Raw genomic sequence first — 453,207 nt, forward strand, 5'->3', positions numbered from 1 at the left:
TGGTGGCGATGATCCTGACCCCTGCCCTGTGCGCCACGCTGCTCAAGCCGATCGCCAAGGACCATCACCACGGCAAGCGCGGTTTCTTCGGCTGGTTCAACCGCATGTTTAACCGCAATACCGACCGCTATGAGCGCGGCGTTGCGCGAGTATTGCACGCCAGCACCCGCTATATGGTGATTTACCTGCTGCTGCTCGGCGGCATGGCGCTGCTGTTCATCAAACTGCCGACCTCGTTCCTGCCGCAGGAGGATCGCGGCATCTTTACCGTACAGGTGCAGTTGCCGGCCGGCTCAACCCTGCAGCAAACCTCCAAAGTGGTGGAGAAAGTGGAGCATTACTTCCTGACCAAGGAAAAAGAGGACGTACTCTCGGCCTTCGCCATCATCGGCTCCGGCCCGGGCGGCAACGGCCAGAACGTGGCGCGCCTGTTTATCCGCCTGAAAGATTGGGACCTGCGCACCTCGGGCGCCAACACCTCGTTCGACATTATCGATCGCGCTACCAAGGCATTCGAAAACATTAACGAAGCGCGCGTGATCGCCAGCAGCCCGCCGGCGATCACCGGGCTGGGCAACTCCGCCGGCTTCGATATGGAGCTGGAGGATCACGCCGGCCTCGGCCACGATAAGCTGATGGCGGCCCGTGACCAGCTGCTGAAGCTGGCCGGAGAAAACCCGCTGCTGGCGCGGGTGCGTCATAACGGGCTGGACGACAGCCCGCAGCTGCAGATCGACGTCGACCAACGCAAGGCGCAGACCCTGGGCGTCTCGATCGACGACATCAACAACACGCTGTCGACCGCCTGGGGATCGACCTACGTTAACGACTTCGTGGATCGCGGCCGGGTGAAAAAGGTCTACGTGCAGGCGGCCGCGCCGTACCGCATGCTGCCAGGCGACATCGACAAATGGTATGTCCGCAACAGCGCCGGCGGCATGGTGCCGTTCTCGGCCTTCGCCACCTCGCACTGGGAATACGGTTCGCCGCGGCTGGAGCGCTATAACGGCAGCTCGGCGCTGGAGATCGTCGGCGAAGCGGCCGAAGGCGTCAGCACCGGCACCGCGATGACCGAGATGGAGAAAATCGTCAGCCAACTGCCGACCGGCTTCGGCCTGGAATGGACCGCGATGTCCTACCAGGAACGCCTGTCCGGTTCGCAGGCGCCGGCGCTGTACGCCATTTCGCTGCTGGTGGTGTTCCTGTGCCTGGCGGCGCTGTATGAGAGCTGGTCGATCCCGTTCTCGGTCATGCTGGTGGTGCCGCTGGGGGTCATTGGCGCCGTGGCGGCCACCTGGATGCGCGGCCTGGAGAATGACGTCTATTTCCAGGTGGGTCTGTTGACCATCATCGGGCTGTCGGCGAAAAACGCCATCCTGATCGTCGAGTTCGCCAACGAGCTGAACAGCAAAGGGCAGGAGCTGATGTCGGCGACGCTCGAAGCCTCGCGTATGCGCCTGCGGCCGATTTTGATGACCTCGCTGGCGTTTATCTTCGGCGTGCTGCCGATGGCCATCAGCAGCGGCGCCGGCTCCGGCAGCCAACACGCAGTCGGCACCGGCGTGATGGGCGGCATGATCTCCGCCACTCTGTTGGCTATCTTCTTCGTGCCGCTGTTCTTTGTGCTGGTGCGCCGCCGCTTCCCGGGCAAAACGGCGCCGGCGGCAAAAGCGGAAAGCGCCGCGGAATAACGGCCAATAAAAAAGCAGCGTCGGGCAACCGATGCTGCTTTATTTCGAACGAAAGTCCCGTTCCCAAGGTGCTTCAAATGATAACCAATAAGCCCACCTTGCCTCGCGCTTCAACGCAGTGTCAGTTACCCAACATCTCATCAATGAAGTCTTTCCAGTTCCCTAGTTCACGATCAACCATAATGCTTTACAACCTCAATTATTAGACGAAGCGGATTCTACGCCTGTTTTTTGAGCAAGTGAAGCGGTTCGGGAACGATGCCGCCCGCGGAAACCGGGGTTGGCGCACATTTTCGTATTTATCTTATCAATGGCTGGCTCTTCTATACCCTTGTACTCTCAATTCTTCCGTAGTAGCGTGCCAAAGGTATAAAAATTCCCCACCTGAGGCTATGCCATGTCCGCTACGCTGACCATCGAACAACTGAAAAGGCTGGGCCGTTATCCTGAAGCGACCGAACTGGCGCGGCAGCAGCTGTTGTTGCAGCCGGAAGACGCCGGGCTGCACTACCAACTGGCCTGCCTGTACGACGTACAGGGGCTGGAACAGCAGGCCATCCCCTGTTATCTCGCCGCGCTGGCGCGCGACCTGCCGGCCGCCCAGCGCCAAGAGGCCTGGCTGGGCCTCGGCAGCACCTACCGGGCGCTCGGGCAATATCAGCAATCGCTGAGCGCCTTCGATAGCGGGTTGACGGAGTTTCCGCAGGCCAAAGAGCTGACGTTGTTTCGCGCCATGACGCTGTACAACCTGGGCGAAACCAAACAGGCGGTGGCCGACTTGCTGTTATTGCTGGCGGAAACCTCGTCGCATGGCGACATCAGCAGTTACCAACGCGCCATCCGCGAATACGCCGCCGATCTCGACCGCATTGGCTAGGGGGAAACATGGATATTCTGACTGACCTCAACCGCTGCACTCCCGACTGGCAGCGGCTGTGCCGGCTGCTGGAAGACGCGGGATTGGGTGAGCGCGACCCGCAGGTGATGCAGCGGGTGTATCAACACAGCCAGTTTTGCTATTGGGGATTTATTGACGGTGAACTGATGGCCACCGCCCACGCCATCAGCGACATGACCTCCGTCGCCTACCTGGCCGACGTGGCTGTCGATCCGCGTTTTCAGGGCCAGGGGCTGGGCCGGCGGCTGATGGACCGGGTGATGCGGGATCTTGCGCCGCTCGGCAAGGTGTTTATCTATTCGGTGCCGGACAAGCTTGAATTCTATAAGAAATACGGCTTCCACAGCCTGACCACCGGCATGGTGTACGCCGACGGCGCCGCCCTGCAACGCCTGCAAGACAGCGGCTACGTACGCTGAGATCCAGATACGGATAAAACCAAACGGGGAGGCCTAAATTATGTCAGAAAAATCATGGCTCATTGAAACTGAACTAAAAAGCCAAACCATCAGCCTTATTCCCTTACGTAAAGAACACGCACCGGAGCTGGCGCAGGCGGCTATGGATGGAAGATTGTGGGAACTGTGGTTTACTTCCGTACCGACGGAACACACCGTTGATCACTATGTGAGCCAAGCGTTGAGTGAACAATCAGCCGGCCGGGCATTACCCTTCGTCATCGTGCATAACGCAACGCAGAAAATTATCGGTACCACCCGTATTTGTAATGCCGATGGGCAAAACCGTCGGGTGGAAGTCGGCTATACTTGGTATGCAAAAAGTCATCAGAAAACCGCCGCTAATACAGAGTGCAAACTCCTGTTGCTCAGTTATGCCTTTGAAGAGCTGGCGGTAATTGCCGTTGAATTTCGTACTCACTGGCACAATCACATTTCAAGAGCGGCGATCGCCCGACTCGGCGCCAAGCAAGATGGCGTATTGAGAAATCACCAAAAAAATGCAGATGGCAGCTATCGCGACACGGTGATTTTCTCGATCATTGACCATGAGTGGCCGATGGTGAAAAAAAGCTTAGGTTATAAATTACGCCAACCCAGAGAGTAAGAGCGATAAAGCAAGCTAAAGCGCCTTGCTCATAAAAATCCGCCGGGTGCCCGATGGCAGACAGGGCACCTCGCCAAAGCGCACCCAACCTTGCTTCTCATAGAATTTCGGCGCCTGGAAGCTGATGGTGTACAGCACCGCAGATACGCAGCCGCGCCGCCGCCCTTCTTCTTCAAACCTGCGCAGCAACGCACTGCCGACCCCGGAGCCGCGCAGCGCCGTGGGCAGATGAAACAGGTCGAGAAACAGCAGGCCCAGCGATGAGCGGCCGATAATGCCGCCCAACACCTCGCCGCTATGCGGATCTCTTACCACTACCGCCAGCGGCAGCCGATCGTTGTTGCCGGTGATCTCGTCGTTATAGCTATCCAGCCCTTCGCTGATGAGCGCTTCAATTTCTGTACTGACGTTGTCGCGAACCTCTATCGGGTAATTATTCATCCTGTTCTCATATGGCTGATATCGGGTATCACCACAGAGTAGCAAAAATTCGCCATAGCGGATCCGCACCGCACTTTTTCACGCTTTCCCCGGCTTTCAGACCATTGGACGGTGGAACTCAGGGCGGTTTTTCGGCATGCTGGATGCCGGTTTTCATTTTCCGCTCCGGCGGTTTACCACTGGCGTTGAGCCGGTGTTTGGTTGCAGAGAAGGTTTTGACTCCATGACGTTGACCATGTACGGCATCAAAAATTGTGACACCATCAAAAAAGCGCGCCGCTGGCTGGAAGAACAGGGCGTGGCCTATCAATTTCACGACTACCGCGCTGACGGGCTGGACGAACGGCTGCTGCGCGGTTTTGTCGAGCGCCTGGGCTGGGAGCCGCTGCTGAACACCCGCGGCACCACCTGGCGCAAGCTGGATGAGGCGCAACGCAACGCCTGCGACAACGCCGACGCGGCCATCGCGCTGATGCTGGCCCAGCCGGCCATCATCAAACGCCCGCTGTTGGACGACGGCAAGGGCCATGCCCTGCTCGGCTTCAGCGCCGACGGTTATCAGCAATTTGTCTCCGAGGTCACAGCATGATTTGCCCGGTTATCGAACTGGCCCAGCAGTTGATCAAACGCCCTTCCCTCAGCCCGCATGACGAGGGTTGCCAGCAGCTGATGATCGACCGCCTGAAGGCTATCGGCTTTACCGTCGAAGCGATGGACTTCGAAGACACCCAGAACTTCTGGGCCTGGCGCGGCGAAGGCCAAACGCTGGCGTTTGCCGGCCATACCGACGTGGTGCCGACCGGCGACGAAAAGCGTTGGGACAACCCGCCGTTTGAACCGGCAATCCGCGACGGCATGCTGTACGGCCGCGGCGCGGCGGACATGAAAGGTTCGCTGGCGGCGATGGTGGTGGCGGCGGAGCGTTTTGTCGCCGCCAACCCCGATCACCGCGGCCGGCTGGCGTTCCTCATCACCTCCGACGAAGAGGCCAGCGCCACCCACGGCACCGTCAAGGTGGTGGAAGCGCTGATGGCGCGCAACGAACGGCTGGATTACTGCCTGGTCGGCGAGCCTTCCAGCACCGATCGCGTCGGCGACGTAGTGAAAAACGGCCGCCGCGGCTCAGTCACCGCCAACCTGCATATCCACGGCGTTCAGGGCCACGTCGCCTATCCGCACCTGGCGGATAACCCGGTGCACCGCGCCATGCCGGCGCTGAATGAGCTGGTGGCGATCGAGTGGGATCGCGGCAACGAATTCTTCCCGCCGACCAGCATGCAGATAGCCAACGTGCAGGCCGGCACCGGCAGCAACAACGTGATCCCGGGCGAGCTGTTCGTGCAGTTCAACTTCCGCTTCAGCACCGAGCTGACCGATGCGCTGATCAAACAGCGGGTGGAAGAGCTGCTGGAACGCCACCAGCTGAACTACAGCATCGAATGGCGCCTGTCCGGCCAGCCTTTCCTCACCGCGCGCGGCGCGCTGGTGGATGCAGTCGTCAACGCCGTCGAACATTACTCCGAAATTACGCCGCAGCTGCTGACCACCGGCGGCACCTCGGATGGCCGCTTTATTGCCCTGATGGGCGCGCAGGTGGTGGAGCTGGGGCCGGTCAACGCCACTATCCATAAGGTTAACGAGTGCGTGAACGCCTCGGATCTGCAGCTGCTGAGCCGCATGTATCAACGCATCATGGAGCAACTGGTCGCATGATCACCGACGAAATGCTGACCGGGCGCGCCACCGAGCATCTGGCGCCGCTGAGCGGCAGCCACCGGCTGCAGCCCGCCGCGGTAAGCGCTTTCCTCGCCATGCAGCAGGCGGCGCAGGCGGCGGGATTCGATCTGCAGCCCGCCAGCACCTTCCGGGATTTCGATCGGCAATTGGCGATCTGGAATGGAAAATTCTGCGGTGAGCGCCCAGTATTAGATAAGGACAGCAAGCCTATCGACATAGCGCCGCTGTCCGCCGCCGAGCGTTGCGAAACCATCCTGCGCTGGTCGGCGTTGCCGGGCGCCAGCCGCCACCACTGGGGCAGCGATCTGGACGTGTACGATCCATCGCTGCTGCCGGCAGGGCAAAAGCTGCAGCTGGAGCCCTGGGAATATGAGCAAGGGGGGTATTTCCATGCGCTCAATCTGTGGCTGACGGCGCATATGGCAGAGTTCGGCTTTTATCGCCCGTTCACCGAAGAAGGGGACGGCGTGGCGGTGGAGCCTTGGCATCTGAGCTACCGCCCGCTGGCGCAAGAGCTCGAACAGCGGCTGACGCCGGCGCTGCTGCTGGCGGCCTGGCGAGACAGGGAGGTTGCCGGTGCCGAATGGCTGCAAGGCCATTTGCCATCGATTTTTTCGCGTTTTATACGCAGTGAAGGAAAGGAGTGAATATGCAATGGTTAGCTGATTACTGGTGGATTATCCTGCTGGTGCTGGTCGGTATGATCGTCAGCGGCATCAAAGAGCTGCGCCGCGTTGACGTCAAAGGCTATCTGGCCGACAAACCCGAGTTGCCGCCGCACCGCGATAACAACGCCCAGTGGGACGACGAAGACGACTGGCCGAAAAAGAAATGACATCAGGGCGCTCCGGCGCCCTGAGTTTTATTTGAACGCGATGAGATCGCCGCGTTTGCCGAACATCGCTTCGTCCCAGTAACGCTGCGGCACGTAGTAATGCAGGCGCTCCAAGGCGTTGTTCATCATACCCTGATTAATCGCATGGCCCACGTCTTGCTCCACGTCCAGCGTGACATCAACGCCGTTGGCCCGTAACCTTTCCGCTGCGGCCTGAGCGTGCTGTACCGCGATCGTCGCATCCTGTTCGCCGTGGATAAGATGCACCACGGTTTCGCCCAACGCCTGTTCCGGCAAGTTGGCAAAGCGCCCGCTGAACGCCACTACCCGCCCGGCCAGCTCGGGTTGCGCCTTCAACGCCTCCAGCGCCATGATCGATCCCTGCGAGAAACCGACCAGCGCGGTGCCGGCGTAGCCTACGCCGCTCTGCCGCTGCCAGTAACGCACAATCTCGATGAACGTCGGCATCACCTCGGCGATGCGTTCCGCCCGATTCTCTTCGGTCACGCCCTGCACCGAGAACCACTGGCGGCCGTTGCCGGTGCCGAAGGCAGAGGGGCCACCGACGCTCACCACCAGCGCCTGCGGGAAATCCTTGGCGAAATAGCGGCCGATCTCCCCCATCGCCACCGGGTTGTCGCCCACACCGTGAAACAGCAGGATCAGCTGCGCAGCCGGCGTGGCCGGGCTTTGTACAACGAAATGCTCATGTTTCATCGATGACTCCTCGGATTATCAGAAATTCCGCCCGGCACACTGCGCCCCGGGCCACTGCCGCCCACTATACGCCGCTGAGAAATCAGGAAAATCGGGTTTTATTGAGCAACTTCTTCAATTTATTGCAACGATTGCGCCCAGTTGCGCCAATAGCGGCAATGTTGCTCATCAAACTGTTCCAACGCCTGCGCCGCTTCGTGCCGCCAGTGGCGCAACAGGGCCTTTTGGCCGCTGAGGCTGAACTGCGCCGCACACGCGGCCGCCGGCAGTTGCCGCTGCAGATGCATCCGCAGCGCCGGCAACGGCAGAACGCTGGCCAGCAGCAGCCGCTGCAGCGCCCCCAGGCTGGCCTCCAGCGGGCGATGGGCGAAGGCGAAACCGGCCAGTTCGCGCCAGTCCTCCTCCGCCAACTGCGGATCGCCGTCGTCGCCGGGGATCTCCAGCGGCAGATCGATGCGCTGCCGCAGCCAGCGCCAGTCGCGCGCCAGATGCTTGTGCGCCGCATGCCGCAGCGCCTCCCCCTGCTCGCTCAGCGGCAGAATGGCCATGGCGGTATAGCAGCCGCTGCTGGCCTCCGGCTTGCTGCCAATGCGCGCCAGCTCAAAACCGCAAGACTGCCAGAAGCGCCACAGCGATTCGGTATAGCCAAAACTGACCGAAAGAAAATCCAGCCCCTGCGTCTGTTGACGCTGTTCGTCGATCAGGCGGCGGGCAATGCCCTGCCTCCGCAGCGCCGGCAATACCGCAATGCGCGTTATGCGCCGCGAACGCAGCGTCGGCGCCCACCACTGGCCGCCGTGCGCCGCCAGCGACTGCGCCACCAGGTTGCCGCGCGGCCGCCGCCGCCCGGCCCAAACTTCATGCGCCAGTTCGGCGCTCAGGCCGCCCTCGTCCGCCAGCCACAGCGCGCCGACCACCTCGTGATCCGCCTGCGCCAGGGCAAAGTGCATGCCGGGCGCATCCATCAACCGCCGCAGGTCCAGCGGTGAGGTGCGGTAATGCGCGCTGCTCAACAAGGCATAAAAACGCGCCAGCCGCTGCGGCTCCGCGCACAGCTCCCGCTGTTCCGCCCGGCTGAAGCCAATCTGCTGCGCGGCCGCCCGCCATTCCGGCAGCTCATTGAACAGCAGCGCATGGTCTAACACACGTTCCAACGGATCGCCCTGCGCCCAGCGCATCGGCTGCTGCAGGCTCAGCGGCTGGAACGACGGCAGCCCGGCGCAGAACTTCAGCAAGAAACCGCGCCCGGTGCCTTCGTAACCCTGCACCGTGGTGGTCAGCAGCACCCGCGGGAAATAACTGACCAGCTGCTGCAACAGCGGGCCGGGAATGGCGGCCGCTTCATCCACCAGCAGCCACCCCACCTGGCTGACGCTCTGTTCGCGGCAGTGCGCCAACAGCGCATCGGGCGCCCAAAATTGCGCGCGCCCCTGCGCCCATTCAGTGGCGACGTCGGTGGCCGCCCGGCTCGGACCGGTTACCCAGCAGGTGAGCGGCGAATTCGCCACCAGCATGCCCGCCAGCGTTGACTTACCGCGGCCGCGCGCGGCGGTCAGCACCCAGATGCCAGAGGCCGCATTCAACAATTGGCTCAACAGCGCCTGCTGCTCGGCGGAAGGCCGCCCATCGGGCTGGCGCCAGGGCGCACGCGCCGGCAGCGGTGCGAGCGACAGCGCCTCGCCTTGCCGCCACAGCGTGACCTCGTCGTCGGCGGCCAAATGGCGCTGCAAATGCCGGATAAAGTGCGGTGTGGTGACAGGTTGCGGGCAATCGCTCCAGCGCAGGCTGTCGCCGTCCGGCAATTGGTGCCACTGCCGCCAGGGCGGGGCCAGCAGCAGCAGCCAACTGCCGGCGCGCAGGGTGCCCGCCAGCGCCGCCAGCGCCTCTACGTCAAGCCCCTGCGTGGCGTCGAACACCGCATGCAGCCGCTCCTGCCCCAACAGCTGGCGCACCGCGCCGCTCGCCATCGCCGCCACCCCGGCGGGCGGGTTGTCGCCGACCCACGGCCAATCGCCCGGCAGCGTTGCGGCCAGTCGTTGCGCCTGCTGTCGGCACCATTCAGGTTCACCGCTGAGCACCAGCAGCCGCCTGATGCCCTGCTGCTGCATAGGGTGTTGCATTGTCTGTAACATCAGAATCCAGACCTGAAAAAAATGCCGGAGTCAGGCTCCGGCATGGGGTGTATTAACGGGATGCGAAGGTGTTGCAGGTATTGGGGTCGCCGCTGTCAAAGCCCTGTTTGAACCAGGTATAGCGCTGTTGCGAGGTGCCGTGAGTAAAGCTGTCCGGCACCACGCGCCCTTGCCCCTGCTGTTGCAAACGGTCGTCGCCGATCGCCTGTGCGGCATTCAGCGCCGCCTGCAAATCCCCTTCTTCCAGCATCTGCTGTTTCTCGGCGTATTTGCCCCACACGCCGGCGAAGCAGTCCGCCTGCAGTTCCATCTTCACCGACAGGCGGTTAACTTCCGCCTGGCTGGCGCCCTGCTGCATCTGACGCACTTTCGGCTCGATGCCCAACAGGTTCTGCACATGGTGGCCCACTTCGTGCGCGACGACGTAAGCCTGGGCAAAATCGCCGCCGGCGCCGAGTTTGGTTTTCATGTCTTCGTAGAAGGACAAATCGATATACACCGTTTTGTCTCCCGGGCAGTAGAACGGCCCCATCGCCGCCTGGCCGGTGCCGCAGTTGGTGCGCGTTACGCCGCGGTACATCACCAGCTTGGGCGGTTGATAGGTTTTGCCCATGCGCTGGAACACTTCTTTCCAGTTATCTTCGGTTGACGCCAGCACCACCGAAGTAAACTTGGCCAGCTCATCGTCCTTCGGACTGATATTGGCGCTCTGCTGCTGGCTCTGGCCGGTGACGTCACCGCCGCTCAACAACGGCGACAGATCGATGCCGTAATAGCCGGCCACCAGCACCACCACCACAAGGACGATGCCGCCCTTGCCGCCAATCGGCGGACGGAAACCGCCGCCGCCACCCAGACCTGAAGACTGCCCGCGACGATCCTCAACATTGTCACTTTCCCGACGCCCTTGCCAACGCATAAGTAAACTCCAGATTAGGTTTTTAGTAATCGTAGGAAACTCGCCCACTGATTGCCATTATAAATGGTCAGCGGCACGGGGAATGTAGAATTTTTCTGGAAATGCGAGGGGGATGATGACGGAGCGGCCCGAACGGACAGCTCCGTATGGCGGCGGGAGGCTTAGTCCAGCTGCACGCCGATGCGGCGCGCCACTTCTTCATAGGCTTCGATCAGGCCGCCCAGGCTTTGGCGGAAACGGTCTTTGTCCATCTTGTCCAGGGTGTTTTTGTCCCACAGGCGGCTGCCGTCCGGCGAAAACTCATCGCCCAGCACCACTTCACCGTTGAACAGGCCGAACTCCAGCTTGAAGTCCACCAGGATCAGGCCCGCATCATCGAACAGCTTGGTCAACACGTCGTTAGCCTGGTAGCTCAGCTCACGCATGCGCGCCAGATGCGCTTTGCTCACCCAACCGAAGGTTTCGCAGTAGGATTCGTTGACCATAGGATCGTGCATCGCGTCGTTTTTCAGGAACAGGTCAAACAGCGGCGGGTTCAGCACCAGGCCTTCTTCAATGCCCAGACGCTTCACCAACGAACCGGCGGCGCGGTTGCGGATCACGCATTCGACCGGCACCATGTCCAGCTTCTTCACCAGCACTTCGTTGTCGGACAGCAGGCGCTCCATCTGGGTCGGGATGCCGGCTTCTTCCAGTTTGCTCATGATGAAATGGTTGAACTTGTTGTTCACCATGCCTTTGCGATCGAACTGCTCAATGCGCTGACCATCCAGTGCTGACGTATCGTTGCGGAACTCCAACACCAGCAGATCGGGGTTTTCGGTGGTGTAGACGGTTTTTGCCTTTCCGCGATACAACTCAGCTAACTTTTGCATCTTACATACTCCAATAAAGAATTGTTTTAAAAACGCTTCAACACACAGGTGTGATATACCCAAAATAATTGGAGTTACAGCAAGGCGGCAAGGGCAGGAATCCCCGGGAGCTTACTCAAGTAAGTGACTGGGGTGAGTGCACGCAGCCAACACAGCTGTAGCTTCAAGAATGATGGGTATATTGTGCCAAACCTGCGACGCAAACGATACCGTACTGGCAAAACAAAAAGGGGCCGCGGCCCCTTTTTCGTTATTTAACGCTGGTTTTACTGAACGCGGACTGGAATGCCGCCACCAGCGCGTCGTTTTTCGACTGGGCCAGCGGCTTGCCCTTAGGATCGATAAATTGCAGGCTGGTGCGGTTGTTCAAGTCACCGACCTGCAGCTTGTAATCCCCTTCGGTCAGCTCAGGATCTTTAACGCCCAGGGCGTCCCAATCGCTGCTGCTCGGCGCTTTATAGGTAACGGCGACGGTGCCCTGCGGACGGCTGCGGTCCCCCACTTTCATCCCCAGTTTCTCCAACGCCGCCGGCAGGCGATCCCACACCACGGTGTAAGGGCCGCGCACCACCAGCATCGGCAGGCCGGTATCATCGGCGCCGCTCTGCACGTCCAGCGCGCCGAAGCGGCTCGCCGTCTGGCTGCTCGCCAGGTTGTCCTGCTTATCCAGGCCTTCGATGATGGTGTTCATCATCATGCCGTTGTAGCGTTGAATCTCAGACGGGTCGGTGATCGCATCGGTTTTGCCCTGCTGCTGCAGGCCGAGCGTTTTCACTACCAGCGCCTGCTGGTAACCCTGCTGCTGCACGCTGACCTGGTAACGGCCTTCGTACTGGTTGTCTTCGTCCAGGCGGTTCCACTTCACCCAGTCGGTGGTCAGGGTCTGACCGGCGTCCTGGCGTGAGGCGATGGCGATGTTCTTCGCCTGCAGCATGCTGACCACGCGCGACCACAGGTTCTGGTTCTGCGGGCTGTTTTCCAGCAGCAGCGTGCCGCTGTCGCCGGCGTATTGCCCGCGCGAGCCGCTCAACAACGCCAGAGGCTGCACCGGCGGACGAATGTCGAGCTGCTTGCCGACGCTGCCTTTCTGCGCGGTGGCAGGCACGTCATAGTTACCGCTCTGTACCGGCAGGATCATGCCGGCCGGCGCGTTCAGCCCCTTGAGCGGTGAGGCGTCGAGGTACGCTTCGTCGCCGCTGACCTGGCGCTTGTAGCGCTGATCGCTGCTACAGGCCGCCAGCATCATAACCAACGAGATGCCAACGACTTTTGCTACTCTCGACTTTTGCAATGAATAAGCCATCAAATTTCCCTTAGAGTTACAGCAAACCGGCGCTTTTCAGCGCGCGTTCCACGACCGGACGCGCAGCGTCGGTCAACGGCGTCATCGGCAGACGCAGCGTATCGGTTGCCATCAATCCCAATGCCTTACAGGCCCACTTCACCGGAATCGGGTTTGCTTCTACAAATAAATCCTGATGCAACGGCATCAAGCGCTGATTTAAGCGGCGTGCCTCGGCGAAGTTGCCCTGCGACGCCAGCGCGCAAAGCTGCGCCATTTCGCGCGCGGCCACGTTGGCCGTTACGGAAATAACCCCTTTGCCGCCCAGTTGCATGAAGTCCAGGCCGCTGGCGTCGTCGCCGCTCAGCAGGATGAAATCTTCATCGTCAACCAGCACTTGGATCTGACTTACACGACTTAAGTTCCCTGTCGCTTCTTTAACGGCGACAATATTCTTGATTTTCGCCAGCCGCGCGATGGTCGGCGGCAGCATGTCGCAGCCGGTGCGCGAAGGCACGTTGTACAGAATCTGCGGCAGTTCGGTGCTTTCGGCGATCGCCTTGAAGTGCTGATACAGCCCTTCCTGGGTCGGCTTATTGTAGTATGGCGTTACCGTCAGGCAACCCACTACGCCGGTATCGGCAAAGCGACTGGTGAGCGAAATGGCTTCAGCGGTGGCGTTGGCGCCGGTACCGGCGATCACCGGAATGCGGCCGTCGGCCAGCTCCAGCGTCTGCAATACCACGTCAACGTGCTCGTCATGGGCAAGCGTTGCGGACTCGCCGGTAGTCCCTACGGAAACGATAGCCGCAGTGCCACTGGCGACATGATAATCAATCAGTTTTTTTAGGCTCGCGCGATCGACAGCACCTTTGTCGTCCATCGGCGTAACCAGTGCAACAATACTTCCCGTAAACATTGGCCGTCCCCTCCACAAACAAGTCACTCATGGTACTTTTGCTGCCTATCCAAAAGCAAGCGAACAACGGTGTTGTAAGCGCTTGGCAGGCGGTTTTTTTTATGTTTACCATGGTAACCCCATTGAGCACGACAGGAAGCTCCATTTTGCCTAAGCCAGATGAACACTATCTCGTGATTACCGCGCTCGGCGCCGATCGCCCCGGTATAGTCAATACCATCACCCGCCACGTCAGCAGTTGCGGATGCAATATCGAAGATAGCCGTCTGGCCATGCTGGGAGAAGAGTTCACCTTCATCATGCTGCTTTCCGGCAGCTGGAACGCCATCACCCTGATCGAGTCCACCCTGCCGCAGAAAGGCGCGGAGCTGGAGCTGCTGATTGTGATGAAACGCACGAACTCGCATGAGCGGCCGCCCATGCCCGCCACCGTGTGGGTGCAGGTCGAGGTGAAAGACTCGCCGCACATCATCGAACGCTTCACCGACCTGTTCGACTCCAGCCAGATGAACATCGCCGAGCTGGTGTCGCGCACTCAGCCGGCGAGCGGCGCCCTGCCGCCGCAGCTGTATATCCAGATCACCGCGCACAGCTCCGGCGATCGGGACGCATCAAATATTGAGCAAGCCTTTCATCGCCTATGTACAGAATTGAACGCGCAAGGCAGTATTAGCGTTGTGAACTATCCACAGCATGATGATAAAGATGGAGAGTAGTGATGAGCCCATTGAAAGCCGGTGACACAGCGCCGAAATTTAGTTTGCCTGACCAAGACGGTGAGGAAATTAATTTGGCCGACTTCCAGGGACAGCGAGTGTTGGTTTATTTTTACCCGAAGGCGATGACGCCGGGCTGCACCGTGCAAGCCTGCGGCCTGCGGGATAACATGGACGAATTGAAAAAGGCCGGCGTTGAAGTGCTGGGCATCAGCACCGATAAACCGGAGAAACTGTCGCGTTTTGCCGAGAAAGAGTTGCTCAACTTCACGCTGCTGTCTGACGAAGATCATCAGGTGGCGCAGCAGTTTGGCGTGTGGGGTGAAAAAACCTTTATGGGCAAAACCTACGACGGCATTCACCGCATCAGCTTCCTGATCGACGGCAAAGGCAAAGTTGAGAAAGTGTTCGATGATTTCAAGACCACCAATCATCACGACATCGTTCTGAGCTACCTGCAGCAGTGATCCTCACGAAGCGCAGCGGACGCTGCGCTTCGTTTTCTTCCGCCGTCAGCTATCTTCCGCTGCTACCCAGGGTTCGTTCGGCCAGGCGTGGATCACCGCCTTCACCAGCGTCGCCAGCGGTATGGCGAAAAACACCCCCCAAAAGCCCCACAGCCCACCGAAAATAATCACCGATAAAATAATCACCAGCGGATGCAGGTTGACCGCTTCCGAGAACAGGATCGGCACCAGCAGGTTGCCGTCCAGCCCCTGCACCACCAGATAGGCGACGATCAGCGTCCAGAAATCGGCGCCGACGCCCCACTGGAACATCGCGACCACCACCACCGGAATGGTGACCAGCACCGCGCCGATATAGGGGATCAGGACCGAGAAACCGACCAGCACCGCCAACAGCAGCGAATAACGCATATCCAGCACCGCGAACACCAGATAGGTCGCCACCCCGACGATCACCATTTCCAGCACCTTGCCGCGAATGTAGTTGGTGATCTGCTGGTTCATTTCCTGCCACACCTGCCCCGCCAGCCCGCGATTGCGCGGCAGCACGCGGCGCACCGCGTTGAGCATCTGCTCTTTGTCCTTCAGCAGGAAGAACATCATCATCGGCACCAGGATCAGGTAGATAGCCAGCGTCAGCAGCCCCACCAGCGAAGCCAGCGAGAACTTCACCACCGACTCGCCCATGCCGGACAGCTTGCCGCGCAGGTTCTCGGCCATCATGTCGATGATGCCGGCGTCCACCAGCGCCGGGTAGCGCTTCGGCAGCGTTGCGGCGTAGTTGTAGAACTGATTGAGCATCCCCGGCAGATCGGTCATCAGGTTGATGCCCTGTTGCCAGGCGGTCGGCGCCACCACGAACACCAGCAGCATGGCGATGCCGGCGAACATGATCATCACCATGCTCGCCGCCCAATTGCGCGAACAGCCGATGCGCTGCAGGCGCGCGGTCGGCCACTCCAGCAGGTAGGCCAGCACGATGGCCACCAGCAGCGGGGTCAGAATGCCGTGCAGGAAATAAAGAATGAGGAATCCGGCCAGCAGGATAACCAGCAGTGCGATAGCCTGCGGATCGGTGAAGCGGCGGCGGTACCACTGTAATAACAACTCCAGCATCAGAGCGTGCTCCTAGAGGTTTGACTGGCGGGCATGGCGGTTCCTGTGAGGGGGAATGTTTAATGGCTAACGACACCCTTTAACAATAGGTGTTCAAACCCATTCTTGTACCATGCCGGCCATTTGCCATCCAGCATTGTCAGCGCGGGTGCCGGGGAGAGAAAGCCGTCGATTTGCGTGTGCGGCCGAGGGAAATACCGGGTGGGATGGAAAAGCCGACGCCGCTGAATATCAGCGCCGGCGTTTGGGTTATTTCCCCTCGGCGAGGTCGAAACCAATCAGTTTTTTGTCGATGGCGGCGCCGGGCATCATCAGCCGCAGGCCGTCAATCAACTCGTCGCCCGCCGCATGCAACGCGTCCAGCGGCATGGCCGGCAGGCTCTCCAGAATAAACCACATCCGGCTCGCTTCGGCGCTCAGCCGGGTTCGGACGCCCTGCCGCCAGTTCCAGCGGCGGCAGGTCACCCCCAGATCATCGCGCCAGATCACCTCGCCCGGCTCCGGCGATTCGTGGGCTGTCTCCCCCTCTTTCACCGTGTCGAACAACTCTGTCCCTTCGGCGATCAGCAATCTGGGTTCACCCACGTAAGCCGCGATATTTTCGCCGCCGACCGGCACCGCATAGCGAATGCTGACCGCGTTGTACAGATCGACCACCGGATCGATGCTGGGCATATCGCCGTCGCGCAGTACGCGTTTGCGCAGGGCTTCGGCGGAACAGGGCGTGCGCTTGGGCTTGGCGCCAAAGCTTTTGAACGCCTCGGCCCAGGCCGCCAGATGCGCCTCGGCCCAGGGCGCATCCTCGCCGCTGACGGCGCGGCAGGCGCGCGCCAGCGCTGCGGCGGCAACGCCGGGATCCACGATCGGTGCGGCCTCGACCGTGATGCTCAACGCCCGGAATCCGGGGGCCAGTGCGGCGATAGCGGGATCGATTGACGGAACAACTGAAAGCATCGGATTATCCTGTAACGATGAGTTTATCTCACACTAATAACCGATGAAGAAGAAAGTCAACAGATTGGCTGCAGTGCAGAACCTAACGCAGGAATAGCCGCCCTTATCACCCACCCTCACCGACAAGGCAAAAATGATGACATCTCTCCCCATGCACTGGCGCCAGGCCGATTACCTGATCAGCACCGATGTTGCACGTCTCGATATTGACGCCATACATGCCTACCTCACCCGCTCCTCCTGGGCCGAAGGCATCGATAAAGACACCGTGCGGCTCTCCATCGCCAACAGCCTGTGTTTTGGCCTGTTCGACGGCGAACGGCAGATTGGCTTTGCCCGCCTGGTGACGGACTACGCCACCTTCGGCTACCTGTGCGATGTCTACGTGCTGGAGGAACATCAAGGGAACGGGCTGGGGCTGTGGCTGGCGGAGTGCTGCCAGGCGCATCCGCTGATGGCGCGGCTGCGCAGAATCATGCTGGTCACCTCTACCGCCCCCTGGCTGTATGAAAAGGTGGGATACACCGCGTTGAATCGCGAGGACTTTGTCTGGCAGATAGCCCGGCCGGACATTTACCGCCGCAGCCAAACCGAATGAGCTCACCCTATCGCCGCTTATTTAAGCGCCTGCCCGGCGAGCAGGCCAATCGCGATGATCACCATCGCCGCGCCGGAAAGGCGGCTGACCCGGCGAGCGGCCTGCGGCCGCGTCTGCAACACCGATTGCGAGCCGTAGCCCACCAGCAAATAAACCAGCCCGCAGCTGACCAGATGCAACAACCCCAGCGCCAGGATCTGCAGCGGGATCGGCCATGCGGCGTGGGGATCGGTAAACTGCGGCAATAAGGCCAAAAACAGCAGAAACACCTTGGGGTTCATGCCGCTGACGCAAACGCCCTTGCCGGCCCAGCGCATCCAGGAGCCGGAGCTCTGCCGCTCGCCGGCGTCCGGCACCGGCGGATGCCGCAGCATGTTGGCGCCGATCCACAGCAGATAAGCCGCGCCGACGACGGTGAGCACGGTGAGGGTCAGCGGGCTGCCGGCAACCAGCGCGCCTACGCCTGCGGCCACGATCGCGATCGCCAGCAGGTGCCCGAACAGCAGCCCCGCCACGGCGGGTACCACCACCCGGCCGCGAATGCCCGCAGAGATCACGTAGGCCCAGTCCACGCCGGGCGTAATGATAAACAAGATCGATACCGCCCAAAACGCGGCGAAAATAGCCGGCGTCATGGCTGCTCGCTCCCCTGCCAACGCCGCGGCGTCATTGGTTTTTTCATTCGACTTTCCTCATTGGGGCCGCGTCAAAAGCGCGCCGCTTAATTATTGGAAAGAATATCTGTGCGACGTTAAAATGTGTTGCCAATTACTTGCCGTAACGTCGCCAATTTGGGGAAATTATTCTAAATGGACAGGATAGATCGCAAAATTCTTGCTGAACTGCAGGCCGATGGGCGCCTGTCGGTGACGGAGCTGGCCGAACGGATAGGGCTCAGCGTTTCACCCTGCCATCGCCGGGTGCGCGCACTGGAGGGGTCGGGCGTGATCAGGGGCTACCGCGCTCAGCTGGATCCCGGCAGCCTGGGCTTTAATTTTTCCGCGCTGGTTTTCGTCACCATGCGGGAAGGCGATCGCCACGCCGTGGCCGCCTTTGAAGACGCCATGGTGGATATTCCCCAGGTGGTGCAGGCGCAAAGGCTGTTCGGCGATCCCGATTATCTGCTGCACGTCATCGCGCGCGATCTGCCCGCTTTCCAGCAGCTGTATGACGAGAAGCTTTCCGCCCTGCCCGGCGTTCAGCGCCTCAGCTCCACGCTGGTAATGAAAACCGTGGTGCCGGAGCGCTCCTTTTTGCCGCTGGGGAAATGACAACGGGAGCTTCTGCGCTCCCGTTTTATCGCTTAAGGCACAATCACGAAATCCGGATTGGCGATGGCGAACAAGGCATCGCGATCCGCCGCCGGCGGATAGATCCACTGGGTGTTGATTTCCTGTTTGATCTTTTTGCCTTCCTGCCGCGTGAAGCGCACCTGACGTTGCCACCCTTCGGTATAGAGCGCGCCCCAGGGGCCGAGATCCAGACAGGTCACATACTTCGGCTGGCTGTAAGGGTGCACCGGCAGGCCCACCAGCTCCGCCGCGGCATTGTGGCCGGCAACGCGCCCCAGGCTCATCGCGTGCTGGCAGGACATGACGTTATGGTTGCCCGCGTCGTCGGTCGCCGCCTTCACCGTATCCCCGGTGACGAACACCCCAGTCACCGCCGGGGCGCGCAGGAACGCGTCGCCGATGATGCGCCCGGAACCGTCGCGTTCGCCGGGGATCTGCGCCGTCAGCGGGTTTGCCCGCATGCCTGCCGCCAGGATCACCGTGTTGGCGGCGATGCGTTCGCCGTTCGACAGCGTAACGCCGTCGGCGTCGATGGCGGCAACGCGCAGCCCGGCCCGCGACTCAACGCCGCATTCTTCCAGCGCCTGGCGGATCACCACCGCGGGTTCAGCCCCCATCCCGGCGCCCACTTCCGCCGCCGTATCGACAATCACCACCCGCACATCGGCCTCTGCACCCAGCGCGGCGCGCAGGCGGTCGGGCATTTCAGTGGCGCTTTCCAGCCCGGTCAGGCCGCCGCCAACCACCACGGCGGTGTTGCGCGCCGCGCTGTGCGGCTTATCGGCCAGCGCCTTCAGATGGGCGTCCAGCCGCTGCGCGCTTTCCAGCGTATCGACGTTGAAACCGTATTCGGCAAAGCCGGGCACCGCAGGCACGAACAGCTGGCTGCCGGTCGCCAGCACAAAGCGATCGTAAGCCAAAGTCACGCTTTTGCCGCCCGCCTGCGCCACCGTCAGGGTGCTCTTTTCGGTGTCTATCCGCTCAACCAAACCGGCCAGGTGCTGCACGCCGACGGCGGCGAGCTGGGATGAAATGTCCGGATTCATGTTGTCCAGCACCGCCTCATACAAACGCGGGCGAATGGTGACGTTCGGCGTCGGCGACACCATGATCACTTCGATCTCCCCGGTTTTGCCGGCGAGAGAGATAGCGCGCATGGCGGATACTGCGGCCCAAAAACCGGCGAAACCAGAACCGGCGATCACGATTTTCTGCGTCATTGGATAACTCCTTAATACCAGATTAATCGGGCCATCGGGCGGCCCGTGACAGTTTCCGGACGAACGATCCCGCTCCGCCGCCCGTTGACCAGGCGCAGAGGAACCCCCGCCCATTCCGGAGAGGCGGGAAAATACGAAATAAGAGGAATTACCGCGGCGCGATTAGCTCTTGGCGCGCGCCGGCTTGCCGCTGCGGGTGGTGCGTTCCGCCAGCCGTTCATCCATCCAGATATTGACCTCGCCGAAGAAGCCCTGCGGCGCTTTGCGGCCGAAGCGCGCAGCGACGGCCCCCAGGGTTTGCGCCGCCAGGGCGTCGCGCATCGCCTTCTCCGCCTGCAGCATCACCGCATGGATCGCACACTTGCCCGATATCGCCCAGTCGGGCGGCGAATCGTCGAACACCGCGCAGCGGCCGCGCACTTCCTGGCAGTCGAACAGCGGTTTGTGCCCTTCAATGGCGTCGATGACCTCAAGGAAACTGATCTCATCCGCCGGGCGCGCCAGCCGGTAACCGCCGCGCACCCCTTCGCTGGCGGTGACTATCCCGGCCTTTTCCAGCTTGGGAAAGATCTTGGCCAGGAAGCTCGGCGAGATGCCCTGCAGCTCTGCCAGTTCGCGGCTGCTGAGGGCGCGCGGGTTGTCGCCGACCAGCCAAAGCAAACAGTGGATGCCATATTCAACGCTGGTTGTGATAAACGCCATAGTCAGTTTTGGGTGTCATGTTGTCTTCAATAACACAGACTATATTAGTCTCCGTTTACGTTGTCAATAAAACGAAGACAAACTTTGTCCGTGTTATTTTAACACAACAAACAGGAGGGATTCAGAAATGAAAAATAAAACATTTTTGCCCGATTCTCCCCTGGAGGAAGTTTCATTGCGGCCTGCGGCTGACTATGATGTGATCTGTTGCCAGCGCGCCGCGGTGCGGGCAATTGTGTGAGCCAACGCACTTTCGCGCGGTTTGCACCACTGAGCCCGGCGCAAAAGAAGAACTCTTGTCTGATGCTGACGTCTTAAGAGATGACTATTTAAGGGAAACGCCTGACTATGACCATCCGGTTGACCAAAACAGCGATAGCGCTACTGTTGCTCGGCACGCTTAACGCCACCGCACTGGCCCCGGCGCTGGCGGAAAGCCAGGATCAGCTGCCGGATATCGGCACTTCGGCCGGCGGCACGCTGAGCATCGGTCAGGAGCTGGCGATGGGCGACTTCTATGTGCGCCAGCTGCGCGCCAGCGCCCCTTTAATCAACGATCCGCTGCTGACCCAATACATCAACCAACTGGGCAACCGGCTGGTGGCGAGCGCCTACTCGGTACGCACGCCGTTCCACTTCTACCTGGTGCGCAACGACGAGATCAACGCCTTCGCCTTCTTCGGCGGCAACGTAGTGCTGCACTCTGCGCTGTTCCGCGTCAGCGATAACGAAAGCCAGCTGGCTTCGGTGCTGGCGCACGAAATTTCGCACGTTACCCAGCGCCATCTGGCGCGCGCGATGGAAGACCAGCAGCGCAACGCGCCCCTCACCTGGGTGGGCGCACTCGGCTCCATTCTGCTGGCGATGGCTAACCCGACCATGGGGATGGCGGCGCTGAGCGGTACCCTGGCCGGCACCCAGCAGGGCATGATCAGCTTTACCCAATCGAATGAACAGGAAGCGGACCGCATCGGTATTCAGGTGCTGCAGCGCGCGGGTTTCGATCCTGAGGCGATGCCCGATTTCCTGCAGAAGCTCTCGGATCAGTCGCGCTACGCCTCCAAACCGCCGGAAATGCTGCTGACCCACCCCTTGCCGGACAGCCGCCTTTCCGATGCGCGCAACCGCGCCAACCAAATGCCGAAGCATATCGTGCAGTCATCGCAGGATTACCTGATGGCCAAGGTGCGCTCGCTGGGCATGTACAGCTCAGAAGGTTACGGGCTGACGGAAGAGCTGCTCAATACCTACGGCAAAGGTAACGTACGTGAACAGGCGGCCGCCAAATATGGCCGCGCCATTCTGTTTTATGAAGCGAAAAAGTACGACGACGCGCGCAATATCATCCAACCGCTGCTGGCGCAGGATCCGAAAAACGTCTGGCTGCTGGACCTGATGACCGATATCGATCTCGGCCAGAAGCGCGCGCCGCAGGCCATTGCCCGCCTGCAGGCCGCCAACGCCGCCCAAAGCAATAACAGCGTGCTGCAGCTCAACCTGGCCAACGCCTACGTTGAAGGCAACCAGCCGGCCCAGGCGTCGAAAATTCTCAACCGCTATACCTTCGCCCACCCGGACGACCCGAACGGCTGGGATCTGCTGGCGCAGGCCAGCGCCGCCCAAGGGCTGCGCGACGAAGAACTCTCCGCCCGCGCCGAGAGCCTGGCGCTGACCGGCAATCTCGATCAGGCCATCGGCCTGCTCAGCAACGCCAGTTCGCTGCAGAAACTCGGCAGCCTGAAACAGGCGCGCTACGATGCGCGCATCGACCAGCTGCGCCAGCTGCAACAGCGCTTCCGCCAGTACCAGCGCAGCTGATTTAACAAGGAATGAACGCCATGAAAAACGTCACTATTTACCATAACCCGCGCTGCTCCAAGAGCCGTGAAACGCTGGCGCTGCTGGAACAGCACGGCGTCGCCCCCAAGGTGGTGCTGTACCTGGACACGCCGCCCTCGGCCAGCCAATTGAAAACGCTGCTGAAAGAGCTGGGCTTTGGTTCCGCGCGCGATCTGATGCGCAAGAAAGAAGATTTGTACAAGGAATTGAAGCTGGCGGATGAGAGCCTGAGCGAAGAACAGTTGCTCGCCGCCCTGGTGGAGCACCCGAAGCTGATCGAACGCCCAATCGTGGTGAAAGGCGGCAAGGCGCGCATCGGCCGGCCGCCGGAGCAGGTGCTGGAAATTCTGTAATGCCGACCCTGGGCGCGGTGGTTATCGTGCCCGATATTTCAAGATAAAAGGCTACAGCCCCAGGATCTCTTTGACAAACGGGATGGTCAGCTTGCGTTGGGCGGTGATCGACGCGCGATCGAGCTGATCCAGCGTCATGAACAGCGTGCGCATCTCGCGATCCAGCCGTTTCAGCAGGAAGCGGCCCACGTCCTCCGGCAGTTCAAACCCGCGCAGCTTGCCGCGCAGCTGCAGCGCCAGCAGTTTCTCTTCATCCGACAGCGGCTGCAGCTTGTAGATCTGCCCCCAATCCAGGCGCGAAGCCAGGTCCGGCAGGCGCAAATTCAGCTGGCGCGGCGGACGATCGCCGGTAATGAACAGCCGCGTGCGGCCGGTTTCCAGAATGCGGTTGTAGAGGTTGAAGATCGCCATTTCCCACTCTTCGTCGCCGGCGATGCACTCGATATTGTCGATGCACACCAGCGCCAGCTGCTCCATGCCGTCCAACACTTCAGGCACGAAGTAGGCGCGCTTGTCCAGCGGCACGTAACCCACCGCTTCACCCCGTTGCGAAAGCTCGGCGCAGGCCGCGTGCAGCAGATGGCTGCGCCCGCCGCCCTCACGTGACCAAAAATAGATATAGCTGCCATGTTCCTGACGAACGGCAGACTGGATCGCGGCTAACAGGGATGGGTTCTCGCCCGGATAAAAACTGGCGAAAGTTTCATCATCGGGAAGATAAAGTGGCAGTGAAAGCTGTGCCGGCGTATTCAGAAAAGCACCTCAACCAAAACTGGCAGGAAAACGCGGCCAGTCTAACACAGAAAATGGGCGCTGTTGAACCGGCTGGATTTTATGCCGCAATAGTGAGCGATCTCCGCTGGCCCGCTGCTGAAAATAACGGCGAAGGCGCACAACTAACCCTCTGCCCTGGCAGGTGAAATTTGTAATTTAACTCAAACCTGTCCTAGTATAGGGTGGCGAAATATAATCACCATCACCAATGGTTTCTTCAAGGATATAGACGATGAAAGTATGGAATAAAGTGCTTTTAGCCTCAGTTATTGGGTTGTTGGTTGCCGGCTGTGATGACTCTTCCAAGGTTGACGCCAACCTGGATAAGGCCAAAGACAGCGCGGAGCAGATGAAGGACGCAGCGCAGAAAAAAGCGGACGATCTGACGGATAAAGCGAAAGCGACCGCCGAAGAAATCAAAAAAGAGGCCGCCACTCAGGCGGACCAGCTGAAAGACAAGGCGTCAGCCATTAAGGATGACGCGGCCAAGCAGGCGGACGCCATCACCAATGACGCCAAGGCCAAGGCCGCCGCGATCAAAGACGACGCCGGCAAGCAGAGCCAGCAGTTGGTCGATCAGGCCAAGGCCATCAAGAATGACGCGATCAACGGCGCTAACGATCTGACCGAACAGGCCAAGGCGAAAACCGAAGCCATCAAGAACAGCGCAGAAAACAAAGCGGAAGAATTGAAGAATGACGCCGACAGCGCGAACACCAACAACGCGCAGCCGGCCGCTCAGCAATAACCAATACTCAGTAGCCTAGAAAGGAGCAGTAAATGGGGATTATTTCCTGGATTATCTTCGGCCTGATCGCCGGTATTTTGGCCAAGTGGATTATGCCTGGCAAAGACGGCGGCGGCTTTATCCTGACCATCGTATTGGGGATCGTCGGCGCAGTAGTGGGTGGCTATATCAGCACCTTCTTCGGCTACGGCAAAGTTGACGGCTTCAACTTCGGCAGCTTCGTGGTGGCGGTTATCGGCGCTATCGTGGTGCTGTTCGTATACCGCAAAATCCGCAGCTGATACCTGCGCATCCCGCATTAAACAGGGCAGCCATCGGCTGTAATGCCGGTCAGTTAAGCCTGACTGGCATTTTTTTATCCAATCTCTGTTCGCTCCGTGCAGGAAGAATTGCCGTAAGGACCCTGTATTTCTCTGCTGCCGCAATGAACGGCAATTGGAGGGGCCGAAGGCGCGGCCCCTCCACCCGCGCCCTCGCTTAACACCGTCTGTCCGCTGCGCGAATACCCTCGCTGCACCCGCGTTGTCGGGCGGGTCGGCTACGACAAACGTCCCTGTTAGTCTCGCCTCAACCGGCCTTCCCTGGCCGGTTGCCCCTGACAACGCCGTCTTGCTCGGCAGCCGGCGATGCGCGCCAAGGTCAACACCCGAATCTGCCGCCACCGGGCAACCTGTCCCCTCAGTTTGATATTGCGTTATGGAAGACAGTGAAAATAGTGAGATGAGCAGGGTGTTGGGCGCCCTTGAAGACGCCGAACGCAGGAGCGGCGCATAGGCGAAACCGCCATGGACGGCGGTTTCAGGCGAGACAGGCAGGGACGCCTGTCGTAGCCGGCCGTGATGCGACGGGACGGAGGGACAAATCTGTCAGGAACAGATTTGAACGCTGCTTGCAGCGGCCCCGAAGGGGCGAGGCCCAGGGATGGGCCGAGTAACGTTGGCGAAGCCAACCGTCTGATTGGGCAAGGGCGCGGGTTGCAAGGGGCCGCGCCTACGGCCCCTTGCTCGGTCGAGGTGGGTTAGTCTCATGGTACATCTCATATTCATCGACCGAAAACTTCACGAACACCCGCAGAAAAACGCTAACTGACAAGCATTACAGCCATCGGCTGCCCTGTTATTTACTTCGGCTCCACCGCCTCATCCGCCGCGTCGATCACCTCCTCTTCCTTGCGGTAGAGGCTGATGACCTTGAACAACAGGCTGAGGCCGATGCCGACGATGGTCGCCAGCGCCATGCCCTTCAGCTCTGCCGCACCGATATGCACCTTGGCGCCGCTCACGCCGATGATCAGGATCACCGAGGTCAGGATCAGGTTCTGCGCCTTGTTGTAATCCACCTTGGACTCGATCAGCACGCGGATGCCCGAAGCGCCAATCACCCCGTACAACAACAGCGACACGCCGCCCATCACCGGCACCGGCACCGCCTGGATCGCCGCCGCCAGCTTGCCGACGCAGGACAGCAGGATAGCCAGGATCGCCGCGCCGCCAATCACCCAGGTGCTGTAGACCTTGGTGATCGCCATTACGCCGATGTTTTCGCCGTAGGTGGTGTTGGGGGTCGAGCCAAAGAAGCCGGAAATCACCGTCGAGATGCCGTTGGCGAACATCGAGCGATGCAGGCCCGGATCGCGGATCAGGTCTTTTTTGACGATGTTGGCGGTCACCACCAGGTGGCCGACGTGTTCGGCAATCACCACCAGCGCCGCCGGCAGGATGGTGAAGATGGCGAACCACTCGAAGCGCGGCGTGTAGAAGGTCGGCAGCGCGAACCAGTGCGCTTCACGGATTGGCGTCAAATCCACCACGCCCATGAAAAACGACAGCGCGTAGCCCACCAGCACGCCGATCAGAATAGGGATAATCGCCAGGAAACCGCGGAACAGCACCGAACCCAATACCGTCACCCCCAGCGTCACCAGTGAGATGGTAATGGTGGTGGAGTCTGCGCTGGCGCCGTCCGCCGGCAGCAGGCCCGCCATATTGGCCGCTACGCCCGCCAGCTCCAGGCCGATAACGGCGACGATCGCCCCCATCGCCGCCGGCGGGAACATCACGTCCAGCCAGCCGGTGCCGGCCTTCTTGACGATCAGCGCCACCAGGCAGAACAGCACGCCGCACATGATGAAACCGCCCAGCGCCACTTCATACCCCAGCGGCAACAGCAGCAGCACCGGCGAAATGAACGCGAAGCTGGAACCGAGATAGGCCGGGATCTTGCCCTTGCAGATAAACAGGTACAGCAGCGTGCCGACGCCGTTGAACAACAGCACCGTCGCCGGGTTGATCTTGAACAGGATAGGCACCAGCACCGTGGCGCCGAACATGGCGAACAGATGCTGGAAGCTGAGCGGAATGGTCTGGAGCAGCGGCGGCCGCTCGCTGACGCCGATGGCGCGACGGGTCATGTGTGCTTTCCTTTTAATCGTTTTGGTTATGCAAGCTTAGTTATCTATGCTCAATGGATTTCAAGTTACGGCCAGGCGGCTTGAAAGACGAAGCGCATAAAAAAGCCGACTGATTAAAGTCGGCTAATTTGTTACTTGGTACCAAATATCTTGTCGCCCGCATCACCCAGGCCCGGCACGATGTAACCTTTCTCATTGAGGCACCGATCGATAGAGGCGGTGTACAGCTCCACGTCCGGGTGCGCTTTCTCCAGCGCGGCGATGCCTTCCGGCGCCGCCACCAGCACCAGCACCTTGATGCTGTTGCAGCCGGCTTTCTTCAGCAGATCGATAGTGGCGATCATCGAGCCGCCGGTAGCCAGCATCGGATCAACGACCAATGCCAGGCGCTCTTCGATGTTGGAAACCAGCTTTTGGAAGTACGGTACCGGCTCGAGGGTTTCTTCGTCGCGGTAAACGCCGACTACGCTGATGCGTGCGCTCGGCACGTGCTCCAGCACCCCTTCCATCATGCCCAGACCGGCGCGCAGGATAGGCACTACGGTAATTTTTTTCCCTTTGATCTGGTCGATTTCAACCGGCCCGCACCAGCCTTCGATGGTGACTTTTTCCGTCTCCAGATCGGCGGTCGCTTCATAGGTCAGCAAACTACCCACTTCTGAGGCCAGCTCACGGAAGCGTTTGGTGCTGATGTCATTTTCGCGCATCAGGCCAAGCTTGTGTTTTACCAGCGGGTGTTTCACCTCAACGATCTTCATCATTTTTCTCCTATTAAGGCGGTTGACGGCCAAAAAAATCGCGGGATTATACCTCCTTTTTTTGGCCGCGCCACCCACAATAGCCCGATCGGGATCAACAAAAGTTTGAATATCAGTATAGATGACGAAAAAGCGGAGCTGCCTCACAAGCCGCTCGCAAACGTTTGCCTGCGCTGTTAGAATTGCCGCGCCTTTTTCCGGAATCAATATCGGAAGCACAGTTTTCAAACCGCAAACCGTCGTGGGGATCGCGCAGTGACCGACAAAACCTCTCTCAGCTATAAAGACGCAGGTGTCGATATCGATGCAGGCAACGCATTGGTAGATCGCATCAAAGGTGTAGTTAAACAGACCCGCCGCCCGGAAGTGATGGGTGGTCTGGGCGGTTTTGGCGCCCTGTGTGCGTTGCCGCAGAAATACCGCGAGCCGGTGCTGGTTTCCGGTACCGACGGCGTAGGCACCAAGCTGCGTCTGGCGATGGACCTGAAACGTCACGACACCATCGGCATCGATCTGGTCGCGATGTGCGTGAACGATCTGGTGGTGCAAGGCGCTGAGCCGCTGTTCTTCCTCGATTACTACGCCACCGGCAAGCTGGACGTGGATACCGCCGCCAGTGTGATCACCGGCATCGCCGAAGGTTGCAAGCAGTCCGGTTGCGCGCTGGTGGGCGGTGAAACCGCCGAAATGCCGGGTATGTACCACGGCGAAGACTACGACGTGGCCGGCTTCTGCGTCGGCGTGGTCGAGAAATCCGCAATCATCGACGGCAGCAAGGTGCAGCCCGGCGACGCGCTGATCGCCCTGGGCGCTTCCGGCCCGCACTCCAACGGCTACTCGCTGGTGCGCAAAATCCTGGAAGTCAGCAACACCGACCCAACCACCACCGATCTCGACGGCAAACCGCTGGCGGACCACCTGCTGGCGCCAACCAAGATTTACGTAAAATCGGTGCTGGAACTGATCGACAACGTTGACGTGCACGCCATCGCCCACCTGACCGGCGGCGGCTTCTGGGAGAACATCCCGCGCGTGCTGCCGGAAGGCATGCAGGCGGTGATCGACGAAGCCAGCTGGCAGTGGCCGGCGGTGTTCAACTGGCTGCAGCAGGCCGGCAACGTCAGCCGTCATGAAATGTACCGCACCTTCAACTGCGGCGTGGGCATGGTTATCGCCCTGCCGGAAGCCGAAGTGGACGCCGCCCTTGCACTGCTGACCGCGGCAGGTGAAAAAGCCTGGAAAATCGGTAAACTGGCCGCTTCTTCTGACGAACAGCAAGTGGTCATCAACTGATGAAAAAGATCGTGGTGTTGGTCTCCGGCCAGGGGAGCAATCTCCAGGCGCTGATTGACGCCTGCCAGCAGGGCCGCATCGCCGCAGAGATCGTGGCGGTGTTCAGCAACAAGGCGCAGGCTTACGGCCTGCAGCGCGCCGAGGCGGCCGGCATTGCCGCCCACGCGCTGGACGCCAAAGCCTATGAAGATCGCGCGGCGTTCGACGCCGCATTGGCGGACGCCATCGACCGGTACCAGCCCGATCTGGTGGTGCTGGCCGGCTATATGCGCATCCTCAGCCCGCAGTTCGTGCAGCATTACGCCGGGCGCATGCTGAACATTCACCCTTCCCTGCTGCCGAAATACCCGGGCCTGCATACCCATCGGCAGGCCATAGACAACGGCGACGGCGAGCATGGCACCTCGGTGCACTTCGTCACCGAACAGCTCGACGGCGGCCCGGTGATCCTGCAAGCCAAGGTGCCGATTTTCCCCGGCGACGAGGAAGACGAGGTGATCGAACGGGTGCAGGCCCAGGAGCACACTCTCTACCCGCTGGTGGTGAACTGGTTCGTCGAAGGCCGCCTGGCGATGCGTGAAGGCGCCGCCTGGCTGGACGGCGAACGCCTGCCGGAGCAGGGGCACGCCGCCGACTGACGGCGCGCAGCCTGAACCTTGCCTAAACGGTGCCCACGCGGCGCCGTTTTTTCTTCGCCGCAATGCCTGCGCCGAAGTTATACTTTGCGCAATTTCACGACATAGAGGAGCACACATGTCCAGCACCGCCAACGTCAGATTACGCCCACTGGAACGGGACGATCTGGCGTTTGTCCACCAGATGGACAACAACGCCAGCGTTATGCGCTATTGGTTTGAAGAACCCTACGAAGCCTTTGTGGAGCTTTCCGATCTCTACGACAAGCACATCCACGATCAGAGCGAACGGCGCTTTATCATCGAGCACGAAGGCGCCAAGGTCGGGCTGGTGGAGCTGGTGGAGATTGACCACATCCACCGCCGCGCGGAATTCCAGATAATCATCGATCCGGCCCACCAGGGCAAAGGCTACGCCAGCACCGCCGCACGCCTGGCGATGGACTACGGCTTTTCGGTGCTGAACCTGTACAAGCTGTACCTGATCGTCGACAAGGAAAACCCCAAGGCGATCCACATCTACAGCAAGCTGGGCTTTAACGTGGAAGGCGAGCTGATCGACGAGTTCTTCGTCAACGGCGAATACCGCACCGTGCTGCGCATGTGCATCTTCCAACCGCAGTATCTGGCGAAGTTCAAAACGCAAACCGGTGATAAACCGCTGGTGAAATAGAAGTAAAAGTGAAAAACCCGCGAAAGCGGGTTTTTATCGGGGAAAGAGCCAGTTAGTATCTAGGGAAGGTTTTTTCACATCATAAAACCCTGAAATGAAAGTAAGCAATCATAACTATTCATCTGATATAAATAATTAAGTTAAAACTCACAACGACAATCTGGATCTGTCTCTGATATTCACAATAAGGAGAAACGCGATGACCAAAGTTTCAAATCTGCTTATTTTTATCGGCCTAATCATCTTTGCAATAACTTTTTCCCTGAATATATATAGTGGCTCAGTGGCCAACAATCTCAATAACGCACCGCTATTTTCCACTCATTGGTGGGCGCGTTGGTTCCCACTGTACGCCTCAGCGGTTGCTCTGCTCTTTATTGGTTTGGTATTGCGTTTGGCTGGCAGAGCCCGTTAAGGCCTCATAAACTCGTCCCGCCGCCCTCTCGGTTATTAACGGCCAGGCAGCAGAAACCATCCTCATGCTGATCACTGGCAATGCATCTAGCGTGTGAATAAGGGCCATATTGCTGATATGGCCCTTATGGGTCATTTATCTTTATTGCCCAACATGCGCATCAGCCATCCACGCGGCGGCTTTTTGGCCGGCGGCAAGTCGATGACGGACTCCAACGCAACATCGGGTGTGTTTTCCTCGGCGATAGCGTCGCGTTGGTGCTGACAACGCGCCTGATAGTCCGCTTCGTTTTGGCACAGGTGGGGCAGCCATTTCTGCCAAAAAGCCTTGGCGAGACGCAGAGACTCCCATTCATTCACCGACCAGGCCACGATGAAAAACGCCATGATCAAATAGGCAAAAAAGAAGAATACAAACTCAAACTTCTTGCTGGCGGTCGCTTCGCTTTCATCCAAGGGAAGCGCCGTGATGCAGAAGCCGTAGGCGATAGCCAGCGTGCTAACGCCCAGAAATATCATCAGCGAAAAACGCTGGCGCCGCAGCCGATTGCCATCCAGGGCGAATACTTCGTTTTTGCTTGAAGTGAGAGAGGTGTGGCGTAAGAAACAGTTCAGCGCAAGATCGCTCAATGCCAGCGGCGCGCGGCCCAGATAATCCACCAGCTGATGCGCCACCCATACCGGCAGGCGGATACCAATGCTTTCATACAGCGCCTTGGTGTGCAGCAGCGTCATGTCGCTCTGCGGCCGGTCTCGCAACGCCTGGATGCGCGCTAGCGCCGACAGGCGTTTCGCATCGCTGACGCGGTCGAATTGGCAATTTCGCCGGGAATCATACCCCTTTAACCAACGTAAAAACCACCATGCCACCGCAGAGCTCAGCATAGGCAATAACAGCGGAGATAACTCTTTAATATAACTTGCATCAATGTTCATTCTTATATACTCCTTATATAAATAGGCATCCATTCATCGACAAAAAGAATAAATTACATAATAGAAATAAATGATTGAGACATCTAACGAAACAAAAATCAATATAAATATCACACAAAAAAGTGAGCTATTGGTGAACGTTACCTATATAGCATTAATAGTGCAGAGGCCGTAAGAAATATAAAAAAGATCTTTCTACTCAGAAGAGCGCTATGCCGGCGGGTTTTCATCGCCAATGCGCGGCGAAAACCCACCGGTCTTCGCCGCGATGCTGTTAACCATAGCGCCCGGTAATATAATCCTCGGTGCGGCGCTGGCGCGGCGAAGTGAAGATGGCGTCGGTATCGTTGTACTCCACCAGCCTGCCCTGATGAATAAAGGCGGTGTAATCGGAGACGCGCGCCGCCTGCTGCATGTTGTGCGTCACCAGCACCACGCTGTAACGCTGCTTCAGCGCGGAGATCAACTCTTCGATGGTCAGGGTGGAGATCGGATCCAGCGCCGAAGTCGGCTCGTCGAGCAGCAGCACCTCCGGTTCGATGGCGATAGCGCGGGCGATCACCAGCCGCTGCTGCTGGCCGCTGGAAAGCCGGAAGGCGTTCTCGCGCAGCCGGTCCTTCACCTCGTGCCACAGCGCCGCGGCGCGCAGCGAACGTTCCACCGCTTCATCCAGCAGGCGCCGGTCGCGCACGCCCTGCAGGCGCAGGCCGTACACCACGTTTTCATAAATCGATTTCGGAAACGGATTCGGCCGCTGGAACACCATGCCCACCTGCCGGCGCAGCGCGGCCACGTCAATCTGGCTGCCGGAGATGCCCACGCCGTTGAGCTGCAAATCGCCCTCGATGCGGCAGTTATCCACCAGATCGTTCATACGGTTGAAGCAGCGCAGCAGCGTCGATTTGCCGCAGCCCGAGGGGCCAATCAGCGCCGTCACCCGGTGTTTCGGAATGCGCAGCGAGATATTGTGCAGCACCTGTTTCTCGCCGTAGAACAGGTTCAGGCCATTGACCGCCAGCGCGGTCTGTTCATCATCAAGATGCTGGACATCCAGCCGGGGCAAACTGCCTGGCGTCATCAAACCCATTACGCACTCCCCAAGAATAACGTCATTGTTACTGCGACCATGCTCTATACCGCTCCCTCAGCGAATGGCGGATGCCCATCGCCGCCAGATTCAGGCCCACCACGATCGTCACCAGCAGGAAGGCGGTGGCGAAGACCAACGGCCGCGCCGCCTCCACGCTTGGGCTCTGGAACGCCATATCGTAAATCTGGAAGCTCAGGTGCATAAACTTCCGCTCCAGATGCAGATACGGGAAAATGTCATCCACCGGCAGCACCGGCACCGATTTCACCACGCCCACCAACATCAGCGGCGCGGTTTCGCCGGCGGCGCGCGCCACCGCCAAAATCAAACCTGTCATCATCGCCGGCGCGGCCATCGGCAGCACGATGCGCCATAAGGTTTCCGCGCGGCTGGCGCCCAGCGCCATCGAGCCCTGGCGCAGCGCGACGGGAATGCGCGACAGCCCCTCCTCGGTGGCGACGATCACTACCGGCAGCGTCAGCAGCGCCAGCGTCAGCGCCGCCCACAGCACGCCGGGGGTGCCGAAGGTCGGGTTGGGCAAGGATTCAGGATAGAACAGTTGGTCGAGCGTGCCGCCAATCATGTAAACAAAAAAGCCCAGGCCAAACACGCCGTAGACAATCGACGGCACGCCGGCTAGGTTGACCACCGCAATGCGGATAAGCCGCGTCAGCAGATTATTGCCAGCATACTCATGCAGATACACCGCGGCAATCACGCCAAAAGGCATCACCACGATCGACATCAAAACCACCATCAGCACGGTGCCGAATATCGCCGGGAACACTCCGCCTTCGGTATTGGCCTCGCGCGGGCTGTCGCTGAGGAATTTCTTCACCTGGCTGCCCCAGTGCGCCAGCTTCTGCCCGGTGTTCATGGCGTTCGGGTACCAGGCGTCGCGCACCTGGTTCAGCGGAATGGTCAGCGTCTGGCCGTGCATGTCGCGCAGCAGCAGCGCGTCACGCAGGCGATCGCGGTTCAACCCGTCCAGCCGATCGGCCAGCGTGCGGAACTGGCGCTGCAGCTCCACCCTTTCAGCCTTGATGGCGTCCTGGGCGCGGGCATCCAGTTGGGCATTCTGCTGCAGGCGCTTTTCACGCAGCCGCAGCGCATCAAACTGCTGGTTGATGCGCGCCATGTCGTGAAACTGAATCTTATTCGCCTGGCGCGTCAACGCGGCGATCTGCGGCAAACGCTGCCGCAAGGCCTGGCTGAGGTTGCGGCCGGTCAGCGGCTGGCCGTCTTCCAGCATGCCCGCCAGATAACCATAGGCGGTGCCGTTGCTGTTGCGCTCCAGCACCAGCAGATCGCGCGGCGTGCTTTGGCGGCGAATATCGCTGGCCAGCAGGGTGCGGAAATCCTGCTCTTCGCTTTCGCGGTTACCGACCTTGATCAGGTAGCGCTCAATATTCTGCGCGTCGCCCGGCGGCGTCACGCCGGCCTCGGCCAACTGGCGGCGTGAAATGCTCTGCTGCTGATAGAGTTCGCCGATCAGCGTCACCGGCCCGGCCGCGCTCTGGTTAAGCTCAAACTGATACACCGGGCTGGGCCAGAAATAGCGCATGCCCTGCCCGGCCAGCAGCAGCATGATGCCGATCAGCGCCAGCAGGCTGACGGCCACCGAACCGGCGGTCAGCCACACCCACGGCGAGCCGCTTCTCATCCAGTTTCTCACGGCGCCTCCTGGTTGAGGGTATAACGCTCACGCAGCCGCAGGCGCACCGCCTCCGCCAGCGTATTGAATACAAAGGTAAAGACGAACAGCACCAGCGCGGTGAGGAACAGCACGCGGTAATGGCTGCTGCCGGATACCGCCTCCGGCATTTCTATCGCGATATTGGCCGCCAGCGCGCGCAGCCCCTGGAACAGGCTGCCGTCGATAATCGGCGTATTGCCGGTGGCCATCAGCACTATCATGGTTTCCCCGACCGCGCGGCCAAAGCCGATCATCAGCGCGGAGAAAATGCCGGCGCTGGCCGAAGGCAGCACCACCCGCACCACGGTTTGCCACTGGGTCGCCCCCAACGCCAGCGATCCCTGGCTCAGGGTGGCGGGCACGCTGAACAGCGCGTCCTCCGCCAGCGAGAAGATGATAGGCACCAGCGCAAAACCCATCGCCACGCCCACCACCAGCGCGTTGCGCTGATCGTAATCGTCACCCAGCCAGAAATGCAGCGGTGCGCCGAAGATAGCCACCTCCAGCCACGGCCCTGCGCTAAACGCCAGCCATACGGTCAACGCCAGCAGCGGCAGCAGGATCAGCAGATCGACGCCGGCCGGGCGGCGCGGCGCAAAATGGTTGACCGCCCCGCCGCACAGCAGCACTACGGCCGCCAACAGCAGCGGCAGCGACAGCACCGCCAGCAAATAGTGTTCAATCACCGGCGCCAGCCAAATGCCCGCCACCAGGCCAATCACCACCGTCGGCAGCGCCCCCATCACCTCAATGGCGGGTTTAATCACCCGGCGCAGCCCCCGCGTCATAAAGTAGGCGGTGTAAATCGCGCCGGCCAGCGCCAGCGGAATGGCGAACAGCATGGCGTAAGCCGCCGCCTTGAAGGTGCCGAAAATCACCGGCACCAGGCTGAACTTGGGTTGGTAGCTGTCTTCGCCGGAGGTGGACTGCCAAACATAAGCCGGCTGCGGGTAGTTCTCATACCACACCTTGCCCCACAGCGAACGCCAGGTGACGTCGGGATAAGGGTTATCGATGGCATAACGCTGCCAGCCCTCTGCGGTTTCCAGCAGCAGGCCGTCGCCGCGCGGCGCAAACGCCATGCGCGTCACTGCGCCGCTCAGCCGGCCATTCAGCAGCGGCTGGGGCTGAATGCTGGAGAACAGCGAGAAGCCGCCATCGGGCCGCAGGGTGGCGAACACCCGGCGATAAGGCTCGGCCGCCAGCATGTCCTGCGGCTGGGATAAGTGATCGAAATGCTGCACCGGCGTCAGCTGCCAGCGCGAGTTCTTTTCCACGTCGAACCATTCGCGCGTGTTGCCGTCGGCGCCGGTAATCAGCAGTGCGCTGCCGCCGGGCAGCGCCGTCAGGCGATAAGGCGGGCGCTCGCCGAGGGTGCGCGTTTCGCTCAGCTGCAGCTGGGCGCCGTCAATCTGGTAACGCGCCAGCCGGTTGCCCGCCAGCAGGTAAAGCTGACGGCCGTCCGGCGTCAGCACCAGCTGCTGCGCCCCGCCTTCCAGCGCGAGCGCGCTCAGCTGCGGCGCCCGATCGGGGCTAAAGCGGCCGAAGACCAGGCGGTTGTCTTGCGTCACGCCGGCCAGCAAATACTGGTTGCGGTGCGCCTCCGCCAGGGTCAACAGCTGCAGCGAACGCCCCTGTTTATCCAGCGCCAGCGGGCGTTGCCCCAGCGGGAATGCCCACTGCGGCAGTGCGGTTTCCGCCGAAGTGAAATCGGCCTGGGCGATCACGAAGCGGCCGTCGGCCTGCGCCAGCGCGAACAGATCGCGCTCGCCCGCCGCCTGGCTGAGCAGCGCCGGTTTGGCCAGCAGCGTCTGCTGGGCCAGAGGCTCGGCGGTTTTGCCCCCCTGCGGCGGCGCAAGGCGGTAGAACTGGCCTGCGCCCTGCGCATCGATGCGGTAACCGATGCGCTGCTGCACGTCCATGCCCAGCGCCAGCGCCGGCCCGGAGGCGTCGATCGGCAGCGGCTGGGCCTGGCCCAGCGACGCCGGTTTGAACAGCGGCAGCACCGCAAACAGCAGGTAAACGAAGATCAGCATCAGCGTCATCAGCACCAGCAGCCCACTGACGGTCACCGCCGCCTGTACGCCACGGTCGATGCGCCCGCGCAAGCGATCCCGGGGATGTTGAGTTGCCGTAGTCTGTGCCATGTCTCTCGCTGTCGCTGATGAAATCGGGCTTGCACCGTAAGATAACCGGGCATCTTATGTCAGTTTTGTGACGTTTGCATGACAAACTTGGCCGCCGTTCCTTTAGCGTTTTCTACTGCCATAGGCCAATATGGCGTGGTTATATTGCTGAAAAATGATGGCGAAGCCGATCTCTTTACCCGCCTAAAAGCCTTATATTCATCATTTATTCCAGCAGAGCGGGAAGGCTGCCCTCACCGCCGCAGAAAAAAATTTTCCGCCATCAAATGCCGCCCCCCAACGCAATGGATATGTTGGACTTTCCTGTCAATCTCTCGCAATAATGAGGAAGGACAATAGAGCGGCATCCGGGCGCTGCGTCCCGGATCCTATTCTAAAATTGAACTGGAGTGGCAATGGGTCAGGAAAAGCTCTACATCGAAAAAGAACTAAGCTGGTTATCCTTTAATGAACGCGTGTTGCAGGAAGCCGCAGATAAGAGCAATCCCCTGATTGAGCGCATGCGTTTTCTGGGCATTTACTCCAACAACCTCGACGAGTTCTATAAGGTCCGCTTCGCCGATCTCAAACGACGCATCCTGATCAGTGAAGAACAAGGCTCCGCCGGCGCCTCGCGCCACCTGTTGAAAAAGATCCAGGCCAAGGTGCTGAAAACCGATCAGGAGTTCGACAGCCTGTATAACGACCTGCTGTTGGAGATGGCGCGCAACCAGATCTTCCTGATCAACGAACGCCAGGTCTCCGAAAACCAGCAAATCTGGCTGCGGCAATACTTCAAGCAGCACCTGCGCCAGCACATCACGCCGATCCTGATCAACCACGACACCAATCTGGTGCAGTTCCTGAAAGACGATTACACCTATCTGGCGGTAGAGATCATCCGCGGCGCGCGCATCGACTACGCGTTGCTGGAAATCCCCTCCGACAAGGTGCCGCGCTTCGTCAACCTGCCGCCGGAAGCGCCGCGCCGCCGCAAACCGATGATCTTGCTGGACAACATTCTGCGCTACTGCCTGGACGACATCTTCAAGGGGTTCTTCGACTACGACGCGCTCAATGCCTATTCGATGAAAATGACCCGCGACGCAGAATACGATCTGGTCACCGAGATGGAATCCAGCCTGCTGGAACTGATGTCTTCCAGCCTGAAACAGCGCCTCACCGCCGAGCCGGTGCGCTTCGTTTATCAGCGCGATATGCCGAACGAGATGGTGGAGCTGCTGCGCGGCAAGCTCGGCATCTCCAACTACGACTCGGTGATCGCCGGCGGGCGTTACCATAACTTCAAAGACTTCATCAGCTTCCCGAACGTCGGCAAAGCCAACCTGGTCAACAGGCCGCTGCCGCGCCTGCGCCATATCTGGTTCGACCGTTTCCGCAACGGCTTCGACGCCATTCGCGAACAAGACGTGCTGCTGTATTACCCGTACCACACCTTCGAGCACGTGTTGGAGCTGTTGCGCCAGGCATCGTTCGATCCGAGCGTGCTGGCGATAAAAATCAACATTTACCGCGTAGCGAAAGACTCGCGCATCATCGAGTCGATGATCCACGCGGCGCACAACGGCAAAAAGGTCACGGTGGTGGTCGAGCTGCAGGCGCGCTTCGACGAAGAGGCCAACATCCACTGGGCCAAACGCCTGACCGAAGCCGGCGTGCACGTGATTTTCTCGGCGCCGGGGCTGAAAATCCACGCCAAGCTGTTCCTGATCTCACGCCGGGAAGGCGACCAAATTGTGCGCTATGCTCATATCGGCACCGGCAACTTCAACGAAAAGACCGCGCGTATTTATACCGACTATTCGTTGCTGACCGCCGACGCGCGCATTACCAACGAAGTGCGCCGGGTGTTCAACTTTATCGAGAACCCGTATCGCCCGGTCACCTTCGATAACCTGATGGTATCGCCGCAGAACTCGCGGTTGAAACTGTACGAACTGATCGACAACGAAATCGCCAACGCCCAGGCCGGAGAACAGGCCGGCATTATGCTAAAAATCAATAATCTGGTGGATAAAGGGCTGGTAGATCGGTTATATACCGCATCCGGCGCCGGCGTAAAAATACGCCTGCTGGTGCGTGGCATGTGTTCTTTGATTCCCAACCTGCCGGGGATCAGTGACAATATCCAGGTGATCAGCATCGTCGACCGCTATCTGGAACACGATCGGGTGTACGTTTTCGACAACAAAGGTGACAAACGGGTGTATCTGTCCTCCGCCGACTGGATGACCCGCAACATAGATTACCGCATCGAAGTGGCGGTATCGCTGCTGGATCCGGCGCTGAAACAGCGCGTTCTGGATATTCTGGAGATCCTGTTCAGCGATACGGTCAAAGCCCGCTATCTAGACAAAGAACTGAGCAACCAGTACGTGCCGCGCGGCAACCGCCGCAAGGTGCGCTCACAGGTGGCTATTTACGAGTATTTAAAAGCTCTGGAACAACCAGGACAGTAGGCCAGCAACTATGCCGCTAAAAAGCACTGCAACGAACAAACCGCAGGAATTCGCTGCCATCGACCTCGGGTCGAACAGCTTCCACATGGTGATAGCCCGCGTCGTCAACGGCGCCTTACAGGTGTTAGGCCGTTTAAAACAGCGGGTACACCTCGCCGATGGATTGGACAGCAATAATGTGCTCAGTGAAGAGGCAATGGAACGCGGCCTGGCCTGCCTGGCGCTGTTCGCCGAACGGCTGCAGGGCTTCCCTGCCGATAACGTCACCATCGTCGGCACCCATACCCTGCGCCAGGCGGTGAATGCCGAGGTGTTCCTCAAGCGCGCCGCCAAGGTCATCCCCTACCCGATCGAAATCATCGCCGGCCAGGAAGAGGCGCGTCTGATCTTCATGGGCGTGGAACACACCCAGCCCGAGAAAGGCCGCAAGCTGGTGATCGACATCGGCGGCGGCTCAACCGAGCTGGTTATCGGCGAAGATTTCGAACCGCTGCTGGCGGAAAGCCGCCGCATGGGCTGCGTCAGCTTCGCCCAGATGTTCTTCCCGGGCGGGGAGATCGGCAAAAACAACTTCCGCCGCGCGCGCCTTGCCGCAGCGCAGAAGCTGGAAACCCTGGCCTGGCAATACCGCATTCAGGGTTGGCAATACGCCCTGGGCGCCTCGGGCACCATCAAGGCCGCGCACGAAGTGCTGGTGGCGATGGGCGAAAAAGACGGCCTGATCACTCTGGATCGGCTGGAAATGCTGGCCGAGCAGGTGCTGCAGTTCAAGAATTTCAACGCGTTAAGCCTGCCGGGGCTGTCGGAAGACCGCCAGTCGGTGTTCGTGCCGGGGCTGGCTATCCTGTGCGGCGTGTTCGATGCGCTGGCGATACGCGACCTGCGCCTGTCCGACGGCGCGCTGCGCGAAGGCGTGCTGTATGAAATGGAAGGCCGCTTCCGCCATCAGGACATCCGCAGCCGCACCGCCAAAAGCCTGGCCGATCACTACAACATCGACCGCGAACAGGCCAAACGGGTGCTGGAAACCACCGAGCTGCTGTATTCACAGTGGATGGCGCAAAATACCAAGCTGGTGCATCCGCAGCTGGAAGCGCTGCTGAAGTGGGCCGCCATGCTGCACGAGGTGGGCCTGAGCATCAACCACAGCGGCATGCATCGCCATTCGGCCTACATTCTGCAAAACTCCAACCTGCCGGGCTTCAACCAGGAGCAACAGCTGCTGCTGGCGGCGCTGGTGCGCTTCCACCGCAAGGCCATCAAGCTGGAAGAGCTGCCGCGCCTGAACCTGTTCAAGAAAAAGCATTACCTGCCGCTGATCCAGCTGCTGCGGCTGAGCACCCTGCTCAACAACCAGCGCCAGTCGACCACCACGCCGGAGACGCTGCGCCTGAGCACCGACGACAACCACTGGACGCTGCGTTTCCCCAGCGGCTATCTGGCGCAGAACAACCTGGTGCAGCTGGACTTCGAACGCGAGCAGGCCTACTGGAACGACGTTGTCGGCTGGAAGCTGGTTATCGAGGAAGAAGGCTCGCAGGGCGAACAGCGCACCGCCTGATCCTCAGCGCCCCTCTGCCGCCGGAGGGGCGTCTGCCGCCAGCTGCGCCAGCGGCTGCGGCCTGCCGATATAGTAGCCCTGCATGTAACTCACCCCCAGCGTTTTCAGCGCCTCGAACTGTGCTTCGCTCTCGACGTATTCCGCCACGATGCGCAACCGCTTTAACTGCGCCACCTCGCATATCGAGGCGATAATTTGCCGATCCAACGGGTTAGTCAACATGCCGCGCACGAAGCTGCCGTCAATTTTCAGCGTATCCACCTGCAGCATCTTCAGCCGCTCGTAGCTGGAATAGCCGGTGCCGAAATCGTCGATCGCCAGGCGGCAGCCCAATGCCCGCAGCGCCTGCAGGCTGGCGCTGGCGCAGTCGGTTTCCTGCAGCAGGTGCGACTCCGTGACCTCCAGCATCAGCCGCGCCGGTTCAATCCGGTAGTGTCTCAGCAGCGTACGCAGATCCTGGCTCAGCATCGGGCGGCACAGCGATGACGGCGATAGGTTCACCGCAAAATGCGCCTGCGGCAGGCGGTCTCGCTGGCGCGCCATAAACTGCAGCGTATGGCGCAGCACCCACATATCCAACGCGTAGGTCAGGCCAAATTCGTGCGCTACCGGTAAAAAGGCGTCGGGCGGCAACAGGCCGCCCTGCGCGTCCGGCAGGCGCAGCAGGATTTCATGGTAGCAGCCGCCCCGCACGCCAAGGATAGGCTGCGCCATCAGCACAAAGCCGTCATGATCCAGCGCCTGCTGCACGCCGTGCAGCACCGCCACCTTGCGCCTGATTTCCTCTTGCAGCCGGCGCCGGTCATGCTGCGCGTTCTCTGGCCGCCCGCTGCTCAGCGACACCTCGGCCAGCGAACTCAGCTCGCCCAACAGCGGGTACAGGTGTTCCTGGCCCGGCCCCGCCGCACCATAGCCGATCCCCAACGAGGGATGGACCGGCAAGCCGTTCCACACCAGGCGAAATTTTTCCAGCGCCAGATAAATGCGCGCCACCTGCGGCTGAGCGTCGCCCCCCTCCAGCCGCAGCAGCAGATCGTAACCCGGCAGGTGATAAACCCCATCATCCGGCTTCAGCACCTGGCGCAACAGCGCCGCCAGCTGTTGTTTGAAGCGGATACGCAGCTGCATGCCATAGTTGTGGCTGAGCAGATCCAATTCAGCCACTCGCAGAAAGCACAACGTCGAATGCGGCGCGGCGGCCAAATCGCGCCTGAGCGCCCGCAGGTTGGGCAAGCCGATCATCGGGTCCCGCAGCGCGGCGTTTTGCGCCCGGGCCTGGGTCGCCCGCTGCCGGGTGTTGATCGCCGACACCAGGAAAACGCACAGCGTAAATACCAGCAGCATGGAAGAAATAAAGGCGATGTTGTGCAACGGGTTATCCCACTGCATATAGCCGCGATAATAGGTGAACAGCACCAGCAAGGTGACGGGCCAGACCACGCTGTTGAACTGATAGCCAAAGCGCATCGCGCTGTACAGCATCACCGGCAACAGCAGCGTCAAACCGTAGTCGTTCAGCAACGGGTAAACGTCGCCCTCCATGCGATAACACAGGGCGGAGAGCATACAGCCCATCACCAGCAGCCATAGCCGCAGCTCGCCTTTGCCGCTTTCGCACGCCTTTTCGCGGCGAAAACGCCGCCACAGCGCCAGCGCGCAGCGCGGCTTGACCAGGCAGCGCAATGCCGCGTAAAACAGCGGCATGGCGGTCAGGCAACCCAGCAGCAACGCCTGAAAGTTGACCAGGCTGCGCAGGTAGCCGGCATAGCCGGACGCCAGCCCCAGCTCATCGGGCAAGGCGCCCAGGCCAATCAACAGCTGCAGGCCCAAAATGAACAACAGCGACGGCAAGGCGACCAACCATAACAGCCGCGCCCGCGCAAGGCTCAGGCTGCCGGGCGCGGCGCACCAGCGGCGCCGGGTGCGCCAGCGGTACCCCAACCAACTGAGGCTCAAACAGCCCAGGAACAGCATCATCATGATGATGCCAATCTCCAGGCCGAGCCGGCTGGCATAACGCAGCAGAACGGCGGCGGCGATGCCCGGCAGCGCTCGCCAGTCAAAGCACCGCAGCAGCGCGATGCAGGCCGCCAGCGGTAAATAGATCAGGTAAACCTTGCCCTCGGGCGACAGGAAATGCGGCGACAGCCAACCGGCAATCGGGATCAACAGCAGGCTGCAGATTAAGGGATAACCCCACCCGCGGTGGCGTAACCGTCGGATCAATAAATCCATAAACATCAGGCAGGCTCCTTTCCATACCGCTATCCATTCAGGACAGCGGCGAGAAAGCGGCGGCGTGAATGGCTGTAAATTTTATGCGCTGGGGTCGGTCAGGATTTGACCGCGATCAATCAATAGATAAAAATCCGGTAAAAAATGAGCAAACCAACTTTTTGTATTACCCTGGCGTCAGGTTACTTTCCATAAACCAAACCTAAACTAAACGGCGGTAGAATGCGCTGCTTCAGCGGCAGGAAATAAATGGACAACTTTTGTCATCAGCGCCTAAAATTCCGGTTACAACTTCCGCCATCAGATAACACGGGAACCGGCAGGCCGGGTGATATATGCGTAGAAAAACCACCGGACAAATGACGAAGATAGTGTTGTTTATCAGCTTTATCATTTTGATTGGCCGGCTGCTGTACGCCGCCGTGGTGGCGGTGCCCCATCATCAGGAAAAGCGGCTGGCGCCCCCTCAAAGCGCCACCGAAAGCAGCGCAGAAAATCGGGGCAATGCCCCCTAGACGCCTTGCCCGCCCGTTTCATAAAAATGACGCCTGCACTCGCTATGCTCTATCTTTGAGAGAGCCCCCGCAAGGAACCCGAGCGCCCGTTAAGGAATACCATGTCTGCCGCTACCCATAACGTCAAAAAAGTCGCTGAACATCGCCAGCGCATCCTTTCGCTGCTGTTAAACAACAAAGAGCTGGTCGACGGTATTCTCGGCCGGCCGGGGGATGAAAACGTCCTCAGCAAGAGCGAATTGCTGAATCAGACGGCGGAGATCACCAGCCTGCTGGACGATATGCACGCCGCCGACCTGGCGGATTTGCTGGAGGCCTTGCCGCAGGACGAACGCCTGGCGCTGTGGCGGCTGGTGGGCAATGCCAAACGCGGCCAAACGCTGGTGGAAGTGGCTGAGCCGGTGTGGGACAGCCTGATCGAAGAAATGAGCGATAAAGACCTGCTCAAAGCGATCAAAACGCTGGACGTCGACGAGCAGGCCTACCTGGCGCAATACCTGCCGCGCAACCTGATGGGCCGCCTGCTGACCTCGCTGGAGCCGGAGCAGCGCGCTCAGGTGCGCGAGATGATCCACTACGGCAAGGACACCGTCGGCTGGATGATGGACTTCGAGCTGGTGGCGGTGCGCCCGGACGTCACGCTCGGCGCGGTGCACCGCTTCCTGCGCATGCGCAAAACCATCCCGGACGCCACCGACAAACTGTTCGTCACCGATCGCAAAAACACCCTGCTGGGCGAACTGCCGCTCACCGCGGTGCTGCTGAACGACCCGGAGACCCTGGTGCGCGACGTGATGGACAACGATCCCGCCAGCTTCCAGCCCGAAGATAAAGCCGACGAAGCGGCCGGCGCCTTCGAACGTTATGACCTGATCAGCGCCCCGGTGATCGACGCCAAGGGCAAGCTGATGGGCCGCCTGACCATTGAAGAGATTGTCGACGCCGTCAACGAAGAAAGCGACACCAACCTGCGCCGTCTGGGCGGTTTGAGCCCGGAAGAAGACGTGTTCGCGCCGGTCAGCAAGGCGGTGAAAACCCGCTGGGCCTGGCTGGCCATCAACCTGTGCACCGCGTTTATCGCCTCGCGGGTCATCGGCCTGTTCGAACACACCATTTCACAGCTGGTGGCGCTGGCGGCGTTGATGCCGATCGTCGCCGGCATCGGCGGCAACACCGGCAACCAGACCATCACCATGATCGTCCGTGCGCTGGCGCTGCACCAGATCGAGGTCGGCAACATTTCGCGCCTGCTGCTCAGGGAGCTGGGGGTGGCTGTCATCAACGGCGTGGTGTGGGGCGGCATCATGGGCGTGGTCACCTGGCTGCTGTATGGCGATCTGGCTATGGGCGGCGTGATGACGCTGGCGATGATCCTCAACCTGCTGGTGGCGGCGCTGATGGGCGTGGTGATCCCGATGACCATGATCAAGCTGGGCCGCGATCCGGCGGTGGGCTCCAGCGTGCTGATCACCGCGCTGACCGACACCGGCGGCTTCTTTATCTTCCTCGGCCTCGCGACGATATTTCTGCTTTAACGGCTTATTCCTCCGACGGCGCCCAGCCGTCGTTGTGCCACAGATGCAGCGTGGCGTAGGAACGCCACGGGCGCCAGCGTTCGGCATAGCGCTCAATCTGGCGCGGCGTCATGCCGGGGAAGCGCTGTTTGATCAGGTAATCGCCCGCCAGGAACACGTCCGGCCATGACCAGGCGCGCATCGCAATATAGCTGGCGGTCCAGCTGCCGATGCCCGGCAGCGCGGTGAGCGCCTTAATGCCCTGTTCGATGTCCAGCACGTTATCAAGCTGCAGTCGCCCTGCGCTGAACGCCCGCGCGATGCCGATCAGCGCCGCCGCGCGCTTCAGCTGCACGCCAAGCGGGCGCAGCTCTTCCGGTTGCAGCTGCGCCACCTGCTCGGCGCTTGGGAACACGTGGGTGATGCCGCCCTGCGGCTGTTCCAATGGCGTCCCCCAGCGTTCCGCCATGCGGCCGGCGAAGGTCGCCGCCATCTTCACGCTCACCAACTGGCCAAGCACCGCCCGCACCGCCTGTTCAAAGCTGTTGACGCAGCCCGGCAAACGCAGGCCCGGCGCATCGGCGGCCAGCGTACCCAGCGCCTGGGCGATGAGATCCGGCGCGGCGTCCAGGTCAAACAGCTGGCGGATGCGGCGCAGCACCTCGGTGGTCACCCGGCTCAATGAAGGCGCAATTTCCACCCGCACCCGGTTGTTGGCCTCCTCCGGCTCTACGCTCACCCAGCCGCGGTACGCCACCCCGCCCTGGCTGACGGCGATCGAGCGCATATATTGCCGGCCCTGCACCTGCTCCACGCCCTGCACCGCACGCGCCTGCAAAAAGCCCAGCATGCGCGGCCAGTCATACGGCGGGCGATAGCCGAGATGAAACACCAGCCCGCTGGCGGCGGCGTTTTCGTTGCGGCCGCCGCGCAGCGCCGAGGGGATCAGACGATAGCGCGTTTTGAACAGTTCGTTGAAGCGCCGCAGGCTGCCGAAGCCGGCGGCGAACGCCACCTCGCTCAGCGGCAGATCCGTGTCCGCCAACAGCCGCTTGGCCTGCAACAGCCGGTGCGACTGGGCGTAATCGATCGGCGAGGCGCCAAACTGTTCGGCGAAGATGCGCCGCAGATGGCGGTCAGAGATGCCCAACCGCGCCGCCAGTTGCTCACAGCTGTGCTCCGACAGGTAGCCCTGCTCAATCAGCTGCACCGCCACCTGGGCGTAGCGGTTGCCCAGATCGATCAGCGCCAGGCCGGGCGCCAGCTCCGGCCGGCATTTCAGGCAGGGGCGAAAGCCCGCCAGTTCGGCCGCCGCCGCGCTCGGATAAAAGGTGCAATTTTCAATCTTGGGCGTGCGGGCGCTGCACACCGGGCGGCAGTAAATGCCGGTGGAGGACACGCCGACGAAAAAACGGCCGTCGAATTTGCGGTCGCGGGCGCGCAATGCATCGTAGAACGCCTGTTGTGAATGATTCATGGCAACGCTCAGGGTCACTTTTTTGTGCATTATGGCGCTCCGCCGGTGCGCTGACGTGCGGAATTCGGACATTAAGATTTAAGCACGTCGCGGCGGCGGCCGCTAAATTTTTCGACACTCGGGCAAAGGCACGTTGCCCGATGGAACAGTCTCGGGTAAAGTCGCCCCCCTTCATTGGCATGGGGACTGAGAAAAATATGTTTATTGGATTCGATTACGGAACGGCCAACTGTTCCGTCGCAGTGATGCGAGACAACGGCCCTGAGCTGCTGACGCTGGAAAATAACGAGCCGTATCTGCCGTCGATGCTGTGCGCGCCAACCCGCGAAGCGGTGAGCGAGTGCCTGCACCGCCACTGGCAGGTGCCGACCGGCAGCGAAGAGAACCAACAGCTGCTGCGCCGGGCGATAAGCTACAACCGCGAAGAAGACATCCCGGTCAACGCCGACAGCCTGCAGTTTGGCCTGCAGGCGCTGGCGCATTACGTGGAAGATCCGGAAGAGGTGTACTTCGTGCGCTCGCCGAAATCCTTCCTCGGCGCCAACGGCCTGAAGCCGCAGCAGATTGCGCTGTTTGAAGACCTGGTGTGCGCCATGATGTTCCACATCAAGCGTCAGGCGGAAGGCGTGCTGCAAACCGGCATCGATCAGGCGGTGATCGGCCGGCCGATCAACTTCCAGGGCATCGGCGGCGAAGACGCCAACCGGCAGGCGCAGGGCATCCTGCAGCGCGCCGCCGAACGCGCAGGCTTCAAGGACATCGAATTCCAGTTCGAGCCGGTGGCGGCGGGGCTGGACTTCGAAGCGACGCTGAACGAAGAAAAAATCGTGCTGGTGGTGGATATCGGCGGCGGCACTACCGACTGTTCGGTACTGCTGATGGGCCCGCAATGGCGCGATCGCGCCGAGCGCCAACAGAGCCTGCTGGGGCACAGCGGCTGCCGCGTCGGCGGTAACGATCTGGACATTATGCTGGCTTTCAAACAGCTGATGCCGCTGTTCGGCATGGGCGGCGAAACCGAAAAGGGCATCGCCCTGCCGGCGCTGCCTTACTGGAACGCGGTGGCGACCAACGACGTACCGGCCCAGATCGACTTCTACAGCAGCGCCAACGGCCGCATGCTGCGTGACCTGATCCGCGACGCTGCGGAGCCGGAGAAGGTCAAGCGCCTGTTGAAGGTGCACCAGCAGCGCCTGAGCTATAGGTTGGTGCGCGCGGCGGAGGAGAGTAAAATCGCCCTCTCCGGCCAGCAGAGCATCAGCGCGCCTTTGGCCTTCGTGCAGCCTGAGCTGGCGGAAACCATCAGCCAGGATCAGCTCGCCGAGGCCATTTCGCAACCGCTGATGCGCATTCAGGAGCAGGTCAGCGCCGCGCTGGCCAGCAGCCAGAAGGCGCCGCAGGTGATCTACCTGACCGGCGGCAGCGCGCGTTCGCCACTGTTGCGCGCCGCGCTGCAACAGCAGCTGCCGGGCATTCCTATCGTCGGTGGCAACGACTTCGGCTCGGTGACCGCCGGGCTGGCGCGCTGGGCGCAAACGCTGTTCCGCTAACAGCCCAAGGGTGCGGTTCATACATTCGCCGCCCCCTGGCTCATTGGAGGCCATGCATCATGTCAACCATCCATACCCTCGACAGCGCCAGGCTGCGGCTGCGCCCCTGGCGCGACGACGATCTGCCGGCCTTCGCCGCGCTTAACGCCGATCCGCAGGTCATGCGCTATTTCCCCGCGACGATGACGGCCGAGGAAAGCCGCGCGCAGGCCGAACGTATCCGCGCCTTCATGCAACAACATGGCTGGGGGCTATGGGCGGTGGAAGTGAAAGGCGGTGCGCCTTTTATCGGTTTTGTCGGGCTGGCGCGGCCGGGCGACGACCTGCCTTGCTCCCCCGGCATAGAGATCGGTTGGCGGCTGGCGGCGGCTCACTGGGGCAACGGTTATGCCACTGAAGCGGCACGCACCGCGCTGGAGTGCGCTTTCGGCACGCTACACTTGCCGGAAGTGATGTCCTTTACTGCCGAAAACAACCAGCCATCGCGCCGTGTGATGACACGCATCGGCATGCGCTTCGACAGCGAAACCTTCCTGCACCCGCGCCTGCCCGCAGGCCACCCGTTGCAAAAACATGTATTGTATCGGTTGAGCAAGCAACAATGGCGGGAGCAAACATGCTGATCGTGCTTTCCGGGCTGCCGGGCAGCGGCAAAACCACCCTGGCGCGGGCGTTGGCAACCAGTCTGCCGGCGCTGCATCTGCGCATCGATACCCTTGAACAGGCGATACGCAACAGCGGCGTGCTGGCCGATGACATCGGGCCGGCCGGCTATTTCGCCGCCTATGGCGTCGCCGGCGACAATCTGCGCCTCGGGCACAGCGTGATCGCCGACTCGGTCAATCCGCTGCCGATCACACGCGAAGCCTGGCGGCAGGTGGCGCAACGGGCGGGAAGCCGCTGGCTGGACATTGAGGTCCATTGTTCTGACCGCGCCGAACACCGCCATCGGGTAGAGACCCGCCGCGGCGACATCGACGGGTTGCAGCCACCCGGCTGGCAAAGCGTCAGCACCCACGATTACGCCCCCTGGACCACGCCGGTGACGCGCATCGACACCGCCGGCCGCACGGTGGAAGCCTGCCTGGCTCAGCTGTTGCCCGCCATCAGCGCCGCCCGCAGCTAATACAGCGTATCCTTCAGCCGCTGCGGCAGCGCGCTGTCGTATTCTTCGCCATCGAACCGCGTTTTACTCACCTCAGCCAGAATGCTGCCGGTGCTGGGCAAGGCAGATCGCTCAAGGCGGCTGGCTTCATCCCACAATCCGGAACGCAGTATCGCCCGGCTGCATTGGAAAAACACCGCCTCCACCCGAATACGCAGCACCGAACGCGGCAGCATGTTGCGGTGGGCGAAGCGCTGCAGCACCTCTTGCGCCACAACAATCTCCGCGCGGCCGTTAATCCGCAGCGTTTCGCCGATGCCGGGGATCAGCAGCAGCAGCGCCACCCGGTCGTCATGCAGAATGTTGCGCAGGCTGTCGATGCGATTGTTGCCGCGCCGGTCCGGCAACAGCAGGGTTTTCTCGTCTTCGATATGGATAAAGCCGGCCGGATCGCCGCGCGGGGAAACGTCCATTCCGTCTGGCCCGACGGTAGACAACGCGGCGAACGGCGCCGCTTCGATAAAGGGACGATAGACTGGGTGAATATAGCTGACTTCTTTGAACACCGACGGCGCGGCCGGCTTGCCGTACAGCTGCTCCAGCGCCGCAAGATCGTTGATAATATCGTTCTGCATTGCAGTTTCCTGAATGGGTCACTGTGACCCATTCAGAATAGAGCAAAATTGCCATCGGGCAATCGGCTTTACCAGGCGCTGGCCTGATTCAATACCTGGATATCATCGGCATCCAGCCGCAGGCGAGTGGCGCTGACCAATTCATCCAGCTGCGGCAACGACGTGGCGCTGACAATCGGCGCGGTAATCTCCGGCCGAGCAATCAGCCAGGCCAGCGAGACCTGCGCCGGCGAGGTGCCGTGCTTTTCCGCCACCCGATCCAGCGCCGCCAGGATGGCAAACCCGCGCGGATTCAGGTACTGAGCGACGATCCGGTCGCCGCGCTGGCTTTTGCCCTCGTCCTGCGCGCTGCGGTATTTGCCGGTCAGGAAGCCGCTGGCCAACGAGAAGAAGTTGATCACCCCCAGGCCGTGGCGTTGCGTTACCGCCGCCAGCGCTTTCTCGAACCCTTCACGCGCATAGAGGTTGTATTCCGGCTGCAGGGTTTCGTAGCGCGCCAGCCCGTGCTGCTCGCTGATCTGCAGCGCCTCTTCCAGCCGATCCGCCTGATAGTTGGAGGCGCCGATCGCCCGCACCTTGCCCGCCTTGATCAGTTCATCGAACGCCGCCAGCGTGTCCGCCAACGGCGTGTCGCGATCGTCATCGTGCGACTGGTACAGATCGATGTAATCGGTCTGCAGGCGGCGCAGGGAATCCTCCACCGCCTGGCGAATATAGCGCGGCGACAGCCCCTGCTTGCCTTCGCCCATCGGCTTGCCCACCTTGGTGGCGATGATCACCTGGTCGCGCTTGCCGCTTTGCTTCAGCCATTCGCCAATCACGGTCTCCGATTCGCCGCCCTGGTTGCCCGGCACCCAGCTCGAATAGACGTCGGCGGTGTCGATAAAATTAAGCCCGTTCTCCACCAGCGCATCCAGCAGGCTGAAAGACGTCTGACGATCCGCCGTCCAGCCAAACACGTTGCCGCCGAAGGTCAATGCCGGCACCCTAATGCCCGAACGGCCCAACTCTCTGTTGCTCATTGCCTGCTCCTGTAGAAAAAGATTCGCGGATTAATTATTAGCGTTAAATGAAGTGAAACGCTAAAACGCATTGGCTATAAGCCGAAACAAATCCCTTATAAACATAGCCTGTTCAATTCAACCATTATTAGGACAATGCTGACGATTCCTCCATATTTCCTTCATTTTTATGCCGTCTTTGCTGGCTAAACTAGTATCCTGTAAGGAGTGTAACTTTTGTGGCAATGAGTGCCCGCGCCCCTGCCTTTTGGAGAGAATTTTCGCCACCATGAATGCAAAACCCCAACGCCGTTCTCTGATGCTGCGCCTGCTGCTTGTGGTGATCGTGATCATCGCCGCCGTACTGGCCTGGCGCCATTTCAGCATGTCCCAGCCGGCCGCCGAAACGGCGCCAGGGGCGCACGGCGCCGCCGGGAAAGCGGGAGCCGGCCGGGCTGCGGGCGGCAGACGCGGCGCGCCAATGTCGCCGGTGCAGGCGGCAACCGCCACCTTGCAAACGGTCCCCCGCTACCTTTCCGGGCTGGGCACCGCCACCGCGGCCAATACCGTTACCGTCACCAGCCGGGTCGACGGCCAACTGATGGCGCTACACTTTACCGAAGGCCAACAGGTCAAGGCCGGCGATCTGCTGGCCGAGATCGACCCGCGCCCGTTTGAAGTGCAGTTGACTCAGGCACAGGGGCAGCTGGCCAAGGACCAGGCGACGTTGGCCAACGCCAGGCAAGATCTGGCGCGCTATCAGCAGTTGGCGAAAACCAACCTGGTTTCTCGCCAGGATCTGGATACCCAGCTTTCTCTGGTTCGCCAAACCGAGGGCGCCATCAAGGCCGATCAGGGCACCGTCGACAGCGCCAAACTGCAGATCACCTACAGCCGCATCACGGCGCCAATCGACGGCCGGGTCGGCCTGAAGCTGGTCGACGTCGGCAATTACATCAGCAGCGGCAGCACCACCGGCATCGTGGTGATCACCCAGACTCACCCGATTGACGTGGTGTTTACGCTGCCGGAAGGCAATATCGGCGATTTGATCAAGGCGCAAAAAGCCGGCCCGGTCAGCGTCGAAGCCTGGGATCGCACCAATCAGAACCTGCTGGCGACCGGTTCGCTGCTGAGCCTGGATAACCAGATTGACACCACCACCGGCACCATCAAGCTGAAAGCGCGCTTTATCAACGAGGACGACGCGCTGTTCCCGAACCAGTTCGTCAATGCGCGCCTGAAGGTGGACACCCTGCATGACGCGGTGGTGATCCCGACCGCCGCGCTGCAGATGGGCAACGAAGGCAACTTCGTCTGGACCCTGAGCGAAGACAACAAGGTCAGCAAGCACCGGGTGACCACCGGCATTCAGGATAGCCAACAGGTGGTGATCGGCGCCGGCCTGAACGCCGGCGATCGGGTGGTGACCGACGGCATCGATCGCCTGACCGAAGGCATGCAGGTGGAGGTGCTGGCGCCGAAAGAAGCGCCGACGGCGGCCAAAGCCACACGCAAACCTGACGTTCAGGGGAAATCCTGATGCAGGTGATGCCCCCCAATCCCGGCGGCGGGCCGTCCCGCCTGTTTATCCTGCGCCCGGTCGCCACCACCCTGTTGATGGTGGCTATTCTGCTGGCGGGGATTATCGGCTACCGCGCCCTGCCGGTATCCGCCCTGCCGGAAGTGGACTACCCGACCATTCAGGTAGTGACGCTGTACCCCGGCGCCAGCCCGGATGTGGTGACCTCCGCCATCACCGCCCCACTGGAGCGCCAGTTCGGCCAGATGTCCGGCCTGAAACAGATGGCGTCGCAAAGCTCCGGCGGCGCCTCGGTGGTGACGCTGCAGTTCCAGCTGGAGCTGCCGCTCGACGTCGCCGAGCAGGAAGTGCAGGCGGCAATCAACTCCGCCACCAACCTGCTGCCGAGCGACCTGCCCTATCCGCCGATTTACAGCAAGGTTAACCCGGCCGATCCGCCGATCCTGACGCTGGCCGTCACCTCCTCCGCCATGCCGATGACGCAGGTGGAAGACATGGTGGAAACCCGCGTGGCGCAAAAAATTTCCCAGGTGACCGGCGTCGGCCTGGTGACCCTCTCCGGCGGCCAACGCCCGGCGGTGCGCGTGAAGCTGAACGCCGCCGCGGTCGCCGCCTATGGGCTGGACAGCGAAACCATTCGCACCGCCATCAGCAACGCCAACGTCAACTCAGCCAAAGGCAGCCTGGACGGCCCCACCCGCTCGGTGACGCTCTCCGCCAACGACCAGATGAAGTCCGCCGACGATTACCGCCAGCTGATTGTCGCCTACCAGAACGGCGCGGCCATCCGGCTGCAGGACGTCGCCACCATCGAACAGGGCGCCGAGAATACCCGCCTGGCGGCCTGGGCCAACAAGCAGCAGGCCATCGTGCTGAACATCCAGCGCCAGCCCGGCGTTAACGTGATCACTACCGCCGACAGCATCCGCGAGATGCTGCCTCAGCTGATCAAAAGCCTGCCCAAATCGGTCGACGTCAAGGTGCTGACTGACCGCACCACCACCATTCGCGCCTCGGTCAGCGACGTGCAGTTTGAGCTGCTGCTGGCGATCGCGCTGGTGGTGATGGTGATTTACGTGTTCCTGCGCAACGTGCCGGCCACCATTATCCCCAGCGTGGCGGTGCCGCTGTCGCTGGTGGGCACCTTCGCCGCCATGTATTTCCTCGGTTTTTCCATCAACAACCTGACGCTGATGGCGCTGACCATCGCCACCGGCTTTGTGGTGGACGACGCCATCGTGGTGATCGAGAACATCTCGCGCTATATCGAGAAAGGCGAAAAACCGCTCGATGCCGCTCTGAAAGGGGCCGGTGAAATCGGCTTCACCATTATCTCGCTGACCTTCTCGCTGGTGGCGGTGCTGATCCCGCTGCTGTTTATGGGCGATATCGTCGGCCGGCTGTTCCGCGAGTTCGCCGTCACGCTGGCGGTGGCGATACTGATCTCCGCCGTGGTCTCGCTGACGCTGACGCCGATGATGTGCGCGCGCATGCTGAGCCACGAATCGCTGCGCAAGCAAAATCGCTTTTCCGCCGCCTCCGAACGCTTCTTTGATCGGGTGATCGCGCAATATGGCAAATGGCTGAAAACGGTGCTCAACCACCCGTGGCTGACGCTGGGCGTGGCGCTGAGCACCCTGGCGCTGACGGTGCTGCTGTACCTGCTGATCCCGAAAGGCTTCTTCCCGGTGCAGGACAACGGCATCATTCAGGGCACGCTGGAGGCGCCGCAAACCGTGTCGTTCAGCAATATGGCCGAACGCCAACAGCAGGTGGCGGCGGAGATCCTCAAAGATCCGGCGGTGGAAAGCCTGACCTCGTTTGTCGGCGTCGACGGCAGCAACGCCACGCTTAACAGCGGCCGCCTGCAGATCAACCTGAAGCCGTTGAGCGAACGCAGCGATCGCATTCCGGCGATCATCACCCGCCTGCAGCAGCAGACGGCGCAGTTCCCCGGCGTGAAGCTGTATCTGCAGCCGGTGCAGGATCTGACCATAGATACCCAGGTCAGCCGCACCCAGTATCAGTTCACCCTGCAGGCGATGTCGCTGGACGACCTCAGCCTGTGGGTGCCGCAGCTGATGGCGGAGCTGAAGCAAACCCCGCAGCTGGAAGACGTGACCAGCGACTGGCAGGCTCAGGGCCTGGTGGCCTATGTGAACGTCGATCGCGACTCGGCTTCGCGCCTCGGCATCACCATGAGCGACGTGGACAACGCGCTGTACAACGCCTTCGGCCAGCGGCTGATCTCCACCATTTACACCCAGGCCAACCAGTACCGGGTGGTGCTGGAACATGACGTCAGCACCACCCCGGGGCTGGCGGCGCTGAGCGAAATCCGCCTGACCAGCAGCAGCGGCGCCACTGTGCCGCTGAGCGCCATCGCCAAAATCGAGGAGCGCTTCGGGCCGCTGTCGGTCAACCACCTCGACCAGTTCCCGTCGACCACCGTTTCCTTTAACGTCGCCGCCGGTTATTCGCTCGGCGAGGCGGTGGACGCGGTTAGCCAGGCGGAAAAAAACCTCAATATGCCGAAGGACATCACCACCCAGTTCCAGGGCGCGACCCTGGCGTTCCAGGCGGCGCTGGGCAGCACTCTGTGGCTGATCCTGGCGGCGGTGGTGGCGATGTACATCGTGCTGGGCGTGCTGTACGAAAGCTTTATTCATCCGGTCACCATACTCTCCACCCTGCCGACCGCCGGGGTTGGCGCCTTGCTGGCGCTGATGCTGGCCGGCAGCGAACTGGACGTGATCGCCATTATCGGCATCATCCTGCTGATCGGCATCGTGAAGAAAAACGCCATCATGATGATCGACTTCGCGCTGGCCGCCGAACGCGAACAGGGGCTGACGCCGTATGAGGCCATCTATCAGGCCTGTCTGCTGCGCTTTCGGCCCATTCTGATGACCACGCTGGCGGCGCTGCTCGGCGCGCTGCCGCTGATGCTCAGCACCGGCGTCGGCGCGGAGCTGCGCCACCCGCTCGGGGTGTGCATGGTCGGCGGGCTGGTGATGAGCCAGATCCTGACGCTGTTCACCACGCCGGTGATTTACCTGCTGTTCGACAAACTGGCGCGCAATACCCGCCGCCAGCCGGAAACGCAGGAGCTGCCGTGAGATTCTTCGCCCTGTTCATCCACCGGCCGGTGGCCACCACGCTGCTGACGCTGGCCATCGCCATCTGCGGCATCATCGGCTTCCGCCTGCTGCCGGTGTCGCCGCTGCCGCAGGTCGATTACCCGGTTATCTCGATCAGCGCCTCGCTGCCGGGCGCCGATCCGGAAACCATGGCGTCATCGGTGGCGACGCCGCTGGAACGCGCGCTGGGGCGCATCGCCGGGGTCAACGAGATGACCTCGATGAGCTCGCTCGGCAGCACTCGCGTCATTTTGCAGTTCGATCTCGATCGCGACATCAACGGCGCCGCACGCGACGTGCAGGCGGCGATCAACGCCGCGCAGAGTCTGCTGCCTACCGGCATGCCGAGCCGGCCCAGCTACCGCAAGGTCAACCCGTCCGACGCGCCGATCATGATCCTGACGCTGACGTCCGATACCTACAGCCAGGGCCAGCTTTACGACTTCGCCTCCACCCGGCTGGCGCAAAAAATCGCGCAAACCGAGGGCGTCGGCGACGTCTCGGTCGGCGGCAGCTCCCTGCCTGCGGTGCGGGTGGAGCTGAACCCCAGCGCGTTGTTCAATCAGGGCGTCTCGCTGGACGCGGTGCGCCAGGCCATCAGCAACGCCAACGTGCGCCGGCCGCAGGGTTCCCTGGAGAACCCGCAGCAACGCTGGCAGATCCAGGCCAACGACGAGCTGAAAACCGCGGAGGTTTACCGGCCGCTGATTATCCACTACAACAACGGCTCGGCGGTGCGGTTAAGCGACGTGGCCGACGTCAAAGACTCGGTGCAGGACGTGCGCAACGCCGGGATGACCGACGCCAAGCCGGCGATCATCCTGGCCATCAGCCGCGCGCCGGACGCCAACATCATTGAAACCGTCGACCGCATCCGCGCCGAGCTGCCGGACCTGCAAGAAAATATCCCGGCCGCGATCCAGCTGAACATCGCCCAGGACCGTTCGCCGACCATCCGCGCCTCGCTGGCCGAGGTGGAGCAGTCGCTGGCGATCGCCATCGGGCTGGTGATCCTGGTGGTATTCATCTTCCTGCGTTCCGGGCGCGCCACCCTGATCCCGGCGGTGGCGGTGCCGGTCTCACTGATCGGCTCCTTCGCCGCCATGTACCTGTGCGGCTTCAGCCTGAATAACCTGTCGCTGATGGCGCTGACCATCGCCACCGGTTTCGTGGTCGATGACGCCATCGTGGTGCTGGAAAATATTTCCCGCCACGTCGAGGCGGGCATGAAGCCGATCAACGCCGCGCTGGTGGGGGTGCGAGAAGTCGGCTTCACCGTGCTCTCGATGAGCGTGTCGCTGGTGGCGGTGTTCATTCCGCTGCTGCTGATGGAGGGGCTGCCCGGCCGCCTGTTCCGCGAGTTCGCCGTCACCCTGTCGGTGTCGATCGGGCTGTCGCTGATTATTTCCCTGACGCTGACGCCGATGATGTGCGCCTACCTGCTGCGCCACCAGCCGCCGCGTTCGCAGCGGCGCGCGCGCGGCTTCGGCAAAATGCTGATGGCGCTGCAGCAAGGCTACGGCCGCTCGCTGAACTGGGTGCTCGGCCACTCGCGCTGGGTGCTGGCGGTGTTCCTCGCCACCATTGCGCTCAACGTCTGGCTGTATGTCAGCATCCCTAAAACCTTCTTCCCCGAGCAGGACACCGGCCGGCTGATGGGCTTTATCCAGGCCGACCAAAGCATTTCCTTCCAGGCGATGCGCGTTAAGCTGGAAGACTTCATGAAGATCGTGCGCGAAGATCCGGACGTGGAAAACGTCACCGGCTTTACCGGCGGCTCGCGCACCAACAGCGGTTCGATGTTCATCTCGCTCAAGCCGCTGTCGGTGCGCAGCGACGATGCGCAAAAGGTGATCGCCCGGCTGCGCGCCCGGCTGGCGAAAGAGCCGGGAGCCAGCCTGTTTCTGATGGCGGTGCAGGATATTCGCGTCGGCGGGCGCCAGGCCAACGCCAGCTATCAGTACACCCTGCTGGCGGACGATCTCTCCGCCTTGCGCGAGTGGGAGCCGAAGATCCGCGCCGCGCTGGCCGCGCTGCCGGAGCTGGCGGACGTCAACTCCGATCAGCAGGACAAAGGTTCGGAAATGGACCTGATCTATGACCGCGAAACCATGACGCGCATGGGCATTTCGGTCGCCGACGCCAATAACCTGCTGAACAACGCCTTCGGCCAGCGCCAAATTTCGACCATCTACCAACCGCTCAATCAGTACAAGGTGGTGATGGAGGTGGCGCCGCCTTACACGCAGGACGTCAGCTCACTGGACAAGATGTTCGTGATCAACAAAGACGGCAAGGCGATCCCGCTATCCTATTTCGCCCGCTGGCAGCCGGCCAATGCGCCGCTGTCGGTCAATCATCAGGGGCTGTCGGCGGCATCGACCGTTTCCTTTAACCTGCCGGACGGCGGCAGCCTGTCGGACGCCACCGCCGCGGTTGAACGCACCATGACCCAGCTCGGCGTGCCGTCCACCGTACGCGGCGCCTTCGCCGGTACCGCGCAGGTGTTCCAGGAAACGCTGAGATCCCAGCTGCTGCTGATCGCCGCCGCAATCGCCACGGTGTATATCGTGCTTGGCGTGCTGTATGAAAGCTACATCCACCCGCTGACCATACTGTCTACCCTGCCCTCGGCCGGGGTGGGCGCGCTGCTGGCGCTGGAGCTGTTCGGCGCGCCATTCAGCCTGATCGCGCTGATCGGCATCATGCTATTGATCGGCATCGTGAAGAAAAACGCCATCATGATGGTCGATTTCGCCCTCGACGCGCAGCGCAACGGCGGCATCAGCGCCCGCGAGGCGATTTTCCAGGCCTGCCTGCTGCGCTTTCGGCCGATCATGATGACCACGCTGGCGGCGCTGTTTGGCGCGCTGCCGCTGGTGCTGACCAGCGGCGACGGCGCCGAGCTGCGCCAGCCGCTCGGCATCACCATCGCCGGCGGGCTGCTGATGAGCCAGCTGCTGACGCTGTATACGACGCCGGTGGTTTACCTGTACTTTGACCGGCTGCAGATGAAATTCCGCCGCGGCAAGAAACTGGATCCGTTGCCCCAATAATGGCCGATCGATGCTGATGAAACACACCGCCACGGTGCAGTGGCAACTCTGGATAGTGGCGTTCGGCTTCTTTATGCAGACGCTGGACACTACCATCGTCAACACCGCCCTGCCCTCGATGGCCGTCAGCCTGGGGGAAAATCCGCTACGTATGCAGTCGGTGATCGTCTCCTACGTACTGACGGTGGCGGTGATGCTGCCCGCCAGCGGCTGGCTGGCGGACCGGGTCGGCGTGCAGCGGGTGTTTTTCAGCGCCATCGTCCTGTTCACCCTCGGCTCTGTCCTGTGCGCCCGCGCGGAAACCCTCAACGAGCTGATCGCCTCGCGGGTTATTCAGGGCATCGGCGGTGCGATGATGGTGCCGGTCGGCCGCCTGACGGTGATGAAAATCGTGCCGCGCGAGCAGTATATGGCGGCGATGACCTTCGTCACCCTGCCGGGCCAGATTGGCCCGCTGATGGGGCCGGCGCTGGGCGGTTTTTTGGTGCAGTACGCCAGCTGGCACTGGATTTTCCTGATCAACATCCCGGTAGGCATCGCCGGCGCCATCGCCACCCTGCTGCTGATGCCGAACTACAAGATGCAGACGCGGCGCTTCGACGTCAGCGGCTTCATCATGCTGGCCATCGGCATGGCGACGCTGACGCTGGCGCTCGACGGCCATAAAGGCATGGGGCTTTCCGGCCTGATCATCGCCGGGCTGGTGGCGCTGGGCCTCGCGGCGCTGGCGGGCTACTGGTGGCATGCGCAGAGCAACAGCCGGGCGCTGTTCTCGCTGCGTTTATTCCGCACCCCAACCTATAAAATCGGCCTGATCGCCAGCCTGCTGGGCCGCATCGGCAGCGGCATGCTGCCGTTTATGACGCCGCTGTTCCTGCAGGTGGGCATGGGCTTCTCCCCGTTCCACGCCGGGCTGATGATGATCCCGATGATCATCGGCAGCATGGGCATGAAACGCATCGTGGTGCAGGTGGTCAACCGCTTCGGCTACCGCAAGGTGCTGGTGGCCGCCACGCTGATGTTGGCGCTGGTCAGCCTGAGCTTCCCGCTGGTGGCGATGCTGGGTTGGGTCTGGCTGCTGCCGGCGGTGCTGTTCTTCCAGGGGATGGTCAATTCGTTGCGCTTCTCGGCGATGAACACCCTGACGCTGAAGGACCTGCCCGACCGGCTGGCCAGCAGCGGCAATAGCCTGCTGTCGATGGTGATGCAGCTGTCGATGAGCCTCGGCGTCAGCGTCGCCGGCATTCTGATCGGCAGCTTCGCCCATCATCAGGTGGTGGCCGACAGCCCGGCCATTCACAGCGCATTCATTTACAGCTACTGTTGCATGGCGCTCATCATCGCCCTGCCCGCGCTGGCCTTCGCCCGCGTGCCGGCCGATACCGCGCCAAACCGCACGCTGATCAAGGAGCCGGGCACCGGCTCAACGAGGCTTCAATGAAGATAGGCATTACCGGGAAGCTGTTCCTGGCCATTTTAGCCACCTGCCTGCTGGTGTTGATCACCATGCACTGGGGGGTGCGCGTCAGCTTTGAACGCGGCTTTATCGATTACATCAAACACAGCAACGAGCAACGCATCACCATGCTGGGCGAAGCGCTGGAAGACCAATACAGCCGCCACGGCAACTGGGTGTTCCTGCGCAACAACGATCAGGTGGTTTATCAGATCATGCGCTCGTTCGAACAAAACAGCGACAGCAGCCACAATCTGCCGCCCAAAGGCTGGCGCACTCAGTTCTGGGTGGTGGACAGCCAGTTCAACCGGCTGGTGGGCCATTCCGGCCCGGTGCCGAAGGAAGGGCCGCGCCTGCCGATCCGCTATAACAACGAGATAGTCGGCTGGGTGATCACCACCCCGGTAGAGCGGCTGACGCGCAATACCGACATTAGCTTCGATCGCCAGCAGCGGCGCACCAGCTGGATTATCGTCGCGCTCTCTACCCTGCTGGCGGCGGCGGTGACCTGGATGTTGTCGCGCGGCATGCTGGCCCCGGTCAAACGCCTGGTGGCCGGTACTCATCGGCTGGCGGCGGGGGACTTTACCGCTCGCGTGGCGGTCAGCAGCCAGGACGAACTTGGCCGCCTGGCGCAGGACTTTAACCAGCTCGCCATGTCTCTGGAGAAAAACGAACAGATGCGCCGCGCCTTTATGGCCGACGTCTCTCACGAACTGCGCACCCCGCTGGCGGTGCTGCGCGGCGAACTGGAAGCATTGCAGGACGGCGTGCGCCAACCGACCCCGGCCTCGCTTAATTCGCTGCAGGCGGAGGTGTCGACCCTGACCAAACTGGTGGACGACCTGCACCAGCTTTCGCTTTCCGATCTTGGCGCGTTGGCCTACCGCAAATCGGCGGTCGACTGCGTGCACCTGCTGTTGATCGCCGTCGCCGCCTTCCGCGAACGCTTCCGCGCCAAAGGGCTGGAGATCGTCACCCACTTGCCGGCTCAGGCGCCGCTGTTCGGCGATCCGGACCGGCTTAACCAGTTGTTCAATAACCTGCTGGAAAACAGCCTGCGCTACACCGACGCCGGCGGCCGCCTGGAGATCGGCGCGGAGCTGTTGCCTGGCCGGTTGCTGATCTACTGGCAAGACAGCGCTCCCGGCATCAATGACCAGCAGCTGGCGCGCATTTTCGAACGCTTCTATCGCGCCGAAGGCTCGCGCAACCGCGCCAGCGGCGGTTCCGGCCTGGGGCTGGCTATCTGCCACAACATCGTTGAAGCCCACGACGGCCAGATCCATGCTGCGCACTCGCCTTTAGGCGGCGTACGCATTACAGTAGAATTCGCCACCCCGATTAAGAATAAGGCGCCGTGATGGAACCCCAAAATCAACCTTTGCAAATCATGATCGTTGAAGATGAGCCCAAGCTGGGCCAGCTGTTGGTGGATTATTTGCAGGCGGCGGGCTACGCCACCCGCTGGCTGACCAACGGCAGCGAAGTGGTGCCGGCGGTGCACCAACAGCCGCCGGCGCTGATCCTGTTGGACCTGATGCTGCCGGGCAGCGACGGGCTGACGGTATGCCGCGAACTGCGGCGCTTTACCGACGTGCCCGTCGTGATGGTGACGGCGAAGATTGAAGAGATCGATCGCCTGCTGGGCCTGGAGATCGGCGCCGACGATTACATCTGCAAGCCCTACAGCCCGCGCGAAGTGGTGGCGCGGGTGAAGACCATTCTGCGCCGTAGCTACCGGCCGCAGGACAATGTGCGGGAAGACTCGCTGCTGCACATCGACGAACCGCGCTTTCAGGCCAGCTATCAGGGGCACATGCTGGATCTGACGCCGGCGGAGTTTCGCCTGCTGAAAACCCTGGCCAGCCAGCCGGGCAACGTTTTCTCGCGCGAGCAGCTGCTCAACAATCTGTATGACGACTACCGGGTGGTCACCGACCGCACCATCGACAGCCACATCAAAAACCTGCGGCGCAAGCTGGAGCTGATCGACGGCGAAAAGTCGTTTATCCGCTCGGTTTACGGCGTGGGTTACCGCTGGGAGGCCGAGCCCTGCCGGCTGGTGAACGGGCTGTAAGCCAGGTTACCGAGCCCAGTCTTCACCCGGCATCCCATGCGACTCTGCGCTAGCGCTCTCCTGCGTTAGCTTCCCGTGCTGCAACGGCATCCGCGGCGTGAAACTCAACGCTGGCGCAAAAAAACTGCGCGTTTTTTGGTCTATGCTTGCGCAGGTGAGGTTTATTAGCCGCCGATTTTCAAGCTATTGGCTACACTTACAACACCTATCGGAACCAACAGGAGAGGAACCATGGCAATCGGTCATTATGAGCTGAAAAAAGCAAAGAACGGACAGTACCACTTCAACCTGAAAGCCAGTAACGGCGAGATCATTCTGGCCAGCGAGATGTACGCCAGCAAAGCGTCGGCGGAAAACGGCATCGCCTCGGTGCAAACCAATTCGCCGCACGAAGCGCAGTATGAACTGAAGCACAGCAGCAGCAACCAGCCGTACTTTGTGCTGAAAGCCAAGAACCATCAGGTGATCGGCGTCAGCGAAATGTACAGCTCCGAAAGCGCGGCCAAAAACGGCATCCAGTCGGTCATTAAAAACGGCCCGGCTACCGACGTGCGTGATTTAAGCGCCTGATTTCGCCTTACCTCGCGCGCGGTGGCCGCCATCGCGCGTTTTTCTTATGACCAGGATCAATCTCCCCTGAATAAATCCGGTTAACTGCTGATTTATTGCCGCGCTGCCGCTACAATTCCCCGCTTTTACTGCGCCATTGGGTGGTGTAGTACTGACCTGAAATCAGACCGAGACAGACTATGTTTACACCGGAACTTCTCTCCCCTGCCGGAACGCTGAAAAACATGCGTTACGCCTTCGCCTATGGCGCCGATGCGGTTTACGCCGGCCAGCCGCGCTACAGCCTGCGGGTGCGCAACAACGAGTTCAACCACGAAAACCTGGCGCAGGGCATCAACGAAGCCCATGCGCTCGGCAAAAAATTTTACGTGGTGGTGAATATCGCCCCGCACAACGCCAAGCTGAAAACCTTCCTGCGCGACCTGAAGCCGGTGATCGACATGGGCCCGGATGCGCTGATCATGTCCGATCCCGGCCTGATCATGATGGTGCGCGAAGCCTTCCCGCAGATGGATATCCATCTGTCGGTGCAGGCCAATGCGGTCAACTGGGCGACGGTGAAGTTCTGGCAGCAAATGGGGCTGACCCGCGTGATCCTGTCGCGCGAGCTGTCGCTGGAAGAGATCGCCGAAATCCGCGCCCAGGTGCCGGACATGGAGCTGGAGATCTTCGTGCACGGCGCGCTGTGCATGGCTTACTCCGGCCGCTGCCTGCTGTCCGGCTATATCAACAAGCGCGATCCCAATCAGGGCACCTGCACCAACGCCTGCCGCTGGCAGTATAAGGCGGAGGAAGGCAAGGAAGACGACACCGGCAACATCGTGCATATGCACGAGCCGATCCCGGTGCAGACCGTCGAGCCGACGCTGGGCATCGGCGCACCGACCGATAAGGTGTTTATGCTGTCCGAGGCGCAAAAGCCGGGCGAATACATGAGCGCCTTTGAAGACGAACACGGCACCTACATCATGAACTCCAAGGATCTGCGCGCCATTCAGCACGTGGAGCGCCTGACCCAGCTTGGCGTGCATTCCCTGAAGATAGAAGGCCGCACCAAGTCCTTCTATTACTGCGCGCGCACCGCCCAGGTTTATCGCCGGGCGATAGACGACGCCGCGGCCGGCAAACCCTTCGATCCCAGCCTGCTCACCACGCTGGAAGGGCTGGCGCACCGCGGCTACACCGAAGGTTTTCTGCGCCGCCATGTGCACGAAGCGCAACAGAATTACGACTACGGCTCTTCGCTGTCCGAACGCCAGCAGTTTGTCGGTGAATTCACCGGCGTGCGGCGCGACGGCTGGGCCGAAGTGGACGTGAAAAACAAATTTATGCTTGACGACAGCGTGGAAATGATGACGCCCGGCGGCAATGTTCAGTTCCGTCTGGAAAGCATGCAAAATAAAAAAGGCGAGCCGATAGCAGTGGCGCCAGGCAACGGCCACATCGTTTATTTGCCAATCCCGCAGGATATCGACCTCAATTACGCGTTGCTGATCCGCAATTTGGCGGATGAGAATAGCGCAGGGGTGTAAAAATCCCAATCGCCATCTTCGGGTGGCGATTTTTGGCAAATATTAGAATTGGATCACATCAATGCGCGCGCAGTTTGGTTAATATCAGGCTGCTTAAAACAAACAACGAAAATACTTGCATAGCAATACTAGGAACCACCTCCTTAGCCAGCCCAATCTCCCTTGGGCTGGCTTTTTCTTTGGCGCAGGGGCCGAGCCGCCGGCCGTCTTGCCTATTTTTATATTTTTATCGCGGTTTAAATTAATCGTTTTAATAACGTCAATCGCCTATTTAAAACGCGAAAGCCATTAATAAATCCTATCCGATACATTATTATTTAACATTACCGTCATATATCAGATTAAGCCAATTGTGCAGAAATAATCACTGCAATACGGGCAATCGGCAGAATTAATTGAATATTCTTATGGCCTGGCGTCGGCGGCTGGTTTATCGTTAATCATCATCTTTTTTAGCCGGGAGATTTCGGGAATGCATCAACCAGCACCAGCGCTGCTCATCATCAATGGAAAAGGCGCCGGCAACGAAGAACTGCGCCTTGCCGTACAACGGCTGCGCGAAGAGCAGCTCAGGCTGCACGTGCGCGTGACCTGGGAGCATGGCGACGCCGCGCGCTACGTCGAGGAAGCCGTCCGGCTGGGCGTCGGCACCGTGGTGGCGGGTGGCGGCGACGGCACCATCAATGAAGTGGCCGCCGCGCTGGCCCAGCAGCCGGCACAGCATCGCCCGGCGTTGGGCATTCTGCCGCTCGGCACCGCCAATGACTTCGCCGTGGCCTGCAATGTCCCGCTGGCGCCGGAGCAGGCGCTGCAGCTGGCGATCAAAGGCCGCGCGGTGCCGATCGATCTGGCGAAGGTCAACGATACGCGCTATTTCATCAATATGGCTACCGGCGGCTTCGGCACCCGCATCACCACCGAAACGCCGGAAAAACTCAAGGCGGCGCTGGGCGGCGTCTCCTACTTCGTTCATGGGCTGCTGCGCATGGACACCCTGCAGGCCGACCGCTGCGAAATCCGCGGCCCGGATTTCCATTGGTCCGGCCAGGCGTTGGTGATCGGCATCGGCAACGGCAAACAGGCCGGCGGCGGCCAGCAGCTGTGCCCGGATGCGCTGATCAACGACGGCCTGCTGCAGCTGCGGCTGCTGATGGCCGACGAGCTGCTGCCGGCGCTGGTGGCCGCCCTGTTCAACGACGAAGAGAACAAGAACATCATCAGCGCCGCACTGCCGTGGCTGGAGATCGACGCGCCGCATGATATGACCTTCAACCTGGATGGCGAGCCCCTGAAGGGCCGGCATTTCCGCATCGAAGTGCTGCCGCAGGCCATCGAGTGCCGCCTGCCGCCCAACTGCGCCCTGCTGGGCTAGCCCTACCGGCGCAGCCCCGGCTGCGCCCCTTTCCGTCTCTCCCGCTTCCCGTAGCCCTCAGCGATTAAATGTGATCCTCTCCGGCAAATCCATTAAGTCATACTTGTATGGTAGTTGGGTCATGGCGTATTTTTTCGCCATGATATCTCCCCGCAGCAACAGGATATGAAGGTTATGAAAATTGTAAACGCCGAGGTGTTTGTCACCTGTCCGGGCCGGAATTTCGTCACGTTGAAGATCACTACCGACGATGGCATCACCGGCATCGGCGACGCCACGCTGAACGGCCGCGAGCTGCCGGTGGCTTCCTACCTGAAGGATCACGTCTGCCCGCAGTTGATCGGCCGCGACGCGCATCAGATCGAGGACATCTGGCAGTTCTTCTACAAGGGCGCCTACTGGCGGCGTGGCCCGGTAACCATGTCGGCCATCTCCGCCGTCGACATGGCGCTGTGGGACATTAAGGGCAAGGCGGCCAATATGCCGCTGTACCAGTTGCTGGGCGGCGCATCGCGCACCGGGGTGATGGTGTACTGCCACACCACCGGCCACTCTATCGACGAAGTGCTCGACGACTACGCCAGGCATAAAGAGCTGGGCTTCAAAGCCATTCGCGCCCAGTGCGGCGTGCCGGGCATGAAAACCACCTACGGCATGGCCAAGGGCAAAGGGCAGGCCTACGAGCCGGCCACCAAAGGCAACTGGCCGGAAGAACAGCTGTGGTCGACGGAGAAATACCTCGACTTCACCCCCAAACTGTTCGAGGCGGTACGCAACAAATTCGGCTTCGACGAACACCTGTTGCACGACATGCATCATCGCCTGACGCCAATCGAAGCGGCGCGCTTCGGCAAAAGCATCGAGCAGTACCGGCTGTTCTGGATGGAAGATCCGACCCCGGCGGAAAACCAGGAATGTTTCCGCCTGATCCGCCAGCACACCGTCACGCCGATCGCCGTCGGCGAGGTGTTCAACAGCATCTGGGACTGCAAGCAGCTGATCGAAGAACAACTGATCGACTATATCCGCACCACGCTCACCCACGCGGGCGGCATTACCGGCATGCGCCGCATCGCCGACTTTGCCTCGCTGTATCAGGTGCGCACCGGTTCGCACGGCCCTTCCGACCTGTCGCCCATCTGCATGGCGGCGGCGCTGCACTTCGATCTCTGGGTACCGAACTTCGGCGTACAGGAATACATGGGCTATTCCGAGCAGATGCTTGAGGTGTTCCCGCACAGCTGGACGTTCAACGACGGCTATATGCACCCGGGCGACAAGCCGGGGCTGGGCATCGAGTTCGATGAAAAGCGTGCGGCCCGCTACCCCTATGAACCCGCCTACCTGCCGGTGGCGCGCCTGGAGGATGGCACCTTATGGAACTGGTAACCGAACGCCGCGGCATGCGCAGCGTAGTGATTGAACAGCCCGGCCGGTTGGCCATCCAGCAACGCGAGCTGCCGCAGCCGGCGGCCGGCGAAGTGCGGGTGAAGGTGAAATTTGCCGGCATCTGCGGCTCCGACGTGCACATCTATCACGGCCATAATCCGTTCGCCAAATACCCGCGGGTGATCGGCCACGAATTCTTCGGCCTGATCGATGCGGTGGGCGCCGGCGTCGATCCCCAACGCATCGGCGAACGCGTCTCGGTCGATCCGGTAGTGAGCTGCGGGCATTGTTACCCCTGCTCGGTCGGCCGCCCCAACGTCTGCAGCGCGCTGCAGGTGATCGGCGTGCACCGCGACGGCGGCTTCAGCGACTACGCCTGCGCCCCGGCGCGCAACGCCTACCCCATTCCGGCCGGCATCAGCGATCGCCACGCGGCGATGGTCGAACCCTTCACCATCGCCGCCAACATTACCGCCCACCTGCAGCCCAGGGCCGACGATATTGCGCTGATCTACGGCGCGGGCCCGATGGGGCTGACGGTGATCCAAACGCTGAAGGGCGTCTACGGTGTCAAACAGGTGATCGTCACCGATCGCATCGCCGAGCGGCTGACGATGGCGCAGCAAAACGGCGCCGACTGGGCATTCAACAACGCCGAAGCCTCGCTGCCGCAGGCGCTGCTGGAACGCGGCATCCGCCCGACGTTGATCGTCGATGCGGCCTGCCACCCGGCCATCCTGCAGGAGGCGATCAACCTGGCCTCACCGGCGGCGCGCATCGGCATCATGGGCTTCTCCGGCGACGCCTGCACGATCACCCAGCAGAGCGTCACCAGCAAGGAGCTGTCGATTTTTTCTTCGCGCCTCAACAGCGCGCGTTTCCCGCAGGTGATTGACTGGATGGCCGCCGGGAAAATCGATCCGGCGCGGCTGATCACCCACTGTGTGCCGGCCGATGAGGTCGAACGGGCGATGCTGATGTTCGAACGGGACCAACGCACCTGCTGCAAGGTTTTACTGCAGTTCGGTTAGCGCCGGGCGGCGCCCTGGCGGAGAACGAAGCATCACAACTAAAACAACGTTAAGTGGAGTGCTTTTATGTTTAAAAACCTGCGTTGGACCATCGTATTCCTGCTGTTCATGGTTTACATGATCAACTACCTCGACCGCGTGGCGCTGTCGATTACCGTGCCGATGATCGAGAAAGATCTGCTGCTGAACGCCGAGCAGTTCGGCTTTATCTTCGGCAGCTTCTTCTTCGGCTACGCCATTTTCAACTTTATCGGCGGGCTGGCGGTGGACAAGTTCGGCCCCACCCTGGTGCTGGGGGTGGCGGTGGGCCTGTGGTCAATCTTCTGCGGCATGACCGCGGTGGCCACCGGCTTCTACTCGATGCTGATCCTGCGCGTCCTGTTCGGTATGGCCGAAGGGCCGATCTGCGCCTCCGCCAACAAGATGATCAACGGCTGGTTCCCGAAGAAACAGGCGGCGACCGCCATGGGCCTGCTCAGCGCCGGCTCGCCGCTGGGCGGCGCGGTGGCGGGGCCGATCGTCGGCTATCTGGCGCTGGCCTTCGGCTGGCGCCCGGCCTTCATGATCATCTGTTCGATAGGCATCGTCTGGATGCTGATATGGTTCTTTGTGGTGGCGGATAACCCGGCGAAAAGCAAACGCATCGGCAGCGGCGAGCTGGCGCTGATCGGCCGGCTGCAGCAGGAAAACCACAGTGAAGAACAGGCGCTGAGCAACGCCGCGCACGGCCTGGGCTATTACCTGAAACAGCCGATCATCCTGGTCACCGCCTTCGCCTTCTTCTGCTACAACTACATTCTGTTCTTCTTCCTGAGCTGGTTCCCGTCGTACCTGGTGCAGGCGCATAACCTGAACATCAAGGAGATGAGCCTGACCACGGTGATCCCCTGGATCGTCGGCTTCGTCGGCCTGGCGCTCGGCGGCTACATCTCGGACAAGATCTTCAACATGACCGGCAAGCTGCTGCTGTCGCGCAAGATAGTGCTGGTGACCAGCCTGCTGGCGGCGGCGGCGTGCGTGGCGCTGGCGGGCACCGTCAGCAGCGTGGTGCCGGCGGTGGTGCTGATGTCGATCTCCATTTTCTTCCTGTATATCACCGGCGCCATTTACTGGGCGATCATTCAGGACGTGGTGCATAAATCACGGGTGGGCGGCGCCAGCGGCTTTATTCACCTGGTCGGCAGCGTTTCCGGCATCGTCGGCCCGATCGTTACCGGCTACATCGTGCAGAACACCGGCAAATTCGACAGCGCCTTCATGCTGGCGGGTGGGGTCGCCGCACTGGGCGCAGTGCTGGTGCTGCTGGTCATCAAGGCGCCGCGCGCCGCCGCGCAAGCGCAAACATTAAAACCATAAAACCACCAGGGGCGGTTGGCTCGCCCCCTTTCCAGGGATAATCAGCATGAAACTTTCCAGCAGCAGCGCGCTGCCGGCGGCCATTGCCCGCCCCGGCTACCCGCGCGAGCGATTAAAACCGCGCATCGTGCATATCGGCTTCGGCGCCTTTCACCGCGCGCATCAGGCGGTGTATGCGGACAGGCTGGCCGCTGAGCACGCCAGCGACTGGGGCTACTGCGAGATCAGCATGCAGCACGGCCGGCAAAAGATCGCCGACCTGCAGCGGCAGGAGCTGCTGTACTCGGTAGCGGAAATGGATGACGGCGGCTGGCGTGGCCGGGTAATCGGCGTGGTGCGCCGGGCGCTGCATCTGCAGGCCGACGGCCTGACGGCGGTGCTGGAGGCCATGGCCGATCCGCAGGTAGCCATCGTTTCACTGACGATCAGCGAAAAAGGCTACTGCCACCAGCCCGCCAGCGGCCAGCTGATGGCGAACCACCCGGCGATTGAGCACGACATCGCCCACCCGCTGCAGCCGCAGTCGGCGCCCGGGTTGATCCTGGCGGCGCTGCGCCTGCGCCGCCGGCGCGGGTTGCCGCCGTTCGCGGTGATGTCCTGCGACAATATGCCGGCCAACGGCCAGGTGACGCGCAACGTGATAACCCAGCTGGCGCAGTGCCGGGACGCAGAGCTGGCCGACTGGCTGCGGCGCGAGGTGGCCTTCCCGTCCACCATGGTGGACCGCATCGTGCCGGCGGTGACGCAGGAAACCCGGCAACGGCTGCAGAGCCTGCTGGGCGGCGTTGAAGATGACGCCGGGGTGGCCTGCGAGCCGTTCAGCCAGTGGGTGATCGAAGATAACTTCCCGCAGGGGCGCCCGGCGTGGGAAAAGGCCGGCGCCGAGCTGGTGCGCGACGTGCTGCCGTACGAGGAAATGAAGCTGCGCATGCTGAACGGCAGCCATTCGTTTCTCGCCTACCTCGGCTATCTGGCCGGTTATCAGCATATCGGCGACTGCATGCAGGATGCGGATTTTGCGCGCGCCGCACGCCATCTGATGCTGGCGGAACAGGCGCCCACGCTGCAAACGCGCGAAGCGGATCTGACGCAATACGCCGATTCGCTGCTGCAGCGCTTTAGCAACCGCGCGCTGAAACACCGCACCGGGCAGATCGCCACCGACGGCTCGCAAAAGCTGCCGCAGCGGCTGCTGGATTCGATTCGTTGGCATCTGGCGCACGGCAGCCGTTTCGACTGCCTGGCGCTGGGCGTAGCCGGCTGGCTGCGCTACGTCGGCGGGCAAGACGAACAGGGCCAACCAATAGAACTCGAGGATCCGCTGCGCGAGCCTATCGCCGCGCTGGTGGCGGGCAGCGAACAAGGCCAGCCGCGCGTGCTGGCGCTGCTGCAGCTGGAGGCGGTATTCGGCCGCGATCTGCCGGGCAACCCGACCTTCGTCAGCGCGATCGGCCACGCCTACCGGCAACTGCTCGCCCAGGGCGCCAAAGCCGCCGTCGCCGCTTTGCCATCGTTCGATACAGAAGGAGGATACTGATGTCTGCAACCTCTCACGACGCCATTACCGGCGGCAGCCAACCGCTGCTGCGGCGCGTCGCCAGCGCGTCGGCGATCGGCACCGCCGCCGAATACTACGACTTTTTCGCTTACGGCACCGCCGCCGTGCTGTTCTTCGGCCAGCTGTTTTTCCCCAGCGCCGATCCGCTGATCGGCACCCTGGCGGCCTTCGCCACCTACGCGGTCGGTTTCCTGGCCCGCCCGCTGGGCGGCATCGTGTTCGGCCACATCGGCGATAAGGTCGGCCGCAAGAAAGCGCTGGTAATCACCATCCTGATCGTCGGCCTCGGCACCTTCTGCATCGGCCTGCTGCCGACCTACGAAAAAATCGGCGTCTGGGCGCCGATAGCGTTAATCCTGATCCGCGTGCTGCAGGGCTTTGGCGTCGGCGGCGAGCAGGCCGGCGCGGTGTTGATGACCGCCGAATATTCACCGCCGCAGCGGCGCGGCTTCTACGCCAGCTGGGTACAGATCGGCGCGCCGGCCGGCTTCCTGCTGCCCTCCGGGCTGTTCGCCCTGCTGACCGCCCTGCTGTCGCCGGCGCAGATGCTGGACTGGGGCTGGCGCATTCCGTTCCTGCTCAGCCTGCTGTTGGTGATCGTCGGGCTGTTCATCCGCCTGAAGATCGACGAGTCGCCGGTCTTTGCCCAGATCCGCGCCACCAAGGCGGTGGAAAGCCGGCCGGTGGTGGAAGTGGCCCGCCGCTACCCGGGCCTGATCGGCAAAGGAGTATGCGCCAAGCTGATCGAAGCCTGCGCCTTCGCCATGTTCACGGTGATCGTGCTGGCCTACGGCAAGGCTAACCATCTCAGCGAAAACATTCTGCTGCAGACGATGATCGTGGCGGTGCTGCTGGAGATTTTCGCCATTCCGCTGATGGGCCACCTTTCCGACCGGCTGGGGCGCAAACCGGTTTACATCGCCGGCGCACTGCTGCAGGTGGTGTGCATAGTGCCGTTCTTTATGGCCATCAACCTCGACAGTTACTGGGTGACCCAGATAGCCATGATCCTGGTGCTGACCCTCGGCCACAGCATGTGCTACGCCCCACAGGCGTCCTACTTCCCGGAGCTGTTCCCGACCCGCGTGCGCTGCAGCGGCATCGCGCTGATCTGGCAGACAGGATCGCTTATCGGCAGCGGCGTGCTCGGGCTGGTGGCGGTGAAAATCCTGCAGGTGACCGGCGGCCACTACTACGGCCTGGCGGGCTACATGATGGCGTTGGGCGTGGTTTCGGCCATCGGCCTGAGCCTGATGCCGGAAACCGCGCCGCAGCGGTGCAAGCAGGAATATCAGGACTGGCGTCATTAAGATGGCCTATTCGGCGGGTGGATTTATCCACCCGCCGTCAGACAATAATCTGCTAGTATGGTGGCATTCGAATCCCAGCCAGATTACTGATTGCGCCATGTCTGAATCGTACAGTCTCACCAACACCGTTCCGGTCAACCAGCAGATCTACCGGTTCCTGCGCAAGGATATTGTCGACTGCAGCATTCCCCCCGGCACCCTGCTGTCCGAGAAAGAGATCTCCACCCGCTTTAGCGTCTCGCGCCAGCCGGTACGCGAGGCCTTTATCAAGCTGGCGGAGGCCGGGCTGGTGCAGATCCTGCCGCAGCGCGGCACCTTCGTGATGAAGATCTCCGCCAAGCGGGTGGCCGACGGGCGCTTTATCCGCCAGGCGGTGGAGTGCGCCATCGTGCGCCGCGTGGCGCAGCGCATCACGCCCGCGCAGTTGATGACGCTGGAGCATAATCTGCATCGCCAGGAGCTGGCGGCGCAGAACCGGCAGACGCGCGAATTCCTGGCGCTGGACGACGAGTTCCACCAGCTGCTCACCCAGTTCGCCGACTGCCCGCTGGCCTGGGAAACCATCGAAACCATCAAGGCCACCATGGATCGGGTGCGCTTCCTCAGCCTGAGCGAAGTTTCGCCTCCGGAGAGCCTGATCCGGCAACATTACCGTATCTATGAGGCGCTGAAGGCGCAGGACGCGGATGCCGCCGAACGCGCCATACACGAGCACCTGCAGGAGATGATCTACTCGATCACCCCGATCGCCCTGCAAAACACCGAGTGGTTCGAGGCAGAATAATCAGTCAGTTACCCCGCCGGGAGCGATCGCTCCCGCGTATTTGGCCGCGCAAATGGCATTTCCTCTCAATCGCATCTATTGTTTCTCCTTGTCACAGCAAGTTCAGTAGTATCGCTTTAACGGCTTCAATCACCGCTTTTACTGCGCCGGTGGTCAGGGACCCTGGGCTGCCGGTGTACGAAAAGCTCAATCAGGAGTAAGTCATGACTGATATAGCACAGTTGTTGGGAAAGGAAGCGGAAGACCTGTTGCAACACCGCTGTACCACTATCCCCGCCGAAAACCTGTACCTGCCGGGCGCCGACTTTGTCGACCGGATCATGATTGATAACAACCGCCCCAATACCGTACTGCGCTCGATGCAAACCCTGCTCAACCACGGCCGCCTGGGCGGCACCGGCTACCTGTCGATCCTGCCGGTCGATCAGGGCATCGAGCACTCCGCCGGCGCGTCGTTCGCCGCCAACCCGCTGTACTTCGACCCGAAAAACATCGTTGAGCTGGCGATCGAGGCCGGCTGCAACTGCGTGGCCTCTACCTACGGCGTGCTGGCGTCCGTCTCGCGCCGCTACGCCCATAAAATTCCGTTCCTGGTCAAACTGAACCACAACGAAACCCTGAGCTACCCGACCCAGTACGACCAAACCCTGTACGCCAGCGTCGAGCAGGCGTTCAACCTGGGCGCGGTGGCGGTCGGCGCCACCATTTACTTCGGTTCGGAACAGTCGCGCCGCCAGATTGAGGAAATCTCTGCCGCCTTCGAACGCGCGCACGAGCTGGGCATGGTCACCGTGCTGTGGGCCTACCTGCGCAACCCGGCGTTCAACAAGGACGGCGTTGACTACCACTCCAGCGCCGATCTGACCGGCCAGGCCAACCATATCGCCGCCACCATCGGCGCCGACATCGTCAAACAGAAAATGGCGGAAAACAACGGCGGCTACCGCGCGGTGAAGTTCGGCTATACCGATGACCGCGTCTACAGCAAGCTGACCACCGATCACCCGATCGATCTGGTGCGTTACCAGCTGGCCAACTGCTACATGGGCCGCGCCGGGTTGATCAACTCCGGCGGCGCCGCCGGTGAAAACGACCTGCAGGAATCGGTGCGCACCGCGGTGATCAACAAACGCGCCGGCGGCATGGGATTGATCCTCGGCCGCAAGGCGTTCAAGAAATCGATGAAAGAAGGCGTGGCGCTGATCAACGCAGTGCAGGACGCCTATCTGGACAAGAAAGTCACCATCGCCTGATCCTGGCGGCGCGCTTGTTCCCAGCCCGGTTCGCCGGGCTTTTTATTTTCCGCCCGGATGCGATCTGCCTCGAGAATTTACCGCGCCAAAGGGCGCCGCGCTTAGTGCTTTCCCCTGGAGCATGATACTTTTGCCCTATAAGACATTACCTTTCAGATGAGTAAGCGACCGGAGACCCCGATGAACAACGCCAACGCCCTGCTGAATTTCGCCCGCGAAACGCTGGAGATCGAGCTGACCGAAGCGCAGCGCCTGCTGGCGCGGCTGGATGACAACTTCGTCTGCGCCTGCGAACTGCTGTTGAACTGCCGCGGCAAGGCGGTGATTTCCGGCATCGGCAAATCCGGCCACATCGGCAAGAAGATCGCCGCTTCGCTGGCCAGCACCGGCACGCCGTCGTTCTTCGTTCACCCGGCGGAGGCGCTGCACGGCGATCTCGGCATGATCGGCGCCGACGACGTGGTGGTGTTTATCTCTTACTCCGGCCGCGCCAAAGAGCTGGATCTGATCCTGCCGTTGTTGGCGGAGAACGGCATTGCGGTGATCGCCATCACCGGCGGCAAAGAGTCGCCGCTGGCGCAGGCCGCCGCCTGCGTGCTGGATATCAGCGTAGAGCGCGAAGCCTGCCCGATGGGGCTGGCGCCCACCTCCAGCGCGGTTAATACCCTGATGATGGGCGACGCGCTGGCGATGGCATTGATGCGCCAACGCGGTTTCAATGCGGAAGATTTTGCCCGCTCACACCCGGGCGGCAGCCTGGGCGCACGCCTGCTGAACCGGGTGCACCACCTGATGCGCACCGGCGATCGCCTGCCGAAGGTCAGCGAAAGCGCCAACGTGATGGAGGCGATGCTGGAACTGAGCCGCACCGGGTTGGGGCTGGTGGCGGTGTGCGATGCGCAGCGGAAAGTGGTGGGGGTATTTACCGACGGCGACCTGCGCCGCTGGCTGGTGAAGGGCAACAGCCTGCAGGATGCGCTGAGCCCGGCGATCACCCGCCCCGGCTACCGGCTGCCGGAACAGTGGCGCGCCGGCGAAGCGCTGGAGGCGCTGCACGAACAGCATATCAGCGCTGCGCCGGTGGTCAGCCTGGATGGCGTGCTGGTGGGCGCCATCAACCTGCACGATCTTCACCAGGCCGGCATCGGCTGATTCCCGGGCATGGGGCGCGGCAAACTGCGCCCCTGCGGCTTTATTGCCAGTCGGGGTTATCTTCGAACTGTTTCTTCAGCAGCGCCTTGATGTCGTCGTTCGGCTTGCCGAGCCACTGGTAGCTGGCGTACTTCTTCGGATGATCGATGGCCTCTGGCCGGTTTTCTACCTCAACGCGCACTGCCCAGGCCTGCGACTTGTCCTCTTTGAACGCCACGATCAAAAAGTTGTTGGCGCAGTCATGCGGCTTGCACAGGTTGCCGATCAGGTAGTCCTGCCCCTGCCAGCTCAGGTTCTCCACCGGCGTCGAGGTGCCGGCCCCCTTGCGCGCCCAGCCCGGCAGCCGCGCCTGGCCCTTCACCATATTTTGCCAGCTGGCTTGATAACCCGGCTGCTGGATCACGTCCGAGGTGGTGACAATCTGCTGGGCAAAGCCGCCCGCGCTGAAGCTGAGCAACGCGCCAAAAACGGCGCTGCGGAGTGCGCATTGTCCTGCCATGGCCTTTCTCCCTGGGTTAATTCTATTTACCCCGGCTGGCGCCGGGCCTCGATCTAGTCAGACCGCAATGACGGCAAAAAGTTGGCTCACCACCAGGCATGGAAATGATGCACCGGCCCGATGCCGTGCCCCACTTCCAGCGTATCCGCCTGCTGCAGCGCCTTTTGCAGATAGTCCTTGGCGGCGGCGACGGTTGCCGCCCAGTCATCATGACGCGGGCGCAGCGCCGCCAGCGCCGCCGACAGCGTGCAGCCGGTGCCGTGCGTATGGCGGGTGGCGACGCGCGGCGCGCTAAAGCGCTGCTCCTGCCCGGCGGTAAACAGCCAGTCCGGGCTCTCGCTTTCGCTCAGGTGGCCGCCCTTCATCAGCACCGCCTGGCAGCCCATCGCCAGCAACGCCCGCCCCTGTTCACGCATTTGCAGTTCATTTTCCGCCGGCGCGCACGCCAGCAAGGCGGCCGCTTCCGGCAGGTTTGGCGTGATGATCGACACCAGCGGCAGCAGTTCACGGCGGATCGACTCCACCGCCTCCGGCGCCAGCAGCGGATCGCCGCTTTTCGCCAGCATCACCGTATCCAGCACCACAAATTCCGGCCGATAATGGCGCAGCCGCTCGGCTACAGCCTGCACGATCGCCGCGTTGGCCAACATGCCTATTTTGGTGCTGTCGATGCGCAGATCGCTGAACACCGAATCCAACTGGGCGGCGACGAACGCCGGTTCAATCTGATAAACCGACTGCACGCCGCGGGTATTTTGCGCCACCAGCGCAGTGATCACCGAAGCGCCGTATGCCCCCAGCGCCGAGAAGGCTTTCAGATCGGCCTGAATGCCGGCGCCACCGCTGGGATCGGTGCCGGCGATAGTCAAAGCGTTGATGCGTTTCATTGCAGATCCTCCGCGCGCAGCCGGTACAGGGCGTCGAGGAACGCCGGGGTAAAGCTGCCCGGCCCGGCGGCAGCCGCGGCTGCCAGACCGCCGCAGTGCGACATCACCCGGCAGGCGGTGGCGACGTTATCCAACCGCTCGCCCGGCAGGCTGCAAAATGCCGCCACTACCGCCGACAGGGCGCAGCCGGTGCCGACCACCCGCGTCATCAATGCATCACCGCCGGCTACCGCCCAATCCCGTTGGCCGTCGGTAACGTAATCCACCGCGCCGGTCACCGCCACTATCGCACCGCTGCGGCGCGCCAGCTCGCGGGCGGCGGGCAAGGCGGCCAGCGAATCGTCGGCGCTGTCTACCCCGCGGCCGTTGGCCTGCAGGCCGCTGAGCGCCATGATCTCGGACGCGTTGCCCCTGATCGCCGCCGGTTGTTCGTCCAACAGCTTTTTGGCAAAGGCGGTGCGGTAGGCCAACCCGCCAACCGCCACCGGATCCAACGCCCAGGGCGTGCCCGCCTGGTTGGCGGCCGCCACCGCCGCCAGCATCGATTCGGCGCGCGGAGCATTAAGGGTGCCGATATTGATCAACAGCGCGTCCGCCAGCCGGCTGAACTGCGCCGCCTCGCCCGGCTCCACCACCATCGCCGGCGAAGCGCCGAGCGCCAGCAAAACGTTGGCCGTCAACGACTGCACCACTTCATTGGTCAGGCAGTGAACCAGCGGGGGCCGGCGTTTGAATTGGGTCAGACAGGCCGCGGCGCGTGCGCCGGGTAAAGCTTCAGGTCGAGCGAACATATTCCTCCCAACCGGCGTTCAAGAAGGCGGGTACCGGTTGGGCACCGAGACTTCCCTACGCTGGCATAATCCAGATCAGGTAATACGGGTAAAATCTCAGCCCTGACGGGCACCCCGAGTCAAGACCGCCATTATTGGGCTTGCCGCCGGTGAGGTCAATCGCGCTATAGTGGGGAAAAAATAAAAAGGAGACGCCATGCACACAAGACCATACCAAGAGGCCGATCGCCCGTTCCTGCGCACCCTGTACCTGGCTTCGCGCAAGGCGGCGTTCACCTGGTGCAATACCGACGGTTATCGGCTGGAGGATTTCGATCGCTCGACGCTGGGCGAGGATATCTGGGTGGCGGAGGAGGACGGCAAACTGCTGGGGTTCGTGTCGATTTATCGCGCCGACAACTTCATCCATAACCTGTATGTCGACCCACATCTGCCGCCGCGCGGCGTCGGCAGCGCCCTGCTGCAGGCGGCGGAGCGCACCTTCACCGCCACTGGCGCATTGAAATGCCTGGTGAAAAACGAGAAGGCGCTGGCGTTCTATCGCAAACACGGCTGGCGCACCATTTCGACCGGCAACGACGGCGAAGAGGACTATTACCTGCTGCACTCGCCGGCGAAATAATAAGAGCGCGGCGCCACGTCATGGCCGCTCGGGCATGGCGCGCAGCGTCAGCCGCCAGAACAGCAGCGCGCCGAGGCTGACGCTCGCCCCCAGCCAGCACACGCCGCTCCAACCGGCCCAGGCGTAAACGTGGGTGCTGGCGAAGGCGCCCAATCCGCTGCCGGCGGCGTAAAACAGCATATAACACCCCACCAGCCGGCTGTGACTCTGCGGATGGGCGTTGAAGATCATGCTCTGGTTCAGCACGTGGATCGCCTGCCCGGCCAGATCCAACAGCACGATGCCCGCCACCAGCCAAATTAGGCCATAGCCCAGCATGCCGAGCGGCAGCCAGGCCAGCGTCAGCAACAGCAGGCAAACGCCGCTGGCCAACTGCCCCAGCCCGCGATCGGCAAGATGCCCGGCGCGCATCGCCGCCAGAGCGCCTACCGCCCCCACCAGCCCGAATGCTCCCACCACCGAATGGGAAAAGTTAAACGGCGGCCGGCTGAGCGGCAGCACCAGCGCGCTCCAGAAGATGCTGAACGCCGCAAACATCAGCAGCGCCAGCATGCCGCGAATTTGCAGCGTGCGATCGCGCCGCAATAGCGTCAGCATCGAGCGCAATAAGGCCGGATAGCTGAGCGTTTGGGGTGGCGTCTGCAGTGCAGGCAACAGGCGCGCCAAAATGGGCAACAAAACCAACGTGACCCCAGCGGAGAAAAAATACACCGTGCGCCAGCCGCCGATGTCCGCCAGCGCGCCGGAAAGCGTGCGCGCCAACAACAGCCCCAGCACCACCCCCCCCTGCGCCGCCCCCACCACCCGCCCGCGTTCGTGCGGCGCGGCCAGGGTAGCGGCAAAGGCGATCAGCCCTTGCGTCATGGCGGTGCCCAGCAGCCCCACCAGCAGCATGCCCGCCAGCAGCAACAGGCTGCTGTTCGACCACCCCACCGCCAGCAAGGCGGCAATCAACAGCAGCTGCTGGGCGGCCAACAGCTGGCGCCGATTAACCCGATCGCCCAGCGGCACCACCAACAACAAAGCCAGCGCGCAGCCGAGCTGGGTAACGGTGATCACCATGCCCACCGCCGCCAGGCTGATGCCGAAATCTGCGGCGATGGCATCCAGCAGCGGCTGCGCATAGTAGACATTGGCCACGCTGAAGGCGCTGGCCCCGGCCAGCAACAGCACCAGCGAAGCAGGCAGCCGATCCGCTGCGGCGTACGGGGCATCTAGCAATTTGTCGCTCATCGTCAGCTCCAATGTGGTTTCATTATTAAACCCAATGAACTTTACGCACAGAGGTTTTATAATGCAACCAGATCTTGCTGCTGGAGTGGAACACCGTGAAACGTAAAAGCCTGGAAGACGCGCAGTGCCCGGTGGCGCGCACGCTGGATGTGATTGGCGAATGGTGGTCGCTATTGATCGTGCGCGACGCCTTCGACGGCGTACGCCGCTTCAGCGAATTTCAAAAAGGGCTGGGGATGGCGAAAAACATCCTCTCTACCCGCCTGCGCACCCTGGTGGCGCACGGGGTGCTGGAGGTCGTCCCGGCCTCGGACGGCAGCGCCTATCAGGAATATGCGCTGACCGCCAAAGGCCGCGCGCTGTTTCCGGTGATCGTCGGCCTACGCCAGTGGGGGGAGGATTATCTGTTCAGCGAAGGAGAGACGCATTCAACGCTGGTGGAAGCCGACAGCGGCCGGCCGATCCCGCGCATGACGCCGACCGGCGGCGCCGGGCAGCCCCTCACCCCGCTTAACACCCGGGTGGTGAAGGTGGGTGAGGCTTAACGGATAGCATATTGATGCTGTTCGTTTTATAATCAGGCAAATTTGAACGCATTGGTACAGGGGTTTATATGCGCACCAATACAGCAGACAAATCGATAACCAAGTCGGTCAATGTGACCCTGCCGCAGGAGCTGTTAGAGCAGGCGCGTCGGCAGAACTTAGATATTTCTGCAGTACTGGCAGAAGCGCTAACCGACAAACTCCGCAAAACCAGCCGCGAAGAGTGGTTGGAGCAGAACAAAACAAATATCGAGGCGCTGAACGCCTTCACTGACGAGCAAGGCTCATTCACGGATTATCAAAAGGGATTCTGATGGAACAGTTCCACGCTTATGAGAATAAGGGTGCAGGCCATAAGATTTATCCATACCTCATTAATCTGCAACACCCGGTGGCCAACGTTTTAAAACACGTACTGGTTGCTCCGCTGGTAAAACTCGACGACCTCGGCCATAAACCGCCGGCTAAGATTTGCCCTATCGTCGAAATCGCCGGCGAATCCTATATTGCCATGACGCATATGATGGCCGGCATCGCCAACAAAGAGCTGGGTGAACAGGTTGCGGATCTCACCCCGCAACGCTATCTACTGAGCGGAGCCGTCGATTTTTTGATGAATGGCTATTAAATATACTCGATGAATTTGAATGCGAAGAAGGTAAAGGAATTAACTTAATTACAGAAATGATAAATTTAATAACGCCCCTGATATAATATTGATTATCAATGCAAGAAAAGAACATCCCCAGTTCGCTTCGCCATCCCCTGCGGGTCAGGTATAAAACCATGCCGACTCACTCATCCATTCGCCTCAACAAATACATCAGCGACAGCGGTATCTGTTCCCGCCCCCATGCCGAGCGTCATATCAAACAGCGCTGCATGACGCCGACCGGCGGCGCCTCACCCCGCTTAACACCCGGGTGGTGAAGGTGGGTGAGGTTTAACGGAGAGTATGAACCGCCGGCTTCCCCAGCGGATTAAGAACCATTCCAGGCATCCGATCAACAGATAACATCCGCCAAAAACGACCGTTGCAAACCATTCCACATCACCAACGTGGAAAAATTCACTGGCGTCTATCAGCCATGAAGTTTGGCCAGCAGTTAACCATGGAATAGGAAAAAGCTTTATCGTCAAGACGGCCAATACGACTATGGCCATCACATTAGCGAGAAACAGCGCAGATTTTTTCATAACCTTTAACCTCAATAGTGCCGTAAGCCCGTAGTCTGGTACCGGGAACTTTTACCGTTTTGGTTTTCAACAGCGCGGCTCGCAATCGACTGAATTCGTTCTGGGAATAGAAGGTTATACATCCTTCTGATAACCCCAGAGGACCGATAGGATGCAATCTGAATTGCCCGCGCATAACACCGTTAATCCATGTTCTATCGTTAATTGTTCCATCGTCACGGTATAAAGCAAACCAGATATTATGATCCACGTTAGTTACAAGGTCCTTAAATAAGGTCATCGCCTGCGACTTTAAGCCACCGGAGGGCCTATCTACAATCCAATAGGTACCGGCAGGGATAGCTCCGTTATTGGGAACATCTGTGCAACCAGGCTGGTTTGTATAGTGCTTGTTACCAGAAAAAACGGAAAACATACCGACCCCCTGGCACAACAATGTGTTTATCTTGTTCCCGTTATGAACTAAAAAGCAGTTAAGCATTTCATCTCCATCCCTTGGTTGAATTTTGATAATATCCGGCCAAAAGAACTTTATCCATCTTATTGATTTAATGAATATTAGTTATAAACTGCAATAATAAAGACAATAATAGCGACCAAATCTATATCGATGGAGAAAGCTATGCTTTAACGCCAGTATTTGCTTTCAAACAGCCTTCGCAATCCCCTGCGGACCATGTATAGTCCGCGCTTTACGGGGAAACCATGCCGACTCACTCATCCATTCGCCTTAACAAATACATCAGCGACAGCGGTATCTGTTCCCGCCGCCATGCCGATCGCCACATCAAGCAGGGCAAGGTGTTGATCAACGACCGGCCGGCCGGCGTGGGCGCGCAGGTGTTTGCCGGGGATATTGTGCAAGTGAACGGCCGGCCGATTGCGCCGCGCACGGCGGAGGACCTGGTGCTTATCGCGCTGAATAAGCCGGTTGGCATTCTCACCAGCATGGGCAAGCACGAGCGGGATAACATCGGCGATTTGGTTAACCACAGCCAACGCACCTTCCCCGTTGGCCGGCTGGATAAGGCCTCGCAGGGTCTGATTTTCATGACCAATAACGGCGAGCTGGTCAATAAGATCCTGCGCGCCGGCAATAATCATGAAAAAGAGTATCTGGTGACCGTCAACAAACCGCTGACCGATGAATTTATTCAAGGCATGAGCGCGGGCGTGCCGATACTGGGCAAGGTGACCCAACAATGCCGGGTGGAGCGTGAGTCCGCGCAGGTGTTTCGCATTATCCTGGTGCAGGGGCTTAACCGCCAAATCCGCCGCATGTGCAAATACTTTGGCTATGAAGTCACCCGGCTTGAGCGGCTGCGCATTATGAATATCGAGCTGGCGGGGCTGCCGTTGGGCGAATGGCGGGATTTGACCGGTGATGAGCGAAGCACGTTATTTAAGCTGCTGGAGCACTCCTCGTCGGAAGCAGAAATATCGCCAGGCGACAACGGCCCGTTGCCCGGCGATATCCCGTTATGAAAAAACCTCCTCAGAAAATCAGAACGACCATCGGAGGTTGGCGTTGATCGAATTCACCCGGGTGTCGGAACCGTATTGCCCCTGATAACCGAGATCCAACGAACTGGCGCGAGAGAGCTTCAGGCTCACCCCTACGTCCGCCACCATCAGGTTGTCATCAACCGCAATGCCTTGCGTGGTAAAGGCGTCGCTGCCGGCAAACGCCATGCGCGATGACGCGGTTTTATCGCCGTAGGCATGCTGCCACCCCAATGAACCGTAAAGGCTGAGGTTTTTCGGCAGCTCTTTCGTGCCGCGCACGCCCAGGGTGGAATAGAAGGTATTCATCGTTTCATTACGCACGCTCAGCGCGGCGGCGCCGCCCTTCTCCTGGAAGCTGTCGGTATGCAGGCGGATGTAGCTCAGATTAACGAACGGCTCCAGATTGGCGTCCGGCTGACCAAAACGGTAGCCCGCCTCGGTGAAGGCCAGCAGCGAGTTCGCGTCGTAGTCCGACTTCAACCGATCCGAGAAGCCGTTGAAATCGACATTGCGCTTACCTTCAATCTTATGCCAGGTGTAGCCCAAAGCGCCGCGCAGAGAGAACGCATTCTGCTGCCCCGCCGCATACAGGCCGAGGTGGTAGTTATCGCTGTCGATCTTGGAGCGGCGGCTGTCGACATCGTAATCGCCGCGGCTGTATCCGAAATAGCCCCCGATACGGACGCTGTGGTCGGCTAATTTACGGTCGGCACCCAGCAGGAAGCCGCTGGTGTTGCCATCCAGTTTGCCCACGTTGCCGTCACCGCTGTTTCTTACCCAGGAGCCGAAGGTCTGGCCCCAAACGCCGTTGTTTTCCGCTCTGGCCGGCTGCACCAGCGACATCGCCAGTGGCGGAACCGGCAACGCATCATTATCAAATACGCGCAGCATGCGCTGGTTCAGCACGTTGAACAGCTGGGTGCTGCCGGCGATCAGGTTAGACTGCATGGACGGATAAACTTCGCCCGACAGCTGATTGAACGCCTCGCGCGCTTCCGGCGTGCTCAACAGCAATACGGAGTTATACAGAGCCAATGAGGGGCCGCTCTGCGCCAACGTTGAGAGCGCGCCGGCGGTATTCCATTGGTTGCCGGTTTGCGCCACCGTTTGGAAAATGCCGGGTTTACCCTCGCCCGGGTTCTCGCCACCCGGGTTCTCTCCGCCCGGATTCTCGCCACCCGGGTTCTCGCCACCCGGATTCTCGCCGCCCGGATTCTCACCGCCCGGATTCTCACCACCCGGGTTCTCACCGCCCGGGTTCTCACCGCCCGGATTCTCACCGCCCGGATTCTCGCCGCCGCCTTTTTGCGCGATCGTCAGATCCACGGCGTTGGCGCTGTGGTTGAGCGCCACGTCCAGGAAGGCAGATTTTGAGACAGCTTCGGCAAACTGGCCGTCAATCCCGCCTTGCGAAGTCAAAATACGGTAGCTTTGGCCGGTTTGATAACTGGTTTGCGGATCCAGCGCGGTAACCAGCACTTTGGCCTGATTGCTGATGGTGGTTTTACCGGCTACGGCCAATTTGTCGCTGCTGCCGTCGCCGGCGATATCGACGTCATAGAAAGACTCACCGATGAAGTTCAGATAGCGTTGCAGCGTCAGGGTGCCGATATTGCCATCGCCGGGCGAAATATGGCCGCCAGACTGAATTTCGGTTTGGCCCAGCGTGCCGTTGCCGCCCAGCGTACCGCCGGCCTTGATCGACGCAGCGCTGCTGTAGCCCTGGCCGTTGTTCACGTCCGAACCGGCCGTGGCGTTGAGGATCAGCGTGCCGCCACTCTCGGCGCTCAGCGTCTGAATATCGAAAGGGCTGTCTTCTTTTTGCGTATTGATATCGCTGGCGATGATGATTTTGCCGCCCCGGGCGGTCACGTTCGCCTTAAGCTGGGAGAGATCGCCGTTCAGCGTCGTCTGGCCAGAGGTGTTGATGACATCGCCTTCGCCGCTCATTTTGTTGCTGAACACGTAGTTGCCGGCGGTGTGGTTAAAGTACACATAGCTGCCGAACAACCCGCCGCGCAGATTGATCGCCGTTTGGGCGTCGATGGTGCCCGCCCCGCCCGCCGCGCCGAGCGTCGGCTCGGTCAAACCGGTGCCGGTATCCATATTGCCGCGGCTGCCGACGATCAGCGCGCCGCGGTTCGAGCCGGAACCGGTATCGCCCAGCCGCAGTTCGTTAGCGCCGGCGGAAAATACGCCGCCGTCCGCCACCGACAACACGCCGTTGCCGTAATCGCCGACGTTAACGCTGCTGCCGCTGGTAAAACGCGAGCCGTTGCCGGCGATGTAAAGTTCTGCGGTTTTACGCGCGCCTGAGACGCCCGCCACCTCGATGCCGCCGACGTTGACCGCACCGCCGTTCAGCACATCAAGATCGCCGTAGAGCGTGAGCGCGCGGCCGACGTTCCACTGCGCGTTCGCCCCGGTGACCCTGGCCTTCGGGCTCAGTTTATCGGTCTCTCCGGGCCCGGAACCGTTGCCGATGCGCGCGTCGAACGCGGTGTTCAGCACCGCGCCGTCTTCAATCGACAGCGTGGACCGGGCGCCCAGATCGGTGCCGACGCTGAGAAAGTTGCTGACGACTCTGGAGCCGGCGCCCGTGGCGATAAGGTGGCTGTCGTAGCCGCGGGTGGTGCCGACCACGATCTCTTTCGCGCTGGCCAGCGCGCCCTCTTCGACCCGCAGCGTCCCCCGCCCCAGATTCAAGCCGCCGCGCAAGACGAATTGGTCGTTAACGGCGTTCAGTTCGGCGTTCGGCCCTCTGACCGTGACCAGGCTTTCATAAATTTGGCCGTTGAACATCCGGCCGATATTAACGTTATAGGCGGTGATTTTGCCATTATCGATCAGCAGGTTCCCGCTTTGGTTGCGGCCGACATAAACATCCCCGGTGTAGGCCAAAGATTCCGTAATGCGCGTGTCGCCGTCAAAAATGGCATCGTCTGCGCGAGCGATATCGGCGGGCGCCAGCAACAGCAATGGCGCAGAGAACAGAGCGAGGTAAAGTTTGGAAAGCGGCGTATTGACCGCTAAAGGATGCAATATATTGTCATTCACGTGCTATCTCCGTTCTAATTAGCCTGATATCGCGAAAGCCATTGCTATATAAAAAATGTACTAGAGAAGGTTTGACGCGTTATTTCGCGAAAGCAGGCTTATTGATCGTCGGAACGAGAGCTTATTGCCCCCCAGCGCTCAGGTTCCGATGTTTGATACCCGGGGCGGCGGTGCCATCCCCGAGGATAATTATTTATGCGTGACGACCGGCGTACAGGTTGGCGCGCTTAACGACGGCGCCGAGCCTAAAATTCCCGGCATCATCAGCGAAGAACAGTCGAAGATTCGCCCTTTTTCGGTAGTGGCGCGGTAAGAAAGTTTTTGCCCGCCCAGCGCGTCGGGTTGAGCGCCGTTAACATTGGTCACGGTAATTTCATCCGATGACCCCAGGCCCAGCATTTTCGCCGTTTCCGCCTGCAGCAGCGGAATGGCTTGATCGGTTTTCAATGTGGAACAACCGGCTACCATCATCGTAACGGTTAAAGCGATAAGTGTTTTTCTCATAAATTATCCTTTATAACCAAACAGTTCCAAATACTGATTGGCTTTATGTTTTCTCTTATCCAAATCCTCGAATAATATATTTCCCTTTCCTAAACAAAAAAACCCTCCTAAAGTAGGGAGGGTTGATAATAACAAGTCGCCAGAATCAATCTGGCAGGTTTAAGCGGAAGGAGATACCCTTGGGAAAGGATTATGCGTTGGTCGTTGATGACCATCCTTTGGTGGCAAGCGGCATCGCCAATTTCCTGAATACGCATTGTCGATTTAAACATGTCCATGTGGCGATCAACGAAGAACATTGCCATCGCCATATTCTGGAGAATTGCGCCCCCCGCTTAATGGTCATCGATTTTTGGTTATCCGACGGCACTGCATTAAAATTGCTCAAAGAGATCAAAAAGATCTATCCGCAGGTGCGCTTTCTGGTGGTCAGCGGCGATGAGAATAACGAAATATGGCAAAAGGTGCGCGCCGCCGGCGGCCACGGGTTTGTGCTTAAAAACGAACCGCCCGAATTATTCGCCAAAGCGGTTCAGGCGCTAATGGAAAACCAGCAATGGTTCCCTCTGGATACGGCTATCGAGACCGTCAGTGATAATAACCACCTGCAAAAATTCAATTTAACGCCGCGGCAAATTGACGTATTAAATATGATGATGCGCGGCCTGCCTAATAAAAGGATCGCCGCACAGCTTTCTATTTCCGAGCCGACCGTGAAAGAGCATATCGGCAATATTCTAAAAAAACTCGGGGTTAATAGCCGCGTAGAGGCCATTACGCTGCTGCACGGTAAACGAGGGCCGTCGCAATGAGGTTTTTCCAGGATTTACAAAATGATGGTATTTCCTCCCGCGCGCAGATCCGCCTGCTGAATAATACCTTTATGCGGCTGGTCTTCAGCTTTACCGCCGTGCCCTTCGTTGGCATCCCTTTCGCCATCTGGATTTATTTGCTGGGGGATCCGCTGGGACCAACCATTACCTGGATAATCATTTACCTGCTATGCGCCGTGGCGATCCGAATATGGCATCGCCGTTATCAGCGCGAGGCCAAACAAAATGACGAAGACGCCGTACTGCGCCGCTGGCTGCCGCGCATTAATAAAGTGGCTTTGGTGCATGGGCTGGGCATCTCGTCGCTCTATTTAATCACCCCGCAAACCCACAATTTTGACTTTTTTCTGCTGCTCAATATCAGCATCGCCGCGATCGTCGCCGCCAATGCGACCCACCTGACGCCGGTCATCAGCACCTTTACGCGGTTTTTCTTCGCCTCCTGGGGGCTATTGAACCTCGGCATCATCTGGCGGCTGGAAGATATGATGTTTATCGTGCTGATGCTTAATCTGCTGTACGGTTTCGCCATCTATCGCCACGCGTTAACCTCGCATGCGTTCTTTATCCAGCAAGCGTTGCTCGAAGAGAAAAGCTCCCGTCTGGCGGAGCAGTTCCGCCAGGCCAAAGAGGAGGCGGAGCAGGCGCTGCTGGATAAAAACCAATTTTTAACCACCGCCAGCCACGACCTGCGCCAGCCGGTGCACGCCATGGGTTTTCTGATTGAAGCCATTATTCATAAAAACCAGGACGCCACCCTCACGCCGCAGCTGTTAGATCTGCAGCAAAGCGTACGATCGGTGCATCTTATGTTCAATTCGCTGCTCGATCTCAGCAAGATTGAATCCGGCAACGTCAGCACCGCCGCCACCCACGTGGACATCGGCGCCCTGCTGGATTCGGCGATCACCCTGTTCCGCGAAGAGGCGAACAGCCGCGCGTTGGCGCTGCGCACCTGGCGGCCCAAGCGGCGCATCTGCGTGATGGGCGACCCGCTGCTGGTGCGGCAATCGCTGATCAACCTGATACAAAATGCGCTGCGCTACACGCAGCAGGGCGGCGTGCTGATCGCCATCCGCCCACGCGGCGCGGATTGTTTGGTCGAGGTGTGGGACACCGGCGTAGGCATTGCCGACGAAGAAAAGAGCAAAATTTTCTCCCCCTACTACCGCCCCGAGCTGGCGTGGAAAATCGACAGCGCCGGTCACGGTCTGGGGCTGGCGGTGGTGGCGCGCTGCGCCAAGCTGATGAAGGTGAAATACGGCATGCACTCGGTTGAAGGCAAAGGATCGCGCTTCTGGATGCGCTTCAGCCAATACGCCGGCGAAGCCAAACTGCCGGAAAACGCGGCCGGCTACGACAACACCGCAACCCCTACCCGCTATGCGCCGCTGCGCGGCTCCTGCCTGGTGGTGGACGATGATCCGCTGGTGACCTCCGCCTGGGAGAGTTTGATGAGCACCTGGGGCATCCGCGTGCGCTGTGCGGCCTCCGCCGCAGAGGCGTTCGCCATCGTCGATGAAGGCTTCACGCCGTTCGCCGTGCTGTGCGATCAGCGGCTGCGCTCCGGCGAGAGCGGCTTCGATATCCTGCAGGCGCTGTTTGAACGCCTGCCAAACGTCAGCGGCGCCATGGTCAGCGGCGAGTTCAACTCGCCTATCCTGCAGGAGGCCGAGCAGGAGGGGTATCTGGTATTGAGAAAGCCGCTGGAGCCGGCCAAGCTGCATGCGCTGTTGAGCCAGTGGTCGTCCTGCTAGCGAGCACAGACTGGCCGGGACGCCTTAAACGCCAAGCTTGCGCAGCAACCCCTCGAGGTTGCGCTCACCCTCTTTAGTTTGAGCGCCGGCCTTAAGCCCAGCGCGCGTCATGCGGCTCGTTAGGTATTGTTGAGACCGGCCGTGGGCCCCGCCAAGCGCCAGCGGCGAGTTGAACTCGCCGAGGGGTATCAGTTATTGGAAAGCCGCCGACAACGGCGCTGCCCGGCGCTTAGCCATAGCAAGGGAAGCTGAGCCACCAGCACCAGAGCCACGCTCACCCAGGGCGTTAACGCCAGGCTGTCTCGAACGACCAGCGCGCTCCCTAAGGTTTCCCCCAGCGTTATCCCTAAGTTAAACGCGGAAATATTCAATGCTGAAGCAAAATCTACCGCTTGCGGAGCCCAGCGCTCCGCCGTGTTCAGCATCCCGGTCTGGCAACCGGGTGATATGCCGAACGCCAGCAGGCCCCAGAAAAACAGCACAATGACCATCGGATATTGATAGGGCAACGCAACCAGCAGAAAAATCAGCGTTACCAACAGCAGAACCAGCATGCGATGCAGCGCCACCGCCCATCCCATCGCCACCGTTAGCCTGCCGCCCAGGTGATTGCCAATCAGCGTCGCCATGCCAAAAACGATGAGCAGCAAGCTGGCGCCATGCGACGAAAACCCGCTAATGTTAGTCAGGATCGGCGTGATAAACGTGAATACGGCGAAGCTGGCGCCGAACCCCAAAATCGTTACCGACATCATTGCCAGGATCGCCGGCTGAAACAGGGCGGAGAGCTGCGTCGATGCCTTTCCCGGCTCAAGCGCAGGCAGTGCCGGCAGCCATTTTAGCGTCGCCGCCCAGGCGATAACCGACAGCAGGGCGACGGCGAAGAACGGCAGCCGCCACCCCATGCCGTTACCCAGCAGGCTGCCTGCGGGCACCCCGATGATCATCGCCAGCGTTAAACCGGAAAACATCAGCGCAATGGCCGAGCCTGCCCGTTCTTTGGGCACCAGCCGGGATGCGACCGTCGCCCCAATCGCAAAAAAACTGCCGTGCGCTATTGCGGTCACCATGCGCCCGACCAATAGCATGGCGTAGCTTGCCGACAGCGCCGACAACAGGTTTCCGGCAAAAAACAGGGCGACCAACCCCAGCAAGACCGCCTTACGGGGAAAACGCGCCAGGCCCAGCACCGCCAGAGGCGTTCCTATCGCCAGCGCCAGCGCATAAAGCCCGACTAATTTGCCCGCCGCCGCCAAGGACACGTGCAAATCGTCAGCGATGGCGGGCAACACCCCAACCACGATAAACTCTGCGACGCCAATGGCAAACGAGGTGGCGGCCAAAGCCCAAATCCCACGGGGCATCGGCGTTTGCGAACTCATACGCCCCCCGCAGCCGCCAAAGCGATGGACTGGTCCTGCTCCACCGTCGCGCCGGCAACGCCCACAGCCCCCAAAACTTCGCCATCAGCGCCGCGCAACACGATCCCGCCGCCGAAGCTGATTAAGCCGCCATTGGTGTTTTCCAGGGTATAGATGGCGCCGCCAGGCTGGGCGCTCTCCCCCAGATCGATGCTGTCGACGCCAAACAAGGCGGCGGTGCGCGCTTTCTTGACGGAAACGTCAATAGTGCCGGCAACGGCATGGTCCATGCGAATAAACTGACGTAACAATCCGGCATCATCCACCACGCATACGGAAACGGCAAACCCCCTCTCGCTCGCCAACGCACAGGCGCGCTGCATAACGGCGCGGGAAATTCGTTCAAAACTCATCATCAAAACTCCTCAAATTAATTGGCGTTTTGATGATTCCAGAATTGCCGCGACGAATAAATGAGCCAGGGAAGTCTTCAATTATTGTTTGATAATGCCAAACTTTTTCCGCATGACCTCCCCCGCCAACTGCTGCATTCGCTCCTGGCTCAGCCGTTGAGCGGGGCCGGAAATCCCCAGAGCGGCGACAATCTTGCCCTGCCGGCGCAGGGGTAATGCCAGGCAATGCAGCCCGGGTTCCGCCTCTTGCAAATCCAGCGCGTAACCCCGTTGGATGATGGCCAGCAGCTCTTTATCCACCCCCGCCGGCAAGGTACCCGCCCGCCGCAGGCTGCGAATAATATCCGGCTTATCCGCCAACAGCACCCTGCCTATCGCCGAGGTCAGCATCCCTTCTCTGCGGCCACGGCCGCTGAATACCGGCTGCGGGCCATTGGCATCCGCGGCATCCAGGTAGAGATACTCGCGGGTGCCGCATGGCACCGCCAGATAGCACGCCTCGCCGCTCAGCTCGGCGGCAAACTGAAGCATCGGGGCAAAAAACGCCTTCAGATCCTGATCCGAGTCGACCAGGGTTTGGGCTATCGCCCGTAAACGCAGCCCCAGCGAATAGCGGGTGCCGCTGCGGGTGATATATCCCATTGAGGCCAGAGTATTAAGCAAGCCATATATCGTGCTTTTATGCAGCCCCGAGCGCTCGGCAAGATCCACCAGGCGGGCATCGCCCCCTAACGCCGCAATGGTTTCGAGCAGGCCCATCGCGCGCTCCACTGACTGGATCTTACGGCTTTCATCAATCATGCATATCCCTCAGTCGATCGTCTGCTTGCCGATAGAGTAATGCGCATCAGGCAGGATAAAAAGAGCTCTGCCCCTCAGCGCATTACGCGCACGCAGCCATTAACCGTCAGAAAGAGAAAACCCCCGCACGGCGCAGCCGCAACGGGGGGTTTGAATAACCACCGATAGCCAATGATTAGCGGTTCATTAATGAAAGTCCATATTTAGACCACGAACAATGACCTGCCTTGGCCATGGCCGCTCATAAAGAAAAACCCTCTGTATAAACAGAGGGTTTAGCTTATTTCTACCTATTTATGAATAGGCAATGGGGAGTTCAGATCATTCCCACTCAATGGTCGCCGGCGGCTTGCCGCTGATGTCGTACACCACGCGGGAAATGCCGTTCACTTCGTTGATGATGCGGTTGGAGACGCGGCCGAGGAAATCGTACGGCAGGTGCGCCCAGTGCGCGGTCATAAAGTCGATGGTTTCCACTGCGCGCAGTGAAACGACCCAGTCGTATTTACGGCCGTCGCCCATCACGCCGACCGAACGCACCGGCAGGAACACGGTGAACGCCTGGCTGACCTTGTTGTACAGATCGGCCTTGTGCAGCTCTTCGATGAAGATGGCGTCGGCGCGGCGCAGCAGGTCGCAGTACTCTTTCTTCACTTCGCCCAGCACGCGCACGCCCAGACCCGGGCCAGGGAACGGGTGGCGGTACAGCATGTCGTACGGCAGTCCCAGCTCCAGGCCAATCTTGCGCACTTCGTCTTTGAACAGCTCTTTCAGCGGCTCGACCAGGCCCAGCTTCATCTCTTTCGGCAGGCCGCCCACGTTGTGGTGCGACTTGATCACGTGCGCTTTGCCGGTGGCGGAAGCGGCGGATTCGATCACGTCCGGGTAGATGGTGCCTTGCGCCAGCCATTTCACTTCGTCTTGCTTGCAGGCTTCTTCGTCGAACACTTCAACGAACACCCGGCCGATGATCTTGCGTTTGGCTTCCGGCTCGTCAACGCCGGCCAGCTCGCTCAGGAAGCGGTTTTCCGCCGCCACGTGCACGATGTTCAGGCCGAAGTGGTCGCCGAACATTTCCAGCACCTGGTCGGCTTCGTTCAGGCGCAGCAGGCCGTTGTCGACGAACACGCAGGTCAGGCGCTTGCCGATGGCGCGGTGCAGCAGCATCGCGGTCACGGAGGAGTCCACGCCGCCGGACAGGCCGAGGATCACGTGGTCCTCACCCACCTGCTGGCGAATGCGTTCAACCGCGTCTTCGATGATGGTGGCCGGGGTCCACAGGGCTTCACACTGGCAGATGTCCAGTACGAAACGCTCCAGCATGCGCTGGCCCTGGCGGGTGTGGGTCACTTCCGGGTGGAACTGCACGCCGTAGAAGCGTTTTTCTTCGTTGGCCATAATGGCGAACGGACAGGTGTCGGTGCTGGCGACGGTTACGAAGTCGGACGGGATGGCGGTCACTTTGTCGCCGTGGCTCATCCACACGTCCAGCAGCGGCTTGCCCGCCGGGCTGATGGCGTCTTCGATGCCGCGCAGCAGCGCGCTCTCTTTGACGATTTCCACCTGCGCGTAGCCGAACTCGCGCTCGTTGGAACCCTGCACATGGCCACCCAGCTGCATCGCCATGGTCTGCATGCCGTAGCACACGCCCAGCACCGGCACGCCGGCGGTGAACACGTACTCAGGGGCGCGCGGGCTGCCGGCTTCGGTGGTGCTTTCCGGGCCGCCGGAGAGGATGATGCCGCTTGGGTTGAATTCGCGGATCTGCTCTTCGCTAACGTCCCAGGCCCAGAGTTCGCAGTAAACGCCGATTTCACGCACGCGGCGCGCGACCAGTTGGGTGTATTGCGAACCGAAATCCAGAATAAGGATGCGATGCTTATGGATATTTTTTGTCATGTGAGGCGAATTCCAGCAACAGAGAAAAAGGAAAAATCTAAATCGTCAGGACGATTTCAGTCGGCGAGGCCAGGCAGTGGGCTGCGGACGGCGAACAACTGCGCCGGCCGCAGCCCCTGCAATCAACCCATGCGGTAGTTAGGTGACTCTTTGGTGATGGTCACGTCGTGCACGTGGCTTTCCTGAATGCCGGCGCCGCTGATGCGCACGAACTCCGCCTTGGTGCGCAGCTCGTCGATGGTGGCGCAGCCGGTCAGGCCCATGCAGGAGCGCAGGCCGCCCATCTGCTGGTGCACGATGGCTTTCAGCATGCCTTTGTAAGCCACGCGGCCTTCGATGCCTTCCGGCACCAGCTTGTCGGCGGCGTTATCAGTCTGGAAGTAACGGTCGGAAGAGCCTTTGGACATCGCGCCCAGCGAGCCCATGCCGCGGTAGGATTTGAACGAACGGCCCTGATACAGCTCGATTTCGCCCGGGGATTCTTCGGTGCCCGCCAGCATGGAACCAACCATCACGCAGGATGCGCCGGCCGCGATAGCCTTGGCGATGTCGCCGGAGAAGCGAATGCCGCCGTCGGCGATAACCGGGATGCCGGTGCCTTCCAGCGCTTCAACCGCGTCGGCGATGGCGGTGATCTGCGGTACGCCCACGCCGGTCACGATGCGGGTGGTGCAGATGGAGCCGGGGCCGATGCCCACTTTCACCGCGCTCACGCCGGCTTCAGCCAGCGCTTTGGCGCCCGCTGCGGTAGCGACGTTGCCGCCGACGATTTCCAGGTCCGGGTATTTGGCGCGGGTTTCGCGAATGCGCTGCAACACGCCTTCGGAGTGGCCGTGGGAGGAGTCGATCAGCAGCACGTCCACGCCGGCGGCGACCAGCGCGTCAACGCGCTCTTCGTTGCCGGCGCCCGCGCCCACCGCCGCGCCTACGCGCAGGCGGCCGTGTTCGTCTTTACAGGCGTTCGGTTTGCGTTCCGCTTTCTGGAAGTCTTTAACGGTGATCATGCCCAGCAGGTGGAAGCTGTCGTCCACCACCAGCGCTTTCTCAACGCGTTTTTCGTGCATGCGCTGCAGCACCACTTCACGCGCTTCACCCTCTTTCACCGTGACCAGACGCCCTTTCGGCGTCATCACTGCGGTAACCGGCTGGTTCAGATCGGTCACGAAGCGCACGTCGCGGCCGGTGATGATGCCGACCAGTTCGTTTTCTTCGGTCACGACCGGGTAGCCGGCGAAACCGTTGCGGGCGGTCAGCTCTTTCACTTCTTTCAGGGTGGTGGCGGGGGTAACGGTCTGCGGGTCGGTGACTACGCCGCTTTCATGTTTCTTCACCCGGCTGACTTCTTCAGCCTGGCGCTCGATGGACATGTTTTTGTGAATGAAGCCCAGGCCGCCTTCCTGCGCCAGCGCGATGGCCAGGCCGGATTCGGTCACGGTATCCATGGCTGCGGACAGCATAGGGATATTCAGGCGGATATTTTTGGTCAGTTGAGTGCCGAGCTCTGCAGTGTTAGGCAGAACCGTGGAGTGGGCTGGAACCAGGAGAACGTCGTCAAACGTCAGAGCTTCTTTTGCGATACGTAGCATGGGCAATATCTCACCAGGGTGGGCTGTGAAAAAGATAAAATATTGCCGCGGCATTATACAGAGCGTAATCGGTTGCCTCCAGCACTTTCTTGCAAAAACTCTTGATTACCTTTTTCAGGCATGTAGTATCGACCAATTAAGTGGTTGTTTTGAAATTTGATCTGGGTCACATGTCGCTACCTACCTCACCGCCCATTTTTACCGTAAGCCGCCTGAATCAGACGGTTCGACAGCTGCTGGAAATGGAAATGGGGCAGATTTGGCTCTCCGCCGAGATCTCCAACTTCTCCCAGCCGGCCTCCGGCCACTGGTATTTCACCCTGAAAGACGATCGCGCGCAGGTGCGCTGTGCGATGTTCCGCAACAGCAATCGCCGCACCACCTTCCGGCCGCAGAACGGCCAGCAGGTGCTGGTGCGCGCCAGCATCACGCTGTACGAACCGCGCGGCGATTACCAGCTGATCGCCGAAAGCATGCAGCCCGCCGGCGACGGCCTGCTGCAGCAGCAGTTCGAGCAGTTGAAGCAGCGCCTGAGCGCCGAAGGGCTGTTCGACCAGCAGTTCAAGCAGCCGCTGCCCGCCCCGGCCAGGCGCGTCGGGGTGATCACCTCCGCCAGCGGCGCTGCGCTGCACGATATCCTGCAGGTGCTGCAACGGCGCGATCCTTCACTGCCGATCGTTATCTACCCCACTTCGGTGCAGGGTGCGGAAGCGCCGCTGCAGATCGTGCGCGCCATCGAAACCGCCAACCGCCGCGACGAGTGCGACGTGCTGATCGTCGGCCGCGGCGGCGGTTCGCTGGAAGACCTGTGGAGCTTCAACGACGAGCGGGTGGCGCGGGCAATCTTCGCCAGCCGCATTCCGATCGTCAGCGCCGTCGGCCATGAGACCGACGTGACCATCGCCGATTTTGTCGCCGATCTGCGCGCCCCTACCCCCTCCGCCGCCGCCGAGCTGGTCAGCCGCAATCAGCTGGAGCTGTTGCGCCAGCTGCAGTCGCAGCAGCAGCGGCTGGAAATGGCGATGGACTACTACCTGGCCCAGCGGCAGCAACAGTTCACCCGCATCAACCACCGCCTGCAACAGCAGCATCCGCACCTGCGCCTGGCGCGCCAGCAAACGCTGCTGTTCAAGCTGCAGCGCCGCCTGGAAGACGGCATGCAAAACCAGCTGCGCCTGGCGTCGCGCCGCAGCGAGCGCGCCCAGCAGCGGCTGGCGCAGATGCAGCCGCAGGGCCGCATCCACCGCTATCAGCAGCGCATGCAGCAGCAGGAATACCGCCTGCAGCAGGCGCTGGAGCGCCAGCTCAATGCCTACCGCCAGCGCTTCGGCGTGGCCTGCAGCCAGCTCGAGGCGGTCAGCCCGCTGGCGACGCTGGCGCGCGGCTACAGCGTGACGCAAACCCCGCGCGGCGAACTGCTGAAAACCACCCAACAGGCGCAGGTTGGCGAACTGCTGAAAACCCGCCTGCAGGATGGCTGGGTGGAAAGCGAGGTGAAAACCATCATCGTCGCCAAGAAGCCGCGCAAGAAGCGCGCGGCCGAATAACCGCCCTATTCCAACGTAAAACTCTCGCCCGGTTCGCCGTTAACCCACAGCGCACGCGTTTCTCCGGCCGGCAGGCTCAGCTGCAGCGTGCGCCACGCCGGGCGGAACTGCCCCTCGGGGGTGAAGGTCAGCATGATGCGCTGATTGTCGCTGTGCATCTCCCAGCGCAGCCACAGCGCGTTGCCCTGCTGCCAGCCATAACTTTCCCCGTCATCTTCGAACAACAGGCCCGAGGCGCTGCCACAGCCTTTAATCGGGTACAGCCGCAGCTCGCGCCGATCGTCGGCGGCGGCGTCCACATGCGCCAGCCGCTGCGACAGCGGCAACCCGGCCCCGGCGCGCACCAGCAACGGTAAACGCTCCAGCGGCGCGTCCAGCACCACCGTCTGGCCGCCGCTGAACCATTGGCCGCTGTAGAAACAGTACCAGCCGTCGCCGTTGTCCGGCAGGTATACCGGGCGCTGGCGTTGCCCCTGTTCCACCACGCTGGCCACCAGCAGATCGCGGCCAATCAGGAAATCGTCGGTTTCCCGCAGCGTGCGCTCGTCGTGCTCATGATCGAGGAAGGTCGGGCGCAGCATCGGCTCGTCGTCGGCGCTGGCCTGCCACAGCAGGGTGTAGAAATAGGGCATCAGCCGGTAGCGCAGGTTGATCGCCTCGCGCACCGCCGGGGTGGCGGCCGGGTACATCCAGGGTTCGTTGACCGTGGCGTCGTCGTTCCACGAGTGGATGGTGAAGCGCGGGTGCATCACGCCGTTTTGTACCCAGCGCACCAGCAGCTCGGCGTCCGGCCTGTCGCCGGAGAAGCCGCCGACGTCGTGCCCCAGGTTGTACAGCCCGGACAGGCTCATGCCGAGCCCCATGCGGATGTTGTAGCGCAGGGTCTGCCAGCTGGTGCGGTTGTCGCCGCTCCAGGTCTGCACGTAGCGCTGCATGCCGGCGCAGCCGGAGCGCGAAATCAGATACGGCCGCAGCTGCGGCGCAAAGCGCTGCTGGGCCTCCATCGAGGCGCGCATCATCAGCAGCGGCATCACCGGGCGGATATGCTTGATGGCGATCGGCCGGCCAAAGCCGTGGCAGCGCGCTTCGCCGTCCCACACTTCGTATTCGTTGTTGTCGTTCCAGGTGGAATCGATGCCCATTTCCAGCAGCTGTTGCGTAACGCCCTGCTGCCACCAGCGCACCGCCGCCGGGTTGGTGAAATCGAGGTGCGAGCCCTCGTCGTCCCAGAAGCTGGAGCGCTCCGGCGCCTCGCTCTGCGAATCGCGGATAAACAGCCCCTGCTGCGCCACCTGCCGATACTGCGGATGATCCTGCAACAGACAAGGCTTGATGTTGGCCGCCAGCTTCAGGCCGGCGTCGTGAAACGCCTGGCTCAGCTGCTTCGGCTGCGGCACCTTGTCGTAGTTCCAGTTGAACACGTAGCGCTTGTTGCCGATCGAGGTGTAGCCCGACGACAGCTGGAAGGAGTCGCAGGGAATATCGTGCCGTTGGCATAGGGTGATGAACTGCTGCAGCTGCAGCTGGGCGTCCGGCGCGTCGGTGTAATGCATGGTCGAACCGCTGTAGCCCAGGCTCCATTTGGGGCCGAAATGGGTTTTGCCGGTCAGCCGCACGAACGCCTTGGTGACGTCCAGCACCTTCGGCCCGAGGAACAGATAATAATCCAGATCCCCCGCCTCGGCCTGATAGCGGCGATAGGCCAGATGGTAGTTGTCGATCTCGTTGCCCAGATCCAGCCAGCAGCTGCTGAGGTTGTCGTAGAACAGCCCGAAGCTCGCCTCTGCGCCGCGGGTGATGGTGAATGGGACGTGCTTGTACAGCGGATCGGTGCTGGCGGCGTTATAGCCCATGGCGTCCAGGTTGCGCATCTCGAAGCGGCGGCCGCCGCGTTCCAAATCGCCGGCCTTCTCGCCCAGGCCGTAATAGCGTTCACCGGCGAAGCGCCGCTGATAATGCGCCACCCCGTCGCCGTGCGGGTTCAGCAGGTAGGCGCTGGTCGGCCGGTCGGCCGCCAGCGGCCGCCATTCGCCGGCGCTGTTGCAGTGCTCCCACTCCAGCCACAGCGGCTGATGAACGGTGACCCGCAGCGCAGGGGTGCTCACCACCAGCCGATCGTCCTGCTGCTGCAGCCGGTAGCCCGGCAGGCTGAAGCCGGCGACGCTCAGCCGGTCGCGCCCCTCCCAGGGCACATCCGCCTGCGGCGCGATGCTCCAGGTGCGATCCAGCGCCAGTTCCCCGCGCTGTTTGATCAACACGCGGAACAGATGGTCTTCCAGCACGTACAGACAGAACAGGTGGCTTTCATCGACCCGCAGCTCAATGCGGTCGGCATGCTGCCCCACCAGCGTCCAGTTTTTCAAGGTTTTCATAGGTATCCCACTTAGCTGTTAAGCGTTTTTTTGCCGCCGCGTTCGGCGATCAGGGCAATCAGGAACACAGCGCCGATCAGATCGAAGAACCCCATGGCGATAAACAACGGGTTGAAGCCGACGGTGTCGGAGACGGCGCCGATCAATAGCGTGAACAGGAAGCTGGCGATCCAGGCGCTGGATCCGCGCATGCCGTTGACCGTCGCCATCTGGTTTTTATCGAAGGATTCCACCACCAGCGCGCTGAGCATGCAGGAGATCACCTGGTGGCCGAAGCCGCCAATCGAGATCAGTGCGATCGCCACGTAGGGATCTTTGGTGATTGCCACGAACGCCAGCGACACCATCATAAAGGCGCCGGTCACCGAACTGGCGACCACCGAGTTGACGCGGCTGCAGCCGAACCATTTGCGGTACAGCGTGGTGAGGTAGCCGCTGGCGACGCTGCCGATATCCGCCGCCAGGAACGGCAGCCAGGCGAACATGGCGATGTGTTTCAGATCCATGCCGCGTTCGGTGGCCAGGTACAGCGGCACCCAGAAGCTGAACACCGCCCAGGCCGGTTCGGCGAGAAAGGCCGGAATGGCGATGCCGTAGAACTTTTTGTTTTTGCACAGGATCGCCAGCGATTTGAAGAACGGCAGCTTCGGCAGCACCGGCTCATTATCTTCGCGGATCAGATCCAGCTCCTGCTGGCTGAGGTTGGGGTGTTGCTGCGGCGAGTGGTAGAACAGCCACCACAGCACCACCCAGATCAGCGCCAGCGCGCCGGAAAACAGGAAGGCGCCCTGCCAGCCGAAGGAAACGTGGGCGATAACGATGATCGGCGGCGCCAGCATGGCGCCAATCGAGAAACCGACGCCCGCCCAGCCGGCGGCGATCGGCCTTTCCCGCTTCGGGAACCAGTCGGAGATCGCCTTGGCGTTGGCCGGCGTGGCTGCGGCTTCCGCCCCGCCCATAAAGAAGCGCAGAATGGCCAACTGCAGCCAGCTGCCCGCGCCGGCATGCAGCATGCACACCACCGCCCAGATGCTGGCGCAGATCAGGAAGCCCATTTTCAGGCCGATGACGTCGATCAGCCAGCCGCAGATCGGCTGGAAAACGGTGTAGGCCAGCTGGAACGACGCCACTACCCAGGAATATTGCTCGGTGGTCATGTTCAGGCTGGTTTTCAACTCCGGAGCCAGAATGCCCAACGAGTTGCGGGTGATGTAGTTAACCGTGACGCCCAGCAGAAACAACGCCAGCATCCACCAGCGCAGCGATTTGAACTTGCGCCGCCCGCTCTGCGCGACCGTCTGATCGATTTCAACACTCATCTGTCTTCTCCATGCGGCTGCCCGGTGAAACAGCTCGCCTTTTGGTAGGGCACGTTGTGGTATCGAAGGTATGGGCGGTGAAAAATTGAGATATCGCTCGCAAAAATCGCTATCAAAAAATCACAACCACATGAATTATTTTCGTTTTATTTATAATTCAGCCAAAAAATTGGACTGATAAATCTATAAAATTGGTGTACCAATGCAGACTAACCAGCCCGAAAGCGCAGCGAAACGCCATTTTTTGCAAAAATTTTCACGAATAGCTCAAAAGCTGGTCATAATGGTCACGAAAAGCCGCCAGCATGCTGAATAATCATGATGAAAATATTCTCATGGCTGAATTTGAAGGAGATCACAGAATGAACGGAAAGCTGAAAATACAGGAAATCGCTCGCCAAACCGGGCTGTCGATCAGCACCGTCTCCCGCGTGCTGGCGGGCAAAGCCAACACCAGCGCCGAAGCGCGCCACAGGGTGTTGGCCTGCGCCCAGCAAAACGGCATTCTGCAGGGGATCTCCAGCGGCCGGCTGATGCTGAACAACGTGATGGTGTTCGCGCCGCAGCGCGCCTTCGACGTGCGCACCGATATCTTCTACTACAAGGTGATCCAGGGCATTACCGCCGCGCTGGCGCAGCATGAGGTGCGCATCCGCTACTGCGGGCTGGAGGAGGAGCACAGCGACGGCGCACTGTTTCTGGAGAAAATGAGCGATCCGCAAACCGAAGCGGCGCTGATTATCGGCATCGATGACGAACACATCCACACCCTGGCGGCCGATCTGCACAAGCCCTGCGTGCTGATAAACTGCAGCGACCGGCAGATGCGGCTGGACAGCGTGTCGCCCGATCATCAGCTGATTGGCGAATACTCGGCCAATTATTTATTCCAGCAGGGCCACAGCCATATCCTCAACCTGCAATGCCTGCGGCGGCACACCATGGAGCTGCGGCTGGCCGGCATCAGGCAGGCCTATGCCCGGCACCATATTCCCTTCGACGACGGCCGCCACCTGGTAGCCACCTCCGGTTTCGGCAGCGAAGAGGCCGAACAGGCGCTGACCACCTACATCAACGCCATTGGCGCGCATGCGCCGCTGCCGACGGCGGTGCTGGCGGGCGGCGATTACATGGCGGTGGGGGCGGTCAAGGCGCTCAATAAACTGCAGCTGAACGTGCCGGGCGACATCTCGGTCATGAGCACCGACGGTTTTAACCTGGCGGAAATTCACGACGTGCCGCTAACCTCGGTGCAGGTGCCGCGCGACGAACTGGGTTACGAGGCGATCCAGCTGCTGCAGCGGCGCATGCTGCGCGCCGATGCGCCGCCGTGCAATCTGCTGCTGCACGGCCGGCTGGCGGTGCGCGCCTCGGTCAGGCGCATCAGCGCCAACCGGCCATCGCCGGCGGTCAGTACCCACGATCATCGGCTGTACGACGAGTAGGCTACACTTAGGCACAGTGCATTCATTCGATGAGGGTAAATTTTTTGCCTAAGGAGAGCCACTATGCCAACCCTGAGCGCGCGTTCCGTCATTCCCCCCTACATGCTGCGACGGATCATTGAACACGGCAGCGTACCGCAGCGCGACTGTGCGCTGCACACCCTGAATCATGTCCAGAGCCTGCTCGGCAACAAGCCGCTGCGCGCGCCCGGCGCCAAAACCGCCCGCGCCGGCGAAGCCCTGCGCGATATTTACGATGCGCAAAACGGCACCCAATTGCCCGGCAAGCAGGTGCGCAACGAAGGCCAGCCCAGCAACCGCGACGTGGCGGTGGACGAAGCCTACGACTATCTCGGCGTTACCTACGATTTCTTCTGGCAGGCGTATCAGCGCAACTCGCTGGACAACCGGGGCCTGCCGCTGACCGGCAGCGTGCACTACGGCAAGGAATACCAGAACGCCTTTTGGAATGGCCAGCAGATGGTGTTCGGCGACGGCGACGGTGAAATCTTCAACCGCTTTACCATCGCCATCGACGTGGTCGGCCACGAGCTGGCGCACGGCGTGACCGAAAGCGAAGCCGGGCTGATTTACTACCAGCAGGCCGGCGCGCTGAATGAATCGCTGTCCGACGTGTTCGGCTCGCTGGTCAAGCAATTCCATCTGCGGCAAACCGCCGACCAGGCCGACTGGCTGATCGGCGCCGGCCTGCTGGCCAAGGGCATCAACGGCAAGGGGCTGCGTTCGATGTCGGCGCCCGGCACCGCCTACGACGACCCGCTGCTGGGCAAAGACCCGCAGCCGGCCGACATGAAGGGCTATGTGCAGACCAAGGAGGACAACGGCGGCGTACACCTCAACTCCGGCATTCCCAACCGCGCCTTTTATCTGGCGGCGACCGCGCTGGGCGGCTTCGCCTGGGAAAAAGCCGGCTACGTTTGGTACGACACGCTGTGCGACAAGGCGCTGCCGCAGAACGCCGACTTCGCCACCTTCGCCCGCACCACGGTGAAACACGCGCTACGGCGTTTTGATCGGGAAGCGGCGGACAAGGTGCAGCAGGCCTGGCGCCAGGTGGGGGTGGAGTAATGAAGCCCTTGCCGACGCTCGATCAGAACACGGTCATTGAGTTGGCGCGCGAGGGCGGCTTCGCCTTTATTCCCAAGCTGGCGGGCCAGCGGCGCATCGCGCTGGCAGATATTACGCCGGCGCAGCGGCAGCGCCTGAATCAGTTGATTAACCTGACGCTGCCGTATGCCCGGGAAGAGGGCCAGCCGGACTCTCCCGGCTGCGGCGATCAGCGCTATTTTCGCGTGCAAATCAATTACGCCAGCCCGACGCTGTGCAGCGAAATCGTGCTGCTGATCCCGGAAACCAGCGCGCCGCAGGCGCTGGTGGATCTGTGGAAGACCGGCCAGGTGGATGAGTGAATGCTTACAGCGGCTGATAGCTAAAGTTGACCCGCTTTTTGGATATCATCCCGTGGCCGTTCTGGCACAGGTAATCCACCGCGCCGCAGGCCTTCAGCTCCTGCAGCGGCTGCCCGCAGTCCGGGCAGTGGGCCAGCTGCTGATAATCTGCGTTGCACGCGGTGCAATGATAGTGACCATTCACCCACTCCATCGTTTGTTCGCATTGCGGACAGTGCGCTTCCATACTGACTCCTGAATTAAATAAGGCCCCAGGCGCGCAAAAAGTAGATCCCCAGCGCGGTGGTGAAGAAGGAACCGACGGTGGTGATGGCGATAATATTGGCCGCCAGCGTGGCGTTGCCGCCCATGGCGCGCGTCATCACGTAGCTGCCCGAGGCGGTCGGCGTGGCGGAGAACAGGAAGATAATCCCCAGCGCCGCGCCGTGAAAACCGCACAGCCAGCCGCCGAGCGTCATCAATATCGGCACCACGAACAGCTTGGCCGAAGAAGACAGCGCCGCCACGTTGGAGGAGCGGAACATGGCGCGCAGATCCAGGCTGGCGCCGGTGCACAGCAGCGCCAGCGGCAGCGACAGCGCGGAGATGTAGCTGCCGGTCTGCCGGATCACCTGAGGGATGCCCAACCCGGTCTGCGCATAGGCCAGCCCGCACACCAGGCCGAGGATCAGCGGGTTGGTGACGATGCTGCGCAGCAGCGACAGCCGGCTGATTTTCTTGCCCTGCCCGCCCTGCAGGCTGCGCGTCAGGGTGATAACCGACAGCACGTTGTACAGGATCACCGTCACCGTCAGGTACAGCGAGCCGAGCGCCACCCCTTCGCTGCCGTAGGCGGTCATCGCATAGGCCAGGCCGACGATGGCGGTATTGGCGCGGAACCCGCCCTGCACGAAAACGCCCCGCTCGCGCGGCTCCTTAACCAGCCACAAAGCGGCTGCTTCCAACAGCAGGAAGGTGGCGAGAGTGCCGACCGCGCCGAAGATCACCAGCGACAGGTTGCCCAGCAGCTGCGGATGGTTGGTGGCGATGCTGAAGAACAGCAGACAAGGCAGCGCCAGGTTGAACACCAGCTTGGTAGCGCCGTCGATAAAGCGGTCGTCCATCAGGCGCCAGTGGCGCAGCAGTATGCCCAGCAACATCATTAACAGATTGGGGACGGTGACGTTGAATGCAAAACTCCAGGTTTCCCAGGACATGAGGTTCCTTCAGGCTGGCGGCGGTAATCTTCAGATAATAAACAATAAAAAAGGGTGCGGCATCACTGCCACACCCTTTTTAACGATTATTTGCTTTTCTTCAGGTGGCTCATCAAGCGCTTGCGCTTGCGCATCTGGTTCGGCGTCAACAGGTTGCGCTTGCCGGCGAACGGGTTCTCGCCCTCTTTGAACTGGATGCGGATCGGCGTCCCCATGACCTTCAGCGAGCGGCGGAAGTAGTTCATCAGATAACGCTTGTACGAGTCGGCCAGGTCGCTGACCTGGTTGCCGTGGATCACCACGATCGGCGGGTTGTACCCGCCGGCGTGCGCGTACTTCAGCTTCACGCGGCGGCCGCGCACCAGCGGTGGCTGGTGATCGTCGGCGGCCATCTGCATGATTTTGGTCAGCATCGAGGTGTTAACGCGACGGGTCGCGCACTCGTAGGCTTCCTGTACCGATTCGAACAGGTTGCCGACGCCGCTGCCGTGCAGCGCAGAGATGAAGTGCACGCGAGCGAAGTCGACAAAGCCCAGGCGCAGATCCAGCATCTCTTTCACATGCTCGCGATCTTCTTCGCTCATGCCGTCCCACTTGTTGACCGCAATCACCAGTGAGCGCCCGCTATTGAGGATAAAGCCGAGCAGCGAAAGGTCCTGATCGGAAATGCCTTCGCGCGCGTCGATCACCAACAGCACCACGTTGGCGTCTTCAATCGCCTGCAGGGTTTTGATTACCGAGAATTTCTCTACGGTTTCCGTTACCTTGCCGCGTTTACGCACCCCGGCGGTGTCGATCAGCACGTATTCACGCTCGTCGCGCACCATCGGAATATAGATGCTGTCGCGGGTGGTGCCCGGCATGTCGTACACCACCACGCGTTCCTCGCCGAGGATACGGTTAGTAAGCGTAGACTTACCTACGTTCGGGCGGCCCACGATCGCCAGCTTGATCGGCAAGTCCTGCGGGTTGAAATCGTCTTCCGGCTCTTCAAACTCTTCGAGGTTTTCACCTTCTTGCTCGGCCCAATAAGCGGCATTGGCCTCTTCTTCGGTCAGCTCGGCTTCTTCCTCTTTGGCCGGAACGAACGGCACCAGCACGTGCTCGATCAGCTGAGTCACGCCGCGGCCGTGTGAAGCCGCAATGGCGTAGACGTCGCCCAGGCCCAGCGAGTAGAAATCGGCGGTGGCCATGTCCGGATCCATACCGTCGGTCTTGTTGGCCACCAGGAAGGTCGCCTTCTGACGGTTGCGCAGATGCTGGGCAATGCCCTGATCCGCCGGCATCAGGCCGGCGCGCGCGTCGACCATGAACAGCACGATGTCCGCTTCTTCAATCGCCAACAGCGACTGACCGGCCATGCGCGTTTCGACGCCGTCTTCGGTGCCGTCAATACCGCCGGTATCGACGATAATAAATTCATTGCCCTCAACTTCAGCACGACCATACTTGCGGTCTCGCGTTAGCCCGGGGAAATCCGCCACCAGCGCATCACGCGTCTGTGTCAAACGGTTAAACAAGGTGGATTTACCCACATTCGGGCGCCCGACCAGCGCGACGACAGGTATCATTGTTGAAGCCTCATTACTTAATAATCAATGCGTTACTGCACTCCGGATAGACACCGGCAGTGCAGCTTATAAAATACGAAACGGCCCCTGAACCCTCAGGAGCCGTTTTCCCCTCATCTTTCGCGCCGCTGCGGCGCGAAGCCTGTTGGGTACTGAAAAGGTTGCGACTGCCGGCGTTAGCGGGTGAAAGCGTAAACTTTCCCGCCGCGCGCCTGAATGACCAGCTTATCGCCAGCCACCATCGGCGCAGACAGGAAGCCGGAGCTGTCCACCTCCTGCTGGGCGACAAAACGGCCGTCCGTAGTATTCACCCAGTGCAGGTAACCTTCGGCGTCGCCGGTCACCAGATAACCATTATACATCACCGGCGGCGTCAGGTTGCGGTGCAGCAGATCGCTCTGCGTCCACACGGTCACGCCGCCTTCGGTGCTCAACGCCACCAGGCGATCGTTCTGATCGATCAGGTAAATGCGCCCGGCATCGACGATAAAGTCGTTCACCGAGCCCAACTCACGTTTCCACATGATCTGGCCGGAACGCAGATCCAGCGCCGTCAGGTTGCCATTGTACCCCAATGCGTAGACGATGCCTTCAACGATTACCGGCGTGGTGTCCACATCGTTCAGGCGATCGATTTCGGTCGCGCCGCTCGGTTGGGAAATACGCTGCTGCCAAATCAGCTGGCCCTGCTGCATCAGCACGGCGCTGACGCGGCCGTTGTCGCCACCGACGATGGCGGCGCCAAAGGCGACGGCCGGCGCGGATTCACCGCGCAGCGACAGCGATGGCATGTCCAGGTTAACCGTCCACTTAACCGCGCCGTCAGACTCGTTCAGCGCCTGCAGCAGGCCGTTGGAGGTGTGGATCAACACCATGCCGTCGCTGACAACCGGGCGGGAAATCGCTTCGCCGGCCACCTTGGTCTGCCAGGCTACGGCGCCGTCCGCGGTATTGAGTGCGTAAACCACCGCTTTCTCGCTGCCGACATACACTTTATCGCCCGCTACCGCCAGGCCGCCGGACAACAACGCCGGCAGGTTGCTGGAGAAGAAGCCGGTCTTCTCGGAGAGATCGACCTTCCACTTCTCGTTGCCGCTGTCGGCATCCAGCGCCTTCACGATGCCGTGGCGGTCCGCAGCGTAAATGGTGCTGTCCTGGAAGGCCGGACGCAGGTGAGAATAGAACTCACCGATGCCGTCGCCGACCGAGGTGCTCCACGCCTTGTTCGGCGTAAACTGATTTTCAACTTTCGGCAGCGGCGACATGGTAACCACGTCTTCTTCACTGTTAAACAGCGAGCAACCACTCAGCAAGGCAACGGAAACCAGTCCGACCAAGAGTGTTTTACGCAATTGCATGGGAATTCCCCTTAGCTGGACAAGTTATTCAATTTCATGCGCAGCAGTACCTGCAGCGCCTGAGAAGCGTTGGACTCAATGCCTTTGCTGTATGCTTCGCGCGCGCCCTTGGCGTCGCCCTTGGCCAGCAACACGTCGCCGCGCACGTCCTGCGTCATCGCCGTCCAGCCTTCGCCTTTCACGCCATCCAGCGTTTTCAGCGCGTCATCCAGCTTTTTCTCCTGCAGCTGGACGCGAGCCAGACGCAGGTTGATCATCGACAACAGGTTATCGTCTTTGGTCTGGCCCTGCGCCAGCGCCAACTGCTGTTCCGCCTTGGCGAAATCGTTTTGTTCGACAAAATGCCTGGCCAGCTGCAACGCGGCCAATACGCCGTAGCTGTTGCTGTTGGCCTGAATGAATTTCTCGGCGGCGGCCACGTCGTCCGGCTTACCGGCCGCCAGGCGATCGCTGGCTTCCTGATAGGATTGGGACGCTGCCATCATGTTGGAGTTTTGGTTGCTCTGCCAAAAGCGCCAGCCGACCAGGGCACCAATTCCGAGCACCACGCCCACCGCCAGCGCTTTACCGTTTTCGGCAAAGAACCGACGCACGGCGTCGACTTGTTCGTTTTCAGTGGTATAGACTTCCACGGTGTCCTTCTCCTTAACCTAACATCATAGCCAGACGCCCAGCGACTTCGCTTTGCGCCAGCGTTTCTTGTTCACCACTGCGCAGGTCTTTCACCACCACCTGCTGTGCCGCAACTTCGTTTTCGCCCAGAATCAATGCGACGCGCGCGCCCCATTTGTCTGCCCGGGTGATCTGCTTCTTGAAGTTGCCGCCACCGTAGTTGGTCATCAATTTCAGCTGCGGCGCGGCGTCACGCACCTGCTCCGCCAACTGCATCGCCGCGCTCTGCGCGCCGGCGCCCGAAGAAATTACGTACACATCAATAGTGGCCGGCGCCTTGAACGCCGGATTGACCGCCTGAACCAGCAGCACCAGGCGCTCCAGACCCATCGCAAAGCCTACGGCAGGCGTTGCGCGCCCGCCCAGCTGCTCGACCAGGCCGTCGTAACGGCCGCCCGCGCATACCGTGCCCTGTGCGCCAAGGCTGCTGGTTACCCACTCGAATACCGTGCGGTTGTAGTAGTCCAGACCGCGCACCAGGCGTTCGTTGATGGTATATGGGATACCCGCCTGCGCCAAAAGTTCACACAGGCCGGTAAAGTGAGTACGGGATTCTTCATCCAGATACTCGGACAGGCGCGGTGCGTCGTTCAACAGCGCCTGCACCTCTGGGTTTTTCGAGTCCAGCACGCGCAGCGGGTTGCTGTACATGCGGCGCTTGCAGTCTTCGTCCAACACCTCGACGTGCTGCTCGAGGAAGGCCACCAGCGCGTCGCGGTAGTTGGCGCGCGCCTCCAGCGAACCGATGGAGTTCAGCTCCAGCTTGACGTGCTCGGCAATGCCCAGCGCGCGCCACCAGCGGGCGGTCAGCAGGATCAGTTCGGCGTCGATGTCCGGGCCTTGCAGGCCGAACACTTCCGCACCCAGCTGGTTGAACTGGCGATAGCGGCCTTTTTGCGGGCGCTCATAGCGGAACATCGGGCCGATGTACCACAGACGCTGTTCCTGATTGTACAGCAGACCATGTTCGATGCCGGCGCGAACGCAGCCAGCCGTGCCTTCCGGACGCAGCGTCAGGCTCTCGCCGTTGCGGTCCTCGAAGGTATACATCTCTTTTTCCACGACGTCGGTCACTTCGCCGATCGCGCGTTTGAATAACGGGGTCTGCTCTACAATCGGCAACCGGATTTCGCTGTAACCGTAGCCGCCAAGCACCTGCTTGAGGGTGCCTTCAATACGCTGCCATAATGCCGTGTCTTCCGGCAGGTAGTCGTTCATGCCGCGAATGGCTTGAATGTTCTTTGCCACGTGAGTTCTCTGTCCGTTGTCTATAAAAATGAACCCGATTATAGGGACTTTGCCGCCCGGTATTCAACGCGGATGCGGCTTTCCGACCTTCAGGTTCATAAACAAGCGGGCCAACAGGCCCGCCGTGTAGCGATAACGCTTATTTTTCCAGCAGGTTGACCGAGATGCGGTTGGCTTCGTCCATCATCGAGGCCTTGGCGCGAATCTTCGCTTCCAGCTGGTCAATCATCTGCTCGTTGTCGAAACGCTCTTTCTGGCGCACGCCGTCTTCGTAGAAACCGCTCTTGTTGTGGCCGCCGGTGACGCCCATGGTCGACACCAGCGCTTCGCCCGGCCCGTTGACCACGCAGCCGATGATCGAAACGTCCATCGGCGTGATGATGTCTTCCAGACGTTGCTCCAGCGCGTTCACCGTGCCGATCACGTCAAACTCCTGGCGCGAACAGGTCGGGCAGGCGATGAAGTTGATGCCGCGTGCACGGATGCGCAGCGACTTCAGAATATCGAAACCGACCTTCACCTCTTCGACCGGATCGGCAGCCAGCGAGATGCGCAGGGTATCGCCGATGCCTTCCGACAGCAGCAGCCCCAGGCCGATGGCCGATTTCACCGATCCGCTGCGCGCGCCGCCGGCTTCGGTAATGCCGAGGTGCAGCGGCTGATCGATGCGCGACGCCAGCAGGCGGTAAGATTGCACCGCCAGGAACACGTCGGAAGCCTTGACGCTGACCTTGAACTGGTCAAAGTTGAGGCGATCCAGGATATCCACGTGGCGCATGGCGGACTCGAGCAGCGCTTCCGGCGTAGGTTCGCCGTACTTTTCCTGCAGGTCTTTTTCCAGCGAACCGCCGTTGACGCCGATGCGGATCGGAATGTTCTTGTCGCGCGCGCAGTCCACCACCGAGCGGATACGCGATTCGTTGCCGATGTTGCCCGGGTTGATGCGCAGGCAATCTACGCCGTATTCGGCGACCTGCAGCGCGATGCGGTAATCGAAGTGGATATCGGCGACCAGCGGCACATTAACCTGCTGCTTGATCAGCTTGAACGCCTCGGCGGCGTCCATGGTGGGAACCGAAACGCGGACGATATCAACGCCGACGCGCTCCAGCGCTTTGATCTGATTAACCGTTGCTTCAACATCGGTGGTACGGGTGTTGGTCATCGACTGCACGGCAATCGGCGCGCCATCACCAATAGGCACCTTGCCGACGTAAATTCGCGTTGATTTTCGACGGTTGATGGGCGCTTGGTTATGCATTACTTAACTCTCCATTGCTGCTCTGACATCACGGCCACTGCCGCGCAATTACTGCGCGGCAACGGTCAGACGAGCAACACGGTTTGACTTAACGAACCGGCTTAAATCAACCGGCTTACCTTGATATTGAATCTGCACTGCGGCCGGTGCGCCGATGGTCAGTTTATACGGCGCGGTGCCGGCCAGGTTCAGCTTGCCACCGCTCTTCTGGGTGCCGCTGAACAAGGTCTTGCCGCTGGCGTCGGTCACCTGCAGCCAGCAATCGGCCGAGAAGTCCATCACCAGCGCGTTAGGATCGGCAGCCGCCGCGGCCACGCCCGCATCTGCGGTCGGCAACGGCGCCTGAGCGGCCGGCGCCGTCGGGGCGGTATCCGGCAGCGTGGTCTGGCTTGGCGACACCACGGCAGGCTGCTGCTGTGCAGCCGCCGCCGGCGCCTGAGCGGTAGCCGCCGGTGCCTGTGGCGCAGCGCCGGTATCAACCGGCGTCGTGGCGTTGTCGGTCAAAGGCACGCTGGTGCCGGTGTCGGCGTTGCCGTCGGTCAACGGAACCTGTTGACCTTCGTTGTTTTGTGAAAGCTGGGCGGAAGACTGATCGGCCATGGTGGCGATCTCATCCTGCTGCGCCTTGTGGTTTTGCCACCACCAGGCGCCGGTCAGGCCGATCACCACGAACACGATAAGCCAGGTGAAGCTCATCAGCCAGCCGTCGCGTTTCTTGCGGCGCTTGCCCAGCGAGAAGCTCTGCATCGGCGCAACCTTCGCCATTTTCAGCGGAGCCTGCTTGGCCAGGATCGGCAGCAGTTCATCTTCCGGCAAATGCACCAGCTTGGCGTAAGAACGGATATAACCGCGCACGAACGTCGAAGCGAGATCGGCGGAAAGGCTGTCTTCTTCGATGTCGCGCACGGTAGACATTTTGAGGCACAGGCGCTCTGCTACAGCCTGTTGGCTCAACCCGAGTTGTTCACGGGCTTGACGCAGGCGTTGGCCCGTCGTCATGGATACGGTTTTATCTTGGGAGGCTTCAGTATTCATTAGCTAAGAACTGCTGGTACTGTTTGGATTGTGGAAAACTTCGCGCTAGCTGCTTGCCATAGCGTTGAACGCTATCCTGACGCCCGGCTAACGCCGCGAAACGAATCTGTAACCATAAGCTGCTGGCGCTGGCCGGCAGAACATGTTGATAACTATCCAATAAAAGTTGCGACTGTGTGCGCTTCCCTTCTCCAAATTGCTTTTCTGCCTCCACCAACAGTGGAGTGCCCTTGTCCGGATCGACCTTCAGCGCGCGGGTCAACAAGGTGCGCGCTTCGTCGTTCTGTCCGGCCTTGAGAAAACAGTAACCTGCGTTTTCCAGGCTATCGGCGACCTGGCCATAATCGGGTGCCAGCGCCGCTGCGCTAAACTGCTGTTGTGCCGGTACATACTGCCCTAAACTGCAAAGAAACGCACCGTAATTATTCAGGACGGTGCCATTGCCCGGCGCAAGTTTGAGCGCTTGCTGATAACGCTGCTCGGCTGCGGCGTTTTCGCCAATCCGCTGCTCGTAGAGCGCCATGCCCAATTGGGTACGGTAATCCTGTGGGGCCGCGTCCAGCGCTTTTTCCAGATTCTGCCGCGCGGCGTTCATATCGCCCTGCTGCAGATATTCCAGACCCAGCTGCAGCCGCGTTTGGCCCGCCTCAGAAGACTGCGCGTCCTTTTCCGGCGACGAACCGGAACAGCCGGCCAGTAAACCGGCCGCCAGCAACACACCCCACAGTTTCAGCTTCATGCCCGCATTCATTTCCTTATCGGTGCCATCCGCCCGCCCGCCGCGATGATTTTTCGCATAACCGGCTGTTAGATAACAAAAACAATGCTATAGGATTCAGACCGCCCGCACGTTGATAGGTTCCCCGGCCATTTTCTTTTTCAGGGTACGCTTGGTACGGTCGATCACCTCACCCGCCAATTGCCCGCAGGCGGCGTCGATGTCGTCACCACGGGTTTTACGAACAATAGTCGTAAAGCCGTATTCCATCAACACTTTGGAGAAACGATCCACCCGGCTGTTGGAGCTGCGGCCATATGGCGCGCCCGGGAAGGGGTTCCATGGGATCAGGTTGATCTTGCACGGCGTATCCTTCAGCACTTCGGCCAGCTGATGCGCGTCGTCGGTGCTGTCGTTGATGTGATCCAGCATCACGTACTCGACGGTAACGCGGCCCTGGTTGGCGTTGGATTTCTCCAGGTAGCGGCGCACCGCGGCCAGGAAGGTTTCGATATTGTACTTGCGGTTGATCGGCACGATCTCATCGCGGATCTGATCGTTAGGCGCGTGCAGCGAGATAGCCAGCGCGACGTCGATCATGTCGCCCAGCTTGTCCAGCGCCGGCACCACGCCGGAGGTAGACAGGGTGACGCGGCGTTTGGACAGGCCAAAACCGAAGTCGTCCAGCATGATTTCCATCGCCGGCACCACGTTGTTCAGGTTGAGCAGCGGCTCGCCCATGCCCATCATCACCACGTTGGTGATCGGGCGTTCGCCGGTGACTTTCAGCGCGCCGATGATTTTCGCCGCGCGCCACACCTGGCCGATGATTTCCGACACGCGCAGGTTGCGGTTAAAGCCCTGCTGCGCGGTCGAACAGAATTTACACTCCAGCGCACAGCCTACCTGGGAAGAAACGCACAGGGTGGCGCGGTCGCCGTCGGGGATATACACGGTTTCGACCTGCTGGTCGCCCACTTTGATCGCCCATTTGATGGTGCCATCGGCTGAACGCTGTTCTTCGGCCACTTCCGGCGCGCGGATCTCGGCGACGCGCTGCAGCTTCTGACGCAGGACTTTGTTGATGTCGGTCATCTGCTCGAAATCGTCGCAGCAGTAGTGATACATCCACTTCATCACCTGGTCGGCGCGGAAGGGTTTCTCGCCCATTTTGGCGAAGAACTCACGCATTTGCTGACGGTTCAGATCCAGCAGGTTAATTTTGGCCACAGCCGGTTGTTCCGCGTTAACGGCTTGGGTAGTCAGCGAATTATTTTCAGACACGATGTGCTCGGACGTGATGGGTTCTAACATAATGATCTCTGGCCTCGTTGTTACACGTTATGGCGCTAAAGAATGGAAAGTAAGTTGTGCTGTGCGAACCGGGTGCCCCGGGCGACGGCACTAAAAACGCGCCCCTGACAAGTCGTCTTATCAGGGGCGCGGCATTGTACAAATTTTAGTAGCGGGTTTCCATGACTGAAAGGCATTCAGGGCATTTTTATTGTTTCAGCCGGTGAATGCGCGCTTCCTGTCAGGAAACGCCGGGCATCAACGTGGGCAGATTTCGCTTTCGTTGAAGAAGTAAGCGATTTCGCGCTGTGCGGACTCTACCGCGTCGGAACCGTGAACGGCGTTGGCGGTGAAGCTGTCCGCGTAGTCGGCGCGCAGGGTGCCGGCCAGTGCGTTGTCCGGGTTGGTTGCGCCCATGATGTCACGGTTGCGCTGTACGGCGTTTTCCGCTTCCAGAACCTGCACCACGATCGGGCCGGAGGTCATGAACTCAACCAGACCGTCGAAGAATGGGCGGCCTTTGTGCTCAGCGTAGAAGCCTTCGGCCTGTTCGCGAGTCAGACGCAGCATTTTGGATGCGATGATTTTGAAGCCGGCACGTTCGAAACGGGCATAGATTGCGCCGATGTCGTTGTTGGCTACGGCGTTTGGTTTAATGATGGAAAAGGTACGTTCTACGGTCATGATGGCCTCTGTATTACTTCCAAAACAGGCCGGTCTGCAATAAAGCCGGCCTTCTCAAGTGGCGCAGATTATATGTGCGCCGTTAACGCTTGCCTACGGGAAAATCAACATTTCATTAAAAAAATACGATCTTCATCGGTTATCTTTCGGCACGGCGGCGCGTTACTGCGTTTTGTCGGTCGACGGGATGATGTTGCGCAGCCAGCTGCCCCAGCGGCGCTGATAGAACGGCTGAGTGTGGGTGATCAGATAGTGGCTGACGCCGCGCTCTTTTTCCGCTACCAGGCAGAAATCCACCGGATCATCGTTAGGCGCCGTTTCGCTGGCTACGCTGCCGGCTTCGTTGATCAAAGCGTCGATCTCCGCCCCCTCGCCGTCCACTTCCAGCCCCACCAGCAGGTTGGGCTTTTCGTCCGCGGCCTGGTCATGCATCAGCGCCAGGAAGGCGCGGCGCACCGGCTTGCGCTGGCTGAACAGCGTGGTCAGCGCGTCCACCATCGCCGCAGGGTATTCTTCCGGTTGGCCCAGCAGGATCTGCGTCTCTTTGTCGACATAGTGCTCCACCGGCTTGGCGACGCCGCCGGTGGCCAACAACATCGCTACCTCTTCCGGATAAAACTCTTTGCCGTATTCCGCCTTTGGGTTGAGGAACAAATCGGCGCCTTGGGTGATTTCAAACAGCACCCGCGCCGGCAGCGCGATAAACGGCTGTTCGTCTTCCACCGCTTTTTGCAACGCTTCCAGCGAGGAGAAGAACGGAATGATGCTGCCGCCGTCCTGCTTTTCCCAGTGCTGGATATTGATTGGGGTATCGGCGTTCAGGATGACGTCGCCGTCCTGCGGCACCTGGTCGCTGTCGCCGAGGATCAACACCGTGGCGTCGAGCAGCTCGCGGAAGAACGCCGGGCGATGGGCCGGCTCCGTTACCGCCAGCTTCAGCAGGCGTTCAAGTTCGTTCTCGCCGGGGGCGGCATCCTGATGATGGGAACTCATGGCAAACTCCAGGGATCAAATAACGGAGCCCAGCAAGCTGGGCCCCGACGATAACGCCTATTCTAACGCCCGCGATAACGGGCGTTCAATTATTTGGCTTTGCTTAGCAGCAGGTTGGCCAAGGTGCGCACACCCAAACCGGTCGCGCCGGCAGACCACTGATCCACCGCACCTTTGCGATAGGTGGCGGAACAGTCGATGTGCAGCCAGCCCGTTTGGTAGTTTTTCACAAAGTGCGACAGGAAAGCGGCAGCGGTGCTGGCGCCGGCGGTGTAGGCCGGGCCGGCGACGTTGTTCAGCTCGGCGAAATTGGACGGCAGCTGGCTGCGGTGGAACTCGGCCAGCGGCAGGCGCCAGAACGGCTCCTGCTCGGCCGCCGCACTGCTCAGCAGCTCTTGCGCCAGCGCGTCGTCGAAGCTGAACAGCGCGTGATAGTCGTTGCCTACCGCGGTCTTCGCCGCGCCGGTCAGGGTGGCGCAGTCGATAATCAGCTGCGGGTTCTGCTCGGATGCGTCGATCAGGCCGTCGGCCAATACCAGGCGCCCTTCCGCATCGGTGTTCATCACCTCAACGGTTTTGCCGTTGCGATAGCGAATGATATCACCCAGCTTGAAGGCGTTGCCGCTGACCATGTTGTCTGCGCAGCACAGGTACAGCTTCACGCGCTGCTGCAGGCCGCGCGCCGCCGCCAGCGCCAGGGCGCCGGTGATGGTGGCCGCGCCGCCCATGTCGGCCTTCATCGAGTCCATAAAGGCGCTTTGCTTTAGGCTGTAGCCACCGGTGTCGAAGGTGATGCCCTTGCCCACCAGGCAGGCGAATACCGGCGCATCCGGGTTGCCGGTCGGGTTGAAATCCAGCGCCAGCAGCACCGGTGCGCGATCGGAACCGCGGCCGACGGTGTGAATGCCGGCGTAGTTCTGCTCACGCAGATCTTCGCCCTTGGTGATGCGATAGCTGACGGCGTCGCAGCCGACGTCGCACATCAGGTCGACGGCGCGGGTAGCCAGCTGTTCCGGGCCCAGATCTTCGGCCGGCATGTTGATGGTGTCGCGCACCCAGTCAACGATCTTCAGGCGTTGCTCCAGCTCTTTGCGTTCGGCTTCCGGCAGTTCGGCCCATTCAACGCTGCGCTGGCCCTTAGGCCCGCGATAACCCTGCCAGAATGCCCAGCTGTTTTCCAGATCCCAACCTTCGCCGGCCAGCTTCACTTTTTTGATGCCCTGGCCGTCGATTTTGCGGCCGGCGCGCTGAACTGCCCCCAGCCTGTCGTTGCCGGTCAGATGAATGGTCATCCCTTCCGCGTTGGTGCTCAGCAGCGCTTTCTCGCCCCAGCGGGCGTCTGCAGGCTGTTGCGACAGCGTGACCTGCATGAATTCTGTTGTCATAGCCTTCTTACTCCGGATGTTCCCTTTATTTTTTCATTAGGGCTTTATTGCATACCCTATGCATTTCAAATTGCAGCCAGGCGCCCAGCGATCTCATCCCCAGGAGCTTACTCAGGTAAGTGACTGGGGTGTGATCGTGCAGGTAACAACGCTGCGGTTTGAAAGACGACGGGTATGTCGGATACAAAATAAACGGGCCGCCGATGGCAGCCCGTTACGCTATTTACTCCGCTTCATCTAACCAGACCAGCAGGATCGCTTCCAGTATTTTTTCGTTGGAAGCTTGAGGATCGTCGTCGAACTCTTCGAGATCGCAAATCCACTGGTGCATGTCGGTAAAACGCACGGTTTTCGGATCGGTGTCCGGGTATTGGTCGTACAGGGCTTCGCCGATTTCACGGCTGTCGGTCCACTTCAGTCCCATTATTTCCTTCCTCTCACTCAGGATACCCGCTGGATTTCAAGTTGCAGCTAGGCGGCAAGCGCGTGAATCCCCAGAAGCTTACTCAAGTAAGTGACTGGGGTGAACGCACGCAGCCAACAACGCTGCGGCTTGAAAGACAAAGGGTATCAATGCTCACGCGCGTGGTTGACGGTATAACGCGGCATTTCAACCACCAAATCTTCGTCGGCGACCAGCGCCTGACAGCTCAGGCGGCTTTCCGGCTCCAGGCCCCAGGCCTTGTCCAGCATGTCGTCTTCCAGCTCGCTGCTCTCTTCCAGAGAATCGAAGCCTTCACGCACGATGCAGTGACAGGTGGTGCAGGCGCAGGATTTCTCGCAGGCGTGCTCGATTTCAATGCCGTTGCGCAGCGCAACGTTGAGGATAGATTCCCCTTGTTCGGCTTCCAGTACCGCCCCCTCCGGGCATAAATCTTGATGGGGCAGAAAAACAATTTTAGGCATGGTTAAACCTCATCCACAGAATGGCCAGCCAGCGCGCGGCGGATGGAAGCATCCATGCGGCGCGCGGCAAAATCTTGCGTTTGTGCATCTAATGTTTTGATTGCGTCTTCGATGGCGGCGGGATCGTCACCCTGCACCGCCTGCTGCAGCGCCTGCGACGCGGCGGCGATCGCCTGGCTTTCCGCTTCGCTCAGCAGCGCGGCGTCGCTGGCCAGCGCGCCCTGCAGGCTTTCCAACACCCGCGAGGCTTCCACCCGTTGTTCCGCCAGCTTGCGCGCGCCAACGTCGCTCTGGGCGTTGGCCATCGAATCTTTGATCATGCCGGCAATCTCGTTGTCGGACAGGCCGTACGACGGCTTGACCTGAATCGAGGCCTCGACGCCGGTGGATTTTTCCATCGCGGTGACGCTCAGCAAACCGTCGGCGTCCACCTGGAAGGTGACGCGAATGTGCGCCCCACCGGCCGGCAGCGGCGGCAGCCCACGCAGCGTGAAGCGCGCCAACGAGCGGCAGTCTTGCACCAGTTCGCGTTCGCCCTGCAGCACGTGGATCATCATCGCGCTCTGGCCGTCTTTGAAGGTGGTGAACTCCTGCGCGCGCGCCACCGGGATGGTGGTGTTGCGCGGGATCACCTTCTCGACCAGGCCGCCCATGGTTTCCAGCCCCAGCGACAGCGGGATCACGTCCAGCAGCAGCATGTCGCTGTCCGGTTTATTGCCCACCAGAATGTCGGCCTGGATAGCTGCGCCGATGGCGACGACTTTATCCGGGTCTATAGAGGTCAGCGGAGTACGGCCAAAGAAGGCCCCCACCTGCTCGCGCACCAGCGGCACGCGGGTGGAGCCGCCGACCATCACCACTTCCAGCACTTCTTCGGCGCCGACGCCGGCGTCTTTCAGCGCGCGGCGGCAGGCCATCAGGGTGCGTTTCACCAGCGGGGCGATCAGCGCGTCGAACTGGGCGCGGGTCACTTCCCCCTGCCAGCCGGCAATCTCGACGCCGACGCTGTCGGCATCGCTCAGCGCGATTTTGGCGGCGATGGCCGCGTCCAGCAGCTGGCGCTGCACGCCGTGATCGCTGCGATCGGCCACGCCGGCCTGCTCGCGCAGCCAGTCGGCCAGCAGGTGATCGAAGTCGTCGCCGCCCAGCGCGGAATCGCCGCCGGTGGCCAAGACTTCAAACACCCCGCGGCTGAGGCGCAGAATGGAAATATCGAAGGTGCCGCCGCCCAGATCGTACACCGCGATCACCCCTTCCTGACCGGAGTCCAGGCCATAGGCGATCGCCGCGGCGGTCGGTTCGTTCAGCAGGCGCAGCACGTGCAGGCCGGCCAGACGCGCGGCGTCTTTGGTGCCCTGACGCTGCGCGTCGTCGAAATAGGCGGGAACGGTGATCACCACGCCATCCAGCTGCCCTTCCAGCGCCGCCTGAGCGCGCGCGGACAAGGTCCGGAGAATATCGGCGGACACGCCCACCGGGTTAACCAGACCGGCGGCGGTGACGATCATCGGCAAACCGTTATCGCTGGCCTGGAACCGGTACGGCAGGTTCGGGTAACGCTGCTGCACGTCCGCCAGGGAACGGCCCATCATGCGTTTGACCGAGCTGACGGTGTTGGCCGGATCCTGCGCCGCCTGTTGGCGCGCCTCCCAGCCTACCGTCTGTGCGTCAGCCTGGTAGCGCACCACCGAAGGCAGCAGAGAGCGGCCCTGGGCGTCGGCCAGCGTTTCCGCCTGCCCGCTGCGCACCGTGGCGACCAGCGAGTTGGTGGTGCCTAAATCGATGCCCGCAGCCAAACGGCGCTGGTGCGGCGCGGCGCTGAGGCCAGGCTCACTAATTTGTAATAAGGCCATATTGAAGCTTCCACAATCAGAATCTGTTACTCAAAACCCAGCAGTTTTTCTTCGAGTTGTTCAACCTGTTGCTGGAGTTTGTCCAAAAAGCGCAGCTTGCGCACGGTGTCGGCGGCTTCCGGCCAGTGTTCGCCGTCCAGCTGCTGCACCATCTGGGCGCTGCGCTGTTTGATTGAGCCGCTCAGCCGCCCGCCGAAATCGGCCAGCAGGCTTTCTGCATCCGTTTTGCGTGCAATGGCGTCAAGCTCTTCGCGCAGCTCCAGCTGTTCCATCAGGAAAGCGGTGTCGCGCATCGTATGCTGCTCGTTGCCCAAATCGAAGCCGTGCAAAGATAGCATATACTCCGCGCGTTTTAACGGGTGCTTCAGCGTCTGGTAGGCTTCGTTGATGGTCGCCGCCTGCTGCAACGCCATCAGGCGTTCGCGTTCAGGCTGGTTGGCGAAGCGATCGGGGTGGAATTGGCGCTGCAGATCCTGAAAACGGGATGCGAGCAGGCTGCCGTCCACGGGATAGCGAACCGGCAGCCCAAATAAAGTAAAGTAATCCATAGCGTGCTCTGGCGTTAGCGGATGAAGTTCCCCCGCAGCACGCGGGGGAGCACGATGGACTGTCAGACGTTGAAACTTTCGCCGCAGCCGCACTCGCTTGAGACGTTCGGGTTGTTGAACTTGAAGCCTTCGTTCAGGCCTTCCTTAACGAAATCAAGCTCGGTGCCGTCAAGGTAGACCAGGCTCTTGCCGTCGATGATCACCTTGACGCCTTTGTTTTCGAAAACGATGTCGTCATCGTTCATTTCGTCAACAAATTCCAGCACGTACGCCATCCCGGAACAGCCGGAGGTTCTCACCCCCAGACGCAGGCCAAGACCTTTGCCGCGGTTATTCATAAAGGCCTGAACACGCTGCGCAGCGCTGTCGCTCATGGTAATTGACATCACAACCTCACACTTCAAATCAAAGCCCAGCCGGGCCGGCCGGGCTCACTGACTCAGAAAAACTACTTGGCGCTATGCTTGCTCTTGTAGTCGGCGATCGCTGCTTTAATGGCGTCTTCGGCCAGGATAGAGCAGTGAATTTTAACCGGCGGCAATTCCAGTTCTTCGGCGATCTGGGTGTTTTTGATCGCTTCGGCCTGATCAAGAGACTTGCCTTTCATCCATTCGGTCACCAGCGAGCTGGAGGCGATGGCGGAGCCGCAGCCGTAAGTCTTGAAGCGGGCGTCTTCAATGATGCCTTCATTGTTGACCTTGATCTGCAACTTCATCACGTCGCCACAGGCCGGTGCACCCACCATGCCGCTGCCGACGGTTGGATCTTCGTTGTCGAAAGAACCCACGTTGCGCGGGTTTTCATAATGATCGATTACTTTTTCGCTGTAAGCCATGACCTTGCTCCTGAATCCTGAGAATTAATGATGTGCCCATTCGATGCTGTTGATATCCACGCCCTGCTTGAACATTTCCCACAGCGGGGAAAGATCGCGCAGACGGCCGATGGACTTACGCACCAGTTGAATGGTGTAGTCGATCTCTTCTTCCGTGGTGAAACGCCCCAGGGAGAAACGGATCGAGCTGTGCGCCAATTCATCACTCATGCCCAGCGCGCGCAGCACGTAGGACGGCTCGAGGCTGGCGGAGGTACAGGCGGAACCGGATGATACGGCCAGGTCTTTCAGCGCCATGATCAGCGATTCACCTTCAACATAGTTGAAGCTGACGTTAAGGATGTTCGGAGCGCCATGCTCCAGGGAGCCGTTCAGATACACTTCTTCCATATCTTTCACGCCGTTCCACAGACGATCGCGCAGGGTGCGCAGACGCGCCATTTCCGACGCCATCTCTTCTTTGGCGATGCGGTAGGCTTCGCCCATGCCGACAATCTGGTGCACCGGCAGAGTGCCGGAACGCATGCCGCGCTCGTGGCCGCCGCCGTGGATCTGGGCTTCGATGCGGATGCGCGGCTTACGGCGCACGTACAGCGCGCCGATGCCTTTCGGGCCGTAAATCTTGTGGCCGGAGAACGACATCAGGTCGACTTTCAGCTTGCTCAGATCGATAGGCAGTTTGCCCACGCTCTGGGTGGCGTCAACGTGGTAAATGATACCGCGCGCGCGGCACATTTCGCCGATCGCTTCGATATCCTGCACCACGCCGATTTCGTTGTTCACGTGCATGATCGAAACCAGAATGGTGTCGTCGCGCATCGCGGCTTCGAGGGCCTGCAGGTCAATGATGCCGTTGCTCTGCGGCGCCAGATAGGTCACTTCAAAACCTTCGCGCTCAAGCTGACGGCAGGTGTCCAGCACGGCTTTGTGTTCGGTTTTGCTGGTGATGACGTGCTTGCCTTTTTTCTGATAGAAATTGGCAGCGCCTTTGATCGCCAGGTTGTCGGATTCGGTCGCGCCTGAGGTGAACACGATTTCGCGCGGATCCGCGCCCACCAGTTCGGCGATTTGGTTACGGGCGATGTCGACCGCTTCTTCCGCCTGCCAACCGAAACGGTGGGAACGGGAAGCCGGGTTGCCGAAAATGCCGTCCAGGGTCAAACACTGCATCATCTTCTCGGCAACGCGCGGATCAACCGGCGTCGTTGCTGAGTAATCCAGATAAATCGGTAATTTCATTGCTCTTGTGCTCCGTACATCACTTCCAAAAACTAAAAAAATATCGCCAGCTGCTTATGCGCGCAGATTAACGTTGATAGTTTCTTGCGGACGGCCGTTGGCCGTGCGGCGGGTATCGTTGTTTTGACGATCCGCCACCACCAGCACTTCCTGGTTATTGACCAGTTCTGCCAGCGTAATGTTGTTCAGGAACCCGCTGATGCGTTCGCTCAGATCGCGCCACAGGGTGTGGGTCAGACAGCGATCGCCGCCCTGACAGCCTTCCTTACCCTGGCAACGGGTTGCATCTACCGATTCATCGACAGCAGTGATGACGGCGCCAACGGCGATCTCACCCGCGTCTTTACCCAGCAGATAACCACCGCCCGGACCGCGCACGCTGGCCACCAGGCCATTTTTGCGCAGACGAGAGAATAATTGTTCCAGATAAGAGAGAGAAATACCTTGGCGCTCGGAAATATCCGCCAGAGGTACAGGCCCTTCCTGGGAATGCAGTGCTACGTCAAGCATAGCGGTTACGGCATAACGGCCTTTGGATGTCAGTCTCATAGCTCAATGGTTACCTGTTGGTCAAACATGGCCGAAAGTCTGACATTCCTGAGTAAATCAGTCAACTATTTAACCTAGTGATTTACTCAAGTATTAGCACATTTCGTACTTAGCCATAGCAAATGCATATAAAATGCATGTTATAACCTTTAGATAACTAATACTATTATTGTTGGCCGTTACGCCACACCAATTAATTACCTTGATGTTTGTCCTGTTTTTCGATCGACGTCAGCATGCCGCGCAGGATATTCAGCTCCTGCCCTTCCGGCCGCGCGCGGGTGAATAAACGGCGCAGCCGGCTCATCACCTGCCCTGGGTGCGCCGGGCGAATAAAGCCGGTGCGCTGCAGCGTTTGTTCCAGGTGCTGATAGAAACGCTCGAGGTCGTCCACCAGCGGATAAGGGGTTTCTTCCAGCTGCGGTGCGCCCGCCTGCTGGCGGTCGAGATAAGCCACGCGCACTTCGTACGCCAGGATCTGCACCGCCATCGCCAGGTTCAGCGAGCTGTAGTCCGGGTTGGCCGGAATGGCGACGTGATAATGACACTTCTGCAGTTCGTCGTTGGTCAGGCCGACGCGTTCGCGGCCGAACACCAGCGCTACCGGCGCGTGCTCGCCTTCGTGCACCGCACGCACGCCGCATTCGCGCGGCTCGAGCATCGGCCAGGGCAGCGTGCGCGAACGCGCGCTGGTGCCCACCACCAGGCTGCAGCCGGCAATGGCGTCATCCAGGGTGTCGACGATGGTGGCGTTACCTATTACGTCGCTGGCGCCGGCGGCCAGGGCAATCGCCTGGGAGTCGGGTTTGATCAGCGGATTAACCAGATAAAGGTTGGTTAAACCCATGGTTTTCATGGCTCTGGCGGTCGAGCCCATGTTGCCGGTATGGGAAGTCTCTACCAGAACAATGCGGATATTGTGCAGCATACAAACTCTGAGCGTGGCGGAAAATCACAGCATCTTAACACAGCCGTAGGCAATTTGCCGAACACCTGCTATACTCCGCGCCGTTTCCTGTTCTTTAACATCCTAGTTGGAAGATACCCATGCATCCGATGCTGACTATCGCCGTGCGCGCTGCGCGCAAGGCCGGTAACCTGATTGCCAAAAACTACGAAACCCCGGACGCTGTCGAAGCGAGCCAGAAAGGGACCAATGACTTTGTCACTAACGTCGATCGCGATGCAGAGCATCTGATCATCGACGTGATCCGCAAGTCTTATCCGCAACACACTATCGTTACCGAAGAACGCGGTGAGCTGGTCGGCGAAGATCAGGATGTACAATGGGTGATCGATCCACTGGATGGCACCTCAAACTTTATCAAACGTTTCCCACACTTCTCCGTTTCCATCGCGGTACGCATCAAAGGCCGTACTGAAGTGGCCGTGGTTTACGATCCAATGCGCAACGAACTGTTCACCGCCACTCGCGGCCAGGGCGCACAGCTGAACGGCTACCGCCTGCGCGGCACCAACGCCAAAGATCTGGATGGCACCATCCTGGCGACCGGTTTCCCGTTCAAGCTCAAGCAGCACGCTACCCCTTACATCAACGTCGTCGGCAAACTGTTCACCCAGTGTGCGGACTTCCGCCGCACCGGTTCCGCCGCGCTGGATCTGGCCTACGTCGCCGCCGGCCGCGTGGACGGTTTCTTCGAGATTGGCCTGAAGCCATGGGACTTCGCCGCGGGCGAACTGCTGGTGCGCGAATCCGGCGGCCTGGTGACCGACTTCGTCGGCGGCCACAACCACTTCAGCTCCGGCAACGTGGTTGCAGGCAACCCGCGCGTGGTGAAAGCCATGTTGTCCACCATGCGTGAAGAACTGAGCGAAGCGCTGAAGCGTTAATTCAGGCTCTTTTGCATATTGAAGCGCTGCGTTTGCAGCGCTTTTTTTATGCCGGTTAGCGAGAGAAAGGCCGGATGCCGCCGCCGAATTCCGGCTGCGCGCTCACATATAACAACAGCCCGGCGCACAGCAGGATCAGGCCGCCGGCCAGCGCCAGCGAACCCCAGGCCACCGCGCTCCAGGCTGCGGGTGCGCGCGAACGGCTGAGACGCACCGCCAGCCGGCGGCCGTAATGCACCAGCAGCGCCAACAGGGAAATGGTCAGCGAGGTGCCGAGCGCCATCGCCAGCGCGGAAATCACGCCCCAGGCGAATACGCCGATCACTTTAGAGAACAACAGCACCAGAATCGCCCCGGAACAGGGCCGCATGCCCATCGCCAGCACGATGGCGGTCTGGGTGCGCCAATCGCCGCCGGCCTGCAGCTCGCTGGCGCTGGGCAGATGGCGATGCCCGCAGCCGCAGCGCTCGCTGTGAACGTGGTCCGCCGCCATCGGCTTAAGGCTGTTAATACGCAATGCCGGCGACGGGCGCATCGCCTTCACCGCCGCATACAGGCGTTTCAATGCGCGCCAGCTCAGCAACACCCCAAGCGCTATCACCAGGATAAAACTGCCCTTCTCCAGCCAGAAGCTGCTCTGGTGCAGCTGCCGGGAAGAAAGCTGCAGCACCACCAGCATCAGCGTAACCAGCACGATCGCCACCAGCCCCTGCACCAGCGATGCGGCGAATGTCAGCTTCAGGCTGCTTTTCAGCCGTGCCGGATGCGTGGCCAGGTAGGTGGCGATCACCACCTTGCCGTGACCGGGGCCGAGCGCATGCAGCACGCCATAGCTCAGGCTGAACAACATTAACGCCAGGCCGGCCTGCTGCGGCGCGGCCTTCACCTGCTGCAACAGCCCCGCCATCTGCTGGTGCAGCCCCTTTTGCCACACCACGCTCTGCATCAGCAGCTGCGGCCAAAAATGCCACGCCAGCTGAGCGGCCAACGCCAGCAGCAGTGCAAACAGCAGCAGCGGCCACAGGCTAAAGGCCCAATGGCGTTTGCGGCCAGCCGGTTGGCTGAGATTTATTGACATTGCAAGGTCACCCGTTGAGCGAACTGTTGCCCCAGCGCCATATCTTCGCCGGGCGAGTCGTTCTTATCGAGCGACAGTGCATAAGCCTGCAGCGAAGCGTCCGGTTTCGGCGTCTTCAGGCTGAACTTGCACTGCTGCGCCAGCTCCGGCGGCAGATGTAGCGCAGCCTGGTCTTTATAGGTCATGTCGACGAAATAGGTGGGATCGTAGGTGGAGATCTCAAAGGGTTTGCCCGCCAGCGGCTGCGGTTCGGCCAGCGGTAACACGAACTCCAGCACCGCCTGGTTGCCCTGGCGCGACAGGTGATATTCGGTCGGCAGATTAAGGTATTTCACCGGTTTGCCGCCGCGATAGACATCGGTGAAGTAGTGCTGGCCGAGCACGTTGGCCATCACTTCCGCCGCCAGTTTTTTCCACACCACCGAATCGCTTTTGGCATTCCTGGCGTCGTACAGCAGGTCCGCCGAGGTGATTTCATCCATTACCCAAACCATTTTCAAGCCGACCAGCCGTTGATCCTTAGCCACAAAGGTGGTGTTCATATCAATAAAGCTGTGCGGGTGAGCGACAGCGCCGGTGCTGAACAAGGCACAGGCGCCGGCCAGAATAAGACGTAGCTTCATCATCCGAGGATACTCAATTTTGTTATAACGTAACATAAACCACGATTCAACCGGCGCGCATCGCGGCCAGATTTGTGACGAAAGTTGTAAGCCGAAGTAAAAGCCGCGCGGTAACCGCATCGTCATAATGCCTTTTGCTATGCTTAGGCATATATCGAAACGCTACCTGCCAGAAGGTGATATGAGCCTGGACACCGCTCCCGTGCCTGAGCTCTCCGGTCAACAACGGCGCTGTCATCTGTTGCTGATGCTGTATGCGCCGGCGCCCGAAGTACAGCTGGAGACTATCAGTAAAATCAATGGCGTCGCCCCCCTGATTACCCGGCAAGATATAGCCGAGGTGGCCAGTGAAATCCAGCGTTTCCATCAGTTGGAGATCGTCGGCAACCCCGACGACGGCTATCGGCTCAGGGGGAGCGCGCTCAATCAACGCCTTTGCCTGATCCACTGGCTGCGGCGGGCGCTGCGCTGCAGCCCGCAGTTTGTCGAAGACCATTTCGTTCCCCGGCTGCGGCAGGCCTTGGCGATGGACGCCGGCTTTTCCGCCCAATTGGAACCGTGCATCGGCATGTGCGAATCCCTGCTCAACCGCAGCTTCGACGCGCGCGACCGGCAGTTTCTGCAGCATTACCTGTGTTACTGCGCCTGGCAAAGCCAACGGCAGCGGCACCCGCAGTTCAGCGCCAGCCAGCGTGGCTGGCTGCATCAGAAACCGGAACAGCGCGCGGCCGACGCGCTGCATCAAACGCTCAATCAGCTGTTTAACCACATGCCTGATGACGACGAACGCGACTTTCTGGTGCTGATGTTCACCATGTTGAAAAACCACAGCTACCATAGCAACGATTCAGAGGAAGATCGGCGGCTGATGGCGGCTATCGATCGGATGGTGGAGCGCTTCCAGCAGATCTCCGGCATGAGCTTCAGCAGCCAGGCGGATTTGGTCAGCCAGCTGTTCGCCCATCTGGCCCCCGCCGTTGAGCGCTGCCGTTTCGACATTGGCATCGACAACATGCTGCTGGAGGAGGTGGTGCGCAAATATCCGCGCCTGATGCGCACCACGCAGGAAGCGTTAGCGCCCTTCGAGCAGGAATACGATTTGCATTTTTCTCACGAAGAGGCGGGATTGGTGGCCATCAGCTTCGGCGCCTGGCTGATGCAGGACAATGCGTTGCAGGAAAAGCAGGTGCTGCTGCTGACGCTGGATAACCCGCAGTTGGAAGAGGAAGTGGAATATCAGATTCGGGAATTGACGCTGCTGCCGCTCAACATCAAATACCTGCCGCTGCGCGACTACCTGCACGCCGGCGCGCCGCAGGGCGTCACGCTGGTGATCAGCCCCTACGCCGCGGTGCATAGCGCACCGCAGCCGCCGCTGGTGTATACCGAACTGCCGCTGGAACGCCAGCAGCGCAAAGCCATTCGCGCGCTGCTGGAAGCCCCGTGATCAGCGGGCTGCGCTCACCGCCGGCGGTCGGATGAACAGCGCCGGCACCGCCACCGCCGCCATTACCCAGAACACCCCACCCTGCAGATGCTCGAACAGGAAACCGGCGATCACCGTCATGATCGCGATACCGCCCCCCATCGCCAACGCCGAATACACCGCCTGCAGGCGGATCACCTCCGGCCCCTGGCGCGCCGCAATAAAGCGCATCGCCGCCAGGTGACAGACGGTAAAGGTGCCGCAATGCAAGATCTGGATCAGCAGCAGCCAACCCAGTTCGGTGCTGTAGGCCATCAGGCTCCAGCGCAGCACCCCGCAGCAGGCCGAGAGCAGCAGCAGGCTGCGCGCATTCCAGCGGCGGAACAGCACATTGCTGCTGGCGAAGATAATCACTTCCGCCACCACCCCCAGCGACCACAGGTAGCCGATGGTCGAAGCCGAATAGCCGGCCTCCTGCCAGTAGATAGAGCCGAAGCTGTAATAACCGGCGTGCGCCCCCTGCAGCAGGGTGACGCACAGCAGAAAGCGCCACACCGGCCCTTCCTTCAACAGCTCAAACAGCGAACGTTCGGGTTCGCTGTGGGTACGGGCCTCGCCCTGCGGCATCACGCTGGGCTTCAGCATCATGCCCAACAACATCGCCAGCACGCTGGCAATCAGGCTGTAGAGGATGGCGTTGTGGCCCCACACCGCCACCAGTTGCCCGGTCAGCGCCGAGCCGATAACGAACGCCAGCGATCCCCACAGCCGCACCCGGCCGTAATCCATGGTGATTTGTTTTTGCCAGGTGGCGGCCAGCGCATCGGTCAACGGCACCAGCGGCGAGAAGAACAGGTTGAAGCCGGCGATCACCAGCATCAGCCAGCCCCAGCCGTTGCCGAAGCAGAAACCGACGGCGAAGGCCAGCGTCAGCAGCGCCAGCAGACGCAAGGCATTCACCAGTTGAGAGGGGTCTTTCACGCGGGGAGCAATCAGCAAACTACCGAGAAAACGGGCAATCAGGCCGGCGCCGAGCAACATACCGATGGTTTCGGGCGCGATGCCCTCGCCTTTTAACCAAACGCCCCAAAAGGGTAAGAAAATGCCATACGAAAAGAAGTAGGTGAAATAGCTGAGAGCGAGCCAACGCGTTGATTGCAGAACCATGATCCCTCCGGTGTGAGGCGATACTTTGACAGAGCTCACACCGGCTAGCAATCTTCATTCATGTTCAAAGGGTTAGACTGCAAAGCAGTTCACAGTTTGCCCATAACAGCGATAAAAAAACCCGCCGTAGCGGGTTTTGCAAAGCGAAGCAGAATTATGCGTAAACCGGCAGGCGGGCGCAGATATCCAGCACTTTCTGCTTGGTGCGTTCGATGGTGGCTTCATCGTTGATGTTGTCCAGCACGTCGCAGATCCAGCCGGCCAGTTCGCGCACTTCGGCTTCCTTGAAGCCGCGGCGGGTTACCGCCGGGGTGCCGATACGCACGCCGGAGGTGACGAACGGGCTCTTAGGATCGTTAGGCACGCTGTTTTTGTTCACGGTGATGTTGGCGCGGCCGAGAGCAGCGTCAGCTTCTTTACCGGTCAGGTTCTTGTCCACCAGATCCAGCAGGAACAGATGGTTGTGGGTGCCGCCGGAAACCACTTTATAGCCGCGCTGCAGGAACACATCCACCATCGCTTTGGCGTTGTCGGCCACTTGCTGCTGGTAAACCTTGAACTCCGGCTCCATCGCTTCTTTCAGCGCCACCGCCTTGCCGGCGATCACGTGCATCAGCGGGCCGCCCTGGCCGCCTGGGAACACTGCGGAGTTCAGCTTTTTGTACAGCTCTTCGTCGCCGCCCTTCGCCAGGATCAGGCCGCCACGCGGACCCGCCAGGGTTTTGTGGGTGGTGGTGGTGACGATGTGCGCGTGCGGCACCGGGTTCGGGTAAACGCCGGCGGCGATCAGACCGGCGACGTGCGCCATGTCAACGAACAGGTAAGCGCCGATGCTGTCGGCGATTTCACGCATTTTTGCCCAATCGACGACGCCGGAGAAGGCGGAGAAGCCGCCGATGATCATTTTCGGCTTGTGGGTCTGCGCCTGCTTGGCCAGATCCTCATAGTCGATTTTGCCTTCTTCGTCGATGCCGTAAGGCACCACGTTGTAGAGTTTGCCGGACAGGTTAACCGGGGAGCCGTGGGTCAGGTGGCCGCCGTGCGCCAGGTTCATGCCCAAAATGGTGTCGCCCGGCTGCAGCAGCGCGGTGTAAACGGCGAAGTTAGCCTGAGAACCGGAGTGCGGCTGCACGTTGGCATAGTCTGCGCCGAACAGCGCTTTCGCGCGGTCGATAGCCAGTTGCTCAACGATATCCACGTATTCGCAGCCGCCGTAGTAACGCTTGCCCGGGTAGCCTTCCGCGTATTTGTTGGTCAGCTGGGAACCCTGAGCCTGCATGACGCGCGGGCTGGTGTAGTTCTCAGACGCAATCAGCTCGATGTGCTCTTCCTGACGCACCACTTCTTGCTCCATTGCACGCCACAGTTCGGCATCGTAATCGGCAATGTTCATTTCACGCTTTAACATCCGGCATCTCCTGACTTAAATCGGCTAACTAAAAAATCACCAAATAACTACCCGTTTGGGTTCTGGGCCACAGTGTAAACTGTTTTCCCCCACCGAGGATAGGTCTTGACAGAGGTTTTTACGCAAACGATTGGCATAAGATTCCACAAGGCTTTGATCCGATAATTCATCCCGTTCGGCAACGGACTTTTCCTCATGCGAACGATGCGGTTTTTTCATGTTCTGTGAGCGCGATCGTCCGCTCAACAACACCGCAGCAAAAACAAGGGTATTTACAAGCGCAACGGAATCCAATAAGATGCATTTAAAATGCATCATTAAAAATCGTCTCAGGGACAACCCACTAAGGAGCGCTTCCATGCTGGACAGCCAAACCATCGCCACCGTCAAATCCACCATTCCGCTGCTGGCCGCCACCGGGCCGAAGTTGACCGCCCATTTCTACGATCGGATGTTCGCGCACAACCCTGAATTGAAAGATATTTTCAATATGAGCAACCAGCGCAACGGCGACCAGCGCCAGGCGCTGTTCGACGCCATCTGCGCCTATGCCGCCAACATCGAGAACCTGGCGGCGCTGTTGCCGGCGGTGGAGCGCATTGCGCAAAAACACGCCAGCTTCAACATTCAGCCCGATCAGTATCAGATTGTCGGCGGCCACCTGCTGGCGACGCTGGACGAAATGTTCAGCCCGGGCCAGGAAGTGCTGGACGCCTGGGGCAAAGCCTATGGCGTGCTGGCCAAGGTGTTTATCCAGCGTGAAGAGCAGATTTATCAACAAAGCGAAACCGACAACGGCGGCTGGCGCGACCTGCGCGCCTTCCGCATCCTCAAAAAGCAGCCGCAGAGCGAGGTGATCTGCAGCTTCGTGCTGGCGCCGGTCGACGGCGGCCGGGTAGCGGACTTCAAACCGGGGCAGTATCTGGCGGTCTACATCAGGCACGACAGCCTGGAGCATCAGGAAATTCGCCAATATTCACTGACTGCCGCGCCGAACGGCGAGTTCTACCGCATCGCGGTCAAGCGCGAAGATCAGGGCAAAGTGTCCAGCTATCTGCATCAGCAGGCACAGGAAGGCGACGTGATTTACCTCGCCCCGCCGCACGGCGATTTCTTCCTCGAGGCAGAGCCGAACACCCCGGTGGCGCTGATCTCCGCCGGCGTTGGCCAAACGCCGATGCTCGGCATGTTGAACAGCCTGCACGACAATCAGCATCAGGCGGAAATTCACTGGCTGCACGCGGCGGAAAACGGCGCCGTTCACGCCTTTGCCGCCGAAGTGGCGGACATCGCCGGGCGCATGCCGAACCTGAACCGCCACGTCTGGTACCGTGAACCGGGTGCGGAGGATGTGGAAGGCCGCGACTATCAAAGCCGCGGGCTGATGGATCTTGGCGCGCTGAGCGCTGCGTTGAGCAACCCGCAGATGCACTATTACTTCTGCGGCCCGGTGCCGTTCATGCAGCACGTGGGCAAACAGCTGCTGGCGATGGGAGTGGAGGCCGAGCGCATCCACTACGAATGCTTCGGCCCGCATAAGGTGCTGTAATCAATCGGGGCGCGGTCCTTTCCTTCATGGAAAAGCCGCGCCCCGCCGTTATTTAGCCTGCAGCTTGCGCGCCTCCTGCACCTGCTGTTCGGTGACCGGCGCCGCCCGGTTGCCCCAACTTCCCCGCAAATAGCTCATCAGATCGGCTGCCTGCCGGTCGTTCAGCGTCCAGGCGTAGCCCGGCATGGCGATCGCCGCGGCGTGTTGCGTGGTCGGCGTTTGCGCCCCTTCCAGCACCACCCGCAGCGCGGTCAATGGGTTGTCCGCCGTCACCGTCGCGTTGCCCGCCAGCGCCGGAATGGTATTGTCGCTCCCCTCCCCCTTATTGCCGTGGCAGGTCGAGCAGTACATCGCATAGCTGGCCCGCCCGCTCTGATTGTCGGCCTGCGCCGGAGCGGCCACCGCCGGAACCGGGTCCGCCGCCAGGCTGTGCAGATAATTGCCGATAGCCTTCAGATCCGCATCGCTCAGGTATTGGGTGCTGTGGGTCACCACCTCGCCCATCGGCCCGGCGACCGCCGCGTGTTGGCTGCGGCCGGTTTTCAGCAGCGCCATGACCTCGTTCGGCTGCATACCGCGCAGATCCGAGGCATACCAGTCGTCCAGCTCAGCGCCGCTCAGGAAGGCCGGTTCTTTACCGTCCAACCCTTGCTCCTGCATGGCCCAGCCGCGCGGCGTATGGCAGCTGCCGCAGTGCCCCGCGCCCTGCACCAGATAGGCGCCGCGGTTCCACTCGGCGCTCTGCTGCGGATCCGGCCGATAAACCTGGTCGTCGTGGAACAGCCGGTTCCACACCGCCAGCGGCCAGCGCATCGACAGCGGCCAGCTGATGTCGCTGGCGCGGTTGGCGGTGCTCTGCGCCGGCACTTCGTTCATCAGGTAATGGTACAGCGCGCGCATGTCCTCCGCGCTCATTTTGGCGTACGAGGTGTAAGGCATCGCCGGGTACAGCCGGTGGCCGTCTTTGGCGACGCCCTGGCGCATGGCGCGATCAAACTCGTCGAACGAATAGCCGCCGATGCCATGTTCTTTATCCGGCGTGATGTTGGTGGCGTAGATATCCCCCAGCGGCGTCGGGAACTTCATGCCCCCCGCCAGTTCGGCGCCGCCCGGCGCGGTGTGGCAGGCGGTGCAGTCACCGGCTTTGGCCACGTATTCCCCGGCGGACATCGCCTGTGCCGAGCCGCCGGCCACCAGCAGGCTCAATAGGTACAGCGAACGCATGCTCATGCTCCCTCCCTGGCGGCAACCTTGCCGTAGGCCAGCTCGTTAACCGCGCGCCACGCCTGATCGATCGCCGAGTTGGCGTAAGGGCTCCAGTCGGAATCGGAGTTGGCGATGGCGATCTTGCCTATTGGCTGACGCGCCGTTTCGATAATTTTCTGCGCTTCATCCTCATCGTCGAACAGTCCGTTGAGGAAGTAGGAATAGCCGTGCGACCAGCGGTTGACGGTGATCGCCTCAATGTCGCGCTGATGGTCGAAACCGGCCGACCCCAGCATGCCCTGCAGCTGTTCGCGGATCATCTGCTCATGCACCTCGAACGGCGTGCCCAGCAGCAATGCGCGGCCCTTGCGCGACTGCTCGCGCGGGCTCAGCCCGCTGCCCGCCAGCGTCGGCACGTATACCATGTGCAGGCCGATCGGCTGATTCGGGTCGCGCGGGTGCTGGTAACCCCCCATGCTGACCGGGTAGTCCAGCTTCACCCGGCAGTAAGGCGCGGTCGGTGAATACACCTCGTGCACCCCCAGCTTGATGAACGGCTGCCAGTTGCGGATCACCACCTTGCTGTACACCAGCGGCGACTTGACGTTCTGCTTCAGCGCTTCCTGCTGCTCATGCGGCATTTCCGGCACCAGATACGGGATCATCATGTTGTAACCGGCCATCACCACCTGCCCGGCGCGCACCTTGGTCATCTTCTCGCCGGTCATATAGGTGACTTCCACCTTGTCGCCAACGTTGGCCGCGTGCAGGCCGGTGCTGTTCAGGCGCAGCTTCACCGGCGCTTCCGGGCGATCGAGCTGGGCGTAGTCGAACTTCGCCAGCACGATGTCGTTCATATCCTTGCCGCCCGGCGCCACCGCCGGGATCAGATGGCGCACCATCAGGCGCGCCAGCGTGGCGTTGCCGTCCGGGAAGTGGAACACGTAAGGATCGTCGAGATCGGCCTGCGACTCTGCGTCCAGCGGCGGCAGGTTCATGCCGTTCAGGCCGGGCAGATCGCAGATGCGCGCGTCGCTGCAGGAGGTAGCGTCGATGCCCACCGCCTGGAAATCGCTGGTGGTCTGCTGGAAGTAGCGGATCGCCATCTCGCTCAGGCCGACCTTCTCCTGCAGGAATTGGGTATAGCTGTGGGTGTCGAGCCACTCGACCTTCTGTTCCCGGCTCATCTCCGGCAGGTAGTCCTTATCCACCGTATGCAGCGCGATCAGCGCCTGGCGATCGCTTTCCGGCAACGGGAAGTCGCCGATAAACGCCTCATAAGAACGGCCGTTCAGGCGATCATGCGGGATATCGTCCGCCACCATGCGGCCCGGATCGCCGCTCACCACCTTGTCGACGCCGAAGTTTTTGCGATCGAAATACACGCCGCGGCTGAGGTTTAGATCCGGGTAGAAGGTTTTATCGAAGGCCTGCTCCAGCTTGTCGATGCTCACGCCCAGCTTCTGCAGCAGCCCCATCGCCACCGGGCTGAAGTTGGAGCGCGGCGACTGCAGCGACTCGCTGCCGCCGTAGCCGAGGAGAGTGCCGCTTTCGCTGCTGAATTCGTTGCGCTTGGCGTGGCCGCCGAAGTCGTCGTGGTTGTCGATCAACAGGATGCGCTGCTGCGTTCCCTTCATCTGCTGCCAGAAGCAGGCGGCGGCCAGCCCGCTGATGCCGGCCCCCACCACCACCAGATCGAACTCTTCAGCGGCGGGCACGGCGCCGAAATCAAAGACTTTACCGTCGCGCCCCAGTTGGTGAGCATGCTCGAACGATCCCGGATGGTTACCCCGCAGCCCGGTCAGCGCCGGCGGATAGTACAGGGTTTGATTGGCGGTTTGCGGCGACGCGCGCAGGATCTGCATCGGCGTCAGCCCGGCGGCGATGGTAATCGCCACCCCATTAAGAAAATCGCGTCTGGTGATGCCCATAATTGTTTTCCTTTCAATTCTTATTATCAGTCAGACCGGCGAGAAACCGGTCTGAAGGCGCGCTATTTTGCGGATAAATACAGTAAAATCAATGTTTGAACATCACATGCCGGATCGCGGTGTAATCCTCCAGCCCGTACATCGACATATCCTTGCCGTAGCCCGACAGCTTCTGGCCGCCGTGCGGCATTTCGCTCACCAGCATAAAGTGGGTATTCACCCAGGTACAGCCGTATTGCAGGCGGGCGCTCAGGCGGTGCGCCCGGCCCACGTCGCGGGTCCACAGCGACGAAGCCAGCCCATAGTTGGATTCATTGGCCCAGGCCAGCACCTGCTCTTCGTCGTCGAAGGCGGTCACCGTCACCACCGGGCCGAACACTTCGCGCTGGACGATTTCATCCTCCTGGCGCGCACCGGCCAGCAGCGTCGGCTGGAAGTAATAGCCGGGGCCGTTCACCTTCTCGCCGCCGGTCACCACCTGCACGTGCGGCAGCGCCTTGGCCCGCTCGACAAAGCCGCTCACCCGTTCCAGGTGCTGGGCGGTGATAAGCGGCCCCAGTTCGGTGCTTTCATCTTCCGGCGGACCGATTTTCAGGCTGGCCACCGCCTCGCCCAGCTTCTTCACCAGCTCAGGGTAAATATTTTTCTGCGCATAGATGCGGCAGGCGGCGGTGCAGTCCTGCCCGGCATTGTAGAAACCGAAGCCGCGGATGCCGTCCACCACCTGCTGCAGATCGGCGTCGTCGAACACCAGCACCGGCGCCTTGCCGCCCAGCTCCATATGGGTGCGCTTAATGCCGGCGGCGGTGTGGGCGATGATGTGCTCGCCGGTGGCGATCGAGCCGGTAAGCGACACCATCCGCACCTTCTCGTGGCCGGTCAGCCGGTCGCCGACGCTGGCGCCGCGGCCGAACAGCACGTTGATCACGCCCGGCGGGAACAGCCCGGCGGCCAGCTCGGCCAGCTTGAAGGCAGTCAGCGGCGTCTGTTCAGAAGGCTTGATCACCACGCAGTTGCCCGCCGCCAGCGCCGGGGCCAGCTTCCAGGCCGCCATCATCAGCGGGTAGTTCCAGGGGGCGATCGAGGCGACCACGCCAAGCGGATCGCGACGGATCATCGAGGTATGGCCGGCCAGATATTCTCCGGCCGCCAGGCCGCTCAGGCAGCGGCTGGCGCCGGCGAAGAAGCGGAACACGTCGGCCACCGCCGGCAGTTCGTCGTTCAGCACGCAGTGGTAGGGTTTGCCGCAGTTGAGCGACTCCAGGCGGGCGAAGGTTTCGGCATGGCTGTCGATCAAATCCGCCAGCTTCAGCAGGTGTTCTGCGCGCTCTTTCGGCGTGGTTTGCCCCCAGGCGGCGAACGCGGCGTCCGCCGCCAGCACCGCCTGTTCGACCTGTTCCGCGCTGGCCTCGGCCACCTGAACGATCACTTCACCGGTCGCCGGGTTATATACCGGCTGGGTTTCGCCCTGGCCGGTCACCAGTTGGCCGTTAATCAACAGTTGGCTTTGCATAGGGTTTATCCTTTTATCAGAGGTCGGGTAAGGAAATTATTTGCCGCTGCCGGCGACGCTTTCGCCGCCCTTGGTCAGGTAATAAGCGCCCAGGATCGGCAGCATGGTCAGCAACATCACCGACAGCGCCACCACGTTAGTGATCGGCACGTCGCGCGGGCGGCCAAGCTGGTTCAGCAGCCACAGCGGCAGCGTGCGCTCATGGCCGGCGGTAAAGGTGGTGACGATGATTTCGTCGAACGACAGCGCGAACGCCAGCATGCCGCCCGCCAGCAGCGCCGAGCCGAGATTCGGCAGGATCACGTAGCGGAAGGTTTGCCAGCCGTCGGCGCCGAGATCCATCGAGGCCTCGATCAGGCTGTAGGAAGTGCGGCGGAAACGGGCGATCACGTTGTTGAACACGATCACCACGCAGAAGGTGGCGTGGCCGATGACGATGGTCAGGATCCCCGGCTCGATGTTCAATGCCTTAAATGCCGCCAGCAGCGCCAGGCCGGTGACGATGCCCGGCAGCGCGATCGGCAACAGCAGCAGCAGCGAAATGCTGTCCTTGCCGAAGAAATCCCGCCGGTACAGCGCCGCCGCCGCCAAGGTGCCGAGCACCAGCGCCACGGCGGTCGCCAGGCAGGCGATCTGCGCCGACAGCAGCACCGCGTCGATGATGTCCTGCCGCCCGGCGGCCACGCTGAACCAGTGCAGCGTAAAGCCCTTCGGCGGGAAGCTGAAGGCCGCATCCTCGGTGTTGAAGGCGTAGATGGCGATAATCGCCAGCGGGAAGTGCAGGAAGATCAGTCCGCCCCAGGCGGCCAGCTTCAGCCCAAAGGGCGCGCGTTCAGAGTGCATCGAAGGCCCCCAGACGTTTCACGATGGCAAGATAGAGGGCGATCAGGACGATCGGCACCAGGGTAAAGGCGGCCGCCATCGGCATGTTGCCGATCGCCCCCTGCTGGGCGTACACCATGCTGCCGATAAAGTAGCCCGGCGGCCCCACCAGCTGCGGCACGATAAAGTCGCCCAGCGTCAGCGAGAAGGTAAAGATCGAACCGGCGGCGATGCCCGGCACCGCCAGCGGCAGGATCACGTGGCGGAAGGTCTGCGCCGGGCGGGCGCCCAGATCCGCCGAGGCATGCAGCAGCGAAGGCGGCAGGCGTTCCAGCGCCGCCTGGATTGGCAGGATCATGAACGGTAGCCAGATGTAGACGAACACCAGAAAACGCCCCAGCCCCGAGGTCGACAAGGTATTGCCGCCGACGCCGGGCGCGGTGAGGATCGCCGCCAGCAACGGCTCCAGGCCCAGGTGCTGCAAGAACCACTGCGCCACGCCGTCCTTCGCCAACAGCAGCGTCCAGGCATAGGCTTTGACGATATAGCTGGCCCACATCGGCATCATCACCGCGATGTAAAAAAACGCCTTGGTGCGGCCGCTGGTGTAGCGCGCCATGTAGTAAGCGATCGGGAACGCCAGCACCGCGCTGGCCAGCGACACCAGCACCGCCATGGTGAGGGTGCGCAGAATGATGTCGTAGTTGGCCGGGTTGAACAGCGCGCTGAGGTTCGCCAGGGTCAGATCCGGCGTCACCGTCATGGTGAAATCGTCGAAGGTGTAGAACCCCTGCCACAGCAGCGTCAGCAGCGAACCGAGGTACACCGCGCCGAACCACAGCAGCGGCGGCACCAGCAACAGCAGCAGATACAACGTCGGGCGGCGATAAAGCCAGGTCGAGAGTGCGCGCACTTTACCGCGGCGCGCCGCAGGATATTCGATGCTCATCTCCATCTCACCTTTCCTCCCGCAGCGGCACCATCGCCTCGCGCGGCCAGCAGGCGGTGACCGGCTGGCCAATCAGGCGCTGTTGGCCGGCGGCGTGCCACTGTGGGTTGGCCTGGCTGACCAGCAGCTTCTCGCCGCTGTTCAGCGTGATTTCGTAGCGCGTGGCCGCGCCCTGGTAATGTATTTCCTGCAGCGTGCCCTGCACCTGAATGTCATCCCGCGCCGCACCGTCCTGCTCCAGCAGGCGGATATGCTCCGGCCGGATCGAGAAGGTGGCGCTCTCGCCGAGCAGGCGTTGCGCCAGCTCATTACGCACCACGTTGGAGGTGCCGACGAACTCGGCGACAAACGGCGTTTTCGGCCGCATATACAGCTCGCGCGGCGTGTCGACCTGCTCGATGCGCCCGTTGTTGAACACCGCCACCCGGTCAGACATCGACAGCGCTTCGCTCTGATCGTGGGTAACGAAAATAAAGGTGATGCCCAGCTGGCGCTGCAGCTTTTTCAGCTCGCCCTGCATCTGCTCGCGCAGCTTGAGATCCAGCGCGCCCAGCGGTTCATCCAGCAGCAGCACCCGCGGCCGGTTGACCAGCGCGCGCGCCAGGGCCACGCGCTGCCGCTGCCCGCCGGACAGGTGCGCCGGTTTGCGTTCGGCGACGAAGCCGAGCGCCACGCTTTCCAGCGCCTCCTGCGCCCGCGCCAGCCGCTCACGTTTGGCGACGCCTTTCACCATCAGCCCGTAGGCGACGTTTTCCAGCACCGACATGTGCGGGAACAGGGCATAGTCCTGAAACACGGTGTTCACGTCGCGCTGGTACGGCGGCAGGTTGGCCGCTTCCTGACCGTGGATGCGGATCGAACCGGCGCTGAGCTGCTCAAAGCCGGCGATCAGCCGCAGGCAGGTGGTTTTTCCCGAGCCGGACGGCCCGAGCATGGAGAAGAATTCCCCATCCTGGATGTCGATGGATACCCGATCCACGGCGCGAACATCGCCGAAGGTCCGCGAAACATCGATAAATTGCACGGCAATGGTCATGATCTGCACTCCAAACAATCAAATGACTTCGGCGGGTTGGGCGACAACCCGTAACCTAACCAGACCTATCCGCAAAATAATTCGAGCTGCATCGAGGCGGCAACCAAACGCATCCCCGGAAGCGTACAAATCGTACGTGACCGGGGTAAGTGCGGGCAGCCAACAAAGAGGCGGCTTGAAATATGAAGGGGATATTAGCGGCCGCCCATGATGGCGATATAGTCCTGCGTCCAGCGGCTATAGGGCACGAACTTGCCGCCCTGCGCCTGCGGCGTTTTCCAGAAGGCGATTTTGTCGAACTGGTTGAACCCATTGGTTTCGCAGCCCTTCTCGCCCAGCAGCGCGCTGGCCTTGCAGCCCGCCGGTGAAGCCGGCACCGAGCCGAACCAGGCGGCCACGTCGCCCTGCACCTTCGGCTCCAGCGACCAGTTCATCCACTGATAGGCGCAGTTCGGGTGTTTGGCTTCGGCGTGCAGCATGGTGGTATCCGCCCAGCCGGTGACGCCCTCTTTCGGGAACACCGTGGCGATCGGCTGGCCTTCGCCTTTCAGCGCGTTGGCCTGATACGGCCAGGCGCTGGAGGCAACGACGCCCTCATTCTTGAAGTCGCTCATCTGCACCGAGGTGTCATGCCAGTAGCGGTGGATCAGCGCATGCTGGGTGCGCAGCAGCTTCAGCGCCGCCTGATACTGTTCTTCGTTCAACTGATAGGGATCGCTGATGCCGAGCTGCGGCTGGGTAGTCTTCAGGAACAGCGCCGCATCGGCGATGTAGATCGGGCCGTCGTAGGCCTGCACCCGGCCCTGGTTGCTCTTGCCGTCCGCCAGGTTCTGCTGCTGGAACACCACCGCCCAGCTGTCCGGCGGCGTCGGGAAGGTTTTGGCGTTGTACATCAGCAGGTTTGGCCCCCACTGGTACGGCGTGCCGTAGGTTTTGCCGTCGACGGTGTACCAGGCGCCATTCAGCAGCCGCGGGTCGATGTTTTTCCAGTTGGGGATCAGCGCGGTGTTGATCGGTTGCACCCGTTTGCCGAAAATCAGCCGCAGCGAGGCGTCGCCAGAGGCGGTGACCAGATCGTAACCGCCCTTGGCCATCAGGCTGACCATTTCATCGGAGGTGGCGGCGGTTTTCACGTTTACCGCGCAGCCGGTCTGTTTTTCAAACTGAGTGACCCAGTCGTAATTTTTGTCGGACTGGCCGCGTTCGATGTAGCCGGGCCAGGCGATGATATCCAGCCGCCCTTCGCCCTTGCCCAATGCCTGCGGCAGATCGGCCGCCTGGGCCAGGCCGCAAAGCACGGCGATACAGAGCGCGGAGACTGTGGTGACTGCGGTAGTTTTTCCCATCGTAATTACCCCTGTGTTGCGTGTCTGTGTGCGGCAGGGAACGGCTGCCGCGCTGATTTTTGCTTTATGGAACCGCTAAAAACTGGCTTTGAACTTCGCCATGACGTGCCTGACTACGCTGTAGTCCTGCAAAGAATCGCTGGACAGATCCTTGCCGTAGCCGGAGCGCTTGAGGCCCCCGTGCGGCATTTCGCTCGCCAACGTGAAATGGGTGTTGATCCAGGTGCTGCCATATTGCAAGTGAGCGGCGATGTGCAGCGCCCGGTCGATATTCTGCGTCCACACCGACGAGGCCAGGCCGTATTCGGAATCGTTGGCCCAGGCGACCGCCTGCTCCAACTGCTCGAAGCGGGTGACGCTGACCACCGGGCCAAACACCTCGCGCTGGACTATTTCGTCGCTTTGCAGACAGCCGGCCAGCAGGGTCGGTTGGTAATAGAACCCCGGCCCGGAGTGCGCGGCGGCGCCGGTGATCAATTCGATATGCGGCTGGCTGAGCGCGCGTTCGACGAAGCTGGCGACGCGATCGCGCTGCCTGGCGCTGATTAATGGGCCGATCTCGTTGTCCTGATCGCGCTTGCGGGCGAAGCGCAGGCTGGCCACCGCCTCGCCCAGCGCCTCGACCAGCCTGGGGTAAATACCGGCCTGCGCGTAGATGCGACAGGCGGCGGTACAGTCCTGGCCGGCGTTGTAATAGCCGTAGGTGCGAACGCTGTTGACCACCTCGTCCAGATCGGCGTCGTCACAGACGATCACCGGCGCCTTGCCGCCGAGTTCCAGATGGGTGCGCTTGACGCTTTTGGCCGCCGCCTGCAGGATTTTCTGGCCGGTGACGATATCGCCGGTCACCGACACCAGCCGCACCAGCGGGTGGCCGACCAGTTGGCTGCCGACGCCCTCTCCGCCGCCGTAGACGATGTTCAGCACCCCCGGCGGCAGAATGTCCTGCAGCGCCGGCACCAGCGCCAGAATGGTCAGCGGCGTATGTTCGGATGGCTTGAACACCACGGTGTTGCCCGCCGCCAGCGCCGGGGCTATCTTCCAGGCCGCCATCATCAGCGGGTAGTTCCAGGGGGCGATCGAGGCCACCACCCCGACCGGATCGCGGCGGATCATCGAGGTATGCCCTTCGACATATTCCCCGGCCAGCTGCCCCTGCTGGGTACGCACCGCGCCGGCGAAAAAGCGAAACACGTCGATCGCGGCCGGCAGATCGTCATTGAGCGCCTGATGCAGCGGCTTGCCGCAGTTCAGCGCTTCCAACTGGGCCAGCTGCACCGCCTGGCGTTCGATGGCGTCGGCGATGCGCAGCAAAATGGCGGCGCGGTAGGCCGGGGTGGTGCGCGACCAGTGGCCAAACGCCTGTTGCGCGGCTTTTACCGCATTGCCGACCTGCACCGAGGAGGCTTCGCTAATGGAAACCAGCGTTTCGCCGTTGGCAGGATTAACGATGCACTCTTGCTGGCCCTCGCCTTCGACCGATTGACCGTTGATGAATTGCTGACAGGACAAGCCTGAGAGGAACTGCACATCTGCCATCGCGTATCGCCTCTGAGTGACAAGAACGTTAACCAAATGTGAATAGGTTATTATCAATCAGACTAAGCGAGCCTCTGGCAGGCAACAAATTCTAAATACCGAAGGCCGCGTTCGATTAAATCGAATGCTTGAGGCCGGCGGCGTGCATGGTGCCGTTTTCCCGCGCGATGGTGAGGAACGGCGTCACCAACTCCGGCCGCGCGCTGCCGCGGCGCCACGCCAGCCCGATATCCAACGGCTCCAGCAGATCCACCAGCTTGCGCGCTTCGATCATATTGCCCTCCAGCGACCAGGCGCGGTACGCCATGTCCGGCTGGATGGAAACCCCCATGCCCGCCGCCACCAGGCTGCGCACCGCCTCGGTCGAAGCGGTTTTCATGGCGATCTCCGGCTTCAGCCCGGCGCGCGCCCAGATACGCCGGGCGTGAACGTCCATTTCGTCGGCGTTGAGCTGAATAAGAGGCTGTTTGGCAACGTCCGCCAGGCTGATGCTTTCGTTTTCCAGCAGCGGGTGCAGCGGCGGCAGCCACAGGCGATACGGCGAGTGCATCAGCACCTCGGTCTGTAGTGCGTCGCGGTCCTCGATGTTCGACAGGATCAGCACGCCGATGTCTATCTCGCCGCTGACCAGCAGGTGCTCGATGTAAGGGCGTTCGTCTTCCACCACCTGGATGGTGACGTTGGGATAGGCCGACTTAAAGCGCGTCAGCAGTTCCACCAGAAAGTAGCCGGCCACCAGGCTGGTGACGCCGATGGTCAGCCTGCCGGTCAGGCTCTCGGTGCCGATCTGCAGGCTGCGCTTGGCGTTGTCCACCGTCGCCAGGATCAGATAGGACTGGCGCAGAAACTGATGCCCCTGGTGGGTCAGGTTCATTCCCTTGGCGTGGCGATCGAACAGCCGCACGCCGATTTCGGTTTCCAGCTGCTGGATAGCCAACGTCAACGAAGACTGGGAGACGAACACCGCCTGGGCGCCGGCGGAAATCGAGCCGGTTTCCGCCACGGCGATAAAGTGGCGGATCTGGCGCAGCGTCATCATCCCCACCGCCTTTCAAACCGCTGGGTTGTTGTCTGCGTGCGCTTACAGCCGCTTACCTGAGTAAGCGCCTGGGGATGCACGCCCTGGCCACCTGGCCGCAACTGGAAATTCATTGGGGATCGCCTTAATCAAGATCGTTGAGTTGAGTGTAGATCCCGTGAGAAAAGCGATCGAAAAAACTATCAAAAACGCGATAGCCTTCGCTTTTTTAGAATGCCGATGGCGGAAATGACTGAGAGATAACGCGTTGGGAGGTTTTTAGCGGGGGGCAAGAAGCCGAGCACCGCCCAAGCGCAAGCCGGCGGTGCTCGGTAGACGATCGCATACTCGGGAGTCAAGGGCGTAGCGAGCGCCAGCCAGATTGAGTGCGGGCAGCCGCGCAGTGCCCCGGAGCGTACACGCAGTACGCGAGGAGGCCGAGCACTGCCCAAGCGCAAGCCGGCGGTGCTCGGTAGACGATCGCATTAAATCGCTTCTTCGTCCTGCTCGCCGGTCCTGATACGCACCACGCGCGCCACGTCGAAGACGAAGATTTTGCCGTCGCCGATCTTGCCGGTCTGGGCCGTCTGCATGATGGTTTCCACGCAGGTGTCGACGATATCGTCGGCCACCACGATCTCGATTTTTACCTTAGGCAAAAAATCGACCATGTATTCGGCGCCGCGATACAGCTCGGTATGGCCTTTCTGGCGGCCGAAGCCTTTCACTTCGGTCACCGTCATACCGGTGATGCCGACTTCAGCCAAGGCTTCGCGGACGTCATCCAGTTTGAACGGTTTGATAATAGCGTCGATCTTTTTCATCTTCTTTCCTTTACCAATTTTTGCGGCCAAAACCGGATGTGATTGGGTAGCGGCGGTCTTTGCCGAAGTTGCGGGCGGTGATGCGCGGCCCGACGGCGGCCTGACGCCGCTTGTATTCATTGATATCCACCAGGCGGATCACCTTGCGGACGATGGCTTCGTCGAAGCCTTCGGCCACCAGATCGGCGATCGATTTGTCGCGCTCGACGTAGCCTTCGAGGATCGCGTCCAGAATATCGTACGGCGGCAGGCTGTCCTGATCGAGCTGATCCGGCGCCAGCTCGGCGGACGGCGGACGATCGATCACCCGCTGCGGGATCACGTAAGAGACGGTATTGCGGTATTCGGACAGCTTGAACACCAGCGTTTTCGGCACGTCTTTCAGCACGTCGAAGCCGCCGGCCATATCACCATACAGCGTGGCGTAGCCCACGGCCATCTCGCTTTTGTTGCCGGTGGTCAGCACGATGCTGCGGCGTTTGTTCGACAGCGCCATCAACACCACCCCACGGCAGCGCGCCTGCAGGTTTTCTTCCGTCGTGTCGCGTTCGGTGCCGGCGAACATTGGCGTCAGCTGGCCCATAAAGGCGTCGAACATCGGCTCGATGGATACGATGTCGAATTCCACGCCGAGAATTTCGGCTTCTTCTTTGGCGTCGGCGATGCTGATGTCCGCGGTGTAACGGAACGGCATCATCAGCGCCTGCACCTTGTCTTTACCCAGGGCGTCAACGGCGATCGCCAGCGTCAGCGCCGAGTCGATGCCGCCGGACAGGCCCAGCACCGCGCCCTTGAAGCCGTTTTTAGTCACATAGTCGCGCACCGCCAGCACCAGGGCTTCATAGATCTGCGCCAACTGCGGCAGCTCGGCGGCCGGCGTGGCCATCGGCACCACCTCCAGCTCGTTGAACTCGAGCAGGGTCACCTGCTCGGCAAAGGCGGCCAGGCGATGCGTCATGTTGCCCGCCGCGTCGAACACCTTGGAGCAACCGTCGAAAATCAGCTCGTCCTGCCCGCCGATCTGGTTGAGATACACCAGCGGCAGGTGGGTGCGCTGGCAGTGGCCGGCCATCAGCGTTTTGCGGATATACGGCTTCTCGCGGTTATACGGCGAGGCGTTGATCGACAGGATCAGTTCGGCGCCGGCGGCTTTCGCGGCGTCGATAGGTTCCGGGAACCACAGGTCTTCGCAGATCAACAGGCCCAGGCGGTAGCCTTTCAGATCCACCACGCAGGTTTCGCCGCCGGCGTGGAAATAGCGTTTTTCATCGAACACGCCGTAGTTCGGCAGCTGTTGCTTGAAGTAACGGGTCAGCAAGCGGCCTTCGGCGAACAGCGACAGCGCGTTATACAGCTTGTCGCCTTCGCGCCACGGATGGCCGACCAGGATCGCCACCTCGGCGGAGGCCTGCTGCAGACGCTGCAGCTGCACGTCGCAGCGCTGGTAGAAGTCGTTGCGATACAACAGGTCTTCCGGCGGATAGCCGGACAGCGCCAGCTCGGTGAACATGACCAGATCGGCTCCCGCCTTCTGCTGCTCTTGCACGGTTTGCAACATGCGTTCGGTGTTGCCTTCAATGTCGCCGACCAGCAGGTTCAACTGGGCCAGGGCGATGGAAAGTGATCTGCTCATTGTTTAGGATCCCGCTTAATACGTTCCATAGTTATCTACGGTTGGTCATGCCGCAACAAAGTGCACGGAGTGTAAATCATTCCGCCCGTTTTGTTGAGACGCCTGCCTGCGCAGACGTCGGCAAGAAAACATCATTCTTTAAAATCGTTGGCATCCAGTTCATGGCGCGACAGCAATTTGTAGAATTCCGTACGGTTGCGGCCCGCCATGCGCGCGGCCTGGGTCACGTTACCCTTGGTGATCTGCAGCAGCTTGCGCAGATAGTGCAATTCAAACTGGTTGCGCGCCTCGACGAAGGTCGGCAGCGCGGTGTTTTCCCCTTCCAGTGCCTGCTCCACCAGCGCTTCGCCTATCACCGGCGCGGAGGTCAATGCCACGCACTGTTCGATCACGTTCACCAGTTGGCGCACGTTGCCCGGCCAGCTGGCGGTCATCAGGCGCTTCATGGCGTCGGAGGAGAAGCTGCGCACAAACGGCTTGTGGCGCAGGGCGGACTCGCGCAGCAGGTGATTGGCCAGCAACGGAATATCTTCGGCGCGTTCGTTCAGCGCCGGGATCTTCAGGTTGACCACGTTCAGCCGGTAGTAAAGGTCTTCGCGGAATTCGTTCTTCGCCATCGCCTTCGGCAGATCGCGGTGGGTGGCGGAGATAATGCGCACGTCGATGTCCAGATCGCGATTACTGCCCAGCGGGCGCACCTTGCGCTCCTGCAGCACCCGCAATAGCTTCACCTGCAGCGACAGCGGCATGTCGCCGATCTCGTCGAGAAACAGCGTGCCGCCCGCCGCCGCCTGAAACAGGCCTTCGCGGCTGCTGACCGCGCCGGTAAAGGCGCCCTTGGCATGGCCAAACAGCTCAGACTCCAACAGCTGCTCCGGCAAGGCGCCGCAGTTGATGGCGATAAACGCTTTCTTGGCGCGCGGGCTGGCACCGTGGATGGCCTGCGCCAACACCTCTTTGCCGGTGCCGCTCTGGCCGTTGATCAGCACGCTGACGTCGGACTGCGCCACCATTTTCGCCTGCTCCAGCAGGCGCAGCATCAGCGGGCTGCGGGTGACGATATCTTCCCGCCAGCCGTCGTCGCCAGCCGGCGCCGACAGCGACAGCGCTTCGTCGATGGCTTTATACAGCGCATCGCGATCCACCGGCTTGGTCAGGAAGCTGAATACCCCTTGCTGGGTAGCGGCCACCGCGTCCGGAATGGAACCGTGGGCGGTGAGAATGATCACCGGCATGCCCGGCTGATGCTTCTGGATCTCGGCAAACAGCGCCATGCCGTCCATCTCGTCCATTCGCAGATCGCTAATCACCAAATCAATCTGTTCGCGCGCCAGCAGGCGCAGCGCTTCCTGGCCGCTTTCGGCGGTGGTCACGTGAAAACCTTCGCTGGTCAGGCGCATGCCCAGCAGCTTGAGCAGGCTGGGATCGTCGTCAACCAATAGCAAATTGGCCGGTTTGCGTACTGTCATCGCGCGTGAGACTCCTTGTTGGAAGCGGGCGGCACGTAGGTGTCCTCCGGATCCACCGGCAGGGCCGTGCCCTTCTCCGTTTCGGCTTCCGGCTCTGCGGCTCTGGCGGGCGCAGCATTCTTACCTGCGGCGTCGCCCTTTGGCTGCGCCGAGCTCCCCTCAGGGATTTCCCCCTGCAGCTGCTTACGCGACGAAAGTTGGCGCTCGATATCGGTCAGATTCTCCAGCTTGCGCGAGGTGTCCTGCAGCTGGGCCTGCAGCCGGACCTGCCCCTGGCGCAGGGTATCGATCTGGCCGTCGGCGCTTTCCTGCAGGCGCTGGTAACGCGCCTTTTCGTCGAACAGCGTAATCTGCAGCACCTGCTGCTGGCGCCACAGCTGCAGCAGCGGCCGCAGCGAACTCGGGAACGCCATGCGGTAGCTGTTCAGGCGATCGACAATCTGGCGGCGTTCGCCCGAGGTCGGCTCGGCGCTGCCCAGCAGAATGCTTTGTTTGAAAATGCCGGACCAGCTGTCGCCCGGCAGGGTTTTCGCCAGCGCGCGCGCCTGGGTTGAACCGATGCGATCGGCGCAGTCCATGGCGCGCAGCCAGTACAGTGAATTATCCAGCGCGTCTTTTTCATCCAGCTGCCACAGGGTATCGCAGGCCGCAATGCGGTAGTCCACCACCTTGGTGTCCGGGATCGCTTCCTGTTGCTGCTGGTTCAGGCCGCCGCTGACGGCGCGATCGACGCAGCCCGCCAGCAGAAACGGCATAAAGAAAACGGTGCCCAAAAAGGCGATTGGGCGCTTGCCGAGTGGCGCTCTCTGCGTGGCACGCGGTGAACGTTCGGTCTGTGTTAGACGAAGGCGTTTAGACCATGTGTACATTATTTATTCATTCTCGGCGGTTAATGGCAATTCAATGCGGAAGCAGACGTCTGCACCGGCGACCGTGACCAGCTGCAGTTCACCGCGCATGCGGCGGATACAGTCCTGGGCAATGCTCAGCCCTAGCCCACTTCCTTTTACCGCCCCTTTTCGCTGGTGACTACCTTGGAAAAAAGGCTCAAAAATCATGGTTCTTTCGGCTTCGGGGATCGGCGTGCCGCTGTTGGCGACATCGATCTGCACCCGCTGCCCAACCTGACGGCTGCGGATCCAAATGTTACCGGATTCCTTGCCGTAGTGCACCGCATTGGAGTAGAGATTATCCAGCACGCGCATTAATAGCGTAGGCTCTGCCCAGCAGATTTCCGCATCCAGCGCGATTTCGGTGCCGATCATTTTTGCCCGCGCCGGTAAACTGTGTGCGGCGACCACCATTTCAACCATTTCCCGCAGCTCAACGTTCTCATGTTCCGCAGGGCCATCGGCCAGCTTGCGGTTATAATCCAACAGTTGTTCGATCAGCTGCTGCAGGTGGCGGCTGCTGTGATCGAGAATGGTCACCACCTCTTTTTGATCGGAGGTGAGCGGCCCCGCCACCTCGTCGGCCAGCAATTCGGTGCCTTCACGCATGCTGGCCAGCGGCGTCTTCAGCTCGTGCGAAATATGGCGCAAAAACTCATGGCGCTGCGATTCCAGCCATGCCAGCCGTTCGCTCAGCCAGATAATGCGCTGCGCCAGCGAACGCAGCTCGCGCGGCCCCTTGAACGAGGCAGTATCGCCCAGCGCTCGCCCCTCCCCCAGCCGGTTGATCATTCGCTCCACCGCCTTTACCGGGCCGATAATCATGCGGGTGAACAGCACCACCAGCAGTACGCTGAGCAGGAACAGCAGCAGCGCCTGCCAGCCAAAGAACTGACCGCGTTCGGCGATGGCCTGCTGCAACTGCTGCCCGCGGGAGAACACCACGGCGCGCGTGGCCTGCACCATTTCGGCGTTGGAACGGGAGAAGGACTCGAGGAGCGCCGAGGCATCTTTATCCGGCCCGCTGCTTTGGCATTTGATCGCCGCCAGTTGGGTCAGCAGATCGCGCAGCGTCTGATAATAGCGTTCATCCGGTAATATCGGCGCGTGGGCATCGAGCATCTGCGAATATTGCTTGCGCTGATTCTGGTACAGCCGCTCCAGGGTCGGGTCAACCAGCACGCAATATTGACGATAGCTGCGCTCCATCTCCAGCGCCACGCTGGTCATCGCCTCGCTGCGCCGCGCATCCACCAGCGTAGTGCGGTTGATGTCCGCCGCCTGGGAGCTTAGGTGATCCAGGCTTTGATAGGCCTGATACGCCAGCACCAGCAACGGCAGCAATACCAGCAGAAACGCCATCAGCACCAGCTGCCGCAGCGAGCGAGGGAATAAACGCCATTTTTTCAACGAAATCATCTCATCTTCTCTTGTCTGTCACGATGCTAACTGACTCGCCGGTAAGAAAAAAGCCCGCAGGTGGATTATCCGGGCGGCGGCCGCTGGCCGGTGGAAAAAAGACAAAAAAAAGCACCGGCCGAAGCTCGGTGCTGTCGTAAAAGGGGCTGCATGGCGATGCATGCAAAACCTGAGGCTGCGCGCTGAGGCGACGTTTTTAAATGATATTGGCGTTCGCTTGCATCGATAACGAAACATGGATAAACACAAGATAAGCGCAGCTTTGAGAATTGACGCTGGGGCACAACCGCCCCACCGCAAGAAAGTGTGGATGCCCTTGAATCTCGTCCCCAGGGTGATGTAGCGCAAGGCTGGCATCGAACAGGACGAATAGCATCCGTAAGTATCCGGGATTGATGAACCCTTCATCACAGTTGGATACAGGCGGTGCCTCACTCCACGTGTCGCCCGATGCTTGATAAAGTCGCTTGCGCGAACTGTTATCGGTTTGGTTGGACGATAGGCACCATTTCTTTGGCATCATTCGGAGGCTTATGAGGCGACTGATCCGTCTAAATACGGGGCCATCATAAAAAGTTGAATGAGCAACTGCGGATAATAATGCACTTAGCGTGCCAACTTTGCAATTAAAATAATAACTATATGATTTTAATTATAAATTAAAACAAAAAAGCAAAATAAGTCAAAAAACGAACGGGCTAATGCGTTGAAAAAAACCGCACCCTGTCGCCAAATCCCGACAACAAAAACAAACCAATAAAATACACAATAAAATCAATTAATTAAATGTCTCCTTTTGGAGACAGGCAAAATGACCGCTGTCGCAAAATGCAGACAGCCGACTGACACGCAATAAAAAGGGCGCAATTTTGAACTGCACCCCAAATGTTGGACAGGTCATCTGACATTTGGAGGTGCAGTTTTTATGAAATATTCACTCCCGTTCAAACTCGACGTAGTCCGGTACTATCTTACCGGACACGGCAGCCAAAGGCAGACCGCGAGAAAATTCTCTGTCGCCCATGTCCAGCTACGTCGCTGGATTGCGGCCTATCAACATCATGGTGAGCCAGGGCTGCAACCCGGACGGCAACGACATTACACACCCGAATTTAAGCTCTCTGTCGTCGAGTTTGCCCTCTCCAATCCTTTTTCTTTAGCGGACGTTGCCGCACAATTTGATATCCCCTCATACACGACGCTGGAACACTGGGTTAAGCTCTATCAGGAGAATGGGGCCGAAGCCCTCAACCGGAACCAGCGTGGTCGCCGAATGTATCAGCATCCCAAAACACCCCATGCGGATAAGTCGCCAGATGAGTTGACCCCCGAAGAGATGCGGGAGGAAATCGAGTTTTTACGCGCTCAGAATGACTACATAAAAAAGCTGAGAGCCTTGATGCAGGAAAACGATGCCCGGGCACGGCGGAAAGGGCAAAAATAGTCACGGCATTAAGGCAAGAGCACCGTTTAGACAGGCTGTTGCATGCCGGTGGGCTGGCGCGCAGCACGTACTATTATTGCTGTAAAGTCGGTCGAGTGCCGGATAAATACCGTGAGGCTAAACAACGAATAGCCGAAGTCTTTAACGTCCATAAAGGCCGTTACGGCTATCGTCGCATAACCTGCGTAATGCGAAAGGAAGGGTACGGTTTAAATCATAAAACCGTGCAAAAACTGATGACAGCGCTGCAGCTGAAGTCACCGGTTCGCCGTAAAAAGTACCGCTCATACAAGGGGAATACAGGCAAGTTGGCACCCAATCTCCTGCAGCGTAATTTTACCGCTCAATGCCCCAATCAAAAGTGGGTAACGGATGTAACGGAGTTCCGGGTTGGTGAGGATAAGCTGTATTTATCACCGGTGCTCGACTTGTACAACGGTGAAATCATCGCTTATGAAGTGGCTCGCCGGGCAGAGTTTAGGCTGGTTAAAAGGATGTTGGACAAGGCGGTAAGCAGGATGAAGCCGGGTGAGCAGTTGCTGTTGCACAGTGACCAGGGTTGGCACTATCAGATGGCGGCTTATCAGCATGCGTTGCGGGTTAACGGGATAAAGCAGAGCATGTCTCGCAAGGGAAATTGCCTGGACAATGCCGTGATGGAGAACTTCTTCGGACATCTGAAAGCGGAGCTGTATTACTTGCAGCGTTTTGAGAGTGTGGAACACCTGGCGCAAGAGATAGACATTTACATTGATTACTACAACTCTCATCGTATCAGGCAGAAACTGAAAGGCCTGAGTCCGGTGGAGTACCGAACTCAGGCCTCGAAGGCTGCGTGAATTTACACCGTCCAACTTCTGGGGTGCAGTTCATTTCTTGCGCCCTCAGAAGTCACAGCCCTGCCTGGCCGCTTAGCCCAGTTGCTTGCGGGCGTTGCGGAACATGCGCATCCATGGGCTGTCTTCGCCCCACTCCTCCGGGTGCCAGGAGTTGCTGACGGTGCGGAACACGCGCTCCGGGTGCGGCATCATGACCGTCGCGCGGCCACTGGCGCTGGTGACGGCGGTGATGCCGTTCGGCGAACCGTTCGGGTTGGCCGGATAGCTTTCCGTAACCTGGCCGGCATGGTTGACGAAACGCAGCGCCACCAGGCCGTTGCTTTCCAACGCCGCCAAATGCGCCGCGTCGCGCACTTCGACGTGGCCTTCCCCGTGGGAAACGGCGATCGGCATGCGTGAACCGGCCATACCCTGCATGAACAGCGACGGGCTGGCCGCGACTTCCACCAGGCTGAAGCGCGCTTCAAAACGGTCCGACAGGTTGCGCACGAAGCGCGGCCAGTGTTCGGCACCCGGGATCAGCTCGCGCAGGTTGGACATCATCTGGCAACCGTTGCACACGCCCAACGCCAGGGTTTGCGGGCGATGGAAGAAGGACGCGAACTCGTCGCGCACCCGATCGTTGAACAGGATCGATTTCGCCCAGCCTTCACCGGCGCCCAACACGTCGCCGTAGGAGAAGCCGCCGCAGGCCACCAGCGTCTGGAAGCCCTGCAGGTCGCGTCGCCCTTCCAGCAGATCGCTCATGTGCACGTCTACCGCGTCAAAACCGGCGCGGTGGAACGCCGCCGCCATCTCGACGTGGGAGTTCACCCCCTGTTCGCGCAGCACCGCCACTTTCGGACGGACGCCCGTGGCGATATAAGGCGCGGCGATGTCTTCCTGCGGCGCGAAGCTCAGCTTCACGTTCAGGCCCGGATCTTGCTCATCCTGCTTGGCCTTATGCTCCTGATCGGCGCACTCTGGGTTGTCGCGCAGGCGTTGCATCTGCCAGGTGGTTTCCGCCCACCAGGTGCGCAGCGTATTGCGGCTCTCGCCGTACAGCGCCTTGCCGTTCTGGCTAATCACGAAGCGATCGCCGGCCTGCGCGCTGCCGATGTGATGCACGTTGTCGCTCAGACCATGCTGGGCGAACACTTGCCGCACCCTCTCGAGCTGGTCGGCGGTAACCTGAATCACCGCGCCCAGCTCTTCATTGAACAGCGCCGCCAGCGCATCGTCGCCCAGGCCGCGGATATCAACGTTGACGCCGCAGTGGCCGGCAAACGCCATCTCCGCCAGCGTGACCAACAGGCCGCCGTCGGAGCGGTCGTGGTAGGCCAGCAGCGCGCGATCCGCCACCAGCTGCTGCATGGCGTTGAAGAAGCCCGCCAGCTGTTCGACGTTGCGCACGTCGGCCGGCTTGTCGCCCAGCTGACGGTAAACCTGCGCCAGCGCGGTGGCGCCCAATGCGTTGTGGCTGTTGCCCAGATCGATCAACAGCAGCGCGGTATCGCCCTTGTCGGTGCGCAGCTGCGGCGTCACGGTGTGGCGCACGTCCTCCACACGGGCGAAGGCGGTGATCACCAGCGACAGCGGCGAGGTCATTTCGCGCTGTTCGTTGCCTTCCTGCCAACGGGTTTTCATCGACATCGAGTCTTTACCCACCGGGATGGTGATGCCCAGCGCCGGGCAGAGTTCTTCGCCCACCGCTTTCACCGCCGCGTACAGGCCGGCGTCTTCGCCCGGGTGGCCGGCAGCGGCCATCCAGTTGGCGGAAAGCTTCACGCGCTTCAGCTCGCCGATTTCGGTGGCGGCCAGGTTGGTCAGGGCTTCCCCTACCGCCAGGCGGCCGGAAGCGGCGAAGTCCAGCAGCGCCACCGGCGCGCGCTCGCCGATCGACATCGCTTCACCGTAGTAGCTGTCCAGGCTGGCGGTGGTCACCGCGCAATCGGCCACCGGGATTTGCCATGGGCCGACCATCTGATCGCGCGCCACCATGCCGGTTACGCTACGGTCGCCGATGGTGATCAGGAAGGTTTTTTCCGCAACCGCCGGCAGATGCAGCACGCGTTTCACCGCGTCGGCCAGGGTGATGCCCGCACGCTGCACCGGCTGGCCCTGGGCCTGCAGGCTGGTGACGTCGCGCGTCATTTTCGGCGTTTTGCCCAGCAGCACGTCCAGCGGCATGTCGATCGGCTGATTGTCGAAGTGGCGGTCGTTCAGCGTCAAATGCCGTTCTTCGGTGGCTTCACCGATCACCGCATAAGGTGCGCGCTCGCGGCGGCAGATCTCGTCAAACTGCGCCATCTGCGCCGGGGCAATCGCCATCACGTAGCGTTCCTGCGATTCGTTGCACCACACTTCCAGCGGGCTCATGCCCGGCTCGTCGTTGAGGATGTCGCGCAGTTCGAAACGCCCGCCGCGGCCGCCGTCGCTCACCAGCTCAGGCATGGCGTTGGACAAACCGCCGGCGCCGACGTCGTGAATGAACAGGATCGGGTTTTGCTCGCCCAGCTGCCAGCAGCGGTCGATCACTTCCTGGCAGCGACGCTCCATTTCCGGGTTGTCGCGCTGTACCGAAGCGAAGTCCAGATCGGCGTCGGACTGGCCGGAAGCCATCGAAGACGCCGCGCCGCCGCCCAGGCCGATATTCATTGCCGGGCCGCCCAGCACCACCAGCTTGGCGCCGACGGTGATTTCCCCTTTCTGCACGTGGTCGGCGCGGATGTTGCCGATGCCGCCAGCCAGCATGATGGGCTTATGATAGCCGCGCAGTTCAACGCCGTTGTGGCTGTTGACCTGCTCTTCATAGGTACGGAAATAGCCGACCAGCGCCGGGCGACCGAATTCGTTGTTGAACGCCGCGCCGCCCAATGGGCCCTCGGTCATGATGTCCAGCGCGGTGACGATGCGATCCGGCTTGCCGAAATCCTGCTCCCACGGCTGTTCAAAGCCGGGAATGCGCAGGTTGGACACCGAGAAGCCCACCAGACCGGCCTTCGGCTTGGCGCCGCGGCCGGTGGCGCCTTCGTCGCGGATCTCGCCGCCGGAGCCGGTCGCGGCGCCCGGCCATGGGGAGATCGCCGTCGGGTGGTTATGGGTTTCCACCTTCATCAGGATATGCGCGTCTTCCTGATGGTAATCATATTTGCCGTTGCCCGGCGCGGCGAAGAAGCGGCCGACCTGCGAGCCTTCCATCACCGCGGCGTTGTCCTTATAAGCCGACAGCACGTAGTCCGGCGTCTGCTCGAAGGTATTCTTGATCATTTTGAACAGCGACTTCGGCTGCTGTTCGCCGTCGATGATCCAATCGGCGTTGAAAATCTTGTGGCGGCAGTGCTCGGAGTTGGCCTGCGCGAACATATAAAGTTCGATATCCGTCGGGTTGCGCCCCAGCCCGGTAAAGGCGTTCAGCAGATAGTCGATTTCGTCCTGCGCCAACGCCAGGCCGAGCCTGACGTTAGCCTGTTCCAACGCGCTGCGCCCTTCACCCAGCACGTCCACCGCCTGATACGGCGCCGGTTGGTGATGCGCGAACAGCTGCTCAGCCTGCTGCAGCTCGCTGAAGACGGTTTCCATCATGCGATCATGCAGCAAGGCGGCCAACTGTTGCCACTGGGATTCGGTCAGCGCCGGCGCCTTGACGTAAAACGCCAGGCCGCGCTCCAGCCGCACCACCTGCTTCAGGCCGCAGTTGTGAGCGATGTCGCTGGCTTTGGAAGACCAGGGGGAAATGGTGCCCGGACGCGGCGTCACCAACAGCAGGCGGCCTGCGGGGGCGTGTTCGGCGAGAGAGGGGCCATACCTGAGCAGGCGCTGAAGCTTGGCATGTTCTTCGGCACTTAGCGGTGCGCTAACATCGGCAAAGTGGACGTACTCGGCGTAGATATCACTGACCGGAAGTTGAGCGTCCTGGCAGCGGGACAGCAGTTTGGTAATGCGAAAAGCCGACAAAGCGGGCGAACCACGCAGTATTTCCATAATCAAAGTTCTCTCGTCTTCGAAGCAACTGACTTCAGCGCTTCATTGGGCGCAACAGGGGAAAACGCGCGCCATTATAGAGAATCCGCGCCGCCGACGAAACCGTTTGCGTAGCTATTATTGATAAAAGCTGTTCGCGCCATCGAATTGTCATAACGTGTCAATAAAGTTGCACGCTGGCGTTTTGTTGCGCAAAATGCCCCGGCACTGGTGATTTAACCATAAGAAAAGACGAGGTTGTCATCGCCGGCGTACCTGTGCCACCACTGGATAACTATTTGAAACGCCTTAAAATAAATTACATTCTAATCGGTGTTGTCACCCTGCTTCTGGCGCTCGCCCTGTGGCCCAACATTGCCTGGCGCAGCGGCCAGGGTGGGCAGCTCGAAGAGATAAAATCCCGCGGCGAACTGCGGATCAGCACCCTGAATTCGCCGCTCACCTATTTCACCACCAAACAGGGGCCCGGTGGGCTCGACTATGAGCTGGCGAAACGCTTCGCCAACTACCTGGGGGTGAAACTGGTGGTGATCCCTCATAAGAACATTAACGATCTGTTTGACGATCTGGACGATGACGCCGCCGATCTGCTGGCGGCGGGCCTGATCTACAATCAGGATCGCCTCAGCCGCGCGCGCACCGGCCCGGCCTATTACTCGGTTTCCCAGCAGCTGGTGTATCGCCTGGGCACCCCGCGGCCAAAAAGCTTTGCCGATATTAAAGGCAAGCTGGCGGTGGCCTCCGGCTCTGCGCACGTCAGCACGCTGAAACAGCTCAAGCAGGATAAGTTCCCGGATCTCGGTTGGGAAGCCTCCAGCGATCTCACCTCGAAGGAGCTGCTGGAACAGGTTGCCGACGGCAAGCTGGACTACACCCTGGGCGACTCGGTGACCATCGCCCTGCTGCAGCGCATCCACCCGCAGCTGGCGGTGGCGTTCGACGTGACCGATGAAGAACCGGTGACCTGGTACCTGAGACGCGGCAACGACGACAGCCTGTATGCGGCGATGCTGGACTTCTATAGCCAGATGGTGGACGACGGCACCCTGGCCCGGCTGGAAGAGAAATACCTCGGCCACGTCGGCAGCTTCGACTACGTGGATACCAAAACCTTCCTGTCGGCCATCGATGCGGTGCTGCCCAACTTCCGCCCGCTGTTTGAAAAATACGCCAGCGAGATCGACTGGAAGCTGCTGGCGGCCATCGCTTATCAGGAGTCGCACTGGAATCCGCAGGCCACCTCCCCCACCGGGGTGCGCGGCCTGATGATGCTGACCCGCGCCACCGCCGACGGCCTGGGCGTCAACGATCGTCTCGATCCGGAAGAGAGCATTCAGGGCGGCGCACTCTACCTGCAGCGCTTAATGGCCAAGGTGCCGGACAGCGTGCCGGAAGACGAACGCATCTGGTTCTCGCTGGCGGCTTACAACATGGGCTGGGGGCATATGCTGGACGCCCGCAGGCTGACCAAAATGCAAAAAGGCAATCCGGACAGCTGGGTGGACGTCAAACAGCGCCTGCCGATGCTCAGCCAGAAACGCTACTACCCGCAGCTGACCTACGGCTACGCGCGCGGACGCGAAGCCTATAACTATGTGGAAAACATCCGCCGCTATCAGGTCAGTCTGGTCGGCTATCTGCAGGAAAAACAAAGGAAAGCGGCGCAGGAAGAGGCCGAGCGTGAGGCGTTGGGGAAAGGCTATCCGGCGGTGATGCCGGAACTGGCGCTTAATTACTGATTATTCTGGTTTATTCTCTGCGCGCTGCGCCAGCCTAAGCGCCTTTTTTTGCTCGCGGCGCAGGCGGAAAAAGTTGCTCAGCGTTGCGGCGCACTCTTCCGCCAGCACGCCCGACGCGATCTCCACCTGATGATTCATGCCCGGATGGCGCAGGATGTCCACCAGCGATCCGGCCGCGCCGGTTTTCTCGTCGGCCGCGCCGTACACCAGGCGGCGGATGCGGCTGTGCACCATCGCGCCGGCGCACATGACGCAGGGCTCCAGCGTGACGTACAGCGTGGCGTTCAACAGCCGGTAATTTTGCAGCACCGCCCCGCCCTGGCGCAACGCCATGATTTCCGCATGGGCGGTCGGATCGTGGCGGCCGATCGGCCGATTCCAGCCTTCGCCTATCACCTGATTATCCAACACCAGCAGCGCACCCACCGGCACTTCCCCTTCTTCCTGCGCGCGCAGGGCCAGCCGCAATGCCTGACGCATCCAGTATTCATCATTATATTCAGTCATCGCATAGTTCCTCGTGCGCTTTTGCGGCGGGCATTATACACACTAGTCCTCTTTTGTCGCAGCCACTCGACTATACTGGCGCAAACCGGTGTGATTCAGGGAAAGGGAACATGAAGCTGAGTAAAAAGAACGCTGCGGTGGTGCGCAAAGCGCTGAACGGTTGGGTCGGGGAAGGCGCGCTGACGCCGCAACAGCAACAGCAGCTGTTGCAGCACGTGGAAATCCAGCCTTTCGACTGGCGGCGGCTGGCGCGCTATGCGTTTCTGGCCGCGCTGGCTTCGCTGGTCATCGCCATCACCAGCCTGTTCGCCGACAGCGGCCTGTTAGCCTGGTTAAGCGAGCTGTTCCGCTTCGATGCGCCGGCGCGCATGGTGATTGCCGGCGTGCTGGCGGCGCTGGCCTACGCCTGGGCGCTGCGCCGCCGCCGCCGGCACCCTGAGAAACGCTACGGCAATGAGGCGGCGCTGTTTATCGCGGTGCTGCTCACCGCCTGCGCCCTGTGGCAAATGGGCGTATGGCTGGATAACGGCAGCGGCCGGGTTTCCGTACTGTTGGTCTTCGCTGCGCTGCTGTACGGCCTGATCGGCTGGTTCGGCAAGTCCGGGCTGGTATGGTGGTTTGCATTGCTGTCGCTCGGCAACGCCTTCGGCGCGGAAACCGGCTATCTGTCCGGCTGGGGCGCCTACTGGCTCGGCATGAGCTACCCGATCCGCTTTATCGCCTTCGGCGTGGTCCTGATCGCCGCCGCGCTGCTGCTGCAACCGGTATTGGCCCGGCGCGGGCTGGACAGGGTTTCGCTGGCGATGGGGCTGCTGTATCTGTTTATCGCCCTGTGGCTGTTGTCGATCTTCGGCAACTACGGCGATCTCGACGGCTGGTACCAGGTGCGGCAAATCGAGCTGTTCCACTGGAGCCTGCTGTTCGGCATCGTCGCCGCAGCCGCCATCTGGCTGGGGTTGAAGCGCGACGACGCCATGCTGCGCGGATTCGGCCTGACCTTCCTCGCCATCAACCTTTATACCCGGCTGTTCGAATTCTTCTGGGACAGCATGCCGAAGGCGATTTTCTTCGTGCTGCTCGGCCTGAGCCTGTGGGCGTTGGGGCATTACGCCGAAAAGATATGGCAGCTGGGGCGCGGGCCGCACGACGTTACCGATGACCGGAGCGAAGGCCGCTAAAGACAACGAAGGGCGGATAGTCCGCCGCTGTTTTTATTCCAACTGCTGCAGCTCACCCTGCTTGCTGACCCGCCAGCGATGCTCGCAGAAGAACAGCAGCGGGTTATCCTGCTTGCTGTCGCTGTAGCCGCTGTACAGTTGCAGCGGCGTGCCCAGACGCTGCTCCAGCTGCGTCACCTTTTGTTCGCCCAGGCAACGCATCGTCAGCACCCAACCGCCGTAGCGGCGCGCAATGCGGCTGCCGACCAGCCGCACCCGCGGCAAAAACGCCGAATCCTGATAGACCTGCTCAACCAGCCGCTCCGGCGAACCGGTGATCAGCCACACCTGCGCATCATGCGTATCGAGGTACTGCCGCAGGCGCATTTGCACCACCGGGAACGCCGTCACCTTTTGGCGAAAATAGTCGACGAACCGCGCTTCAAGCGCCCTGAGCCGCGCCTCCGACCGGCCGAAGGTCATCGCCCACAGCAATAGGCTCATCGGCCAGCGCGCCGCGCGCCCCATCAACAGCAATCCCAGACCCACCACCGGCAGCACCGGCGCCACCAGCAGCAGGTTCAACGGCAGATGGCGCAGCAAGAAACGCAAGAAGCTGCCAAACATGTCCTCCTGATGCAGCGTGCCGTCCAGATCAAAGAACACCACGCGGCGGCTCGGCTTGTCGCTCAAAACTACTCCTCAGGATCGTTGAATCCCATTATCCAGGTGAATATAAATCCGGCGATGATGGTAATCAGCATCCCCGCCAGATACAACATCACCTTACCTGAGACAATGGTTAACGCCAAAGGCAAACCCGAGATGCCGAAGGTAATGACCGTCGCCACCTTCCAGTAGCTGATCAACGCACCGCCCACCGCACCGCCGAGGCAGGCGCCGATAAAGGGCTTGCCCAGCGGCAGCGTCACCCCGAAGATCAACGGCTCGCCGATGCCGAGAATGCCGACCGGCAGCGCGCCCTTGATCACCTTTTTCAGCCGCGCGTTGCGGGTTTTCATCAGCACCGCCAGCGCGGCGCCCACCTGGCCGACACCGGCCATCGCCAGGATCGGCAACAGCGGGTTGGAACCGTGCGCCTGCACCAACTCCACGTGGATCGGCACCAGCCCCTGATGCAACCCCGACAGCACCAGCGGCAGGAACAGCCCGGACAGCACCGCCCCCACCAGCAAGCCGCCCTTGTCGATCGCCAAATTGGCGCCGTGGGCGATGGCGTCGGAGATATAGCCACCCAGCGGCTGCAGGATCAGGATCGCCAGCGAGGCGGTCACCAGCGTGGTCAGCAACGGGTTGAGTATCAGTTCAATCGATTCCGGCAGCAGCTTGCGCAGGCGTTTCTCCACCCAGCACATCAGCGCCACCACCAGCAGCACCGCAATCACCCCGCCGCGCCCCGGTTGCAGCGCCTCGCCAAACAGGCTGATCTGCGCCAGCGCCGGGCTGGAGAGAATGCCGGCCATCACCCCGCCCATCGCCTGGGAGCCGCCGAACACCCGCGCGGCGTTGACCCCGACCAGAATATTCATGATGGCGAACACCGCGCTGCCGAAAATCGCCAGCAGCCCCAGCAGGTTGGGGTAGTTCAGCGCCAGATCGCCGGCGATGTCCGGCCGTTTCAGCAGGTTGATGATACCGGTGATCAGCCCCGAGGCTATAAACGCCGGGATCAGCGGAATAAAAATGTCGGCCAGTTTTTTCAGCGCGCCGCTCATCGGCGCGGCGTATTTCTGCTTGGCCTGCGCCTTGGTGCCGGCGATGTCACCCACGGCAACGGCCGGTGCGGCGCCGTTGAACAACTCCCGCATGGCGTCCACCACTTTGGCGGCGGCGCCCGGGCCGACGATAAACTGATGCTGTTCGCCCTGTTTGATATAACCCTTCACGCCGGGCAGCTGTTTGAGCGCCGCCAGGTCGAGACGCTGCTCGTCGCTGACCTCGACGCGCACCCGCGTCATGCAGTTTTCCAGTTTGAGGATGTTCCCCTCGCCGCCCACGCCCGCTAAAATTTGTGTCGCCAGTGCCGTTGTCTTATCCATCGCCCGCTCCAAAAGTGGATTAACGCGTTAACGCCGCACGCAAATAGCCGTTATGCCGCTGCAGCCGCTGCGCGGCTTCTTCGGCGCTGACGCCGGCCAGGATCATCAGGATCGCCGGTTTGACCTCAAAATCGGTCTGGGCCAGCGCCGCCTCGGCCTGGCTGCGCTGCGCGCCGGTGGCCTCCACCACGATGCGGCAGGCGCGGTCCACCAGCTTCACGTTGGTGGCCTTCACGTCCACCATCAGGTTCTGGTAAACCTTGCCGAGCTTAACCATCGCCCCGGTCGACAGCATGTTCAACACCAGCTTCTGCGCGGTGCCGGACTTCAGGCGCGTCGAGCCGGTCAGGGCCTCAGGGCCAACCACCGGAGAGATCGCCACCTGCGCCTCATGGGCGATCGGCGAATCGGGGTTGCAGGAGATTGCCGCCGTTGGGCACCCCAATTGGCGGGCGTAACGCAGCGCGCCGATCACGTAAGGCGTGCGGCCCGAAGCCGCCAGCCCCACCACCATATCGGTGGCGGTCAGGTTCAGCGCCTGCAGATCGGCGGCGCCCAGCGCGGCGTCATCCTCGGCGCCTTCGACCGCTTTCAGCAGCGCACCCGGGCCACCGGCGATCAGCCCCACCACTACGCCATGCGGCACGCCGAAGGTCGGCGGGCATTCAGACGCATCCAGCACGCCGAGGCGCCCGCTGGTGCCGGCACCCAGATAGATCAAACGCCCGCCGGCCTTCAATGCCGCGGCGGCAAGGTCGATAGCCTGGGCGATTTCCGGCAGCACCTTTTCTATCGCTTCCGGCACCTTGCGGTCTTCCTGGTTAAAGCAGCGGACCATCTCCAGCGTCGACATTTGGTCTAATTCCATCGTGGCCGGATTGCGGGTTTCAGATACCAGTGCGCCTAAGTTCATTTTCTCACCTTTGAATTTTTAATTCACAACATGAAATCATTATCTGAATATTTTATTCAACAAAGCGAGCACTATTTGCTACTTTAAAGGCGAGCTCACAAAAATTTTCACTGCGCGTTTTCTCCACCGGCGTGGCAGAATGACCGCTGGTTTCCAGGGAAAGATCAATGAGTACCCTTCTGCGTATTCGCCAGATGTACCCGACACTGGCTCAAAATGACCGCAAACTGGCGGATTTCCTGTTGCATAACGCCGAGCAGGCGCGCCATCTCAGCTCGCAAAAACTGGCGCAGCTGGCCGGTATCAGCCAGTCGAGCGTAGTGAAGTTTGCCCAGAAAATGGGCTACAAAGGCTTCCCGGCCTTGAAGCTGGCGCTGAGCGAAACGCTGGCGCAGCCGCAGGCCGAGCCCGCCGTCACCGTACATAACCACATCCTCAGCAGCGATGCGTTGAAAACCGTCGGTGAGAAACTGCTGGTGGAAAAGCAGGCGGCTTTGCGCGCCACGCTGGACATCAACAGCGAAGATCGGCTGCACCAGGCGCTGGATATGCTGCGCCAGGCGCGCCGGGTGGTGCTGGTTGGCATCGGCGCCTCCGGCCTGGTGGCCAAGGACTTCTCCTATAAGCTGCTGAAAATCGGCGTGATGGCGGTGGCGGAGCCGGATATGCATGTTCAGCTGGCGGCGGTGCAGGCGCTGGATAAGCGCGATCTGCTGTTGGCCATCTCGTTCAGCGGCGAAAGACGTGAAATCAATCTGGCGGCGGAAGAAGCCCGCCTGGCCGGCGCCAAGGTGCTGGCTCTGACCAGCTTCTCGCCCAACGGCCTGCAGCAGCGCGCCGACCACTGCCTGTATACCATCGCCGAAGAGCCGAATACCCGCAGCGCGGCCATTTCTTCCAGCACCGCCCAGTTCGCCCTCACCGACCTGCTGTTTATGGCGCTGATCCAGCACGATCTCGATCACGCGCGCGACCGCATCAAACACAGCGAACAGTTGATGAAAAAACTGGTTTAAAGGGTATAATCGGCGCCTGCGAAAATACCCCTGTTAATAATGAGAGATACGCCATGGCCCTGCTAATCACACGCAAATGCATCAACTGCGACATGTGCGAGCCGGAATGCCCGAACCAGGCGATTTCGATGGGTGACGAGATTTACCAGATTGATACCGATCGCTGCACCGAATGCGTCGGCCACTATGATACGCCGACCTGCCAGCAGGTTTGCCCGATAGACAACACCATTATCATCGATCCGCTTCATAGCGAAACCAGCGAACAGCTGTGGGATAAGTTTGTGGTATTGCACCACGCCGATCGGCTGTAACGGCTGCGGCAGGATCAATAAGGGCGCCCTGAGGCGCCCTTGGCTTTTTCAGCTTTCGATAATCACCGTCGCACAGGCGTAGCGGCGCTCATCGGCCAATGAAACGTGGATCGCCGTCACCCCCATCTCCTGCGCCAGCTCGGCGGCGCGATCGTGCAGGCGGATATTCGGCTTGCCCAAGCCGTCGTTGAACACCTCGAACTGGTTGAACGCCAGACCGTTGCGAATGCCGGTGCCAAACGCCTTGGCGGCCGCTTCCTTGACCGCGAAACGCTTGGCGAGAAAACGTATCGGCTGCTGATGCTGCCGATACAGTTCCCATTCAGCGGCGCTCAGCACCCGGCGCGCCAGACGATCGCCACTGCGCTCCACCACCGCTTCGATACGCGCCATCTCGACGATGTCGGTACCCAGGCCAAGCACCGCCATTAACGGCGCGCTTCCCGCATCAACAGCTTCATGTCGCTGACCGCCGCCGGCAGACCGCTCATCACCGCCTGGCCGATAATTGCGTGGCCGATATTCAGCTCGTGCATTTCCGGCAGTGCGGCGATCGGCTGCACGTTGTGGTAAGTCAAACCGTGGCCGGCGTTGACCTTCAGGCCTTTTTGCGCCGCATAAGCAGCGGCCGCCGCGATGCGATGCAGTTCGGCTTTCACCGCCAGCTCGCCTTCGGCCTCGGCGTAGGCGCCGGTATGGATTTCGATATAGGGCGCGCCAACCGCCACCGCCGCGTCAATCTGCCGATGATCCGGATCGATAAACAGCGACACCAAAATGCCCGCCTGCGCCAGGCGCTCAACCGCCACGCTCATTTTGTCCAGTTGGCCGGCGACGTCCAGACCGCCCTCGGTGGTCACTTCTTCACGCTTTTCCGGCACCAGGCAGCAAAAATGTGGTTTCAGCTCGATGGCGATATCCAGCATTTCGTCGGTTACCGCCATCTCCAGATTCATTCGCGTCTGGATGGTCTGGCGCAGGATGCGCACGTCGCGATCGGTGATATGACGGCGATCCTCGCGCAAGTGCACGGTAATGCCATCGGCCCCCGCCTGCTCGGCAATGAATGCCGCCTGAACCGGATCCGGATATTGGGTTCCGCGCGCGTTACGTAACGTGGCGATATGATCGATATTGACGCCCAGCAGCAAATCAGCCATCACAACCTCTAAAAACGATTTTCAGTGTCAGCAGTTTACACGCGGGCGCAAAGCGGCAAAAGGGGAAAAGGTCAGGCGTCGTCGACCGGCGTATTGGGCTGTTTGCGCACAAACTGACGAAACAGCTCGCGGCTCTTCAGCGGTTTGCCGCCGAGATAGGGTTTCAACGCCATGCGGGTGAAGCGTTTGGCGGCGCGCAGCGTATCGGTATCAGGGAACTGGCGTTCCGCCAGCGCGCGCAATTCGCGGCCGGTAAAGCTGTAGTGATCCACCACCAAGCTGGCGATAAAGCCCTTTTCCTCACGGTAGCGGTAGGTCATGCCGTCATCTACCGGCTGGCCGCTGCCCGCACAGTGCAGAAAATCCAGGCCGTAGCCAAGGTGGTTGAGCAGGGCCAACTCAAACTGACGCAGCGCATGCTCCGGCGAACTGTCTTCCGCCGCCAGCGCCTGCAGGCATTGCAGATAGTCGAAGAACAGCACCGAATAGTTGGTTTCTTGTTCCAGCACCCGCGCCAACAGCTCGTTCACATACAGGCCGCTGTAGAGCATCATGCCGCTGAGGGGTAAACCGAGGGAGACCGCTTCGGCGTTACGCAGCGTTTTCACTTCGCCACGGCCGCCCCAGCGCACCAGCAGAGGGGTAAAGGGCTGCAGGCAGCCCTTTAGATTGGAACGGCGGCTGCGCGCGCCTTTAGCCAGCAAACGCACCCGCCCATGGCCTTCGGTAAACAGATCCAGCATCAGGCTGGTTTCACTGTACGGTCGCCCGTGCAGGACGAAGGCGCGCTCCCAGCCATCCATCGGAGCGTTTACTTCAGATCGTCGACATAACCCAGGCTACGCAGCGCACGTTCGTCGTCCGCCCAGCCGGATTTCACTTTCACCCACAGTTCCAGATGCACTTTCGCGTCAAACATCTGTTCCATATCCTGGCGGGCTTCAATGCCGATGGTTTTAATCTTCGATCCCTTGTTGCCGATGACCATTTTCTTCTGGCCTTCACGCTCGACCAGGATCAGGCCATGCACGTCGTAACCGCCGCGATCGTTCGGCACGAACTGCTCGATCTCCACCGTTACCGAGTACGGCAGTTCTTCGCCCAGGAAACGCATCAGCTTCTCGCGGATGATTTCCGACGCCATAAAGCGTTGTGAGCGATCGGTGATGTAGTCTTCCGGGAAGTGGTGCTCCGCTTCCGGCAGCAGCTTGTGCACGATGCCCGCGATAGTGTCGACGTTCATCCCTTTCTCGGCGGAGATCGGCACCACGTCGAGGAAGTTCATCTGTTGGCTGAGGAACGCGATATGCGGCAACAGCTTGGATTTGTCGGTAACGTTGTCGACCTTGTTGATCGCCAGCAATACCGGGCACTTCAGGCTGCGCAACTTGTTGACCACCATTTCGTCGTCGGCGGTCCAGTTGGTGCCTTCAACCACGAAGATCACCAGCTCGACGTCACCGATCGAGCTGCTGGCCGCGCGGTTCATCAACCGGTTGATGGCGCGTTTTTCTTCGATATGCAGGCCCGGGGTATCGACGTAGATGGCCTGATAGGCCCCCTGGGTGTCGATGCCCATGATGCGGTGGCGGGTAGTCTGCGGTTTACGCGAGGTGATGGAGACTTTCTGCCCCAGCAGCTGATTCAGCAACGTGGATTTGCCCACGTTGGGACGGCCGACTATCGCAATAAAACCACAGTGTTGTTTTTCTTCGCTCATTCAAGCTCCAGCTTTTTCAGCGCTTGTTCCGCTGCCGCCTGCTCGGCTTTACGGCGGCTTGAGCCGGTGCCCACCACGGGCTCGCTCAAACCACTCACCTGACAGTGGATGGTAAACTCCTGATCGTGCGCTTCACCGCGAACCTGCACCACCAGATAAGAAGGCAACGGCAGATGACGACCTTGTAAAAACTCCTGCAAGCGGGTTTTCGGGTCTTTCTGCTTATCACCGGGGCTGATTTCGTCCAACCGGCTGCGATACCAGTCCAAAATCAGGCGTTCGACGGTTTGAATATCGCTATCCAGGAACACGCCGCCAATCAATGCCTCCACCGTATCCGCCAGGATTGACTCGCGGCGGAATCCACCACTTTTCAACTCGCCCGGCCCAAGACGCAGGCATTCACCCAGGTCAAACTCGCGCGCCATCTCCGCCAGCGTGTTGCCGCGCACCAATGTGGCGCGCATGCGGCTCATATCGCCCTCGTCTACGCGAGGAAAACGATGATAGAGCGCATTGGCGATGACAAAACTAAGAATAGAGTCACCCAGAAACTCAAGACGTTCATTGTGTTTACTGCTGGCGCTGCGGTGAGTCAATGCCTGCAGTAAGAGCTCCTGCTGTTGAAAAGTGTAGCCCAGCTTCCGCTGCAGCCTGTTTATTACGATGGGGTTCATGAGTTACCAATAGATCAAGAATGCGTCAAAAACTTGCAGCATACGGAACAGGCCTGCTTCGCCGAAAGCCAATCCAAAGCTGTTTCGTTTGCAGTGGCTCCCAACAGGGAGCCAACTTTTTATCGCTCGAGAAGGTATTCTACAACGAGTGGAAACATAATGCTGCGTTTATATACCCTTCATCTTTCAGGTTGCGGCGGCGTTGGCTTCCCTTTTTCACCCCGGTCGCCTGGTTATCCAGGCTCCCGAAGATTCACTCGGTTGCCGCCTTGCCGCAGCATGAAAACTATTGGGTATGAAGACGCTATTAATGAATTCCACCGATCCGGCTGAATCTTACGCCGGTAGGCCATTCGCCTTCCTGCTTTTCAAAACTCATCCAGATGGCCGTGGCTTTACCCACCAGGTTTTTCTCCGGAACAAAGCCCCAATAACGGCTGTCGGCGCTGTTGTCGCGGTTGTCGCCCATCATGAAGTAATGGCCGGCCGGCACCACCCACTCCGCCAGCTGTTTGCCCGGCTGTTGGTAGTAAGCGCCCACCTGATCCTGCGTGCCCGGCACGGTCAGGATATGGTGCGTCACGTTGCCCAGCGTTTCCTGGCGTTCGCGCAGGCGAATGCCGCCCTGCGGCACGTTGTCGCTCAGCGGGATCGAGTAGAAACCATTGCTGGCCTCGCCCATGCCGCTGCGGCTGAACAGCTGTACGAAATCGCTCGGCTGCGCGTCGTTATACGTCACCGCCAGCGCTTTATCGCAAGGCTGGCCGCTATCGCAAGACGGCTGAACGGTCACGCGCTTATTCACCGGATCGTAGCTCACGCGGTCGCCCGGCAGGCCGATTACGCGCTTGATATAATCCAGCTTCGGATCCAATGGGTATTTAAATACCGCAATATCGCCGCGTTTCGGATGCCCGGTTTCAATTAGCGTGGTCTGGGTAATAGGATCCTTAATGCCATAGGCATATTTCTCCACCAGAATAAAATCGCCAATCAGCAGCGTGGGCATCATTGAGCCGGACGGGATCTGGAAGGGTTCGTAAATAAACGAACGCACCACAAAGACCAACAGCAATACCGGGAAAACCGACGCGCCGGTTTCCACCCAGCCCGGCTGCTTCGCCACCTTGGCCAGCGTTTTATCGTCTACAGCGCCCGCAGTCTGTGCATTGACCGCCGCAATTTTCTCGCGGCGGGCCGGCGCCCACTTGAAGCGCTCGAAGCACCAGATGATCCCGGTTATCAGCGTTGCCAGTGCCAGGATCAGGGCAAACATATTCGCCATGCAAACTCCCTCGTTACGCGAGCTTATCGCTCTTACTTGCCGTCTTTACCGACGTGCAGAATGGCCAGGAACGCCTCTTGCGGCAGTTCGACGTTGCCGACCTGCTTCATGCGTTTCTTACCGTCTTTCTGTTTCTGCAGCAGCTTTTTCTTACGGCTGACGTCGCCGCCGTAGCATTTAGCCAATACGTTCTTACGCAGCTGCTTCACGGTGGAGCGCGCAATGATGTGCGTGCCGATCGCCGCCTGGATCGCGATATCGAACTGCTGACGCGGGATCAGCTCTTTCATCTTCTCCACCAGCTCACGGCCACGGTACTGCGAGTTGTCGCGGTGAGTGATCAGTGCCAGCGCATCCACGCGCTCGTTGTTGATCAGCACGTCGACGCGCACCATGTCAGAAGTCTGGAAGCGTTTGAAGTTGTAATCCAGCGACGCGTAACCGCGTGAGGTGGACTTCAGACGGTCGAAGAAGTCGAGCACCACTTCCGCCATCGGAATTTCGTAGGTCAGCGCCACCTGGTTGCCGTGGTAAACCATGTTGGTCTGCACGCCGCGTTTTTCGATACACAGGGTGATGACGTTGCCCAGGAATTCCTGCGGCATCAGCATATGGCACTCGGCGATCGGCTCGCGCAGTTCCTGAATGTTGTTCAACGGCGGCAGCTTGGACGGGCTGTCGACGTAGATGGTCTCTTTACTGGTGGTTTCCACTTCATACACCACCGTCGGTGCAGTAGTGATCAGCTCCAGATCGTATTCACGCTCCAGACGCTCCTGAATGATTTCCATGTGCAGCAGGCCGAGGAAGCCGCAGCGGAAGCCGAAGCCCAGAGCGGTCGAACTCTCCGGCTCATAGAACAGGGAGGCGTCGTTGAGGCTCAGCTTGCCGAGCGCATCGCGGAAGGCTTCGTAATCGTCGGAGCTGATTGGGAACAGGCCCGCATACACCTGCGGCTTCACTTTTTTGAAGCCCGGCAGCGCTTTATCCGCCGGCTGGCGCGCCAGCGTCAGGGTATCGCCCACCGGGGCGCCGAGAATGTCCTTAATCGCACAAACCAGCCAGCCTACCTCGCCGCAGTTCAGCACGTCGCGGTCGACGCGCTTAGGCGTGAAGATGCCCAGACGATCGGCGTTATAGGTTTGGCCGGTGCTCATCACCTTGATCTTGTCGCCCTTGCGCAGCGTACCGTTCTTGACGCGCACCAGGGAGACCACGCCCAGGTAGTTATCGAACCAGGAGTCGATGATCAACGCCTGCAGCGGCGCTTCCGGATCGCCTTCCGGCGGCGGGATGTCGCGCACCAGGCGCTCGAGCACCTCAGGCACGCCTACGCCGGTTTTGGCCGAGCAGCGCACCGCATCGGTGGCGTCGATGCCGACGATGTCTTCAATTTCCTGCGCAGCGCGATCGGGATCGGCGGCCGGCAGGTCAATCTTGTTCAACACCGGCACCACTTCCAGATCCATGTCCAGCGCGGTGTAACAGTTGGCCAGCGTCTGGGCTTCTACGCCCTGCCCGGCATCCACCACCAGCAGCGCGCCCTCGCAGGCCGCCAGCGAGCGGGAAACTTCGTAGGAGAAGTCCACGTGGCCCGGGGTATCGATAAAGTTGAGCTGGTAGGTTTGGCCGTCCGGCGCCTTGTAATCCAGCGTCACGCTTTGCGCCTTGATGGTGATGCCGCGCTCGCGCTCCAGATCCATAGAATCGAGCACCTGCGCGGCCATTTCACGTTCGGTCAAGCCGCCGCAGATTTGGATAATACGGTCGGACAGCGTCGACTTACCGTGGTCAATGTGGGCAATAATGGAGAAATTTCGTATATGCTTCATTATAAAAGTTTTTCTGCCTTGGTATTTCTGAATTACTCGCCTATAGAAACCCGCATGGACCTAAAGCGACAGTGAATGGGTTCGGCCGTCTTGCACCTGAATCGCTGCATTCTACATGCCGTAACACTGAAAACCTAGCGATCGGTGCAGCGAAGGCACTCTATTATGCGCACTTTACCGTTACAGGGCGCCCGAGGTTATGAAAGAAGATGTTAACAAAGCCGGACGAAGCCGAAAGCGTTAACGACGGCGGCGAATACGGCGAAAAGCAAACCGCTAATACATAATGCCCGACAACGCAATAAACCCCTTCCTAAAACATTTAAAAATAATATCCATATCAATATGTTATGGTTTTATTTTTCGCGCCGGGCTTTAGGAAAAAACCCATATACGCCGCCACCGCCCCTCGGCTAAAACGGGGGAGAACTCCGCGAAAAAACATGATATAGGGCACTACTATCGGCAGCCCGCCGGAGTTCACCAGCATATCTCTCGACGTTGATTGGAAGGTGCATAATGATCGATAAAGGGCAAATGCTGAGCCGGCACGATTTTTCCAAGGTCAACTGGGGTATTTTGGCAGCGGCAGCGCTGCTGCTAACCGCCGGCGCGGCATTGCTGATGCTGCCGCTGCTGAGCAACATGGACGAGAATGCGGTACTGACCTTGCTGCAAACCGGCGCGGCCACCATTTTACTCGGCTGTACCCTGCTGGCGCTGCGCCATTATTTGCGGCCGGCGCAGACCTACCGTTTATATGAGCACGGGGTGCGCGTGTTCAATGACCGCAGCCATAAAGAGCGGTTTATCCCCTTCGAAAAGATTGACGATATCTACCGCTTCCGCAGCGGCCGCTGGTTCGGCGGGCTGCTTGACGTAACGGCCTTCCGCACCGGCGCGGATCAGCCCTGGTGCACCGTATTCAGCAACGTGGCGCACTCCTGGCGGCTGGCCGATACCCTCATCGACCAGCAAGTCCGGCAACGCGGGCCGCTGGCGCTCAATGCGCTGTATCGGGGGGAGGTAGTGTCGTTCAACTGCCTTGGCTGCGGCGCACGCTGGCTGTGGCGTCTGCTGCTGGGCCAACGGCAAGGCGCAATGACGGAGACGCTGCGCCTGAGCGCCACCCTGCTGAGCACGCCATGGGGCGCCATTCCCATTGAGCAAATCCGGACGCTGGAGAAGCCTCCGCAGCACGGCGCCATCCGGCTGCTGGACGGCCAGGGCAACGCACTGTTTACCATCGACTATTATTCGCTGCTGAACGCCGACCTGTTTGTGGCGCTGCTGGAGCATATGATCTACAACCGCATCCCCGCCTATCACAACCCGGCGATGACGCGGCAGCAGCTTTAAATCAGAGGGGAGTTTTCCGCCTGCACGCGCATCGCGCCCGGCGGTAAACCAATCTGCAACACGATAGGTTGGTAGTCGGCCTGTTCACCCAAACGGTGCGCCAGGCTGCGCGCCAGCATAAAGGCCGCGCCGCCGCCAAGCAGAGCGCCGAGCGCCGCCGAGGCGTCGGTGCCCAGCCAGTATTGCAGCAAGCTGCCACCGAGTATCATTCCCAGCAGCGGCGTCAGGTAAACCAGCATGGCGGAACGCAGCAGGCTGCCTTCGGCGATGCCGACCTCAACACGTTGCCCAGGCTCAAGCGGCTGTTCAATGCGTACCTGCAGCTGATGCTCGGTTTCCGGCACCAGCTCGTTCAAGGCGCGCGCGCCACAGCCGGAGCGCGCAGTACAACTGCCGCAGCCGGCCTTAGGTTCACAGCGCAGCAAAGCTACGCCCTGTTGCCACGAAACGACCGTGGCCCACTCTTTCATCATTGGGGTGACACCTTGAAGGAAATGCTGTCGGCGATGCGCTTGGCCGTTCCCGGCGGCAGTTCGCCAACGATGGTGATCTCATTGCCGTTGCGCACCTCGGTTTGAATGGTGCGCCGCCCCTGGCGATAGTACTGCTGCCCGGCGCCGCTGCCCGCGGGGCTGACGTTGACCGAGAAGCTGAACAAGCCGTCGCTGTAAAGCCGCGTTTCGACCGGCACGGAGACGTTAGGCAGTTTGCGGCGATTGCGCGCCACTTCGTCCACCCCGGCGGGTAACCAGCCGGTGCTCCAGCCCAGTTTGACATTTTCTATCGCCGGAAGCGACAGCAATGGCGGCAGATTCGCTTTGATCAACCCCTGCATCACGTTCTGCACATCCGCCCCGACCACAAACGAAATCACCCGATACTGCTCCAGGGTTTCGCCGTCGCGATCGAGCAAATCCACCCGCAGCGGCAGCTTGGTGTCTTCGTCCATCCAGACGATATAGCTGTAACGCGAGCCGTCGCGCGCCACGACCCGGATCACCTCACAGGGGCGATCGGAGATGCGGGTACTGCCGACGGAAATGAAGTCGTAATATTTGGCCAGGCGATCAAAATCGGCGTAAACGATCGCCGGCAGCGCATCGACGATATGATCGCCGGTCAGCGTGAACGGCTCGAGACCGGGTTCGAAATAACTGATCCCGTCGCCGCGCTGCAGCACTTCGCGGCGCGGGCCATCCATATGCAACAGCTGGCCAAGTGGCTGTTTGTCTATCACCGCATGGCGATAGCGCAACGACTCGATACCCTGCTTGCTGATGCTGATATAGGCGAGTTCATAGTTGAGGGAACGGCTGGCGCTGCTCATTTGTTGCAATAACGCCCCGGACGCAGTTTGCTGCGCCGGGGCGATATTTGAGTAGAGCAGGCTGCCCGTCAATAGACAGACGGAGAACCAAATTTGCTTCATTACTGCTGTTGCATTCCTAAAGACTGAGTTCCGGGAACCTGAATCGCAGCCTGTTGCGGATTGCCGTGTTCAAGCTGCAGCTGATCTGAATGCAAACGACGTTGCAGCTCATAGTCTTGCAGCATCGCGTTTATGCGTTTGCGCTGTTCCTGCACCTGCTGCTGTTGGCCGCTGCCGGTGGAGAAGCTGTCGGCCGGCACACCCAGGCTAACCGGCGACACCGGGCCCATGATCGGCAGCGTATTGAACGCCGGCGATTCAGCTGCACCCTGCTGCACGGCCGGCTGGTTGTAGTGCTGCACGCCGACGATCACCGCCAACGAAACACAGGCCGCCATGCCAATCTGCGTAATCTGGCTCGCCCAAGGACGCACTTTGTCCCAGAACGGCATTTTCTGCCAGGTGTGAGGTTGCGGCTGAGACTCCTGAACTGCGGAAGGAACCAGGCGTGCAGGTTCTTTCTCAAGTGCAGCGGCAACACGATCTGCGATATCGAAATGCATGACTTGTCCGATATCACCCCGTAGCGTGTCACGTATCAGGTGATAGCTCTGCCAGCTTTGTTGAAGCGTTCGATCTTGTGACAGCGAACTCATCAGCTCGCTATCGAACGATTCCCCATCCATCAGAGCGGAAAGCTTTTCTTTCTGCATGACTAAGTACCCTTCCTGTGCCCGCCATTGCTAACGCTGGATCAGCGGTTGAACTTTATTATCGATAGCCTCCCGGGCGCGGAAAATACGCGAACGTACGGTTCCGACCGGGCAATCCATGATGGCAGCTATCTCTTCGTAGCTTAGACCATCCAACTCCCGCAGGGTAATCGCCATGCGAAGATCCTCGGGGAGAGACTCAATGGTACGGAAAACTATCTGTCTCAGCTCTTCTGACAACATTAAGTTCTCAGGGTTCGAAATTTCTTTCAATGCGCCCGCACTTTCGTAATTTTCCGCATCATTGGCATCCACATCACTGGATGGCGGACGGCGCCCCTGAGCAACCAGATAATTCTTTGCCGTATTCACGGCGATTCGATACAACCAGGTATAGAAAGCGCTATCCCCACGGAATGATTCCAGTGCGCGATAGGCTTTGATAAACGACTCCTGCACCACATCAGGCACGTCGCCCTGCGGCACATAGCGGGAAACGAGGCTCGCAACCTTATGCTGGTAACGCACTACCAGTAAGTTAAACGATTTCTGATCGCCCTTTTGGACCCGCTCTACCAGAACTTGATCCGTTAACTGCTCGCTCATCCGAGGTAAATTCTCCCCAAATCCGTCTCCACGCGTAAAATTGTACTGCCAGCCATACATTGTTTTCCTGAGCAAGCACTCGCTTGGAGTTCATATAGAACATGAAGTTCCATATCGCCATTGTTTTTTCTATCGATGTGTCCCATCCGTGGCTTTTGCCCGGACAAGTAGGCTAACATGATTTTCACTCTTCTTCTGCACACATCATACGTTATGCAACCATCATCTGAACATGTTAGCGATGTACTGATTGTCGGCAGCGGTGCCGCCGGCCTGTCACTGGCCCTACGTTTGGCGCAGCACTGCAAGGTTACCGTACTCAGCAAGGGGCCGCTCAACGAAGGCGCTACATTTTATGCCCAAGGCGGGATCGCCGCGGTGTTTGACGAGACGGACAGCATTGCCTCACACGTTGATGACACTTTGATTGCCGGAGCCGGCCTGTGTGACAAAGACGCCGTCGAGTTTATCGCCGGCAATGCGCGCCATTGCGTGCAGTGGCTTATCGATCAGGGGGTGTTGTTCGATACCGAGATCAATGCCCAGGGTGAAGAACATTATCACCTGACGCGTGAAGGCGGCCATAGCCATCGCCGCATTCTGCACGCCGCCGACGCTACCGGTAAGGAAGTAGAGACTACGCTGGTGGGGAAAGCAAGCGCTCACCCCAATATTTGCGTCATGGAGCGCCGCAACGCGGTCGATTTGATCACCTCGAACAAGGTCGGCCTGCCGGGCACCCGCAGAGTAGTGGGCGCCTACGTTTGGAACCGCGAGCTGGAGCGGGTGGAAACCTACCGCGCCAAAACGGTGGTGCTGGCCACCGGCGGCGCGGCCAAGGTGTATCAATACACCACCAACCCGGACATCTCTTCCGGCGATGGCATCGCCATGGCCTGGCGCGCCGGTTGCCGGGTGGCCAACCTCGAGTTCAACCAGTTCCACCCGACCTGCCTGTTCCACCCGCAGGCGCGCAACTTTCTGCTGACCGAAGCGCTGCGCGGCGAAGGCGCCTGGCTGAAACGCCCGGACGGCAGCCGTTTTATGCCGGACTTCGACCCGCGCGGCGAGCTGGCCCCGCGCGATATCGTCGCCCGCGCCATCGACCATGAAATGAAACGCCTCGGCGCCGACTGTATGTACCTGGACATCAGCCATAAACCGGCCGAATTCATCACTCAGCACTTCCCGATGATCCACGAAAAGCTGCTGACGCTGGGCTTCGATCTGACCAGGCAGCCGATCCCCATCGTTCCGGCTGCGCACTACACCTGCGGCGGCGTGATGGTCGATCAGCACGGCCGCACCGATCTCGACGGGCTGTACGCCATCGGCGAAGTCAGCTACACCGGCCTGCACGGCGCCAACCGCATGGCGTCGAACTCGCTGCTGGAGTGCCTGGTCTACGGCTGGTCGGCGGCGGAAGATATTATGAAGCGCCTGCCGTTTATCCAGTTGGCCAAACGGTTGCCGCAGTGGGATGAAAGCCGGGTAGACGATGCGGATGAACGGGTGGTGATCCAGCACAACTGGCACGAGCTGCGGCTGTTCATGTGGGACTACGTCGGCATTGTGCGCACCACCAAGCGGCTCGAGCGCGCGCTGCGGCGCATCAATACCCTGCAGGCGGAGATAGACGAGTATTACGCCAATTTCCGCATCTCCAACAACCTGCTGGAGCTGCGCAACCTGGTGCAGGTGGCCGAACTGATCGTGCGCAGCGCCATGGCGCGCAAGGAGAGCCGCGGGTTGCATTATACGCTGGACTACCCGGATCTGCTGCCGGAGGCGCTGCCCACTATCCTGCAACCCTGATAAATGCATCGCGGGCGCCGGCAAGGCGCCCTTTTTATCTCAGTGAAACAGATAGAACTCGGTAATCAGCCGGCGGAAACCTTCGGTATAGCTGCCATCGGCCTGTTTGATCGCCAATCGCTGCTCCTGCAGCTGCGCCGGTTGGCGCGTCAACGCCAGCAATACCCGGTGCAGCGGGGTGTCGGCGCGATCGCTGACGTTCAGCCTGGCGGCGGTGCGCCAGCCTTGCTGGTGCGCCTGGCTTTCGAAGGCGCCGCCGATGCCGTGGGGCAATATCACGCAAAAACAACCCTGTTCGCTAATCAGCTGCGCGGCGCACGCCAGCAGGGCGTCGTGGGTCAGGGTTTCGGTATAGCGCGCGTTATGGCGCGCCTGGTCGCGGCAGGCCACCGCCGGTTCGAAATACGGCGGATTGCTGACTATCAGATCATACTGAGCGGCGTGCCGTTCAGCGTAGTGATGGATATCCTGCGCATGTACCCTGATGCGGTGCGGCCACGGAGATCCCGCCACATTTTCGCGCGCTTGGGCGGCGGCGGCTTCGTCCAGCTCCACTGCGTCGATGGTCACCTCATCGGCCGAACGCTGCGCCAGCATCAGTGCGATCAGCCCGCTGCCGCTGCCGATATCCAGCACCCGCCGCGCCTGCGCCAGCGGCGCCCAGGCGCCAAGCAGCACGCCGTCGGTGCCCACTTTCATCGCACAGCGATCGTGAGCAACAAAAAATTGCTTAAAGGTAAAACCGCCGCGGCGCGGGGTGAAATTTGCTTTCGATTGATTGCTCACTGTGACCACCTGGCTATAAAACTGGCGTAGCATAAGGCAATCTGATTTATGGGAAAAGAGATGCTTTCCGCTTAAATAGGTGAAGATCGCGGCCAACCCGTCTATAATCGGCGCCCCAAGTAGAGGTAGACCATGACAGCAACCAATTTTTCCGAACTCGAACTCGATGAACGCCTGATCCTCGCGCTGCGCGATAAAGGCTACGATCGCCCTACCGCCATTCAGGCCGAAGCTATCCCGCCGGCGATGGACGGGCGCGACGTATTAGGTTCGGCTCCGACCGGCACCGGCAAAACCGCCGCATTCTTGCTGCCCGTTTTGCAGCATCTGCTGGATTTCCCACGTAAGAAGTCCGGCCCACCGCGCGTTCTGATCCTTACCCCGACGCGTGAGCTGGCGATGCAGGTGGCCGATCAGGCGCGTGAATTGGCTGCTCATACCTCACTGGATATCGCCACCATCACCGGCGGCGTGGCCTATATGAACCACGCGGAAGTGTTCAGCGAAAACCAGGACGTGGTGGTCGCCACCACCGGCCGCCTGCTGCAGTACATTAAAGAAGAGAACTTCGACTGCCGCGCGGTGGAAACCCTGATCCTCGACGAAGCCGACCGCATGCTCGACATGGGCTTTGCGCAGGACATCGAAACCATCTCCGCCGAGACCCGCTGGCGCAACCAGACGCTGCTGTTCTCCGCCACGCTGGAAGGCGAGGCGATCCGCGAATTCGCCGAACGCATCCTGAAAGAGCCGGTGGAAGTGGAAGCCGATCCGTCGCGCCGCGAACGCAAGAAAATCCTGCAGTGGTACTACCGCGCCGACGACGTGCAGCATAAAACCGCCCTGCTGGTACACCTGCTGAAGCAACCGGACGTGCAGAAATCGGTGATCTTCGTGCGCAAACGCGAGCGCGTGCACGAGCTGGCCACCTGGCTGCGCGAAGCGGGCATCAACACCTGCTACCTCGAAGGCGAAATGGTGCAGGCCAAGCGCAACGAAGCGGTAAAACGCATGATGGACGGCCGGGTTAACGTACTGGTGGCTACCGACGTTGCCGCCCGTGGCCTGGATATCCTCGATATCACCCACGTGTTCAACTTCGACATGCCGCGCACCGCAGACACCTATCTGCACCGCATTGGCCGCACCGGCCGCGCCGGCCGCAAAGGCACCGCCATCTCGCTGGTGGAAGCGCACGACCACCTGCTGCTGGGCAAGGTGGGCCGTTACCTGAACGAACCGCTGAAACCGCGGGTGATCGACGAACTGCGGCCGAAAACCAAGGTGCCGAGCGAGAAGAGCAACGGTAAACCTTCGAAGAAGGTGCTGGCCAAGCGCGCGGAAGACAAGGTGAAAAACAAAGAAAAGGCCAAGGTGAAAGTACGCCACCGCGACGCCAAAAACGTCGGCAAGCGTCGGCAGGCCAAGGCCAAGCCGGAAGGCAACGGCGCGGAATAACGCCGGACTGCACTGAAGAAACCGCCTTTGCAGGCGGTTTTTTTATGCCGGCTTATTGCTGCGCGTAGTGCGTCGCCAGGCGCTGGCCCTTCAGCCAGCCGTCCAGTTCGCGGTAGCCCGCCCTCAGCTCTTCGTTCTGCAGGTGCGCCGGTGTCTGCGAGAAGTAAAACTGAAAATTCATCCCCTGCCGATTGCGCGCGCGGGCGTCCGCCCCGGCCTGCAACAGCATCAACGCCAGGCGCGGCGCATTGATTTTCGCCGCCAGATGCAGCGGCGTATCCCCCAGACGATCGCTTAGCGTGGCGTCCGCCCCCGCCGCCAACAACAGCCGCAGCTGTTCCTCGCGCCCGGCCAGCACCGCCGCCGCCAATGGCGTGGCGCCGGTGACGGTATTGCGCGCGTTGAGCGCGGCGCCCCGTTTCAGCAGGCTACGCAGGTATTGCGCATCCTGCAGCGTGGCGGCGGTATGCAACGCACTGTTACCGTCCAACCCGGGGGCTGCGGCATCGCTCCCCAGCTCAAGCAGCGCCTGCACGCTCTGCGGTTGTTGCGACAGCATCGCCCACTGCAGTAGCGTGAACTGCCGGTCGCCCTGCTCATGCAAACGCGCCTGGGTAGCCTGCGCGGCAATTTCCGCCGCGTCGCCACGCGCCACCGCCTGAGCCAGCGCCCAGTTGCTGCGGCCGTCGAACGGCGATGTTTCCTGCTTCATCTGTTGCTCCTTAGCCATCATCAGCAAACCGGCGACCGCGATCGGCGCCAGCAGAGCGGCCGCCAGCCCCTGCCGCAGGCGCCGCCTTTCAGGCATTAGCCTTCGCCTCCCACGGCTTTTGCTCCGCCATCGAACCGATCACTTTATCGATGCCGTGCGCCGTCAGGCTGCGATCCAGATGCTTGCTCGGCCGCCAGTCGTCTATGCCGCTCAGGGTATCACCGTTGGCCAGCGTGATGTTGTGCCCGATGGCGTCCGGGATCAGCGAGGTCGATTCCTGCGTGCTGGTCAGCATGTCATATTGCTCGCTGTAGCGGCGAATGCCGCCGGCTTCCGCATCCCGCTTGGCGGCAGCGGGATCGATGCCCAGACGGTTCAGCGTGTAGTCAGACACGCCGGCCGCATTAAAGGTCACCGCCACGGTACCGGTCGCCAGCGCTGCCGTGGCCGCAAGGCCGCCGCCAAGCGAGTGGCCGGCGATTGCCAGCGCTCCGCCGAACGCCGCCTTGGCGGTTTTGGCTACCGCCACCGCCTGATTGTATTGCACATCGTCATAGCCGGTAGCCTGGCGCACGTTGCTCAGCCAATCACGCCAGTCGTTAGTGCCGGCGAACGCCAGCACATACTGATTGTCGTCGCTGTAGATACCTGCCTGGAAGCCCGAGGCCGCATCGTGCAAGCTGGCCGGATCGATACCGGCGCCAAGCAGCGCACTGTCGCTCAGGCGGGTAAATCCGGCTACGCCCTGGCCATTCAGGCTGTAAACGTCCTTGGCCAACAGCGCCAGCGCATAATCCCCCTGTTGCGATTGCTGCCCGCGGCTCACGCCCGGGCTGGCCGCCGGGGCAGCCGCCGCCGAGATATCGCTGACCAGCGAATCGAGCAGGTTGCGGGCGTTCATGCCGTTTTGTGAAAATGCGGCCGCCGGTGCCTGCGCCCCTGGCGTTTCAATCGGCGGCGCGGGCCTTGCCGCTTCGGGCTGCGCGCGCGCTGCTGCAGGCGGCATCGCCACCGGGGATACCGCAGAGGTAAAGCTTAAAGACATACTCATGCCGACTCCTTGTCGATAGACTCGATCTACTCAGCAACCAAATGGATGCTGCTGTAGCTATCGGCAGGTCGGAGGAGTTCTGTAATGCGGGGAATTATCTTTGCGCGGAATGTGATCCGGATTCAATTTCCAGATCGCCGCCAATAAGAAAGGGAGCCGAAGCTCCCCCGTTGGCTGCGTCGCCGCTTACAGGCTTTCTGTAAAGGTACGGGCGATAACGTCGCGCTGCTGTTCTGGCGTCAGCGAGTTGAAGCGCACCGCATAGCCGGAAACGCGAATAGTCAGCTGCGGGTATTTTTCCGGATGCTTCACCGCATCTTCCAGCGTTTCACGACGCAGCACGTTGACGTTCAGGTGCTGGCCGCCTTCCACGCGCACGGTCGGTTGCATTTCCAACGGCACTTCGCGGTATTCGATCTGGCCCAGATCGCTCACCGGCACCACCTGATCTTCCGCGTAGTTCGCCTTGGCGCACACGCAGCGGGCTTCCGCTTTTTCGTCATCCAGCAGCCAGAAAGAATTCACCAGCGCCTGGTCCTTCGCTTTGGTAATTTGAATACCGGTAATCATTTTGTTGCCTCCGTACAAGGGCGAAAAATTCTACTTCGTAAAAAACCCAATTCTGGTTTCGGCCATTTGGTAAAACCATTGTTGTCTTGTTGTTCTGTATACCAGCCTGGCCGGGTCAATTCTTTGATTAAAGTCAATTTTTTCTGGGTGACCATGGTGATGGCCAAGGCAAATTTCTGTTTTATATCAATTTTCCCCCGCGGGCCTGAAGCAATTATTTTTGTAAAATTTCAAAAATAATTGCATGGTCGCGAACGGTGACAACATGAAAAGCGGGTTTCGCTACGGAGAGCGAAACGGTAAGCTATGCCCGATGAATTGCTAACGAAAACAAAGGAGAGCGTTTATGTCTACCTCCCTCACCTGGCATGACGTTATCGGCAAAGAAAAAGAGCAGCCCTATTTTGTTGAAACGCTCGCCTTTGTTGCCGCTGAACGCCAGGCCGGTAAGACCATTTATCCACCGCAGAAAGATGTGTTCAACACCTTCCGTTTCACCGAACTGGCGGACGTAAAAGTGGTGATCCTCGGCCAGGATCCTTATCACGGCCCCAATCAGGCCCACGGTCTGTCTTTCTCGGTGCGCCCCGGCGTGCCGGCGCCGCCTTCGCTGGTGAACATGTACAAAGAGCTGACGACCGATATTCCCGGCTTTGAGCGCCCGAACCACGGCTACCTGCAAAGCTGGGCCGAACAGGGCGTGCTGTTGCTCAATACGGTGCTGACCGTTGAAGGTGGCCGCGCGCATTCGCACGCCAACCTGGGCTGGGAAACCTTCACCGACAAAGTGATCGCCGCGCTGAATGAAAATCGCGAAGGGGTGGTGTTCCTGCTGTGGGGTTCGCATGCGCAGAAGAAAGGCAACTTTATCGATCGCCAGCGCCATCACGTGCTGAAAGCGCCGCACCCTTCGCCGCTGTCCGCGCACCGCGGCTTCCTCGGCTGCCGCCATTTCTCCCAGGCCAATCAGCTGCTGGAACAGCAGGGGCTGAAGCCGATCGATTGGCTGCCACGGCTGCCGCAGGAATAATCCGGACGCAAAAAAGGCACCCTCAGGTGCCTTTCTTTATGATGCTGACGGGGCTATCAGGCCTTGGCTTTGGAAACCGCGACCATCGCCGGGCGCAACAGACGGCCGTTCAGCGTATAGCCTTTTTGCATCACCATCATCACGTGGTTCGGCTGGTGATCGGCGGACTCCATCAGGCTCATCGCCTGGTGCACTTCCGGATTGAACGGCACGTTGACGTCGCCGACGATCTCGATGCCGTACTTGCGCACCACGTCCTGCAACGACTTCAGCGTCAGCTCGATGCCTTCGATCATCGCCGCCAGCTCAGGGTTGTTCTTATCCGCCAGCTCCAGCGCGCGCTCCAGGTTATCGAGCACCGGCAGCAGATCGCCGGAGAATTTTTCCAGCGCGAACTTGTGCGCTTTCTCGATATCCAGTTCGGTGCGGCGACGGACGTTCTCCATCTCCGCCTTGGCGCGCAGCAGGCTATCGCGTTCATGTTGCTGAGCTTCAGCCAGTTGAGCTTCCAGCTCGGCAATGCGCTCATCACGCAGATCGACGCCCTCCGCCGCTTCCGGCAGCACTTCCCCGTGCAGGGCCTGCTGTTCCATTTCTTCCGAGACTTGCTCGTTTGGCGTCTTCTGTTCTTTACTACTCATGAATATCTCCGCGTTTTAGCATTAATCTCGCAACTTGGCTTATTATGGGGATCAAAACCGGGGTTTCAAGTCAACCGGTCACAATGTGGGGCATAAACTGGCTCCGGTGAGGAAAATCACAACAATGAATAAAAAATTCGCCTGTATTGGCATTGTTGGCCACCCGCGTCACCCTTCGGCGCTGGCAACGCACGAGATGCTGTTCCACTGGCTGGTCGCCCGCGGCTATTCGGTGATGGTCGAACGGCAAATCGCCCAGGATTTGGCGCTGAAAGACGCCGTGACCGGCAGCCTGGCGGACATCGGCCAGCGCGCCGATCTGGCGGTGGTGGTCGGCGGCGACGGCAACATGCTCGGCGCCGCACGCGTGCTGGCGCGCTACGACATCAAGGTGATCGGGGTGAACCGCGGCAACCTGGGGTTCCTCACCGATCTCGATCCCGACAACGCGCTGCAGCAATTGGCGGACGTGCTGGAGGGCGAATACATCGATGAACAGCGCTTCCTGCTGGAAACCATCGTGCACAAAGAGCACCAGCAGTGCCGCATCAGCACCGCCATCAACGAAGTGGTGTTGCACCCCGGCAAGGTGGCGCACATGATCGAATTCGAAGTGTATATCGACGATCGTTTCGCGTTCTCCCAGCGTTCCGACGGCCTGATCATCGCCACCCCGACCGGCTCCACCGCCTATTCGCTCTCCGCCGGCGGGCCGATCCTCACCCCGTCGCTGGAGGCCATCGCGCTGGTGCCGATGTTCCCGCACACCCTCTCCGCCCGGCCGCTGGTGATCAACGGCGACAGCACCATCCGGCTGAAGTTTTCGCAGATCGGCAGCGACCTGGAAATCAGCTGCGACAGCCAGATCGCACTGCCTATTCAGGAAGGCGAAGAGGTATTGATACGCCGCAGTGATTTCCACCTGAATCTTATTCACCCCAAGGACTACAGCTATTTCAACACGTTAAGCACAAAATTGGGCTGGTCAAAAAAATTGTTCTAAAAACCTCGCCAGCCACTTTACTGTATATAAAACCAGTTTATACTGTATGAAACTACAGTTATGTGTTTATACACAGGAAGGTTCCCATGCTGGCGCAATTGACCATCAGCAATTTTGCTATCGTTCGTGAGTTGGAAATTGATTTTCAACCGGGCATGACGGCGATTACCGGTGAAACCGGCGCCGGCAAATCCATCGCCATCGACGCGCTGGGCCTGTGCCTCGGCAACCGCGCCGACGGCAACGTGGTGCGCCTGGGAGCCCCCCGCGCCGACATCTGCGCCCGTTTCTCGCTGGCGGACACCCCCTCCGCCCGCGAATGGCTGGAGCAGAACCAGCTGGACGACAGCAACGAATGCCTGCTGCGCCGCGTGATCAACGCCGACGGCCGCTCACGCGGCTTTATCAACGGCACCGCGGTGCCGCTGTCGCAGCTGCGCGAGCTGGGCCAACGCCTGATCCAAATTCACGGCCAGCACGCCCACCAGCTGCTGCTCAAACCGGAACACCAAAAAGAGCTGCTCGACGCCTACGCCGACGAACCCGCCCTGCTGGCGGCGATGCGCCTGGCCTACCAGCGCTGGCACCAGAGCTGCCGCGAGCTGGCGCACCATCAGCAGCAGTCCATCGAACGCGAGGCCCGCAGGCAGCTGCTGCAGTATCAACTCAAAGAGCTGAACGAATTCGCACCGCAGGCCGGGGAGTTCGAGCAAACCGACGCGGAATACAAGCGCCTGGCCAACAGCGGCCAGTTGCTGACCCTCAGCCAGCAAACCCTGCAGCTGCTGGCCGACGACGAAGAACACAACATGCTCAGCCAGCTCTACAGCGCCAGGCACCTGGTGATTGAGCTGGCCGGCATGGACGAAAAGCTGAACGGCCTTCTGGAGATGCTGGAAGAGGCTTCGATTCAGATCAGCGAGGCCAGCGACGAACTGCGCCACTACGCCGATCGCATGGATCTGGATCCAAATCGCCTGCACGAGCTGGAGCAACGCCTGTCGCGCCAGATCAATCTGGCGCGCAAGCACCATGTCGCGCCCGAGGAACTGCCGCAGCTGCATCAGCAATTGCTGGATGAACAACAGCTGCTGTCTCAGCAGGAAAGCGACCACGAGCACCTGAACGAGGCGGTCACCCTGCACCATCAGCAGGCGCTGGCGCTGGCGGAACAATTGCATGCGAAGCGCCAGCACTATGCGGCCGAGTTGACCGCGCTTATCACCGACAGCATGCAGGCACTCTCGATGCCGCACGGCAAATTCAACATTGAGGTGCGCTTCGAGCCGCAATACCTGAGTGCCGAAGGCGCCAGCCGCAGCGAATTTTGCGTCTCCACCAACCCGGGCCAGCCGCTGCAGCCGTTGGCGAAGGTGGCTTCCGGCGGCGAACTGTCGCGCATCGCGCTGGCCATCCAGGTGATCACCGCCCGCAAGATGGAAACCCCGGCGCTGATTTTCGACGAAGTGGACGTGGGCATCAGCGGGCCGACCGCCGCCATTGTCGGCCGGCTGCTGCGCCAGCTTGGCGAATCCACCCAGGTGATGTGCGTGACGCACCTGCCGCAGGTGGCGGGCTGCGGGCATCAGCATCTGTTTGTCAGCAAACAAACCGACGGTACCGAAACCGAAACGCAGATGGCGCCGTTGGATAAACGTGCCCGTTTGCAGGAGCTGGCGCGCCTGCTCGGCGGTAGCGAAGTGACCCGAAATACCCTAGCCAACGCGAAAGAGCTGCTTGCTGCATAAAAAAGCTCAACTTTTTCACTTTCCCGAGGTCTGACTTTGGCGCTGTTTGCCCAATAGATTTCAAGATGCGCCAAAGCGGCAGCCGAACGCATCCTCGTGAACCCGGTCAACCAAGTGACGGGCGTCAGCGAGTGCGGCCAACGCCGCTACAACTTGAAAGGTGAAGGGTTACCCAATAGATTTCGAGCTGTAGCAAGGCGGCAATCGAGTGAATCCCCGGGAGCTTAGCCAACTAAGTGACTGGGGTGAACGAGTGCGGCCAACGCCGCTACAACTTGAAAGGTGAAGGGTTACCCAATAGATTTCGAGCTGTAGCAAGGCGGCAATCGAGTGAATCCCCGGGAGCTTAGCCAACTAAGTGACTGGGGTGAACGAGTGCGGCCAACGCCGCTACAACTTGAAAGATGAAGGGTATAAAGGTTTCCAACGGCTGCAAGGTCTATTATCATCGGCATCCTATGCCCTAAAGGAATGTGATTACTATGCGCTGTAAAACGCTGACTGCTGCCGCTGTGGTTCTTGTGATGCTGACTGCAGGCTGTTCTACTTTTGAAAAGGTGGTTTATCGGCCTGACATCAACCAGGGGAACTACCTGACGTCGACCGACGTGGCGAAAATCCAAAAAGGTATGACCCAGCAACAGGTTGCTTACACATTGGGCACGCCAATGCTGCAAGACCCGTTCGGTACTCAGACGTGGTTCTATGTGTTCCGCCAGCAACCTGGCCATGAAGATATTACCCAGCAAACCCTGACGCTGACCTTCGACAGCGCAGGCGTGCTGACCGATATTCAGAACAAACCGGCGCTGACCAAGCAATAGGCGCAGGAACTATCGTCCGGCCCCTGAGGGACGAATCAGGTTCTTCATGACAGTCACAGGCTGCAACTCGGAAGATAAAATTCTGATAAAAAATAAGGCGCTGAATGCGCCTTATTTTTTTGCCTGCTCCGCCCGTTGGCGGCGCAGTTCTTTGGGATCGGCAATCAGCGGCCGGTAAATCTCCACCCGGTCGCCGTCGCTCAGCACATCGCCCAGCTTGGCCGGGCGGCTGTAGATGCCCAGCTTGTTGCTCTGCAGATCGATATCCCGGCGCAATTCCAGCAACCCGGAGGCCTGAATCGCCTGCTCAACGTTGCTGCCTTCGGCCAGCTTCACCTTGCGCAGGTACTGACGCTCCGGCAAGGCGTACACCACCTCGACCTGGATCTCAGACACTGTAAACCTCTTTCGCCCGCTGGGTGAAAGCCTGCACCATACTGCCCGCCAGCTCTTTGAATACCTTGCCGAACGCCAGCTCAATCAGCTTGTTGGTGAATTCAAAATCCAGGTGCAGCTCAACCTTGCAGGCCTCTTCGCTCAGCGGCGTGAACTGCCAGCCGCCTATCAGCTTGCGGAACGGGCCGTCGACCAGCTGCATGTTGATGCTCTGGTTATCCAGCAGCGTGTTGCGCGTGGTGAAAGTCTTGCTGATACCGGCCTTGGCGACGTCTACCGCGGCGGTCATTTCGTTATTGGACGCGTTAATCACCCGGCTGCCGGTGCAGCCAGGCAGAAAATCGGGGTAAGAATCAACATCGTTAACCAACTGGTACATCTGCTCGGCGCTGAACGGCACTAACGCAGATCGACTGATCTGGGGCATATCATTTCCTGTAAGACACAAAACGTACAGATGATACCATTTATCTATCGGCAAACAAAAAACCTGCTATACAACGGATAGGTCAAAAATGCGAAAAATTGCGCAGGTGCTGAACGGGAAAGGATTTCTTTCGCTGACGCATCCAGTATAATGAACGCACTATGACAAAGAAAAAAGCACACAAACCCGGTTCCGCCACCATTGCTCAAAACAAGCGTGCGCGTTTCGAATACTCCATTGAGGAAGAGTTCGAGGCGGGTTTGTCGCTGCAAGGGTGGGAAGTTAAATCGCTGCGTGCCGGCAAAGCTAACCTCAGCGACAGCTACGTTACCTTCCGTGACGGTGAAGCCTATCTGTTTGGCGCCACCATCAGCCCGCTTAACGTCGCCTCAACGCACGTGGTATGCGATCCGACGCGCACCCGCAAACTGCTGCTGAACAGGCGCGAGCTGGACACCCTGCTTGGCCGCGTAAACCGCGAAGGTTACACCGTGGTGGCCCTGTCCATGTATTGGAAAAATGCCTGGAGCAAGGTCAAAATCGGCGTAGCCAAGGGCAAGAAAGAACACGATAAGCGCGATGACATCAAAGATCGTGAATGGCAGACGGCGAAAGCCCGTATCATGAAGCATGCCAACCGATAAGCCTCTGGCTTAACGAGGTAAACTTCTGGTATACTGCACAAAGTTACTTGGGGCTGATTCTGGATTCGACGGGATTTGCGAAGCCCTAGGAGCATGCCGAGGGGCGGTTGGCCTCGTAAAAAGCCGCAAAAAAATAGTCGCAAACGACGAAAACTACGCCCTAGCAGCTTAATACCCTGCTAAGAGCCCTCTCTCCCTAGCCTCCGCTCTTAGGACGGGGATCAAGAGAGGTCAAACCCAAAAGAGATCGCGTGGACGTCCTGCCTGGGGCTGAAGCGTTAAATCCAATCAGGCTAGTTTGTTAGTGGCGTGTCCATCCGCAGCTGACCGGCGAATGTAAAGATTGGACTAAGCATGTAGTGCCGACGGTGTAGTAATTTCGGACGGGGGTTCAAATCCCCCCAGCTCCACCAAATAAAACAAGGGGTTACGTGAAAGCGTAGCCCCTTTTTCTTACAAGTGGCGGCAAAATGGCGACACAAAAATACGTCGCCAATTTGTTATCGCTCCCCACGCAGCCATGCAATCGCCAGGGTGATTAAGTAGCCCACAACGAAGAAGCCAACAAAGCCCGCGACTTTCATCACGGCCCCATCAAGTAAGAAAAGCGACATGAAAGCGGCAATCGCGCAAACCCCGGTTACTATCGCTTCCAAAACGTGCGAAGCACCTAACCCCACATACTTAGTTAGTTTTCTGGTCAGAGAGGATTTTGCAGAGTTCATTCTGAATACCTTTACATAGCATTGGGTGGCTGTTAATAAATTGGAGATACGGCTCTAATTGTTCCTCAACCAAGAAATATGCCATGTCTAAATTTAACGCCGACACCTTCCGGTACGTTTGAGGGAATTTAATCTGCATTCGTCTGGAAGCCAGCGATGCTTCCTCTATAAGCCCCTGTAGCATTACAAGGTTAAGGGTGAACGAAGCGCCAAAACGAACAAACTGTTTATATGCTAATGCAGAAGTCGCTTTCCTGAGCATCATGTGAGCCGCAAATTGCGCCAATGCAAATTGGCCAGCAGTTCGCCCACCAAGACGGCCGGCACCATAGGCTAATTTGTTATTGATTGACTCTTTGCCTGTGGCATCCAATTTCTGATAGAAATCTGTGATCACAATAGTGATGAGGCGGCGCAAGGGTTCTTCACTATTACCCATCGACTTGACCATACGGGCGAAACGTTCGGTTTCATTTTGGTTTCTGCTTTTGAGGCTACTACCAGCCAATCCAGACCCTTGCCAAGTTCGAACAACGCCATGATACATACCGCTGGGGATGGTCGAAATACCATCCAAAATCCCATATGCAATTTGCTTCGCGTCCATTAACTTTCCTTAAGCAAAACTTGTCCAGGTCAGAGAATAACCAAACAACAAGCCGATTACCAATTCACGCATTTTTCAGTTCACTCGACACGGCCTAATTTCCTCCCAGCCCTTGCCGGGCTTGGTATCGCGAACTTTTCTCCAAAACTCTAACGATCCTTCCCAGCAAGCATAAAACCCACGTAAACCAAACTTTTCCCTTAATTTTCAATCAACTGACTTTTTACCGAGATCCTGCCGAGATCGTCAAAACTGTAATAACCTGAAATCCGTTTCAAAGTTTTCAGTTTGGCTCTGTTCGCAAAACCCCAGCAGCGGCGCGGGCTGGCGGGGTGATTTGTAGAAAAATAAAACTGAAAAATTTTTATGATCCAAAACGCGCAGGCGGGTGCGGTGTAGTGCCGTTTTCGTGGGCAAGATGTTTATTTCGTGGGGTTTCTGCCGCGCTGGCGGCACGCTGCTGCGGTGATCGGATTTATTCGCGTGGGATTGTTGCCGGGCTGGAAAGCGGCTCAGAATGGCGCACAGGCTGCCAGATTGCGGGCATGAAAAAGCCCGTACGAGGCGGGCCGGTCTTCCCTGGTACTGGCTTTCTTGTTTGTTCAATTTCTACACGGTTAGTGGTTTGCCGTTAACTTTAATCGAGCGCAACGCATATTTTTGCGCCGCCTGGGCATCGGTTAGCGCACCAACGTCCGCCGCCGTGGGCTTGTAGTCCGTGGTATAAACCTGCGTCCATTTTTCAGTACGCCCTGGGCTGTCTTTCCGGATTGAACGCAGAAATAAATCGGGTGTTCCTGAGGCGACAGCAAACTGAGCGTTTCTGTTCTCGCCGATGGTGAAAGAAATCAGCGTACCCAGTTCAGAAGGATATCCTCTTGAACTTCCGCTAAAGCTTTCAATCATAAAGCCGTTTTTTCGATTAATGTCTACCGCACCATCAACAACGGACGCCCCCGGAAACACCAACCGTTGCGTGCCAATATCGTCAGGTCAATCTCATTAAGCACCGGGTGGTCGATATTTTGCGTAGCCATGGTAGCGCGAATACGTCCCTGTAGTACTCCCAGTACCTGTTGCTCAATCATTCTCATCGGATTGTCCGCATAGACACCACAAGCCCGTGAAGCCAGTGCAAGCCTTGATGACGTCAGGGCTGATAAGCGCCGTGCTCAGCGCATCTCCGGTGTCAGTCAATGTGAAGCTATTCTGCTGAGCGCCGTACAACATCGCCATTCATCCCGGTTGGACTGTCCCCAGGACATCCTATCGGCCGCTGAACGGGCCAATATCATAACGACAAGCGCTCCCCAAACCGGCGCAGGCCGATTTTTTGTGCCTGCGGTTCAGAGTGTCCACCCTGTAGGTAAGCAGGGGTGCACATCGACAAGGTAGCTAAACACCAACCAACACATTGAAATTAAAGGTAAAAATAAATACATATATAAGGTGAACAGTTTTTCTATAAATCTTTTTTTACGAACAATGTGAGTTCGCGAGCTTACCGATTGAAACCTGCCAGCTGCTTAGTTATCGTACAGCCATGTTAATGAAAAGGAATTCTTATGGATACGGTAGAGGAATTGGGTGGGACTTACTTCTATAACGGCCTAATTAACCTTACGGCTCATGAATTATTGCTCGCAGTTTTTGTTCAAAAAACACTCGAGCAACTAGGCCAACATGACACCTTCGCTGCAACAGCCATCGTCCTAGGCCGTCGAGACCAGTTAACCCGCGCCAAACCAAGCGGAGCGATCTCGGGAACATCCAGTGTCAATCATTACGATCAATGCCATGTCAGCCTACAATAAAATTGCCCGCATAGAGGACAGATTATGACCATGAATGAAGTGCGGCAGGCTGTATTTGCTCTGGTCAAAAAACATGATGGTTGGTCGTTCATACCATTCTTTAAGAAAGCATGGACCCTCAAAACAGATATAGACAGCGATTTACATTTCGAACGTGAAGAAGCAGAGGCTCTAATGGAGGACTTCTTTCATCAATTCAATGTAGAACGGGGGAGCTTCAATATCGATACCTATTACCCAGATAGACATGAGCTATCTCAGGTTCCCGATTTTACTCTAGAGATGCTGATTAACTCCGCCAAGGCGGGGCGGTGGATGTACTAACATATTGATTTTATTTGTATTTTTAATTAACAACCCCACGATAAGATAAGAGTCGATTATTACCATTGATATACCATTAGGTATACCAAACAAATCTGAATTAGCATTTTCACTTAATTTACAGCAACTTAATAAAAAATTCAGATTCCCCTCCCGGTGATACCAGATAGATCCGGCGATAATAACGAAAAAGCCCGCAACTTCGGTTGCGGGCTTTTTTGTGCCTGTAAAAAATATCCAGCTAAATCCTGAAGTACGTGCGGCAATTATCAGCTGCGGTCGTTGCAACCTCAAATTTGGGCGGTTATGTTGTTGCCTGACCAAATGGAGAGGGATTGGTATGGATGCTAAAGCTATCGCGGTTGGTCTCCTGAAGGGAATCGAGTCCATTCCCGAAGGAATCACCCTTAGCGCTCGGAGAACATGGGAAGGTTCGGGTTTAGCTGGCTCCCAGCTAAAGCTGCGTAATCAAAGCGAAACCGAGCGTTTTTTCCGTGTTATCAAACTGGGGTATGGCATAGAAAACCCGTTGCGAGAACTGATCGGCATCATCATTAACGACTGCTATAAACGCATGGATCAGCAGACGCAAAATAAGATTAGTCAAAAACTTAACCATGCTGAGGGCTTCACTTCCGGGCGCATCTTGACCCAGGGTATGGTAACCATGCTTATCACCCAAAGTATTCTCAAGAAGGTGGCCGGGAGCTTCCTGTTCAGGCGAATCGTCCAGGTAGGCACATTCTTCAGCTTAAACACCATAATGCTGCAGGGCCTCATTGAGCAGGCGGCGGTCGCTTCACGAAATTTGCGTGAAAAATACCCCGCAACCTACCATAAGCTAACCCCGCGAAATTTGGATATGCTCTACTTCTTGGCTGAAGAATATTTAGCCCCATTCGTTGCATACGCAAATAGTAATTCAGACATGTTCTGCAAAGGTATTAATCATGAGCTCTCTAAAATCCTGGGGCAGTAAATTAGGAAAAGTCATGGGGAATGGGGCGCTATTCATCGTCGAAGCCCTTGCGGGGACGGCTCTCTCAATTGCCGCATTTGCCGCCCTTTTCTTGTTTGATGAGTGGTGGAAAGGCCTGTTAACTGCCGGTGTGTTGCTCTTGATCATGGGCCTCGTATTTTCGGTATGCAGCTATGCAAAAGGAGAGCGCCAGTAACAGCTCTGCTCGGCGCATCAGATTTCAGGTAGGGCCCAATTTCAATAGCGAAAAAGCCCGCAACTTCGGTTACGGGCTTTTTTGTGCCTGCCGTTTCTGGCCGGCAGCCTCAGTGATCCAGATACAGATAATGCAACCAGCTGGTCATGCGCAGCAGCACCTTGCGCATAATGGAAAGGTGCGCGAAGTGGTCGGTATACACCGCCGCCTGCGCGCTTACCCCATCAGGTAACCCCTCGAGCGCCGGGCTGGCCGCCAGATCGATCATCGCGTAAACCCCGTCCTGCAAGCCGTCGGGGGTCAACCCCTGCAATACGCCGCTGGCCTGATAGCTGCCGCCCGGCACCACCGGCAGCACCCGCGTCACCGTGCCGCCATAAACCTGGCCAGGCAAGCCATTGAATACCACTTCCGCCCGGTCGCCCTTGGCTAAGCGCAGTATTGAGTTTTGACGGAACACCGCCACCACCTGCCGCTTCTGCTGCGGGATAAACGTCATCACCGGTTTGAAAGGCAGGCGCACCGCGGTAGTTCCCGGCCGGGCCAGCACTTGCGTAACATAGCCGTCGCTCGGCGCCCGCACCACGGTTTGCTCCAGGTTATAGGCGGCTTCCGCAATTTGCGATTTCAGGCCGGCGATGCGCGCGTCTTCGCCGTTGTAGTGGCCCGAAAGCTGCTCCTGCGCCTGCCGGTGCTGCGCTCTGGCGGCCTGCAAGGCGGCCGATTGCGCCAGATACTGTTGCTGCGCGTGGCTGATGTCCTGTTCGGAAAATGGGTTCACCGCCATCGCCGCGCCTTTGGCATAACGCTGATAATCTTTGCGCGCGCGCTGATACTCCGCATTCACCCGCTGAACATTAGCGGCGGACTCACTCAATGCCGCCTGGCGAGCACGCACATCCGCCTCCGCCCCGGCCAGATCCGCCTGCAGCTTGTTCAAGCGCGATCGGTAACGGGTATCGTCAAGACGAAACAGCAGCTCTCCTTTGCGCAGCAACACGTTGGTTTTGTCCGTCACCTCGATCACCATGCCGGAAACCTGCGGCACAATCGGCACCGAGATCGCGATTTTCTGCGCCCTGTAGGTATAAGGATGGTTGTAATTCATGGCCAGAATCAGCGCGCCGACAATAAAAATGCCGCCAAGCACGGCGGTCGGCACCGTCCATTTATTGACTGGAATGCGGAACAGTTTGAATGCGCCGTAGGCCAGCGCCACGTAGCTGAGAATAATTAACAGATCCATGGCGTTTTCTCATGCTATCTCGGCAGGAACGGCCGTAGCGTCCGCCTTGCCCTGCAGGCGCCGCAGCTCGGCCTCCAGCTGCTGAAGACGTTCCTGCAGCGCCGCAGGTTCCGCTGCCGGCGCCGCCATGCCCCATCCCCGCTCTGGCCGGTATAGCGTCGCCCAAATCCACAGCAGCGGCCAAATGGCGTGCAAGGTAAACAGGCTCACCCAGCCTGCCACATGAATTGCGTCCTGATGCGGGTGTTGTCGCTGCTTGGCCAGCAAATAAGGAATGTCATGGATAATGATGACACCGTAAAACAGAATTAAAAACACGGCGATAAGCACGCCTAAAGCGAAGTAATTTAGCAACATGAAATGCCCTGGGTGGTAATGCGTAACAATTAACGAGTTTTACAAGGTGTTATATTCTTTAATGTCGGTGGCGATAATATCAATCGCGTTTTTTACGTCGGCCACTTTCAGCTGGGACTTTTCATTATTGAGATTCTCGCCCGATGCCTTGCGCACCACTTTAATCACCGGCTGCTGGGTTGAGGCGTCGATAAACTCCCCTTCCATATAGACGGCGCTTTCCATGGTGCGGTGCCCGGTAACGCTTTGGGTCGCGGCCACCAGCAGGGTGATCGGCAACACTTCATACAGCTGAAGCCCCTTCTTCTGCGTATCGATCGCCGTGATGGCGCCGCGGAAGATCAGCGTGTTTTCGCGCGGGATATCCTGCAATACAAAGTGCGAGCCCATCGCCTGTTTGAACTGCCGGTTGGTGTAGTTCAGGATATTATCAAGTGCGCGCTGGCTCACCATCTCGCTGGGTTTTGGCTTAGGGAAATAGGTCATCGGCTGATAGACCAGATACTTATATTTTGAAAAATCAACATCGGGATCTTTCCAATATAAAACATCCTTACCGGATGCCGACTTGCCCTTGGTGATGTCATTATAATTGGCGAGAAACGCCGAGTACTTTTCCTTTTCGGTTACCGCAGAAGAACAGGCCGCCAGTAATAATGCCAAAGGCAGCAGCGTTGCGCAGGTTATTTTCATAAAAATCTTCTCTGTCAATTTTAATGCCTAGCAAATAATTGACCAAAATAATACCCGCCACTCAGTGATAAGTCATATGACAATAACGGCAAAACCCTATATCATTTTTGATATACCAACCTTCGCCGGGCGGCACTGTGAAATTAAAAGACTTTAAAATTGAGGAGCTCAGGATCCTGCGCACCATTGCGGAAACGGCCAGCGTCAGCCAGGCGGCGCAGCTGTTGGGCATGCCGCAGTCCAACGTGTCGCGCAGCCTGACGGCGCTGGAGCGGCGGCTCGGTTTGGAAATCTTTTTGCGCGGGCCGCGAACCTTGTCGTTGACCGAGTTTGGCGAACAATTCTTGCGCCGCGCCGCCCTGCTGCTGGATGAACATAACGACCTGCTCGATATGTCCGGCACCTACAAGCGCAGCCTGAACGGCAGGGTAACGCTCGGCGCGCCTATCGGCATCCATTCGTTCCTGACGCGTTATCTGCTGCCCCCGCTGCTGCAGGCGTCGCCCGAGCTGATTGTCGATCTGGTTACCCGCAATCCGGGCGAACGCGAAAAAAAGTATGGCGCAGTTTTCGACAGCGACTGCGACCTGCTGATCAGCTTTTTCCAACCGCAGAATGAAAACCTGGTCGCCCGGCCATTAACCCGGTTTCGCGTCGGGCTGTTCGCCTCGCCGGATTACGTCGCCAGTTCGCCGCTCGGCGAGCCGGATGAGCTGGCGCAGCATCGCTGCATCACCTTGCGCACCCTCGGTGGCAGCAGCAACAGCTGGAGTTGCTACGATCCGCTGGGTCAGCTGATGCAGGTGACGGTAACCGGCAGCTGCATTTGCGACAATATTCTGCCGGCGATTGAGCTGGCCAAACAGGGGCTGGGGATTGTCTACGCCCCCTACTATTCGGTGGCGTCCGCCCTGGAATCCGGCGCGCTGCTGCCCTGCATCGCGCGTGAGCGCTGTATCGATATGCAGGCTTATCTCATCTACCCGCAGCGCGGGATCTTGCCCCACCGGGTGCAGGTGATGATGGACAGCATCATCGAGAACGTCAAACTGCACGCGCATCGGCTGATTTGACATCGCCAAAGAAAAAACCCCGCCGCAGCGGGGTAAGCCTGGCGCGCGGTCACCGCCTTACTTCACCGCCAGCGTCACCGCATCCTGCTTGAAGCCGTAGCGGCTCAGCGGGGTGATCGTCACCGACGTTGGCCGCCCTTCCACCCTCAGCGTCTGCGTTTCACCCGCCATCAGATAGTAATTGTCCAGCGTCGCCACCTTGCCCGAAGGCTGCAGCGTCAGCTGCGGCGCCAGCCGCACCACGTGCTGCCCGGCGTTGACTATCGTCAGCCGCTCCCCCGCCAGGCTCAGCTGCAGGTCATCCCACGGCGTCTTGCTCACCGCCACCGAGGTCGGCTGCAAAATCAGCCCGATGCTCTGCCGCACCGGCATCCGCGCACTGTTGTCCACCGCCTGGCCAATGCCCTCGAACGACGCCTTCAGCATCACCTCATGCGGCAACGCCGTTCCCGGTTTCAGCACGAAGTTTACCTGCTGGCTTTGCCCCGCTTCGATGCGCGCAATCGGCGGCGACAGCAAAACGGCCTTGCTGAACCCCTTGCCGTCCAGGTCTTCCACCTTCGTCGCCAACAATATCGGCTCCGACGAACTGTTCCTGATGCTGAAACTCACCCGCCCCGGGTTCTCTTCCAACACAATGCCCATGCTCTCCAGCTGAAATGACGCCCCGGCGGAATGCACCAGCCCCAGCGTCAGCCACAGTGCGCCCAACAGCTGCGCCAGGCTTCGTTTTATCGTCATGATTGAACCTCTCCTTTTATCATTATTGGCTCGGCCCGCCCACCGGACGGCAGACGGCATCGCCCTCTTCGTACAACACCGCCGGATCGAACGCCGCCGGCACCGCGTAACTCACTACGCATTCGTTCATGTTCAGGCGCCGCACCCGCAGCGCCTTGCCGATATCGTCGTTTACCAGCATCAGGTTACCTTCGCCGATCAGCGTGCCGAGCAGTTGCCCCTGCTCGTCATGCACCGAGGCCCCGGTCGGCAAGGGGGCGCCCTTTTCATCGAGCAGGGTCAGCAGCAGCTGGCGCACTTCGGTCACCCGAAACCGCCTCTCCGCCACCGAGCCCCGCGCCAGCTCGAACGCCGCCTCGGTGCTGTCCAGCCGCAGATTCAGCGGTAGCGACAGCGTGTCGATCTGCGCGCGCAGCGGCACATAAGGCATCAGCATCGGCAACAGCGCGTCGCCGGCAAAATCGGTGATGCCGCTGCCGCCGCCCGATACCCGCACGCCCGACTGCGCCGGCACCGACACCACCGCCAGGGTATCGCCGATGCGCTGCGGCGAGGTCACCCAGGTGCCGTTGGCTACCCCCAACCCGCCCGACGACGAGAGCGACAGCGACGTACTGCCCTGCCCGCCGCGCGCGGCGCCCAGCCCAAGCCGGGTGTAGGGGGTTTCACCGCTCAGGTTGCCGGCCGCCTGATAGTCGCGGTCCGCGTCCCGCGTCACGTCCAGGTAGCCGTTAAGCCGCTCGCTCACCGGCCCCTGCCAGCTACTGCCCAGCGTCATGCGGTTGTTGCGCCGCATCTGCAGGCGGCTGCTGACGCTGCCGCTGCCCCAGGGCAGGCTCAGCCCGGCGTAAACCGCCGCACGGTCATAGGCGGAGGATTGCAGATTGACGCTCAGCGTGGCCTGCCCGAGGCTTTTGCCGTACGCCAGCGAATGCGTCCAGCTGCGCCGGCTGTCGCGGTAATAACCTTCGTGCGACAGCGAATAGGTCAGCGCGCCGGCGTTCATGCTGCGCCAGGAAAGCGCCAGCCCGCCGCTGTAACGCAGCCGCGCCATCGCCTCCTGATCCGGCCCGGAAGGGGCCAGCCCTTCATCCGCATCGCGAAAGCCCAGCGTGCGGTACTGTGAAGACAGCGACAGCGACAGGCTGCTGCCCAGCGCCGTCTGCCCCTGGGCATCCAGCTGCACGCCCTGTTGTCGGCCGCGGGTGAGGGTCGCCCCTCCCGACAGCCAGTTGCCCCAGTCATCACCCTGGCTGCCCTGCCAGGCCAGCCGCTGATAGGTTTTCGCCAGCAGCCCGCCCGCCGTTACCTGCCGGTTTTGGCCGAGGCGCAACCGCTTCTCGCCCAGCAGCAGCGCCGGCGGCGATGCGCCCTCCGGGGTGGCGCCATAGGGCCGATAACGCCCCGCCGCCAGCTGATAGCCGCCCGCCTGCACCGCCGGATCACCGGCGGTGGGCGTGACCGTAAATCGTTGCTGCCGCCCGTCGGCCTCGGTCAGCGTCACCTCGGTGTCCACACCGGCCATTACCGGCCCCAGGTCGCTTAGCGAAAAAGGCCCGGCCGGCAGCAGGGTGCGATACATCACCTGCCCGCGCTGTTTGACCTCCAGCGTCGATGGGCTCGCGACGCTGCCCTCCAGCGGCACCGTCAGTAGCGCGCGCTGCGCGCCGGTGTCGAGAGAGGCAAGCTGGCCGCCGGTTATCGGCACGTTGCCGCTCAGCGCCCCGCCGGCGCCGAATTCGCCGAGCTGAACGAAAGCGCCCCAGCGCGGGAAATCTTTGCTTGCCGAGGTTTCATATACGTCGAGCCGGCTGCCGCTCTCGTCGTTGTTATAACTGGCGCGGTTGCGGATCACCCAGTTACCGACGTTGACGCCCGGCTCCAGCATCGCCTGCAGCGTCTGCTGGTTGCCGTAGCGCCCCTGACGGCGGTTGCCGTACAGGTCGTAGTTCAGCAGCAGCGCATGGCCGCCCTGCTGCTCGGTGCGCAACTTGTCCGGGTCGAACGCCTCTTCCGGCAGGGTTATCTCCACGCGAAAGGCGCCGGGGAATACCTGCACCACCGCCTGCGGCCAACGCGCTTCGATGCGTTCGCAGGCGCCCAGCGGAGAAGTGACCCGCAGGCGCAGCGTCTGCGCCAGCCGTTCATCCAGGCACAGTTCGCCTTGCGAACCGAAACGCACCTCTTCCTGGTAGCGCTGCGCCGCGTTGACTTCCAGCGAGACGCGGTGCACACCCGGTAAAAAACGTGCGGTATTGAAAAATGCGGCAATATCCGCGTTGTACCCCAGCTGCGCCAGGGTTTTGACATCGAAGCCGGAGGCAGCAGTTTTCATCATCGGCCAGGCTAATAGAAACAGCAGCGCCGATGCCCTTTGCCTTATAGACACGTCATCTTCTCTGGATAAGTTCAGAACGGGAGCAGATCTAAAAAGGGGGGAAACTTCCCCCCAGGATCGGCGTCAGGCGTTACAACCCGAAACCGAACTCCAGCGTGGTGGAGCCGTCCAGGTTGACGTCTTCACCGATGCCGCCGTGCATGTCGCCGCTTTTGGCCAGGAAGGCTTCAACCAGCAGCTGAGCCGTGAAGTTTTTGCCGATGGCCAGCGAATTGCCGGCAGCCGAAGCCCAGCCGACCCGCTTGCCGTGTTCGAGTTGAACGGAACCCGCAGGCGAAGTAATAGTGCTGTCCTGTGTAACAAACAGCCTGCCGAGGGTCCCATCAATCTCCGGGTAATAGGCCTGGATTGAATAAAAACCCAGTTTGCCGGTAGCATTGACGTTACCGAGGCCGAAGGTTTTTCCCTGCTCGCTGGCGGTGCCCAGACGGTTGTCGATAACGTTAAAGGTCATCGGCGTTTCGGCATCGCATTTCACTTCCATGGTGAGACCGCCCTTCACGCCCAGACTGACGGGTTTGTCCCGGCTGATTTGCGTATGGCTAATGCTGCCGTAATCAAAGACCCCATTGTTGGGCAGCTTGACCTCACAGGTCGGCGCTATCAGTTCGCCCACCACTTTTATTTCCGCGCTTGGGCCGGCGGCCAGGCTGGCCCCGGTGGCAAACAGCGTGGAAGCCACCATCATTCGCAACGCAATTTTATTCATCAGTCGACATCCTTATATCGCCGCAATCCATATAATTTATTGTTTTTAGGCAATTAAATGCCGTACGCAAAACTTAAGGTGGAAGAACCATCCAGTTTCACGTTGTCGGTGATTGGGCCGTTCATGTCTTTGGCGGACGCCAGGTAAGGTTCAACCTGCAGTCTGGCGGCGAACAGTTTGCCGCTGTTTTGCACGTTGCCCGCTTTAGCCCAACCCGTGACGTTGTTTTTATCGATATAAGCCGAGTTGACGGTGGAGAACGAGGTGGTGCCTTTTTTGACGCTGTACAGCGCCGAAGACACGCCGTCGACCGCGGCACTGAAGATGTTGACTTTATAATAACCGAGCTTGCCGGAGCCATTGACGCTGCCCAGGCCAAAGTTGGCGCTGTCCGCCACGCTGGCGGTGCCTTCGCGGTTATCGACTACGGTGAAATTCAAAAAGGTTTCGGCCTCGCAGTTAACGACCAGCTGATTTGGCGATTTTGCCAGCGCGCTGGCCGCAGTGGCGTTAATCAGCGAATTCGACAGCTTGCCCAGATCGAAAACGCCGCTGTTAGTGAGAGATACCTGGCAAGACGGCACCGCCATCTGCCCTTTCACCTTCAGCTCCGGCGACATGGATGCCGCAGAGACATGATTCGCCATCATCGCGATCGCCATGACGCTTGCAGAGATTACTGTTTTTTTCATAATGAATATCCATACTCATAGTTAATATTTATCCCGGCCATACCGGATGGCGGGATATTAAATGAGGATAAAGCTCCTCTGGCTCACTCAAATTCATTGTCGTTACCCGCCCCGGCGTAAAAACAATGCATGAATTGGCATAGCGCATTTATTTGTTTTTATTCAAAGCCCAAAAACAAAATTCAGCGTCACCGAACCGTCCAGCTCTACTTTATCCGTGACCGGAATATTGGCCGCCAGAACGGGGGTGACCGAGATCTCCATGGTATAGGTGCGCCCGGCGGCGCGAGTGGCATCCGCAAGCAGCCAGTCGCTGCGTTCACCGGAGATCAACGCAACGTCGCTGCCCGGCTGCGCCGATGCGGCAGCGCGCGAACGCAGCGCCGCCGGAGCGCCATTCACCGTGGCATGGGTCAAGCCCAACAGGAAATAGCCAACCGGCCGCCCGTCCGCCGTATTGCTCAGACCGAAGCGGCGCGGATCCTGCGCGCTGCGGCTGGCTGCGCGGTTATCCGTCGGAATAATCGCCAGATAAGCCTCGCTCTCGCAGCGCACCTGCCAGGCCTGTTTCAGTGTCGGCAACCTCTGCTCATCGGCGGCGTTACCCGGCACGGAGCCATAGTCGTAAACGCCATTATTGCTGGCGATAACGGCGCACCCTGAATGCTTAATTTTCCCGGACACCTTCAGCTCAGCCGAAGGCGCAGCAATAAGTTGGCCGGAAAAAAATACCCACAGGCCAAGCACGCCCGTTTGCAACAGTCTCTTTTTCATCCCAATGTGGTTTCCATTCCATTAATCTGCCCGCTTGCCATTACGCAAGCACTGGATGAGATAAATAGTTTTTTCACCTCCTGACTCTCGAGCCGAGGCGATAAGCATTTCTCGTTGGATAACGTCAATATTTACTTCAAGGCACAGCATCATCCGCATCATCGTCAACACGGATAACGGACAGCGCCAATCTAGCGCCCCAGCCCAAGAATTAAAATACAAATCCAAATATCATGACAAATTCAGTACATGTATAAAGATAATGAACGAAACATAGAGGTTAATAATGAAAAGCGGTAAAAACACGCCAGCACGCAGGCAAACGTTCTTGATAATTATGCTTAATTATCAATTAAGTTCGTAAAAAACCAATAAAGCATCATCAACATGCATTGGTAATAACTAAAGTATACAAAAACAAATATAACACCCACGCAAAACAAATAACCGCAGTGAATTATTCACTCAATCTTAAAGGTAGGATAAATACTAAAGGTGACTTGATTGAAAGCGTCTCGCAAGTATGGCAGGTGAAATAAAGCCGAAGAAATGGGCGCATAATATTTCTCCGGCTAATAATCTGGCAGAATTGGCAGGCGAAAAGCGATTCATAGCCCCCGCGTATACACCCGCGAGGCTTCGCCCCAGGGATGATAGCCCAGTCCGTTAAACTCGAACCCGCGTCGCTCGTAATAGCCTTCCAGATCGGTGCACAGGTGCAGCTGCGGGAAGCCCAGGCGCCGGGTTTCCGCCGCCACGTGTTCGATCAGCCCTGCGCCATAGCCGCGCCCCCGGTGCGCTTCTTCCACATACAGCGCGCACAGCCAGGGGTAGAGTTCGCCGCGGCTGATAAAATCGTTGGTGATCAGCCCCGCGCAGCCGAGGATGCCATCGTTGCCCATCAACAGATACCACTGCGGCAGCGGGTTGGCGGCACCGAGACTGCGATTGATGGCGTCTTCATACACCTTCATGCTATCAGGCGAAGCCCACTGCCGCTGGAAATAATCGACAGCGCGCGGCGCAAGCGCGGGCGATTGCCGCACTGAAATAATGTTCATATTCACTCCGGTCATAAATGTTGCCAACGCAGAATTATGCAGCAATACGCGCATTGCAACAGCGACATCTCGTTATAATATTGCGAGATTAACAGCCAGAGGAGTCACCATGACGCAAAATATCTACGACAATCAAACCTTCTTCGACGGCTACGCTCAGCTCAGCCGCTCGGTGGACGGGCTGGACGGCGCACCGGAGTGGCCCGCCATTCGCCGCATCCTGCCGGATTTGCAGGGCAAAAAGGTGGTCGATCTCGGCTGCGGCTACGGCTGGTTTTGCCGCAGCGCGCGCGAACAGGGCGCCGCAAGCGTGCTGGGGCTGGATGTGTCGGAAAAGATGCTCGCCAGAGCGCGGGACATGACCCAGGATGGCGGCATCGAGTATCGCCGCCAGGATTTGGCGCAGCTTCGGCTGCCGCCGGCAGGTTACCAGCTGGCCTACAGTTCTCTGACCCTGCACTACATCGAAGATCTGGCCAGGCTGTTCGCCGAAATCTATCGGGGGTTGGCGGCCGGCGGGCAGTTTATTTTTACCGCCGAGCACCCAATCTATACCGCGCCAAAACAGCAGGGCTGGCTGGTCGACGAAAACGGGCAAAAGTCCTGGCCAATCAACGGCTATCAGCGGGAAGGGCAGCGGGTTTCCAACTGGTTGACGGACGGGGTAATCAAGCAGCATCGCACGCTCGGCAGCTATATCAACCTGCTGGTGCAACAGGGTTTCGTTATTTCTCATCTCAACGAATGGGGCCCAACCGCCCAGCAAATCGCGGCAACCCCGGCGCTGGACGAAGAACAAGAACGTCCGATGATCTTTATTCTCGCCGCCCATAAGCCAGCCTAGCCGTTACCTACACCCCATCCCTATTGGGGAGGCCGCCTCCCCCAGAGTCCTGATGCCCTATTCGCCGATCGGCGCAATGAATCTCGGCCAACGATCATCTCCGTATGTTATCTATACTTAACCTTTACACATTCTGAGGTGGAGAAAAAAATGACGTTTAACATCGGTGATTTTGTCCAGCGCACCACCGGCGGCCCCAAGATGACCATCGTGGCGATCGACGGTGAAACGCTGATTTGCAGCTGGAATGAGCTGGGTAAAGAACAGCGCGCCGAAGTACAGGCCGGCGACGTGGCGTTATACCACGAAGACGGCGACTTCGGCGTGTGCTGAACCATCGGGGCGCCCCGCCGCGCCCCACGAGGCGTTTAGGCGCGGATGTCCTGGTAGGCCGGGGTGGTGTCGAACTCATGTTTGGCGAACGGACACAGCGGGATAATCTTGCGATGCTCGGCACGCATTTTTTCCACCACCAGCGCCACCAGCTTTTTGCCTACGCCCTGCCCCTTTAAAACCTCGTCGACCCAGGTATGGTCGATAATCGTCAGCTTATCGCCGCTCGGCACAAAGGAAATTTCGGCAATCATCTTGCCCTGCGGATCGTTTATATAGAAACGTTTCTCATCTGCCAGAATTTTTAGGTCCATATCACTTATCCCGATATTTAAGCCCGTTGACGGTTCTTGAGTATAGATAGCGCGGCGGAGATAGCCATTCGCAGCGCCGAACGCCCCCGCAAAAGGTGCGCAACCGCCTGCCGCCGCTAGAAAAAAGCGCAAATTGTTCTAATATTTAATCAGCAACACAAGATAATTCCGACAGTGGCTAAGGAGTTCAAGATGGGTGATAGCTCAAAAGACAGCGTTATTCTGCTGTCCCGAATATTACTGATGATTCTGTTCATTATTTTTGGCTGGATGAAACTGGTTAACTTTGGCGCAACGGTAACGGCAATGGAGGGCTACGGTACTCCCATGCCGTATTTGGCGGCAATCATCGCTGTGGTGGTTGAGTTCTTTTTTGGTATTGCGCTTATTGTCGGCCTATTTACCCGGCCTATCGCAATTATTTTTGCCCTCTATGTTTTGGGCACCGCCTTTATTGGCCACCAATTCTGGAAAATGACCGGCATGGAAATGATGGGTAACGAAATAAACTTCTTCAAAAATATCAGCATTATCGGCGGCCTGCTGCTGTTGGCGGTGACGGGTGCCGGGCGTTACTCGCTGGATCACAAATTCTTTAATAAATAATCCCCTTCAGCCGGCGGCAACCCCGCCGGCTTTTCTTCAGGCATAGTGTTTAACGGCTGCGTTTGGCATGGCGCTCGAAGTTGTCGGCTTTCGCCTGCGCCGACTTGCGCAGCGTTACGTAGCAAGCGCCCTCACCGCCGTCGCGCGGTAAAGCGCGGCAAAACGCCTGCACCTGCTCAAACTGCGCCAGCCATTTGGCGACGTAGCTGCGCACGATATTCGGGTGGCTTTCAGATTGCCGCCCGCGGCCGTGCACAATCAGCACCGAACGCAAGTTTTGCGCCTCCGCCTGCAGGATAAAGCGGAACAGTGCCTGGCGGCTGGCCTCAACCGACAGCTTCAGCAGGTTCAGCGTGGCCTGTGGCGGGTAACGGCCGTTGCGCAGCTTATCCAGCACGCCTTGCTGAATGCCCTCCCCCCTGAATTCCAGCGGCTGCTCGCAGGGGATCACCTCGAGGAAACCGGTGCTGAGAAAATTATCCAACTGCAGCCGCTGCGCTTCACGGCGCGCGCTTTTGTCGAGCGCCTGCTCGGGTTTGAGATACAGGGTCTGCCGGCCACTCGCCAGCGGGATGACGCCCGCCATCGCCTGCTCGAAATCGTCTTTTTCCTGATTGCTCATTTCTCTGCCGCTCTCGCTCCGCAAGCCCGTTATCGCCGGGATAGGCATGATTGTAAGACGCGCCTCCCCGGTTGCAAGTCTGGAATTGTCAGTGGGCTTTGTCTGCAATTATCGTCAACGGGTGAGCTTCTGGGCAGTTTTCGTTATACTGCTAGCCATTATTGAGTGCCGCAAAGGATCAACCCCATGAAAATGCGCGAGCTGGAAATCCAGTTTCAAAATGCAATGAATGAGTTGCAGGCCAGCTTCGAACAGCAGCACCGCGAATGGCAGCACAGCTATCAAGCCCTGCAGCAACTGCTGGAAGAAGCCAAACAGCGTGAAGCCGCTCTTCTGGAAGAAGCCAAACGGCGTGAGGCCGCACTGCGGGCGCAAAATGAACAGCTGGCGCGTAAGCTGAGCACCGCCAGCTCCGTGCCGGAGCAACACGCGCTGGTGAAGCAAATCAAAATGCTCGGCGCCCATCTGGACGCTTTGGCCAAAGACGCGGCGACCTTCAACCATCATCTGCGCCACCAGCAGCGGGCAGCCGATAATTTCAGCGGCGAGCAGCGTTGATCGCGGGCGCTGCCGCGCAGCGCCTCCCGCCAAACACTGGCGATCTGAGAGTGTAATAAAGCCTAAATGACCTGGATCATCATTGCCGCCCTGATCGTTGTATTTATTATTGGGTATCGCATTCTGACCTCAGACACCCGCAAAGCCATAGATTCACTGGCCCACCTGCTGAAAGTGAAACCCATGCTGATCGAATCGATGATTCAGGAAATGGGCGGCCGCCATAGCCAGACCTTCATCCGGATGCTGAACAACGGCTACACCGAAGAGATGCATCAGGCCGCCTACCTGTTGTTTATCTATCTGACCTTTATCAAACAGGCCGACGACGAGCAGATTAGCCAGTGGCGCGACATGCTGCTGCGCGCCGGGCTGTCGCCGGAGCTGCACGCCGAGCACACCGAAGCGGCGCTGTTTTATTTTGCCGAGCTGGATATCGACGCATTCGAGCTGGCGCAGTTTCGCCGCGCTTACAATGAGCGTTTTAACCGCGAAGCGATCGCCAGTTGGTGAGAACGTCCCCCGCAACGGGGGACCTGTTACAGGAACATGCTGTAGAGGTAACGCGACAGCGCATCGCGCGAGCTAAAGCCGTGCGGGATGCCGTAGCGGGCGCTGGGGGCGTCGCCGCTTAAATCCAGGGGAAATTCAAGGTACTGCTCGCTGGTGCGTATCGGCGAGGTCGGCGTAGCGAAGTGCATGCTTTTCTCTTTCAACGCCGGGTGGATCACCAACGCGGTTCTGCCCATCCGCGCCTCGCGATTCACATATACATAGTGTTCACCCTTGCGGTAACCATAGGCCTGGTCGGTGACATAATCACGTTCAAAGCCGGTATTCTCCAACACTCTAGCCACTTCATCCGGCCGTAAATACATCGATTCCTCCTCTCATTCTGGACCGCTGAGCGACCTTACCGTAATCACTCAGTGAAACAATAATTTTCTCAATGCACGCACGGGTTTCAGAATAATCCTGAATCAGGGCCGGCTGCGCTGCAGCAGCCGCAGGGCCAGCAATGCGCCTAGCGCCACCAACAACGCCGCCGCCAGATAGATCGACGGCACGCCCATGTGGCTCATCAACAGGCCGGCCAACGGCCCGGTGATCCCCAACGCCAGATCGAGAAACGCCGAATAGGTGCCGAGGGCGGTGCCCTGATTCTGCTGCGGCACCTGTTTCACTGCCTCCACGCCGAGCGCCGGGAACACCAGCGAGAAGCCGGCCCCCGCCAGCAACGCCCCAACCTGCACCATCAGCGGATCGCCGGCCTGCCAAATCAGCAACAGCCCGAGGATCTCCACCAGAAATGATGCCAGCGTCACCTTCAACCCGCCGTGGCGGTTGATGGTGTTGCTGAAAATCAAACGTATGCCGACGAACGCACAGCTGAACAGCGTCAGTGAAAACGCCGCCCCGCTCCAGCCTTTATCGGCGTAGTAAAGCGTGATGAACGTGGCGATCACGCCGAAGCCGACGGTGCCCAACGCCAGCCCCAGGCCATAGGCCCAGATGCGGCCGAACACCGCGCTGAAGGCGATGCGCTGGCCGGCGGAGATAGACACGTTCGGCTTGCCGCCGGCCAGCAGCAGCGACAGCGCCACCGCCAGCACGATCAGCGCCGCTACCCCGGCCAGGCCCCAATGCTGGTTCAGATACACCCCAAGCGGCGCCCCCGCCGCCATCGCGCCGTAGGTGGCCACGCCGTTCCACGAGATCACCCGCGCGGTGTGCATCGGCCCCACCAGCCCGATGCCCCACAGCGTGGAGCCGGTGCTGGCGAAGCTTTCGCCGACGCCGAGAAACACCCGGCCGATGCACAGCAGGATCAGGCTCAGCAAGGGCGCCGCATCCAGCCAAAACGCCAGCGCATAGAACAGGCCGCTGGCGCCACAGCAGGCCAGGCCGAACAGCACCACCTTCTTCGGCCCGAGCTGATCGGCATAGCGCCCGGCATGCGGGCGGCTGAACAGCGTGGCGAAATACTGCGCGCTGATGATCAGCCCGGCCAGCACCGAGTTATAGCCCAGATGGTTATGCACAAACCCCGGCAACACCGCCAGCGGCAGGCCGATAGTCAGGTAGCAAACGAAGGTGAACATCACGACGGATAAGATGCGTTTATTTAGCTGGAGATTGTTTTCTTTGGAACTGATTGCGGTCATCGAAGGTGGCTCGCATCGAACGGGGTAGGCAACAGCGTTCAGCATACCCCGATGAGATCCGATGATAAATGTGAGAGTTATAACGAATTATTATTTAATTAAGCGTCTGCCGCCTGCCGAATGCGCAGCTGATTCACATATTGCGAAACATTCATGCCCGCAGGCTGATAAACGGTGGCGCTCATGTTGGCGCTTATTCGCCCCTGGCAGCCCGCTCGCGCAGAAAATCAATAAACGCCCGCACCTTTTCCGCTACGTGGCGGGTATTTGGATACAGCGCGTAAATGCTTTGCGCGGGAAACTGGTGATCCGGCAGCAGCCGACACAGCTTGCCTGCGGCGATCTCCGCCCGCACCAGCCATTCCGGCAGCAGCGCCACGCCGGCGCCGTGCAGGGCAAACGCCAGCAGCGCCGCCGCGCTGTCGCCCGTCAGCATGGCGGCCTCCTCCGCCTTGAACAGTACCGCCTGCCGCTGCGGGGTAATCACCTGCCAGGTGAGCGGCGAACTGAGGCGGCTGTGGGCGATCCATTGCGCCAGCGCCAGCTGCGGCAAAGAATCGATCGGCCGTCGGGCCAGATACGCCGGCGAAGCCACCGGAAAAATATCGAAACTGTCGAGCAGCGCCGCCCGATGGCTGGAATCCGCCAACTGCCCCAAACGAATGGCGACGTCGAAACGCTCCGCGATCAAATCGGCATGATAAGAGGAAGAAACGTGCTGAATGCGCAGGCGCGGGTGCAGCTGAGAAAATGCCGCCAGCGCCGGCACCACCACCCGGGCGCCATATTCGGGCGTGCTGGTGATGCGCAGCACGCCGCTCAAGCCCTGGTGATCGCGTCGCACGTCGTCCAAGACATTTTCCGCCTCCTGCAGCAGCTGCAGGCAGCGCTGGTAAAAACGCGCGCCGGCGTCGGTCAGCGACAACCGCCGGGTGCTGCGCGCCAGCAATGACACCCCTAACTCGTTCTCCAGCTGTTTGACGTTGAAGCTCACCACCGCCTTGGTTTGCCCCAGCGTCACCGCCGCCGCAGTGAAGCTCCCGGCGTCCACCACCGCCACAAAGATCGCCAGACGCTGCAGATTCAGCATATCACTCGCCCTGATTGTCAAAATTATTTTGACAGTGTAATCGCCGGCGGCCGATTTATCCGCACTTTTTCCGCCGCTACACTGCACGCCTTCAACCGGAGGCTTCATGTCTTATCGCAGCAAAGTGGCAATCGTCTATCTGCTCGGATTTTTTGTCGATCTGATCAACATGTTTATCGCCAACGTGGCCTATCCGGCCATTGGCCACGCCATGCAGGCGTCGGTGAGCCAGCTGGCCTGGCTCAGCAACGGCTATATCCTCGGCCTGACGCTGGTTATCCCGCTCAGCGCCTGGCTGGCGCAGCGCATCGGCGGGCGGCGGGTGTTCCTGCTGTCGCTGACGCTGTTTATACTGGCCACCGCGGCGGCGGGCAACGCCGGCTCCATCGGTGAGCTGATTGGCTGGCGGGTGTTGCAGGGGATGGGCGGCGGCTTGCTGATCCCTATCGGCCAGACGCTGACCTATCAGCTGTTCCGCAGCCATGAGCGCGCCGGGCTCTCGGCCGCCATTATGCTGGTCGGCCTGCTGGCGCCGGCGCTGTCGCCGGCGCTCGGCGGCTGGATTGTCGATCGGCTGGACTGGCGCTGGGTGTTCTTCGCCAACCTGCCGCTGGCGGCGCTGGCGCTGTTGCTGGCGGCGCTGTGGCTGCGCGTTGAGGCGCCGGGCGCAGAACGCCAACCGCTCGACGGCAAGGGGCTGTTCAGCGCCTGCCTGGCCCTGACGCTGCTGCTGCTCGGCCTGACCCGGCTGAGCGAATCCGGCCATCAGGGATCCGGTGCCTTGTTGCTGGCTATCGGCGCGCTGACGTTCGGCTATTATCTGCGGCACAGCCTGCGCACCCCGCAGCCGCTGCTGAACCTGCGCCTGGTGGGCGATCCGCTGCTGCGCAGCGCCATGATGATTTATCAGTGCATTCCCGGGTTGTTTATCGGCGTCAGCCTGGTGGCGATGCTGTACCTGCAAAACCAGCTCGGCATGCATGCCGCCCAGGTTGGCGCCCTGATGTTGCCCTGGTCGCTGGCGTCGTTTCTCGCCATCACCCTGACCGGCAAAACCTTTAACCGCCTCGGCCCGCGCCCGCTGCTGCTGGCGGGTTGCCTGTTGCAAGGGCTGGGTATGCTGGCGCTGGCGCAAATCACCGCGGCCGATCAACAGGCACTGCAGGTGGCCGCCTTCGCGCTGATGGGGCTGGGCGGCAGCCTGTGCAGCAGCACGGCGCAAAGCAGCGCCTTTTTGCGCGTCCCCGACGCGCAGCTGGCGGACGCCAGCGCCCTGTGGAACATCAACCGTCAGTTAAGTTTCTGTCTGGGCGTGGCACTGCTCAGCCTACTGTTGAATCTGTTGCTGCACTGGCTGCCGCCGGCCATTGCCTACCAATATTGTTTTTACTTCGCCGCCGCCAGCACGCTGCTGCCGATGCTGCTGTGCCTGCGTATCGCCAATCGCGCCATCGTGCGCCATCTTAAAGCTCAACAGGAATCGTTATGAACCGCTACTTTACCGAGGTTGTCGACGCTCATGTCGCCATTGAAAACTGGCTGGAAAAAGGCCAGGGAGATGAACAGGCGCTGCTGGCCCGCTTCGACCCGGCCTTCACCATGATCGCGTTGAACGGCGGCAAGCTGGATTTCAGCGCGCTGAGCGCGTTTTTCCGTGCGCATCGCGCGGCCAAACCGGGGCTGACTATTGCGATAGAAGAGATGCTGCTGGTGGCCGAATGGCCGACGGGTGCCGTGGTCAGTTATCAAGAGAGGCAAACCCTGCCGGGGCAGGCGGCGACGCTGCGCCATTCCACCGCAGTGTTCGAGCAGACGCAGAGCGGCCTGGGCTGGCGGCATCTGCATGAAACCGCCGTCGCACAATAATCACAGGAAGCTGCCGGCCAAAAACAGCGCCCAGCCGACGATCAGCCCGCACAGGGTAACGGCGCTGAAAATCACTTCGAACAGATAGCGATTGATCATCATGACGTAGCCTCAAAAGAAGACACCCGGCGGACCGGGTGTCTGAATACTGGCTAGATCATGCGGAGCAGGCAGGCTCCGCACGCTTAACTCAATTAAGCTTTTTTAGCGGCTTTTTTGTGGTGTTTTTTAGCGGCCTGAGCTTTCTGCACTGGCGCTTTTTTGTGGTGCTTTTTAGCGGCCTGAGCTTTCTGCACTGGCGCTTTTTTGTGGTGCTTTTTAGCAGCCTGGGCTTTCTGAGCTGGGGCTTTTTTGGTTGCTTTTTTGTGCGCTTTCTTATGGTGAGTGGCTTTAGCAGGAGCCTTCTCAGCAGCAGCTGGCGCAGCAGTGGTGGTGGTCGCAGCCGGTGCAGTGGTGGTTGCCGGTGCAGAAGCTGCGGTATCGGCAGCGAAAGCAACGGAAGACAGACCCATAGTGGCGGCAACGATCAGCGCTAATACTTTTTTCATCTTTAATTCCTCAGAGTGTTGTTTCGATTAGCCCCGTTGGAGCCGTTGAACAGAGAATAGAGGAATCGATGGCCGCCTTCCGTGAGTGATTGGTTTCGCCGAGTAACCAAATGTACAAAGCACGTTGCGCCGGGAAATGTCACCCAACGTGCTGGTTTTTCCGTGATCGGTAGCACAGTTTGCAGAATGGTCTATGCTTAATAGACATGTGTCGAAACGGAGAGCCGAATGTTTAAGAAAACAGAAAAAGCAGAACGCGATATCGATCAGGACGTCACTTTGTTGGCCGATACGCTGGATGAAGTGCTGCGCGAGTCCGGCGACAAGACCAAAGAGGAGCTGAAAGAGCTGCACAACAAAGCGAAAGGCGTACTGCGTGACGCCAGAGCGCGCTTTAACGGTTCGAACAGTCTGACACAGCACGCACGCGACGCCGTCGAACATGCCGACAGCTATGTGCGCGACAAACCTTGGCAGGGCGTAGGGATCGGTGCCGCCGTCGGCATCGTGCTCGGCGTGCTGCTGGCCCGGCGTTAACACCCCTTGCAGTCATAAAGATAAAACAGATGCGCGTCTGGCCCGTGGGAAACCGCGGGCCGTTTAATTTACGGCGGCGAACAGCGCGGCCAAGCGCGTTACCGCCCGTTCCGCATCTTCGCGCCGGTTAAAATTGGCGAACCCCAACAGCAGCCCCTTTCCCGCCGCATGGGCTATCCGCCATTCCGACAACGCCTGCACCGCCAGCCCCCGCTGCCAGGCCTGCGCCGCCAGCTGCGCATCCTGCTCTTCGTCCTGCAGACGAACCAACAGTTGAATGCCGCCGGGCTGTGGCGTCACCGCCAGCCGATCGCCCAATTGCCGCTCAAGCGCCTGCGCCAGCCACTCTCGCCGTTCACGATACAGCGGCCGCATGCGCTTGAGATGGCGGTAAAAATGCCCCTGATTGATAAAATCCGCCACGCCGGCTTGCAGCAGCGGCGAACAGCCGCAGCCGCGCAGCCGGCTGCTGTGGGCAAACGCCGCCGTCAGCCCGGCGGGTACCACCAGATAAGCCATGCGCAACGCCGGGAACAAGGTTTTGCTGAAGGTGCCGGCGTACAGCGCTCGCCCCTGGCGATCGAGGCTTTTCAGCGGCGGCAGCGGCCGCCCGTGGTAACGGAACTCGCTGTCGTAATCGTCTTCGAGGATCCACGCCGAGCGCTGCTGCGCCCAATCCAGCAACGCCATGCGCCGCGCCAGGCTCAGCGATACCCCCAATGGGCTTTGGTGGGTCGGCGTCACCACCGCCAGCCGCGCCTGCGGCGCCGTGGCGATGCCGGCGGCGACGTTCATCCCCTGTTCGTCGACCGGCACCGGTACCGGCCGCATTCCGGCGGCGCGCAGCAGCGGCAGCGTCACCGGGTAGCCGGGATCTTCCAGCCACACCTCATCGCCCGCCTGTAACAGGGTGTCGGCAATTAAATCCAGCAGCGCCGGATAACCGGCGCAGATAAAAATCTGCTCCGGCCGGCAATCAATGCCGCGCGACAAATGCAGATAGTTGGCGATCGCTTCGCGCAGTTCGGGCTGGCCGTTAGCCGGCGGCAGCGCCAGCGAAGCCATAGTGGCGCCACGCAGCTGGCGGGCGACGATGCGCTGCCACAGCGCGCGCGGGAAAGCGTCCAGCGCCGGCAGGCCAAGCTGAAACGGCTGCACCATGCCCTGCGGGTGCAGCGGATCGGCGGCCACCGTCGGCAGCGGTTCCACCGCCGGCGCTTTGCCCCGCGGCAAGTTGCGCAGCTGCGGCGACACATAGGTGCCCGCCTGCCCGCGGCTTTGTAAAAAACCTTCGGCGATCAGCTGCGCATAGGCGCTTTCCACCGTAGCGCGCGCCACGCCCAGATCGCTGGCCAACCCGCGCACCGACGGCAGCCGGCTGCCCGCCGTCAACGTCCCTTGCGCGATGGCGTCTTTAATCCGCTGATAAATTTGCCGATACAGCGGCTCGGCGAGCCGGCTGTCCAGCCGCAAAGAGGTGAGAAACCGACGCATCATGGCCTGGTTAAATAATCATTTTATGGCCCTATAGCATAGACCATATCGCCGCTAAAGTAGCCTCCATGATTTCGTTATTCATTGATTGAGGTTGACCATGATTAAGCAACGTTTGCAATACGCCGAGCTCGCTCCCGCACCGTACAAAGGCATGGTGAGCGCGTTAATGGGACTGGAAAAAGGGGCGCTGGACAAGGCGACCATCGAGCTGATGTTTATGCGCGTTTCGCAGATCAACGGGTGCGCCTACTGCCTGGACATGCACGGCAAAGCCCTGCGCGAAAGCGGCTTCAGCAACGCCAAGCTGGATACGCTGGCGGGCTGGCGCGTCAGCCATGAGTTCAGCGAGCGCGAGCGCGCCGCGTTGGAATGGGCGGAGTCGGTCACGCTGATCGCCGCCACCGGCGCGCCAGACAGCGCATTCGACGCATTGAAGGCCCATTTCAGCGACGTGGAAATCGCCGATCTGACCTTCGCCATCAGCATCATGAACGCCTTTAACCGGCTGGCGATCGCCATGCGCCAATAAGGCGCCGCGCCTCCCCCTCTCTGCCTGGGAGGGGGGCTATTCTAACGAAACCCACCCGCAAAAAAATTTTCTCTCCGCTTTCCCAGCCCTGCCGCGGCCTGCGCGCAAATATCGCCAAAACACCATATATAGCGTGGTTGATAAATAAAATATCCACATATAGTATTAAATCCATCAGCCGCAGGGATTGTCGTTCGGCTGATAACGCCGTCAGAAACGCCGAAAGATGCTCCGTTATCTGACCTGTCCGCCTTTCCTTCAGCCTAAAAGGTAAATGCGAATCATGAGCATTATTATTTACAGCAAACCGGACTGTGTCCAGTGCAACGCCACCTACCGCGCATTTGATAAACAAGGGATCGACTATCAGGTGATCGACCTCACCCAGGATCAGCAGGCGCTGAATCACGTTAAATCATTAGGTTATCAGCAGGTTCCGGTGATCGTCGCCGGTGACGACCATTGGTCCGGCTTCCGGCCGGACAAGATCGGCGCTCTGGCCCTCGCCTCCTGAGGCCGGCCATGAATCCGCTGGTTTACTTCTCCAGCAGTTCGGAGAACACCCACAGGTTCGTTGAAAAACTGGGATTGCCGGCGATCCGCATTCCGATCGCCGGCGCCCGCAGCAAGCTGCTGATGGAACGCCCCTACATATTGATCGTGCCCAGTTACGGCGGCGGCAGCGCCGTGGGAGCCGTGCCGATCCAGGTGATCCGCTTTCTCAACGACCCACAGAATCGTTCATACCTGCGCGGCGTGATTGCCGCCGGGAACACCAACTTCGGCGCAGCTTACGGCATTGCCGGCGACATTATCGCCAAAAAATGCCAGGTGCCTTTCCTTTACCGCTTTGAGCTGCTCGGCACCGTGCAAGACGTTGAAAACGTTCGACAGGGAGTAACCGCATTTTGGCAACGACAGAACTGACCAGGCCCGCCGCCGGCGCGCTGGATTACCATTCGCTCAACGCGATGCTCAATCTTTACGATGCCGAAGGCCGGATCCAGTTCGACAAGGATCGGCTGGCGGCGCGGCATTACTTCCTGCAGCACGTCAACCAGAACACCGTGTTCTTCCACAACCTGGAGGAAAAGCTGCGTTATCTGGTGGAGGAAGGCTATTACGAGCCGCAGGTGCTGGCGCAGTACGATTTCCCCTTTATCAAGCGGCTGTTCCAGCAGGCCTATGCGAAAAAATTCCGCTTCGAGACTTTCCTCGGCGCCTTTAAGTATTACACCAGCTATACGCTGAAAACCTTCGACGGCAAACGCTATCTCGAGCGTTACGAAGATCGGGTATGCATGGTGGCGCTGACCTTGGCGGCGGGCGATACCCGGCTTGCGCAGGATCTGGTGGAAGAGATGATTTCCGGCCGTTTCCAGCCGGCGACGCCGACCTTCCTCAACAGCGGCAAGCAGCAGCGCGGCGAGCTGGTGTCCTGCTTCCTGCTGCGCATCGAAGACAATATGGAATCGATCGGCCGGGCGGTGAACTCCGCGCTGCAGCTGTCGAAACGCGGCGGCGGCGTGGCCTTCCTGTTGACCAACATCCGCGAAGTGGGCGCACCTATCAAGCGCATCGAGAATCAGTCCTCCGGGGTCATTCCGATCATGAAAATGCTTGAGGACGCTTTCTCCTACGCCAACCAGTTGGGTGCGCGCCAGGGCGCCGGCGCGGTGTATCTCAACGCCCATCACCCGGACATTCTGCGCTTCCTCGACACCAAGCGCGAAAACGCCGACGAGAAAATCCGCATCAAGACGCTGTCGCTGGGGGTGGTGATCCCGGACATCACCTTTGAGCTGGCGAAAAACAACGAAGAGATGTATCTGTTCTCGCCTTACGACGTGGAACAGGTTTACGGCGTGCCCTTCTCGGAGGTAAGCATCAGCGAAAAATACCGCGAGATGGTGGACGACAAACGCATCCGCAAATCGCGCATCAACGCCCGCGAGTTCTTCCAGGTGCTGGCGGAGATCCAGTTCGAGTCCGGCTACCCGTACATGATGTTCGAAGATACGGTCAACCGCGAAAACCCGATCGCCGGGCGCATCAACATGAGCAATCTGTGTTCGGAGATCCTGCAGGTCAACCGCGCCAGCACCTACCATGAAGATCTCAGTTACGATCGCATCGGCAAGGATATCTCCTGCAACCTCGGTTCGCTGAACATCGCCAAAACCATGGATGCGCCAGACTTCGGCAAGGCGGTGGAGACCGCAATCCGCGCACTGACCGCGGTGGCCGACATGAGCGACATCCGCTCGGTGCCCTCGATCGCCGAAGGCAACCGCAGCTCGCACGCCATCGGCCTGGGGCAAATGAACCTGCACGGCTACCTGGCGCGCGAACGTATCTTCTACGGCTCGGAAGAAGGCATCGACTTTACCAATATCTATTTCTATACCCTGGCCTACCACGCACTGCGCGCGTCCAATCAGCTGGCGATCGAGCGAGGCGCCAGCTTTGGCGGCTTCGAAGATTCCCGCTACGCCAGCGGCGAATACTTCAGCAAGTACACCGAGCGGGAGTGGCAGCCGCAGACCGCACGGGTGCGCGAGCTGTTCGCCGCCGCCAATATCGCCATTCCGGGCCGCGAATCGTGGCTGGCGCTGCGCCAGTCGGTGATGATGCACGGCCTGTACAATCAGAACCTGCAGGCGGTGCCGCCGACCGGTTCGATTTCCTACATCAACAACTCCACCTCCAGCATTCATCCGATCGTTTCGCGCATCGAGATCCGCAAGGAGGGCAAGATTGGCCGGGTGTATTACCCCGCGCCCTACATGACCAACGACAACCTGGAGTATTACCAGGATGCCTACGACATCGGGCCGGAAAAGATCATCGACACCTATGCCGCCGCCAGCCAACACGTCGATCAGGGGCTGTCGCTGACGCTGTTTTTCCGCGACACCGCCACCACCCGCGATATCAACCGCGCGCAGATCTACGCCTGGCGCAAGGGCATCAAGACCATTTACTACATCCGCCTGCGCCAGATGGCGCTGGAAGGCACCGAGGTGCAGGGCTGCGTGTCCTGCGCGCTGTGAGGCAACTTATGACCATGATTAAATCGGCGCCGCTGGTGCGCGCCATCAACTGGAATATTATCGAAGACGACAAGGATCTGGAGGTATGGAACCGCCTGACCTCCAACTTCTGGCTGCCGGAGAAGGTGCCGCTGTCGAACGATATCCCCTCCTGGGCCACGCTGACGCCGAAGGAACAACAGCTGACCATCCGCGTATTCACCGGGCTGACGCTGCTGGACACCATCCAGAACACCCTGGGCGCGCCGGCGCTGATCGCCGATGCGCTGACGCCGCACGAAGAAGCGGTGTACTCCAACATCGGCTTTATGGAAGCGGTGCACGCCCGTTCCTACAGCTCTATCTTCTCCACGCTGTGCCAAACGCCGGACGTGGACGACGCCTACCGCTGGAGCGAGGAAAACCGTGCGCTGCAGAAAAAGGCCAGCATCATCCTGGCCCACTACCGCGGTGACGATCCGCTGCTGAAGAAGGTGGCCAGCGTATTCCTGGAGTCTTTCCTGTTCTACTCGGGCTTTTATCTGCCGATGTACTGGTCGAGCCGCGCCAAGCTGACCAACACCGCCGATCTGATCCGCCTGATCATTCGCGACGAGGCGGTGCACGGCTATTACATCGGCTATAAGTTCCAGAAAGGGCTGGAGAAGGTGGACGCCGCGCGTCGCCAACAGGTGAAAAACTTCGCCTTCGACCTGCTGCAGGATCTGTACGACAACGAGGTGCGCTACACCGAAGAGCTGTACGACGGCGTGGGCTGGACCGAAGACGTGAAAACCTTCCTGCACTACAACGCCAACAAGGCGCTGATGAACCTGGGCTATGAGGCGCTGTTCCCGCCGGCGATGGCGCAGGTCAACCCGGCGATCCTGTCGGCGCTGTCGCCGAACGCCGACGAGAACCACGACTTCTTCTCCGGCTCCGGCTCGTCTTACGTGATTGGCAAAGCGGTCAATACCGAGGATGAAGACTGGGACTTCTGAGGGAGGCATCGAGGCTGATTGGTTCACCTCCGTGATTTAGCCAATCATCAGGAGCGCGGCTCGCCGCGCTCTACAATATTCTGTTATCACCCTGCTCCGCCCGCTGCCGAATGCGTCGCCAAATCGCGCGCTTTTCTTCGTCGCTTGCGCCTGGCCAGGCGGCGATCTCATCCAGCGTGCGCAGGCAGCCCCGGCACCACGGATTTTCGCCATCGATCCGGCAGAGGTTGACGCAGGGTGAGGCCACACCGTCCCCTTCTGGTTTACCGTCACCCGCCATAAAACGCTCCCGCATTGCATTATTCGCCACAGAATACCCGATCCTGCGGCGAATGCGGATCAGACGATGCCGCCGTTGGCGCGCAGGGTTTGCCCGTTGATCCAGCCGCCGTCCGCACCGGCCAGGAACGACACCGCCGCGGCGATATCTGCGGGCTCACCCAGCCGTTCCAGCGGCGCCATCTTCGCCAGGCGTTCGATAAGCTCCGGGGTTTTGCCGTCGAGGAACAGGCTGGTGGCGGTCGGCCCCGGTGCGATGGCGTTTACCGTGATATTGCGCCCGCGCAGCTCTTTCGCCAACACGCTGGTCAGCGCCTCCACCGCCGCCTTGCTGGCGGCGTACATGCCGTAGCCCGGCTGCAGCAACCCCACCACGCTGGAAGAGAAGTTAATGATGCGGCCATGGTCGCGCAGGCGCTTCGCCGCCTCACGCAGGGTGTTGAAACTGCCCTTCAGGTTAATGTCGATCAGGCGATCGGCATCGGCGTCGCTCATCTCCGCCACCGGCGCCAGGGCGATCACGCCGGCGTTGTTGACCAACACGTCGACGCCGCCGAACGCCTGCTCGGCGCGCTCAAACAGCTGAGCGACGGCGGCGGCATCGCTGATGTCCGCCCTGGCGCTCAGCGCACGGCCGCCGCGTTGTTCAATCTTGCGCACCAGCTCATCGGCCAGCGCCTGATTGCCGGCATAGTTGATAATCACGGTGAAACCGTCGGCGGCCAGGCGCTCGGCGATGGCGGCGCCGATGCCGCGCGATGCGCCGGTGACGATAGCGACGCGTTGAGTGGCGTGGTTCATGTTGGTGTCCTCTCGGTTAAGTGTGTTGCCATCATGCACCTTTCGCCATGGCGAATAATCCCCTATTCTTCGTTATCACTATCCGAAATTAACGAACAATAGCCATGGACAGAATCGATGCCATGCGTCTGTTCACCCGCGTGGTGGAACAGCGCAGTTTCACCCAGGCGGCGCAGGATCTGAGCCTGCCACGCTCGACCGTCACCGACGCCATCAAGCAGCTCGAGGCGCGGCTGGGCGTCCGGTTGCTGCAGCGCACCACCCGCCACGTCAGCCCGACGCTGGACGGCGAGGCCTACTACCAGCGCTGCCTGGCCATTCTGGCGGATATCGAAGACGCTGAAATGGCGTTTGCCGGCGCCAGGCCGCGCGGCCTGCTGCGCGTCGAGGTGCACGGCACGCTGGCTCGCCATTTTTTGCTGCCGGCGCTGCCCGATTTTCTGGCGCAGTATCCGGATATCGAGCTGTACATGAGCGAGGGCGATAGGCTGGTGGATGCGCTGCGGGAAGGCATCGACTGCGTGGTGCGCGTCGGCAAGCTGCGCGACAGCGATATGGTGGCGCGGCGGTTGGGCGAACTGGAAGAGATCACCTGCGCGGCCCCCGCTTACCTGCAGCGCTTCGGCACGCCGCACAGTCTGGAAGATCTGCAGGGCCACCGCATGGTGGGCTTTCGCTCCTCCGCCACCGGCGCGCTGGTGCCGCTGGAGTTCAACGTCAACGGCCAGCCGTTAACGTTGGCGCTGCCCGCCACGGTTTCGGTCAGCGCCGCCGAGAGCCTGGTCGCCGCCGCGCGCATGGGGTTGGGGATCATTCAGGTGCCGCATTACCACCTGCATGACGATCTGGCCGCCGGCAAGCTGGTGCCGCTGCTGCCGCAGTTCCCCTCGACGCCAATGCCGGTGTCGCTGCTGTATCCCCACAGCCGCCAGCTGTCAGCGCGGGTGCGGATCTTTATCGACTGGTTCAGCAAAATCTTCGCCGCCCGCAATCAGTAAAAAGCCGCCCATTGGGCGGCCTGCTGCCTTATAGCTCACCGTAGTTCAGCGGCACCCACTCATAGCCCTCACCTTGCCGGTTCAGGTAACCCAGCCCCGGGAACGACAGGTGCGCTGCCCCCACCAGCTCGCCCTGCCGGGCGCTGTCGCCGAACACCCGCAGCCGTTGCGCCACGGCGGCCCTGGCGTCGCTGTCGAAGCGTATCGCCACCTGCGGATGGGCGAGCTGCACCGCCGCCACGTGAATCAGGTCCCCCAGCAACAGCAGTTTCTTACCCTGGCTTTCCACGCGATAAATGCTGTGACCCGGCGTATGGCCGTGGGCCGCAAAGGCGGTAATGCCCGGCGACAGCTCACCGTCATTGGCGAAAGGCTTGAAATGGCCGGCGGCCTGATAGGGTTTGATCGCCGCAATGGCGCGTTCAAAATTAGCCTTATCCTCCGTTTTCGCCTGTTTCATTTTGCTCTCGCTCAGCCAGTAGTCGGCATCCTGCTGCGAAGCGCGCACCAGCGCGTTAGGGAATAGCGCCCGGCCATTTTGCGTCAGGCCGCCCAGGTGATCCGGATGCATGTGGGTCAGGTAAATTTCATCCACCTGTTCCGGCCGGTAGCCGGCGGCTTTGATGTTGGCCGCCAGTTTGCCCAGGCTATCGCCCAGCAGCGCTCCGGCGCCGGCGTCGATCATGATCAGCTTGCCGCCGGTGTTGATCAGATAGGCATTGACCGAGGTGACTACCGGCAGACTTTGATGATGCTCAGCCAGCCCGGCGTCAATCTGCTGCGGCGTGCTGTTCAACAACAGCTTGTCCGCCGGCAGGCGGAGCACGCCGTCGGACAACGCGGTGACTTCATAATTGCCCAGCATGATGCGGTAAAAACCCGGGGTTGGGGTTTTCACCTGCGGCGCGGTGGCGGTCGCCTGCAGCGCCATAATGGCCAATGCGGCCCCCAGCAGATAGCGTTTCCAGAACATGACGACTCCTTCAATTAATTAGACAGCGCTAAGTATTAGCGCAAATTCGACAATGCGCCTGCTTAATGAATACATTTAAATTATATAAATATAAAAAATATATTTATGTTGAATAGTTTTGTCTGCGGAATCACACAACCCCAATCAATATTGAACAGGTTTTTAATCCGTTACTTTTCTTACTCCACTAAACAACGAGTAAGGAAACACCATGAACTATCCATTCGAAAATCTGGTATTTGAAGGCGGCGGCGTAAAAGGCATTGCCTATGGCGGCGTTCTGGAGCTGCTGGAAGCCAAAGGCATTATGCCGCAGATCAAACAGGCCTCCGGCGCATCCGCAGGCGCCATCGCCGCGCTGCTGGTGGGGCTGGGCTGCAGCTCCGCCGAGGTGACCAAAATCCTCTCGGAAATGGATTTTAAAAAGTTCCTCGATTATAACGGCGGCTTTTTGGGTTCCCTGCACGATGCCTATCGCCTGTTTAATCACTACGGCATCGCCCCCGGCGATTATTTTTATTCCTGGTCGCGCGACATCATCAAAAAATATACCGGCAATCCGGATATCACCTTTGAAAAGTTTGAGGCAATGAAGACGAAAAAAGGCTTCAAATCCCTCTATTTTATCGGCGCTAACCTCAACAGCGGGCTGCGCGAGGTATATTCCCACCAAACCACGCCGCGCATGAAGGTGGCGGACGGTCTGCGCATCTCGATGTCGTTCCCCTTCGCCTTTGTGGCGAAGAATAACGATCTGGGCGAGCTGTGCATCGACGGCGGCATGATCGATAACTACCCGGTGCGGCTGTTTGACTATGACTTCTCCGCCACCCCGCCTTACATCGACACCGCCAGCCAGCGGATCAACACCCGCACCCTGGGCATCCGGCTGGACTCCGCCAGCGAAATCGCCCAGGCGGCCGGCCAGCCTGCCGCTAAAACCCCGATCAACAGCCTGTTCGACTTCTCCATGGCGCTGGTCAACGTCATGTTGGATATTCAGACTAAAGTGCATCTGGACAGCGATGACTGGAAGCGCACCGTCTATGTCGACACGCTGGACGTCAGCACGCTGGAGTTCGGCATTAGCGCAGCCAAAAAGCGCGCGCTGATCGAATCCGGCCGCCGGGGCGTGGAGCGTTACTTCGCCTGGTACGATGCTGCGGCCAAACAGGCAGCCTGACCAGCATAACCCGCCCGCGCCGCCTGACCGCAGCGCGGGCAAAAAAATCCCCGCGGGGGCGGGGAAAGGCAAAGTAACGCTAAGGATTTATAGGAGTTATGCGGGTAACGCGGGTTAGACGAAGAACTTGGCCAGCACCAGCAGCGAAAGCGAGACGTTGATCGCGCCGCCGATGCGGGTGGCGATTTGAGCGAACGGCATCAGCGACATGCGGTTGCCGGCGGTCAGAATAGCCACGTCGCCGGTACCGCCCTGCCCGCTCTGGCAGCAAGAGACGATAGCCACATCGATCGGGTGCATGCCGATTTTCTTGCCGACGAAGAAGCCGGTCGCCACCAGCGCGCTGACGGTGGTAACGATCACGATCAGGTTCTGGATGGTGAAGGCATCCACCAGCTCCTGCCACGGGGTAATGGCCACGCCGACGGCGAACAGAATCGGGTAAGTCACCGCGGTGCGGAAGAACTTGTACACCACCTGAGAGCCTTCCTGGATGCGCGGAGAAACCCCGTGCGCCAGCTTCACCGCCACGGCGGCGAACAGCATGCCCACCGGCGCAGGCAGACCAATCATGCGGTGCAGCAGCATGCCCACCATATACAGCAGAATGGCCAGCAGCGCGCCGCAGGCGATGGTGCTGACGTCCACCTTGCCGCTGATTTTATCCACCGCGGCCATATCGCTGTCGCCTTGTTTGCTCGGCATCAGGCTGCCTTCACCGGTCAGGTGCGGGTAGCGTTTACCCAGTTGGTTAAGCAGGCCGGCGATCACGATGGCGGTCAGGCTGCCAAGCATCACGATCGGCAGGATGCGCCCCAGCGCTACGCCTTGCTCCATGTGCAAAATCGCCGCATAGCCCATCGACAGCGGTATCGCCCCTTCCCCTACGCCGCCGGCCATGATCGGCAGGATCAGGAAGAAGAAGATCTGGAAGGGTTCCAGCCCCAGCGCCATGCCAACCGCCATGCCCGCAATCATGCCGACGATCTCGCCGCACAGCATGGGCACGAAGATGCGCAGGAAGCCCTGGATCAGCACCTGGCGGTTCATGCTCATGATGCTGCCGACGATAATGCAGCAGATGTACAGATAAAGAATGTTGGTCGATTTATAGAACTTGGTGGTGGATTCCACCACCACGTCCGGCAGCAGGCCGTAATGCACCAACGCGGAAGGGATAAAGGTAGCGCAGATCGCCGCCGCCCCCATTTTGCCGATCAGCGGCAGGCGTTTGCCGAACTCGCCGCAGGCAAAACCAAAGAACGCCAGCGTGGCGACCATCACCACGATGTCGCTGGGTAATTTCCCCTCGATGCAATCGAGTAAAATAAGTATGCCGGCCAGAATAAAGAACGGTAACGGAATAATCCCTACTTTATAATTGTCCAATATATGCCACCATTTTTCCCGCAGGGGAATATCGGCGGTTTTGTCTTTGGCGACGAGGTAAGAATCATCTGTTGTGCTCATAATCTGGCCTCTTATTAGTTTGTTCAGCCATCATAGATAAATGCACGGATAAACTGCTGTGATTTTGTTCAAAGTTAAACAGGGTTTTTAATGGTTGTTATGGTTTCTATGGTGTTAATGGTAATTATGTGAAATACATCGTGGTGTTAATGGTGTTAATAGCATTTTTATTTTAAAGCTTATCAATTTTTTCGCAGCCGCTGAATAAACGCGCCCAATAAATATAAAGCCGTGGCTGCGATCACAACTTGATCCGGCGCAATATTACACCAACCCCTTCTCATGGTAGGGTAACCCCTCAGGATTTCTTCAGGTGAAGCTCAGGCGATGCGCATAAAACTCTCATTCCAAATCAAGCTGTTTCTGTGCCTGGTCGCCTTCTCCTGCGTGTTGCTGGCCCTTATCGGCGCTTACGCCTACTACCAACTGGATGCCCAGCTGCACCGCGATCTCGGCGCCCGGGCTCAGGTACAGGCGCGGGAGATAGCCCTGATCCCGTCGCTGGCCGCCGCCGTGGAAAAAAACGACGCCGGCCAGATCGCCGCACTGATGAAAAAGATCCGCGCCAGCAGCGACGCCAGCTATATTGTCATTGGCGATAATCAGGCCAGGCACCTTTACCATTCCGAATACGACGTGCGTCTCGGCTCGCCGATGGTTGGCGGCGATAATAAAGAGGTGCTCGAAGGGAAAAGCATTATTTCCATTCGCAAAGGCGGCATCGGCGTGTCATTACGCAGCAAAGCGCCGATTATGGATGAACATAATCAGGTCATCGGCATTGTTTCGGTGGGTTATCTGAAATCGCATATCGACAATTTAAATGCCAGAACCCTGACGCAAATTGTCGGCTCAATTATTCTGCTGTTGGCGGCGCTGTTTATTTTCTCCTGGCTGCTGTCGAAAAACCTCAAGCGCCAGATGTTTTGGCTGGAACCCAAAGAAATCGCGCTGCTGGTGCGCCAGCAAAAAGCGTTGCTCGAAGCCATCTATGAAGGGGTGATCGCCGTCGATCCGCAGTTGCGCATCATCACCATCAACCATGCGGCGCGTGAGCTGCTCGATTTGCGCCAGCCCGCCAACGCGCTGATGGGGCGCGAGATCGGCGAGGTGATCCAGGCGCAGCCGGACTTTTTTGGCGCCGCTCAGCTGGGGCAAGATACCCACGATGAAGTGTGCCGCTTTAACCACGTGCGGGTGATCGCCAGCCGGGTGCGCATCATGCAGGAGGAAGAGCTGCAGGGCTGGGTCATCAGCTTTCGCGACAAAAACGACATCAACACCCTGAGCAGCCAGCTCAGCCAGGTGAAGCGCTACGCCGATAACCTGCGCATCATGCGCCACGAGCAGTTGAACTGGACCGCTACCCTGGCGGGCCTGCTGCACATGCAACGCTACGACGAAGCCATTCGCTATGTGGAGGCGCAGTCTGAAGGCGCACAGGAGATCCTCGATTTTATCTCGCAGCGCTTCAGTTCGGCGGCGCTGTGCGGCCTGCTGCTGGGCAAATATTCCAGCGCCAAGGAAAAAGGCGTGGAGCTGCGTTTTGATCCGGCGTGCCAGCTGCGGCAGATCCCGGCGGCGCTGAACGAAACCGAACTGATGTCGATCGTCGGCAACCTGCTGGACAATGCGGTCGAAGCGACGCTGCGCTGCCCGGCGCCGCACCGGGCGGTGGAGCTTTATATCAGCGACGGCAGCAACGAACTGGTGATCGAAGTCGCCGACCACGGCACCGGTATTGCGGAGGAAATTCGTGATACGCTGTTTGAACAGGGCATGACCACCAAAGACGATAAAAACGATCACGGCATCGGCCTGCATCTGGTGGCCAGCCACGTGGCGCAGGCGCACGGCAGCATAGAAGTGTCGGACAACGAGCCGCACGGCGCGATATTTTCTCTCTTTATCCCTAAAACCTTATAGTTTTGAGCACCCGAATGATGTCACACCAAGCACTGGATGTTCTGATCGTGGAAGATGAGCCACAGTTGGCGACGCTGCACGCGGAATTTATCGAGAAAAATTTCAATCTGCGCGTGGTGGCCTACGCCGCTACGCTGGCAGAGGCGCGGGCGAAGGCCAATGCGCACCAGCCGCGGCTGATCCTGCTGGACAACTTTCTGCCGGACGGCCAGGGCATTGAGCTGATGGAAGAACCGGCGGTGAAGAACCCGGCCTGCTCGGTTATCTTCATCACCGCCGCCAGCGACATGAACACCTGCAGCCAGGCGATCCGCAACGGCGCCTTCGACTACATCATCAAACCGGTGTCCTACAAGCGGCTGCGCAACTCGCTGGAGCGGTTCATGCAGTTTGTACAGACCCAGCAAACGTTCAAGGTGATCGATCAGAATAGCGTCGACGCGCTGTATAACCTGCAGTCCAAGCAGTTTTCCAGCGAACCGAGCGCCAAGGGCATTGAGACCAATACCCTCGAGCTGGTGCAGGCGCTGTTTATCAACAGCCCGGAAACGGCGCACGCGGTGGAAGACGTGGTGGAGCGGATCGGCATCAGCAAAACCACCGCCCGTCGTTATCTGGAATACTGCGTCGCCACCCAGTTCGTTAAGGTGGAGATGCTGTACGGCAATATCGGCCATCCGCGGCGGCTGTATCGGAAAGCCTGAGGCTGCCATCTGGCTGTCACACAAGGGCGATAGCATGCCATTGGCGATGTCCCCTCGATGTCGGCACCTGTCGTTAAAACTGATGAAATACTGATGACTTTTACCCGGCCAATGGTCGGGTTTTTTATTACCCGCCCGGGTAAATAATATCGTCTATACGGGGGCGTTATTTCCACCTAAAACCAGACAATTACGAAAAATAATGACCAATGAAAATTGAACATTGGCCAAACTACCATAACCAATCAAAAACTTGATGTAAACCACTAATATCCCATTCAGAGAACATTGAGGGTTGTCTCAGATATTCACTGTGTTAGGGTATAGAGCACTATTATTTTCGATTGGGAAGTTTTATATCGCTTTAATTACACCAGAGGAAACAACAAATTGCATGGCAATTAAACTCGAAGTAAAGAACCTATATAAGATATTTGGCGAACATCCGGAACACGCATTTAAACTGATAGACAAGGGGCTAACAAAAGACCAATTGCTTGAAAAAACCGGATTATCGCTGGGCGTAAAAGACGCCTCTCTGGCCATTGAAGAAGGCGAGATATTTGTCATCATGGGGCTCTCCGGTTCCGGAAAATCCACCCTGGTACGCCTTCTCAATCGTCTGATAGAACCCACTCGCGGCCAGGTGCTGATCGACGGCGAGGATATTTCGACAATATCCGACGCCGCACTGCGCACCGTGCGGCGCAATAAGATCGGTATGGTATTTCAGTCATTCGCCCTGATGCCGCATATGAATGTGCTGAATAATACCGCTTTCGGCATGGAATTAGCCGGTATTCCGCTGCAGGAACGGCAGGAAAAAGCGTTGGAGGCATTGCGTCAGGTGGGGCTGGAGAATTATGCCCATGCTTACCCGGATGAATTATCCGGCGGTATGCGCCAGCGCGTGGGATTAGCCCGGGCAATGGCCAATAACCCGGACATATTATTGATGGACGAAGCCTTCTCGGCGCTCGACCCATTAATTCGCACCGAAATGCAGGATGAGCTGGTTAAATTACAGGCCCAGCACCAACGTACCATCGTCTTTATTTCCCACGATTTGGACGAGGCGATGCGCATTGGCGATCGCATTGCGATCATGCAGGGTGGCGAGGTGATCCAGGTCGGCACGCCGGATGAAATATTGAATAATCCGGCCAATGATTATGTGCGCACCTTCTTCCGCGGTGTGGATATCAGCCACGTATTCAGCGCCAAGGATATCGCCCAACGCCGCCCGGTCACGCTGATCCGCAAAACCCCCGGCTTTGGCCCCCGCTCCGCGCTGCAGCTGCTGCGCGATGAAGACCGTGACTATGGTTATGTTATTGAACGCGGAAAGAAATTTATCGGCGTGGTGTCGATAGATTCTCTGAAGCAGGCGTTGGCCGCCAACCAGACGCTGGACGACGCCCTGCTCGAGGCCCCGGCCCCGGTGCCGGCCGACATGCCGCTGAGCGAACTGATTTCCCTGGTCGCCCAGGCGCCCTGCGCGGTGCCGGTAGTCTGCGAAGAACATAACTATCTCGGAATCATCTCCAAAGCCATGCTGCTTCAGGCTTTGGACAAGGAGGCACCAGCCCATGAGTGACGCGACGCAAACACAAGATCCCTGGGCCACTGCGCCCGCCGATAGCGCGGCCCCGGCGCCTGACGCCGCCGCCAATAGCGGCGACGCCTGGTCCAGCGCCCCACCGCCGGCCGCCCATGACGCCGCCGCACCGGGCTCCGACTGGCTCAACAGCGCGCCGGCGCAGCCGGAGCACTTCAGCCTGCTCGATCCCTTTCACAAGGCCTGGGTGCCGTTCGACTCCTGGGTCACCCAGGGCATCGACTGGCTGGTGCTGCACTTCCGCCCGCTGTTCCAGGGCATCCGCGTGCCGGTCGACGTTATCCTCAGCGGCTTTCAGCAGCTGCTGCTGGGGATGCCCGCGCCGATCGCCATTTTGCTGTTCTCGCTGATCGCCTGGCAGATAGCCAGCCTCGGCATGGGCGCCGCAACCCTGGTTTCCCTGATCGCCATCGGCGCCATCGGCGCCTGGTCACAGGCGATGGTCACGCTGGCGCTGGTTCTGACCGCCCTGTTCTTCTGCATCGTCATCGGCCTGCCGCTCGGCATCTGGCTGGCGCGCAGCAGGCACGCCGCCAGGGTGATCAGACCGTTGCTCGACGCCATGCAAACCACGCCGGCCTTCGTCTACCTGGTGCCGATCGTCATGCTGTTCGGCATCGGCAACGTGCCTGGCGTGGTGGTGACCATCATCTTTGCGCTGCCGCCGATCGTGCGTCTGACCATCCTCGGCATCAAACAGGTGCCGGAAGACCTGATTGAAGCCGCCGAATCCTTCGGCTCCAGCCCGCGCCAGCTGCTGTTCAAAGTGCAGCTGCCGCTGGCGATGCCGACCATCATGGCCGGCGTTAACCAAACGCTGATGCTGGCGCTGTCGATGGTCGTGATCGCCTCGATGATCGCCGTCGGCGGTCTGGGGCAGATGGTGCTGCGCGGCATCGGCCGGCTGGATATGGGCCTGGCCGCCGTCGGCGGCGTGGGCATCGTGATCCTGGCGATCATCCTTGACCGCCTCACCCAGTCGCTGGGGCGCGATCGCCGCAGCAAGGGCATCGGCCGCTGGTATGCCCACGGCCCCATCGGGCTGTTCACACGCCCGTTCATTAAAAAAACCTGAACGAATATATAAGCCTGATTCAATAGGCGTAAAAGAGGAAAAACTATGCGTACCACAGGCATCTGGGCAATCGCCCTTACGACACTGATTGGCTCACAGGTTGCTTTCGCTGATGATTTGCCAGGAAAAGGGATCTCGGTGCAACCGGTACAAAGCACCATTTCTGAAGAAACCTTCCAGACGCTGCTGGTCGGCAAGGCGTTGGAAAAGCTGGGTTACGACGTGAAAGACCCGCGAGAGGTGGATTACAACGTCGCCTACACCTCCATCGCCTCCGGCGACGCCACCTTTATCGCGGTCAACTGGGATCCTTTGCACGCCGACCAATATAAAGCCGCCGGCGGCGACGCCAAGTTTTACCGCGAGGGTGTGTACGTCAACGGCGCCGCGCAGGGTTATCTGATCGACAAGAAAACCGCCGACAAATATCACATCACCAACGTCGAGCAGCTCAAGGATCCCAAGATCGCCAAGCTGTTCGACACCAACGGCGACGGCAAGGCCGATCTGACCGGCTGCACCCCGGGCTGGGGCTGCGAGGCGGTGATCAACCACCATATCGACGCCTACGGCCTGAGCAAAACCGTTGAACACAACCAGGGCAACTACGCGGCGATGATCGCCGACACCATCACCCGCTATAAAGAAGGCAAACCGGTGCTGTATTACACCTGGACGCCGTACTGGGTAAGCGACGTGTTAGTGCCGGGGCGCGATGTGGTCTGGCTGCAGGTGCCGTTTTCTTCCCTGCCGGGCGAGCAGAAAGACGTCGACACCAAGCTGCCTAACGGCGCCAACTATGGCTTCCCGGTCAACACCATGCGCATCGCCGCCAACAAGCAGTGGGCCGCAGCCAACCCGGCGGCGGCCAAGCTGTTCGCCATCATGAAGCTGCCGATCGCCGACGTGAACGCGCAGAATCTGCGCATGCATGAAGGCCAGGCTTCAGAAGCGGATATTCAGAACCACGTCAACGGTTGGATCAAGGCGCATCAGGCGACCTTCGACGGCTGGGTGAAAACCGCCGCGCAGGCCGCCAACAGGTAAGCGAGCCGGAGCGCAATGCCTCTATTGCGCCCCCTCGATACCGCTGAACTGTAAAAAACGTTCGGCGGTTTTTGTCAGGGGCTGCGGCCAGACGCAAAACACCTGGCGCCGCGGCCCATCTTCTATCGGAATCGACACCAGCGCGCTCAGGCGCTGAGCGGTCGATATCGGCACTATTCCCGTCGCCAGGCCGCGCCGCACCAGATTCTCCAGCCATTCGATATGGTCTATCTCGAAACTGACGTGCCTTTTGATGCCCGCAGCCTGAAAGGCGCGGTCGGTTTGGCGCCGCGCGCCGGTACCGCTGTAAAAATCCACCAGCGGCACGGCCGACAACGCCTGCAGATTGACCCGCTCACGGTTGGCCAGCGGGTGCTGCGGCGCCACCAGCGCCACCAGCGGCTCGTCGGTCAACTGACGGTGCGAAACCGGCAGCAGATCGATATCGCCCGGCCAGATGCCGACAAACGCCAGATCGCATTTCTGCTGGCGCACGTCCTCCAGCAAGGCTTCGCTCATCCCCACGTACAGCCGGATGTTCACCGCCGGATAGTGGCGGTGAAACTTGTCGAGCCTTTCGGTCAGATCTATCGCGTTTATGGTGGAAATAGTGCCAATGGTCAGGGTGCCCGACACCGTGCCGCCGGCCGCAGTGACCTCCTCCACCAGCGCCTGCTGCGCCGTCAGCAACCGCTGCGCCGGGGCGATAAACGCCCGCCCGGCGGTGGTTAGCCGAACGCGGCGCGAGGTGCGTTCAAACAGTGCGCAGCCCAGTTCCTCTTCCAGTTTGGCAATCTGATGGCTAAGCGCCGACTGCACCGTGTGGCAGCGCTGCGCCGCCCGGGTAAAACTCTGCTCTTCGGCCACCGCCAGCGCATAACGGATCTGTTTCAGGTTCATGGCATCAATCGCAAAATGAGATGGATTAAATGAAAATTATACATTGGTTTAACCGACCGCGTTGCCGGATACTGCGCCTCACTTTTTCCTGTGATGACACACCATGAGCCAACAAAATACCCATCCGGGCCTCAGCCCGGCGCTGACAGTCCTGATCGCCATCGCCACCGGCCTGGCGGTCGCCAGCAACTACTATGCGCAACCGCTGCTGGAAACCATCGCCCAGAGTTTTGAGCTGTCGGTCAACCAGGCCGGCTTTATCGTTACCGCCGCACAGCTGGGGTATGCCGTGGGCCTGCTGCTGCTGGTGCCGCTCGGCGATATGTTCGAACGGCGCGGGCTGATCGTCTTTATGACGCTGCTGGCCGCCGGCGGCATGCTGATCACCGCCAGTTCATCCACTCTGCCGATGATGATCCTCGGCACCGCCCTCACCGGGCTGTTTTCGGTGGTGGCGCAAATCCTGGTGCCGCTGGCCGCCACGCTGGCGCACCCGGAAAAACGCGGCAAAACCGTCGGCATCATCATGAGCGGCCTGCTGCTCGGCATCCTGCTGGCGCGCACCGTCGCCGGGGCGCTGGCGGCGATCGGCGGCTGGCGCACCATCTACTGGGTCGCCAGCGTGCTGATGCTCCTGATGGCGCTGATCCTGTGGCGCGCGCTGCCGCGTTATAAACAGCACTCCGGGCTGAATTATCCGCAGCTGCTGAAATCGATCTTCACCCTGTTCAGCCGCACGCCGCTGCTGCGCACCCGCGCCATGCTCGGCGCGCTGTCGTTCGCCAACTTCAGCATCCTCTGGACCTCGATGGCCTTCCTGTTGGCGGCCCCGCCGTTCAACTATTCCGAAGGGGTGATCGGGCTGTTCGGCCTGGTGGGCGCCGCCGGGGCGTTGGCCGCTTCGCGCGCCGGCCATCTTGCGGACCAGGGCAAAGCCGGCCTGACCACCAGCCTCGGCCTGATGCTGTTGCTGCTGTCGTGGATACCCATAGCGCTGGCGAAAGAGTCTTTGTGGGCTTTGATCGTCGGCATTTTGGTGCTCGATCTGGCGGTGCAGGCGGTGCACGTCACCAACCAGAGCGTGATTTACCGCATCATGCCGGAAGCGCGCAACCGCCTGACCGCCGGCTACATGACCTGCTATTTTATCGGCGGCGCGCTCGGTTCGCTGCTGTCCGCCTCTGCCTATCAGCATGCGGGATGGTACGGCGTGGCCGCGGCGGGGGGCGTTTTGTGCCTGTTTAACCTGCTGACCTGGTGGCTCGGCAAACGCCACGATCCGCAAGGGGCGACGACAATCTGATTACCGTGCAAATAGTAACCTTGGAAATTTATTAGCGGCGCAGGGTATAATCATTACTCACTCTCTGGTAATGTTCTGGGCATGAACTATTGATGTCCTATCTACCCTGCGACCCAAAAAAAATGCAAAGCCAAGCTGCAGATAGCCTCAGCCCCCCTGCCGTCAGCGCCACTTTCACCCACGGCATCGTCGACAGTTTACCGATCGTCATCGGCTACGTGCCGGTGGCGTTCGCCTTTGGCCTCAGCGCAGTCAAGCTGGGGTTCAGCCCGTTCGAAAGCATCTTCTTTTCCTGCATCATCTACGCGGGCGCCAGCCAGTTCGTGATTACCGCCCTGCTGAGCGCCGGCATGTCGCTGTGGGTTTCCGCGTTGACGGTCATGGCGATGGATGTGCGCCACCTGCTGTATGGCCCGGCGCTGCGCCACCGCATCGTATCGCGCATGTCGCCCGGCAAAACCGCCATCTGGGCGTTTGGCCTGACCGATGAGGTGTTTGCCGCCGCTACCGCCAGGCTGATGCGCAATAACCGCAGCTGGAGCGAGAACTGGATGATCGGCATTGCGCTGTGTTCCTGGCTTTCCTGGGTGGCCGGCACCGCCCTCGGCGCGCTGTTCGGCAACGGGCCGCTGGAGCAGTTCCCGGTGATTGAGGCTTCGCTGTCCTTTATGCTGCCGGCGCTGTTCCTCAGTTTCCTGCTGGCCGCGTTCAAACGCCCGCAGAGTTTGACCATCATTGCAGCTCTGAGCGGCGCGCTGCTCGGCGTAGTGCTGTTCTCCATCCCGGTCGCCATTCTGGCCGGCATCGGCGCCGGCTGCATCGCCTCGCTGTTCCAGCCCGCTGCCGCGGAGGCCGGCCATGAACACTGACGTGCTGATTATCGGCCTGGTGGTTGGCTGCGCTAATTACCTGTTCCGTTATCTGCCGCTGCGCCTGGCGCCGGCGCGCGCGCAGCCCGGCATCAAGCGCGGCAAAACCGCGCTGCTGCTCGACAGCATCGGCATCGCTTCAATCTGCGCGCTGTTGGTGGTTTCCAGCACCCCGGTAGTGATGCGCGAACCCGATAAACTGCTGCCGACGTTATGCGGCTTTGCGGCGTTGGGGCTGTGTTTCTACCGCAGTAAAAGCATCATTTTGTCCACGCTGATCGGCGCGGCGGCCTTTGGCATTACATTAAAGTTGTTAATATCTTTCAGCTGAGGCTGACGGCGCCCCCGAGGGTTCAGCCCTGCGTCTCGCTTTTCTGAGCCGGTACCCGGCTCTTTACAATCGACTGACAAATGACACGAATTGCTAAATTATTCGCACGGCTGAACATTTACATTATTAGTTACTATCGTTACTATCTCGAACGAAATTAATGAGGCCCTAAATTATGGAAAGCTCGTTTACTCCCATAGAACAAATGCTGAATTTCCGCGCCAAACGGCAGAAAGACTTCCCTTATCAGGAAATCCTGCTGACCCGACTGTGCATGCACATGCAGGGTAAATTGCTGGAAAATCGCAATAAAATGCTGAAGGCACAGGGAATTAACGAAACACTGTTTATGGCGCTGATTACTCTGGATGCGCAGGAAAGCCACAGCATCCAACCTTCTGAGCTAAGCTCTGCCTTAGGCTCTTCGCGTACCAATGCCACCCGCATTGCCGACGAGCTGGAAAAACGCGGCTGGATTGAGCGCCGGGAAAGCGACAACGATCGCCGCTGCCTGCATCTGCATCTGACGCCGCTGGGGGAAGAGTTTCTCAGTCAATTGCTGCCGCCGCAGCACAAATGTCTGCATTTCCTGTGGTCCACACTGAACGACGACGAGCAAAAACAGCTGGAGCAGCTGACGCGCAAGTTGTTGGCACGTCTGGATCAAATGGAAATCACAGAACAGTTATCCTAATTCACAATTTCTGTTCAGGTACTCACTTATGCGATCCCCATTTAATTGGAGATTCACCCCGCTGTTCGCCGTCTTGCTGCTGGCCGGGTGCGCCTCTACCGATAATATTGCCCCGCAATCGACGCTGATGGATCCGCAGAGCCTGCAGTTGGCTCAGCCGAAGGTCAGCTCACTGGCGGTTAGCCCACAATGGTGGCGCGCGCTCAAGGATCCGCAGCTGGATGCCCTGATGACGCAGACCCTGCAAAGTTCGCCGACGCTGCGCCAGGCCGCCGCCCGCGTGCGCGAGGCGCAGAGCCTGGTGGGTGAGGCCAACGCGGCCAACGGGCCGAACCTGGATCTGAACGCCAGCACCAACCGCCAGCGCGTGCCGCAAAACGTCAACATGGGGCTGGGTTATCCGCATAAGCCTATCTACGAAAGCTCCAATTCGCTGGGGCTAAACCTGGCCTACGAATTCGACTGGTGGGGTAAATACCGCAACCAGGTCAACGCCGCCAAAGCGCAGGTCAACGCCGCCCGCGCCGAGCAGGAGCAAGCGGCGCTGACGCTGACCAGTTCGGTGGCCTCCGCCTATTACCTGCTGCAAAGCAACTTTGCGCTGGAGAAACTGCTGCAGCAGGAAGTGGACAACAACGAGCGTCTGACCGCGCTGCGCCAACAGCGTTACCAGGCCGGGATCACCGGCGTTGATGTGCCGCAACAAACCCAGGCGCAGTCCGACGCCGCCAAACAGCAAATTCTGCAGCTGCAGTCGCAAATTGAGCAACTGAGGCACCAGCTCGCCGCGCTGGCGGGCCAGGGCCCGAACGCCATGCAGCACCTGCGGCCGGTGGCGCTGCCCGCCGATAACCTGATGGCGCCGAAAGGCGAGCTGACGGCCGATCTGCTGGGCAAGCGCCCGGACATCGCCGCACAGCGTCAGCTGGTGGAGTCCTACAGCCAACGGGTCGAGGCCGCGCGCAAAGAGTTTTATCCGAGCCTGACCATTTCGGCCTTTGCCGGGCTGATGACCACCAACACCGGCGGCACCAACCCGAACTTATTTGAAGCGGCCAGCCAGGCCTGGAACGTGGTGCCGGCGATTTCGTTGCCGATCTTCCACGCCGGCGCGCTGCGCAGCAAGCTGGGCGAGGAATCCGCGCTGTATGACGAAGCGGTGGAATCCTACAACCAAACCATCCTGAATGCCGTGCAGGAAACTGCAGATGCCATCACCGTTCAGCAGAGCACTGCGCAACAGCAGCTGCAGGCGGCATCCGCGTCCCAATCGATGCAGCAGGTGTACCGCGTCGCCAACGCCCGATACCAGGCAGGGATTATCGGGCGCGACGAACTCTTGACCAGCCAGACGCAGCTGTTACAGCAGCAACAGGCGGAGTTGAATGCCAGCAGCAACTTGCTGCAGGCGAAGATAGGACTGATCCGTTCGCTGGGCGGTGGCTATCAGGCCCCGGCCGCAGCGGATTCAAAAGCATAATAAAATAGAGAGCTTGGAGAACACCATGAGCGCAAGCGCGGAGACTCAAAACCCGCAGCAGCCGAACGGCAAAAAGAAGCAGCGCAAATTTTGGCTGCTGTTGCTGACGGTTATTTTCATTGTTATTGGGGTGGCTTATTTAGCGTATTGGTTCCTGGTGCTGCGTCATCATCAGGAAACCGACGATGCCTATGTGTCCGGCAACCAGGTGCAGATCATGGCCCAGGTGTCCGGCAGCGTGAACAGTGTCAATTTCGACAACACTGACTACGTGAAGCAGGGAGATGTGTTACTGACGCTCGACCCGACCGACGCCGAGCAGGCGTTCGAACGCGCCAAAACCGGCCTGGCCAACAGCGTGCGCCAGACCCACCAGCTGATCATCAACAGCAAGCAGTACCAGGCCAACATCGCCCTGCGCAAGACCGATCTGAGCAAGGCGGAGAACGACCTGAAACGCCGCGTGGTGTTGGGCAGCGTTGACGCCATCGGCCGCGAAGAGCTGCAACATGCGCGCGACGCGGTCGACAGTGCCAAAGCCGCGCTGGAAGTGGCGGTACAGCAATACAACGCCAATCAGGCGATGGTGCTGAATACCCCGCTGGAACAGCAGCCGGCGATCCAGCAGTCCGCCGCGCAGATGCGTGACGCCTGGCTGGCGCTGCAGCGCACCAAGGTCATCAGCCCGATCACCGGTTACGTTTCGCGCCGCAGCGTACAGGTCGGCGCGCAAATCGCCGCCGGCTCCCCGCTGATGGCGGTAGTGCCTGCCGATCACATCTGGGTAGACGCCAACTTCAAGGAAACGCAGATAGCCAATATGCGCATCGGCCAGCCGGCTACCGTCGTCAGCGATGTCTACGGCGACGACGTGGTCTACACCGGCAAGGTGGTCGGTATCGATATGGGTACCGGCAGCGCCTTCTCGTTGCTGCCTGCGCAAAACGCCACCGGCAACTGGATCAAAGTGGTGCAGCGCCTGCCGGTGCGTATCGAGCTGGATGCCAAGCAGGTCGCCGATCATCCGCTGCGCATCGGTTTGTCGACGCTGGTGAAAGTTGACACCGCTAACCTGGATGGCCGCGTGCTGTCCGACGTGGTGCGCGACAAGCCGCTGTACCAGAGCAACGCGCTGGCGTTGAATCTGGCGCCGGTTAACCAGATGATCGCCGACGTGATCCATGCGAATGCCGGCTAAGCGCGCGGGAGGCCATCTTGCCACAGAAACCGCTTGAAGGCGCCCAGCTCGCCTGGATGACGGTCGCGCTCGCCATGGCGACCTTCATGCAGGTGCTGGACTCGACCATTGCCAACGTGGCGATCCCCACTATCGCCGGTAACCTCGGGTCTTCCAACTCGCAGGGCACCTGGGTGATCACCTCGTTCGGCGTGGCGAACGCCATTTCCATCCCGATCACCGGCTGGCTGGCGAAACGCGTTGGCGAAGTGCGGCTGTTCCTTTGGTCCACCGCGCTGTTCGTGCTCGCGTCCTGGCTGTGCGGCATTTCCAACAGCCTGGGCATGCTGATCTTCTTCCGCGTGATCCAGGGCGTGGTGGCGGGGCCGCTGATCCCGCTGTCGCAAAGCCTGCTGCTGAACAACTATCCGCCCGCCAAGCGAGCGATGGCCCTGGCGCTATGGTCGATGACGGTGATCGTCGCGCCGATTTTCGGGCCAATCCTCGGCGGTTATATCAGTGATAACTATCACTGGGGCTGGATCTTCTTCATCAACATCCCGATCGGCGGCTTCGTGATCATGGCGGCGATGGCGACGTTGAAAGGACGGGAAACCAAGACCGAGATCAAGCCTATCGATACCGTCGGCCTGGTGTTGCTGATCGTCGGTATAGGCTCGCTGCAGGTGATGCTCGATCAGGGCAAGGAGCTGGACTGGTTCAACTCCACCGAGATCATTACCCTCACCGTGGTTGCGGTGGTGGCGCTGTTGTTCCTGGTGGTCTGGGAGTTGACGGACGAACACCCGGTGGTGGATTTGTCGCTGTTCAAGTCGCGCAACTTTACCATTGGCTGCCTGTGTATCAGCCTGGCCTATCTGCTGTATTTCGGCGCTATCGTGCTGTTGCCGCAGCTGTTGCAGGAGGTGTATGGCTACACCGCCACCTGGGCGGGGCTGGCTTCGGCGCCGATCGGGCTGATACCGGTGCTGCTGTCGCCGATTATCGGTAAGTTCGGCAACCGGCTGGACATGCGGCGACTGGTGACCTTCAGCTTCATTATGTATGCCGTGTGCTTCTACTGGCGCGCCTATACGTTTGAGCCGGGAATGGACTTTGGCGCCTCGGCCTGGCCGCAGTTTGTCCAGGGCTTCGCCATCGCCTGCTTCTTTATGCCACTGACCACCATTACGCTGTCCGGCCTGCCGCCGGAACGCATGGCGGCGGCGTCGAGCCTGTCGAACTTTACCCGTACATTGGCGGGCTCGATCGGCACCTCGATCACCACCACCCTGTGGACCCAGCGCGAATCGCAGCACCATTCGCAGCTGGCGGAGTTTGTGAACCCTTACAACCCGCAGTCGCAGGAGATGTACCGGCAGTTGGAACAGCTCGGCATGAGCAAGCAGCAGGCTTCGGCCTATATCGCCAACGAGATCACCGCGCAGGGGCTGATTATCTCCGCCAACGAGATCTTCTGGTTGTCGGCAGGGGTGTTCCTGATCCTGCTGGCGCTGGTGTGGGTGGCGAAACCGCCATTCAGCTCCGGCGGCGGGGGCGGCGGCGCTCACTGAGCCTCACCAAACAAAACGGGCGCCCTGAGGCGCCCGTTTTTTTATGCGGCATATCATGCCTGATTTTGGCGCCACCAATCGGCCAACAGGATGCCGGTCGCCACCGACACGTTCAGGCTTTCCACCTTGCCGGTGCCGCCGATCGACACGCTCATGTCGCCCTGCTGCCAGGCGCTGTCGCTCAGGCCGTCGCGCTCTTGCCCCAACACCAGCACCATTTTGGCCGGCAACTTGGCCTGCGCCAGCGCGGTGCCCTTGTGGCTCGAGGTGGTGACGATGGTGTAACCCGCCTTGCGGAAGGTATCCAGCACCGACAGGAAATCATCGGCGTTGATCGCCTTGATATGCTCCGCGCCGCCCTCTGCGGTACGCACCGCCGCACCGGACTCCAGCACCGCCGGATCCTGCAGCAGCACGCCGTTGACGCCAAAGTGGGCGCACGAACGGACGATAGCGCCCAGGTTATGCGGGTTGCCCACCTCTTCCAGCGCCAGCACGCAGTCGGTCGCCGGCGCGTTTTTCAGGTAGGTTTGTGCATCCAGGCCCTGACGTTTTTTGATCAGGAAACAGACGCCGCCGTGGTGTTCGGTACCGGAAGCCTTGGCCAGCTCTTCCTCATCCACCACGTGGTAGGCTTTGCGGTTAGCCGCCATCCAGCGCAGCGCTTCGCGAAAACGCGGCGTGACCGACTGCACGAACCAGGCGCGGACGATAGCGTCCGGGCGGCTGGCGAACAGTGCCTGACAGGCGTTCTCACCGTAAACGCGGGTTTCTTCCGCACGCTGGCGGCGCAGCTGTTCCGGATCGATAAAGCTTTTGCCGCTGATGCCGCCGTGGTCGAACGCCGGCTCTTCGTCCGGGCCGCGTGACACGGTTTTCCACGGCGAATCGTAACCGCCGCGGTCTTCAGAGCGCGCCGGACGGCGAGGACGATCGCTTTCACTGCGGCGGCTGTCGGCGCCGCGACGGTCGTTGCCACCGCGCGCCTTGTCTTGACCCGCACGGCCAGAGCGCGCGTTGTCTGCCGGACGGCCTTTGCCGGCCGGACGTTTGTTCTTGTTGCGGTCGTCGCCGTTGTTGTCGTCGTCGCTGCGGACGTACATCACTTTAACTTTACCGTTCTTGCCACTAAATGAATCGTTCATTGTCTTCTCCACCAACGCGCAGGGCGCGAAGATTACCTGATGTTGGTGCACGAAGCCACCAACTTGCGCTAAAAGCTCCCAACTATCACATCCATTGAACAAACCTCGTTGTCCGAACGCGTGCTTTTGCCGATAATCAACGGCATTAAAGAAACATCTCCGCAACCCAATGCGGCGAGCCATGCTTTCTCAGTATCCGAGGTCAACATGAATACAGTTTGTGCAGCTTGCAATGCCACCAATCGCGTGCCGGAAGACCGCCTGGCGGACGGCGCGAAATGCGGCCGCTGCGGCCATGAGCTTTTCGACGGTGAAGTGATCAACGCCACCGCCGCCACGCTGGATCATCTGCTGCAGGACGATCTGCCGGTGGTGGTCGATTTCTGGGCGCCGTGGTGCGGCCCCTGCGTCAACTTTGCGCCGATCTTTGAAGACGTGGCCGAAGAACGCGCCGGCAAAGTGCGCTTCGTGAAAGTGAACACCGAAGCCGAACCGGAGCTGAGCGCCCGTTTCCGCATCCGCAGCATTCCGACCATCATGGTGTTCCGCGAGGGCAAAATGGTCGACATGCTCAACGGCGCGATGCCGAAGGCGCCGTTCGACAACTGGCTCAACGAAGTAGTTTAACGCAAACACCAAGCCCGCGCGCTCCCGCCGGGCTTTTTTCTGCGCTACAATAGCGGTTTTTCCCCAGGACCGTTATGACCGACAACGCCGTACTTCGCCTGCGCCAATTTCGCTTAGACCGCTCTACCCGCCCTTTTTTGGCGCGTGGCTGCCGGGTGGCGCGTTGTCAGGGCTGCCTGTTGCCGCATAAAAACTGCCTGTGCGACACGATTCGCCCGCAGCCGGCCGCCAGCCGTTTCTGCCTGATCATGTTCGGCGCCGAGCCGTTGAAGCCCAGCAACACCGGCCGCCTGATCGCCGATATCTTGCCGAATACCCAGGCGTTCCTCTGGTCACGCACCGAGATCGATCCCGAACTGCTGCAGGCCATCGCCGATCCCGAACGCCAGCCTTACGTGGTGTTCCCTGCGTCCTACGCCGATGCCGACCGCCCGGTGTTCAGCGAACTGCCCGCCGGCGGCAAACCGCCGCTGTTTATCATGCTCGACGGCACCTGGGCGGAAGCGCGCAAGATGTTCCGCAAAAGCCCCTATCTAAATCAGTTCCCGGTGTTTTCGCTCAACGTAGCCGCCGCCTCGGATTACCAGCTGCGCGAAGCCAGCCGCGCCGAGCAGCACTGCACGGCTGAAGTGGCCGCCGCCCTGCTGCAACAGGCCGGCGATCTTCAGGCCGCCGAAGGGCTGAATCAACACTTCAGCTATTTCCGCCAACAATACCTGGCGGGGAAACCTACCCGGCCGGAGGCAGCGATCACAGCAAAAGCGCAGTAAAGCGCCTAGAATCAGGCCTAACGTTGCCATAAGGAGATCGTGCATGAGCCAGCGAGGGTTAGAAGCGCTACTACGCCCCAAGTCCATTGCCGTGGTCGGCGCTTCGCAGCAGCCCGGCCGCGCCGGCAATCTGATGATGAGCAACCTGCTGGCGGGCGGCTTCGGCGGCCCGATACTGCCGGTGACGCCGCGTTACAAGGCGGTGTGCGGCGTGATGGCCTATCCGGACGTCGCCAGCCTGCCGCTGACGCCCGATCTGGCCATCCTGTGCACCCACGCCAAACGCAATCTGGCGCTGCTGGAGGCGCTGGGCGAGCGCGGCTGCAAAACCGCCATCGTGCTCTCTTCGCCGCCGGAGCAGTTCGCCGAGCTGAAAGCCTGCGCCCAACGTTACGCCATGCGCCTGCTGGGGCCCAATAGCCTGGGCCTGTTGGCGCCGTGGCAGGGCATCAACGCCAGCTTCTCGCCGGTGCCGATCCAAAAGGGCAAGCTGGCGTTTATTTCCCAGTCGGCCGCCGTGGCCAATACCATTCTCGACTGGGCGCAGCAGCGTGAAGTCGGCTTTTCCTATTTCATCGCGCTGGGCGACAGCCTGGATATCGACGTTGACGATCTGCTCGACTTTTTAGCGCGCGACGCGAAAACCAGCGCCATTCTGCTGTATCTGGAAAACATCAGCGACGCGCGGCGCTTCCTCTCGGCCTCGCGCAGCGCCTCACGCAACAAGCCGATACTGGTGATCAAAAGCGGCCGCAGCCAGCAGGCGCAGCTGCTGCTCAACAGCCAACTGGGGCTGGACGCCGCCTATGACGCCGCCATCCAGCGCGCCGGCCTGCTGCGCGTGCAGGACACTCACGAGCTGTTCTCGGCGGTAGAAACCCTCAGCCACATGCACCCGCTGCGCGGCGAACGGCTGATGATCGTCAGCAACGGCGCGGCGCCGGCGGCGATGGCGCTGGACGAGCTGCTGGGGCGCAACGGCAAGCTGGCGACGCTGGGGGAGGAAAGCCTGGCCCGGCTGGGCAGCGCGCTGCCGGAGTTTATCCATGTCGGCAATCCTATCGATCTGCGCGACGACGCCACGCCACAGCGCTATCTGGCGGCGGTGAAGGCGCTGCTCGACAGCCATGATTACGATGCACTGCTGCTGATCCACGCGCCAAGCGCCGCAGCGCCGGGCACCGCCACCGCCGAGCACCTGATAGAGGCGCTACGCCAGCATCCGCGCGGCAAGCGCATTACGCTGCTCACCAACTGGTGCGGCGAATATTCATCCCGGGACGCGCGGCGGCTGTTCACCGAAGCCGGTATTCCTACCTACCGCACGCCGGAAGGCGCGGTGACCGCCTTTATGCATATGGTGGAATACCGCCGTAACCAAAAACAGCTGAAAGAAACGCCGGCGCTGCCGATCGGCCTGACCGCCAATACCGCCGACGCCCACCGGCTGCTCCACCAGGCGCTGGCCGAAGGCGCGACCCAGCTCGACACCCACGAGGTGCAATCCATTCTGCAGGCCTATGACCTGAGCACCCTGCCGACCTGGATTGCCGAAGACAGCGCCGAAGCGGTGCACATCGCCGAGCAGATCGGCTACCCGGTGGCGCTGAAGCTGCGTTCGCCGGATATCCCGCACAAATCCGAGGTACAGGGCGTGATGCTGTACCTGCGCACCGCCACCGAAGTGCAACGCGCGGCGGAGGCGATCCTCGATCGCGTCAAACGCACTTTCCCGCAGGCGCGCATACACGGCCTGCTGGTGCAGAGCATGGCCAACCGCGCCGGCGCGCAGGAATTGCGCATCGCCGTGGAACAGGACGCCATTTTCGGCCCGTTGATCATGTTGGGTGAAGGCGGCGTGGAGTGGCGCCAGGAGAATCAGGTGGCGGTCGCTTTGCCGCCGCTGAACATGGCGCTGGCGCGCTATCTGGTGCTGCAGGCGGTGAAAGGCGGTAAAATTCGCGGCCGCAGCGCGCTGCGCCCGTTGGATATCCCCGGGCTGAGCCGGCTGCTGGTGCAGGTCTCAAACCTGATCCTCGACTGCCCGGAAATCACCCGGCTGGATATTCACCCGGTGTTGGCCTCCGGCAGCGAATTCACCCTGCTGGACGTTTCCATGCAGATAGCCCCCTTCAGCGGCGACCCACAGGCGCGGTTGGCCATCCGCCCCTATCCGCACGAACTGGAAGAGGCTATCGCGCTGAAAGACGGCAGCCAATGCCTGTTCCGGCCCATCCTGCCGGAAGATGAACCGGCGCTGAAACACTTTATCGATCGGGTGACCAAAGAAGACCTCTACTACCGCTACTTCAGCGAGATCAACGAGTTTACCCATGACGATTTGGCCAACATGACGCAGATTGACTACGATCGGGAAATGGCGTTTGTGGCAGTGCGCGGTGAAGAAATCATTGGCGTGACGCGCGCCATGTCCGACCCGGACAACACCGACGCAGAGTTCGCCGTGCTGGTGCGCTCCGATCTGAAGGGCCTGGGGTTGGGCCGCCAACTGTTGGAAAAAATGATCGCCTATGCCCAGGCCCACGGGCTGAGCCGCCTGACCGGCATTACCATGCCAAATAATCGCGGCATGATCGCCCTGGCGCAGCGCCTGGGCTTCGGCATCGAGGTGCAGCTTGAGGACGGCATCGTCAATCTGACCCTGCCGCTGCAGGCCCGCGGCACGCAGTGACCTGTGTCGCAATGCGCTACGAATCCATCACTTAACGCCAAAACATACGCACAATCGGGGCAACTAATGGTATTATCGACCGATTATTCGATTTATTGTTTTTATGCATGTGGCGTTCCGGCCATCCAATCATGAGAGAAGAAGCGCACTGTGATGTTGTCAAAATTTAAACGTAGCAAACATCAACAACACCTTGCACAACTGCCCAAACTCCCCCAGACGGTTGCTGATGTTCGTACCCTGTACGCACCTTCAGACTTCCGCGCCACGCTGTTGGAATCCATCGCCAACGCCACCCAACGCATCTATCTGGTCGCCCTCTATCTGGAACATGACGATGCCGGGCGCGAGATCCTCAACGCGCTTTATCAGGCCAAACAGCGGCGCCCGGAGTTGGAGATTTGCATTCTGGTCGACTGGCACCGCGCGCAGCGCGGGCGCATCGGCGCCGCCGCCGCCAACACCAATGCCGACTGGTATTGTGCAATGGCGAGCCAGCACCCGGGGCTGTCGGTGCCGGTATACGGCGTGCCGGTCAACACTCGCGAAGCGCTGGGCGTGTTGCACCTGAAAGGCTTTGTGGTCGACGATACCGTGATTTACAGCGGCGCCAGCATTAACGACGTCTATCTGCATCAGCATGAAAAATACCGCTACGACCGCTATCAGCTGATCGCCAACGCCGTGCTGGCCGATACCCTGATCGATTACATCAAACAGCATTTGCTGACCGCCGGCGCCGTACAGCGTTTGGATCGTGACGATCGCCCGAAAAGCCCGGAGATCAAGAACGAAACCCGCCTGTTTCGCTTCGGCCTGCGGCGCGCCGGCTATCAGTTCCGCGGCAAGGCGGGCAACGACGAGCTGGCGGTCACGCCTTTGGTCGGGCTCGGCAAACAAAGCGTGCTGAACAAGACCATTCATCACCTGATGTCCTGCGCCGATCAAAAGCTGACGCTGTGCACGCCGTATTTCAACCTGCCGGCGCTGCTGGTGCGCAATATCATCTATCTGCTGCGCCAGGGCAAACAGGTGGAAATCATCGTCGGCGACAAAACCGCCAACGACTTCTACATTCCGGAAGATCAGCCGTTTAAAATCATCGGCGCACTGCCTTACCTGTACGAGATCAACCTGCGCCGCTTCCTCAGCCGCCTGCAGCGTTATATCGACACCGGCCAGCTGATCGTCCGCCTGTGGAAAGACGGCGATAACAGCTACCACCTGAAAGGCATGTGGGTGGATGACGAATGGCAGCTGATCACCGGCAATAACCTTAATCCGCGCGCCTGGCGGCTGGATCTGGAGAACGCCATCCTGATCCACGATCCCAAGCAGGAAATGCGCGAGCAGCGTCATAAAGAGCTGGAGTGCATTCGCACCCATACCACCGTGGTGGGTAACTATCTGGAGCTGCAAAGCATCCAACAATACCCGATCAAGGTGCGCAAACTGATCCGCCGTCTGCGCCGTATCCGCATTGACCGGTTGATTAGCCGTATACTGTAATCCGGCTATAATTCAGCTACCGCAGACCCCGGCCGTGCCGGGGTTTTTTATAACAGGATGTTTTCCCTATGCGCCCGCTTCGCTTATCGGTCGTGCCCCCTTTACTGTTGCTCACCAGCGGCTGCACCCATCTGGCCAACGACAGCTGGACCGGCAAAGACAAGGCGCAGCATTTCGTCGCCTCTGCCGCCTTTGCCGCCGCCGGCGCCGCCTATGGCGATCGTCAAAACTGGAATGAAGCACGCAGCCGCAGTTTTGGGCTGGCTTTCTCGGTAAGCCTCGGCGCCGCCAAAGAGCTGTACGACAGCCGCGAAGGCGGCACCGGCTGGAGTTGGAAGGACTTTGCCTGGGACGTGGCGGGCGCGGCAGCAGGCTACAGCCTGTACCACGCCACGCGTTGATTTACAGCTGAATTTCCTGCCCTTTGCGATGCAGCCGAAGCGAGACGATCAGCGCCAGCAGGCACATGCCTGAAACGTACCAGAAGAAGGCATTCTCGATGCCGAATGACTTCAGCGACAGCGCGACATATTCGGCCGAACCGCCAAACATGGCGTTAGCCACCGCATAAGACAGCCCGACCCCCAACGCACGCACCTCCGGCGGAAACATTTCAGCTTTCAGCAGCCCACTGATCGAGGTGTAGAAGCTGACGATAAACAGCGCCAGAATAATCAGGCCGAATGCCGCATAAGGGTTGGTGACGCTTTTCAGGGTAAAGAGGATCGGCACCGTCAACAAGGTGGCCAACGAGGAGAAGATCAGCATCGAGTTGCGGCGGCCGATCTTATCCGAGAATGCCCCCACAGCCGGTTGCAACAGCATATAAATAAATAACGCGGCGGTCATGATGCCGCTCGCCAGCTTGGCGTCCATCCCTGCCGTATTCACCAGGTATTTCTGCATATAAGTGGTGAAGGTATAGAAGGTCAGCGATCCGGCGGCGGTGAACCCCAGCACCATCAGGAAAGCCCGGCGGTTTTTCCACAGCCCTTTCAACGAGCCGGCATCCTTATGGTTACGGGTTTTCGCATCGGAGGTTTCATTCAAGGAACGGCGCAGATACAGCGCCACCACCGCCAACGCCGCACCCAACGCAAACGGAATTCGCCAGCCCCAGGCCTTTAGCTCTTCGGTGGACAAGATCTGCTGCAGCGCCACCAGAACCAACAGCGCCAGCAATTGACCGCCGATCAGCGTGACGTATTGGAAAGAGGCGTAAAATCCGCGGCGCCCTTTTACCGCCACCTCGCTCATGTAGGTCGCGCTGGTGCCATATTCTCCGCCCACCGACAGCCCCTGGAACAGGCGCGCAAGCAGCAGCAGCGCCGGCGCCCAGCTACCGATCGCTTCGTAGGTAGGCAGGCAGGCGATCACCAGAGATCCGGCGCACATCATGCACACCGAAATCAGCATCGAGTTTTTACGGCCGTGCTTATCGGCGATATAACCGAATAGCCAGCCGCCAATCGGCCGCATGAAGAATCCGGCGGCAAAGACGCCGGCGGTCTGTAGCAGCTGAGTGGTGCTGTTACCCGCCGGGAAGAAAGAGGCGGCAAAGTAAATAGAGCAGAAAGAGTAAACGTAGAAATCGAACCACTCCACCAGGTTGCCTGATGAAGCGCCGACGATGGCGAAGATCCGCTGCTTTTTATCCTGAGCCGCCAGCGTAGCGGCATCCCCAAGCGGTGAAGTTGTTTCTGTCATTATCTATTCTCCGGGCCAGAACGGTGGTGAAATCGGCATCCTGCCGTTATTTGTTGCCTTGTTGTTACTCACAAGTTAACAATTAAACCGGATAGCAGGCGAAGAATATCGTACGAAGCCAAGTGAAATACGTGATTTTTGTGATGAATATTAAACAGTGCGATGAAAATTAGGCGAAATTGCAGCGGTTTTATTTTTCTAAAGCAAAAAGCCCTGAACTCGCGTTCAGGGCTTCTTACTTTGTTTGATGCCTGGCAGTTTATGGCGGGCGTCCTGCCCGCCCCCCTTCGGGCCGTTGCTTCGCAACGTTCAAATCCGCTCCCGGCGGATTTGTCCTACACAATTCGTCTCATCCTGAGACTCTCCCCTCCGGGGCCGCCGCACGCGGCGTTAAGGCCCGTTCCCGACGGGCCTTTCGCATGCCCATGCTCGAGCAGAACGCCAGATAACAGACAAAACAAAAAGCCCCATGCTTTCGCATGAGGCTTGTTGTTTTATTTGATGCCTGGCAGTGTCCTACTCTCGCATGGGGAGACCCCACACTACCATCGGCGCTACGGCGTTTCACTTCTGAGTTCGGCATGGGGTCAGGTGGGACCACCGCGCTATTGCCGCCAGGCAAATTCTGTTTCATTCCAACCGCTTCACTTTCGTGTCGCCATTGAAACCAATCTAAGAACTTCGCTGAAAATCTATCGTCTGCTCTAAAACACCTTCGGTGTTGTAAGGTTAAGCCTCACGGATCATTAGTACTGGTTAGCTCAATGCATCGCTGCACTTACACACCCAGCCTATCAACGTCTTAGTCTTAAACGTTCCTTCAGGGGCCTTAAAGGCCCAGGGAAGACTCATCTCGAGGCAAGTTTCGCGCTTAGATGCTTTCAGCGCTTATCTTTTCCGCACTTAGCTACCGGGCAGTGCCATTGGCATGACAACCCGAACACCAGTGGTGCGTTCACTCCGGTCCTCTCGTACTAGGAGCAACCCCTCTCAATCTTCCAACGCCCACGGCAGATAGGGACCGAACTGTCTCACGACGTTCTAAACCCAGCTCGCGTACCACTTTAAATGGCGAACAGCCATACCCTTGGGACCTACTTCAGCCCCAGGATGTGATGAGCCGACATCGAGGTGCCAAACACCGCCGTCGATATGAACTCTTGGGCGGTATCAGCCTGTTATCCCCGGAGTACCTTTTATCCGTTGAGCGATGGCCCTTCCATTCAGAACCACCGGATCACTAAGACCTACTTTCGTACCTGCTCGAGCCGTCACTCTCGCAGTCAAGCTAGCTTATGCCTTTGCACTAACCTCACGATGTCCGACCGTGATTAGCTAACCTTCGTGCTCCTCCGTTACTCTTTGGGAGGAGACCGCCCCAGTCAAACTACCCACCAGACACTGTCCTCACCCCGGATTACGGGGCCGAGTTAGAACATCAAACATTAAAGGGTGGTATTTCAAGGTTGGCTCCACGCAGACTGGCGTCCACGCTTCAAAGCCTCCCACCTATCCTACACATCAAGGCTCAATGTTCAGTGTCAAGCTATAGTAAAGGTTCACGGGGTCTTTCCGTCTTGCCGCGGGTACACTGCATCTTCACAGCGAGTTCAATTTCACTGAGTCTCGGGTGGAGACAGCCTGGCCATCATTACGCCATTCGTGCAGGTCGGAACTTACCCGACAAGGAATTTCGCTACCTTAGGACCGTTATAGTTACGGCCGCCGTTTACTGGGGCTTCGATCAAGAGCTTCGCCTTGCGGCTGACCCCATCAATTAACCTTCCAGCACCGGGCAGGCGTCACACCGTATACGTCCACTTTCGTGTTTGCACAGTGCTGTGTTTTTATTAAACAGTTGCAGCCAGCTGGTATCTGCGACTGGCTTCAGCTCCATCCGCAAGGGACTTCACCTACGCGCCAGCGTGCCTTCTCCCGAAGTTACGGCACCATTTTGCCTAGTTCCTTCACCCGAGTTCTCTCAAGCGCCTTGGTATTCTCTACCTGACCACCTGTGTCGGTTTGGGGTACGATTCTGTGTTACCTGATGCTTAGAGGCTTTTCCTGGAAGCTTGGCATCAACTACTTCTGCACCGTGGTGCATCGTCATCACGCCTCAGGGTTGAATAAGCAACCGGATTTACCGGGTCACTCCCCCTACACGCTTAAACCGGGACAACCGTCGCCCGGCTAGCCTAGCCTTCTCCGTCCCCCCTTCGCAGTAACACCGAGTACAGGAATATTAACCTGTTTCCCATCGACTACGCCTTTCGGCCTCGCCTTAGGGGTCGACTCACCCTGCCCCGATTAACGTTGGACAGGAACCCTTGGTCTTCCGGCGAGCGGGCTTTTCACCCGCTTTATCGTTACTTATGTCAGCATTCGCACTTCTGATACCTCCAGCAACCCTCACAGGCCACCTTCAACGGCTTACAGAACGCTCCCCTACCCAACAACGCCTAAGCGTCGCTGCCGCAGCTTCGGTGCATGGTTTAGCCCCGTTACATCTTCCGCGCAGGCCGACTCGACCAGTGAGCTATTACGCTTTCTTTAAATGATGGCTGCTTCTAAGCCAACATCCTGGCTGTCTATGCCTTCCCACATCGTTTCCCACTTAACCATGACTTTGGGACCTTAGCTGGCGGTCTGGGTTGTTTCCCTCTTCACGACGGACGTTAGCACCCGCCGTGTGTCTCCCGTGATAACATTCTTCGGTATTCGGAGTTTGCATCGGTTTGGTAAGCCGGGATGGCCCCCTAGCCGAAACAGTGCTCTACCCCCGAAGATGAGTTCACGAGGCGCTACCTAAATAGCTTTCGGGGAGAACCAGCTATCTCCCGGTTTGATTGGCCTTTCACCCCCAGCCACAAGTCATCCGCTAATTTTTCAACATTAGTCGGTTCGGTCCTCCAGTTAGTGTTACCCAACCTTCAACCTGCCCATGGCTAGATCACCGGGTTTCGGGTCTATACCTTGCAACTATTCGCCCAGTTAAGACTCGGTTTCCCTACGGCTCCCCTATACGGTTAACCTTGCTACAAAATATAAGTCGCTGACCCATTATACAAAAGGTACGCAGTCACACCACGAAGGTGCTCCCACTGCTTGTACGTACACGGTTTCAGGTTCTATTTCACTCCCCTCGCCGGGGTTCTTTTCGCCTTTCCCTCACGGTACTGGTTCACTATCGGTCAGTCAGGAGTATTTAGCCTTGGAGGATGGTCCCCCCATATTCAGACAGGATGTCACGTGTCCCGCCCTACTCATCGAACTCACAGTCAATGCATTTTAGTGTACGGGGCTATCACCCTTTACTGCGCGACTTTCCAGACGCTTCCACTAACACAAGAACTGATTCAGGTTCTGGGCTCCTCCCCGTTCGCTCGCCGCTACTGGGGGAATCTCGGTTGATTTCTTTTCCTCGGGGTACTTAGATGTTTCAGTTCCCCCGGTTCGCCTCGTTAAGCTATGTATTCACTTAACGATAGTGCAACGAATTGCACTGGGTTTCCCCATTCGGGTATCGCCGGTTATAACGGTTCATATCACCTTACCGACGCTTTTCGCAGATTAGCACGCCCTTCATCGCCTCTGACTGCCTAGGCATCCACCGTGTACGCTTAGTCACTTAACCTCACAACCCGAAGATGTTTCCATCGTTCGCGCTGCAAACATTTGAGAGACTCTATGACAGGTTACTCTTTACCCCAGTACATCTACGGAGGGATAAATTTCAGCCGTCATGTTTCAATTTTCAGCTTGTTCCAGATTGTTAAAGAGCAAAATACTTCGCAGCATACTGTCGCCAATATACTCTGAAGTAGTGAAATACCGGACTATATGGTGGAGCTAAGCGGGATCGAACCGCTGACCTCCTGCGTGCAAGGCAGGCGCTCTCCCAGCTGAGCTATAGCCCCATACAGTCACAGCAGAGACCTTTATGGTTACCAACTCAACCAAGAGTTAATTCTTTCTTAGGCCAGGCATGCGGAAGGGACGTTTACTTTTGTAAACGACCGCGCGCATAACGCAGTATAAGGGAGAATTTGGTAGGCCTGAGTGGACTTGAACCACCGACCTCACCCTTATCAGGGGTGCGCTCTAACCACCTGAGCTACAAGCCTATAAAGGTATTTCTGCTCGTTACTTTTTCATCAGACAATCTGTGTGAGCACTTCACGCGAATCAATATCATTAGGTAAGGAGGTGATCCAACCGCAGGTTCCCCTACGGTTACCTTGTTACGACTTCACCCCAGTCATGAATCACAAAGTGGTAAGCGCCCTCCCGAAGGTTAAGCTACCTACTTCTTTTGCAACCCACTCCCATGGTGTGACGGGCGGTGTGTACAAGGCCCGGGAACGTATTCACCGTAGCATTCTGATCTACGATTACTAGCGATTCCGACTTCATGGAGTCGAGTTGCAGACTCCAATCCGGACTACGACGTACTTTATGAGGTCCGCTTACTCTCGCGAGCTCGCTTCTCTTTGTATACGCCATTGTAGCACGTGTGTAGCCCTACTCGTAAGGGCCATGATGACTTGACGTCATCCCCACCTTCCTCCGGTTTATCACCGGCAGTCTCCTTTGAGTTCCCGACCGAATCGCTGGCAACAAAGGATAAGGGTTGCGCTCGTTGCGGGACTTAACCCAACATTTCACAACACGAGCTGACGACAGCCATGCAGCACCTGTCTCAGAGTTCCCGAAGGCACCAATCCATCTCTGGAAAGTTCTCTGGATGTCAAGAGTAGGTAAGGTTCTTCGCGTTGCATCGAATTAAACCACATGCTCCACCGCTTGTGCGGGCCCCCGTCAATTCATTTGAGTTTTAACCTTGCGGCCGTACTCCCCAGGCGGTCGATTTAACGCGTTAGCTCCGGAAGCCACGCCTCAAGGGCACAACCTCCAAATCGACATCGTTTACAGCGTGGACTACCAGGGTATCTAATCCTGTTTGCTCCCCACGCTTTCGCACCTGAGCGTCAGTCTTCGTCCAGGGGGCCGCCTTCGCCACCGGTATTCCTCCAGATCTCTACGCATTTCACCGCTACACCTGGAATTCTACCCCCTCTACGAGACTCTAGCTTGCCAGTTTCAAATGCAGTTCCCACGTTAAGCGCGGGGATTTCACATCTGACTTAACAAACCGCCTGCGTGCGCTTTACGCCCAGTAATTCCGATTAACGCTTGCACCCTCCGTATTACCGCGGCTGCTGGCACGGAGTTAGCCGGTGCTTCTTCTGCGAGTAACGTCAATGCAATGCCGTATTAAGACACTACCCTTCCTCCTCGCTGAAAGTGCTTTACAACCCGAAGGCCTTCTTCACACACGCGGCATGGCTGCATCAGGCTTGCGCCCATTGTGCAATATTCCCCACTGCTGCCTCCCGTAGGAGTCTGGACCGTGTCTCAGTTCCAGTGTGGCTGGTCATCCTCTCAGACCAGCTAGGGATCGTCGCCTAGGTGAGCCATTACCCCACCTACTAGCTAATCCCATCTGGGCACATCTGATGGCGTGAGGCCCGAAGGTCCCCCACTTTGGTCCGTAGACGTTATGCGGTATTAGCTACCGTTTCCAGTAGTTATCCCCCTCCATCAGGCAGTTTCCCAGACATTACTCACCCGTCCGCCGCTCGTCACCCAGGGAGCAAGCTCCCCCGTGCTACCGCTCGACTTGCATGTGTTAGGCCTGCCGCCAGCGTTCAATCTGAGCCATGATCAAACTCTTCAATTAAAAGCTTGATTTGCTTCAACTCGTGAAGCGATGCTCAAAGGTTACTGCTTCAAAAATTGCTTTTTTACAAGCTAGTCACTCTTCAAGACTTGATATTTTTTCGTACCCGAAGGTACTGGATATCGTCTTGTGGAGTGCCCACACAGATTGTCTGATAAATTGTTAAAGAGCAGTGAGTTAGCCGCTTTCGCTTGTTAACTCGAGGTGGCGTATATTACGCTTTCCTCTTTCAGAGTCAACCCTAATTTTCAGGATTTTTTCTCTGCGACCCCCGGATACTCTGTGAAGTTGTTCACATGTTCCGTGTCGATGGAGGCGCATTATAGGGAGCCGGTTCAGAATGACAAGGGTTAATATGCATTTTTTATCTGACCGCTCACTATTCATTCGTAACGCCTATTAAACCCGCTTTTTAATGGCTTCCGGCAGGTCCGCCAGGCTGTTTAACACCCAATCGGCCAGTTTCTCACCCTGTTCCGTTACCGGCTTGCCGGTGCGCACCAGCACCTTAGTGCCAACGCCGGCCGCGATCGCCGCCTGCATATCTTCCGGTTTGTCACCCACCATATAAGAAGCGGCCATATCGATGTTCAATTCCCGCTGCGCCTGCAGCAGCATGCCCGGCTGCGGTTTACGGCAGTCGCATACCTGGCGGTACTCTTCTACTGCCGCTTCGGGGTGGTGCGGGCAGAAATAGATGCCGTCGAAGTCGACGTCGCGATCGGCCAGCGACCAGTCCATCCATTCGGTCAGGTACATAAACTGGTCTTCGCTGAACATGCCGCGCGCAATGCCGGACTGGTTGGTCACCAGGACCAGCGCAAAGCCCATTTTTTTGAGTTCGCGACAGGCGTCAATCACGCCATCGATAAATTGGAAATTGTCGATTTCATGGACATAGCCATGGTCGACATTAATCGTGCCGTCACGATCGAGAAAAATTGCTGGAACGCTTTGTGTCACCGGTTTACTCCTGAGGGCCTGAATACGCCGACAGTATCGCATGTTTTACCGGGTGCTGAGAACGCTGGAGAGCGGTGTTGATCGTTGACTTAGACGTCTAGACGCCTTAACATCTGACCATACCTTGGTTCCACGCCAAGGTTTACTTTTATCTAGCCACGGGCAACCACGCTAAAATAAGAAGAATATGATTAAACTTTCTAACATCACCAAAGTGTTCCAGCAGGGTTCGCGCACCATTACCGCGCTCTCTGACGTGACTCTTCACGTCCCTGCCGGGCAAATCTACGGCGTTATCGGCTCTTCCGGCGCCGGTAAAAGCACGCTGATCCGCTGCGCCAACATGCTTGAGCGACCGACTTCCGGCCAGGTGCTGGTCGACGGGCAGGATCTGACTTCACTCTCGGAAAGCGAACTGACCCGCGCGCGCCGCCAGATTGGCATGATTTTCCAGCACTTTAACCTGCTGTCTTCCCGCACGGTGTTCGGCAACGTCGCGCTGCCGCTGGAGCTGGACAATACGCCGCGCGCCGAAATCAAAAAACGCGTGACCGAACTGCTCGAACTGGTGGGCCTGGCGGACAAGCACGACGCTTACCCGGCCAACCTGTCCGGCGGCCAAAAGCAGCGCGTGGCGATCGCCCGCGCGCTGGCCAGCAATCCGAAGGTGCTGCTGTGCGACGAAGCCACCAGCGCGCTGGATCCGGCCACCACCCGCTCCATTCTGGAACTGCTGAAAGACATCAACCGCCGCCTGGGCCTGACCATTTTGTTGATCACCCATGAAATGGACGTGGTGAAACGCATCTGCGACCAGGTCGCAGTCATCAGCCAGGGCCAGCTGATTGAGAAAGACAGCGTCAGCGAAGTGTTCTCTCATCCGAAAACCCCGCTGGCCCAACAGTTTATTCAATCGACCCTGCATCTGGATATCCCGGACGACTACGCCAAGCGCCTGGTGCCGGATCGCCAGGGCGATCGTCAGCCGCTGCTGCGCCTGGAGTTCACCGGCCAGTCCGTTGACGCGCCGCTGCTGTCCGAAGCCGCTCGCCGCTTCAACGTCAACAACAACATTATCAGCGCCCAAATGGATTACGCCGGCGGCGTGAAATTCGGCGTGATGCTGGCGGAGCTGCACGGCAGCGACGAAGACGCGCTGGCAACGATTAAGTTCCTGCAGGAAAATCAGGTAAAAGTAGAGGTTCTGGGTTATGTCTGAGGCAATGATGTGGTTAATGGCGCGTGGCGTGTGGGAAACCGTCATGATGACCTTTGTCTCCGGCTTCTTCGGTTTCGTGCTCGGCCTGCCGGTGGGCGTGCTGCTGTATGTGACCCGTCCGGGGCAGATCGCCGCCAACAACACGCTGTATAGAGCGCTGTCGGGCCTGGTGAATATTTTCCGCTCCATCCCCTTCATTATCCTGCTGGTATGGATGATCCCGTTCACCCGCATGATCGTCGGCACCTCGATCGGCCTGCAGGCCGCCATCGTGCCGCTGACCGTCGGCGCCGCGCCGTTCATCGCCCGCATGGTGGAAAACGCCCTGTTGGAGATCCCCTCCGGCCTGGTGGAAGCGGCGCGCGCCATGGGCGCTACCCCGCTGCAGATCATCAAGAAGGTGCTGTTGCCTGAAGCCCTGCCGGGCCTGGTCAACGCCGCCACCATCACCCTGATCACTCTGGTAGGCTACTCGGCCATGGGCGGCGCGGTTGGCGCCGGCGGTCTGGGGCAGATCGGTTATCAATACGGGTATATAGGTTATAACGCCACAGTGATGAATACCGTATTAGTATTACTGGTAGTTCTGGTCTATCTGATTCAGTTCTGTGGCGATCGCATCGTCAAGGCCGTCACCCACAAATAGTTTTCACCGCATGTTAATGCGAGTCTAATGAGGAAGGGATATGTCGTTAAAATTTAAATCCATCGCGGCAATCGGCGCACTGATCGGCACTCTGGCTCTGGCAGGCTGCGGCCAGGATGAAAAAGATCCGAACCACATCAAAGTCGGCGTCATTGTCGGTGCTGAACAGCAGGTTGCTGAAGTTGCGCAGAAAGTCGCGAAAGAAAAATACGGCCTGAACGTCGAGCTGGTGACCTTCAACGACTACGTGCTGCCTAACGAAGCGCTGAGCAAAGGGGATATCGACCTGAACGCCTTCCAGCACAAGCCGTACCTGGATCAACAGATCAAGGATCGCGGCTACAAGCTGGTGCCGGTCGGCAGCACCTTTGTTTACCCGATTGCCGGTTACTCCAAGAAAATCAAATCGCTGGACGAACTGAAAGAAGGTTCCCAGATAGCCCTGCCTAACGACCCGACCAACCTGGGCCGTTCACTGCTGCTGCTGCAGAAAGTGGGCCTGATCAAGCTGAAAGACGGTGTTGGCCTGCTGCCAACCGTGCTGGACGTGACCGAGAACCCAAAAAACCTGAAGCTGGTCGAGCTGGAAGCGCCACAGCTGCCGCGCTCGCTGGACGATCAACAAATCGCGCTGGCGGTGATCAACACCACCTACGCCAGCCAGATTGGCCTGACGCCGGCGAAAGACGGCCTGTTTGTTGAAGACAAGGATTCTCCTTACGTGAACCTGCTGGTAGCCCGCGAAGATAACAAAGACGCGGAAAACGTGAAGAAATTCGTTCAGGCCTACCAGTCTGACGAAGTGAACGAAGCGGCCAACAAGATCTTCAACGGCGGCGCAGTCAAAGGCTGGTAAGCGCTCAGGCGCCAATTTTATTCCTATAATTGCAAGACGGGCTACGGCCCGTCTTGTTATTTCCACCATAGATTGTTTCAATAGCGCCACTTTCATTAAGGCAGAGGAATATCAATGCGTGTTTTACCTCTCTGTTTGTTAGCGCTTGCGCTGGCCGGATGCTCATCGCAACGTATCGCGCCATCCTCAACAAGCAGCACCAGCAAACCTACTGCAACCGCACCGGTCAAGACCACACCGGCAGCGCGTCCGGCGCCGGTCAAACTGTACAAAAGTGCAGAAGAACTGGTGGGCAAACCTTTCCGCGATCTGGGCGAAGTTTCCGGCGAATCTTGCCAGACCACGGTACAGGACTCGCCGCCAAACCTGACCACCGCCCGCAAGCGTATGCAGATCCGCGCGTCTTATATGAAGGCCAATGCGGTGTTGCTGCACGACTGCCAGATTGTCAGCGGCGTTGCCGGCTGTTACCAACAGGCCGTCTGCCAGGGCTCGGCGCTTAACGTCTCGTCCAAATGACCGAATTTGTTTTCAATCAGATCGGTACTATCCGCTCGCCGTATAAAGAAAAATTCGCCGTTCCCCGCCAACCGGGGTTAGTCGAAGACGGTGGCGGCGAACTGGTGCTGCTGCCGCCCTATAATCAAGCGGAAGCGGTGCGCGGCCTCAGCGATTTCAGCCATCTGTGGGTGATGTTCATTTTTCATCAGACCCTGGATGGCGGCTGGCGCCCGACGGTGCGCCCGCCGCGCCTGGGCGGCAATGCGCGCATGGGCGTGTTCGCCACCCGTTCAACCTTCCGCCCCAACCCGCTCGGCATGTCTCTGATCGAACTGAAAGGCGTGCGCGTCCGGGGCGGTGAAGTGGTGCTGGAGCTGGGCAGCCTCGATCTGGTCGACGGCACGCCGGTGGTGGACATCAAACCTTACCTGCCCTTTGCCGAGAGCCAGCCGCAGGCCCGCGCCGGGTTTGCCCAGGCGGCCCCCGCCGGTGATATGCCGGTGCATTTCACGCCGCAGGCGGAACAACAGCTGCAGCAGCATCAGGCGCGTTACCCGCAGCTGCGGCGTTTTATCAGCCAGGTGCTGGCGCAGGACCCTCGCCCCGCCTATCGTAAAGGTGAGGAAGCCGAACGGGATTACGCCGTCTGGTTGCTGGATTTCAACGTGCGTTGGCGAGTGGCGGATCAACAAACCGAAGTGTTGTCGCTCGACCCGCGTTAAAATTCCGCCGTGTCTCTTTTGACGGCCCGCTCGCGCTGGTAAACTAAACCACTTTTGTCGCTTTTGGCCGCCACTCTGGCAGCCCGATGCAATTTGCAGTTCTAACGGAACCAAAACACCATGCGTACTAGCCAATATCTGCTCTCCACCCTGAAGGAGACACCTGCCGATGCCGAAGTGATCAGCCACCAGCTGATGCTGCGCGCCGGGATGATTCGCAAGCTGGCCTCCGGTCTTTACACCTGGCTGCCGACCGGCCTGCGCGTTCTGAAAAAGGTTGAAAACATCGTTCGCGAAGAAATGAACAATGCAAACGCGATCGAAGTTTCCATGCCGGTGGTTCAGCCCGCCGACCTGTGGCAGGAAAGTGGCCGCTGGGAACAGTACGGCCCGGAGCTGCTGCGCTTTGTCGATCGCGGCGAGCGCCCGTTCGTGCTGGGCCCAACGCATGAAGAAGTGATCACCGATCTGATCCGCAACGAGATCAGCTCGTACAAGCAGCTGCCGCTGAACTTCTTCCAGATCCAAACCAAGTTCCGCGACGAAGTGCGCCCGCGTTTCGGCGTGATGCGTTCCCGTGAGTTCCTGATGAAGGACGCCTACTCCTTCCACACCACGCAGGAATCGCTGCAGGCCACCTACGACGCGATGTACGAAGCCTACAGCAAGATCTTCAGCCGCATGGGCCTGGATTTCCGCCCGGTGCAGGCGGATACCGGTTCGATCGGCGGCAGCGCCTCACACGAATTCCAGGTGCTGGCCGACAGCGGTGAAGACGATATCGTGTTCTCCACCGGCTCCGACTTCGCCGCCAACATCGAGCTGGCCGAAGCGGTCGCCCCTGCCCAGCCGCGCGCGGCCGCCAGTGAAGAACTGCGCATCGTCGACACGCCGAACGCCAAAACCATCGCCGAGCTGGTCGAGCAATTCCAGCTGCCGGTGGAAAAAACCGTTAAGACGCTGCTGGTGCGCGCCACCGAAGACAGCGGCCACAAGCTGGTCGCCCTGCTGGTGCGCGGCGATCACGAGCTGAACGAAGTCAAAGCGGAAAAGCTGCCACAGGTTGCCGCACCGCTGACCTTCGCTACCGAAGAAGAAATTCGCGCTATCGTTGGCGCCGGCCCGGGTTCGCTGGGCCCAGTCAACCTGCAGGTGCCGGTGGTTGCAGACCGCAGCGTGGCGGCGATGAGCGATTTTGGCGCCGGCGCCAACGTCGACGGCAAACACTACTTCGGCATCAACTGGGAGCGCGATCTGCCGCTGCCGCAGACGGCCGATATCCGTAACGTAGTGGAAGGCGACGCCAGCCCGGACGGCCAGGGCACGCTGCTGATCAAACGCGGTATCGAAGTGGGCCATATCTTCCAGCTCGGCACCAAATACTCGGAAGCGATGAAGGCCACCGTGCAAGGCGAAGACGGCCGCAACCAGCTGCTGACCATGGGCTGCTACGGCATCGGGGTAACGCGCGTGGTGGCTGCGGCCATCGAGCAGAACCACGACGAGCGCGGCATCATCTGGCCAGACGCTATCGCGCCTTTCCAGGTCGCTATCCTGCCGATGAACATGCACAAGTCCTTCCGCGTGCAGGCGCTGGCCGAAGAGCTTTACAACACCCTGCGCTCCCACGGTATCGATGTGATCCTCGACGACCGTAAAGAGCGCCCGGGCGTAATGTTCGCGGATATGGAACTGATTGGCGTACCGCACTCTATCGTCATCGGCGACCGCAACCTCGACAGCGAAGAGATCGAATATAAAAACCGCCGCATCGGCGAGAAGCAAATGATTAAAACCGGTGAAATCGTTGATTTCCTGCTGGGGCAAATCAAGCGCTGATCGTCAGGCAATAAAAAACCCGCCTCGGCGGGTTTTTTATGTCGGTTATTTGCTGTCGCAGTTTTTGCTGCGATCGAAAACAATCTTGCCGTCCGGCACCAGCGCCTTCTCGATTTGCCCCTCTTCCATCGAAGGCTGCACGCTAAAGTGCGCGTTGAAGGTCAGGAACACAGGTTCGCCCGGCGTTTTATACGCCTTGGCGTAACCCCTCTCCAGCGCGATATTGTTGTCTATCGGGAAGGTCTTGCCGGTGGCGCAGTCTTTGAACACCGCCGCATCCGCCATATAGGTATAGCTGCCTTTTAACTGCATCGGCGTTTTGGGCAACGGCTTATCGACCGGATCCAGACGGTAGTTCAGCGTAGACTCGATAGGCGCGCCGCTTTGATCCAGCATCTCCAGGCTTTTGCCCACCGGGCGGAAGTAACGCTTATCTCCCTTGCTGTCGGTCAGCACCAGCTTATCCGCGGTGCGGGCCCATTTGCCGTAATCGGCAAAGGCCTGATCGCCGTCCCTGCTGCCGCGGTAGGTTTCCTGCAGCACGAAAGTGCCGTCTTCATCCAGGAACAGCGCGGTGTCGATACCTTCGCAATCGGCACAGGGCAACAGGCCCTGATAGCTTTGCTGCATCGGCTGCAGCGGTTGTTCCTTCGGCTGATAATGATTGTTGCATCCCAACAACGAGAGCGCCCCTGCCGCCAAAAACAGGGCTACAGTAATTTTCTTCACAGTTATTCTCCTACTGTGTTCATGTATTTCCTAAGTGCGGATCTTGCCGCGCAGCGCCTTGGTGGCACCTTTACGTACCTTGCCTTCCAAACGGCGTAATTTGGCCCCTTTGCTGGGCTTGGTCGCCTTGCGCGCTTTTTCCACCACCATAGCCTGCTGAATCAGCGCCACCAGCCGGGCCAACGCCGCTTCACGGTTAAGTTCCTGGCTGCGATATTCCTGCGCTTTGATAATCACCACGCCGTCGGCGGTAATTAAATGGTGGTTAAAGGCCAGCAGCCTTTCTTTATAATACTCTGGCAGGCTGGAGGCCCGGATGTCAAAGCGCAAATGGATCGCCGTTGAGGTTTTGTTCACGTGCTGGCCGCCCGCGCCCTGCGCGCGGATGGCGGTCAATTCCAGTTCATTGTCCGCTATGACTACGTTTCTTGACAGTTCCAGCACCGGTCACACCTGCGCCTGTTGCCACTCGGCAAACTGGATTTCCAGACTATTCTGAGCGTCGGACAGCCAGATAGTTCCTTCCTGCAGCGTGGCCTGCAACGTCATATTGCGGCTGGCCAGCGCGGTAAGCCGTGCCAGCTGCCCGTCATCCAGAAAACGCACGCTGAGGTTCTTGTAGCCGGCCACCTTGCTCTGCATGCTCTGCCACCAAACGTGCCCGGCGCGCTCGCCATAGGCATACAGCACCACGCGCGGCGACTGGTTGCAGGCTTTCTTGATACGCTTCTCGTCCGGCAGGCCCATTTCGATCCACATCTCCAACCCATTATGGTCGTTGCGCCGCCAAATCTCCGGCTCGTCTTCGGCGCTCAGGCCCTTGGTGAACACCAGCCGCTCGTCGGCGTGGCAGATCCAGGCCAGCAGGCGCAGCATCATGCGTTGTTCGGTTTCGGAAGGATGCTGTGCCAGAGTCAGGGTGGCGTCGTGGTAGAAGTGACGATCCATATCAGCGATATTGACCGCGGCTTTATAAATGGTTGCTTTCAGCGCCATGGGTGACCTCATAATTATCAGGCGACAGTGTACTTGATCTGGCCGGTCCGCAGCCAGCGCGGCTGGCCAAAGCGCAGTGCGAAAGGCGCGCAGAGGTGCTAATAACTCCACAACAGCTGTGCTATAGTCGTCTAGGATAGGGTAAAACTCCAAGAGCCTGGGCCTCATCGCTATATCCTCTTCGATGACGCAGAGGTTCTTAAGGGAGGAAACAGTGCAACAATATTGTGAGTTAGTACGCCGTTTTTACGCCGAGATTGGCAGTGGTGATCTCGGCTACGTGCCTGATGCGCTAGCATGTGTGTTAAAGGCATTGGACGCTGTCGCTGCGGATAACGCGCTACCGTCCTCCGTTAGGGAACAGGCGGCCTTTGCCGCCGCTAACTTATTGGTGAGCGACTATGTTGATGAATGATGAGTATCAACCCATCAATTGCGATGACTACGACAACCTGGAACTCGCCTGTCAGCATAAACTTATTCTGAAGCTGGAGTTACGCGACGGAGAAGTGATCGAAGCCAAGGCGATCGATCTGCTGCAAAAAAAGCGCGTTGAGTATCTGACCATCGAGCAAAACGGCAACCAGCGCGATCTTCGCCTGGACCACATCAGCAGTTTTAGTCATCCGGAAATCGGTACCGTCGTCGTCAGCCTTTCGGACTGACCCACCGCGGTAACCCCATCCCAACAGGGCAGCCCATCGGCTGCCCTCGTCATTTTAGGGCTTCAGGCTGGCGTAATAGGCCGCCAGATCGGCAATATCCTCATCCGACAGCCCGGAAACAAAGGCTTTCATCACTTCGGCCTGGCCGCCGTTACGCTCGCCCTTTTTATAGGCCAGCAGCGCATACTGCAGATACAGCGCGTTCTGCCCGGCCAGATTAGGGTATACCGGCGCCTTAACCTTGCCTTCCGCGCCATGACAGGCCATGCAACTGGTGGATTTATTCTTGCCGGCCACGACGTCGCCCGCCGCCATCGCAGGCAGGCTGAACAGAGCGGCGGCCAACAGCATCACACGAACTAACGTCATCATTGCTCCTCCCGATTATAATTTTTATCCCAGTGCAGCCGCCAGGGCTGCGCGCCCGGCTGCGCCTGGCCCGCCTCGCTGATGAATACGCCCAGCGCGGCGATCAACTGCTCGTCATAATAGATCAGCGGGATGCGCTCACGCAGCCAGGGCGCGATACCCAGCTCCTGCCACAGCTTTTTGATCGGGCGCGAATGAGCGCGACCAACGATGCGCACCGCGCCCCGAGCGCCAAAACGCACGCTGACCTGCTGCGAAGGCAGCGGCGCGCGCAGTTGCACCTCGCCTTCTCCGCTGATTAAACGGCCCAGCCCGCCGGGCAGCGTCAAAGGTTCATGACCTTGCCATGGCAGGCGAATATCGCGCAGCTCCGCCAGCAGCGGCAGCAGATACAACCGGCCGCGAAAACGACGGATTTGATAGGGCCCCGGCTGCAGCTGCGGCTCGGCGTCCGCCCGGCTGAGCGCGACCTCATCCCACAGGCGTTGCAGCTGCTCGCGCGCAGGCATGGCGACGTTATGCAAGGCAATCCAGCGGCGCAGCAGGGCAAAACGCCGCGCCGGCGAACAGCCCTGCAGGCCGTCGATCGCCAGCGACTTATCTGCCGCCAGCAACGCCTGCAGCTGCTCCGCCAGCAGCTCATCCAACAGCTGCTCTTGCTCGGCGCACAGGCTGGCGCTGCGGGCAACGGCCGAGGCAAAGTGCGGCCAGCGCTGATTGAGCAGCGGCAACACCTGCAGCCGCAAAAAGTTGCGATCGAAGCGCGGGTCCTGATTGCTGTCGTCGTCTATCCAGGATAATTGGTGCCGTTGCGCATAGTCCTCCAGCTGCAGGCGCGAGCAGCCCAGCAGCGGCCGCAACAGCCTATGATCGCCCAGCGCGCCGCGCGCCGCCATCGACGACAAACCGGCCGGGCCGCTGCCGCGTTTGAGCGCCAGCAGAAAGGTTTCGCTTTGGTCGTCGAGGTGCTGAGCGGTGATCAGGGCCTCGCCGGCCTGCAGCATGGCACTGAAGGCGGCATAACGCGCGGCGCGCGCCGCCGCCTCGATGCCGCCTTCGCGGGCGTCCACCTGCACCCGCCGCACGCTCAGCGGCACCTGCCACAGCGCGCACTGCCGCTCGCAGTGTTCGGCCCAGTCGTCGGCAAAGGCGCTCAGACCATGATGCACATGCACCGCCCGCAGCTGCAGTTCAGGCCGCCGCCGGCGCAGCTGCGCCAGCAGATGCAGCAGCACGCTGGAATCCAGCCCGCCGCTGAACGCCACCAGCAGTTGCCGCTGTTCAGCCAGTTGCTCCGCAACCTGCGTCGTTAATTGATTGATATCCATGGATAGGCTTTGTCACTTCCCCATTGCGCACGTTAACCCTTTATAGCTCATACAATTCCAGCGGCAGCCCATCGGGATCGCTAAAGAAGGTGAAACGGGACTGGGTGTAGGGATCGACGCGCACCGGCTCGCACGCCACCCCGGCCGCCTGCAGATGGGCAATCGCCTGCCCGATATCCTCGACGCTGAACGCCAGGTGACGCAGCCCGCAGGCCTCGGGGTGGCTGACGCGGGCCGGCGGCGAAGGGAAAGAAAACAGTTCGATACTGTATTGGCCGTTGAGCGCCAGATCCGCTTTCCACGAATCACGCTCTTCACGATACACTTCGCTCAACAGGGTGAAGCCGAGAATGTCGCAGTAAAAATGCTTGCTGGCGGCGTAATCGGCGCCGATGATGGCGATATGATGCACCTGGCGTAATGCCAACATAGGGGTTCCTCATGCGTTTTCGATAAGGCAAGGTATCCGGCGCTACCGGCAACGTCAACGGCAAAACGCCGGCGGTTCAGGCTTTCAGCACTTTCACCAGATAACGGCCGTCCTCCGTCAGCCTGGCGCCGTGAATATCGGTTTCAAACCCGGGGTAGCGCTCGCCTATCGAGCACAGCATCAGCAGAAAATCGAGCACCGCACGGCTTTCTTCGGTGATCATTTCCCCCGGCATCACCAGCGGCACGCCTGGCGGATAAGGCAGGATCATGTTGGCCGCCACCTTGCCCACCAGCTGATCCAGCTCGCAGGTTTCCACGTTGCCGCGCACCTGCTGCTGGAACATCTGATGCGGCGTCAGCTTCATCTCCGGCAGCACGTCAAACGCCCGTTGCATCAGGCCTGGCAGATCGTGTTGGCAAATTAACCGGTGGATCCCAGCCGCCAGATCCTGGATGCGCATGTTACGGTAGAAGTCCGGATCCTCGGCATACAGATCCGGCAGCATGTTCTTCACCCGCAGGTTGAGATCGTAAGCACGTTTGAAATCGGTCAGCCCGCGCAGCAGGCTCATCGCCTTGGTTTTGTCGATGCCGATGCTGAACAGGAACAGCAGGTTGTAAGGCCCGGTCTTCTCCACCACGATGCCGCGTTCATCCAGGTATTTCGCCACCAGCGCCGCCGGAATGCCGCTCTCTTCCAGCGTGCCCAGCTCATTCATGCCCGGCGTCAGGATCGTCACCTTGATCGGATCCAGATACATGTGATCGCGGTCGGTATCGCCAAAGCCATGCCAGTTATCGTCCGGATCCAGCGGCCAGCACTGCGCCTCGTCGATTTGCTCCGGCTGCCAGATGTCGAAGAACCAGCTGTCGCTCTCCTCGCGCAGCCGCTGCACCTCGCGGCGAAAATGCAGCGCGCGCTCCACCGAACGATTGATCAGCCGCCGCCCCGGGTTGCCGCGCAGCATGGCGGCGGCGGTTTCCATCGACGCCACTATGCCGTAATTCGGCGAGGTGGTGGTGTGCATCATATAGGCTTCGTTGAAGGTGCCTTCATCGTAGTCGCCCTTGATGTGGATCATCGAAGCCTGCGAGAACGCCGCCAGCAGCTTGTGGGTCGACTGGGTCTCGTAAATCACCTTGCCGGGCGTACGCTCGCCGCTCATGCCGCTCTTGCCGTCGTAGATCGGGTGGAAATTGGTATAGGGCACCCAGGCGGAGTCGAAATGGATCGAGGGCACATCCAGCGTCTGCTTGATGTAGTCGGTATTGTACAGCAGGCCGTCGTAGGTGGAGTTGGTGATCACCGCATGCACCGGCCAGCTGGCGTTGGCGGTGGCCGCCACCTGGGCGGCGATGCTGCTGCGGGTGAACTGGTGCTGCGGAATGCCGCCGAGAATGCCGTAGGCGTTGCGCAGCGGGCGCAGATAGACAGGCACGAGGTCGGTCATCATCAGCAGATGGCACAGTGATTTGTGGCAGTTGCGGTCAATCAATACCGTGCTGCCGGCCGGCGCCGAATACATGCCGACGATCTTGTTGGCGGTGGAGGTGCCGTTGGTCACCAGGTAGCTCTGCTCGGCGTTGAAGGTGCGCGCAATGTACTCTTCCGCCTCCAGATGCGGCCCGGTATGATCGAGCAGCGATCCCAGCTCGGTTACCGAGATAGAAACGTCGGCCTTCAGGGTGTTGGCGCCGAAGAAGTCGTAGAACAGGCAGCCCACCGGGCTTTTCTGGAAGGCGGTGCCGGCCATGTGGCCCGGCGTGCAGAAGGTATATTTGCCTTCGCGCACGTAGTTGAACAGCGCCTTGGTCAGCGGCGGCGTGATGGCGTCAATGTACTCAGCAGTGTATTGCTGGATGCGCTGGGCGATATCGTCGGCCGCATTCAGGCCGTACTCGAAGAAGTACAGCACCATGCGCATTTCATGCAGGCTGACGTCGAAGGTGGAATGGGTGTTGATAAAGGCATACAGCGGCAGGTATTCGTTCAGATCGTTGATTTCGCTGCACAGCTCCAGGCTGTAGTCATCCCAGTCGAAAATCACCCCGCAGATGCGCGCATTGGCTTCGATCAGCTTCAACAAATCGCCGCCGTCCTTTGGGTAGATCAGTTGAAAGCCCATTGCGGCCAGCGCGGCGTGGAGTTCGCGGATCGGCTCATCTTTGTAATACACGCCGGTCGGGCTCATGATCGCGATGATATTCATCGACTGCTCCTGTCAGTTAACCGCCAAGGTTCTATAACAACATGAAAATCCAGCGGTGTGTAGCCAAAAAAAAACCGCCCGAAGGCTAACACCGATCGGTTAAGCAAAATGATCGGTTGAACGATCCGGTGGGTAGACGACAATAGCCTCATCAATTCTCTGATGGGGCTTTTTTATGCTTTCAACCTGGCTTGACGATACCCAGACCTGGGCTGAACCCGTTTCACTTTCCTGTTTTCAGCGTGCCATTCCCCTTGAGTGGATTTCTCAGGTCCTTGATTCCACGAATAAAGCCAGTATCCGTAAACGTAAACTCCCCGCAGAACTCGTGGTCTGGCTGATTGTGGGCATGGGCCTGTACCGCGACCGCTCCATCACGGACGTTGTGACAAAACTCGACCTCGTCCTGAGTTCGCAGGAAGGTGAGACTCTCGCTGCCAGCTCCATTGCCCAGGCACGCCAGCGGTTGAGCGATGAACCGCTTCGGGAGCTCTTCACCCTGACGGCCAGCCACTGGACTCAACAGGAAGATAAGGATGACCTCTGGCACGGACTGCGGCTGTTCGCCGTTGATGGCACCCTTTTTCGCACACCCGATACGCCCGAACTTGCAGACCATTTTGAGTACATAAAGCATCGTCCGGACAGACACACTGAGTACCCGATGGTCAGGCTGTGCGCCATGATGTCGCTGCGCAGCCGGTTGATCCATGACGTGAAATTCGGGCCGGCAAATACCGGCGAAGTCAGTTACGCGAAGCAATTATCGCCGCAGGCGAAAAGCCTGACGCTGTTTGACCGCTGCTATTTATCCGCAGAGTTACTGATTAACTGGCAACGCAGACAGAACGATGCGCACTGGCTGGTTCCCCTGAAGGGAAACACGAAATACCGTGTAGTGGAAACGTTCGGAGAAGGAGACCATCTGGTGGAGATGCAGGTCTCACCGCAGGCCCGAAAACAGGACAGCTCGCTGCCTGAATACTGGCAGGCCCGGCTAATAGAATGTGAAGATGAATCAGGCCATTACAAAGGTTTTATCAGCTCTTTGAGCGAGCCGGAGCTGTATCCGGCAGACTCGCTGCGTTATGTGTATCAGGAGCGGTGGAGCATAGAAAATGGCTACGGAGAGCTGAAACAGTTCCAGCTGAGCACAGCGACGTTGCTGCGCAGCCAGAAAGTGAGCGGGATTTACCAGGAAATCTGGGGTCTGTTGACGGCCTATAATCTGGTCAGAATGGAGATGAGTCAGATAGCACGGGAAGCAAAAGTGCCGCCACTGCGGATAAGCTTCGTGATGGCGATGAGACTGATCCAGGATGAACTCATCTGGTGTTCACTGAGTAAACCAGGGACGATCCCGACGAAGCTGAAGAAAATGCGGGAGAATGTGAAGCAATTTATCCTGCCAGAAAAGAGAAAACGGCCCAAAAAGAGGACCGTTCGAATCTCAAAAACCCAGTATCCCGTTCACTCAAAACATCTTAAGTGAACGGTGTTAGCCCGAAGGCGGTTTCTTGCAGAGAATGACGGAACTCAGCAGTAGCCGTAGTTCATCAGACGCTGATAACGACGGTTGAGCAACTCTTCGTTGTTCAGGCCGTCGAGATCCTTCAGGTCCGCCAGCAGCTGCGCCTTCAGCGAAGCGGCCATGGCGGGCACGTCGCGGTGGGCGGAGCCCAAAGGTTCCGGGATCACCGAGTCGATCAGCTTCAGCTCCTTCAGGCGCGGAGCGATAATGCCCATCGCTTCCGCCGCCAACGGCGCTTTGTCGGCGCTCTTCCACAGGATGGAAGCGCAACCTTCCGGTGAAATCACCGAGTAGGTGCTGTACTGCAGCATGTTCACTTTGTCGCCCACGCCGATCGCCAACGCGCCGCCGGAGCCGCCTTCGCCGATCACGGTGCAAATCACCGGCACGTTCAGACGCGACATCTCACGCAGGTTGCGCGCGATGGCTTCAGACTGGCCGCGTTCTTCCGCACCCACGCCCGGGTAAGCGCCAGGGGTGTCGATAAAGGTGATGATCGGCAGCTTGAAGCGGGAAGCCATTTCCATCAGGCGCAATGCCTTGCGGTAGCCTTCCGGCGCCGGCATGCCGAAGTTGCGACGGATTTTTTCTTTGGTTTCGCGGCCTTTCTGATGACCAATGATCATCACCGGGCGGCCATCCAGCCGCGCAATGCCGCCGACAATCGCTTTGTCGTCGGCATAGGCGCGATCGCCCGCCAACTCTTCGAAGTCGGTAAAGATGTGTTTGATATAATCCAGGGTATAAGGACGGCGCGGGTGGCGTGCCAGCTGGGCAATCTGCCAGGCCCCAAGATCGGCAAAAATCTTGCGCGTCAGCTCAACGCTCTTTTCACGCAGGCGCTGAACCTCTTCGTCCAGATTAATATCTAATTTTTCGTCTTGACGGCTGACTGCGGTCAGCGAGTCAATTTTCGCTTCCAGCTCTGCAATCGGCTGTTCAAAATCAAGAAAATTCAGACTCATAACATTCCTATATTAGTCAAATTCCAGTTCCACCTGCTCATTGCCTACCAACGTCCGCAAGTCTATCAACAAGCGATCGGTGGGCGTTACGCGCCAGGTTGCGCCAAAACGCAGCTTGGCTCGCGCATCTTCCCGTTGGTAGTAGAGATGCACTGGAATCGTCCCCGAGCGATGGGGTTCCAACGACTGGCGGAGACGGTTCAAAAGCTGGTCATCAATTTGCCTGTCCGTCAGCGAGATAGCAAGCCCGCGAGCGTATTTTTCACGGGCTTCACTGATGTCCATTACCTCGCGGGCCATCATTTTAAGCCCGCCGCTAAAGTCATCAAAGCTGACCTGTCCACTGGCGATCAGGATACGGTCTTTTTCCAACAAATGCTGGTATTTTTCTAACGCTTCGGTGAATAACATCACCTCCAGACGGCCGGAACGGTCGTCCAGCGTGCAAATGCCGATGCGGTTGCCGCGCTTGGTCACCATCACCCGCGCGGCGACCACCAGCCCGACGGCGGTAGTCATCTTGCCCCGATCCGTCGGATGCATGTCTTTCAAACGCTGGCCACCGGCGTAGCGTTCGATTTCCTTCAGGTACTGGGTGATCGGGTGGCCGGTGAGGTATAACCCCAGCGTCTCCCGCTCGCCGTCCAGCACCACCTGCTCCTGCCACCGCGGCACGTTGGCGTAGGATTGCTCCACCTGCTCCGGCGCTTCCGCCAGTACGCCAAACATGTCCACCTGGCCGATAGCTTCGGCTTTGGCGTGCTGATCGGCCGCCTTCAGCGCGTCGCCCAATGAGTTCATCAGCGCGGCGCGGTGCGGGCCAAGGCGGTCGAACGCCCCGGACATGATCAGCTTTTCCAGAATTCGGCGGTTCAGTTTCTTGATGTCGGAACGCGCGCACAGGTCGAACAGGTCTTTGAAATAGCCCTGTTCGCCGCTGTTGCGCGCTTCGATGATGGCTTCGATCGGCCCCTCACCCACGCCCTTGATGGCGCCGATGCCGTAGACGATTTCGCCTTCGTCGTTAACGTGGAAGTGATACTGCCCGCTGTTGATGTCCGGCGGCAGGATTTTCAGCCCCATGCGCCAGCATTCGTCCACCAACCCCACCACTTTATCGGTGTTGTCCATATCGGCGGTCATTACCGCCGCCATAAACTCGGCCGGGTAGTGCGCCTTCAGCCACAGCGTCTGGTACGACACCAGCGCATAGGCGGCGGAGTGCGATTTGTTGAAGCCGTAACCGGCGAATTTCTCCACCAGGTCGAAGATTTTGACCGACAGCTCGCCGTCGATGCCGCGCGATTTCGCACCGTCTTCAAAGCCGCCGCGCTGCTTGGCCATCTCGACCGGGTTCTTCTTGCCCATGGCGCGGCGCAGCATGTCCGCGCCGCCCAGCGTATAGCCGGCCAGCACCTGGGCTATCTGCATCACCTGTTCCTGGTACAGGATGATGCCGTAAGTCGGTTCCAGCACCGGTTTGAGCGACTCGTGCTGCCATTGGATATCCGGGTAGGAAATCTCTTCGCGCCCGTGCTTGCGGTCGATGAAGTTATCCACCATGCCGGACTGCAGCGGGCCGGGGCGGAACAGCGCCACCAGTGCGATCATGTCTTCGAAGCAGTCGGGCTTCAGGCGTTTGATCAGGTCTTTCATGCCGCGCGATTCAAGCTGGAACACCGCGGTGGTTTCCGAGCGCTGCAGCATGTCGAAGCTTTTCTTGTCATCGAGCGGGATGGCGGCGATGTCGATCGGCGGCTCGCCGCTCTTGGCGCGGCGGGCGTTGATCATCTCCAGCGCCCAATCGATGATGGTCAGGGTACGCAGGCCAAGGAAGTCGAACTTCACCAGGCCGGCGTATTCCACGTCGTTCTTGTCGAACTGGGTGACCGGGTGGTGGCCTTCGGCGTCGCAGTACAGCGGCGCAAAGTCGGTTATCTTGGTCGGCGCGATCACCACGCCCCCGGCGTGTTTACCGGCGTTGCGCGTCACCCCTTCCAGCTTGCGCGCCATGTCGATCAGCGCCTTGACCTCTTCGTCGGCCTCGTAAATCTCCGGCAGCTGCGGTTCGGCGGCAAAGGCCTTTTCCAGCGTCATGCCCGGATCGGGTGGCACCAGCTTGGATATGCGGTCGACAAAGCCATAAGGGTGGCCCAGCACGCGGCCCACGTCGCGGATAACCGCTTTCGCCGCCATGGTGCCGAAGGTGATGATCTGCGAAACCGCTTCACGCCCGTACATCTCCGCCACGTGCTCGATCACCAGATCGCGCTTTTCCATGCAGAAGTCGACGTCGAAGTCGGGCATCGAGACACGTTCCGGGTTCAGGAAGCGTTCGAACAGCAGGTCAAACTCCAACGGATCGAGGTCGGTGATTTTCAGCGCATAGGCCACCAGCGAACCGGCGCCGGAGCCGCGGCCCGGGCCAACCGGCACGTTGTTGTCCTTCGACCACTGGATGAACTCCATCACGATCAGGAAGTAACCGGGGAAGCCCATCTGGTTGATCACCCTCAGCTCGACGTCCAGACGCTCGTCGTATTCCGGGCGGCGCTGGGCGCGCACTTCAGGATCGGGGAACAGGAACTCGAGACGCTCTTCCAGCCCTTCCTTCGACTTGAGCACCAGGAAATCCTCGGTGGTCATATCGCCGGTCGGGAACTGCGGCAGGAAGTATTCGCCCAGGCGAATGGTCACGTTGCAGCGCTTGGCGATCTCTACGCTGTTGAGCAGCGCTTCCGGAATGTCGGCGAACAGCTCGCACATTTCGTCTTCGCTGCGCATATATTGCTGCGGGCTGTAGTTGCGCGGGCGTTTGGGATCGTCCAGCGTAAAGCCGTCGTGGATGGCGACGCGGATTTCATGGGCGTCAAAGTCGTCTTCCACCAGGAAACGCACGTCGTTGGTGGCCACCACCGGCAAACCGCGCTCGGTGGCTAACGCCACGGCGGCGTGCAGATAGTTTTCTTCGTCCTGCCGGCCGGTGCGGATCAGTTCCAGGTAGTAACTGTCGGGGAAATACTGCTGGTAGAACTCCAGGCACTGCTCCACCTGCGGCTGGTTGCCGCGCAGCAGAAACTTGCCGACGTCGCCGTGGCGTGCGCCGGACAGCAGCAGCAGCCCTTCGCGGTGTTCGATCAGCCAGTCGCGATCGATAATCGGACCGGCGGCGCCGTAGCCGCGCTGGTAGGCGCGGGAAATCAGCAGCGTCAGGTTCTGGTAGCCTTCGTTGTTGGTCGCCAGCACCGTGAGCTGCGCCAGCTCATCGCCCAGCACCTCGCTTTGCACATGAAAATCCGCGCCGATGATCGGTTTGATCCCGGCGCCGTGCGCGCTGCCGTAGAACTTGACCAGACCGCACAGGTTGGTGAAGTCGGTGATAGCCAAAGCGGGCATGGCTAAGGCAGCGGCTCTTTTCACCAAAGGTCCAATCTTGGCCAATCCATCGATCATGGAGTAGTCACTGTGAACGCGAAGGTGAATAAAACGAGGTTCGGCCATATCCAGATACCTGAATGAAGGGGCTCGGCGCACCGAGCCCGGGTTAACTCTATCGCATTTCAGCCCGGGCGGCCGGGCCGGCGAATTACGGCGCCAGCGCCCTTCTCACCGGCGCAAAGCTGCGGCGGTGATGCTCGGTGGCCCCCAGCGCGGCCAGCCGCTCCAGATGAAACGGGGTCGGGTAGCCCTTATGCTGGGCAAAACCGTAGTCCGGGAAAGCGCGATCCAGCTCGGTCATTTCGCGATCGCGCGTGACCTTGGCCAGAATCGACGCAGCGCTGATTTCCGCCACGCGGCTGTCGCCCTTCACCACCGCCTGCGAACGCATCGGCAGCTTCGGGCAGCGGTTACCGTCGATTAAAACCATGTCCGGCGCAATATGCAACCCGGCCACCGCACGCTGCATCGCCAACATGGTGGCATGCAGGATGTTCAATTGGTCGATTTCTTCCGGTTCGGCGCGCCCCAGGCTCCAGGAGAGCGCCTTGGCGACAATTTCGTCATACAGCGCCAGGCGGCGCTTTTCGCTGAGCTTTTTCGAATCCGCCAGGCCGACAATCGGCTGAGCCGGATCGAGGATCACCGCGGCGGTCACCACCGCGCCAACCAAAGGGCCGCGGCCCACTTCATCCACGCCGGCAATCAGCGTTGCGGCGGGATAGATAAAGGGTTCAATCATGCTTTCGCCAGCTCCAACACAGCCTGAGCGGCCTGTTCATCAGCACCGCAACGGATGCTTTGGTGCAAGGTAAGGAAGGTTTGCTTCAGCGCTTCGGTCTGCGGGCTCTCTTCCAACAGCGGCATCAGCGCAGCGGCCAGTTTGTCCGGCACGCAGTCGTGCTGCAGCAGCTCGGTGACGATTTCCCGGCCCGCCAACAGGTTGGGCAACGATACATAAGGCGTCTTCACCAGGCGCTGCGCCAACCAGAAGGTAAAGGGCTTCATGCGGTACCCCACCACCATCGGGCATTTGGCCAGCATGCACTCCAGCGCCGCGGTGCCCGACGCCAGCAACGCCGCGTCGCTGGCCACCATCGCCTCGCGCCCCTGCCCGTTCAGCAGGTGGACAGTCAGCTCCGGCGCCACTTCAGCCTTGATGCGTTCAAACTGCTCGCGCCGCTTGGCGTTAACCAGCGGCACCACCACCTCCAGATCCGGGTAGCGGGTGCGCAGCAGCTGCGCGGTTTTCAGGAAATCGGCGCTCAGCATCTCGACTTCGGCGCCGCGGCTGCCCGGCAACAGGGCCAGACAGCGCGCCTGCGGATCGATGCCCAGCGTTGCGCGCGCCGCCAGCCTGTCAGGCTGCAGCGGCATGGCGTCCGCCATGGTGTGGCCGATAAACCGGCACGGAACGTTGAAACGATCGTAAAACGCTTTTTCGAAAGGGAGAAAGGCCAGCACCAGGTCGGTGGCTTTGCCAATTTTGAAAACGCGCTTCTGACGCCAGGCCCAAACCGACGGGCTGACATAGTGGATGGTGCGAATGCCGCGCTGCTTGAGGCGGCCTTCCAGCGTGATGTTGAAGTCCGGCGCGTCGATACCGACAAACACGTCCGGCTTCAGATCGCTGAAGCGGCGGGTGAGATCCTTGCGGATCTTCAACAGGCGTGGCAGGCGTTCGAGCACTTCCACCACGCCCATGACCGCCAGCTCTTCCATTTCGTACCAGGCTTCGCAGCCTTCGGCCTGCATCAGCGGGCCGGCGACGCCAACGAAACGCGCTTCGGGGATCTGCGCCTTGAGCGCGCGGATCAAACCGGCGCCGAGAATGTCACCGGAGGTTTCTCCGGCGACCAATCCGATAGTCAATGGACGATTCGACATAACTCAGCGAATGATGCCGCGGGTGGAACGGGTGAAGAAATCGAGGTACAGCTGCACCACCGGCTGCTCTTTAGCCAGGGCTTCGATTTCCGCTTTCGCTTCATCCAGCGTTTTCTCGCTGCGATACAGGATCTTGTAGGCGTTACGGATCGCCTGCATTTCATCCTTGTCAAAACCGCGGCGCTTCAGGCCGATCGCATTGACGCCGAACGGCGTCGCGTGGTTGCCCTGCGCGATGACGAAAGGAGGCACGTCCTGAGCGACGCCGGAACAACCGCCTACCATCACATGCGCACCGATAATGCAGAACTGGTGGATCGCCGTCATGCCGCCGATGATGGCGTGATCGTCGATTTCCACGTGTCCACCGAGCGTAGCGTTGTTGGCCAGCACGCAGGCGTTGCCCACCACGCAGTCATGCCCGATATGCGTATTGACCATCAGCAGGTTATCGTTACCCACTTTGGTCAGGCCGGTGCCCTGCGCGGTGCCGCGGTGAATGGTGACGCTTTCGCGGATGCGGTTGCGATCGCCTACTTCAACGCGCGTCGGTTCGCCCGCGTATTTCAGATCCTGGTTCACTTCACCGATGGAGGCGAACTGATAAATCTGGTTATCGCAGCCAATCTTGGTAATGCCGTTCACCACCACGTGGGACTTCAGCACCGTGCCGGCGCCGATTTCCACCTGGGAGCCGACGTAGCAGAAAGGGCCGATGTGCACGTTGGCGCCGATCACGGCGCCTTCTTCGACTATCGCGCTAGGATGGATAAAGGCGGTTTGGTCAATCACGGATTAAGCCTCCCGGCTGCGGGCACACATCATGGTTGCTTCGCAGACAATTTTACCGTCAACGGTCGCCACGCCCTTGAAGCGCGTCAGGCCACGGCGGGTTTTCTCAAAGGTGACTTCCATGATCATCTGATCGCCTGGCACTACCGGGCGCTTGAAGCGGGCTTCATCGATGCCGGCAAAATAGTACAATTCGCCCGGCTCCAGTTTACCGACGCTTTTAAACGCCAGGATACCGGTAGCTTGCGCCATGGCTTCCAGAATCAATACGCCTGGGAAAATCGGTTTACCAGGGAAATGCCCCTGGAAAAACGGCTCATTCACAGATACGTTCTTCACCGCACGCAGATATTTGTGCTCTTCAAACTCGAGGACGCGGTCGACCAGCAAGAATGGGTAACGGTGAGGAAGCAGCTCCAAAATTTCTGCAATATCCAGAGTATGAGTGTCAGTAGTCAAAATACTCTTCCTGTCTCTAAAAACTGATGGCATCAACAACACGGCCTGCGCTGCCCCCAATAAGGAGGAAGTCATGCAGGCCGCAAATTAACAACTCTTTGCGCTTTTGGTCTCATGACCAACGCGTTTCGTTTTGTACCCAGCGTAGCGGGCGGGCAATGACTAGTCTTTTCCGACTTTTCGTTCGACAGCTTTTAAGCGTTTGCTAATCTCATCGATATTCATCACCAACGCAGCGGTTTTACGCCAAACCTTGTTGGGTTGTAACGGAATGCCCGAAGAGTATACCCCAGGTTCGGTGATTGGTCGCATAACCATTCCCATTCCGGTAACAACAACCTTGTCGGCGATTTCCATGTGACCATTGATCACGCTGGCTCCGCCGATCTGGCAGTAGCGGCCGATTTTCAGGCTGCCCGCCATGATCACACCGCCGGCGACGGCAGTATTGTCGCCAATCACGACGTTATGTGCAATCTGGCATTGGTTGTCGATGATAACACCATTCCCGATCTGGGTGTTATCCAACGCGCCGCGGTCGATGGTGGTGCAAGCGCCGATCTCGACGCGATCGCCGATAATCACCGTGCCCAGCTGAGGGATTTTGATCCACTCGCCGCGTTCGTTGGCATAGCCGAAACCGTCGGCGCCGATAACGGTGCCGGACTGGATCAGGCAGCGCTGGCCGATCTCGACTTCATGATAAATAGTGACGTTCGCCCACAGGCGCGAACCTGCGCCAATGCGTGCGCGTTTGCCGACAAAGCAGCCCGGGCCGATAACCACGTTATCGCCAAGCACTGCGCCTGACTCGATCACCGCATTCGCGCCAACGGCGACGTTCTGCCCAAGCCGCGCTTCAGGGGAAATGACCGCGCTTGGCGCGATATCCTGGGCGGGGGCCGGCGTGGTATCCATCAGCTGCGCCATGCGCGCGTAGGTCAGGTAAGGGTTTTTAACCACCAGCGCCGCAGAACGGCAGTGTGGTAAATCCGCCTCGGTGAGCACCACGGCGCTCGCCTGGCAGGATGCCAGCTGCTCTTGATAGCGGCTGTTTGACAAAAACGTGATTTGGCCAGCCTGTGCCGAATGCATAGAAGCAATGCCGGTGATGACGAGATCGCCATCACCGTGCAATTGTGCATCCAACTGCTGCGCTAAATCAGCCAGTCGAATTGAAAGCATGTGTTATTTAACCTGTTTCAGCACGTCAGCAGTGATGTCCTTGGAAGAACCTGCGTAGGCAACGGCGTTAGCGTCGATCACTACGTCATAGCCTTCTTTGCTGGCAACAGATTTCACAGCGTCCTGAATACGGCTCAGGATTTTGTTACGCTCTTCCATCTGGCGACGACGGTTGTCCTGCTCGAAAGCCTGCGCTTTCTGAGAGAACTGCTCGCGCTGCGCCATCACGTCTTTTTCCAACTTGCTGCGATCGCTGGCTTTCATGGTAGCGCCATCACGCTGCAGACGCTGCATTTTGGTCTGAAGGCTACGTTCCATATTCTGGAGTTCGCCCGCACGGCCTTTAAACTCGTTTTCCAGCTGTTTAGCGACGGCTTCACGTGCTGGCAACTGTTGGAAAATGCTGGAGACGTTAACGACAGCGATGTTATCTGCTGCCTGAACGCCAGCTGAAGCAGCCATTGCTAAACCGAGGCCTGCGGCACACAACCACTTTTTCACTATAAACTCCTTACCATCACCCATTTGTGTCACATGACACTGAAGTACACAATCTGCCAGACTTAAGCCGCTAAACAATGAGAATCATCTCCCTCTGCAGCGCGGCGCCTGGCATTTGCGATTCTAAATAACTGTTCTGCCCAGAGGCCGGACCCGTTACCAGGTCTTACCAATGTTAAACTGGAACTGCTCGGACTTGTCGCCATCGTACTTCTTGAGCGGGTTGGCGTAAGAGAACACCAACGGCCCCAACGGCGACATCCACTGCAACGCGACACCGGCGGAAACGCGGATGTTGCTCGCCTTGCTGTAGTCAGGCACATCATACATGCGCGTCTGATCGGTATTTTCCCATTTGGTATCCCAAACGGTACCCGCATCCATAAACAGCGAAGTACGCACCGAGTTGGCGTATTTCTCGCTGATAAACGGCGTCGGGGTGATCAGCTCCAGGCTGGCGACGGCCATGGCGTTACCGCCCACCGCGTCATCCGAATTACAGATGTTCTGGCGTGAGGTCGTGCTGCCGGCGTTAAACTGGCACTGGTACGAGTTGGAATTGTAGTACACCGCTTTCGGGCCAATGGTATTGGACTGGAAGCCGCGCACGGTGCTCGAACCACCGGCATAGAAGTTCTCGTAGAACGGCATTTCCTTGCCACCCAAGCCATCGGCATAACCCAGACGGCCACGACCCAACACCACCCAGGTGCGATCGTCGTTGATCGGCACGTACTGCACGCTGTCCAGGGTGACCTTGTAGTATTCGTTGTCCGAGCCCGGAATGGTGACCTTGCCGTTCAACGTGGTGCGGTTGCCCGACGTCGGGAAGTAACCGCGGTCCAGGTTGTTGTAGGTCCAGCCCAGGTTCAGGGTGAAATCGTCAGACGAGTAGCTGGCGCGATCGGTGGTGTTCGGATTCAACCCCATCGAGTCCAGATAGCGCCACATGGCGATTTGCGGCTGCATGTTCGACAGCCCGTTATGCACGTAACCCAAGCCGGTGCGCAACGAGTTGTTTTCGTTGATTGGGAAGCCCAGCGTGCCGTCGATACCGTAACTCTTGTTGGTATAGTCGGACAGGTCGGCGTTATCCGCTTTAAAGTCGTTGTAGAATATGCGGCCGCCCAGGCTTACACCGTCAACGGTGAAGTACGGGTCGGTAACCGACAGCTCGGTGTAGGTCTGGTAATCGTTCTTGGTGCCGCTGATGCCGACGGAATAGCCGGTACCCAACCAGTTGTCCTGCTGCACGCCCGCCTGGAAGCTGACGCCGCTCTCGGTGCCGTAACCGACGCCGAAGTTGAAGGTACCGGTGTTGCGTTCTTTCACCTTGTAGGTCACGTCTACCTGATCGGCGGTGCCCGGCACGCGCTGGGTTTCCACGTCGACCGTCTCGAAGTAGCCCAGACGGTTCAGACGCTCTTTGCCCTGCTCAACCTGAGCGTTGCCCAACCAGGCGCCTTCCATCTGGCGCATTTCGCGGCGCAGTACGGAATCTTTGCTGGTGTCGTTGCCTTCGAACTTGATGCGGCGCACATAGAAGCGGTTGCCCGCGTCGACGTTCACGTGCAGCTTGACGGTCTTATCCGCGTCGTTGATTTCAGGCTGGGTGGCGACACGCGGGTAAGCGTAACCATAACGGCCCAACATCGTTTTGATGTTGTCTTCCATCTTGGTCACTTTGCTGCCGTTGTACAGTTCGCCCGGCTCGATTTTGGTCAACTGCGCGACTTCCGCCGAGTGGCCCGCCAGGTTGCCGTTCACCACCACGTCGGAAAGCTTGTACTGCTCGCCTTCGGTAATGTTGATGGTGATGTAGATGCCTTTTTTATCCGGCGTCAGGCTGACCTGGGTAGAATCGATGTTGAAACGCGCGTAGCCGCGGTCCAGATAGAAGCTGCGCAGGGTTTCGAGATCGCCCGCCAGTTTCTGTTTCTGGTATTTGCGATCGCCGACCAGGTTCCACCACGGCACTTCGTCACGCAGTTGGAAGCGTGAAATCAGTTCGTCGTTGGTGAAGGCATGGTTGCCGACGATGTTGATTTGCTGAATCTTGGCGGAGACCCCTTCCGTGAACACCAGCTTCAGGTCAACACGGTTGCGCGGCAGCGGCGTGACAACGGCTTTCACCGAGGCGCTGTATTTACCGACGCTGTAATAGAAGTCTTCCAACCCTTTTTCAATGCTGGAAATGGTGGTGCGGTCGAGCGCCTCGCCGACCCGGACGCCGGAGGCTTCCAGGTTCTGCTTGAGCATGTCATCTTTCACCGACTTGTTGCCGGAGAAAGTGATGCTGGCGATGGTGGGACGTTCCTTAACCTGAACAATCAGCGTATTACCATCGCGCAGCACGCGAACGTCCTCGAAGTTGCCGGTGGCAAACAAGGCACGGATGGTATTACCGATATCATCGTCAGTGACGGTATCGCCTACGCGAACCGGCATGTTGAGTAACGCCGCACCGACGGCGACTCGCTGCAGGCCTTCGAAATGAATGTCTTTCACTACGAACCCGTCTGCACCGTATACGGTGGCGCTGCCAAACAGCAGCGACGCTATGAGCAACTTTTTCATCGCCATCGTTGTTATGCGTTCTTCCTAACCTATCCCCGCCCCTAAAGGCGAGAAAAATCATTGAAAAGTGCAAGACCCATCAGCAACACCAGCACGATCGAACCTATGCGGTAGCTGTAGTCCTGTACTCGCTCGGAAACCGGCCCACCCTTCAGCTTTTCTATCGCCAGGAAGAGGAGGTGCCCACCATCTAACACCGGTAATGGGAACAGGTTGATGATCCCCAGGTTGACGCTAATCAACGCCAGGAACATCAGATAATACACGAAACCAACCCCGGCTGACGCCCCTGCTCCCTGTGCAATCGAAATCGGGCCACTCAGGTTGTTCAGCTTTACATCACCGGTTATTAATTTACCCAGCATGTTGACCGTCAGCTTCATCAGTTGCCAGGTCTTGTCACCGGCCTGATACAGCGCCGGGAACGGTCCATACTGACGAATCGTCTTATACTCGTCCGGCAACGGCAGCACTTTCGGAATAACGCCCGCAAAGCCCACCGATTTGTCTTTTCCCACCGGCTTTGTATCCGGTATCAGCGTCAAAGACAAGGGGGCGCCGTTTCTTTCGATCTCCAAAGCCAGCGGCTGACCCGGGCCGTCGTGAATACGCCTGACCAGCGTTTGCCAACGACCCAGCAGTTGCCCATCGACTTTAACGATCCTGTCCCCCGCTTGTAAACCCGCCTTTTGCGCCGCCGAATTCGGCTGCACCTCGGCGAGCACTGATTCTATCTGCGGGCCGCGCGGAATAATACCCAGCGCCACCACGGGATCCTGCTTGTCCGGTTCGAAATTCCACTGGCGCAAATCCAGGGTTTTCACCACCTGTTGCGAAGAGCCGAACGGCGCAACGCCCACTTCGGTTTGCGCATCGCCAATCTTCGCCACCAGCGCCAAACGAACTGATTCCCAATCAGGCGTTTCGATACCGTCAACCGACTTTAGTTCCATTCCGGGTGAAATTTCGGCCTTTGCGGCGATGGACTGCGGCGCGATTTGACCGATGACCGGACGGAAGCTGGGAACGCCGATGATAAACACCAGCCAGTAAGCAAAGATAGCAAACAGGAAATTGGCAATGGGGCCGGCGCTGATGATAGCCGCGCGCTGCCACACGCTTTTGTTGTTGAAGGCCTGGTGGCGAAACTCCGGCGCCACCGCGTCCACCCGCTCATCCAGCATTTTGACGTAGCCGCCCAGCGGGATCAGCGCGATAACGTATTCGGTGCCCTGGCGGTCGGTGCGGCGCCAAAGCGCACGGCCGAAGCCGATAGAAAAACGCTCAACGCGCACGCCGCAGCGGCGGGCGACCCAAAAGTGCCCGAACTCGTGCACGGTGATTAACACACCGAGCGCAATCAAAAACGCTACCAGGTTCCAGAGCACGCTGAACATTATCCTTCACTCCCCGCCATTGACGGATTAAAACACTAACAGCATCAGGCAGGCAAATACTGGCACTGCGGCGGTCAGGCTATCGATACGATCCAGTATGCCGCCATGGCCCGGTATCAGATGCCCGCTGTCCTTGATACCCGCTTCGCGTTTGAACATGCTCTCGGTCAAGTCGCCCAGCACCGAAGCCAGCGCGGCGATCACCGAACAGGCCAACAGGGTGGCCGGCACGATGTTTAGCGGCGCGTAACGGCCAAACAGCCATGAGATCACCGCCGACGTCACCAGCCCGCCAATCAGCCCTTCCCAGGTTTTACCCGGCGACACCTTCGGCGCCAGCTTATGCTTGCCGAACAGCTTGCCGAACATGTAGGCACCGGAATCCGCCCCCCACACCAACAGCATCACGTACAGCAGCCACCAGGCGCCGATAAACGGGTTTTGTTCATAACCGAACTGGCGCAGCGCCAGCATGCCCCAGAAAAAAGGCACGATAGTCAGCAGGCCGAACAGCAGGCGCAGCGGCCGCGAGTTGCGCCACATCGCCGCTGACCCGGGATAAAACAGCACCAGCAGCAGCGCCGCAAGCCACCAGGCCAGCGAGAGCCACAGCGGGCCGCTTACCTGAGGCAGATCGACGGAATGGTGGTAGGCGGGCACGCTGAGCATCATCAGCACCAACAGAAAACCGCACAGTATCGCCAACCAAATACGCTGCGAGCGGGAAGCGAATCCGGCCAGTTGGCCCCACTCCCAGGCAGCTAACATGCATACCGCGAGCGTTACCAGAGCGAATGCCAAGGGAGGCAGTAAAAACAGCGCTGCGATAACGATCGGAATTAAAATCAGAGCAGTTATGAGGCGATACTTCAGCAAATGTTCCCCCTAGGACGCATCGGCGCCGATAGGTGTTGTTCCCCCGAAGCGACGCTCACGTTGTGCAAATGCATTCAGCGCACCTTCAAAGACAAGTTCATCAAAATCAGGCCAGAGCACATCAGTAAAGTAAAGTTCGGCATAGGCGATTTGCCACAGCAGAAAATTACTGATGCGGTGTTCGCCGCCGGTGCGGATAACCAAATCCACCGGCGCCAGATCGCTCATGCAGACCCGCTCGCTCAATAACTCTTCGCTGATTTGGTCCGGGCGCAATACGCCGCCCTGCACCTGCTCGGCCAGTTCCCTTACTCCCTGAATGATATCCCAACGGCCGCCGTAGTTGGCGGCGATGTTGAGCGTCAGGCCATCGTTATTTTCCGTCAGCTGTTCGGAGCGATGAATACGCTCCTGCAAACGCGCGCTGAAACGGCTGATATCGCCGATCACTCGCAGCCTGACGTTATGTTTATGCAGGCTTTTTACTTCACTATCCAGGGCCCGAACAAAAAGCTCCATCAATGCGGAGACTTCCTGCGCCGGGCGATTCCAGTTTTCGCTGCTGAAGGCATAAAGCGTGAGCGCATCTAAATGGTTGTTGGCGGCAAAGCTCACCGCGCGGCGCACCGATTTCACCCCTGCTTTATGACCGAAGACACGTAACTTCCCCTGACGTTTAGCCCAACGCCCGTTGCCATCCATGATAATGGCCACATGGCGCGGCCCCAGTAGGGACGGATTAGCCTCTTGTTGATTTGCGGACGACATAACTCGTACTTATTTCCTCAATAGAAATATAACTGCCCTTCCGGAACATCAGGCCCATACGCGCAAAAAAGCCGTGTGCCCGACACGGCTTTGCAGTCTGCCCCGGCGGTGCCCGCGATATCCGGGCCGCCATCGGCATTCAAGATGCCAATCGGGCCATTATTCAACGGTATAACCGCTGACAAGTGGCGCAGACTATACCACCTCAGCAGAGCATGAACAAACGGCCCCACTGCGGCTCGCGCGAATTACGAACAAAATCGGATAATAACCGTTATCAACCGCGCAGCGATTTGACCACCTCATTGGCAGCCGCCCGCGCCTGACGATCTATCTCTATGACCGCGTCGATGCACGACGGTTCCTGCAACGACAGACGCTCCACCACCCTGCGGTTCACGTCGGCGATGTCGGTAAAGCGGATCCGCTCCCGCAGGAACGCCTCTACCGCCACTTCGTTGGCCGCATTGAGCGCGGTGGTCGCCGCCTGGCCGGCGTCGAAGGCTTCGATAGCCAAATACAGGCAAGGGTAACGTTCGCGTTCAGGCTCGGCGAAGGTCAGGGCGCCGATACGGCAGAAATCCAGCGCTTCCACGCCGGAACTCACCCGCTGCGGGTAAGCCATCGCATGGGCGATCGGCGTGCGCATGTCCGGCGTGCCCAGCTGGGCCAACACGCTGCCGTCGGCGTAGCGCACCATCGAGTGGATCACCGACTGCGGATGCAGAATGACTTCCATTTGTTCGGCCGAGGCGTTAAACAGCCAGCGGGCCTCAATATATTCCAGACCTTTGTTCATCATGGTGGCGGAGTCCACCGAGATCTTGCGGCCCATCGACCAGTTAGGGTGGGCGCAGGCCTGATCCGGCGTCATCGCGGCGAACTGATCCAGCGGCGTGGCGCGGAACGGGCCGCCTGAACCGGTAAGCACGATGCGCGAAACACCATGATCGTCCAGCGAAGAGTATCCCAACTGGCGCTGAATGCTCTCAGGCAAACTCTGAAAAATCGCATTATGCTCGCTGTCCAGCGGCAGCAGCTGCGCCTGGCTCTTTTGCACCGCATCCATAAACAGGCGGCCGCAGGTCACCAGCGACTCTTTGTTCGCCAGCAGCACCTGCTTGCCGGCGCGGATCGCCGCCAGCGTCGGCAGCAGCCCAGCGGCGCCGACGATCGCCGCCGTCACCTGATCGACGTCGCTCAGCGCGGCCAGCTCGCAAGCCGCCTGTTCGCCCGCCATCACCTCGGTAGCGACGCCATTTTCCGCCAGGATAGCGCGCAGCTCGCGCGCGGCGCTTTCATCCGCCATCGCAGCAAAGGCCGGACGGAACTCCATGCACTGCTGCGCCATTACCGCCACGTTGCGCCCGGCAACCAGCGCTTTAATCGCAAAACGTTCGGGATGTTCCCTGACCACGGCCAGAGTGCTGGTCCCTACCGAGCCGGTCGAGCCAAGAATAGTCAGTTGCTTCATGAGTTCACTCTGAATCACTGTCTGATGAGATCGAAGGTGTTCCAGTGTGAAACCTTGGACACCGCTTGTCCATGATCTTTCAGTACGTTAATACGGGATCTGCGCCACAAAAAACAAAGCGCCGCCCAGGCGACGCTTTTTTTATGCGCGATGCGGATTAGAAATCCAGCAGCTCTTTCTCTTTCTCTGCCAGCGCGGCATCAAGCAGCTTGATGTAGGCGTCGGTCATTTTCTGAATGTCGTCCTGAGAACGGCGATCTTCGTCTTCGCTGATTTCTTTGTCTTTCAGCAGCGCTTTCACCTTATCGTTGGCGTCACGGCGCACGTTGCGCACGGCCACGCGGCCCTGCTCGGCTTCGCCGCGCACCACTTTGATCAGGTCTTTGCGGCGCTCTTCGGTCAGCGGAGGAAGCGGAACGCGGATCACGCTGCCGGCGGAGCTTGGGTTCAGGCCCAGGTCGGAAGCCATGATGGCCTTTTCAACCGCCGAACCCAGAGAGCGGTCAAACAGGTTGATAGCCAGAGTGCGGGAGTCTTCAACGGTCACGTTGGCCAGCTGACGCAGCGGGGTAGACGCGCCATAATATTCCACCATGATGCCGTCCAGGATGCTTGGAGACGCACGGCCGGTACGAATTTTGCTGATTTGGTTTTTGAATGCTTCAACGCTTTTTTCCATGCGTGTATCGGCATCTTTTCTGATTTCATTAATCACGTTGCGAACCCTTGGAAGCTGGTTACTTGGCAGGCGATACGTCGAGTATAGCCCGTGAATTTTACTCAGGGAGAGCGGACAGCGCCTGGCGCCGTCCACCCCCGCAAAAATAGCGGTGAACAGCCTTATTTGCTGATCAGCGTACCTTCGTTTTCACCCATCACCACGCGGCGCAGCGCGCCAGGCTTGTTCATGTTGAACACGCGGATCGGCAAGCCGTGATCGCGGGCCAGCGTAAACGCCGCCAGGTCCATCACTTTCAGCTCGCGCTCCAGCACGTCCTGATAGGTTAACTGCTCATACAGCGTCGCGTCCGGATTTTTAACCGGGTCGGCCGAGTAGACGCCATCCACTTTGGTGGCTTTCAGCACCACGTCCGCTTCGATCTCGATGCCGCGCAGGCAGGCGGCGGAGTCGGTGGTGAAGAACGGGTTGCCGGTGCCGGCGGAGAAGATCACCACGCGGTTGTTGCGCAGCAGGCTAATAGCCTCTGCCCAGCTGTAGTTGTCGCACACGCCGTTCAGCGGGATTGCCGACATCAGGCGGGCGTTCACATAGGCACGGTGCAGTGCATCACGCATAGCCAGGCCGTTCATCACGGTAGCCAGCATTCCCATGTGGTCGCCCACTACGCGGTTCATCCCGGCCTGCGCCAGGCCCGCGCCGCGGAACAGGTTCCCGCCGCCAATAACTACACCGACCTGAATTCCCAGTTCGACCAGCTCTTTCACTTCCTGAGCCATGCGATCCAAAACGCTGGCGTCGATACCAAAACCTTCTGCACCTTGCAGGGCTTCGCCACTCAGTTTAAGCAGAATACGCTGATATACGGGTTTTGCATTGGTTGCCATGGTGTTCTGTCCTAAGAAGCAGTATTAGTATTGGGGATTTCAGCCGATGAAATGCGCCTGAGCTGAGTATAACGCCACAGGGCTTACCAACGGTGTAATTCTGGCTGGATAATATGGAACCGCCAGACGGCGGTTCCATTAGCAGTCATTAAGACTGTTTGCTCATTGCCGCAACTTCAGCAGCAAAGTCAGTTTCAACTTTCTCGATGCCTTCGCCAACTTCGAAGCGGATGAAGTTGATCACATCGGCGTTGTGCTCTTTCAGCACCTGGCCAACGGTTTTGCTTGGCTCGATAACGAAAGGCTGACCGGTCAGAGAAACTTCGCCGGTGAATTTCTTCATGCGGCCTTCAACCATTTTCTCTGCGATTTCTTTCGGCTTGCCAGACTGCATGGCGATGTCCAGCTGAACCTGGTACTCTTTTTCTACCACTTCAGCAGACACGTCTTCCGGCTTCACGAATTCTGGCTTGCTTGCCGCAACGTGCATGGCGATTTGCTTAACCAGCTCTTCGTCAGCGCCTTTAGCCGCGATCAGAACGCCGATGCGCGCGCCGTGCAGGTAGCTGCCCAGCACGTCGCCTTCCAGGGAAGCAACACGACGAATGTTGATGTTTTCGCCGATTTTCGCTACCAGGGCTACGCGCTCTTCTTCGAACTGTGCTTTCAGCACGTCAACGTCAGTGATTTTGCCTGCAACAGCGGCATCCAGCACTTTGTCAGCGAACGCCTGGAAACCGGCGTCTTTAGCAACGAAGTCAGTCTGGCAGTTAACTTCCAGGATCATGCCGTAGTTGCCTTCGATCTTGGTTTTGATCACGCCGTCAGCAGCTACGTTGCCTGCTTTTTTCGCTGCTTTGATCGCACCAGATTTACGCATGTTTTCGATTGCCAGCTCGATGTCGCCGTTGGCTTCGACCAGCGCTTTCTTACAATCCATCATGCCAGCGCCGGTACGCTCGCGCAGTTCTTTTACCAGAGCAGCGGTAATATCAGCCATTTCTTTTTCCTCGGTTATCTCACGCGGAGACAGTTCTCATTCAGATAAGCAAAGGGGGCCTTTAAGGCCCCCCTAACCAACATATGTCAATACCTGGTTAATAAGGGCTCAGTAACGAGCTTGCCTTATTATTCAGCTTCTACGAAGCTTTCTTCCGCCTGAACGGCCAGATCTTGAGAACGACCTTCACGGACGGCGGTAGCAACGGCAGTCAGGTACAGGTTAACTGCACGGATTGCGTCGTCGTTACCAGGGATAATGAAGTCAACGCCGTCTGGATCGGAGTTGGTATCAACGATAGAGAATACCGGGATACCCAGGTTGTTGGCTTCTTTAATCGCGATGTGTTCGTGATCTGCATCGATGACGAACAGAGCGTCAGGCAGACCACCCATGTCCTTGATACCACCCAGGGAGTTTTCCAGCTTGGCCAGTTCGCGAGTACGCATCAGCGCCTCTTTCTTGGTCAGCTTGTCGAAGGTGCCGTCTTGGGACTGGATTTCCAGATCTTTCAAACGCTTGATGGACTGACGAACGGTTTTCCAGTTAGTCAGCATGCCGCCCAACCAGCGATGGTTCACGAAGAACTGGTCGCAGTTGTGTGCAGCTTCTTTTACCGCTTCGCTTGCTGCGCGCTTGGTACCAACGAACAGGATCTTGCCTTTACGGGAAGAGATCTTGGTCAGTTCAGCCAGAGCGGCGTTGAACATTGGTACGGTCTGCTCAAGGTTGATGATGTGAACCTTGTTACGAGCGCCGAAGATGAAAGGCTTCATTTTCGGGTTCCAGTAACGGGTTTGGTGACCGAAGTGTACACCGGCCTTGAGCATGTCGCGCATGGAAACAGTTGCCATGATTAAACCTCTATATAGATTAGTTGGGGTTATGCCTCCACGTATCCCATAACGCCGACCCCGGCGGTGACGAATCACCTCGAGGCACCCCGGCGGATGTGCCGATACGTGTGTGTTATTTACACAATGTGAGTGCAGTTAAAGTATTTTCGGCCATTTACGGCATTGTCACAAGGACCATGTCGCGGATCGCCGGCGCGCTTTATACCATAATCCCGCCGCGGACACCAACTTTTGTTGCGTTTGGCCGGCCTGCCGGAAATGAAATTTGGCAGCCCCCCGGCCGGGCTGATACCATAAGCCATTGCTTCTTATTGTCGACGATAACGACACTTGCGGACGAATTTCATGGCAATCTCAATTAAAACACCCGATGACATCCAAAAAATGCGCGTGGCCGGTCGCCTGGCCGCCGAAGTGCTGGAGATCATCGAGCCGCACGTCAAACCTGGCGTGACCACCGGCGAGCTGGACCGTATCTGCCACGAGCACATCACCAACGAGCAGCAGGCCATCTCCGCCTGCCTCGGCTACCACGGCTTCCCTAAATCCGTGTGCATCTCGGTGAACGAAGTGGTGTGCCACGGCATCCCGAGCGACGACAAGGCGCTGAAAGACGGCGATATCGTCAATATCGACGTCACCGTCATCAAAGACGGCTTCCACGGCGACACCTCCAAAATGTTCATCGTCGGCAAGCCGACCATTCTGGGCGAGCGCCTGTGCCGCGTCACTCAGGAAAGCCTGTATCTGGCGCTGAAAATGGTGAAACCGGGCATCCGCCTGCGCACCCTGGGCAAAGCTATCCAGCAGTTCGTCGAAGCCGAGAGATTCTCCGTAGTGCGCGAATACTGCGGCCACGGCATCGGCGAAGTGTTCCACGAAGAGCCGCAGGTGCTGCACTATGACGCCGACGACGGCGGCGTGGTGCTGCAGGCGGGCATGGCCTTCACCATCGAACCTATGGTCAACGCCGGCGACTACCGCATCCGCACCATGAAAGACGGCTGGACGGTAAAAACCAAGGATCGCAGCTTGTCGGCGCAGTATGAGCATACTATTGTGGTCACTGATAACGGCTGCGAGATAATGACGTTGCGCAAGGATGACACCATCCCCAACATCATTACGCACGAGATGTAAGCGCCGCGGCCATTCGCCGCGATGCATGATGTCACAGGCCGGCTTTTGCCGGCCTTTTTTATGGGCAGCGTATTATGTCTGAAAATTTTCGCCATCAGGAAACCCCGGTCATCCCGCCGCAGGCCGTGCCGAAGCAGCCTGAGTATCCCAACGTCTACGCGGACGAAGAGCTCAACTGCCTGGCGCTGAAACAGCGTCTGGAGCAGTTCCAGCTATGGCTGGCGGCGGCGTTCGACGCCGGCTCCAGCGCCGAGAGCCTGGTGGCGGCGCGCAGCGATTTCATCGACCGGCTGCTGCGCCGCCTGTGGACCTTTTACGGCTTTGAAGATATCCCGGAAACCGCGCTGGTGGCGGTCGGCGGCTATGGCCGCGGCGAGCTGCATCCGCTGTCGGATATCGACGTGCTGGTGCTCAGCCAGCGCCGGCTTAACGAACAGCAGTCGCAGCGGGTCGGCGAATTCATCACCCTGCTGTGGGATCTGAAGCTGGAGGTCGGCCACAGCGTGCGCACGCTGGAAGAGTGCCTGCTGGAAGGGCTGGCCGACCTGACCGTGGCCACCAACCTGATCGAGTCGCGCATGATCTGCGGCGACGTGGCGCTGTTCCTGCAGATGCAAAAGCACATCTTCAGCGACGGCTTCTGGCCTTCGCCCAAATTCTTCCACGCCAAGATCAATGAACAGCAGGAACGCCATCAGCGTTATCACGGCACCAGCTACAACCTGGAACCGGACATCAAGAGCAGCCCGGGCGGCCTGCGTGATATCCATACCCTGCTGTGGGTGGCGCGCCGCCACTTCGGCGCCACCTCGCTGGACGAAATGGTCGGCTTCGGCTTCCTCACCCAGGCGGAGCGCAACGAACTGAACGAGTGCCAGAGCTTCCTGTGGCGCATCCGCTTCGCGCTGCACCTGGTGCTGCCGCGCTACGACAACCGCCTGCTGTTCGACCGCCAGCTCAACGTCGCGCAACTGCTGCGTTACGAGGGCGAAGGCAACGAGCCGGTCGAGCGCATGATGAAGGATTTCTACCGCATGACGCGCCGCGTCAGCGAACTGAACCACATGCTGCTGCAGCTGTTCGACGAAGCGATATTGGCGCTGGACGCCACCGAAAAACCGCGCCCGCTGAACGACGACTTCCAGCTGCGCGGCAACCTGATCGACCTGCGCGACGAAACGCTGTTCATCCGCCAGCCGGAAGCCATCATGCGCATGTTCTACCTGATGGTGCGCAACCGCGAGATCAAGGGCATCTACTCCACCACCGTGCGCCAGCTGCGCCATGCGCGCCGCCACCTGAAGCAGCCGCTGTGCACCATTCCGGAGGCGCGCGATCTGTTTATGGCCATCCTGCGCCACCCGGGCGCGGTGTCGCGCGCGCTGGTGCCGATGCATCGCCACAGCGTGCTGTGGGCCTATATGCCGCAGTGGGGCAAGATCGTCGGCCAGATGCAGTTCGACCTGTTCCACGCCTACACCGTCGACGAGCACACCATCCGCGTGCTGCAGAAGTTGGAAAGCTTCGCCGACGCGCAAACCCGCCCACGCCACCCGCTGTGCGTGGAGCTGTACCCGCGCCTGCCGCACCCGGAATTGCTGCTGCTGGCGGCGCTGTTCCACGACATCGCCAAAGGCCGCGGCGGCGATCACTCGATCCTCGGCGCGGAAGACGTGCAGGAGTTCGCCGAGCTGCACGGTCTCAATTCACGCGAGACCCAGCTGGTCGCCTGGCTGGTGCGCTGCCACCTGTTGATGTCGGTGACCGCCCAACGCCGCGACATCCAGGATCCGACGGTTATTCAACAGTTCAGCGCCGAAGTGCAAAGCGAAACCCGCCTGCGCTACCTGGTGTGCCTGACGGTGGCGGATATCTGCGCCACCAACGAAACCCTGTGGAACAGCTGGAAGCAAAGCCTGTTGCGCGAGCTGTACTTCGCCACCGAAAAACAGCTGCGCCGCGGCATGCAAAACAGCCCGGATCTGCGCGAGCGCGTGCGGCATCACCGGCTGCAGGCGCTGGCGCTGCTGCGCATGGACAACATCGACGAAGAGGCGCTGCACCGCATCTGGAGCCGCTGCCGCGCCGACTACTTCCTGCGCCACTCGCCGAACCAGCTGGCCTGGCACGCGCGCCATCTGCTGGCCCACGACTCGACCCAGCCGCTGGTGCTGGTCAGCCGCCAGGCCACGCGCGGCGGCACCGAGATTTTCATCTGGAGCCCGGACCGCCCTTACCTGTTCGCCGCCGTGGCCGGCGAAATGGACCGCCGCAACCTCAGCGTGCACGACGCGCAGATCTTCACCAACCGCGACGGCATGGCGATGGACACCTTTATCGTGCTGGAGCCGGACGGCAGCCCGCTGGCGCAGGATCGCCACGCGGCGATCCGCCACGCGCTGCTGCAGGCCATCACCCAGCGCGAATACCAGCCGCCGCGCGTGCGCCGGCCGTCGTCCAAGCTGCGTCACTTCAGCGTACCGACCGAAGTCAGCTTCCTGCCGACCCACACCGACCGCCGCAGCTATCTGGAGCTGACCGCGCTCGATCAGCCCGGCCTGCTGGCCCGGGTGGGTGAAGTGTTCGCCGATCTCGGCCTGTCGCTGCATGGCGCGCGCATTTCCACCATCGGCGAACGGGTGGAAGATTTATTTATTCTTGCCGACAGCGATCGCCGCGCCCTCGATCAGGAAACGCGCAGAAAGTTGGAACAACGGTTGACAGAGGCCCTCAATCCAAACGATAAAATGTGATACAAGTAACTTTTTACCGACAACATCAGGACAGAGAACAGAATGCAGCAATTACAGAACGTTATTGAAAGCGCCTTCGAACGCCGTGCGGACATCACCCCGGCGAACGTAGACCGCGTAACGCGCGAAGCGGTAAACCAGGTGATCGGCCTGCTGGACAGCGGCGCACTGCGCGTTGCCGAGAAGATCGACGGTCAGTGGGTAACGCATCAGTGGCTGAAAAAAGCCGTGCTGCTCTCTTTCCGCATCAACGACAACAAAGTGATGGATGGCGCAGAAACCCGCTATTACGACAAGGTGCCGATGAAGTTCGCCGACTACGACGAAGCGCGCTTCCAGAAAGAAGGCTTCCGCGTGGTGCCGCCGGCGACCGTGCGCCAGGGCGCATTCATTGCCCGCAACACCGTGCTGATGCCGTCTTACGTTAACATCGGTGCCTACGTCGACGAAGGCACCATGGTCGATACCTGGGCCACCGTCGGCTCCTGCGCGCAGATCGGCAAGAACGTCCACCTGTCCGGCGGCGTCGGCATTGGCGGCGTGCTGGAGCCGCTGCAGGCCAACCCGACCATCATCGAAGACAACTGCTTCATCGGCGCACGCTCCGAAGTGGTTGAAGGGGTGATCGTGGAAGAAGGCTCGGTGATTTCCATGGGCGTTTACCTTGGCCAAAGCACCCGCATCTACGACCGCGAAACCGGCGAAGTGCACTACGGCCGCGTACCGGCCGGCTCGGTGGTGGTATCCGGCAACCTGCCGTCCAAAGATGGTTCTTACAGCCTGTACTGCGCGGTGATCGTCAAGAAAGTCGACGCCAAGACCCGCGGTAAAGTCGGCATTAATGAGTTATTGCGCACCATCGACTAAATTAAGATAGCGGGTGATTCACCCGCTATTTTTTTGTCTGCGTTTCGTAGGCAGTCACAGTCGCAGACCCGCTTTTCCGCCATAATCGCAGTCGTGGAATATAACGATCACATCTAAAGAGGGCGCAGTATGTACGATAACTTGAAGAGTTTGGGCATCAATCAACCGGAAGACGTCGATCGCTATAGCCTGCGTCAAGAGGCCAATAACGACATCCTCAAGATCTATTTCCGCAAGGACAAGGGCGAGTTCTTCGCCAAGAGCGTGAAGTTCAAGTACCCGCGCCAGCGTAAAACCGTGGTGGCGGACAACGCCGGGCAGGGCTACAAGGAAATCCACGAGATCAACCCGAACCTGCGTTACGTGATCGACGAGCTGGATCAGCTGTGCCAGCGCGATCAGGTGGAAGTGGACCTGAAGCGTAAAATTCTCGACGACCTGCGCCATCTGGAAGGCGTGGTGTCGCACAAAATCGCCGAGATCGAATCCGATCTGGAAAAGCTGACCCGCGGCAAATAATTCAGGGCCGGTTCACCCGGCCCTTTTTCATTTCAGCAAGCTGCCCCACTGCTCGACCCACGGACAGGAGACGACCTCCGGCTCCGGCTGTTCCATGGCGTCAATCTCCAGCGTTTCACCTACGCGGGTCGCGCCCTGCTCCTGCAGCAGCGCATCGAACGCGCGCCCGGCGCCGCAGAAATTGTCATAGCTGCTGTCACCCAGCGCAATCAGCCCATAGTGCAGCTCCGGCTGGTAGCCGACCTGGTCGCGGATGGCGTGGAACAACGGCGCAATGCTGTCCGGCAGATCGCCCTGCCCGGTGGTCGAAGTGATCACCAGCGCGTAGTGCTGGCGATAAAATTGCCAGGCCTCCAGCCGGCCCTCTTCGAACAGTTTGACCTCATGGCCCTGTTCCCTGAGGATATTTTCCGCCTCTTCCGCCACCAACAGCGAATTACCGTAAACGGTTCCCACGAAGATACCAACCTGAGCCATGGCTCCTACTCCCTTCATTACCTTTGAAAATTGTCAGCTATCCTGACCGTTACCCGCGTTAAACTCAACCCCGGCAAGTTCAGGGAAAACCCCCGCCCAACCAAACTGCGCCATCACGCCCTGCCAGGGTTCATCCCAACGTGCGGAAATGTGCAGCGGTTGGCCGGTCACCGGGTGGTTCAGCTGCAGATGGCTGGCGTGCAGCATCAGCCGCGCACAGCCGAAGTGCAGCGCCATACCGCGGTTCTGGCGCAGATCGCCGTGCTTGCTGTCGCCGATGATCGGATGGCGAAGGTGCACCATATGGCGGCGCAGCTGATGCTTGCGGCCGTTTTCCGGTTTCAGCTCCAGCAGGCTGTAGCGCGCGCTCTCGTAGCGCCCAATGGCGACCGGCATATCTACCTGCGCCAGCGGCCGATAGTGGGTCACCGCCGGTTGCGGGCCCTTGTCGGCCGTCGCATGCTTATCGGCGATCTTATCCAGTTCTTCCGTCAGCGGGTAGTCAAGGGTCGCCCCCTCCTGCACGTAGCCGCGCACCACCGCATGATAGGTTTTCTGCACCTGATGTTGCTCGAACTGCTGCGACAGCAGGCGCGCCACCTCGCTGGACAACGCCATCAACAGCACGCCGGAGGTTGGGCGGTCGAGGCGATGCACGGTGAACACGTGTTGACCGATCTGGTCACGCACCGTCTGCATCATAAACCGCGTTTCGTGGCGATCCAGCCAGCTGCGGTGCACCAGCCAGCCGGACGGTTTGTTCACCGCCACCAGGTGCTCATCCCGGTACAAAACCTCAATCACAATCTTTGTTCCTACGTAAAAACCCGAATTTCGGCGCGAGTATAACAGGCGTGCGGCGCTAGTTAACCCATTCGATGGTTACCAGCCGGCTGTCGGCCCGGCCGCGATCGTCCACCGCCCGGATGCGGTACTGCCCATTGTTGACCGGCCGCCAGTCAATGGCCCTTTTGCTGGCGCTGCTGCCGAGATAAATATCGTCGACAAACCAGTACAGCGTTTTACTGTCGGCGTCGGTCACCGCATTGAAGGCGATTTTGTCACGCCCCTGCTGCGACTGCCGCAGGGTATAGGTCGTGTTCTTCAGCGGCGAGGTGATGCGCGGCGCGTTGCCGCCGACGGCGATACCGTTATCCTTGCAGCGGTTGACCGGCGGCGCGCGCTTCGGCAAACCTGCCTGGGCGAAAACGTTGGCCAGATCGGAAGGCCAGAACTCAAACACCTCGGTGCGGGTTTGTGCCGGATCATAGGGCGGGCAGGCGACTTCACCGCTTTGAATATCCAGCACCACCGGGCGATAAACGCTGTCGACCTTGATCGGCGATTTGCCGGGGATAAACCAGGTTTTGCCCTTCTGCCGGCACCAGGGAGTCGGCAAATCGCCGCTGGCCAGGCAGATATCCACCCGCCGCAGCCGTTTCGGCCACGGATGCCTTGGCTCCCGCAGGGCCGGGTAGCTGGCGTTCAGGCTGTCGATGATGTTGAAGAACAAGGGCGCGGCGGCGGCGGCACCGACCAACGCATTGTTGCCGCTGCTGTCGAAGTTGCCTTCCCACACCACCAGCACGTAGGGGCCGAAAATCCCCACGCTCCAGGCGTCGCGGAACCCCCAGGAAGTGCCGGTTTTCCAGTACACCGGCAGCGACGACGCGCGCGCGGCCAGGGTATCGCCCGGCCGACGGTGCTGGCGCAGCATATCCAGCGTGATGAAGCTGGCCTCTTCGCTCAGCAGACGCACCGGCGGCGGCCGCGCATCGCCGCGCAGCATGCGCAACGGGCGCAGCTCGCCGCGGTTGGCCAGCAGGGCATACAGCTTCGCCAGCTCTTGCGCCGTCACCTCGCCGCCGCCCAGAACCAGCGCCAGCCCATAGTGATTCTCGCTGGCCATATTGGCGACGCCGGACAAGCGCAGAAACTGATAAAAACTCGGCTGCCGCAGCTGCGATGCCACATAGACGGCGGGAATATTGCGGCTGAAGTTCAGGGCGTCGGTGGCGGTTACCGGGCCGAGGAAGCGCCGGTCAAAATTCTCCGGCGCGTAGGCGCCAAAGGATGAGGGCACATCTTTCAGAATGGTCATAGGATGCAGCACGCCCTGCTCCATGCCCAACGCATAGATAAAGGGCTTCAGCGTCGAGCCGGGGGAGCGTTTGGCATTGGTGCCGTTCACCTGCCCCTGGATCTGGCGGTTGTAATAATCCGCCGAGCCCACCAACGCCCTTACCCCCATATCGCGGCTGTCCACCAGCAACGCTGCGGCGTTATGGATCCCCCGGCTCCGGTTGCGGGCGATAAAGGCGTTTACCTGCCTTTCCACCAGCAGCTGCAACCCCGCATCCAACGTAGTGTCGACGCGGGTATCCCGCCGAACCAACTGCTGAGTCTGCTGGCGCAGCTGCTCGATAAAATGCGGTGCGATATAAGGCATCTGCTCGGGCTGGCGCAGCGCCAGCGGCAGTTGAAACAATGCCCGTTGGCTGCCGTCGGTGGCGTAAGCTTGCTGCCAGCGCTGGAACAGCCGGTGGCGCGCCTGCGTCAGGGCGGCGCCCAGCACGCCGGTTTTAGGCTCCAGCCGATAACTTGGCGACTGCGGCAAGACGGCCAGCGTCAGCGCTTCCGGCAGGGTCAAATCCCGCGGCGCCTTGCCGAAATAGATCAGGCTGGCGGCGCCGACGCTCTCGATGTTGCGGCCATAGGGGGCGTAATTAAGATAGGCTTCCAGAATGTCATGTTTGGAGTAGCTAAGCTCCAGCTGAACGGCGCGCAGCACCTGCTGCAGCTTGCCCCCCGGCGTGCGGGTATTGAGATGCCAGCGCATGCGCGCCAGCTGCATGCTGATGGTCGAACCGCCCTGCATCTTGCCGCCGGCGATATAGCTGCGCCAAAAACCGCGCGCCAGGCTGACGGGGTTGAAACCGGGGTTGTAGTAGAACCAGCGATCCTCGTGCAGCAACAGCCCGCGCACCGCCAGCGGGGAAACCTGCTCCAGCGGCGTCCACAGGCGATAGCGTTCGTCATTGGCCAGCGTGATGCGCATCAGCGCGCCGTGGCGATCGTAATAGGCGGAAGACAGCGGCAAGCCCTGGGAGAGCGGCGGATGCGGCCAGAGCCGAACGGCGCCCAGCACCAGCGTCAGCAGGAATATCGCCATCAGCCCATTTTGCAACCAGGGTGTTTTCAGGATTTTCATCTGTTCTCAACGCCCCGGCGCCGGGCGACCCTCAGCCGCCCGGCGCCGGCCGGCTTATTTATTTTCCGCCGGTACCACCACCAGCTTGCCGCTACTCACCGACATAGCCTGCACCTCGCGGTCATACATGGCTTCGCCATAGGCCGGCGGGATCACGAAGCTGCCGGTATTCGTCGCCTTGATCTGATAAACGAACTCCTGCACGTCGGTGCCGGCGCTACCGTAAATGATCACCCGATCCTCGCGGATATCGCTGTAATCCGGCGCCCAGCTGGAGCCGGAAGCCGCCAATGGCGACTGCCAACCGCTGCTTTGCGCTTCGCCCTCTCCGCTATCGTCGGCAGCCGGCTCCGGCGGCGTTTGCTGCACCACTTCGAACCCGCCCGGCAGCAGATCGACGATCGCCAAATTGCTCTGCCCTTCTTTAGAATTGGCGCGGATCTTCAGGTGGACGTTCACCTTTTGCCCCAACCTAACCTGCTCCAGCGGTTTGCCCTGTTCATCGGTGTAATCCCGGGTGATCTCCAGCCCGCGCGCCAGCGCTTTCTGCGGCGCCGCGAGGTCATAACCGGCCTGCGTCACCACGTACCAGGCGGGCGCATCGCCGCCGTTGGTGAAGCGCACGGCGGCGGCGTCAGCGGTAAACTGCCCCTGCGCGAACAGCCCCTGCAGTTCGGCGATACGCTGCGGCGCCGCATTGCCGCCCTTGCCAAGCTGCTCGATGCCGAGCCCCCCTTCACCGGTGGCCTGCGCCGCCACCTGGGTGGAATAGCTCTCCAGCGCCAGAATGCTCATTGCAGAGGAATAGGTGGTGTAGCGCTCTTCTTTCAACGCCCGCACCATATTTTCCAGCACCTGCGGCGGGATCGACGCCACCTTCTCCGGGAAATGGCGGGTAATCAGATAAAGACGCGTCGCATCCTGCACCAGCGGATCGAAATAGTTCTGCGTCCACCAGGCCTGGTCATAGGCTTTGCTCAGCTGCTGCCAGCTTGGCTGCAGCAGCGCGGCGGCTTCGTCGTCCATCTTCAGCAACCGGTAGGAGGACGCCAGATACAGCGCGCTCAGGTCGGTTTTCCAGCTGTCCGGGTAGCGCTTTTGCAACGTATCCTGCACTGCCGCCAGGGCGTTGGTGGTCACCTCGCCCTGGCGCGTCAGCAGATAAACCGCCCAGCTGCGCAGGCGCAGCAAATACAGGTCGTCAAAACCGCTGGCCGCCAGCTCGCGCAACGCGCCGTTGGCTTCGTCAAGCATGCCCTCCGGCAGCGCATACCCTGCCTCTTTCGCCTCCAGCAGGTACTGCACGACATACGGCGTGACGAAGGGATCGGCGTCCGGCGATGAGCGCCATGCGCCGATGGCGCCGCTGTCATTCTGGCGGGAACGCAGCACGCCCATCAGGTTGCGCAGCTGCTTGCCGACCTCCACCTGGCTCAGGCCGCCGCGCATTTCCGGGTGGCGGCCTTGCAGGATCAGCGGAATCGACCGGCTGACTATCTGCTCAGAACAGTAATAGGGGTAATCCGCCAGGTACTGCGCCAACCCGCTGGTCAACACCAGCGGCGAATGGGAAACCGCCGCCCGGCGCTGCGCATAGGCGTCGAACATCTGGCGCAGGCCGTCGACGTTCTGGCTGGCGCCGCTCATACGCCCCATGACCGACTGGGTGCGGTACGGCATCGCCGGGCGCACCGAAGTGCTGATGGTGCGGCGGCTGGCTTTGTCGCCGTAGCGGGCGTCGAACGCCAATGGCGCGTCCCCTAACGCTGCGCGGGCGCGCAGGCGGAAGTTGACCACGCCTTCGCGTTTTTCCGCCAACGAAAGGCTTTGCGTCGCGTTGCCCATCACCTCGAGCTGCGGCGGCGGCGTCAGTTGAACGTTCACCGCGACCGATTGGCCATTCAACCCTTCAAGGTTGTTGCTGACGCCGACGCTGACATCGAACTCATCCCCGGGCGCCACCATCGCCGGCACGTTTGGCGTCATGATAAAATTATCGCGCACCGTCGCGGCGGTTTGCGCCTTGCCGATTTTGTCCGGCGTCACCGAGATCGCCATCACCCGAATCTTGCCGTTGAAGTAGTCCGGCACCGGGTAGACGAACTGCTTCTCGCCGCTCACTTCCGTAATGCCTGACCAGTAAGCCACCGGCTTGTCGCGCTTGCGTTTGAACGGGTTCAGGTTGAGATCCAACCCTTCCCCCGCATCGCCGCCCGGCGCCGCCGTCAGCGCCATCAGCTTGCTGAACTCCGGCAGGATCAGATCGAGAATTTGCGAGCTGGTTACGCTCAGCTCGCGCTTGCTGAAGAAGAACTCCAGCGGATCTTTCAACCGGTAGCGGGCCACCTGCAGAATGCCTTCGTCGACGGCGAACAGCGCCACCTGCTGCGGCGCATCGGTTTTCACCGTCATCGTCAGGTCTTCCCCCGGTTTGATCACCGCCGGCGCCGTCACTTCCAGCCCGTTTTGCCGGGCGCGAGTGCTGATTTTGAACGGCATTACGCCGTAGCTCAGCGGGCTCATGAAGATCTCGCTGGAGTTGACGTCGCGCACGAACTGCACGTTGATGTAGCCGTTGCCTTCCATGCCGGCCGGCAAACGAATTTTTTGCACCGAACTGGTGGTATCGGTATGGAACCACTGCCAGGCGTAAACCCGGTCTTTCTCGATGGTGATCAGGCCGCTGCCGGTATAAGGCGCGTTGATCGCCACTTCAATCTCGTCGCCGGGTTGGTACTCCGCCTGGTTCAGCTTCAGCTTCAGTTCGGCGTTGCGGTCCAGCGAGCGGCTGAGATTGGCGTTGCCGGCCACGCTGTACGCGACGCGATTAAGCGTCTTGCCCTGTGCATCCTCGATCGCCAGCACGAAATCGCCCGGCCGGTCGGTCGCAAGCTGCAGGTCGTTGCCCTGTTCACTCAGCGCCAGCGGTTGCTCCGACAGCTGCACTTCCTTCATCTTCGACTGGTACTTGTATACCCCCGAATCCTGCTTGGTCAGCACCGAAATGTATTTCTGTTCGATCAGCACCTGCCTGAGGCCCGGCAAAGCAATCTGTTTCAACGACGGATCGATGGCGATCACCTTCAGATGGCGCGCCGCATCGCGGTTGATGTAGCCCAGATCGCCATCCGCCTTCACGCCCACCAGGTAATCATAAGGCGATACCAGCGCCCGCGCGCTGGCGGCCACCGAGCGCCCGCCGCCGGCGACAAAGGCTTCCGACAGCAGCTGCAGCTGGTAGGTGGCGTCGGCATAGGACTTCAGGTCGAGCGGGATATTGGCCGCTCCCCGCTCATCGGTGGTGCGGTCTTCCAGCTCGGTTTCAAAACCGTCGTTGTTTTGCCGATTTTCATAGAATGCGTAATCAGGGAAACGGTCAAAGCTCGGATACATCGGCCGCAGCGTCAGCTTCGAGGTTACCCGACGATCCTGCGCCAGCGTGCCGAACAGGTTTTGCACGTCGATGTTGGCCTGCAGCTCCGAAGGTTTCACCCAGCCCTGCCGACGATCCGGCGTCAGTTCCAGTTTCACCTTCAGTTGATCCGGTTCGAACTCCTTCACGTTGACTGCGGTATGGCCAAGCAGCGTCGAGGTGTCGTTGTTCTTGCCGATCAGATACAGATAGACGCTCCATTCACCGGTCGGCGAGTTTTCATCGGTGGTATAACTCAACTCGTTGAAACCGCTGGCGCCAAGGGTAAGCGGCACCGTAGCCATCAGCTTGTCGCGCGGATCGCGCACCTCAGCGCGCACCGGCACGCCCGCCAGCCCGACGCCCCAGTCTGCGGCGCGGGTGATCAGGCCGATATTGAAGCTATCGCCCGGCCGATAAACGCCGCGGTCGGAGAACAGATAGCTGCTGAGCGCCCGCGGATCGGTCGGCGTTTCTTCACCGGCAACGTCGAAGCGCGAGAAATCCAACCCGCGATCGTTATAGCTGCCGGTTGGCAGGAAGGAGACATCCCCCTCTTTTTCCACCAGAAACATCACCGGCTGACGCTCGTTGGTGTAAACGTCCAGCGCCGGGAATCGCACGTGGCCGTTGGCGTCGGTTGTCTGGTTGAGCAAGGTGACGCCGTTTTTGGCGACAACAGACACTTTGGCATTGCCGACCGGCGCGCCGCTGTGGATCGACTGCACGAACACATCCTGTGTTTTATCCTGCGAACGTTTGGCGACGATGCCCAAATCGGTCACCACCACAAAACGCGAATCGCCGACGGCAGCGCTATCTTCTCCCTGCTCCTCGCCTTGCTCCGCCTCGCCTTCCGCCGCCGGTTTCTGGTTCGGCTGCCATTCGGACAGCGTCAGCAAGAACACGCCGCGGTGGGAATCCGGGTTAGTGGACAGGTAGCGCGAAAGATCGATGCCCTGGTAATTCACCTCGCCCGGCTGGTCGTTATTGAGCGCGGTCTGGTATTTGAAGCGCTCGGTGAAATACTCGTCATTGAGCCGGTTAAATTCCGCCGAGGAATATTCCCGGCTTTTGAAGGAAACGATGTGCTGCAGCTGGCTCGGGATCACCCGTTTGATGTCAAGGCGCAGCCCGGCCACGTTGCGCGCCGCCACGCTGATCTGTTTGTCGCCGTTGACCGACAGCAGCGAGCCTTGCGACATGAACTGCAGTGATTTCGGGAACTCAGGCACCTCGACTACCCGGTAAGCCTTTTTCGGCATCTTGTATCCGCCGGCCGAGGTCAGCCGATTGTCGATTTCAATCAACACAAAGCGGTGCGCCGGGGCGTCAAAGCGGAAGCTGAACTGCGGCTGATAGGCGTCTTCCGCCTCGTTGAGCGCCAAAGGCAGCGGCGTCGACTGCGCCAGCACGCTTTTGGCGACGCTGTCGGTATCCCAGTGGTGAAAATCGTTCGGATCCTTGGCCGCCTCGGCGTCGTCGGGATCGTGCTGCGGCAGCAGCCAGGCGTTGACCGCATTGGCCAGCTCTTTATCCTTCACCGCATCGCTGAAGGCGAGGATCAGGGCGCGCTGCCCCTTGCCTCCGTCGGCGTCCACCACCTGCGCGCCGGCGTCGTTCAGCGCCAGGCTGTACAGCGTCGGCACCGTCACCCAGTTGCTTTTCGCCTCGCCGACGGCGTTGGCCGGCACCAGCGCTTTAATGCCCTGACCGACGGTCAAATGCACCGCACCGCCCTGGTCCAGCGGTTTCAGCGGTTCGGAATGCACCCAGGCGTTGAGCTTTTTCTCGTCGTAGACCAGCGAAAAATTCAGCTTTTTCTCCGACTTGGCGTTGCCCTCCTTCAACCCCAGCGTGACCTGTTTTTCAAAGCTGGCCACGTCGACCGGCGCATTGAACTTCAGATTAAAGATGGCGCTGCGCTTTTGTGCGTCTTGCGGATCCTGGTAATACTCCGCCTGCCCCAGCTGGTAATCGAACGCCGGCAGGTTAAAGGTAAAATGGGTGTTGGCGAGTTTGATCTGCGGCGCCAGCAAAGCGGCGGGATCGAGCTCAACGTCGTATTTCGCCCCCATAGGCAGCGGTTTTTTCGGCGTGAAGACGAGGGTCCAGCCGTTGCTCCAGCGCCACTGGCCTTCTGCGGCCGGCTTGAGCGTGATGCCTTTGCTGACCGCCTTGCCGACGTCGGCCAACGGCGCCGCCGAATTGCTGAACGCCAGGCTCAGCGTCTGCGGCGGCGATTTCTGTGCGGCGTAGTTGAACGGCTCGGGCTTGGCGATCTCCACGCGGGTCTGCTGATACACCATCGGCGCCGGCTCGATCGGCTGCGGCCGGTTCTGCCACCAGTGCCAACCGTAGAAGGCGCCGCCCGCGGCGCACAACAGCAGCAGCAACGCCAGGCTGACCGCCTTCGGGCGTTTATCCACGCCGCTTTCCAGGCGCAAAAACGCCCGTTTCAGGCCGCCGGACAGCGCGGCCCACCAGCCCGGCGCCGTCCAGTTAAGGTTGCCGAGCAGCGGTCTGAACAGGCGCCCCAGCAAAACCAGCAGCCCGGCCAGCAGGCGAAATGCCCCCCTGATTAATGTAAAAGGCAGACGAAGGATAAACTTTAATAAATCCATTATTGCAGCACCTTATGGTCCTTTGCAGAGACCCAGCCAAGCGGGTTCGAAAGACGCCGCCGAATACCCTCTCCTGGCGTCTGCGCTCATACATTACTCTAGCGGCCGGCGAAAATCAGCGATCGCGGCGGCGAATATTACGGCTCTTTATTCAGCATGTTGTCCAGATTCTGCAATATCACCAGCAGCGGCAGGCAGCTGGGATCTTTGTCTTTCAGCGCCAGTTCGAAATACGGCGTGAGGGCAAAACGCGTCGGCAACGGCGCCTGAGCATCCAACAACGCATACATGCGCGGCAGGAACACCCATTGCAGCCACTCTTCGGCCTGCATGCTGTCGACGCAGAAGGGTTCGGTGCTGGCGAAGGCCTCTGTCTCCGGCGGCGCAGCCTGCCACAGGGCCAGTTCGCGCATTGACCGTTCAATCGCCTGCAAACTGTGGCGAACCTGATTATGTATACTCATCTGCATTCCCGATCTCTTTTCATCATGATGTTCAGCCCAGTGGCTGAAAGCGGCAAAGCATAGCATTTTTATAGCCCAAATTCGGCGGAGTTGGCCACGCCGGCGGTTTTTATCTGGTGGCGTTCCTCGCCCCACGGCACAATAGACCCACCGAATAAATCACACAGATTAGACACATGCCCGCAATCACACAGAGCAAAAATCACGCCACGCCCGGCAAGGCCATGCTGGCCTCGGTGACCGGCTACGCCATGGACGGCTTCGACCTGCTGATCCTCGGCTTTATGCTGCCGGCCATTAGCGCCGAGCTGGGGCTGACCTCCTCGGCCGCCGGTTCGCTGGTCACCTGGACGCTGATCGGCGCGGTGCTGGGCGGCGTGATATTCGGCCACCTCAGCGATCGCTTCGGCCGCATTCGGGTGCTGACCCTCACCATTCTGATGTTTTCGTTGTTTACCGGCCTGTGCGCGCTGGCGCAGGGCTATTGGGATTTGCTGGCCTACCGCACGCTGGCCGGCATCGGGCTGGGCGGGGAGTTCGGTATCGGCATGGCCTTGATAGCTGAAGCCTGGCCGGCGGAAAAACGTAATCGCGCTTCGGCCTACGTCGGCATGGGGTGGCAGCTGGGCGTGCTGGCGGCCGCCTTCCTTACCCCGTTGCTGTTGACGCATATCGGCTGGCGCGGCATGTTTCTGGTCGGCCTGCTGCCGGCGCTGGTGTCGTTCCTGATCCGCCGTACGCTGGGGGAGCCGGAAGAGTTCATGCGGCAAAAGGATCCCGGCCAGGCGCTGTCTTTCGGCCGGCGGTTACGCCTGCTGTTCAGGGATAGAGCCACCACCAAAGCCAGCATCGGCATATTTATCCTGTGCTCGGTGCAGAATTTCGGCTACTACGGGTTGATGATCTGGATGCCGAGCTATCTGGCGAAAAACTTCGGTTTCTCACTGACCAAGTCGGGCCTGTGGACGGCGGTGACGGTGATCGGCATGACCTTCGGCATCTGGCTGTTCGGCGTACTGGCCGACCGCTTCGCCCGCTGGAAGATTTTTATCATCTATCAGATTGGCGCGGTGGTGATGGTGATCGGCTACGCGCAGCTGAATGACCCGACCTTGATGCTGTTCGCCGGCGCGCTGATGGGCCTGTTCGTCAACGGCATGATCGGCGGCTACGGCGCGCTGATTTCCGATACTTACCCGGTACAGGCCCGCGCCACCGCACAGAATATTCTGTTTAATCTGGGGCGCGGCGTCGGCGGCCTGGGGCCATTGGTGATTGGCGCACTGGTGACGCAGGTGTCCTTCACGGCGGCAATCAGCCTGCTGGCGGCGATTTATCTGCTGGATATTTACGCCACGCTGTTCCTGCTGCCGAAAAAACAGGTGGCCGGCGATACGCTGGGCGCAATTGGTTAGCGGCAGCAATGAGTAGAAACAAGGGCGGGTAGCGGAAAAAAGTTGGGGGCACTGCGTTAACAGTGCCCCCGGTTCGTTTTATAGCTGTCCCGCTACACAGTGTGCTCCCTGCTCAATCCCTGAAAACTTTTCCTGCGGCCATCCTGACCAAAAGCTCCGTGCATTGTCCTGTAGCATCGTCCTGACGCGGTTCCTCGGCCTTCCTGACCCACCGACAGTCCTGCGTCGGCTCTCAATCTCCGTCCTGGAGGTGTCCTTGGTTTCAATCCTGAAACATCCTCGGCATCTCCTGACGCCATCCTTCGCTCTTCACTGAGCGCATCCCTTTCTTCATCCTGAAGCTGCATCATCCTGATGCTTTCCTGCTCCGCCGGCTCCGTTCCGGTATACATAAGATCGCCTAATTTCCCCGCGATCACAAGGGCTTGACCGCAGTCGGCGGGAAAAATTCCCCTAAGAGTTATCCTAAAGAATTTCTAACCAATTGATCTGGATACTAATAAGCCCAACATATAGCGACGGCCCGAAAAAATTAAAAGCGATCTCTCACAGCCCGTGTGAGAGATCTCTCACACGACAGGCGGCAATTCCGGCCTCATTGCCCCAGCGTCGGGCGCAGCGCATCGAGGAAATTCCCCAAGGTCGCCGCCAGCAGCGTGCGCTTGTCGCTGCCGAATTGCTCCAGCAGCACGTTGCCGCTGACGTTGCACAACGACACCATGGTCATTTCGGATTCGGTGGTGGCCAGGAACAGGGTCGGCGACAGCTTCAGGCGCTTCTGGGTCACCAGATGGCCGATCAGATTCTCCTGCAGGCGAATAAAGTCGTCCTCGCTCCATACCTGCAGCAGGCTCAGGCGGTGCTCGCCGAACCGGGCGCTCATGTCGCCGGCATACTGTTGAGTGTAAAAAAGGTGCGCATCCGGCTGCAGCCTCAGCTCCAGCGCGGTCTCCACCTTTTCCAGCGTCGCGGCGGGGGTGAAAGGCTGCGGCAGCCACCACACTTCGTCATCGCGGCTTTCCACGATGCAGGGCGACGGCACGCCATACAACTCCTGGCTGGCCGGCGCATGGCCGCGCTCCTGCCGCCAAAGCTCGACATAGCGCTGGGTGAATTCCCCCAGCGCGTGGATGACATCGTGATCCATATTTATTCTCGCATACGTTAAACTGGGGGCCATTGTACCTATCTATCACCAAGGTGACAGCAGATGTCCTCATATCAAGACCACCAGGCCCTGTCGCAACTGACGCTGGGCAAACCTACCGCCTATCGCGATAGCTATGACGCCACGCTGCTGCAGGCGGTGCCGCGCAGCATGAACCGCGAACCGCTGGGTTTGTATCCCGACAGCCTGCCGTTCCACGGCGCGGATATCTGGACGCTGTACGAACTCTCCTGGCTGAACGCCAACGGGCTGCCGCAGGTGGCGGTGGGTGAAATCAGCCTCAACGCCGACAGCCTCAACCTGATCGAATCCAAGAGTTTCAAGCTGTACCTCAACAGCTTCAACCAAACGCCTTTCGTCGACTGGGAAACCGTGCGCAGCACGCTGCAGCGCGATCTGTCCGCCTGCGCCCAGGGAGAAGTAAAGGTTAGCCTGTTCAGCGTCGAGCAACTGGAAGGCACCCCGATCGCCCGCCTGGCGGGTGAATGTATCGATCACCAGAACATTCGCATCGACAACTATGAATTCAACGCCGGCTACCTGCAAAACGCCGCGGGTGAAGAGGTGGTTGAAGAGCAGCTGGTCAGCCACCTGCTGAAATCCAACTGCCTGATCACCAATCAGCCTGACTGGGGTTCGGTGCAAATTCACTATCGCGGCGGAAAAATCGATCGTGAAGCGCTGTTGCGCTACCTGGTTTCTTTCCGCCACCACAATGAGTTCCACGAGCAGTGCGTTGAGCGCATTTTCAACGATCTGTTGCGCTATTGCCGCCCGCAGAGCCTGACGGTGTACGCCCGTTACACCCGCCGCGGCGGATTGGACATCAATCCGTGGCGCAGCAACGTCGATTTCGCGCCTTCGCACGGCCGCCTGGCGCGTCAATAAGTGCGCACCGCTGCTCAACAACTGAGCTAACGAACGGTTTGTATTGGTAAAACTCAGGGGACGGCGGTAAGGTTAAATCAGGCTCGCCCGCCGTTATGCCGGGCGTTCCGCCGCAGCGCGCCAACCATAACGAAATGCCGTTCTGCTGCCGTATGGATTGCTACTGTCCCGTAACGGGTGCAAAGGAGTTACCTTGATTACACACATCAGCCCGCTTGGCTCTATGGATTTGTTGTCGCAGTTGGAAGTAGACATGCTGAAGCGTACCGCCAGCAGCGACCTGTATCGCCTGTTCCGCAACTGTTCGCTGGCCGTGTTGAACTCCGGCAGCCAGACCGACAACAGCAAACAGCTGCTGTCCCGTTATGAAACCTTCGACATCAATGTGCTGCGCCGCGAACGCGGGGTGAAGCTGGAGCTGGTCAACCCGCCGGAGGAAGCCTTCGTCGACGGCCGCATCATCCGCTCGCTGCAGGCCAACCTGTTCGCCGTCCTGCGCGACATCCTGTTCGTGCACGGCCAAATCGCCAGCGCCGGCCGCTTCCAGCACCTGAATCTGGAAAACTCGGCCCATATCACCAACCTGGTGTTCTCCATTCTGCGTAATGCGCGCACGCTGCATCTGGATGAAGATCCCAACATGGTAGTGTGCTGGGGCGGCCACTCGATCAACGAAAACGAATACCTTTACGCCCGCAAAGTGGGCAGCCAGCTGGGCCTGCGCGAACTGAATATCTGCACCGGCTGCGGGCCGGGCGCCATGGAAGCGCCGATGAAAGGCGCCGCGGTGGGCCACGCGCAGCAGCGCTACCGCAACAGCCGCTTTATCGGCATGACCGAGCCGTCGATTATCGCCGCAGAGCCGCCTAACCCGCTGGTTAACGAGCTGGTTATCATGCCGGACATCGAAAAACGTCTGGAAGCCTTCGTGCGCATCGCCCACGGCATCATCATCTTCCCGGGCGGCGTCGGCACCGCCGAAGAGCTGCTGTACCTGCTGGGCATCCTGATGAACCCGGAAAACAGCGAACAGGTGCTGCCGCTGATCCTGACCGGGCCGAAAGAAAGCGCGGACTACTTCCGCGTGCTGGATGAGTTCATTATGAACACCCTGGGCGACGCGGCGCGCCGCCATTACCGCATCATCATCGATGATCCGGCGGAAGTGGCGCGGCAGATGAAAAAGGCCATGCCGCTGGTGAAGGAGAATCGCCGCAACACCGGCGACGCCTACAGTTTCAACTGGTCGATTCGCATCGCGCCGGACCTGCAGCTGCCGTTCGAACCGACCCACGAGAACATGGCGAACCTCAATCTGTATCCCAACCAGCCGGCGGAGCAGCTGGCCGCCGCGCTGCGCCGCGCGTTCTCCGGCATCGTTGCCGGCAACGTGAAGGAAAACGGCATTCACGCCATCGAACAGTTCGGCCCTTACAAGCTGCACGGCGAACCGCAGATGATGAAGCAAATGGACAGCCTGCTGCAGGGCTTTGTCGCCCAGCACCGCATGAAGCTGCCGGGCAGCGCCTACGTGCCCTGTTATGAGATCGTAGCCTGATCCCAACTCCGGGCGGCGCAACAGCCGCCCTTCTTTTTTCTGACCTTGCAGCCCATGATGATACACCTACTGATTGTCGACGCCCTGAACCTTATCCGCCGCATCCACGCCGTACAGGGATCGCCCTGCGTGAACGCCTGCCGCAACGCGCTGCATCAGCTGATTCAGCACAGCCGGCCAACGCACGCGGTGGCGGTGTTTGACGAAGACGATCGCCGCGACAGCTGGCGCCACCAAATCCTGCCCGACTACAAGGCCGGGCGCTCGCCGATGCCGGAAAACCTGCAACAGGAGATGCCGCAGCTGCGCCAGGCGTTTGCCGAACTGGGCGTCGCCAGCTGGCATTCGCCGGGCAACGAGGCCGACGATCTGGCGGCCACGCTGGCGGCGAAAATCGCCGGCGGCGGCCATCAGGTGACCATCGTCTCCACCGACAAAGGGTACTGCCAGTTACTGGCGCCAAAGGTGCAGATCCGCGACTATTTCCAGAAGCGCTGGCTGGACATGCCTTTTGTGCAGCAGGAGTTTGGCGTAGCGCCGCAGCAGCTCCCCGATTACTGGGGCCTGGCGGGCATCGGCAGCAGCAAAATTCCCGGCGTAGCGGGTATCGGGCCAAAAACGGCGGTGCTGCTGTTGCAACAGATGGGAAGCCTGGACGCGCTGTATCAGCAGTTGGAGCAGGTGCCGGAGAAATGGCGCGGCAAGCTGCAGCAACACCGCGACCTGGCGTATATCAGCAAGCGGGTCGCCACCTTGCGCACCGACCTGACGCTCGACGGCAACCTGCAGCAGCTGCGGTTGCCGATAAACTAAGGGCGCTGCATGCAGCGCCCCCTGTGATTACTCGCGCTCGTCGCGGCGGCCCGGCACCGCCGACCACATGCGGCGCACGTGCACGGTTATCTCTTCGCGATCGTGATACAGCTGTTTGGCATGCACCTCTGAACTGATGCCCGCCGCCGCCAGCGCTTCGCGAATGCTCTGCAGGTTCTGCGACACTTCCTCGTAACGCTTCTTCATCGGCAGCTTCAGGTTGAAGATCGCCTCGCGGCACCAGCCTTTCACCAGCCACTGGATCATCAGGCTGGTGACCTTCGCCGGCTTTTCCACCATATCGCACACCAGCCAGTAAATCTTGCTGCTGGCCGGCTCGAACCTGAAGCCGTCGGCGCGGTGGTGGGTCACCTGGCCGGTTTCCATCAGGCTTGGCGCCATCGGGCCGTTGTCCACCGAGTGCACCATCATGCTGCGCTTCACCAACTGATAGGTCCAGCCACCCGGGCAGGCGCCCAGATCGACCGCGTGCATGCCGCTGGCCAGGCGCTCGTCCCACTCGTCGGCGGGAATGAATACGTGAAACGCCTCTTCCAGCTTCAGCGTGGAGCGGCTCGGCGCATCGGACGGGAAGCGCAGGCGCGGAATGCCCATATAGAACGGTGAATTGTTGTTGCTGAACGAGTAGCCGACGTAGCAGCAGCCCGGCGCGATAAAGAACACGTGCACCACCGGGCGGGTCGGGTTTTCGCGCGCCATCAGCACTTTTTGCTCGCGCATCGCGGCGCGCAGCGGCACCGTCAGCTTGCGGCAGAACTTCATCAGCTCTTTGCTTTCGTTGGTGTCCGGCACTTCCACCCGCAGCTCTCCGCCGCGATCGACCACGCCGATCAGCATGCCGACGATCGGCGATACCCGATCCTCCGGCGGCAGGTCACGCAACAGTTCCCCCACCACCAGCATCTGGCGGGCGAAGATCAGCTCGCGGAACGGAATTTCCCGCGCCAGGCGGTCGGCGTCATCCGGCTGATAGCATTCGAACAGCACATAGCCGCTGTTTTCTTTTACCCGGGCGAAGCCGAAAACTTCCCGCTGTGCGGCCTTATCGGTAATTTCCGCCGCGCACTCTTTCTCGAAACCGGGGCGGCAATACAACGCAATCTTATTCATGGCGCTCGGCCTTTTTCCTCAGACGCAAAGCGCCAATCAACATCAATATCCAGCCAATCAGGAAGCACACGCCGCCAACCGGCGTGATGTAAACCCAGACTTTCAGGTGCGACAGCGCCAGGCAATACAGGCTGCCGCTGAATAAAACGGAGCCGAGCGCCAACAGCGCCCCGCTCCAGTAAAACCACAGGCTCACGCGGCGCTGCATCGCTACCGCCAACACCATAATGGCCAGGGTATGAAAGCCCTGATACTCCAGGCCGGTGCGGATCCACGCCATTTCATTGGCGCCGAGCGTACCGCTCAATACATGTGCGCCGAACGCGCCCAGCGCGACAAACACAAAGCCGCTGATGGCGGCAAAAATCAGCATGGAACGGCTGCTCATCGTTATTTACCCTATGGAAGAAAATCGGCGGCTGCACGGCGGCAACCGGCCTTATTGTTCATAGCGAAAGCGGAATTTTTCCTGCTCGCTGGCCGCCCGCGCCAGGATCCACTGGCGGAAGGCGGCTATTTTACCCAGTTCTGCCTGGCTGTCATGACATACCAGATAAAAAGCATTTTTACTGACCAGGACCTCGTTGAACGGGCACACCAGGCGCCCGGCTTCGATCTCGGTCTGCGCCATCACGTTATTCACCAGCGCCACCCCCTGGCCGTGTACGGCGGCCTGCACCACCATGGCGCTGTGGCTGAAGATGGGCCCCTGTTGCACATTGATATGCTGCAGACCCAGTTGCCGGGTATAGGCCAGCCAATCGCGGCGTGAAGTATCGTGCAACAGCGTATGATACGCCAGATCGTCCGTGACTTTTAGCGGATGATCGCCGGCCAGCAGGCTCGGCGAACACACCGGCAGCAGGTATTCCGCATACAGACGCTCGGCGCGCAGCCCTGGCCAGTTGCCGCGGCCATAGAAAATGGCCACGTCGACGTCGTCCGACAGCTTGTCTTCTTCGCGGTCCACCGCCTGGATGCGCACGTCGATGCCCGGATAAGCTGAGTTAAAGCCAGAGAGGCGCGGCACCAGCCATTGGATGGCGAAGCTGGGCGGCAGGCTGACGGTCAGCGCCCCTTTGGCGCTGCGCGCCTGTAGCTTGCGCGTCGCTTCGTTGATCGAGGAAAAGATCTCCTTGATGTCGAGGTAATAACTCTGCCCTTCTTCCGTCAGCAACAGCGAACGGTTGCGCCGCCGGAACAGCTTCAGGCCGAGAAAATCCTCCAGTGACTTGATCTGGTGGCTCACCGCGGCCTGGGTCACAAACAGCTCTTCTGCCGCTTTGGTAAAGCTCAGGTGGCGCGCGGCCGCGTCGAACACGCGCAGCGCATTAAGGGGTGGTAAGCGTTTAGACATTAATTAGCTACTTTTGTGTAACAATAATCCGCGTGATTCGGCGTCATAAATCAGGCGGCGTTGTGCGGCATGCCATCGGTTGAGAATAGCAAAGCGCTGCCATTAGTTTTTTTTATCCGAGCCATTATAATTTGTCCGTTGAGGATGCGCCAGCAAATACCTATAGTGGCGGCACTTCCCGGGCCGGAACGAAAAGGGATTGGGTGTCGAGGACGCCGATGAACTTTTGGCTTGTGGTTGTGATGTTGTGTTTGCAAATTGTCCGGCAATCCGGACATGGTAGCTAAGCTACTGTTTTTTCACTTCCTGTACATTTACCCTGTCTGTCCATAGTGATTTTATGCAGCACCGCAAGATTTGCGGTGCTTTTTTTTTGCCTGACGTTTACTGGTCGCTTTCAACCATCTCTTTCACGTCGGCGCGGTTGATCTGCTGCTCAACGCCGTTGGCGTCTTTATAGCTGATCATACCGGTGTCGGTATCCACTTTTGGTTTTCCGTCAGCGACAATGCTGCGTCCATCATTGGTATGCATTACGTAATTGCTGGAGCAGGCCGCCAGGGTGAACGTAAGCATCAGGGCAGAGATAACTGCGGCTGTTTTCTTCATTGTGGACTCCTTGTAGTTTAATGTGCTGTAAAAAACCCTTTATTTTATTTAACGCCATTACCAAGTGCGTACTTAATAGCATAACAAACTTTCCCGAGATTGCCAGCCGATAAGTCCTAATGGCCGGGATAGCTTGTCTCCGCCGGCAAAATAGGACAGGATCAGACATTGACCCAAGCCAGTGACAATCAGGTATGACGCCTTTTAACCCCAGCACCTTTCGCCAGCAGTTTCCCGCCCTCGCGCAGGAGGGGATTTACCTGGACAGCGCCGCCACCGCGTTAAAACCGCTGGCGGTGATCGACGCCACGCAGCAGTTTTACCGCGACGACGCCGCTACCGTGCACCGCAGCCAACACCGGGCGGCGCAGGATCTGACCGCCCGCTTCGAGCAGACGCGCGGCCAGGTGGCGCAGCTTATCAACGCGCCGTCCGCCGACGACGTCATCTGGACGCGCGGCACCACCGAGGCGATCAACCTGGTGGCGCAAAGCTATGCGCGCCCGCGCCTGCTGCCGGGTGACGAGATCCTGGTAAGCGAAGCCGAACACCACGCCAACCTGATCCCCTGGCTGATGGTGGCGGAACAAACCGGCGCCCGGGTGGTGAAGCTGCCGATCGGCGCCGATCGCTTGCCCGATCTGACCCAACTGCCCGCCCTGCTCAACGAGCGCACCCGCCTGCTGGCGCTGGGGCAAATGTCCAACGTCACCGGCGGCTGCCCGGATCTGGCGCAGGCCATCGCGCTGGCCCATAGCGCAGGCGCGCGAGTGATGATCGACGGCGCTCAGGGCATCGTACATTGCCCGGCGGACGTTCAGCGGCTCGATATCGATTTTTACGCCTTTTCTGGCCACAAGCTATACGGCCCCACCGGCATCGGCGCGCTGTATGGCAAAAGCGAACTGCTGGCGCAGATGGCGCCCTGGCAGGGCGGCGGCAAGATGCTGACCCAGGCGTCGTTTGCGGGTTTCACACCGCAACAGCCCCCGCACTGCTTCGAAGCCGGTACGCCGAACATCGCCGGCGTGCTGGGGTTGGCCGCCGCGCTGGGCTGGCTGGCCGGCCAAGATCAGGCGGCTGCAGAGGCCTATAGCCGCAGCCTGGCGAACCAGGCGGAGCAACGGCTGGCTCAGCTGCCGGGCTTTCGCAGCTTTCGCTGTTCAGGCTCCAGCCTGCTGGCGTTCGATATTGCCGGCGTCCACCACAGCGATATCGTGACGCTGCTGGCCGAACAGGGCATCGCGCTGCGCGCCGGCCAGCACTGCGCTCAGCCGCTGATGGCGGCGCTGGGCGTTAGCGGCACCCTGCGCGCCTCCTTTGCGCCCTATAATTCTCAACAAGATGTCGATGCGTTGGTGGCCGCGTTGGCCAATGCCATCGACCTGCTGGCCGACTAAACTGATGACCGGAGACGCTATGCTCGCCCCCCACCCTTTCGGCCGTGAAATCACCGCTGAGGCGCTGATCGCCACCTTTACCGCGCAAAAGCAGTGGGAGGATCGCTATCGCCAGTTGATTATGTTGGCCAAGCGGCTGCCGCCGCTGCCGGAGGCGTTGCGGGCAGCGGAAATGGAGCTGAGCGGCTGTGAGAACCGGGTGTGGCTGGGCCATCAGCGATTGGCCGACGGCACGCTGCACTTCTATGGCGACAGCGAAGGCCGCATCGTACGCGGCCTGCTGGCGGTATTGCTGACCGCGGTAGAAGGCAAAACACCGCAGCAGATTGCGGCGCTGGATCCGCTGGCGCTGTTTGAACAATTGAACTTGCGCAACCAGCTCAGCGCGACCCGCACCAGCGGGCTAGCGGCGCTGGCCGCCGGCGTGCAGGCGATCGCCGCCCGCTACGCCTGACGCGCAGCCTTCGCTACCATCTTCTTCAGCGCGTGGGACACGGCGACAAAGCCAAAGGTGGCGGTGACCATGGTCGCGGCGCCAAACCCCGCGCTGCAGTCCATTCTTTTCGGCCCTTCCGCCGTGCTGCGCGATGCGCACACCGACCCATCCGGCTGCGGGTAAACCAGCGGTTCGCTGGAGAATACGCAGTCGATACCCAGCTTGCCCTTGCCGTTTTTCACCACGTTGAAATCATGCTTCAGCCGCTCGCGCAGCTTGGCCGCCAGCGGATCCTGGATGGTTTTCGCCAGATCGGCCACCTCGATTTTGGTCGGGTCAATCTGCCCACCGGCGCCGCCGGTAGTCACCACCGGGATCTTGAAACGCCGGCAATAGGACAGCAACGCCGCCTTGGGGCGCACGCTGTCGATGGCATCTATCACATAGCTGAAGTTATGGTCCAGCAGCTCGGCGACGTTGTCCGGGGTGATGAAATCGTCGATGCAGGTCACCCGACATTCCGGGTTGATGGCCAAAATGCGCTGCGCCATCACTTCCGTCTTCGACTGGCCAACGTGCTGGCGCAGCGCATGGATCTGGCGGTTGGTGTTGGTGACGCAGACGTCATCCATGTCGATCAGGGTAATGGCGCCGATGCCGGTGCGCGCCAACGCCTCGGCTGCCCAGGAGCCCACGCCGCCGATGCCAATCACGCAAACGTGCGCCTGGGCAAACAGCGCCAACGCCTGCTGACCGTACAACCGTGCCGTGCCGCCAAAACGCTGCAGATAGGCTTCTGAATACGCAGTGCTCATAACGCTTTACTTACCTTTATAGTGCAAATGATAAGGGCCGGAAGATCCGGCCCTTGCGGGTCAATGTCGCCGTAACGCCTGCGCTTTTAGCGGGTGACCAACAGCGAACCGCCGTTGCTCTGCTGTTGATTGGCGCTGAACAGCTGCGCGCCGCCGGAGCCTTTCAGCACCCAGACGCGGCCATAGTGGTTATAGTAACCCGCAGAATGCCCGGCGTCCGGCCCAATGCCCTGATACATGTCAAAGTGCTGGCCCTTGATGGCGCCGCCGACGTCGAGCGCGACCATCAGGCGCATCTCGTATTTTCCCGTGAATTTACCCTTGTTGTCCAGCAGCGGCACTTCAGCCAGCAGCGTGGTGCCCGCCGGGATCAGCGAGCGATCGGAGGCGACCGAGGCCTTGGCGATCAACGGCACCGCGCTGGCGCCTTTCACCGGCGCAAATGCTTCCGGGCGGAAGAAGACGAAGGACGGGTTCTGCTCCAGCAGCTCGCGCACTTCCGCCGCGCTGTGGGTATCGGCCCACTGACGGATCGCCTGCATCGACATATCGGCCTTGGCCACCTCGCCGCGATCGATCAGCACCTTGCCGATGCTGCGATAGGCATGGCCGTTCTTGCCGCCGTAGCCGAAGAACACCAGCGGCTGGCCGTTGCCGTAATCAACGTAGCCGCTGCCCTGGACTTCCATCATAAAGTTGTCCATCAGCGAGTTGGTGTAAGCGATGATGTAGCGATCGTCCAGCGCACCGGAATAGATGCCTGCGCGATCCGGCAGGCGGCCCCTGCCTTTCGGCGGCATGCGGTACAGCGGATAACGGAACTCACCCTGTTGGGTGTAGCGCGCCTGCACCACCGGGGTGTAATAGCCGGTAAACTGCACGTTGCCGTAGCTGTCGACGCCTTCCATCTGGTAGGCGCTCAGGCCGTACTGGCTCAGTTGGCGGGTATCGGCCCCGGAGGCCATCCAGTTTTGCACGGCCTGATAGGTGGTGTTGTTGCGATTGAAGAGCGAAGGAGACGCGTACTTGATCTCCATCAGCTGGCTCGAGTAATCCCTGGCGTTAACCGGCACGCCTTTGGCATTGGGCTGATTAACCAGCTCCAGCGACTGATCCAAATGCCCATCCTTATATTGCTGCCCACGGTCGGTCGGTTTGGACGAACACCCCGCCAGCACCGCCACGACCAACCCGCCCAGCAGGTATTTGCTCCAACGTCCTTTCATCGCACACGCTCTCAACTGATATGATCTACCGGCTGAACGATAACAAAGGCTCCTTAATAAAGGAATCGCTGCAAATAAAAAAACCCGCGCAGAGGATAATGATGAAAAAGAACGCAAATTGCGGGCAAATTCAGCAGAAAAACGGGTTTCCCTCAATAAAACGCAAAAAGGGTTTGCAACAAAATGCACGGAGAGTATAGTGCGCATCCATCGGACGCGGGGTGGAGCAGCCTGGTAGCTCGTCGGGCTCATAACCCGAAGGTCGTCGGTTCAAATCCGGCCTCCGCAACCAACCGATACTGCAACGACAGTATCAGATAACAGGTTGGATTCGATGAAAAAAAGAGTATTATACGGACGCGGGGTGGAGCAGCCTGGTAGCTCGTCGGGCTCATAACCCGAAGGTCGTCGGTTCGAATCCGGCCCCCGCAACCAACCGATACCGTACCAGCGGTATACTATGAAAGGTGGGTTTCGATAATACCAGTATCAAGACGGACGCGGGGTGGAGCAGCCTGGTAGCTCGTCGGGCTCATAACCCGAAGGTCGTCGGTTCAAATCCGGCCTCCGCAACCAATCTTGATAACAACAGACAAGCACCCTTAAGGGTGTTTTTTTGTATCTGAAATTCGTCAAAACCGGCCGGGCTGGCGCCCGGCACCCTGATTATTATCTATCTGCTCGCCAGCGCGCCGCCGTTAGCGAAGTACGCCTTAATTCCCGCCAGAATAGACTCCGCCACCTGCTGCTGGAAATGGCTGGTGCGCAATTTGCGCTCTTCCTCTATGTTGCTGATAAACGCCGTTTCTACCAGGATCGACGGGATGTCCGGCGCCTTTAATACCGCAAAACCGGCCTGATCGACGCGATTCTTGTGCAAACGGTTAATTTTGCCCATTCGGTTCAGCACTTCCTTGCCGAATTTCAGGCTGTCATTGATGGTTGCGGTCTGTATCAGATCAAACATGGTGTGGTCGAGATAGCGGTCGCCGCTTTTGCTGACGCCGCCGATTTCGTCCGAGGCGTTCTGGGTCTGCGCCAGGAACTTGGCAGCCGAACTGGTGGCGCCTTTGGTCGACAGCGCAAAGACAGAGGAACCGCGCGCCGCCCTGCTGGTAAAGGCGTCGGCGTGAATGGAAACGAACAGATCGGCACGCTGCTTGCGCGCCTTGGCGACCCGCACCTTAAGCGGAATGAACACGTCGTCGTTGCGCGTCATGAACACCTTCATGTTCGGTTCGCGCTTAATCAGCGCGCTCAGCTTGCGGGCAATCAGCAGCACGATGTCCTTCTCGCGCGTTTTGAACTTGCCGATGGCGCCGGGATCTTCACCGCCATGGCCCGGATCCAGCATGATGACAATCGGCCGGTCGCGCCCCGCCTTGCCGGCCTGCGGCGCTTCCGCCGGCAACGTGCGCTCGAGATCGCCCTTGTTGTAATCTTCCAGTAACGCCAATAGCGGATCATATTCCTCGCCGCCGCTGGCGCCCTTGGTGGGATAGAGATCCATCACCAGGCGGTTGCGATACTCCGGCACCGGCGCCAGCGAGAACATATGCGGGCTGACGCTCTGCTTAAGCTCCAGCACCAGCCGCACGGTATTTTGATCGAACTGGCCGACCCGCGCCTGTTTGAGGTAAGGATCGTCGGCGCGAACCTGGCCGGCGATGCCCTTCAGCACGCTGTTAAGGTGCACGCCCTCGATATCCACCACCACGCGGTCGGGGTTGGTCAACGCAAACTGTTTGTATTTGAGCTCGACGTTAGATTCAAGCGTAACGCGGGTATAGGTGGAAGAAGGCCATACGCGCACGGCAATCACGTGCGACGATGCGGCGAAGCCTACGCGACTCACACTCAGCAACCAGCTGGCGGCAACCCCCTGTAATAAACGACGGCGGCCCAGATTGTGATTTGAGTTTGGCATGCGACTCCGGCAGTGATAACAGATTACAACAGATGAAAAAAACACCGGTCAAATGGGAATGCCGAAAACTTTAACCAATCATTCCAGCCCTGTCACCAGAAAATCTTTTTATGGTTTTTCAATTTATTAACGATTCAGCGCCCTTAGCGAATAAATTGAGATGATTTCCCGCTTGCTATCGGCGACGGAAAAGAATAAAAATACGAAAATATCGTATAAATATGCAAAAGAGGTTTTGCCGTGAAGGAACGTAGTACAGAGCTGGTCCAAGGATTCCGTCACTCAGTTCCCTATATCAACGCCCACCGCGGTAAGACTTTTGTCGTCATGCTCGGCGGTGAAGCCATCGAACACGAAAATTTCTCCAACATCGTCAACGATGTCGGGCTGCTGCATAGCCTGGGCATCCGGCTGGTGGTGGTATATGGCGCGCGGCCGCAGATCGACGGCAATCTGGCGCAGCATAACCTCGAACCTGTTTATCACAAGCATACCCGGGTCACCGACGCCCATACGCTGGAACTGGTCAAGCAGGCCGCCGGCCTGTTGCAGCTGGACATCACCGCCCGGCTGTCGATGAGCCTCAACAATACGCCGCTGCAGGGCGCGCATATCAACGTGGTCAGCGGCAACTTTATCATCGCTCAGCCGCTGGGCATCGACGACGGCGTAGATTACTGCCACAGCGGGCGCATTCGCCGCATCGACGAAGAAGCCATCCACCGCCAGCTCGACAGCAACGCCATCGTACTGATCGGCCCGGTCGCGGTGTCGGTGACCGGCGAAAGCTTTAACCTGACCTCTGAAGAAGTCGCCACCCAGTTGGCGATCAAACTGAAGGCGGAAAAAATGATCGGCTTCTGCTCATCGCAGGGCGTGACAGATCAAGAAGGCAATATCATCTCCGAACTGTTTCCCAACGACGCACAAAAGCGCATCGAGGAGCTGGAAGAGAGCGGCGACTATCACTCCGGCACCGTGCGCTTCCTGCGCGGCGCGGTGAAGGCCTGCCGCAGCGGCGTGCGCCGCAGCCACCTGATCAGCTACCAGGAGGACGGCGCGCTGGTTCAGGAGCTGTTCTCGCGCGACGGTATCGGCACCCAGATCGTGATGGAGAGCGCCGAACAGGTGCGCCGGGCGACGATCAACGATATCGGCGGCATCCTGGAACTGATCCGTCCGCTCGAACAACAGGGTATTTTAGTGCGCCGCTCGCGTGAGCAGCTGGAGATGGAGATCGATAAGTTCACCATTATCGAACGCGACAACCTGACCATCGCCTGTGCGGCGCTGTACCCATTCCCGGAAGAAAAAATCGGCGAGATGGCCTGCGTGGCGGTGCATCCGGACTACCGCAGCTCATCACGCGGTGAAATGCTGCTGCAGCGGGTGGAAAACCAGGCGCGGCAAATGGGGCTGCAAAAGCTGTTCGTGCTGACTACCCGCAGCATCCACTGGTTCCAGGAACGCGGCTTTACCCCGGCGGAGGTCGACGTACTGCCGATGCAAAAACAGGCGCTGTACAACTACCAGCGCCGCTCCAAAATTCTGCTGGCGGATCTGTAATTCCTGTGGGCGCAGCGCCGCTGCGCCCTTCTCTCTTATTCCGCCTGTTGCAGGCGCTCGGCCAACCCACTGCGGCGCTGAGTCGGCGTGCGGATCGCCTTCATCAGCACCCCGTCGCTGGCATACAGCGAGAGCCGGCTGCGTGCGCGGGTAATGGCGGTATACACCAGCTCACGGGTCAGCACCGGCAGGAAATGATTGGGCAGCACCAGCACCGTGTGCTCAAACTCCGAACCCTGCGATTTGTGCACCGTCATCGCGTAGGCGGTTTCATGCGCCGGCAGGCGGCTGGGCTGCACCGACTTGATGCTGCCGTCTGGCAATTGAAAATGCACGCGCAGTTCGCCGCTCTCATCGCGCAGAGCGATGCCGATATCACCGTTAAATAACCCCAGCGCGCTGTCGTTGCGCCCAATCATCACCGGCCGCCCCTGATACCAGCGCCCTAACGCCGCCGGCGGGCGCTGAATCAGCCCGGCGCGCTGCAGCCCTGCCTCGATGCGTTCGTTCAGCCCGGCTACGCCAAATGGCCCTTCGCGCAGCGCGCACAGCACCTGAAAATGGCCAAACGCCGCCAGCACCTCCACCGCATCGGCTCCCTCGGCCACCCGCTTCAGATAATCGCGATAGCCCGCCACGCACATGTCCAGCAACGCCTGATATTCTTCGGCGGTCGCCAGCGGATAACCGGCAACATCGCTGAAACGGCCGCCGATCGCCGCCCGCGCCCGCTCGCCATCACCGGCGTTAACCGCCTGCGCCAGCTGGCCAATGCCGGAATTGGCGTCAAAACGGTAGCTTCTGCGCAGCAGGCACAGGCTGTCGCGCACCGCCGCCTGCGCCGGAGCCTGCTGCCCCTGTAGCTGGCAGCCGGTCAACCGGGTTAGCTCCGCGGCGCGCGCGGCGCTGTACCCCTGTTCGGCGAAACGGCAGATATCGCCCAGCACCGCACCGGCCTCCACCGAGGCCAGCTGATCGCGGTCGCCGAGGAAAATCACCCGCGCCTGTTCCGGCAAGGCGGCAATCAGGCGCGCCATCATCGGCAAATCGACCATCGACGCCTCATCCACCACCAGCACATCCAAATGCAGCGGATTGCCGCGATGATAGCGCATGCGCTGGCTGTTCGGCTGTGCGCCCAGCAACCGGTGCAGCGTCGCCGCCTCCGTCGGGAACAGCGCCTGCTGCGCCGGGGTTAACGGCAGTTTTCGGCTGGCGCTGCCCAGCGATTCGGTCAGGCGCGCCGCCGCCTTGCCGGTCGGGGCAGCCAACTGAATGCGCAGGCGTTCGCCTTCCCCAAGCTGCACCAGCGCCGCCAGCAGCTTAGCGACGGTAGTGGTCTTGCCGGTGCCCGGCCCGCCGGAAATCACCGATATGCGCCGGGTGGCCGCCACCGCCGCGGCGATTTTCTGCCAGTCCGGCTCTGGCGCCGCCGCGCCAAACAGCTGGTCAAGAATCGCGCGCAGTTGAGTTTCTTCTATCGCCTGATGCCGGCTGTCGCCGCTGATAAACGCCGCCACCTCGCCTTCGTTCTGCCACATGCGCTGCAGATACAGACGCTGATCCTGCAACACCAACGGGGTAGCGCCGCTGCCGTCGCCGACCGCCGCGCTGGCCGCCAGGCGCTGCCGCCAGCGGGCAAGATCCGGCTGCCCGGCCGCCAGCCAAACGGCCTGCGCCAGCTCCGGCTGACGCCCTTCAAAGAGTTGATCCGCCTGCAGCTGATCCAGCATCAGGCAAACGTGCCCGGCCCCCGCCTCTGCGCTCAGGCAGGCGGCGGCCAGCAGGATATCGGGTTCGTCCTCGCTCGCCACCACGCGGGCGAACTGCACGTCCAGCGGCCGCAGCGCGCCAAGCGCCACCGCCTGCTCCAGCAGCGCGATCATGATCCCTCCTCCGACGCGGCGGTTTCGCCGCTGAACAACAGATCCATGCCTTCCACCAGAGATTGTTCCGGGCGGCAGGCGAAAATGCCGTTGCCCGGGTGTTGCGCGTCCACGCCGCGCAGGAACAGGTAAATTACCCCGCCAAAATGGCGCTGGTAGTCGTAATCCGGCAGCCGGTGGCGCAGATAACGGTGCAGCGCCAGGGTATAAAGCTGGTACTGCAGATCATAGCGATGCTCCGCCATCGCCTGCTCCATCGCCGGCCGGGTATAGGCGCCGCTGTCCTCTCCCAGCCAGTTGGATTTGTAGTCCAGCAGGTAATATTTACCCTGCCAGCAGAACACCAAATCGATAAAGCCTTTGAGCATGCCCTGCACCCGATGGAAATCCAGCGCCGGGCAGCGGGCCGACAACGGATCATAACGCTTCACCAGCGCATCCAGCTCAGTCGCCGACAGCAGCCTATTGATCGGCAGATAAAACTGCAGCTCGGCCTGCTTGTGCTGCGGCGCCAGCGCCGACAGCGTTACGCCGCTGTCGTTCAGCGGGGTGTTAAGCAGCACCTGCATCCAATTCTGCAACACCGGCTGCCAGTGTTCGGCAAAACCCTGCTGCTGCAGTTGCTCCAGCAGCCACCCTTCATCCAGCGGCTGGGTGAAATCCAGGGTTTCAAACAGGCTGTGCAGGAAGGTGCCGGGCGCCGCACCGCGCGGGAAGGTATGCGGTGTGAGCGCTGGCTCACTGTCTTCGGCCTGTTCGCCGGCGGCATCGATATCCAGCCGCGGCAGCAGATCCTGCATCAAACCCGCGCCATGCTGCTGCAGGCCGGTATAGCTGGTGACCCGCCAGAAATCCTGAATCTGGCGGCTAAAATGCTTCGCCGCCAGCGCCGCCGCGCCCGCCGTTTGCGGCTGCCACGGCTGCTCATCCGGCGTATCGACCAACGACAGCGCCACGCCGCCGCCGGCCAACTGCTGCAGGCGTTCGTTCAGGTAGACCGCATCGCCGGCCTGGCCGGCCTGCACCAGATAGCCCAGCGCGCTGCGGTGCAGATCGGTGTCGCCCTGCTTCTTGCGGGTGCCCTGGATAAGCGGCGCAATGCCGATGCTGCAGTGGTACACCGAGCGGGTCAACGCCACGTACAGCAAGCGCAAATCCTCCGCCAGCCGTTCTTCTTCCGCCCAGGCCTGGCTCTCTTCGTTGGCGTTGAGATCCAGCAACGCCTGGAAGCTGTGGCGATCGTGATACAGCGCCTGCTGCTGCTGGCGGAAATTGCCGACGAACGGCAGCCATACCAGATCGAACTCCAGCCCTTTGGATTTGTGGATGGTGATCACCTGCACCAGATGACGATCGCTTTCCAGCCGCAGCTGCTGATTGTCGGACTGGCGATTGGGCTGTGCAATTTGCTGCGCCAGCCAGCGCACCAGCGCGTGTTCGCTGTCGAGCTGTGCGGCGGCTTCCTGCAACAGCTCACCCAGATGCAGCACGTCGGTCAGGCGCCGTTCTCCGCCGGGGCTGGCCAGCAGGTTCTCCGCCAGTTGGCGGTTCTTCATCACCTCGCTCAGCATCGGCAACACGCCGCGGCGCAACCATTGGGTGCGGTATTGGTCAAACTCATTCACCAAGGCGTCCCAGGCCCGTTCGTCGCGGCTCAGGCCGTCCAGCGTGGGTGCATCCAGCCCCATCAGCCCGGTGGCCATGGCGCTGCGCAGCGTGCGCTCCTGCTCCGGCGCCAGCACCGCCTGCAGCAACCACAGCAGGTCTTTGGCTTCCGGCGTGTCGAAGACGCTGTCGCGGTTGGAGAGATAGACTGACGGAATGGACAGTGCGCTGAGCGCATCACGCACCAGCGCCGCCTCATTGCGGCTACGCACCAGCACCGTGATATCCGAAGCCTGCACCGGCCGCCGGCTTTTACCGTCATTCAGCCAGGCTTGTTGCTGCTGCCCGGCGCTGAGCCAGTCGCGGATTTGCGCGGCGCACAGCCGCGCCATCAGTTGTTGGTAATCACTTACACCTACGCCTTCGCCCTGCTGCAGCCAAAACTGCATCGCCGGCTGCGGCTTGCCATGCAACTCAAACGCCAGCCCTTGATTCTTTTCCGCCGCACTGACCTCGATAAAGGGGATTTGGCCGAACAGGAATGGCTTATCCACCTGAGAAAACAGATGGTTGACGCTGGCGATCATCGCCGGAGACGAGCGCCAGTTGGTTTCAAGCGTATAGTGGGCGCTCACCTCGGAACGGGCGCGCATATAGGTGAAGATGTCGGCGCCGCGGAAGGCGTAAATCGCCTGTTTCGGATCGCCGATCAACAGCAAGCCGCAGTCTGGCCGGCCGACGTAAAGCTTTTGGAAGATGCGATATTGCTGCGGGTCGGTATCCTGAAATTCATCGATCATCGCCACCGGATAACGCTGACGGATCGCCAGCGCCAGCTGCTCGCCGCCGGCGCTCTGCAAGGCGCCGTCCAGCCGGCTGAGCAGGTCGTCAAACCCCAACTCGGCGCGCTGGCGCTTCTCTTGCTGGATGGAGGTGCGGATTTCACTGAGTGCGCGCGCCATGATCAGATCACGCAGCGTCAGGGGTTCGGCAAACAGTTCATCGATAGCGGTAAACAGCCCGTGACGCGGCGGCTCACCCTTCTTGGTTTTCTCCAGCAGCACCGACTGGCGAAACTTGTCCAGTTCCTTCGGCAACTGATAGTCCTGGGTTTCCTGCCCGGCCCACTCGCCGACCTTAGCCAGCCAGTTCGGCAGGTGTTTGCTGCTGTAGCTGCGCTTGTCTACGCCGGACTGGCTGATCAACGCCTCGAGATCTCCCGTAGCCGCCCGCCACTGCGTCTTGATGGCGTCGATGCGCACCACAATCTGCTCGTGGCGCATCAGCACCGTTTCTTCTTCTTTCGGCGGCTGGCGCAGCCGAGGCGCTTCACCGTGCAAATAGCCGGAAAGATCGGCCAACAGCGCTTCCGGGCCGCTCCACTCCTGGCTGACCGCCCGGGCTACCCCCAGCGGCAGCGGGTAGCAATGGCGGCGCCAGAAATCCGCACAGGCCTGCCGCCGCAGCGGCAATTCGTCCTGCACCAGCGTTTGCTCAAACAGCATGCCGGATTCGAAGGCGTTGTGGGCCAGCATGCGCTGGCAGAAGCCGTGAATGGTGTAGATCGCCGCTTCGTCCATCTGCCGTTCGGCCGCCAACAGCTGCGAGGCGGCGTCGGCCAGATCGTCGATTTCAGCCATCAGCGCGGTAAACAAGGGGTTATCGCTTTTGCCGCGCACGCAGGCGATGCGCAGCCCGTGAATATTGGCGCGTATGCGCCCGCGCAGCTCCTCAGTGGCGGCCTCGGTAAAGGTCACCACCAGGATCTCTTCGACCGTCAGCGGCCGGGGAAATGCCGCATCCCGCCCGAGCCCCAGCAGCAGGCGCAGGTACAGCGCGCCGATAGTGAAGGTTTTGCCAGTCCCCGCCGACGCTTCTATCAGCCGCTCGCCAAACAGCGGCAACGTCAGCGGATCAAGCCTTTGCGGGGCCGCCCCTGTCATGGTGTCGCCACCTTGCGCGGCAATACCTGTTGCAGCGCGGAGGCATTAGGATAGGTTACCCACCCCTTCTGCTCGGCGTACTCCGCCTTGTCCTGGCCGCTGCCGCTAACCTGCGACAGCACCGCCAACCCCTGCGGCTGGATCACCGCCTGGTGGAAGAAGTCCGCCAGCTTGGCCGGCGTCAACTGTTGCACCTGCGCAATCAGCTTCTCGCGGGTATCGAAGGCGAAATTGCCGCGGTCGAAATCGTTGGCGAAGCGGCTGGCCTCTTCGCTCAGGGTTTGCGGCCGCTGCTTCAGTTCGTTGATCAGCGCCTGTTTGTACTGTCCGAAATCCGCTTCGCTCATCGCGCGCAGGCGTTTTTCCGTTTTCGGGTAAAAGTCCTGGTAACGCTGATACAGATAGGCCGGCTGTTTGCTGTTGCTCTGCAGCAGGAAACCTACGCCCCACTGGCGGCCAACCGACATTGGAAATGCGAATACTGCATAGCCCAGTTGCTCTTCCGTGCGCAATTGGCTGTAGAACCATGGCTGGATAATCTGCCCCAGCAGCGAACTGTAGGCCATACCCGTTACTTCATCGTAGCCGGTCGGCACATAGACCGCCGCCAGCGCCGAATCGGTGCTGCTGCCCGCGCGCTGCAGGTTGGCCAGCTGATCCTTGTCCACCACCACGTCTTCGCCGTGCCACCATTCAACGCCGGTGCAACCCAGGCGGTGCTTCAGCGTAGAGGCCAGGGTATCGACCTGCCGTTTGCTCATGTTGCCCACCACCAGCAGCTCCGGCGTGGCATCCGCCAACAGGCCGTCGCGGTAGGCCAGCACGTCTTTCAGCGTCAGGTTTTTCAGCACTTCGCGGCGTTCGCTGCGCTCTGAGTAAGGCACGCGGGAAATCATCTGCACCGGCTGAATAGCCAGTTCAAACGCCTTGCCCTTCTCGGCCGCATCCAACTGTTCCAAATACCAGGACTTGGCCTGCGCCAGCTGATCTTCGGTCGGGGTGAAGCTGGAGTAACCTTCAATCAGCGACGTCAACAGCTGCGGCAAACGCTGGGTAAAGCCGTTGGCGTTGAACATCAGGCCGTTGTTTGGCGAGGTCGAGAAGCTCAAGCCACCGACCGACGCCTGATAGCTCAACTGATCCAGCGCAATGCCGGCCAGGTAATCGGTCAAAGAAAACAGCACCTGATTGCGCGCGGAGTCCATGGTTTTGGCGTTGCGGAAAGCGACGGTGACGTCCGCCTTCGGCTCATCGGCAAAATAACGGCTCGGCATGTACAGCACGCGCAGACCCGGCTGATCCACCACCATCTCCGGCTTTTTGAACTCGTGCGATGGCTTGGTCAGGGTGAAGTCGTCCGGAATATAGGGGTTCAGCGCCGGCAACGACAACGCGATCCCCTTGCCCAGTTGCTGCCACTGTTCAAACCGCTGCGGGGTGATTTTATCCACCTGATAAGGCGCGTTGACGAAGTACGCCGTCTTGTCATGCGGCTCGTTCGGGCTGACGAACCAGATACGCGCGTTTTGCGGCGTCATGGCGTCCAGACGCTCAGCGATCGCCTTGGCGTCATAGCGGTCGGCCAGATATGGGGCGTCCAGCGCATGTTCGACCGGCACGCGCAGCATGGTATCCACCAGCCATTCGATGTAATCCATGTCGCGGGTGATCGACGGATAGCGGAAGTCCAGATTCAGGACGTGTGAAATCTCGTCGAAATAGCTCTGCTTGATGCCCTCGCCACGCAACATTTTCAGGTAGTTGAAAATAGCGGCCACCACCTGGTCGCGCTGGGCCAGCCCTTTGTCGGTCAGGGATACGCTGATCGAGAACACCCCGCCGTTGCGGTCTACCATCGGATCGGCGCCGGCGTTGATCGCATCCGCCAGCCCCTGTTTCTGCAGCCAGTCCGACAGGGTATTTTTGCTGCGGTTGCCGATCAGGTAGCTGATGTAGGTATCGGTTTTGCTGCGGAACGCGGCGCTGTTGTTATCGATGCGAAATTCGACCTTCAGCTGCTTGCGCGGCTGCGCCGGCACATAGTGAATAATGATGCCCTGCTGCTCCGGCGTGACGGCCGGTACGGTGATCGGCGGCACGCTGGCGTCATGGTTCGGCACCCTGCCAAAGGTTTTGGCTGCGATTTCCGCCAGCTGCGGCAACGGCTGGTTGCCGTACAGCACGCCCATCATCAGGTTGGCGGAATAGTAGCGCTTATAGAAGCCGGTCAGTTCATCGTGCAGCTTGCTGCCCGGTTTGTCCTTCAGGGTGTCGAGGTTGCCGCCGGAGAAGCGCGCGCTCGGGTGCGCCGGGTTCAGCGTTTCCGCCCCGACCTGCGCCATGCGCATGCCGTCACGCGAACGCGCCATCGTCAGCTCGGCGTTAACCGCATTGCGCTCGCGATCGGCGTTGCCCGCTTCCAGCAGCGGCTCCGCAATGGCGTCCGCCATGCGATCGACCGCCGGCTCCAGCGCATCGTTTTCCACTTCCAGGTAGAACGCGGTGCGGTAAGAGGCCGTGCTGGCGTTGTGGCTGCCGCCGTGTTTCTTCAGGAATTCCGACAGGTTTTCCGGCTGCGGATAGCGCTTGGAGCCCATCAGCACCATGTGTTCCAGATAGTGCGCCAAGCCGAGCTGGCTGTTCGGATCCTCCAGCGAGCCGACCGGCAGCGCCAGGGCCGCCAGCGATTTCGGCGCCTGAGCGTCGGAAACCAGCAGCACCGTCATGCCGTTCGCCAGCGTGATCGCCTGATAGTGACGCGGATCGTGCTCGCTTTTGTTGATCTTCTCCGCCAGCGGCTGCCATCCCTGTGCGGCCCAGCTTAACGGCGCCCAACACATTGCCAATAATACCAACCCGGTAATGCGGGCCAACTGTCTGCGCATATCCAAAATAAACCCCTATTCTGACACCGTCGCACCAAATTGTTGGCGTCGACGGCGCTCATCAAAACCGCACAACCATTCCCGTCATGCGTGAGGCGGCCTCTGTTGCCATACTCACTTCGGGAACCAATCTATATTCCTATACGTTATGTCAGACCGGAGATAACCCCAATGGTTGAATATAACTTCAGTTATTTTTACCACCTCCCGGCATGCAGTACCACCGGGGGATTGTTACCCCAGGTTATGCCGCGCCACCGGCAGCAGATAACGCTCTGTTTCGACCAGAATTTGCGCTAAATAATCATTATCCAACTGGCGGAATACGCGCTGAACGTAAGGGTCCTCCCCTTCGCCCGGGATGCGCTGATCGCCCTGCCAGGCCTGCAGCAGTTTGGCGCGCGCTTTGATCTGCGTCTCTTCTTCCCAGTCAATCTGCTGAGTTTCCGGCTGGTAACACTGGCTCAGCCAGGCCCATCCGCTCTTGTTCAACAGCAGCAGCGGTTGGCACAGGCCGCGCCGGTACCCCGCCAGCAGCTCCGCCAGCTGGGTGCGGGCCTCCGCCGGCGTAAGCGCGGCAAAACGCCAGGCCGAGTTTTTGCGCCCATAGATGCGGCTCTCGCCCGTGCCGCCGGCGCAGCAATACGCCAGATGCTCCAGCCACAGCAAGATGCCATCCACCGCCGACAAGGTGGCGGGTCGCCAGCGCAGCAGGCCGTCTTCTTGCACCTGGTGCAGCCAGCCGCTGATGCGCACGCCGTCGATCTCGATATCCAGCTCCAGGCTATGGCCCTCGCTGCGCTCGGCGCGCACCTGTTCGGCCAGTTCGGTCATCTCTTCCTGCTGTTTCTGCCAGTAGATTTCGCCAAAGGCGCCAAACGGCAAACCGCCTGCGGCGCGCACCCGCTGGAACAGCCGCGCCGGATCTTCGCCGTCTATCAGGGTGTTCAACAGCTGGCTGTTGAACTGGTAGCGGCTGAGGTTATCCAGCGTGAAAGGCTCTTCGTCCAGCAGTTCGGTTTCTTCCAGAATAAAGCTGACGCCAAGGCGCAGCTGGAAGAAGGCGCGGATCGGGTGCCGATAAAATCGCAGCAGGTCGTCCAGCGAAATCTGCGGCGGCTCTTCGGCAAGCAGCGGCTGATTGAAGGCCGGGTGCGCCGCGCCGCGCCCGTCGGCGGCGGGCAGCCACTCGGCGGCATAGCTTTGCGCCTCGGAGCCGGGCAGGAAGTTTTCGGCGGCGAAGGGCATGCGCGCATGCCACTTCAGCAAGTGCTCGCCAACCCGCTGGGCACTGCCGTCGGCGTCCAGGTTTTCGTCTCCCGGCAGGCAATAGCTCTGCTCCAGGTATTCCAGCAGCTCGGTGACCAGCACTGAGGGATAGCGCAGGCCGTTATCCTGGATCGAACGGCCGATAAAGCTGATGTACAACCGCTGCTGCGCCGACAAAATCGCTTCGAGGAACAGGTAGCGGTCGTCGTCGCGGCGGCTGCGATCGCCGCGCTTAACCTGCTGGGCCATCAGGTCAAAACCCAACGGCGGCAGGGTGCGCGGGTAAACTCCGTCGTTCATGCCCAGCAGGCAAACCACTTTGAACGGAATGGAACGCATGGGCATCAGGGTGCAGAAGTTGATTTGCCCGGCCAGAAAGCGCTGGCTGATGCGCTCCTGATCGAGCCGCGCCGCCAGATCGTCGCGCAGGATGCTCAAAGGCACCGCATCCGGGTAGCGCGCCGCCAGGCCGAAGCCGATGGCCTGCTGCCACTGCCGTTCGATCAGCGCCAGCACCACTTCGGTCTCGCCATCCGGTGCGAAAAAAGTATCCAGCAGTTGGCGGCACAGCGGCAGCCACTCTTCCAACGGGCGCGCTTCGCTCAGCAGCTGCCGCCAGCGGCTGAGGCTGGCCAGCATATCCGCCAACTGCCCGGCCAGCTCAGCGACCAACCCGCTTGATTCGTCGTAGGGCAATATACCCTGCCAGTCACCGGCATTGCTGTCCATCGCATAGCCGAGCAGCATGCGCGTGATGCCAAAACGCCAGGTGTGCTGGCCGGTTGCCGGCAATTCCAGCTCGCGCACGTTGTCGTCGTCCAGGCCCCAGCGCACGCCAGACTCGCCGACCCAGTGCCGCAACAGGCGCAACCCTTCCTCGCGTATGGCGAAACGCGCCGCCAGCGCCGGAACCTCCAGCAACGCCAGCACCTGTTCCGAGGTAAACCGGCTTTGCGGCAGGTCGAGCAGCGAAATAAACGCCTGCAGCGCGGGATGCGCCTGGCGCGCTTTCCGGTCAGAAATGGCAAACGGCAGGTAACGCTCGGCGGACGCATTGCCGAACACCGCCTGAATGTAGGGCGTGTAGCTGTCGATATCCGCCACCATCACGATAATGTCGCGCGGCGTCAGCTCGGGATCTTCCGCCAGCATGGTCAACAGTTGGTCGTGCAGCACCTCGACCTCGCGCTGCGGGCTGTGACAGGCGTGCAGGCTGAGAGAGCGATCCTGAAGATCCAGCGGGCGCTTGCCGGCGCTGCTCTCCAGCGTTTCCGGCGTCGCGCCGATCACCGCGTTATCTTCCAGCTCCAGCATGTCGCGCTGGATAACGTGCAACATGTTGTCGGCCGGAATATCGACAAAAGCGTCGACCTCCTGCACGCCTTCCATCTGCGACAGCAAATAAAGGTGGTCGCGCCCCAGCTTGCCCCAGGAGGCCAACAGCGGGTTGCTGAGCTGTTGCTGCCCCTCGGCGTCGAACAGCTGCGCCGCCTGGCCCGGCTCGCGGAACAGCCCCTGATCGCGCGCCTGGTGATAGTGGCGGCGTTTGCGGCTCTGCAACCGGGCGAGAAACGCGTAGTCCTGAATATCGCCCCAGTAATAGCGGCAAGGGTTGGTGAACATCAGGTGAATGTCGATATGGCGGCCCAGCGCCTGCAGCGCTTCCAGATACACCGGCGGCAGCGCCGAAATGCCGCAGATAAACACCCGCGGCGGCAGACCGGGCGGGCATGATTGCGCGTTGTCCAACGCATGGATAAAGCGGCTGTACAGATTGGCGCGGTGCCATTCCGGCTGCCCCAGCTCACGCGTGTACTCCACCAGGCGCTCCCACAGCGGAGCCTGCCACTGTTGGGCCTCCGCCAGGCCGTCGATGCGTTCGCCGCGCTGCCAGCTCTCCAGCCACTGCGGGCGGTACACCAGATATTGGTCAAACAGGTCGGCCACCCGGCCGGCCAACTGATGAATTTTGCGTTTGTCGCCGTCGTCGGTGAGGTAGTGCTGCAGCGAGGCAAACGCCGGCTGGGCCAGCAGCTCCGGCAGCAGCCACATCAGCTTCCAGGTCATCGCATCCTTGCTGAAGGCGCTTTCTTTGGGAATATCCGGCAGCACCCGGGTAAACATTTCCCAGATAAAGGTCGCCGGCAGGGGAAAGGCGATATTGGCGGCGATGCCGAACTGCTCCGCCAGCTGCATCTGCAGCCATTGCGCCATGCCGGGGCTTTGCACCAGCACCACTTCCTGTTGAAAAGGGTCGGCCAACGGATCTCTGGCTATCAACGCGCTGGTCAGCGTTTTCAATAAATCCAGCTGATTGGAATGATAAACCGTGAACATTGGGGCTCCTTTAAAACAAAATACGCGCCGGGTTAGCGGCGAGCGCAATACCAACGGCTCAGTTCCGCCCATTGCCGCTGCGGCGTTTGTACCTTCACCAGCAATCGCCGACAGCCGGGCTCTGCGCCGCTGAACTGCAGCTCACGCCGCCAGCCCACAGGCAACTCAACATCGTTCTGCCCGGTCGCGGCAAAGACCTCCAGCTGGCGGTGCGCCAGCGACCAGGCCTGACGATACTGCCACTGGCGCTGGAACGACTGCAGCAGCACTTGATGATACTGTAACAATCCCAACAGCGACACCGCGAACAGCAATGCGGCTACCAACACCTCCGGCAAACTGAAGCCATCGCGGCCCCCGCTTTCACCCTGAAGGTTAACCCGCACAGTCCGCCTCCTTCTTCTCCGGGCAAAAATCCAGCCAGCCGCCCGGCTCGGCAATCAGACCGGCTTCTGCTCCCGTTCCCTCGGTTTTGCTCAACTGATAGAGCCACAGCGGCTCGCCGCTGCGCAACGCGCCTTCCCCGCGCACCAGCACCATCCCTGCGCGGGCGGACTGCCTGACGCAGGCGGATAACTCAACGTTTTGCCGGCACAACCAGCCCCCGGCGCTCAGGCCGCCTTGCGGCCAGCGTTGCGCCATGCCCCAACTGAGCGCGGAGGCCGCCTGATTATAGGCCTGCAGGTAGCGCTGCTGATCGCTCGCCAACAGCAGTGCGCTGTCCAACTGACGGTGCTGGGCGTTCAACAGCATCAGCCCCATCACCAACAGCATCATCACCGCCGCCAGAGTGCTGCCGCCCTGCTGCGCGGGCGCGTTCACGGCAACGCGGCCATGTCGACGGCCCAGCTCAGGCTGCGCCGGATACCGCCGTCGGCCGTCGAGCGCCCCGCCAGCGTCAACCGGGCCAGGGTTTGGCCGTTGCCGGCTTTGCTGACCGCCACGTTAAACAACTCAATGTGCACTTCGTCAGGATCCAGCAGCCGTTCCCAGCCCAGGCCGCGGCAATGGCCAACGCCGCGCTGCCCTTCCAGCCCGCCCTGCCTCAGCCGGTAGCCAAAATAGCCGGCGTCATCGCCGCCGCTCGCCCACTGGCCGCTGCGGGTGATGTCATAGGCGACGATCACGCAGCTGCCTGGCGCCTCGCCGGGGGCATGGTCGATCAACAGCGCCCGCCCCTGGCAGCGCCCGGCGCAGAATCCCGCGCGGCGCAGGTCTTTTTCTATGCCAAACGCCAGCTGCCGCAGCGCCAGCTCCAGCCGATAGTGCTGGCCAAGCGCCACGCTTTGCTGGCGCAACAGCGGGTAAGTTTTGGCCGCAGCCAGCGCAATCAGGCTGCCAAACGATAGCGCCAGCAGCACCTCCGGCAAGGTGAAGCCGCGTTCTAGAGCTGGCATAGGGCAATTCCCCGCACGTTCAGCCGCTCGCTGCACAGCCGCAGCCGCCCCCTTGCGGACAACACCAGCCGCAGGCTGCCTGCGCCGTTGCTGAGGACGATATGCCCGCCTTGCGCACCGTTGCGCAGGCCGTAAAAACCAAAATCCTTGCCGGTATGGGCGCTCAACAGCACGTCGCGGTAGTGCGGAAGATAAAGCTCGCCGGGCGCCGAAACGCAGTCCGGCGGCGGCTCGCCGCTGCCGATGCACCAGGGTTCTCCGGCTTTGAACCACAGCAGCGCCGGGCGGTTGCGCCAGTTGGCGTCCGCCTGCAGCCGGACCAGAAACGCCAACAGCTGTTGAGCGGTATGCTCAAGCCGCAGCGCCTGTTGGTAATGGCGCCAGTGGCTGACACCCCAACCGGTAAGCATGCCGGCGATCAGGATCACCGCCAGCAGCTCGATCAGCGTCATGCCGCGCTGGCGGGCATCGAAGAAAAAATCGGAATTAGCGTTCATGGCGGCCAGTGTAATGGCCACAAGGCAGGGATAAAGCGCTGACCGCCAGGGTTGAAGCGCGCTGCGCAATGTTTCCTCCGCCGATGCAGATGAAAGCAATAAAATGCGGCGCGGTGCGCAATTTCAGGCAAAAAAAAGGGCGCAACCAGTGCGCCCCTGGGTGTTATGCCCGGCGTGTCAGATCGCCACCGGCGCCTTGATTGGCGGGTGCGGATCGTAACCTTCAATCTCGAAGTCTTCGAAACGGTAATCGAACAACGAGGCCGGTTTGCGCTTGATCACCAGCTTCGGCAGCGGGCGCGGCTCACGGGTCAGCTGCAGCTGCGTCTGCTCCATATGGTTGCTGTACAGGTGCGTGTCGCCGCCGGTCCAGACGAAATCGCCCACTTCCAAATCGCACTGCTGCGCCATCATATGCACCAGCAGCGCATAGCTGGCGATATTGAACGGCAGGCCGAGGAACACGTCGCACGAACGCTGATACAGCTGGCAGGACAGCTTGCCGTCCGCCACGTAAAACTGGAAGAACGCATGGCACGGCGCCAGCGCCATTTGGTCCAGCTCGCCGACGTTCCAGGCGGAAACGATGATGCGGCGCGAGTCCGGATCCTGTTTCAACTGTTTGAGCACGTTGCTCAACTGGTCGATCTGGCGGCCGTCCGCAGCCCCCCAGGCGCGCCACTGCTTACCGTAAACCGGGCCGAGATCGCCGTTTTCGTCGGCCCACTCGTCCCAGATGGTGACGTTGTTTTCGCGCAGGTAGGCAACGTTGGTGTCGCCGTTCAGGAACCACAACAGCTCATGGATAATGGAGCGCAGGTGACATTTTTTGGTGGTCACCAACGGGAAGCCTTCCTGCAGATTGAAACGCATCTGGTGGCCAAAGATCGACAGCGTGCCGGTGCCGGTGCGGTCGGCTTTAGGGGTGCCCTCTGCGAGCACCTTGTTCATTAAATCCAGATACTGTTTCATTTGTTCCTCACGACAGTTGTTGCTGCGGGCGACGACGGTACGCCCAAATCATCATAATGATACCGGCCACGACCATAGGGACGGACAGGATCTGCCCCATGCTGATCACGCCGTCGAACAGGCCGAGCTGAGCATCCGGCTGGCGGAAGGCCTCAACGATAATGCGAAAGGCGCCATAGCCGATCAGGAACAGGCCGGATACGGCCCCCATCGGGCGCGGCTTGCGGATAAACAAGTTCAGAATGATAAACAGCACCACGCCTTCCAGCAGCAGTTCATACAGCTGCGACGGGTGGCGCGGCAGCACGCCATATTCATTCAGCAGCGGCAGCAGTTTGGGATCGGCGGCGGCGATGGCCACGTCTTCGCTGCGCGAGCTAGGGAACAGCATCGCCCAAGGGGTGTCGGTGGTTACGCGGCCCCAGAGTTCGCCGTTGATAAAGTTGCCGAGGCGGCCGGCGCCCAGGCCGAACGGGATCAGCGGAGCAATAAAATCAGAGACCTGGAAGAAGGTGCGCTTGGTGCGGCGAGCAAACCACAGCATCACCAGGATCACGCCCATCAGCCCGCCGTGGAACGACATGCCGCCGTCCCAGACTTTGAACAGATACAGCGGGTTATCCAGAAACAGCGGCAGATTGTAGAACAGCACGTAACCGACGCGGCCGCCGACGAACACGCCCAGGAAACCGGCATACAGCAGATTTTCCACTTCGTCTTTGGTCCAGCCGCTGCCCGGCTTGTTGGCGCGGCGCACCGCCAGCCACATGGCAAAAACGAAGCCGACCAGGTACATCAGGCCGTACCAGTGCAGGGATACCGGGCCAATAGAGAAAATGACCGGATCAAATTTAGGAAACGCCAGATAGCTATTGCTCATCTATCACCACAACATGTCTGTTATTCTTCCCCATCCGGGGGCGGCTGGTGCCAAGCGGCGGCGACGTTACGCCGCGCTGAGGTTGCGCATCATAACATAGGCTTAATGGCGTCCGGGGTGGCCGGCAGGGAAAAGTTCTGTAAAAAAATCAGTCCGCCGCCGCGATTATCTGCCGCCGCGGATCAGCCCGCCCATGCCGCGCCGTTCCATAAAGGCCGCCACCAGATGGCGCACCTCGGTGGTCATCTGGGCGCTCAACACCCGCTGCGCCAGCCCCTCGGCGTCGGCCAGCTCAATGTGCCGCAGCAGGTATTTGATGCGTGCCACGCTGCGGCCGTTCATGCTCAAATTACGGTAACCCATGCCCACCAGCAGCAGCGCCCCCATGGGATCGCCCGCCAGCTCGCCGCACAGGCTGACCTGCAGCCCGGCCGCCTTGCCCTGATCGACGATCAGTTTCAGCACCTGCAGCATCGCGGGGTGCAGGCTGTCGTACAGCGACGCCACCCGGGTATTGTTGCGGTCCACCGCCAGCAGGTATTGGGTCAGGTCGTTGGTGCCGACCGAAATAAAATCAACCCGCGCCGCCAGATAGGGGATCAGGAAGATCATCGAAGGCACTTCCAGCATCACGCCGATCTTCGGTTTCGGGATCTCATAGCCCAAAACCTCTTCCACCTCACGCCCGGCGCGATCGATCAGGCGCTTGGCTTCATCGATCTCTTCAAGGCTGGTGATCATCGGCAGCAAAATGCCCAGGTTGCCGGTGCCGGCGTTGGCGCGCAGCATGGCGCGCACCTGGATCAGGAAGATTTCCGGTTGGTCCAGCGTGATGCGAATGCCGCGCCAGCCCAGGCAAGGGTTCTCCTCGCTGATAGGCATGTAGGGCAGCTGTTTGTCGGCGCCGATGTCCAGCGTACGCAAGGTGACCGGCTTGGTCGGGTAGAGCTGAAGCATGCCCTGATATTGCCCAACCTGCTCCTCTTCCGAGGGAAAACCGCTCTGCAGCATAAAGGGGATTTCGGTGCGGTACAGGCCGACGCCGTCAACCCGGCCGCCCAGCAGCTGCTCGTGTTCCGGGCTGAGGCCGGCGTTCAGCATCACCTGGATGCGCTCGCCGCTTTTCAACTGCGCCGGCTGCTCAACGTCGTCTTCCGCCAGCTTGCTCAACTCCAGCTCTTCGCTGATGAGCCGCTGGTACTCCTGCACCAGCACCGGCTCCGGGTCGACCAACAGTTCGCCGCGGTAACCGTCGACAATCAGCAACCGCTGGCTGAGCAGCGAAGGCTGAATATCGGCCCCCATCACCGTCGGCACGCCCATCGCCCGCACCAAAATAGCCGCGTGAGAGTTGGCCGCGCCGTCGCGCACCACCACGCCCACCAGGCGATCCTGCGGCACTTCGGCCAGCAGGGTGGCAGTCAGTTCATCCGCCACCAGCACGAATCGCGCCGGCCATTGGGTAGCGCCCTGGGTGGTGTCGTCGAGGTGGAATAATAAACGTTGGCCGAGCGCGCGCAGATCGCTGGCGCGCTCGCGCATGTAGGTATCCTGCAGGCTGGCAAACTGCTCGGCAAAGGCCTCTATCACCTGCTTTACCGCCCACTCGGCGACGGAACCGTTGTCAATTTCGGCAAACAGCTCGCGCTTGAGGCGGGCATCGTTCAGCAGGTGGGAGTACAGATCGAAGATCGCCGCGCTCTCTTTTTGCGAGCTGGCGGCAAAGCGCTTGCTGAAACGGCGGAACTCTGCGCCGGCTTCTTCCAGCGCCTGGGTCAGGCGTTCGCGCTCGCTGACGGTGTCCAGCGTCGAGGCGCGGTACACCTGATCGAGCGACGGCTGGCTGCTGTCTTGCCAGCCTTCCGCCACCGCCACGCCGGGCGACGCCGCCAGCGCACGGATGCGCGTCTGGCGATATTGGCCGAAAATGGCGTTAAGCTGCGACTGCGAGAGGATCCCGGCCATCTGCGTGGCCAGGGTCACCATGAAGGATTCTTCGCTTTCGTCGAACTGACGCAGTTCGCGCTGCTGCACCACCAGCACGCCCAGCAGTTGGCGACGATGAATGATCGGCACGCCGAGGAAAGATCGGAAACGATCTTCCTTGACCTGAGGAACGTATTTAAAGCTGGGGTGGCTCTGCGCGTCCGCCAGGTTAATCGGCTCCGCCCGCCGCCCCACCAGGCCCACGACGCCTTCATCGAAGGCCAGCGCAATGGTGCGCCCACGCGGTTTTTTCAACCCGCGTGTCGCCATCAGGTAATAACAACGGCGGTCATTGTCTGCCAGATAAATGGAACAGACCTCCGTATCCATCGCCAGACAAGTTTCATTGACCAAAAGATCCAGCGCATCCGTCAGGCTGGCCGCCGCGGCCACCTTCTCAACAATTTCTCGCAAGCGCGTGAGCATAGTCTGCTTAACTTAACCTCTCTTCCTGCGGTAAGCGGGGGCTTGCCGCTGCGCTGCCTGCTCCTGCATTGGCATCACGGTCACGGCGAATTCTTTCATCACCCGGCGGTAGACATCACGTTTGAACGACACCACCTGGCGCACCGGATACCAAAAACTCACCCAGCGCCAGCCGTCAAACTCCGGCGTGCTGCTGCGTTGCATATTGATATCGGCGTCGTTGCACATTAACTGCAACAAAAACCATTTCTGCTTCTGGCCGATACATACCGGCTTTGTGTCCCAACGCACCAAACGTTTTGGCAATTTATAGCGCAACCAGTTGCGGGTTGAGGCCAGGATACGCACATCCTTTTTGCTCAGCCCCACTTCTTCGAACAGTTCACGGTACATCGCCTGTTCCGGGGTTTCGCCAGGGTTAATCCCACCTTGGGGAAACTGCCAGGAGTGCTGACCGTAACGGCGGGCCCACAGGACCTGCCCCTGACGATTGCAGATTACGATACCAACATTCGGGCGGTAGCCATCATCATCGATCACCGGACTACCTCGATAAGCTTAAATTCGCATAGATGTCCTGATTGTTTCACACAAGCTACAGGCGGTAAACCACTGCTTTGCAGCACTGGGGAACGGATAACATTGGGATAACTCACAGATATTGGCAAAGTTATAAACATGCACCCGGTTTTTTGGTCGGTTTTATTCACTTTTTCTGTGGATAGGTGTGTGAAGAACTCTAGGAATAAGCTGGTACAACTCTGTTAACCGTAAAACGGACATTAAATTAAATTTATAATTAATACTTAAAATACAAAAAGATAATATACAATCCAGGGTTATAAACAGGGCAAAAATGTGATCTACGCACGGTTAGGATCTTGCCCTGGCGAAAGATCCACCAACGCCGTTTTTATCCACAGATTATCCGAGCAAGTTACGCACAAAACGGACAAATTCGTAAAAAACCCCCCGCGTCAAGGCTGTAAATCGAACCAGTGATCGGCAAAAATTTGGGTTATCCCATAAATCTGTGGATAAATAGGTGTAAGATCCTGTTTATTGTCGGTGGCTTCAGGTGCACAAGCGCCGGCCTGAATTTTCTTATAGCCCGGCGGTAGGAAAAAAAGCATGTAAAATCATGCTACTATTCTTCTTTTCCCCAGGCTTACGCTGCCGTTATCGGCTGCGTGCAAATGCAGTACGTTTTTCAACCAAAACTGACAGGCTTGATTTATGGCGTTTTTATCCCCCTTGCCCCCACCGCCGGAAAATGAACGGCAGCTGTTCGAGCGCGCGCAGGCGCTGGCCGGTTTTAGCCTGGGCGAACTGGCGGCCCGCGCGCAGTTGCCGATCCCTAAAGATCTGAAACGCGATAAAGGCTGGGTTGGCATGCTGCTGGAGCAGTATCTCGGCGCGATGGCGGGCAGCAAGCCAGAACAGGATTTTCCTGAATTGGGCATCGAGCTGAAAACCATCCCGATCGACGCCGCCGGCAAGCCGCTGGAGACCACCTTCGTTTGCGTGGCGCCGCTCACCGGCAACAGCGGCGTCACCTGGGCCAGCAGCCATGTGCGCCATAAGCTGGCGCGGGTGTTGTGGATACCGGTGGAGGGCGAACGGCAAATCCCGCTGGCGCAGCGGCGTGTCGGCTCACCGCTGCTCTGGAGCCCCAACGCCGCCGAGGAAGAGATGCTGCGCCGCGATTGGGAGGAACTGATGGACCTGATTGTGCTTGGCCACGTAGAGCGCATCACCGCCCGCCACGGCGAAGTGCTGCAGCTGCGCCCCAAAGCGGCCAACAGTAAGGCGCTGACCGAAGCCATTGGCGAACAGGGCCAGCCGATACTGACCTTGCCGCGCGGCTTTTACCTGAAAAAGAGCTTTACCGGCGCACTGCTGGCCCGGCATTTCTTTATCTGAACCTGAACCCCTTCGTTTAGTCGGCGTTTAGGTAACTCTGTCAGCGCAGCGATAAACGGGTATAATTCACTCTTTGCATTTATTGAAGGTGTGCTGGGCAATGTTCGAATGGATTATGGATCCCAATGCCTGGTTAGCGTTAGGTACGCTGACCATTCTGGAGATCGTGCTGGGTATTGATAACATTATTTTCCTTTCCCTGGTGGTGGCCAAATTACCTAAAGCGCAGCAGAACAAGGCGCGCCGCATAGGCCTGGCCGCCGCCATGCTGATGCGCCTGGCGCTGCTGGCTTCTATCGCCTGGGTGATCCGCCTGACCCATCCGCTGTTCACCGTGATGGATCACAGCATTTCCGCCCGCGATCTGATCCTGCTGTTGGGCGGGCTGTTCCTGATCTGGAAAGCCAGCAAAGAGATCCATGAAACCATCGAAGGATCGGAAGAAGAACATCATACCAAGGTGCACAGCTTCTTCGGCGCTATCGTGCAAATCATGCTGCTGGACATCATCTTTAGCCTGGACTCGGTGATTACCGCCGTGGGCCTGTCCGATCATCTGTTCATCATGATGGCGGCGGTGGTGATCGCCGTTGGGGTGATGATGTTCGCCGCCCGCCCGATCGGCGAGTTCGTTAACCGCCACCCATCGGTGAAAATGCTGGCGCTGGCGTTCCTGATCCTGGTGGGCTTCACCCTGATGCTGGAAAGCTTCCAGGTGCATGTACCTAAAGGTTACATCTACTTCGCCATGTTCTTCTCGATGGCGGTGGAAGCGCTCAACCTGATGCGCAGCAAAAAGAGCAGCGCCACTGAATAATCCCCCCGGCGGGAGCCGCTTATGGCGGTTCCCGTTCTCCCCCCGATTCACCTTTGTTACTGTTAATCGTCAAGATAAAGACTTATCTGAGACGCCATCTTTCGATAGTTTGCTAACCTTAGAAGAACGTTCTTTTCTGCATAACTGAGGATCCGCAGGATGAAAAAGTGGGTAATGGCAATATCTGCACTGGTTATGGCCGCCGGTCTGGCGGGCTGCTCCAGTGATTACGTGATGGCGACCAAAGACGGCAATATGATCCTGACCCAGGGCAAACCGGAACTCGACCAGGATACCGGCCTGATCAGCTACAAGGATGAGAAAGGCAACAACCGCCAAATCAATGGCGATCAGGTTTCTCAGGTGATCGAACGCTGATCCCGCCGCTGGCTATCGCACCTCTCCAGCGCGATAGCCTCCGCCCCCTTTCCGCATTGAATCCACTTTCCCCATCATCACGGCTTGGTTATAGTCAGAAAAGGCGATATCACCGCCCGACGGGTTATGTGCCGTAACCTGATACCAGGCTCCTGTTTCACCGGGCTCAGTGGCCCGCAAGCGCTAACAAGAAAGGAAGGCCGTTAATGCAATACCACCGTATTCCCCACAGTTCTTTAGAAGTGAGCGTGCTGGGACTGGGCACCATGACCTTTGGCGAGCAAAACACTGAAGCCGATGCCCACGCGCAGCTGGACTATGCATTAGCCGCAGGCATCAACCTGATAGACACCGCCGAGCTGTATCCGGTGCCGCCCCGCCCGGAAACCCAGGGGCTGACCGAGCAATATATCGGCAGTTGGATCAAGGCGCGCGGCAACCGCGAGAAAATCGTGCTGGCCAGCAAGGTTTCCGGGCCGGTGCGCGGCAACGACAGCAGCATTCGCCCGCAGCAGGCGCTGGATCGCAAGAATATCCGCGCTGCTCTGGACGCCAGCCTGAAACGGCTGAACACCGATTATCTCGATCTGTACCAACTGCACTGGCCGCAGCGCAGCGCCAATTTCTTCGGCAAGCTGAATTATCAATATACGGAAGACAAAGCCGCGGTGACGCTGCTGGAAACGCTGGAAGCGCTCACCGAGCAGGTGCGCGCGGGCAAAATCCGCTATATCGGGGTATCCAACGAAACGCCCTGGGGCGTGATGCGCTATCTGCAGCTGGCTGAAAAACACGAACTGCCGCGCATCGTGTCGATCCAGAACCCGTACAGCCTGCTGAACCGCAGCTTTGAAGTGGCGCTGGCGGAGATCAGCCAGCACGAAGGCGTTGAACTGCTGGCCTATTCCAGCCTGGCGTTCGGCACCCTGAGCGGCAAATACCTTAACGGCGCCCAACCGGCCGGGGCGCGCAATACGCTGTTTACCCGTTTCAACCGCTATTCCGGGCCGCAAACCCAGCTGGCGATTGCCGAGTACGTAGCGCTGGCCAAGAAGCACGGGCTGGATCCTTCGCAGATGGCGTTGGCCTTTGTGCGCCAGCAGCCGTTCGTGGCCAGCACCCTGCTGGGCGCCACGACGCTGGCGCAATTGAAAACCAACATCGACAGTTTCAATCTGGTGTTGGATGAAGAAGTGCTGCAGGCGCTGGAAGAAATTCACACCCGCTTCACCATTCCCGCCCCCTAAAGATTCAGGGCGCAGCGTGCTGCGCCCCTGTTTCATCACCTTGAGCGGCGCTGTGAAAGCCAAAGGGTGCCGATAGCCAGCGCAAACACCATGCCAAAGCCAACCCCGACACCCACGACCGGTACGCCCAGCTTAACCACCAGCGAATACAGCCCCAGCATCAGCAACATAGCGGCGTTTTCGCCGAGGTTTTGCACCGCGATGGCGTTGCCGGCCCCGACCGACCGTTTCCCCCGCTCCTGCAGCAGCGCATTCAGCGGCACCACAAAGAAACCGCCCAGCATACCGATGATCGCCAGCAGCGCGTAAGCGTTGAACATGGCGGTTTGCAGCGCAAATACCGCCACCGCCACGCCGATCAGAATGCCGGCCGGCATGCAGCGCCTGACCGTCTCCAGCGTCACGAAGCGCGCTGCGGCACCGGCCCCGACCACAATGCCGACGGCCACCATGGCGTTCAGCAGCGTCGGCGTGGCGTTGTCGGCGATACCCAGCGCCACCGGCACCCACAGTACCAGCAGGAAGCGCAGCGTGACGCCGGCGCCCCAGAACAGGCTGGTGCCAATCAGCGAAAACCGCGTCTGGCCGTCGCGCCACAGCGCCGCACAGGCGGCGAAGAAGCTGTGGGTCATAGCCCGCGGCCGCCAGGAAACGCCCGGCCGCGCCGCCGCCAAACGCGGGATATACAGGTTGGCGACCACCGCCGCGGCATATACCAGCGCACAGACCGCCAGCGCCGCCACAATGTGCCAGTCGGCCAAAATGCCGCCGGCCACCGATCCGGTGAGGATGGCGGCGATGGTCGACGCCTCCATCAGGCCGTTGGCCTTGACCAGCTTCTCGCCGCTGGTGATCTCGCCGAGGATGCCGTATTTGGCCGGAGAATAAGCGGCGGCGCCCACGCCCACCAGGCTGTAACCGAGGAACGGATTGAGCCCGAAACAGATAGCCAACGCACCGGCCAGCTTCAGCCCGTTGGCCACCATCATCACCCGCCCTTTGGCGAAGCTGTCGGCAATCTGGCCGACAAAGGGCGCCAAAACGATATAGGTCGCGACAAAGGCCATCTGCAGTATCGGCTGGCTCCAGTCCGGGTACAGCTGCTGTTTAATCAGCGCCAGCGTGGCGAACAGCAGCGCATTATCACCGAAAGCGGACAAAAACTGCGCGCAGATCACGGCGATCATGCCGCGAGACAGCAAAGGGGGATCGTTAGGCAACGACGGGTTCATCAGGCACTCTCCGGCTGTTCGGCCATATTACGCAGGGTGACAAAATCCGGTTTGCCGCTGCCCAGCACCGGCAGCGTCTTCAGGATACGGATATCGCGCGGCACCGCCAGCTCCGGGCTGCCCAGCTCGCGCGCCACCCGCAGCAGCGCTTCGCGGGTCACGGCGGCGTCGGTGGTGAACAACACCAGCGCCTCGCCTTTGCTGCTGTCGCTTTTTACCGTCGCGGCATGCAGTTTCTCCGGCGACAGGCGCTGCGCCAGCAGTTCGACGCTCTCCAGCGAAACCATTTCGCCGGCCAGCTTGGCGAAGCGCTTCACCCGGCCGCGGATCACGCAGTAGCCCTGATCGTCCAGGCTAACGATATCGCCGGTGTCGTACCAGCCCGGCTGCAGTTCGCCGTTGGCGTCTTCCGCCGCCGGCGGCTCCAGCTCGCCCGGGCGCTCGACGCGCAGATAACCTTTCATGATGTTCGGGCCTTTCAGCTGCAGGCGCCCGCCGTTATCGATGCCCGGCACCGCCATCAGGCGCGCCTCCATCTGCGGCATGATGCGGCCAACGGTGCCGACCTTCGCCGCCAGCGGCACGTTGATCGACACCACCGGCGCACATTCGGTCACGCCATAACCTTCCAGAATACGGATGCCGTATTTGTCCTGATAAATCTGCCGGGTGCTGTCCGCCAGCTTCTCCGCCCCGGCCACCACGTAGCGCAGGCGGGCAAAGTCATAGGGGTGAGCGAAGCGCGCATAGTTGTTGAGGAAGGTGGCGGTGCCGAACAGCACCGTGCAGTTTTGGTCGTACACCAGCTCCGGCACCACGCGATAATGCAGCGGGCTGGGGTACAGAAAAATACGGCTGCCGGTCATCAGCGGCGTAATCAACCCGACCGTCAGGCCAAACGAATGGAACAGCGGCAGCGAGGACATAAAGCGATCGCGCGGGGTAAAGTCGGCGATGGTGCGGATCTGCTCCACGTTGGCCAGCAGGCTGGCGTGCGAATGCACCACGCCCTTGGGGTTGCCTTCGGAACCGGAGGTAAACAGGATCAGCGCCGCATCCTCCGGCCGCTGGGGCAGCATGGCGCGCTGCGGCTGCAGCAGGTGCCGCAGGATCCACAGCTTGTCCGCCAGGGTGACGGTATCCTTCAGGTCTTCCAGATAGACCCAGTTGGCCGCCGGCACCTGCTCCGGCAAATGGGTCAGCTTGCCCTTTTCCAGGAACTGGCGCGAGGTGACGATGGTTTTGATGCTCGCCGCCGTCATGGCACTTTTCAGACCGTTGACACCGGCGGTGTAGTTAAGCATCGCCGGAATACGGTTGCGCAGCGAAGCGCCGAAAATCGCCGCGGCGGTAATGGTCGCGTTCGGCAGCAGCAGGCCGACATGCTCGCCTTCGGCGGTAAAGCGCTGCAGGATGCGGCTGACGCCCAGGCACTTTTTAAGCAGCGTCTGATAGCTGTCTTCCTTGAACGAAATGTCTTCAATGCACGGCTTGCTGCGCCCGTAGCGATGCCGGGCCGCCAACAGGGCGCTGAACAGCGTTTGCGGCTCGCGGGTGTCCATCCGCGCCTTCATCATGATCTGCATCAGCCGGTCACCGGCCAACGCGCGGCGCTCTCGGGCGCGCGGTGCCTCCGGCATCGGCAGGTGGGTCGGCGGCAGGATGCGAATGCTGATTTGCGGGAACCAGCGGATTTTGAACACGCCGGCCATGCGGCCAAACGGGCTGAACTCGGCGCCGTCCAGCCGTATCGGCACAATGGTCGCGCCCGACTTGGCGGCGATGAAGGCCGCGCCGTCATACACCTTCATCAGCGAGCCGGTCACGGTGATGCGGCCTTCGGGGAATACCACGATCGGCCTGCCCTGTTCGACCATGCGCACCAGCTGCTTGATCGCCATCGGTTTGGTCGGGTCAAGGTACACCAGATCGATATAGGGTTTCAGCCAGCGCATAAACCAGCGATCGCCGATGCTGGCGTAGACCGCAAATACCGGTTTAATCGGCAGAAACAACGCCAGCAGCACGCCGTCGAGGAAAGAAATGTGGTTGGGCGCAATCAGCAGCTTTTGCTGCTCGAAGTGCCTGACGTCGCCCTCGACCCGCACCCGGTACAGCAGGCGGAACAGCGCGCGCAGCAGTGAAAAGATCATGCCCTTCTCCCTTGGCAAAGAATGAGTGTATACCCAATAGATTTTAAGGTGCGGGAAGGCGGCAAGCATACGAATCCCCAAGAGCTTACTGAAGTAAGTGATTGGGGTGAAAACGCGCAGCCAACACACCAGCGCCTTGAAATATGAAGGGTATAAATGATTGTGGGGAAAAGAATACTATATGGCGGGCAAAAAAAAACCTACGCATCCGCGTAGGTTGGTGCAATTGAAAATGGCTTCAACATACAGAGTATGCTGATTTCTCACCAATCAATACCTCTGGGATCACCTACTCTAGAGAGATGGCGCGCAGGAAACTATCGCCGAATCGCAAGAGTTCTGCTCTAAATGCAACCAGCTGTAAATTTCCCGCGATCTACTGAAATAACTCAATGAAACTTCAACGATACCGGCGGCGAAAAGAAAAATAATGGCGCCGGAAAACCGCCTGACAGGCAAAAAAAAACCTACGCATCTGCGTAGGTTGGTGCAATTAATTTGGGTTCAACGCACGGGGCGTTGAAACTCACCAATCAATACCTCTGGGACCCTCACTCTACCCTGCTGCACGAAAAACCGACCAGCGGGCAATCGCAACATTAGGGCGCAAAGTGTAACCAGCAGTGTAAAACGGCCGACGCCATCATTTAACGCGCGCTTACTTCCACCAGACAGCTCATGGCGTTCGGCCCCTGGGTCAGGGGCGAGGTGCCGATATCCAGCGTCAGCACGTTCGGGTTGCCGGACTGTTCGACCGGCAGGCGCTGCGCGCCAAAGCCGGGATCGAACCAGGCGCCGGTGGCCATCACCACCACCCCGCGGGTCACGCCGTCGGTAATCGACACCCCCGCCAGGCAGCGGCCGCGCGCATTGCTGACCTCAACTTCCGCGCCTGGCCCAATGCCCCGCGAGGCCGCATCGTCCGGATGCATGTATAGCGTCTCGCGCCCGGCGGTCTTGTTGCCCTGCGCCAACGGCGCCGGATCCAGCTGGCTATGCAAGCGATCGGCCGGCTGGATGGTGATCAGATGCAGCGGCCAGGTTTTGGCCTGCTCTGCCCCCAACCACTCCACCGGCGGCTGCCACTGCGGGTGCGGGGCAAAATCCGCATAGCGGTAGCCGGCGATCTGCTCGCTGAACAGCTCTATCTTACCGCTCGGCGTGCGCAGCGGATTGGCCTGCGGATCCTGGCGAAACGCATCGAAGAACACGAACTCTTTCGCCGGCGCCGGCAACTCGATATATCCTTTGCGCCAAAATTCGTCGAACGCCGGCCATTCGACCCCGGCGTTGCCCTGCCCCTTGCCGCACTGCCGATAGATATATTCGATCCAGGCACGTTCATCGCGATCCTCGGTAAAGCGTTGGCGGTAACCCAACCGCTCCGCCAGATCGGCGAAAATGTCAAAATCGTTGCGCGCCTGATGCTGAGGAGCGATCGCCTGGTGCATCGCCAGCACGTAACGATCGCGCGAGGATCCGCCGATATCATTGCGCTCCAGCGAACTGGTGACCGGCAGCACGATGTCCGCCATTTTGGCCGCCGGCGTCCACCAAATGTCCTGCACTATCACCGTATCCGGTTTTTGCCAGCCCTCCACCAACCGGTTCAATTGCTGATGATGATGGAAAGGATTGCCGCCGGCCCAATGCACCAGGTGAATATCCGGATAGCGCAGCGTCTCGCCACGAAACTGATAGCTTTCACCCGGCTGCAGCAGCATGTCGCAGATGCGCGCCACCGGGATCGCCAACCCGGCGGGATTGTCGCCGACCGGCATGGTCGGCGCGGGCGTGTCCACCCGCGGGTTGCCGACGCCGTTCATCGAACCGTGGCCAAACGAGAAGCCGCCGCCCGGCAGCCCCACCTGGCCAAGCATCGCCGACAGCGCAATCATCATCCAGTACGGCTGCTCGCCGCGGTGGGCGCGCTGTACCGAATAAGAACAGGTGATAAAACTGCGCACGCCGATCAGCTGTTGTGCCAGCCGCACGATGCGCGCCGCCGGAATGCCGGTAATGGCGGCGGCCCACGCGGGGGTTTTCGCCACGCCGTCGGTTTCGCCGTTAAGGTAGGCCAGCAACTGTGGGTAACCGACGCAGTGGCCGTTCAGGAAACCTTCGTCCTGCGCGCCCCGGCGCTGGATTTCATACGCCAGCGCCAGCATCAGCGCCACGTCGGTATTTGGCCGAATGGGGATCCACTCGGCGTTGACGAAATCGGGGCAGTCGTCGCGCAGCGGGCTGATGTTGATCACCGGCGTGCCCTTGCCCGCCAGTTTTTGCAACCAGGGCTTGAGCGCATGCTCCGCCGCGCCGCCGGACGAAACCTGAGCATTCTTCAGCGCCAATCCGCCGAAGGCGATAAACAGCTCGCAATGTTCCACCACGCTCGGCCAACTGGTGACGCGCCCGGTCAGCGGCGAGAACGTGCCGATGACATACGGCAGGAAAAATTGCGCTGAGCCCCAGCTGTAGTTGCCCTGCTGATCGACGCCGCCGCCGCCGCTGAAGTAAAACCGCCGCACCAGCGAACGCGCATGGTGCAAACGCCCGGCGGACGACCAGCCGTAAGAGCCGGTAAACAGGCCCGAAGGCCCGTAGCTGTCACGCACCCGGCGGTTCTCCTCCGCCACCAGATCGAGCGCCAGCTCCCAGTCCACTTCAACAAAGTCTTCCCGGCCGCGCAGCGTGCGATCGCTGCCTTCGCGCTTTTGCAGCCAGGAACGGCGCACCGCCGGCTTGCGGATGCGCTTGTCGGAATAGACCATCGGCACGATAGAGTCGAGCAGCGGGGAAGGATCGGGATCTGCGGCGAAGGGCTCACAGCGGATGAGCCTGCCGTCTTCAACCACGGCGGTGTACGCCCCCCAATGAGCGAGCTGCGGATAACGTTTTATGGACATGGCGATCTCGGGCAACAACAGGTGTGCAAAAGTTACCTCAGCCGGCGGGCGGATCCCAAGCACAAAATGCGCTAACGGCGCATCCCCCGCGACGAGCAGCCAATATCTGCAACGGCGGCCACAAGTTACGCACGACAGCGCTTGCAGCTCCCGGTTTTTTCCGCAAGACTGAGGAATGTAAGCGATTACCCAGGATGTATTGCAAATATGGCTACGATAAAGGATGTTGCCAGGCTGGCGGGTGTTTCCGTGGCCACGGTATCCCGCGTGATAAACAATTCCCCCAAGGCCAGCGAAGGCTCGCGCACTGCGGTGCAGGCCGCCATGGCGCAACTGCAGTATCACCCCAACGCCAACGCCCGCGCGCTGGCACAGCAATCGACCGAGACGCTCGGCCTGATTGTCTCCGACGTTTCCGATCCTTTCTTCGGCGCGATGGTGAAAGCGGTTGAACAGGTGGCCTACGCCACCCACAATTTCCTGCTGATTGGCAACGGTTACCATGAAGCGGAGAAAGAACGCCAGGCGATCGAACAGCTGGTGCGGCATCGCTGCGCCGCGCTGGTGGTGCACGCCAAGCGGCTGACCGATCAGGAGCTCAGCGGCTGGATGCAGCAGATCCCGGGCATGGTGCTGATCAACCGCACGCTGCCGGGATTTGAAACGCGCTGCGTGGCGCTGGACGATCGTTATGGCGCCTGGCTGGCGACCCGCCACCTGATCCAGCAAGGCCATCAGCGTATCGCCATCATCTGTTCCACCCACCAGATTTCCGACGCCACCGATCGCCTGCAGGGCTACCTTGATGCGCTGCAGGAGCACGGCATTGCGGTGGACGAGAAGCTGATTGCCTATGGCGAGCCGGATGAAGTCGGCGGCGAACAGGCGATGACCGAACTGCTTGGCCGCGGTAAAAACTTCACCGCCGTCACCTGTTACAACGATCCGATGGCCGCCGGCGCGCTGTCGGTGCTGAGTGACAACAGCGTTGACGTGCCAGGCGAAATTTCCCTGATTGGTTTTGATGACGTGCTGATTTCACGCTATCTGCGGCCGCGCCTGACCACCATCCGCTACCCGATCGTGGCGATGGCGACCCAGGCGGCGGAGCTGGCGCTGGCGCTGGCCAACCGCCAGCCGCTGCCGGAAATCACCAACATGTTCAGCCCTACGCTGGTGCGGCGCCATTCGGTCGCCAGCATCAATAACGTTTACGAGCAGAATTAATCCAGCGTTCGGTGATACAGCCGCACCGGGCGATCGGGGTAATCCAGCCCATCACCGATGTAACGCCAGCCGTGACGTTCGTAATAGCCGCTGAATTCGGCGTAAAGATACAGCTCAGAGAAGCCGGCGCGCCGGCCGTATTCCTGCACGTGCTGCTGCAACCGCAGGCCCAAACCGCCGCCGCGCCGGCTTTCTTCTACGTATAACGCCGCCAGCCAAGGGGTCAGATCCTGCCGGCTGATCAGGTCGCAACGCCACAGGCCGACGGTGCCCAGCGGCCTTCCCTCCTGCAGCGCGATAAAGGTGATCGGCAGGCCCGCGCCGCGCAGGCTGCTCTCCACCACGCTGGCGAAAAACGCACGGCTGTTCTCGCTGCCGAACGCCCGCCACAGCCAGTCGATCACCTGTTGCCGATGCTGCGGGCAGTCCGCCAGCGGCACGATATCAATCCCGTCGTCCATTTGTTTCTCCTGGTTGTCCAGCCAGTCTACGTTCGTTGCGGCGCGGCGAAAACCCCCGCTGAAAAAGCCGCGCAGCCTTGGGCTAACCCTATGCTAGACTGAGCATTATTTGCCACATTGGACGTTGAAAGGGGTTAGCCGCTGATGATCACCATGCTGGATGTTTCCATTCGCGCGGGGGTGTCCAAAGCCACGGTTTCGCGCGTGCTGAATGGCACCGGCCAGGTGAAAAAAAGCACCCGGGAGGCGGTGTTCAGGGCAATGGATGAGCTGGGCTATCGGCCGAATTTTTTGGCGCAGTCGCTGGCAAACAGAAGCTCCAACAGCATCGGCCTGGTGGTCTCCAACTTCGACGGCCCCTACTTTGGCCGCCTGCTGCGCCAGGCCGCCAAGCAAACTGAAGCCAGCGGCAAACACCTTATCGTCACCGACGGCCACGATACGCCGGAAGACGAACTGCAGGCGGTGCAGCTGTTGGCCGACCGCCGCTGCGACGCCATCGTGCTCTATACCCGCTTCATGTCCGAAGAGGCGCTGATGCACCTGCTGGAAAAACTGCCGGTGCCGGTGATGGTGATCAACCGCGATCTGCCGCAGGCGCGCTCGCGCTGCGTATTCTTCGAACAGCAGCAGGCCGCCTTCCATGCGGTGGATTATCTGATTCGCCAGGGGCATCGCGATGTCGCCTGCATCACCGGCCCGATCGCCACGCCAACCGCCCAGGCGCGACTGGCGGGGTATCGGCAGGCGTTGGCCCATCACCAGATTACCTTTGACGATGCCCGGGTGGCCCACGGAGACAGCCGCGTAGAAAGCGGCTATCGCGGCGCTCAGCGCCTGCTGGCCGGCGGAACCCGCTTCAGCGCACTGTTCGCCTGCAACGACGACATGGCAATCGGCGCGATGAAAGCGCTGCAGGAAGCCGGCAAGCGGCTGCCGCAGGACGTCTCGCTATTCGGCTTCGACGACGAACCCAGCGCCGCCTATCTGCAACCCGCTCTCTCCACCGTTTACCTGCCGATCGACAGCATGATTGAAGCCGCCATCAGCCAGGCGTTACGCCTGATCGGCGGCGAAAAGGTGCAGCCGCTGGCGCCGTTCACCGGCGAACTGAAACTGCGCGACTCAGTCGCGCCCGGCCCCTACGCCAGCTCATTGCCGCTGGCGCAGACGCCGTGACAACGCCGCTAAGCCGTCAGATCAGTTCCAGCGCGATCAGCTCTTCGATGGTCTGGCGGCGGCGGATCAGGCGCGGCTCGCCGTTTTCGAACAGCACTTCCGGCAGCAGCGGGCGGCTGTTGTAATTGGAAGACATCGATGAACCGTAAGCACCGGTGTCGTGGAACACCAGATAATCGCCTATGTTCACCGGCGGCAGTTCGCGGGTTTCCAGCCCACCGCCCGCCTGCTGGGTAAAGACGTCGCCCGATTCGCACAGCGGCCCGGCGATCACCGTGTCGCGCAGCGGCTGCTGCGCCGTATCGCGGCCATCCGCCGGCAGCAGCGAAATATGATGATAGCTGCCGTACATTGCCGGGCGCATCAGATCGTTAAACCCGGCGTCCACCAACACGAAATTGCGGCTGCCCATGCTTTTCACCGCGCGCACCTCGGCCACCAGCACCCCAGCCTCTGCCATCAGGAAGCGCCCCGGCTCAATCTCCAGATGCACCGGATGGCCCAAATGGGCGGCAATGCGTTCGCGCGCGCTGTTCCAAAGGCCAAAATAATGTTCAGTATCAACCGCCTCCTCACCGAACTGGTAAGGAACAGACAGCCCGCCGCCGGCGGAAATGGCGCTGATGTCCTGGCCAAGTTCAATCACCTGCTGCACCATCGCATCACAAACGCGCTCCAGGTGCTGGTAGTCGACGCCTGAGCCTATATGCATATGCACGCCGATCAACTTCAGGCCATATTGCTGAATTTTTTCCACCGCCTGCGGCAAATCGGCATACCAAATACCGTGCTTGCTGTTTTCACCGCCGGTATTGGTTTTCTGGCTATGGCCGTGGCCAAAGCCCGGGTTGACGCGCAGCCACACCGGGTGCCCGGAGGAAGCCTGGCCCAGCTGATCCAACATGTCGATGGAGCCGGCGTTCACCGGAATTTTCAGCTCGCTGACGCGCGCCAGCGTCGCCTGATCCAGCAGATCGGCGGTAAACACGATCTCGCTCGGTTCGCCGCCCGGTTGAAAACCCGCCTGCAGCGCGCGTTCTATCTCTCCCAGTGACACCGAATCCACTTTCACGCCCTGCTCGCGCATCAGACGCAAAATATGGATGTTCGAACAGGCTTTCTGAGCGAAGCGGATCACGTCAAAGTGACGCAGCTGAGCGATGCGCTGGCTGATGATGTCCGCATCGTAGGCCCAAACCGGGCAACCGAAGCGCTGCGGCAACGCCAGCAGGTTAGCGGCATTCAGGGCGGTGGTGGTGGTGTTCAACGGGCGAGGCATGATGGTGTTCCCAAAGCGAAAGCGGTTGCTGATAGACATCCATAGTGCCGCACTCAGTAGCGGTTGGAAAATATCTATTTAGCCGAAGTCTATTCATTTATGATATGGCTTTCTCCTTTATCGAGCCGCCCTATGCATGCGATCACCCTGCGCCAGATTGAGATTTTTCGTGCGGTAATGACCACCGGCAACCTGACCGAGGCGGCGGCGTTGCTGCAAACCTCGCAGCCGACCGTCAGCCGAGAGCTGGCGCGCTTCGAGAAACTGATCCAGCTGCAGCTGTTCGATCGGGTGCGTGGCCGCTTGTCCCCCACGGTGCAAGGGCTGCGGCTGTTTGAAGAGGTGCAGCGTTCCTATTACGGCCTTGACCGCATCGTCAACGCCGCCGCCGGCATCCGTCAGTTTCAGCAGGCGCAGCTGTCGATCGTCTGCCTGCCGGTCTTCTCGCAATCGCTGCTGCCGGCGGTATGCCAACCCTTTATCGCACGTTATCCGGAGGTCAGCTTCAGCGTTATTCCACAGGAATCGCCGCTGTTGGAGGAATGGCTGTCGGCGCAGCGCCACGATCTGGGGCTGACGGAGAATACGCTTACGCCGGCGGGCACCGAACGGGTGACGCTGATGACGCTGAATGAAGTGTGCGTGCTGCCGGCCGGGCACCCGTTATTGGCGAAAGCAGTGCTGACGCCGCAGGACTTTGCCGGCCACCGCTTTATCAGCCTGTCGAGCACCGACAGCTATCGTCAACTGCTTGATGCGCTGTTCAACGAGCAAGGGGTGGAACGCCGCCTGGTGATGGAAACCCACAGCGCGGCCTCGGTCTGTGCGATGGTGAGAGAAGGGGTCGGGCTGTCGATCGTCAACCCGCTGACGGCGCTCGACTACGCCGCCAGCGGCGTGCACCTGCGCCCATTCAGCGTCGACGTGCCCTTTACCGTTAGCCTGATCCGGCCGCTGCATCGCCCTTCTTCGGCGCTGGTCACGGCCTTTATCGATCACTTGCACCGGCAGGCGGAGACGCTCCCCGCCCGCCTGAACGCGGTTATCAGGCGCTGACCGGCCGCTTGGCACGGCTGAAGGTCACCAGGCACAACAGCAAGCCCAGCAGAGCGATGCCCGCAGCCGCCAGCGGCACGCTGGTCAGCCCCAGCCCTTGCGCAATCACCACGCCGCCGACCCAGGCGCCGATGGCGTTGCCGACGTTAAACGCCGCAATGTTCAGCGTAGACACCAGGTTCGGGGCTTTCTTGCCATAGGTCACCACGTTGATCTGCAGCGCCGGCACCGCGGCGAAGGCGGCGGCGGCCCACAGGAACAGGGTCAACTCCGCCGGCACCAGCGCGTGGCTGGTCCAGCTGAACAGCGCGGCGAACAGGGCGATCGTCAGGAAGGTGCAGCTGAGCGTCAGCGCCAGCCGCCAGTCCGCCAGGCGGCCGCCGACGATATTGCCGAAGGTCAGGCCAACCCCCATCAGCAGCAGCGTCCAGCTCACGCCGTGCGCCGAAACCCCGGTCACTTCGGTCAACAGCGGTGCTATATAGGTAAACAGCGTAAACATTGAGGCGGCGAACGCTACCGTCATCAGCAACGACAGCCAGATGCCGCCGCCGCGCAGCGCCGCCAGCTCTTTTTTCAAATCGGTCGGCGCTTCGTCCTTCAGCGAAGGCAGCTTGGCGTATAGCGCCAGCAGCGACAGCACGCCGATCGCCGCCACCGCCCAGAAGGTTGAGCGCCAGCCCAGCGCCTGGCCCAGCGCGGTGCCGAGCGGCACGCCCAGCACGTTGGCCAGCGTGAGGCCGGTGAACATCAGCGCCACCGCAGAGGCCCGGCGGTTTGGCGCCACCAGATTGGCCGCCACCACCGCGCCGATGCCGAAGAAGGCCCCGTGGCACAGCGCGGTAATAATGCGCGCCAGCATCAGGAAGTCATAGCTGTAGCCCAGGGCGCACATGATGTTGCCGATAATAAAAATCACCATCAGCAGCAGCAACGTATTCTTGCGCGGCAGCCTGGCGGTCAGCAGCGCCATGATCGGCGCGCCGATCGCCACGCCCAACGCATAACCGCTAATCAGCCAGCCGGCGGAAGGGATCGACACCTGCAAATCCCCCGCCACCTCAGGCAACAGCCCCATGATAACGAATTCGGTGGTGCCGATGGCAAATGCACTTAATGCCAGTGCGAGCAGAGAAACAGGCATGCGTAACGCTCCCAGTCAACAAAGCCCCTGCGTCAAACGCCGGGCTGGTAAAAAAACAAACGTAATCCCGGGCAGCCCGCCGGGCGGCCCGATAAGAAGGGTCAGGTTGGTTGCTTCGGCGCAAGGGTTCGGTTAACCCTATAATTATTAAGCCTTATTAACGCTTTAGCGCTACAGAAATAGCATGACGGCCGGAATAAAGGCCAGTGGTAAAACCCCGGCAACGCACAATACATTCATATTGGTTCAGTAACCGTTTGAATGTATTCATGATGATAAATGTGTGGAAATGTTGCCACCCCGTTAACCGTTCTCAGCGCAGCGTCGCGCGCCAGCCCGGGTTGTTGGCAAACCACTCCACCAGAAAATCCAGCATGGTGCGCAGCGTGGCCGGCATCTGGCGGCGCGAGGTATAGATGCCGTAAATGCCCATCGCCTGCGGCCGATAATCCGGCAGCAGCTCGATCAGCTCGCCGCTGGCCAACAACGGGGCGGCAGAGTAGTAAGGCTGCATGGAAATGCCCGCCCCCTGCACGGTTCCGGCCATCAGCACCACCGACTCATTGGCGCTCAGGTTGCCGCTGACCGCCACCGCCGACTTAACGCCCTGGGCGTCAAAATGCCACAGGCTCTTGCCGAAATAGGAATAGGTCAGGCAGTTGTGCAGCGCCAGATCCTGCGGATGGCGCGGAGTGCCGTGCGCCGCCAGGTACGCCGGAGAGGCGCACACCACCGAGGCGCAGGTGGACAACGGCCGGGCGATCAGATTCGGATCCAGCTCATTGGTGATGCGCAACGCCAGATCGATGCGTTCTTCCACCAGGTTTACCGCCCGGTTATTCATCTGCAAATCGACCGCCACCTGCGGGTGCAGCTTCAGATATTGGGTGACCGCCCCGACCAATGCCGTCTGGCCCAGCGACTGCGAACAGGTGATGCGCAGCAAGCCGCGCAGTTCATCGCTCTGTTCGCCCTCCACCAGATCTATCTCGCCCGCCAACGCCAGCATTTGCCGGCAACGCTCAAGCGTGCGCTCTCCGGCGTCGGTCAGACTAAGCTTACGGGTAGTGCGGTGCAATAAACGCGCGCCGGCCCATTGCTCCATCTGCGCCAGGTAGCGGGTCACCATCGCACGCGACATCTCCAGCGTTTCCGCCGCGGCAATCATGCTGCCGCGATCCACGATGGTGATAAAAACCTCAGCTGCGGTAATGCGATCCATGATTCGTCCGATTTACGCAATGAATAATTGCTCATTATCCGGTTTTTCTATCGCTTTATGCAACCTAACATCTCTACAACATTAATCGATACCCAAAGGACTTCTGCCCATGTTTAAGAAATCATTACTGACCCTGGCTTTCACCGGCGTTGCCACCCTCAGCGCTTACGCTACCGCGGCCGATACTCTGACCATGGAAGTGTATAACCCAGGCGAGAAAAGCGTGTTCCCGGTGTCTTCCGAAATCATCAGCGGCAAACACGAAGTGGCGCTGATCGACGCCCAGTTCCAGCGCAACGACGCCGAAGAGCTGGTGAAAAAGATCAAAGCGACCGGCAAGAAACTGACCACCGTTTACATCAGCCATTCAGATCCGGATTTCTACTTCGGCCTGGACGTGATTAAAGCCGCCTTCCCGGAAGCGAAAATCATCGCTTCACCGGGCACCATCAAAGACATCAACGCCACCAAAGACGGCAAAGTGGCTTACTGGGGCCCAATCCTGAAAGACAACGCGCCGAAAGCGGTGGTGGTGCCACAGCCACTGCAGGGCGACAGCTTCACCATCGACGGCCAGAAAGTGGAAGTGAAAGGCCTGACCGGCCCAACGCCAGACCGCACCTTCGTGTGGATCCCGGCGCTGAAAGCGGTGGTGGGCGGCGTAGCGGTAGCCGGTGACAACATTCATCCGTGGGTGGCCGATAACCAGACCCCGGCGTCCCGCGCGCACTGGCAGCAAACGCTGAGCGACATCAAGGCGCTGCAGCCTAAGGTCGTCGTGCCGGGCCACTTCCTGCCGGGCGCCGCCCAGACGCTGGAATCGGTCAGCTTTACGCAAAAATACCTGACCACGCTGGAAGCCGAACTGCCGAAGGCCAAGGACTCCGCCGCGCTGATCGCAGCGATGAAAAAGCACTACCCGACCCTCAAGGATGAGTCGAGCCTGGAACTGAGCGCGAAAGTGCTGAAAGGCGAGATGAAGTGGCCGCAATAAGCGCGCCCTGACCTTAACGAACGATGTACATGCGCCGCGGCCTGATGGCGGCGGCGCATCAAGAGGCATAAAGATGACCGGAACCACTCTGCATTACATTTTCGATCCGCTGTGCGGCTGGTGCTACGGCGCAGCGCCGCTGGTGAAAGCCGCCCAAACCATCCCCGGCCTGACCGTCGCCCTGCACGCCGGCGGCATGATGACCGGCAACAACCGCCGTCAGATCACCGACGAATGGCGCAACTATGTGATCCCGCACGATAAACGTATTGCCGAGCTGACCGGCCAACCCTTTGGCGAAGCCTATTTCAACGGTCTGTTGCGCGACACCACGGCGATAATGGATTCCGAGCCGCCGATCACCGCCATTCTGGCGGCGGAAAAGCTGTCGGGACGCGGGTTGGACATGCTGCACCGCATTCAGCGGGCGCATTATCAGGAAGGCCGCCGCATTGCCGATACGCCGGTGCTGGAATCACTGGCCAAAGAGCTGGGCCTGCCCTCCGCCGCGTTTATCGCCGAAATGCGCTTCAACAGCGGCGCACCTACGGCGCAGCACATCGCGGAAAGCCGGGCGTTTCTCGCCAAGGTGCAGGGCCAGGGCTTCCCGACCTTTGCGCTGCAAGACAGCGACGGACACCTGCGCCAGATCCCGGCCGGCAACTATCTGGGCAACGTCGCCGCCTGGAAAGAGCTGCTGAGCGGCGCCGCGACCTGGGCATAATCTCCCGGCCTCAGGACGCTGTGCCTGGGGCTGATTATTCGACCCGCACGAAGCGCCCTTCCGCCCGCACGTTAAAGCCGAAACCGCAGTCTCCCCGGGTATGCATATCCAGTGAATCGTTACCGAAGACCATCGCCACCTCGCAGGCCAGCGCCTCTTGCGGCTCATGTTGACGGTAAACGGCTCTGCCGTGGTCGATAGCCAACGTCTCGCTGAAATCCCCCATGTTCGGGCCGTAATACAGCCCCATCTGCGGCATGGAGTAACCGGAAAAATCAATCAGCCAGCGTGGGCCCTGGGGTTTCACCACCACCTCGCTCCACACGCCGCGCCCGGCGTATTGCCAGTATACCCCGCCCGGCCCGGCGGACGACGGCCGCTGCGCCAGGCGTTGCTGCAGCAGCTTCAGGTTATGCTGCGATTTTTCATCCTGCGGCGCCAGCCCGAGATAGGCCCGCGCCTTGAGCAGTTCGCCGGCGTGCATCAGCGCCAGCGCCACGTTGTTGTAGGCGGTGGCGGTAGCCTGGCCGCTGAGGCCGCAGAACTCGCTCCAGGCCGCCTGATCGCGGAAGATATCGGCGGCTTTGGCATAATCTTGCTGCTGATAGGCGCTTTTTCCCAACGCGGCGTAGCCCGCCACCTTTTGGCAGTCGGCGGCAATATCCGGCTCATCAATATGCGCCCTGGCCTGGGCGCTGGCGAACGCGCCGCAGGTCAATAACAGGGGAACCCAAGCCTTCATTACTTATCCTTTCCGCAAAAATTCGGCGCCAGTATAACCGCCATGCTCCCCGGCTTCACCCCTCAGAATTCAGCCGCAATATTTCAAACGGTTAGCCGGGTCAAAACTGCTTACAGTCAGGGTTTGTTTGTTACTTGTCCCCGGCCCATGCTGAAGAAAATGCAGCGCTGACCTGGAACCCTATGAACGCAACCCCTGTGCAAAAACACGCCGTCTGGCAATTGATCAAGCCCTTCTGGGTCTCGGAAGAAAAATGGCGCGCCTGGACGATGCTGATTGCCATCATCGTTCTGTCGCTCGGCCTGGTATACATCAGCGTGCTGATCAACCAGTGGAATCAGGTGTTCTACGACGCGCTGCAGAACAAAAATTACCCGGTATTCAAAGCGCAGCTGTGGCGTTTTACCTATCTGGCGTTGATTTTCATCGTGCTGGCGGTCTACAAGGTCTACCTGACACAAGGGCTGCAGATGCACTGGCGGCGCTGGATGACGGAAAAATTTATGGGCAAATGGCTGGCGCATCAGGCCTATTACCATACCGAGCAGCAGCAGATCGTCGATAACCCCGATCAGCGTATCGCCGAAGATCTCAACGTGCTGACGCAGTATACGCTGTCGTTGTCGCTCGGCCTGCTGTCCAGCCTGGTAACGCTGTTTTCCTTCGTCGACATCTTATGGCACGTCAGCGGGCCCATGACCTTCGCCATCGGCCAACACAGCGTGACTTTACCCGGTTATATGCTGTGGTTCGCTCTGCTGTATGCCGTGCTCGGCTCGCTGCTGATCTGGTGGGTCGGCAAACCTCTGGTCATGCTGGGGTTCAATCAGGAGCGCTATGAGGCGAACTTCCGTTTCGGCCTGATCCGCATCCGAGAAAATAACGACGCCATCGCGCTGTACCACGGCGAACCGCGCGAAGCGCAGCAGCTGGGCGGCCGCTTTGAGGCCATTCGCGCCAACTGGTGGTCAATCATGCGCATCACCCGGCGACTGAACATCGCGAGCAACTTCTACAGCCAGTTCGCCATCGTCTTCCCGATGCTGGTGGCGGCGCCGCGCTACTTTTCCGGCGCTATCCAGATGGGCGGCCTGATGCAAATTTCCTCGGCCTTTGGCCAGGTGCAGGGCGCCCTGTCGTGGTTTATCGACGCCTTCAACGATTTGGCGACCTGGAAAGCCTGCGTGAACCGTTTAGCGGGGTTCAACGCCGCCGTCGATCAGGTGCACCATCAGCCGCGCGGCATTCAGCTGCAGCCGGACAGCGCGCGGCCGTTGACGCTGGATAACCTCAGCCTGCAGTTGCCCGACGGTCAACCCTTGCTGGCCGCCGCCAGCATGCAGCTGCAGCGCGGCGATCGCCTGCTGATCGTCGGCCCGTCGGGCTGCGGCAAATCGACGCTGCTGCGCGCGATTGCCGGCATCTGGCCCTACGGCTCCGGGGCCATCGGGCTGGACGACGGCGCGACCGCGATGTTCCTGCCGCAACGCAGCTATATTCCGATCGGCACGCTGCGCGAGGCGCTGAGCTATCCGCACCTGGCGGCGGAATACCGCGATGAACAGCTGCTGAAAGTGCTGGAAAACTGTCGCCTGAAGCATTTGCAGCCCTGGCTGGACACCAGCGCCAACTGGAGCCACCGCCTGTCTCCGGGTGAACAACAGCGGTTGGCGTTTGCCCGCGCGCTGCTGACCCGGCCGGATATCCTGTTCCTCGACGAAGCCACCAGCGCGCTGGACGATGACACCGAGCAGTTGATGTACTGCCTGCTGGTTGATGAACTGCCGCAGGTCACGCTGATCAGCGTGGCGCACCGCAACAGCGTGGCGAAGTATCACCGCACCTGCTGGCGTTTCAGCCGCAGCGAGGATCAGCCGGCACGCCTGGCGTTAAGCCCGCTGCCCTCTCTGGCATAATCATGCGGCGGGGGCCGCACATTGCTGCCCTCGCCGCCTTCTCAGATCCGGCCGCCGCTCTGGCGATCGGCGACTTCACGTCGCGGTTCAAGCGCCCCTTATCCTGCAACGGGCGGTCGAAGGCGAATTGCTGATTGAGCATGGCGCCTCTTGCCAGTCAAGGGCTTCTTCCCTACACTTGCGCGCAGATATCGGTATCTTTGCCGCTACGTAAGCGTTAACGTCAATCAACGCATCACGCCATGCAGCACTGATTGACTGCATGCCCTGGTGCGAGGAACTCATGCCCCAATCCACTTTTCCCCCTATTCCCGCGGCGCCAAAACGCAGCCGTTTACGCCACCCTTTGCTGTTGATCGCCGGCATTATGTTGGTGGCCGCCAACCTGCGGGCCGCGCTGACCAGCGTTGGCCCGCTGCTGGAACAGATTCAGCAGCAGCTGACGCTGTCCGCAACCGCCGCCGGCCTGCTCAATTCACTGCCGCTGATCCTGTTTGCGGTGCTCTCGCCGCTGACCCCGGGGCTGGCAAAACGCCTGGGCATCGAACGCACGCTCGGCCTCGCGCTGGCGCTGCTGGCGATCGGCATCATGCTGCGCTCTCTGCCGCAAAACCTCATGCTGTGGCTGGGCACCGCGCTCATCGGTGCGGCCATCGCCTTCGCCAACGTGGTATTGCCCACCCTGGTGAAACGGGACTACCCGCACCGGGCGGCCGCCATGATCGCCGCCTATGCCGCCGTGATGTCGCTGGTGGCCGCCACCGCCTCCGGCCTGGCGGTGCCGCTGGCGACGCTGAACGATCTTGGCTGGCGTTTTTCACTGCTGTGCTGGAGCCTGCCCGCCTTGTTGGCGCTGCTGGTTTGGTTGCCGCAGCTGCGCCAGCCGGCGCCCCCCGCCACCAGCGCCGCTCACGCCCCCCAACAGGCGCAATTACGCTCCCCCTGGGGCAGCGCCCTGGGTTGGCAGGTGGCGATGTTTATGGGGCTGCAATCGATCGCCTTCTACACCATTATCGGCTGGTTCAGCGCCTTTGCCGCCAGCCATGGCACCTCACCGCAGCAGGCGGGTTTTGAGCTGTTTATTTATCAGGTGGTGGCTATCGTCGCCAACTTTGTGATGGTGTTTATTCTGCCGCGCGCGCGCGACCAACGCGCTATCGCGCTGTGCAGCTCGCTGCTGATTTTTATCGGGGTCGGGGGATTATTGCTGCTGCCGGACAATTCGCTGATCTGGCTGATTTTTGCCGGCCTGGGCGCAGGCAGCTCGCTGGTGCTCGCGCTGTCGTTATTTGGCCTGCGCAGCCAACATCACCATCAGGCCACTCAGCTTTCGGGCATGGCGCAGTCGGTAGGTTACCTGCTGGCGGCTCTGGGCCCGACGTTGTTCGGCCTGCTGCACGACCTTACCCAGGGTTGGCGTTTGCCGCTGATCGTACTCCTGTGCCTGACGCTGCTGCAAATGCTGTTCGGCGCCCTCGCCGGGCGCAACCGCGTTATTCGTTAATCCCGGGATCTTCAGGCTGCCCTGGTAGCGGGGTGGCTTCCTCTTGCCAGAGATCGGCGATAAAGCGCCGCTGCACGCCACTCAAGCGCCAGGTGGGCGGTATGTGGGGTTGAGTGCGGTGCCACGCTTCCTCACCTGGTTTTGTCTGTTTTTTATTCATAAAAGATCTCCTACCCAACCCATACCCAATAGATGACGGCGGCAACGATAAACCAGAACAGGCCGCAACCGATAAAGACGTACAGCCATGCCTTGCGCTTGATGTTTGCCTGCTCTTCGGTTGCCCTTCGTCACCGCTAATAGATTGAAATAATTATTGATACACTGAGGCTATCAATAGGACGTTACCCCATCGTCGTAGACAAAACCTGCCGCCAACCGCTCTGTTATGGATATCGGGAAGGAAAGACATGATAAAAATAATGTCACTGGCAATAGTTTTGATTGTATTGATGGGAGTGCGCGCAGTGTGTCACAAGGCGAAAGATCAAAATTAAACCACTGGTAAATAAAACAATGTTCAATTAATTGACCATTTATAAGGTAAATTTATAGTCAATTAAACTGCATTAACGCCGATGGATTGGGTTTATATTTTGGTTATTGAGGATATGACGACACAGCGTGCGCTTGGTGGGTTCGGGCTGCTTACTCAGCCCGAAGGAAGGGAGGTCAATCAATTTGTCTAATGGAATCCCGGCTGGCCCGTTCACGCTCGCTGCCGGTCAGCTCGCTCAGGCGGCCGGCGCGCATCTCCAGTAGCCGATCGGCGTGTTCAAAATAGTGATCGTCGTGGCTGATAGCCAGCACCGTTTTGCCCAATTGCCGCAGCTGTGGCAATAACTCACGGTAGAAAATGCGACGAAATTGCGGATCCTGATCGGCAGCCCATTCATCCAACAACAAGATATCACGCTGTTCCGCCACCGCCAGCAGCAGCGCCAGGCGCTTACGCTGCCCCTGTGAAAGTTGCGGATTGGTCACCCGATCGCCATCAAACTCCAGCTTGTTTGCCATTTTAAGCCGCTCCAGCCAAAGGGCGACCAGCTCAGGATCCGGCGCATCGCCTTCCGCGCCCAGCAGATGGTGGAACTGATGAAAATCGGTAAAAATTGCGGAAAACAGGCGGCGATAGCCGTGCATATCCGCCGGCTCCTGCGCAACGCCGTCCAGCAGGATCTGCCCACTGGCCGGCTGATACAGGCCAGTCAACAGCATCGCCAGCGTCGACTTCCCACTGCCGTTGCCGCCAATCAGGAACACCAACTCCCCCCGGCGCAACGTCAGGTTAACCGGCCCAACGGAGAACCCCGGGTGCTGCTCGGTTGCGCCATAGCGGAAAATGACATCGCGCAGCTCCAGCGTTTGCCAAGGCCTGGCGACCGCCACGGGAAACGCCGGTTGGTAATCGGCAAGCCGCAACGCTTTCACCTTATTGAACGCCACCTCGGCGCTGACCAAGGTTGGGAACGCCCCGACAGCCTGCAGCAGCGGCGTACGCAGGAACAACAGCGTCAGTGAATAAGTAGCGGCCACCGCCGTGTCCGCCCATCCGAGGCTGTTAGCCATATAGAACACCAGGCCGATAGCACCCAACATCATGATATTTGACCAGTTTACTGCGCTGAGGTGAAAAGTGTCGGCGCGAATAATATGGTAGCGGTAGCCTTCGGCATCGGGCAAATAAGACCGTTGATACAACTTTTGCGCTCGCCGGCGGTTGAGCGCCAGCTCTTTGCGCCCATCGATAACCGACTCATAATGTTGGTAAAGTCGCTCTTCAGCCTCACGCACGCGGGTCAAATGACGATAAACCCGCGCCACCAGGTACCCGCTGCCAAAAATCGTTATCGCCACCCAAACGGCCGTCACCGCCAGCATTTTGGGAGACAACCATCCCAGATAAATCGCCGATCCCAGAGTCAGTATTACCCCCTGAACCAGCTCCGGCAGGCGCACAAAGGCGATGGTGATATTGCGAATATCGCTGGAAAGGCTCGCCAACAGCGATGCGCTGCCCAGTTGCTCAACGCGTTGGATATCGGTATCCATAATTTGTTTTACCAGTTGCCCGCGCAGCCGAAAAACAAAGTGGTGGCCAAGCGCCGTCAGCGCCAGCTGTGAGCCCAGAGTCACCGCCATCAATAGCGCCAGCAGCCCCAGAAACTCCGGCAACACGGTGAGCGGATTGCCGGCTGCCGCCATCAACCTCAGGTTGATAAAGGCAATAATGCCAATGCCCAGTGCGGCGCTGGCCATCGTCAATGCCATCACCGCCAAAAACGGCCAGCGATACTGGCGGGAAACCACCCGTAGCAGCTCCATGGAAAACCCTTTGAAATTTTGAGATGGCAGGCATTGTAAGCGGCGGCAGAATGATATCAATAATAATTCGCCCTTCCTCACTGGGGCTGGCCGGGCACGGTGGCGGCAAGCGAGGCGCTCAGCTCAGGCATATCCGCGAAGCCTGTTTTTGCGAGAAAAACCACATTAAATAACGGCAACCAAAGAACATTCCGAACAATAAACAGCGACGCCTGACACCATTAAATATAAAAACATTCACCATATACATGTAAAAACCACAATTATACAAATATCCTCTTAATTAAATTCATAAGATTTTATTTTCTTTGTCGTCTATTATCATTCAATGCTTTAATAAAAAACCACACGCAAGATTATCCAGCATTCAATGTCCAGGTAATTAAAATGAAGAAAAGGAAATTCCTCAGCCAGGTTGAAATTGAACAACTCATCTCAGCAGTCCATGAGGGTAAAAACAGCATCCGGGATCGCTGCCTGTTGTTGATGTGTTTTATTCATGGTTTACGCGTCAGCGAACTGCGCTCATTACGCCTGCAAGATATTGATCTGGCCACCAACCGGATACATATATCTCGATTGAAAAATGGCTTTTCCGTTCAACACCCTATACAACCCAGGGAGCGTCACGCTCTGTTGAAGTGGCTTGCCCAGCGTTCCGGTTATCTTGAGGCGGACAGCCAGTGGTTATTTTTATCTCGCCACGGCGGGAAAATATCGCGGCAACAGCTGTACCGATTGATGAGAATGTACGGAGAGAAGGCTGGTATTAGCGTGCAGGTTCATCCCCACATGTTGCGTCACTCTTGTGGTTATGCTCTGGCCGATCACGGGGTTGATACGCGTTTGATTCAAGACTACCTGGGACATAAAAATATCCAGAACACCGTCATATATACTGCGACTAACGTAGAACGTTTTCGCAGCATAAATATTTAGCCCGACGCGTTAATATACATCGGCTAAATATTTATGGTGATACATTATGCGTCTTTCTGCGCGTCAAAATAAAACGCTATTCCTGGCGCGGGGAAGATTCATGCCACCCGCTGGAAAACTGCCGGGTAATTTTGCCATGCAAAGAAAACAGCTCGCTGTCATTTGTCACCTGCAGCTTACGCATCGCGCTGCATTTGTGCGCGCTGATGGTTTTAACGCTGCGGCGCTGCAATTCGGCAATCTGGCGCAGGCTCATCCCACTAAACAAGGAGGCCAGAACATCGCTTTCGCAACGAGTCAGCTCACGCATGGCGGTGGATTCACCGCAGGCAGAGCGCGCCAGACAGGCGCCAATCTGTGGGCTCAACACCCGCTCGCCGTTCAATACGCGGCTGAAGAACTCCGCCACCAGCGGCAGTGCGTCATCACGTGCAACAATACTGATATTGTGCTGGCTCAATAATGCCCCCAGCTCTTCGGTATTTTGGCTACGGGTGTAAACCACGGCTCTGAGCGCCGGTTGTTGAATACACAAGTTGAGCAAAATCTCCCGCCCCTGCGCAGGCGTTTCATCGATACCGTACAATTCGGCGATAAGCACGTCGGCTTGCTGATACACCACGCCATCCGCCGCCCTCCTCATGCTGGTTTCCTGTACGGCTATCTTGCCCGAAGTGGACAGGGATCCGATAAAACTGGCCAATCCATCAAGCGTTAAGGGGCAGCTGTCCATTAACGCAATACGTAGCGGTTGATGAAATGAAGAATACATATTCAGCTCCTGTATTATCTTTTTTGCCGCTGCCAGGCGCGGTGAAACACCTTTAGCGGACAAAGGACGGGCCATTTGCAGCCATCCATTTTCCTTGAAGATACAGCTCACCATCATTGTGAAACCCAAGCTTTAACATGGCGTTACGCTTATGCGTGCTGACGGTGCGAATGTCGCGGCACATCGTCACGGCCACACCGCTGACGCTTTTGCCGGAAAATAACTGGCTCAACACGTCCAGCTCCCTGAGGGTCAGCGGCCGCCCAGCGGCGTTTTGGTGCAGTTGGCGCTGCCGGATGCGATGGCTAAAACTGCATTTCCCCGCCAACACCTGCTGCACACAGTGCGCCAGGGCGATAGCCGGCTCTTGCTTGAGCATTAATCCGCGAATACCGGAGGCGATGAGTTGCCGCAGCACCCGGGGCTCATCCATCGCCGTGCAAACCACGATCGCGGTATTCGGCAAGTTTTCCTGCACTTCGGAGATCAATCGCAAACCATCCAATACGGATTCGGATTTACCGCAAAGCTCCATAATCAGCAGGCGCGGCTGATGGCGCGCCAGGGCGCGGCTCAGTTCCGCCAGGCTCGCAACCGGAAAAATTCTGTTCTGCCGATAGCCGCAGGATTCAACCAGTCGGTTCCCGATCCCCAATGCGGTGATCGGGCAGGGTTCCATAATCGCGACGCTTCCGGTGTGTTGATCATAGAGAGCGTCCTCCACCAGCGCCGCTTCGCGTGAATAACCTATGTTCATATCCTCACCTCGACTCTGTATTGCTATTCATAGACGAAAGTGACCTGCAAAACGCCTTCGATCGTACCGGGCGTTGAGCCGCCATTCGTGCTGTATGCCCTTGCCCGCAAATCGAATTTGGCTTCGTTGGACACATGGTTAACGGGTTGCGTCATGCTTTTGCCGTTGCCCAGGTTAACGCCTTTGTTATTCTGCAGCTCAATCTGTACCCGGCGAGAGCTGCCGATGCTCTTATAAAGAGTGGCGCTTTCATCGGCGGTCGTGCCGCTGAAGGTGGCGATGGCGGCGGTCGTCGTGGCCGGGCAATTTTTCAGGGTTAGTGGAAAATCAATCCAGTCGCTGGCGGAACCGGAAGTGGCCAACGTAGAAGCGGAGATGTTGTCACCCAAATTGACCTTAACCGTGCTGTTTGCCCCGTCTACCTCACAAGGCGCCGCTTTAATATTGCCCTTAATCTCTATTTTTGCCGCCGCCACCATGGTTGGGATCGCCAGCAAAAAAATGCCAACCAGCGCCAGCCTGCTGCCAATACCGCTCACTTTATTCACCATAACGCGCTCCTTACTCTTGAGGGCTGCGGACGAAACGGCCGCAACGTTTAAAAATCCATTTATTCAATTTCCGCCTGAATGGTCGCCGTGGCATTGAACGTGCCCACCGTCGGCGCCTGGCCGGTAGTATTGACAGGGTAAAGGCTGATCCCCGTTCGGCCGATTTGGGTAGGGTATTGGAAATCGACCGGCAACCTGCCGCTTTGCGGCGCGATGGGGTTGCCGGACAAGTCGTTAATCATCACGCCAATGCTGCTATTGCTGGTCTTCAGCGCCGTAGGCATATTGGCGTCCGCCTCGCCGCGGAACGACAGGCTGACTTTGACCCCGGCGGAAATGTTGCGACAGGCTAAAATCAGCTCTTTTTGACGCGGCGTGAAGCCACGCGGCATCGCCCCCTTGGTTTGAAAATCGGGTTTCATAATGTCGTTGAAATCCACCACCACCGTTTGCGGGCTAATCTCGCAGCTTTGCGGCACCGTCACCGTTCCGCTCATCGAGACCACAGATACCGGGATCGTACTGTTCACCCCGCTGGAGACAGATATGTAGGTCTCCACCAGCCGGGTGTTGGGAATAGTGGTCACCCCAACGAACGGCCGGCGAAAATACAGATGAATTTTCCCTCTGGCACCGCTGCTATAAGGGGCGCTGGCGCAGCTTTCATTCGGCTGCATTTCGGTCTTCCAATTCGATTCGTTGCTAAACGGTGCAGGGATGAACTGGTTGCGGTCGCCGGCGATGAAAACCTCGCTGGCCACCCCCAAATATTCATTCAACGCGTAATAGGTTAAACGGCCGTCTTTGCGCACCTCTTGCGGTAACAGCGATTTAGCGGTGACGTAAGAAGCCGTGCGGTTGGAACATTCGCACCGCACGTCATAGGTGTCGCTCAGGTTCCAGTTATTGCCGCCGGCGTTCTCTATCACCAGGCCCGTCACGTTCTGCGCCGGATTGGTCAGCGTGGGAGAAAAACGGAACGCGAACCCATGGGTGCCTGATGTCGGCCTGCACTGACCAAAAGCGGCCTGCGCCTGTTGCGCGCTCAACGCGGCGGTTAGCAGCAAAGCGCCGACGAACGCGGCATGCTGAATTTTTTTTCCTGTTGTCATCACACGCACCTTATAAACACTGCTCGTTGACGAGCCGAATGCCGCCGCTTTCAGACTGATTAGCCAGTCGATAGTTGACCTGGCATTGCCGATCGGCGCCGTTGCCCCACTTCACCTGCAGTTGACCGCTTTCGGCCATCCCGGCCAGGTACACCTGCCCGCCGTCGCCGACAATGCCCGCGCTCTCGGACGCTCCGCCAACAGCGCTGACCGTTGCGCCGAAAGGCACGGGGCTGCCGCCGCGCGTCAAGAGCGTCATTAATACCCGCAGGCCGACGTTAGGATTGAAGTTGGCGCGTACCACCGCGCCGCGCGTCGGTATCACCGTCTGGCTGCTCATCGTCATGTCGACATCTTCGGCAAAGGAATCGCCGTCCAACCCGACGATATTGCGGCGATAGGGCGTCAGGTAAGGCACGACCGCATAGCCGCGCCAATCGGTGCTCACGCCGGTCTGGTTCAACACGTTGACCCCCGCCGCTCCCGGCGCCTGTACCAGCGCGACCGTATCGCCCAGCGGCTGCGACAGCGTGATGCCGTTTTGATGAACCAGAACGCCCCCCTGAATGCCGTAGTTCACCTGCTGGCGGTGGCGATCGTAGCCATAGCCCAAGTTCAACTCGGCGAGAGAACCTTTATAGTCGGCCTGAATATTGCCATTAGCGCCAACGCCCCTTCCGGTATAGCCCTGGCTAATGCTGTAGTTCAGGTTATTGCCTTCCAGTGCGGTTCCGCTGAGGCCAAGGTTATTGCTGGTGGCGCCATTGCGGCTGGCATTCATGCCATAGGTGGCGTAGCCGCCCGGCAACAGGCTGCCCAAGGGCACGCTGACGTTGAACGCCACGATGTGATCGCGAACGGCGACTCTGTTGCCATTGCTGTCGTAGCCATTTTGGCTGAAGGTGTAGTTCAGCCCGTAGCTGACACTTTGCCAACTGTTGTTGTAACTGACGCTGGCAGACTGGGAACGGCGGTTATCGTTCCAATAGTCCTCATTAAACAGGCTGAGCGACAGCGAGCCGCCTTCGGCTCCCAGGTTTTGGCTTAACGTCAATTCGGCGCGGCTTTTCTTGTGATCGTTGTAGATGGCGCGGTTGCCGCCATAGCTTTCCAGCGCCTCTTGCAGGGTGTAGAACCCCCGCGTTGAGTAGCGATAGCTGGCCAGGCTGAAGTTGGTGCCGGTTTCAATGAAGTTTTTGCCATAGCGCAGCCGCCAAGACTGCCCCTGTTCCTTAGGCTGGGTTTGCGTCTTGGTCCAGGCCTGGGTGACATCGGCAGACAAGGCGCCCATGGCCCCCAGGTTTTGCCCCCAGCCCAACGCCAGGGATTGATACTTGCTGGCCGCCTGCACGCCGCCGTAGAGCGTCGCTCCCCAGGGTAACCCGTAGATCCCGGTGAGCTGGCTAAAGGGGCGCTCATCCACCCCGCCGCCATAAGAGCGGTATTTCCCGCTGGTCAGGCTGTATTTAAAACGTCCTTCACGCTGCAAGACCGGCACCACGGCATAAGGCACCACAAAATTTTGCTCCTGGCCGTCGGCCTCGCGAACGCTCACGTTCAGGTCGCCGCTGCCGCCGGTGGGGTAAAGATCGGTAATCTCAAACGCCCCGGGCGGGACATAGCTCTGATAAATGACATAACCGTTCTGGCGTATGACTATTTGCGCATTGGTGCGCGCAATGCCGCGCACCACCGGGGAATAGCCTTTCAGGCTGTCCGGCAACAGTTCGTCTTCCGACGCCAGCTGCCCGCCGCGAAACTGCACGCTGTCGAATACGTCGCTGGATGTCGTGCTGTCGCCCAGGGTCAGGCGGCTTTGCAACGCAACCACGTCGCGCTGCAGATAGGTATTGATCGAACGCCAGGAAGAGGCCCCGCCGCTGTACTGGTTCCACACGGAATAGTTGCGCAAACGCCAGGCGCCCCAGTTAACGCCCGAACGCAGGTTCAGATAGTAGTTATTGCTATCCTGCCCCTGGTTCTCACGCACCTGGCTATTGGCGCCGCTGAAGTTATAGTTGACCAACAACGCCGGCACGCCAGAATCCCATTTGTCTGGGGAAACGTAGTCGCGCGCATTCAGATTCAAGGCAGCCTGCGGAATGCTGAGGTTAAGCCGCAGCTGGCTGAACAGGAAGGTTGCCGATGCCTGAGGGATCGCCTGCGATAAATTGACGCAGCTGTCACCGTTGCCAAGTGCCGGAAATGCGCCGACCCTGACGCCCAGCGCAGCCAGTTTCTCGGCGCTAAAACAGGGCTGCAGCGATTTCTTGCCGGCCGCATCCTGCTGAAGCCTGAACTCGACATCCAGGCTATCGACCTGCTGACCATTGAGATAAAGATCTACCCGATAGCTTCCCGGCGCCTGGCTGTCATTGTCTTCAAACACCGAGAGATCCGCGCCACGCAACGCCGGGTTGTCAATTTCCAGCAGCGCCGGGTTAAAGTAATCCCGCGCGTGGGCTACGTTGAGCGGATTAAGCAGTAAGACCGCCTGGCAAGATATCAGGTATGCCAAAAAAGACCTGGTTCGCAGAACAATACAATTCGGGTTATTCATCCTTTTAACTCCCTGTCCCGATTGGTTCGGCCAGCGCAAAATTTCAGGCAGGCCGTATCCTTGCTCCGTATTCATTCAGAGCAAAAAATTGTGGGCAATCTCTTATAACGAGCCGGTAAAGGTCTGGCCGGTACCGCCGTAGTCGTTAATGATTTGCCAACTCAGGGTCCCTCCGGCTCCGCCGGCCGCCGGCAACGGGAAATTGGCGGTAGACTGCGGCGCCACCATGGTGCTGCCGGAAATGGCGCTACCGTTCAGCTTCAAATTAAAAAAGGTGAGGTAATAAGGAGAGGGGTTGGTGACCTGCAGGCTATTGCCACTGCGCCGCCAGGCCAACTTGCCGACCGCTTCCTCCAGGTTGCCAGAGAGCCCCTGCGGGCGATAAATCAGCTTGATGCGGGTCTTGATGGCGATTTGCAGCGTATTGTCTTTCTTTTCCACCGAGGGGATGGCCTTCACATTCAGCCAATACAGCGATTCTCTGTCCGCAGGCAAATTGCCACCCGCCCGCACTACGCGCAGCAGATTATTTTGGCCGCCATCCAGTCGAAATAGCGGCGGAGTAATGATAAAGGGTGCCTTGGCGCTATCCCCTTCTTGGGCATCGACCCAGGATTGGATCAAATAAGGTACCGCATCCGGATTATTGATATTCAGCGCAGACTCTTTTTTAGCCCCGTCATAAATCAGGCGGGTTCCGCCTACCACCACCCCCGCCTGAGCCGATGCCAAAGATATTGCCAGCAGCGCCGCGGCCAGCGTGAAATAACCAGCTTTCATTCTCTTCCTACCTCATTACCGATGAATAAAGAGCCAGAGAACAGCCTCTCTGGCTCATTGTTCTAACGCTCGAGCTGCCGCGGCAGCGCGGTATTACTGGTAAACGATGGTGAAGTTAGCCGTGGAGTTGGCGCTACCGACAGATACGGTGTCGTAGGCGTAGTAACGCGCCACAAAGCCCAGCACGTTGTCTTTATTTTCCGCCAGGCTATATACGCGGGAGTCGTTGCCGATGTTAAGCACGTTGCTCGCATCGTCCAGCAGCTGTATGCCAACACCTTTTGCTTCTTTGCCTGCATCCTGGGTCAATGCCAGCAGGCCGGACTGGCCCTGGATCTGGGTGCCGTCAAAGCGTACGGTGGCGCCGGTCACGGTTGCCGGGCAGTTTTTCAACACCAGGTTGAATGCCTTGGCGCCGGCTGTTTTAGAGGCGGTAAAGGCATCTTTAGCAATTTTACCCAGGGCAACCTGCTTGTTTTGGGAGTCAGGATCGACGGTGCAGGACTGATCGGTAATGGAACCCGTAATATTCAGCGCGCCATCGGCGGCAAATGCAGAGGTGGTGAATGCAGACGCAGTCAATACAGCTACAGCCAGCAAATTCTTTTTCATCCTACTTTCCTTTGAAATTATGCAAAATATGCATTGGTTTATTTCCGACATAACCTTAATGTCATTCCTTTTATTTAGTTCAACGCTCGAGAGATGTTTTCAGCCGGATGATTGATTGCATTAGGCCTATTCTCCCAAACGATTCATTTTGAACTAAAGTGACTCCTTTGGTTTTTAGAACTAAAAAACAAGAGGAATCCAGAATTAAATTCCAAATAAATGGCATGGAATTACAAATTTAGGCTGGAAAATTCACAAAAACGAACAATGGATTTATCGGGGAGCGGAAGAGGGCAGGATTTTACTTAGGGAGCGATCAACGACAACAAACCCATGTCAATAATAAATCGTTGTTTTTAAACGAAAATCACGAATAACTAAGAAAGCGCTGACAGGAATATTGACATTGGTTTTATGCCTCCTTACAGTATGTTGCAGTTTAGTTCAAAGTGACTCCTTGAATATATTAACTTAAATCTTGTTTACCAAATTTCCTTGAAGCGCTGCGCGTTACTGGCGGTATAAATAACCGTGTTCTGGATATTCTTGTGCCCCAGGTAATCCTGAATCAAACGGGTATCTATCCCACGGTCAGCCAGCGCGAATCCGCAGCCATGGCGCAGCATATGCGGGTGGGCGTTAACCTCCAATTTAGCCGCTTTACTGTAATGACGAATCAGGCAATAAATTCGCTGCCGAGACAAACGCCCTCCCCGATTGGAGAGAAACAGCCACTCCTCGTCGGCACCGCGATGCAGCCTGCGTTTTTCCAACCAGCGCCGCAGGCACTGACGTTCACGCAGGTATAAAGGGTGCACGGTTGAGAAGCCATTCTTCAGCCGATGAACGTAGATATTGCTCCCTTCCAGATCGATATCAGAAAGGCGCCATCCGCCGATTTCGCTGGCGCGACAGCCATGAATAAAACACATATATATCAGACAATAATCGCGTTCCGGATTCTTCCCCTGCAGCGTAACCTCAAGCAACCTTTCGACTTCGGAAGGCGTCAGGTGTTTACGATTGGACATGGTACCTCTATTACTTTAATCAGAAAAATGTGGCTGTCATTTTCCTTTTACATCACCACAATGGATAGCCGGAGCGCACCCCGGTTTACGGATAGGTTCCTGCATCCTGCGCGGAGTATAGCGGATTTGATCTGGCTGAACAGCACGGTATTAGACGGGCAAACGCATCCCTGTTTCAGCGAAAAGTGGATTTGCGGCAGAACGAGGTCGCTGAGTAACATTAATGTTTTCAGCCGATAATGCGCTCACTCGGTTAACGAAACCGCCTATTGAGGGAATGCGGTAATGGGCTATTTGGCCCACCAAATAAAGAATATTCCTAATTATGCCGAATCGGCATTCGACCATATTCAGTGCGATGATAATAATTGAACGTTATATTTATCTGTGCGGATACCTGGCAAGGAAATACAAGGCCGGCTCCGAAATAACGCTGCAAGAGCCAGCCAGGCTGTTATTGCGCGGCCATATAATGGCACAGCTCCCCCAACGTCAAATCAGGCTGCTCAATAAACATTTCAGCCTTGAGTGAAATACCGAAGCTCCGCTGCGCCAACAGCATCAGCTCCACATAATCCAGGCTGTCCAGACCCAGCTGCCGCAGAGGCATATCCGCCGACAGCGACGCCGGCTCCACTTCCCTCGCCTCGGACAGCATGGCGCAAACGGCCTCATACAAAACGTGGTACTTTTTCATCATGACTCCAGATTGTTATGCATTTCGCCTTTACCGAACACCAGCGCCGCATTGGCCCCGCCAAAACCAAAACTGACATTCATCACGTTCCTCAGGCGCCCGCGGCGGTGCCCTTCGCTGATATAGTCCAAATCACAGGCGGGATCGGCCTCGTGCAGATGGCAGGTGCCCGGCATCACCTGCTGCTGCAAAGCCTGCAGGCAAATGATCGATTCAAAACTGCCGGAGGCCGCTATCAGGTGGCCGGTATAAGATTTGGTGCTGGAAAGCGGGGTGCGATAGGCATCCGCCCCCAGCGCCAATTTTATCGTTTCGGTTTCGTTCAGATCGCTAAGCTGCGTCGAAGTGCCATGCGCATTGATATAATCGATTTCATGGCTGCCTAACCCCGCCTGCGCCAAAGCCTGGCGCAGCGTTTTCACCTTGGCCTGTTTGTCGTCCGCCGGCGCGGTCAGATCGAAGGCATCCGAATAATTACCGTAGCCTTTTATCTCCCCCAATATCGCTGCGCCGCGCGCCACGGCGGCGTTTCGCTCCTCCAGACACAGCACCGCCGCCCCTTCCGCCAGCACAAAACCGTTGCGATTCCGGCTGAACGGGCAGCTGGCTTTGGTAATGTCCAACTGCTCATGGCTCAGTACGCGCAGGACATCCATATTCCAAATGGCGCAGTTGCCGCTCAGCGATTCAGCGGCGCCGGCCAACATCATGCTCGCGCGGCCACTGCGGATAACCTCAAACGCCTCGCCAATGGCGATGCTTCCGGTCGCGCAGGCGCCGGCGGGCGAGCTCTGATACCCGCGGAGCAACCAACGCTGGCTGCAGATCGCCGTCGCAATATTGGGCATCGAATGAAAAGCCCCGAACAGCCGGCCCAACCCCGAATGCAAATAATCCGCATTATTTGCCATGATCTCATCCTGGCCGCCCCATCCGCTGCCGATAATGGCGCCGCACTCCAGCGAAGGGTAAAAATGGGCCGGCCCAGCCGAGGCGGAAGCAAAGGCCATATCGACCGCCTCCGTCGCCGCCGCCAAAGCCAGCCGGGCAAAGCGCGGCAAGCGGCGCAGGGTTGTGCGGGCAAGCCCGGCAATCGGCGGCTCCTCATCCATCAGCGCAAAAAAGCGCGAGCGTATTCCCGCGGCCGATTTATCCTGATAGCGATAGGCTAAGCGGTGCGCCATGATAGCCTGCCAGTTTTGTTGCGCATTCATGCCCAGCGCCGTGACCGCACCATAGCCGGTCACCACCACCCGTCGCGGCACCATTCCCTTATCCATGCTTCATTCCTTCCCTTTGTTCCTGTGATACAGCCCCTCCCAGCGCCAACCACAGTTGCATGGTGGCGTTCAGGTAGCGGTACTGCAGTTCCGACAACGCATTCTCACTGGACAGCAACGCAGTCTGGGCATCCAGCAACGTCTGCAATGACACCGCGCCGGCCCGATACTGGCTCTGCGCCAAAATAACGCCTTGCCGGCTCATCGCCAGATGCCGCCGCTGATTGCCGATTTGCCGCTGCGCATCCAGTCGCTGCTCCATGGCGTTGTCCACGTCCGCCAGAGCGCGGTAGACCGCATCGCGAAACTGAATTTCCGCCTGCTGCGCCTGCAGCAGGGCCTTCTCGCTGGACAGGCGCATCTTGCGCCACTCGATAAACGGCAGCGCCAGGGTCCCCCCCAGCGCGCGCGCTGGGTCGCCGAACCATTGGCGAAACGCCTGGCCGCCGGCCTCCAGTGTGGCATTCAGACTTAACGTCGGGTAAAAGTTCAGCCGGGCCACCTCGGCTCCCGCCAGAGCGGCCCGCAACCGACGCTCCGCCGCCTGAACATCGGGCCGCTGAGCGATAACCGCAACCGGTTGGCGCTGAATGATGGCAACGCTTTCTATGGGCAGCGCCTGGCGCTCCTCGCGGCGCGTAAACGGCGACTGCCCAAACAACAACGCCAGCGAATTGCGCGCGCTTTCACGCTGCTGCTGCAACTCCTGTTGCTGGTTTTCCCGTTCCAGCAGGCTTTGCCCGGCCTGCAGCAGTTCAAATTTGCCGACGTCACCGGCGGTATGGCGCACCTTCACCAACTGCAGCGTATCCCGCGCTATCTTGACTGCCGCCTGTTGGCGGCGATACTGCTGGTTCAGGTTGGCTATCTGCCAATATAAGCGTGCAGTGGTGCCAATCAGCACCAGCGCCGTATTTTGCCGGTCCAGTTCGCTGGCGTCGGCCAGCCATGCGGCCTGTTCGCGGGCGCGCGCCAGCTTGCCCCACAGATCCAGCTCGTAGCTCAGGGCAAGGCTCGCCCGATAGGCCGCCTGCGCGCCCCCTCCGCCGCGCAACGCCCCGCTGTTGCTGCCGCTCAGGCTGGCGGCCATATCCGGAGTCAGGTTGCCGTTCACCAACCCGGCCTCCAGCAGGGCCTGCCGCCACTGCAGCCCAGCCAACGCCAGATCCTGGTTGCCTGCCAGCATGCGGCCGATCAGCGCCGACAGCTGCGGATCGTTAAAATTATCCCACCAGGCGCCGCCGCTCAGCGGCGCTACCCGATCCTGCTCTGCAACGCGCCATTGTTGCGGCAGCGATAGCTGGCGCTGAGGCTCACCGCCAGCGGCGCATCCGCCGAGCAGCAACACCAAAAACGAGACAACGAATTTGTTCATTCGCGCGCCAACGCCTCCACCGGCTGCAGCCGCGCAGCAGTGCGCGCCGGGAAGAAGCCGAACCCCAGGCCGATCAGCGCCGAAAAACCGCAGGACAGCAGCAGCGGCGGCCAGGTAAACACCATGCTGACCTGCGGCGCCAACCAGGCCAACGCCAGCCCGAGCAGCGCGGAGCTGGCAATCCCGATGGCGCCGCCCAGGCTGCAGATGACCACCGCCTCAATCAAGAACTGACGCATAATGTCCCGTTCTCTGGCCCCCACCGCCAGCCGAATGCCTATCTCATGGGTGCGTTCGGTCACCGACACCAGCATGATGTTCATCACGCCCACCCCCCCCACCAGCAGCGAAATGCCGGCGATGGCGGTGATCAGCCAACTCATGGAGTCCGAGGCTTTCTGCAGGGTTTGCATCATCTGGTCGTCGGTCAGCGTGAAGAAGTCGCGCCTGCCGTGCTCCAGCATCAGGCGCTGCTCCACTTCCCGCCGGGCGCCGGCCAGCGGCTGCCCTTCTTTCACCCGCATCACGATCGATTCCAGCGGCGTATCACCGGCGATACGGCCGGTCAGGGAGGTGTAGGGCAGCCAGGCCAGCGGCTGAGCGCCGGCATAGCTGGCCCCCCTGCGCGCCGCCACGCCGATGACCCGATAAGGCACCCCCGCCAGCGGAAGGATTTCCCCGATCGGTTCTTGCCGGGAAGGAAACAGCGCCTGGCGGAGTTGCGTATCGATAATCACCACCGGCTCACGTTGATATAAATCCTGGCGGGTAAACGCGCTGCCGGCGATCAGGCGAATGCCCTGGGTGCGGAAATAGCCGTCGCCGACGCCCATGACCAGCAGCGGCAGCTGTTTGCCGTCCCGCACCGCCAACACCTGGGCGTTGGCCACCGGCGAAACGCTATCGACGTAGGGCAGCGTCGCCAGCAGCGCAACATCCTGCTGGTTCAGCGAGCGTTCAAAATCCGGACGGGGTTTTTCCCACCCCAACCCCGGGCGGATCTCCAGCGTACTGGTGCCGAGCTGGCTGATTTCATTAAGGATATTTCGCCGCGTCCCCTCCCCGATCGCAATCGAAGAAACCACCGCCGCAATGCCGATGATAATGCCCAGCATCGACAATAGCGCCCGGACCCGGTGCCCAAGCAGCGCGCGCCAGGCCATGCGGACCGCCTCCCGCAGCGCCGGCCAGAGGCCCGCCCGCTGCAGCGGAGCGGATAGGCTCAACGGATGGCCGCTAACCGATGGCGGGCGGGCATTATTACGCCGATCGGCCACGATCTGCCCGTCGTCGATCTCCAGGATCCGCTGCGCCTGCTCGGCAATCCGCGCATCGTGCGTGACGATGACGATAGTATGTCCGGCGGCGTGCAGCCCATGCAGAATGCCCATCAGCTCCTGGCCGCTGCTGCTGTCCAATGCGCCGGTTGGTTCATCCGCCAGAATGATCTCCGCGCCGTTCATCAGCGCGCGGGCGATGCTGACCCGCTGCTGCTGCCCGCCGGAAAGCTGGGCCGGGCGATGCCCGCCGCGCTGAGACAACCCCAGGCTCGCCAACAGGCTCTGCGCGCGCAGCCGCCGCTCGGCGGCCGGCATGGCGGTATACAGCGCCGGGATCGCCACATTTTCACTGGCCGTCAGGTACGGCATCAGGTGATAGCGCTGAAAAATAAAACCGATGTGGCGGCTGCGCAACTGCGCCAACCGATCGCCGTCCGCCTGCCGGACGGCCACCTCATTGATGCGCACCTCGCCCTGAGAGGGTTTATCCAGGCAGCCGATGATGTTCATTAACGTCGATTTGCCGGATCCGGACGCGCCGACGATCGCCACCATCTCGCCCGGCTGAATGCGCAGCGAGATCCGCTTCAAGATCCGCACCTGTTGCTCACCGGCATCGAAATCGCGAGACACATTTTCCAGGCTAATCACCGGCGCAACATTAACGGTCATGATCTTCCTCCGCCTCGTCCCGCTGTTCCAGCACGACCCATTCACCTTCCTCCAGCCCCGCCAGCACCTCGGCATAACGGCGATCGCTGATGCCGATGCGCACCCGGCGCGCTAGCCGCTGATCCCCCTGGCGCACCTGCACCTGATAGTGATTTTCGCCCTGCGGCGCGCCGAGCGCGGCCATCGGCACCCGCACCACGCCCGCCGCCCGATCGGTGATGATGAACACCTGCGCCGTCATCGAGGTGCGTAACCGGCGTTCGCCGTTAGCCACGGCGAAAACGCCGTTGTAATACACCGCCGCCGACTGTTGGCTCAGGTTGCGGTTGAGCGGATCGGCCTCCAGCGCCTCGGACGGCGCTTGCTGAATAGCACCCATCACGCCGTCATAGCGGCGCCTGGGATCGGCGGCGGCATAAAACCACAGCGGTTGCCCGGCCCGCACTTTGAGAATGTCGGTTTCCGATATCCGGGTATGCACCATCATGGTATCCACGTTGGCCAGCACCAGGATGGTCGGCGCAGTCTGCGAAGAAACGATGGTCTGCCCTTCCTGGGTGACGATGCCCAACACCTCTCCGTCGATTGGCGCGACTATGCGGGTGTAGGCCAGGTTGGCTCTGGCGGTTTCCAGCGCCATTTCCGCCTGCACGATCTGCGCCTGGTTCACCTGCAGCTGAGCCAGCTGCGCATCGCGCTGCGCCCGGGCCTTTTCCAGATCGCTCTGCACGCCGGCGCCGTCCCGCCGCATCGCCGTCTGGCGCGCCAGCTCCAGCTGATACTGCGCCAACAATGCCTGGCTCATCAGCTTCTGCGCCTGCGCGCTCTGCAACTCAGCCTGGGATTTACGCAGCTCGTTGTTCTGCAAGGTCGGGTCGATTTCCGCCAGCAGCTGCCCCTGTTTAACCCGATCCCCCTGTTTGACATACAGTTTTTTCAGTTGCCCATTCACCTGCGCACCAACGTTGACCTGCAGAGCCGGCTTCAGAATGCCGGTGGCCAGCACGTTTTTCTCGATGTCGCCGCGGCCGATCCGCACCGCGTCAGCAGGAACCGCCGCCACCGGCGGGTTCAGCCATGCCAGACCTGCGGCGATCGACAACAGGATGAGCAACGGCAGCCCCCAGAGAACCCACTTTTTTCTCCGCGCCATGTCACTCAACCGCCGCATGGCTTCTTACCGCTTCACGGGGAAAACCGGCGGCCTCGAGCCGGCCTTCCGCCAGGTGCAGAACCCGGTCAAACAGCGGCAGCAGACGTTGATTATGCGTCACGGTAATCAGCGTTTTGCGCTGCTCCCGACAGTGTGCCAGCAGCGTCGCCACCACCTGGCCCGCGGTGTCCTCATCCAGATTTGCCGTCGGTTCATCCAGCACCATCACCGGGCAGCCGCTGTACATGGCGCGCGCCAGCAGCAGGCGCTGCCTCTGCCCCAATGACAGGCCGGCGTGGCTTTCACGCACCAGGGCATTCACCCCGCCCGGCAGCCTGGCCACCGCCTCGGCCAGGCCGAGGCTCTGCAGCACCTTTTCTACCCGCGCCTGCTGTTCCGGCGCCGGCGGGGCAAACAGCGTAATGTTCTGCAGCACCGAGGCGTTAAACAAAATGTCCTCCTGGCTTTGCAGGAAAAACAGCGCCTGAGCCGCGCCGCCGTCGATCGGCTCGCCGTCCAGCGTCAAGGTGCCCTGCTGAGGCGGCAACAGGCAGGCAATCACCTTCAGCAGGGTGCTCTTACCGGCGCCGGATCCGCCGGTAATCGCCACGCACTGCCCGCGCGCCAGGGTCAGCGACAAATCGCGCAACACCGGCTGGCCGGCATCGTAGGCGAAGCCCACTGCGCGGTAGCACAGCCGGGTATTGAACGCCGTCGCCCGGTGGCCGCTCACCCGAGAGCCGGGCGAGGCGGCGGGAAACAGATCCCGCGCGCGTTCATCAATCACGTGCAGCTGGTTTTTGTGCAGGACGGAAAAAAAGATCTTACTGGTGTAAGAGGTGAAAATTTCGCGGATAAAGCTGTAGGCGAAGAACGCCCCCAGGCTCAGCTCACCGCTCCTCAACAGCGGCAGCGCCAGCAGCATGAAAAACACCATTTCCAGGCTGGCGATCAGTTGGTAGACGCTGCCCTTTACCTGCTCATAGACCTTTTGCCGCTGCAGGCAACTGAACAGCGAGAGCGCATGGGCGGCGAACCCCTGTTGGCGCTGGCCGCTAAGCCCGGCTGATTTGATGGTGGCGAATCCCTGAATGGTTTCCAGGATAAAATCGTTTTGCGCGGCGCCTTTCACCTGCAGCTGTTGGGTGTAATAGCGATCCCGGTAGATGGCCCATACGCTGACCGCGCCCATCAGCAACATGCCGATCACCGGCACCAGCGCCAACATCGGGCTCAGAAAACACATCGCCGCCAGCGCTATCGCGCCGATAATCCAGTCGGTGCGCAGGCTGTTATCCAGCTCGATCTTTTGTCCCGCCGCCATTTGCCAGCTGGTGAAACGGCTGAAAATCTCTCCCGGCGCGCGCTTATTGAAGAAATTCAGCGAATTATCGAGCAGGCGAGAAAAGCCGGCGGCGCTGTGCAGCAGCACGAAACTCTTGATAAAACGTTCGGTAACCACGCGGGCGCCCAGCGCCAGAGCGGTCGAGACCACAAATGCCAGCAGGTAATAGAAGTAAGGGAACCCCACCTCGCCCGCCGTCGAAAACACCTGATTAATTGCGCTGCCCACCATCACCGGCATGATGAATAACGTCAGCGAGATAACGAAGGTCATGGCCGCCAGGCGATAAATGCCGCTGAGGGCGGCGGTGTCTTGCAGGCTCAGGCAGGCGGATCCGCGGCGGCGTTCTCTCCTCCCTGCCGCCGCGGATGCCGGCGCGCTCTCGCGATCCAATACCAGGGCATAACCGCTGATTTCCGCCTTTAATGCACCGATGGGCAACAGCTGCTGGCCGAGCGCCGGGTTCATGACGCAGACGTAGCCCCCTTTGCGATAAGCCAGCAGAACGTAGTGGCCGGCGCCATAGTGCAAAATCGCCGGCAAGGGCAGCGCCGCCAGATCCTGATGCTCAAAGGCGACCGGATAGGCCGGCAGCGCCAGCTCAGCCAGTATGGCGCACAGCGTCGCCAGCGAAGTGCCGTGCTGCGAGGCCGGAAAACGATCGCGCAACGCCGCCAAAGGGGCGTCGATCCCCTGGGTTTCCGCCAGCATGGCGATGCAGGCCAATCCGCACTCGTTGGTTTCGCCCTGAAAAACCGGCGTAGGAATAATGTGCTCCATGTTTTACTTTTGCATCCCTGACTTATTCATTAATAAAAAACAATGAATGCGAATGCCATAACAGCCAGTCATCCGCATGCCGAACCATCGTCCTCTCAACCACCTCCGGCAGGGCGCGCCGGATATTTTCCGCCGCGACGGGCGCCTCGATCTGAATGTGGATTCCATCGTCATAATAGAGGGCGTAAAACACCACCTGGGCGCGCAGCGCGCGTGACAGGCGTGCGATGCCGCTGTGCAGGTGCGCCGGGCGGTCGAACAGCCGGCAGGCCAGCTTGGCCGAAGGATCCTTATTGCTGTTCAGGGTGTAATCCGGCGTGATGTCCGGGAACAGTATGATGTTGCGCCGGTGGTCCGCCGCCGCCAGCATCGCCTGCGTCAGCTGGCCGGCAATCAGCCGCTGATCGTCGTGAATGGAGCAGAGTTCGAGCCGCGCCTGCCATTCGGGCGCCTGGCGCAGATGTTCCTGCACATCGCCCGAAACAACCACCGTGGCCAGCCCCGGGTAGGCTCCGGCGCCAACCAGCGCGGCCAGCACGTCGGAAACCGTATGCATCGGCGCCAGTATCACCGGCGCCCCGGAGCGATGCAGCGGCTCCACCACCTGATTCAGTCGTGCGGAACAGCGCGCCAGCTGGCCCAAAAGCACCGGGTTTTTCGCGTATACCGCGGAAAAATCCAGCAACCGCCGCCGTTGCATCAGCCAGGAAAAATTCAGCGCATCCGCGTTCCCCAGCAAACTGCGGTAGTTTGCCGCGGCGACTGCGCTGCGGTAACGCCGGCCGCGCGGCAACAGCGAAAGGCGATGCAGTTGCCGGCGCAGCCTCAGGTAGCGGCGGTAATCCATGCGCCGCAGCGCGATGCCCGCCAGCCGGCCCCTGAAGCCGGCCAGGGCCGCGGCATAGCGGGCCATGTCGGCCAGGGCATTGTTCCACGTCATATACACCCAGACGGAAAAGAAGCGCATCATGGCTCCAGCGGCTTATCGTGTTGCAACAGGGACAGCAGCTGCTTGCTGAAGGCCGGGAAATCGCGATCCTGCGTCGCCAGCCACTTGCGGTTGACAATAAAGCTGGGGGTAGCATTGATCTGGTAATAGCTGCTCACCGCCGTCATATAGCCCAGCATGGCGCTAACCTGTTCAGAGTCCTTGGCTTTCGCGTATTCGGCCTCGTCGATGCCGTTCGCCTGCAGCCAACGGGCCAGCTGCGCCTTATCCGCCAGATCAATCTTGTCTTTGATAATTGCCTGATAGGCCGCCGGGCGATGCCGCGCTTCGATGCCCATCACCGTTAGGGTGGCGAACAGCGGTGCAAACGCCGCCATGCCGGATTGTTCGGCATCATTGAGGTGCAGGCGGATCAGGCGGGTGCCGACCGGCAGATTCTTTTCCAGTTCGGCGATGTTTCCCTCGTTCACCTCGCAATAATGGCAGGCATAGGAGAATACCTCGACAATGGCGTTGATATCTTTTAACGGGCTGTTCTCTGCTTGTTCCGCCGTAATGAACCTCAGGCTCTCGCCCGCCGGTGCGGTCATTACGTATTTATGGAAATAAACCGACGTCATCAAGGATGAAGCAAAAATAACAATCAGGGTATAGCCAATGAATAATAAGGGGCGTTTATACATGAGGTACGCATCCTGCGAACGGAATAACGCACCCCCGCCGGGATGAACGTTATTTCCTGGGGTTGAGTATCGTGAGGGACAACAATACCGATAAATTTTTTGGCCGGCTCCCACCGAATAAGAAAGCGGGGCGGAAAAACCGCCCCGCCAGATAACAGCTAGCCTAGCTGCGATCGCTCAACGCGGATCAGTTAGGCGTGGTCGGGGTCGCCGGGCAGCTGGCCGTCGGCGCCGGGCGGTAGGTTTTCTTAACGCCGCCGAACTTGTCTGCACAGGTCGTTACCAGGTTGCAGGTTTTGCTGCTGCCACTCCCCACCCACTCGAAATCTTTAGTGCAAACGAAAGTCCCGCCAATGATGTTTTCTGCTTCAGAAAGGTTGATCTTTTTCATTACTATATCCTTATATATATTAAAATTAAAAAAACACCGCATATTGCGCCACGCCCCAGGCATGAAGCAATGCTGTAAAATAAAAAATACGGTGGTAATACAATGACAATGAGGACGCCTCGAAAAAATGATAGCCCGCGCAAACATACAGATCAATACAATTATTTACGTTCAGCCGTCACGTTACTTAATTCCATTATGATTATATGCAGGACTATTCTTTTAAAATTACGGTAAAAAGTAAGAAAAAAAAACAAAACTCACGGTGTGACAGCAATAAATTAAAAGGATTATTCTTAAATATACGCAGATTAAATAAGAAAAGATCTGGTCTGACCAGGGGCGCCCGCGATCATCGAGGATGAAAAGATTGCTTCCTGGCCCGCCGGACATACACTGATGAAGCCAACCGCCGCTGCGATGACAGGATGCCCATGCTAGCCACACATGAATATGCCAATGACCTGATTCTGTTTGCCCTGATCGTCGACTGTGGCTCATTCAGCAAAGCCGCCGAAACCGCCGGCGTCACCAGTTCGGTGGTCAGCAAACGCATCGGGCGCCTGGAAAAATCCCTCGGCGCGCGCCTGCTGTATCGCACCACCCGCAGCCTGACGCTCACGGAAAGCGGCCGGGCGCTCTATCAGCAGGCCAAGGACATCAGCGCCAAAATTCAAGACGCCCTGTACGCCGTCAGTGAAAAGAGCGAGGAACTGACCGGCACCATACGCATGTCGGTGCCGACCATTTCCGGCGAACTGTTGCTGAGCGAGAGCGTCGCGGAATTTTGCGCGCGGCATCCCAACCTGAAGGTGGAAATGCGCCTGGAAAATCGCTTTGTCGATCTGGTGGACGAAGGCGTCGATCTGGCGATCCGCACCGGCACCCTGCCCGACTCCAGCCTGATCGCCCGGCCGATTCTGGACTCTCGCTGGGTTATCGTCTGTTCGCCCGGTTATCTTGAACATCACCCGGAACCGCGCTCCGCCGGCGAGCTGCTCGAGCATAACTGCCTGACCTACACCTATCAGGAAAGCGGCACCGCCAACTGGCTGATGAAACAGCCCGGCGGCAGCGAGATCCATGAGCTGCAGGTGAATGGCAACCTGTCGGCCAATAACGCGCGCGCGATCCGTAAAGCGGTGATTGGCGGCTATGGCATCGCCATGGTGCCGCGCTGCATGGTGTATGAGGACTTGCAAGACGGAAAGCTGGTGGAAATTCTGGCCGGCCACTGCGGCAAGGTATTAGGCATTTATGCGGTCTACCCTTATACCCGCAATTTGCCGTTAAAAACCCGCTTGCTGATCGAACATATCATTAGTGCGTACCAAAATATCAGCCATTATTTCTGAGGCGGGGCGCCTTATTATCGCCGCACCTCGGTAGCATTAGGTCATTTTCGGAAATAATCCATCGCCCGTTTTCACCTAATTAACCGCCTGTCTGCCATGGCGCCGCACGGCCCGTTGAGCCTAGAATAGCCTCTTACTTTTAACTTTTTCGCTACATTTATACTAGGTATCGGCGCTTGCTGCGCCTCAATTACCGGCGACAGTTATAGAGAGAGCTAAAATATGATCATCTCCGCCTCAACCGATTACCGGGCCGCTGCGCAGGCGAAACTCCCGCCTTTCCTGTTCCACTACATTGACGGCGGAGCCTACGCGGAACACACGCTGCAGCGCAATACCGCAGACCTGGCCGATATCGCGCTGCGCCAGCGCGTGCTGCGCAACATGTCCGAGCTCAGCCTGGAAACCACCCTGTTCGGCGAAAAGCTGGCGATGCCGGTGGCGCTGGGGCCGGTCGGGCTGACCGGCATGTACGCCCGCCGCGGCGAAGTGCAGGCCGCGCGCGCAGCCGCGCAAAAAGGCATCCCCTTTACCCTTTCCACCGTCTCGGTCTGCCCGATAGAGGAAGTGGCGCCGGCGATCGACCGGCCGATGTGGTTCCAGCTCTACGTGCTCAAGGATCGCGGCTTTATGCGCAACGCGCTGGAGCGCGCCCGGGCCGCCGGGGTGAAAACGCTGGTGTTTACCGTCGATATGCCGGTGCCGGGCGCGCGTTACCGTGACGCCCATTCCGGCATGAGCGGCCCCAACGCCGCCCTGCGCCGCATGCTGCAGGCATTTACCCATCCGCGGTGGGCCTGGGACGTGGGGCTGCTCGGCAAGCCGCACGATCTGGGCAACGTCTCGGCCTACCGCGGCAAACCCACCAGCCTGGAGGATTATATCGGCTGGCTGGGCGCCAACTTCGATCCCTCTATTTCCTGGAAAGACTTGGAATGGATCCGTGAATTCTGGGAGGGGCCGATGATCATCAAAGGGATTCTGGATGCGGAAGACGCCAAAGATGCCGTACGCTTCGGCGCCGACGGCATCATCGTTTCCAACCACGGTGGCCGCCAGTTGGACGGCGTACTGTCGACCGCCCGCGCCCTGCCGGCGATCGCCGATGCGGTGAAAGGGGATATTACGCTGCTGGCCGACTCCGGCATTCGCAGCGGCCTGGACGTAGTGCGCATGCTCGCGTTGGGCGCCGACAGCGTGCTGCTGGGGCGCGCCTTCGTCTATGCGCTGGCCGCGGCCGGCGGCGCCGGCGTCAGCAACCTGCTGGATCTGATCGATAAGGAAATGCGCGTCGCCATGACGCTCACCGGCGCGAAAACCATTGCGGAGATCGGCGCCGGATCGCTGGTGGCTCCCCGCTGATTACAGCGGCTGCACTCCGTCGGGATATTGGTTGTAACTCATTTTGTGGATGAAGGCGCCGGCCGGCGACACCATGACCTGGCCAGCCGCATCCAACCCAAGGAATATCCCGGTACAGCGCCCGAGGGTAAAGTCAAAAAAGAACACCGAACACACCGGAATGATCTTTTCCCGGAAGGTGAACAGATACATGTCGTCTGCAAATTTATAGTAGGTGGCGTAATCCATATCGCCGTGGCCAAACTGCTCGCCGCGCAGGTTTTGCCAGGCATAGCGCTCGGTATTGACGTAAAAGTGCTCGTAATAATGGTTAGGGCTGTAAATGTTCAGCGTCCGGTAGCCCAACAGCTCGCGCGTCAGGTGCGGCGCCACGCCGCCTGGCGTTACGCCCGCCAGTTGCCCGACGCTGAATTTCTGCCCCAGGCGTGAACCGTTCGCCACCCGCTGCTCCGGCAGCAGCGTGCTGCGCACCGCCAACACCCTGCCGCTCACGCTGTTGAGCACCAGCGTCAGGCATTCGTGGCCGGGGGTCTGCAACGGCACGTTGAAAAAATAGTGGGCAGGCGAGGTACGCACCTCCTCGTAAACCTCCTCCCCACTCTCCCCTTGCCAGGCCCACTGCAGCTGCGGCCGGTCTGCGCTGAAACGCAGCGTCATCTCAGTGCCGTCTTCGAAGGCGATTTGCAACGTTTTTCCCCGCCAGTCGTGCGTTGCGGGCAGCCGATTGGTGTCGATGCCGCGGGCAAAATCATCATAGTTTTTCCAGTCTGGCTCTGCATTCGGGTTCAAGACGGATTGTTCGGCAGACATAGTCACTCTCCTTGATTAAGTAGGGAAAACGCGTCAGATATCGGTGACGCCTTCAATCTTCAACGCTTTGCGGCTCACCACCGCAGGCGCCGTTTCATCGAGGAAACAGCTCAGTATCCCGGCGCAGGCGGCGCCGATAGCCGCCAGCCACATCACGCTGACCAGGCCATAGCGATCGGCGATCAACCCAGCCATAAAGGGCGCCAGGCAACCGCCGATCACTTCGCCAATGCCCATCACCAGCCCCAGCGCGGTGGCGATGCGGGCGGGAGAAACCGTTTCGGAAGGGATGGTGGCCATAAACAGGGTGAAGCAGCCGAGGCCGGTATACGACAGAAACACCAGCCCGCCCAGCAGCCACAGGTTATCGATATAGCTCAGGAACAGCGGGCAGCAAATCGCCAGCAGCGAGAAGAAAATCAGCGTCGGTTTGCGGCCGAGACGATCGGATATTGCCGGCACCGCCACGCCCCAGAACACCCAGGCCGCGCCGATGGCGCTCATGATGATGCCCATAGAACCTTCGCTGAAACCACGCGTGCTCACCAGGAAATTAGGGGCAAAGGTAATGATGACCATAAACCAGGTCACAAAAACGCAGGAGATCAGAATGCACAGCACCACGTTTTTAATTTTGAACATTTCACCGTAAGCGCCTTTTTCCGCCTTTTTATGCTCCGCGGGCGCCGCGACGAAAGCCGGATCCTTTTTGCCATTCACATATTTATAGATCAGCCAGGCCAAAATAATGCCCGGCACGGCGGTCAGATGAAACGCCGTGCTCCAGCCCCATTTCTGGGCCAGATAAATAATTAATGGCGGCGCGATAATCCCGCCCAATAACCCCGGCGCAGCGCCCTGGATCAACCCCATATTGAAACCGCGCCGCTGCGGCTGGGATTTCTCCACCATCAGCGACTGCGCAATCGGCAATACCGGGCCTTCGGCGATCCCCATCAGGGCGCGGAATATCAGCAGCATGGCGAAACCGCTAACCAGGCCCGACAGCGCAGAGAACAGAGAAAACACCAGGATCGAGATAATCAGCATCGGCTTGCGGATATTAAAGCGATCGGCAATCGCCCCCAGGCCGGCGCCCGACAGCGCCCAGGTCAGCGCCAGCACCGCCGATAGCGTGCCCAGATGCACATTGCTCAGCTTCAGATCGGCGGCGATCATCGGAAACAAGAATGAAATGGTTAAACGATCGACAAACACACAGCCGAATACAAAAAACAGAATAACCAGCAATCGGTTTTCTTCGCTCAGTACCGGGCGCTGCCCTGACGATTTATTCATAGTGTCATTTGTCCATAGGTTAACTTATGAATACCCATAGGTATTTCCACAAGCCCGGAAAACACCCAACCAATAGCAATATGGCTTGCGCCTTATCGAAACCAATCCATTAACATGTTAACGATATAAACTTATCGCAAGTTAACACACTGTCAACCTGGGCAACGCAGGGGGGAACTATTGCTGAGACGGGTACATTTCATGCGGGAAATATTACAGAAAATACCATTAATATATTGTTTATATTTAAAAATAAATAAACCACCAGCACTTTTATGGCTATCGAAATGCAACTCGACGCAAAAATCATAAATAGATTAACAATTAAAGCTTCAAGCATATTTATTATTATCATGTTTGCCGATGCCGCCTCGGTGTTACCGGTATCTTTTTTATTTATTGAATATGCTTAATTTATTTTTACAGCCAATTTCAAACTAACTCCATTGAGGGATGGCTGGCCCTGGTTTTACATTATCGCGGCTGAATTGTGGTAAAAGTACAGAGCGTGATGCGAATCACAGCAATACCTCCCCCCACCGCACAAAAACCATTGCCGCAAAAGCAATTATTTATTGCCATTATGGCGGTTTATATCAATTAACCCGCATGCAAAACTTCACGCCATCGTTCACCACAGCAATACATGCGCGAACCGGAGTGAAGCATGAACATCGAAAAATTGAGCCGCGGGCCGCTGTCCATCGGCGTTGAACTGCCGCTGGACAATGATTGGTCGACCAGCGGCCAGCTGAAACGGCAACGCGATCGCCGCCCGTTCGGCGTGCCCGACATGACCGAACACGCTTCGCTGATCGCATTGGCGGATAAGCTCGGCTTTCGCGCCGCCTGGGTGCGCGACGTGCCGCTGTACGATCCCGACTTCGGCGACGCTGCACAGGTATTTGAAACCTTTACCTATCTTGGCTATCTGTCCAGCCTGACCCGCAATATCCTGCTGGGAACGGCGGCGGTGGTTCTGCCGCTGCGCCAGCCCTGGCTGGTACGCAAAGCGGCCGCCACGCTGCAAACGCTGAGCGGCGATCGTCTGCTGCTCGGCGTCGCCAGCGGCGATCGGCCGGTGGAATATCCGCTATTTGGCCAGGACTACGCCACGCGGGGTGAAACGTTCCGCAGCAGCGTCGGCATTTTGAAGGGTGAAGCCGATACCGGGCTGCAGCCCGGCCTGCGCATGCTGCCGGCTAACCCGCCGCCACCGCTGTTGGTCGCCGGGTTGGCGCAGCAAACGCCAGAGTGGGTCGGCAAAAATATGGACGGCTGGCTGTCATACCCCGGCACGCCGGCGGACCACGTTTCGCGCGTCAAGCTGTGGCGACAGGTGGCCGGCGACAAAGCCTACGTCAGCTTTATTCACCTCGATCTCAGCGAGGACGCCAATGCGCCGGTCCAGCGCCACCGCTTTGGCATCAAAACCGGGCGCAACGGGCTAATTCAGGAGCTGAACGCCATGCAGGAAGCCGGGGTGAACCACATCGGCCTGCATTTTCGCCGCAACCAGCGGCCGCTGAATGAAACCCTGATGGAAATCGGCCAGTGGGTGCTGCCGGAGTTCCACCGGCCGCAGGCGTAACGCCCTCTCCGCCGGGGCATTTTATCGCCGGCGCTGCTAACTCATGCCAATTCGATCTAATGCCGGGATAAAAATGGCGCATGATGGGCAGCTGATGCACCTGATGGGGAGAAAACCGATGACGGCAAAACTGACCGAGGCCGGCCTCTGGCGCAAACAGGCCGACTCTTCACAACGGCGAGAGCCGCGAGTACTGATTCGGGTTTACGTCGGCGAAGGCGAGATCGATAGCGCCATCGCCTTCTACGAAAAGCTGCAGGGGGTGCAAATGGACATGCGCTTCGATTTTCCTGAGCACCGGCTGGTGCTGGCGGCCGTTGGGCCATTCCTGATCCTGGAAGGCGCGGAAGACAGCCTGCGCCCTTTCCGCAGCACCGTCGGCACGCTGCTGGTGGATGATATCTATCCTTACCATCAGCGCCTGCTCGCGGCCGGCGCCGAGATATTTTTTGGCCCGGTGGAGGTGCCCACCGGCGCCTGTTTCAATGCCCGCCTGCCGGACGGCACCACCATAGAATATGTGCACCACCGGCCACGCGAAGGCGAATAGCCTGCTTCAGGAAGTCGCCGGGCGCATGGCGTAACGGTGCAGGTCCTTATGCAAGCTGACCATATACAGCAGGATCACCGCGGAGAACGGCAGGCCACACAGCACCACGGCGGTCTGCATTGCGCTGAAGCTGCCCGCATACAGCAGCCCGATGCAGACCATGGTGGTCACCGCCGCCCAGAAAATGCGCAGCCAGGCCGGCGCATCGTCCTGGGCGGAGCCGCCCTGGCACGAAAGGTTGGCTATCATCAGGGTGCCGGAGTCGACCGGGGTCAGGAACAGCACAAAGCTGATCACCACGGTAAAGCCGGCCGTGATTTGCGTGTAGGGTAAATACTCGAACAGTTTGAACACCGCCATCGGCGGATCGGCCACCGCGACCTGGCCGAGGATCGCCTGCCCGCCCTCCAGCACCAGGCTGATGGCGGTATTGCCGAAGATGGATAACCACGCCAGGGTGAACCCCAACGGGATCAATAACACGCCGAAGATCAGTTCGCGAATGGTGCGCCCCTTCGAAATACGCGCGATAAACAGGCCGACGAACGGCGCCCACGCCACCCACCACGCCCAGTAGAACAGCGTCCAGGCGCCCTGCCATTGGCGCGCCTTGCCGTACAGGTACATGTCGAAGCTGCGGCTGACGATAGAGGTCAGGTAGTCCCCCACGTTTTGCAGCATGCCGTTGACCAGATTCAGCGTCGGCCCGGCCAAAAAGACGAACAGCAGCAGCAGGCACAGGAAGCCGACGTTGATATTGGACAGCATCGCGATGCCTTTTTCCACGCCGGTTACCGCCGCCAGCGTCGCCACCGCCATCATCACCACAATCAGCGCCAGCAGCACGCTGGTGCTCTGCGGAATTTCGAACAGGTAAAACAGCCCGGAGTTGACCAACAACGCGCCGATCCCCAGGTTGGTCACCATGGAGATCACCGTGACCAAAATACCGAAGCTGTCCACCAGATGGCCGACGCAACCGTGGGTACGCTCGCCGAAGATCGGATACAGCGCCGAACGCAGCGCCAGCGGCAGGCCGCGGCAGTAAGCGAAGTAGGCCAGCGCGGTGGCGATCAGCGCATACAGCGCCCAGCCGTGCAGCCCCCAGTGCAGGAAGGTGAGCGCCATCGCCTGGCGCGCCGCCTGCACGCTGCCGCCGGCGCCTTCCGGCGGCGACAGGAAGTGATCGAGCGGCTCGTAGGCGCCGTAGTAAACCAGCGCAATGCCGATACCGGAGGAAAACAGCATCGCCACCCAGGAGGGATAGCTGAACTGCGGTTTTTCGTCATCCGGCCCAAGCCGGATATGGCCAAAGCGCGACAACGCCAGCCAGAAGACAAACGCCATGCAGGCGATCATCAGCAGCATGTAGTACCAGCCGAACACGTCGGCCACCCAGCGTTGGGCGCCGTTCAGCCACTGCTTGCTGCCGGCGGGGAATAGCACGATCAAGACGCCCAGCAGCAGGATCACCGCCGCCGAGCTGAAAAACACCGGCGCATTGAGCCTGATGGGCTCTTCACCGGGCGATGAGGGATTGTTTACTGTCATTGGCAGGTTCCATGGCGCAAAGGAGAGACGATTTAAATGCAACCTTCGGTTAACATCGTATCGCCATTTATTTGACATTTTTGCAGCATATAGCGTATTGATTGACCGTTCAATCAATCAAATTCAAACTGTGATTTGCTTATCAATCGGGGAAAAAATGTACCGCAAAGATATTCCGGAGCAGCGTAAAGAGCAGCTGATTAACGCCGCCTTCGAGACGATTAACGTCGTTGGCCTGGCCGGCGTCACCCTGTCGCAGGTCGCGAAAGAAGCCGGGCTGTCGACCGGCATCGTCAGCCACTATTTTGGCGATAAAGACGGCTTGCTCAACGCCACCATGCGCAAGATCCTGCGCGATCTGCGCGATGCGGTGGCCGAATGCCGCGCGCGGGCGGCGGGCGACAGCCAGTCACAGCTGTTCGCCATTATTCAGGGCAACTTTCACCCCAGCCAGACCAATGCGGTGTCCATGCGCGCCTGGCTCGATTTCTGGGCCGCCAGCATGCATCAGCCGGCGCTGCGCCGCCTGCAGCGCGCCAACGATCGGCGGCTTTACTCCAATATTTGCAGCCAGTTTCGCCGTGCGCTGCCGCAGCAGCAGGCGCGCGAGGCCGCTCGCGGGCTGGCGGCGATGATCGACGGCCTGTGGCTGCGCGGCAGCCTGGCCGGCAATGAAACGGATTTGCAGCAGGATTGCCGCCTCGCCTGCGACTATGTGACGCGGATTTTAAACGCCGCTCAGCCGGCGGAAAAACCCTCGGCGAAGGCGCCGCGCAGATAGCTGCCGAATGCCGCCACCGTGCGCGACACCTGCGGCGCATAAGGGCGCACCACGTAAAGCGCGTCGGCAAAGGCGCCAATCGGGCGCCATGCCGGCAATACCTCGATCAGTTGGCCGCCCGCCAGGGCCCGCCGGGCGCTGAAATCGGGCAGCAAGGCAATGCCCAGCCCTTCCAGAGCGGCATCGCGTATCGACTCGCTGTTATTGGTCGCGAAGGGGCCGCTGACCGGCACCCGCATCTCGCCGCCTGCTGCGGCCTCCCTGGCGACAAAGCGCCAGCCCGGCTGTTCGCCGCCGCGCGGATAGTACAGGCACTGATGGCGTTCGAGCTCTGCGGGGGAAGCCGGCATGCCGTGCGCGGCGATATAGTCTGCGGAAGCCACCGCCAGCGTCTGCGTCGGGCACAGCCGCCAGGCGACGTGAGTTTCCGGCAGGCTGTCGCTGTGGCGGATCGCCAGATCGAACCCCTCGCGGGTTAACGACACCAGCCGATCGGACACCTCCAACTGCACCCGCACTTCCGGGTTGGCGCGCAGGAAACCGGTGATGCGCGGCACCAGCTGCTGGCGGGCAAAGGCCACCGGCGCGGTCACCCGCACCGTCCCGCGCAGCGGCCCGGCCGAGTCGCAGACGCCGGAAAAGCTCTGTTTGATTTGGGCAAACGGCTGGCGCAGCTCCTCCACCAGCCGCAGCCCCGCCTCGGTCAGCCGGACGCTGCGCGTGGTGCGCTGCACCAGCGGCACCCCGGCCAGGGTTTCAATCTCTTTGATCTTTTGGCTCATCGCCGCCTTGCTGACCTCCAGCCGTTCCGCCGCGCGGGTAAAGCTGCCCTGCTCCGCCAATACCGTAAGCCAGTGCAGGTGGGTCCACAGGGTTTCAATCTTCGGGTTTTTCATCGCCAACTGTTCATTTTTATAAACAATGAGTTCAAGTATAGCGCTTCTTCAGCGCAAAAAATCGCCTTAGTATGGCGACAGCGCCCTGGCAGCCAGATGCCGGCTAACCTACTGACAGGATTATAAAATGCCACTACTGACTTTTGACGTTATCGAAGGCCGCAGCCCAGCGGAACTGAAAACCCTGCTCGACGCCGCTCATCGCGCGGTGCTGAACGCCTTTGAGGTGCCCGAGCGCGATCGCTACCAGATTGTTCATGAAAACAAGGCTCATCAGATGGTGATCGAAGACACCGGCCTGAATCTGACCCGCAGCCGCAACCTGGTGGTGGTGAGGGTGTTCACCAGCCCGCGCAGCGAGCAGCAGAAACAGCGTTTTTACGCCGAGCTGTGTCGCGAGTTGCAAGAAAGCTGCGGCATTGAAGGCGGCGATCTGATGGTGTCGATAGTCACCAACGCGAAAGGGGATTGGAGCTTCGGCAACGGCGTGGCGCAATACCTGACCGGTGAACTATGAGGCGTAAGGCGGCGCCTGGCCGCCTTACGCTGCTTTGACTATTGATCTTCGCTGTACTGGTTTTGCCACATTGCGGCGTAGCGGCCGTTTTGCTGCAGCAGTTCGTCGTGGCGACCGCGCTCGACGATCTCCCCCGCTTCCAGCACGATGATTTCGTCGGCGTCCACCACCGTGGACAGGCGATGGGCGATCACCAGCGTGGTGTGGTTACGGCTCACCTCGCGCAGATGCCCCTGGATCTCGCGTTCGGTCTGGGTATCCAGCGCGCTGGTCGCTTCGTCGAACACCAAAATCGCCGGGTTTTTCAGGATGGTGCGGGCGATCGCCACCCGCTGCTTCTCGCCGCCGGACAGCTTAAGGCCGCGCTCCCCCACCCGGGTTTCATAACCGTCGGGCAGGCTGACGATAAACTCATGGATATGCGCCAGCCGGGCCGCTCGTTCTATCTCTTCGTCGCTGGAGCCGGTTTTGCCGTAGCCGATGTTGTAGCGCAGCGTATCGTTAAACAGCACGGTATCCTGCGGCACGATGCCGATCGCCTGCCGCAGGCTGGCCTGGGTCAGTTGGCGAATGTCCTGACCGTCGATGGAAACCGCGCCGCCGTTCACGTCATAGAAGCGAAACAGCAGGCGTGAAAGCGTCGATTTGCCGACGCCGGAAGCGCCCACCACCGCCACGGTTTTTCCCGCCGGGATGGTGAAGCTCACCTGCTTCAGGATCGGCCGGCGCGCATCGTAACCGAAGCTGACCCCATCGAAACGCACCTCCCCCTGGCTGAGGCGCAGATCCTGCGCATTCGGGCTATCGACAATCTCCTGCTCTTCCTGCAGCAGATCGAACATGTTTTCCATGTCGATCAGCGCCTGCCGCACTTCGGCGTAAATAAAACCGAAGAAGTTCAGCGGCTGGTAGAGCTGCAGTAAATAAGCGTTCACCAGCACAAAATCGCCGATGCTCATTCGCCCCTGCACGATGCCCTGCGCCGCCATGCTCATCATGACGATCAGGCCTACCGAGATCACCGCCGTCTGGCCGAGGTTCAGCGCGGTAAAGCTGAATTGGTTCTTGATGGCGGCGTATTCATACAGCCGGCGTGACATATTGAACCGCTCGGCCTCGAACTCCTCGTTGCCGAAGTATTTCACCGTTTCGTAGTTCAGCAGGCTGTCGATGGACTTGCTGTTGGCGTCGGCGTTGGCCTTGTTGAGCTCGCGCCGGAAACGGGTGCGCCAGCTGACCGCCGTCACGGTGAACAGGATATAGCAGCAGACCGTGGCGAGGATCGCCAGCGCGAACCAGCCGTTCAGCATATGCCACATGATTACCGAAACCAGGGTCAGTTCGAACAGGATCGGTACGATAGAAAACAGCAGCCGCGACAGCACGGTGGCCACCGCCTGGGTGCCGCGCTCGATCGACAACGACAGCCCGCCGGTCTGCCGCTCCAGGTGAAAGCGCAGGCTCAGCGCATGCAGTTGCCTGAACACCCGCAGCCCCAGCAGCCGGGTGGCGTTTTGGCTGACGTGGATAAACATCACGTTGCGCAGCTCTTCAAACAGCGCGCCGCCCACCCGCGCCACGCCATAGGCGACGATCAACCCCAGCGGAATAGCCAGCATTTTGGCGGTGTCGCCGCTCAGCGCATCGACCATCGCTTTGTAAGCCAGCGGCACCAGGGTGGTGCTGATCTTGGCGATCACCATGAAAATAAAGGCCACCACCAGATACCAACGCAGTTTGGGGTTATCTTTCGGCCACAGGTAGGGCAGCAGGAACTTCAATAAGCGGGAACGATCCATAATGTAATAGTTATCTTCTCAGTAAGAATGGCGGTATCGGCTTTAGTCTATTCTGGCATGTATGGCGGCAAAAGCCTTAGCAATCCGCAGCGGTGTTCCAGCCGGAGCGGGGAATGGCGAGTTTTTTCATCTTCAGCCCTGGCCGGTCGCCGCAATTTATTCTTAAAGTGCGATTTCCCCCGCCGCCGCCATTAATTTTGTTGTTGAGAAGTTACCAGCACGTTAATATCCGAAAAAATTATTAGACACAAAATAATTAGTGGTTAATCAATAACCGCAAAGCCGTTTCATTTCATTACCTTGTACTCAACGGCTGCCCACTTTTCGCCTACTCAGGCTTTAACACCAGTTGCGAGAAACTCACTATGAGCACTGCGTTACCCAACGATGATGTCAGTCCATCCAAAAATGGAACCGGTTTCAGAAGAAGAGATGTGTTGATTGGCCTGGCCTCCACCCTGATCGCCACCTCCCTGCTCGGCTACCCGTTTCTGACCCAGGCAGAACAGCAAACCGCAGCGGCCAACCCGCTGATCTTCACCCGCTTTTTTACCTTGTCCCAAACACTGACCGAGCACCGCGATATCGATCAGGGCATGTCGGCGCGCATTTTCAGCGCGCTTAGCCAGGCCACAGCGGATTTCTCCGCGCGCATTGAGCGGCTGAGCGCGCTGCTGCAGCCCGGGCAAAGCGCCGCGCAGCTGCAAACGCTCGCGGTACAGGCCGGTTTGCAAGACCTGATCACCACCATCGTCAGCACCTGGTACACCGGCACCGTCGGGCACGGGCAACAGGCGGTGTTGATCGCCTACAAGGATGCGTTGATGTACCGCCCCGCCAGCGACGCGCTGATCGTCCCGACCTATTGCGGCAACGGCCCGCTGTGGTGGACTGCTACGCCGCCAATGAACATGACACCTGCACGCTGAGACTACCCTGATGAAAAAACCTGAATTTACCGCCGATGGCGACGCATCGGCCGATATCGTGATCGTCGGCTCCGGCATTGTCGGCGGCATCATGGCCGATCAGCTGGTCAGCCAGGGCTATTCCGTGCTGGTGCTGGAAGCCGGCCTGCGCATCGATCGCGCCCAGGCGGTGGAGAACTGGCGCAACATGCCGTTCGATAACCGGGCCGGTTCGGATTTCCAGGGGCTGTATCCGCAATCGGAATACGCCACCGCCCCGCTCTACTTCCCGGAAAACAACTATGTGGCCCTGAGCGGCACCAGCGCAAACAGCTTCAAGCAAGGCTATCTGCGCACCGTCGGCGGCACCACCTGGCACTGGGCGGCCTCCTGCTGGCGCCACTTGCCGAGCGATTTCCAGATGAAAACCCGGTACGGCGTCGGCCGCGACTGGCCTATATCGTATAACGATCTCGAACCCTACTACTGCCGGGCGGAAGAGGAAATCGGCGTCGCCGGCCCCAATGACCCGGCGCAACAGTCGCCGGTCGAGCGCAGCAAACCTTACCCGATGGACATGGTGCCCTGGGCCTACGGCGACACCCGCTTCGCCGAGGTGGTCAACCCGCATGGCTACCGCTCGGTGCCGATCCCACAGGGGCGCAGCATTCGCCCGTGGAAAGGCCGCCCGACCTGCTGCGGCAACAACAACTGCCAGCCGATTTGCCCGATCGGCGCCATGTACAACGGCATCCATCATGTCGAACGCGCAGAGATGAAAGGCGCGGTGGTGCTGGCAGAATCGGTGGTCTACAAAATCGATACCGACTCGCAGAACCGCATCACCGCCGTACACTGGCTGGACAACCAAAAGCGCTCGCACAAGGCTACCGCCAACGCCTTCGCGCTGGCCTGCAACGGCATCGAAACGCCGCGCCTGCTGCTGATCGCCGCCAATAAGCAAAACCCCAACGGCATCGCCAACTCTTCCGATCAGGTCGGCCGCAACATGATGGATCACTCCGGTTTTCACTGCACCTTCCTGGCGAAAGAACCGCTGTGGCTCGGCCGTGGGCCGGCGCAGAGCAGCTGCCTGGTCGGCCCGCGCGACGGCGAGTTCCGCAAAGATTATTCCGCCAACAAGATGATCCTGAACAACATCAATCAGGTGGTACCCGCCACGCAAAAAGCGCTGGAGCAGGGCCTGATCGGCAAAGTATTGGACGAAGAGATCCGCCGGCGCGCAGCCTACGGGGTCGATTTGTCCATCAGCCTGGAACCGTTACCAGACCCGAACAACCGCCTGACGCTGAGCGCCACCCGCAAGGACGCCCACGGCCTGCCGTGCCCGGATATTCACTACGACGTCGGCGATTACGTGCGCAAAGGCGCGGAAGCGGCGCATAAGCAGCTGGAACACATAGGTAAGTTGTTCGATGCCGATGAATTCAAGATCACCACCAGCCTGAACGCCAACAACCACATCATGGGCGGCACCATCATGGGCAGCGATCCGCGGGATTCGGTGGTCGACGGCAACTGCCGCACTCACGACCACGCCAACCTCTGGCTGCCGGGCGGCGGTGCCATTCCTTCCGCCAGCGTGGTCAACAGCACGCTGACCATGGCGGCGCTGGGCATCAAGGCCGCCGACGACATCGCGCAAGCGCTGGCGGTGAAATCATGAAGAAGCGGATTGGATTGGCCCTGACGCTGCTGAGCCTGAGCGGCGGCGCGTTCGCCGCCGATGACGGCGCGGCGTTGATCGCACGTGGGCAGCAGCTCGCGGTGGCCGCCGACTGCCAGGCGTGCCACACCCAGCCGGGCGGCGGCAAGCCCTTTGCCGGCGGTTACGGCATCGGCTCGCCGATGGGGGTGATTTACTCCACCAACATCACGCCTTCCGCCCCCGATGGCATTGGCGATTACAGCGAGCAGCAGTTTGCCCGCGCGGTGCGTGAAGGGGTTCGCGCCGACGGCAGCTATCTCTACCCGGCAATGCCTTACACCTCTTATACCAAACTGAGCGACGAGGATATCCACGCGCTCTACGCCTACTTTATGCAGAGCGTGAAACCGGTGGCGCAGAAAAACACCCCCACCGAACTGCCCTTCCCGTTCAACCTGCGCTTCAGCATGCTCGGTTGGAACCTGCTGTTTCTGGATAAAGGCCGCTTCCAGCCCGATGCGAGCAAAAGCGAACAATGGAACCGCGGCGCCTATCTGGTCAACGGCCCCGGGCACTGCGATACCTGCCACACGCCGCGCAACCTGCTGATGGCGGAAAGCACCGACAAGCCGCTTTCCGGCGGCATGGTGGGCAGCTGGTATGCGCCGAACATCACCTCGGACGCCGTCAGCGGCATCGGCGGCTGGAGCAACGAGCAGCTGGTGCAGTACCTCAAAACCGGGCGGGTGGCCGGTAAGAACCAGGCGGCCGGCGGCATGGCCGAAGCGGTGGAAAACAGCCTGCAATACCTGCCCGAACAAGATCTGCAGGCGATCGCCGTCTACCTGAAAAGCACCGCACCGGTGCGCGACGCGCAGGATACGCAAGCGGCCGACGGCTATGGCCGGGCGATGAACGTTGAGCCGGCGTTGCGCGGCCAGCACCCCGCCAACGCCAACAATACGGTAACCGACGGCGCCGCCCTGTTTAGCGGCAACTGCGCCAGCTGCCACCAGCCGGACGGCAGCGGCAGCAAGGATCAGGCTTATCCTTCGCTGTTCAACAACACCGCCACCGGCTCAGGCAACCCGGCCAACCTGATCTCCGCCATTCTGTTCGGCGTGCAGCGCAAGGCCGGCGGCGAGGATGTGCTGATGCCGAACTTTGGCCCGCAGTCCTACGTCAATCCGTTGAGCGATAAGCAAATCGCCGCCGTCAGCAACTACGTGTTGCAGCACTACGGCAATCCGGCGGTGAAGGTGAGCGAAGCGGACGTCGCGGAACTGCGCAACGGCGGCCCGGTGCCGCTGCTGGCCAGGCTGCAGCCCTACATGGCGCCGAGCATCGGCGTGGCGGTAATGCTGTTGCTGGCGTTGATCTGGCTGTGCGGCAGGAAGCGGAGATAATCCGCCCTCAGGCCCGCGCCTCCTGAGGGGGCGGGCCTGGGTTTTACTTAGCAGGACGGTGACGAGCCCTGTGGCGGCAGATAACGCTGCGGGTCCAGCGCGGTGGCGCGATAGCGGATCTGGAAGTGCAGGTACACCGAGTCGGTGCCGGTGCTGCCCATGGTGCCGATTTTTTGCCCCGCCTTGACGTCCTGGCCGTTGCGCACCAGCGTGGTGTCGTTATGGGCATAGGCGGTGATGAAGTCCTCACCGTGCTTGATCATGATCAGGTTGCCGTAACCGCGCAGCTGATTGCCGACGTACACCACCTTGCCCTTGGCCGAAGCGTAGATCGGCTGGCCACGCGGGCCGGCGATATCGATGCCTTTGTTGCCGCCGTCGGCGGTGGAATAGGCCTGCACTATTTTGCCGGCGGCCGGCCAACGCCAACAACGGCCGGCGCCCGGCGGCGGCGTCTGCTTGGCCAACACCGCGCCCGAAGAGGTGGATTTGCGGCGATTGGCGGCGGTTTTGGTTGGCGCGCTGCCGCTCAGGCGCAGCTTTTGCCCGACTTCCAGGTTGTAAGGCGCGCGTATCTTATTGATTCTGGCCAGATCGCGGACTTCGCTGTCGGTGATCCAGGCGATGTAATACAGCGTATCACCCCGTTTGACGGTATAGGATTTGCCGCTGTAGCTGCCCTTTGGCAGTTTATCGTAGTTGCGGTTATAGCTGTTTTTGCCCGAACAGCCGGCTAACAGCAGGCCCAATGCCAGACACACGGCGGCGCGGCGCCACCATGCAAGTTTGCTTCCTGTGCTCAAATCCTGTCCTCAATCATCTTCCGGGGGTTCTGATACGCGCCAGCCGCCCATAGTAACATCTGCGCCGGACCAGTCAAAAACCGCCAAAGAGGTCTATGCTGAACAGGTAAGGATGACTGATTAATTACCACACGACGAAATGGAGTACTGTCATGTTGAATATTGACCGCAATAATCTGCCCCGCCTGGGCGAAGACCTGCTCAAAAAGCAACGCACCACCCTGCTGATCATCGCCTTCCTGCTGCTGGCGGGCGGAATTCTTTGCCTGATCAACCCCTTAGCCTCCGGCGCCGCGTTGAGCATTGTGGTGGGCATTTTGCTGCTGCTGAGCGGGGCTGGGCTGGTGATCGGCATGATAGCCAACCGGGCGCAAAACACCTGGCCGCTGATCGGCGGCATATTGTTGGGTGTGGCTTATCTGATTATCGGCTACCTGTTTATCAGCAACCCGTTGACCGGGGTGCTCGCACTGGCGGTGTACCTCGCGGTATTGTTTGCGTTCGGCGGCATTGCGCGGCTGATCGCCGGCTATGTGCGCCGCGGCCAGCCCGGCAACTGGCTGCAGTTTGTCATCGGCGTGCTGGACTTGATCATCGCCTGGATGCTGGTGGGCTCGGGGCCGGAAGCCTCGATCACTCTGGTAACGGCGATCGTCGGCATCGAGATGCTGGTCAGTTCCTTCGCCCTGTTCCAGGCCGCCAGTCTGTTCAAGCGCGCGTGATGTGACCGGCCCGCCGCCGAGCCCGGCGGCGGGTTTGATCGCCCCCACCAGTCAATCATTACCCCCTGCTGTCGGCTGAGACGGCAACCCCATCCCCTGCGTTCATTCTGCTTTACATCGGCAATAGTGCGCCGACGACTAATAACGCCCGGCAAAAATTGCGTTGGTTATAGGGTCGACTACAATTCAATCGAAATGCCTCCCTACAAAATTAACATAAACTAATATTAGAGGTGATTATGTTGCAGAAACACGAAAACGTAATAAGTATGACTGTACTTAGCCATCAGGCCACCCAACAGTTGATGCCCTCCTTTGCTTTCTTGCCCCACACCCAACACGCCGACGGCAAATATCGCTTACGCCGCTATTCCGTGGTCAAACATCTCGATGGCCACGTCGTCGAAGTGGGGCCGCGCAATTTCGTGCAATCTGACGAGATCAACCATTTCCAGGGCAACGTGGTGCGCCGTTTTGAGCCGATTGACAGCGCCGTGTTGCAAAGCGCCGGTATGGAAGAAATGTGCAACCTGTTCGCCGAAAGCAACGAGCTGCCTGACGGCACGGAAATAGAAATTCACCAGATGCGCGTAGTCGCCGTACAGAAAGACACCCAGGTAGCGCCGGAAGGCATTCATCAGGACGGCTTCGACCATATCGCGATGATCGCCATTCACCGGCACAATATCGTCGGCGGTGAAATCATGCTGTACGACGACAGCCACCATGATCCTTTCTTTAAAAAAGCGCTGGCGGACGGCGAAGCCGTGTTGCTGGCGGACAGCAAACTCTGGCATAACGCCACGCCGATCAACACGGTGAGCCAGGAAGAAGAAGGCCATATGGATCTTTTCGTCCTGACCGCGCGGGGAGGAAAAGCATGAGCTTTACGCCCGAACTCGCCCGCGCCCAGTTCAGCGCGCTGTCCCAGCGCCATGATGATAAACCGGTGATCTTCTTCGACGGCCCCGGCGGTTCCCAGGTTTCGCACGGCGTACTGGAAAAAATGACCGGCTACCTGGGAAAATATAACGCCAACCTGGGCGGGCACTATTTCTCCAGCCATAAGACAACCGAGGTGATGAACCATGCGCGGGAATCGGTGCGCGCCTTATTAAATGCGCCTTCGCCCGATAATATCGTCTTCGGCATGAACATGACCTCGCTGACGTTCCACCTCAGCCGCATCATCAGCCGCACCTGGCAGGCCGGCGATGAAATTATCGTCACCGCGCTGGATCACTACGCCAACGTTTCCAGCTGGCAACAGGCCGCCGCCGACAAACAGGCCATCGTGCATCAAATACCGCTGGAGCGCGCGGATTGTTCGCTGAGCGCCGCCCGGCTGTGTGAACGCATCACCGCCAAAACCCGGCTGGTGGCGGTCAGCTACGCCTCCAACGTGACCGGCAGCATCGCCGACATCAAGGCCATCACCGAAGCCGCTCACCGCGTCGGCGCACTGGTTTACGTTGACGCCGTGCACTACGCCCCGCACAACCTGATCGACGTGCAGGCGCTGGGCTGCGACTTTTTAGCGTGCTCCGCCTATAAATTCTTCGGCCCGCATATCGGCATGGCCTATATCGCGCCGCAGTGGCTGCAGCGCCTGCAGCCCTATAAAGTCGAACCGGCCACCGACGTCGGGCCCGGCCGCTTTGAAACCGGCACTCAGAGTTTTGAAGGGTTGGCGGGCGTCACCGCAGCCATCGACTATCTGGCGCAATGGGGCACGCCGGGCGCATCGTTGAGGCAGCGTTTGCAGGAAAGTTTTACCGGCTATCACCGGCATGAAGAGAACCTGAGCAGGCACTTTCTGCAGCGTCTGCAGCACATCGACGGCGTGCAGCTGTACGGATCTGCGCAGGCGGACATCCACCGCCGCACCCCAACCTTTGCCCTGACCTTTAGCGGCCATGCGCCCGAAGAGATCGCCCGTCGGCTAGGCCGGCACAATATTTGCGTCGGCAGCGGGCATTTTTATGCGCTGGGATTGATTCAGCAGTTGGGCCTGCAAGACGGCGGCGTGCTGCGCATCGGGATGATGCATTACAACACGCTGCAGGAAATCGACATGCTGTTTGAGGTGCTTGGCGGCGAACTGGGCGTGACGGGAAAACAGAGCGTGAACGGCTAGAGAGAGTGGAAATGAAACCGGAGCGGGTGAAGGGATCGAACAAATCATGATGAGACCAGTTAGCAAACAATTTCCGTAAGCTATGATTTTATTTCTATACGCATAACATCAACGATTGAGCTCACTATCACTAAAAGCCCACCTGCAAGGTGGGCTTACTAATCGGTCAAGAGTTCAGCCCAAATACTCGTAATAGATTCGATACACAGCCATAAATATATCTAGAACTTAAATTCGTTGTTAGTAAGCTGACCGGTGGCTTACTGCCAATAGCCGAATTTGTTTTAAGAAATCCTTTGTCGTTGTTCCCCATAGCTCCGGCAACACATCGTTCCCCCATCGAGCACTGAATTCATCATCAAGCGAGTCCGGGTATGCCGCTTCAAATTCGACGATATCCGCGATCAAGGTATCAATCTGTGATGAAGGATTGTCCTGAAGATAGAAGCTCATAACGCCGGGAAGGGTTGTCGCCCCTGTGATTTCGTAGCTATCCTGCCCGAAATAAATTTGTATCAGATGTTCCAGTGCGGAAAAGTTACCCATTATTTTCATAGTGTAATCTCAAAAAGTGGGGTAGGCAGTAAGGATGTAATACGGCTTACCGTGGAAGACCTCAAAGCGAATTACAACCCTAAGGTTGGTCAGCTTGATAGTGTCCTGCTCGCCACGTCGTAAACCATACCCAATTACACGTCCGGCAGAATAATTCACGACGAGCGGCGACGAGGGGCGTGTTGAACTTCCTGCCCAAATTTTTATCCATTCCTGATTATGTTTCACCGCGCCGGAAATAGCCTCTTCGGCAATACGCACATTAGTGAATGACGTTGCTGCCCGCATGGTAGGGGTTGTAGCAAGCCTTTGCGCCAATTCATCCGGTGTCTTGGCTATATGCTTCGCTATGGTATGCCCACCAGGTTTCACTCCCGTAATGGACTCATGCTCAACCAGCCTTACCCTACCCATACGGACTGAGGCGACACGCGCCGCGCCTATCGCTACAGCAAACACCAACGGCACCGCAACATCGACCGTAAGCCCTACGTTGTAGGCAGTATCCTCATCAGCTCCCAGCGCTTTAGCCAATGTGACAGCAGATTGGTAGGTATCGGTAATTGTCGGCTGGCCGGTGATAATTTGATTGGAGGCGGCTTTGATACTATCCAGGCTGTGAGTGCCAACAACAACACAACCGACCTTGGTCAAAAATGTTGGATCCGGTGCATAACACATCACGCCAGCACCCATGAGTTCAACAACGCCACCAGCAAGCCCTAGTCCGCCAAATAGGCGATTGCTTAGGGTTTCCCCTTCGGTGACGCTCCTGTCTGACATGACTGCCGCCAGTTGAACCGGCGATAGCACAACCCTTAAGCCTTCCTCTGTCGCCATAATAAATCCCTTTATTGCGGTTGATTTTACTGTATACAGTCGTAATGAATGTCGTGCTACTTGGTTTTCGATCTCAGGTAACAAAGGATGCTGGCCTCTCCAGCCCCATACCGGAGCCTTTAAACATTAATAGTAAATATCGGCCCTTGTGATATATCAGCAAGCGTAGCCAGCACGTTATACAAAGCCAAACTGGATTCGACGATCCGGCCCATTCCAACAAGTTCCGAACTATTCGATTGAAAATTCCCAACCGGCGGGACAGATAATAGATCAAATTTTGGTAACGGGATCGTTGCGAAATCTGGCATAGCTCCCTCTACATGACAGTTCACGAAGCGAACAAAATGGTTATTCTATTATCTGTTATTAAGGATCCATGCACAAGTAAGTCCTGCTTATTCGATCCTATGTCCTGTAAGACATGCAGCGACGCTAAAAACTTAGGTAATGCAATGAGCAGCGATCGGCACAGAACGTTATAGACATGATTAAATGGTTAGCCTATCTCTGCGTATCGAGAGGGGTACGGGGGACTGATGAGCGTGAGCCGGTGGAGGGAGAGGCTTGCATGAGTATATTAAAATCCCAGTGCGTATAGAACATACACGGGAGTATAATAATTCTCACGATATATTATATTTTTGATATCGACCTAACTCAACAGCGTAACCTTTACCATGTGTTCTCACATTAAAAATATCCACATCCGGAAGGTTAACCGAACATATATCAAGTAATATTTTTTGGTGAGGAACAGGCATTTTACTCCCGATATAGATACACTCAATAGCATCATGTGAGTATTTATAAAGCCCGGAATTATTAACTAACAATCGACATTCATACTCATACTCCCAACCTGTATGCTTTGTTTGAATAGCTCGGATTGTCGCGTGTTTTGATGTATCCACTAAGTCGTAATAGTCTACTGTATGTTTATCATCTTGGTATTCAATCTTTGCCCAGTAAAATTTTTCATCATTCAGCTTATTCAATGATACCATCAATTTGTTTGGATTGTATTTTATACAAAACCCTTTCATACCATCAGCATAGTGCGACCACATCATAACATTGCTAACATGCGACGCCTCAACCCCGGGTATATCACTTGCTAGACAATAAGCTCCTATATTTAAATAGCTCTCATAGAACTTATGATGAGTTTCAATTACTAGTTTATTCACAAAGCTTTCGAATTCATCTGGCGAATCAAAGTACCTTTTCCGTACAGCCTCAGCCGCCGGTACTGTTAAAGGGTGGCTTGGTATATTCTTAGCCATATGCTCAAAAAATTTTTCACGATCGTTCTTTAAGTCCGGTGGACTTACAATAAATTGCCCTTCAAAAGGATCATTAAAGTCAGAAAGTTTAGAGAACCATGCTTTCCCCTCAGATAAAGCTGATAAAGAGTTTATATTGAGCGCTGAAAACTTGTAAACAAATGGGAAAGGAATATCCATAATGCCCTCTAAAAGCTAATTGTCGTCGAATTGCTTTGTTAATGTAACATATCAGAATTATATTTCGGAGAGACAATACCACCCATAAAGCCCCGGTTAGTGATACCTAAGCAACGGAGCGGTCAGCAACATCATCAGATTATCATAGCGCATCATCGTGATCAGGTCGCCCGTGCATCCTAAGGAACCGTGGGCCAACCGGAGATAGAGCCGGATCTTTCGCTACCGGTGCATATCACTTTAGCCTGTTTATCCCTGTAAGGGGGCATTGGGGCTGAATGCTGCGATGTACTATGTTTTGGGAGAGTTTAGAGCTGATGGCACGGCATGCTGTTCTTGCTGAGCTATCGCGGTAAGACAGTAGAACGACCGCCAGCCGTTTGATATGCCCCCCGAACCGCACACCAAACCACAACAGCGATGGGCAATTCCTTGGGATACCTTTGTAGGTACCTGAACATTCAACCACGTCTTAACTTGATGATTTCTACCGAGAAGGTACTAACAGAAAGGATTGGAGCGGGTGAAGGGAATCGAACCCTCGTATGCAGCTTGGGAAGCTGCCGTTCTACCATTGAACTACACCCGCATCGGTGTGCGACAGGCATTATAACCGGTTATCGGCGCCGGGCAAGCGGAGATGGCGCGTAACTGCCGATGTTTTAAGCAGTTAGCGCGCTGCAGTAAAAAAAACCGGCACAGTCGCCTGCGCCGGTTCTTTCGCGCTATGCGCGGTTATTTCTGCGGGCGCATCGCCGGGAACAGGATCACGTCGCGGATGGTGTGGCTGTTGGTAAACAGCATCACCATGCGGTCGATACCGATGCCCAGGCCTGCGGTAGGCGGCAGGCCGTGCTCCAGCGCGGTCACGTAGTCTTCGTCGTAGAACATCGCTTCGTCGTCGCCGGCGTCTTTGGCGTTCACCTGGTCGGCGAAACGCTGCGCCTGATCTTCCGCGTCGTTCAGCTCGGAGAAGCCGTTGCCGATTTCACGGCCGCCGATGAAGAACTCGAAGCGGTCGGTGATTTCCGGGTTAACGTCGTTGCGGCGCGCCAACGGGGATACTTCCGCCGGGTACTCGGTGATGAAGGTCGGCTGAATCAGATGGCTTTCCGCCACTTCTTCGAAGATCTCGGTTACGACGCGGCCAAGGCCCCAACTCTTCTCAACCTTGATGCCGATGGATTCGGCGATGGCCACCGCTTTGCCCATGTCGGCCAGGTCCGCCAGATCGGTTTCCGGGCGGTATTTCTTGATAGCCTCGGTCATGGTCAGCTTTTCAAACGGCTTGCCGAAGTCGAACACTTCGTCGCCGTACTGCACCTGGCTGTTGCCCAGCACTTTCTCGGTCAGGGTGCGGAACAGCGACTCGGTCAGCTCGATCAGGTCTTTGTAATCCGCGTAAGCCATATAGAGTTCCATCATGGTGAACTCTGGGTTATGGCGCGGAGAAACCCCTTCGTTACGGAAGTTGCGGTTGATTTCGAACACCCGCTCAAAGCCGCCGACCACCAGGCGCTTCAGGTACAGCTCAGGCGCGATACGCAGGTACATGTCGATGTCCAGCGCATTGTGGTGGGTGATGAACGGACGCGCGGAAGCCCCGCCCGGGATCACCTGCATCATTGGGGTTTCGACTTCCATGAAGCCGCGTTCCACCATGAAGTTGCGGATCGCCGCCATCACCTGAGAACGCACCTTGAAGGTATTGCGCGATTCTTCGTTGGCGATCAGGTCCAGGTAACGCTGGCGATAACGGGTTTCCTGATCGGCCAGGCCGTGGAACTTGTCCGGCAGCGGGCGCAGCGCCTTGGTCAGCAGGCGCAGTTCGGTGCAATGGATCGACAGTTCGCCGGTCTTGGTTTTGAACAGCTTGCCGCGTGCGCCGAGGATATCGCCCAGGTCCCACTTCTTGAACTGTTCGTTGTACAGGCCTTCGGCCAGATCGTCGCGCGCCACGTACAGCTGAATGCGGCCCCCCACGTCCTGCAGGGTAACGAAGGACGCCTTGCCCATGATGCGGCGGGTCATCATACGGCCCGCCACGGTGACTTCTACGCCCAGCGCTTCCAGCTCTTCGTTTTCTTTGTCGTCGTAAGCGGCGTGCAGCTTGTCGGAGGTGGCGTCGCGGCGGAAATCGTTCGGGAACGCAATGCCGTTCTCGCGCAGGCCGGCCAGCTTCTCGCGGCGGGACTGCAGCTCGTTATTGAGATCCTGCGCCTGATCGGCGCCTTGTGGTTGTTGCTCAGACATTTCGGTTCCTCATAACCCGGCTTTCAAACTTGCTTCAATGAATTTATCCAGGTCGCCATCCAGTACGGCCTGCGTGTTACGCGTTTCAACGTTGGTGCGCAGATCTTTAATGCGGGCGTCATCCAGCACGTAAGAACGGATCTGGCTGCCCCAGCCGATGTCGGACTTGTTGTCTTCCATCGTCTGCTTATCAGCATTTTTCTTTTGCATCTCAAACTCGTACAGCTTGGCTCGCAGCTGTTTAAACGCTTGATCCTTGTTCTTATGCTGAGAACGGTCGTTCTGGCACTGCACCACGATGTTGGTTGGCAAGTGAGTGATACGCACCGCAGATTCGGTTTTGTTCACGTGCTGGCCGCCCGCACCGGAAGCGCGGTATACGTCGATACGCAGGTCTGCCGGGTTGATTTCGATATCGATATCGTCGTCCACTTCCGGGTAGATGAACACCGAACTGAACGAGGTATGGCGGCGGCCGCCGGAGTCGAACGGGCTCTTGCGCACCAGGCGATGCACGCCGGTTTCAGTGCGCAACCAGCCGAACGCGTAGTCGCCGATGATCTTGATGGTGGCGGATTTCAGGCCCGCGACGTCGCCGTCGGACTCTTCGATCACTTCGGTCTTGAAGCCCTTGGCTTCGGCCCAGCGCAGATACATGCGCAGCAGCATGCTGGCCCAGTCTTGCGCTTCGGTGCCGCCGGAACCGGCCTGGATGTCCAGGTAGCAGTCGGCGCTGTCGTATTCGCCGGAGAACATGCGGCGGAACTCCAGCTGATCCAGCTTGCTCATCAGCTGATCGAGCTCGGCCACCGCTTCGTTGAAGGTTTCTTCGTCTTCGGCTTCCACCGCCAGTTCCAGCAGGCCGCTGACGTCTTCGCCGCCCTGCTCCAGCTGGTCGATGGTTTCAACGATGGCTTCCAGCGCCGCGCGCTCTTTGCCCAGCGCCTGTGCCCGCTCGGGTTCGTTCCACACGTCAGGCTGTTCCAGCTCGGCGTTGACTTCTTCTAGGCGTTCTTTCTTGGCATCATAGTCAAAGATACCCCCTAAGAACGGCAGTCCGCTCGGACAGGTCCTGAATTCGGTTTTTTACCGGATTAATTTCAAACATGGTTTTTGCGTTCTTTTTCGTTGATGTCGTCGATGGCGAAATGCCATTGGAACCGATAATTCTAACGGATCCAGGCGTCAGTTTATAGCGAGTTGCTCAGTTTTTGTGGCGATCGGGCGGCAAAGCATGTGGCAGGGAGAGCCGGAATTTCGTCAGCGTTTTCTTGCCGACGTCAACCACACCGTTAAGCTGTTTAAGTATTGAGCACCCTAGTCATTAAGACTATAGTCACAACGATGACTTCAACAGGGACAGGCGGTGCCAAAATGGACATTTTCATCACGGATGATTTCGACAAATTTATGAAGAAAAATCGCATCGTCGATCAAAAGATTTGCACGGCGGCTCACGAACTCGAACACGGCAACCATGACGGCGATCTGGGCGGCGGCGTATACAAGAAACGCCTTCCGCTCAATCGGGGTAAACGGGGTGGCGCTCGCTCCATCGTGGCGTTTAAACGCGGACGCCATCAGTATTTTGTTGATGGATGGCTGAAAAACGCCGTGAAACAGAGCGGCGCAAAAGAAATTAATGATGATGAATTGACAACCTATCGCGAGCTTGCCAGAGACTTTCTTGCCATGCCGCCGGAAATTATCAAACGGGCCATCGATAGCGGTTACCTGCGAGAGGTAAAATGCGATGACTGATAATCGCCTGCTCAGACTGCAAAAAATGGCGCAACGTTTTTATGAGATCGGCGCAGTGTCAGGCGACACCCTGCGCAGCATCGATGCGCGCGTACAGGCGCAGGAGCAAAATGCACGGCGTGAACAGCATGAACAAATGGACGGTGCACGCATCAAAATGCTGCGCAAACGGCTCGGTTTGAGCCAGGCCGATCTGGCGGCCGTGGTCAACATGTCGACCACCAGCGTACAGAAATGGGAACGTAACGCGGTAAAACCTCAGGGTTCTGCGCTCAGAATGCTGGAAATTATTGAGCAGAAAGGCGTCGCCAGCCTGATTATTCCGCCACGGAACTGATGGGTGCGTTCAGGCACGGGTTACTTGCCGGTGCCTGAACGTCAATTTCGCCTCAACGCGGCCAAAGGTGCTGGATCAGCAGTTGCACGTTGCGGTTGCCGCGGAACTCGTTGACGTCGAGCTTGTAGGCCAGCTCCACCTCGCGCACGCTGCTGTCCGGCCACAGGGTGGTGTCCACGTTGAAGGCGATGCCGTCGAGCAGCGGCCCGCCGCCGAGCGGTTCGACCATCAGCTTCAGGTGTTTCTCGCCCACCAGCCGCTGCTGCAGGATGCGGAACTTGCCGTCGAAGGTCGGTTCCGGGAACGCCTGGCCCCAGGGCCCGCCCTCGCGCAGCAGCTCCGCCGTGCTCAGCGACAGCTCCTGCATCGCCAGCTCGCCGTCGGACCAAATCACCCCCTCCAGCATCGCCGGATCGAGCCATTCGCCCACCAGCTCGCCGAAGCGCTGGCGGAACTCGTCGAATTTTGCCTCCTCCAGCGACAGCCCGGCCGCCATCGCATGGCCGCCGAACTTCATCATCAGGCCGGGATTCAGGGTATCCAGCCGCTCCAGCGCGTCGCGCATGTGCAGCCCGGCCACCGAACGGCCGGAGCCCTTCAGAATGCCGTCGCCCGCCGGGGCGAAGGCGATCACCGGCCGGTGAAAACGTTCTTTGATGCGCGAAGCCAGAATGCCCACCACGCCCTGATGCCATTCCGGATGGTACATCGCCAGCCCGTAAGGCAGCTCGGCGCTGCTGCGCTCCAGCTGGTCGCACAGCGCCAGCGCCTCCACCTGCATGCCCTGCTCAATCTCGCGCCGCGTCTGGTTCAACGCGTCGAGATCGTTGGCCAACATGCGCGCCTGGGCGATGTCGTCGCTCAGCAGCAGCGCCACCCCGACCGACATGTCGTCCAGCCGCCCGGCGGCGTTGAGCCGCGGGCCGAGCGCAAAACCGAGATCGTTGGCCGCCAGCTGGCGCGCATCGCGGTTGGCGACCTCCAGCAGCGCGCGAATGCCCGGCCGGCACTTGCCGGCGCGGATGCGGTTCAGGCCCTGGTACACCAGAATGCGGTTGTTGGCGTCCAGCGGCACCACGTCGGCCACGGTGCCGAGCGCCACCAGATCCAGCAGCTCCGCCAGATTGGGCATCGCCAACGTGCGCTGCTCAAACCAGCCGCCGTCGCGCAGCCGGGCGCGCAGCGCCAGCATCAGATAGAAAGCGACGCCTACTCCGGCCAAGGATTTGGAAGGGAATTCACAGCCGCGCAGGTTGGGGTTGACGATAGCCTCGGCCGCCGGCAGGGTTTCCCCCGGCAGGTGGTGATCGGTCACCAGCACCTGCATGCCCTTGGCGTGCGCCACGTCGACCCCGGCGTGCGAGGAGATGCCGTTATCGACGGTCAGGATCAGTTCTGCGCCGCGCGCCGCCGCCTGCTCCACGACCTCGGGGCTCAGGCCGTAGCCGTCCTCAAAGCGGTTCGGCACCAGGTAATCAACGGCGCCGCCGCCCATGCTACGCAGCGCCAGCACCGTCAGCGCGGTGCTGGTGGCGCCGTCGGCGTCGAAATCCCCCACCACCATGATGCGGCGCCCGTCGGCCAGCGCCTGCTGCAAAATGCCGACGGCGTCGTCGATGCCGTCCAGCTGCTGCCAGGGCAGCATGCCCTTGACGCTGCGTTCCAGCTCCTGCTCAGCCTGCACGCCGCGCAGCGCGTACAAACGGCGCAACAGCGGCGGCAGACTGGCGGGCAGATGGCTGTCGTCCACCGCCGGCCGGCGGCGTAATTGTGTTTTGATACTCACCGGCGATTAACCACCGGCTTTGGTGGCGGCCTGATGGGCGTCCAGCATGGCGGCCATCTCTTTCGGCCCCTGGTAGCCAGGGATCATCATGCCGTTTTCCAGGATGATCGCCGGAGTGCCCTGAATGCCGAACTGCACGCCGAGCGCATAATGTTTGCTGATGTCGGTTTTGCAGGTCGCCGGCGATACCGCATCGCCCTTCATGGCGGTGTCAAAGGCCTTGGCCTTGTCGGCGGTGCACCAGATAGACTGCATGTCTTTTTCGGCCTGCGATGCCAGCCCCTGGCGCGGGAACGCCAGATAACGCACGGTAATGCCCAGATCGTTATACTCTTTCATCTGCTGGTGCAGCTTGTGGCAATAGCCGCAGGTGATGTCGGTAAACACGGTAATCACGTGCCTTTCCTTCGGCGCCTTGTACACGATCATCTGATCTTTCAGCGCGTCCAGCTTGGCGCCCAGCAGCTGATTGGTCACGTTCACCGGTTCCTTGCCGCTGACGTCGTACAGCGGGCCCTGCAGAACGTGTTTGCCGTCGTCGGAAACATAGAGCACGCCGCTGTCGGTCAGCACGGTTTTCAGGCCGCTGACCGGCGAAGGCTGCACGTCCGCCTGCTGAATGCCCAGGCTGCCGAGCGCTTTTTTGATTGCCGCGTCATCGGCATGCGCCGCACCGGTTACCGAAGCCACCAGCAGAGAGAGCAGCATTAAACCTTTTTTCATCGTTCCAATCCTTTCGAACCCGGCGCGTCAGGCGCGCGGGTGATGCTGTTGATGTAGCTGTTTCAGTCGTTCGGTCGCTACATGAGTATAAATTTGCGTGGTAGAGAGGTCGCTGTGCCCCAATAACATCTGTACGACACGAAGATCGGCCCCATGGTTCAGCAAATGGGTGGCGAATGCGTGCCGCAGCACGTGCGGCGACAATCGCTCGCTGTCGATGCCCGCAAGGATCGCATAGTGTTTGATGCGATGCCAGAACGTCTGTCGGGTCATTTGCTGGCTGCGGTTGCTGGGGAACAGCACGTCCAGCGCCTGGCCGTTGACCAACCACGGGCGGCCATGCTCCAGATAGTTTTCTATCCAGTACACCGCCTCTTCGCCCAGCGGCACCAGCCGCTCCTTATTGCCTTTGCCGATCACCCGCACCACGCCCTGGCGCAGGCTGACGTCGCTGATGGTCAACCCCACCAGCTCGGACACCCGCAGGCCGGTGGCGTACAGCACCTCGAGCATCGCCTTGTCGCGCAGCTCCAGCGGCTGATCGACACAGGGCGCCTGCAGCAAGGCATCGACCTGCGCTTCGCTCAGATCCTTCGGCAACCGCTGCGGCAGCTTCGGCGAAGCCAGCAGCGCGGTCGGATCGTCCTCACGCAGCTTTTCACGGTACAGGTACTGGAACAGGCGACGCATGGCGCTCAGCAGGCGCGCGGAGCTGGTGGCCTTATAGCCGCCGTCCACCCGTTCGGCGAGAAACGCCTGCAGATCCAACGCCTGCGCCTCCAGCAACGGGGTATTCTGATGGTTAAGCCAGGCGACCAGCGCCTGCAAATCCAGCCGATAGGAGGCCAGCGTATTTTCCGCCAGATTGCGCTCAAGCCACAGCGCATCCAGGAATTGCTCAATCAGCGCATGATCCTGCTGTTGCACGCGGTCCTCTCTTTGTTACGTTTCCACCTGAGCCATTATGCCTTAAGCGGCGGCAAATCAGGTATACTCGCTGCAATTCTATAAATGGCACTATAACGGTTTAAACATGAAGATTGGTCTGTTTTACGGCTCCAGCACCTGCTACACCGAGATGGCGGCAGAAAAAATCCGTGAGATTCTGGGTGAAGACCTGGTCGACCTGCACAACCTGAAAGACGTCTCCCCCAAGCTGATGGAAGACTATTCCATCCTGATCCTCGGCATCCCGACCTGGGACTTCGGCGAACTGCAGGAAGACTGGGAAGCCATCTGGCCGCAGCTTGCGGAGCTGGACCTGAAAGGGAAAATCGTCGCCATGTACGGCATGGGCGATCAGTTGGGTTACGGTGAATGGTTCCTCGACGCGCTGGGCATGCTGCACGATCGGATAGCGCCGCTTGGGGTGCAGTTTATCGGCTTCTGGCCGATCGACGGTTTTGAGTTCACCAGCCCCAAACCGCTGAGCGCCGACGGCAAACGCTTTGTCGGCCTGGCGCTCGACGAAGTCAATCAATACGACATGAGCGAAGATCGCCTGCAGCAGTGGTGCGAACAGATCCTGCTGGAGATGGAACCGCTGCTGTAACCATTCCGGGCGCGTGCACCGCGCCCGCTCCTCCGCTTATTTCCACAACCGGAAACGCTGTTCGCCGGCGTCGCCGTCGCCGTCTGGCGCTTCTGCGGCCAGGCGCGCCGGATCGGCGACCCGATACCAGTCCAGCTTGCGCGTCAGCAGCATGATCCCCGCCAGAATGGCGAACAGCAGCACCGCCCCCAGCACCAGCGCGTTATCTTCCGACTGCAGCAGCAGGTACAGCACCCCATACAGCGACAGCAGGCTGGCGGCGAACAGGGTTCCACGCAGTTTGCCGCGCAGCACCGCGCTGAGGTAAAAAGCGATCAGCCCGCTACAGGCGACGCTGGCCAGCAGATAGGCGGCGGCGAAGCCAAAGTGCTCGGAGAACGCCAGCAAAATCAGGTAGAACAGCGCCAACGCCGCGCCAACCAGCAGATACTGAATCGGGTGCACCCGCAGCCCGGTCAGGGACTCGAACAAGAAGAACGCCATAAACGTCAGCCCGATGAACAATACGGCGTATTTCACCGCGCGCTCGGTCAGCTGATAGTGATCGACAGGCTCTATCAGGCTGGCGCTGAAGGCCGGCAGCTTGTCTTCATCGATAGCGCTATCGTCATAGTGAAAGGCGCTGTTGATGTTGTTGGCAAACCAGGTGCTGCGCCAGCGCGCGCTGAAGCCCTGCTCCGTCACCTTGCGTTCGTCCGGCAGGAAATTGCCGAGGAAGTTCGGATGCGGCCAGTTGCTTTGCAGGCGCAGTTCGGTGCTGCGGCCCAGCGGCACCAGCGACAGGCTGCTGGTGCCCGCCAGCGTCAGGGTGAAGTCGGCGTTCAGCCCCGCCTTCTGCAGCGCAACCAGCGTCAGCGGCGCATGAATGCCCTGCGGAAACAGGTTGAGGCCGGTGCCCGGCTCAAACGGCACCGGTTGCGCCGCGTTCAACGGAGAGATGCTCTTGATGCCGCGCGAATCGCTCAGCGCCACCAACAGGAACGGCTGTTCCAGCGTGACGCTGCTGCGCTGCAAATCCGTCAAATCCGGCTGGCCGAACTGCGCCTTAACATTCAGCGGCCCCTGATAAACCTGAGTTTTATAAATGCCCAGCTTACGCACCTCAACGTTCGGCGCACCGTTCACCTGCAGACTCTCCGGCAGCAAATAGCGATGATGGCGCACCCGCTGCACCACCGTCTGCCCTTTGTCGTCTTTCTTCTCTTCCCGTTCGACATAAGGAATGACGATCAGCGGGCCGAGGATGCGCTGCGCCCGGCTGGTGCTTTCGCTCACCTGCCCGACCACGCTCTGGCGATAGCCGCTGCGCTCTTCGATTACGTTCATCAATTGGGCCACGGGAACGATCATGACGATCATCAACCCCAGCAGCGTGGCTATTTTCCAAAAAAGTACCGATTTCATCCTGTGCGCTCCTTATAGGTAATGGCGCCAGAATAAAACCCGCAGGTGAATTCAAAATGTGGCTATGTGAAGGGACGGTGAAGTCACAGCGATAAAGTGAAGATGGCCGCGACGCCGTGCGGCTGGCGGTTGCGCAGGCTGATGCTTCCCCGGTGCAGCCGCGCCACTTCCTGCACGAAGTTCAGGCCCAGGCCGCTGCTTTTCGGCCGATCGGCGCGCGCCAGCGAGTAGAAACGTTCAAAGACTTTGTCGAGCGCGTAGTCGGGAATGCCGCTGCCGTCGTCGCAAACGTCGATCCGATAATGCTGCTCCCGCCGTTCGCCGCGCACCGCGATCGTCCCGCCCGGCGGCGTGAAATCGAGCGCATTCTCCAACAGGTTGTTCAATGCCTGGCTGATAAGCAGAGCGTCGCCGATCAGCGTCACCTCCGGCAGCTCCGCCAGCTGCAGCCGAACGCCGCGCTGCGCCGCCTGAGCCTCTTTGCCGGCCAGGCTCTGGCGCACCAGCCCGGCGATCGCCACCGGCGCCAGATCCAGCTCCGGCCGGCTTTCCAGCCGCGCCTGCACCAGCAGTTTATCCACCAGTTGCTGGATGCGCGCGCTCTGCTGTTCGATATTGGTCAGAAAACGCCGCGCGGTCTGCGGCGGCGGCAGTTCCTGCAGCAGCTCCGCCGCGCCGCGGATCGCCGCCAGCGGGCTTTTCAGTTCATGAGTGAGGGTATGCACGTACTGTTCGATATAGGCCTTGCCTTCCAGCTTCAGGCGCATGCTTTCCACCGCCTGTGCCAGCTGCGTCAGCTCGCGGCCGCCCACTTTGGGCAGCGGCGCGCGCTCCCCCTGCGCCACGCCGTCGGCATAGCGCACCAGGTGGCCAATCGAACGGCTGATCCACCAAACGAAACCCAGCCCAATCAGCAGCGCGATCCCCAGCAGCAGTGCCCCGGCCAACAAAATGCGCCGTTCGCTGCGTTTGATCACCGGCGCCATGGTGCTGTTGGGTTTGCCGACGCTGAGCACGCCGATGATTTTCCCCTGCGCCATCACCGGCGCGGCCACGTACATCACCGAGCTGTTTTCATCCTGCGGATCGCTGCGCGTGCTGCGTGCGCCGTATTGGCCGCGCAGCGTCAGGTGAACGTCATTCCAGCGCGAATAATCCCGGCCCAGCGCCTGGCCGGCGGAGTCGAAAATCACCGTGCCGCGCGCATCGGTGAGATAAACGTGGTATTCGCTGCGATCCTTGCGGATGCCGGCGATATTGGCGCCGATTGGCCGCTGGTTCAGCTGGCTAAACGCCTGCGCCAATTGGCCATGGGCCGCATCGCCGCGCTGCATGTCCTGCCGCGCAATCTGCGCCAGCAGGTTGGCAGTATCCACCAGCGTGCCTTCGGTGGCGCGCCGCACGCCGGGCTTTACTTCCTGCACAAAAATGCTCAGCACAAAGTAACCCGCCACCGCCACTATCAGGAAATACCCCAGCAGCAGACGCAGGCCGATCCTCATGGCTGCCGGCTCACGCTGTAACCCAGCCCGCGGTGGGTGTGGATCGGCGGCTCGCCGGCGTCCACCGCGCGCAGCTTGGCGCGCAGCGTTTTGATATGGGTATCGACGGTGCGATCCAGGCTTTCTTCCGCCTGCGCCCAGACGCTGTCCATCAGCTGCTGGCGTGAGAATACCCGCCCGGGCGCCAGCAGCAGGGTTTTCAACAGCAAGAATTCATAGCGGGTCAGCGGCAATGGGCGTTGGTGGTAATAAATGGTCGCCGCCGCTTCATCCAGCGAAAAGGCGCCAAAGTGGTATAGCGCGGCCTGTTGCAGGCGCTGCTGCTTGTGCAGGCGGCGCAAAATGGTGCGCACCCGGGCGCTGACTTCGCGCGGTGAAAAGGGTTTGGCCACATAGTCATCGGCGCCGATCTCCAGCCCGATCAGCCGATCGAGCTCATCGCTGCGCGCGGTAAGGAATAAGACAGGCAGATCTTCCGCCTGCGCCAGCAGGCGGCGGCACAGTTCGAACCCGTTGATGTCCGGCAGGCCGACGTCGAGGATCGCCAGCGCCGGCGCGCCCTGCGCCAACGCCTGCAGCGCCGGCTCACCGCGTTCGAACCAGCGCACCTGAAAACCTTCGCTCTCCAGGGTGTAAATCAGCGTATCGGCGATACTGGGCTCATCTTCCACCAGCCAGAGCGTGGGTTTCATCAGGCGTCCTCGTCATCGCCGGCAGGCGGGTACAGCAGCAGCTGACGCAGATGCCGCCATTCTTCCTTGCTCATGCTGTCTGAAGCCAGCCACAAACGACGGCGTTTTTTACCCTCCATCGGCTGCAGCGTCAGCAACATGCCGTAGCCCGGCATCCAGGGCTTTTTCGCCAGCAGCCACTCGCGGCCGTGCCAGCTGAAGCGCCGATCCGCCAGCAGGCGCAACTCGCCCTGCACCGCAGCGATGCGCTTCTGGCTACGGATGCATTGGAACACCACCAGCGTCAGCAGCACCAACCAGATAACCCAAAAGCCTTCCGGCCAGGGCGAAACCAGGATCAGGAGGATCAGCAGGCCATGCGTCAGCAGCGAGAATAACTGGGTGCGCCAGGAAACGCGGACGTCACATCGCCACTGGGCCACGGTCTTTATTTCGCGTTTGGATCAGGGCCACCATTCTCTGCAGCTCGCTGTCCTGCGGCGCGCCGTGATTCATCAGCCAGTTGAACAGATCGGGATCGTCACACTCCAGCAGGCGGATAAACAGCGCCTTGTCCGTGTCATTCAGCTGGTCGTATTCGTATTCGAAGAACGGCATGATGGAGATGTCCAGCTCGCGCATGCCGCGGCGGCAGGCCCAGTGAATACGTGCTTTGTTATTAATATCCATGTAGTTATGACTAACCTCTTTTCAGCGTGGCGGCGCCAGCGCAGGGTTCAAAGACACAGTGTATGGCAACGCCGTCGCGATATAATTCCATCAGCCAGGGATCTGTCTGCAAGGGGTTACCCCTGGCCGCAAGGCTATAGAGTAACAATTTGACATACACGCCGGGAAGGACGTTCTCCGCGTAAAACGCAATAAAGCGCGAAATGTCAAAAAAAGCGCTGTAGAAGGCCGCGGCGTGAATAACAGTTTGCAAAGCCGGCCGCCTCTTTTACCATGGGGTCAACACACCTTCAGGTAAGCTAAACGTTAAGCAGGATCTTACTATGGCGTATAAATTCCCATTCCCACCGCGTCAACCTTCCGCCTCCACCCATCTGCCCCTGACCCTGATCTCGCTGGAAGATTGGGCGCTGGTGACGCTGAACGGGCCGGACACGGTGAAATACCTTCAGGGCCAGGTGACGGCGGATATCGACGCGCTGGCGGCAGACCAGCACGTGCTGTGCGGCCATTGCGACGCCAAGGGCAAAATGTGGAGCAACCTGCGCCTGTTCCACCGCGGCGAGGGCTTCGCCTATCTGGAACGCCGCAGCGTGCTGGACAGCCAGTTGGCGGAAATCAAAAAGTACGCGGTGTTCTCCAAGATAACCATCGCCGCCGATAACGACGCGGTGCTGCTGGGCATCGCCGGTTTCCAGGCGCGCGCCGCGCTGGCGGGCATTTTCACCGCGCTGCCGGATGCCGAACACCCGGTGGTGCAGGACGGCGACACCACGCTGTTGCAGTTCGCCGAGCCGGCTGAGCGTTTCCTGCTGGTGACCACCGCCGCGGTGGCCGAACGGCTGGTGGCCAAACTGCACGAACAGGCACAGCTGAACGACAGCGGCCAGTGGCTGGCGCTGGATATCGAATCCGGTTACCCGATTATCGACAGCGCCAACAGCGCGCAGCTGATCCCGCAGGCCACCAACCTGCAGGCGCTGCAGGGCATCAGCTTCAGCAAGGGGTGTTACACCGGCCAGGAAATGGTGGCGCGCGCCAAATTCCGCGGCGCCAACAAACGCGCGCTGTACTGGCTGGAAGGCAAGGCCGGGCGAACGCCGCAGGCGGCTGAGGATCTGGAGCTGCAGCTGGGCGAGAACTGGCGCCGCACCGGCACGGTGCTGGCCGCCAGCCAACTGGCCGACGGCCGGCTGTGGGTGCAGGTGGTGATGAATAACGATCTGGCAGCCGACAGCAGGCTGCGGGTGCGCGATGACGCCGCCAGCCATCTGGCGATCAAACCGCTGCCCTATTCGCTGGTGGAAGAAAAATAATCCCCCGGCAGCAGGCGCGCCGCCTGCTGCCGTTTTTTACTCGTCCAATTCCCCATCGCGCTGCACCAGATAAATCAGCACCAAGATAATGGTGACGAAAAAGCGGAATGCGCTGGGCACGCCGTTCCATTGCTGCGACATCCACATGCCGAACCACTCTCCGCCTATCGACATAAACCCGACCTGCCAGGTGAGGAACCCCAGGGTCAGGCCGGCGGTCGCCCATGTTTTACGTTGGTTGAACGCCCGCGCCGGCAGCTTTATCCCCCGCAGCAGGCGCAGGCCGCCAAGCCAGCACAGCAGCGCGGTCAGGCTTTCCAACGCGATGATCAGCAGATAGCCGGCGTGGTGCAGCCAGGGCGACTGTATGGCGCGGTAGCCAATGGTGGCATCGGGGAAAATCGTGTCCATCATAAAGACGTGGCGCACAAAGGCGAAGTTGGCGCCGTAATCGGTGATGTTGCCGAAGGCTACCAGCGTGGCGAACAGCGCGATGGCGCAGACCAGCAGCGCCTTGGATAAGCGTATGATCATATTGATGAGTCCTGTAGAAATGACGCGAGTTGCGGGCTCAGGAATAAGAGAACGGGCCTGCTGGATACCCGAAAGAAGCAAGCGCTTCTTTTTTAAACGAAAAGAAGCGCTGGTTCAATATGCGGCGGTGCGGAAAAGGGTCAGACGTACAGATAGATCGCCATAAAGTGGCAGACGCTGCCGCCGAGCACGAAACCGTGCCAAATGGCGTGGCCGAAGCGGAAGCGTTTGGAGGCGTAGAAAATCACCCCGAGGGTATAGACCACTCCACCCACCGCCAGCAGGGTCACGCCGCCGATGTCCAGCCGCGTCGCCAGCTGATAAATCACGATCAGCGACAGCCAGCCCATGGTCAGATAGGTCACCAGCGACAACGCTTCAAAGCGGTGGGCAAAAGCCAGTTTGAACAACACCCCCAGCAGCGCCAGCCCCCAGATTACCGCCATCAGGCCCTTGGCCAGCGGCGAATTCAGCCCCACCAGCAAAAATGGCGTGTAAGTACCGGCAATCAAAAGGTATATAGCGCAGTGATCGAATTTTTTCAGCCAGTGCTTGGCTTTTTGGTGAGGGATGGCATGGTACAGCGTGGAAGCAAGATAAAGCAGGATCATGCTGCCGCCGTACAGGCTGTAGCTGGTGATGGCCGTCACGTCGGCACCGGTGTCCACCGCCTGCACCAGCAGCAGCACCAGGCCGACAATGCCGAACACCAGCCCGATGCCGTGGCTGATGCTGTTGGCTATTTCTTCCGCCCACGGATAGGCCGCGGCGGCAATTTTCTCGGTTCCGGTTTTCACTACGCCCGTTTCTCCCATAAAGCACAACCCCTCAAAACGCCCTGCATTGTTCGAAATTAACGCAAAGCAGCTTAACTGAGAATAATTCCAGTGTACACGTGTACGCTAAAATAAAACTGTGAACGCGTGTAACCATCGAAATCCCCTGCCCACTGGTCTACAATCGTCAGGCTTCAACCCATCTACTTCGAGGTTTACACCATGTCATCCGCTGTACCCGCGTTAGATTTCGGCTCCATGACCCAGGTCGTTCAGTTCCTGATGGAAATCGACAAGTTGAAAAGCGTGCAACGCCGCACCAAAGTGCTGGGCACCCAGCGCCAGGAAAACTCCGCCGAGCACAGCTGGCACTTCGCCGTCGCCGCGCTCAGCCTGGCGCCCTATGCCGGTGAAGGCGTGGACATCCAGCGGGTGATCCAGATGGCGCTGCTGCATGACATCGTGGAAATCGACGCCGGTGACGTGCTGGTTTACGATCTGGCGGCCCGCGCGGCGATCCACGATCAGGAAGTGGCGGCGGCGCGCCGGCTGTTCGGCATGTTGCCGGAAGCCCAACGCGAGTATTTCACCGCTTTATGGCAGGAATATGAAGACGCCGAGACCCCCGACGCGCGCTTTGCGCTGGTGCTGGACCGCACCATGCCGATGCTGATGAACCTGCATAATGGCGGGCAAAGCTGGGTGGAAAACGGTATCAGCCTTGAGCAAGTGCTGGAACGCAATACCCTCATTGCCGACGTCCACCCCGAGCTGTGGCATCACCTGCTGCAGCACCTGCAGGACGCGCAGCGCAAAGGCTGGCTGAAGTAATCGCCTCAGGCTGCAGCGCCACGGCTGCAGCCGCCTTTCCTTTACGACACCGGCGCCCGTTGGCGTTCCAGCGCCTCCTTATAGCTCGGCATCGACGCCGCCGCCCCGGCGCGCTCCACGCACACCGCCGCATAGGCCGCCGCAAAGCGCGCCGCATCGCTTAGCGGCACGTTATTCGCCAGCTGCGCCGCCAATGCGCCGTTAAACGCGTCACCGGCGCCGGTGGTGTCTTTCGGCTGCGCCGGAAACGCCGGGATCGGCTCGCTGCGTTCGCCGTCGGAAAACAGCGCGCCCTGGGTGCCCAGCGTGACGATCAGCAGCCGGATGCCCTTGGCGTGCAACACCTGCGCCGCCCGGCGCGCCGAGGCCAGATCCCGCACCTGCACACCGGTCAGCAGCGTGCACTCGGTGGCGTTGGGGGTCAGCAGGTCAACCTGCGCCAGCAGGCTGTCCGGCACCGGTTGAAACGGCGCCGGGTTGAGGATGACGAAGGTGTTCGCCTCGCGGGCGATGGCCACCACCTGTTCGATCGCCGACAGGTTGTTCTCCAGCTGGGTCAGCAAAATGTCTGCGGCGGCGATCGCCGGCCGACATTGCCGCACCTCTTCGTCGCTGAACGTCAGGTTGGCGCCGGGATCGACGGCGATCATGTTTTCCGCATCCTCCCCCGCCACGTAAATCAGCGCGTTGCCGGTCGGGCACTCACCGGTGGAGAACAGCGTCACCGCGTCGAACCCGGCGCCGGCGAGGTGGCGCCGGGCGAAACTGCCAAAATCATCACGCCCCACCTTGCCGATGTAATGCACCCGCGCCCCGGCGCGCAGCGCGGCGGTAGCCTGGTTGGCGCCCTTGCCGCCCGCGCCCATCATGCTGTTGCGGGCGATCAGCGATTCCCCGGGCTGCGGGAAACGCGCCATGCCGGCGACGATGTCCAGGTTGAACGAACCGAATACGCATACTTTGCCTTTCATTGTCTGTGCTCCCTGGTCGGTTGGAAGTGGCGTCGGGCTGCCAGGCAAGCGCCTTTGCAGCCGGTCTCATCGGTGATGCGACTGACGGATATTGCCAGCCCCTGCGCCGGCTGCGGGCCGCGCAGATGACAGCGGATCTGTTGCTCCAGCCGCGCCAGTGGAAAACCGGCCATGGCGATCACCCCGCCACCGAGGATCAGCCGCTGCGGATCGAGAATGTTCATCTCGATGGCGATGGCCTGCGCCAGCCGCTCGACGAAATGCCGCAATTCAGGATGCTCGCCGTGGCGTTCAAACAGTTGGGCAAACGGCGTTGCTGCCGCGTTTTGCCGCGCCCAGCCGGTCAGCCAATGGCCGGAGGTCAGGCTTTCGACGCATCCCCGCTTGCCGCAGGGGCAAGCGCCCTGGTGGCCCGGCCAGGGGATGTGCCCCAGTTCGCCGGCGGCGCCGTGCGCGCCGTGATAAAAATCGCCGTCCAGCCACAGGCTGTTGCCCATGCCGGTGCCCAGATACAGCCCCACCGCCACCTGCGGCAGCGCCGACAGCTGCTGCAGATCCCACCACAGCAGGTGATTGACGTCCTTGTCCATTCGCACCGGCACCCCCAGCAATTCAGCCAGCAACGCCGCCACCGGCCGGCCGTCCAGCGCCGGGATAAACGGCAGCGACAGCACCGCCGTGCGATCGCGGCTGAGGATCCCCGGCAATCCGAGCATCACCTGCGCCAGCGGGCGATCCTGCCGGCAGCCGGCGATCAGATCCCCCAGCGCCGCCAGGGGATCGCCGTGCTGCGCCCAGCCGGCGGTCGCCACCTTGCGGTAGCCGCTGAAATTGCCCGCATCATCCATCAACAGCAGGCGAGTATTGGTGCCGCCTACGTCAACGCCAAGAAAATGGTGCATCATACTTCCCCGCTCAGGCTGCCTGCCGCATTTGATCCAGCATTTTTTCCCACGCCGCCTCCAGATCCGCATCGAGGTTGAACAGCCCGGAACTGCCGACGATCAACACCTCGGCGCCGGCGCCCATCAGATCGCGATAGGTGCGCTGGTTGCAGGATCCGTCGATCTCGATCAGGTAGCCGTAGCCGTGCCGCCGCTTCAGATCGCTGAGCTGGCGGATCTTGTCCAGCATCTCTGGAATAAACGGTTGCCCGGCATAGCCCGGATCGACGGTCATCACGGTTACCTTGTCCAGCAGGTGGATATAGTGGCGAATAAACTCCACCGGCGTCGCCGGGTTCAGCACCACCCCGACCTTTTTGCCCAGCGCGCGGATCTGATTGATCACCCGGAAAGCGTCGCGGTTGATGGTCTCGGCGTGCGGGCAGATAAAGTCAGCGCCGGCGCGGGCGATGGGTTCGATAAAATCGGTCGGGTTTTCCACCATCAGGTGCACGTCCAGCACCAGCGGAGTGTGCGGGCGGATCTGTTCGATAAAAAACGGCGACAGGGTAATGTTCTTAACGTAGTGGCCGTCCATGATATCGATGTGCAGCATGTCGGCGCGGCGGTTCAGCACCGCCAGCTGCTGGCGGATATCCATCAGGTTCATGCACATCAGTGAGGGGGAAATCTGGTATTTCATTAGCGTTATCCTGCACAAAGGTAAAAGTTATGAGTTGCCCACCGCCGCCCTGGCCTTCGCCGCGCTGCGGCGCACCGCCCGCCGCTGCCGGTAGTGGTTACGGAAGAATTTAATCGCCAAGACGGTTATCAATACCGCGCCCCACATCGCCAGGCTGAAGTGCGGGCTGACGTTCATCAGGTTCAGACCGGTAGAGATCACCTGCAATACGATCAACGCCAGCACCACGCCGCTGACCCGCCCGAAGCCGCCGAACGGATCGGTGCCGCCCAGGATGATCGCCAGCACCGTCAACAGCAGGTAAGAATCGCCGTAGCCCATGCGCGCCGAGTTGAAGCGCGCCATCATCACCAGCCCGGCAATGACGCACAGCAGGCTGGAGAGGCTGTAGATGGCGATCAGCACCCGGCGGGTGTTGACTCCGCTGAAGTGGGTGGCGTTGATATTGCTGCCGCTCATGTAGATGCATTTGCCGAGCCGGGTTTTCTGCAGAAACAGCGCCAGCAGTGCGGCGGTCAGCAGGAAAATCATCAGCGGCACCGGGATGCCGAGCAGGCTTTCGGCGCCGATAAAGCGCACGATATCCGGCATGCCGCTCAGCGCCGCGCCGCGCGTCAGGTAGATGCCGATGCCGTTGACGGTGGTCATGGTGGCCAGCGTCACCAGGATCGGGTGTGCGCCGACATAGGCCACCAGCGCGCCGGTCGCCGCGCCGATCAGCCCCCCCAACAGCATCGCCGCCGCCAGCGCCAATGCCAGCCACAGCGCCTGCAGCGCCAGCCCGGCGTCCGGCGGCAGAAAGCGGATCAACAGCCAGGCCATCAGCAGGCTGGTCAGGTTGGCGCTGGCGATAATGCACAGGTTCAGGCCGCCGCTGAGGATCGGGATGAACATCGCCAGCGTCAGCAGGCCCAGCTCCGGCAGCTGAAACGCCACGCTGGTGAAGGTGGCGGCGCTGAAGAAGCGCCCCGGCATCAGCAGGCTGAACGCCAGCACCACCGCCAGCAGCAGCGCCAACAGGCCGACGGCGGCGCCGTCCGGGCGAAATTTCAGGTTGTTGAACATCAGGCGCTCCTCAGGCGAAACCGACGTCGGTTTCTTTGCGTTTTTTGTAATGGGTGACGGTGATGGCCGCGACGATCACCAGGCCAATCACGATATTCATGAAATAGTTGGAGACGCCGATCAGGTTGAGGCCGTTTTTCAGCACGCCGATCAGGAATACCCCCATCAGGGTACCGATCACGCTGCCCTTGCCGCCGTTCAGGCTGGCGCCGCCCAGCACCGCCGCCGCCAGAACGTCCAGTTCGCCGCCCACCAGCGCGTTGGGCACCACTTCCCCCATGCGGTAGACCTGCACCAGCCCGCCAATCGCCGCCATCGCCCCCAGATAGCCATAGGCGAACAGGTGCAATAGCCCAACGCGAATGCCGATGCGCCGCGCCGATTCCTGATCGCCGCCGACGGCGAACAGCTGGCGGCCGAGGTGGGTTTTGTTCAGCAACAGCCAGGTCAGCAGCGCCACCGCCAGCATCACCAGCGTCGGCAGGCCGACCTGGTAGCTTTGCTCGCCCAGCTGGAACGGCAGCACGCTGCGCGGCAGCGTCCACCAGTCCGGCAGCGCATACAGGCTGCGGCCGTTGGTCAGCCACATCAGCATGCCGAACAGCAATGCCTGCATGCTGATGGTGACGATGATTGAAACGATGCGCAGGCAGTAGATCAGCAGCGCATTGACCATCCCCAGCAGAACGCCGACCGCCAGCGCCAGCAGAATGCCGCCCGCCGGGCTGGCCAGTCCGTAGTGGGTCGCCAGGCTGGCGACCAGGTACTGCACGACGGACGCCACTGCGGCGAAGGAAATATCGATGCCGCCGGTCACCAGCACCACGAACAGGCCGAGCGCGAAGATGCCGCTGACCGCATAGCTTTCGCTCAGGTCGAGCAGGTTCTGCACCGTCAAAAACTGCTCGCTGAGCAGTGAAAATACCGTGACCGTCAGCAGCAATACCCAGGCCAGATAGCCTTCATTGCCGCGCGGCCGCAGGCTGAATTTACGCATTTACCGCCTCCGCAAGCTGTTGCTGGCTGACCTGTCCGGGCCGGTATTCGCCGACCACGCTGCCGCCGCTGAAGTGCAGCACCCGGTCGCAGTTGTAATACACCTCCGGCACCTCGTCGGAGATCAGCACGATGGCGATCCCCTCCTGCGCCAGCAGATGGATCAGCTGATAAATGCTGGCCTTGGCGCCGACGTCGACGCCGACGGTGGGCGAATCGAGGATCAGGATCCGCGGCTGGGTCAGCACCCACTTGGCCAGCACGATCTTTTGCTGATTGCCCCCCGACAGCGTTGAGATCGCCTGTTCGGGATCCGCCACCCGCACGCCGAGCCGCTCGATCCACTGCGCCACGATGCGGTTCTTGCGGTAGTCGTCGATCAGGCGAAAACGGCCGCGCAGCTGGTCGAGAATGGTCAATACGGTGTTGTCCGCCACCGACTGTTGCAGCACCAGCCCCAGCGTCAGGCGATCCTCCGAGACATAGCCGATGCCCGATTTGATCGCATCCTCATGGCTGCGAAAGCGCACCGGCTTGCTGTCGAGGTAGATTTTGCCGCTGTCGGGCCGGGTCATGCCGAACAGGCTCAGCGCCAGTTCGGTGCGGCCGGAGCCCAGCAGCCCGCACAGGCCGAGCACTTCGCCCTGGTGCAGCCGGAAGCTGACGTCGCGATACTGCCCGCCGCGGCTGAGCCGCTCCACTTCCAGCATCACCCGTTCGGGGTTCAGATTCGGCGCCTTCAGCTGATAATCCAGCTTCAGGCCGGTCATCAGCTCGGTCAGCCGCTCACTGGTAATCTCCGCCGCCGGCCAGGTGCCGATCTTGTTGCCGTCGCGGATCACCGTGACGCGATCCGAGATCTCCAGCACTTCATCCAGCCGGTGGCTGACGAACACCACGCAAATGCCTTTCTCTTTCAGGTAGTTCACCGTGCGCAGCAGCTGGTTCACCTCGGTGCGCGTCAGCGAGGCGGTGGGCTCATCCATGATAACCAGCCGCGCTTGCGCCACCAGCGCGCGGCAAATCGCCACCTGTTGGCGCTGGGCAATCGGCAGTTCCTCCACCCGGCGGTCCAGATCCAGATTGAAATTCAGCTCGCTCAGCAGGCGTTCGGCGGTGCGCCGCAGCCGCGCCGGGCGATACCAGCCCAGCAGGCCGCGCAGGTTGTGCTCGAAGGCAATGTTTTCCGCCACCGTCAGGTTGGGAAACAGCGACAGATCCTGATAGATAACCTGAATGCCGAAGCCGCGCGCCTGTTCCGGCGAAAGCCGGCTGAAGCGCCGCTCGCCCAGGGTGATGCGGCTGCCGGCATCCGGCTGATAGACGCCGGCAATCGCCTTGATCAGCGTGCTCTTGCCGCAGCCGTTGGTGCCGGCCAGGCAGTGCACTTCGCCCGGCATCAGCGCCAGCGAAATATCGTTCAGCGCCCGCTGGCCGCCAAAGGTCATCGACAGATGCTGCAGTTCAATCAGCGGGGCGCCCTGCGCCGCCGTCATCCCGGAGATAGCCATAGTCACAGCCCCATCTTCACCAGCTTCGGCAGGTTTTGTTGGTCCAGGCTTTCGGTGGCGTTGCCGAGAATGGTGCGCTGCCGCTCATCCACCTGCACCTTGCCCATGCCTTCGATGCTCATGCCGTCGGTTATCTTTTCGCCCTTGCTCATCATGTCGGCGATGCGCACAAACACCTCGCCGGCTACCATCGGGTTCCAGATATAGCCGCCCCTGATGGCGCCGCGGTTGACCAGCGAAGCGCCCTGGCCCGGGCTGAACGGCCCGATCACGCAGATATCCTTGCTCTTGCCGCGGTTGAGCACCGCGCGCCCGGCGCCGATTGGCCCCTGCGAACCGAAGGCCAGCACGCCCTTCAGGTCCGGATATTTGGCCATCAGATCGTTGGTGGTGCGCACGCTGTCATCCAGCGATTCGCCCACGCCGAACTTGTCGCCCACCAGCTGCATGTGCGGGTAGTGCTGTTTCTGGTAGTTAATCGCCGAGTCCGACCAGGTGATATGCAGCGGCACCGTCAGGCTGCCGACGTACACCGCATATTTGCCCTGTTCCTTCATGCAGGCGGCCAGCGCTTTCATATGGTTGACCCCGTGCTGGCCGGCATCGACCAGCTCAAAGTCCCAGTCGGCGTATTTCTGCCCGGGGGATTCATGCACGATCACCTTGATGCCGGCCTCCTTCGCGCGTTTCAGCACCGGCTCCAGCACCCGGGCGTCGTTCGGCACCACGCCGATGATGTCCACCTTTTGGGCGATCAAATCTTCGATGGCGCGCACCTGCAGCGCCGGATCCGCCGCCGTCGGGCCGACCATCCAGGCATCGATGCCGCGCCTGGCGCCTTCGCTCTTGATGCCGGCCTCCATGGCGTTGAACCAGGGGATACCGCCGATTTTCACCACCACGCCCATTTTGACTTTGTCCGCCGCCTGCGCAGACAGCGACAGCAGCAGCGAGGCAAACAAACCGGCCAGTACGGATTTTTTCATTGTTCTATCTCCACGAGTGTTAGCTGTAATTAACTGCTTTCATTCATTGTTATGCGTTATCTCGCCGGTTTTTTGGCGGCGGGCGAAACCTCAATCACGTCAACGTTGTTCCACGCCAGCTCCTGGCGGAATTCGTCGTCGCTGAGACGATCGGTGATCAGGGTGTCTATCTCCCGGTAGTGGCAGATGCGGGCGAAAGAGCGACGGCCGAACTTGCTGCTGTCCACCAGCAAAAACTTGCGTTCGGAGGCCAGCAGCATCTGCTGCTTGAGCCGCGCATGGTGTTCGTTGCTCTCGCGAATGCCGCCGTCCTGGCAGATGCCGTGGCAGGAGAAAAACAGCTTGTTGATAACGAACTCCTTCAGCATCTGCTCCGCCAGCACGCCGATAAAATCCTCGTACTTGGCGGAATACTCCCCGCCCAATCCGATGGTGCGCACGTTGGCCTTGCAGGCCAGCGTCTGGATGATGTGCAGCGAATTGGTCAACACCACCAGCGAGATGTCCGGCAACTGCCGGGCCAGGAACCAACTGCTGGAGCTGCTGTCCAGCAGCAGGCAATCGCCCGGCGCGATGAAATCCAACGCGCGCTTGGCGATGCGCGTTTTCTGATCGGGCGCATCGTTGCTGCGCTGGCGAAAAGATTCGCCCTGATCGATCTCCGCCGGCACATACGCCTTTTCCACCGGCGGTTGTTCGACAAACACCGCCCCGCCGTGGCTGCGCAACAGCAGGCCGCGCCGTTCCAGCAGGGCCAAATCACGCCGCGCCGTCTCGATCGAGATGTGGCACAGCTGCGCCACCTCCTGCACCATGACGCGGCCGCGCTGGCTCAAGACTTCGGCGATAAAGCGATGACGTTCTACAGGCAGCATGTTTCTTCTCTCCTCCTCGACGGTAATTACGATAGCGATTCACCGCGCCAGGTTTTGCGCCCTGACGCAAAGCGAAGCGCGCCGCGATCGCTCAACGATTGCGGTGTGATAGTTGTCAAAAAAATTGGAGGGGAAATGAAATGGATAATTATGAAACTGTGGCCTGGCAGGCAGTTCTGCCCAGATCGCACGGCAAATAGACAGCGGGGAAATCGCAAACGGTCACAATTCCACGCCGCGGCGAGTGACCGTTAATGACCGTTTATGCGGTTTTGACCGAACGCCGGGCGCAGCCGCCGCCCGGCACCGGTTTTACAACGGCTTATGCGCCGTTTCGCGCGCGGCCAAAACCGCCCACAGCGTAATCAGCAGCGCCACCACCACGTAGGCCGAGATCGCCAGCGTGCTGTTATAGGACTTGAACAGCGACGCAATGATCAACGGTGCGAAACCGCCGCCCAGGATCCCCGCCAGCGTATAGGCCAGCGATGACCCGGCATAGCGCACCCGGGTCGGGAACTGTTCGGTGATAAACGCCGCCTGCGGGCCGTACATCGCGGCGTGGATCAGCAGGCCGACCACCACCGCCGTGCAAATCAGCACCGGCTGCGTGCTGTCGAGCAGCACGAAGAACGCGAAGGCCCAGATTATCGCCGCCAGCGCCCCGCCGATATACACCGGACGACGGCCGAAGCGATCGGACAACGCGCCGAACATCGGCACGGTAATGGCGTTGCCGATCGCCCCCAGCATGGTGGCGGCCAGCGCCAGCGGGCGCGGCAGATTCAGTACGCTAGTGACGTAGGTCAGGGTGAACACCACCACCAATGCATAGAGCACGTCGGAGCCGATGCGCGAACCGCCGGCGATCAGCAACGGGCGCATATGCCTGGTGAATACCTCGCGGATCGGCGCCTGGGTAACGTCTTTCGACGCCTCCAGCTGCAGAAACGCCGGGGTCTCGCCCACGCCGCGACGCAGCCACAGGCCGAAGATCACCAGCACCAGGCTGAGCAGGAACGGAATGCGCCAGCCCCACTGCTGGAAATCATCCGCCGACATCGCCACCGTCACCAGCGTGATCAAGCCGGTGCCTATCAGCGTACCGCAGGAAGGCCCCACCTGCGCAAAGGAGGCGTTGCGCCCGCGCTGATGCGGTTTGCCGTGCTCCATCGACAGCAGCACCGCCCCTGCCCACTCGCCGCCCAGCGCGATGCCCTGAATAAAGCGCAGCGTCACCAGCAGCAGCGGGCTCCAGATGCCCCAGCTGGCGTAACCCGGCAGCAGCCCCATCAGCGCCGTGGTTACCCCCATGATCACCAGGGTGGTGACCAACACGAAACGCCGGCCCAGCACGTCGCCGAGATGGCCGAACAGGATGCCGCCGATTGGCCGCGAGACGTAGCCGACCGCGTAGGTGGAAAAGGCCAGAATGGTGCCCACCAGCGGATCGAACGACGGGAAGAATACGTGGTTGAAAATCAACGCCGCCATGATGTTATAAACGGTGAAGTCATACCATTCCAGCGCGGTGCCGATCGAGCTGGCCGCGGCCAGTTTGCCGGTATTCGGCGGGTTGGCGGTCGGCGCTTTGACCGACGGGACAATTGGCGTTTCAGTGGTGGATGCGCTCATGATGTCAGCTCCTGTACGGTCAGTTGCCAGCCAAGGGCGTAATGCCAGGCCTCGCCGGCGGGGGTTTTCAACGCGCGGCAGGCCAGCTCAGTCAGGCGTTGGCCCGCCTCGGCGTTGCTGCTTTCGATCAACAGCATCGGCAGCAGCTGGCGGTTCTCGCGGGATTCTTTCGGCAGCGGCGAGCTGAGTTCGGCGTCCGGCGTCAACAGGCTGCTGCGCACAAAGCCCGGCTGTTCGGCCAGCCGTGCGCCCAGGGCGGTGGCGCAGGCGCGCAGCGCATCCGGCTCCGCCGGCGCCAGGGTGATGATGCTCAGATGGCTGCCGCTGCCCTGGCCGGTAACGGCCTCGACCGCACATACCCGGCGCATCGGGTTGCGCATCTTGCCCAGGCTGGCCACCGACCACGGCGTCTGGTGCTGGAAGGCGGCGCGGTAAGCTTCGGTGGTGAAGCTGGCCAGCGATTCGGTTTTATACAGCCCCAGATATTTACGCCCGCCCTGCAGCGCCTGATAGCGAGTGCCGGATAAAAAACCGGGCACCCGCACCCGTTCTTCGACGTGCTCGCGGTCGTACCACTGATTGAAATCCGCCTCGTCCTGCGCGGCGACATCTGTTGCGACAAACAGCATTCCGTTCGGGGAACCGGTCATGGGGACTCTCCTGTTAGCTAAATAAGGCGGGATGCCCGCCGGTCAATGACGCGCCCGCCAGGCAGCGTTCGACGGCCTGCGCCCAACCCAGCAGCGCCTCGTCCTGCATCGACAGCCCGGCCAGCATCAGGCCGACCGGCGCCGCGCCCGGCCGTTGGCAGGGCAAAGACAGCGCACAGCCGTCAAGGAAGTTAATGATTGAAGGATTGCGCAGCGCCAGACCGTTGCTGCGGAAATAGGCCTCTTCGCTTGCCTCCAGTTCGGCGATGGCCGGCGCAATCAGCGGCGCTGTCGGCATCAGCAGGGCGTCATAGCCTTGCATCGCCGCCGCCACCCGTTGCTGCCAATCGGCGCGTTGCTGCCGCAGCTGTTGCAAATCCTGTTCCCCCAGCGGCTGGCCACGGCGGATGCGCGACAGCACGCGCGAGTCATAGTCATCGGCCCGTTCGGCAATCAGCGCCCGATGCCAGCGCCAGGACTCCAGCGCGGTGAAGCCGCCGCCGGCGTTGAACGCCGCCAGTTCGGCGAGCTCCGCCAAAGGAATCGGCTCGATCTGCGCGCCGGCGCGCGCCAGCCGCTGCAAGGCGAGCTGGAATGCCTCGGCGACCTGCGGCTGCAATTCATCCAGCACCAGCGTCTGCGGCACCGCAAAGCGCGCCTGTTCCAACGTTTTTGTTGGCGGCTGCAGCGGGCTGTCGGCAATCAGCGCGTCCAGCGCCAGGCAACCGGCGACGCTGTGGGCGATCACGCCGATCGAATCCAGCGACGGCGACAGCGGCAGCAGACCGCCGTCGTTGATGCGCCGGGCCGTAGGTTTGAAGCCGGTCAGCCCGCAGAAGGCGGCAGGGATGCGCACCGAACCGCCGGTATCGCTGCCGATGGCGCCAAAGCACATGCCATCGGCCACCGCCACCGCAGCCCCAGAAGAGGAACCGCCCGGAATGCGGCCCACACCGCGATCCCAGGGATTCGCCGGGGTGCCGTAATGCGGATTGATGCCCAGCCCGGAGTAAGCGAATTCGGTCATATTGGTTTTACCGATCACCACCGCTCCCGCCTGCAACAGGCGTTCCACTATCGCGGCATGGCGATCCGCCTTTGGCGCTGCGGCCAGCACCTGCGAGCCGGCGGCGGTGGGTTCGCCGGCGACGTCGAACAGGTCTTTGACCGAGACCGGCACGCCATCCAGCGCCGACAGCGGCTTGCCTTCCGCGCGCCGCCGATCGGCAGCCTGCGCCTGACGCAGCGCCCACTCGCCATAAACCCGAGTGAAAGCACGCACGCCTTCACCCCGTTCATCAGCTATCTGCGCCAGCGCGGCGGCCGTCAACTGCACCGCGGTCAGTTCGCCCTTGGCCAGCGCCGCGGCGGCCTGTTCCAGAGTCAGCCTATTCATCAGGCCACCACCGGCAGCTCAATGCTGCGATAGCTGTGGCTGATGGTTCGTCCCAGCACGTCGTCCGCCAACTCCATGCGGAATTCCAGCGCCGGGCGAATGCCGCCGATCGCCGCCAGCGTGCCGCAGGTCATCGCCAGGCCATCGGGCGCTTGCGGCAGCGCCAATCCGCATTCCGGCAGTTGTAAACCGCTGAGATAACGCTCCAGCAGATCGCCGGGCGTGCGCAGGCTGGCGAGAGTGCCTTGCTGATACAACCGAAACTCGCCGTCCTCCTTGATCCACGAGCGCAGGATCAGCGCATCCCAATGATCCAGCACCTCGCGCAGCGGCCAGGCGGCGCGCGCCACCGGTTTGACGCAGATCTGTTTCGACAGCGCCACGCTGTGGGCCTCCAACTGGCGATCGGTATGATCCGACGCCAGCGAAACGAACAGCTCGCCGCCCTGAGAGAAGATAAAAGGTTCCGCTTCGCCGGAGGTGGCGCTGCCGATCACCTCAATGCAATCGTTCTGGCTAAGCTGATTGGCCGCCACGCGGTAAAACAGGGGAATTGCACTGGGTTGGGGCACGCCCAGCTCGGCCAGCTCCCTGATATGGTGCAAGATCGCCTCGCGATCGCGCCCTGTCCAGCCGGCGATCACCAGCTGATCGATCTCGACATTCAGCGCCGCAGCGCCGCGGGATTCGGGTAAAGTAAAGGTCAGTCTCATGGCCTTATCGCCTCTTTGGTTAAAATACTGTGAAATTTCACTATATCTTTAGTTACCAAATAAGCGATTTCCATGCCATGTTTTTGTGTACTATGTCTAAAAACTTTCTTCTTGCAGGAGCAGAACGTGAAGACCGTTGACGCAGAGAGCCCACAACTCCCGACGGCAGAGGAAGCCGGACTGTCACTGAACGAACTGGCCTACCGCCGCTTCAAACAGGCGCTGGTGACGCTAAGCTACAAGCCGGGCGAGTACCTCAATACCGCTCAGGTGATGGCGGAGCTGGAGATGGGCAGAACCCCGATCAATCAGGCAATCCATCGCCTGGCCAACGAAGGCCTGCTGCAGGTGATCCCGCGCAAGGGAGTGATGGTTGCGCCGCTGTCGATGGACGATGCGCTGGAGCTGATAGAGGTGCGGTTGGCCAATGAAATGCTGTGCATGCGGCTGGCGAGCAAGAAAATCACCGAGCGGCAAATCGCCGCCCTGACCGCGCTCAATCAGCAAATAGAAGCCGCCAGCCAGCAGCGTGACCGGGTGCTGATGATGACGCTGGATCATGAATTCCATCAGGAACTGGCGCAGATCGCCGGCAACAGCATGCTGGCGGACATCCTGAGCGTGCTGCACGCCAGGGCGCAGCGTTTCTGGGCCAGCACGCTGTCGCGCGAAGGGCATATGCGGGAAGTGATCGAGGAGCACCGGGCGATCGTCGCCGCGCTGGCCGCGCAGGACAGCGACGCGGCGGCCGATGCGGCGCAGGCGCATATCCTGTCGTTCCGCAGCGCGTTGCTGCACGAGGGTTAACATTTCAGGGGAATGTCAGACATAAAAAATCCGCCGACGCTGAGTCAGCGGATGTTTACCCCGTGGCGCGGCCCTTCATTCTTCGCGTTCGCAATCTTTCAGCATCGCCTCACGCAGCAGGGCATTCAAACGTTTCTGATAGCCCTTGCCCGGCCTTTGCAGCCATGCCAAAACGTCCGCATCAATTCTGATCGTTTTTGACACTTTCACCGGTTTGTAAAACCGCCCCTGAACCGCCGTACTCCACTTTTCATCGCCGAGCGATGGCGCATCAGCATGGTCAATCTCCACGTCCGGCAGAGAGCTCAGGGAAGCTATCTGCGCTTTTTGTTCTTCCGACAGCGGTGGAAGCACGCTATGTTGCAGATTTCTGACTGAATTTTTGCGCTTCATATCTCCCTCTCTCTTTCGCATCGGCCTTACGCGCTGAAATGATACGTACTATCTCGATGCTGTCACCGGCAGAATCAGTTTCGGACAGGGTATGCGCGACCAACAGCAGCAAAGAACCGCCAACCATGCCGATAGTTTGCCAACGTTCTTCCCCTCCTTCGATTCGTTCCAGCACCGCCAGGTGGTTCGGATCCGAAAAAACGTGTCGCGCCACTTCAAAACTGACGTGATGCTTCCTCAGGTTGTTTTGATTTTTATCTTGATTCCATTCAAAATAAACATACATTTTTGTAACTACAATTTGATTGTTATTTAAGCAAAAATACCCCCCAACGCCGGCGATGTCAAAACAATTGAGCCCCCTCAGCGCCCGCCGGCCGCGTCGATAAAACTGCCGGTCACGTAAGAGGCGGCATCGGACAGCAGCCAGGCGATGATTTCCGCCACCTCCTGCGGCTGGCCGCCGCGCCGCATCGGCAGGCTTTCCTTCACGCGATCCACCCGGCCGGGTTCGCCGCCGCTGGCATGCATCTCGGTATAGATCAGCCCGGGCCGCACGCCGTTGACGCGGATGCCCTGCGCCGCCACCTCCAACGCCAGCCCGGTGGTCAGCGTATCGACCGCGCCCTTCGACGCGGCGTAATCCACGTACTCCCCCGGCGCGCCCAAGCGGGAAGCGGCGGAGGAAACATTCACGATCGCGCCGCCCTGCCCGCCATGGCGCTGCGCCATGCGTTTCACCGCCTCGCGGCAGCACAGGAAGTAACCGGTGACATTGGTGCCCAACACCTTGTTAATGCGCTCGGCGGTCAGTTGCTCGATGCTCCCCTGTTGGAACAGGATGCCGGCGTTGTTGACCAGCGCGCCGAGCGTGCCCAATCCGGCGTCCAGCGCGCTGAACATCGCCATTACCTGCGCCTCGTCTGCGATATCCGCCTGCAGCGCCAAGGCTCTGCCGCCCAGGGATTCAATCTCCGCCACCACCTGGCGCGCGGCGACGGCATCCCGCAAATAGTTAACGCCCACCGCATAGCCCTGCCGGGCCAGCAACAAGGCGGTCGCGCGGCCAATACCCCGGCTGGCGCCGGTGATCAGTGCAACTTTCGTCATGCTGTTCCTTTCTCTGATTAGCGAAGCGACATCGGTAACCGGCACTGAGAAAAGCCGCGCCGGCCTGCTATATTATGGCCAGGAAAACCTGAGAGCGAGTGACTATGAGCGCCCCCATTTTGCTGCAGCGGCAGCAGCTTGATTTGCTGTGGAGCATCGATCGCAGCGAAATTATCGATACCCTGTATCGCCTGCAGGACGGCGAACTGCAGCCTTACGCCGACTACTACGACGTGCGCGGCTGGGATCCGCATGATAAGGAAACCTACACCCCCATTCACGAAGCATGTTTCGACCGCGGCGGCGTATTCTTCGCGCTGTTCGAAGGCGAGGAGATTGTGGCGGCGGCGGCTGTCGATACCGAACTGCGCGGCCCGGATCGGGATCTGCGCCAGCTGCTGTTCTTTTACGTCAGCGCGCACAAACGCGGCCAGGGGCTAGGCAAACGGCTGTTCCAGCTCTGCCTGCGCCAGGCCGGGCAGCAGGGCGCCGCCGGGCTGTATGTCTCATCGATCCCCAACAAAAACACCGTGGACTTTTATCTGGCGCAGGGTTGCCGGCTCATCGAGAGCCCCGATGCCGAGCTGTTCGCCCGCGAGCCGGAGGATATCCATCTGGCCTGCTATTGCCGCTAGCGGGAAATGCGCATCACCGAACGCACGTCGCTGGTCTTGTTCAGCTCCCAGACTTCGGCGATCTCCGCCAGCGCGTGCTCCTGCGTCTCCAGCGTGATTTCGCCTGCGGCGGCCAGCGCCAGGATCTCGCTCGCATAGCGCTGCATTTCAGGCACCGGCGGGAAGTTGCCGGTGCCGCTGCCCATAATCTGCAGCTGATTGCTGCGCAGCACCGCCGCCGGCAGCCGGATATTCGGCCCGGCCATCGAACCGACGTTGACCAGCCGAATGCCGCGCCCGCCGGCGTAAGAAGAAAGATCGTGATTGTTCAGCGTGGCGAGCAGCGCTTCGGTCGGCGCACCCCAGATATAATCGACGATCACCTGATAGCCGTGCGGGCCCGCCGCCGCCGCGAAGGCCTGCGTCAGCGCCTCGCCTTCCAGAGTCAGGTCCACCGTGGCGTCAACGCCCAACGCGTCCAGCACCGGCTGCCGACGGCCGGCGGCGACGATGCGCCCCGCTCCCGCCTGGCGCGCCGCGGCAACCGCCAGCTTGCCCGAGGTGCCGGTTGCGCCGACGATCAGCACGGTTTCGCCGGGCTGCAGGTCCGCCCGCCAGCGCAGCGGCAGCCAGGCGGCGAATGCCGGATTGATCAGCGCCGCGGCGGTGGCGTCATCCACCGCCGCGGGCACCGGCACCGTCCAGGAAGCGACGCTGCGCTGGGCCATCGCGCCGTAGGGGCGGCGGAAAGCAGCGAAATACACACGCTGGCCGTCCGGCGTGCGCCCGACGCCGTCGGTGCCGGGCACGATCGGCAGCCGTTTGGGGCTGGAATAATGGGTGCCCGCCACGGTGGCGCGGTCCAACTGCTTGATGCCCGCCGTCAGCACCTCAATCAACACTTCGCCAGCCTGTACCTGCGGTTCCGCAAAGTTGCCGAAAACCGGGGCTTGCCCCAGCGCTGTAACTATTGCCGCTTGCATAATGACTCCTCGGTTCGGGACGCCGGCTCGTCAGGGCTACGAGCCGCAATAAAAAAGGGACACCGCATGATGCGGTGTCCCCCGAACACAAACTTTGCCGAATGTGTTATTCGTATTCGCTCATCGGCACGCAGGAACAGAACAGGTTGCGATCGCCGTACACGTCATCCAGACGCTTAACGCTCGGCCAGTACTTGTTCTCGCGCACGCCGGCGATCGGGAACACCGCCAGCTCGCGGCTGTAGGCATGCTGCCAGTCGCTGACCAGCTCCGCCTGCACGTGCGGCGCGTTCACCAGCGGGTTGTCTTCCAGCGGCCACTCGCCTTTGGCGACGCGGTCAATTTCGCTGCGGATGGCCAGCATCGCGTCGATAAAGCGATCCAGCTCCACCTTGCTTTCCGATTCGGTCGGCTCGACCATCAGCGTGCCCGCGACCGGGAACGACATGGTCGGCGCGTGGAAGCCGTAGTCGATCAGGCGCTTGGCGATGTCCATTTCACTGATGCCGGTCTCTTCCTTCAGCGGACGAATATCGAGAATGCATTCGTGCGCCACGCGGTGATCGCGGCCGGTATACAGCACCGGATAAGCGTCCTTCAGACGGGTAGCGATGTAGTTGGCGTTAAGGATCGCCACCTGGCTGGCCTGCTTCAGGCCTTCCGCGCCCATCATGCGGATGTACATCCAGCTGATCGGCAGGATTGACGCGCTGCCGAACGGTGCGGCGGATACCGCGCCCTGCTGGGTGGTCACGCCGTCGATCTGCACCACGCTGTGGCCCGGCACGAACGGCGCCAGGTGCGCTTTCACGCCGATAGGGCCCATGCCCGGGCCGCCGCCGCCATGCGGGATGCAGAAGGTTTTATGCAGGTTGAGGTGCGAAACGTCCGCGCCGATGTAACCCGGCGTGGTGATGCCCACCTGGGCGTTCATGTTCGCGCCGTCCAGATACACCTGGCCGCCGAATTGATGAACTATCTGGCACACTTCGCGAATGGTTTCTTCATACACGCCGTGGGTTGACGGGTAGGTCACCATGATGCAGGACAGCGCTTCGCCCGCCTGCTCCGCCTTGACGCGCAGATCGTGCAAATCGATGTTGCCGTTCTTGTCGCAGGCCACCACCACCACGCTCATGCCCGCCATCTGGGCGGAAGCCGGGTTGGTGCCGTGCGCGGAGCTTGGGATCAGGCAAACGTGGCGGCCCGCTTCGTTGCGGCTTTCGTGGTAACGGCGGATCGCCAGCAGGCCGGCGTATTCGCCCTGCGCGCCGGAGTTCGGCTGCATGCAGACCGCGTCATAGCCGGTCAGCTGCACCAGCCACTGCGACAGCTGGCCGATCATTTGCTGATAACCCGCCGCCTGCTCTGGCGGGCAGAACGGGTGCAGCTCGGAGAATTCAGGCCAGGTGATCGGGATCATTTCCGCCGCGGCGTTCAACTTCATGGTGCAGGAGCCCAGCGGGATCATCGCCTGGTTCAGCGCCAGATCCTTGCGCTCCAGACGGTGCATGTAACGCATCATCTCGGTTTCGCTGTGGTAGCGGTTGAACACCGGATGGGTCAGGATCGGATCCTTGCGCAGCATGGCGGCCGGGATCGAGGCGCTGTTTTTGCTTACCGCCGCGTCCAGCGCGTCGATATCCAGCCCGTGGTTATCACCCGCCAGCAGCGCAAACAGCGTCTGCACGTCTTCGCGCGAGGTGGCTTCGTCCAGCGTCATGCCCACCGCGCCGTGGATGTCGGTGCGCAGGTTGATGCCGAAGCTCAGTGCGCGTTCCAGCACCGCGGCCTTGTCTTTCACTTCTACCGTCAGGGTGTCGAACCAGGTTTTATGGCGCAGCGTCAGGCCGGCCTGCTGCAGCCCGGCGGCCAGGATGTCGGTCAGGCGGTGGATGCGCCCGGCGATGCGCTGCAGGCCCTGCGGGCCATGGTACACCGCGTACAGGCTGGCGATGTTGGCCAGCAGCACCTGCGAGGTACAGATATTCGAGTTGGCCTTCTCACGGCGGATGTGCTGCTCGCGGGTTTGCATCGCCATGCGCAGCGCGGTGTTGCCGGCGGCGTCGCGGGATACGCCGATGATGCGGCCCGGCATTGAGCGTTTGAATTCGTCGCGGCAGGCGAAGAAGGCGGCGTGCGGGCCGCCGTAGCCCATCGGCACGCCGAAGCGCTGTGCGGAGCCGAATACTACGTCGGCTCCCTGTTTGCCCGGCGCGGTCAGCAGCACCAGCGCCATGATGTCAGCGGCCACGCTGGTGACGATTTTACGGGATTTCAGCTCGGCCAGCAGCGCGCCGTAGTCGTGCAGTTCGCCGGTGGTGCCCACCTGCTGCAGCAGCACGCCGAACACGCCGTCCAGCTCCAGCACTTTTTCCGCTTTATCGACGATCACGTCGAAGCCGAAGGTTTCGGCGCGGGTGCGCACCACGTCCAGCGTTTGCGGGTGCACGTCGTCAGCCACGAAGAAGCGGTTGGCGTCTTTCAGTTTGCTGGCGCGTTTGGCCAGCGCCATGGCTTCGGCGGCGGCGGTGGCTTCGTCGAGCAACGAGGCGGAGGCCAGATCCAGACCGGTCAGATCAAGCGTGACGGTCTGGAAGTTCAGCAGCGCCTCCAGGCGGCCCTGCGACACTTCCGGCTGATAAGGAGTATAAGCGGTGTACCAGCCCGGGTTTTCCAGCATGTTGCGCAGGATCACCGGCGGCGTCAGCACCGCGCTGTAGCCCATGCCGATATAGGATTTGTAACGCTGATTCTGCGCGGCGATCGCCTTCAGCTCAGCCAGCGCCTGATGCTCCGTCGCCGCGTCGCCCACCGGCGGCGGCCCCGGCAGCTGAATGTCCGCCGGCACGATCTGTTGGATCAGCGCGTTGAGCGAACGCGCGCCCACCGCTGCCAGCAACTCCTGCTGTTGTTCCGCAGAAGAGCCGATGTGGCGTTCGATGAACGCTTCGCTGTGTTCAAGTTGGCTGAGTGTCTGAGTCATTGCTACAAATTCCTGAATTCTTACGTGGTACGGGAGTACGGGATATAGCTTGATCTATAACTAAAACGCCCCGGCCAAAAGGCCCGGGGCGCGGTAAGCATTACTCGTCGATCGAGGCCCGATAAGCCGCGGCGTCCAGCAGGTTCGCCAGTTCGCCTTCGTCTGAGGCTTTAATCCGGAACAGGAAGCCTTCACCGTAGGGCTCGCTGTTCACCAGCTCCGGAGAGCTTTCCAGCTCGCCGTTTACCGCAACGATTTCGCCGCTGATTGGCGCGTAAATGTCTGAGGCCGCCTTGACGGACTCCGCCACGGCGCAATCTTCACCGGCGGCAACGGTGCGGCCCACTTCCGGCAGATCGACAAACACCATATCGCCCAGCAGTTCCTGCGCGTGTTCGGTGATGCCCACGGTGTAAACGCCGTTACCTTCCGAACGAACCCACTCGTGGGAAGAGGCGTATTTCAATTCTGTTGGCACATTGCTCATAGCCGGTTACTCCTTCGAAGAAATAATTTCCCTGCGTCTCTCACGGCGCAGCCTGTTGGCCGCGAGCGAGATCCATGGGAATAATCAATAAAGAATCAAATTGTCAGCGGCTTGCCGGCGCGGACAAAGCCAGGTTTGGTTACCTTGACCGGCATCTCGCGGTTACGGATCTGCACGATGGCCTGCTCGCCGATACCGGCCGGCACCCGCGCCAGCGCGATGCTGAAGCCCAGGGTCGGCGAGAATGACCCGCTGGTGATCACGCCTTCGTGCGTCTGCCCCGCCGCGTCGGTGAAACGCACCGGCAGCTCATTACGTAATACGCCTTTTTCGGTCATGATCAAGCCGACCAGCTGTTCGGTGCCCTGATCGCGCTGCTGTTCCAGCGCGTCGCGGCCGATGAACTGGCGCTCTTCCGGCTGCCAGGCGATGGTCCAGCCCATATTGGCGGCCAGCGGCGAAACGCCCTCGTCCATCTCCTGCCCGTACAGATTCATGCCCGCTTCCAGGCGCAGAGTGTCGCGCGCGCCCAGACCGGCCGGCTTAACGCCCGCCGCCAGCAGTTTTTGCCAGAAATCCGCCGCCTGCTCTTTCGGCAGGGCGATTTCATAACCGGCTTCACCGGTGTAGCCGGTGGTGGCGATAAACAGATCCCCGGTCTGTACGCCGAAGAACGGCTTCATGCCTTCGATCGCGCTTTTTTGTTCCGGGGTAAACAGGGTAGCGGCGCGCTCTTTGGCCTGTGGGCCCTGCACCGCGATCAGCGCCAGATCGTCGCGCACCGTCAGTGCGACGCCGTAAGGTTCGGCGTGTTCTTCGATCCAGGCCAGATCTTTGTCGCGCGTGGCGGAGTTCACCACCAGGCGGAAATAGTCTTCAGTCAGGAAGTAGACGATCAGATCGTCGATCACGCCGCCGGAGGCGTTCAGCATGCCGGTGTACAGCGCCTTGCCGGGTTGGGTGAGCTTGGCGACGTCGTTCGCCAGCAGGTAACGCAGGAACTCACGGGTGCGGGCGCCGTGCAGATCCACAATGGTCATATGGGAGACATCGAACATGCCGGCATCCTGGCGCACGGCGTGGTGCTCATCGATCTGCGAGCCGTAGTGCAGCGGCATCATCCAGCCGTGAAAGTCTACCATGCGCGCACCGCACGCCACGTGCTGGTCGTACAGTGGGGTTTGCTTTGCCATCTTTTCCCTCTTTCCACTCGGTCGCTAGAAGATAGGGTGCTGCCACGCAATGTGTCTGAATCTGGCCCGCGGCCCGTTTGCATGGCGCACTGACTGCTCAACAGAAACGCTGCGCCCGCGCGGCCGAAAACTGCGGCTGAGCGCCGTGACGCAAACGATACCTTTCCCCCGAAGTTATCACCGAACGACCACATTAACCATAAGTTAAAATAGGCTCAGCGCCGTTCGGGGGCAGCAAAATGCCGGGTCAGTGTGCAGAGTTTTTCACTGGAAAAATGCGCTTTAAGGCACAAAATTAACAATTAAAGCGGCAAAACTCCGAAGTTATATAACAAACCGGCGGCCTCACGCGGAATTTCGGCTTTTGATAACCGACCGCCGAATTAGAAAAAGTAATGCTAAAAATGGACCTGAATTAGATTATTTCAAATGAAGGGTTATATAAGGAAAAGATATGGGAATAAGCGGGGGATGGGCAGGCCCCGCCGGGGGCCCGCCAAGCGAGGTTATGCCAGCCACTCCGGCAGATCGTTCAGGCCCATTGCCTGGCGTACCAGCTTCGGCTTGACGCCCGGCAGGCTGCCCGCCAGCCGCAGGCCAACGTCGCGCAGTAGCTTTTTGGCCGGATTGTCGCCGTCGAACAGTTCGCGGAACCCCTGCATGCCGGCCAGCATCACCGCCGCGCCATGTTTGCGGCGGCGCTCGTAGCGGCGCAGATACAGGTGCTGGCCGATGTCCTTACCCTGGCGCTGCAGGCGGCGCAGTTCGCCGATCAGCTCGGCGGCGTCCATAAAGCCCAGGTTGGCCCCTTGCCCAGCCAGCGGATGCACGGTGTGCGCCGCATCGCCGACCAGCGCCAGGCGGTGCGCGGCAAAGCTGCGCGCATAGCGCCCGGTCAGCGGGAAGGCCTGCCGTTCGCTTTCCAGGCTGCAATTGCCCAGCCGCATATCGAAAGTCATCGCCAGCTCACGGTTGAATTGCTCCGGCGCCAGCTGTTTTAACCGTTCCGCTTCTTCCGGCGCGACCGACCAGACGATCGAACTCAGATGCGGATCGCCGAACGGCAGAAACGCCAGGATGCCGTCGCCGTGAAACACCTGCCGCGCCGTCGCCAGATGCGGCTCTTCGGTGCGGATGGTGGCCACCAGCGCATGGTGGCGGTAATCCCAGAAGGTCAGCGGGATATCGGCATGCTGGCGCAGCCACGACTGGGCGCCGTCGGCGCCGATCACCAGCCGGGCGGTCAGCATGCGGCCGTCTTCCAGCGTGATGAAGGCGTCGTTTTCCCCCCAGGCCACCTGTTTCAGGGTGGCGGGAACGATCAGGCTGATATCGGACAGGCTTTCGGCGCGCCTCCACAGCGCCTGCTGGATCACCGCGTTTTCGATGATATGGCCAAGATGGCTGAAACCGCTCTCGTCGCCGCGAAAGGCAATTTTGCCGAAGCTGTCGCGATCCCACACTTCCATCGCGTTGTAAGCGCTGGCGCGCAGCTGGAGGATATCCTCCCAAACGCCGATATGCTGCAGCAGACGTTCGCTGGCGGCGTTGATGGCGGAGACGCGCAGCGCCGGCTGCTCCTGAGGCGGCGTCATGTCCGGCGGCTGACGCTCCAGCACCGCAACGCGCAGTCCGCTGCCCTGCAGGCCGCAGGCCAACGCCAGCCCCACCATACCGCCACCGGCGATAACCACGTCAAATGATTGCATGCTGCTCGATTTCCTTAAATAGCGCGCCGTGCAGGGGTGCGCGGCGCGGTGGGTGCAGCGGGCTGCACCCGAATGTAAGCCTAGCGGTCCACCCAGCCCAACGTGCGTTTGGCGAAGGCGTCACGCACCGCCGGCAGCCGATCCATCGCCATCAGCCCCAGGTTGCGGCCGACCACCAGCGGGCCGTAGCGGTTGGCGAACAGCCGGATCAGGCCGTCGGTCACGCCGACCGTCGCCTGCCGATCGTTCTGCCTCCGTTGCTGATAACGGCTCAGCAGCGCATAGCCGCCGGCGTCTTCCCCGCCGTGCGCGGCTTCCGCCAGGGTTTCCGCCAACGACATCACGTCGCGCAGGCCGAGGTTGAAGCCCTGCCCGGCGATCGGATGCAGCGTTTGCGCGGCATTGCCCACCAGCGCCAGCCGGTGACTGACGTGCCGGTTAGCGGTCAATAAACTGAGGGGATAGCTGTGCCGTTTGCCGGCCTTGATAATCTTGCCCAGCCGCCAGCCGAAAGCCAGCTGCAGCTCGCTGATAAAGCGCGCATCGTCCCAGGCGTCGACCTGTTCGCGCGCTTCCCGCCCATGGCACCACACCAGCGAGCTGCGGCCCTGCGCCATCGGCAACAGCGCCAGCGGCCCGTGGCGGGTAAAGCGCTCGAAGGCGCGCCCCTGCGGATCTTCTGCGGTGGTGACGTTGGCGATGGTGGCGAACTGCGGGTAGTCGCTCTGCTGCCACTGCACGTTGCAGGCCTGCGCCAGCGCCGAACGCGAACCGTCGGCCGCCACCAGCAGCTGCCCGCTGAGGCGACGGCCGTTGTCCAACAGCACCTCCGCCCGCTCGGCGCTGCGAACCACGTCAACCACCCGCGCCGGGCAGTGCAGCGTCACGCCGGGCGCCTTCGCCAGCAGCGCAAACAGCCGTTGCCCGGCGTCGTGCAGTTCGATGACCTGGCCGAGCGCCTCAACCTGATAGTCCTGCGCATGCAGGTTAACAAAACCGGCGTGGCCGCGATCGCTGACGTGCACCTGCGTGATGGGCGTGGCGCAGTCGCGCAGCGCCGGCCAAACGCCGATGCGCGTCAACTGCTGGCAGGTGCCCTGCGCCAAAGCGATGGCGCGGGCGTCAAACCCCGGGTGGCTACGATCGTCCGGCGCCGTCGCCTCAACCAGATCCACCGCCATCCGGCCCTGGGTGAGCGACGAGATAGCCAGCGCCAACGTCGCGCCCGCCATGCCGCCGCCGACAATAATTACGCTCATTCGCTTACCTTGCCGCCGCCATCAAGGCCTCAATGGCGTCTGCGTCTTTCACTACGCTCGCGGTCAGGTTTTCATTGCCGTCGGCGGTGATCAGAATATCGTCTTCGATGCGGATACCGATGCCGCGGTACTCCGCCGGCACGTCCGCGTCCGGCGCGATATACAGCCCCGGCTCGACGGTCAGCACCATGCCGGGCTCCAGCGTGCGATCGCGATTAGGCGTGCCGTAATGGCCGACGTCGTGCACATCCAGCCCCAGCCAGTGGCCCAGCCCGTGCATGTAGAATTGGCGGTGCGCCTGCTCGGCGAACAGCTGTTCCACCTCCCCCTTCATCACCCCCAGCTCCACCAGCCCGGCAATCATGATACGCACCACTTCGTCGTTGACTTCACGAATGCTGATGCCCGGTTTGAACAGCGCCAGAGCGCGCAACTGCGAGGCCAAAACAATGTCGTACACCGCGCGCTGCGGCCGGCTGAATTTGCCGTTGACCGGGAAAGTGCGGGTGATGTCGCCGGCGTAGCCCTGGTACTCGCAGCCGGCGTCGATCAGCACCAGATCGCCGTCGCGCAATTCGCTTTCGTTCTCGGTGTAGTGCAGGATGCAGGCGTTTTCACCGCTGCCGACGATGGTGTTGTAAGACGGATAACGGGCGCCAAGGCGGGTGAATTCGTGATGGATTTCCGCCTCCAGCTGATATTCGAACATGCCCGGACGGCATTTTTCCATCGCGCGGGTATGCGCCAGCGCGCTAATCTCGCCGGCACGGCGCATGATCGCCAGCTCCTCCGGCGATTTGAACAGGCGCATATCGTGCAGCCACGGCCGCCAGTCGGTCACCGTCGCCGGCGCCTGCAGGTTCTGGCGGAACCCCTTGCGCAGCTTGTCCAGCGCGCCGAACAGGATCCGATCGGCGTATTCGTACTCGCCCTGCGCATGGTAAACCACGTCCAGCCCGTTGAGCAGCAGGTGCAACTGCTCGTTGATTTCGTCGAACGGCAGCGCGCGATCCACCCCCAGCTTCGCCGGCGCGGCCTCTTGCCCGAGGCGGCGGCCGAACCAGATTTCCGCCGTCAGATCGCGAACCCGGTTGAACAACACGCTGTGGTTATGCGTCTCGTCGCTCTTGATCAGCACCAGCACCGCCTCCGGCTCGTTGAAGCCGGTCAGATACCAAAAGTCGCTGTTCTGACGGTAAGGATATTCCGAATCTGCACTGCGCGTCGCTTCCGGCGCAGAGAAAATAACCGCCGCGCTGGCCGGAGCCATTTTCGCCAACAGCGCCTGACGGCGGTTGTTGAATTCCTGCTGAGTCATTACCTTCTCCTGAAATCAATTCATCCGCACTCACCGCTTGCGGACCGGCAACAATATGAGGTTTAGTGCAGCGTCGGTTTGATGTTTTCCGGCGCCGTCGGTTTCTGGCGCGTGAATTCACCGTGGCACAGAATGGCGGCGACCCGCACATACTCCACCACTTCTTCCAGCGACTGCTCCAGCTCTTCCTGATCTTCGTCTTCGTCGTACCCCAGTTGGGCGATATTGCGCAGATCGTCGATGGCTTCGCCCACTTCATCCTTCACCTGGGCCAGCTTCGGCTGCATCATGCCCAATCCCAGCAGGAAGTGGTTCACCCAGCCGGCCAGCGCATCGGCGCGGTCGAATACGCTGACGATTTCGCCCTCTGGCAACAGCAGCTGGAACATGAACTCGTCGTCTTCCAGGGTTTCTTTTGTCATTTCATACAGTTGCTGCAGCGGCTGGCTCAGCGTCTGCGGGAAGGCCACGCCTTCGTTGGTCAGATCGTGCACCAGCGCCTGCCAGCCGGCGTCACGGCTGCCGCCGCACAGCAGGCCGCTGATCAAACCGTGCATTTCTGCCGCAGTCAGCGCTACCGCCTGCTGATTGAGGGCAACGGTCAAAGATTGGTAACTTGGAAATGTATTCTGTATAGACATGCGCATTCGTCATCGTTGGCAGGATAAGTTCGTGTTATGCTACCACCAAGGTCCGTCGCTATACCAGATAAGCGCGACACCTCAGTGGCTAGTTATAATCGTGATGTGGCAGGTTTCACACTGCGCCGGCGAGGGGCAAGATGGCGGTAAATACGCATTTTGAAACCCTTTTTTGACTGGTAATGTCTGTCACAGTAGATTACAACCAGGTACTGAAAAAGGGGTTGTATCTTGGTACCGAGGTATATATAGTGGCGCCCGCTTTGACGGCCCGGCAAGGGCAAACCGGAGCTGGCGCGAAATTTAGGCAGGAAGGTGGCATGTCTGCACAACCGGTAGATATTCAAATTTTTGGCCGCTCGTTAAGAGTCAATTGCCCGCCAGAACAACAAGATGCGTTGAACATGGCGGCGGACGATCTTAACCAACGGTTGCAAGATCTTAAAGTTCGCACTAGAGTCACAAATACTGAGCAGCTGGTTTTTATCGCGGCATTGAACGTTTGTCACGAACTTGCTCAAGAACGGTTGAAAACCCGTGATTATGCGTCCAATATGGAACAACGCATTCGTATGCTGCAACAGACCATTGAACAGGCATTGCTTGAACAGGGTCGCATCTCTGAACGTCAGGATGCACAATTCGAATAACTTAAGTTGTTGAAAGCTAAAATTTTCAGCAGCGAGTACAAAATTTCTCTGAGATGTTCGCCAGCGGGCCAGTCCCCTGAGCCGATATTTAGTACCAACAGAATGTGATGATCCGCGATCGGTGTGCATGCTCGGCCCGCCGAGAAGCCTTAAGATTGCGACAGCACGTTCACCTTGAACCATGGGTTCAAGGGTTACAGCCTGCGACGGCATCTCGGAGATTCCCCATTCTCAGCGGTTTATGTGTGCTGCACGGCCACATTGAGCAAGCCTGACACCATGTCTTTTCAACCTCGGTTTTCCCAACAGCGCCAACGCATTCGCCAGCAAATTCGCCAGCGCCGACGCGAACTTACGCCCGAACAGCAGTATCTTGCCGCCCAAAAAATTGCCGCGCGCGTCGCCACGCATCCGCGAATTGCGGCGGCGCAAAACGTTGCGGTGTTTTTGTCGTTCGACGGCGAGCTCGATACCGCCCCGCTGATCGAGCGGCTGTGGCGATTAGGCAAACGGGTTTACCTGCCGGTGCTTCACCCTTTCAGCCCGGGCCATCTGCTGTTCCTGCGCTATACCCCGCATACCCCGCTGGCGCCCAACCGTTTCGGTATTCTGGAACCGCGGCTCGACGTGCGCCAGGTACTGCCGCTTGGTGCGCTGGAGGTGGTATTGGCGCCGCTGGTCGCCTTCGACGACGCAGGCCAAAGGCTGGGGATGGGCGGCGGCTTTTACGACCGCACCTTGCAGAACTGGCAACGCGGCGGCCCCTATCCCATCGGGCTGGCCCACGACTGCCAGCAGGTGGAACGCCTGCCGACCGAACGCTGGGATATTCCGCTGCCGGAGATCCTGACCCCGTCGCGCGGCTGGGCATGGCCTGGCGTTGAATAGCAAAAAGGCCGGAGGATCCGGCCTTTTTCATGCGTACGCTTGCGCTATCAGAGCAACAGGCGAGCGCGGATGGTGCCGTCGATGGCCTTCATGCGCTGCAGCGCGGCGTCGGCGCGTTCGGTTTCCGCTTCGACGTCGATCACCACATAGCCGATTTCCGGGCCGGTTTGCAGGTACTGCGCGGCGATGTTAACCCCTTCTTCGGCGAAGATCTGGTTAATCTGCGTCAGCACGCCTGGGCGGTTTTCGTGGATATGCAGCAGGCGGCTGGCGTTAGGGCCATGCGCCGGCAGCGAGACTTCCGGGAAGTTGACCGCCGAGAGGGTCGAACCGTTGTCGGAGTATTTGGCCAGCTTGCCGGCCACTTCGTCGCCGATGTTCTCCTGCGCTTCCTGGGTGGAGCCGCCGATGTGCGGCGTCAGCAGCACGTTGTCGAACTCGCACAGCGGCGAGTTGAACGGATCGCTGTTGGTCGCCGGCTCTTCCGGGAAGACGTCGATCGCCGCCCCGGCCAGGTGATTGCTGGCCAGCGCGTTGCACAGCGCGGGGATATCCACCACGGTGCCGCGCGAGGCGTTGATCAGAATAGCGCCCGGCTTCATCAGCGCCAGCTCTTCCGCGCCCATCATATTCTTGGTCGACAGGGTTTCCGGCACGTGCAGCGTCACCACGTCGCTCATGTTGAGCAGATCGGACAGATGGCGCACCTGCTGAGCATTGCCCAGCGGCAGCTTGTTCTCGATGTCGTAGAAGAACACCTTCATGCCCAGGCCTTCCGCCAGAATGCCCAGCTGGGTGCCGATATGGCCGTAGCCGATAATGCCCAGCTTCTTGCCGCGCGCTTCATATGAGCCGACGGCCAGTTTGTGCCACACGCCGCGGTGCGCCTTGGCGTTGGCGGCCGGAATGCCGCGCAGCATCAACAGCAGCTCGCCCAGCACCATTTCGGCCACGGATCGGGTATTGGAGAATGGCGCGTTAAACACCGGAATGCCGCGTTTGGTCGCCGCTTTCAATTCAACCTGGTTGGTGCCGATGCAGAAACAACCCACCGCAACCAGTTTCTCTGCGGCGGCGAAAACCTCTTCGGTCAGATGCGTGCGCGATCGGATGCCGACGAAGTGCGCATCGCGGATGGATGCCTTGAGCGATTCGGTGTCTAACGCACCTTTATGGTATTCAATGTTGGTATAACCGGCGGCACGTAAGTTATCTACCGTGCTCTGATGAACCCCTTCCACCAACAGGAATTTAATCCTGTCTTTCTCCAATGATACTTTTGCCATTTACCCGACCCTATGTTCAGACTTCAGAAGCGGCTGTTGTGAAACAGCACCCATCCAACATAACAAAAATAACGCGGTCGGCAATACAAACGATTGCCTGCCCGGCAGTACAAGGCTCAAGGTTGCTAACGGTTTCTGGCAGAAAATGCCACAGGGAAAGATTTCGACAGAAGCTTTAGGGAGCCAGCGTCAGTAATGTGACATAAGTCACCAAATTTGGCGCATTCGAGAAAAGATGTTTTAGCCAGTGAATTATGCGGCCGGGAAGCCCCCCCAGGCCGCAGGCGGTGATTTATTCTACGACCTTCACGCCCTCCGGCGTACCGACCAGCGCCACGTCCGCGCCGCGGTTGGCGAACAGGCCGACGGTGACCACACCGGCGATGCCGTTGATTTTGTTCTCCAGCGCCACCGCGTCGGTGATGCTCAGGTTATGCACGTCGAGGATCACGTTGCCGTTGTCGGTCACGACGTTCTGGCGATACTCCGGCAGACCGCCCAGCTTCACCAGCTCGCGCGCTACGTAAGAGCGGGCCATCGGGATCACTTCCACCGGCAGCGGGAATTTGCCCAGCACGTCCACCTGCTTGGAGGAATCGACGATGCAGATGAACTTGCGCGCGATGGCGGCGATGATCTTTTCACGCGTCAGGGCTGCGCCGCCGCCTTTGATCATCTGCATATGGGCGTTGATTTCGTCCGCGCCGTCGACGTAGATATCCAGCGAGTCCACTTCGTTGCTGTCGAACACGTGAATGCCGAGGCTTTTCAGCTTGGCGGTGGAGGCGTCGGAACTGGATACCGCGCCCTCGATCTGATGCTTGATGGAGCCCAGCGCATCAATAAAATGGGCGGCGGTCGAACCGGTGCCCACCCCGACGATGGTGCCCGGCGTCACGTACTCCAGCGCCGCCCAGCCAACCGCTTTTTTCAGTTCATCCTGCGTCATAATATGTCCATTGCCTATGTACGAAAACCTGTGCGTATTATAGGGTAAAACGCGATTTTTCACTCAGGCAGGATCACACTTCTTCACCCTGAGCCGCATTTTTAGCCGCGCCGCGGCCAGATGACCGCGTGATTTTTACACCTGCGCAACCTGCAAAATGTGGCATAGTGCCGGTATCAATTTAATTTAAGGGATATCTTTCCGATGAAACGCCCAGACTATCGAACGCTGCAAGCGCTGGACGCGGTGATCCGTGAGCGCGGCTTTGAGCGCGCTGCACAAAAACTCTGCATCACGCAATCGGCGGTATCCCAACGCATCAAACAGCTGGAAAACCTGTTCGGCCAACCGCTGCTGGTGCGCACCGTGCCGCCGCGCCCCACCGAGCAGGGGCAAAAATTGCTGGCGCTGCTGCATCAGGTTGAGCTGCTGGAAGAAGAGTGGCTGGGCAACGACACCGGCGTGGATACCCCGCTGCTGCTGTCGCTGGCGGTCAACGCCGACAGCCTGGCGACCTGGCTGCTGCCGGCGCTGAAGCCGGTGCTGGCCGACTCGCCGATCCGCCTGAATATGCAGGTGGAAGACGAAACGCGCACCCAGGAACGGCTGCGCCGCGGCGAAGTGGTGGGGGCGGTGAGTATTCAGCCGCAGCCACTGCCGAGTTGCCTGGTGGATCAATTGGGCGCGCTGGACTACCTGTTCGTCGCCTCGAAAAGCTTCGCCGAGCGCTATTTCCCGAACGGCGTCACCCGCTCTGCGCTGTTGAAGGCGCCGGCGGTGGCGTTCGATCATCTCGACGATATGCATCAGGCGTTCCTGCAGCAGAACTTCGATTTGTCGCCGGGCAGCGTGCCCTGCCACATCGTGAATTCGTCGGAAGCCTTCGTGCAGCTGGCCCGCCAGGGCACCACCTGCTGTATGATCCCGCATCTGCAGATTGAAAAAGAGCTGGAGTCGGGGGAACTGATCGACCTGACGCCGGGGTTGTACCAGCGCCGCATGCTGTACTGGCACCGCTTTGCGCCGGAGAGCCGCATGATGCGCAAAGTGACCGACGCGCTGTTGGCGCACGGCCGCCAGGTGCTGCGCCAGGATTAAACGAAAAAGGTTCGCCGCGGCGAACCTTTTTAATTGCCGCTGACCCGCCGTTACTGTGCGGCGTTGCGCTGCAGTTCGAACACCACATCCACCTGATCGTCGAAGTGAATGCTTTGCTGTTCATAGGTTTGCGCCACATCGCTTTCCGCCGCCGCGCCCGCGGCCTTGTACATCCGCGCCACCGGCATCGGCTGGTAGTTGGCGACATGATAGCGAATGCTGTATACCGGCCCCAGCTTGGCGTTGAAGCCTTTGGCCAGTGAAGCGGCCTGCTGGGTGGCGTTTTCGATGGCCTTCTGGCGCGCCTGCTCGCGGTAGACGTCCGGCTTGGCGACGCCCAGCTCAACCGCGCGGATCTCGTTCAAACCGGATTTCAGCGCGCCGTCCAGCAGCTCATTCAGCTTGTCCAACTGGCGCAGCGTCACCTGCACCTGGCGCACCGCGCGATAACCTTTCAACACCGATTCGCCGGTTTTCAGGTAATCGTATTCCGGCTGAGTACGCAGGTTGGCGGCGCTGATGTCTTTCTTCTCGATGTTATTTTTCTGCAGGAAATCGAAGTATTGCGCCACGCGCTCATCCACCTGCTTTTTCGCCTGCGCGGCGTCTTTGGAAGACACGCTGACTTCGATCGCCAGGGTGGCGATGTCCGGCGTAGCGTCGACGCTGGAGGTGCCTGACGTGACCACGTGCGGGCCTTCCGGCACTTCGGCCGCCTGCAGCGCCAAAGGTAACGTCCCTAATCCAACCATTGCGGCCATAGCCAATGCTTTAAGCTTCACAGTGTCTCCTTATGAGGGCTGTCTCTGATTACCGGCCCCCCAGTGAGAACGGCCGGTTCCTTGGCATAAAACCTAGCATATCGCGCGGTGATTTAAATTCGGATTAGTGACAAATTCTTATAAATTTGCCCCCTGCCAGGCCAGCTGCAGCGCGATGCCCCACATCACCAGCCCCACCAACCCATTGATGATGCGCTGCGCCAGTTGGGTGTTCAGCCAGGGCGCCAGCCAGGAAGCCAACAACGCCAGCCCGAAGAACCACACCACCGAGGCGCTGACCGCGCCCAGCGCGAACCAGGAGCGCACGTCCGCCGTCAACTGGCCGCCCAGGCTGCCCAGCACCACGAAGGTGTCCAGATAGACGTGCGGGTTCAGCCAGGTGACCGCCAGCATGGTAACCACGATGCGCCAGCGGCTCTGCGCCAGCGCCTGAGTCACCGCCTGCACAGGCTGCGGGCTGAACGCGGCGCGGAATGCGCCCCAGCCGTACCACAGCAGAAACGCCACGCCGCCCCAGGTCACCAGCCCCAGCAGCAGCGGCGAACGGGTCAGCAGCGCGCTGCCGCCAAAGATGCCGGCGCAGATCAACAGGATATCGCTCAGCGCGCACAGCGCGGCGATCATCAGGTGATACTGGCGGCGAATGCCCTGATTCATCACAAAAACGTTTTGCGGGCCCAGCGGCAGGATCATCGCGGCGCTCAGGGCAAAGCCCTGCAAGAAAACGGCAAGCATGGTATTCCTCGAAACAGTAAAGGCGCCGGACGAGGGCGCGTATCGGTCAACACGCGCATCATACGAGGAAGGGATTATTAGGTGAAATTGATGTTCCTAATCAG

417 protein-coding genes, 6 tRNA genes, 3 rRNA genes, 2 other RNA genes, 5 pseudogenes and 1 riboswitch (1 of these 434 only partly in view) are annotated in these 453,207 nt (G+C 59.9%); of the genes and pseudogenes, 170 read left to right on the forward strand and 263 right to left on the reverse strand.

The window, feature by feature from the left end; translation table 11 throughout:
- On the forward strand, positions 1 to 1,691 hold the 3' portion of the coding sequence (acrD, locus tag KHA73_RS17620; RefSeq protein ID WP_234585696.1) for a multidrug efflux RND transporter permease AcrD. The gene continues 1,447 nt to the left of window position 1, outside the view; the window shows 1,691 of its 3,138 coding nt (coding positions 1,448-3,138); its start codon lies beyond the left edge, outside the window; it ends in the stop codon at positions 1,689 to 1,691.
- Positions 1,692 to 1,812: 121 nt separating this feature from the next.
- Here acrD and ypfM read toward each other — a convergent pair whose 3' ends face one another.
- Positions 1,813 to 1,872 carry a protein YpfM gene (gene ypfM, locus KHA73_RS24580; protein WP_100396732.1) on the reverse strand — a complete coding sequence of 20 codons (60 nt, stop codon included), beginning with the start codon at positions 1,870 to 1,872 and terminating at the stop codon, positions 1,813 to 1,815.
- 216 nt (positions 1,873 to 2,088) lie between these two features.
- Between ypfM and KHA73_RS17625 the strand changes: the two genes are divergently transcribed.
- Genes KHA73_RS17625 through KHA73_RS17635 form a run of 3 tightly spaced genes read left to right on the forward strand, consistent with a single transcriptional unit; the run spans position 2,089 to position 3,654 of the window.
- A complete protein-coding gene (locus tag KHA73_RS17625) occupies positions 2,089 to 2,568 on the forward strand; it encodes a tetratricopeptide repeat protein (RefSeq protein WP_234585697.1) in 480 nt (159 codons plus the stop codon).
- An 8-nt stretch (positions 2,569 to 2,576) separates the two neighbouring features.
- Positions 2,577 to 3,008 carry a GNAT family N-acetyltransferase gene (locus KHA73_RS17630; RefSeq protein ID WP_234585698.1) on the forward strand — a complete coding sequence of 144 codons (432 nt, stop codon included), beginning with the start codon at positions 2,577 to 2,579 and terminating at the stop codon, positions 3,006 to 3,008.
- A gap of 40 nt (positions 3,009 to 3,048) precedes the next feature.
- Positions 3,049 to 3,654: a GNAT family N-acetyltransferase gene (locus KHA73_RS17635; protein WP_234585699.1), complete on the forward strand. Its 606-nt coding sequence runs from the start codon at positions 3,049 to 3,051 to the stop codon at positions 3,652 to 3,654.
- A 15-nt stretch (positions 3,655 to 3,669) separates the two neighbouring features.
- Here the strand turns inward: KHA73_RS17635 and KHA73_RS17640 are convergent, their stop codons facing one another.
- On the reverse strand, positions 3,670 to 4,095 hold the full coding sequence (locus tag KHA73_RS17640) for a GNAT family N-acetyltransferase (protein WP_234585700.1): 426 nt from the start codon (positions 4,093 to 4,095) through the stop codon (positions 3,670 to 3,672).
- 223 nt (positions 4,096 to 4,318) lie between these two features.
- Between KHA73_RS17640 and KHA73_RS17645 the strand changes: the two genes are divergently transcribed.
- Genes KHA73_RS17645 through KHA73_RS17660 form a run of 4 tightly spaced genes read left to right on the forward strand, consistent with a single transcriptional unit; the run spans position 4,319 to position 6,667 of the window.
- Positions 4,319 to 4,684 (forward strand): ArsC family reductase, encoded by a 366-nt coding sequence (locus KHA73_RS17645; RefSeq protein ID WP_234585701.1) that lies wholly within the window; start codon positions 4,319 to 4,321, stop codon positions 4,682 to 4,684.
- Complete coding sequence (gene dapE / locus KHA73_RS17650) at positions 4,681 to 5,808, forward strand: succinyl-diaminopimelate desuccinylase (RefSeq protein ID WP_234585702.1); 1,128 nt, start codon at positions 4,681 to 4,683, stop codon at positions 5,806 to 5,808. The genes KHA73_RS17645 and dapE overlap by 4 nt, the downstream gene beginning before the upstream one ends.
- Positions 5,805 to 6,479 (forward strand): M15 family metallopeptidase, encoded by a 675-nt coding sequence (locus KHA73_RS17655; protein WP_234585703.1) that lies wholly within the window; start codon positions 5,805 to 5,807, stop codon positions 6,477 to 6,479. Before dapE ends, KHA73_RS17655 begins: the two co-directional genes overlap by 4 nt.
- A gap of 2 nt (positions 6,480 to 6,481) precedes the next feature.
- Positions 6,482 to 6,667, forward strand: coding sequence for a YpfN family protein (locus KHA73_RS17660; protein WP_234585704.1), 186 nt, complete (start codon positions 6,482 to 6,484; stop codon positions 6,665 to 6,667).
- Positions 6,668 to 6,694: 27 nt separating this feature from the next.
- Here KHA73_RS17660 and ypfH read toward each other — a convergent pair whose 3' ends face one another.
- From ypfH to dapA, 6 genes are all read right to left on the reverse strand, one after another.
- Positions 6,695 to 7,384 (reverse strand): esterase, encoded by a 690-nt coding sequence (gene ypfH / locus KHA73_RS17665; RefSeq protein WP_234585705.1) that lies wholly within the window; start codon positions 7,382 to 7,384, stop codon positions 6,695 to 6,697.
- A gap of 119 nt (positions 7,385 to 7,503) precedes the next feature.
- Positions 7,504 to 9,516, reverse strand: coding sequence for a tRNA(Met) cytidine acetyltransferase TmcA (locus KHA73_RS17670; RefSeq protein ID WP_234585706.1), 2,013 nt, complete (start codon positions 9,514 to 9,516; stop codon positions 7,504 to 7,506).
- Between the two features lie 52 nt (positions 9,517 to 9,568).
- The gene (gene ypfJ, locus KHA73_RS17675) at positions 9,569 to 10,435 is read right to left on the reverse strand and encodes a KPN_02809 family neutral zinc metallopeptidase (RefSeq protein ID WP_234585708.1); all 867 of its coding nucleotides are present in this window, start codon (positions 10,433 to 10,435) and stop codon (positions 9,569 to 9,571) included.
- A 161-nt stretch (positions 10,436 to 10,596) separates the two neighbouring features.
- Positions 10,597 to 11,310: a phosphoribosylaminoimidazolesuccinocarboxamide synthase gene (gene purC, locus KHA73_RS17680; RefSeq protein WP_234585709.1), complete on the reverse strand. Its 714-nt coding sequence runs from the start codon at positions 11,308 to 11,310 to the stop codon at positions 10,597 to 10,599.
- Between the two features lie 250 nt (positions 11,311 to 11,560).
- Entirely contained in the window at positions 11,561 to 12,613 is a 1,053-nt protein-coding gene (bamC, locus tag KHA73_RS17685; protein ID WP_234585710.1) for an outer membrane protein assembly factor BamC, read from the reverse strand.
- 16 nt (positions 12,614 to 12,629) lie between these two features.
- On the reverse strand, positions 12,630 to 13,511 hold the full coding sequence (gene dapA, locus KHA73_RS17690) for a 4-hydroxy-tetrahydrodipicolinate synthase (protein WP_234585711.1): 882 nt from the start codon (positions 13,509 to 13,511) through the stop codon (positions 12,630 to 12,632).
- A gap of 110 nt (positions 13,512 to 13,621) precedes the next feature.
- Here dapA and KHA73_RS17695 point away from each other — a divergent pair, with 110 nt between their 5' ends.
- Both KHA73_RS17695 and bcp read left to right on the forward strand, forming a co-directional pair.
- Complete coding sequence (locus tag KHA73_RS17695) at positions 13,622 to 14,227, forward strand: glycine cleavage system transcriptional repressor (protein ID WP_234591320.1); 606 nt, start codon at positions 13,622 to 13,624, stop codon at positions 14,225 to 14,227.
- Between the two features lie 2 nt (positions 14,228 to 14,229).
- Positions 14,230 to 14,694, forward strand: coding sequence for a thioredoxin-dependent thiol peroxidase (gene bcp, locus KHA73_RS17700; RefSeq protein WP_234585712.1), 465 nt, complete (start codon positions 14,230 to 14,232; stop codon positions 14,692 to 14,694).
- A gap of 45 nt (positions 14,695 to 14,739) precedes the next feature.
- Here bcp and KHA73_RS17705 read toward each other — a convergent pair whose 3' ends face one another.
- Entirely contained in the window at positions 14,740 to 15,810 is a 1,071-nt protein-coding gene (locus KHA73_RS17705) for an AI-2E family transporter (protein WP_234585713.1), read from the reverse strand.
- 249 nt (positions 15,811 to 16,059) lie between these two features.
- The gene (locus KHA73_RS17710; protein WP_234585714.1) at positions 16,060 to 16,764 is read right to left on the reverse strand and encodes a B3/B4 domain-containing protein; all 705 of its coding nucleotides are present in this window, start codon (positions 16,762 to 16,764) and stop codon (positions 16,060 to 16,062) included.
- A 151-nt stretch (positions 16,765 to 16,915) separates the two neighbouring features.
- Between KHA73_RS17710 and KHA73_RS17715 the strand changes: the two genes are divergently transcribed.
- Positions 16,916 to 17,362 carry a GNAT family N-acetyltransferase gene (locus KHA73_RS17715; RefSeq protein ID WP_380740830.1) on the forward strand — a complete coding sequence of 149 codons (447 nt, stop codon included), beginning with the start codon at positions 16,916 to 16,918 and terminating at the stop codon, positions 17,360 to 17,362.
- A gap of 17 nt (positions 17,363 to 17,379) precedes the next feature.
- Here KHA73_RS17715 and KHA73_RS17720 read toward each other — a convergent pair whose 3' ends face one another.
- Complete coding sequence (locus KHA73_RS17720; RefSeq protein WP_234585716.1) at positions 17,380 to 17,997, reverse strand: LysE family translocator; 618 nt, start codon at positions 17,995 to 17,997, stop codon at positions 17,380 to 17,382.
- A 174-nt stretch (positions 17,998 to 18,171) separates the two neighbouring features.
- On the opposite strand from KHA73_RS17720, the gene KHA73_RS17725 reads away from it, so the two are divergent.
- Entirely contained in the window at positions 18,172 to 18,633 is a 462-nt protein-coding gene (locus KHA73_RS17725; protein ID WP_234585717.1) for an Lrp/AsnC family transcriptional regulator, read from the forward strand.
- 32 nt (positions 18,634 to 18,665) lie between these two features.
- Here KHA73_RS17725 and KHA73_RS17730 read toward each other — a convergent pair whose 3' ends face one another.
- Together KHA73_RS17730 and KHA73_RS17735 are read right to left on the reverse strand one after the other, a co-directional pair.
- Positions 18,666 to 19,874 (reverse strand): NAD(P)/FAD-dependent oxidoreductase, encoded by a 1,209-nt coding sequence (locus KHA73_RS17730; protein WP_234585718.1) that lies wholly within the window; start codon positions 19,872 to 19,874, stop codon positions 18,666 to 18,668.
- Between the two features lie 162 nt (positions 19,875 to 20,036).
- On the reverse strand, positions 20,037 to 20,576 hold the full coding sequence (locus KHA73_RS17735; RefSeq protein ID WP_234585719.1) for an RrF2 family transcriptional regulator: 540 nt from the start codon (positions 20,574 to 20,576) through the stop codon (positions 20,037 to 20,039).
- Positions 20,577 to 20,924: 348 nt separating this feature from the next.
- Between KHA73_RS17735 and bepA the strand changes: the two genes are divergently transcribed.
- Positions 20,925 to 22,394 (forward strand): beta-barrel assembly-enhancing protease, encoded by a 1,470-nt coding sequence (bepA, locus tag KHA73_RS17740; RefSeq protein ID WP_234585721.1) that lies wholly within the window; start codon positions 20,925 to 20,927, stop codon positions 22,392 to 22,394.
- A 20-nt stretch (positions 22,395 to 22,414) separates the two neighbouring features.
- Entirely contained in the window at positions 22,415 to 22,768 is a 354-nt protein-coding gene (gene arsC / locus KHA73_RS17745) for an arsenate reductase (glutaredoxin) (protein WP_234585722.1), read from the forward strand.
- Between the two features lie 51 nt (positions 22,769 to 22,819).
- Here arsC and hda read toward each other — a convergent pair whose 3' ends face one another.
- Positions 22,820 to 23,521: a DnaA inactivator Hda gene (hda, locus tag KHA73_RS17750; RefSeq protein ID WP_234591321.1), complete on the reverse strand. Its 702-nt coding sequence runs from the start codon at positions 23,519 to 23,521 to the stop codon at positions 22,820 to 22,822.
- Here hda and KHA73_RS17755 point away from each other — a divergent pair.
- The 3 genes from KHA73_RS17755 (at position 23,437) to KHA73_RS17765 (ending at position 24,571) form a co-directional block, all read left to right on the forward strand.
- Positions 23,437 to 23,688 carry a hypothetical protein gene (locus KHA73_RS17755; RefSeq protein WP_234585723.1) on the forward strand — a complete coding sequence of 84 codons (252 nt, stop codon included), beginning with the start codon at positions 23,437 to 23,439 and terminating at the stop codon, positions 23,686 to 23,688. The two genes, hda and KHA73_RS17755, sit on opposite strands and share 85 nt — an antisense overlap.
- Positions 23,689 to 23,774: 86 nt before the next feature.
- Positions 23,775 to 24,290, forward strand: a complete 516-nt coding sequence (locus tag KHA73_RS17760; protein ID WP_234585724.1) for an E3 ubiquitin--protein ligase — start codon at positions 23,775 to 23,777, stop codon at positions 24,288 to 24,290.
- A gap of 32 nt (positions 24,291 to 24,322) precedes the next feature.
- Positions 24,323 to 24,571: a GlsB/YeaQ/YmgE family stress response membrane protein gene (locus tag KHA73_RS17765; RefSeq protein ID WP_004951888.1), complete on the forward strand. Its 249-nt coding sequence runs from the start codon at positions 24,323 to 24,325 to the stop codon at positions 24,569 to 24,571.
- An 839-nt stretch (positions 24,572 to 25,410) separates the two neighbouring features.
- Here KHA73_RS17765 and uraA read toward each other — a convergent pair.
- Together uraA and upp are read right to left on the reverse strand one after the other, a co-directional pair.
- Positions 25,411 to 26,700 carry a uracil permease gene (uraA, locus tag KHA73_RS17770; protein WP_234585725.1) on the reverse strand — a complete coding sequence of 430 codons (1,290 nt, stop codon included), beginning with the start codon at positions 26,698 to 26,700 and terminating at the stop codon, positions 25,411 to 25,413.
- A gap of 131 nt (positions 26,701 to 26,831) precedes the next feature.
- Positions 26,832 to 27,458, reverse strand: coding sequence for a uracil phosphoribosyltransferase (upp, locus tag KHA73_RS17775; RefSeq protein WP_234591323.1), 627 nt, complete (start codon positions 27,456 to 27,458; stop codon positions 26,832 to 26,834).
- 255 nt (positions 27,459 to 27,713) lie between these two features.
- On the opposite strand from upp, the gene purM reads away from it, so the two are divergent.
- The 4 genes from purM (at position 27,714) to KHA73_RS17795 (ending at position 30,474) form a co-directional block, all read left to right on the forward strand.
- Positions 27,714 to 28,751, forward strand: coding sequence for a phosphoribosylformylglycinamidine cyclo-ligase (purM, locus tag KHA73_RS17780; RefSeq protein ID WP_234585726.1), 1,038 nt, complete (start codon positions 27,714 to 27,716; stop codon positions 28,749 to 28,751).
- Positions 28,751 to 29,389, forward strand: a complete 639-nt coding sequence (gene purN, locus KHA73_RS17785) for a phosphoribosylglycinamide formyltransferase (RefSeq protein WP_234585727.1) — start codon at positions 28,751 to 28,753, stop codon at positions 29,387 to 29,389. The genes purM and purN overlap by 1 nt, the downstream gene beginning before the upstream one ends.
- 115 nt (positions 29,390 to 29,504) lie before the next feature.
- Entirely contained in the window at positions 29,505 to 30,059 is a 555-nt protein-coding gene (gene speG / locus KHA73_RS17790; RefSeq protein ID WP_234585728.1) for a spermidine N1-acetyltransferase, read from the forward strand.
- 199 nt (positions 30,060 to 30,258) lie between these two features.
- Positions 30,259 to 30,474 (forward strand): hypothetical protein, encoded by a 216-nt coding sequence (locus KHA73_RS17795; RefSeq protein WP_234585729.1) that lies wholly within the window; start codon positions 30,259 to 30,261, stop codon positions 30,472 to 30,474.
- Positions 30,475 to 30,605: 131 nt separating this feature from the next.
- Here the strand turns inward: KHA73_RS17795 and KHA73_RS17800 are convergent, their stop codons facing one another.
- The 4 genes from KHA73_RS17800 to KHA73_RS17815 all read right to left on the reverse strand — a co-directional run bounded on the left by KHA73_RS17800 (position 30,606) and on the right by KHA73_RS17815 (position 36,342).
- Entirely contained in the window at positions 30,606 to 31,409 is an 804-nt protein-coding gene (locus tag KHA73_RS17800) for a hypothetical protein (RefSeq protein WP_234585730.1), read from the reverse strand.
- Between the two features lie 274 nt (positions 31,410 to 31,683).
- Positions 31,684 to 32,496, reverse strand: a complete 813-nt coding sequence (pstB, locus tag KHA73_RS17805) for a phosphate ABC transporter ATP-binding protein PstB (protein WP_234585731.1) — start codon at positions 32,494 to 32,496, stop codon at positions 31,684 to 31,686.
- A 28-nt stretch (positions 32,497 to 32,524) separates the two neighbouring features.
- Positions 32,525 to 34,162: a phosphate ABC transporter permease PstA gene (pstA, locus tag KHA73_RS17810; RefSeq protein WP_234591325.1), complete on the reverse strand. Its 1,638-nt coding sequence runs from the start codon at positions 34,160 to 34,162 to the stop codon at positions 32,525 to 32,527.
- An 8-nt stretch (positions 34,163 to 34,170) separates the two neighbouring features.
- Positions 34,171 to 36,342, reverse strand: a complete 2,172-nt coding sequence (locus tag KHA73_RS17815) for an ABC transporter permease subunit (protein ID WP_234585732.1) — start codon at positions 36,340 to 36,342, stop codon at positions 34,171 to 34,173.
- 78 nt (positions 36,343 to 36,420) lie between these two features.
- Between KHA73_RS17815 and KHA73_RS17820 the strand changes: the two genes are divergently transcribed.
- From KHA73_RS17820 to ppx, 3 genes are read left to right on the forward strand one after another with little or no spacing between them, the layout of a single operon-like run.
- Positions 36,421 to 36,681, forward strand: a complete 261-nt coding sequence (locus tag KHA73_RS17820; protein WP_234585733.1) for a hypothetical protein — start codon at positions 36,421 to 36,423, stop codon at positions 36,679 to 36,681.
- A 56-nt stretch (positions 36,682 to 36,737) separates the two neighbouring features.
- Positions 36,738 to 38,801, forward strand: coding sequence for a polyphosphate kinase 1 (ppk1, locus tag KHA73_RS17825; protein ID WP_234585734.1), 2,064 nt, complete (start codon positions 36,738 to 36,740; stop codon positions 38,799 to 38,801).
- Positions 38,802 to 38,811: 10 nt separating this feature from the next.
- Complete coding sequence (ppx, locus tag KHA73_RS17830) at positions 38,812 to 40,362, forward strand: exopolyphosphatase (protein WP_234585736.1); 1,551 nt, start codon at positions 38,812 to 38,814, stop codon at positions 40,360 to 40,362.
- Positions 40,363 to 40,365: 3 nt separating this feature from the next.
- Here the strand turns inward: ppx and KHA73_RS17835 are convergent, their stop codons facing one another.
- On the reverse strand, positions 40,366 to 42,603 hold the full coding sequence (locus KHA73_RS17835) for an EAL domain-containing protein (protein WP_234585738.1): 2,238 nt from the start codon (positions 42,601 to 42,603) through the stop codon (positions 40,366 to 40,368).
- A 329-nt stretch (positions 42,604 to 42,932) separates the two neighbouring features.
- On the opposite strand from KHA73_RS17835, the gene KHA73_RS17840 reads away from it, so the two are divergent.
- Together KHA73_RS17840 and mgtE are read left to right on the forward strand one after the other, a co-directional pair.
- A complete protein-coding gene (locus tag KHA73_RS17840) occupies positions 42,933 to 43,112 on the forward strand; it encodes a YfgG family protein (RefSeq protein WP_234585740.1) in 180 nt (59 codons plus the stop codon).
- Positions 43,113 to 43,213: 101 nt separating this feature from the next.
- Positions 43,214 to 44,647, forward strand: a complete 1,434-nt coding sequence (mgtE, locus tag KHA73_RS17845; RefSeq protein ID WP_234585741.1) for a magnesium transporter — start codon at positions 43,214 to 43,216, stop codon at positions 44,645 to 44,647.
- 4 nt (positions 44,648 to 44,651) lie between these two features.
- Here mgtE and alkA read toward each other — a convergent pair whose 3' ends face one another.
- The gene (gene alkA, locus KHA73_RS17850) at positions 44,652 to 46,133 is read right to left on the reverse strand and encodes a DNA-3-methyladenine glycosylase 2 (protein WP_234585742.1); all 1,482 of its coding nucleotides are present in this window, start codon (positions 46,131 to 46,133) and stop codon (positions 44,652 to 44,654) included.
- A 167-nt stretch (positions 46,134 to 46,300) separates the two neighbouring features.
- Here alkA and yegD point away from each other — a divergent pair, with 167 nt between their 5' ends.
- Genes yegD through KHA73_RS17865 form a run of 3 tightly spaced genes read left to right on the forward strand, consistent with a single transcriptional unit; the run spans position 46,301 to position 48,779 of the window.
- Complete coding sequence (gene yegD, locus KHA73_RS17855) at positions 46,301 to 47,653, forward strand: molecular chaperone (RefSeq protein ID WP_234585743.1); 1,353 nt, start codon at positions 46,301 to 46,303, stop codon at positions 47,651 to 47,653.
- Positions 47,654 to 47,712: 59 nt separating this feature from the next.
- On the forward strand, positions 47,713 to 48,276 hold the full coding sequence (locus tag KHA73_RS17860; RefSeq protein WP_234585744.1) for a GNAT family N-acetyltransferase: 564 nt from the start codon (positions 47,713 to 47,715) through the stop codon (positions 48,274 to 48,276).
- Positions 48,270 to 48,779 carry an AAA family ATPase gene (locus KHA73_RS17865; protein ID WP_234585745.1) on the forward strand — a complete coding sequence of 170 codons (510 nt, stop codon included), beginning with the start codon at positions 48,270 to 48,272 and terminating at the stop codon, positions 48,777 to 48,779. The genes KHA73_RS17860 and KHA73_RS17865 overlap by 7 nt, the downstream gene beginning before the upstream one ends.
- Here KHA73_RS17865 and KHA73_RS17870 read toward each other — a convergent pair.
- Together KHA73_RS17870 and KHA73_RS17875 are read right to left on the reverse strand one after the other, a co-directional pair.
- Entirely contained in the window at positions 48,776 to 49,393 is a 618-nt protein-coding gene (locus KHA73_RS17870; protein ID WP_234585746.1) for a pyridoxamine 5'-phosphate oxidase family protein, read from the reverse strand. The two genes, KHA73_RS17865 and KHA73_RS17870, sit on opposite strands and share 4 nt — an antisense overlap.
- 68 nt (positions 49,394 to 49,461) lie before the next feature.
- Positions 49,462 to 50,415, reverse strand: coding sequence for an aldo/keto reductase (locus tag KHA73_RS17875; protein ID WP_234585747.1), 954 nt, complete (start codon positions 50,413 to 50,415; stop codon positions 49,462 to 49,464).
- Between the two features lie 268 nt (positions 50,416 to 50,683).
- Here KHA73_RS17875 and KHA73_RS17880 point away from each other — a divergent pair, with 268 nt between their 5' ends.
- The 17 genes from KHA73_RS17880 to gutQ all read left to right on the forward strand — a co-directional run bounded on the left by KHA73_RS17880 (position 50,684) and on the right by gutQ (position 74,976).
- Positions 50,684 to 51,937 carry an MdtA/MuxA family multidrug efflux RND transporter periplasmic adaptor subunit gene (locus KHA73_RS17880; protein ID WP_234585748.1) on the forward strand — a complete coding sequence of 418 codons (1,254 nt, stop codon included), beginning with the start codon at positions 50,684 to 50,686 and terminating at the stop codon, positions 51,935 to 51,937.
- Positions 51,937 to 55,056, forward strand: a complete 3,120-nt coding sequence (locus tag KHA73_RS17885) for an MdtB/MuxB family multidrug efflux RND transporter permease subunit (protein WP_234585749.1) — start codon at positions 51,937 to 51,939, stop codon at positions 55,054 to 55,056. Before KHA73_RS17880 ends, KHA73_RS17885 begins: the two co-directional genes overlap by 1 nt.
- A complete protein-coding gene (gene mdtC, locus KHA73_RS17890) occupies positions 55,053 to 58,133 on the forward strand; it encodes a multidrug efflux RND transporter permease subunit MdtC (protein WP_234585750.1) in 3,081 nt (1,026 codons plus the stop codon). The genes KHA73_RS17885 and mdtC overlap by 4 nt, the downstream gene beginning before the upstream one ends.
- A gap of 10 nt (positions 58,134 to 58,143) precedes the next feature.
- Positions 58,144 to 59,574 (forward strand): MFS transporter, encoded by a 1,431-nt coding sequence (mdtD, locus tag KHA73_RS17895; protein ID WP_234585752.1) that lies wholly within the window; start codon positions 58,144 to 58,146, stop codon positions 59,572 to 59,574.
- Positions 59,571 to 60,953, forward strand: a complete 1,383-nt coding sequence (gene baeS / locus KHA73_RS17900; RefSeq protein WP_234585753.1) for an envelope stress sensor histidine kinase BaeS — start codon at positions 59,571 to 59,573, stop codon at positions 60,951 to 60,953. The genes mdtD and baeS overlap by 4 nt, the downstream gene beginning before the upstream one ends.
- The gene (baeR, locus tag KHA73_RS17905; RefSeq protein ID WP_234585755.1) at positions 60,953 to 61,669 is read left to right on the forward strand and encodes an envelope stress response regulator BaeR; all 717 of its coding nucleotides are present in this window, start codon (positions 60,953 to 60,955) and stop codon (positions 61,667 to 61,669) included. Before baeS ends, baeR begins: the two co-directional genes overlap by 1 nt.
- A gap of 231 nt (positions 61,670 to 61,900) precedes the next feature.
- Positions 61,901 to 62,239, forward strand: a complete 339-nt coding sequence (locus KHA73_RS17910; protein ID WP_234585757.1) for a YegP family protein — start codon at positions 61,901 to 61,903, stop codon at positions 62,237 to 62,239.
- A 179-nt stretch (positions 62,240 to 62,418) separates the two neighbouring features.
- Positions 62,419 to 63,771: a prephenate-dependent tRNA uridine(34) hydroxylase TrhP gene (gene trhP / locus KHA73_RS17915; protein ID WP_234585758.1), complete on the forward strand. Its 1,353-nt coding sequence runs from the start codon at positions 62,419 to 62,421 to the stop codon at positions 63,769 to 63,771.
- A gap of 472 nt (positions 63,772 to 64,243) precedes the next feature.
- Positions 64,244 to 65,143 carry a lipid kinase YegS gene (gene yegS, locus KHA73_RS17920; protein ID WP_234585759.1) on the forward strand — a complete coding sequence of 300 codons (900 nt, stop codon included), beginning with the start codon at positions 64,244 to 64,246 and terminating at the stop codon, positions 65,141 to 65,143.
- A gap of 174 nt (positions 65,144 to 65,317) precedes the next feature.
- Entirely contained in the window at positions 65,318 to 66,532 is a 1,215-nt protein-coding gene (manD, locus tag KHA73_RS17925; protein WP_234585760.1) for a D-mannonate dehydratase ManD, read from the forward strand.
- Between the two features lie 14 nt (positions 66,533 to 66,546).
- Positions 66,547 to 67,563, forward strand: a complete 1,017-nt coding sequence (locus KHA73_RS17930) for a Zn-dependent oxidoreductase (protein ID WP_234591326.1) — start codon at positions 66,547 to 66,549, stop codon at positions 67,561 to 67,563.
- A gap of 66 nt (positions 67,564 to 67,629) precedes the next feature.
- The gene (locus KHA73_RS17935) at positions 67,630 to 68,919 is read left to right on the forward strand and encodes an MFS transporter (RefSeq protein WP_234585761.1); all 1,290 of its coding nucleotides are present in this window, start codon (positions 67,630 to 67,632) and stop codon (positions 68,917 to 68,919) included.
- Positions 68,920 to 68,965: 46 nt separating this feature from the next.
- Positions 68,966 to 70,456: a mannitol dehydrogenase family protein gene (locus KHA73_RS17940; RefSeq protein ID WP_234585762.1), complete on the forward strand. Its 1,491-nt coding sequence runs from the start codon at positions 68,966 to 68,968 to the stop codon at positions 70,454 to 70,456.
- A complete protein-coding gene (locus KHA73_RS17945) occupies positions 70,456 to 71,787 on the forward strand; it encodes an MFS transporter (protein WP_234585763.1) in 1,332 nt (443 codons plus the stop codon). The genes KHA73_RS17940 and KHA73_RS17945 overlap by 1 nt, the downstream gene beginning before the upstream one ends.
- Before the next feature lie 97 nt (positions 71,788 to 71,884).
- Positions 71,885 to 72,571, forward strand: coding sequence for a GntR family transcriptional regulator (locus KHA73_RS17950; RefSeq protein WP_234585764.1), 687 nt, complete (start codon positions 71,885 to 71,887; stop codon positions 72,569 to 72,571).
- A 203-nt stretch (positions 72,572 to 72,774) separates the two neighbouring features.
- On the forward strand, positions 72,775 to 73,824 hold the full coding sequence (gene fbaB / locus KHA73_RS17955; protein WP_234585765.1) for a class I fructose-bisphosphate aldolase: 1,050 nt from the start codon (positions 72,775 to 72,777) through the stop codon (positions 73,822 to 73,824).
- A 180-nt stretch (positions 73,825 to 74,004) separates the two neighbouring features.
- On the forward strand, positions 74,005 to 74,976 hold the full coding sequence (gutQ, locus tag KHA73_RS17960) for an arabinose-5-phosphate isomerase GutQ (protein ID WP_234585766.1): 972 nt from the start codon (positions 74,005 to 74,007) through the stop codon (positions 74,974 to 74,976).
- A gap of 40 nt (positions 74,977 to 75,016) precedes the next feature.
- Here the strand turns inward: gutQ and KHA73_RS17965 are convergent, their stop codons facing one another.
- The 3 genes from KHA73_RS17965 to thiM form a co-directional block, all read right to left on the reverse strand.
- Positions 75,017 to 75,475 (reverse strand): inhibitor of vertebrate lysozyme family protein, encoded by a 459-nt coding sequence (locus tag KHA73_RS17965; protein WP_234585767.1) that lies wholly within the window; start codon positions 75,473 to 75,475, stop codon positions 75,017 to 75,019.
- 86 nt (positions 75,476 to 75,561) lie between these two features.
- Positions 75,562 to 76,362, reverse strand: a complete 801-nt coding sequence (gene thiD / locus KHA73_RS17970) for a bifunctional hydroxymethylpyrimidine kinase/phosphomethylpyrimidine kinase (protein WP_234585769.1) — start codon at positions 76,360 to 76,362, stop codon at positions 75,562 to 75,564.
- Positions 76,359 to 77,153 (reverse strand): hydroxyethylthiazole kinase, encoded by a 795-nt coding sequence (gene thiM, locus KHA73_RS17975; protein ID WP_234585771.1) that lies wholly within the window; start codon positions 77,151 to 77,153, stop codon positions 76,359 to 76,361. The genes thiD and thiM overlap by 4 nt, the downstream gene beginning before the upstream one ends.
- Before the next feature lie 35 nt (positions 77,154 to 77,188).
- Positions 77,189 to 77,280, reverse strand: a riboswitch (TPP riboswitch).
- 69 nt (positions 77,281 to 77,349) lie between these two features.
- Between thiM and KHA73_RS17980 the strand changes: the two genes are divergently transcribed.
- Entirely contained in the window at positions 77,350 to 77,775 is a 426-nt protein-coding gene (locus KHA73_RS17980) for a GNAT family N-acetyltransferase (RefSeq protein ID WP_234585772.1), read from the forward strand.
- Between the two features lie 18 nt (positions 77,776 to 77,793).
- Here KHA73_RS17980 and KHA73_RS17985 read toward each other — a convergent pair whose 3' ends face one another.
- Positions 77,794 to 79,008 (reverse strand): MFS transporter, encoded by a 1,215-nt coding sequence (locus tag KHA73_RS17985; RefSeq protein ID WP_234585773.1) that lies wholly within the window; start codon positions 79,006 to 79,008, stop codon positions 77,794 to 77,796.
- A 95-nt stretch (positions 79,009 to 79,103) separates the two neighbouring features.
- Between KHA73_RS17985 and KHA73_RS17990 the strand changes: the two genes are divergently transcribed.
- The 4 genes and pseudogenes from KHA73_RS17990 to KHA73_RS18005 all read left to right on the forward strand — a co-directional run.
- The gene (locus KHA73_RS17990; protein WP_234585774.1) at positions 79,104 to 79,553 is read left to right on the forward strand and encodes a winged helix-turn-helix transcriptional regulator; all 450 of its coding nucleotides are present in this window, start codon (positions 79,104 to 79,106) and stop codon (positions 79,551 to 79,553) included.
- 68 nt (positions 79,554 to 79,621) lie between these two features.
- Complete coding sequence (locus tag KHA73_RS17995) at positions 79,622 to 79,867, forward strand: type II toxin-antitoxin system CcdA family antitoxin (protein WP_234585775.1); 246 nt, start codon at positions 79,622 to 79,624, stop codon at positions 79,865 to 79,867.
- Positions 79,867 to 80,181, forward strand: coding sequence for a CcdB family protein (locus KHA73_RS18000; RefSeq protein WP_234585776.1), 315 nt, complete (start codon positions 79,867 to 79,869; stop codon positions 80,179 to 80,181). Before KHA73_RS17995 ends, KHA73_RS18000 begins: the two co-directional genes overlap by 1 nt.
- Before the next feature lie 158 nt (positions 80,182 to 80,339).
- Positions 80,340 to 80,429 (forward strand): annotated as a pseudogene (locus KHA73_RS18005) (23S rRNA pseudouridine synthase F); the annotation flags it as partial.
- A 36-nt stretch (positions 80,430 to 80,465) separates the two neighbouring features.
- Here the strand turns inward: KHA73_RS18005 and KHA73_RS24660 are convergent.
- Both KHA73_RS24660 and KHA73_RS18010 read right to left on the reverse strand, forming a co-directional pair.
- Complete coding sequence (locus tag KHA73_RS24660) at positions 80,466 to 80,750, reverse strand: DUF1158 family protein (RefSeq protein ID WP_390900050.1); 285 nt, start codon at positions 80,748 to 80,750, stop codon at positions 80,466 to 80,468.
- Positions 80,722 to 81,165, reverse strand: a complete 444-nt coding sequence (locus tag KHA73_RS18010; RefSeq protein WP_234585777.1) for a DUF2778 domain-containing protein — start codon at positions 81,163 to 81,165, stop codon at positions 80,722 to 80,724. The genes KHA73_RS24660 and KHA73_RS18010 overlap by 29 nt, the downstream gene beginning before the upstream one ends.
- A gap of 290 nt (positions 81,166 to 81,455) precedes the next feature.
- Between KHA73_RS18010 and rluF the strand changes: the two genes are divergently transcribed.
- Positions 81,456 to 82,235, forward strand: coding sequence for a 23S rRNA pseudouridine(2604) synthase RluF (gene rluF, locus KHA73_RS18015; RefSeq protein WP_234585778.1), 780 nt, complete (start codon positions 81,456 to 81,458; stop codon positions 82,233 to 82,235).
- 18 nt (positions 82,236 to 82,253) lie between these two features.
- Here the strand turns inward: rluF and KHA73_RS18020 are convergent, their stop codons facing one another.
- Positions 82,254 to 85,313 carry an autotransporter outer membrane beta-barrel domain-containing protein gene (locus KHA73_RS18020; protein WP_234585779.1) on the reverse strand — a complete coding sequence of 1,020 codons (3,060 nt, stop codon included), beginning with the start codon at positions 85,311 to 85,313 and terminating at the stop codon, positions 82,254 to 82,256.
- A gap of 189 nt (positions 85,314 to 85,502) precedes the next feature.
- Positions 85,503 to 85,817 (reverse strand): putative periplasmic lipoprotein, encoded by a 315-nt coding sequence (locus KHA73_RS18025; protein WP_234585780.1) that lies wholly within the window; start codon positions 85,815 to 85,817, stop codon positions 85,503 to 85,505.
- Positions 85,818 to 85,996: 179 nt separating this feature from the next.
- On the opposite strand from KHA73_RS18025, the gene KHA73_RS18030 reads away from it, so the two are divergent.
- The gene (locus KHA73_RS18030) at positions 85,997 to 86,629 is read left to right on the forward strand and encodes a response regulator transcription factor (RefSeq protein ID WP_234585781.1); all 633 of its coding nucleotides are present in this window, start codon (positions 85,997 to 85,999) and stop codon (positions 86,627 to 86,629) included.
- Entirely contained in the window at positions 86,626 to 88,407 is a 1,782-nt protein-coding gene (locus tag KHA73_RS18035) for a hybrid sensor histidine kinase/response regulator (RefSeq protein WP_234585782.1), read from the forward strand. The genes KHA73_RS18030 and KHA73_RS18035 overlap by 4 nt, the downstream gene beginning before the upstream one ends.
- Before the next feature lie 24 nt (positions 88,408 to 88,431).
- Here the strand turns inward: KHA73_RS18035 and KHA73_RS24615 are convergent.
- The 6 genes and pseudogenes from KHA73_RS24615 to guaB form a co-directional block, all read right to left on the reverse strand.
- Positions 88,432 to 88,521 (reverse strand): annotated as a pseudogene (locus KHA73_RS24615) (enoyl-CoA hydratase/isomerase family protein); the annotation flags it as partial.
- Positions 88,522 to 88,595: 74 nt separating this feature from the next.
- Positions 88,596 to 89,789: an MFS transporter gene (locus KHA73_RS18040; RefSeq protein ID WP_234585783.1), complete on the reverse strand. Its 1,194-nt coding sequence runs from the start codon at positions 89,787 to 89,789 to the stop codon at positions 88,596 to 88,598.
- Positions 89,786 to 90,181 (reverse strand): GlcG/HbpS family heme-binding protein, encoded by a 396-nt coding sequence (locus KHA73_RS18045; protein WP_234585784.1) that lies wholly within the window; start codon positions 90,179 to 90,181, stop codon positions 89,786 to 89,788. Before KHA73_RS18045 ends, KHA73_RS18040 begins: the two co-directional genes overlap by 4 nt.
- 81 nt (positions 90,182 to 90,262) lie before the next feature.
- Positions 90,263 to 90,982, reverse strand: coding sequence for an IclR family transcriptional regulator (locus tag KHA73_RS18050; RefSeq protein ID WP_234585785.1), 720 nt, complete (start codon positions 90,980 to 90,982; stop codon positions 90,263 to 90,265).
- A gap of 321 nt (positions 90,983 to 91,303) precedes the next feature.
- On the reverse strand, positions 91,304 to 92,881 hold the full coding sequence (gene guaA, locus KHA73_RS18055; protein ID WP_234585786.1) for a glutamine-hydrolyzing GMP synthase: 1,578 nt from the start codon (positions 92,879 to 92,881) through the stop codon (positions 91,304 to 91,306).
- Positions 92,882 to 93,003: 122 nt separating this feature from the next.
- Complete coding sequence (guaB, locus tag KHA73_RS18060; protein WP_234585787.1) at positions 93,004 to 94,467, reverse strand: IMP dehydrogenase; 1,464 nt, start codon at positions 94,465 to 94,467, stop codon at positions 93,004 to 93,006.
- A gap of 170 nt (positions 94,468 to 94,637) precedes the next feature.
- On the opposite strand from guaB, the gene xseA reads away from it, so the two are divergent.
- Positions 94,638 to 96,014 (forward strand): exodeoxyribonuclease VII large subunit, encoded by a 1,377-nt coding sequence (gene xseA / locus KHA73_RS18065; RefSeq protein WP_234585788.1) that lies wholly within the window; start codon positions 94,638 to 94,640, stop codon positions 96,012 to 96,014.
- 5 nt (positions 96,015 to 96,019) lie between these two features.
- On the opposite strand, the gene KHA73_RS18070 is transcribed toward xseA, so the two are convergent.
- Together KHA73_RS18070 and KHA73_RS18075 are read right to left on the reverse strand one after the other, a co-directional pair.
- Complete coding sequence (locus KHA73_RS18070) at positions 96,020 to 98,386, reverse strand: glycoside hydrolase family 31 protein (RefSeq protein ID WP_234585789.1); 2,367 nt, start codon at positions 98,384 to 98,386, stop codon at positions 96,020 to 96,022.
- Positions 98,387 to 98,397: 11 nt separating this feature from the next.
- Entirely contained in the window at positions 98,398 to 99,705 is a 1,308-nt protein-coding gene (locus tag KHA73_RS18075) for an MFS transporter (RefSeq protein WP_234585790.1), read from the reverse strand.
- Positions 99,706 to 100,067: 362 nt separating this feature from the next.
- On the opposite strand from KHA73_RS18075, the gene KHA73_RS18080 reads away from it, so the two are divergent.
- The 3 genes from KHA73_RS18080 (at position 100,068) to KHA73_RS18090 (ending at position 102,580) form a co-directional block, all read left to right on the forward strand.
- Entirely contained in the window at positions 100,068 to 101,150 is a 1,083-nt protein-coding gene (locus KHA73_RS18080; protein WP_234585791.1) for a LacI family DNA-binding transcriptional regulator, read from the forward strand.
- Between the two features lie 63 nt (positions 101,151 to 101,213).
- Positions 101,214 to 102,239: a M4 family metallopeptidase gene (locus tag KHA73_RS18085; protein WP_234585792.1), complete on the forward strand. Its 1,026-nt coding sequence runs from the start codon at positions 101,214 to 101,216 to the stop codon at positions 102,237 to 102,239.
- On the forward strand, positions 102,239 to 102,580 hold the full coding sequence (locus KHA73_RS18090) for a protealysin inhibitor emfourin (RefSeq protein ID WP_234585794.1): 342 nt from the start codon (positions 102,239 to 102,241) through the stop codon (positions 102,578 to 102,580). The genes KHA73_RS18085 and KHA73_RS18090 overlap by 1 nt, the downstream gene beginning before the upstream one ends.
- Positions 102,581 to 102,584: 4 nt before the next feature.
- Here the strand turns inward: KHA73_RS18090 and KHA73_RS18095 are convergent, their stop codons facing one another.
- The 22 genes from KHA73_RS18095 to trmJ all read right to left on the reverse strand — a co-directional run bounded on the left by KHA73_RS18095 (position 102,585) and on the right by trmJ (position 122,852).
- A complete protein-coding gene (locus KHA73_RS18095; RefSeq protein WP_234585796.1) occupies positions 102,585 to 102,806 on the reverse strand; it encodes a zinc ribbon domain-containing protein in 222 nt (73 codons plus the stop codon).
- Between the two features lie 13 nt (positions 102,807 to 102,819).
- Positions 102,820 to 103,776 carry an AEC family transporter gene (locus KHA73_RS18100; RefSeq protein ID WP_234585797.1) on the reverse strand — a complete coding sequence of 319 codons (957 nt, stop codon included), beginning with the start codon at positions 103,774 to 103,776 and terminating at the stop codon, positions 102,820 to 102,822.
- Between the two features lie 86 nt (positions 103,777 to 103,862).
- Entirely contained in the window at positions 103,863 to 105,347 is a 1,485-nt protein-coding gene (der, locus tag KHA73_RS18105; RefSeq protein WP_234585798.1) for a ribosome biogenesis GTPase Der, read from the reverse strand.
- Positions 105,348 to 105,523: 176 nt separating this feature from the next.
- Entirely contained in the window at positions 105,524 to 106,705 is a 1,182-nt protein-coding gene (gene bamB / locus KHA73_RS18110) for an outer membrane protein assembly factor BamB (protein ID WP_234585799.1), read from the reverse strand.
- Between the two features lie 11 nt (positions 106,706 to 106,716).
- Complete coding sequence (locus KHA73_RS18115) at positions 106,717 to 107,337, reverse strand: YfgM family protein (protein ID WP_234585800.1); 621 nt, start codon at positions 107,335 to 107,337, stop codon at positions 106,717 to 106,719.
- 13 nt (positions 107,338 to 107,350) lie between these two features.
- Entirely contained in the window at positions 107,351 to 108,625 is a 1,275-nt protein-coding gene (hisS, locus tag KHA73_RS18120) for a histidine--tRNA ligase (protein WP_234585801.1), read from the reverse strand.
- A 139-nt stretch (positions 108,626 to 108,764) separates the two neighbouring features.
- Entirely contained in the window at positions 108,765 to 109,886 is a 1,122-nt protein-coding gene (gene ispG / locus KHA73_RS18125; protein ID WP_061796486.1) for a flavodoxin-dependent (E)-4-hydroxy-3-methylbut-2-enyl-diphosphate synthase, read from the reverse strand.
- 48 nt (positions 109,887 to 109,934) lie between these two features.
- Positions 109,935 to 110,921, reverse strand: a complete 987-nt coding sequence (rodZ, locus tag KHA73_RS18130) for a cytoskeleton protein RodZ (protein WP_234585802.1) — start codon at positions 110,919 to 110,921, stop codon at positions 109,935 to 109,937.
- Positions 110,911 to 111,660, reverse strand: coding sequence for a type IV pilus biogenesis/stability protein PilW (gene pilW, locus KHA73_RS18135; protein ID WP_234585803.1), 750 nt, complete (start codon positions 111,658 to 111,660; stop codon positions 110,911 to 110,913). The genes rodZ and pilW overlap by 11 nt, the downstream gene beginning before the upstream one ends.
- 96 nt (positions 111,661 to 111,756) lie before the next feature.
- Positions 111,757 to 112,953 (reverse strand): bifunctional tRNA (adenosine(37)-C2)-methyltransferase TrmG/ribosomal RNA large subunit methyltransferase RlmN, encoded by a 1,197-nt coding sequence (locus KHA73_RS18140; RefSeq protein WP_234585804.1) that lies wholly within the window; start codon positions 112,951 to 112,953, stop codon positions 111,757 to 111,759.
- 237 nt (positions 112,954 to 113,190) lie between these two features.
- On the reverse strand, positions 113,191 to 113,616 hold the full coding sequence (gene ndk / locus KHA73_RS18145) for a nucleoside-diphosphate kinase (RefSeq protein ID WP_004952077.1): 426 nt from the start codon (positions 113,614 to 113,616) through the stop codon (positions 113,191 to 113,193).
- Between the two features lie 162 nt (positions 113,617 to 113,778).
- Positions 113,779 to 114,609 (reverse strand): enhanced serine sensitivity protein SseB, encoded by an 831-nt coding sequence (sseB, locus tag KHA73_RS18150; RefSeq protein ID WP_234585805.1) that lies wholly within the window; start codon positions 114,607 to 114,609, stop codon positions 113,779 to 113,781.
- Between the two features lie 89 nt (positions 114,610 to 114,698).
- Complete coding sequence (gene pepB, locus KHA73_RS18155) at positions 114,699 to 115,994, reverse strand: aminopeptidase PepB (RefSeq protein ID WP_234585806.1); 1,296 nt, start codon at positions 115,992 to 115,994, stop codon at positions 114,699 to 114,701.
- Positions 115,995 to 116,217: 223 nt separating this feature from the next.
- Positions 116,218 to 116,418 carry a Fe-S cluster assembly protein IscX gene (gene iscX / locus KHA73_RS18160; protein ID WP_006327336.1) on the reverse strand — a complete coding sequence of 67 codons (201 nt, stop codon included), beginning with the start codon at positions 116,416 to 116,418 and terminating at the stop codon, positions 116,218 to 116,220.
- 146 nt (positions 116,419 to 116,564) lie between these two features.
- The gene (fdx, locus tag KHA73_RS18165) at positions 116,565 to 116,900 is read right to left on the reverse strand and encodes an ISC system 2Fe-2S type ferredoxin (protein ID WP_004952086.1); all 336 of its coding nucleotides are present in this window, start codon (positions 116,898 to 116,900) and stop codon (positions 116,565 to 116,567) included.
- A 2-nt stretch (positions 116,901 to 116,902) separates the two neighbouring features.
- Positions 116,903 to 118,753, reverse strand: a complete 1,851-nt coding sequence (gene hscA, locus KHA73_RS18170; RefSeq protein WP_234585807.1) for a Fe-S protein assembly chaperone HscA — start codon at positions 118,751 to 118,753, stop codon at positions 116,903 to 116,905.
- Positions 118,754 to 118,779: 26 nt separating this feature from the next.
- Entirely contained in the window at positions 118,780 to 119,301 is a 522-nt protein-coding gene (gene hscB / locus KHA73_RS18175; protein ID WP_234585809.1) for a co-chaperone HscB, read from the reverse strand.
- A gap of 62 nt (positions 119,302 to 119,363) precedes the next feature.
- A complete protein-coding gene (gene iscA / locus KHA73_RS18180; protein WP_004952089.1) occupies positions 119,364 to 119,687 on the reverse strand; it encodes an iron-sulfur cluster assembly protein IscA in 324 nt (107 codons plus the stop codon).
- Between the two features lie 62 nt (positions 119,688 to 119,749).
- Entirely contained in the window at positions 119,750 to 120,136 is a 387-nt protein-coding gene (iscU, locus tag KHA73_RS18185; RefSeq protein ID WP_004952090.1) for a Fe-S cluster assembly scaffold IscU, read from the reverse strand.
- Between the two features lie 24 nt (positions 120,137 to 120,160).
- Positions 120,161 to 121,375, reverse strand: a complete 1,215-nt coding sequence (locus tag KHA73_RS18190; RefSeq protein WP_234585810.1) for an IscS subfamily cysteine desulfurase — start codon at positions 121,373 to 121,375, stop codon at positions 120,161 to 120,163.
- 54 nt (positions 121,376 to 121,429) lie between these two features.
- Complete coding sequence (gene iscR, locus KHA73_RS18195) at positions 121,430 to 121,924, reverse strand: Fe-S cluster assembly transcriptional regulator IscR (RefSeq protein ID WP_020828166.1); 495 nt, start codon at positions 121,922 to 121,924, stop codon at positions 121,430 to 121,432.
- Positions 121,925 to 122,117: 193 nt separating this feature from the next.
- The gene (gene trmJ / locus KHA73_RS18200) at positions 122,118 to 122,852 is read right to left on the reverse strand and encodes a tRNA (cytosine(32)/uridine(32)-2'-O)-methyltransferase TrmJ (protein WP_061796470.1); all 735 of its coding nucleotides are present in this window, start codon (positions 122,850 to 122,852) and stop codon (positions 122,118 to 122,120) included.
- A gap of 119 nt (positions 122,853 to 122,971) precedes the next feature.
- Here trmJ and suhB point away from each other — a divergent pair, with 119 nt between their 5' ends.
- A complete protein-coding gene (gene suhB, locus KHA73_RS18205) occupies positions 122,972 to 123,775 on the forward strand; it encodes an inositol-1-monophosphatase (RefSeq protein WP_234585811.1) in 804 nt (267 codons plus the stop codon).
- 55 nt (positions 123,776 to 123,830) lie between these two features.
- Here suhB and KHA73_RS18210 read toward each other — a convergent pair whose 3' ends face one another.
- Both KHA73_RS18210 and KHA73_RS18215 read right to left on the reverse strand, forming a co-directional pair.
- A complete protein-coding gene (locus tag KHA73_RS18210) occupies positions 123,831 to 124,853 on the reverse strand; it encodes a nickel/cobalt transporter (protein ID WP_234585812.1) in 1,023 nt (340 codons plus the stop codon).
- Positions 124,844 to 125,512 carry a DUF1007 family protein gene (locus tag KHA73_RS18215; protein ID WP_234585813.1) on the reverse strand — a complete coding sequence of 223 codons (669 nt, stop codon included), beginning with the start codon at positions 125,510 to 125,512 and terminating at the stop codon, positions 124,844 to 124,846. The genes KHA73_RS18210 and KHA73_RS18215 overlap by 10 nt, the downstream gene beginning before the upstream one ends.
- A 145-nt stretch (positions 125,513 to 125,657) precedes the next feature.
- On the opposite strand from KHA73_RS18215, the gene csiE reads away from it, so the two are divergent.
- Complete coding sequence (gene csiE, locus KHA73_RS18220; protein WP_234585814.1) at positions 125,658 to 126,923, forward strand: stationary phase inducible protein CsiE; 1,266 nt, start codon at positions 125,658 to 125,660, stop codon at positions 126,921 to 126,923.
- Here csiE and KHA73_RS18225 read toward each other — a convergent pair whose 3' ends face one another.
- Together KHA73_RS18225 and glyA are read right to left on the reverse strand one after the other, a co-directional pair.
- A complete protein-coding gene (locus KHA73_RS18225) occupies positions 126,924 to 128,069 on the reverse strand; it encodes a 3-phenylpropionate MFS transporter (protein WP_234585815.1) in 1,146 nt (381 codons plus the stop codon). It abuts the gene before it with no gap.
- 154 nt (positions 128,070 to 128,223) lie between these two features.
- Positions 128,224 to 129,477 carry a serine hydroxymethyltransferase gene (glyA, locus tag KHA73_RS18230; protein ID WP_234585816.1) on the reverse strand — a complete coding sequence of 418 codons (1,254 nt, stop codon included), beginning with the start codon at positions 129,475 to 129,477 and terminating at the stop codon, positions 128,224 to 128,226.
- 358 nt (positions 129,478 to 129,835) lie between these two features.
- Between glyA and hmpA the strand changes: the two genes are divergently transcribed.
- A complete protein-coding gene (gene hmpA / locus KHA73_RS18235) occupies positions 129,836 to 131,026 on the forward strand; it encodes an NO-inducible flavohemoprotein (RefSeq protein WP_234585817.1) in 1,191 nt (396 codons plus the stop codon).
- A 48-nt stretch (positions 131,027 to 131,074) separates the two neighbouring features.
- Here the strand turns inward: hmpA and KHA73_RS18240 are convergent, their stop codons facing one another.
- From KHA73_RS18240 to KHA73_RS18305, 14 genes are all read right to left on the reverse strand, one after another.
- A complete protein-coding gene (locus tag KHA73_RS18240) occupies positions 131,075 to 132,256 on the reverse strand; it encodes a c-type cytochrome (protein WP_234585818.1) in 1,182 nt (393 codons plus the stop codon).
- A complete protein-coding gene (locus KHA73_RS18245) occupies positions 132,253 to 134,163 on the reverse strand; it encodes an NAD(P)-binding protein (protein ID WP_234585819.1) in 1,911 nt (636 codons plus the stop codon). Before KHA73_RS18245 ends, KHA73_RS18240 begins: the two co-directional genes overlap by 4 nt.
- Before the next feature lie 88 nt (positions 134,164 to 134,251).
- The gene (patD, locus tag KHA73_RS18250) at positions 134,252 to 135,676 is read right to left on the reverse strand and encodes an aminobutyraldehyde dehydrogenase (RefSeq protein WP_234585820.1); all 1,425 of its coding nucleotides are present in this window, start codon (positions 135,674 to 135,676) and stop codon (positions 134,252 to 134,254) included.
- Positions 135,677 to 135,712: 36 nt separating this feature from the next.
- Positions 135,713 to 136,519: an ABC transporter permease gene (locus KHA73_RS18255; RefSeq protein WP_234585822.1), complete on the reverse strand. Its 807-nt coding sequence runs from the start codon at positions 136,517 to 136,519 to the stop codon at positions 135,713 to 135,715.
- Positions 136,509 to 137,453, reverse strand: a complete 945-nt coding sequence (locus KHA73_RS18260; RefSeq protein ID WP_234585823.1) for an ABC transporter permease — start codon at positions 137,451 to 137,453, stop codon at positions 136,509 to 136,511. The genes KHA73_RS18255 and KHA73_RS18260 overlap by 11 nt, the downstream gene beginning before the upstream one ends.
- A gap of 1 nt (position 137,454) precedes the next feature.
- Entirely contained in the window at positions 137,455 to 138,483 is a 1,029-nt protein-coding gene (locus KHA73_RS18265) for an ABC transporter ATP-binding protein (RefSeq protein ID WP_234585824.1), read from the reverse strand.
- 194 nt (positions 138,484 to 138,677) lie between these two features.
- Positions 138,678 to 139,829, reverse strand: a complete 1,152-nt coding sequence (ydcS, locus tag KHA73_RS18270; protein WP_234585825.1) for a putative ABC transporter substrate-binding protein YdcS — start codon at positions 139,827 to 139,829, stop codon at positions 138,678 to 138,680.
- A 75-nt stretch (positions 139,830 to 139,904) separates the two neighbouring features.
- Positions 139,905 to 141,368 (reverse strand): gamma-aminobutyraldehyde dehydrogenase, encoded by a 1,464-nt coding sequence (locus KHA73_RS18275; RefSeq protein ID WP_234585826.1) that lies wholly within the window; start codon positions 141,366 to 141,368, stop codon positions 139,905 to 139,907.
- Positions 141,369 to 141,483: 115 nt separating this feature from the next.
- Positions 141,484 to 142,407, reverse strand: a complete 924-nt coding sequence (locus KHA73_RS18280; RefSeq protein ID WP_234585827.1) for a LysR substrate-binding domain-containing protein — start codon at positions 142,405 to 142,407, stop codon at positions 141,484 to 141,486.
- A 464-nt stretch (positions 142,408 to 142,871) separates the two neighbouring features.
- On the reverse strand, positions 142,872 to 143,210 hold the full coding sequence (gene glnB, locus KHA73_RS18285) for a nitrogen regulatory protein P-II (RefSeq protein ID WP_004847623.1): 339 nt from the start codon (positions 143,208 to 143,210) through the stop codon (positions 142,872 to 142,874).
- 10 nt (positions 143,211 to 143,220) lie between these two features.
- The gene (locus tag KHA73_RS18290) at positions 143,221 to 144,843 is read right to left on the reverse strand and encodes an NAD+ synthase (protein WP_234585828.1); all 1,623 of its coding nucleotides are present in this window, start codon (positions 144,841 to 144,843) and stop codon (positions 143,221 to 143,223) included.
- 131 nt (positions 144,844 to 144,974) lie between these two features.
- Positions 144,975 to 146,312 (reverse strand): two-component system response regulator GlrR, encoded by a 1,338-nt coding sequence (gene glrR, locus KHA73_RS18295; RefSeq protein WP_380740193.1) that lies wholly within the window; start codon positions 146,310 to 146,312, stop codon positions 144,975 to 144,977.
- Entirely contained in the window at positions 146,309 to 147,181 is an 873-nt protein-coding gene (gene qseG / locus KHA73_RS18300) for a two-component system QseEF-associated lipoprotein QseG (protein ID WP_380740190.1), read from the reverse strand. The genes glrR and qseG overlap by 4 nt, the downstream gene beginning before the upstream one ends.
- A 3-nt stretch (positions 147,182 to 147,184) precedes the next feature.
- The gene (locus tag KHA73_RS18305; protein WP_234585829.1) at positions 147,185 to 148,621 is read right to left on the reverse strand and encodes a sensor histidine kinase; all 1,437 of its coding nucleotides are present in this window, start codon (positions 148,619 to 148,621) and stop codon (positions 147,185 to 147,187) included.
- Positions 148,622 to 149,546: 925 nt separating this feature from the next.
- On the opposite strand from KHA73_RS18305, the gene KHA73_RS18310 reads away from it, so the two are divergent.
- Positions 149,547 to 150,904 (forward strand): IS3 family transposase gene (locus KHA73_RS18310; RefSeq protein WP_234585830.1). Its coding sequence is split into 2 segments (ribosomal slippage): positions 149,547 to 150,024 and positions 150,024 to 150,904, totalling 1,359 coding nucleotides; the frame shifts between segments, so codons are not numbered across the junction.
- A gap of 72 nt (positions 150,905 to 150,976) precedes the next feature.
- Here KHA73_RS18310 and purL read toward each other — a convergent pair.
- Entirely contained in the window at positions 150,977 to 154,870 is a 3,894-nt protein-coding gene (gene purL, locus KHA73_RS18315) for a phosphoribosylformylglycinamidine synthase (RefSeq protein WP_234591331.1), read from the reverse strand.
- 275 nt (positions 154,871 to 155,145) lie between these two features.
- On the opposite strand from purL, the gene mltF reads away from it, so the two are divergent.
- Positions 155,146 to 156,606, forward strand: coding sequence for a membrane-bound lytic murein transglycosylase MltF (gene mltF, locus KHA73_RS18320; protein ID WP_234585831.1), 1,461 nt, complete (start codon positions 155,146 to 155,148; stop codon positions 156,604 to 156,606).
- Here mltF and tadA read toward each other — a convergent pair whose 3' ends face one another.
- The gene (gene tadA, locus KHA73_RS18325) at positions 156,607 to 157,113 is read right to left on the reverse strand and encodes a tRNA adenosine(34) deaminase TadA (RefSeq protein WP_234585832.1); all 507 of its coding nucleotides are present in this window, start codon (positions 157,111 to 157,113) and stop codon (positions 156,607 to 156,609) included.
- Between the two features lie 110 nt (positions 157,114 to 157,223).
- Between tadA and KHA73_RS18330 the strand changes: the two genes are divergently transcribed.
- The gene (locus tag KHA73_RS18330) at positions 157,224 to 158,291 is read left to right on the forward strand and encodes a DUF2157 domain-containing protein (protein WP_234585833.1); all 1,068 of its coding nucleotides are present in this window, start codon (positions 157,224 to 157,226) and stop codon (positions 158,289 to 158,291) included.
- A 33-nt stretch (positions 158,292 to 158,324) separates the two neighbouring features.
- On the opposite strand, the gene yfhb is transcribed toward KHA73_RS18330, so the two are convergent.
- From yfhb to murQ, 3 genes are read right to left on the reverse strand one after another with little or no spacing between them, the layout of a single operon-like run.
- Positions 158,325 to 158,963, reverse strand: coding sequence for a phosphatidylglycerophosphatase C (gene yfhb, locus KHA73_RS18335; RefSeq protein ID WP_234585835.1), 639 nt, complete (start codon positions 158,961 to 158,963; stop codon positions 158,325 to 158,327).
- 2 nt (positions 158,964 to 158,965) lie between these two features.
- Positions 158,966 to 160,330 (reverse strand): PTS transporter subunit EIIC, encoded by a 1,365-nt coding sequence (locus KHA73_RS18340; RefSeq protein ID WP_234585837.1) that lies wholly within the window; start codon positions 160,328 to 160,330, stop codon positions 158,966 to 158,968.
- 19 nt (positions 160,331 to 160,349) lie between these two features.
- On the reverse strand, positions 160,350 to 161,243 hold the full coding sequence (gene murQ, locus KHA73_RS18345) for an N-acetylmuramic acid 6-phosphate etherase (protein WP_234585838.1): 894 nt from the start codon (positions 161,241 to 161,243) through the stop codon (positions 160,350 to 160,352).
- Between the two features lie 167 nt (positions 161,244 to 161,410).
- On the opposite strand from murQ, the gene KHA73_RS18350 reads away from it, so the two are divergent.
- The gene (locus KHA73_RS18350; RefSeq protein WP_234585839.1) at positions 161,411 to 162,259 is read left to right on the forward strand and encodes a MurR/RpiR family transcriptional regulator; all 849 of its coding nucleotides are present in this window, start codon (positions 161,411 to 161,413) and stop codon (positions 162,257 to 162,259) included.
- A gap of 53 nt (positions 162,260 to 162,312) precedes the next feature.
- Positions 162,313 to 162,573: a YfhL family 4Fe-4S dicluster ferredoxin gene (locus KHA73_RS18355; RefSeq protein WP_234585840.1), complete on the forward strand. Its 261-nt coding sequence runs from the start codon at positions 162,313 to 162,315 to the stop codon at positions 162,571 to 162,573.
- Positions 162,574 to 162,621: 48 nt separating this feature from the next.
- Here KHA73_RS18355 and acpS read toward each other — a convergent pair whose 3' ends face one another.
- The 7 genes from acpS to lepA all read right to left on the reverse strand — a co-directional run bounded on the left by acpS (position 162,622) and on the right by lepA (position 169,247).
- On the reverse strand, positions 162,622 to 163,002 hold the full coding sequence (acpS, locus tag KHA73_RS18360) for a holo-ACP synthase (protein ID WP_234585841.1): 381 nt from the start codon (positions 163,000 to 163,002) through the stop codon (positions 162,622 to 162,624).
- Positions 163,002 to 163,733 (reverse strand): pyridoxine 5'-phosphate synthase, encoded by a 732-nt coding sequence (pdxJ, locus tag KHA73_RS18365; protein ID WP_234585842.1) that lies wholly within the window; start codon positions 163,731 to 163,733, stop codon positions 163,002 to 163,004. Before pdxJ ends, acpS begins: the two co-directional genes overlap by 1 nt.
- A gap of 71 nt (positions 163,734 to 163,804) precedes the next feature.
- Entirely contained in the window at positions 163,805 to 164,536 is a 732-nt protein-coding gene (recO, locus tag KHA73_RS18370; protein WP_234585843.1) for a DNA repair protein RecO, read from the reverse strand.
- Between the two features lie 8 nt (positions 164,537 to 164,544).
- On the reverse strand, positions 164,545 to 165,453 hold the full coding sequence (gene era / locus KHA73_RS18375) for a GTPase Era (protein ID WP_234585844.1): 909 nt from the start codon (positions 165,451 to 165,453) through the stop codon (positions 164,545 to 164,547).
- On the reverse strand, positions 165,450 to 166,130 hold the full coding sequence (gene rnc / locus KHA73_RS18380; protein ID WP_004929158.1) for a ribonuclease III: 681 nt from the start codon (positions 166,128 to 166,130) through the stop codon (positions 165,450 to 165,452). Before rnc ends, era begins: the two co-directional genes overlap by 4 nt.
- A gap of 307 nt (positions 166,131 to 166,437) precedes the next feature.
- The gene (gene lepB, locus KHA73_RS18385) at positions 166,438 to 167,415 is read right to left on the reverse strand and encodes a signal peptidase I (RefSeq protein ID WP_234585845.1); all 978 of its coding nucleotides are present in this window, start codon (positions 167,413 to 167,415) and stop codon (positions 166,438 to 166,440) included.
- Positions 167,416 to 167,447: 32 nt separating this feature from the next.
- Entirely contained in the window at positions 167,448 to 169,247 is a 1,800-nt protein-coding gene (lepA, locus tag KHA73_RS18390; RefSeq protein WP_234585846.1) for a translation elongation factor 4, read from the reverse strand.
- Positions 169,248 to 169,766: 519 nt separating this feature from the next.
- Here lepA and KHA73_RS18395 point away from each other — a divergent pair.
- The gene (locus KHA73_RS18395; RefSeq protein WP_234585847.1) at positions 169,767 to 170,606 is read left to right on the forward strand and encodes a hypothetical protein; all 840 of its coding nucleotides are present in this window, start codon (positions 169,767 to 169,769) and stop codon (positions 170,604 to 170,606) included.
- Here the strand turns inward: KHA73_RS18395 and rseC are convergent.
- From rseC to rpoE, 4 genes are read right to left on the reverse strand one after another with little or no spacing between them, the layout of a single operon-like run.
- Positions 170,603 to 171,079, reverse strand: coding sequence for a SoxR-reducing system protein RseC (gene rseC, locus KHA73_RS18400; protein ID WP_234585848.1), 477 nt, complete (start codon positions 171,077 to 171,079; stop codon positions 170,603 to 170,605). The two genes, KHA73_RS18395 and rseC, sit on opposite strands and share 4 nt — an antisense overlap.
- A complete protein-coding gene (gene rseB, locus KHA73_RS18405) occupies positions 171,076 to 172,035 on the reverse strand; it encodes a sigma-E factor regulatory protein RseB (protein ID WP_234585849.1) in 960 nt (319 codons plus the stop codon). The genes rseC and rseB overlap by 4 nt, the downstream gene beginning before the upstream one ends.
- The gene (gene rseA, locus KHA73_RS18410; RefSeq protein WP_234585850.1) at positions 172,035 to 172,688 is read right to left on the reverse strand and encodes an anti-sigma-E factor RseA; all 654 of its coding nucleotides are present in this window, start codon (positions 172,686 to 172,688) and stop codon (positions 172,035 to 172,037) included. Before rseA ends, rseB begins: the two co-directional genes overlap by 1 nt.
- Positions 172,689 to 172,718: 30 nt before the next feature.
- Positions 172,719 to 173,294, reverse strand: coding sequence for an RNA polymerase sigma factor RpoE (gene rpoE, locus KHA73_RS18415; protein ID WP_004929136.1), 576 nt, complete (start codon positions 173,292 to 173,294; stop codon positions 172,719 to 172,721).
- Between the two features lie 213 nt (positions 173,295 to 173,507).
- Between rpoE and nadB the strand changes: the two genes are divergently transcribed.
- Complete coding sequence (nadB, locus tag KHA73_RS18420; protein ID WP_234585851.1) at positions 173,508 to 175,109, forward strand: L-aspartate oxidase; 1,602 nt, start codon at positions 173,508 to 173,510, stop codon at positions 175,107 to 175,109.
- 39 nt (positions 175,110 to 175,148) lie between these two features.
- Here nadB and trmN read toward each other — a convergent pair whose 3' ends face one another.
- On the reverse strand, positions 175,149 to 175,928 hold the full coding sequence (gene trmN / locus KHA73_RS18425; RefSeq protein ID WP_234585852.1) for a tRNA(1)(Val) (adenine(37)-N(6))-methyltransferase TrmN: 780 nt from the start codon (positions 175,926 to 175,928) through the stop codon (positions 175,149 to 175,151).
- Positions 175,929 to 176,027: 99 nt separating this feature from the next.
- On the opposite strand from trmN, the gene srmB reads away from it, so the two are divergent.
- A complete protein-coding gene (gene srmB / locus KHA73_RS18430) occupies positions 176,028 to 177,353 on the forward strand; it encodes an ATP-dependent RNA helicase SrmB (protein ID WP_061796409.1) in 1,326 nt (441 codons plus the stop codon).
- A gap of 52 nt (positions 177,354 to 177,405) precedes the next feature.
- Here srmB and KHA73_RS18435 read toward each other — a convergent pair whose 3' ends face one another.
- The 3 genes from KHA73_RS18435 to grcA form a co-directional block, all read right to left on the reverse strand.
- Complete coding sequence (locus tag KHA73_RS18435) at positions 177,406 to 178,161, reverse strand: ankyrin repeat domain-containing protein (RefSeq protein ID WP_234585854.1); 756 nt, start codon at positions 178,159 to 178,161, stop codon at positions 177,406 to 177,408.
- Positions 178,154 to 179,116, reverse strand: coding sequence for a phospholipase (locus KHA73_RS18440; RefSeq protein WP_234585855.1), 963 nt, complete (start codon positions 179,114 to 179,116; stop codon positions 178,154 to 178,156). The genes KHA73_RS18435 and KHA73_RS18440 overlap by 8 nt, the downstream gene beginning before the upstream one ends.
- 186 nt (positions 179,117 to 179,302) lie before the next feature.
- Positions 179,303 to 179,686, reverse strand: coding sequence for an autonomous glycyl radical cofactor GrcA (gene grcA, locus KHA73_RS18445; RefSeq protein ID WP_234585857.1), 384 nt, complete (start codon positions 179,684 to 179,686; stop codon positions 179,303 to 179,305).
- 346 nt (positions 179,687 to 180,032) lie between these two features.
- On the opposite strand from grcA, the gene ung reads away from it, so the two are divergent.
- A complete protein-coding gene (gene ung, locus KHA73_RS18450) occupies positions 180,033 to 180,716 on the forward strand; it encodes a uracil-DNA glycosylase (RefSeq protein ID WP_234585859.1) in 684 nt (227 codons plus the stop codon).
- 56 nt (positions 180,717 to 180,772) lie between these two features.
- Here ung and grpE read toward each other — a convergent pair whose 3' ends face one another.
- On the reverse strand, positions 180,773 to 181,357 hold the full coding sequence (gene grpE, locus KHA73_RS18455; protein ID WP_234585860.1) for a nucleotide exchange factor GrpE: 585 nt from the start codon (positions 181,355 to 181,357) through the stop codon (positions 180,773 to 180,775).
- A gap of 124 nt (positions 181,358 to 181,481) precedes the next feature.
- Here grpE and nadK point away from each other — a divergent pair, with 124 nt between their 5' ends.
- The 3 genes from nadK (at position 181,482) to bamE (ending at position 184,932) form a co-directional block, all read left to right on the forward strand.
- On the forward strand, positions 181,482 to 182,360 hold the full coding sequence (nadK, locus tag KHA73_RS18460; RefSeq protein ID WP_234585861.1) for an NAD(+) kinase: 879 nt from the start codon (positions 181,482 to 181,484) through the stop codon (positions 182,358 to 182,360).
- A gap of 86 nt (positions 182,361 to 182,446) precedes the next feature.
- Complete coding sequence (gene recN, locus KHA73_RS18465; RefSeq protein ID WP_234585862.1) at positions 182,447 to 184,108, forward strand: DNA repair protein RecN; 1,662 nt, start codon at positions 182,447 to 182,449, stop codon at positions 184,106 to 184,108.
- A gap of 482 nt (positions 184,109 to 184,590) precedes the next feature.
- A complete protein-coding gene (bamE, locus tag KHA73_RS18470) occupies positions 184,591 to 184,932 on the forward strand; it encodes an outer membrane protein assembly factor BamE (protein ID WP_234585863.1) in 342 nt (113 codons plus the stop codon).
- A gap of 111 nt (positions 184,933 to 185,043) precedes the next feature.
- Here bamE and KHA73_RS18475 read toward each other — a convergent pair whose 3' ends face one another.
- Positions 185,044 to 185,328: an RnfH family protein gene (locus KHA73_RS18475; RefSeq protein WP_234585864.1), complete on the reverse strand. Its 285-nt coding sequence runs from the start codon at positions 185,326 to 185,328 to the stop codon at positions 185,044 to 185,046.
- Entirely contained in the window at positions 185,321 to 185,755 is a 435-nt protein-coding gene (locus KHA73_RS18480) for a type II toxin-antitoxin system RatA family toxin (protein ID WP_234585865.1), read from the reverse strand. Before KHA73_RS18480 ends, KHA73_RS18475 begins: the two co-directional genes overlap by 8 nt.
- A gap of 161 nt (positions 185,756 to 185,916) precedes the next feature.
- On the opposite strand from KHA73_RS18480, the gene smpB reads away from it, so the two are divergent.
- The gene (smpB, locus tag KHA73_RS18485; RefSeq protein ID WP_234585866.1) at positions 185,917 to 186,399 is read left to right on the forward strand and encodes an SsrA-binding protein SmpB; all 483 of its coding nucleotides are present in this window, start codon (positions 185,917 to 185,919) and stop codon (positions 186,397 to 186,399) included.
- A 49-nt stretch (positions 186,400 to 186,448) separates the two neighbouring features.
- Positions 186,449 to 186,812: a transfer-messenger RNA gene (gene ssrA / locus KHA73_RS18490) on the forward strand.
- Positions 186,813 to 186,899: 87 nt separating this feature from the next.
- Here the strand turns inward: ssrA and KHA73_RS18495 are convergent.
- The 4 genes from KHA73_RS18495 to KHA73_RS18510 all read right to left on the reverse strand — a co-directional run bounded on the left by KHA73_RS18495 (position 186,900) and on the right by KHA73_RS18510 (position 188,637).
- A complete protein-coding gene (locus KHA73_RS18495; protein ID WP_072627109.1) occupies positions 186,900 to 187,124 on the reverse strand; it encodes a hypothetical protein in 225 nt (74 codons plus the stop codon).
- Complete coding sequence (locus KHA73_RS18500; protein WP_234585867.1) at positions 187,084 to 187,731, reverse strand: hypothetical protein; 648 nt, start codon at positions 187,729 to 187,731, stop codon at positions 187,084 to 187,086. Before KHA73_RS18500 ends, KHA73_RS18495 begins: the two co-directional genes overlap by 41 nt.
- A 246-nt stretch (positions 187,732 to 187,977) precedes the next feature.
- Entirely contained in the window at positions 187,978 to 188,337 is a 360-nt protein-coding gene (locus KHA73_RS18505; protein WP_234585868.1) for a hypothetical protein, read from the reverse strand.
- Between the two features lie 3 nt (positions 188,338 to 188,340).
- Entirely contained in the window at positions 188,341 to 188,637 is a 297-nt protein-coding gene (locus tag KHA73_RS18510; protein WP_234585869.1) for a hypothetical protein, read from the reverse strand.
- Positions 188,638 to 189,296: 659 nt separating this feature from the next.
- On the opposite strand from KHA73_RS18510, the pseudogene KHA73_RS24665 reads away from it, so the two are divergent.
- The 4 genes and pseudogenes from KHA73_RS24665 to KHA73_RS18530 form a co-directional block, all read left to right on the forward strand.
- Positions 189,297 to 189,369, forward strand: a pseudogene (locus tag KHA73_RS24665) (STM2901 family protein); the annotation flags it as partial.
- Between the two features lie 200 nt (positions 189,370 to 189,569).
- A complete protein-coding gene (locus KHA73_RS18520) occupies positions 189,570 to 189,869 on the forward strand; it encodes a DUF1493 family protein (protein WP_234585871.1) in 300 nt (99 codons plus the stop codon).
- A gap of 340 nt (positions 189,870 to 190,209) precedes the next feature.
- The gene (locus tag KHA73_RS18525; protein WP_234585873.1) at positions 190,210 to 190,848 is read left to right on the forward strand and encodes a hypothetical protein; all 639 of its coding nucleotides are present in this window, start codon (positions 190,210 to 190,212) and stop codon (positions 190,846 to 190,848) included.
- Positions 190,820 to 191,044 carry a hypothetical protein gene (locus KHA73_RS18530; protein ID WP_234585874.1) on the forward strand — a complete coding sequence of 75 codons (225 nt, stop codon included), beginning with the start codon at positions 190,820 to 190,822 and terminating at the stop codon, positions 191,042 to 191,044. The genes KHA73_RS18525 and KHA73_RS18530 overlap by 29 nt, the downstream gene beginning before the upstream one ends.
- A gap of 109 nt (positions 191,045 to 191,153) precedes the next feature.
- On the opposite strand, the gene KHA73_RS18535 is transcribed toward KHA73_RS18530, so the two are convergent.
- From KHA73_RS18535 to KHA73_RS18545, 3 genes are read right to left on the reverse strand one after another with little or no spacing between them, the layout of a single operon-like run.
- On the reverse strand, positions 191,154 to 192,290 hold the full coding sequence (locus KHA73_RS18535; RefSeq protein WP_234585875.1) for an HlyD family secretion protein: 1,137 nt from the start codon (positions 192,288 to 192,290) through the stop codon (positions 191,154 to 191,156).
- Positions 192,291 to 192,299: 9 nt separating this feature from the next.
- The gene (locus KHA73_RS18540; RefSeq protein ID WP_234585877.1) at positions 192,300 to 192,647 is read right to left on the reverse strand and encodes a DUF3302 domain-containing protein; all 348 of its coding nucleotides are present in this window, start codon (positions 192,645 to 192,647) and stop codon (positions 192,300 to 192,302) included.
- A 39-nt stretch (positions 192,648 to 192,686) separates the two neighbouring features.
- Positions 192,687 to 193,340: a DUF3313 domain-containing protein gene (locus tag KHA73_RS18545; protein ID WP_234585879.1), complete on the reverse strand. Its 654-nt coding sequence runs from the start codon at positions 193,338 to 193,340 to the stop codon at positions 192,687 to 192,689.
- Positions 193,341 to 193,477: 137 nt separating this feature from the next.
- Between KHA73_RS18545 and KHA73_RS18550 the strand changes: the two genes are divergently transcribed.
- Positions 193,478 to 194,413 (forward strand): LysR family transcriptional regulator, encoded by a 936-nt coding sequence (locus KHA73_RS18550; RefSeq protein WP_234585880.1) that lies wholly within the window; start codon positions 193,478 to 193,480, stop codon positions 194,411 to 194,413.
- Positions 194,414 to 194,470: 57 nt separating this feature from the next.
- Here the strand turns inward: KHA73_RS18550 and KHA73_RS18555 are convergent, their stop codons facing one another.
- The 6 genes from KHA73_RS18555 to KHA73_RS18580 all read right to left on the reverse strand — a co-directional run bounded on the left by KHA73_RS18555 (position 194,471) and on the right by KHA73_RS18580 (position 200,788).
- Positions 194,471 to 195,154, reverse strand: coding sequence for a fimbria/pilus chaperone family protein (locus KHA73_RS18555; protein ID WP_234585882.1), 684 nt, complete (start codon positions 195,152 to 195,154; stop codon positions 194,471 to 194,473).
- A 22-nt stretch (positions 195,155 to 195,176) separates the two neighbouring features.
- Positions 195,177 to 197,492 carry a fimbria/pilus outer membrane usher protein gene (locus tag KHA73_RS18560; protein WP_234585885.1) on the reverse strand — a complete coding sequence of 772 codons (2,316 nt, stop codon included), beginning with the start codon at positions 197,490 to 197,492 and terminating at the stop codon, positions 195,177 to 195,179.
- Between the two features lie 130 nt (positions 197,493 to 197,622).
- Positions 197,623 to 198,261, reverse strand: a complete 639-nt coding sequence (locus KHA73_RS18565) for a DUF1120 domain-containing protein (protein WP_234585887.1) — start codon at positions 198,259 to 198,261, stop codon at positions 197,623 to 197,625.
- A 53-nt stretch (positions 198,262 to 198,314) separates the two neighbouring features.
- Positions 198,315 to 198,953, reverse strand: coding sequence for a DUF1120 domain-containing protein (locus tag KHA73_RS18570; RefSeq protein ID WP_234585889.1), 639 nt, complete (start codon positions 198,951 to 198,953; stop codon positions 198,315 to 198,317).
- Positions 198,954 to 199,115: 162 nt separating this feature from the next.
- Positions 199,116 to 199,727 (reverse strand): DUF1120 domain-containing protein, encoded by a 612-nt coding sequence (locus tag KHA73_RS18575; protein WP_234585890.1) that lies wholly within the window; start codon positions 199,725 to 199,727, stop codon positions 199,116 to 199,118.
- A 608-nt stretch (positions 199,728 to 200,335) separates the two neighbouring features.
- Positions 200,336 to 200,788: a GNAT family N-acetyltransferase gene (locus tag KHA73_RS18580; protein WP_234585892.1), complete on the reverse strand. Its 453-nt coding sequence runs from the start codon at positions 200,786 to 200,788 to the stop codon at positions 200,336 to 200,338.
- 109 nt (positions 200,789 to 200,897) lie between these two features.
- On the opposite strand from KHA73_RS18580, the gene KHA73_RS18585 reads away from it, so the two are divergent.
- Both KHA73_RS18585 and KHA73_RS18590 read left to right on the forward strand, forming a co-directional pair.
- Positions 200,898 to 201,632: a class I SAM-dependent DNA methyltransferase gene (locus tag KHA73_RS18585; RefSeq protein WP_234585894.1), complete on the forward strand. Its 735-nt coding sequence runs from the start codon at positions 200,898 to 200,900 to the stop codon at positions 201,630 to 201,632.
- A 150-nt stretch (positions 201,633 to 201,782) separates the two neighbouring features.
- Positions 201,783 to 201,965 (forward strand): YodC family protein, encoded by a 183-nt coding sequence (locus tag KHA73_RS18590; protein ID WP_234585896.1) that lies wholly within the window; start codon positions 201,783 to 201,785, stop codon positions 201,963 to 201,965.
- A 35-nt stretch (positions 201,966 to 202,000) separates the two neighbouring features.
- On the opposite strand, the gene KHA73_RS18595 is transcribed toward KHA73_RS18590, so the two are convergent.
- Positions 202,001 to 202,279, reverse strand: a complete 279-nt coding sequence (locus tag KHA73_RS18595; RefSeq protein WP_234585898.1) for a GNAT family N-acetyltransferase — start codon at positions 202,277 to 202,279, stop codon at positions 202,001 to 202,003.
- Positions 202,280 to 202,471: 192 nt separating this feature from the next.
- On the opposite strand from KHA73_RS18595, the gene KHA73_RS18600 reads away from it, so the two are divergent.
- Positions 202,472 to 202,885: a DoxX family protein gene (locus KHA73_RS18600; protein ID WP_234585899.1), complete on the forward strand. Its 414-nt coding sequence runs from the start codon at positions 202,472 to 202,474 to the stop codon at positions 202,883 to 202,885.
- Positions 202,886 to 202,934: 49 nt separating this feature from the next.
- Here the strand turns inward: KHA73_RS18600 and smrA are convergent, their stop codons facing one another.
- The gene (smrA, locus tag KHA73_RS18605) at positions 202,935 to 203,507 is read right to left on the reverse strand and encodes a DNA endonuclease SmrA (protein WP_234585900.1); all 573 of its coding nucleotides are present in this window, start codon (positions 203,505 to 203,507) and stop codon (positions 202,935 to 202,937) included.
- Between the two features lie 186 nt (positions 203,508 to 203,693).
- On the opposite strand from smrA, the gene KHA73_RS18610 reads away from it, so the two are divergent.
- Both KHA73_RS18610 and KHA73_RS18615 read left to right on the forward strand, forming a co-directional pair.
- Positions 203,694 to 204,065: an MbeD/MobD family mobilization/exclusion protein gene (locus tag KHA73_RS18610; protein ID WP_234585901.1), complete on the forward strand. Its 372-nt coding sequence runs from the start codon at positions 203,694 to 203,696 to the stop codon at positions 204,063 to 204,065.
- Positions 204,066 to 204,131: 66 nt separating this feature from the next.
- Entirely contained in the window at positions 204,132 to 204,578 is a 447-nt protein-coding gene (locus KHA73_RS18615) for a DUF1198 family protein (protein WP_234585902.1), read from the forward strand.
- 26 nt (positions 204,579 to 204,604) lie between these two features.
- Here KHA73_RS18615 and KHA73_RS18620 read toward each other — a convergent pair whose 3' ends face one another.
- The 3 genes from KHA73_RS18620 to KHA73_RS18630 form a co-directional block, all read right to left on the reverse strand.
- Positions 204,605 to 204,943 carry a DUF2002 family protein gene (locus tag KHA73_RS18620; RefSeq protein WP_234585903.1) on the reverse strand — a complete coding sequence of 113 codons (339 nt, stop codon included), beginning with the start codon at positions 204,941 to 204,943 and terminating at the stop codon, positions 204,605 to 204,607.
- A gap of 102 nt (positions 204,944 to 205,045) precedes the next feature.
- A complete protein-coding gene (locus tag KHA73_RS18625; RefSeq protein ID WP_234585904.1) occupies positions 205,046 to 206,230 on the reverse strand; it encodes an MFS transporter in 1,185 nt (394 codons plus the stop codon).
- A gap of 193 nt (positions 206,231 to 206,423) precedes the next feature.
- Positions 206,424 to 207,320, reverse strand: coding sequence for a LysR family transcriptional regulator (locus KHA73_RS18630; RefSeq protein ID WP_234585905.1), 897 nt, complete (start codon positions 207,318 to 207,320; stop codon positions 206,424 to 206,426).
- A 106-nt stretch (positions 207,321 to 207,426) separates the two neighbouring features.
- Here KHA73_RS18630 and KHA73_RS18635 point away from each other — a divergent pair, with 106 nt between their 5' ends.
- Together KHA73_RS18635 and KHA73_RS18640 are read left to right on the forward strand one after the other, a co-directional pair.
- Positions 207,427 to 208,809 (forward strand): MFS transporter, encoded by a 1,383-nt coding sequence (locus KHA73_RS18635; RefSeq protein WP_234585906.1) that lies wholly within the window; start codon positions 207,427 to 207,429, stop codon positions 208,807 to 208,809.
- The gene (locus tag KHA73_RS18640; RefSeq protein WP_234585907.1) at positions 208,806 to 209,186 is read left to right on the forward strand and encodes a DUF4440 domain-containing protein; all 381 of its coding nucleotides are present in this window, start codon (positions 208,806 to 208,808) and stop codon (positions 209,184 to 209,186) included. Before KHA73_RS18635 ends, KHA73_RS18640 begins: the two co-directional genes overlap by 4 nt.
- Positions 209,187 to 209,380: 194 nt before the next feature.
- Here KHA73_RS18640 and asr read toward each other — a convergent pair whose 3' ends face one another.
- A complete protein-coding gene (asr, locus tag KHA73_RS18645; protein ID WP_234585908.1) occupies positions 209,381 to 209,734 on the reverse strand; it encodes an acid resistance repetitive basic protein Asr in 354 nt (117 codons plus the stop codon).
- A 228-nt stretch (positions 209,735 to 209,962) separates the two neighbouring features.
- Between asr and KHA73_RS18650 the strand changes: the two genes are divergently transcribed.
- Entirely contained in the window at positions 209,963 to 210,271 is a 309-nt protein-coding gene (locus KHA73_RS18650; RefSeq protein ID WP_234585909.1) for a DUF883 family protein, read from the forward strand.
- A gap of 63 nt (positions 210,272 to 210,334) precedes the next feature.
- Here the strand turns inward: KHA73_RS18650 and pdxR are convergent, their stop codons facing one another.
- A complete protein-coding gene (pdxR, locus tag KHA73_RS18655; protein WP_234585911.1) occupies positions 210,335 to 211,768 on the reverse strand; it encodes a MocR-like pyridoxine biosynthesis transcription factor PdxR in 1,434 nt (477 codons plus the stop codon).
- A gap of 97 nt (positions 211,769 to 211,865) precedes the next feature.
- On the opposite strand from pdxR, the gene KHA73_RS18660 reads away from it, so the two are divergent.
- The 5 genes from KHA73_RS18660 (at position 211,866) to nrdF (ending at position 216,330) form a co-directional block, all read left to right on the forward strand.
- A complete protein-coding gene (locus KHA73_RS18660; protein WP_234585912.1) occupies positions 211,866 to 212,297 on the forward strand; it encodes a carboxymuconolactone decarboxylase family protein in 432 nt (143 codons plus the stop codon).
- Positions 212,298 to 212,580: 283 nt separating this feature from the next.
- Positions 212,581 to 212,811 (forward strand): glutaredoxin-like protein NrdH, encoded by a 231-nt coding sequence (gene nrdH, locus KHA73_RS18665; RefSeq protein WP_234585914.1) that lies wholly within the window; start codon positions 212,581 to 212,583, stop codon positions 212,809 to 212,811.
- Positions 212,812 to 212,819: 8 nt separating this feature from the next.
- Positions 212,820 to 213,224 (forward strand): class Ib ribonucleoside-diphosphate reductase assembly flavoprotein NrdI, encoded by a 405-nt coding sequence (nrdI, locus tag KHA73_RS18670; protein WP_234585915.1) that lies wholly within the window; start codon positions 212,820 to 212,822, stop codon positions 213,222 to 213,224.
- On the forward strand, positions 213,206 to 215,350 hold the full coding sequence (gene nrdE / locus KHA73_RS18675; protein ID WP_234585917.1) for a class 1b ribonucleoside-diphosphate reductase subunit alpha: 2,145 nt from the start codon (positions 213,206 to 213,208) through the stop codon (positions 215,348 to 215,350). The genes nrdI and nrdE overlap by 19 nt, the downstream gene beginning before the upstream one ends.
- Before the next feature lie 8 nt (positions 215,351 to 215,358).
- Positions 215,359 to 216,330, forward strand: a complete 972-nt coding sequence (gene nrdF / locus KHA73_RS18680; RefSeq protein WP_234585919.1) for a class 1b ribonucleoside-diphosphate reductase subunit beta — start codon at positions 215,359 to 215,361, stop codon at positions 216,328 to 216,330.
- Between the two features lie 70 nt (positions 216,331 to 216,400).
- Here the strand turns inward: nrdF and KHA73_RS18685 are convergent, their stop codons facing one another.
- Together KHA73_RS18685 and KHA73_RS18690 are read right to left on the reverse strand one after the other, a co-directional pair.
- Positions 216,401 to 216,640 carry a DUF1289 domain-containing protein gene (locus KHA73_RS18685; RefSeq protein WP_314725591.1) on the reverse strand — a complete coding sequence of 80 codons (240 nt, stop codon included), beginning with the start codon at positions 216,638 to 216,640 and terminating at the stop codon, positions 216,401 to 216,403.
- 29 nt (positions 216,641 to 216,669) lie between these two features.
- On the reverse strand, positions 216,670 to 217,410 hold the full coding sequence (locus tag KHA73_RS18690; RefSeq protein WP_234585921.1) for an SDR family oxidoreductase: 741 nt from the start codon (positions 217,408 to 217,410) through the stop codon (positions 216,670 to 216,672).
- A gap of 104 nt (positions 217,411 to 217,514) precedes the next feature.
- On the opposite strand from KHA73_RS18690, the gene KHA73_RS18695 reads away from it, so the two are divergent.
- On the forward strand, positions 217,515 to 218,408 hold the full coding sequence (locus KHA73_RS18695) for a LysR family transcriptional regulator (RefSeq protein ID WP_234585922.1): 894 nt from the start codon (positions 217,515 to 217,517) through the stop codon (positions 218,406 to 218,408).
- Between the two features lie 28 nt (positions 218,409 to 218,436).
- On the opposite strand, the gene KHA73_RS18700 is transcribed toward KHA73_RS18695, so the two are convergent.
- On the reverse strand, positions 218,437 to 219,381 hold the full coding sequence (locus tag KHA73_RS18700) for an MBL fold metallo-hydrolase (protein WP_234585924.1): 945 nt from the start codon (positions 219,379 to 219,381) through the stop codon (positions 218,437 to 218,439).
- Positions 219,382 to 219,592: 211 nt separating this feature from the next.
- Here KHA73_RS18700 and KHA73_RS18705 point away from each other — a divergent pair, with 211 nt between their 5' ends.
- On the forward strand, positions 219,593 to 220,564 hold the full coding sequence (locus KHA73_RS18705) for a patatin-like phospholipase family protein (protein ID WP_234585926.1): 972 nt from the start codon (positions 219,593 to 219,595) through the stop codon (positions 220,562 to 220,564).
- Positions 220,565 to 220,678: 114 nt separating this feature from the next.
- Here KHA73_RS18705 and KHA73_RS18710 read toward each other — a convergent pair whose 3' ends face one another.
- Entirely contained in the window at positions 220,679 to 222,034 is a 1,356-nt protein-coding gene (locus KHA73_RS18710) for a 2-hydroxycarboxylate transporter family protein (RefSeq protein ID WP_234585928.1), read from the reverse strand.
- A 327-nt stretch (positions 222,035 to 222,361) separates the two neighbouring features.
- On the opposite strand from KHA73_RS18710, the gene KHA73_RS18715 reads away from it, so the two are divergent.
- From KHA73_RS18715 to proX, 5 genes are all read left to right on the forward strand, one after another.
- A complete protein-coding gene (locus tag KHA73_RS18715) occupies positions 222,362 to 223,960 on the forward strand; it encodes an ATP-binding protein (protein ID WP_234585929.1) in 1,599 nt (532 codons plus the stop codon).
- A 17-nt stretch (positions 223,961 to 223,977) separates the two neighbouring features.
- Positions 223,978 to 224,664, forward strand: a complete 687-nt coding sequence (locus tag KHA73_RS18720; protein ID WP_234585930.1) for a response regulator — start codon at positions 223,978 to 223,980, stop codon at positions 224,662 to 224,664.
- A gap of 394 nt (positions 224,665 to 225,058) precedes the next feature.
- Positions 225,059 to 226,261 carry a glycine betaine/L-proline ABC transporter ATP-binding protein ProV gene (proV, locus tag KHA73_RS18725; protein WP_234591333.1) on the forward strand — a complete coding sequence of 401 codons (1,203 nt, stop codon included), beginning with the start codon at positions 225,059 to 225,061 and terminating at the stop codon, positions 226,259 to 226,261.
- Positions 226,254 to 227,357 (forward strand): glycine betaine/L-proline ABC transporter permease ProW, encoded by a 1,104-nt coding sequence (gene proW / locus KHA73_RS18730; RefSeq protein WP_234585932.1) that lies wholly within the window; start codon positions 226,254 to 226,256, stop codon positions 227,355 to 227,357. Before proV ends, proW begins: the two co-directional genes overlap by 8 nt.
- Before the next feature lie 45 nt (positions 227,358 to 227,402).
- Positions 227,403 to 228,404, forward strand: coding sequence for a glycine betaine/L-proline ABC transporter substrate-binding protein ProX (gene proX / locus KHA73_RS18735; protein ID WP_234585933.1), 1,002 nt, complete (start codon positions 227,403 to 227,405; stop codon positions 228,402 to 228,404).
- 21 nt (positions 228,405 to 228,425) lie between these two features.
- On the opposite strand, the gene KHA73_RS18740 is transcribed toward proX, so the two are convergent.
- Entirely contained in the window at positions 228,426 to 229,304 is an 879-nt protein-coding gene (locus tag KHA73_RS18740; RefSeq protein ID WP_234585935.1) for a LysR family transcriptional regulator, read from the reverse strand.
- Positions 229,305 to 229,407: 103 nt separating this feature from the next.
- Between KHA73_RS18740 and KHA73_RS18745 the strand changes: the two genes are divergently transcribed.
- The 7 genes from KHA73_RS18745 (at position 229,408) to emrB (ending at position 236,732) form a co-directional block, all read left to right on the forward strand.
- Positions 229,408 to 230,607, forward strand: coding sequence for an MFS transporter (locus KHA73_RS18745; protein ID WP_234585937.1), 1,200 nt, complete (start codon positions 229,408 to 229,410; stop codon positions 230,605 to 230,607).
- Between the two features lie 122 nt (positions 230,608 to 230,729).
- Entirely contained in the window at positions 230,730 to 231,476 is a 747-nt protein-coding gene (locus KHA73_RS18750; protein WP_234585938.1) for an AzlC family ABC transporter permease, read from the forward strand.
- Positions 231,466 to 231,807, forward strand: a complete 342-nt coding sequence (gene ygaH, locus KHA73_RS18755; protein WP_234585939.1) for an L-valine transporter subunit YgaH — start codon at positions 231,466 to 231,468, stop codon at positions 231,805 to 231,807. The genes KHA73_RS18750 and ygaH overlap by 11 nt, the downstream gene beginning before the upstream one ends.
- 175 nt (positions 231,808 to 231,982) lie before the next feature.
- Complete coding sequence (gene mprA, locus KHA73_RS18760) at positions 231,983 to 232,501, forward strand: transcriptional repressor MprA (RefSeq protein ID WP_234585940.1); 519 nt, start codon at positions 231,983 to 231,985, stop codon at positions 232,499 to 232,501.
- Positions 232,502 to 232,529: 28 nt separating this feature from the next.
- Positions 232,530 to 233,981 (forward strand): efflux transporter outer membrane subunit, encoded by a 1,452-nt coding sequence (locus KHA73_RS18765; protein ID WP_234585941.1) that lies wholly within the window; start codon positions 232,530 to 232,532, stop codon positions 233,979 to 233,981.
- 25 nt (positions 233,982 to 234,006) lie between these two features.
- Positions 234,007 to 235,179, forward strand: a complete 1,173-nt coding sequence (gene emrA / locus KHA73_RS18770; RefSeq protein ID WP_234585942.1) for a multidrug efflux MFS transporter periplasmic adaptor subunit EmrA — start codon at positions 234,007 to 234,009, stop codon at positions 235,177 to 235,179.
- Positions 235,180 to 235,196: 17 nt separating this feature from the next.
- On the forward strand, positions 235,197 to 236,732 hold the full coding sequence (emrB, locus tag KHA73_RS18775; protein ID WP_234585943.1) for a multidrug efflux MFS transporter permease subunit EmrB: 1,536 nt from the start codon (positions 235,197 to 235,199) through the stop codon (positions 236,730 to 236,732).
- 53 nt (positions 236,733 to 236,785) lie between these two features.
- Here emrB and KHA73_RS18780 read toward each other — a convergent pair whose 3' ends face one another.
- Positions 236,786 to 237,877, reverse strand: coding sequence for a tRNA/rRNA methyltransferase (locus KHA73_RS18780; protein ID WP_234585944.1), 1,092 nt, complete (start codon positions 237,875 to 237,877; stop codon positions 236,786 to 236,788).
- 207 nt (positions 237,878 to 238,084) lie between these two features.
- Here KHA73_RS18780 and trxC point away from each other — a divergent pair, with 207 nt between their 5' ends.
- From trxC to KHA73_RS18805, 5 genes are all read left to right on the forward strand, one after another.
- On the forward strand, positions 238,085 to 238,504 hold the full coding sequence (gene trxC, locus KHA73_RS18785) for a thioredoxin TrxC (RefSeq protein ID WP_234585945.1): 420 nt from the start codon (positions 238,085 to 238,087) through the stop codon (positions 238,502 to 238,504).
- Between the two features lie 74 nt (positions 238,505 to 238,578).
- A complete protein-coding gene (locus tag KHA73_RS18790) occupies positions 238,579 to 239,274 on the forward strand; it encodes a tRNA-uridine aminocarboxypropyltransferase (RefSeq protein ID WP_234585946.1) in 696 nt (231 codons plus the stop codon).
- A gap of 43 nt (positions 239,275 to 239,317) precedes the next feature.
- Complete coding sequence (locus KHA73_RS18795) at positions 239,318 to 241,966, forward strand: bifunctional acetate--CoA ligase family protein/GNAT family N-acetyltransferase (RefSeq protein ID WP_234585947.1); 2,649 nt, start codon at positions 239,318 to 239,320, stop codon at positions 241,964 to 241,966.
- A gap of 153 nt (positions 241,967 to 242,119) precedes the next feature.
- A complete protein-coding gene (gene pssA / locus KHA73_RS18800; protein ID WP_234585949.1) occupies positions 242,120 to 243,475 on the forward strand; it encodes a CDP-diacylglycerol--serine O-phosphatidyltransferase in 1,356 nt (451 codons plus the stop codon).
- 68 nt (positions 243,476 to 243,543) lie between these two features.
- Complete coding sequence (locus tag KHA73_RS18805) at positions 243,544 to 243,876, forward strand: YfiM family lipoprotein (RefSeq protein ID WP_234585951.1); 333 nt, start codon at positions 243,544 to 243,546, stop codon at positions 243,874 to 243,876.
- A gap of 1 nt (position 243,877) precedes the next feature.
- Here KHA73_RS18805 and KHA73_RS18810 read toward each other — a convergent pair whose 3' ends face one another.
- From KHA73_RS18810 to gmhB, 7 genes are all read right to left on the reverse strand, one after another.
- Positions 243,878 to 245,182 (reverse strand): MFS family transporter, encoded by a 1,305-nt coding sequence (locus tag KHA73_RS18810; RefSeq protein ID WP_234585953.1) that lies wholly within the window; start codon positions 245,180 to 245,182, stop codon positions 243,878 to 243,880.
- Positions 245,183 to 245,685: 503 nt separating this feature from the next.
- Positions 245,686 to 245,801 (reverse strand): 5S ribosomal RNA (rrf, locus tag KHA73_RS18815).
- A 106-nt stretch (positions 245,802 to 245,907) separates the two neighbouring features.
- Positions 245,908 to 248,816, reverse strand: a 23S ribosomal RNA gene (locus tag KHA73_RS18820).
- A gap of 207 nt (positions 248,817 to 249,023) precedes the next feature.
- Positions 249,024 to 249,099: transfer RNA gene (locus KHA73_RS18825), tRNA-Ala, on the reverse strand.
- Positions 249,100 to 249,229: 130 nt separating this feature from the next.
- Positions 249,230 to 249,306 (reverse strand) — tRNA-Ile (locus tag KHA73_RS18830).
- A 75-nt stretch (positions 249,307 to 249,381) separates the two neighbouring features.
- A 16S ribosomal RNA gene (locus KHA73_RS18835) occupies positions 249,382 to 250,922 on the reverse strand.
- Together the 16S, 23S and 5S rRNA genes with 2 tRNA genes alongside form the textbook arrangement of a ribosomal RNA operon.
- A 399-nt stretch (positions 250,923 to 251,321) precedes the next feature.
- Positions 251,322 to 251,885, reverse strand: a complete 564-nt coding sequence (gene gmhB / locus KHA73_RS18840) for a D-glycero-beta-D-manno-heptose 1,7-bisphosphate 7-phosphatase (RefSeq protein ID WP_234585955.1) — start codon at positions 251,883 to 251,885, stop codon at positions 251,322 to 251,324.
- A gap of 187 nt (positions 251,886 to 252,072) precedes the next feature.
- On the opposite strand from gmhB, the gene metN reads away from it, so the two are divergent.
- The 6 genes from metN (at position 252,073) to proS (ending at position 257,668) form a co-directional block, all read left to right on the forward strand.
- Positions 252,073 to 253,104, forward strand: a complete 1,032-nt coding sequence (gene metN, locus KHA73_RS18845; RefSeq protein ID WP_234585956.1) for a methionine ABC transporter ATP-binding protein MetN — start codon at positions 252,073 to 252,075, stop codon at positions 253,102 to 253,104.
- Entirely contained in the window at positions 253,097 to 253,750 is a 654-nt protein-coding gene (locus tag KHA73_RS18850) for a methionine ABC transporter permease MetI (protein ID WP_234585958.1), read from the forward strand. The genes metN and KHA73_RS18850 overlap by 8 nt, the downstream gene beginning before the upstream one ends.
- 40 nt (positions 253,751 to 253,790) lie before the next feature.
- Complete coding sequence (locus KHA73_RS18855; RefSeq protein ID WP_095098956.1) at positions 253,791 to 254,606, forward strand: MetQ/NlpA family lipoprotein; 816 nt, start codon at positions 253,791 to 253,793, stop codon at positions 254,604 to 254,606.
- A gap of 114 nt (positions 254,607 to 254,720) precedes the next feature.
- Complete coding sequence (gene rcsF, locus KHA73_RS18860; protein ID WP_234585959.1) at positions 254,721 to 255,125, forward strand: Rcs stress response system protein RcsF; 405 nt, start codon at positions 254,721 to 254,723, stop codon at positions 255,123 to 255,125.
- Entirely contained in the window at positions 255,122 to 255,829 is a 708-nt protein-coding gene (gene tsaA, locus KHA73_RS18865; protein WP_234585961.1) for a tRNA (N6-threonylcarbamoyladenosine(37)-N6)-methyltransferase TrmO, read from the forward strand. Before rcsF ends, tsaA begins: the two co-directional genes overlap by 4 nt.
- Positions 255,830 to 255,949: 120 nt before the next feature.
- Entirely contained in the window at positions 255,950 to 257,668 is a 1,719-nt protein-coding gene (proS, locus tag KHA73_RS18870; RefSeq protein ID WP_234585962.1) for a proline--tRNA ligase, read from the forward strand.
- 45 nt (positions 257,669 to 257,713) lie between these two features.
- Here the strand turns inward: proS and nlpE are convergent, their stop codons facing one another.
- The 3 genes from nlpE to KHA73_RS18885 are packed head-to-tail and all read right to left on the reverse strand — an operon-like array spanning position 257,714 to position 259,393.
- Positions 257,714 to 258,397, reverse strand: a complete 684-nt coding sequence (gene nlpE / locus KHA73_RS18875; protein WP_234585963.1) for an envelope stress response activation lipoprotein NlpE — start codon at positions 258,395 to 258,397, stop codon at positions 257,714 to 257,716.
- A gap of 30 nt (positions 258,398 to 258,427) precedes the next feature.
- Positions 258,428 to 258,841, reverse strand: a complete 414-nt coding sequence (gene arfB / locus KHA73_RS18880) for an alternative ribosome rescue aminoacyl-tRNA hydrolase ArfB (protein ID WP_234585965.1) — start codon at positions 258,839 to 258,841, stop codon at positions 258,428 to 258,430.
- 3 nt (positions 258,842 to 258,844) lie between these two features.
- Positions 258,845 to 259,393 carry a YaeQ family protein gene (locus KHA73_RS18885; RefSeq protein ID WP_234585966.1) on the reverse strand — a complete coding sequence of 183 codons (549 nt, stop codon included), beginning with the start codon at positions 259,391 to 259,393 and terminating at the stop codon, positions 258,845 to 258,847.
- Between the two features lie 214 nt (positions 259,394 to 259,607).
- On the opposite strand from KHA73_RS18885, the gene KHA73_RS18890 reads away from it, so the two are divergent.
- Both KHA73_RS18890 and rof read left to right on the forward strand, forming a co-directional pair.
- Positions 259,608 to 259,808, forward strand: coding sequence for a YaeP family protein (locus KHA73_RS18890; RefSeq protein ID WP_073970287.1), 201 nt, complete (start codon positions 259,608 to 259,610; stop codon positions 259,806 to 259,808).
- The gene (gene rof, locus KHA73_RS18895; protein ID WP_234585968.1) at positions 259,795 to 260,058 is read left to right on the forward strand and encodes a Rho-binding antiterminator; all 264 of its coding nucleotides are present in this window, start codon (positions 259,795 to 259,797) and stop codon (positions 260,056 to 260,058) included. Before KHA73_RS18890 ends, rof begins: the two co-directional genes overlap by 14 nt.
- Positions 260,059 to 260,112: 54 nt before the next feature.
- Here the strand turns inward: rof and KHA73_RS18900 are convergent, their stop codons facing one another.
- From KHA73_RS18900 to KHA73_RS18915, 4 genes are all read right to left on the reverse strand, one after another.
- Positions 260,113 to 260,430, reverse strand: coding sequence for a c-type cytochrome (locus KHA73_RS18900; protein WP_234585970.1), 318 nt, complete (start codon positions 260,428 to 260,430; stop codon positions 260,113 to 260,115).
- The gene (tilS, locus tag KHA73_RS18905; RefSeq protein ID WP_234585972.1) at positions 260,427 to 261,755 is read right to left on the reverse strand and encodes a tRNA lysidine(34) synthetase TilS; all 1,329 of its coding nucleotides are present in this window, start codon (positions 261,753 to 261,755) and stop codon (positions 260,427 to 260,429) included. The genes KHA73_RS18900 and tilS overlap by 4 nt, the downstream gene beginning before the upstream one ends.
- Before the next feature lie 40 nt (positions 261,756 to 261,795).
- Complete coding sequence (locus tag KHA73_RS18910; protein WP_234585973.1) at positions 261,796 to 262,185, reverse strand: VOC family protein; 390 nt, start codon at positions 262,183 to 262,185, stop codon at positions 261,796 to 261,798.
- Between the two features lie 76 nt (positions 262,186 to 262,261).
- On the reverse strand, positions 262,262 to 264,397 hold the full coding sequence (locus KHA73_RS18915) for a lysine decarboxylase LdcC (protein ID WP_234585975.1): 2,136 nt from the start codon (positions 264,395 to 264,397) through the stop codon (positions 262,262 to 262,264).
- 175 nt (positions 264,398 to 264,572) lie between these two features.
- On the opposite strand from KHA73_RS18915, the gene KHA73_RS18920 reads away from it, so the two are divergent.
- Entirely contained in the window at positions 264,573 to 265,889 is a 1,317-nt protein-coding gene (locus tag KHA73_RS18920; protein ID WP_234584928.1) for an IS4 family transposase, read from the forward strand.
- A 44-nt stretch (positions 265,890 to 265,933) separates the two neighbouring features.
- Here the strand turns inward: KHA73_RS18920 and accA are convergent, their stop codons facing one another.
- The 17 genes from accA to rpsB form a co-directional block, all read right to left on the reverse strand.
- The gene (gene accA / locus KHA73_RS18925; protein ID WP_234585977.1) at positions 265,934 to 266,893 is read right to left on the reverse strand and encodes an acetyl-CoA carboxylase carboxyl transferase subunit alpha; all 960 of its coding nucleotides are present in this window, start codon (positions 266,891 to 266,893) and stop codon (positions 265,934 to 265,936) included.
- A 12-nt stretch (positions 266,894 to 266,905) separates the two neighbouring features.
- Positions 266,906 to 270,394, reverse strand: coding sequence for a DNA polymerase III subunit alpha (gene dnaE, locus KHA73_RS18930; protein WP_234585978.1), 3,489 nt, complete (start codon positions 270,392 to 270,394; stop codon positions 266,906 to 266,908).
- 85 nt (positions 270,395 to 270,479) lie between these two features.
- On the reverse strand, positions 270,480 to 271,073 hold the full coding sequence (gene rnhB, locus KHA73_RS18935) for a ribonuclease HII (protein WP_234585979.1): 594 nt from the start codon (positions 271,071 to 271,073) through the stop codon (positions 270,480 to 270,482).
- Complete coding sequence (gene lpxB / locus KHA73_RS18940) at positions 271,070 to 272,218, reverse strand: lipid-A-disaccharide synthase (RefSeq protein WP_234585980.1); 1,149 nt, start codon at positions 272,216 to 272,218, stop codon at positions 271,070 to 271,072. The genes rnhB and lpxB overlap by 4 nt, the downstream gene beginning before the upstream one ends.
- 3 nt (positions 272,219 to 272,221) lie before the next feature.
- Positions 272,222 to 273,010 carry an acyl-ACP--UDP-N-acetylglucosamine O-acyltransferase gene (gene lpxA / locus KHA73_RS18945; RefSeq protein ID WP_234585981.1) on the reverse strand — a complete coding sequence of 263 codons (789 nt, stop codon included), beginning with the start codon at positions 273,008 to 273,010 and terminating at the stop codon, positions 272,222 to 272,224.
- A gap of 3 nt (positions 273,011 to 273,013) precedes the next feature.
- Positions 273,014 to 273,469 (reverse strand): 3-hydroxyacyl-ACP dehydratase FabZ, encoded by a 456-nt coding sequence (gene fabZ / locus KHA73_RS18950; protein ID WP_015673553.1) that lies wholly within the window; start codon positions 273,467 to 273,469, stop codon positions 273,014 to 273,016.
- A gap of 162 nt (positions 273,470 to 273,631) precedes the next feature.
- Complete coding sequence (lpxD, locus tag KHA73_RS18955) at positions 273,632 to 274,654, reverse strand: UDP-3-O-(3-hydroxymyristoyl)glucosamine N-acyltransferase (RefSeq protein ID WP_234585982.1); 1,023 nt, start codon at positions 274,652 to 274,654, stop codon at positions 273,632 to 273,634.
- 3 nt (positions 274,655 to 274,657) lie between these two features.
- On the reverse strand, positions 274,658 to 275,155 hold the full coding sequence (gene skp, locus KHA73_RS18960) for a molecular chaperone Skp (RefSeq protein WP_234585983.1): 498 nt from the start codon (positions 275,153 to 275,155) through the stop codon (positions 274,658 to 274,660).
- A 156-nt stretch (positions 275,156 to 275,311) separates the two neighbouring features.
- Entirely contained in the window at positions 275,312 to 277,738 is a 2,427-nt protein-coding gene (gene bamA, locus KHA73_RS18965; RefSeq protein WP_234585984.1) for an outer membrane protein assembly factor BamA, read from the reverse strand.
- 35 nt (positions 277,739 to 277,773) lie between these two features.
- The gene (rseP, locus tag KHA73_RS18970; RefSeq protein ID WP_234585985.1) at positions 277,774 to 279,129 is read right to left on the reverse strand and encodes a sigma E protease regulator RseP; all 1,356 of its coding nucleotides are present in this window, start codon (positions 279,127 to 279,129) and stop codon (positions 277,774 to 277,776) included.
- Positions 279,130 to 279,156: 27 nt separating this feature from the next.
- Positions 279,157 to 280,005, reverse strand: a complete 849-nt coding sequence (cdsA, locus tag KHA73_RS18975; RefSeq protein WP_234585986.1) for a phosphatidate cytidylyltransferase — start codon at positions 280,003 to 280,005, stop codon at positions 279,157 to 279,159.
- Positions 280,006 to 280,014: 9 nt separating this feature from the next.
- Positions 280,015 to 280,773, reverse strand: a complete 759-nt coding sequence (gene ispU / locus KHA73_RS18980; RefSeq protein ID WP_234585987.1) for a (2E,6E)-farnesyl-diphosphate-specific ditrans,polycis-undecaprenyl-diphosphate synthase — start codon at positions 280,771 to 280,773, stop codon at positions 280,015 to 280,017.
- 277 nt (positions 280,774 to 281,050) lie between these two features.
- Entirely contained in the window at positions 281,051 to 282,247 is a 1,197-nt protein-coding gene (gene ispC, locus KHA73_RS18985; RefSeq protein WP_234585988.1) for a 1-deoxy-D-xylulose-5-phosphate reductoisomerase, read from the reverse strand.
- Positions 282,248 to 282,404: 157 nt separating this feature from the next.
- Positions 282,405 to 282,962, reverse strand: a complete 558-nt coding sequence (frr, locus tag KHA73_RS18990) for a ribosome recycling factor (RefSeq protein ID WP_234585989.1) — start codon at positions 282,960 to 282,962, stop codon at positions 282,405 to 282,407.
- Positions 282,963 to 283,087: 125 nt separating this feature from the next.
- On the reverse strand, positions 283,088 to 283,813 hold the full coding sequence (gene pyrH / locus KHA73_RS18995) for a UMP kinase (RefSeq protein ID WP_004931940.1): 726 nt from the start codon (positions 283,811 to 283,813) through the stop codon (positions 283,088 to 283,090).
- A gap of 148 nt (positions 283,814 to 283,961) precedes the next feature.
- Complete coding sequence (gene tsf / locus KHA73_RS19000) at positions 283,962 to 284,813, reverse strand: translation elongation factor Ts (RefSeq protein ID WP_234585990.1); 852 nt, start codon at positions 284,811 to 284,813, stop codon at positions 283,962 to 283,964.
- Positions 284,814 to 284,941: 128 nt separating this feature from the next.
- Positions 284,942 to 285,667, reverse strand: a complete 726-nt coding sequence (gene rpsB, locus KHA73_RS19005; RefSeq protein ID WP_061796733.1) for a 30S ribosomal protein S2 — start codon at positions 285,665 to 285,667, stop codon at positions 284,942 to 284,944.
- A 348-nt stretch (positions 285,668 to 286,015) separates the two neighbouring features.
- On the opposite strand from rpsB, the gene map reads away from it, so the two are divergent.
- The 4 genes from map to KHA73_RS19025 all read left to right on the forward strand — a co-directional run bounded on the left by map (position 286,016) and on the right by KHA73_RS19025 (position 290,949).
- Positions 286,016 to 286,810 carry a type I methionyl aminopeptidase gene (map, locus tag KHA73_RS19010; RefSeq protein ID WP_234585992.1) on the forward strand — a complete coding sequence of 265 codons (795 nt, stop codon included), beginning with the start codon at positions 286,016 to 286,018 and terminating at the stop codon, positions 286,808 to 286,810.
- Positions 286,811 to 286,884: 74 nt separating this feature from the next.
- Positions 286,885 to 289,563 (forward strand): bifunctional uridylyltransferase/uridylyl-removing protein GlnD, encoded by a 2,679-nt coding sequence (gene glnD / locus KHA73_RS19015; protein WP_234585993.1) that lies wholly within the window; start codon positions 286,885 to 286,887, stop codon positions 289,561 to 289,563.
- A 42-nt stretch (positions 289,564 to 289,605) separates the two neighbouring features.
- A complete protein-coding gene (dapD, locus tag KHA73_RS19020) occupies positions 289,606 to 290,430 on the forward strand; it encodes a 2,3,4,5-tetrahydropyridine-2,6-dicarboxylate N-succinyltransferase (RefSeq protein WP_061796737.1) in 825 nt (274 codons plus the stop codon).
- Between the two features lie 129 nt (positions 290,431 to 290,559).
- Entirely contained in the window at positions 290,560 to 290,949 is a 390-nt protein-coding gene (locus tag KHA73_RS19025; protein ID WP_006318690.1) for a DUF3461 family protein, read from the forward strand.
- A gap of 27 nt (positions 290,950 to 290,976) precedes the next feature.
- Here the strand turns inward: KHA73_RS19025 and KHA73_RS19030 are convergent, their stop codons facing one another.
- The 5 genes from KHA73_RS19030 to KHA73_RS19050 all read right to left on the reverse strand — a co-directional run bounded on the left by KHA73_RS19030 (position 290,977) and on the right by KHA73_RS19050 (position 301,137).
- Entirely contained in the window at positions 290,977 to 291,426 is a 450-nt protein-coding gene (locus KHA73_RS19030) for a flavodoxin (protein WP_234585995.1), read from the reverse strand.
- A gap of 33 nt (positions 291,427 to 291,459) precedes the next feature.
- A complete protein-coding gene (truC, locus tag KHA73_RS19035; protein ID WP_234585996.1) occupies positions 291,460 to 292,230 on the reverse strand; it encodes a tRNA pseudouridine(65) synthase TruC in 771 nt (256 codons plus the stop codon).
- 58 nt (positions 292,231 to 292,288) lie between these two features.
- Positions 292,289 to 294,637, reverse strand: coding sequence for a penicillin-binding protein 1C (pbpC, locus tag KHA73_RS19040; protein WP_234585997.1), 2,349 nt, complete (start codon positions 294,635 to 294,637; stop codon positions 292,289 to 292,291).
- Positions 294,638 to 294,691: 54 nt separating this feature from the next.
- Positions 294,692 to 300,673, reverse strand: a complete 5,982-nt coding sequence (locus KHA73_RS19045; RefSeq protein WP_234585998.1) for an alpha-2-macroglobulin family protein — start codon at positions 300,671 to 300,673, stop codon at positions 294,692 to 294,694.
- A 137-nt stretch (positions 300,674 to 300,810) separates the two neighbouring features.
- Complete coding sequence (locus KHA73_RS19050) at positions 300,811 to 301,137, reverse strand: YqcC family protein (RefSeq protein WP_234585999.1); 327 nt, start codon at positions 301,135 to 301,137, stop codon at positions 300,811 to 300,813.
- A 176-nt stretch (positions 301,138 to 301,313) separates the two neighbouring features.
- Here KHA73_RS19050 and KHA73_RS19055 point away from each other — a divergent pair, with 176 nt between their 5' ends.
- On the forward strand, positions 301,314 to 302,552 hold the full coding sequence (locus tag KHA73_RS19055; protein WP_234586000.1) for an MFS transporter: 1,239 nt from the start codon (positions 301,314 to 301,316) through the stop codon (positions 302,550 to 302,552).
- A 595-nt stretch (positions 302,553 to 303,147) separates the two neighbouring features.
- Here KHA73_RS19055 and syd read toward each other — a convergent pair.
- Entirely contained in the window at positions 303,148 to 303,699 is a 552-nt protein-coding gene (gene syd / locus KHA73_RS19060; protein WP_234586001.1) for a SecY-interacting protein, read from the reverse strand.
- Between the two features lie 63 nt (positions 303,700 to 303,762).
- Here syd and queF point away from each other — a divergent pair, with 63 nt between their 5' ends.
- The 3 genes from queF to xni all read left to right on the forward strand — a co-directional run bounded on the left by queF (position 303,763) and on the right by xni (position 306,979).
- Positions 303,763 to 304,608, forward strand: a complete 846-nt coding sequence (queF, locus tag KHA73_RS19065; protein ID WP_234586002.1) for an NADPH-dependent 7-cyano-7-deazaguanine reductase QueF — start codon at positions 303,763 to 303,765, stop codon at positions 304,606 to 304,608.
- Between the two features lie 193 nt (positions 304,609 to 304,801).
- Entirely contained in the window at positions 304,802 to 306,166 is a 1,365-nt protein-coding gene (gene ppnN / locus KHA73_RS19070; protein WP_234586003.1) for a nucleotide 5'-monophosphate nucleosidase PpnN, read from the forward strand.
- Positions 306,167 to 306,220: 54 nt separating this feature from the next.
- Positions 306,221 to 306,979, forward strand: coding sequence for a flap endonuclease Xni (gene xni / locus KHA73_RS19075; RefSeq protein WP_234586004.1), 759 nt, complete (start codon positions 306,221 to 306,223; stop codon positions 306,977 to 306,979).
- Positions 306,980 to 307,006: 27 nt separating this feature from the next.
- On the opposite strand, the gene rlmM is transcribed toward xni, so the two are convergent.
- The 4 genes from rlmM to KHA73_RS19095 all read right to left on the reverse strand — a co-directional run bounded on the left by rlmM (position 307,007) and on the right by KHA73_RS19095 (position 310,076).
- Entirely contained in the window at positions 307,007 to 308,110 is a 1,104-nt protein-coding gene (gene rlmM, locus KHA73_RS19080) for a 23S rRNA (cytidine(2498)-2'-O)-methyltransferase RlmM (RefSeq protein WP_234586005.1), read from the reverse strand.
- Complete coding sequence (locus KHA73_RS19085; protein ID WP_234586006.1) at positions 308,103 to 308,498, reverse strand: DUF423 domain-containing protein; 396 nt, start codon at positions 308,496 to 308,498, stop codon at positions 308,103 to 308,105. The genes rlmM and KHA73_RS19085 overlap by 8 nt, the downstream gene beginning before the upstream one ends.
- Before the next feature lie 51 nt (positions 308,499 to 308,549).
- The gene (locus tag KHA73_RS19090) at positions 308,550 to 309,467 is read right to left on the reverse strand and encodes a transcriptional regulator GcvA (protein WP_234586008.1); all 918 of its coding nucleotides are present in this window, start codon (positions 309,465 to 309,467) and stop codon (positions 308,550 to 308,552) included.
- Between the two features lie 384 nt (positions 309,468 to 309,851).
- Complete coding sequence (locus KHA73_RS19095) at positions 309,852 to 310,076, reverse strand: YgdI/YgdR family lipoprotein (RefSeq protein ID WP_234586009.1); 225 nt, start codon at positions 310,074 to 310,076, stop codon at positions 309,852 to 309,854.
- Between the two features lie 194 nt (positions 310,077 to 310,270).
- On the opposite strand from KHA73_RS19095, the gene csdA reads away from it, so the two are divergent.
- Positions 310,271 to 311,476: a cysteine desulfurase CsdA gene (gene csdA / locus KHA73_RS19100; protein ID WP_234586011.1), complete on the forward strand. Its 1,206-nt coding sequence runs from the start codon at positions 310,271 to 310,273 to the stop codon at positions 311,474 to 311,476.
- Positions 311,477 to 311,495: 19 nt separating this feature from the next.
- Positions 311,496 to 311,930: a cysteine desulfurase sulfur acceptor subunit CsdE gene (gene csdE / locus KHA73_RS19105; RefSeq protein WP_234586012.1), complete on the forward strand. Its 435-nt coding sequence runs from the start codon at positions 311,496 to 311,498 to the stop codon at positions 311,928 to 311,930.
- Here csdE and tcdA read toward each other — a convergent pair.
- Both tcdA and mltA read right to left on the reverse strand, forming a co-directional pair.
- Positions 311,921 to 312,727: a tRNA cyclic N6-threonylcarbamoyladenosine(37) synthase TcdA gene (gene tcdA / locus KHA73_RS19110; RefSeq protein WP_234586014.1), complete on the reverse strand. Its 807-nt coding sequence runs from the start codon at positions 312,725 to 312,727 to the stop codon at positions 311,921 to 311,923. The two genes, csdE and tcdA, sit on opposite strands and share 10 nt — an antisense overlap.
- 86 nt (positions 312,728 to 312,813) lie before the next feature.
- Positions 312,814 to 313,953 carry a murein transglycosylase A gene (gene mltA, locus KHA73_RS19115; RefSeq protein WP_234586016.1) on the reverse strand — a complete coding sequence of 380 codons (1,140 nt, stop codon included), beginning with the start codon at positions 313,951 to 313,953 and terminating at the stop codon, positions 312,814 to 312,816.
- A gap of 215 nt (positions 313,954 to 314,168) precedes the next feature.
- Between mltA and KHA73_RS19120 the strand changes: the two genes are divergently transcribed.
- The 3 genes from KHA73_RS19120 (at position 314,169) to KHA73_RS19130 (ending at position 314,529) form a co-directional block, all read left to right on the forward strand.
- A tRNA-Met gene (locus KHA73_RS19120) sits at positions 314,169 to 314,245 on the forward strand.
- Positions 314,246 to 314,311: 66 nt separating this feature from the next.
- Positions 314,312 to 314,388, forward strand: a tRNA-Met gene (locus tag KHA73_RS19125).
- Positions 314,389 to 314,452: 64 nt separating this feature from the next.
- A tRNA-Met gene (locus KHA73_RS19130) sits at positions 314,453 to 314,529 on the forward strand.
- A 97-nt stretch (positions 314,530 to 314,626) separates the two neighbouring features.
- Here the strand turns inward: KHA73_RS19130 and amiC are convergent.
- A complete protein-coding gene (amiC, locus tag KHA73_RS19135) occupies positions 314,627 to 315,880 on the reverse strand; it encodes an N-acetylmuramoyl-L-alanine amidase AmiC (RefSeq protein WP_234586017.1) in 1,254 nt (417 codons plus the stop codon).
- Between the two features lie 240 nt (positions 315,881 to 316,120).
- On the opposite strand from amiC, the gene argA reads away from it, so the two are divergent.
- On the forward strand, positions 316,121 to 317,446 hold the full coding sequence (gene argA / locus KHA73_RS19140) for an amino-acid N-acetyltransferase (protein WP_234586018.1): 1,326 nt from the start codon (positions 316,121 to 316,123) through the stop codon (positions 317,444 to 317,446).
- A gap of 35 nt (positions 317,447 to 317,481) precedes the next feature.
- Here argA and recD read toward each other — a convergent pair whose 3' ends face one another.
- The 12 genes from recD to rppH all read right to left on the reverse strand — a co-directional run bounded on the left by recD (position 317,482) and on the right by rppH (position 336,069).
- Positions 317,482 to 319,332 (reverse strand): exodeoxyribonuclease V subunit alpha, encoded by a 1,851-nt coding sequence (gene recD, locus KHA73_RS19145; RefSeq protein WP_234586019.1) that lies wholly within the window; start codon positions 319,330 to 319,332, stop codon positions 317,482 to 317,484.
- On the reverse strand, positions 319,329 to 322,880 hold the full coding sequence (gene recB, locus KHA73_RS19150; RefSeq protein WP_234586020.1) for an exodeoxyribonuclease V subunit beta: 3,552 nt from the start codon (positions 322,878 to 322,880) through the stop codon (positions 319,329 to 319,331). The genes recD and recB overlap by 4 nt, the downstream gene beginning before the upstream one ends.
- A complete protein-coding gene (gene ptrA, locus KHA73_RS19155) occupies positions 322,877 to 325,765 on the reverse strand; it encodes a pitrilysin (protein WP_234586021.1) in 2,889 nt (962 codons plus the stop codon). Before ptrA ends, recB begins: the two co-directional genes overlap by 4 nt.
- Positions 325,766 to 325,999: 234 nt before the next feature.
- The gene (gene recC, locus KHA73_RS19160; RefSeq protein ID WP_234586022.1) at positions 326,000 to 329,371 is read right to left on the reverse strand and encodes an exodeoxyribonuclease V subunit gamma; all 3,372 of its coding nucleotides are present in this window, start codon (positions 329,369 to 329,371) and stop codon (positions 326,000 to 326,002) included.
- Positions 329,372 to 329,403: 32 nt separating this feature from the next.
- Positions 329,404 to 329,757, reverse strand: coding sequence for a prepilin-type N-terminal cleavage/methylation domain-containing protein (locus KHA73_RS19165; protein WP_234586023.1), 354 nt, complete (start codon positions 329,755 to 329,757; stop codon positions 329,404 to 329,406).
- On the reverse strand, positions 329,747 to 330,193 hold the full coding sequence (locus tag KHA73_RS19170) for a YgdB family protein (RefSeq protein WP_234586024.1): 447 nt from the start codon (positions 330,191 to 330,193) through the stop codon (positions 329,747 to 329,749). Before KHA73_RS19170 ends, KHA73_RS19165 begins: the two co-directional genes overlap by 11 nt.
- Complete coding sequence (locus tag KHA73_RS19175; RefSeq protein ID WP_234586025.1) at positions 330,190 to 330,768, reverse strand: prepilin peptidase-dependent protein; 579 nt, start codon at positions 330,766 to 330,768, stop codon at positions 330,190 to 330,192. The genes KHA73_RS19170 and KHA73_RS19175 overlap by 4 nt, the downstream gene beginning before the upstream one ends.
- Positions 330,756 to 331,265, reverse strand: a complete 510-nt coding sequence (locus KHA73_RS19180) for a prepilin peptidase-dependent protein (protein ID WP_234586026.1) — start codon at positions 331,263 to 331,265, stop codon at positions 330,756 to 330,758. The genes KHA73_RS19175 and KHA73_RS19180 overlap by 13 nt, the downstream gene beginning before the upstream one ends.
- A 177-nt stretch (positions 331,266 to 331,442) precedes the next feature.
- Complete coding sequence (gene thyA / locus KHA73_RS19185) at positions 331,443 to 332,237, reverse strand: thymidylate synthase (protein ID WP_234586027.1); 795 nt, start codon at positions 332,235 to 332,237, stop codon at positions 331,443 to 331,445.
- A gap of 7 nt (positions 332,238 to 332,244) precedes the next feature.
- The gene (gene lgt / locus KHA73_RS19190; RefSeq protein WP_234586028.1) at positions 332,245 to 333,117 is read right to left on the reverse strand and encodes a prolipoprotein diacylglyceryl transferase; all 873 of its coding nucleotides are present in this window, start codon (positions 333,115 to 333,117) and stop codon (positions 332,245 to 332,247) included.
- Between the two features lie 165 nt (positions 333,118 to 333,282).
- Positions 333,283 to 335,529, reverse strand: a complete 2,247-nt coding sequence (gene ptsP / locus KHA73_RS19195; RefSeq protein ID WP_234586030.1) for a phosphoenolpyruvate--protein phosphotransferase — start codon at positions 335,527 to 335,529, stop codon at positions 333,283 to 333,285.
- 12 nt (positions 335,530 to 335,541) lie between these two features.
- The gene (gene rppH, locus KHA73_RS19200) at positions 335,542 to 336,069 is read right to left on the reverse strand and encodes an RNA pyrophosphohydrolase (RefSeq protein ID WP_234586032.1); all 528 of its coding nucleotides are present in this window, start codon (positions 336,067 to 336,069) and stop codon (positions 335,542 to 335,544) included.
- Between the two features lie 696 nt (positions 336,070 to 336,765).
- Here rppH and mutH point away from each other — a divergent pair.
- The 4 genes from mutH to KHA73_RS19220 all read left to right on the forward strand — a co-directional run bounded on the left by mutH (position 336,766) and on the right by KHA73_RS19220 (position 339,894).
- Positions 336,766 to 337,452 (forward strand): DNA mismatch repair endonuclease MutH, encoded by a 687-nt coding sequence (gene mutH / locus KHA73_RS19205; RefSeq protein ID WP_234586034.1) that lies wholly within the window; start codon positions 336,766 to 336,768, stop codon positions 337,450 to 337,452.
- Between the two features lie 100 nt (positions 337,453 to 337,552).
- Complete coding sequence (locus KHA73_RS19210) at positions 337,553 to 338,269, forward strand: TerC family protein (RefSeq protein WP_234586036.1); 717 nt, start codon at positions 337,553 to 337,555, stop codon at positions 338,267 to 338,269.
- 159 nt (positions 338,270 to 338,428) lie between these two features.
- Entirely contained in the window at positions 338,429 to 338,647 is a 219-nt protein-coding gene (locus tag KHA73_RS19215) for a YgdI/YgdR family lipoprotein (protein WP_234586037.1), read from the forward strand.
- A gap of 206 nt (positions 338,648 to 338,853) precedes the next feature.
- Positions 338,854 to 339,894 (forward strand): NADP(H)-dependent aldo-keto reductase, encoded by a 1,041-nt coding sequence (locus KHA73_RS19220; protein WP_234586039.1) that lies wholly within the window; start codon positions 338,854 to 338,856, stop codon positions 339,892 to 339,894.
- Between the two features lie 35 nt (positions 339,895 to 339,929).
- Here KHA73_RS19220 and lplT read toward each other — a convergent pair whose 3' ends face one another.
- The 3 genes from lplT to KHA73_RS19235 form a co-directional block, all read right to left on the reverse strand.
- A complete protein-coding gene (gene lplT, locus KHA73_RS19225) occupies positions 339,930 to 341,126 on the reverse strand; it encodes a lysophospholipid transporter LplT (protein ID WP_234586041.1) in 1,197 nt (398 codons plus the stop codon).
- Positions 341,126 to 343,279, reverse strand: coding sequence for a bifunctional acyl-ACP--phospholipid O-acyltransferase/long-chain-fatty-acid--ACP ligase (aas, locus tag KHA73_RS19230; RefSeq protein ID WP_234586043.1), 2,154 nt, complete (start codon positions 343,277 to 343,279; stop codon positions 341,126 to 341,128). Before aas ends, lplT begins: the two co-directional genes overlap by 1 nt.
- A 647-nt stretch (positions 343,280 to 343,926) precedes the next feature.
- Complete coding sequence (locus KHA73_RS19235) at positions 343,927 to 346,185, reverse strand: molybdopterin guanine dinucleotide-containing S/N-oxide reductase (RefSeq protein WP_234586044.1); 2,259 nt, start codon at positions 346,183 to 346,185, stop codon at positions 343,927 to 343,929.
- 207 nt (positions 346,186 to 346,392) lie between these two features.
- On the opposite strand from KHA73_RS19235, the gene galR reads away from it, so the two are divergent.
- Positions 346,393 to 347,412: an HTH-type transcriptional regulator GalR gene (galR, locus tag KHA73_RS19240; RefSeq protein WP_234586045.1), complete on the forward strand. Its 1,020-nt coding sequence runs from the start codon at positions 346,393 to 346,395 to the stop codon at positions 347,410 to 347,412.
- Here the strand turns inward: galR and KHA73_RS19245 are convergent.
- Positions 347,409 to 347,873 carry a GNAT family N-acetyltransferase gene (locus tag KHA73_RS19245; RefSeq protein ID WP_234586046.1) on the reverse strand — a complete coding sequence of 155 codons (465 nt, stop codon included), beginning with the start codon at positions 347,871 to 347,873 and terminating at the stop codon, positions 347,409 to 347,411. The genes galR and KHA73_RS19245 overlap by 4 nt on opposite strands.
- A 144-nt stretch (positions 347,874 to 348,017) precedes the next feature.
- Here KHA73_RS19245 and KHA73_RS19250 point away from each other — a divergent pair, with 144 nt between their 5' ends.
- Positions 348,018 to 349,052, forward strand: coding sequence for a LacI family DNA-binding transcriptional regulator (locus KHA73_RS19250; RefSeq protein WP_234586047.1), 1,035 nt, complete (start codon positions 348,018 to 348,020; stop codon positions 349,050 to 349,052).
- Between the two features lie 16 nt (positions 349,053 to 349,068).
- Here KHA73_RS19250 and lysA read toward each other — a convergent pair whose 3' ends face one another.
- Positions 349,069 to 350,331, reverse strand: a complete 1,263-nt coding sequence (gene lysA / locus KHA73_RS19255) for a diaminopimelate decarboxylase (RefSeq protein ID WP_234591334.1) — start codon at positions 350,329 to 350,331, stop codon at positions 349,069 to 349,071.
- Positions 350,332 to 350,463: 132 nt separating this feature from the next.
- Here lysA and KHA73_RS19260 point away from each other — a divergent pair, with 132 nt between their 5' ends.
- Complete coding sequence (locus tag KHA73_RS19260; protein WP_234586048.1) at positions 350,464 to 351,387, forward strand: LysR family transcriptional regulator; 924 nt, start codon at positions 350,464 to 350,466, stop codon at positions 351,385 to 351,387.
- Here the strand turns inward: KHA73_RS19260 and KHA73_RS19265 are convergent.
- Both KHA73_RS19265 and KHA73_RS19270 read right to left on the reverse strand, forming a co-directional pair.
- Entirely contained in the window at positions 351,377 to 352,531 is a 1,155-nt protein-coding gene (locus KHA73_RS19265) for an MFS transporter (RefSeq protein WP_234586049.1), read from the reverse strand. The genes KHA73_RS19260 and KHA73_RS19265 overlap by 11 nt on opposite strands.
- A 313-nt stretch (positions 352,532 to 352,844) precedes the next feature.
- A complete protein-coding gene (locus KHA73_RS19270) occupies positions 352,845 to 353,753 on the reverse strand; it encodes a LysR family transcriptional regulator (RefSeq protein WP_234586050.1) in 909 nt (302 codons plus the stop codon).
- Between the two features lie 109 nt (positions 353,754 to 353,862).
- Here KHA73_RS19270 and KHA73_RS19275 point away from each other — a divergent pair, with 109 nt between their 5' ends.
- Positions 353,863 to 354,747, forward strand: coding sequence for an MBL fold metallo-hydrolase (locus KHA73_RS19275; protein ID WP_234586051.1), 885 nt, complete (start codon positions 353,863 to 353,865; stop codon positions 354,745 to 354,747).
- A 73-nt stretch (positions 354,748 to 354,820) separates the two neighbouring features.
- Entirely contained in the window at positions 354,821 to 355,471 is a 651-nt protein-coding gene (locus KHA73_RS19280) for a DsbA family protein (protein ID WP_234586052.1), read from the forward strand.
- Positions 355,472 to 355,505: 34 nt separating this feature from the next.
- On the opposite strand, the gene KHA73_RS19285 is transcribed toward KHA73_RS19280, so the two are convergent.
- Positions 355,506 to 356,213 carry a tetratricopeptide repeat protein gene (locus tag KHA73_RS19285; protein ID WP_234586053.1) on the reverse strand — a complete coding sequence of 236 codons (708 nt, stop codon included), beginning with the start codon at positions 356,211 to 356,213 and terminating at the stop codon, positions 355,506 to 355,508.
- Between the two features lie 182 nt (positions 356,214 to 356,395).
- Here KHA73_RS19285 and KHA73_RS19290 point away from each other — a divergent pair, with 182 nt between their 5' ends.
- Entirely contained in the window at positions 356,396 to 358,129 is a 1,734-nt protein-coding gene (locus KHA73_RS19290) for an ABC transporter ATP-binding protein/permease (RefSeq protein WP_234586054.1), read from the forward strand.
- A 49-nt stretch (positions 358,130 to 358,178) separates the two neighbouring features.
- Here the strand turns inward: KHA73_RS19290 and KHA73_RS19295 are convergent.
- Positions 358,179 to 358,277, reverse strand: a pseudogene (locus KHA73_RS19295) (transcriptional repressor AgaR); the annotation flags it as partial.
- A 135-nt stretch (positions 358,278 to 358,412) separates the two neighbouring features.
- Here KHA73_RS19295 and KHA73_RS19300 point away from each other — a divergent pair.
- The gene (locus KHA73_RS19300; RefSeq protein WP_380739493.1) at positions 358,413 to 359,633 is read left to right on the forward strand and encodes a CynX/NimT family MFS transporter; all 1,221 of its coding nucleotides are present in this window, start codon (positions 358,413 to 358,415) and stop codon (positions 359,631 to 359,633) included.
- On the opposite strand, the gene KHA73_RS19305 is transcribed toward KHA73_RS19300, so the two are convergent.
- The 3 genes and pseudogenes from KHA73_RS19305 to KHA73_RS19315 form a co-directional block, all read right to left on the reverse strand.
- Positions 359,623 to 359,793, reverse strand: a complete 171-nt coding sequence (locus tag KHA73_RS19305) for a hypothetical protein (protein WP_234586056.1) — start codon at positions 359,791 to 359,793, stop codon at positions 359,623 to 359,625. The genes KHA73_RS19300 and KHA73_RS19305 overlap by 11 nt on opposite strands.
- Before the next feature lie 10 nt (positions 359,794 to 359,803).
- Positions 359,804 to 359,902: pseudogene (locus KHA73_RS19310) on the reverse strand (YmiA family putative membrane protein); the annotation flags it as partial.
- 403 nt (positions 359,903 to 360,305) lie between these two features.
- The gene (locus KHA73_RS19315; protein ID WP_234586057.1) at positions 360,306 to 361,958 is read right to left on the reverse strand and encodes a multidrug ABC transporter permease/ATP-binding protein; all 1,653 of its coding nucleotides are present in this window, start codon (positions 361,956 to 361,958) and stop codon (positions 360,306 to 360,308) included.
- A gap of 387 nt (positions 361,959 to 362,345) precedes the next feature.
- On the opposite strand from KHA73_RS19315, the gene KHA73_RS19320 reads away from it, so the two are divergent.
- Positions 362,346 to 362,897, forward strand: coding sequence for a tyrosine-type DNA invertase (locus tag KHA73_RS19320; RefSeq protein ID WP_234586059.1), 552 nt, complete (start codon positions 362,346 to 362,348; stop codon positions 362,895 to 362,897).
- A 76-nt stretch (positions 362,898 to 362,973) separates the two neighbouring features.
- Here the strand turns inward: KHA73_RS19320 and KHA73_RS19325 are convergent, their stop codons facing one another.
- From KHA73_RS19325 to KHA73_RS19405, 17 genes are all read right to left on the reverse strand, one after another.
- Positions 362,974 to 363,786 carry a helix-turn-helix transcriptional regulator gene (locus tag KHA73_RS19325; protein ID WP_234586060.1) on the reverse strand — a complete coding sequence of 271 codons (813 nt, stop codon included), beginning with the start codon at positions 363,784 to 363,786 and terminating at the stop codon, positions 362,974 to 362,976.
- Complete coding sequence (locus tag KHA73_RS19330) at positions 363,722 to 364,426, reverse strand: response regulator transcription factor (protein WP_234586061.1); 705 nt, start codon at positions 364,424 to 364,426, stop codon at positions 363,722 to 363,724. Before KHA73_RS19330 ends, KHA73_RS19325 begins: the two co-directional genes overlap by 65 nt.
- A 23-nt stretch (positions 364,427 to 364,449) precedes the next feature.
- Positions 364,450 to 364,977 carry a fimbrial protein gene (locus KHA73_RS19335; protein ID WP_234586062.1) on the reverse strand — a complete coding sequence of 176 codons (528 nt, stop codon included), beginning with the start codon at positions 364,975 to 364,977 and terminating at the stop codon, positions 364,450 to 364,452.
- 59 nt (positions 364,978 to 365,036) lie between these two features.
- Positions 365,037 to 366,089: a fimbrial protein gene (locus KHA73_RS19340; protein ID WP_234586063.1), complete on the reverse strand. Its 1,053-nt coding sequence runs from the start codon at positions 366,087 to 366,089 to the stop codon at positions 365,037 to 365,039.
- 10 nt (positions 366,090 to 366,099) lie between these two features.
- Entirely contained in the window at positions 366,100 to 368,649 is a 2,550-nt protein-coding gene (locus KHA73_RS19345; protein WP_314725585.1) for a fimbria/pilus outer membrane usher protein, read from the reverse strand.
- A gap of 102 nt (positions 368,650 to 368,751) precedes the next feature.
- Entirely contained in the window at positions 368,752 to 369,429 is a 678-nt protein-coding gene (locus tag KHA73_RS19350) for a fimbrial biogenesis chaperone (RefSeq protein ID WP_234586065.1), read from the reverse strand.
- A gap of 93 nt (positions 369,430 to 369,522) precedes the next feature.
- Complete coding sequence (locus KHA73_RS19355; RefSeq protein ID WP_234586066.1) at positions 369,523 to 370,041, reverse strand: fimbrial protein; 519 nt, start codon at positions 370,039 to 370,041, stop codon at positions 369,523 to 369,525.
- 482 nt (positions 370,042 to 370,523) lie between these two features.
- Entirely contained in the window at positions 370,524 to 371,072 is a 549-nt protein-coding gene (locus tag KHA73_RS19360; RefSeq protein WP_234586067.1) for a tyrosine-type DNA invertase, read from the reverse strand.
- 454 nt (positions 371,073 to 371,526) lie between these two features.
- Positions 371,527 to 371,769: an acyl carrier protein gene (locus KHA73_RS19365; protein WP_234586068.1), complete on the reverse strand. Its 243-nt coding sequence runs from the start codon at positions 371,767 to 371,769 to the stop codon at positions 371,527 to 371,529.
- Positions 371,769 to 373,049, reverse strand: coding sequence for a beta-ketoacyl-[acyl-carrier-protein] synthase family protein (locus KHA73_RS19370; protein ID WP_234586069.1), 1,281 nt, complete (start codon positions 373,047 to 373,049; stop codon positions 371,769 to 371,771). The genes KHA73_RS19365 and KHA73_RS19370 overlap by 1 nt, the downstream gene beginning before the upstream one ends.
- Positions 373,042 to 374,424, reverse strand: a complete 1,383-nt coding sequence (locus KHA73_RS19375) for an efflux transporter outer membrane subunit (protein ID WP_234586070.1) — start codon at positions 374,422 to 374,424, stop codon at positions 373,042 to 373,044. The genes KHA73_RS19370 and KHA73_RS19375 overlap by 8 nt, the downstream gene beginning before the upstream one ends.
- Complete coding sequence (locus KHA73_RS19380; RefSeq protein ID WP_234586071.1) at positions 374,421 to 376,376, reverse strand: ABC transporter permease; 1,956 nt, start codon at positions 376,374 to 376,376, stop codon at positions 374,421 to 374,423. Before KHA73_RS19380 ends, KHA73_RS19375 begins: the two co-directional genes overlap by 4 nt.
- On the reverse strand, positions 376,366 to 377,547 hold the full coding sequence (locus KHA73_RS19385) for an efflux RND transporter periplasmic adaptor subunit (protein WP_234586073.1): 1,182 nt from the start codon (positions 377,545 to 377,547) through the stop codon (positions 376,366 to 376,368). The genes KHA73_RS19380 and KHA73_RS19385 overlap by 11 nt, the downstream gene beginning before the upstream one ends.
- A complete protein-coding gene (locus tag KHA73_RS19390) occupies positions 377,531 to 379,654 on the reverse strand; it encodes a peptidase domain-containing ABC transporter (protein WP_234586075.1) in 2,124 nt (707 codons plus the stop codon). Before KHA73_RS19390 ends, KHA73_RS19385 begins: the two co-directional genes overlap by 17 nt.
- Positions 379,655 to 379,676: 22 nt before the next feature.
- A complete protein-coding gene (locus KHA73_RS19395) occupies positions 379,677 to 380,594 on the reverse strand; it encodes a lysophospholipid acyltransferase family protein (protein WP_234586076.1) in 918 nt (305 codons plus the stop codon).
- A gap of 26 nt (positions 380,595 to 380,620) precedes the next feature.
- Positions 380,621 to 381,286 (reverse strand): DsbA family protein, encoded by a 666-nt coding sequence (locus tag KHA73_RS19400; RefSeq protein ID WP_234586077.1) that lies wholly within the window; start codon positions 381,284 to 381,286, stop codon positions 380,621 to 380,623.
- Positions 381,287 to 381,473: 187 nt separating this feature from the next.
- Positions 381,474 to 381,677 carry a DUF4762 family protein gene (locus KHA73_RS19405; RefSeq protein WP_234586078.1) on the reverse strand — a complete coding sequence of 68 codons (204 nt, stop codon included), beginning with the start codon at positions 381,675 to 381,677 and terminating at the stop codon, positions 381,474 to 381,476.
- A 434-nt stretch (positions 381,678 to 382,111) separates the two neighbouring features.
- Here KHA73_RS19405 and KHA73_RS19410 point away from each other — a divergent pair, with 434 nt between their 5' ends.
- Both KHA73_RS19410 and lldD read left to right on the forward strand, forming a co-directional pair.
- The gene (locus tag KHA73_RS19410) at positions 382,112 to 383,032 is read left to right on the forward strand and encodes a LysR family transcriptional regulator (protein WP_234586079.1); all 921 of its coding nucleotides are present in this window, start codon (positions 382,112 to 382,114) and stop codon (positions 383,030 to 383,032) included.
- A 222-nt stretch (positions 383,033 to 383,254) separates the two neighbouring features.
- Positions 383,255 to 384,394, forward strand: coding sequence for an FMN-dependent L-lactate dehydrogenase LldD (lldD, locus tag KHA73_RS19415; RefSeq protein ID WP_234586080.1), 1,140 nt, complete (start codon positions 383,255 to 383,257; stop codon positions 384,392 to 384,394).
- Here lldD and KHA73_RS19420 read toward each other — a convergent pair whose 3' ends face one another.
- The gene (locus KHA73_RS19420) at positions 384,395 to 385,204 is read right to left on the reverse strand and encodes a MoaF C-terminal domain-containing protein (RefSeq protein WP_234586081.1); all 810 of its coding nucleotides are present in this window, start codon (positions 385,202 to 385,204) and stop codon (positions 384,395 to 384,397) included.
- 33 nt (positions 385,205 to 385,237) lie between these two features.
- The gene (locus tag KHA73_RS19425) at positions 385,238 to 386,503 is read right to left on the reverse strand and encodes an MFS transporter (protein ID WP_234586082.1); all 1,266 of its coding nucleotides are present in this window, start codon (positions 386,501 to 386,503) and stop codon (positions 385,238 to 385,240) included.
- 667 nt (positions 386,504 to 387,170) lie between these two features.
- Here KHA73_RS19425 and KHA73_RS19430 point away from each other — a divergent pair.
- Positions 387,171 to 388,094 carry a TIGR03571 family LLM class oxidoreductase gene (locus tag KHA73_RS19430; protein ID WP_234586083.1) on the forward strand — a complete coding sequence of 308 codons (924 nt, stop codon included), beginning with the start codon at positions 387,171 to 387,173 and terminating at the stop codon, positions 388,092 to 388,094.
- Between the two features lie 118 nt (positions 388,095 to 388,212).
- On the forward strand, positions 388,213 to 388,644 hold the full coding sequence (locus KHA73_RS19435; RefSeq protein WP_234586084.1) for a VOC family protein: 432 nt from the start codon (positions 388,213 to 388,215) through the stop codon (positions 388,642 to 388,644).
- A 6-nt stretch (positions 388,645 to 388,650) separates the two neighbouring features.
- Here KHA73_RS19435 and KHA73_RS19440 read toward each other — a convergent pair whose 3' ends face one another.
- Positions 388,651 to 390,195 carry a BCCT family transporter gene (locus KHA73_RS19440; protein WP_234586085.1) on the reverse strand — a complete coding sequence of 515 codons (1,545 nt, stop codon included), beginning with the start codon at positions 390,193 to 390,195 and terminating at the stop codon, positions 388,651 to 388,653.
- A 157-nt stretch (positions 390,196 to 390,352) separates the two neighbouring features.
- On the opposite strand from KHA73_RS19440, the gene betI reads away from it, so the two are divergent.
- Positions 390,353 to 390,976 (forward strand): transcriptional regulator BetI, encoded by a 624-nt coding sequence (betI, locus tag KHA73_RS19445; RefSeq protein WP_234586086.1) that lies wholly within the window; start codon positions 390,353 to 390,355, stop codon positions 390,974 to 390,976.
- Here the strand turns inward: betI and KHA73_RS19450 are convergent.
- A complete protein-coding gene (locus KHA73_RS19450; RefSeq protein WP_234586088.1) occupies positions 390,934 to 391,872 on the reverse strand; it encodes a LysR substrate-binding domain-containing protein in 939 nt (312 codons plus the stop codon). The genes betI and KHA73_RS19450 overlap by 43 nt on opposite strands.
- Positions 391,873 to 391,999: 127 nt before the next feature.
- Here KHA73_RS19450 and KHA73_RS19455 point away from each other — a divergent pair, with 127 nt between their 5' ends.
- Positions 392,000 to 392,389, forward strand: a complete 390-nt coding sequence (locus KHA73_RS19455; protein ID WP_234586089.1) for a tautomerase family protein — start codon at positions 392,000 to 392,002, stop codon at positions 392,387 to 392,389.
- A gap of 38 nt (positions 392,390 to 392,427) precedes the next feature.
- Here the strand turns inward: KHA73_RS19455 and KHA73_RS19460 are convergent, their stop codons facing one another.
- Positions 392,428 to 394,188, reverse strand: coding sequence for an ABCB family ABC transporter ATP-binding protein/permease (locus tag KHA73_RS19460; RefSeq protein WP_234586090.1), 1,761 nt, complete (start codon positions 394,186 to 394,188; stop codon positions 392,428 to 392,430).
- Between the two features lie 365 nt (positions 394,189 to 394,553).
- Between KHA73_RS19460 and KHA73_RS19465 the strand changes: the two genes are divergently transcribed.
- The 3 genes from KHA73_RS19465 to KHA73_RS19475 are packed head-to-tail and all read left to right on the forward strand — an operon-like array spanning position 394,554 to position 398,171.
- Positions 394,554 to 395,117, forward strand: coding sequence for a sorbitol dehydrogenase family protein (locus tag KHA73_RS19465; protein ID WP_234586091.1), 564 nt, complete (start codon positions 394,554 to 394,556; stop codon positions 395,115 to 395,117).
- A gap of 10 nt (positions 395,118 to 395,127) precedes the next feature.
- Positions 395,128 to 396,783, forward strand: coding sequence for a GMC family oxidoreductase (locus KHA73_RS19470; RefSeq protein ID WP_234586093.1), 1,656 nt, complete (start codon positions 395,128 to 395,130; stop codon positions 396,781 to 396,783).
- Positions 396,780 to 398,171: a c-type cytochrome gene (locus KHA73_RS19475; RefSeq protein ID WP_234586095.1), complete on the forward strand. Its 1,392-nt coding sequence runs from the start codon at positions 396,780 to 396,782 to the stop codon at positions 398,169 to 398,171. Before KHA73_RS19470 ends, KHA73_RS19475 begins: the two co-directional genes overlap by 4 nt.
- A gap of 47 nt (positions 398,172 to 398,218) precedes the next feature.
- On the opposite strand, the gene actS is transcribed toward KHA73_RS19475, so the two are convergent.
- Positions 398,219 to 398,974, reverse strand: coding sequence for an amidase activator ActS (actS, locus tag KHA73_RS19480; protein ID WP_234586097.1), 756 nt, complete (start codon positions 398,972 to 398,974; stop codon positions 398,219 to 398,221).
- 152 nt (positions 398,975 to 399,126) lie between these two features.
- On the opposite strand from actS, the gene KHA73_RS19485 reads away from it, so the two are divergent.
- From KHA73_RS19485 to KHA73_RS19495, 3 genes are all read left to right on the forward strand, one after another.
- Complete coding sequence (locus KHA73_RS19485; protein ID WP_234586098.1) at positions 399,127 to 399,696, forward strand: HdeD family acid-resistance protein; 570 nt, start codon at positions 399,127 to 399,129, stop codon at positions 399,694 to 399,696.
- A 269-nt stretch (positions 399,697 to 399,965) separates the two neighbouring features.
- On the forward strand, positions 399,966 to 400,580 hold the full coding sequence (locus KHA73_RS19490; RefSeq protein ID WP_234586100.1) for a 2OG-Fe dioxygenase family protein: 615 nt from the start codon (positions 399,966 to 399,968) through the stop codon (positions 400,578 to 400,580).
- Complete coding sequence (locus KHA73_RS19495; protein ID WP_234586102.1) at positions 400,577 to 401,833, forward strand: cysteine desulfurase-like protein; 1,257 nt, start codon at positions 400,577 to 400,579, stop codon at positions 401,831 to 401,833. The genes KHA73_RS19490 and KHA73_RS19495 overlap by 4 nt, the downstream gene beginning before the upstream one ends.
- A gap of 240 nt (positions 401,834 to 402,073) precedes the next feature.
- Here the strand turns inward: KHA73_RS19495 and KHA73_RS19500 are convergent, their stop codons facing one another.
- The 6 genes from KHA73_RS19500 to prfB form a co-directional block, all read right to left on the reverse strand.
- Entirely contained in the window at positions 402,074 to 402,379 is a 306-nt protein-coding gene (locus KHA73_RS19500; RefSeq protein WP_234586103.1) for a contact-dependent growth inhibition system immunity protein, read from the reverse strand.
- A gap of 18 nt (positions 402,380 to 402,397) precedes the next feature.
- Positions 402,398 to 403,228, reverse strand: a complete 831-nt coding sequence (locus tag KHA73_RS19505; RefSeq protein WP_234586105.1) for an RNase A-like domain-containing protein — start codon at positions 403,226 to 403,228, stop codon at positions 402,398 to 402,400.
- A gap of 626 nt (positions 403,229 to 403,854) precedes the next feature.
- Entirely contained in the window at positions 403,855 to 404,694 is an 840-nt protein-coding gene (locus KHA73_RS19510; protein ID WP_234586107.1) for a DUF2971 domain-containing protein, read from the reverse strand.
- A gap of 515 nt (positions 404,695 to 405,209) precedes the next feature.
- A tRNA-Gly gene (locus KHA73_RS19515) sits at positions 405,210 to 405,283 on the reverse strand.
- Between the two features lie 146 nt (positions 405,284 to 405,429).
- Entirely contained in the window at positions 405,430 to 406,947 is a 1,518-nt protein-coding gene (lysS, locus tag KHA73_RS19520; RefSeq protein ID WP_234586108.1) for a lysine--tRNA ligase, read from the reverse strand.
- Between the two features lie 9 nt (positions 406,948 to 406,956).
- Positions 406,957 to 408,055, reverse strand: a protein-coding gene (gene prfB / locus KHA73_RS19525) for a peptide chain release factor 2 (protein WP_234586109.1) whose coding sequence is annotated in 2 segments (ribosomal slippage) — positions 406,957 to 407,979 and positions 407,981 to 408,055 — 1,098 coding nt in all. Because the reading frame shifts where the segments join, the coding sequence is not laid out codon by codon here.
- A gap of 266 nt (positions 408,056 to 408,321) precedes the next feature.
- Between prfB and KHA73_RS19530 the strand changes: the two genes are divergently transcribed.
- Both KHA73_RS19530 and KHA73_RS19535 read left to right on the forward strand, forming a co-directional pair.
- Complete coding sequence (locus tag KHA73_RS19530; RefSeq protein ID WP_234586110.1) at positions 408,322 to 408,708, forward strand: type II toxin-antitoxin system RelE/ParE family toxin; 387 nt, start codon at positions 408,322 to 408,324, stop codon at positions 408,706 to 408,708.
- Positions 408,701 to 409,045, forward strand: a complete 345-nt coding sequence (locus tag KHA73_RS19535) for a helix-turn-helix domain-containing protein (RefSeq protein WP_234586112.1) — start codon at positions 408,701 to 408,703, stop codon at positions 409,043 to 409,045. Before KHA73_RS19530 ends, KHA73_RS19535 begins: the two co-directional genes overlap by 8 nt.
- A gap of 52 nt (positions 409,046 to 409,097) precedes the next feature.
- On the opposite strand, the gene recJ is transcribed toward KHA73_RS19535, so the two are convergent.
- From recJ to xerD, 3 genes are read right to left on the reverse strand one after another with little or no spacing between them, the layout of a single operon-like run.
- A complete protein-coding gene (gene recJ / locus KHA73_RS19540; protein WP_234586114.1) occupies positions 409,098 to 410,831 on the reverse strand; it encodes a single-stranded-DNA-specific exonuclease RecJ in 1,734 nt (577 codons plus the stop codon).
- Between the two features lie 6 nt (positions 410,832 to 410,837).
- Complete coding sequence (gene dsbC, locus KHA73_RS19545) at positions 410,838 to 411,554, reverse strand: bifunctional protein-disulfide isomerase/oxidoreductase DsbC (protein WP_234586116.1); 717 nt, start codon at positions 411,552 to 411,554, stop codon at positions 410,838 to 410,840.
- 27 nt (positions 411,555 to 411,581) lie between these two features.
- The gene (gene xerD / locus KHA73_RS19550; protein ID WP_234586118.1) at positions 411,582 to 412,481 is read right to left on the reverse strand and encodes a site-specific tyrosine recombinase XerD; all 900 of its coding nucleotides are present in this window, start codon (positions 412,479 to 412,481) and stop codon (positions 411,582 to 411,584) included.
- Positions 412,482 to 412,587: 106 nt separating this feature from the next.
- Between xerD and fldB the strand changes: the two genes are divergently transcribed.
- Entirely contained in the window at positions 412,588 to 413,106 is a 519-nt protein-coding gene (gene fldB, locus KHA73_RS19555; RefSeq protein ID WP_234586120.1) for a flavodoxin FldB, read from the forward strand.
- A 36-nt stretch (positions 413,107 to 413,142) separates the two neighbouring features.
- Here fldB and creD read toward each other — a convergent pair whose 3' ends face one another.
- The 5 genes from creD to sdhE all read right to left on the reverse strand — a co-directional run bounded on the left by creD (position 413,143) and on the right by sdhE (position 417,373).
- Complete coding sequence (gene creD / locus KHA73_RS19560; RefSeq protein ID WP_234586122.1) at positions 413,143 to 414,510, reverse strand: cell envelope integrity protein CreD; 1,368 nt, start codon at positions 414,508 to 414,510, stop codon at positions 413,143 to 413,145.
- Positions 414,511 to 414,593: 83 nt separating this feature from the next.
- A complete protein-coding gene (gene creC / locus KHA73_RS19565) occupies positions 414,594 to 416,012 on the reverse strand; it encodes a two-component system sensor histidine kinase CreC (RefSeq protein WP_234586124.1) in 1,419 nt (472 codons plus the stop codon).
- On the reverse strand, positions 416,009 to 416,704 hold the full coding sequence (gene creB, locus KHA73_RS19570; RefSeq protein ID WP_234586126.1) for a two-component system response regulator CreB: 696 nt from the start codon (positions 416,702 to 416,704) through the stop codon (positions 416,009 to 416,011). Before creB ends, creC begins: the two co-directional genes overlap by 4 nt.
- A complete protein-coding gene (locus KHA73_RS19575; RefSeq protein WP_234586127.1) occupies positions 416,704 to 417,126 on the reverse strand; it encodes a protein YgfX in 423 nt (140 codons plus the stop codon). The genes creB and KHA73_RS19575 overlap by 1 nt, the downstream gene beginning before the upstream one ends.
- Complete coding sequence (gene sdhE, locus KHA73_RS19580; RefSeq protein ID WP_234586128.1) at positions 417,107 to 417,373, reverse strand: FAD assembly factor SdhE; 267 nt, start codon at positions 417,371 to 417,373, stop codon at positions 417,107 to 417,109. The genes KHA73_RS19575 and sdhE overlap by 20 nt, the downstream gene beginning before the upstream one ends.
- 323 nt (positions 417,374 to 417,696) lie before the next feature.
- Between sdhE and ygfZ the strand changes: the two genes are divergently transcribed.
- Positions 417,697 to 418,689, forward strand: coding sequence for a tRNA-modifying protein YgfZ (gene ygfZ, locus KHA73_RS19585; RefSeq protein ID WP_234586129.1), 993 nt, complete (start codon positions 417,697 to 417,699; stop codon positions 418,687 to 418,689).
- 36 nt (positions 418,690 to 418,725) lie between these two features.
- Here the strand turns inward: ygfZ and KHA73_RS19590 are convergent, their stop codons facing one another.
- Together KHA73_RS19590 and trhA are read right to left on the reverse strand one after the other, a co-directional pair.
- Positions 418,726 to 419,223, reverse strand: a complete 498-nt coding sequence (locus KHA73_RS19590; protein WP_234586130.1) for a DUF2165 family protein — start codon at positions 419,221 to 419,223, stop codon at positions 418,726 to 418,728.
- Positions 419,224 to 419,363: 140 nt separating this feature from the next.
- Positions 419,364 to 420,038, reverse strand: coding sequence for a PAQR family membrane homeostasis protein TrhA (trhA, locus tag KHA73_RS19595; RefSeq protein WP_234586131.1), 675 nt, complete (start codon positions 420,036 to 420,038; stop codon positions 419,364 to 419,366).
- Positions 420,039 to 420,221: 183 nt separating this feature from the next.
- On the opposite strand from trhA, the gene KHA73_RS19600 reads away from it, so the two are divergent.
- Entirely contained in the window at positions 420,222 to 420,830 is a 609-nt protein-coding gene (locus tag KHA73_RS19600) for an HD domain-containing protein (RefSeq protein WP_234586132.1), read from the forward strand.
- 41 nt (positions 420,831 to 420,871) lie between these two features.
- Here the strand turns inward: KHA73_RS19600 and KHA73_RS19605 are convergent, their stop codons facing one another.
- The 12 genes from KHA73_RS19605 to KHA73_RS19660 form a co-directional block, all read right to left on the reverse strand.
- Positions 420,872 to 421,801 carry a ribokinase gene (locus KHA73_RS19605; RefSeq protein WP_234586133.1) on the reverse strand — a complete coding sequence of 310 codons (930 nt, stop codon included), beginning with the start codon at positions 421,799 to 421,801 and terminating at the stop codon, positions 420,872 to 420,874.
- Positions 421,798 to 422,706 (reverse strand): allose kinase, encoded by a 909-nt coding sequence (gene alsK, locus KHA73_RS19610; RefSeq protein WP_234586134.1) that lies wholly within the window; start codon positions 422,704 to 422,706, stop codon positions 421,798 to 421,800. Before alsK ends, KHA73_RS19605 begins: the two co-directional genes overlap by 4 nt.
- 10 nt (positions 422,707 to 422,716) lie before the next feature.
- The gene (gene alsE, locus KHA73_RS19615) at positions 422,717 to 423,388 is read right to left on the reverse strand and encodes a D-allulose 6-phosphate 3-epimerase (RefSeq protein ID WP_234586135.1); all 672 of its coding nucleotides are present in this window, start codon (positions 423,386 to 423,388) and stop codon (positions 422,717 to 422,719) included.
- A 27-nt stretch (positions 423,389 to 423,415) separates the two neighbouring features.
- Positions 423,416 to 424,453: an ABC transporter permease gene (locus KHA73_RS19620; RefSeq protein ID WP_234586136.1), complete on the reverse strand. Its 1,038-nt coding sequence runs from the start codon at positions 424,451 to 424,453 to the stop codon at positions 423,416 to 423,418.
- Positions 424,454 to 424,463: 10 nt separating this feature from the next.
- A complete protein-coding gene (locus KHA73_RS19625; RefSeq protein ID WP_234586137.1) occupies positions 424,464 to 425,450 on the reverse strand; it encodes an ABC transporter permease in 987 nt (328 codons plus the stop codon).
- Positions 425,443 to 426,960 (reverse strand): sugar ABC transporter ATP-binding protein, encoded by a 1,518-nt coding sequence (locus tag KHA73_RS19630; RefSeq protein WP_234586139.1) that lies wholly within the window; start codon positions 426,958 to 426,960, stop codon positions 425,443 to 425,445. Before KHA73_RS19630 ends, KHA73_RS19625 begins: the two co-directional genes overlap by 8 nt.
- A gap of 2 nt (positions 426,961 to 426,962) precedes the next feature.
- The gene (locus tag KHA73_RS19635; protein ID WP_234586140.1) at positions 426,963 to 427,946 is read right to left on the reverse strand and encodes a substrate-binding domain-containing protein; all 984 of its coding nucleotides are present in this window, start codon (positions 427,944 to 427,946) and stop codon (positions 426,963 to 426,965) included.
- A 56-nt stretch (positions 427,947 to 428,002) separates the two neighbouring features.
- Positions 428,003 to 428,821, reverse strand: coding sequence for a DeoR/GlpR family DNA-binding transcription regulator (locus KHA73_RS19640; RefSeq protein WP_234586141.1), 819 nt, complete (start codon positions 428,819 to 428,821; stop codon positions 428,003 to 428,005).
- Positions 428,822 to 429,133: 312 nt separating this feature from the next.
- Positions 429,134 to 430,456, reverse strand: a complete 1,323-nt coding sequence (locus tag KHA73_RS19645; RefSeq protein WP_234586142.1) for an MFS transporter — start codon at positions 430,454 to 430,456, stop codon at positions 429,134 to 429,136.
- Positions 430,453 to 431,106, reverse strand: a complete 654-nt coding sequence (locus tag KHA73_RS19650; RefSeq protein ID WP_234586143.1) for a DUF4286 family protein — start codon at positions 431,104 to 431,106, stop codon at positions 430,453 to 430,455. Before KHA73_RS19650 ends, KHA73_RS19645 begins: the two co-directional genes overlap by 4 nt.
- Before the next feature lie 13 nt (positions 431,107 to 431,119).
- Entirely contained in the window at positions 431,120 to 432,502 is a 1,383-nt protein-coding gene (locus tag KHA73_RS19655) for an amidase (RefSeq protein ID WP_234586144.1), read from the reverse strand.
- A complete protein-coding gene (locus KHA73_RS19660) occupies positions 432,502 to 433,215 on the reverse strand; it encodes a DUF2848 domain-containing protein (protein WP_234586145.1) in 714 nt (237 codons plus the stop codon). The genes KHA73_RS19655 and KHA73_RS19660 overlap by 1 nt, the downstream gene beginning before the upstream one ends.
- Before the next feature lie 72 nt (positions 433,216 to 433,287).
- Here KHA73_RS19660 and KHA73_RS19665 point away from each other — a divergent pair, with 72 nt between their 5' ends.
- Complete coding sequence (locus KHA73_RS19665; RefSeq protein WP_234586146.1) at positions 433,288 to 434,022, forward strand: GntR family transcriptional regulator; 735 nt, start codon at positions 433,288 to 433,290, stop codon at positions 434,020 to 434,022.
- Positions 434,023 to 434,097: 75 nt separating this feature from the next.
- Here KHA73_RS19665 and KHA73_RS19670 read toward each other — a convergent pair whose 3' ends face one another.
- From KHA73_RS19670 to KHA73_RS19680, 3 genes are all read right to left on the reverse strand, one after another.
- Entirely contained in the window at positions 434,098 to 434,415 is a 318-nt protein-coding gene (locus KHA73_RS19670; RefSeq protein ID WP_234586147.1) for a BrnA antitoxin family protein, read from the reverse strand.
- Complete coding sequence (locus KHA73_RS19675) at positions 434,378 to 434,701, reverse strand: BrnT family toxin (protein WP_073970285.1); 324 nt, start codon at positions 434,699 to 434,701, stop codon at positions 434,378 to 434,380. Before KHA73_RS19675 ends, KHA73_RS19670 begins: the two co-directional genes overlap by 38 nt.
- A 77-nt stretch (positions 434,702 to 434,778) precedes the next feature.
- On the reverse strand, positions 434,779 to 435,525 hold the full coding sequence (locus tag KHA73_RS19680; RefSeq protein WP_234586148.1) for an SDR family oxidoreductase: 747 nt from the start codon (positions 435,523 to 435,525) through the stop codon (positions 434,779 to 434,781).
- A gap of 104 nt (positions 435,526 to 435,629) precedes the next feature.
- Here KHA73_RS19680 and KHA73_RS19685 point away from each other — a divergent pair, with 104 nt between their 5' ends.
- Positions 435,630 to 436,160, forward strand: a complete 531-nt coding sequence (locus tag KHA73_RS19685; RefSeq protein ID WP_234586149.1) for a GNAT family N-acetyltransferase — start codon at positions 435,630 to 435,632, stop codon at positions 436,158 to 436,160.
- Here the strand turns inward: KHA73_RS19685 and KHA73_RS19690 are convergent.
- The 8 genes from KHA73_RS19690 to KHA73_RS19725 all read right to left on the reverse strand — a co-directional run bounded on the left by KHA73_RS19690 (position 436,157) and on the right by KHA73_RS19725 (position 446,715).
- Positions 436,157 to 437,122: a quinone oxidoreductase family protein gene (locus tag KHA73_RS19690; RefSeq protein ID WP_234586150.1), complete on the reverse strand. Its 966-nt coding sequence runs from the start codon at positions 437,120 to 437,122 to the stop codon at positions 436,157 to 436,159. The genes KHA73_RS19685 and KHA73_RS19690 overlap by 4 nt on opposite strands.
- Positions 437,123 to 437,228: 106 nt before the next feature.
- Positions 437,229 to 440,108 carry an aminomethyl-transferring glycine dehydrogenase gene (gene gcvP / locus KHA73_RS19695; RefSeq protein ID WP_234586152.1) on the reverse strand — a complete coding sequence of 960 codons (2,880 nt, stop codon included), beginning with the start codon at positions 440,106 to 440,108 and terminating at the stop codon, positions 437,229 to 437,231.
- Positions 440,109 to 440,208: 100 nt separating this feature from the next.
- Positions 440,209 to 440,595: a glycine cleavage system protein GcvH gene (gene gcvH / locus KHA73_RS19700; RefSeq protein WP_234586153.1), complete on the reverse strand. Its 387-nt coding sequence runs from the start codon at positions 440,593 to 440,595 to the stop codon at positions 440,209 to 440,211.
- Positions 440,596 to 440,690: 95 nt separating this feature from the next.
- Positions 440,691 to 441,788 (reverse strand): glycine cleavage system aminomethyltransferase GcvT, encoded by a 1,098-nt coding sequence (gene gcvT / locus KHA73_RS19705; protein ID WP_234586154.1) that lies wholly within the window; start codon positions 441,786 to 441,788, stop codon positions 440,691 to 440,693.
- Positions 441,789 to 442,294: 506 nt separating this feature from the next.
- A complete protein-coding gene (gene ubiI / locus KHA73_RS19710) occupies positions 442,295 to 443,497 on the reverse strand; it encodes an FAD-dependent 2-octaprenylphenol hydroxylase (protein ID WP_234586155.1) in 1,203 nt (400 codons plus the stop codon).
- Positions 443,498 to 443,577: 80 nt separating this feature from the next.
- Positions 443,578 to 444,756: a 2-octaprenyl-6-methoxyphenyl hydroxylase gene (gene ubiH / locus KHA73_RS19715; protein ID WP_234586156.1), complete on the reverse strand. Its 1,179-nt coding sequence runs from the start codon at positions 444,754 to 444,756 to the stop codon at positions 443,578 to 443,580.
- 4 nt (positions 444,757 to 444,760) lie between these two features.
- Entirely contained in the window at positions 444,761 to 446,074 is a 1,314-nt protein-coding gene (gene pepP, locus KHA73_RS19720) for a Xaa-Pro aminopeptidase (RefSeq protein ID WP_234586157.1), read from the reverse strand.
- A gap of 62 nt (positions 446,075 to 446,136) precedes the next feature.
- Positions 446,137 to 446,715, reverse strand: a complete 579-nt coding sequence (locus KHA73_RS19725) for a YecA/YgfB family protein (RefSeq protein WP_234586158.1) — start codon at positions 446,713 to 446,715, stop codon at positions 446,137 to 446,139.
- 320 nt (positions 446,716 to 447,035) lie between these two features.
- Between KHA73_RS19725 and zapA the strand changes: the two genes are divergently transcribed.
- The 3 genes from zapA to KHA73_RS19740 all read left to right on the forward strand — a co-directional run bounded on the left by zapA (position 447,036) and on the right by KHA73_RS19740 (position 448,253).
- Positions 447,036 to 447,365, forward strand: coding sequence for a cell division protein ZapA (zapA, locus tag KHA73_RS19730; RefSeq protein ID WP_061797030.1), 330 nt, complete (start codon positions 447,036 to 447,038; stop codon positions 447,363 to 447,365).
- 42 nt (positions 447,366 to 447,407) lie between these two features.
- Positions 447,408 to 447,590: non-coding RNA, 6S RNA (ssrS, locus tag KHA73_RS19735), on the forward strand.
- Between the two features lie 54 nt (positions 447,591 to 447,644).
- The gene (locus KHA73_RS19740; RefSeq protein WP_234586159.1) at positions 447,645 to 448,253 is read left to right on the forward strand and encodes a 5-formyltetrahydrofolate cyclo-ligase; all 609 of its coding nucleotides are present in this window, start codon (positions 447,645 to 447,647) and stop codon (positions 448,251 to 448,253) included.
- Positions 448,254 to 448,300: 47 nt separating this feature from the next.
- On the opposite strand, the gene serA is transcribed toward KHA73_RS19740, so the two are convergent.
- The gene (gene serA, locus KHA73_RS19745) at positions 448,301 to 449,539 is read right to left on the reverse strand and encodes a phosphoglycerate dehydrogenase (protein WP_234586160.1); all 1,239 of its coding nucleotides are present in this window, start codon (positions 449,537 to 449,539) and stop codon (positions 448,301 to 448,303) included.
- A 292-nt stretch (positions 449,540 to 449,831) separates the two neighbouring features.
- Complete coding sequence (rpiA, locus tag KHA73_RS19750) at positions 449,832 to 450,488, reverse strand: ribose-5-phosphate isomerase RpiA (protein ID WP_234586161.1); 657 nt, start codon at positions 450,486 to 450,488, stop codon at positions 449,832 to 449,834.
- 204 nt (positions 450,489 to 450,692) lie between these two features.
- On the opposite strand from rpiA, the gene KHA73_RS19755 reads away from it, so the two are divergent.
- Entirely contained in the window at positions 450,693 to 451,586 is an 894-nt protein-coding gene (locus tag KHA73_RS19755) for a LysR family transcriptional regulator ArgP (RefSeq protein ID WP_234586162.1), read from the forward strand.
- Positions 451,587 to 451,636: 50 nt separating this feature from the next.
- On the opposite strand, the gene KHA73_RS19760 is transcribed toward KHA73_RS19755, so the two are convergent.
- Positions 451,637 to 452,368 carry an oxidative stress defense protein gene (locus KHA73_RS19760; protein ID WP_234586163.1) on the reverse strand — a complete coding sequence of 244 codons (732 nt, stop codon included), beginning with the start codon at positions 452,366 to 452,368 and terminating at the stop codon, positions 451,637 to 451,639.
- A 117-nt stretch (positions 452,369 to 452,485) separates the two neighbouring features.
- A complete protein-coding gene (gene argO, locus KHA73_RS19765) occupies positions 452,486 to 453,103 on the reverse strand; it encodes an arginine exporter ArgO (protein ID WP_234586164.1) in 618 nt (205 codons plus the stop codon).
- Positions 453,104 to 453,207 lie beyond the last annotated feature (104 nt).

It is taken from the genome of Serratia entomophila, from assembly GCF_021462285.1.
GTDB classification, from domain to species: Bacteria; Pseudomonadota; Gammaproteobacteria; order Enterobacterales; family Enterobacteriaceae; genus Serratia; species Serratia entomophila.

Excerpts from the sequence above, each read along its gene's own strand:
- KHA73_RS19470 (WP_234586093.1), top strand. The coding sequence starts at position 395,128 with ATGAAAAAACCTGAATTTACCGCCGATGGCGACGCATCGGCCGATATC.
- KHA73_RS18330 (WP_234585833.1), top strand. The coding sequence starts at position 157,224 with ATGAAGCTGAGTAAAAAGAACGCTGCGGTGGTGCGCAAAGCGCTGAAC.
- mltA (WP_234586016.1), bottom strand. The coding sequence starts at position 313,953 with ATGAAAGGACGTTGGAGCAAATACCTGCTGGGCGGGTTGGTCGTGGCG.
- yegD (WP_234585743.1), top strand. The coding sequence starts at position 46,301 with ATGTTTATTGGATTCGATTACGGAACGGCCAACTGTTCCGTCGCAGTG.
- KHA73_RS18765 (WP_234585941.1), top strand. The coding sequence starts at position 232,530 with ATGCGATCCCCATTTAATTGGAGATTCACCCCGCTGTTCGCCGTCTTG.
- KHA73_RS17885 (WP_234585749.1), top strand. The coding sequence starts at position 51,937 with ATGCAGGTGATGCCCCCCAATCCCGGCGGCGGGCCGTCCCGCCTGTTT.
- KHA73_RS19360 (WP_234586067.1), bottom strand. The coding sequence starts at position 371,072 with ATGTCCAATCGTAAACACCTGACGCCTTCCGAAGTCGAAAGGTTGCTT.
- KHA73_RS18920 (WP_234584928.1), top strand. The coding sequence starts at position 264,573 with ATGCTTTCAACCTGGCTTGACGATACCCAGACCTGGGCTGAACCCGTT.
- KHA73_RS17870 (WP_234585746.1), bottom strand. The coding sequence starts at position 49,393 with ATGCAGAACGATATTATCAACGATCTTGCGGCGCTGGAGCAGCTGTAC.
- KHA73_RS19685 (WP_234586149.1), top strand. The coding sequence starts at position 435,630 with ATGAGCGCCCCCATTTTGCTGCAGCGGCAGCAGCTTGATTTGCTGTGG.
- nrdF (WP_234585919.1), top strand. The coding sequence starts at position 215,359 with ATGACCATGATTAAATCGGCGCCGCTGGTGCGCGCCATCAACTGGAAT.
- KHA73_RS19025 (WP_006318690.1), top strand. The coding sequence starts at position 290,560 with ATGTACGATAACTTGAAGAGTTTGGGCATCAATCAACCGGAAGACGTC.
- KHA73_RS17875 (WP_234585747.1), bottom strand. The coding sequence starts at position 50,415 with ATGAGCAACAGAGAGTTGGGCCGTTCGGGCATTAGGGTGCCGGCATTG.
- KHA73_RS17995 (WP_234585775.1), top strand. The coding sequence starts at position 79,622 with ATGCGCACCAATACAGCAGACAAATCGATAACCAAGTCGGTCAATGTG.
- trmJ (WP_061796470.1), bottom strand. The coding sequence starts at position 122,852 with ATGCTGCACAATATCCGCATTGTTCTGGTAGAGACTTCCCATACCGGC.
- ppx (WP_234585736.1), top strand. The coding sequence starts at position 38,812 with ATGCCGCTAAAAAGCACTGCAACGAACAAACCGCAGGAATTCGCTGCC.
- KHA73_RS19440 (WP_234586085.1), bottom strand. The coding sequence starts at position 390,195 with ATGACAGTAAACAATCCCTCATCGCCCGGTGAAGAGCCCATCAGGCTC.
- KHA73_RS18535 (WP_234585875.1), bottom strand. The coding sequence starts at position 192,290 with ATGGATCTGTTAATTATTCTCAGCTACGTGGCGCTGGCCTACGGCGCA.
- tadA (WP_234585832.1), bottom strand. The coding sequence starts at position 157,113 with ATGACTGAATATAATGATGAATACTGGATGCGTCAGGCATTGCGGCTG.
- KHA73_RS18495 (WP_072627109.1), bottom strand. The coding sequence starts at position 187,124 with ATGAACTCTGCAAAATCCTCTCTGACCAGAAAACTAACTAAGTATGTG.
- nadB (WP_234585851.1), top strand. The coding sequence starts at position 173,508 with ATGCAACCATCATCTGAACATGTTAGCGATGTACTGATTGTCGGCAGC.
- creD (WP_234586122.1), bottom strand. The coding sequence starts at position 414,510 with ATGAAATCGGTACTTTTTTGGAAAATAGCCACGCTGCTGGGGTTGATG.
- KHA73_RS19280 (WP_234586052.1), top strand. The coding sequence starts at position 354,821 with ATGACCGGAACCACTCTGCATTACATTTTCGATCCGCTGTGCGGCTGG.
- der (WP_234585798.1), bottom strand. The coding sequence starts at position 105,347 with ATGATACCTGTCGTCGCGCTGGTCGGGCGCCCGAATGTGGGTAAATCC.
- KHA73_RS19245 (WP_234586046.1), bottom strand. The coding sequence starts at position 347,873 with ATGGACGACGGGATTGATATCGTGCCGCTGGCGGACTGCCCGCAGCAT.
- KHA73_RS18740 (WP_234585935.1), bottom strand. The coding sequence starts at position 229,304 with ATGAACCTGAAACAGATCCGTTATGCGCTGGCGGTGGCCGAAGAGCAG.
- KHA73_RS19340 (WP_234586063.1), bottom strand. The coding sequence starts at position 366,089 with ATGACAACAGGAAAAAAAATTCAGCATGCCGCGTTCGTCGGCGCTTTG.
- KHA73_RS19435 (WP_234586084.1), top strand. The coding sequence starts at position 388,213 with ATGACGGCAAAACTGACCGAGGCCGGCCTCTGGCGCAAACAGGCCGAC.
- KHA73_RS19345 (WP_314725585.1), bottom strand. The coding sequence starts at position 368,649 with ATGAATAACCCGAATTGTATTGTTCTGCGAACCAGGTCTTTTTTGGCA.
- queF (WP_234586002.1), top strand. The coding sequence starts at position 303,763 with ATGTCCTCATATCAAGACCACCAGGCCCTGTCGCAACTGACGCTGGGC.
- era (WP_234585844.1), bottom strand. The coding sequence starts at position 165,453 with ATGAGCGAAGAAAAACAACACTGTGGTTTTATTGCGATAGTCGGCCGT.
- KHA73_RS18900 (WP_234585970.1), bottom strand. The coding sequence starts at position 260,430 with ATGATGACGTTAGTTCGTGTGATGCTGTTGGCCGCCGCTCTGTTCAGC.
- grpE (WP_234585860.1), bottom strand. The coding sequence starts at position 181,357 with ATGAGTAGTAAAGAACAGAAGACGCCAAACGAGCAAGTCTCGGAAGAA.
- recO (WP_234585843.1), bottom strand. The coding sequence starts at position 164,536 with ATGGATGGCTGGGAGCGCGCCTTCGTCCTGCACGGGCGACCGTACAGT.
- gcvP (WP_234586152.1), bottom strand. The coding sequence starts at position 440,108 with ATGACTCAGACACTCAGCCAACTTGAACACAGCGAAGCGTTCATCGAA.
- fldB (WP_234586120.1), top strand. The coding sequence starts at position 412,588 with ATGAAGATTGGTCTGTTTTACGGCTCCAGCACCTGCTACACCGAGATG.
- KHA73_RS19505 (WP_234586105.1), bottom strand. The coding sequence starts at position 403,228 with ATGGCGACAGAGGAAGGCTTAAGGGTTGTGCTATCGCCGGTTCAACTG.
- KHA73_RS18620 (WP_234585903.1), bottom strand. The coding sequence starts at position 204,943 with ATGTATTTACGGCCGGATGAAGTGGCTAGAGTGTTGGAGAATACCGGC.
- KHA73_RS18255 (WP_234585822.1), bottom strand. The coding sequence starts at position 136,519 with ATGCACTCTGAACGCGCGCCCTTTGGGCTGAAGCTGGCCGCCTGGGGC.
- thiM (WP_234585771.1), bottom strand. The coding sequence starts at position 77,153 with ATGTTCGCTCGACCTGAAGCTTTACCCGGCGCACGCGCCGCGGCCTGT.
- map (WP_234585992.1), top strand. The coding sequence starts at position 286,016 with ATGGCAATCTCAATTAAAACACCCGATGACATCCAAAAAATGCGCGTG.
- KHA73_RS18540 (WP_234585877.1), bottom strand. The coding sequence starts at position 192,647 with ATGTTGCTAAATTACTTCGCTTTAGGCGTGCTTATCGCCGTGTTTTTA.
- bamC (WP_234585710.1), bottom strand. The coding sequence starts at position 12,613 with ATGGCTTATTCATTGCAAAAGTCGAGAGTAGCAAAAGTCGTTGGCATC.
- KHA73_RS18025 (WP_234585780.1), bottom strand. The coding sequence starts at position 85,817 with ATGAGAAAAACACTTATCGCTTTAACCGTTACGATGATGGTAGCCGGT.
- bepA (WP_234585721.1), top strand. The coding sequence starts at position 20,925 with ATGACCATCCGGTTGACCAAAACAGCGATAGCGCTACTGTTGCTCGGC.
- ispC (WP_234585988.1), bottom strand. The coding sequence starts at position 282,247 with ATGAAGCAACTGACTATTCTTGGCTCGACCGGCTCGGTAGGGACCAGC.
- baeS (WP_234585753.1), top strand. The coding sequence starts at position 59,571 with ATGAAGATAGGCATTACCGGGAAGCTGTTCCTGGCCATTTTAGCCACC.
- mgtE (WP_234585741.1), top strand. The coding sequence starts at position 43,214 with ATGTCTGCCGCTACCCATAACGTCAAAAAAGTCGCTGAACATCGCCAG.
- hmpA (WP_234585817.1), top strand. The coding sequence starts at position 129,836 with ATGCTGGACAGCCAAACCATCGCCACCGTCAAATCCACCATTCCGCTG.
- KHA73_RS18085 (WP_234585792.1), top strand. The coding sequence starts at position 101,214 with ATGCCAACCCTGAGCGCGCGTTCCGTCATTCCCCCCTACATGCTGCGA.
- KHA73_RS18915 (WP_234585975.1), bottom strand. The coding sequence starts at position 264,397 with ATGAATATCATCGCGATCATGAGCCCGACCGGCGTGTATTACAAAGAT.
- KHA73_RS19400 (WP_234586077.1), bottom strand. The coding sequence starts at position 381,286 with ATGTATAAACGCCCCTTATTATTCATTGGCTATACCCTGATTGTTATT.
- KHA73_RS19620 (WP_234586136.1), bottom strand. The coding sequence starts at position 424,453 with ATGTTCAACAACCTGAAATTTCGCCCGGACGGCGCCGCCGTCGGCCTG.
- rluF (WP_234585778.1), top strand. The coding sequence starts at position 81,456 with ATGCCGACTCACTCATCCATTCGCCTTAACAAATACATCAGCGACAGC.
- rpiA (WP_234586161.1), bottom strand. The coding sequence starts at position 450,488 with ATGACGCAGGATGAACTGAAAAAAGCGGTTGGCTGGGCGGCGCTGGAG.
- yegS (WP_234585759.1), top strand. The coding sequence starts at position 64,244 with ATGCATCAACCAGCACCAGCGCTGCTCATCATCAATGGAAAAGGCGCC.
- KHA73_RS19330 (WP_234586061.1), bottom strand. The coding sequence starts at position 364,426 with ATGAACATAGGTTATTCACGCGAAGCGGCGCTGGTGGAGGACGCTCTC.
- KHA73_RS19660 (WP_234586145.1), bottom strand. The coding sequence starts at position 433,215 with ATGAGACTGACCTTTACTTTACCCGAATCCCGCGGCGCTGCGGCGCTG.
- acpS (WP_234585841.1), bottom strand. The coding sequence starts at position 163,002 with ATGGCGGTGCTTGGCCTGGGTACCGACATCGTCGAGATGGCGCGTATC.
- KHA73_RS18070 (WP_234585789.1), bottom strand. The coding sequence starts at position 98,386 with ATGAAAACCTTGAAAAACTGGACGCTGGTGGGGCAGCATGCCGACCGC.
- creC (WP_234586124.1), bottom strand. The coding sequence starts at position 416,012 with ATGAGGATCGGCCTGCGTCTGCTGCTGGGGTATTTCCTGATAGTGGCG.
- KHA73_RS18190 (WP_234585810.1), bottom strand. The coding sequence starts at position 121,375 with ATGAAATTACCGATTTATCTGGATTACTCAGCAACGACGCCGGTTGAT.
- KHA73_RS18635 (WP_234585906.1), top strand. The coding sequence starts at position 207,427 with ATGTCTTATCGCAGCAAAGTGGCAATCGTCTATCTGCTCGGATTTTTT.
- KHA73_RS19215 (WP_234586037.1), top strand. The coding sequence starts at position 338,429 with ATGAAAAAGTGGGTAATGGCAATATCTGCACTGGTTATGGCCGCCGGT.
- KHA73_RS18855 (WP_095098956.1), top strand. The coding sequence starts at position 253,791 with ATGTCGTTAAAATTTAAATCCATCGCGGCAATCGGCGCACTGATCGGC.
- KHA73_RS18215 (WP_234585813.1), bottom strand. The coding sequence starts at position 125,512 with ATGTTACGTTATAACAAAATTGAGTATCCTCGGATGATGAAGCTACGT.
- lgt (WP_234586028.1), bottom strand. The coding sequence starts at position 333,117 with ATGAGCAATAGCTATCTGGCGTTTCCTAAATTTGATCCGGTCATTTTC.
- KHA73_RS19180 (WP_234586026.1), bottom strand. The coding sequence starts at position 331,265 with ATGAACGCTAATTCCGATTTTTTCTTCGATGCCCGCCAGCGCGGCATG.
- KHA73_RS17930 (WP_234591326.1), top strand. The coding sequence starts at position 66,547 with ATGCGCAGCGTAGTGATTGAACAGCCCGGCCGGTTGGCCATCCAGCAA.
- murQ (WP_234585838.1), bottom strand. The coding sequence starts at position 161,243 with ATGAACTTAGGCGCACTGGTATCTGAAACCCGCAATCCGGCCACGATG.
- KHA73_RS18690 (WP_234585921.1), bottom strand. The coding sequence starts at position 217,410 with ATGAACCACGCCACTCAACGCGTCGCTATCGTCACCGGCGCATCGCGC.
- KHA73_RS19725 (WP_234586158.1), bottom strand. The coding sequence starts at position 446,715 with ATGTCTATACAGAATACATTTCCAAGTTACCAATCTTTGACCGTTGCC.
- KHA73_RS17880 (WP_234585748.1), top strand. The coding sequence starts at position 50,684 with ATGAATGCAAAACCCCAACGCCGTTCTCTGATGCTGCGCCTGCTGCTT.
- KHA73_RS17655 (WP_234585703.1), top strand. The coding sequence starts at position 5,805 with ATGATCACCGACGAAATGCTGACCGGGCGCGCCACCGAGCATCTGGCG.
- KHA73_RS19640 (WP_234586141.1), bottom strand. The coding sequence starts at position 428,821 with ATGCTGCCTGTAGAACGTCATCGCTTTATCGCCGAAGTCTTGAGCCAG.
- KHA73_RS19265 (WP_234586049.1), bottom strand. The coding sequence starts at position 352,531 with ATGCCTGTTTCTCTGCTCGCACTGGCATTAAGTGCATTTGCCATCGGC.
- KHA73_RS18440 (WP_234585855.1), bottom strand. The coding sequence starts at position 179,116 with ATGAGTATGTCTTTAAGCTTTACCTCTGCGGTATCCCCGGTGGCGATG.
- KHA73_RS18090 (WP_234585794.1), top strand. The coding sequence starts at position 102,239 with ATGAAGCCCTTGCCGACGCTCGATCAGAACACGGTCATTGAGTTGGCG.
- KHA73_RS18885 (WP_234585966.1), bottom strand. The coding sequence starts at position 259,393 with ATGGCGCTGAAAGCAACCATTTATAAAGCCGCGGTCAATATCGCTGAT.
- sseB (WP_234585805.1), bottom strand. The coding sequence starts at position 114,609 with ATGAGTTCCCATCATCAGGATGCCGCCCCCGGCGAGAACGAACTTGAA.
- KHA73_RS18290 (WP_234585828.1), bottom strand. The coding sequence starts at position 144,843 with ATGAGCAGATCACTTTCCATCGCCCTGGCCCAGTTGAACCTGCTGGTC.
- lplT (WP_234586041.1), bottom strand. The coding sequence starts at position 341,126 with ATGAACCCGTCGTTGCCTAACGATCCCCCTTTGCTGTCTCGCGGCATG.
- KHA73_RS17760 (WP_234585724.1), top strand. The coding sequence starts at position 23,775 with ATGAAAGTATGGAATAAAGTGCTTTTAGCCTCAGTTATTGGGTTGTTG.
- thiD (WP_234585769.1), bottom strand. The coding sequence starts at position 76,362 with ATGAAACGCATCAACGCTTTGACTATCGCCGGCACCGATCCCAGCGGT.
- KHA73_RS19260 (WP_234586048.1), top strand. The coding sequence starts at position 350,464 with ATGCATGCGATCACCCTGCGCCAGATTGAGATTTTTCGTGCGGTAATG.
- KHA73_RS19600 (WP_234586132.1), top strand. The coding sequence starts at position 420,222 with ATGTCATCCGCTGTACCCGCGTTAGATTTCGGCTCCATGACCCAGGTC.
- lepA (WP_234585846.1), bottom strand. The coding sequence starts at position 169,247 with ATGAAGCATATACGAAATTTCTCCATTATTGCCCACATTGACCACGGT.
- pdxJ (WP_234585842.1), bottom strand. The coding sequence starts at position 163,733 with ATGGCTGATTTGCTGCTGGGCGTCAATATCGATCATATCGCCACGTTA.
- KHA73_RS17710 (WP_234585714.1), bottom strand. The coding sequence starts at position 16,764 with ATGCTTTCAGTTGTTCCGTCAATCGATCCCGCTATCGCCGCACTGGCC.
- csiE (WP_234585814.1), top strand. The coding sequence starts at position 125,658 with ATGAGCCTGGACACCGCTCCCGTGCCTGAGCTCTCCGGTCAACAACGG.
- KHA73_RS18045 (WP_234585784.1), bottom strand. The coding sequence starts at position 90,181 with ATGAGTTTTGAACGAATTTCCCGCGCCGTTATGCAGCGCGCCTGTGCG.
- suhB (WP_234585811.1), top strand. The coding sequence starts at position 122,972 with ATGCATCCGATGCTGACTATCGCCGTGCGCGCTGCGCGCAAGGCCGGT.
- KHA73_RS19350 (WP_234586065.1), bottom strand. The coding sequence starts at position 369,429 with ATGAAAGCTGGTTATTTCACGCTGGCCGCGGCGCTGCTGGCAATATCT.
- glrR (WP_380740193.1), bottom strand. The coding sequence starts at position 146,312 with ATGACAGTACGCAAACCGGCCAATTTGCTATTGGTTGACGACGATCCC.
- rseP (WP_234585985.1), bottom strand. The coding sequence starts at position 279,129 with ATGTTCAGCGTGCTCTGGAACCTGGTAGCGTTTTTGATTGCGCTCGGT.
- KHA73_RS19420 (WP_234586081.1), bottom strand. The coding sequence starts at position 385,204 with ATGTCTGCCGAACAATCCGTCTTGAACCCGAATGCAGAGCCAGACTGG.
- KHA73_RS18745 (WP_234585937.1), top strand. The coding sequence starts at position 229,408 with ATGAGCCAACAAAATACCCATCCGGGCCTCAGCCCGGCGCTGACAGTC.
- KHA73_RS18715 (WP_234585929.1), top strand. The coding sequence starts at position 222,362 with ATGCGCATAAAACTCTCATTCCAAATCAAGCTGTTTCTGTGCCTGGTC.
- KHA73_RS19045 (WP_234585998.1), bottom strand. The coding sequence starts at position 300,673 with ATGGATTTATTAAAGTTTATCCTTCGTCTGCCTTTTACATTAATCAGG.
- tsf (WP_234585990.1), bottom strand. The coding sequence starts at position 284,813 with ATGGCTGATATTACCGCTGCTCTGGTAAAAGAACTGCGCGAGCGTACC.
- KHA73_RS17660 (WP_234585704.1), top strand. The coding sequence starts at position 6,482 with ATGCAATGGTTAGCTGATTACTGGTGGATTATCCTGCTGGTGCTGGTC.
- rof (WP_234585968.1), top strand. The coding sequence starts at position 259,795 with ATGTTGATGAATGATGAGTATCAACCCATCAATTGCGATGACTACGAC.
- KHA73_RS18245 (WP_234585819.1), bottom strand. The coding sequence starts at position 134,163 with ATGGGCATCACCAGACGCGATTTTCTTAATGGGGTGGCGATTACCATC.
- proW (WP_234585932.1), top strand. The coding sequence starts at position 226,254 with ATGAGTGACGCGACGCAAACACAAGATCCCTGGGCCACTGCGCCCGCC.
- fdx (WP_004952086.1), bottom strand. The coding sequence starts at position 116,900 with ATGCCTAAAATTGTTTTTCTGCCCCATCAAGATTTATGCCCGGAGGGG.
- KHA73_RS18565 (WP_234585887.1), bottom strand. The coding sequence starts at position 198,261 with ATGAATAAAATTGCGTTGCGAATGATGGTGGCTTCCACGCTGTTTGCC.
- KHA73_RS18590 (WP_234585896.1), top strand. The coding sequence starts at position 201,783 with ATGACGTTTAACATCGGTGATTTTGTCCAGCGCACCACCGGCGGCCCC.
- KHA73_RS19305 (WP_234586056.1), bottom strand. The coding sequence starts at position 359,793 with ATGAATAAAAAACAGACAAAACCAGGTGAGGAAGCGTGGCACCGCACT.
- KHA73_RS19315 (WP_234586057.1), bottom strand. The coding sequence starts at position 361,958 with ATGGAGCTGCTACGGGTGGTTTCCCGCCAGTATCGCTGGCCGTTTTTG.
- KHA73_RS19475 (WP_234586095.1), top strand. The coding sequence starts at position 396,780 with ATGAAGAAGCGGATTGGATTGGCCCTGACGCTGCTGAGCCTGAGCGGC.
- KHA73_RS19385 (WP_234586073.1), bottom strand. The coding sequence starts at position 377,547 with ATGCGGCGGTTGAGTGACATGGCGCGGAGAAAAAAGTGGGTTCTCTGG.
- csdA (WP_234586011.1), top strand. The coding sequence starts at position 310,271 with ATGACGCCTTTTAACCCCAGCACCTTTCGCCAGCAGTTTCCCGCCCTC.
- KHA73_RS18140 (WP_234585804.1), bottom strand. The coding sequence starts at position 112,953 with ATGTTAGAACCCATCACGTCCGAGCACATCGTGTCTGAAAATAATTCG.
- lysA (WP_234591334.1), bottom strand. The coding sequence starts at position 350,331 with ATGCCTCGCCCGTTGAACACCACCACCACCGCCCTGAATGCCGCTAAC.
- lpxB (WP_234585980.1), bottom strand. The coding sequence starts at position 272,218 with ATGTCGAATCGTCCATTGACTATCGGATTGGTCGCCGGAGAAACCTCC.
- KHA73_RS18260 (WP_234585823.1), bottom strand. The coding sequence starts at position 137,453 with ATGGAGATGAGCATCGAATATCCTGCGGCGCGCCGCGGTAAAGTGCGC.
- KHA73_RS18595 (WP_234585898.1), bottom strand. The coding sequence starts at position 202,279 with ATGGACCTAAAAATTCTGGCAGATGAGAAACGTTTCTATATAAACGAT.
- KHA73_RS19645 (WP_234586142.1), bottom strand. The coding sequence starts at position 430,456 with ATGAGCGCATCCACCACTGAAACGCCAATTGTCCCGTCGGTCAAAGCG.
- guaA (WP_234585786.1), bottom strand. The coding sequence starts at position 92,881 with ATGACAAAAAATATCCATAAGCATCGCATCCTTATTCTGGATTTCGGT.
- aas (WP_234586043.1), bottom strand. The coding sequence starts at position 343,279 with ATGATCTTTTCACTGCTGCGCGCGCTGTTCCGCCTGCTGTACCGGGTG.
- baeR (WP_234585755.1), top strand. The coding sequence starts at position 60,953 with ATGGAACCCCAAAATCAACCTTTGCAAATCATGATCGTTGAAGATGAG.
- KHA73_RS19680 (WP_234586148.1), bottom strand. The coding sequence starts at position 435,525 with ATGACGAAAGTTGCACTGATCACCGGCGCCAGCCGGGGTATTGGCCGC.
- KHA73_RS18625 (WP_234585904.1), bottom strand. The coding sequence starts at position 206,230 with ATGACCGCAATCAGTTCCAAAGAAAACAATCTCCAGCTAAATAAACGC.
- glyA (WP_234585816.1), bottom strand. The coding sequence starts at position 129,477 with ATGTTAAAGCGTGAAATGAACATTGCCGATTACGATGCCGAACTGTGG.
- KHA73_RS17860 (WP_234585744.1), top strand. The coding sequence starts at position 47,713 with ATGTCAACCATCCATACCCTCGACAGCGCCAGGCTGCGGCTGCGCCCC.
- KHA73_RS17965 (WP_234585767.1), bottom strand. The coding sequence starts at position 75,475 with ATGGCAGGACAATGCGCACTCCGCAGCGCCGTTTTTGGCGCGTTGCTC.
- KHA73_RS18795 (WP_234585947.1), top strand. The coding sequence starts at position 239,318 with ATGAGCCAGCGAGGGTTAGAAGCGCTACTACGCCCCAAGTCCATTGCC.
- KHA73_RS19270 (WP_234586050.1), bottom strand. The coding sequence starts at position 353,753 with ATGGATCGCATTACCGCAGCTGAGGTTTTTATCACCATCGTGGATCGC.
- KHA73_RS18265 (WP_234585824.1), bottom strand. The coding sequence starts at position 138,483 with ATGACCATTGCCGTGCAATTTATCGATGTTTCGCGGACCTTCGGCGAT.
- KHA73_RS19085 (WP_234586006.1), bottom strand. The coding sequence starts at position 308,498 with ATGAGCAGCCGTTCCATGCTGATTTTTGCCGCCATCAGCGGCTTTGTG.
- rlmM (WP_234586005.1), bottom strand. The coding sequence starts at position 308,110 with ATGAATAAGATTGCGTTGTATTGCCGCCCCGGTTTCGAGAAAGAGTGC.
- KHA73_RS19410 (WP_234586079.1), top strand. The coding sequence starts at position 382,112 with ATGCTAGCCACACATGAATATGCCAATGACCTGATTCTGTTTGCCCTG.
- KHA73_RS18010 (WP_234585777.1), bottom strand. The coding sequence starts at position 81,165 with ATGTTTTCCGTTTTTTCTGGTAACAAGCACTATACAAACCAGCCTGGT.
- sdhE (WP_234586128.1), bottom strand. The coding sequence starts at position 417,373 with ATGGATATTAATAACAAAGCACGTATTCACTGGGCCTGCCGCCGCGGC.
- KHA73_RS18810 (WP_234585953.1), bottom strand. The coding sequence starts at position 245,182 with ATGACAGAAACAACTTCACCGCTTGGGGATGCCGCTACGCTGGCGGCT.
- galR (WP_234586045.1), top strand. The coding sequence starts at position 346,393 with ATGGCTACGATAAAGGATGTTGCCAGGCTGGCGGGTGTTTCCGTGGCC.
- amiC (WP_234586017.1), bottom strand. The coding sequence starts at position 315,880 with ATGCCAAACTCAAATCACAATCTGGGCCGCCGTCGTTTATTACAGGGG.
- KHA73_RS19430 (WP_234586083.1), top strand. The coding sequence starts at position 387,171 with ATGAACATCGAAAAATTGAGCCGCGGGCCGCTGTCCATCGGCGTTGAA.
- patD (WP_234585820.1), bottom strand. The coding sequence starts at position 135,676 with ATGCAAAGCCAACTGTTGATTAACGGCCAACTGGTGACCGGCCAGGGC.
- pbpC (WP_234585997.1), bottom strand. The coding sequence starts at position 294,637 with ATGAAAATCCTGAAAACACCCTGGTTGCAAAATGGGCTGATGGCGATA.
- upp (WP_234591323.1), bottom strand. The coding sequence starts at position 27,458 with ATGAAGATCGTTGAGGTGAAACACCCGCTGGTAAAACACAAGCTTGGC.
- KHA73_RS18240 (WP_234585818.1), bottom strand. The coding sequence starts at position 132,256 with ATGAGCATGCGTTCGCTGTACCTATTGAGCCTGCTGGTGGCCGGCGGC.
- rcsF (WP_234585959.1), top strand. The coding sequence starts at position 254,721 with ATGCGTGTTTTACCTCTCTGTTTGTTAGCGCTTGCGCTGGCCGGATGC.
- KHA73_RS17645 (WP_234585701.1), top strand. The coding sequence starts at position 4,319 with ATGACGTTGACCATGTACGGCATCAAAAATTGTGACACCATCAAAAAA.
- KHA73_RS18720 (WP_234585930.1), top strand. The coding sequence starts at position 223,978 with ATGTCACACCAAGCACTGGATGTTCTGATCGTGGAAGATGAGCCACAG.
- KHA73_RS19630 (WP_234586139.1), bottom strand. The coding sequence starts at position 426,960 with ATGGCTATCTCCGGGATGACGGCGGCGCAGGGCGCCCCGCTGATTGAA.
- KHA73_RS19510 (WP_234586107.1), bottom strand. The coding sequence starts at position 404,694 with ATGGATATTCCTTTCCCATTTGTTTACAAGTTTTCAGCGCTCAATATA.
- KHA73_RS19250 (WP_234586047.1), top strand. The coding sequence starts at position 348,018 with ATGATCACCATGCTGGATGTTTCCATTCGCGCGGGGGTGTCCAAAGCC.
- KHA73_RS17985 (WP_234585773.1), bottom strand. The coding sequence starts at position 79,008 with ATGAGCGACAAATTGCTAGATGCCCCGTACGCCGCAGCGGATCGGCTG.
- KHA73_RS18700 (WP_234585924.1), bottom strand. The coding sequence starts at position 219,381 with ATGTTCTGGAAACGCTATCTGCTGGGGGCCGCATTGGCCATTATGGCG.
- rpsB (WP_061796733.1), bottom strand. The coding sequence starts at position 285,667 with ATGGCAACTGTTTCCATGCGCGACATGCTCAAGGCCGGTGTACACTTC.
- KHA73_RS18350 (WP_234585839.1), top strand. The coding sequence starts at position 161,411 with ATGAGTACCCTTCTGCGTATTCGCCAGATGTACCCGACACTGGCTCAA.
- KHA73_RS19485 (WP_234586098.1), top strand. The coding sequence starts at position 399,127 with ATGTTGAATATTGACCGCAATAATCTGCCCCGCCTGGGCGAAGACCTG.
- KHA73_RS17950 (WP_234585764.1), top strand. The coding sequence starts at position 71,885 with ATGTCTGAATCGTACAGTCTCACCAACACCGTTCCGGTCAACCAGCAG.
- KHA73_RS18850 (WP_234585958.1), top strand. The coding sequence starts at position 253,097 with ATGTCTGAGGCAATGATGTGGTTAATGGCGCGTGGCGTGTGGGAAACC.
- ygfZ (WP_234586129.1), top strand. The coding sequence starts at position 417,697 with ATGGCGTATAAATTCCCATTCCCACCGCGTCAACCTTCCGCCTCCACC.
- proV (WP_234591333.1), top strand. The coding sequence starts at position 225,059 with ATGGCAATTAAACTCGAAGTAAAGAACCTATATAAGATATTTGGCGAA.
- KHA73_RS19405 (WP_234586078.1), bottom strand. The coding sequence starts at position 381,677 with ATGAAAAAGATCAACCTTTCTGAAGCAGAAAACATCATTGGCGGGACT.
- gcvT (WP_234586154.1), bottom strand. The coding sequence starts at position 441,788 with ATGGCAAAGCAAACCCCACTGTACGACCAGCACGTGGCGTGCGGTGCG.
- dnaE (WP_234585978.1), bottom strand. The coding sequence starts at position 270,394 with ATGGCCGAACCTCGTTTTATTCACCTTCGCGTTCACAGTGACTACTCC.
- KHA73_RS17800 (WP_234585730.1), bottom strand. The coding sequence starts at position 31,409 with ATGAACATTGATGCAAGTTATATTAAAGAGTTATCTCCGCTGTTATTG.
- KHA73_RS17935 (WP_234585761.1), top strand. The coding sequence starts at position 67,630 with ATGTTTAAAAACCTGCGTTGGACCATCGTATTCCTGCTGTTCATGGTT.
- tcdA (WP_234586014.1), bottom strand. The coding sequence starts at position 312,727 with ATGAGCACTGCGTATTCAGAAGCCTATCTGCAGCGTTTTGGCGGCACG.
- KHA73_RS19650 (WP_234586143.1), bottom strand. The coding sequence starts at position 431,106 with ATGACCGGTTCCCCGAACGGAATGCTGTTTGTCGCAACAGATGTCGCC.
- ygaH (WP_234585939.1), top strand. The coding sequence starts at position 231,466 with ATGAACACTGACGTGCTGATTATCGGCCTGGTGGTTGGCTGCGCTAAT.
- trhA (WP_234586131.1), bottom strand. The coding sequence starts at position 420,038 with ATGGGAGAAACGGGCGTAGTGAAAACCGGAACCGAGAAAATTGCCGCC.
- KHA73_RS19665 (WP_234586146.1), top strand. The coding sequence starts at position 433,288 with ATGCCATGTTTTTGTGTACTATGTCTAAAAACTTTCTTCTTGCAGGAG.
- KHA73_RS18435 (WP_234585854.1), bottom strand. The coding sequence starts at position 178,161 with ATGCCTGAAAGGCGGCGCCTGCGGCAGGGGCTGGCGGCCGCTCTGCTG.
- uraA (WP_234585725.1), bottom strand. The coding sequence starts at position 26,700 with ATGACCCGTCGCGCCATCGGCGTCAGCGAGCGGCCGCCGCTGCTCCAG.
- KHA73_RS19235 (WP_234586044.1), bottom strand. The coding sequence starts at position 346,185 with ATGTCCATAAAACGTTATCCGCAGCTCGCTCATTGGGGGGCGTACACC.
- KHA73_RS19325 (WP_234586060.1), bottom strand. The coding sequence starts at position 363,786 with ATGATGGTGAGCTGTATCTTCAAGGAAAATGGATGGCTGCAAATGGCC.
- pstB (WP_234585731.1), bottom strand. The coding sequence starts at position 32,496 with ATGGGTTTGATGACGCCAGGCAGTTTGCCCCGGCTGGATGTCCAGCAT.
- KHA73_RS19635 (WP_234586140.1), bottom strand. The coding sequence starts at position 427,946 with ATGAAAAAATCCGTACTGGCCGGTTTGTTTGCCTCGCTGCTGCTGTCG.
- recC (WP_234586022.1), bottom strand. The coding sequence starts at position 329,371 with ATGTTCACGGTTTATCATTCCAATCAGCTGGATTTATTGAAAACGCTG.
- KHA73_RS18780 (WP_234585944.1), bottom strand. The coding sequence starts at position 237,877 with ATGAACGATTCATTTAGTGGCAAGAACGGTAAAGTTAAAGTGATGTAC.
- dapA (WP_234585711.1), bottom strand. The coding sequence starts at position 13,511 with ATGTTTACGGGAAGTATTGTTGCACTGGTTACGCCGATGGACGACAAA.
- KHA73_RS19030 (WP_234585995.1), bottom strand. The coding sequence starts at position 291,426 with ATGGCTCAGGTTGGTATCTTCGTGGGAACCGTTTACGGTAATTCGCTG.
- KHA73_RS18500 (WP_234585867.1), bottom strand. The coding sequence starts at position 187,731 with ATGGACGCGAAGCAAATTGCATATGGGATTTTGGATGGTATTTCGACC.
- KHA73_RS17765 (WP_004951888.1), top strand. The coding sequence starts at position 24,323 with ATGGGGATTATTTCCTGGATTATCTTCGGCCTGATCGCCGGTATTTTG.
- KHA73_RS19605 (WP_234586133.1), bottom strand. The coding sequence starts at position 421,801 with ATGAAAGGCAAAGTATGCGTATTCGGTTCGTTCAACCTGGACATCGTC.
- proX (WP_234585933.1), top strand. The coding sequence starts at position 227,403 with ATGCGTACCACAGGCATCTGGGCAATCGCCCTTACGACACTGATTGGC.
- mdtD (WP_234585752.1), top strand. The coding sequence starts at position 58,144 with ATGCTGATGAAACACACCGCCACGGTGCAGTGGCAACTCTGGATAGTG.
- betI (WP_234586086.1), top strand. The coding sequence starts at position 390,353 with ATGTACCGCAAAGATATTCCGGAGCAGCGTAAAGAGCAGCTGATTAAC.
- trmN (WP_234585852.1), bottom strand. The coding sequence starts at position 175,928 with ATGCTACGCCAGTTTTATAGCCAGGTGGTCACAGTGAGCAATCAATCG.
- arsC (WP_234585722.1), top strand. The coding sequence starts at position 22,415 with ATGAAAAACGTCACTATTTACCATAACCCGCGCTGCTCCAAGAGCCGT.
- pstA (WP_234591325.1), bottom strand. The coding sequence starts at position 34,162 with ATGAGAAGCGGCTCGCCGTGGGTGTGGCTGACCGCCGGTTCGGTGGCC.
- KHA73_RS19500 (WP_234586103.1), bottom strand. The coding sequence starts at position 402,379 with ATGGGTAACTTTTCCGCACTGGAACATCTGATACAAATTTATTTCGGG.
- proS (WP_234585962.1), top strand. The coding sequence starts at position 255,950 with ATGCGTACTAGCCAATATCTGCTCTCCACCCTGAAGGAGACACCTGCC.
- KHA73_RS17705 (WP_234585713.1), bottom strand. The coding sequence starts at position 15,810 with ATGCTGGAGTTGTTATTACAGTGGTACCGCCGCCGCTTCACCGATCCG.
- KHA73_RS24660 (WP_390900050.1), bottom strand. The coding sequence starts at position 80,750 with ATGAAAAAATCTGCGCTGTTTCTCGCTAATGTGATGGCCATAGTCGTA.
- KHA73_RS18610 (WP_234585901.1), top strand. The coding sequence starts at position 203,694 with ATGAAAATGCGCGAGCTGGAAATCCAGTTTCAAAATGCAATGAATGAG.
- KHA73_RS18000 (WP_234585776.1), top strand. The coding sequence starts at position 79,867 with ATGGAACAGTTCCACGCTTATGAGAATAAGGGTGCAGGCCATAAGATT.
- KHA73_RS17735 (WP_234585719.1), bottom strand. The coding sequence starts at position 20,576 with ATGGCGTTTATCACAACCAGCGTTGAATATGGCATCCACTGTTTGCTT.
- pilW (WP_234585803.1), bottom strand. The coding sequence starts at position 111,660 with ATGAAGCTGAAACTGTGGGGTGTGTTGCTGGCGGCCGGTTTACTGGCC.
- KHA73_RS17635 (WP_234585699.1), top strand. The coding sequence starts at position 3,049 with ATGTCAGAAAAATCATGGCTCATTGAAACTGAACTAAAAAGCCAAACC.
- emrA (WP_234585942.1), top strand. The coding sequence starts at position 234,007 with ATGAGCGCAAGCGCGGAGACTCAAAACCCGCAGCAGCCGAACGGCAAA.
- KHA73_RS18305 (WP_234585829.1), bottom strand. The coding sequence starts at position 148,621 with ATGATTTCGTTGAAAAAATGGCGTTTATTCCCTCGCTCGCTGCGGCAG.
- KHA73_RS17720 (WP_234585716.1), bottom strand. The coding sequence starts at position 17,997 with ATGACGCCGGCTATTTTCGCCGCGTTTTGGGCGGTATCGATCTTGTTT.
- KHA73_RS19450 (WP_234586088.1), bottom strand. The coding sequence starts at position 391,872 with ATGAAAAACCCGAAGATTGAAACCCTGTGGACCCACCTGCACTGGCTT.
- KHA73_RS19625 (WP_234586137.1), bottom strand. The coding sequence starts at position 425,450 with ATGCGTAAATTCAGCCTGCGGCCGCGCGGCAATGAAGGCTATCTGGCC.
- ung (WP_234585859.1), top strand. The coding sequence starts at position 180,033 with ATGTCTACCTCCCTCACCTGGCATGACGTTATCGGCAAAGAAAAAGAG.
- KHA73_RS19755 (WP_234586162.1), top strand. The coding sequence starts at position 450,693 with ATGAAACGCCCAGACTATCGAACGCTGCAAGCGCTGGACGCGGTGATC.
- KHA73_RS18560 (WP_234585885.1), bottom strand. The coding sequence starts at position 197,492 with ATGATGAAAACTGCTGCCTCCGGCTTCGATGTCAAAACCCTGGCGCAG.
- dapD (WP_061796737.1), top strand. The coding sequence starts at position 289,606 with ATGCAGCAATTACAGAACGTTATTGAAAGCGCCTTCGAACGCCGTGCG.
- rnc (WP_004929158.1), bottom strand. The coding sequence starts at position 166,130 with ATGAACCCCATCGTAATAAACAGGCTGCAGCGGAAGCTGGGCTACACT.
- xni (WP_234586004.1), top strand. The coding sequence starts at position 306,221 with ATGATGATACACCTACTGATTGTCGACGCCCTGAACCTTATCCGCCGC.
- KHA73_RS18530 (WP_234585874.1), top strand. The coding sequence starts at position 190,820 with ATGAGCTCTCTAAAATCCTGGGGCAGTAAATTAGGAAAAGTCATGGGG.
- mutH (WP_234586034.1), top strand. The coding sequence starts at position 336,766 with ATGGCGTTTTTATCCCCCTTGCCCCCACCGCCGGAAAATGAACGGCAG.
- KHA73_RS18225 (WP_234585815.1), bottom strand. The coding sequence starts at position 128,069 with ATGGTTCTGCAATCAACGCGTTGGCTCGCTCTCAGCTATTTCACCTAC.
- KHA73_RS17940 (WP_234585762.1), top strand. The coding sequence starts at position 68,966 with ATGAAACTTTCCAGCAGCAGCGCGCTGCCGGCGGCCATTGCCCGCCCC.
- csdE (WP_234586012.1), top strand. The coding sequence starts at position 311,496 with ATGCTCGCCCCCCACCCTTTCGGCCGTGAAATCACCGCTGAGGCGCTG.
- KHA73_RS19380 (WP_234586071.1), bottom strand. The coding sequence starts at position 376,376 with ATGACCGTTAATGTTGCGCCGGTGATTAGCCTGGAAAATGTGTCTCGC.
- recD (WP_234586019.1), bottom strand. The coding sequence starts at position 319,332 with ATGATCGCGCTGCTGGAGCAGGCGGTGGCGCTTGGCGCGCTGCGGCCG.
- ppk1 (WP_234585734.1), top strand. The coding sequence starts at position 36,738 with ATGGGTCAGGAAAAGCTCTACATCGAAAAAGAACTAAGCTGGTTATCC.
- KHA73_RS19740 (WP_234586159.1), top strand. The coding sequence starts at position 447,645 with ATGTCTTTTCAACCTCGGTTTTCCCAACAGCGCCAACGCATTCGCCAG.
- KHA73_RS18210 (WP_234585812.1), bottom strand. The coding sequence starts at position 124,853 with ATGTCAATAAATCTCAGCCAACCGGCTGGCCGCAAACGCCATTGGGCC.
- KHA73_RS18275 (WP_234585826.1), bottom strand. The coding sequence starts at position 141,368 with ATGGCAGATGTGCAGTTCCTCTCAGGCTTGTCCTGTCAGCAATTCATC.
- lldD (WP_234586080.1), top strand. The coding sequence starts at position 383,255 with ATGATCATCTCCGCCTCAACCGATTACCGGGCCGCTGCGCAGGCGAAA.
- KHA73_RS18705 (WP_234585926.1), top strand. The coding sequence starts at position 219,593 with ATGAACTATCCATTCGAAAATCTGGTATTTGAAGGCGGCGGCGTAAAA.
- KHA73_RS19285 (WP_234586053.1), bottom strand. The coding sequence starts at position 356,213 with ATGAAGGCTTGGGTTCCCCTGTTATTGACCTGCGGCGCGTTCGCCAGC.
- KHA73_RS17640 (WP_234585700.1), bottom strand. The coding sequence starts at position 4,095 with ATGAATAATTACCCGATAGAGGTTCGCGACAACGTCAGTACAGAAATT.
- hscB (WP_234585809.1), bottom strand. The coding sequence starts at position 119,301 with ATGGATTACTTTACTTTATTTGGGCTGCCGGTTCGCTATCCCGTGGAC.
- KHA73_RS19460 (WP_234586090.1), bottom strand. The coding sequence starts at position 394,188 with ATGGATCGTTCCCGCTTATTGAAGTTCCTGCTGCCCTACCTGTGGCCG.
- KHA73_RS18355 (WP_234585840.1), top strand. The coding sequence starts at position 162,313 with ATGGCCCTGCTAATCACACGCAAATGCATCAACTGCGACATGTGCGAG.
- KHA73_RS19095 (WP_234586009.1), bottom strand. The coding sequence starts at position 310,076 with ATGAAGAAAACAGCCGCAGTTATCTCTGCCCTGATGCTTACGTTCACC.
- rodZ (WP_234585802.1), bottom strand. The coding sequence starts at position 110,921 with ATGAATACTGAAGCCTCCCAAGATAAAACCGTATCCATGACGACGGGC.
- KHA73_RS18510 (WP_234585869.1), bottom strand. The coding sequence starts at position 188,637 with ATGATTGAAAGCTTTAGCGGAAGTTCAAGAGGATATCCTTCTGAACTG.
- purN (WP_234585727.1), top strand. The coding sequence starts at position 28,751 with ATGAAAAAGATCGTGGTGTTGGTCTCCGGCCAGGGGAGCAATCTCCAG.
- ubiI (WP_234586155.1), bottom strand. The coding sequence starts at position 443,497 with ATGCAATCATTTGACGTGGTTATCGCCGGTGGCGGTATGGTGGGGCTG.
- alsE (WP_234586135.1), bottom strand. The coding sequence starts at position 423,388 with ATGAAATACCAGATTTCCCCCTCACTGATGTGCATGAACCTGATGGAT.
- ndk (WP_004952077.1), bottom strand. The coding sequence starts at position 113,616 with ATGACCGTAGAACGTACCTTTTCCATCATTAAACCAAACGCCGTAGCC.
- KHA73_RS17865 (WP_234585745.1), top strand. The coding sequence starts at position 48,270 with ATGCTGATCGTGCTTTCCGGGCTGCCGGGCAGCGGCAAAACCACCCTG.
- KHA73_RS19055 (WP_234586000.1), top strand. The coding sequence starts at position 301,314 with ATGCCCGCAATCACACAGAGCAAAAATCACGCCACGCCCGGCAAGGCC.
- KHA73_RS18615 (WP_234585902.1), top strand. The coding sequence starts at position 204,132 with ATGACCTGGATCATCATTGCCGCCCTGATCGTTGTATTTATTATTGGG.
- KHA73_RS19495 (WP_234586102.1), top strand. The coding sequence starts at position 400,577 with ATGAGCTTTACGCCCGAACTCGCCCGCGCCCAGTTCAGCGCGCTGTCC.
- grcA (WP_234585857.1), bottom strand. The coding sequence starts at position 179,686 with ATGATTACCGGTATTCAAATTACCAAAGCGAAGGACCAGGCGCTGGTG.
- KHA73_RS17835 (WP_234585738.1), bottom strand. The coding sequence starts at position 42,603 with ATGTTTATGGATTTATTGATCCGACGGTTACGCCACCGCGGGTGGGGT.
- KHA73_RS19375 (WP_234586070.1), bottom strand. The coding sequence starts at position 374,424 with ATGAACAAATTCGTTGTCTCGTTTTTGGTGTTGCTGCTCGGCGGATGC.
- iscA (WP_004952089.1), bottom strand. The coding sequence starts at position 119,687 with ATGTCAATTACCATGAGCGACAGCGCTGCGCAGCGTGTTCAGGCCTTT.
- iscX (WP_006327336.1), bottom strand. The coding sequence starts at position 116,418 with ATGGGACTGAAGTGGACCGACAGCCGTGAAATCGGCGAAGCCCTGTAC.
- rpoE (WP_004929136.1), bottom strand. The coding sequence starts at position 173,294 with ATGAGCGAGCAGTTAACGGATCAAGTTCTGGTAGAGCGGGTCCAAAAG.
- KHA73_RS18080 (WP_234585791.1), top strand. The coding sequence starts at position 100,068 with ATGAACGGAAAGCTGAAAATACAGGAAATCGCTCGCCAAACCGGGCTG.
- KHA73_RS18790 (WP_234585946.1), top strand. The coding sequence starts at position 238,579 with ATGACCGACAACGCCGTACTTCGCCTGCGCCAATTTCGCTTAGACCGC.
- pdxR (WP_234585911.1), bottom strand. The coding sequence starts at position 211,768 with ATGATGCGTCGGTTTCTCACCTCTTTGCGGCTGGACAGCCGGCTCGCC.
- ypfJ (WP_234585708.1), bottom strand. The coding sequence starts at position 10,435 with ATGCGTTGGCAAGGGCGTCGGGAAAGTGACAATGTTGAGGATCGTCGC.
- ubiH (WP_234586156.1), bottom strand. The coding sequence starts at position 444,756 with ATGAGCGTAATTATTGTCGGCGGCGGCATGGCGGGCGCGACGTTGGCG.
- KHA73_RS19530 (WP_234586110.1), top strand. The coding sequence starts at position 408,322 with ATGGACATTTTCATCACGGATGATTTCGACAAATTTATGAAGAAAAAT.
- KHA73_RS18695 (WP_234585922.1), top strand. The coding sequence starts at position 217,515 with ATGGACAGAATCGATGCCATGCGTCTGTTCACCCGCGTGGTGGAACAG.
- KHA73_RS17820 (WP_234585733.1), top strand. The coding sequence starts at position 36,421 with ATGACAAACTTGGCCGCCGTTCCTTTAGCGTTTTCTACTGCCATAGGC.
- pssA (WP_234585949.1), top strand. The coding sequence starts at position 242,120 with ATGTTGTCAAAATTTAAACGTAGCAAACATCAACAACACCTTGCACAA.
- pyrH (WP_004931940.1), bottom strand. The coding sequence starts at position 283,813 with ATGGCAACCAATGCAAAACCCGTATATCAGCGTATTCTGCTTAAACTG.
- creB (WP_234586126.1), bottom strand. The coding sequence starts at position 416,704 with ATGAAACCCACGCTCTGGCTGGTGGAAGATGAGCCCAGTATCGCCGAT.
- KHA73_RS17630 (WP_234585698.1), top strand. The coding sequence starts at position 2,577 with ATGGATATTCTGACTGACCTCAACCGCTGCACTCCCGACTGGCAGCGG.
- rnhB (WP_234585979.1), bottom strand. The coding sequence starts at position 271,073 with ATGATTGAACCCTTTATCTATCCCGCCGCAACGCTGATTGCCGGCGTG.
- guaB (WP_234585787.1), bottom strand. The coding sequence starts at position 94,467 with ATGCTACGTATCGCAAAAGAAGCTCTGACGTTTGACGACGTTCTCCTG.
- glnD (WP_234585993.1), top strand. The coding sequence starts at position 286,885 with ATGTCTGAAAATTTTCGCCATCAGGAAACCCCGGTCATCCCGCCGCAG.
- KHA73_RS19320 (WP_234586059.1), top strand. The coding sequence starts at position 362,346 with ATGAAGAAAAGGAAATTCCTCAGCCAGGTTGAAATTGAACAACTCATC.
- KHA73_RS17840 (WP_234585740.1), top strand. The coding sequence starts at position 42,933 with ATGCGTAGAAAAACCACCGGACAAATGACGAAGATAGTGTTGTTTATC.
- KHA73_RS18650 (WP_234585909.1), top strand. The coding sequence starts at position 209,963 with ATGTTTAAGAAAACAGAAAAAGCAGAACGCGATATCGATCAGGACGTC.
- KHA73_RS19335 (WP_234586062.1), bottom strand. The coding sequence starts at position 364,977 with ATGGTGAATAAAGTGAGCGGTATTGGCAGCAGGCTGGCGCTGGTTGGC.
- KHA73_RS18585 (WP_234585894.1), top strand. The coding sequence starts at position 200,898 with ATGACGCAAAATATCTACGACAATCAAACCTTCTTCGACGGCTACGCT.
- lepB (WP_234585845.1), bottom strand. The coding sequence starts at position 167,415 with ATGGCGAATATGTTTGCCCTGATCCTGGCACTGGCAACGCTGATAACC.
- KHA73_RS18340 (WP_234585837.1), bottom strand. The coding sequence starts at position 160,330 with ATGGATAAGACAACGGCACTGGCGACACAAATTTTAGCGGGCGTGGGC.
- KHA73_RS19210 (WP_234586036.1), top strand. The coding sequence starts at position 337,553 with ATGTTCGAATGGATTATGGATCCCAATGCCTGGTTAGCGTTAGGTACG.
- xseA (WP_234585788.1), top strand. The coding sequence starts at position 94,638 with ATGTCGCTACCTACCTCACCGCCCATTTTTACCGTAAGCCGCCTGAAT.
- KHA73_RS18630 (WP_234585905.1), bottom strand. The coding sequence starts at position 207,320 with ATGCTGAATCTGCAGCGTCTGGCGATCTTTGTGGCGGTGGTGGACGCC.
- KHA73_RS18710 (WP_234585928.1), bottom strand. The coding sequence starts at position 222,034 with ATGAGCACAACAGATGATTCTTACCTCGTCGCCAAAGACAAAACCGCC.
- ptsP (WP_234586030.1), bottom strand. The coding sequence starts at position 335,529 with ATGCTCACGCGCTTGCGAGAAATTGTTGAGAAGGTGGCCGCGGCGGCC.
- dapE (WP_234585702.1), top strand. The coding sequence starts at position 4,681 with ATGATTTGCCCGGTTATCGAACTGGCCCAGCAGTTGATCAAACGCCCT.
- bcp (WP_234585712.1), top strand. The coding sequence starts at position 14,230 with ATGAGCCCATTGAAAGCCGGTGACACAGCGCCGAAATTTAGTTTGCCT.
- bamE (WP_234585863.1), top strand. The coding sequence starts at position 184,591 with ATGCGCTGTAAAACGCTGACTGCTGCCGCTGTGGTTCTTGTGATGCTG.
- speG (WP_234585728.1), top strand. The coding sequence starts at position 29,505 with ATGTCCAGCACCGCCAACGTCAGATTACGCCCACTGGAACGGGACGAT.
- nrdH (WP_234585914.1), top strand. The coding sequence starts at position 212,581 with ATGAGCATTATTATTTACAGCAAACCGGACTGTGTCCAGTGCAACGCC.
- KHA73_RS18570 (WP_234585889.1), bottom strand. The coding sequence starts at position 198,953 with ATGAAAAAAACAGTAATCTCTGCAAGCGTCATGGCGATCGCGATGATG.
- pepB (WP_234585806.1), bottom strand. The coding sequence starts at position 115,994 with ATGACAACAGAATTCATGCAGGTCACGCTGTCGCAACAGCCTGCAGAC.
- KHA73_RS19090 (WP_234586008.1), bottom strand. The coding sequence starts at position 309,467 with ATGTCTAAACGCTTACCACCCCTTAATGCGCTGCGCGTGTTCGACGCG.
- bamB (WP_234585799.1), bottom strand. The coding sequence starts at position 106,705 with ATGCAATTGCGTAAAACACTCTTGGTCGGACTGGTTTCCGTTGCCTTG.
- KHA73_RS19590 (WP_234586130.1), bottom strand. The coding sequence starts at position 419,223 with ATGATCATACGCTTATCCAAGGCGCTGCTGGTCTGCGCCATCGCGCTG.
- trhP (WP_234585758.1), top strand. The coding sequence starts at position 62,419 with ATGTTTACACCGGAACTTCTCTCCCCTGCCGGAACGCTGAAAAACATG.
- KHA73_RS18520 (WP_234585871.1), top strand. The coding sequence starts at position 189,570 with ATGACCATGAATGAAGTGCGGCAGGCTGTATTTGCTCTGGTCAAAAAA.
- KHA73_RS19390 (WP_234586075.1), bottom strand. The coding sequence starts at position 379,654 with ATGGAGCACATTATTCCTACGCCGGTTTTTCAGGGCGAAACCAACGAG.
- KHA73_RS18100 (WP_234585797.1), bottom strand. The coding sequence starts at position 103,776 with ATGTCCTGGGAAACCTGGAGTTTTGCATTCAACGTCACCGTCCCCAAT.
- KHA73_RS17980 (WP_234585772.1), top strand. The coding sequence starts at position 77,350 with ATGCACACAAGACCATACCAAGAGGCCGATCGCCCGTTCCTGCGCACC.
- pepP (WP_234586157.1), bottom strand. The coding sequence starts at position 446,074 with ATGACTCAGCAGGAATTCAACAACCGCCGTCAGGCGCTGTTGGCGAAA.
- KHA73_RS17910 (WP_234585757.1), top strand. The coding sequence starts at position 61,901 with ATGGCAATCGGTCATTATGAGCTGAAAAAAGCAAAGAACGGACAGTAC.
- alkA (WP_234585742.1), bottom strand. The coding sequence starts at position 46,133 with ATGCACAAAAAAGTGACCCTGAGCGTTGCCATGAATCATTCACAACAG.
- zapA (WP_061797030.1), top strand. The coding sequence starts at position 447,036 with ATGTCTGCACAACCGGTAGATATTCAAATTTTTGGCCGCTCGTTAAGA.
- KHA73_RS17945 (WP_234585763.1), top strand. The coding sequence starts at position 70,456 with ATGTCTGCAACCTCTCACGACGCCATTACCGGCGGCAGCCAACCGCTG.
- KHA73_RS17625 (WP_234585697.1), top strand. The coding sequence starts at position 2,089 with ATGTCCGCTACGCTGACCATCGAACAACTGAAAAGGCTGGGCCGTTAT.
- ptrA (WP_234586021.1), bottom strand. The coding sequence starts at position 325,765 with ATGCGCAGACAGTTGGCCCGCATTACCGGGTTGGTATTATTGGCAATG.
- rseA (WP_234585850.1), bottom strand. The coding sequence starts at position 172,688 with ATGCAGAAAGAAAAGCTTTCCGCTCTGATGGATGGGGAATCGTTCGAT.
- KHA73_RS19670 (WP_234586147.1), bottom strand. The coding sequence starts at position 434,415 with ATGAAGCGCAAAAATTCAGTCAGAAATCTGCAACATAGCGTGCTTCCA.
- KHA73_RS19690 (WP_234586150.1), bottom strand. The coding sequence starts at position 437,122 with ATGCAAGCGGCAATAGTTACAGCGCTGGGGCAAGCCCCGGTTTTCGGC.
- thyA (WP_234586027.1), bottom strand. The coding sequence starts at position 332,237 with ATGAAACAGTATCTGGATTTAATGAACAAGGTGCTCGCAGAGGGCACC.
- iscU (WP_004952090.1), bottom strand. The coding sequence starts at position 120,136 with ATGGCTTACAGCGAAAAAGTAATCGATCATTATGAAAACCCGCGCAAC.
- tilS (WP_234585972.1), bottom strand. The coding sequence starts at position 261,755 with ATGGATATCAATCAATTAACGACGCAGGTTGCGGAGCAACTGGCTGAA.
- KHA73_RS17715 (WP_380740830.1), top strand. The coding sequence starts at position 16,916 with ATGCACTGGCGCCAGGCCGATTACCTGATCAGCACCGATGTTGCACGT.
- argO (WP_234586164.1), bottom strand. The coding sequence starts at position 453,103 with ATGCTTGCCGTTTTCTTGCAGGGCTTTGCCCTGAGCGCCGCGATGATC.
- smpB (WP_234585866.1), top strand. The coding sequence starts at position 185,917 with ATGACAAAGAAAAAAGCACACAAACCCGGTTCCGCCACCATTGCTCAA.
- KHA73_RS18075 (WP_234585790.1), bottom strand. The coding sequence starts at position 99,705 with ATGAGTGTTGAAATCGATCAGACGGTCGCGCAGAGCGGGCGGCGCAAG.
- ispG (WP_061796486.1), bottom strand. The coding sequence starts at position 109,886 with ATGCATAACCAAGCGCCCATCAACCGTCGAAAATCAACGCGAATTTAC.
- KHA73_RS17755 (WP_234585723.1), top strand. The coding sequence starts at position 23,437 with ATGGGTTCTCGCCCGGATAAAAACTGGCGAAAGTTTCATCATCGGGAA.
- KHA73_RS17795 (WP_234585729.1), top strand. The coding sequence starts at position 30,259 with ATGACCAAAGTTTCAAATCTGCTTATTTTTATCGGCCTAATCATCTTT.
- bamA (WP_234585984.1), bottom strand. The coding sequence starts at position 277,738 with ATGGCGATGAAAAAGTTGCTCATAGCGTCGCTGCTGTTTGGCAGCGCC.
- metN (WP_234585956.1), top strand. The coding sequence starts at position 252,073 with ATGATTAAACTTTCTAACATCACCAAAGTGTTCCAGCAGGGTTCGCGC.
- KHA73_RS19050 (WP_234585999.1), bottom strand. The coding sequence starts at position 301,137 with ATGAGTATACATAATCAGGTTCGCCACAGTTTGCAGGCGATTGAACGG.
- KHA73_RS19455 (WP_234586089.1), top strand. The coding sequence starts at position 392,000 with ATGCCACTACTGACTTTTGACGTTATCGAAGGCCGCAGCCCAGCGGAA.
- KHA73_RS18525 (WP_234585873.1), top strand. The coding sequence starts at position 190,210 with ATGGATGCTAAAGCTATCGCGGTTGGTCTCCTGAAGGGAATCGAGTCC.
- KHA73_RS19465 (WP_234586091.1), top strand. The coding sequence starts at position 394,554 with ATGAGCACTGCGTTACCCAACGATGATGTCAGTCCATCCAAAAATGGA.
- gutQ (WP_234585766.1), top strand. The coding sequence starts at position 74,005 with ATGAACAACGCCAACGCCCTGCTGAATTTCGCCCGCGAAACGCTGGAG.
- alsK (WP_234586134.1), bottom strand. The coding sequence starts at position 422,706 with ATGATGCACCATTTTCTTGGCGTTGACGTAGGCGGCACCAATACTCGC.
- KHA73_RS19175 (WP_234586025.1), bottom strand. The coding sequence starts at position 330,768 with ATGCCAGCTCTAGAACGCGGCTTCACCTTGCCGGAGGTGCTGCTGGCG.
- recB (WP_234586020.1), bottom strand. The coding sequence starts at position 322,880 with ATGACAGGGGCGGCCCCGCAAAGGCTTGATCCGCTGACGTTGCCGCTG.
- KHA73_RS18095 (WP_234585796.1), bottom strand. The coding sequence starts at position 102,806 with ATGGAAGCGCACTGTCCGCAATGCGAACAAACGATGGAGTGGGTGAAT.
- KHA73_RS17695 (WP_234591320.1), top strand. The coding sequence starts at position 13,622 with ATGGTAACCCCATTGAGCACGACAGGAAGCTCCATTTTGCCTAAGCCA.
- KHA73_RS18750 (WP_234585938.1), top strand. The coding sequence starts at position 230,730 with ATGCAAAGCCAAGCTGCAGATAGCCTCAGCCCCCCTGCCGTCAGCGCC.
- lpxD (WP_234585982.1), bottom strand. The coding sequence starts at position 274,654 with ATGCTTTCAATTCGACTGGCTGATTTAGCGCAGCAGTTGGATGCACAA.
- syd (WP_234586001.1), bottom strand. The coding sequence starts at position 303,699 with ATGGATCACGATGTCATCCACGCGCTGGGGGAATTCACCCAGCGCTAT.
- KHA73_RS18660 (WP_234585912.1), top strand. The coding sequence starts at position 211,866 with ATGATTAAGCAACGTTTGCAATACGCCGAGCTCGCTCCCGCACCGTAC.
- nrdI (WP_234585915.1), top strand. The coding sequence starts at position 212,820 with ATGAATCCGCTGGTTTACTTCTCCAGCAGTTCGGAGAACACCCACAGG.
- gcvH (WP_234586153.1), bottom strand. The coding sequence starts at position 440,595 with ATGAGCAATGTGCCAACAGAATTGAAATACGCCTCTTCCCACGAGTGG.
- purC (WP_234585709.1), bottom strand. The coding sequence starts at position 11,310 with ATGCAAAAGTTAGCTGAGTTGTATCGCGGAAAGGCAAAAACCGTCTAC.
- KHA73_RS17725 (WP_234585717.1), top strand. The coding sequence starts at position 18,172 with ATGGACAGGATAGATCGCAAAATTCTTGCTGAACTGCAGGCCGATGGG.
- fbaB (WP_234585765.1), top strand. The coding sequence starts at position 72,775 with ATGACTGATATAGCACAGTTGTTGGGAAAGGAAGCGGAAGACCTGTTG.
- KHA73_RS19535 (WP_234586112.1), top strand. The coding sequence starts at position 408,701 with ATGACTGATAATCGCCTGCTCAGACTGCAAAAAATGGCGCAACGTTTT.
- KHA73_RS19290 (WP_234586054.1), top strand. The coding sequence starts at position 356,396 with ATGAACGCAACCCCTGTGCAAAAACACGCCGTCTGGCAATTGATCAAG.
- smrA (WP_234585900.1), bottom strand. The coding sequence starts at position 203,507 with ATGAGCAATCAGGAAAAAGACGATTTCGAGCAGGCGATGGCGGGCGTC.
- KHA73_RS17730 (WP_234585718.1), bottom strand. The coding sequence starts at position 19,874 with ATGACGCAGAAAATCGTGATCGCCGGTTCTGGTTTCGCCGGTTTTTGG.
- tsaA (WP_234585961.1), top strand. The coding sequence starts at position 255,122 with ATGACCGAATTTGTTTTCAATCAGATCGGTACTATCCGCTCGCCGTAT.
- ypfH (WP_234585705.1), bottom strand. The coding sequence starts at position 7,384 with ATGAAACATGAGCATTTCGTTGTACAAAGCCCGGCCACGCCGGCTGCG.
- KHA73_RS18805 (WP_234585951.1), top strand. The coding sequence starts at position 243,544 with ATGCGCCCGCTTCGCTTATCGGTCGTGCCCCCTTTACTGTTGCTCACC.
- KHA73_RS18280 (WP_234585827.1), bottom strand. The coding sequence starts at position 142,407 with ATGATGACGCTGCGCCAGATCCGCCACTTTATCGCCGTGGCGGAAACC.
- KHA73_RS19300 (WP_380739493.1), top strand. The coding sequence starts at position 358,413 with ATGCCCCAATCCACTTTTCCCCCTATTCCCGCGGCGCCAAAACGCAGC.
- trxC (WP_234585945.1), top strand. The coding sequence starts at position 238,085 with ATGAATACAGTTTGTGCAGCTTGCAATGCCACCAATCGCGTGCCGGAA.
- KHA73_RS18035 (WP_234585782.1), top strand. The coding sequence starts at position 86,626 with ATGAGGTTTTTCCAGGATTTACAAAATGATGGTATTTCCTCCCGCGCG.
- KHA73_RS19355 (WP_234586066.1), bottom strand. The coding sequence starts at position 370,041 with ATGAAAAAGAATTTGCTGGCTGTAGCTGTATTGACTGCGTCTGCATTC.
- asr (WP_234585908.1), bottom strand. The coding sequence starts at position 209,734 with ATGAAAAAAGTATTAGCGCTGATCGTTGCCGCCACTATGGGTCTGTCT.
- KHA73_RS19655 (WP_234586144.1), bottom strand. The coding sequence starts at position 432,502 with ATGAATAGGCTGACTCTGGAACAGGCCGCCGCGGCGCTGGCCAAGGGC.
- KHA73_RS19490 (WP_234586100.1), top strand. The coding sequence starts at position 399,966 with ATGACTGTACTTAGCCATCAGGCCACCCAACAGTTGATGCCCTCCTTT.
- KHA73_RS18040 (WP_234585783.1), bottom strand. The coding sequence starts at position 89,789 with ATGAGTTCGCAAACGCCGATGCCCCGTGGGATTTGGGCTTTGGCCGCC.
- KHA73_RS18395 (WP_234585847.1), top strand. The coding sequence starts at position 169,767 with ATGATCGATAAAGGGCAAATGCTGAGCCGGCACGATTTTTCCAAGGTC.
- KHA73_RS17670 (WP_234585706.1), bottom strand. The coding sequence starts at position 9,516 with ATGTTACAGACAATGCAACACCCTATGCAGCAGCAGGGCATCAGGCGG.
- KHA73_RS19370 (WP_234586069.1), bottom strand. The coding sequence starts at position 373,049 with ATGGATAAGGGAATGGTGCCGCGACGGGTGGTGGTGACCGGCTATGGT.
- qseG (WP_380740190.1), bottom strand. The coding sequence starts at position 147,181 with ATGTACACATGGTCTAAACGCCTTCGTCTAACACAGACCGAACGTTCA.
- KHA73_RS18640 (WP_234585907.1), top strand. The coding sequence starts at position 208,806 with ATGAACCGCTACTTTACCGAGGTTGTCGACGCTCATGTCGCCATTGAA.
- ydcS (WP_234585825.1), bottom strand. The coding sequence starts at position 139,829 with ATGGGAAAAACTACCGCAGTCACCACAGTCTCCGCGCTCTGTATCGCC.
- KHA73_RS19395 (WP_234586076.1), bottom strand. The coding sequence starts at position 380,594 with ATGACGTGGAACAATGCCCTGGCCGACATGGCCCGCTATGCCGCGGCC.
- KHA73_RS18480 (WP_234585865.1), bottom strand. The coding sequence starts at position 185,755 with ATGCCCCAGATCAGTCGATCTGCGTTAGTGCCGTTCAGCGCCGAGCAG.
- KHA73_RS18600 (WP_234585899.1), top strand. The coding sequence starts at position 202,472 with ATGGGTGATAGCTCAAAAGACAGCGTTATTCTGCTGTCCCGAATATTA.
- dsbC (WP_234586116.1), bottom strand. The coding sequence starts at position 411,554 with ATGAAAAAAGGTTTAATGCTGCTCTCTCTGCTGGTGGCTTCGGTAACC.
- manD (WP_234585760.1), top strand. The coding sequence starts at position 65,318 with ATGAAAATTGTAAACGCCGAGGTGTTTGTCACCTGTCCGGGCCGGAAT.
- mprA (WP_234585940.1), top strand. The coding sequence starts at position 231,983 with ATGGAAAGCTCGTTTACTCCCATAGAACAAATGCTGAATTTCCGCGCC.
- KHA73_RS19220 (WP_234586039.1), top strand. The coding sequence starts at position 338,854 with ATGCAATACCACCGTATTCCCCACAGTTCTTTAGAAGTGAGCGTGCTG.
- KHA73_RS19425 (WP_234586082.1), bottom strand. The coding sequence starts at position 386,503 with ATGAATAAATCGTCAGGGCAGCGCCCGGTACTGAGCGAAGAAAACCGA.
- lysS (WP_234586108.1), bottom strand. The coding sequence starts at position 406,947 with ATGTCTGAGCAACAACCACAAGGCGCCGATCAGGCGCAGGATCTCAAT.
- KHA73_RS18545 (WP_234585879.1), bottom strand. The coding sequence starts at position 193,340 with ATGAAAATAACCTGCGCAACGCTGCTGCCTTTGGCATTATTACTGGCG.
- KHA73_RS18575 (WP_234585890.1), bottom strand. The coding sequence starts at position 199,727 with ATGAAAAAGAGACTGTTGCAAACGGGCGTGCTTGGCCTGTGGGTATTT.
- KHA73_RS18580 (WP_234585892.1), bottom strand. The coding sequence starts at position 200,788 with ATGAACATTATTTCAGTGCGGCAATCGCCCGCGCTTGCGCCGCGCGCT.
- hscA (WP_234585807.1), bottom strand. The coding sequence starts at position 118,753 with ATGGCCTTATTACAAATTAGTGAGCCTGGCCTCAGCGCCGCGCCGCAC.
- ispU (WP_234585987.1), bottom strand. The coding sequence starts at position 280,773 with ATGTCGTCCGCAAATCAACAAGAGGCTAATCCGTCCCTACTGGGGCCG.
- rseB (WP_234585849.1), bottom strand. The coding sequence starts at position 172,035 with ATGAAGCAAATTTGGTTCTCCGTCTGTCTATTGACGGGCAGCCTGCTC.
- glnB (WP_004847623.1), bottom strand. The coding sequence starts at position 143,210 with ATGAAAAAGATCGACGCTATTATCAAACCGTTCAAACTGGATGACGTC.
- rseC (WP_234585848.1), bottom strand. The coding sequence starts at position 171,079 with ATGATGAAAGAGTGGGCCACGGTCGTTTCGTGGCAACAGGGCGTAGCT.
- KHA73_RS18050 (WP_234585785.1), bottom strand. The coding sequence starts at position 90,982 with ATGATTGATGAAAGCCGTAAGATCCAGTCAGTGGAGCGCGCGATGGGC.
- KHA73_RS19675 (WP_073970285.1), bottom strand. The coding sequence starts at position 434,701 with ATGTATGTTTATTTTGAATGGAATCAAGATAAAAATCAAAACAACCTG.
- KHA73_RS18555 (WP_234585882.1), bottom strand. The coding sequence starts at position 195,154 with ATGACGATAAAACGAAGCCTGGCGCAGCTGTTGGGCGCACTGTGGCTG.
- accA (WP_234585977.1), bottom strand. The coding sequence starts at position 266,893 with ATGAGTCTGAATTTTCTTGATTTTGAACAGCCGATTGCAGAGCTGGAA.
- srmB (WP_061796409.1), top strand. The coding sequence starts at position 176,028 with ATGACAGCAACCAATTTTTCCGAACTCGAACTCGATGAACGCCTGATC.
- KHA73_RS19275 (WP_234586051.1), top strand. The coding sequence starts at position 353,863 with ATGTTTAAGAAATCATTACTGACCCTGGCTTTCACCGGCGTTGCCACC.
- nadK (WP_234585861.1), top strand. The coding sequence starts at position 181,482 with ATGAATAAAAAATTCGCCTGTATTGGCATTGTTGGCCACCCGCGTCAC.
- iscR (WP_020828166.1), bottom strand. The coding sequence starts at position 121,924 with ATGAGACTGACATCCAAAGGCCGTTATGCCGTAACCGCTATGCTTGAC.
- KHA73_RS18910 (WP_234585973.1), bottom strand. The coding sequence starts at position 262,185 with ATGTTGGCATTACGCCAGGTGCATCATATCGCCATCATCGGCGCCGAT.
- KHA73_RS17815 (WP_234585732.1), bottom strand. The coding sequence starts at position 36,342 with ATGGCACAGACTACGGCAACTCAACATCCCCGGGATCGCTTGCGCGGG.
- recN (WP_234585862.1), top strand. The coding sequence starts at position 182,447 with ATGCTGGCGCAATTGACCATCAGCAATTTTGCTATCGTTCGTGAGTTG.
- KHA73_RS19365 (WP_234586068.1), bottom strand. The coding sequence starts at position 371,769 with ATGAAAAAGTACCACGTTTTGTATGAGGCCGTTTGCGCCATGCTGTCC.
- serA (WP_234586160.1), bottom strand. The coding sequence starts at position 449,539 with ATGGCAAAAGTATCATTGGAGAAAGACAGGATTAAATTCCTGTTGGTG.